The sequence below is a fragment of the Mesorhizobium huakuii genome, assembly GCF_014189455.1.
Classification (GTDB): Bacteria; Pseudomonadota; Alphaproteobacteria; order Rhizobiales; family Rhizobiaceae; genus Mesorhizobium; species Mesorhizobium huakuii_A.
Window position 1 is genome coordinate 1,240,497 of the sequence record NZ_CP050296.1, and the last position, 461,373, is coordinate 1,701,869.

General features: G+C 62.9%; 398 protein-coding genes, 2 tRNA genes and 32 pseudogenes (2 of these 432 running past the window's edge). 242 read left to right on the forward strand and 190 right to left on the reverse strand.

Annotated elements, in window-relative coordinates:
* From HB778_RS06180 to HB778_RS06190, 3 genes are all read right to left on the reverse strand, one after another.
* On the reverse strand, nt 1-66 hold the 5' end (the start) of the coding sequence (locus HB778_RS06180; protein ID WP_183462346.1) for an HlyD family secretion protein. Its footprint begins 1,038 nt before the window's first position; only the first 66 of its 1,104 coding nucleotides appear in the window; it begins with the start codon at nt 64-66; its stop codon lies beyond the left edge, outside the window.
* On the reverse strand, nt 63-611 hold the full coding sequence (locus HB778_RS06185) for a winged helix-turn-helix transcriptional regulator (protein WP_183462348.1): 549 nt from the start codon (nt 609-611) through the stop codon (nt 63-65). The genes HB778_RS06180 and HB778_RS06185 overlap by 4 nt, the downstream gene beginning before the upstream one ends.
* Nucleotides 612-718: 107 nt before the next feature.
* Nucleotides 719-1,714 carry a quinone oxidoreductase family protein gene (locus HB778_RS06190; RefSeq protein WP_183462350.1) on the reverse strand — a complete coding sequence of 332 codons (996 nt, stop codon included), beginning with the start codon at nt 1,712-1,714 and terminating at the stop codon, nt 719-721.
* Nucleotides 1,715-1,811: 97 nt separating this feature from the next.
* Here HB778_RS06190 and HB778_RS06195 point away from each other — a divergent pair, with 97 nt between their 5' ends.
* Nucleotides 1,812-2,219, forward strand: a complete 408-nt coding sequence (locus HB778_RS06195; protein WP_244661828.1) for a winged helix-turn-helix transcriptional regulator — start codon at nt 1,812-1,814, stop codon at nt 2,217-2,219.
* Between the two features lie 67 nt (nt 2,220-2,286).
* Nucleotides 2,287-3,096 (forward strand): MBL fold metallo-hydrolase, encoded by an 810-nt coding sequence (locus HB778_RS06200; protein WP_183462355.1) that lies wholly within the window; start codon nt 2,287-2,289, stop codon nt 3,094-3,096.
* A gap of 60 nt (nt 3,097-3,156) precedes the next feature.
* Here HB778_RS06200 and HB778_RS06205 read toward each other — a convergent pair.
* Nucleotides 3,157-3,763: pseudogene (locus HB778_RS06205) on the reverse strand (NADPH-dependent FMN reductase).
* A gap of 92 nt (nt 3,764-3,855) precedes the next feature.
* Between HB778_RS06205 and HB778_RS06210 the strand changes: the two are divergent.
* The gene (locus tag HB778_RS06210; RefSeq protein WP_183462358.1) at nt 3,856-4,224 is read left to right on the forward strand and encodes a winged helix-turn-helix transcriptional regulator; all 369 of its coding nucleotides are present in this window, start codon (nt 3,856-3,858) and stop codon (nt 4,222-4,224) included.
* A gap of 168 nt (nt 4,225-4,392) precedes the next feature.
* On the opposite strand, the gene HB778_RS06215 is transcribed toward HB778_RS06210, so the two are convergent.
* The 4 genes from HB778_RS06215 to HB778_RS06230 all read right to left on the reverse strand — a co-directional run bounded on the left by HB778_RS06215 (nt 4,393) and on the right by HB778_RS06230 (nt 7,182).
* Complete coding sequence (locus tag HB778_RS06215) at nt 4,393-4,596, reverse strand: hypothetical protein (RefSeq protein WP_183462360.1); 204 nt, start codon at nt 4,594-4,596, stop codon at nt 4,393-4,395.
* Nucleotides 4,597-4,730: 134 nt separating this feature from the next.
* Complete coding sequence (locus HB778_RS06220; protein WP_095201826.1) at nt 4,731-5,126, reverse strand: acyl-CoA thioesterase; 396 nt, start codon at nt 5,124-5,126, stop codon at nt 4,731-4,733.
* 114 nt (nt 5,127-5,240) lie between these two features.
* Complete coding sequence (locus tag HB778_RS06225; protein ID WP_244661829.1) at nt 5,241-6,014, reverse strand: ISAs1 family transposase; 774 nt, start codon at nt 6,012-6,014, stop codon at nt 5,241-5,243.
* A gap of 226 nt (nt 6,015-6,240) precedes the next feature.
* Nucleotides 6,241-7,182, reverse strand: coding sequence for a phosphoribosylaminoimidazolesuccinocarboxamide synthase (locus tag HB778_RS06230; RefSeq protein WP_183462362.1), 942 nt, complete (start codon nt 7,180-7,182; stop codon nt 6,241-6,243).
* Nucleotides 7,183-7,388: 206 nt separating this feature from the next.
* Between HB778_RS06230 and HB778_RS06235 the strand changes: the two genes are divergently transcribed.
* Genes HB778_RS06235 through HB778_RS06245 form a run of 3 tightly spaced genes read left to right on the forward strand, consistent with a single transcriptional unit; the run spans nt 7,389 to nt 11,130 of the window.
* Nucleotides 7,389-9,005, forward strand: a complete 1,617-nt coding sequence (locus HB778_RS06235; protein WP_183462364.1) for a GMC family oxidoreductase — start codon at nt 7,389-7,391, stop codon at nt 9,003-9,005.
* Entirely contained in the window at nt 9,002-10,216 is a 1,215-nt protein-coding gene (locus HB778_RS06240; RefSeq protein WP_183462365.1) for a mandelate racemase/muconate lactonizing enzyme family protein, read from the forward strand. Before HB778_RS06235 ends, HB778_RS06240 begins: the two co-directional genes overlap by 4 nt.
* A complete protein-coding gene (locus HB778_RS06245; RefSeq protein WP_183462367.1) occupies nt 10,213-11,130 on the forward strand; it encodes an NAD(P)-dependent oxidoreductase in 918 nt (305 codons plus the stop codon). The genes HB778_RS06240 and HB778_RS06245 overlap by 4 nt, the downstream gene beginning before the upstream one ends.
* Nucleotides 11,131-11,223: 93 nt before the next feature.
* Here HB778_RS06245 and HB778_RS06250 read toward each other — a convergent pair whose 3' ends face one another.
* Nucleotides 11,224-12,162 carry a diacylglycerol/lipid kinase family protein gene (locus HB778_RS06250; protein WP_183465017.1) on the reverse strand — a complete coding sequence of 313 codons (939 nt, stop codon included), beginning with the start codon at nt 12,160-12,162 and terminating at the stop codon, nt 11,224-11,226.
* 741 nt (nt 12,163-12,903) lie between these two features.
* Between HB778_RS06250 and HB778_RS06255 the strand changes: the two genes are divergently transcribed.
* Genes HB778_RS06255 through HB778_RS06265 form a run of 3 tightly spaced genes read left to right on the forward strand, consistent with a single transcriptional unit; the run spans nt 12,904 to nt 15,160 of the window.
* A complete protein-coding gene (locus HB778_RS06255) occupies nt 12,904-13,338 on the forward strand; it encodes a hypothetical protein (RefSeq protein ID WP_183462369.1) in 435 nt (144 codons plus the stop codon).
* Nucleotides 13,339-13,344: 6 nt separating this feature from the next.
* Nucleotides 13,345-14,688 (forward strand): hypothetical protein, encoded by a 1,344-nt coding sequence (locus tag HB778_RS06260; RefSeq protein WP_244661831.1) that lies wholly within the window; start codon nt 13,345-13,347, stop codon nt 14,686-14,688.
* A complete protein-coding gene (locus tag HB778_RS06265; protein WP_183462371.1) occupies nt 14,639-15,160 on the forward strand; it encodes a hypothetical protein in 522 nt (173 codons plus the stop codon). The genes HB778_RS06260 and HB778_RS06265 overlap by 50 nt, the downstream gene beginning before the upstream one ends.
* A 91-nt stretch (nt 15,161-15,251) precedes the next feature.
* Here the strand turns inward: HB778_RS06265 and HB778_RS06270 are convergent, their stop codons facing one another.
* The 6 genes from HB778_RS06270 to HB778_RS06290 all read right to left on the reverse strand — a co-directional run bounded on the left by HB778_RS06270 (nt 15,252) and on the right by HB778_RS06290 (nt 20,501).
* A complete protein-coding gene (locus HB778_RS06270) occupies nt 15,252-15,875 on the reverse strand; it encodes a hypothetical protein (protein ID WP_183462373.1) in 624 nt (207 codons plus the stop codon).
* A 79-nt stretch (nt 15,876-15,954) separates the two neighbouring features.
* Complete coding sequence (locus HB778_RS06275; protein WP_244661832.1) at nt 15,955-17,295, reverse strand: FAD-binding oxidoreductase; 1,341 nt, start codon at nt 17,293-17,295, stop codon at nt 15,955-15,957.
* Between the two features lie 44 nt (nt 17,296-17,339).
* The gene (locus HB778_RS41325) at nt 17,340-17,513 is read right to left on the reverse strand and encodes a hypothetical protein (protein WP_244661833.1); all 174 of its coding nucleotides are present in this window, start codon (nt 17,511-17,513) and stop codon (nt 17,340-17,342) included.
* 203 nt (nt 17,514-17,716) lie between these two features.
* Complete coding sequence (locus HB778_RS06280; RefSeq protein ID WP_183462375.1) at nt 17,717-17,959, reverse strand: DUF1344 domain-containing protein; 243 nt, start codon at nt 17,957-17,959, stop codon at nt 17,717-17,719.
* Between the two features lie 332 nt (nt 17,960-18,291).
* Nucleotides 18,292-19,242: a DUF3137 domain-containing protein gene (locus tag HB778_RS06285; protein ID WP_183462377.1), complete on the reverse strand. Its 951-nt coding sequence runs from the start codon at nt 19,240-19,242 to the stop codon at nt 18,292-18,294.
* Between the two features lie 191 nt (nt 19,243-19,433).
* Nucleotides 19,434-20,501, reverse strand: coding sequence for a CapA family protein (locus HB778_RS06290; RefSeq protein WP_183462379.1), 1,068 nt, complete (start codon nt 20,499-20,501; stop codon nt 19,434-19,436).
* Between the two features lie 160 nt (nt 20,502-20,661).
* Between HB778_RS06290 and HB778_RS06295 the strand changes: the two are divergent.
* Nucleotides 20,662-21,918 (forward strand): annotated as a pseudogene (locus HB778_RS06295) (hypothetical protein).
* 346 nt (nt 21,919-22,264) lie between these two features.
* Here the strand turns inward: HB778_RS06295 and HB778_RS06300 are convergent.
* Nucleotides 22,265-23,527, reverse strand: coding sequence for a clavaminate synthase family protein (locus HB778_RS06300; protein WP_183462387.1), 1,263 nt, complete (start codon nt 23,525-23,527; stop codon nt 22,265-22,267).
* A 43-nt stretch (nt 23,528-23,570) separates the two neighbouring features.
* On the opposite strand from HB778_RS06300, the gene HB778_RS06305 reads away from it, so the two are divergent.
* Nucleotides 23,571-24,497, forward strand: coding sequence for a LysR substrate-binding domain-containing protein (locus HB778_RS06305; RefSeq protein WP_183462389.1), 927 nt, complete (start codon nt 23,571-23,573; stop codon nt 24,495-24,497).
* Between the two features lie 4 nt (nt 24,498-24,501).
* Here HB778_RS06305 and HB778_RS06310 read toward each other — a convergent pair whose 3' ends face one another.
* From HB778_RS06310 to HB778_RS06325, 4 genes are read right to left on the reverse strand one after another with little or no spacing between them, the layout of a single operon-like run.
* Nucleotides 24,502-24,780 (reverse strand): hypothetical protein, encoded by a 279-nt coding sequence (locus HB778_RS06310; RefSeq protein WP_183462391.1) that lies wholly within the window; start codon nt 24,778-24,780, stop codon nt 24,502-24,504.
* A gap of 11 nt (nt 24,781-24,791) precedes the next feature.
* Complete coding sequence (locus tag HB778_RS06315; RefSeq protein WP_183462393.1) at nt 24,792-25,727, reverse strand: hypothetical protein; 936 nt, start codon at nt 25,725-25,727, stop codon at nt 24,792-24,794.
* Entirely contained in the window at nt 25,727-28,432 is a 2,706-nt protein-coding gene (locus HB778_RS06320; RefSeq protein ID WP_183462395.1) for a hypothetical protein, read from the reverse strand. Before HB778_RS06320 ends, HB778_RS06315 begins: the two co-directional genes overlap by 1 nt.
* A 22-nt stretch (nt 28,433-28,454) precedes the next feature.
* On the reverse strand, nt 28,455-29,324 hold the full coding sequence (locus HB778_RS06325; protein ID WP_183462396.1) for a protein-L-isoaspartate O-methyltransferase family protein: 870 nt from the start codon (nt 29,322-29,324) through the stop codon (nt 28,455-28,457).
* Between the two features lie 517 nt (nt 29,325-29,841).
* On the opposite strand from HB778_RS06325, the gene HB778_RS06330 reads away from it, so the two are divergent.
* The 5 genes and pseudogenes from HB778_RS06330 (at nt 29,842) to HB778_RS06350 (ending at nt 37,445) form a co-directional block, all read left to right on the forward strand.
* Complete coding sequence (locus tag HB778_RS06330) at nt 29,842-31,476, forward strand: DUF2778 domain-containing protein (RefSeq protein WP_183462398.1); 1,635 nt, start codon at nt 29,842-29,844, stop codon at nt 31,474-31,476.
* A 128-nt stretch (nt 31,477-31,604) separates the two neighbouring features.
* Nucleotides 31,605-34,706: an excinuclease ABC subunit UvrB gene (uvrB, locus tag HB778_RS06335; RefSeq protein WP_183462400.1), complete on the forward strand. Its 3,102-nt coding sequence runs from the start codon at nt 31,605-31,607 to the stop codon at nt 34,704-34,706.
* A gap of 450 nt (nt 34,707-35,156) precedes the next feature.
* Nucleotides 35,157-36,682 (forward strand): annotated as a pseudogene (locus HB778_RS06340) (ABC-F family ATP-binding cassette domain-containing protein).
* Nucleotides 36,683-36,792: 110 nt separating this feature from the next.
* Entirely contained in the window at nt 36,793-37,179 is a 387-nt protein-coding gene (locus tag HB778_RS06345) for a nuclear transport factor 2 family protein (RefSeq protein WP_183462402.1), read from the forward strand.
* A 92-nt stretch (nt 37,180-37,271) separates the two neighbouring features.
* Nucleotides 37,272-37,445: a hypothetical protein gene (locus HB778_RS06350; RefSeq protein ID WP_183462404.1), complete on the forward strand. Its 174-nt coding sequence runs from the start codon at nt 37,272-37,274 to the stop codon at nt 37,443-37,445.
* Between the two features lie 41 nt (nt 37,446-37,486).
* Here the strand turns inward: HB778_RS06350 and HB778_RS06355 are convergent, their stop codons facing one another.
* Nucleotides 37,487-38,101, reverse strand: a complete 615-nt coding sequence (locus HB778_RS06355) for a glutathione S-transferase family protein (protein WP_183462406.1) — start codon at nt 38,099-38,101, stop codon at nt 37,487-37,489.
* A gap of 257 nt (nt 38,102-38,358) precedes the next feature.
* Here HB778_RS06355 and HB778_RS06360 point away from each other — a divergent pair, with 257 nt between their 5' ends.
* From HB778_RS06360 to HB778_RS06370, 3 genes are all read left to right on the forward strand, one after another.
* Entirely contained in the window at nt 38,359-38,781 is a 423-nt protein-coding gene (locus HB778_RS06360; RefSeq protein ID WP_183462408.1) for a VOC family protein, read from the forward strand.
* A gap of 100 nt (nt 38,782-38,881) precedes the next feature.
* On the forward strand, nt 38,882-39,235 hold the full coding sequence (locus HB778_RS06365) for a DUF1428 domain-containing protein (protein WP_183462410.1): 354 nt from the start codon (nt 38,882-38,884) through the stop codon (nt 39,233-39,235).
* 88 nt (nt 39,236-39,323) lie between these two features.
* Nucleotides 39,324-39,893 carry a dihydrofolate reductase family protein gene (locus tag HB778_RS06370; RefSeq protein ID WP_183462412.1) on the forward strand — a complete coding sequence of 190 codons (570 nt, stop codon included), beginning with the start codon at nt 39,324-39,326 and terminating at the stop codon, nt 39,891-39,893.
* Nucleotides 39,894-39,973: 80 nt separating this feature from the next.
* Here HB778_RS06370 and HB778_RS06375 read toward each other — a convergent pair whose 3' ends face one another.
* Together HB778_RS06375 and HB778_RS06380 are read right to left on the reverse strand one after the other, a co-directional pair.
* A complete protein-coding gene (locus tag HB778_RS06375; protein ID WP_183462414.1) occupies nt 39,974-41,608 on the reverse strand; it encodes a tetratricopeptide repeat-containing sulfotransferase family protein in 1,635 nt (544 codons plus the stop codon).
* Nucleotides 41,609-41,795: 187 nt separating this feature from the next.
* The gene (locus HB778_RS06380; protein WP_183462416.1) at nt 41,796-42,020 is read right to left on the reverse strand and encodes a hypothetical protein; all 225 of its coding nucleotides are present in this window, start codon (nt 42,018-42,020) and stop codon (nt 41,796-41,798) included.
* Between the two features lie 325 nt (nt 42,021-42,345).
* Here HB778_RS06380 and HB778_RS06385 point away from each other — a divergent pair, with 325 nt between their 5' ends.
* The 5 genes from HB778_RS06385 to HB778_RS06405 all read left to right on the forward strand — a co-directional run bounded on the left by HB778_RS06385 (nt 42,346) and on the right by HB778_RS06405 (nt 43,748).
* Nucleotides 42,346-42,552 carry a cold-shock protein gene (locus HB778_RS06385; RefSeq protein WP_096449281.1) on the forward strand — a complete coding sequence of 69 codons (207 nt, stop codon included), beginning with the start codon at nt 42,346-42,348 and terminating at the stop codon, nt 42,550-42,552.
* 169 nt (nt 42,553-42,721) lie between these two features.
* A complete protein-coding gene (locus HB778_RS06390) occupies nt 42,722-42,991 on the forward strand; it encodes a hypothetical protein (RefSeq protein WP_183462419.1) in 270 nt (89 codons plus the stop codon).
* On the forward strand, nt 42,988-43,254 hold the full coding sequence (locus tag HB778_RS06395) for a hypothetical protein (RefSeq protein WP_095201862.1): 267 nt from the start codon (nt 42,988-42,990) through the stop codon (nt 43,252-43,254). Before HB778_RS06390 ends, HB778_RS06395 begins: the two co-directional genes overlap by 4 nt.
* Before the next feature lie 39 nt (nt 43,255-43,293).
* Nucleotides 43,294-43,431 carry a hypothetical protein gene (locus HB778_RS06400; RefSeq protein ID WP_179298059.1) on the forward strand — a complete coding sequence of 46 codons (138 nt, stop codon included), beginning with the start codon at nt 43,294-43,296 and terminating at the stop codon, nt 43,429-43,431.
* Between the two features lie 98 nt (nt 43,432-43,529).
* A complete protein-coding gene (locus tag HB778_RS06405) occupies nt 43,530-43,748 on the forward strand; it encodes a hypothetical protein (protein WP_183462421.1) in 219 nt (72 codons plus the stop codon).
* A 43-nt stretch (nt 43,749-43,791) separates the two neighbouring features.
* Here HB778_RS06405 and HB778_RS06410 read toward each other — a convergent pair whose 3' ends face one another.
* A complete protein-coding gene (locus HB778_RS06410) occupies nt 43,792-44,166 on the reverse strand; it encodes a Kazal-type serine protease inhibitor domain-containing protein (RefSeq protein WP_244661836.1) in 375 nt (124 codons plus the stop codon).
* Nucleotides 44,167-44,725: 559 nt separating this feature from the next.
* Here HB778_RS06410 and HB778_RS06415 point away from each other — a divergent pair.
* The 3 genes and pseudogenes from HB778_RS06415 to HB778_RS06425 all read left to right on the forward strand — a co-directional run bounded on the left by HB778_RS06415 (nt 44,726) and on the right by HB778_RS06425 (nt 46,099).
* Nucleotides 44,726-44,938 (forward strand): cold-shock protein, encoded by a 213-nt coding sequence (locus tag HB778_RS06415; protein ID WP_006202520.1) that lies wholly within the window; start codon nt 44,726-44,728, stop codon nt 44,936-44,938.
* A gap of 317 nt (nt 44,939-45,255) precedes the next feature.
* Nucleotides 45,256-45,468, forward strand: coding sequence for a cold-shock protein (locus tag HB778_RS06420; protein ID WP_008877668.1), 213 nt, complete (start codon nt 45,256-45,258; stop codon nt 45,466-45,468).
* Nucleotides 45,469-45,656: 188 nt separating this feature from the next.
* Nucleotides 45,657-46,099, forward strand: a pseudogene (locus tag HB778_RS06425) (BA14K family protein).
* 158 nt (nt 46,100-46,257) lie between these two features.
* On the opposite strand, the gene HB778_RS06430 reads toward HB778_RS06425, so the two are convergent.
* From HB778_RS06430 to HB778_RS06440, 3 genes are all read right to left on the reverse strand, one after another.
* Nucleotides 46,258-46,896, reverse strand: a complete 639-nt coding sequence (locus HB778_RS06430; protein WP_183462423.1) for an MBL fold metallo-hydrolase — start codon at nt 46,894-46,896, stop codon at nt 46,258-46,260.
* Nucleotides 46,897-47,037: 141 nt separating this feature from the next.
* Entirely contained in the window at nt 47,038-47,355 is a 318-nt protein-coding gene (locus tag HB778_RS06435) for a hypothetical protein (protein WP_095201869.1), read from the reverse strand.
* A 145-nt stretch (nt 47,356-47,500) separates the two neighbouring features.
* Nucleotides 47,501-48,394: a branched-chain amino acid aminotransferase gene (locus HB778_RS06440; RefSeq protein WP_183462425.1), complete on the reverse strand. Its 894-nt coding sequence runs from the start codon at nt 48,392-48,394 to the stop codon at nt 47,501-47,503.
* 260 nt (nt 48,395-48,654) lie between these two features.
* Here HB778_RS06440 and HB778_RS06445 point away from each other — a divergent pair, with 260 nt between their 5' ends.
* From HB778_RS06445 to HB778_RS06465, 5 genes are all read left to right on the forward strand, one after another.
* On the forward strand, nt 48,655-49,188 hold the full coding sequence (locus HB778_RS06445) for a MarR family winged helix-turn-helix transcriptional regulator (protein WP_183465018.1): 534 nt from the start codon (nt 48,655-48,657) through the stop codon (nt 49,186-49,188).
* Nucleotides 49,175-49,894, forward strand: coding sequence for a response regulator (locus HB778_RS06450; protein WP_183462427.1), 720 nt, complete (start codon nt 49,175-49,177; stop codon nt 49,892-49,894). Before HB778_RS06445 ends, HB778_RS06450 begins: the two co-directional genes overlap by 14 nt.
* A gap of 45 nt (nt 49,895-49,939) precedes the next feature.
* Nucleotides 49,940-51,355, forward strand: a complete 1,416-nt coding sequence (locus tag HB778_RS06455) for an ATP-binding protein (protein ID WP_183462429.1) — start codon at nt 49,940-49,942, stop codon at nt 51,353-51,355.
* Nucleotides 51,356-51,611: 256 nt separating this feature from the next.
* Nucleotides 51,612-52,634, forward strand: a complete 1,023-nt coding sequence (locus HB778_RS06460; RefSeq protein WP_183462431.1) for a glycosyltransferase family 4 protein — start codon at nt 51,612-51,614, stop codon at nt 52,632-52,634.
* A 177-nt stretch (nt 52,635-52,811) separates the two neighbouring features.
* On the forward strand, nt 52,812-53,789 hold the full coding sequence (locus HB778_RS06465) for a hypothetical protein (protein ID WP_244661837.1): 978 nt from the start codon (nt 52,812-52,814) through the stop codon (nt 53,787-53,789).
* 2 nt (nt 53,790-53,791) lie between these two features.
* On the opposite strand, the gene HB778_RS06470 is transcribed toward HB778_RS06465, so the two are convergent.
* The 3 genes from HB778_RS06470 to HB778_RS06480 form a co-directional block, all read right to left on the reverse strand.
* Nucleotides 53,792-54,151: a tRNA-binding protein gene (locus tag HB778_RS06470; protein ID WP_183462433.1), complete on the reverse strand. Its 360-nt coding sequence runs from the start codon at nt 54,149-54,151 to the stop codon at nt 53,792-53,794.
* Between the two features lie 11 nt (nt 54,152-54,162).
* The gene (locus HB778_RS06475; RefSeq protein ID WP_027030631.1) at nt 54,163-54,663 is read right to left on the reverse strand and encodes a YbjN domain-containing protein; all 501 of its coding nucleotides are present in this window, start codon (nt 54,661-54,663) and stop codon (nt 54,163-54,165) included.
* Nucleotides 54,664-54,978: 315 nt separating this feature from the next.
* Nucleotides 54,979-55,281, reverse strand: coding sequence for an accessory factor UbiK family protein (locus tag HB778_RS06480; RefSeq protein WP_027055368.1), 303 nt, complete (start codon nt 55,279-55,281; stop codon nt 54,979-54,981).
* Between the two features lie 156 nt (nt 55,282-55,437).
* Here HB778_RS06480 and HB778_RS06485 point away from each other — a divergent pair, with 156 nt between their 5' ends.
* From HB778_RS06485 to HB778_RS06525, 9 genes and pseudogenes are all read left to right on the forward strand, one after another.
* On the forward strand, nt 55,438-55,698 hold the full coding sequence (locus HB778_RS06485) for a type II toxin-antitoxin system ParD family antitoxin (protein WP_183465020.1): 261 nt from the start codon (nt 55,438-55,440) through the stop codon (nt 55,696-55,698).
* A complete protein-coding gene (locus HB778_RS06490; protein WP_183462435.1) occupies nt 55,695-55,997 on the forward strand; it encodes a type II toxin-antitoxin system RelE/ParE family toxin in 303 nt (100 codons plus the stop codon). The genes HB778_RS06485 and HB778_RS06490 overlap by 4 nt, the downstream gene beginning before the upstream one ends.
* Nucleotides 55,998-56,151: 154 nt before the next feature.
* A complete protein-coding gene (locus tag HB778_RS06495; protein ID WP_183462437.1) occupies nt 56,152-56,385 on the forward strand; it encodes a BrnA antitoxin family protein in 234 nt (77 codons plus the stop codon).
* A gap of 132 nt (nt 56,386-56,517) precedes the next feature.
* Complete coding sequence (gene lgt, locus HB778_RS06500; protein WP_183462439.1) at nt 56,518-57,378, forward strand: prolipoprotein diacylglyceryl transferase; 861 nt, start codon at nt 56,518-56,520, stop codon at nt 57,376-57,378.
* A pseudogene (locus HB778_RS06505) lies at nt 57,375-58,459 on the forward strand (class I SAM-dependent methyltransferase). The gene lgt and the pseudogene HB778_RS06505 overlap by 4 nt, the downstream one beginning before the upstream one ends.
* A 116-nt stretch (nt 58,460-58,575) precedes the next feature.
* Nucleotides 58,576-59,370: a peptidoglycan editing factor PgeF gene (pgeF, locus tag HB778_RS06510; RefSeq protein WP_183462441.1), complete on the forward strand. Its 795-nt coding sequence runs from the start codon at nt 58,576-58,578 to the stop codon at nt 59,368-59,370.
* Entirely contained in the window at nt 59,370-60,521 is a 1,152-nt protein-coding gene (locus tag HB778_RS06515; protein WP_183462443.1) for a M24 family metallopeptidase, read from the forward strand. Before pgeF ends, HB778_RS06515 begins: the two co-directional genes overlap by 1 nt.
* A gap of 43 nt (nt 60,522-60,564) precedes the next feature.
* The gene (locus HB778_RS06520; RefSeq protein ID WP_183462445.1) at nt 60,565-61,194 is read left to right on the forward strand and encodes a hypothetical protein; all 630 of its coding nucleotides are present in this window, start codon (nt 60,565-60,567) and stop codon (nt 61,192-61,194) included.
* Between the two features lie 238 nt (nt 61,195-61,432).
* Entirely contained in the window at nt 61,433-62,368 is a 936-nt protein-coding gene (locus tag HB778_RS06525) for a ribose-phosphate pyrophosphokinase (protein ID WP_019860650.1), read from the forward strand.
* 67 nt (nt 62,369-62,435) lie between these two features.
* On the opposite strand, the gene HB778_RS06530 is transcribed toward HB778_RS06525, so the two are convergent.
* Nucleotides 62,436-63,314 carry an AraC family transcriptional regulator gene (locus HB778_RS06530; protein ID WP_183462447.1) on the reverse strand — a complete coding sequence of 293 codons (879 nt, stop codon included), beginning with the start codon at nt 63,312-63,314 and terminating at the stop codon, nt 62,436-62,438.
* Nucleotides 63,315-63,466: 152 nt separating this feature from the next.
* On the opposite strand from HB778_RS06530, the gene HB778_RS06535 reads away from it, so the two are divergent.
* Entirely contained in the window at nt 63,467-64,708 is a 1,242-nt protein-coding gene (locus HB778_RS06535) for an MFS transporter (protein ID WP_183462449.1), read from the forward strand.
* Nucleotides 64,709-64,782: 74 nt separating this feature from the next.
* On the opposite strand, the gene HB778_RS06540 is transcribed toward HB778_RS06535, so the two are convergent.
* Nucleotides 64,783-65,640, reverse strand: coding sequence for an alpha/beta fold hydrolase (locus tag HB778_RS06540; protein ID WP_095201889.1), 858 nt, complete (start codon nt 65,638-65,640; stop codon nt 64,783-64,785).
* A 148-nt stretch (nt 65,641-65,788) separates the two neighbouring features.
* On the opposite strand from HB778_RS06540, the gene HB778_RS06545 reads away from it, so the two are divergent.
* From HB778_RS06545 to pth, 4 genes are all read left to right on the forward strand, one after another.
* Entirely contained in the window at nt 65,789-66,217 is a 429-nt protein-coding gene (locus HB778_RS06545) for a MarR family winged helix-turn-helix transcriptional regulator (protein WP_183462451.1), read from the forward strand.
* A gap of 257 nt (nt 66,218-66,474) precedes the next feature.
* Nucleotides 66,475-67,278, forward strand: a complete 804-nt coding sequence (locus HB778_RS06550) for an alpha/beta fold hydrolase (protein WP_183465021.1) — start codon at nt 66,475-66,477, stop codon at nt 67,276-67,278.
* 353 nt (nt 67,279-67,631) lie between these two features.
* Complete coding sequence (locus HB778_RS06555) at nt 67,632-68,273, forward strand: 50S ribosomal protein L25/general stress protein Ctc (RefSeq protein ID WP_096449327.1); 642 nt, start codon at nt 67,632-67,634, stop codon at nt 68,271-68,273.
* A gap of 23 nt (nt 68,274-68,296) precedes the next feature.
* The gene (gene pth, locus HB778_RS06560; protein ID WP_183462452.1) at nt 68,297-69,016 is read left to right on the forward strand and encodes an aminoacyl-tRNA hydrolase; all 720 of its coding nucleotides are present in this window, start codon (nt 68,297-68,299) and stop codon (nt 69,014-69,016) included.
* A gap of 45 nt (nt 69,017-69,061) precedes the next feature.
* Here the strand turns inward: pth and HB778_RS06565 are convergent, their stop codons facing one another.
* Nucleotides 69,062-69,340, reverse strand: a complete 279-nt coding sequence (locus HB778_RS06565) for a hypothetical protein (protein ID WP_210308068.1) — start codon at nt 69,338-69,340, stop codon at nt 69,062-69,064.
* 179 nt (nt 69,341-69,519) lie between these two features.
* On the opposite strand from HB778_RS06565, the gene HB778_RS06570 reads away from it, so the two are divergent.
* From HB778_RS06570 to HB778_RS06595, 6 genes and pseudogenes are all read left to right on the forward strand, one after another.
* Nucleotides 69,520-70,272 (forward strand): tetratricopeptide repeat protein, encoded by a 753-nt coding sequence (locus HB778_RS06570; RefSeq protein WP_183462454.1) that lies wholly within the window; start codon nt 69,520-69,522, stop codon nt 70,270-70,272.
* 119 nt (nt 70,273-70,391) lie between these two features.
* Nucleotides 70,392-71,495 carry a redox-regulated ATPase YchF gene (gene ychF, locus HB778_RS06575; RefSeq protein ID WP_183462456.1) on the forward strand — a complete coding sequence of 368 codons (1,104 nt, stop codon included), beginning with the start codon at nt 70,392-70,394 and terminating at the stop codon, nt 71,493-71,495.
* A gap of 18 nt (nt 71,496-71,513) precedes the next feature.
* Nucleotides 71,514-72,306 (forward strand): annotated as a pseudogene (locus HB778_RS06580) (APH(3')-II family aminoglycoside O-phosphotransferase).
* A gap of 158 nt (nt 72,307-72,464) precedes the next feature.
* Nucleotides 72,465-73,439 (forward strand): magnesium/cobalt transporter CorA, encoded by a 975-nt coding sequence (gene corA / locus HB778_RS06585; RefSeq protein WP_183462458.1) that lies wholly within the window; start codon nt 72,465-72,467, stop codon nt 73,437-73,439.
* 113 nt (nt 73,440-73,552) lie between these two features.
* A complete protein-coding gene (locus HB778_RS06590) occupies nt 73,553-74,023 on the forward strand; it encodes a MaoC family dehydratase (RefSeq protein WP_183462460.1) in 471 nt (156 codons plus the stop codon).
* Nucleotides 74,020-74,491 (forward strand): annotated as a pseudogene (locus tag HB778_RS06595) (MaoC family dehydratase). Before HB778_RS06590 ends, HB778_RS06595 begins: the two are co-directional and overlap by 4 nt.
* 251 nt (nt 74,492-74,742) lie before the next feature.
* Here HB778_RS06595 and HB778_RS06600 read toward each other — a convergent pair.
* The gene (locus HB778_RS06600; protein WP_183462462.1) at nt 74,743-75,288 is read right to left on the reverse strand and encodes an adenine phosphoribosyltransferase; all 546 of its coding nucleotides are present in this window, start codon (nt 75,286-75,288) and stop codon (nt 74,743-74,745) included.
* A 72-nt stretch (nt 75,289-75,360) separates the two neighbouring features.
* Nucleotides 75,361-75,813 (reverse strand): nuclear transport factor 2 family protein, encoded by a 453-nt coding sequence (locus HB778_RS06605; protein WP_183462464.1) that lies wholly within the window; start codon nt 75,811-75,813, stop codon nt 75,361-75,363.
* 210 nt (nt 75,814-76,023) lie between these two features.
* On the opposite strand from HB778_RS06605, the gene HB778_RS06610 reads away from it, so the two are divergent.
* Nucleotides 76,024-76,521, forward strand: a complete 498-nt coding sequence (locus HB778_RS06610; protein ID WP_183462466.1) for a hypothetical protein — start codon at nt 76,024-76,026, stop codon at nt 76,519-76,521.
* A 125-nt stretch (nt 76,522-76,646) separates the two neighbouring features.
* Here the strand turns inward: HB778_RS06610 and HB778_RS06615 are convergent, their stop codons facing one another.
* From HB778_RS06615 to petA, 4 genes are all read right to left on the reverse strand, one after another.
* Nucleotides 76,647-77,342, reverse strand: coding sequence for an acid phosphatase (locus HB778_RS06615; protein ID WP_183462468.1), 696 nt, complete (start codon nt 77,340-77,342; stop codon nt 76,647-76,649).
* Nucleotides 77,343-77,617: 275 nt separating this feature from the next.
* Nucleotides 77,618-78,484 carry a cytochrome c1 gene (locus HB778_RS06620; RefSeq protein ID WP_183462471.1) on the reverse strand — a complete coding sequence of 289 codons (867 nt, stop codon included), beginning with the start codon at nt 78,482-78,484 and terminating at the stop codon, nt 77,618-77,620.
* A 27-nt stretch (nt 78,485-78,511) separates the two neighbouring features.
* Nucleotides 78,512-79,852, reverse strand: a complete 1,341-nt coding sequence (locus HB778_RS06625) for a cytochrome b (RefSeq protein WP_183462473.1) — start codon at nt 79,850-79,852, stop codon at nt 78,512-78,514.
* 17 nt (nt 79,853-79,869) lie between these two features.
* Nucleotides 79,870-80,370 carry a ubiquinol-cytochrome c reductase iron-sulfur subunit gene (petA, locus tag HB778_RS06630; protein ID WP_236952375.1) on the reverse strand — a complete coding sequence of 167 codons (501 nt, stop codon included), beginning with the start codon at nt 80,368-80,370 and terminating at the stop codon, nt 79,870-79,872.
* A gap of 375 nt (nt 80,371-80,745) precedes the next feature.
* Between petA and HB778_RS06635 the strand changes: the two genes are divergently transcribed.
* Nucleotides 80,746-81,090 carry a cupin domain-containing protein gene (locus HB778_RS06635; RefSeq protein ID WP_095201909.1) on the forward strand — a complete coding sequence of 115 codons (345 nt, stop codon included), beginning with the start codon at nt 80,746-80,748 and terminating at the stop codon, nt 81,088-81,090.
* A gap of 3 nt (nt 81,091-81,093) precedes the next feature.
* Here HB778_RS06635 and HB778_RS06640 read toward each other — a convergent pair whose 3' ends face one another.
* From HB778_RS06640 to HB778_RS06660, 5 genes and pseudogenes are all read right to left on the reverse strand, one after another.
* Nucleotides 81,094-81,405: a DUF6665 family protein gene (locus tag HB778_RS06640; protein WP_183462474.1), complete on the reverse strand. Its 312-nt coding sequence runs from the start codon at nt 81,403-81,405 to the stop codon at nt 81,094-81,096.
* Between the two features lies 1 nt (nt 81,406).
* Nucleotides 81,407-81,886 (reverse strand): GNAT family N-acetyltransferase, encoded by a 480-nt coding sequence (locus HB778_RS06645; RefSeq protein WP_183462476.1) that lies wholly within the window; start codon nt 81,884-81,886, stop codon nt 81,407-81,409.
* Nucleotides 81,887-81,890: 4 nt separating this feature from the next.
* Nucleotides 81,891-83,774, reverse strand: a complete 1,884-nt coding sequence (locus HB778_RS06650) for an ABC transporter ATP-binding protein (protein ID WP_183462478.1) — start codon at nt 83,772-83,774, stop codon at nt 81,891-81,893.
* 10 nt (nt 83,775-83,784) lie between these two features.
* A pseudogene (locus HB778_RS06655) lies at nt 83,785-85,685 on the reverse strand (ABC transporter ATP-binding protein).
* Nucleotides 85,686-85,714: 29 nt separating this feature from the next.
* Complete coding sequence (locus tag HB778_RS06660; protein WP_244661838.1) at nt 85,715-86,107, reverse strand: hypothetical protein; 393 nt, start codon at nt 86,105-86,107, stop codon at nt 85,715-85,717.
* 443 nt (nt 86,108-86,550) lie between these two features.
* Here HB778_RS06660 and HB778_RS06665 point away from each other — a divergent pair, with 443 nt between their 5' ends.
* From HB778_RS06665 to HB778_RS06675, 3 genes are all read left to right on the forward strand, one after another.
* Nucleotides 86,551-87,009: a tRNA (cytidine(34)-2'-O)-methyltransferase gene (locus HB778_RS06665; RefSeq protein ID WP_183462481.1), complete on the forward strand. Its 459-nt coding sequence runs from the start codon at nt 86,551-86,553 to the stop codon at nt 87,007-87,009.
* Between the two features lie 161 nt (nt 87,010-87,170).
* Nucleotides 87,171-87,614 (forward strand): redox-sensitive transcriptional activator SoxR, encoded by a 444-nt coding sequence (soxR, locus tag HB778_RS06670; protein ID WP_183462483.1) that lies wholly within the window; start codon nt 87,171-87,173, stop codon nt 87,612-87,614.
* A 32-nt stretch (nt 87,615-87,646) separates the two neighbouring features.
* Nucleotides 87,647-87,847, forward strand: coding sequence for a hypothetical protein (locus HB778_RS06675; RefSeq protein WP_183462485.1), 201 nt, complete (start codon nt 87,647-87,649; stop codon nt 87,845-87,847).
* Nucleotides 87,848-87,853: 6 nt separating this feature from the next.
* On the opposite strand, the gene HB778_RS06680 is transcribed toward HB778_RS06675, so the two are convergent.
* Nucleotides 87,854-88,111: a hypothetical protein gene (locus HB778_RS06680; protein WP_023770299.1), complete on the reverse strand. Its 258-nt coding sequence runs from the start codon at nt 88,109-88,111 to the stop codon at nt 87,854-87,856.
* 171 nt (nt 88,112-88,282) lie between these two features.
* Between HB778_RS06680 and hemF the strand changes: the two genes are divergently transcribed.
* The 4 genes from hemF to HB778_RS41335 all read left to right on the forward strand — a co-directional run bounded on the left by hemF (nt 88,283) and on the right by HB778_RS41335 (nt 91,513).
* Complete coding sequence (gene hemF / locus HB778_RS06685) at nt 88,283-89,197, forward strand: oxygen-dependent coproporphyrinogen oxidase (RefSeq protein ID WP_183462487.1); 915 nt, start codon at nt 88,283-88,285, stop codon at nt 89,195-89,197.
* A gap of 205 nt (nt 89,198-89,402) precedes the next feature.
* The gene (locus HB778_RS06690; protein WP_095201919.1) at nt 89,403-89,588 is read left to right on the forward strand and encodes a DUF1059 domain-containing protein; all 186 of its coding nucleotides are present in this window, start codon (nt 89,403-89,405) and stop codon (nt 89,586-89,588) included.
* A 284-nt stretch (nt 89,589-89,872) separates the two neighbouring features.
* Nucleotides 89,873-90,451 carry a hypothetical protein gene (locus tag HB778_RS06695; protein WP_183462489.1) on the forward strand — a complete coding sequence of 193 codons (579 nt, stop codon included), beginning with the start codon at nt 89,873-89,875 and terminating at the stop codon, nt 90,449-90,451.
* Between the two features lie 615 nt (nt 90,452-91,066).
* Entirely contained in the window at nt 91,067-91,513 is a 447-nt protein-coding gene (locus tag HB778_RS41335) for a S8/S53 family peptidase (protein WP_244661839.1), read from the forward strand.
* Between the two features lie 58 nt (nt 91,514-91,571).
* Here the strand turns inward: HB778_RS41335 and HB778_RS06705 are convergent.
* The 3 genes and pseudogenes from HB778_RS06705 to HB778_RS06715 all read right to left on the reverse strand — a co-directional run bounded on the left by HB778_RS06705 (nt 91,572) and on the right by HB778_RS06715 (nt 94,093).
* Nucleotides 91,572-92,835 (reverse strand): annotated as a pseudogene (locus tag HB778_RS06705) (CCA tRNA nucleotidyltransferase).
* A complete protein-coding gene (locus tag HB778_RS06710; protein ID WP_183465023.1) occupies nt 92,832-93,464 on the reverse strand; it encodes a CoA pyrophosphatase in 633 nt (210 codons plus the stop codon). Before HB778_RS06710 ends, HB778_RS06705 begins: the two are co-directional and overlap by 4 nt.
* Nucleotides 93,464-94,093: a DUF1285 domain-containing protein gene (locus tag HB778_RS06715; RefSeq protein ID WP_183465024.1), complete on the reverse strand. Its 630-nt coding sequence runs from the start codon at nt 94,091-94,093 to the stop codon at nt 93,464-93,466. The genes HB778_RS06710 and HB778_RS06715 overlap by 1 nt, the downstream gene beginning before the upstream one ends.
* 141 nt (nt 94,094-94,234) lie before the next feature.
* On the opposite strand from HB778_RS06715, the pseudogene HB778_RS06720 reads away from it, so the two are divergent.
* The 5 genes and pseudogenes from HB778_RS06720 to HB778_RS06740 all read left to right on the forward strand — a co-directional run bounded on the left by HB778_RS06720 (nt 94,235) and on the right by HB778_RS06740 (nt 101,389).
* Nucleotides 94,235-95,240 (forward strand): annotated as a pseudogene (locus HB778_RS06720) (AAA family ATPase).
* Nucleotides 95,240-96,181, forward strand: coding sequence for a DUF58 domain-containing protein (locus HB778_RS06725; protein WP_183462491.1), 942 nt, complete (start codon nt 95,240-95,242; stop codon nt 96,179-96,181). The pseudogene HB778_RS06720 and the gene HB778_RS06725 overlap by 1 nt, the downstream one beginning before the upstream one ends.
* The gene (locus HB778_RS06730) at nt 96,178-98,997 is read left to right on the forward strand and encodes a DUF4159 domain-containing protein (protein WP_183462494.1); all 2,820 of its coding nucleotides are present in this window, start codon (nt 96,178-96,180) and stop codon (nt 98,995-98,997) included. The genes HB778_RS06725 and HB778_RS06730 overlap by 4 nt, the downstream gene beginning before the upstream one ends.
* Before the next feature lie 3 nt (nt 98,998-99,000).
* Nucleotides 99,001-101,080: pseudogene (locus HB778_RS06735) on the forward strand (hypothetical protein).
* Between the two features lie 60 nt (nt 101,081-101,140).
* Nucleotides 101,141-101,389: an ABC transporter gene (locus HB778_RS06740; protein ID WP_183462496.1), complete on the forward strand. Its 249-nt coding sequence runs from the start codon at nt 101,141-101,143 to the stop codon at nt 101,387-101,389.
* A 27-nt stretch (nt 101,390-101,416) separates the two neighbouring features.
* Here the strand turns inward: HB778_RS06740 and clpS are convergent, their stop codons facing one another.
* From clpS to HB778_RS06760, 4 genes are all read right to left on the reverse strand, one after another.
* Nucleotides 101,417-101,722: an ATP-dependent Clp protease adapter ClpS gene (gene clpS / locus HB778_RS06745; RefSeq protein WP_095202027.1), complete on the reverse strand. Its 306-nt coding sequence runs from the start codon at nt 101,720-101,722 to the stop codon at nt 101,417-101,419.
* A gap of 137 nt (nt 101,723-101,859) precedes the next feature.
* A complete protein-coding gene (locus tag HB778_RS06750) occupies nt 101,860-102,171 on the reverse strand; it encodes a hypothetical protein (protein WP_183462498.1) in 312 nt (103 codons plus the stop codon).
* Nucleotides 102,172-102,246: 75 nt separating this feature from the next.
* A complete protein-coding gene (locus HB778_RS06755; protein ID WP_244661840.1) occupies nt 102,247-102,636 on the reverse strand; it encodes a hypothetical protein in 390 nt (129 codons plus the stop codon).
* A 37-nt stretch (nt 102,637-102,673) separates the two neighbouring features.
* A complete protein-coding gene (locus HB778_RS06760; protein ID WP_095201931.1) occupies nt 102,674-102,973 on the reverse strand; it encodes a hypothetical protein in 300 nt (99 codons plus the stop codon).
* 345 nt (nt 102,974-103,318) lie between these two features.
* On the opposite strand from HB778_RS06760, the gene HB778_RS06765 reads away from it, so the two are divergent.
* Nucleotides 103,319-104,035, forward strand: coding sequence for a response regulator (locus HB778_RS06765; protein ID WP_095201932.1), 717 nt, complete (start codon nt 103,319-103,321; stop codon nt 104,033-104,035).
* Complete coding sequence (locus tag HB778_RS06770; protein WP_183462500.1) at nt 104,032-105,438, forward strand: ATP-binding protein; 1,407 nt, start codon at nt 104,032-104,034, stop codon at nt 105,436-105,438. The genes HB778_RS06765 and HB778_RS06770 overlap by 4 nt, the downstream gene beginning before the upstream one ends.
* A 36-nt stretch (nt 105,439-105,474) precedes the next feature.
* Here the strand turns inward: HB778_RS06770 and choV are convergent, their stop codons facing one another.
* The 3 genes and pseudogenes from choV to HB778_RS06785 form a co-directional block, all read right to left on the reverse strand.
* Nucleotides 105,475-106,656 (reverse strand): choline ABC transporter ATP-binding protein, encoded by a 1,182-nt coding sequence (gene choV, locus HB778_RS06775; protein WP_096449396.1) that lies wholly within the window; start codon nt 106,654-106,656, stop codon nt 105,475-105,477.
* Entirely contained in the window at nt 106,653-107,507 is an 855-nt protein-coding gene (gene choW, locus HB778_RS06780; protein WP_183462502.1) for a choline ABC transporter permease subunit, read from the reverse strand. Before choW ends, choV begins: the two co-directional genes overlap by 4 nt.
* 133 nt (nt 107,508-107,640) lie before the next feature.
* Nucleotides 107,641-108,575, reverse strand: a pseudogene (locus HB778_RS06785) (choline ABC transporter substrate-binding protein).
* Nucleotides 108,576-108,811: 236 nt separating this feature from the next.
* Between HB778_RS06785 and HB778_RS06790 the strand changes: the two are divergent.
* Nucleotides 108,812-109,423 (forward strand): thymidine kinase, encoded by a 612-nt coding sequence (locus HB778_RS06790; RefSeq protein ID WP_183462506.1) that lies wholly within the window; start codon nt 108,812-108,814, stop codon nt 109,421-109,423.
* 22 nt (nt 109,424-109,445) lie between these two features.
* Here HB778_RS06790 and HB778_RS06795 read toward each other — a convergent pair whose 3' ends face one another.
* Nucleotides 109,446-110,342 (reverse strand): DMT family transporter, encoded by an 897-nt coding sequence (locus HB778_RS06795; RefSeq protein WP_183462508.1) that lies wholly within the window; start codon nt 110,340-110,342, stop codon nt 109,446-109,448.
* A 99-nt stretch (nt 110,343-110,441) separates the two neighbouring features.
* Between HB778_RS06795 and HB778_RS06800 the strand changes: the two genes are divergently transcribed.
* From HB778_RS06800 to HB778_RS06835, 8 genes are all read left to right on the forward strand, one after another.
* On the forward strand, nt 110,442-111,299 hold the full coding sequence (locus tag HB778_RS06800; protein ID WP_183462510.1) for a LysR substrate-binding domain-containing protein: 858 nt from the start codon (nt 110,442-110,444) through the stop codon (nt 111,297-111,299).
* 122 nt (nt 111,300-111,421) lie between these two features.
* Nucleotides 111,422-111,811, forward strand: coding sequence for a c-type cytochrome (locus HB778_RS06805; RefSeq protein WP_183462512.1), 390 nt, complete (start codon nt 111,422-111,424; stop codon nt 111,809-111,811).
* A 309-nt stretch (nt 111,812-112,120) separates the two neighbouring features.
* A complete protein-coding gene (locus HB778_RS06810) occupies nt 112,121-113,209 on the forward strand; it encodes a hypothetical protein (RefSeq protein ID WP_027143401.1) in 1,089 nt (362 codons plus the stop codon).
* A 40-nt stretch (nt 113,210-113,249) separates the two neighbouring features.
* Nucleotides 113,250-114,395, forward strand: coding sequence for a hypothetical protein (locus HB778_RS06815; RefSeq protein ID WP_183462514.1), 1,146 nt, complete (start codon nt 113,250-113,252; stop codon nt 114,393-114,395).
* Between the two features lie 24 nt (nt 114,396-114,419).
* Nucleotides 114,420-116,330 (forward strand): AAA family ATPase, encoded by a 1,911-nt coding sequence (locus HB778_RS06820; protein WP_183462516.1) that lies wholly within the window; start codon nt 114,420-114,422, stop codon nt 116,328-116,330.
* A 222-nt stretch (nt 116,331-116,552) separates the two neighbouring features.
* Nucleotides 116,553-117,857 (forward strand): DUF6638 family protein, encoded by a 1,305-nt coding sequence (locus tag HB778_RS06825; RefSeq protein WP_183462518.1) that lies wholly within the window; start codon nt 116,553-116,555, stop codon nt 117,855-117,857.
* Between the two features lie 104 nt (nt 117,858-117,961).
* Nucleotides 117,962-119,086 (forward strand): DUF2333 family protein, encoded by a 1,125-nt coding sequence (locus HB778_RS06830; protein ID WP_183462519.1) that lies wholly within the window; start codon nt 117,962-117,964, stop codon nt 119,084-119,086.
* Nucleotides 119,087-119,401: 315 nt separating this feature from the next.
* Nucleotides 119,402-121,081, forward strand: coding sequence for a formate--tetrahydrofolate ligase (locus HB778_RS06835; RefSeq protein ID WP_095201946.1), 1,680 nt, complete (start codon nt 119,402-119,404; stop codon nt 121,079-121,081).
* A gap of 43 nt (nt 121,082-121,124) precedes the next feature.
* On the opposite strand, the gene HB778_RS06840 is transcribed toward HB778_RS06835, so the two are convergent.
* Both HB778_RS06840 and HB778_RS06845 read right to left on the reverse strand, forming a co-directional pair.
* Nucleotides 121,125-122,249, reverse strand: coding sequence for a hypothetical protein (locus tag HB778_RS06840; RefSeq protein ID WP_183462521.1), 1,125 nt, complete (start codon nt 122,247-122,249; stop codon nt 121,125-121,127).
* A 771-nt stretch (nt 122,250-123,020) separates the two neighbouring features.
* Nucleotides 123,021-123,665 (reverse strand): cysteine hydrolase family protein, encoded by a 645-nt coding sequence (locus tag HB778_RS06845; protein ID WP_183462523.1) that lies wholly within the window; start codon nt 123,663-123,665, stop codon nt 123,021-123,023.
* Between the two features lie 126 nt (nt 123,666-123,791).
* Between HB778_RS06845 and HB778_RS06850 the strand changes: the two genes are divergently transcribed.
* Nucleotides 123,792-124,778, forward strand: a complete 987-nt coding sequence (locus HB778_RS06850) for a helix-turn-helix domain-containing protein (RefSeq protein ID WP_183462525.1) — start codon at nt 123,792-123,794, stop codon at nt 124,776-124,778.
* 5 nt (nt 124,779-124,783) lie between these two features.
* Here the strand turns inward: HB778_RS06850 and HB778_RS06855 are convergent, their stop codons facing one another.
* On the reverse strand, nt 124,784-125,341 hold the full coding sequence (locus tag HB778_RS06855) for a sugar O-acetyltransferase (protein ID WP_183462527.1): 558 nt from the start codon (nt 125,339-125,341) through the stop codon (nt 124,784-124,786).
* 139 nt (nt 125,342-125,480) lie between these two features.
* Here HB778_RS06855 and HB778_RS06860 point away from each other — a divergent pair, with 139 nt between their 5' ends.
* From HB778_RS06860 to HB778_RS06875, 4 genes are all read left to right on the forward strand, one after another.
* Complete coding sequence (locus HB778_RS06860; protein ID WP_183462529.1) at nt 125,481-125,942, forward strand: DUF4126 domain-containing protein; 462 nt, start codon at nt 125,481-125,483, stop codon at nt 125,940-125,942.
* Nucleotides 125,939-127,315: an FAD-containing oxidoreductase gene (locus tag HB778_RS06865; protein WP_183462531.1), complete on the forward strand. Its 1,377-nt coding sequence runs from the start codon at nt 125,939-125,941 to the stop codon at nt 127,313-127,315. The genes HB778_RS06860 and HB778_RS06865 overlap by 4 nt, the downstream gene beginning before the upstream one ends.
* Before the next feature lie 111 nt (nt 127,316-127,426).
* Nucleotides 127,427-128,602, forward strand: a complete 1,176-nt coding sequence (locus HB778_RS06870) for an MFS transporter (protein ID WP_183462533.1) — start codon at nt 127,427-127,429, stop codon at nt 128,600-128,602.
* Between the two features lie 250 nt (nt 128,603-128,852).
* Complete coding sequence (locus tag HB778_RS06875) at nt 128,853-129,908, forward strand: succinylglutamate desuccinylase/aspartoacylase domain-containing protein (protein WP_183462534.1); 1,056 nt, start codon at nt 128,853-128,855, stop codon at nt 129,906-129,908.
* Between the two features lies 1 nt (nt 129,909).
* Here the strand turns inward: HB778_RS06875 and HB778_RS06880 are convergent, their stop codons facing one another.
* Nucleotides 129,910-130,680, reverse strand: coding sequence for an isocitrate lyase/PEP mutase family protein (locus tag HB778_RS06880; RefSeq protein WP_183462537.1), 771 nt, complete (start codon nt 130,678-130,680; stop codon nt 129,910-129,912).
* A gap of 318 nt (nt 130,681-130,998) precedes the next feature.
* On the opposite strand from HB778_RS06880, the gene HB778_RS06885 reads away from it, so the two are divergent.
* Nucleotides 130,999-133,188 (forward strand): anthranilate synthase, encoded by a 2,190-nt coding sequence (locus HB778_RS06885; RefSeq protein WP_183462539.1) that lies wholly within the window; start codon nt 130,999-131,001, stop codon nt 133,186-133,188.
* A gap of 5 nt (nt 133,189-133,193) precedes the next feature.
* The gene (locus tag HB778_RS06890; RefSeq protein ID WP_280515955.1) at nt 133,194-134,141 is read left to right on the forward strand and encodes a cation diffusion facilitator family transporter; all 948 of its coding nucleotides are present in this window, start codon (nt 133,194-133,196) and stop codon (nt 134,139-134,141) included.
* A 181-nt stretch (nt 134,142-134,322) separates the two neighbouring features.
* Here HB778_RS06890 and HB778_RS06895 read toward each other — a convergent pair whose 3' ends face one another.
* Entirely contained in the window at nt 134,323-135,426 is a 1,104-nt protein-coding gene (locus HB778_RS06895; protein WP_183462541.1) for a hypothetical protein, read from the reverse strand.
* 95 nt (nt 135,427-135,521) lie between these two features.
* On the opposite strand from HB778_RS06895, the gene HB778_RS06900 reads away from it, so the two are divergent.
* The 6 genes from HB778_RS06900 to HB778_RS06925 all read left to right on the forward strand — a co-directional run bounded on the left by HB778_RS06900 (nt 135,522) and on the right by HB778_RS06925 (nt 139,144).
* Entirely contained in the window at nt 135,522-135,959 is a 438-nt protein-coding gene (locus HB778_RS06900; protein WP_183462543.1) for a DsrE family protein, read from the forward strand.
* A 63-nt stretch (nt 135,960-136,022) separates the two neighbouring features.
* Nucleotides 136,023-136,805 carry an SDR family NAD(P)-dependent oxidoreductase gene (locus HB778_RS06905; RefSeq protein ID WP_183462545.1) on the forward strand — a complete coding sequence of 261 codons (783 nt, stop codon included), beginning with the start codon at nt 136,023-136,025 and terminating at the stop codon, nt 136,803-136,805.
* Nucleotides 136,806-136,869: 64 nt separating this feature from the next.
* On the forward strand, nt 136,870-137,178 hold the full coding sequence (locus HB778_RS06910; protein WP_183462547.1) for a putative quinol monooxygenase: 309 nt from the start codon (nt 136,870-136,872) through the stop codon (nt 137,176-137,178).
* 156 nt (nt 137,179-137,334) lie between these two features.
* Complete coding sequence (locus HB778_RS06915) at nt 137,335-137,577, forward strand: type II toxin-antitoxin system Phd/YefM family antitoxin (RefSeq protein ID WP_183462549.1); 243 nt, start codon at nt 137,335-137,337, stop codon at nt 137,575-137,577.
* Nucleotides 137,574-137,960, forward strand: a complete 387-nt coding sequence (locus HB778_RS06920) for a type II toxin-antitoxin system VapC family toxin (protein ID WP_183462551.1) — start codon at nt 137,574-137,576, stop codon at nt 137,958-137,960. The genes HB778_RS06915 and HB778_RS06920 overlap by 4 nt, the downstream gene beginning before the upstream one ends.
* 80 nt (nt 137,961-138,040) lie before the next feature.
* A complete protein-coding gene (locus tag HB778_RS06925; protein WP_183462553.1) occupies nt 138,041-139,144 on the forward strand; it encodes an AbrB family transcriptional regulator in 1,104 nt (367 codons plus the stop codon).
* A gap of 23 nt (nt 139,145-139,167) precedes the next feature.
* On the opposite strand, the gene HB778_RS06930 is transcribed toward HB778_RS06925, so the two are convergent.
* The 3 genes from HB778_RS06930 to HB778_RS06940 all read right to left on the reverse strand — a co-directional run bounded on the left by HB778_RS06930 (nt 139,168) and on the right by HB778_RS06940 (nt 141,736).
* A complete protein-coding gene (locus HB778_RS06930) occupies nt 139,168-140,247 on the reverse strand; it encodes a siderophore-interacting protein (protein ID WP_183462555.1) in 1,080 nt (359 codons plus the stop codon).
* Nucleotides 140,248-140,423: 176 nt separating this feature from the next.
* Nucleotides 140,424-140,753: a hypothetical protein gene (locus HB778_RS06935; protein WP_183462557.1), complete on the reverse strand. Its 330-nt coding sequence runs from the start codon at nt 140,751-140,753 to the stop codon at nt 140,424-140,426.
* Between the two features lie 95 nt (nt 140,754-140,848).
* A complete protein-coding gene (locus tag HB778_RS06940) occupies nt 140,849-141,736 on the reverse strand; it encodes a LysR family transcriptional regulator (RefSeq protein WP_183462558.1) in 888 nt (295 codons plus the stop codon).
* A 146-nt stretch (nt 141,737-141,882) separates the two neighbouring features.
* Here HB778_RS06940 and HB778_RS06945 point away from each other — a divergent pair.
* A pseudogene (locus HB778_RS06945) lies at nt 141,883-143,404 on the forward strand (MFS transporter).
* Between the two features lie 16 nt (nt 143,405-143,420).
* On the opposite strand, the gene HB778_RS06950 reads toward HB778_RS06945, so the two are convergent.
* From HB778_RS06950 to HB778_RS06960, 3 genes are read right to left on the reverse strand one after another with little or no spacing between them, the layout of a single operon-like run.
* Nucleotides 143,421-143,852, reverse strand: a complete 432-nt coding sequence (locus HB778_RS06950) for a nuclear transport factor 2 family protein (protein WP_244661841.1) — start codon at nt 143,850-143,852, stop codon at nt 143,421-143,423.
* 34 nt (nt 143,853-143,886) lie between these two features.
* Nucleotides 143,887-144,663, reverse strand: coding sequence for an esterase family protein (locus HB778_RS06955; RefSeq protein ID WP_183462560.1), 777 nt, complete (start codon nt 144,661-144,663; stop codon nt 143,887-143,889).
* Between the two features lie 4 nt (nt 144,664-144,667).
* The gene (locus HB778_RS06960) at nt 144,668-145,834 is read right to left on the reverse strand and encodes an ATP-grasp domain-containing protein (protein WP_183462562.1); all 1,167 of its coding nucleotides are present in this window, start codon (nt 145,832-145,834) and stop codon (nt 144,668-144,670) included.
* Between the two features lie 428 nt (nt 145,835-146,262).
* Between HB778_RS06960 and leuA the strand changes: the two genes are divergently transcribed.
* The 4 genes and pseudogenes from leuA to HB778_RS06980 all read left to right on the forward strand — a co-directional run bounded on the left by leuA (nt 146,263) and on the right by HB778_RS06980 (nt 151,803).
* Nucleotides 146,263-148,002 (forward strand): 2-isopropylmalate synthase, encoded by a 1,740-nt coding sequence (gene leuA / locus HB778_RS06965; RefSeq protein ID WP_183462564.1) that lies wholly within the window; start codon nt 146,263-146,265, stop codon nt 148,000-148,002.
* A 265-nt stretch (nt 148,003-148,267) separates the two neighbouring features.
* Nucleotides 148,268-150,035, forward strand: a pseudogene (locus HB778_RS06970) (tetratricopeptide repeat protein).
* Between the two features lie 239 nt (nt 150,036-150,274).
* Nucleotides 150,275-151,079: pseudogene (locus HB778_RS06975) on the forward strand (alpha/beta fold hydrolase).
* 109 nt (nt 151,080-151,188) lie between these two features.
* A complete protein-coding gene (locus tag HB778_RS06980; RefSeq protein WP_183462566.1) occupies nt 151,189-151,803 on the forward strand; it encodes a hypothetical protein in 615 nt (204 codons plus the stop codon).
* Here the strand turns inward: HB778_RS06980 and HB778_RS06985 are convergent.
* Nucleotides 151,787-152,716: a metallophosphoesterase family protein gene (locus HB778_RS06985; RefSeq protein ID WP_183465027.1), complete on the reverse strand. Its 930-nt coding sequence runs from the start codon at nt 152,714-152,716 to the stop codon at nt 151,787-151,789. The two genes, HB778_RS06980 and HB778_RS06985, sit on opposite strands and share 17 nt — an antisense overlap.
* Before the next feature lie 53 nt (nt 152,717-152,769).
* Between HB778_RS06985 and HB778_RS06990 the strand changes: the two genes are divergently transcribed.
* The 3 genes and pseudogenes from HB778_RS06990 (at nt 152,770) to HB778_RS41345 (ending at nt 153,812) form a co-directional block, all read left to right on the forward strand.
* Nucleotides 152,770-153,267, forward strand: coding sequence for an NUDIX domain-containing protein (locus HB778_RS06990; RefSeq protein WP_183462568.1), 498 nt, complete (start codon nt 152,770-152,772; stop codon nt 153,265-153,267).
* Nucleotides 153,268-153,396: 129 nt separating this feature from the next.
* Nucleotides 153,397-153,516, forward strand: a pseudogene (locus HB778_RS43415) (hypothetical protein); the annotation flags it as partial.
* Between the two features lie 125 nt (nt 153,517-153,641).
* Nucleotides 153,642-153,812 (forward strand): hypothetical protein, encoded by a 171-nt coding sequence (locus HB778_RS41345; RefSeq protein WP_183462572.1) that lies wholly within the window; start codon nt 153,642-153,644, stop codon nt 153,810-153,812.
* 30 nt (nt 153,813-153,842) lie between these two features.
* Here the strand turns inward: HB778_RS41345 and HB778_RS07005 are convergent, their stop codons facing one another.
* A complete protein-coding gene (locus tag HB778_RS07005; protein WP_183462574.1) occupies nt 153,843-154,826 on the reverse strand; it encodes a glutathione S-transferase family protein in 984 nt (327 codons plus the stop codon).
* 274 nt (nt 154,827-155,100) lie between these two features.
* Between HB778_RS07005 and HB778_RS07010 the strand changes: the two genes are divergently transcribed.
* From HB778_RS07010 to HB778_RS07030, 5 genes and pseudogenes are all read left to right on the forward strand, one after another.
* Nucleotides 155,101-155,625 carry a GNAT family N-acetyltransferase gene (locus HB778_RS07010; RefSeq protein ID WP_183462576.1) on the forward strand — a complete coding sequence of 175 codons (525 nt, stop codon included), beginning with the start codon at nt 155,101-155,103 and terminating at the stop codon, nt 155,623-155,625.
* A gap of 116 nt (nt 155,626-155,741) precedes the next feature.
* A pseudogene (locus HB778_RS07015) lies at nt 155,742-156,504 on the forward strand (3-hydroxyacyl-CoA dehydrogenase).
* Nucleotides 156,505-156,634: 130 nt separating this feature from the next.
* A complete protein-coding gene (locus HB778_RS07020) occupies nt 156,635-157,417 on the forward strand; it encodes a HugZ family protein (protein WP_183462578.1) in 783 nt (260 codons plus the stop codon).
* A gap of 155 nt (nt 157,418-157,572) precedes the next feature.
* Nucleotides 157,573-157,917: an ArsR/SmtB family transcription factor gene (locus HB778_RS07025; protein WP_027047319.1), complete on the forward strand. Its 345-nt coding sequence runs from the start codon at nt 157,573-157,575 to the stop codon at nt 157,915-157,917.
* Nucleotides 157,918-158,011: 94 nt separating this feature from the next.
* Nucleotides 158,012-158,806, forward strand: coding sequence for a TrmH family RNA methyltransferase (locus tag HB778_RS07030; RefSeq protein WP_183462580.1), 795 nt, complete (start codon nt 158,012-158,014; stop codon nt 158,804-158,806).
* Here the strand turns inward: HB778_RS07030 and HB778_RS07035 are convergent.
* The 3 genes from HB778_RS07035 to HB778_RS07045 all read right to left on the reverse strand — a co-directional run bounded on the left by HB778_RS07035 (nt 158,774) and on the right by HB778_RS07045 (nt 160,971).
* A complete protein-coding gene (locus HB778_RS07035; protein WP_183462581.1) occupies nt 158,774-159,052 on the reverse strand; it encodes a hypothetical protein in 279 nt (92 codons plus the stop codon). The genes HB778_RS07030 and HB778_RS07035 overlap by 33 nt on opposite strands.
* Before the next feature lie 73 nt (nt 159,053-159,125).
* The gene (locus HB778_RS07040) at nt 159,126-160,274 is read right to left on the reverse strand and encodes a hypothetical protein (RefSeq protein ID WP_183462583.1); all 1,149 of its coding nucleotides are present in this window, start codon (nt 160,272-160,274) and stop codon (nt 159,126-159,128) included.
* A gap of 160 nt (nt 160,275-160,434) precedes the next feature.
* Complete coding sequence (locus tag HB778_RS07045; protein WP_244277619.1) at nt 160,435-160,971, reverse strand: DUF1134 domain-containing protein; 537 nt, start codon at nt 160,969-160,971, stop codon at nt 160,435-160,437.
* 389 nt (nt 160,972-161,360) lie between these two features.
* Between HB778_RS07045 and chpT the strand changes: the two are divergent.
* Nucleotides 161,361-161,988: pseudogene (chpT, locus tag HB778_RS07050) on the forward strand (histidine phosphotransferase ChpT).
* 239 nt (nt 161,989-162,227) lie between these two features.
* Nucleotides 162,228-162,596: a response regulator gene (locus HB778_RS07055; RefSeq protein ID WP_095201989.1), complete on the forward strand. Its 369-nt coding sequence runs from the start codon at nt 162,228-162,230 to the stop codon at nt 162,594-162,596.
* Between the two features lie 131 nt (nt 162,597-162,727).
* Here HB778_RS07055 and ctrA read toward each other — a convergent pair whose 3' ends face one another.
* Nucleotides 162,728-163,423, reverse strand: coding sequence for a response regulator transcription factor CtrA (gene ctrA / locus HB778_RS07060; RefSeq protein WP_006203583.1), 696 nt, complete (start codon nt 163,421-163,423; stop codon nt 162,728-162,730).
* Nucleotides 163,424-163,874: 451 nt separating this feature from the next.
* On the opposite strand from ctrA, the gene HB778_RS07065 reads away from it, so the two are divergent.
* Nucleotides 163,875-164,252, forward strand: coding sequence for a hypothetical protein (locus HB778_RS07065; protein ID WP_056578132.1), 378 nt, complete (start codon nt 163,875-163,877; stop codon nt 164,250-164,252).
* Nucleotides 164,253-164,346: 94 nt separating this feature from the next.
* Here HB778_RS07065 and HB778_RS07070 read toward each other — a convergent pair whose 3' ends face one another.
* Nucleotides 164,347-164,745, reverse strand: a complete 399-nt coding sequence (locus HB778_RS07070) for a winged helix-turn-helix transcriptional regulator (protein WP_183462585.1) — start codon at nt 164,743-164,745, stop codon at nt 164,347-164,349.
* A 90-nt stretch (nt 164,746-164,835) separates the two neighbouring features.
* Here HB778_RS07070 and HB778_RS07075 point away from each other — a divergent pair, with 90 nt between their 5' ends.
* Both HB778_RS07075 and HB778_RS41350 read left to right on the forward strand, forming a co-directional pair.
* Complete coding sequence (locus HB778_RS07075) at nt 164,836-165,501, forward strand: NADP-dependent oxidoreductase (RefSeq protein WP_244661842.1); 666 nt, start codon at nt 164,836-164,838, stop codon at nt 165,499-165,501.
* Between the two features lie 20 nt (nt 165,502-165,521).
* Nucleotides 165,522-165,761, forward strand: a complete 240-nt coding sequence (locus tag HB778_RS41350) for a zinc-binding dehydrogenase (protein WP_244661843.1) — start codon at nt 165,522-165,524, stop codon at nt 165,759-165,761.
* 71 nt (nt 165,762-165,832) lie between these two features.
* On the opposite strand, the gene HB778_RS07080 is transcribed toward HB778_RS41350, so the two are convergent.
* Together HB778_RS07080 and HB778_RS07085 are read right to left on the reverse strand one after the other, a co-directional pair.
* Nucleotides 165,833-166,108 carry a DUF1153 domain-containing protein gene (locus HB778_RS07080; protein ID WP_006203587.1) on the reverse strand — a complete coding sequence of 92 codons (276 nt, stop codon included), beginning with the start codon at nt 166,106-166,108 and terminating at the stop codon, nt 165,833-165,835.
* A gap of 85 nt (nt 166,109-166,193) precedes the next feature.
* A complete protein-coding gene (locus tag HB778_RS07085) occupies nt 166,194-166,397 on the reverse strand; it encodes a hypothetical protein (RefSeq protein ID WP_183462587.1) in 204 nt (67 codons plus the stop codon).
* Here HB778_RS07085 and mnmA point away from each other — a divergent pair.
* Nucleotides 166,396-167,586, forward strand: coding sequence for a tRNA 2-thiouridine(34) synthase MnmA (gene mnmA / locus HB778_RS07090; RefSeq protein WP_183462589.1), 1,191 nt, complete (start codon nt 166,396-166,398; stop codon nt 167,584-167,586). The two genes, HB778_RS07085 and mnmA, sit on opposite strands and share 2 nt — an antisense overlap.
* Nucleotides 167,587-167,637: 51 nt before the next feature.
* Here the strand turns inward: mnmA and HB778_RS07095 are convergent, their stop codons facing one another.
* Complete coding sequence (locus tag HB778_RS07095) at nt 167,638-168,597, reverse strand: Gfo/Idh/MocA family protein (RefSeq protein WP_183462591.1); 960 nt, start codon at nt 168,595-168,597, stop codon at nt 167,638-167,640.
* A gap of 241 nt (nt 168,598-168,838) precedes the next feature.
* Here HB778_RS07095 and HB778_RS07100 point away from each other — a divergent pair.
* Nucleotides 168,839-168,915 (forward strand) — tRNA-Met (locus HB778_RS07100).
* A gap of 331 nt (nt 168,916-169,246) precedes the next feature.
* On the opposite strand, the gene HB778_RS07105 is transcribed toward HB778_RS07100, so the two are convergent.
* On the reverse strand, nt 169,247-174,058 hold the full coding sequence (locus HB778_RS07105) for a winged helix-turn-helix domain-containing protein (RefSeq protein WP_183462593.1): 4,812 nt from the start codon (nt 174,056-174,058) through the stop codon (nt 169,247-169,249).
* 181 nt (nt 174,059-174,239) lie between these two features.
* On the opposite strand from HB778_RS07105, the gene HB778_RS07110 reads away from it, so the two are divergent.
* The 3 genes from HB778_RS07110 (at nt 174,240) to HB778_RS07120 (ending at nt 176,639) form a co-directional block, all read left to right on the forward strand.
* Nucleotides 174,240-175,091: a DUF1194 domain-containing protein gene (locus HB778_RS07110; protein ID WP_183462595.1), complete on the forward strand. Its 852-nt coding sequence runs from the start codon at nt 174,240-174,242 to the stop codon at nt 175,089-175,091.
* Between the two features lie 280 nt (nt 175,092-175,371).
* Nucleotides 175,372-175,605, forward strand: a complete 234-nt coding sequence (locus HB778_RS43420; RefSeq protein ID WP_183462597.1) for a GcrA family cell cycle regulator — start codon at nt 175,372-175,374, stop codon at nt 175,603-175,605.
* A gap of 359 nt (nt 175,606-175,964) precedes the next feature.
* Nucleotides 175,965-176,639, forward strand: a complete 675-nt coding sequence (locus HB778_RS07120) for a peroxiredoxin-like family protein (RefSeq protein ID WP_183465028.1) — start codon at nt 175,965-175,967, stop codon at nt 176,637-176,639.
* A 137-nt stretch (nt 176,640-176,776) separates the two neighbouring features.
* On the opposite strand, the gene HB778_RS41355 is transcribed toward HB778_RS07120, so the two are convergent.
* The 3 genes from HB778_RS41355 to HB778_RS07135 all read right to left on the reverse strand — a co-directional run bounded on the left by HB778_RS41355 (nt 176,777) and on the right by HB778_RS07135 (nt 181,463).
* A complete protein-coding gene (locus HB778_RS41355) occupies nt 176,777-177,007 on the reverse strand; it encodes an FCD domain-containing protein (protein ID WP_244661844.1) in 231 nt (76 codons plus the stop codon).
* Between the two features lie 281 nt (nt 177,008-177,288).
* Nucleotides 177,289-180,399 carry an efflux RND transporter permease subunit gene (locus HB778_RS07130; RefSeq protein ID WP_183462599.1) on the reverse strand — a complete coding sequence of 1,037 codons (3,111 nt, stop codon included), beginning with the start codon at nt 180,397-180,399 and terminating at the stop codon, nt 177,289-177,291.
* Nucleotides 180,399-181,463 carry an efflux RND transporter periplasmic adaptor subunit gene (locus HB778_RS07135; protein WP_183465030.1) on the reverse strand — a complete coding sequence of 355 codons (1,065 nt, stop codon included), beginning with the start codon at nt 181,461-181,463 and terminating at the stop codon, nt 180,399-180,401. Before HB778_RS07135 ends, HB778_RS07130 begins: the two co-directional genes overlap by 1 nt.
* 130 nt (nt 181,464-181,593) lie before the next feature.
* Here HB778_RS07135 and HB778_RS07140 point away from each other — a divergent pair, with 130 nt between their 5' ends.
* From HB778_RS07140 to HB778_RS07150, 3 genes are all read left to right on the forward strand, one after another.
* Nucleotides 181,594-182,172 (forward strand): TetR/AcrR family transcriptional regulator, encoded by a 579-nt coding sequence (locus HB778_RS07140; RefSeq protein ID WP_183465031.1) that lies wholly within the window; start codon nt 181,594-181,596, stop codon nt 182,170-182,172.
* 47 nt (nt 182,173-182,219) lie between these two features.
* On the forward strand, nt 182,220-183,521 hold the full coding sequence (gene fabF, locus HB778_RS07145; protein ID WP_183462601.1) for a beta-ketoacyl-ACP synthase II: 1,302 nt from the start codon (nt 182,220-182,222) through the stop codon (nt 183,519-183,521).
* Nucleotides 183,522-183,588: 67 nt separating this feature from the next.
* Entirely contained in the window at nt 183,589-184,404 is an 816-nt protein-coding gene (locus HB778_RS07150) for an oxidoreductase (protein ID WP_183462603.1), read from the forward strand.
* Nucleotides 184,405-184,826: 422 nt separating this feature from the next.
* Here the strand turns inward: HB778_RS07150 and HB778_RS07155 are convergent, their stop codons facing one another.
* Complete coding sequence (locus HB778_RS07155; RefSeq protein ID WP_244661845.1) at nt 184,827-186,290, reverse strand: MFS transporter; 1,464 nt, start codon at nt 186,288-186,290, stop codon at nt 184,827-184,829.
* Between the two features lie 91 nt (nt 186,291-186,381).
* On the opposite strand from HB778_RS07155, the gene HB778_RS07160 reads away from it, so the two are divergent.
* Nucleotides 186,382-186,897, forward strand: a complete 516-nt coding sequence (locus tag HB778_RS07160; protein ID WP_183462606.1) for a MarR family winged helix-turn-helix transcriptional regulator — start codon at nt 186,382-186,384, stop codon at nt 186,895-186,897.
* A gap of 21 nt (nt 186,898-186,918) precedes the next feature.
* Here HB778_RS07160 and HB778_RS07165 read toward each other — a convergent pair whose 3' ends face one another.
* The 5 genes from HB778_RS07165 to HB778_RS07185 all read right to left on the reverse strand — a co-directional run bounded on the left by HB778_RS07165 (nt 186,919) and on the right by HB778_RS07185 (nt 191,289).
* Nucleotides 186,919-187,305 (reverse strand): RidA family protein, encoded by a 387-nt coding sequence (locus tag HB778_RS07165; protein ID WP_183462608.1) that lies wholly within the window; start codon nt 187,303-187,305, stop codon nt 186,919-186,921.
* Nucleotides 187,306-187,401: 96 nt separating this feature from the next.
* The gene (locus tag HB778_RS07170; RefSeq protein WP_183462610.1) at nt 187,402-188,712 is read right to left on the reverse strand and encodes an MFS transporter; all 1,311 of its coding nucleotides are present in this window, start codon (nt 188,710-188,712) and stop codon (nt 187,402-187,404) included.
* Nucleotides 188,713-188,749: 37 nt separating this feature from the next.
* Entirely contained in the window at nt 188,750-189,538 is a 789-nt protein-coding gene (locus HB778_RS07175) for an SDR family NAD(P)-dependent oxidoreductase (RefSeq protein ID WP_183462612.1), read from the reverse strand.
* A 1-nt stretch (nt 189,539) separates the two neighbouring features.
* On the reverse strand, nt 189,540-190,526 hold the full coding sequence (locus HB778_RS07180; RefSeq protein ID WP_348524688.1) for a D-2-hydroxyacid dehydrogenase family protein: 987 nt from the start codon (nt 190,524-190,526) through the stop codon (nt 189,540-189,542).
* Between the two features lie 16 nt (nt 190,527-190,542).
* Complete coding sequence (locus tag HB778_RS07185) at nt 190,543-191,289, reverse strand: RraA family protein (protein WP_183462616.1); 747 nt, start codon at nt 191,287-191,289, stop codon at nt 190,543-190,545.
* Nucleotides 191,290-191,381: 92 nt separating this feature from the next.
* Here HB778_RS07185 and HB778_RS07190 point away from each other — a divergent pair, with 92 nt between their 5' ends.
* Nucleotides 191,382-192,395, forward strand: a complete 1,014-nt coding sequence (locus HB778_RS07190) for a LysR family transcriptional regulator (protein WP_244661846.1) — start codon at nt 191,382-191,384, stop codon at nt 192,393-192,395.
* A 16-nt stretch (nt 192,396-192,411) separates the two neighbouring features.
* Here the strand turns inward: HB778_RS07190 and HB778_RS07195 are convergent, their stop codons facing one another.
* Nucleotides 192,412-193,449 (reverse strand): MBL fold metallo-hydrolase, encoded by a 1,038-nt coding sequence (locus tag HB778_RS07195; protein WP_183462618.1) that lies wholly within the window; start codon nt 193,447-193,449, stop codon nt 192,412-192,414.
* Nucleotides 193,450-193,517: 68 nt separating this feature from the next.
* On the opposite strand from HB778_RS07195, the gene HB778_RS07200 reads away from it, so the two are divergent.
* Nucleotides 193,518-194,210 carry a N5-glutamine methyltransferase family protein gene (locus HB778_RS07200; RefSeq protein ID WP_183462620.1) on the forward strand — a complete coding sequence of 231 codons (693 nt, stop codon included), beginning with the start codon at nt 193,518-193,520 and terminating at the stop codon, nt 194,208-194,210.
* A gap of 54 nt (nt 194,211-194,264) precedes the next feature.
* Here HB778_RS07200 and HB778_RS07205 read toward each other — a convergent pair whose 3' ends face one another.
* Genes HB778_RS07205 through HB778_RS41365 form a run of 6 tightly spaced genes read right to left on the reverse strand, consistent with a single transcriptional unit; the run spans nt 194,265 to nt 201,878 of the window.
* A complete protein-coding gene (locus HB778_RS07205; RefSeq protein ID WP_183462622.1) occupies nt 194,265-194,525 on the reverse strand; it encodes an acyl carrier protein in 261 nt (86 codons plus the stop codon).
* A gap of 44 nt (nt 194,526-194,569) precedes the next feature.
* Nucleotides 194,570-196,126, reverse strand: a complete 1,557-nt coding sequence (locus HB778_RS07210) for a class I adenylate-forming enzyme family protein (RefSeq protein WP_183462624.1) — start codon at nt 196,124-196,126, stop codon at nt 194,570-194,572.
* Nucleotides 196,116-198,143 (reverse strand): asparagine synthase (glutamine-hydrolyzing), encoded by a 2,028-nt coding sequence (gene asnB / locus HB778_RS07215; RefSeq protein WP_183462626.1) that lies wholly within the window; start codon nt 198,141-198,143, stop codon nt 196,116-196,118. Before asnB (HB778_RS07215) ends, HB778_RS07210 begins: the two co-directional genes overlap by 11 nt.
* A gap of 6 nt (nt 198,144-198,149) precedes the next feature.
* Nucleotides 198,150-199,109, reverse strand: a complete 960-nt coding sequence (gene nadE, locus HB778_RS07220) for an NAD(+) synthase (RefSeq protein ID WP_244661847.1) — start codon at nt 199,107-199,109, stop codon at nt 198,150-198,152.
* Nucleotides 199,110-199,129: 20 nt separating this feature from the next.
* A complete protein-coding gene (locus tag HB778_RS41360; protein ID WP_244661848.1) occupies nt 199,130-200,143 on the reverse strand; it encodes a thioesterase domain-containing protein in 1,014 nt (337 codons plus the stop codon).
* The gene (locus HB778_RS41365; RefSeq protein WP_244661849.1) at nt 200,100-201,878 is read right to left on the reverse strand and encodes an AMP-binding protein; all 1,779 of its coding nucleotides are present in this window, start codon (nt 201,876-201,878) and stop codon (nt 200,100-200,102) included. The genes HB778_RS41360 and HB778_RS41365 overlap by 44 nt, the downstream gene beginning before the upstream one ends.
* 316 nt (nt 201,879-202,194) lie before the next feature.
* Here HB778_RS41365 and HB778_RS07230 point away from each other — a divergent pair, with 316 nt between their 5' ends.
* Entirely contained in the window at nt 202,195-202,920 is a 726-nt protein-coding gene (locus HB778_RS07230; RefSeq protein ID WP_183462630.1) for an AAA family ATPase, read from the forward strand.
* Between the two features lie 79 nt (nt 202,921-202,999).
* On the opposite strand, the gene glmS is transcribed toward HB778_RS07230, so the two are convergent.
* A complete protein-coding gene (glmS, locus tag HB778_RS07235) occupies nt 203,000-204,823 on the reverse strand; it encodes a glutamine--fructose-6-phosphate transaminase (isomerizing) (RefSeq protein WP_183462632.1) in 1,824 nt (607 codons plus the stop codon).
* A 648-nt stretch (nt 204,824-205,471) separates the two neighbouring features.
* Here glmS and HB778_RS07240 point away from each other — a divergent pair.
* Nucleotides 205,472-206,926 (forward strand): hypothetical protein, encoded by a 1,455-nt coding sequence (locus HB778_RS07240; protein WP_183462634.1) that lies wholly within the window; start codon nt 205,472-205,474, stop codon nt 206,924-206,926.
* Between the two features lie 48 nt (nt 206,927-206,974).
* Here HB778_RS07240 and HB778_RS07245 read toward each other — a convergent pair whose 3' ends face one another.
* The 9 genes from HB778_RS07245 to HB778_RS07285 all read right to left on the reverse strand — a co-directional run bounded on the left by HB778_RS07245 (nt 206,975) and on the right by HB778_RS07285 (nt 217,587).
* Nucleotides 206,975-208,318, reverse strand: a complete 1,344-nt coding sequence (locus tag HB778_RS07245) for an HlyD family type I secretion periplasmic adaptor subunit (protein ID WP_183465034.1) — start codon at nt 208,316-208,318, stop codon at nt 206,975-206,977.
* Between the two features lie 26 nt (nt 208,319-208,344).
* The gene (locus HB778_RS07250) at nt 208,345-210,057 is read right to left on the reverse strand and encodes a type I secretion system permease/ATPase (protein ID WP_244661851.1); all 1,713 of its coding nucleotides are present in this window, start codon (nt 210,055-210,057) and stop codon (nt 208,345-208,347) included.
* A 395-nt stretch (nt 210,058-210,452) separates the two neighbouring features.
* The gene (locus tag HB778_RS07255; protein WP_348524689.1) at nt 210,453-211,226 is read right to left on the reverse strand and encodes a class I SAM-dependent methyltransferase; all 774 of its coding nucleotides are present in this window, start codon (nt 211,224-211,226) and stop codon (nt 210,453-210,455) included.
* 229 nt (nt 211,227-211,455) lie between these two features.
* Nucleotides 211,456-212,715, reverse strand: coding sequence for a polysaccharide biosynthesis/export family protein (locus HB778_RS07260; RefSeq protein WP_183462638.1), 1,260 nt, complete (start codon nt 212,713-212,715; stop codon nt 211,456-211,458).
* Nucleotides 212,702-213,979, reverse strand: coding sequence for a hypothetical protein (locus tag HB778_RS07265; RefSeq protein WP_183462640.1), 1,278 nt, complete (start codon nt 213,977-213,979; stop codon nt 212,702-212,704). Before HB778_RS07265 ends, HB778_RS07260 begins: the two co-directional genes overlap by 14 nt.
* Complete coding sequence (locus tag HB778_RS07270) at nt 213,976-214,980, reverse strand: NAD-dependent epimerase/dehydratase family protein (RefSeq protein ID WP_183462642.1); 1,005 nt, start codon at nt 214,978-214,980, stop codon at nt 213,976-213,978. The genes HB778_RS07265 and HB778_RS07270 overlap by 4 nt, the downstream gene beginning before the upstream one ends.
* A 44-nt stretch (nt 214,981-215,024) precedes the next feature.
* On the reverse strand, nt 215,025-215,579 hold the full coding sequence (locus tag HB778_RS07275) for a sugar transferase (protein ID WP_244661852.1): 555 nt from the start codon (nt 215,577-215,579) through the stop codon (nt 215,025-215,027).
* A 116-nt stretch (nt 215,580-215,695) separates the two neighbouring features.
* Nucleotides 215,696-216,832 (reverse strand): DegT/DnrJ/EryC1/StrS family aminotransferase, encoded by a 1,137-nt coding sequence (locus HB778_RS07280; protein WP_183462646.1) that lies wholly within the window; start codon nt 216,830-216,832, stop codon nt 215,696-215,698.
* A gap of 32 nt (nt 216,833-216,864) precedes the next feature.
* Nucleotides 216,865-217,587, reverse strand: coding sequence for a nucleotidyltransferase family protein (locus HB778_RS07285; protein ID WP_096449679.1), 723 nt, complete (start codon nt 217,585-217,587; stop codon nt 216,865-216,867).
* A 604-nt stretch (nt 217,588-218,191) separates the two neighbouring features.
* Between HB778_RS07285 and HB778_RS07290 the strand changes: the two genes are divergently transcribed.
* Entirely contained in the window at nt 218,192-218,869 is a 678-nt protein-coding gene (locus HB778_RS07290; protein ID WP_183462648.1) for a LuxR C-terminal-related transcriptional regulator, read from the forward strand.
* Between the two features lie 129 nt (nt 218,870-218,998).
* On the opposite strand, the gene HB778_RS07295 is transcribed toward HB778_RS07290, so the two are convergent.
* Nucleotides 218,999-220,168 carry a sensor histidine kinase gene (locus HB778_RS07295; RefSeq protein ID WP_244661853.1) on the reverse strand — a complete coding sequence of 390 codons (1,170 nt, stop codon included), beginning with the start codon at nt 220,166-220,168 and terminating at the stop codon, nt 218,999-219,001.
* Nucleotides 220,140-220,742 carry a hypothetical protein gene (locus HB778_RS41370; protein WP_244661854.1) on the reverse strand — a complete coding sequence of 201 codons (603 nt, stop codon included), beginning with the start codon at nt 220,740-220,742 and terminating at the stop codon, nt 220,140-220,142. The genes HB778_RS07295 and HB778_RS41370 overlap by 29 nt, the downstream gene beginning before the upstream one ends.
* A 290-nt stretch (nt 220,743-221,032) precedes the next feature.
* Between HB778_RS41370 and HB778_RS07300 the strand changes: the two genes are divergently transcribed.
* Nucleotides 221,033-221,710, forward strand: a complete 678-nt coding sequence (locus HB778_RS07300; RefSeq protein WP_183462650.1) for a helix-turn-helix transcriptional regulator — start codon at nt 221,033-221,035, stop codon at nt 221,708-221,710.
* Nucleotides 221,711-221,949: 239 nt separating this feature from the next.
* Nucleotides 221,950-223,010, forward strand: a pseudogene (locus HB778_RS07305) (NAD-dependent epimerase/dehydratase family protein).
* Between the two features lie 56 nt (nt 223,011-223,066).
* Here the strand turns inward: HB778_RS07305 and HB778_RS07310 are convergent.
* From HB778_RS07310 to HB778_RS07335, 8 genes are all read right to left on the reverse strand, one after another.
* Nucleotides 223,067-224,269 (reverse strand): acyltransferase family protein, encoded by a 1,203-nt coding sequence (locus HB778_RS07310; RefSeq protein ID WP_183462652.1) that lies wholly within the window; start codon nt 224,267-224,269, stop codon nt 223,067-223,069.
* A gap of 269 nt (nt 224,270-224,538) precedes the next feature.
* Entirely contained in the window at nt 224,539-225,612 is a 1,074-nt protein-coding gene (locus tag HB778_RS41375) for a lipopolysaccharide biosynthesis protein (RefSeq protein WP_244661855.1), read from the reverse strand.
* Between the two features lie 26 nt (nt 225,613-225,638).
* A complete protein-coding gene (locus HB778_RS41380; protein ID WP_244661856.1) occupies nt 225,639-225,848 on the reverse strand; it encodes an oligosaccharide flippase family protein in 210 nt (69 codons plus the stop codon).
* Entirely contained in the window at nt 225,845-226,702 is an 858-nt protein-coding gene (locus tag HB778_RS41385) for an AAA family ATPase (protein WP_244661857.1), read from the reverse strand. The genes HB778_RS41380 and HB778_RS41385 overlap by 4 nt, the downstream gene beginning before the upstream one ends.
* 67 nt (nt 226,703-226,769) lie before the next feature.
* On the reverse strand, nt 226,770-228,806 hold the full coding sequence (locus HB778_RS07320) for a GumC family protein (protein WP_244661858.1): 2,037 nt from the start codon (nt 228,804-228,806) through the stop codon (nt 226,770-226,772).
* A 166-nt stretch (nt 228,807-228,972) separates the two neighbouring features.
* The gene (gene asnB / locus HB778_RS07325; protein WP_183462656.1) at nt 228,973-230,970 is read right to left on the reverse strand and encodes an asparagine synthase (glutamine-hydrolyzing); all 1,998 of its coding nucleotides are present in this window, start codon (nt 230,968-230,970) and stop codon (nt 228,973-228,975) included.
* A gap of 1 nt (nt 230,971) precedes the next feature.
* Nucleotides 230,972-232,231: a polymerase gene (locus tag HB778_RS07330; protein WP_183462658.1), complete on the reverse strand. Its 1,260-nt coding sequence runs from the start codon at nt 232,229-232,231 to the stop codon at nt 230,972-230,974.
* Complete coding sequence (locus HB778_RS07335; RefSeq protein ID WP_183462659.1) at nt 232,228-233,451, reverse strand: glycosyltransferase; 1,224 nt, start codon at nt 233,449-233,451, stop codon at nt 232,228-232,230. The genes HB778_RS07330 and HB778_RS07335 overlap by 4 nt, the downstream gene beginning before the upstream one ends.
* A 291-nt stretch (nt 233,452-233,742) precedes the next feature.
* Between HB778_RS07335 and HB778_RS07340 the strand changes: the two genes are divergently transcribed.
* The 4 genes and pseudogenes from HB778_RS07340 to HB778_RS43060 form a co-directional block, all read left to right on the forward strand.
* Nucleotides 233,743-236,514, forward strand: a complete 2,772-nt coding sequence (locus HB778_RS07340) for an AMP-binding protein (RefSeq protein ID WP_183462661.1) — start codon at nt 233,743-233,745, stop codon at nt 236,512-236,514.
* Between the two features lie 224 nt (nt 236,515-236,738).
* Nucleotides 236,739-238,238 carry a calcium-binding protein gene (locus tag HB778_RS07345; RefSeq protein WP_183462663.1) on the forward strand — a complete coding sequence of 500 codons (1,500 nt, stop codon included), beginning with the start codon at nt 236,739-236,741 and terminating at the stop codon, nt 238,236-238,238.
* A 95-nt stretch (nt 238,239-238,333) separates the two neighbouring features.
* On the forward strand, nt 238,334-238,546 hold the full coding sequence (locus tag HB778_RS07350) for a DUF768 domain-containing protein (RefSeq protein ID WP_183462665.1): 213 nt from the start codon (nt 238,334-238,336) through the stop codon (nt 238,544-238,546).
* Between the two features lie 71 nt (nt 238,547-238,617).
* Nucleotides 238,618-238,748: pseudogene (locus tag HB778_RS43060) on the forward strand (HlyD family type I secretion periplasmic adaptor subunit); the annotation flags it as partial.
* A 219-nt stretch (nt 238,749-238,967) separates the two neighbouring features.
* Here HB778_RS43060 and HB778_RS07355 read toward each other — a convergent pair.
* The 8 genes and pseudogenes from HB778_RS07355 to HB778_RS07390 form a co-directional block, all read right to left on the reverse strand.
* Nucleotides 238,968-239,516 (reverse strand): invasion associated locus B family protein, encoded by a 549-nt coding sequence (locus HB778_RS07355; protein WP_183462667.1) that lies wholly within the window; start codon nt 239,514-239,516, stop codon nt 238,968-238,970.
* Nucleotides 239,501-239,963, reverse strand: a pseudogene (locus HB778_RS07360) (DUF4189 domain-containing protein). The gene HB778_RS07355 and the pseudogene HB778_RS07360 overlap by 16 nt, the downstream one beginning before the upstream one ends.
* A gap of 32 nt (nt 239,964-239,995) precedes the next feature.
* Entirely contained in the window at nt 239,996-240,664 is a 669-nt protein-coding gene (locus tag HB778_RS07365) for a hypothetical protein (RefSeq protein ID WP_183462669.1), read from the reverse strand.
* A 13-nt stretch (nt 240,665-240,677) separates the two neighbouring features.
* Entirely contained in the window at nt 240,678-241,235 is a 558-nt protein-coding gene (locus HB778_RS07370; RefSeq protein WP_183462671.1) for an invasion associated locus B family protein, read from the reverse strand.
* Nucleotides 241,236-241,242: 7 nt separating this feature from the next.
* Nucleotides 241,243-247,392 carry a YadA-like family protein gene (locus HB778_RS07375; protein WP_183462673.1) on the reverse strand — a complete coding sequence of 2,050 codons (6,150 nt, stop codon included), beginning with the start codon at nt 247,390-247,392 and terminating at the stop codon, nt 241,243-241,245.
* A 197-nt stretch (nt 247,393-247,589) separates the two neighbouring features.
* The gene (locus HB778_RS07380; RefSeq protein WP_244661859.1) at nt 247,590-248,063 is read right to left on the reverse strand and encodes a helix-turn-helix transcriptional regulator; all 474 of its coding nucleotides are present in this window, start codon (nt 248,061-248,063) and stop codon (nt 247,590-247,592) included.
* A gap of 294 nt (nt 248,064-248,357) precedes the next feature.
* Nucleotides 248,358-249,107 carry a helix-turn-helix domain-containing protein gene (locus HB778_RS07385; protein ID WP_244661860.1) on the reverse strand — a complete coding sequence of 250 codons (750 nt, stop codon included), beginning with the start codon at nt 249,105-249,107 and terminating at the stop codon, nt 248,358-248,360.
* A 419-nt stretch (nt 249,108-249,526) separates the two neighbouring features.
* Nucleotides 249,527-249,721, reverse strand: coding sequence for a hypothetical protein (locus tag HB778_RS07390; RefSeq protein ID WP_183462679.1), 195 nt, complete (start codon nt 249,719-249,721; stop codon nt 249,527-249,529).
* A gap of 315 nt (nt 249,722-250,036) precedes the next feature.
* Between HB778_RS07390 and HB778_RS07395 the strand changes: the two genes are divergently transcribed.
* The 17 genes and pseudogenes from HB778_RS07395 (at nt 250,037) to HB778_RS07475 (ending at nt 273,646) form a co-directional block, all read left to right on the forward strand.
* Nucleotides 250,037-251,500: a phospholipase D-like domain-containing protein gene (locus HB778_RS07395; RefSeq protein WP_183462681.1), complete on the forward strand. Its 1,464-nt coding sequence runs from the start codon at nt 250,037-250,039 to the stop codon at nt 251,498-251,500.
* Between the two features lie 120 nt (nt 251,501-251,620).
* Nucleotides 251,621-252,421 carry an endonuclease/exonuclease/phosphatase family protein gene (locus HB778_RS07400; RefSeq protein WP_183462683.1) on the forward strand — a complete coding sequence of 267 codons (801 nt, stop codon included), beginning with the start codon at nt 251,621-251,623 and terminating at the stop codon, nt 252,419-252,421.
* A gap of 100 nt (nt 252,422-252,521) precedes the next feature.
* The gene (locus HB778_RS07405; RefSeq protein ID WP_183462685.1) at nt 252,522-252,851 is read left to right on the forward strand and encodes a hypothetical protein; all 330 of its coding nucleotides are present in this window, start codon (nt 252,522-252,524) and stop codon (nt 252,849-252,851) included.
* Nucleotides 252,852-253,004: 153 nt separating this feature from the next.
* Entirely contained in the window at nt 253,005-253,607 is a 603-nt protein-coding gene (locus tag HB778_RS07410) for an ANTAR domain-containing response regulator (protein ID WP_027045429.1), read from the forward strand.
* The gene (locus tag HB778_RS07415) at nt 253,604-254,842 is read left to right on the forward strand and encodes a CmpA/NrtA family ABC transporter substrate-binding protein (RefSeq protein WP_183462687.1); all 1,239 of its coding nucleotides are present in this window, start codon (nt 253,604-253,606) and stop codon (nt 254,840-254,842) included. The genes HB778_RS07410 and HB778_RS07415 overlap by 4 nt, the downstream gene beginning before the upstream one ends.
* A gap of 71 nt (nt 254,843-254,913) precedes the next feature.
* Nucleotides 254,914-255,222, forward strand: a complete 309-nt coding sequence (locus tag HB778_RS07420; protein ID WP_143748257.1) for a hypothetical protein — start codon at nt 254,914-254,916, stop codon at nt 255,220-255,222.
* Nucleotides 255,200-256,516, forward strand: coding sequence for a CmpA/NrtA family ABC transporter substrate-binding protein (locus tag HB778_RS07425; RefSeq protein WP_095199290.1), 1,317 nt, complete (start codon nt 255,200-255,202; stop codon nt 256,514-256,516). Before HB778_RS07420 ends, HB778_RS07425 begins: the two co-directional genes overlap by 23 nt.
* Before the next feature lie 51 nt (nt 256,517-256,567).
* Nucleotides 256,568-257,458 carry a nitrate ABC transporter permease gene (ntrB, locus tag HB778_RS07430; protein WP_183462689.1) on the forward strand — a complete coding sequence of 297 codons (891 nt, stop codon included), beginning with the start codon at nt 256,568-256,570 and terminating at the stop codon, nt 257,456-257,458.
* A 10-nt stretch (nt 257,459-257,468) separates the two neighbouring features.
* Nucleotides 257,469-258,266 (forward strand): ABC transporter ATP-binding protein, encoded by a 798-nt coding sequence (locus HB778_RS07435; RefSeq protein WP_183462691.1) that lies wholly within the window; start codon nt 257,469-257,471, stop codon nt 258,264-258,266.
* A gap of 398 nt (nt 258,267-258,664) precedes the next feature.
* On the forward strand, nt 258,665-258,856 hold the full coding sequence (locus HB778_RS07440; RefSeq protein WP_183462693.1) for a twin-arginine translocation signal domain-containing protein: 192 nt from the start codon (nt 258,665-258,667) through the stop codon (nt 258,854-258,856).
* Nucleotides 258,857-258,972: 116 nt separating this feature from the next.
* Nucleotides 258,973-260,214 carry an MFS transporter gene (locus tag HB778_RS07445; RefSeq protein ID WP_244661861.1) on the forward strand — a complete coding sequence of 414 codons (1,242 nt, stop codon included), beginning with the start codon at nt 258,973-258,975 and terminating at the stop codon, nt 260,212-260,214.
* Between the two features lie 8 nt (nt 260,215-260,222).
* Nucleotides 260,223-262,672, forward strand: a pseudogene (gene nirB, locus HB778_RS07450) (nitrite reductase large subunit NirB).
* A gap of 64 nt (nt 262,673-262,736) precedes the next feature.
* Entirely contained in the window at nt 262,737-263,066 is a 330-nt protein-coding gene (gene nirD, locus HB778_RS07455; protein ID WP_095199294.1) for a nitrite reductase small subunit NirD, read from the forward strand.
* A gap of 2 nt (nt 263,067-263,068) precedes the next feature.
* On the forward strand, nt 263,069-265,747 hold the full coding sequence (locus HB778_RS07460) for a nitrate reductase (RefSeq protein ID WP_183462697.1): 2,679 nt from the start codon (nt 263,069-263,071) through the stop codon (nt 265,745-265,747).
* A 103-nt stretch (nt 265,748-265,850) separates the two neighbouring features.
* Nucleotides 265,851-267,233: an efflux RND transporter periplasmic adaptor subunit gene (locus HB778_RS07465; RefSeq protein WP_183462699.1), complete on the forward strand. Its 1,383-nt coding sequence runs from the start codon at nt 265,851-265,853 to the stop codon at nt 267,231-267,233.
* A pseudogene (locus tag HB778_RS07470) lies at nt 267,230-270,365 on the forward strand (MdtB/MuxB family multidrug efflux RND transporter permease subunit). Before HB778_RS07465 ends, HB778_RS07470 begins: the two are co-directional and overlap by 4 nt.
* Nucleotides 270,362-273,646 carry an efflux RND transporter permease subunit gene (locus tag HB778_RS07475; RefSeq protein WP_183462701.1) on the forward strand — a complete coding sequence of 1,095 codons (3,285 nt, stop codon included), beginning with the start codon at nt 270,362-270,364 and terminating at the stop codon, nt 273,644-273,646. Before HB778_RS07470 ends, HB778_RS07475 begins: the two are co-directional and overlap by 4 nt.
* Nucleotides 273,647-273,664: 18 nt before the next feature.
* On the opposite strand, the gene HB778_RS07480 is transcribed toward HB778_RS07475, so the two are convergent.
* From HB778_RS07480 to HB778_RS07490, 3 genes are read right to left on the reverse strand one after another with little or no spacing between them, the layout of a single operon-like run.
* Nucleotides 273,665-280,288 carry an MBG domain-containing protein gene (locus HB778_RS07480; RefSeq protein WP_183462703.1) on the reverse strand — a complete coding sequence of 2,208 codons (6,624 nt, stop codon included), beginning with the start codon at nt 280,286-280,288 and terminating at the stop codon, nt 273,665-273,667.
* Nucleotides 280,289-280,304: 16 nt separating this feature from the next.
* Nucleotides 280,305-287,936, reverse strand: coding sequence for an MBG domain-containing protein (locus HB778_RS07485; RefSeq protein WP_183462705.1), 7,632 nt, complete (start codon nt 287,934-287,936; stop codon nt 280,305-280,307).
* 9 nt (nt 287,937-287,945) lie between these two features.
* Nucleotides 287,946-289,736, reverse strand: a complete 1,791-nt coding sequence (locus HB778_RS07490; RefSeq protein ID WP_244661862.1) for a ShlB/FhaC/HecB family hemolysin secretion/activation protein — start codon at nt 289,734-289,736, stop codon at nt 287,946-287,948.
* Nucleotides 289,737-290,058: 322 nt separating this feature from the next.
* On the opposite strand from HB778_RS07490, the gene HB778_RS07495 reads away from it, so the two are divergent.
* Nucleotides 290,059-290,973, forward strand: a complete 915-nt coding sequence (locus HB778_RS07495) for a hypothetical protein (protein WP_183462707.1) — start codon at nt 290,059-290,061, stop codon at nt 290,971-290,973.
* 148 nt (nt 290,974-291,121) lie between these two features.
* A complete protein-coding gene (locus tag HB778_RS07500) occupies nt 291,122-291,988 on the forward strand; it encodes a hypothetical protein (protein ID WP_183462709.1) in 867 nt (288 codons plus the stop codon).
* A gap of 239 nt (nt 291,989-292,227) precedes the next feature.
* Here HB778_RS07500 and amaB read toward each other — a convergent pair whose 3' ends face one another.
* The 9 genes from amaB to HB778_RS07545 all read right to left on the reverse strand — a co-directional run bounded on the left by amaB (nt 292,228) and on the right by HB778_RS07545 (nt 306,018).
* The gene (amaB, locus tag HB778_RS07505; protein WP_183462711.1) at nt 292,228-293,742 is read right to left on the reverse strand and encodes an L-piperidine-6-carboxylate dehydrogenase; all 1,515 of its coding nucleotides are present in this window, start codon (nt 293,740-293,742) and stop codon (nt 292,228-292,230) included.
* Nucleotides 293,743-293,938: 196 nt separating this feature from the next.
* Nucleotides 293,939-295,213 (reverse strand): RNA polymerase sigma factor, encoded by a 1,275-nt coding sequence (locus tag HB778_RS07510; protein ID WP_183462713.1) that lies wholly within the window; start codon nt 295,211-295,213, stop codon nt 293,939-293,941.
* Entirely contained in the window at nt 295,210-295,584 is a 375-nt protein-coding gene (locus HB778_RS07515; protein ID WP_027030781.1) for a YciI family protein, read from the reverse strand. The genes HB778_RS07510 and HB778_RS07515 overlap by 4 nt, the downstream gene beginning before the upstream one ends.
* A gap of 98 nt (nt 295,585-295,682) precedes the next feature.
* Nucleotides 295,683-296,774, reverse strand: a complete 1,092-nt coding sequence (locus HB778_RS07520) for a DNA topoisomerase IB (RefSeq protein ID WP_183462715.1) — start codon at nt 296,772-296,774, stop codon at nt 295,683-295,685.
* Nucleotides 296,775-296,877: 103 nt separating this feature from the next.
* Nucleotides 296,878-297,816, reverse strand: a complete 939-nt coding sequence (locus HB778_RS07525) for a glycosyltransferase family 2 protein (RefSeq protein ID WP_183462717.1) — start codon at nt 297,814-297,816, stop codon at nt 296,878-296,880.
* Between the two features lie 150 nt (nt 297,817-297,966).
* Nucleotides 297,967-298,851: a transglutaminase family protein gene (locus HB778_RS07530; protein WP_095199305.1), complete on the reverse strand. Its 885-nt coding sequence runs from the start codon at nt 298,849-298,851 to the stop codon at nt 297,967-297,969.
* A 67-nt stretch (nt 298,852-298,918) separates the two neighbouring features.
* On the reverse strand, nt 298,919-301,330 hold the full coding sequence (locus HB778_RS07535) for a circularly permuted type 2 ATP-grasp protein (protein ID WP_183462719.1): 2,412 nt from the start codon (nt 301,328-301,330) through the stop codon (nt 298,919-298,921).
* Nucleotides 301,331-301,336: 6 nt separating this feature from the next.
* Entirely contained in the window at nt 301,337-304,696 is a 3,360-nt protein-coding gene (locus HB778_RS07540) for a DUF2126 domain-containing protein (protein ID WP_183462721.1), read from the reverse strand.
* Between the two features lie 125 nt (nt 304,697-304,821).
* Nucleotides 304,822-306,018, reverse strand: a complete 1,197-nt coding sequence (locus HB778_RS07545; protein ID WP_183462723.1) for an acyl-CoA dehydrogenase — start codon at nt 306,016-306,018, stop codon at nt 304,822-304,824.
* Nucleotides 306,019-306,120: 102 nt separating this feature from the next.
* Between HB778_RS07545 and HB778_RS07550 the strand changes: the two genes are divergently transcribed.
* Nucleotides 306,121-307,032: a LysR family transcriptional regulator gene (locus HB778_RS07550; protein ID WP_183462724.1), complete on the forward strand. Its 912-nt coding sequence runs from the start codon at nt 306,121-306,123 to the stop codon at nt 307,030-307,032.
* Between the two features lies 1 nt (nt 307,033).
* Here HB778_RS07550 and HB778_RS07555 read toward each other — a convergent pair whose 3' ends face one another.
* From HB778_RS07555 to HB778_RS07590, 8 genes are all read right to left on the reverse strand, one after another.
* Complete coding sequence (locus tag HB778_RS07555; protein ID WP_183462726.1) at nt 307,034-309,358, reverse strand: Tex family protein; 2,325 nt, start codon at nt 309,356-309,358, stop codon at nt 307,034-307,036.
* Between the two features lie 128 nt (nt 309,359-309,486).
* Nucleotides 309,487-310,668 (reverse strand): serine hydrolase domain-containing protein, encoded by a 1,182-nt coding sequence (locus HB778_RS07560; protein WP_183462728.1) that lies wholly within the window; start codon nt 310,666-310,668, stop codon nt 309,487-309,489.
* 33 nt (nt 310,669-310,701) lie between these two features.
* Entirely contained in the window at nt 310,702-311,898 is a 1,197-nt protein-coding gene (locus tag HB778_RS07565; protein WP_183462730.1) for a serine hydrolase domain-containing protein, read from the reverse strand.
* A gap of 202 nt (nt 311,899-312,100) precedes the next feature.
* Entirely contained in the window at nt 312,101-313,135 is a 1,035-nt protein-coding gene (locus HB778_RS07570; RefSeq protein WP_183462732.1) for an extracellular solute-binding protein, read from the reverse strand.
* 23 nt (nt 313,136-313,158) lie between these two features.
* Complete coding sequence (locus tag HB778_RS07575; RefSeq protein ID WP_095199313.1) at nt 313,159-313,959, reverse strand: ABC transporter permease; 801 nt, start codon at nt 313,957-313,959, stop codon at nt 313,159-313,161.
* Entirely contained in the window at nt 313,952-314,872 is a 921-nt protein-coding gene (locus tag HB778_RS07580) for an ABC transporter permease (protein ID WP_183462734.1), read from the reverse strand. The genes HB778_RS07575 and HB778_RS07580 overlap by 8 nt, the downstream gene beginning before the upstream one ends.
* Complete coding sequence (locus tag HB778_RS07585) at nt 314,872-315,966, reverse strand: ABC transporter ATP-binding protein (RefSeq protein ID WP_183462736.1); 1,095 nt, start codon at nt 315,964-315,966, stop codon at nt 314,872-314,874. The genes HB778_RS07580 and HB778_RS07585 overlap by 1 nt, the downstream gene beginning before the upstream one ends.
* A gap of 140 nt (nt 315,967-316,106) precedes the next feature.
* Nucleotides 316,107-317,786, reverse strand: coding sequence for an amidohydrolase (locus HB778_RS07590; protein ID WP_183462738.1), 1,680 nt, complete (start codon nt 317,784-317,786; stop codon nt 316,107-316,109).
* Between the two features lie 260 nt (nt 317,787-318,046).
* On the opposite strand from HB778_RS07590, the gene HB778_RS07595 reads away from it, so the two are divergent.
* Both HB778_RS07595 and HB778_RS07600 read left to right on the forward strand, forming a co-directional pair.
* A complete protein-coding gene (locus tag HB778_RS07595; protein WP_183462740.1) occupies nt 318,047-318,700 on the forward strand; it encodes a TetR/AcrR family transcriptional regulator in 654 nt (217 codons plus the stop codon).
* A gap of 23 nt (nt 318,701-318,723) precedes the next feature.
* Nucleotides 318,724-319,755, forward strand: coding sequence for a histone deacetylase family protein (locus HB778_RS07600; protein WP_183462742.1), 1,032 nt, complete (start codon nt 318,724-318,726; stop codon nt 319,753-319,755).
* A gap of 65 nt (nt 319,756-319,820) precedes the next feature.
* Here HB778_RS07600 and HB778_RS07605 read toward each other — a convergent pair whose 3' ends face one another.
* Nucleotides 319,821-321,014, reverse strand: coding sequence for a TMEM43 family protein (locus HB778_RS07605; protein WP_183462744.1), 1,194 nt, complete (start codon nt 321,012-321,014; stop codon nt 319,821-319,823).
* A gap of 63 nt (nt 321,015-321,077) precedes the next feature.
* Nucleotides 321,078-323,981: a M16 family metallopeptidase gene (locus tag HB778_RS07610; protein WP_183462746.1), complete on the reverse strand. Its 2,904-nt coding sequence runs from the start codon at nt 323,979-323,981 to the stop codon at nt 321,078-321,080.
* Nucleotides 323,982-324,498: 517 nt separating this feature from the next.
* Between HB778_RS07610 and HB778_RS07615 the strand changes: the two genes are divergently transcribed.
* Both HB778_RS07615 and HB778_RS07620 read left to right on the forward strand, forming a co-directional pair.
* Nucleotides 324,499-325,209: a helix-turn-helix transcriptional regulator gene (locus tag HB778_RS07615; protein WP_183462748.1), complete on the forward strand. Its 711-nt coding sequence runs from the start codon at nt 324,499-324,501 to the stop codon at nt 325,207-325,209.
* Entirely contained in the window at nt 325,206-325,976 is a 771-nt protein-coding gene (locus tag HB778_RS07620) for a helix-turn-helix transcriptional regulator (protein ID WP_183462751.1), read from the forward strand. The genes HB778_RS07615 and HB778_RS07620 overlap by 4 nt, the downstream gene beginning before the upstream one ends.
* A gap of 23 nt (nt 325,977-325,999) precedes the next feature.
* On the opposite strand, the gene HB778_RS07625 is transcribed toward HB778_RS07620, so the two are convergent.
* From HB778_RS07625 to motA, 7 genes are read right to left on the reverse strand one after another with little or no spacing between them, the layout of a single operon-like run.
* The gene (locus HB778_RS07625) at nt 326,000-326,434 is read right to left on the reverse strand and encodes a hypothetical protein (protein ID WP_183462753.1); all 435 of its coding nucleotides are present in this window, start codon (nt 326,432-326,434) and stop codon (nt 326,000-326,002) included.
* Nucleotides 326,431-327,513: a flagellar biosynthesis protein FlhB gene (gene flhB, locus HB778_RS07630; RefSeq protein WP_183462755.1), complete on the reverse strand. Its 1,083-nt coding sequence runs from the start codon at nt 327,511-327,513 to the stop codon at nt 326,431-326,433. The genes HB778_RS07625 and flhB overlap by 4 nt, the downstream gene beginning before the upstream one ends.
* A gap of 3 nt (nt 327,514-327,516) precedes the next feature.
* A complete protein-coding gene (locus HB778_RS07635) occupies nt 327,517-328,527 on the reverse strand; it encodes a flagellar motor switch protein FliG (protein WP_183462757.1) in 1,011 nt (336 codons plus the stop codon).
* Nucleotides 328,528-328,573: 46 nt separating this feature from the next.
* Nucleotides 328,574-328,810, reverse strand: a complete 237-nt coding sequence (fliN, locus tag HB778_RS41390; protein ID WP_244661863.1) for a flagellar motor switch protein FliN — start codon at nt 328,808-328,810, stop codon at nt 328,574-328,576.
* Nucleotides 328,807-328,959 carry a hypothetical protein gene (locus tag HB778_RS41395; protein ID WP_244661864.1) on the reverse strand — a complete coding sequence of 51 codons (153 nt, stop codon included), beginning with the start codon at nt 328,957-328,959 and terminating at the stop codon, nt 328,807-328,809. The genes fliN and HB778_RS41395 overlap by 4 nt, the downstream gene beginning before the upstream one ends.
* Before the next feature lie 17 nt (nt 328,960-328,976).
* Nucleotides 328,977-329,924, reverse strand: a complete 948-nt coding sequence (locus HB778_RS07645) for a FliM/FliN family flagellar motor switch protein (protein ID WP_183465036.1) — start codon at nt 329,922-329,924, stop codon at nt 328,977-328,979.
* Nucleotides 329,925-329,956: 32 nt separating this feature from the next.
* Nucleotides 329,957-330,832, reverse strand: coding sequence for a flagellar motor stator protein MotA (gene motA, locus HB778_RS07650; protein ID WP_183462759.1), 876 nt, complete (start codon nt 330,830-330,832; stop codon nt 329,957-329,959).
* 156 nt (nt 330,833-330,988) lie between these two features.
* Between motA and HB778_RS07655 the strand changes: the two genes are divergently transcribed.
* The 33 genes and pseudogenes from HB778_RS07655 (at nt 330,989) to HB778_RS07810 (ending at nt 361,110) form a co-directional block, all read left to right on the forward strand.
* On the forward strand, nt 330,989-332,116 hold the full coding sequence (locus HB778_RS07655) for a DUF1217 domain-containing protein (RefSeq protein ID WP_432421240.1): 1,128 nt from the start codon (nt 330,989-330,991) through the stop codon (nt 332,114-332,116).
* Nucleotides 332,117-332,118: 2 nt separating this feature from the next.
* Complete coding sequence (gene flgF / locus HB778_RS07660; RefSeq protein ID WP_183462761.1) at nt 332,119-332,844, forward strand: flagellar basal-body rod protein FlgF; 726 nt, start codon at nt 332,119-332,121, stop codon at nt 332,842-332,844.
* Nucleotide 332,845: 1 nt separating this feature from the next.
* Nucleotides 332,846-334,261 carry a flagellar protein export ATPase FliI gene (gene fliI, locus HB778_RS07665; protein ID WP_244661866.1) on the forward strand — a complete coding sequence of 472 codons (1,416 nt, stop codon included), beginning with the start codon at nt 332,846-332,848 and terminating at the stop codon, nt 334,259-334,261.
* A complete protein-coding gene (locus HB778_RS07670; protein WP_183462762.1) occupies nt 334,242-335,075 on the forward strand; it encodes a hypothetical protein in 834 nt (277 codons plus the stop codon). The genes fliI and HB778_RS07670 overlap by 20 nt, the downstream gene beginning before the upstream one ends.
* Nucleotides 335,076-335,161: 86 nt before the next feature.
* Nucleotides 335,162-335,542 (forward strand): flagellar basal body rod protein FlgB, encoded by a 381-nt coding sequence (gene flgB / locus HB778_RS07675; RefSeq protein ID WP_019860948.1) that lies wholly within the window; start codon nt 335,162-335,164, stop codon nt 335,540-335,542.
* Nucleotides 335,543-335,544: 2 nt separating this feature from the next.
* The gene (gene flgC, locus HB778_RS07680) at nt 335,545-335,961 is read left to right on the forward strand and encodes a flagellar basal body rod protein FlgC (protein ID WP_095199329.1); all 417 of its coding nucleotides are present in this window, start codon (nt 335,545-335,547) and stop codon (nt 335,959-335,961) included.
* The gene (locus tag HB778_RS07685) at nt 335,958-336,281 is read left to right on the forward strand and encodes a flagellar hook-basal body complex protein FliE (RefSeq protein ID WP_179297869.1); all 324 of its coding nucleotides are present in this window, start codon (nt 335,958-335,960) and stop codon (nt 336,279-336,281) included. The genes flgC and HB778_RS07685 overlap by 4 nt, the downstream gene beginning before the upstream one ends.
* An 11-nt stretch (nt 336,282-336,292) precedes the next feature.
* On the forward strand, nt 336,293-337,081 hold the full coding sequence (gene flgG, locus HB778_RS07690) for a flagellar basal-body rod protein FlgG (protein ID WP_183462764.1): 789 nt from the start codon (nt 336,293-336,295) through the stop codon (nt 337,079-337,081).
* Between the two features lie 6 nt (nt 337,082-337,087).
* Nucleotides 337,088-337,624 (forward strand): flagellar basal body P-ring formation chaperone FlgA, encoded by a 537-nt coding sequence (flgA, locus tag HB778_RS07695; protein WP_183462766.1) that lies wholly within the window; start codon nt 337,088-337,090, stop codon nt 337,622-337,624.
* Complete coding sequence (locus HB778_RS07700; protein WP_095199332.1) at nt 337,621-338,862, forward strand: flagellar basal body P-ring protein FlgI; 1,242 nt, start codon at nt 337,621-337,623, stop codon at nt 338,860-338,862. Before flgA ends, HB778_RS07700 begins: the two co-directional genes overlap by 4 nt.
* Before the next feature lie 3 nt (nt 338,863-338,865).
* A pseudogene (locus tag HB778_RS07705) lies at nt 338,866-339,449 on the forward strand (MotE family protein).
* Nucleotides 339,446-340,153 carry a flagellar basal body L-ring protein FlgH gene (gene flgH, locus HB778_RS07710; protein ID WP_183462768.1) on the forward strand — a complete coding sequence of 236 codons (708 nt, stop codon included), beginning with the start codon at nt 339,446-339,448 and terminating at the stop codon, nt 340,151-340,153. Before HB778_RS07705 ends, flgH begins: the two are co-directional and overlap by 4 nt.
* A gap of 20 nt (nt 340,154-340,173) precedes the next feature.
* On the forward strand, nt 340,174-340,668 hold the full coding sequence (locus HB778_RS07715) for a flagellar basal body-associated FliL family protein (protein WP_095199334.1): 495 nt from the start codon (nt 340,174-340,176) through the stop codon (nt 340,666-340,668).
* Entirely contained in the window at nt 340,665-341,396 is a 732-nt protein-coding gene (gene fliP, locus HB778_RS07720) for a flagellar type III secretion system pore protein FliP (RefSeq protein WP_095199335.1), read from the forward strand. Before HB778_RS07715 ends, fliP begins: the two co-directional genes overlap by 4 nt.
* A 246-nt stretch (nt 341,397-341,642) precedes the next feature.
* Nucleotides 341,643-342,629, forward strand: coding sequence for a flagellin (locus HB778_RS07725; RefSeq protein ID WP_095199336.1), 987 nt, complete (start codon nt 341,643-341,645; stop codon nt 342,627-342,629).
* Nucleotides 342,630-342,905: 276 nt separating this feature from the next.
* On the forward strand, nt 342,906-343,976 hold the full coding sequence (locus HB778_RS07730) for a flagellin (protein ID WP_095199337.1): 1,071 nt from the start codon (nt 342,906-342,908) through the stop codon (nt 343,974-343,976).
* Between the two features lie 131 nt (nt 343,977-344,107).
* The gene (fliF, locus tag HB778_RS07735) at nt 344,108-345,757 is read left to right on the forward strand and encodes a flagellar basal-body MS-ring/collar protein FliF (RefSeq protein WP_183462770.1); all 1,650 of its coding nucleotides are present in this window, start codon (nt 344,108-344,110) and stop codon (nt 345,755-345,757) included.
* 3 nt (nt 345,758-345,760) lie between these two features.
* A complete protein-coding gene (locus tag HB778_RS07740) occupies nt 345,761-346,381 on the forward strand; it encodes a hypothetical protein (protein ID WP_183462772.1) in 621 nt (206 codons plus the stop codon).
* Nucleotides 346,378-347,756: pseudogene (locus tag HB778_RS07745) on the forward strand (MotB family protein). Before HB778_RS07740 ends, HB778_RS07745 begins: the two are co-directional and overlap by 4 nt.
* Nucleotides 347,753-349,123, forward strand: coding sequence for a chemotaxis protein MotC (locus HB778_RS07750; RefSeq protein WP_183462774.1), 1,371 nt, complete (start codon nt 347,753-347,755; stop codon nt 349,121-349,123). Before HB778_RS07745 ends, HB778_RS07750 begins: the two are co-directional and overlap by 4 nt.
* Nucleotides 349,120-349,935 (forward strand): hypothetical protein, encoded by an 816-nt coding sequence (locus HB778_RS41400; RefSeq protein WP_244661867.1) that lies wholly within the window; start codon nt 349,120-349,122, stop codon nt 349,933-349,935. Before HB778_RS07750 ends, HB778_RS41400 begins: the two co-directional genes overlap by 4 nt.
* The gene (locus HB778_RS41405) at nt 349,932-350,480 is read left to right on the forward strand and encodes a flagellar hook-length control protein FliK (RefSeq protein WP_244661868.1); all 549 of its coding nucleotides are present in this window, start codon (nt 349,932-349,934) and stop codon (nt 350,478-350,480) included. Before HB778_RS41400 ends, HB778_RS41405 begins: the two co-directional genes overlap by 4 nt.
* Nucleotides 350,410-350,997: a transglycosylase SLT domain-containing protein gene (locus HB778_RS07760; RefSeq protein WP_183465039.1), complete on the forward strand. Its 588-nt coding sequence runs from the start codon at nt 350,410-350,412 to the stop codon at nt 350,995-350,997. Before HB778_RS41405 ends, HB778_RS07760 begins: the two co-directional genes overlap by 71 nt.
* A 224-nt stretch (nt 350,998-351,221) precedes the next feature.
* Nucleotides 351,222-351,890, forward strand: a complete 669-nt coding sequence (locus HB778_RS07765) for a response regulator transcription factor (protein WP_010911291.1) — start codon at nt 351,222-351,224, stop codon at nt 351,888-351,890.
* A 79-nt stretch (nt 351,891-351,969) separates the two neighbouring features.
* The gene (locus tag HB778_RS07770) at nt 351,970-353,226 is read left to right on the forward strand and encodes a flagellar hook protein FlgE (protein ID WP_183462776.1); all 1,257 of its coding nucleotides are present in this window, start codon (nt 351,970-351,972) and stop codon (nt 353,224-353,226) included.
* A 27-nt stretch (nt 353,227-353,253) separates the two neighbouring features.
* The gene (gene flgK, locus HB778_RS07775) at nt 353,254-354,708 is read left to right on the forward strand and encodes a flagellar hook-associated protein FlgK (RefSeq protein ID WP_183462778.1); all 1,455 of its coding nucleotides are present in this window, start codon (nt 353,254-353,256) and stop codon (nt 354,706-354,708) included.
* 3 nt (nt 354,709-354,711) lie between these two features.
* A complete protein-coding gene (locus HB778_RS07780; RefSeq protein WP_095199345.1) occupies nt 354,712-355,755 on the forward strand; it encodes a flagellar hook-associated family protein in 1,044 nt (347 codons plus the stop codon).
* Nucleotides 355,756-355,784: 29 nt separating this feature from the next.
* Nucleotides 355,785-356,132 (forward strand): flagellar biosynthesis regulator FlaF, encoded by a 348-nt coding sequence (flaF, locus tag HB778_RS07785; RefSeq protein WP_183462780.1) that lies wholly within the window; start codon nt 355,785-355,787, stop codon nt 356,130-356,132.
* Complete coding sequence (gene flbT / locus HB778_RS07790) at nt 356,129-356,572, forward strand: flagellar biosynthesis repressor FlbT (RefSeq protein WP_095199347.1); 444 nt, start codon at nt 356,129-356,131, stop codon at nt 356,570-356,572. The genes flaF and flbT overlap by 4 nt, the downstream gene beginning before the upstream one ends.
* Complete coding sequence (gene flgD / locus HB778_RS07795) at nt 356,572-356,979, forward strand: flagellar hook assembly protein FlgD (protein WP_183462782.1); 408 nt, start codon at nt 356,572-356,574, stop codon at nt 356,977-356,979. The genes flbT and flgD overlap by 1 nt, the downstream gene beginning before the upstream one ends.
* Before the next feature lie 13 nt (nt 356,980-356,992).
* Complete coding sequence (gene fliQ, locus HB778_RS07800) at nt 356,993-357,259, forward strand: flagellar biosynthesis protein FliQ (protein ID WP_010911298.1); 267 nt, start codon at nt 356,993-356,995, stop codon at nt 357,257-357,259.
* A gap of 176 nt (nt 357,260-357,435) precedes the next feature.
* Nucleotides 357,436-359,304, forward strand: coding sequence for an asparagine synthase (glutamine-hydrolyzing) (gene asnB / locus HB778_RS07805; RefSeq protein WP_183462784.1), 1,869 nt, complete (start codon nt 357,436-357,438; stop codon nt 359,302-359,304).
* Nucleotides 359,305-359,467: 163 nt separating this feature from the next.
* Nucleotides 359,468-361,110 (forward strand): annotated as a pseudogene (locus tag HB778_RS07810) (MFS transporter).
* A gap of 25 nt (nt 361,111-361,135) precedes the next feature.
* On the opposite strand, the gene HB778_RS07815 reads toward HB778_RS07810, so the two are convergent.
* The 8 genes from HB778_RS07815 to HB778_RS07850 form a co-directional block, all read right to left on the reverse strand.
* The gene (locus tag HB778_RS07815) at nt 361,136-361,504 is read right to left on the reverse strand and encodes a cupin domain-containing protein (protein WP_183462786.1); all 369 of its coding nucleotides are present in this window, start codon (nt 361,502-361,504) and stop codon (nt 361,136-361,138) included.
* 3 nt (nt 361,505-361,507) lie between these two features.
* The gene (locus HB778_RS07820) at nt 361,508-362,893 is read right to left on the reverse strand and encodes an NAD(P)/FAD-dependent oxidoreductase (RefSeq protein WP_183462788.1); all 1,386 of its coding nucleotides are present in this window, start codon (nt 362,891-362,893) and stop codon (nt 361,508-361,510) included.
* A gap of 27 nt (nt 362,894-362,920) precedes the next feature.
* Nucleotides 362,921-364,036, reverse strand: a complete 1,116-nt coding sequence (locus HB778_RS07825; RefSeq protein ID WP_183462790.1) for an ABC transporter ATP-binding protein — start codon at nt 364,034-364,036, stop codon at nt 362,921-362,923.
* On the reverse strand, nt 364,033-364,830 hold the full coding sequence (locus HB778_RS07830) for an ABC transporter permease (protein WP_183462792.1): 798 nt from the start codon (nt 364,828-364,830) through the stop codon (nt 364,033-364,035). Before HB778_RS07830 ends, HB778_RS07825 begins: the two co-directional genes overlap by 4 nt.
* Nucleotides 364,830-365,702 carry an ABC transporter permease gene (locus HB778_RS07835; RefSeq protein WP_183462794.1) on the reverse strand — a complete coding sequence of 291 codons (873 nt, stop codon included), beginning with the start codon at nt 365,700-365,702 and terminating at the stop codon, nt 364,830-364,832. Before HB778_RS07835 ends, HB778_RS07830 begins: the two co-directional genes overlap by 1 nt.
* A 22-nt stretch (nt 365,703-365,724) precedes the next feature.
* Nucleotides 365,725-366,801, reverse strand: a complete 1,077-nt coding sequence (locus HB778_RS07840; RefSeq protein WP_183462796.1) for an extracellular solute-binding protein — start codon at nt 366,799-366,801, stop codon at nt 365,725-365,727.
* A 40-nt stretch (nt 366,802-366,841) separates the two neighbouring features.
* Complete coding sequence (locus HB778_RS07845) at nt 366,842-367,501, reverse strand: helix-turn-helix domain-containing protein (protein ID WP_183462797.1); 660 nt, start codon at nt 367,499-367,501, stop codon at nt 366,842-366,844.
* A gap of 172 nt (nt 367,502-367,673) precedes the next feature.
* Nucleotides 367,674-369,455 carry a chloride channel protein gene (locus HB778_RS07850; protein ID WP_183462799.1) on the reverse strand — a complete coding sequence of 594 codons (1,782 nt, stop codon included), beginning with the start codon at nt 369,453-369,455 and terminating at the stop codon, nt 367,674-367,676.
* 279 nt (nt 369,456-369,734) lie between these two features.
* Between HB778_RS07850 and HB778_RS07855 the strand changes: the two genes are divergently transcribed.
* The gene (locus HB778_RS07855) at nt 369,735-370,046 is read left to right on the forward strand and encodes a hypothetical protein (protein ID WP_183462801.1); all 312 of its coding nucleotides are present in this window, start codon (nt 369,735-369,737) and stop codon (nt 370,044-370,046) included.
* Between the two features lie 132 nt (nt 370,047-370,178).
* Here HB778_RS07855 and HB778_RS07860 read toward each other — a convergent pair whose 3' ends face one another.
* Complete coding sequence (locus HB778_RS07860) at nt 370,179-370,478, reverse strand: putative quinol monooxygenase (RefSeq protein WP_183462803.1); 300 nt, start codon at nt 370,476-370,478, stop codon at nt 370,179-370,181.
* Nucleotides 370,479-370,594: 116 nt separating this feature from the next.
* Here HB778_RS07860 and flhA point away from each other — a divergent pair.
* The 3 genes and pseudogenes from flhA to HB778_RS07875 all read left to right on the forward strand — a co-directional run bounded on the left by flhA (nt 370,595) and on the right by HB778_RS07875 (nt 373,815).
* Nucleotides 370,595-372,680, forward strand: a pseudogene (gene flhA / locus HB778_RS07865) (flagellar biosynthesis protein FlhA).
* Nucleotides 372,677-373,429: a flagellar biosynthetic protein FliR gene (gene fliR / locus HB778_RS07870; protein WP_095199361.1), complete on the forward strand. Its 753-nt coding sequence runs from the start codon at nt 372,677-372,679 to the stop codon at nt 373,427-373,429. The pseudogene flhA and the gene fliR overlap by 4 nt, the downstream one beginning before the upstream one ends.
* Nucleotides 373,430-373,431: 2 nt before the next feature.
* Nucleotides 373,432-373,815, forward strand: a complete 384-nt coding sequence (locus HB778_RS07875) for a hypothetical protein (protein ID WP_183462805.1) — start codon at nt 373,432-373,434, stop codon at nt 373,813-373,815.
* 116 nt (nt 373,816-373,931) lie between these two features.
* Here HB778_RS07875 and greA read toward each other — a convergent pair whose 3' ends face one another.
* The gene (greA, locus tag HB778_RS07880) at nt 373,932-374,414 is read right to left on the reverse strand and encodes a transcription elongation factor GreA (RefSeq protein WP_183462806.1); all 483 of its coding nucleotides are present in this window, start codon (nt 374,412-374,414) and stop codon (nt 373,932-373,934) included.
* A gap of 236 nt (nt 374,415-374,650) precedes the next feature.
* On the opposite strand from greA, the gene HB778_RS07885 reads away from it, so the two are divergent.
* The 5 genes from HB778_RS07885 to HB778_RS07905 all read left to right on the forward strand — a co-directional run bounded on the left by HB778_RS07885 (nt 374,651) and on the right by HB778_RS07905 (nt 377,756).
* Nucleotides 374,651-375,262 (forward strand): rod-binding protein, encoded by a 612-nt coding sequence (locus HB778_RS07885; protein ID WP_183462808.1) that lies wholly within the window; start codon nt 374,651-374,653, stop codon nt 375,260-375,262.
* A 13-nt stretch (nt 375,263-375,275) separates the two neighbouring features.
* Nucleotides 375,276-375,701 (forward strand): hypothetical protein, encoded by a 426-nt coding sequence (locus HB778_RS07890; RefSeq protein WP_183462810.1) that lies wholly within the window; start codon nt 375,276-375,278, stop codon nt 375,699-375,701.
* A 29-nt stretch (nt 375,702-375,730) separates the two neighbouring features.
* Complete coding sequence (locus tag HB778_RS07895; protein ID WP_183462812.1) at nt 375,731-376,264, forward strand: hypothetical protein; 534 nt, start codon at nt 375,731-375,733, stop codon at nt 376,262-376,264.
* Nucleotides 376,265-376,444: 180 nt separating this feature from the next.
* Nucleotides 376,445-376,729, forward strand: a complete 285-nt coding sequence (locus HB778_RS07900; RefSeq protein WP_013529756.1) for an SCP2 sterol-binding domain-containing protein — start codon at nt 376,445-376,447, stop codon at nt 376,727-376,729.
* 262 nt (nt 376,730-376,991) lie between these two features.
* On the forward strand, nt 376,992-377,756 hold the full coding sequence (locus HB778_RS07905) for a hypothetical protein (protein WP_244661869.1): 765 nt from the start codon (nt 376,992-376,994) through the stop codon (nt 377,754-377,756).
* Between the two features lie 41 nt (nt 377,757-377,797).
* On the opposite strand, the gene HB778_RS07910 is transcribed toward HB778_RS07905, so the two are convergent.
* Together HB778_RS07910 and odc2 are read right to left on the reverse strand one after the other, a co-directional pair.
* Nucleotides 377,798-378,370, reverse strand: a complete 573-nt coding sequence (locus tag HB778_RS07910; RefSeq protein WP_183462814.1) for a GNAT family N-acetyltransferase — start codon at nt 378,368-378,370, stop codon at nt 377,798-377,800.
* Between the two features lie 98 nt (nt 378,371-378,468).
* A complete protein-coding gene (odc2, locus tag HB778_RS07915; RefSeq protein ID WP_183462816.1) occupies nt 378,469-379,602 on the reverse strand; it encodes an ornithine/lysine decarboxylase in 1,134 nt (377 codons plus the stop codon).
* A 543-nt stretch (nt 379,603-380,145) separates the two neighbouring features.
* Between odc2 and HB778_RS07920 the strand changes: the two genes are divergently transcribed.
* The 4 genes and pseudogenes from HB778_RS07920 (at nt 380,146) to HB778_RS07935 (ending at nt 384,256) form a co-directional block, all read left to right on the forward strand.
* Nucleotides 380,146-381,342 (forward strand): amidase, encoded by a 1,197-nt coding sequence (locus HB778_RS07920; protein ID WP_183462818.1) that lies wholly within the window; start codon nt 380,146-380,148, stop codon nt 381,340-381,342.
* 22 nt (nt 381,343-381,364) lie between these two features.
* Nucleotides 381,365-382,245 (forward strand): annotated as a pseudogene (locus HB778_RS07925) (LysR family transcriptional regulator).
* A 143-nt stretch (nt 382,246-382,388) separates the two neighbouring features.
* Nucleotides 382,389-383,057, forward strand: a complete 669-nt coding sequence (locus HB778_RS07930) for a DUF1007 family protein (protein WP_183462820.1) — start codon at nt 382,389-382,391, stop codon at nt 383,055-383,057.
* Nucleotides 383,054-384,256 carry a nickel/cobalt transporter gene (locus tag HB778_RS07935; protein WP_183462822.1) on the forward strand — a complete coding sequence of 401 codons (1,203 nt, stop codon included), beginning with the start codon at nt 383,054-383,056 and terminating at the stop codon, nt 384,254-384,256. Before HB778_RS07930 ends, HB778_RS07935 begins: the two co-directional genes overlap by 4 nt.
* Before the next feature lie 10 nt (nt 384,257-384,266).
* Here HB778_RS07935 and denD read toward each other — a convergent pair whose 3' ends face one another.
* The 4 genes from denD to HB778_RS07955 form a co-directional block, all read right to left on the reverse strand.
* Entirely contained in the window at nt 384,267-385,250 is a 984-nt protein-coding gene (gene denD / locus HB778_RS07940) for a D-erythronate dehydrogenase (RefSeq protein ID WP_183462824.1), read from the reverse strand.
* 12 nt (nt 385,251-385,262) lie between these two features.
* Entirely contained in the window at nt 385,263-385,475 is a 213-nt protein-coding gene (locus HB778_RS07945) for a hypothetical protein (RefSeq protein WP_183462826.1), read from the reverse strand.
* An 89-nt stretch (nt 385,476-385,564) separates the two neighbouring features.
* Complete coding sequence (locus tag HB778_RS07950; protein WP_183462827.1) at nt 385,565-386,542, reverse strand: cation diffusion facilitator family transporter; 978 nt, start codon at nt 386,540-386,542, stop codon at nt 385,565-385,567.
* Between the two features lie 27 nt (nt 386,543-386,569).
* A complete protein-coding gene (locus HB778_RS07955) occupies nt 386,570-387,256 on the reverse strand; it encodes a GNAT family N-acetyltransferase (protein ID WP_183462829.1) in 687 nt (228 codons plus the stop codon).
* Between the two features lie 83 nt (nt 387,257-387,339).
* Between HB778_RS07955 and HB778_RS07960 the strand changes: the two genes are divergently transcribed.
* Nucleotides 387,340-388,524: a pyridoxal phosphate-dependent aminotransferase gene (locus tag HB778_RS07960; protein WP_183462832.1), complete on the forward strand. Its 1,185-nt coding sequence runs from the start codon at nt 387,340-387,342 to the stop codon at nt 388,522-388,524.
* A 151-nt stretch (nt 388,525-388,675) separates the two neighbouring features.
* Nucleotides 388,676-389,050: a YciI family protein gene (locus tag HB778_RS07965; RefSeq protein WP_183462833.1), complete on the forward strand. Its 375-nt coding sequence runs from the start codon at nt 388,676-388,678 to the stop codon at nt 389,048-389,050.
* Between the two features lie 33 nt (nt 389,051-389,083).
* On the opposite strand, the gene HB778_RS07970 is transcribed toward HB778_RS07965, so the two are convergent.
* The 3 genes from HB778_RS07970 to HB778_RS07980 form a co-directional block, all read right to left on the reverse strand.
* A complete protein-coding gene (locus tag HB778_RS07970) occupies nt 389,084-389,839 on the reverse strand; it encodes an SDR family oxidoreductase (protein WP_183462835.1) in 756 nt (251 codons plus the stop codon).
* Between the two features lie 300 nt (nt 389,840-390,139).
* Complete coding sequence (locus tag HB778_RS07975; protein ID WP_183462837.1) at nt 390,140-390,877, reverse strand: tellurite resistance TerB family protein; 738 nt, start codon at nt 390,875-390,877, stop codon at nt 390,140-390,142.
* Between the two features lie 118 nt (nt 390,878-390,995).
* Complete coding sequence (locus HB778_RS07980; RefSeq protein WP_183462839.1) at nt 390,996-391,925, reverse strand: rhodanese-related sulfurtransferase; 930 nt, start codon at nt 391,923-391,925, stop codon at nt 390,996-390,998.
* 192 nt (nt 391,926-392,117) lie between these two features.
* Between HB778_RS07980 and HB778_RS07985 the strand changes: the two genes are divergently transcribed.
* Nucleotides 392,118-392,756, forward strand: coding sequence for a 2-dehydro-3-deoxy-phosphogluconate aldolase (locus HB778_RS07985; RefSeq protein ID WP_183462841.1), 639 nt, complete (start codon nt 392,118-392,120; stop codon nt 392,754-392,756).
* Nucleotides 392,757-392,768: 12 nt separating this feature from the next.
* On the opposite strand, the gene HB778_RS07990 is transcribed toward HB778_RS07985, so the two are convergent.
* A complete protein-coding gene (locus tag HB778_RS07990) occupies nt 392,769-393,518 on the reverse strand; it encodes an SDR family oxidoreductase (RefSeq protein ID WP_183462842.1) in 750 nt (249 codons plus the stop codon).
* Between the two features lie 130 nt (nt 393,519-393,648).
* On the opposite strand from HB778_RS07990, the gene HB778_RS07995 reads away from it, so the two are divergent.
* Nucleotides 393,649-394,542: an AraC family transcriptional regulator gene (locus tag HB778_RS07995; RefSeq protein WP_183462844.1), complete on the forward strand. Its 894-nt coding sequence runs from the start codon at nt 393,649-393,651 to the stop codon at nt 394,540-394,542.
* A gap of 94 nt (nt 394,543-394,636) precedes the next feature.
* Here the strand turns inward: HB778_RS07995 and HB778_RS08000 are convergent, their stop codons facing one another.
* The 3 genes from HB778_RS08000 to HB778_RS08010 form a co-directional block, all read right to left on the reverse strand.
* Nucleotides 394,637-394,813, reverse strand: a complete 177-nt coding sequence (locus tag HB778_RS08000; protein ID WP_183462847.1) for a hypothetical protein — start codon at nt 394,811-394,813, stop codon at nt 394,637-394,639.
* Nucleotides 394,814-394,992: 179 nt separating this feature from the next.
* Nucleotides 394,993-396,828: a DUF882 domain-containing protein gene (locus HB778_RS08005; protein ID WP_183462849.1), complete on the reverse strand. Its 1,836-nt coding sequence runs from the start codon at nt 396,826-396,828 to the stop codon at nt 394,993-394,995.
* Nucleotides 396,829-397,410: 582 nt separating this feature from the next.
* Nucleotides 397,411-398,946 (reverse strand): sigma-54-dependent transcriptional regulator, encoded by a 1,536-nt coding sequence (locus HB778_RS08010; RefSeq protein WP_183462851.1) that lies wholly within the window; start codon nt 398,944-398,946, stop codon nt 397,411-397,413.
* A 172-nt stretch (nt 398,947-399,118) separates the two neighbouring features.
* Between HB778_RS08010 and HB778_RS08015 the strand changes: the two genes are divergently transcribed.
* From HB778_RS08015 to HB778_RS08040, 6 genes and pseudogenes are all read left to right on the forward strand, one after another.
* Nucleotides 399,119-400,987 (forward strand): M3 family oligoendopeptidase, encoded by a 1,869-nt coding sequence (locus HB778_RS08015; protein WP_183462853.1) that lies wholly within the window; start codon nt 399,119-399,121, stop codon nt 400,985-400,987.
* 330 nt (nt 400,988-401,317) lie between these two features.
* Nucleotides 401,318-402,111, forward strand: a pseudogene (locus tag HB778_RS08020) (proton-conducting membrane transporter).
* Between the two features lie 196 nt (nt 402,112-402,307).
* A complete protein-coding gene (locus tag HB778_RS08025; protein WP_183462856.1) occupies nt 402,308-403,453 on the forward strand; it encodes an aminodeoxychorismate synthase component I in 1,146 nt (381 codons plus the stop codon).
* The gene (locus tag HB778_RS08030) at nt 403,402-404,064 is read left to right on the forward strand and encodes an aminotransferase class IV family protein (protein ID WP_183462858.1); all 663 of its coding nucleotides are present in this window, start codon (nt 403,402-403,404) and stop codon (nt 404,062-404,064) included. The genes HB778_RS08025 and HB778_RS08030 overlap by 52 nt, the downstream gene beginning before the upstream one ends.
* A gap of 13 nt (nt 404,065-404,077) precedes the next feature.
* Nucleotides 404,078-404,365 (forward strand): YciI family protein, encoded by a 288-nt coding sequence (locus HB778_RS08035; protein ID WP_183462860.1) that lies wholly within the window; start codon nt 404,078-404,080, stop codon nt 404,363-404,365.
* A complete protein-coding gene (locus HB778_RS08040; RefSeq protein WP_183462862.1) occupies nt 404,362-405,294 on the forward strand; it encodes a heme-dependent oxidative N-demethylase family protein in 933 nt (310 codons plus the stop codon). Before HB778_RS08035 ends, HB778_RS08040 begins: the two co-directional genes overlap by 4 nt.
* Nucleotides 405,295-405,299: 5 nt before the next feature.
* Here HB778_RS08040 and HB778_RS08045 read toward each other — a convergent pair whose 3' ends face one another.
* Nucleotides 405,300-406,178: a LysR family transcriptional regulator gene (locus HB778_RS08045; RefSeq protein WP_183462864.1), complete on the reverse strand. Its 879-nt coding sequence runs from the start codon at nt 406,176-406,178 to the stop codon at nt 405,300-405,302.
* A gap of 121 nt (nt 406,179-406,299) precedes the next feature.
* Between HB778_RS08045 and HB778_RS08050 the strand changes: the two genes are divergently transcribed.
* The 8 genes from HB778_RS08050 to HB778_RS08085 all read left to right on the forward strand — a co-directional run bounded on the left by HB778_RS08050 (nt 406,300) and on the right by HB778_RS08085 (nt 415,591).
* Nucleotides 406,300-407,046: an SDR family NAD(P)-dependent oxidoreductase gene (locus HB778_RS08050; RefSeq protein ID WP_183462866.1), complete on the forward strand. Its 747-nt coding sequence runs from the start codon at nt 406,300-406,302 to the stop codon at nt 407,044-407,046.
* 188 nt (nt 407,047-407,234) lie between these two features.
* The gene (locus HB778_RS08055; RefSeq protein ID WP_183462868.1) at nt 407,235-408,680 is read left to right on the forward strand and encodes a homospermidine synthase; all 1,446 of its coding nucleotides are present in this window, start codon (nt 407,235-407,237) and stop codon (nt 408,678-408,680) included.
* A gap of 182 nt (nt 408,681-408,862) precedes the next feature.
* Nucleotides 408,863-409,240, forward strand: coding sequence for a hypothetical protein (locus tag HB778_RS08060; protein WP_095199393.1), 378 nt, complete (start codon nt 408,863-408,865; stop codon nt 409,238-409,240).
* A gap of 235 nt (nt 409,241-409,475) precedes the next feature.
* A complete protein-coding gene (locus HB778_RS08065) occupies nt 409,476-411,563 on the forward strand; it encodes a bifunctional metallophosphatase/5'-nucleotidase (protein ID WP_183462870.1) in 2,088 nt (695 codons plus the stop codon).
* Nucleotides 411,564-411,701: 138 nt separating this feature from the next.
* Nucleotides 411,702-412,766: a ferrochelatase gene (hemH, locus tag HB778_RS08070; RefSeq protein ID WP_183462871.1), complete on the forward strand. Its 1,065-nt coding sequence runs from the start codon at nt 411,702-411,704 to the stop codon at nt 412,764-412,766.
* 53 nt (nt 412,767-412,819) lie between these two features.
* A complete protein-coding gene (locus HB778_RS08075) occupies nt 412,820-414,031 on the forward strand; it encodes an NAD(P)/FAD-dependent oxidoreductase (RefSeq protein WP_183462873.1) in 1,212 nt (403 codons plus the stop codon).
* Between the two features lie 121 nt (nt 414,032-414,152).
* Nucleotides 414,153-415,103, forward strand: a complete 951-nt coding sequence (locus tag HB778_RS08080; protein WP_172224522.1) for an SPFH domain-containing protein — start codon at nt 414,153-414,155, stop codon at nt 415,101-415,103.
* A gap of 23 nt (nt 415,104-415,126) precedes the next feature.
* Nucleotides 415,127-415,591, forward strand: a complete 465-nt coding sequence (locus HB778_RS08085) for an NfeD family protein (RefSeq protein ID WP_095199398.1) — start codon at nt 415,127-415,129, stop codon at nt 415,589-415,591.
* Between the two features lie 196 nt (nt 415,592-415,787).
* On the opposite strand, the gene HB778_RS08090 is transcribed toward HB778_RS08085, so the two are convergent.
* Nucleotides 415,788-416,789: a KpsF/GutQ family sugar-phosphate isomerase gene (locus tag HB778_RS08090; RefSeq protein ID WP_183462875.1), complete on the reverse strand. Its 1,002-nt coding sequence runs from the start codon at nt 416,787-416,789 to the stop codon at nt 415,788-415,790.
* Nucleotides 416,790-416,997: 208 nt separating this feature from the next.
* Here HB778_RS08090 and HB778_RS08095 point away from each other — a divergent pair, with 208 nt between their 5' ends.
* The gene (locus HB778_RS08095) at nt 416,998-418,797 is read left to right on the forward strand and encodes an outer membrane beta-barrel protein (protein ID WP_183462877.1); all 1,800 of its coding nucleotides are present in this window, start codon (nt 416,998-417,000) and stop codon (nt 418,795-418,797) included.
* A 41-nt stretch (nt 418,798-418,838) separates the two neighbouring features.
* Here the strand turns inward: HB778_RS08095 and galU are convergent, their stop codons facing one another.
* Nucleotides 418,839-419,867, reverse strand: coding sequence for a UTP--glucose-1-phosphate uridylyltransferase GalU (galU, locus tag HB778_RS08100; RefSeq protein WP_244661871.1), 1,029 nt, complete (start codon nt 419,865-419,867; stop codon nt 418,839-418,841).
* Nucleotides 419,868-420,079: 212 nt separating this feature from the next.
* Between galU and HB778_RS08105 the strand changes: the two genes are divergently transcribed.
* Together HB778_RS08105 and HB778_RS08110 are read left to right on the forward strand one after the other, a co-directional pair.
* Nucleotides 420,080-421,303 (forward strand): lytic murein transglycosylase, encoded by a 1,224-nt coding sequence (locus tag HB778_RS08105; protein ID WP_183462879.1) that lies wholly within the window; start codon nt 420,080-420,082, stop codon nt 421,301-421,303.
* Nucleotides 421,304-421,330: 27 nt separating this feature from the next.
* A pseudogene (locus HB778_RS08110) lies at nt 421,331-422,559 on the forward strand (SGNH/GDSL hydrolase family protein).
* Between the two features lie 31 nt (nt 422,560-422,590).
* Here HB778_RS08110 and HB778_RS08115 read toward each other — a convergent pair.
* Both HB778_RS08115 and gltB read right to left on the reverse strand, forming a co-directional pair.
* Complete coding sequence (locus HB778_RS08115) at nt 422,591-424,045, reverse strand: glutamate synthase subunit beta (RefSeq protein WP_183462881.1); 1,455 nt, start codon at nt 424,043-424,045, stop codon at nt 422,591-422,593.
* Nucleotides 424,046-424,187: 142 nt separating this feature from the next.
* On the reverse strand, nt 424,188-428,948 hold the full coding sequence (gene gltB, locus HB778_RS08120) for a glutamate synthase large subunit (protein WP_183462883.1): 4,761 nt from the start codon (nt 428,946-428,948) through the stop codon (nt 424,188-424,190).
* 495 nt (nt 428,949-429,443) lie between these two features.
* On the opposite strand from gltB, the gene HB778_RS08125 reads away from it, so the two are divergent.
* Entirely contained in the window at nt 429,444-430,496 is a 1,053-nt protein-coding gene (locus HB778_RS08125) for a threonine aldolase family protein (protein ID WP_183462885.1), read from the forward strand.
* 82 nt (nt 430,497-430,578) lie between these two features.
* Here HB778_RS08125 and HB778_RS08130 read toward each other — a convergent pair whose 3' ends face one another.
* The gene (locus tag HB778_RS08130; protein WP_013893124.1) at nt 430,579-431,046 is read right to left on the reverse strand and encodes an Hsp20 family protein; all 468 of its coding nucleotides are present in this window, start codon (nt 431,044-431,046) and stop codon (nt 430,579-430,581) included.
* A 481-nt stretch (nt 431,047-431,527) separates the two neighbouring features.
* Here HB778_RS08130 and HB778_RS08135 point away from each other — a divergent pair, with 481 nt between their 5' ends.
* The 4 genes from HB778_RS08135 (at nt 431,528) to HB778_RS08150 (ending at nt 434,116) form a co-directional block, all read left to right on the forward strand.
* On the forward strand, nt 431,528-432,505 hold the full coding sequence (locus HB778_RS08135) for an alpha/beta fold hydrolase (protein ID WP_183462887.1): 978 nt from the start codon (nt 431,528-431,530) through the stop codon (nt 432,503-432,505).
* A 165-nt stretch (nt 432,506-432,670) separates the two neighbouring features.
* Nucleotides 432,671-432,826: a hypothetical protein gene (locus HB778_RS08140; protein ID WP_183462889.1), complete on the forward strand. Its 156-nt coding sequence runs from the start codon at nt 432,671-432,673 to the stop codon at nt 432,824-432,826.
* Nucleotides 432,827-432,829: 3 nt separating this feature from the next.
* A complete protein-coding gene (locus HB778_RS08145; RefSeq protein ID WP_183462891.1) occupies nt 432,830-433,066 on the forward strand; it encodes a DUF1127 domain-containing protein in 237 nt (78 codons plus the stop codon).
* A gap of 219 nt (nt 433,067-433,285) precedes the next feature.
* Nucleotides 433,286-434,116 carry a helix-turn-helix transcriptional regulator gene (locus HB778_RS08150; RefSeq protein WP_183462893.1) on the forward strand — a complete coding sequence of 277 codons (831 nt, stop codon included), beginning with the start codon at nt 433,286-433,288 and terminating at the stop codon, nt 434,114-434,116.
* A 25-nt stretch (nt 434,117-434,141) separates the two neighbouring features.
* On the opposite strand, the gene hisN is transcribed toward HB778_RS08150, so the two are convergent.
* Nucleotides 434,142-434,915: a histidinol-phosphatase gene (gene hisN, locus HB778_RS08155; protein WP_183462896.1), complete on the reverse strand. Its 774-nt coding sequence runs from the start codon at nt 434,913-434,915 to the stop codon at nt 434,142-434,144.
* 370 nt (nt 434,916-435,285) lie between these two features.
* On the reverse strand, nt 435,286-436,227 hold the full coding sequence (locus tag HB778_RS08160) for an N-formylglutamate amidohydrolase (protein ID WP_183462898.1): 942 nt from the start codon (nt 436,225-436,227) through the stop codon (nt 435,286-435,288).
* Nucleotides 436,228-436,390: 163 nt separating this feature from the next.
* On the opposite strand from HB778_RS08160, the gene cpdR reads away from it, so the two are divergent.
* The 6 genes from cpdR (at nt 436,391) to HB778_RS08190 (ending at nt 441,194) form a co-directional block, all read left to right on the forward strand.
* Nucleotides 436,391-436,753, forward strand: coding sequence for a cell cycle two-component system response regulator CpdR (gene cpdR, locus HB778_RS08165; protein WP_010911372.1), 363 nt, complete (start codon nt 436,391-436,393; stop codon nt 436,751-436,753).
* 118 nt (nt 436,754-436,871) lie between these two features.
* Nucleotides 436,872-436,946, forward strand: a tRNA-Val gene (locus HB778_RS08170).
* Nucleotides 436,947-437,120: 174 nt separating this feature from the next.
* Nucleotides 437,121-437,519, forward strand: coding sequence for a hypothetical protein (locus HB778_RS08175; RefSeq protein WP_183462900.1), 399 nt, complete (start codon nt 437,121-437,123; stop codon nt 437,517-437,519).
* A complete protein-coding gene (locus HB778_RS08180; protein WP_183462902.1) occupies nt 437,474-438,058 on the forward strand; it encodes a site-specific integrase in 585 nt (194 codons plus the stop codon). Before HB778_RS08175 ends, HB778_RS08180 begins: the two co-directional genes overlap by 46 nt.
* 110 nt (nt 438,059-438,168) lie before the next feature.
* Nucleotides 438,169-439,095: a HamA C-terminal domain-containing protein gene (locus HB778_RS08185; protein ID WP_183462904.1), complete on the forward strand. Its 927-nt coding sequence runs from the start codon at nt 438,169-438,171 to the stop codon at nt 439,093-439,095.
* A complete protein-coding gene (locus HB778_RS08190) occupies nt 439,095-441,194 on the forward strand; it encodes a DEAD/DEAH box helicase (RefSeq protein ID WP_183462906.1) in 2,100 nt (699 codons plus the stop codon). The genes HB778_RS08185 and HB778_RS08190 overlap by 1 nt, the downstream gene beginning before the upstream one ends.
* Nucleotides 441,195-441,237: 43 nt before the next feature.
* Here HB778_RS08190 and HB778_RS43425 read toward each other — a convergent pair.
* Nucleotides 441,238-441,456, reverse strand: a pseudogene (locus HB778_RS43425) (helix-turn-helix domain-containing protein).
* A 162-nt stretch (nt 441,457-441,618) separates the two neighbouring features.
* Nucleotides 441,619-442,959 (reverse strand): IS1380 family transposase, encoded by a 1,341-nt coding sequence (locus HB778_RS08200; RefSeq protein ID WP_183456652.1) that lies wholly within the window; start codon nt 442,957-442,959, stop codon nt 441,619-441,621.
* Between the two features lie 149 nt (nt 442,960-443,108).
* On the opposite strand from HB778_RS08200, the gene HB778_RS08205 reads away from it, so the two are divergent.
* The 3 genes from HB778_RS08205 (at nt 443,109) to HB778_RS08215 (ending at nt 444,661) form a co-directional block, all read left to right on the forward strand.
* Complete coding sequence (locus HB778_RS08205; RefSeq protein WP_183462908.1) at nt 443,109-443,474, forward strand: hypothetical protein; 366 nt, start codon at nt 443,109-443,111, stop codon at nt 443,472-443,474.
* Between the two features lie 60 nt (nt 443,475-443,534).
* Entirely contained in the window at nt 443,535-444,149 is a 615-nt protein-coding gene (locus HB778_RS08210) for a hypothetical protein (protein ID WP_183462910.1), read from the forward strand.
* Between the two features lie 80 nt (nt 444,150-444,229).
* Complete coding sequence (locus tag HB778_RS08215) at nt 444,230-444,661, forward strand: hypothetical protein (protein WP_183462912.1); 432 nt, start codon at nt 444,230-444,232, stop codon at nt 444,659-444,661.
* A gap of 335 nt (nt 444,662-444,996) precedes the next feature.
* Here HB778_RS08215 and HB778_RS08220 read toward each other — a convergent pair whose 3' ends face one another.
* From HB778_RS08220 to HB778_RS08230, 3 genes are read right to left on the reverse strand one after another with little or no spacing between them, the layout of a single operon-like run.
* Nucleotides 444,997-445,347, reverse strand: coding sequence for a RusA family crossover junction endodeoxyribonuclease (locus HB778_RS08220; protein ID WP_183462914.1), 351 nt, complete (start codon nt 445,345-445,347; stop codon nt 444,997-444,999).
* A 27-nt stretch (nt 445,348-445,374) separates the two neighbouring features.
* Nucleotides 445,375-445,860: a hypothetical protein gene (locus HB778_RS08225; RefSeq protein ID WP_183462916.1), complete on the reverse strand. Its 486-nt coding sequence runs from the start codon at nt 445,858-445,860 to the stop codon at nt 445,375-445,377.
* Nucleotides 445,857-446,237: a hypothetical protein gene (locus tag HB778_RS08230; protein WP_183462918.1), complete on the reverse strand. Its 381-nt coding sequence runs from the start codon at nt 446,235-446,237 to the stop codon at nt 445,857-445,859. Before HB778_RS08230 ends, HB778_RS08225 begins: the two co-directional genes overlap by 4 nt.
* A 439-nt stretch (nt 446,238-446,676) precedes the next feature.
* Between HB778_RS08230 and HB778_RS08235 the strand changes: the two are divergent.
* Nucleotides 446,677-446,820 (forward strand): annotated as a pseudogene (locus HB778_RS08235) (IS5/IS1182 family transposase); the annotation flags it as partial.
* On the opposite strand, the gene HB778_RS08240 reads toward HB778_RS08235, so the two are convergent.
* Together HB778_RS08240 and HB778_RS08245 are read right to left on the reverse strand one after the other, a co-directional pair.
* Nucleotides 446,817-447,044: a helix-turn-helix domain-containing protein gene (locus HB778_RS08240; RefSeq protein WP_183462920.1), complete on the reverse strand. Its 228-nt coding sequence runs from the start codon at nt 447,042-447,044 to the stop codon at nt 446,817-446,819. The pseudogene HB778_RS08235 and the gene HB778_RS08240 sit on opposite strands and share 4 nt — an antisense overlap.
* A 1,017-nt stretch (nt 447,045-448,061) precedes the next feature.
* Complete coding sequence (locus HB778_RS08245) at nt 448,062-448,382, reverse strand: hypothetical protein (protein ID WP_183462922.1); 321 nt, start codon at nt 448,380-448,382, stop codon at nt 448,062-448,064.
* A 697-nt stretch (nt 448,383-449,079) separates the two neighbouring features.
* On the opposite strand from HB778_RS08245, the gene HB778_RS08250 reads away from it, so the two are divergent.
* From HB778_RS08250 to HB778_RS08260, 3 genes are all read left to right on the forward strand, one after another.
* Nucleotides 449,080-449,664: a hypothetical protein gene (locus HB778_RS08250; protein WP_183462924.1), complete on the forward strand. Its 585-nt coding sequence runs from the start codon at nt 449,080-449,082 to the stop codon at nt 449,662-449,664.
* Nucleotides 449,661-451,358 (forward strand): hypothetical protein, encoded by a 1,698-nt coding sequence (locus tag HB778_RS08255; RefSeq protein WP_183462926.1) that lies wholly within the window; start codon nt 449,661-449,663, stop codon nt 451,356-451,358. Before HB778_RS08250 ends, HB778_RS08255 begins: the two co-directional genes overlap by 4 nt.
* 300 nt (nt 451,359-451,658) lie before the next feature.
* On the forward strand, nt 451,659-453,287 hold the full coding sequence (locus tag HB778_RS08260) for an IS1634 family transposase (protein WP_183462928.1): 1,629 nt from the start codon (nt 451,659-451,661) through the stop codon (nt 453,285-453,287).
* Nucleotides 453,288-454,673: 1,386 nt separating this feature from the next.
* Here HB778_RS08260 and HB778_RS08265 read toward each other — a convergent pair.
* A complete protein-coding gene (locus tag HB778_RS08265) occupies nt 454,674-455,828 on the reverse strand; it encodes a dihydrodipicolinate synthase family protein (RefSeq protein WP_183462930.1) in 1,155 nt (384 codons plus the stop codon).
* 239 nt (nt 455,829-456,067) lie between these two features.
* On the opposite strand from HB778_RS08265, the gene HB778_RS08270 reads away from it, so the two are divergent.
* The 5 genes in view from HB778_RS08270 to HB778_RS08290 are tightly spaced (at most 47 nt apart) and all read left to right on the forward strand, a layout consistent with a single transcriptional unit that may run on beyond the window.
* Nucleotides 456,068-457,126, forward strand: a complete 1,059-nt coding sequence (locus HB778_RS08270) for a LacI family DNA-binding transcriptional regulator (RefSeq protein WP_183462933.1) — start codon at nt 456,068-456,070, stop codon at nt 457,124-457,126.
* The gene (locus HB778_RS08275) at nt 457,123-458,139 is read left to right on the forward strand and encodes a Gfo/Idh/MocA family protein (protein ID WP_183462935.1); all 1,017 of its coding nucleotides are present in this window, start codon (nt 457,123-457,125) and stop codon (nt 458,137-458,139) included. The genes HB778_RS08270 and HB778_RS08275 overlap by 4 nt, the downstream gene beginning before the upstream one ends.
* Before the next feature lie 47 nt (nt 458,140-458,186).
* On the forward strand, nt 458,187-459,737 hold the full coding sequence (locus tag HB778_RS08280) for an acyl CoA:acetate/3-ketoacid CoA transferase (protein WP_432421261.1): 1,551 nt from the start codon (nt 458,187-458,189) through the stop codon (nt 459,735-459,737).
* Nucleotides 459,730-460,506: an enoyl-CoA hydratase/isomerase family protein gene (locus HB778_RS08285; protein ID WP_183462938.1), complete on the forward strand. Its 777-nt coding sequence runs from the start codon at nt 459,730-459,732 to the stop codon at nt 460,504-460,506. The genes HB778_RS08280 and HB778_RS08285 overlap by 8 nt, the downstream gene beginning before the upstream one ends.
* Nucleotides 460,394-461,373 carry the 5' portion of an aldehyde dehydrogenase family protein gene (locus HB778_RS08290; protein ID WP_183462940.1) on the forward strand. The gene runs 658 nt beyond the window's last position, so 980 of the gene's 1,638 nt are visible here — the first part of the coding sequence; it begins with the start codon at nt 460,394-460,396; its stop codon lies beyond the right edge, outside the window. The genes HB778_RS08285 and HB778_RS08290 overlap by 113 nt, the downstream gene beginning before the upstream one ends.

Below are 461,373 nucleotides of genomic sequence, written 5' to 3' on the forward strand. Positions count from 1 at the left end.
CGCGGGGATCTGGACGACCGATGGCTGCGCGGGCTGGAGCTCGGCGGCGGAGAGAACCTTGTTCATTTGCCCCGCGCCTCTTCACGGCTTTGATTAACGTTGTCGATGAGCGGCAAGCCTGACCCCTCGCTGCTGAAGCGGTAGCGCTGCCGCATGCGATCGGTGGCCCTGGGTGCCGTCGCCATGGTGAAGCCCTCGCCGTCGAGTTCCTTGCCGCTCTCGCGGTCGACCAGCACGGGCTCGGCCCAGCGCCCGTCGGCCTTGTCCACCACGACCAGGCTCGGGCCTTCGGGCGCAAGATGCTTGTTGCCCCAGGCGAGCAGGGAGAGCAGCACTGGACGGAAATCGCGCGCCTTGGCGGTCAGCACATATTCATGGCGAAGCGGCCGTTCGCAGTAGGCGCGCTTTTCGAACAGGCCGCGCTCGACCAGGCTGTTCAGCCGGCGCGTCAGAATGTTGGGCGCGATCTCAAGGCTCTTTTGAAACTGGTCGAAGCGCGTCAGGCCCTGAAATGCGTCCCTGAGCAATAGGATGCTCCACCATTCGCCGACATCGTCAAGGCTGCGCGCGATGGGGCACGGGCGGGTTTCGAAGCTTGTTTTGGCAACCATGGCCGGAGTCTCTTTCAAAATGAAAGTGACTTATAACCGAGTTAGTTGCATTATGCAAGTCACTCAAATGCGACCGCGGAAGCTTTCGGCCGCGAGCAGTGATTGCATCATTGGCCGAGTCCGTCAGCCACCAGCACCACCTTGCCGGTCGAGCGTCGCTCGTCCAGCAGCCGGTGCGCTTCGCCGGCCTGGTCGAGCGGGAAACGGCCGCCGATTGCCACCCGCAACTGGCCGCTCGCGGCCAGTTGGAACAGCTCGGACAGGCTGGCCCGCAGCACATCCGGTGGCAGCAGCGGCAGCAACGCGAAACCCCTCAGCGACTGGTTGCGGCCGATCATGGCTTCCAGATCGGAAGCAGCGAGCCCATAGCGGCCGAGCGCCGCAAAGACCAGTTCGCCACCAGGCGCCAAAGCCTGCAGCGACAACGCCGTCAGCGCGCCGCCAACGGTGTCGTAGATGATGTCGGCGCCCGCTCCGCCTGTCAGCGTGCGGACGCGCGCGGGCCAGTCCGGCCCGGTATAGTCGATGGCCACATCAGCGCCGAGCGACAAAGCAAGCTCCATCTTGCCCGCGCCGCCGGCAGCCGCGATCACCTTGCTCGCGCCCCTCACCCTTGCAAGCTGGACAAGCAGCGATCCAACGCCACCGGCGGCGGCCGGCACCAGCACCGACTTGCCCTGAGGCGAGCTCTGGCGCAGCAGATGCAGCGCTGTCAGCCCCTGCACCATCAGCGCTGTCGCGTCTTCGAACGAGACGTCATCCGGCAGCGGCACGGCGAGATCGGCCGATATCACCACCTGCTCGGCATACCCGCCATAAGGACGCTGCGAGGCAAACAGCGGTGCCGCGACACGCCTCCCCAGCAGCGCCGCATCCACCCCTTGCCCGACCGCTTCCACGACGCCCGCCACTTCCACGCCGGGAAACATCGGCAGTTGCGGCGTCACCGCGTAACGGTCCGCGCGCATCAGCACCTCGAAGAAGTTTATTCCCGCCGCGTGAACGCGGATCAGTACCTCGCCGGCCTGTGGCACCAGCGCCGGCAGCTCGACGACCTCGAGCACCTCGGGACCGCCGAAGCGGCTGAATTGAACGGCTTTCATGGCAAGCTCCGATCGCACTGGCATCGGCGGTGGTTTGCCACTATCTGCGAAGCCGCGACTACACACTCATTTCTCCCCTGCTGACCAGGAGGTGACCATGGCCGGCTCGCCCACGAAAATGCCGATCAAGAGATTGCCGATGCTGCCGGCTGAGCGGGCGCTGAAAGTGATCGCCGGGCGCTGGAAGGCGGTCATTCTCTACCACCTCTTCGATGGTCCAAGGCGGCTGTCGGCGCTGAAGACGATGATGCCAGGCATCACCCAGAAAGTGCTGATCCAGCAGCTGCGCGAAATGGAGGAGCACGGCCTCGTCAGCCGCGAGATCTTCGCCGAAGTCCCCGCCCGCGTCGAATATTCGGCGACCAGCCTGGGCCTCAGCCTCGAGCCGATCCTGCTGGCACTTTGCCAGTGGGGCCAGCACCACGCCGACGAGCTGAACGAGAAGCATCGCCTCGCCGACTGCATTATCCGGCCGAGGCAGGCGCAGCACGCACAGATGGCCTAAATCGAATGGCATGATGGGTTGCCGACGCCGGCTGCCCGTCTCAGATGTTGACAGAACGGAACGGCAAATGCACCGCACAGCTTCGGGCGAACTTCATTGGACCTACACTCTTGGTGAGCTGCGCATCACCGCCTTGCGCGATGGCTATGTCGACATGCCGGTCAGGCGGCTTCGGCAAGACGGCGACAAGCCGTTTGGCGATGACTTGCCGCCACAAGTCCCGTTGTTTGGCGGTCAACTCAGGCTCTCCGTCAACGCCTTCGCGATTGACGATGGAGACGAGATCATCTTGATCGATACCGGCGCCGCGAATGCCTGGCACCCGACCATGGGCCGGCTTCCCCAGGCGCTGGACGAAGCCGGCATCGATGTCGAAAAAGTCCGCACCGTCTGCTTCACCCATACGCATCTCGACCACATCCAGGGTCTTGTGCTCGCCGACGGCCGGGATGCTTTCCCGCGCCTGGCGCGCTTGCTCGTTCCCAGGCAGGAACTCGGCCTCTTCCGCACCGAAGCACGGCTGAAGCGATTTCACGACATGGCGGAACCATTCGAAGCTGGAGACCGTCTCGGGACATATGTCGACATGATCGGCGCTCACGGCCATGAAGTGGGTCACAGCTGCTTTCGCGCTTCGAGCGGCGGCGAGAGCATCTTGATCTGGGGCGATACCGTTCACGTCCCGTCGCTTCAGTTCGATCGGCCCGAGGTGACGTGGGAATTCGACACGGATCAGGACAAGGCGCGCGAGAGCCGGTTGCGGCTGCTGACGCTTGCGGCGGAGGATCACTGTTTCGTTGCCGGCGCGCATCTGGATTCGCCCGGCATTGGCCGTGTCGTCCGCTCCGGCGGCGGCTTTCGATTTGAGCCGCTATAACTAGAAAGGGCGGCGCAAGCGCCGCCCCACATCCCTTGGGAGGATAATCTCAAAAGGCGATCAGGCTGCCTTGACTTCCTCGGCAAGCACGTCGGCATCGCGGGCCTTCTTCAGCGCCTTTGCCCACCAGGCGACGTCGTTGACCAGCGCGGTGGCCGCCTGGTTCAGGTGCTCGAGGTCTTCCAGCTTCTTCTCGCCCTGGCGGACGGCAAGGAAGTCGCCCCAGGCGATATGAACAGCCGACTTGACCGGCGCCATCTGCAGCTCGACGGCATGGAGGCGGAGCTGCTCGACGGCGCGGGCGCCACCGACGCTGCCATAGCCGACGAAGCCGGCCGGCTTCTTGTTCCATTCATTGGCGGCGTAGTCGATGGCGTTCTTCAGCACGGCCGTCGGGCCGTGATTGTATTCGGCGGCGGTGAAGATGAAGCCGTCATATTCGGCGACCTTCTTCTGCCAGCGCTGCGCCACTTCGTTGGTCGACGGCACCCAGGCGGGAAGAGGCGACTTCGTCGAAGAAGGGCAGCGGGAAGTCCCTGAGGTCGACGACCTCGACATCGATATCGGCATGCGACTTGGCGATCTTGGCGATCCATTGGGTCGGGGTATCGGCGAAGCGCGCGGCGCGCGTCGAACCGACGATGATGGCGATTTTCGGCTTTGACATGGGGGGCTCTCCATTCCAGTAAAAAGCTGGTATCGTTTAGATACCGGCGCTATATGAGATACTGTCAACTGCCGACGCAAGGGGGCACCGTTTTGTTACTGAGGCACCCGCACAACACCGAAGACTGCCGCGCGATTTCGGAAATCCTGCAGCGCGTCGGCGACAAATGGACCGTGCTCGTGGTCGGCAAGCTGGGCGGCGGACCGCTGCGTTTCAACGAGTTGCGCGCGGCTGTCGGCGGCATCTCGCAGAAGATGCTGACCACCACCTTGCGCGGGCTTGAACGCGATGGTTTCGTCACCCGCACCGTGTTCCCGACCATTCCGCCGCGTGTCGATTATGAGCTGACTGAACTGGGTCACGAACTGTTGATCCCGGTCAGCGCGCTTGGCGAATGGGCGCGCAGAAACACGCAGCGTGTGCGCGAGGCACGCGAAAAATTCGACGGCATGCACGGCTGAAACCCTTGCACGGCAAGGGATCCGAAGTTTTGCGTTGCGTGAAATTGCCTGGCGGCAGGGAATTCGTGACCCTCTAGACGCAGCTTGGCAGCTTTGTCCTATGGCGCAGGGAGCAGACCAGCACGCAGGCTACTTTGACGACGACGATCGCGAACCAAAGGCAGCCATTCAGCTTCTCGGCGCCAGGCCATCGCAGGGCGTCGTGCCGCAGGGCGTGCATGTCACGGCCGGCTTGCGGTCACCCTTGCCGCCTTGCAAGCAAATCGTGTGCGGAAGGTCGTTCTTGACTTCGGCATAGGCGGTGACGCCGAGCAGGCAGACCAAGGCGACAAGGGCTGCCACGAGCCAGCTGTTCAGCAAGTGTTGACGCATTGTCTCTCCCCCGACGCCGGCACAATCGGGCGTGAAGGCAACCATTGGATGTCGCGCAACGCATCGCCCGCGCGGGCGATGTTACAATTGCTCTTGGACTGCAAGAACGGGGGATTGCGAGAACCGGGCTTTCGTCAACCTTCGGCCGGAACTGCCTTCGGCTTGCCTTCGCCGTCCAGCGCCACCATGACGAAATCGGCGTGGGTCACCTTTTCCATCAGGTCGGAGAGATAGCGCTGCGCCCAGGCTTCGACCTTCAGCGTCATCGAGGTGCGGCCGACGCGTTCGACATGGGTGTAGATGCACAGCGTGTCACCGATCTTCATCGGTTTGGCGAAGGACATCTCCTTGACCGCCGCCGTCACCACGCGGCCCCGGGCCCGCTCGGCGGCGCGGATGCCGCAGGCAAGGTCCATCTGCGCCATGACCCAGCCGCCAAAAATGTCGCCTGCGGCATTGGCGTCCGAAGGCATGGCCAGCGTGCGCAGCGTCAGGTCTCCGATCGGCCGTCCGTCCGCGTATTGCACCATGCGAGAAATCCTTGTGAGATGATGGTCATCGACCCCCTATCGCCGCTGCAGGAACAGGTCAACGCGCCACAGCTGCTTTTTCCTCGCCTCCATGGGCCATAGGCTAGCCCGGCATTAGCCCGCTTGTGCCTGATTTTCAGCGGCTTCGGGTTTTGGAGCGGGCTTCCCCCAACTCCGTCGCTGCTTCGCAGCGCCACCTCTCCCCTCCGGAGCGCGGCCATGGCTGGTCTCGGTCCGCTCAGTGACGGCGGGAGTGGTCTGGGCCAGTTGTTGATTGGCCCGAGCCAACCAATGCCGGCGGTTTCCCTTGAGTGCGAGCAGATAGTCGCCGCCGCGCTGAATGATGGCCTTGGCCATGCGCGTGTGGCAGTGGAGGGCATCGGCCGTGACCAATCGGCCAGTAAGATCAATGAGTTCGACGACCTTGAGGGCAGCCTCGACCTCATTGTCTTCGTCGCCGGGCGAGACCGCCGCCAAACACAGCCGCGTCTGGCTGGCAAAGGCCGACACCGTCAGGGGCGGGCTGGCCGCAAGGCCTTTCTCATAGGCCCGCCGCAGCGCCTTGCCATCAAGTGCGACCACACCCTGACGTGCCTGGGCAAAGCCTGCGGCAAAGGCGGCGAACGCCCGTCCCAAGGCCTCCGGATCGAGCAGGCGCAACAGCCGCGAGAAGGTGTCGTGGCTAGGCGCCTCCTCATAGTCGATCAAGCGCGACAGCGCCTGTTTGCGCTCTTGCGCGAACAACGAAAACTCCGTTGCGCTGGTCGCGCCACACAGGCTCGCAGCGATCATCATCACGATCAGGTCGCCAAGCCGATGTGTGGCGTTGGCCGCGCGCGGATCAGGCACCGTACCGAAATAGCTCTCAAGGCTGGTAATGGCAGTCACTCCTCGCTGGACTGCCTTCCCAAAGAATCCCTTCTCAAACCAACTTCAAGCCCAAAATCGCCATATGCGATTCCCCTGCCCTCCGGAGGGAGAGGAAGGCACCAGTCCGGCCAAGCTCGCGCCCTTCCTCTACCCCGTCGATCGGGGAGAGGTGGCGAGCGAAGCTCGACGGAGTGGGGGTCGACTGCGCGGCGCAAGACCAGGCGCCAGCTGAGAGGCGCACCTCTCAAAAATAACCTGCAAGGTTAGCTCGGATGCGGTCCAGCACAGTGCCACCGGACAGGTCCGGCATAAACGCCTTGCCCGTAATCGCCTCGTAAGCCTGCGCATAGATGCCCGAGGCCTGCTCGACGATCTCGTCCGGTATCCTGGGGATCGGGTCCTTGTAGGGATCGCAACGTGCCGCCACCCATGAGCGGATGAAATCCTTGTCGAAACTCTCCGGCCGCGTGCCGCTTGTGAGCGCCTGTTCGTAGCTCGCCGCGATCCAGTACCGGCTGGAGTCCGGCGTATGGATTTCGTCGGCCAGGATGATCGTCCCGTTCCTGTCGGTGCCGAATTCGTACTTCGTGTCGGCGAGGATCAGGCCGCGCTGGGCGGCGCGCGCCTGGCCGCGGGCGAACAGCCTCAAGGCATAGTCCGAGACGGTGTCCCACTGCGCCTGCGTGAGCAGTCCCTGCTCGATGATTTCTGCCCTCGACAGCGGTTCGTCATGGGCGCCATCCGCCGCCTTGCTCGTCGGCGTGATGACCGGCGCGGCCAGCTTCTCATTGTCGCGCAGCCCGTCCGGCAGGCGCATGCCGTACATGTCACGCTCTCCGCGCTTGTAGCGAGTCAAGATCGAGGTGCTGGTGGTGCCGGCGAGATAACCGCGCACGACGATCTCGACCGGCAGGATGTCGAGCCTTGTCCCGACGACGACATTTGGGTCGGGATATTCGAGCACATGGTTCGGGCAGATATCGGCGGTTTCCTCGAACCAGTAGCGTGCCGTCTGGGTGAGGATCTCGCCCTTGAACGGGATCGAGGTCAGGATGATGTCGAAGGCGCTGAGACGGTCGGTGGCGATGATGATGCGCCGGCCGTCGGCCAGGTCGTAATTTTCGCGGACCTTGCCCTTGTAGTGGCCCGGCAGCTCGGGAATGAAGGCATCCGACAGGGTCCGCATATGATTTCCCGACTTCCTCGGATTGGCTGATGCCATCGCATAAGCCGTCGACCCCATGCATATCAAGCGCGATTGTCGGGTTTTCCCGCAACTCTGGCCAAATACGACAGTCGCTTTTTTCACAACCGATGCCGGAAGGCCCGGCGACGCGGCGAACCCGTCGCGTCTAGGCTGCGGCCAGTTTTCCGGAGCCGCCAATACCCATCATGCAGACTTATGACTTCATCATCGTCGGCTCCGGCTCGGCCGGCTCGGTGCTCGCCGACAGACTGTCGGCCTCGGGCCGCTTCTCGGTGCTGGTGCTGGAGGCCGGCGGCACGGACCGGCGCTTCTACGTGCAGATGCCGCTTGGCTACGGCAAGACCTTCTTCGATCCCGCGGTCAACTGGAACTACAAGACGGAAGCCGATCCCGGTCTTGACGGCAATGTCGACCACTGGCCGCGCGGCAAGCTGCTCGGCGGCTCGAGCTCGATCAACGCCATGGTCTGGATCCGGGGCGCGCGCGAGGATTTCGACGACTGGCGCGCCGCCGGCAATCCCGGCTGGGGCTATGACGATCTGCTGCCGGCCTTCAAGGCGCTCGAGGACAATGAGGCCGGCGCCGACAAATGGCGCGGCACCGGCGGTCCCCTGCACATCAGTGAAACGGCGAACGCCGTCCACCCGCTGACCAAACACTATCTCGCCGCCGGCCAGCAGGCCGGCCTGCCGCTCAACCCCGATTTCAACGGCGCGGCCCAGGAAGGCGTCGGCACCTACCAGATCTCGACCAAGAACGGCCGCCGCATGTCCGCCGCCCGCGCCTTCCTGCGCCCGGCGATGAAGCGCGGCAATGTCCGCGTCGAGACCAATGCGCTGGCCAGCCGCATCCTGTTCGAGGGCAAACGCGCCGTCGGCATCGAGTATCTGCAGAACGGCCAGACGAAGACGGCGCGTGCCGGCCGCGAAATCATCCTCTCAGCCGGCTCGATCAACTCGCCACAGCTGCTGCAATTGTCCGGCGTCGGCCCCTCGGCACTCTTGAAAGGACTGGGCATCCCCCTCGTCCACGCCAGCGAGAATGTCGGCGCCAATCTGCAGGACCATGTCGGCATCAACTACACCTTCAAGGGCAAGGTGCCGACGCTGAACCAGATCCTGCGTCCTTGGTGGGGCAAGCTGCTGGTCGGCATGCAGTACATCCTGACGCGCTCGGGTCCGCTGTCGCTGTCGATGAACCATGGCGGCGGTTTCTTTCGCACCGACCCGGCGTTCTCGCGCCCCAACATGCAGCTCTATTTCCAGGCCTTCTCGACCGTCATCCCGAAAAGCGGCGAGCGGCCGATCCTGACGCCGGATCCGTGGCCCGGCTTCTCCATCGGCCTGTCCAACTGCCGTCCGTCGAGCCGTGGCGAGATCATGATCCGCTCCAGCAATCCGCTGGACTATCCGAAAATCGTCGCCAACGCCTATTCCACCAATGCCGATGTCGAGGAGATGCTGGCGGCGGTGAAGTTCGTGCGCAAGATCGCCTCGATGCCGGCGATGGCGGAAATCATCAGGGAAGAAGTCCTGCCCGGCCCGTCGATCCAATCGAACGCTGACCTGATCACCGATTTCAGGAAACGTTCCGGCACCGTCTATCACCCGGTTTCGACCTGCCGCATGGGGCCTGATCCCACGCGCGCCGTCGTCGATCCGCGCCTGAAAGTGCACGGGCTTGAAGGCTTGCGCGTCATCGACGCCTCGATCTTTCCCGATAACATCACCGGCAACACCAACGCCGCCTCGATCATGACCGGGTGGAAGGGCGCCGAACTGGTTCTGGAGGACCAAAAATGAAGATCACCGACGTCAAGACCTGGGTTGTCGGCAACCCGCCGCCAGGCATCGGCGGCAAATATTTCATCTTCGTCAAGCTGACCACCGATGGCGGCGTGGTCGGCTACGGCGAAGCCTACAACGCCACCTTCTCCGCCCATGTCACGGCCAAGCTGGTCGAAGATATGGCCGAGCGTTATCTGATCGGCCACGATCCGCACGACATCGAAAACTTCTTCCGCCGCGCCTATTCCTCGGGCTTCACCCAGCGCCCCGACGTGACCGGCATGGGCTGCTTCTCGGCGCTCGAAATGGCCTGCTGGGACATTATCGGCAAGGAAGCCAACAAGCCGGTCTACAAATTGCTCGGCGGCCAGGTGCATGAGACGCTGCGCTCCTACACCTATCTTTATCCGCACACAGGCAGTGTCCATTCCGAGGACGCGCCGGATGGCAGGAACGTCTACAACGACCCTGAAATGGCGGCGGCCTGTGCGCTCGAATATGTCGAGCAGGGCTTCAATGCGGTCAAGCTCGACCCGGCCGGTCCCTATACCGCCTTCGACGGCCACCAGCCGCGCCTCATCGACATCGACGTCTCCACCCGCATGATCAAGGCGATCCGCGAGGCGGTCGGCACCCGCGCCGACATTTTGTTCGGTACGCATGGCCAGTTCACCGCCTCGGGCGCGCTGCGTATGGCCCGCGCCATCGAGCCCTATGATCCCTTGTGGTTCGAGGAGCCGGTGCCGCCCGACATGCCGGAGGTTATGGCCCAAGTCGCTCGCGCGACCTCGATCCCGATCGCCACCGGCGAGCGGCTGACGACCAAGTTCGAATTCGCCCGCGTTATCGAAAACCGCGCCGCGACCATCCTGCAGCCGGACCTTGGCCGTTCCGGCGGTATCCTCGAAACCAAGAAGATCGCGGCGATGGCCGAGGCCTACCACATCCAGATCGCGCCGCATTGCTACTGCGGGCCGATCGTCGGTGCCGCCAACATTCAGCTGGCGGTGACACTGCCCAATTTCCTGATCCTGGAATCGCTGAAGCAGTGGGACGGTTTCCACGCCACGCTCCTGAAGAAGAAGATCGAGTGGCAGGACGGCAATGTCATCCCGTCGAAGGAGCCGGGGCTGGGCGTCGAACTCAACGAAGCGGTCTGCGATGCGCATCCCTATACCGGCAAGGATTTGCACCTGCAGATGATGCAGACACCGTTGATGCCGTGAGCGAACGCTACGCCTTCATCGGCCTCGGCCATCTCGGCGGCAACCTTGCCGCCAGCCTGATCCGCAACGGCTTTGCGGTCACGGTCTTCGACCGCGACCCGGCTGCCGTCGAGCGTCTCGTTGCGCTCGGCGCCACCGCCGCCGACAGCCCGGCCGAGGCAGCGGCGCGGGCGGGCAATGCCATCTCTTGCCTGCCCTCGCCCAAGGTCAGCGAGGCGGTGCTTGCCGGGCCCGGCGGGTTGCTCGAAGGCCTGCCCAAGGGCGGCACCTGGATCGAGATGTCGACCAATGGCCGCGACGAGATTGTTCGCCTTGCCGCCCTCGCCTCGGCCAAGGGCGTCGAGACATTGGAATGCCCGGTCACCGGCGGCGTGCATCTGGCGGCAGCGGGAAAAATCACCGCTCTGGTCGGCGGCGATGCCGTGCTTTACGAACGCCATCGACCTGCCATCGAAGCGATGTGCGCACGCTCCTTCCTGATGGGGCCGATCGGCTCGGCGGCGGTGATCAAGGTCATCACCAACATGCTGGCCTTCATCCATCTCGTCGCCGCTGGTGAGGCGCTGATGCTGGCCAAACAGGGTGGGCTCGACCTTGCCCAATCCTACCATGCCATCGTTGCCTCCTCCGGCAACAGCTTCGTTCACGAGACCGAAAGCCAGCTCGTCCTCAACGGCTCCTACGACATCGGCTTCACCATGGACCTGGCGCTGAAGGACCTCGGCTTCGCGCTGGGCATGGGCAAGGATTTCGGCGTGCCACTCGACCTCGCCACGCGCGTCAACACGATTTTCGAGCAGGGCAAGGCGGCCTATGGCGGCGGCGCCTGGTCGACCCAGATCGTCAAATTGCTCGAGGATGCGGTCGGCACCGATCTGCGTGCGCCCGGCTTCCCGCCCAAATTGGAAATCTGACCCACAGCCGGAAAAGCAAGCAATTTCATCTGCTTGAATAGATAGCCGGATTCAGTTCCGCAAACAGTTGAATCAATCTGGCAACGCCTTGATTCAATATCTGAGCGTCAGTGCGCCGGGCAGGATCTCGAACGTCGCCGGTATGCGCCCTGGCGACTCACCGTCTATGTCGACCAGCGCGCCGTTCTTTTCCACATCGCCGAGCGGTTCGACAACCACTTTCTTGCCGCGCAGGATAGTGATCGCCGGATGGTTGCGGTGCCGGCCGCCATAGAGCAGGCGGATGTCCCAGATCAGCTTCAGCTTGCCTGCTGCCCGCAGGATGACGATGTCGAACTCCCCGTCGGTCAGTTCGGCATCGGGCGCAATCATCATGCCGCCGCCGAAGAACTTGCCGTTGGCCACCGCCACCAGCGCCATGCGCGCCTCGACCGGTGCGCCGTCGTCGACGGTGATCCGCACGTCCTGGAAGCGGTAGCGGGTGAATTCGACCACGGTGCGCCACAGGAACAGCGCCTTGGCCGACATCTTGCCCTTACGCTTGTCGGCATTGACGGCGCGGTCGGTGGCGCCCGACAGGCCGAGGCTGGCGATGTTGATGAAGTGACGGCTGGCCAGCGCGCCATGGTCGTCGATGTAGCAGATGCGGCCGGCATCGACCTTGCGCCCCTTCGCCGCGGCGATCCGCTTCAAGGTCGCGTCCACCGCCTTCGGCAGGCCGAGACCGCGTGCGAAATCGATGCCGGTGCCGCATGGCAGCAGGCCAAGCTCGGTCGTCTTGCCGCTCTCTTCGGACGCCTGCAGCAGCCCGTCGGCCACTTCGCTCGCCGTGCCGTCACCGCCCGCCGCGATCACCAGATCGTAGCCGCTGGCCGCGAGGTCGATTGCCAGCCGTTCGGCATCGCCCTCGGCTTGCGTCTCGCGCAACTCGAAATCGCCGAAGTGCTTCTTCAGCGAAGCGGCGACATCAGGCCAATGCCGCTTAAGCCCGCCGCCCCCGGCTATCGGATTGAGAACCACCCCGACTTTCAAATACTCGCCCTCCCCGGCGCCGGACATCCATGTCCGATCGTTTGCCGGCATTGAAGCCCGCGCCAGTCGGCGGAGCAAGGGGCGTGTCGGTCGGAGCACCAAAAAGCGAGGGCAGGCTGTCTAAGGCAGCCAACGTCGAAATTCCGGGGTCTTGGCAAACGGTCCCCGATAATCCCGCTATCCACAGGCCTGGGGCCATTCCCCAGGACCCTTACCCGGCGTACGTTGAACCCATCTCAGGCGGCCACTGATCGCCAAGCCGAAAGGCGAAAGTGAAAGGCGGATTTCCTGAGGCCCGTACGGCCCGAAGCGAGAACAGGCTTGCCTGTTTCGAGGGACGGTAGCCGAGACCTACGGGGCCGCGGAAAGCGTGCCAACGCCGACGGCGGACCGATGCTGCCATGAAGGACGGCAAAAACCTTCGATGGCACGCAGGGCAAAGCCCGCAAGGGCCAAGACCAGCGTGGTCTGGAACGGACACTGTCTTCGGGTGGTGGCTGGCAGGACCGTCAAAATCAAGGCCGGCATGGCGCGACGACTTAACGGAAGTTGCTGCCGCGACCGTGTCCTGATCTGACAGGGAGGCGCTGGGAGAAATCCCGGCGCCGACTGTCTTTTGGACCCCTTGATGTGCTTTGCCGGCGATCTTGTGCGTGCCGCTTCACCGCGCGCTAAAATCGGTTAGTATCCCAGCGTCGTCAGAGTCCGTTTGCGAATGGGCTCGTAGAAGGGGGATACTTCATGACGCTGATCCAGAAGCTTGCGGTTGCCTATGCTTTCCTGTTCTTCGGCGTCGTCGCCATCGGCTACATACCGGCGTTCAACGATGCCAACGGCAATCTGTTCGGCCTCTTCTCATTGCAATGGTATGACGACCTGCTGCACGCCTTCTCCGGCCTCTGGGCGCTGGCCGCCGCCTTCATCTCGCACCGCCTGGCGGTTTTCTATTTCAAGCTGTTCGGCTCGGTCTATCTGTTCGACGGCGTGCTCGGGCTGATCACCGGCTCCGGCTGTCTCGATGCCGGCATCTTCATCAACGGCTTCCGCTCCCTCAGCGACATCGAGTTCCCCGCCCGCTTCTTCGCCAACCTGCCGCACATCGTCATTGGCGGCTTCGCCGTCTATGTCGGCTTCTGGCTGTCAAAGCGCGTAGACGACCACTTCGCCACGGCCTGACCGGCCATGTTCCTGTTCCGCTGGCTGAAGCGCCTCATCAAGACGATCGTCTGGCTGATCGTCATCGTCATCCTCATCCCGGTCGTCGGGCTGAGCTATGGCTTCCTGACGACGCCGTCGCTCGACAAGACGCCGCTGCCCGGCATTGCCGATGGCGCACCGCCCAAGGCGCTGGCTGACAAGGTCCGCGCCGAAATCCCCGGCTACCAAAGGCCGGAGGAATCGACCTTCCTCACCTACCCCGAATGGGCGATCGTCTATGCCGCGCGCGAATATGCCGGCTTCGTCGCCAAGGACCAGCCGAGCAGCTTTCCCTACTGGTCCTATGTCGGCCGCTTCTGGCAGGACTACGCGACGGTGATCCGCGCCAGTTCCCCCTACAAGTTCAACTATGCCAACCACCAGATGCTGGTCATCATCGGCACCAGCCACTCGATCGAGCACATCCTGCAATGGGCCTATGAGAACACGGTCGGCCGCATCACCGAGGCGACATCGGCCAAGCGCACCGCCGCCGACATTTACCAGGCCAAGGTGGCGGCCGATTACGCCGCCTTCCTCGACCAGGTGCCGTGGTACCAGTTCCCCTATGGCGAGAAACGCGCCGGCCTGTTTGCCGTGCAGCCGGCGCCGGGCGACAGTTCCGTCCGCACCAGCGAGCGCAAGCTCGCTTTCGGTCTGGCCGACACCATCAAGCAGGGCTATGCCGATCTGATCAAGAAGGCGCTCGCCGCCACCTCCGATCCGGCCTTGCTCGACATCCATGTCTGGGCCAAGGGCCCGGTCGGCGAAGCCACCCGCAACGAGCCCGACACCTTGCTGGAACGCGATTACGGCGCAGACGGCACCATCTTCGTCACCAAGCGCTATCAGGTGTTCACCGACATGATCCCGCGCCTGATCGACAAGGGCGTCTCCTTCGTCGAGATCGGCGGCAATGACGAGATCATGATGACCGTGCTCTCGACCGACCTCGATCGCCGTTCCCGAAGGCATGCGCATCCTGTTCAGCTATCCGCTGCCGGCGGAAACCTCGACGCGCCGCACCGGCATGGTCGTGGCCGTGCGCAAGCTGCATCTGGTGCTGCCGTCGCTGGTGAAAGCTGGCGCAAAACTCGAACACGTCTACGACTATTGATGCCTTTCGGCCACGCCTGCCCAGGATCAGGCGTGCCGCCATGCTCATTCCACAATCGCGGCCAAATCCCGCCTTGTTCGCGCGCGATGGAATGGTGCATGTTGCCTGAAGGGCGACATGCACCTGAATGGGCTGCCGGGGGCATCTCGGAGGGACAGGACCGTGATCAAGACCGCCCTTGTCGCCATGACCATTGTCGGCTGCGACTGTGACGCCAAGCTGTGCGAATATATCGGCGAGACGCCGGCCAAGTGGTCGACCATCGCCGAGTGCGAAGCCGCGATGAAGAGCCAGATCCTGCATCAGCGCAATTTCAACTATCCGCTGGTCTCCGGCATCTGCCGCACCAAGGGTTCGTCGTCCTCTTCGCAACTGGCCGCCACCGCATCCCGCCCGGAACTGAAGCCCGCCAGCAGGATCGTGCGGACGGAAAGCCCGTTGCCGCCGGAACTGAGCCACCGGCCAAGCGTGCCCGTCGGCTCGCCGACGACGACCGTCGACGCGGACGCTGCCCGGCCGGTGGCCTATGAACAGGTGGTCGATGGCGGCACCGGCGTGCTCTACCGCACCAAGAACGGCTATGCCGTGGTCAAGACCGATCTCGGCCGCGCCGCTTCCGCGACCGCCGACGCGGCAAAGCGTTCGGTGAACTGGCTGGCTGGCCTGGTGCCGACGGGGCTTTAGAGCAATTCCAGGAAAAAAGTGTGAAACGGTTTTCCCGGGAAAAAGCGCGCAGCGCTTTCCCTTGGGAATTGCGTCAAAACAACCAGCCCGCCTACATCTTGACCTTCAGCTTCTCCCAGAACTTGTCGATCAGCGGCTGTTCGGTGGCCAGGTCCCCGCTGCCGACGCGCGTGATGAACAACAGCCCCTGATCGGCAAGGCCGTAGCCGACGATCTCGAAATACGCGGTCTCAGTGCGCGTCTTCACCTCGGCACGGATGCCGGTCAACTCCTTGCCGTCGGCGAGCTTGCGCGTCGTCGGTTGCTGCGTCAGTTCGGCACCGGCCTGCACCGATTCCCTAGTCATCTCCTGCAGCATCAGCTGGTTGAGCGACACCGGGTTCATCTTGCCATATTCCTGCACGACAACGATCGTGCCGAGCGCCGAAGCCATCAGATATTGCGTGATGTTCTCGCCGAGATCGGTCTTGGTCACCGAAAAGTTGCTTGGATGGACGAAGGAGAAACTGTCGCCGGAAAAGGTGGCGAAGTCGTTGCGTTGCAGCGTCACCTTGCTCTGTTTTCCGCCAGGCAGCGTCACCGTTGTGCTCTCGCCGGGATCGATGTCGACGGCCACACCGTCGATCGTCAATTTGAACGCCTTGAGGTCCTCGGCTCCGGCCGGTCCAGCGCACAGCGCGATGAGTGTGAGGGCTGCCGCCGATACCATCCGCATCGATTTGTTCTCCTGCTACGCAACCCCGCTCAGCGCCTTGATGGCACGGTAGAAGGTCGAGGAAAACAGTTCCGTCGGGTCATAGTGTCGTTTCGTCGCCAGGAAGGCCGGCAGTTCGGGATAGGACGCCAGCAACTCCTTGGCCGTATAGTGCAGCTGGTAGGGCAGGAAGAACCGCCCGCCATGCTTGATCGTCACATCGATCAGCGCCCGCGTCAGCGCCCGCATCCTGGCATTGCCGTCGGCATCGGCCGGCTGGTTGATGTAGAGCACCAGCGAATAGGCCGGCTCCGGCGCGTAGGTCAGCGCCACATCCTCCTTGTGGACGATGCGCACAGAGGCATTGAGCACTGGCAGGGACTGGTTGCGCAGGATCCTCGCGCGCTGCGGTGATGAATGGATTATACGCAGCGCGCGGAATAAAATATTCGTGCAGGATGTCGGTCTCATCAGTCAGATCGTTGAACAGATACGGCACTGAATCGTGCATCGGGTTGTTGCGGGTGACGAGGCAGGCTTCACCCTGGGCCATGGCCGTCGTTCGGGCCACCGTGCAGGTCTCGAATTTCGGCTCCAGCGTCTTTTCGGTGAACCACTTCAGCTCCTGGAACAGGCTGCCCCATTTCGCCAGGTTGATGATCACCCGCTTCAGCCCGACCGAGCCCGGTTCGCCGATCGCCGGCTGGTCGGCCGGCGGCTCTTCGGCCACCTTGTCGTAGCGGTAGACGATCATGTCCTTGAGGAAATTGCCCGGGGCCGTCGACAGATGGCCGTAGAACAGGCCGATATCCTTGTTCGGCTCCAGCACCTCGGCAAAGAATTTCGGGAAATCGTCGGATTTGATGATTTCGCGCGAGGTGCGGTAGACGGCGTTGTCGACGACATCGAGCGTCGCCTCCAGCACCACGCCGAACAGGCCATAGCCGCCAACGACATGGCGGAACAGCTCGGTGTTCTCGGTTGGCGAGCAGGTCGTCACCGACCCGTCGGCCAGCATCACCCGCATCGAGCGGATCGAGCCGGCAACCGAACCCGCCTGGTGGTCCATGCCATGCGCGTTGACCGACAGCGAGCCGCCGACCGAAAAAATGTCGGTCGACTGCATCGCCTTCACCGCGAAGCGCGGGTGCAGCATGTTCTGGATGTCGTGCCAGCGCGCGCCGGGCTGCAGCGTCATGGTCTTTGCCGCCGCATCCACAGCGACCTTGTTGAATTTCTTGAGGTCGAGCACCAGCGCATTGTCGTCGAAGGCATGGCCGCCCATCGAATGGCGGATGGCGGCCAGCGACACTTTCAACCCGTTGGCCCGCGCGAAGGCCAACGCCTTGGCGATATGGTCCTCCTCGCTGACCTCGACGACGCCATAGATCGGCGTCCGCGACAGGCCGCTGGCGTCGTTGATGTCACCACCCTTCGCCAACCAGGGCAGCGAAGGATCGAAGGCCGGCGGACTGGCGATCGGCTTCAGCGCAGGGCAATGCCATCGATATCGGTGATGCGTCCGGCATTCTTCGGCCCCGAAGGCCCGCGCGCCAGCCGCGCCAAGGTGGTTCCGCCCCACAGCACCGCGCCGCCGACGACAGCCGCACCGAGTACCAGCCGGCGCGACAGGCGGAACCCGTTCTGTTCGTCAGCCATGCAGATCCCCCGTTGGCCAAGGGATAGCGCGGCTCTTTGGCAAAAACCATAGGGGCGCTGCCGGGGCAGCGTTCCGCCACTTCAGTGGCCCGGCGATCAGTCAACAGGAGCATGAAAATGGCCGATCCCCGAAGGAACCGGCCAAGACTGGAACAGGGTCTGAAAGTACGGTCAGCAGGTCTGCTGACGCATGACGCTCGTGTCTACGAAGCCTTCTTGATCGACGTCACCATGCCGGTCTTGTCGTCGACGGTCACCGCCACCTTGGCGCCGACCTTCAGTTTGCCGACCGCCGCGTCCGGTGACAGCTGGTAGATCTTGCCGTCGTCGAGCGTGATCGACTTGGTCGTCGGGTCGACCGCCTGTATGGTGCCCTGAACGGTCGCAGCATAGGCCGTGCCGAGGAAGGCGAGCAGAGCGGCGGTGGTTACGAGGGTTCTTTTCATCGGATGTACTCCGTGCTGTTTCGGTTTTCCGGGCCGTCGCCTTGGGTAACGACAGCACCGAACGAGCCGACACTGGGCCGGAAAGCCTGCTGGCCGCAAATCACGTTGAGTGAATTTTCGCAAAGGAAATCATAGGCTTAATTCTGACACATTGCTCGCGGGTCAACAGGGCTGGTGTCATCTCGCGCCAATCGCGTCAGCGAATTTTGCCATGAAAAGAGTCTGTTAGACGCCACATGGCTGCAATCATGCCACTGCCGTATTTGCCACCCGGCGAGATCACAAAAGATGTTCCGAGAAATCGACAAGGACACGTTTTGTTTCGACGCTGGCTAGCCCCCGTCCCTCGCCCCGATCTTGCGCACCAGGGCGGCCGTCGCCAGCATGGCGCCCATGTCGGAGATCATCGGCGCGACATGCCTGGTGTAATCGAGCGGCACCGAAATCTCCGGCAGCTCGAAGAAATTCTTTGCCTGCGGCAACAGCAGGAAACCATCGCCGCCATTGAGCGCGACACGCGCCGGATCGTCCGGCCAGGTTTCGCCGAGCCATTTCAGCGCCTGCGCCAGCCGGCCCATCACCAGCGGCCGCGCCGCCTCGACATTGTCGGTGCGGAATTCGTAGGCTGCATCAAGTTCGGGCACGCCGGATGACAGTTCCTGCATCTTGCTGGCGAACATGCCGCGGAAGAAGCCCATGACCGCATTGGTGCGCCGCGTCGCCACCAGTATCCCCGGAAACGGCTCGACGGCCTCGAACGCGACGATGACGCCCTTGAAGGTTGTCGCCTTGGTCTTGGTCGACGCCCCATCCCAAAGGTCAGCCTCGTAGAGTTCGAACGCAAACCCGTCATAGCGTCCCGATATGATATCGTCGAAGCGGCTCATGCTGGCGCCACCGACCGTCTCGCGCGGCAACCGGTCGAAGGAATTCGGCGTCACGTCGTGCTGGTAGCGCATATCCCCGATGAAGCCGAAGATGATCGGCATCAGCGTTTCGCGGAACGATTGCTGCAGTCGCGTCGCCGGCTTTCTGGCTCGGAAGTAGACCAGGATCGAAACGATGAAGCCGATGATATAGAGAAACACATGCGGCGTCGAAAACCATTGCTCGTTGGGATCGGCGACCTTGTTGAACAGCCAGGCGATCAGCGCCACGGCCACCAGCACCAGCCCGACGAACAGCGGCACCCGCCAACGCACCTGCCGCACCGCCGAAGCCCGCGCCGCCTCATAGGCCTCGATGTTCTTCCGGATGCCGGCGATGACCGTCTCATCCGGCATGAAATCCGCTGCTTCCACCGTCACCCCCCGCAAGCCTGACTATGCTCATGATAGCTGGTTGCAGGAGCGACGCCAGCCGGATGGCACTTCTTCCTTCTCCCCTTGCGGGAGAAGGTGGATCGCCGCGCAGCGGCGAGACGGATGAGGGGTGTTCCAGCGGAGTGAGACGCTTGCATTCCCTGGAACACCCCTCATCCGGCCGCTTCGCGGCCACCTTCTCCCACAAGGGGAGAAGGAAAGATCGCGCCCAACCGCTCCTCGACCTTTCCCCTCATCGCACCCTCCAGCCCCTCCACCGGCACGAGCCGTTCATGATCCCCGTCCCGCAGCCGCACGAACGGATGCATCTGGTAAGCCGCAATCGCACCACGCGACCCCGCATCCGCGCTGACATCCGCGACAAAAATCCCGCCAATGCGCCCCGGCCATGGCTGGCGGGCCAGGGCGGTGCCAAGGAAATCGCCGAGCCCATAGGCGACGACAGTCTCGCCGATCCGCTCCACCGGCTGCACCACATGCGCATGATGGCCGGCGATCAGCCCGACGCCCTGCCCGGCCAGGCGTCTGGCCAATGCCCGCGTCCCGGCACGCGGAAAGTGCCGGAACTCCCAGTCCCAATGCGGCACGGCGCAGAGGAGGTCGAAGCCGTTGCGCGGCCAGCCGGCCAGATCGCTGCCCATCGACACACGCCCGGCAAACAGGCTCTCATCTGCATTGCGCCATAGCGTGAAGGCTGCAAACCCGACATTCACCGGCCCGACCTTGACAGGCTGCACCGGGCCATCGGCGGCCAGTCCGATGATACGGATGCCAAGCCGCTCCAGCGCCGCCACCGTCTCGTCGAAACCGGCGACGCCCTGGTCGAGCGCATGATTGTTGGCCAGCGACAGCACCAGTTTTGCACACGCAATCCCGGTCGCCGCCAGCGCCTCGGTCAGAAACCGCTCGGTCATAGCATGATGCGTGCCGAGCTTTGTGCCGAGCATCGCGCTCGGCCTGTCCACGACAGGGCTTTCGCAATTGCCAATCACCAGATCGGCAGTGCCAAGCAGTGCCTTGATCGCCGGATCGCAATCCGGCGCCTGGCGGTTGGCCACCGCCGAGATGTCGCCGATGAAGGCAAGCCGCACCGTCTTTCCCGGCGGGGGCTCCATCAACGTCCCCGCCATCGGCGCAAACCCGTTGCCGTCGCCGCCAAGCGACGGTTTCAGGAAACGCGGCAGCCAGGACAGTTTGTAGGAAAGCGGATAGTTCGACACGCAATGCCCAATCGTTTGCCTTGTTTAGACTGTCCCGTGGGCGGGTTGAAGCCGTCGGCGATTAACGATGTGGACAGCGCATCGGCGCTGACAGGCGCGACGCCGCAAATAGCCGCAAATCTGTGTATGGTCGTCGGTGGCAAATGCTTGGGAGCGAAAGATGACACGAATAGCAAGCCTGCTGGCATCCGCATTCATTCTGCTTGTGCCGCTGTCTTCGGCGCATGCCGCCATGCCCGAAGCGGCAACCTCTTTGTTCGAGGCAAAGACCGTGGCCGCGCGCGACACCGCTCTCTCGACGCTGTAAGCCGCCGCGCCGAAAGATCCGGCATCGGCCTATGCCGCCGGCGCCGGCGAATTCTTCACAGCACTTGAACTGCTCGCCAGCGGCCTGCACCGCCACGGTTTTGAAAGCCCGCAATCCTTCATGCTGCCGCTGATGCAGCTGCCGGTGCCCTCCAACCCCAATCCCGAGCCGCTGGCCTACGAAGAGTTCCGCGCCATACTGGTCGGCTTCCGCGACCGGCTGGAAAAATCCGCAGCGACGCTGGGCTCGGTGCCGGCCGATGCCGATATCGGCATGGTCATCGACCTCACCCATGTCGGCATCGACCTCAACGAGGACGGCACCATCGCCCCGGATGAAAGCATGGCGGCGATCATGGCCGCGCTGTCGCACGGCAGCATTTCGCAAGGCGATACCGCGCCCGCGCTGACCTTCCGCTTCGACCGCGCCGACGGCTACTGGCTGCAGGGCTATGCCGAGTTCCTGATGGCGCAGGCCGATTTCTGGCTGGCGCATGATTTCAAAAACACGTTCGACGGCTCGTTCCACATGCTGTTCCCGCGCGCCAAGCTGCCGCTACAGGACATTCTTGTGCCGCCGCCGAGCGAAATGGGCTCGAGCATCTTCTCCTCGGAATGGCGCATCGCCGATTTCATCTCGATGGTGCACATGATCAACTGGCCGGTGGTCGAGCCGGAGCGCCGCAAGGCGGCACGCCAGGAATTGCTCGAAATGATCCGGCTGTCGCGCGAGGACTGGAAGGCGATCCGCGCCGAAACCGACAATGACCGCGAATGGCTGCCCGGCCCGCAGCAGAAGGGCGAGAACCCGCTGACCGGCCTCGAAGTCGGCGAGGAACAGGTGCAGGCCTGGCTCGCCGCTCTGACCATGGCCGAGGACCTGCTCGAAGGCCGCGCGCTGCTGCCGCATTTCCGCATCACCGGCAAAGGCATCAACATGAAGCGCTTCTTCGACGAGCCGAAGAACTTCGACCTGGTGCTGTCGATCACCGGACCGGGGATAGCGCCCTATCTCGAGAGCGGCAGGATACTGACCAGCGAGGATTTCGACCAGATCCAGCGCGAGTTCGGCGGCGGCGGGTTTTTGACGTTCGCGTTGTGGTTCAACTGACGAAAGCTTGGGTCCCTCGCCCCCGCAAAGCGGCTACGCTATGCGCACATTTTCTGTGACCGGCGTGACCGATCGGCCCGAGACTTGATTGCCACGTGGTTCCCCCAATCCGTCGCTGCTTCGCAGCGCCACCTTTCCCCTCCGGAGGGAAAGGAAGGGAGCGTTGCTGGACGAGCGTTGACGGCAGAAAGCTTGGTGCCTTTCCTCTACCCCGTCGATCGGGGGAGAGGTGGCTCGGCGAAGCCGAGACGGAGTGGGGGTCGACCAGCGCAGCATAAGGCAATGCATGCGTCAAGCTGCATGCCGCAGCGCAAAGCGGAGGCGAGGAAACCCTGCCCCGTGGCTCTCAGAAAATAGCCCCCTGATACAAAACCGCCTCCGCCTCATCAGGCGCAAACCGTCTGGCCAACGTCCGAAACGCGCTGTGCACGCCGTCGCGGTCGATGTTGCAGCTTCTCAGATGCCGCACGGCGAGCCTCGGGTCGAAGGCGCTGCGGCCGTGCAGGACGCGCTGATTGTCGAAGACCAGCACTTCGCCCGGCTGAAGCTGGTGCTGGAACTGGTTTTGCGGATCGCAGATCAGCCGCGTCAGTTCGGCCAGCGCCTCGATCAGCCCGTCGATCCGCTCCAGGGGCGCCCATTGCGGTGCGAGGCACCGGTCATTGTAGCGGATGCCGGTGACGGCGCCCGCCGCGTCGAGGCTGATGACATGCGCCTCGGCGCTGAAGAAGACCTCGCCTTCGTGCTCGCGGTGGAAGGTGACGCCGTGCCGCGTCAACAGATCGAACAGTTCGGGCGTACGCGTCCGCATCAGCTCGGCGACATGAAAGCCGTCGACCATCAGCGACGTGCCGCCGCTGCCCGCGCCCGTGCGGATGGCGTGGAAGAAGATGAAGCCCGGCGGCGCATAGCGGAACGGCTCGTCCGTATGCGGGATCTGCGCCCGCGCCGTCTCGCCCGCCACGCGTGCGTCCGGCCGCGAGATCAGGTCGAACACCTTGCCGTAGCTGGTCTCGCGGATCGGCCCGTAACGGCCGGCGACCCGCGCCGTCGCTTCCGTCTCGGCCGGCACGCCGGTCAACATGGCGATGCCGTGGTCGCGCAGCGCCCGCAGTGATTGGAACAGCGTCTCATCGTCCGCGACCACAGCGTCGAAGGCGAAGCGGCTAAGCCGTGCTGACAGATCGCTGTGCCACAATTGCGGCTGGAACCGGACCGGACCCGAGCCGCCGGCATGGCCAGCCAGGAAAGCCGCGTCGTACTGCGAGACATGCCCATCCTGCCAGATGGCGGTGATCTGCCCGGGCGTGGAGAGGTCAAAACTCTCGACATGAATGGCCTTGCCGACATCGGCCGGCGTCAGCCACCTCTTGCCCGAGGCGGTGTCGCCGCATTGCGCGCATTCGCAGGCGAGCCGCAGCCAGCGCGTCGAGAGTTTTGCCGAGCGGCCGTCGGCCAACTCGACGGCAACGCGTGCGCCTTCCAGGCGCATGGCGCGGATCGGCGCGCCGGCATGTCTTTGCTGGCTTGCTTGCTTTGGCGTGTCGAGCATCTGGTTTCCCCTGCGGTTGAATTTCTTCGACCAGCCTAGGCACGGAAAATTCTCCATTCAAACGAGTTCCCTTCTTCAAGTTTTGAGATAAATTCAAAACATGACGCTGAGAGATTTGCCGCTTTCCGGTTTACGTGCGCTGGTGGCGGCCGCCAGGGCCGGCAGCCTGACGCGCGCCGCCGAGGAGCTGGGCGTGACGCCCGGCGCCATCGGCCACCAGATCCGGCAGTTGGAAGAACGGCTCGGCGCCAAGCTGGTGCGGCGCGAAGGCAACGGCATCGTGCTCACCCGTGCCGCCGAGGCTGCCTTGCCCGACATCGATCGCGGCTTCGATGCACTCGCCACCGGCATGCGCCGGCTGCGCTTCGAGCGGCAGGCCGAGACCTTCACCATCTCGGCCGATCCATCCTTCGCCTCGCTCTGGCTGGCGCCTCGCCTTGCGATGGTACGGCCGGCTCTGGGGCGGCTCGAGGTCCGCATCGTCGCTTCCGTCGCGCTCGACGCCATGGCGGAGGAAGGCGTCGATCTCGCGATCAGCTACCGCAAGGGATCGGCATCGGACATCGCGGCGCTCGACCTCTTCACCGAACGGGTCATCCCGGCCTGCGCGCCGGCGCTGGTCGAGGCTCATGCCGGGCCGGACAGGGCCGAGGTACTGGACAGGACGCCGCTGCTGCATATCGACCCGATGATGGGCGACGATGTCTACCCCACCTGGCGGGACTGGTTCGCCGCGGCAGCGCGGCAAAGAAAGGACATCGACCAGGGCCCGCGCTTTGGACTGACCATCGTAGCGGCGCAAGCGGCGATCGCCGGCATGGGTGCGTTGCTGGCCAGCGAACTGGTGTTGCGCCGCCATCTCGACGCGGGCCATCTGGTCGAGATCGCGCGCGAAATACCGGCGCTGACCATCAAGCGCCGCATCGTCTGGCCCGAACACGGCCCGAAGGCGCGCCGCGCCGCGGCGGTGGCGGCGGCACTCCTGGCGTCCGCCGCCACCGGCATCGACGGCGCCCTGCCGCGATGAACCTCTAGAAAAACAACCGCTGGAGCCGCAGCAGCCCGGCCATGGCACCGGCTATCAGCGCGTTCGATATCACGCCGATCGCGGCGGTCGTCCAGGCGATGTCGCCGGATTGGCGGAATACCACGAACGGAAATCCGGCGGCGATGACGACAATCGCCACGAGCAATCCAAGCCAGCCCATGCCCGGCCGTTTGGCCACCCGACTGAGGAAATAGGCGATCCCGACCAGCAGGATCCTTAGTGGGTCCAATATCTGAGCGATGACAATGGCGGTCAGAAGCATGGCAAGAGGTCTTAGCGCGGAAACCCGTGCAGCCGGGCGAGCAGCGACTGCAGCGGATTGCCGACGAAGGCGCGGGTGACGAACGTGTCGTGCGCGGCATCCGAGGCGAGGAAGGCGATGGTGCCCGCTTCGAGGCGGCGCGGCGGATCGGAACTGGCATTGATGCCCTGGCCCGACAGCAACTGCCTGATCTCGGCATTGCCGGAGGCCGAGGATTTGCCATAGGCACTGACGAAGAAACGCTTCCGGTGCTGCGCGATCCAGCTGGCGAAGATGTCGGGTTCGTCGAAGACGGCGTCGAGCAGAATGACGCCGAGCAGGCGGCCATCGATGTCACCATTCCTGAGAATGAAAGCTGCCGGGTTGTAGCCGCCGCTATAGGCGACCAGCACCACCGGCATGGCGTCGAGCTTTGCCGCCTTGGTGCCGGTGAGTTTGGCCAATCCTTGTGCCGCCTCGGCCATGAAGCTGGCAAAATAGCCCGGCGTCCAGAAATTACCGGCGCTGGAATCCTGCGCATTGCTGGCGAATTGCGGCGCCACCAGAACGGCATTGAGGCCGGAGGCCTCGACCTGCGCGACCACCCGCTGGCGGCCGACCACGTCGCGCTGCAAGGTGGCGCCATTGCCGTGGAAGAACACCACAATGACCGCCGGCTTGGCCGGATCGAACCCTTTCGGCACGGCCAGCAACGCCGATCGGTCGGAATAGGTCTCGTCCTCCCAATAAATGCCGCCGCGCGGTGAGGTGTGGCCGCGCCTTCCATCCGCCGCCGTGACGTCAAGAAACGGCGCCGAGCCGTCGGGCAGCTTGCCACGGTAGGGGAAGGGCGATGCCTTGAACGGCACGATGGTCGAGATGGCCTTGTGCAAACGCGCCCCCTGGCTTGCCATCGGAAACACCGCCGTGGCCAGCAATCCGGCAACGATGGCGCGCCGGTCAGGCATCAGGCCGCCACCAGCCGCAAATCAGGTGCCTTCGACGGCAGCAGCACGGCGAAGAAGGCGGGGATGGCGATGAGGTAGGCGATGGCCGCCCATTGCAGCACGGCGCTCAGGCCGAAGCTGGTGGCGACGATCGGCACCGCGGCCGAGCCGATGACCGAGAAACAGCCATTGATGCCCCAGGCCCAGACGAACAGATGCTCCTTGCCGAGCCGCGCCAGCCAGGTCATGGCGGTGGCCATCGGCATGCCCATCAGGAAGGCCGGCGGCGACACCAGCAGGAAACAGAGCAGCAGCCGCACCGCATAGGGATAGGCGCCGATCCAGTCGAGCACCGGCGACAGATAGAAGCCGTACGCAAGCAACAGCAGGCAGACCGCCAGCAGCACGAGAGGCAGCAGCGTCCTGGCGCGGTCGAAGATGCGCTCGGCAAACAGGCTGCCGAGGCCGGAAAACACCAGCATCGACGAGATCAGCACCGAGGCCGACACGGTCGGGTTGGCGAGTGCCACGGTGAAGCGGCTGATCAGCCCGACCTCGACCATGATGTAGCCGAGGCCGAGACAGGCGAAGTAAAGAATGGTGCCGAGCTTGCCGCGCGAGCGCGAGAACACGATGCGCCAGCCGAAGATGACCGGCAGCAGCACCAGCGATGCCGCGGTGATGCAGGCAATGCCGAGCGTCGCCCAGATCAAGAGATAGCCCCAATCGTCCTGGAACAAATCGAGCCGGTCCAGCGTGCGCGGCAGGTCGGCAACCTTCACATAGGCGGCGAAATAGGGCTGGTCGTTGCTCAGCGCCCGCGCGTCGAAGACATAGTCGCCGGCAAGCTTTTCCCAGCCGCCGGTCAGAAGCGCGTGCCAGGCCATGCGCTGCAGTTCCGTCGCCGGCAACACTTGCGGGCCGGTATCGCCACCGGCACCCGCACAGGCGTCGAGCGTCGGGTCGGCTGGCGCCGTCGGGTCGCAATCGGGATTTCCAGGCGCGGTCGGATCGGCGGGCGCGGTCGCATCGGCGGCGGGCTGCGTCAGCGTCGCATCCTGTCCGCTGCCGAAGATCGAGGCGCGGTAATCATCGAGCACCTTTTGCGCGCCCGAACCGTCATAAACCATTCCTGGATAGTAGACCTCCTCCCAGGACATCGATTTGGTGTAGTCGCGCAGCGTCTTGATCTCGGCCTCGGTGAAGCCGCCGCGCTTGAACAGAACGGTCGTGGTCGACAAGTAACTCGACACGGCGAAGACGTCGTTGGCGGCGCCTTGTGGATCAAAGGTTTTCGCCGCCTCGGCGATGGTCGAATAGAGCTTCAGCACCGATTTCGGCGGCTCTTCCTTGTTCCACAAGGTGATCGACAGCACGCCGCCATCGGCCAGCGCATGCATGTAGCTCAGCATTGCTTCGCGTGTGTAGGCGTATTTCTCCGAGATGGCGAAGCCGCCGGGATTGGACAGGCCGACGCTGTCGGCGAGGCTGAGATCGATGACGTCGTAGCGCTCCGCCGTGTTGGCGAGGAACAGCCGCCCGTCATAGTCGATCACCTTGAGCCGCGGCTCGGCAAGGATATCGCCGGTGACGTCTTTCAGGATCGGATCGCGGAACGCCCGCAGCGTCATCGGATTGCTCTCGGCGACAGTCACCGAGGTCGAACCGGCATTGAGCGCCGCCTGCGTGGAGATCCCGCCGCCGAACTGCACGACGAATGTCTTGGGCTTGTCCTTGATGACATAGGGGTAGTGCATCGGCAGATAGCGGAAATAGACCTGCTCGGCCGGCGCCAGATTGCGCATGATGCCTTCCGGCCCGTCGCCGTCGCGATACATGCCGACATAGGTGTTGGCCGGCACTTCGGGCATGCCGAAGGCGGCATTGTCGCTCAGGCCGGGCGCGAAATGCATGTAGGAGCTAGCATAGACCTGCAAGTCGCCGAACGGCGAGACGCTGCGGTAGATGCGCTTGCCGTCCGGAAAATTGCGGGCATAGGCGACGCCCTTGTACTGCGACACGGCAATGTCGGGGATGCCGAGCAGGCCCGGCAGCATGAGGTAGCCGGCGATCGACAGCGCCGCCACGACGACGCCGGCGACGACACTCTTCCAGGCACCGAAGGCGATAAACCACAGGATCGAGCCGACAGCCCACAGCAGCAGCGGCACGACGATGATGGTTTCCGGCGCGAACAGATAGAGCGACACCAGCACGACGAGACCGGCGAGACCAGAGCCGGTGAGGTCGGCGAAATAGACGCGGCCGAAGGCGGTGCGGCTTTTCAGGAAGACGATGCCGAGGAAGAACGCGCCGGCCAGGAACGGCAGGAGATAGAGCAGGAAGTTGGCGAGCAGCCGCCATTTCTGCGCCGGGTCGGACACCAGGAAGATGGCGTTGAACGGCACCGTCTGGGCAACCAGGTTGGCGCCGACGGCGAGCGGGCCGATCAGCAGCAGGGCCGCCGTCGCCGCGCCTTGCCAGTGGCGGTCGAACCAGTTTTTGCCGGCGAAGATGACGACACTCGATAGTGAGAAGCCAAGCATGGCGAGGCTGACCACCAGCGAACCGAAATGCGACCAGCTGCCGACGGCGAACACCCGCATCACCGCGATCTGCAGCGCGATGATGGCGCCGGCGATCAGCCCGACCGCCAGGTAATGCGCGAGCCGAGGCGCCTCCAGCGAGGCGATGCTTGGTCGAGAGGTCGATACGACAGCCGTCATTCAGGCCCCTTGATGCGGCAACTCAACCGTTGTGCGTGCCGACGATCTGGTCGCCTTCGAGCTTGGTGAACGGCACGAACGGCACCACCTTGCCATTATAGATGTCCGAGCGGACGATGTTGAATGTGCCGTCGGCGAGCTGCTGCTTGATCACCTTGAGCACGTGCTGGGCGCCCGGCGGGCCGACCGGGATGACCATCACGCCATTGGGCTTGAGCTGCTGCAGCAGCGACGGCGGAATGTGGTCGATGCCGCAGGTGACGATGATCTTGTCGAACGGGCCGACGCTCTCCCAGCCATAATAGCCGTCGGCATTGCGGCTGGTGACCGAGCCGAACACGCTGTAGCCGCGATCGATCAGCCCGTCATAGGTGCGCCGCGTACGCTGCGCCAGCGGATTGATGATCTCGATCGTGTGCACCTTGTCGGTGAGGTTGGCGAGATACGCCGACTGGTAGCCCGAACCGGTGCCGACTTCGAGCACGGCTTCGCCGAACTGCACGTCGATGGCCGTCGTCATGCGTCCGACCAGATGCGGGCCGGAAATGGTCACGCCATAGCCGATGTCGAGGAAGGCATGGTCATAGGCGCGCCCCAGATTCTGCGGCAGCACGAATTCTTCCCGTGGCGTCGAAAGGAAGGCGCGCTTGTTGCGGTCGTCCAGCACGTCCTTGTTGTAGACCATGATCTGGAAGCGATCGAATCGCTCGGCCAAAAACTTCGGATCCTCGCCGCGATTGGCCACCATCCAGTCGATGAACGCTTTTTTGTCGCTCAACGGCACTTCGGCATTGCGGTCGTAGGGCACCGGCAAGGCAGCCCTGACGGTCGCCGGAAGAATGGAGAACGCCGCCGCACCCGCCGACAGCGTCAAGAAATCCCGACGCTTCATGGAAAAAGCCTCCAAAAGTGGCCTTTGCCACCCCAAAACCAAGCACTTCAACCCGATTGCACCGCCTCCCAAAACGAGTCAATGGCCGTCAGGAGACGGGCGTCCAACCGGGGATTTTGTTGCAAGCGGGCAACAGTTTTGCCAGTCGATCGGGTCTTTTTCAGTCACGGCAAGCGACAAGCGACCCACGCTTTGTTCCGGGAAATATGCATTTTTGCTAATTTAACACGGTCCGTTCTGCTTGACTCGGCCGCCAAAAACAGGCAGCAAACCTGCTTCGGAAGGGCTGTAATACCGCGTGCATGATCGTGGACGAGCCTTTTTGGCACAAAGTCCACGTCTCTCTGTTGGTTTTGAGAGGGATTGGTTAACCAACTTTGTCCATATTTTGAAGCAATCGGCAACCAACGACAGGCGCGGCAAACGCGTCGGGGACCACCTGGGATCACTCACAGAATGGTCGTCGCGGCTGACAAGGCCACGTACGGGGAAAACCGATTGGAGCAAGATTGGTTGCATGGCGTTGTCGAGTAAACACAAAATAATCTGGGGCCAGCGCGAGGGCGGCGAGTTCGTCGATGCGCAGCGTGCCCCTTCCTTCAACCCGAAACGGATCGTCCGCTGGGTCGCGGTGCCCGGTGCCAGCGCCGCCGTCGGCCTGTGGCTGATCGGCACCATGGCCGGCCTCAGTTCCGTCGGCGCCTCGCTTTCGGCGACGTCGGGCGGCGGCCTGCCGCAGACGCTGGCCATGCCGGGCTCGCTGGCGATGGCCGATCCGCTGAAGCAGCATTTCCTCAGATCTTCGGCGCCGTTCGTGCTGGCCAATGCCCATGGCGGCGCGCAGGCCCTGCACGACCACGCCGTGCAATGCGGCGCCAGCTGCTTCAAGCTGGCCCGTGTGAGCCCGCTGGCGGAGAAATCCGCGCGCCTCGTGGCGCAGGCAAAGCCGGAGCAGCCAATCCTGAAGTCGAAGGCGCAGGAGCGCTTCGAACGCATGGAAGCGTCGCTGTCGCCGACCAAGCTCGCCGCCGCCTTTGCCGGCGCCGGCAAGCCTGTTGCCACGGCCGACGCCCGCCCGGTGATTTCCAAGGCCGCGCCGCAGATTATCGAGGCGTCGCTGGTGCCGTCGGCCCAGGTTATGGCCAGCCTGTCGGATGACATGCCGGCTCCTGCGGCGGAACGCTTCGCCCGTGCCGACACCGGTTCCGTTGTCGTGCAGACCGCGCCGGCGCCGACGGGCTTTGCCCAGTCGCAAACACCCGACAACGCACAGCTGGCGCTGGCGCTCGTCGAGTCGATGCCGGTCGATGACGAGGCATTCGCCTCGCCGCTGCCGATGACTGAATCCTCGGCCGATGTTGCGGTTGCGCCAGTCGAGACCCAGCAGCAGCAGCCTGGCGACGCCGCCTCGCTGCCGGATGCGCTGACCGACGACGTGCCGCTGCCGAGCCGACGCCCGCAGTACGACACGCCGCAGCCCAAGGCCGTGGAGCAGGACAGACCCGCGCCGCAGCCCAAGGTTGCTCCGCCCAAGATCGCGCAGCAGAAGCCGGCGCCGCAGGCGAAGCCGGTCCAGCAGGCACAGCAGCCGACAAGGCCGGCCCGGACCGGCCGGTCTGGCGAGGGCGGCGATGTGCTCGCCTATGCCAAGCCGGACACGCCTTCGGGCGGCCTCGGTCAGGCGTTCAGGAACCTTTTCAACGGGCCGGGCGGCGGCAGCGGAGCCGGTCACGGCGTCGCCGTCTATGACATCAGCGCCAAGACCGTCTACATGCCGGATGGCCAGCGGCTCGAGGCGCATTCCGGTCTCGGCGCCATGGTCGACCAGCCGCGCTATGTCCACGTCAAGGATCGTGGCCCGACGCCGCCCAACACCTACAATCTGTCGCTGCGTGAATCCCGCTTCCATGGCGTCGAGGCGCTGCGCCTGACCCCGGTCGGTGGCGGCAACAAATACAACCGCAACGGCCTGCTCGCCCACACCTACATGCTGCGCGGCGGCCGCGCCGAGTCCAATGGCTGCGTCGTCTTCCGGGACTATGCCCGCTTCCTCGCCGCCTTCAAGAAGGGCAAGGTCACACGTCTCGTCGTGGTGCCGCGCCTGAACGGATCGCCGACACAGGTGGCGACGGACAACGCCCGCGGCGCCTGACCGCGACAGGCAGGCGCCCTTCGGCACCTGCCTCCTCCTGACAGCCTTCTGTCAGGAGCCGCATCCGGGCATGCGCCTCGCCGCATCCCGCCCTTTCCATTTTCGCCAAGACCCACCATATTCGGGACATGGCCAAATCCCCCGATAAAAGAACGCCGCCGACGGCGGATGACGACCGCGCCGCGCCGAAGCGGCGCAGCCCGCTGACCGATTTCCTCGACGCCTCGGAGCCGCTGCACAGAGGCGGCTTCGCCGAGATGCCGCAGCCCGAACTGTCGGGCACGCCGCTGACCGGCTCGATCGCCGACTGGGCCGAGCAGATCGAACAGGAGGCGGAGCGCGAAGGGCGCCAGACCGGCAAGGGCGACGGCGGCAAAGCGCCAAAGCCGTCGAAGAAGATTCCTGAGCGTTCGTCCGCGCCTGGACGCACGGCGCGCGGCACCTCGATGGGCGGCGCGGCCACGGCGCGCGAACGCACGGCAGCCGGCCTTAACCCGGTCGCCGGCCTCGACATCTCGCTGGAAGAGGCCGAGACGATGACGTCGAGCGGCGTCACCGCGACGGTCGCCGCTCTGTCGGCGCTGATCGAATCCGGCAATCCGCTGCACAAGGACGGCGTGCTGTGGACGCCGCACCGCCCTGCCCGGCCGGAAAAATCCGAAGGCGGCATCGCCATCAAGATGGTGTCGGACTTCGAGCCGGCCGGGGACCAGCCGACCGCCATCAAGGACCTTGTCGAAGGTGTCGACAACAGCGACCGCACCCAGGTGCTGCTCGGCGTCACCGGCTCGGGCAAAACCTTCACCATGGCCAAGGTGATCGAGGAGACCCAGCGCCCTGCCCTGATCCTGGCGCCCAACAAGACGCTGGCAGCGCAGCTCTATTCCGAGTTCAAGAAATTCTTCCCCGACAATGCGGTGGAGTATTTCGTCTCCTATTACGATTATTACCAGCCGGAAGCCTACGTCCCGCGCACCGACACTTTCATCGAGAAGGAATCCTCGATCAACGAGCAGATCGACCGCATGCGCCACTCGGCGACGCGCTCGCTGCTCGAGCGCGACGACGTCATCATCGTCGCCTCGGTGTCCTGCATCTACGGTATCGGCTCGGTCGAGACCTATACGGCGATGACCTTCCAGATGCAGATTGGCGACCGGCTCGACCAGCGGGCTCTGCTAGCTGACCTCGTCGCCCAGCAGTACAAGCGGCAGGACATCAATTTCGTCCGCGGCTCGTTCCGCGTGCGCGGCGACACGATCGAGATCTTCCCGGCCCACCTTGAGGATCGTGCCTGGCGCATCTCGATGTTCGGCGACGAGATCGAGCAGATCACCGAGTTCGATCCGCTGACCGGCCAGAAGACCGGGGAGCTGAAAAGCGTCAAGATCTACGCCAACTCGCACTATGTGACGCCGCGCCCGACGCTCAACCAGGCGATCAAGTCGATCAAGGAAGAGCTCAAGCAGCGGCTGGTCGAGCTGGAGCGCGCCGGCCGCCTGCTGGAGGCGCAGCGGCTGGAACAGCGCACCCGCTTCGACCTCGAAATGCTGGAGGCCACCGGCTCTTGCGCCGGCATCGAAAACTATTCGCGCTATCTCACCGGCCGTCAGCCGGGCGATCCGCCGCCGACCTTGTTCGAATACATTCCCGACAATGCGCTGGTCTTCATCGACGAAAGCCATGTCACCGTACCGCAGATCGGCGGCATGTATCGCGGCGACTTCAGGCGCAAGGCGACGCTGGCCGAATACGGATTCCGCCTGCCCTCCTGCATGGACAACCGGCCGCTGCGCTTCGAGGAATGGGACGCCATGCGTCCGCTTTCCGTCGCCGTTTCGGCGACCCCTGGCGGCTGGGAGATGGAACAGGCCGGCGGCGTCTTCGCCGAGCAGGTCATCCGCCCGACCGGGCTGATCGACCCGCCGGTCGAGGTGCGCCCGGCGAAGAGCCAGGTCGACGATGTCGTCGGCGAGATCCGCGAGACCACCAAGGCAGGCTACCGCACGCTGGTCACCGTGCTGACCAAGCGCATGGCCGAGGATTTGACCGAATATCTGCACGAACAGGGCGTGCGCGTGCGCTACATGCATTCCGACATCGACACGCTGGAGCGCATCGAGATCCTGCGCGATCTGCGCCTCGGCGCTTTCGACGTGCTGGTCGGCATCAACCTTCTGCGCGAAGGCCTCGACATTCCCGAATGCGGCTTCGTCGCCATTCTCGACGCCGACAAGGAAGGTTTTTTGCGTTCCGAGACGTCGCTGATCCAGACCATCGGCCGCGCCGCCCGCAACGTCGACGGCAAGGTCATCCTCTACGCCGACCAGGTCACCGGCTCGATGGAACGGGCGATGGCCGAGACCAACCGCCGCCGCGAAAAGCAGATGGAATGGAACGCGGCCAACGGCATCACGCCGGAATCGGTCAAGTCGCGCATCTCCGACATTCTCGACTCGGTCTACGAGAAGGACCACGTCCGCGCCGACATCTCGCAGTTCACCGACAGCGCCGGCGCCATGATGGGCAACAACCTCAAGGCGCATCTCGACGCCATGGAGAAACAGATGCGCGACGCCGCCGCCAATCTCGATTTCGAGAAGGCGGCCCGCATCCGCGACGAGATCAAGCGTTTGCGCGAGATGGAACTGTCCATATCCGAAGACCCTCTGGCCAAATATGCCGATATGGAAAGCCCGGTCTCGGGCCGCGAAAAGGGGAAGCACAACAAGGGCGTGGCCAAGCACCGCACGGTCGAGGAACAGGAACGTTTCCGCAAGCTCGACGAAGTACGCGCCGCCGAAGAGGCCGCCAGGGCTGCCCGGCCCAACCTCTTCCGCAAGCCGTCGATCGACGACATGGGCCCCGGCACCGACATGCCGACGCCGGCGGGTGCCGTATCGCGCTCGCTGTTCAAGAAGCAGTCGGCAGAGGAAGCGCACGGCTCCGACTTCGGCATTCCGGGCGACGCCACCAAACCGCTGTTCAAGAAGAACTCGCTCGACGAGATGACGGTGCGGCGGACGGAAAAGCCGGTCGAGGGAAAACTGCCGGCGAAGCCTCAGCCGATCTCCCCCAAGTGGGGGGAGATGCCCGGCGGGGCAGGCGCGAAGGATCGCGACGACAAACCAATCGTCCGCCAGCGCGCCGGCATCGGCTCTTACGAGGACCCAGGCGATACGCGCAGAGAGAAGCGCCGGCCGGGCAAGACCGGGCGGCCGGGGAAGTAGCGCTTTTTCCCTTCTCCCCTTGTGGGAGAAGGTGGATCGGCGCGCAGCGCCGAGACGGATGAGGGGTGTTCCAGCGGAGTGAGACGTTGGTGTTTCCTGGAACACCCCTCATCCGACCTCGCTTCGCGAGGCCACCTTCTCCCACAAGGGGAGAAGGAAACTGCGCTCCACTTGCCTTCACCCCCGCCTTTGGTGTAATCGCTTCGCACACTCAACGTCTTGTCTCGAAAGGAGGGCTCACGTGTTTACGTTTCATCGTCACCATCGTCAGCGTGGCCCGATTTCTGCCCTGCGAGTTCGCTTGCAGGGCTGACCAGGGACGGTCCGGGTTTTTTCCCGCTTCGATTTTTTGGTCTGCCCTTCGTGGTGCCGCAACGCAGAGCCTGATGGCCAGCACGCGCACCGTCAAAGTGCATCCGGAGTTGTCTCCGGCAAGACCAGAGAAATCCAATGGCCCTGATCAGCCTCAAGAACCTCGGCGTCACCATGAGTGCGCCGCTTTTCGCAAACCTCGACCTCACCATCGGCAGCGGCGACCGGCTCGGCATCGTCGCCGCCAATGGCCGCGCAAGTCGACCTTGCTCAAATGCCTGACCGGCGAGATGGAGCCGACCTTCGGCGACATCACCCGCACGCGCGGCCTGCGCGTCGGCCATGTCGAACAGTCCGTTGCGCCTCCCCTGCTCGGCCGCACCTTCCACCAGGTTGTGGCCGATGCCTTGCCGCCCGAGCAGGCCGAAAGCGAGATGTGGCGCGTCGACGTCGTTCTCGACTCGCTCGACGTGCCCGAGGCAATGCGCGAACGGCCAATGCAGGCGCTGAGTGGCGGCTGGCAAAGGCTGGCGCTGATCGCCCGCGTCTGGGTCACCGATCCCGACGTGCTGCTGCTCGACGAGCCGACCAACCATCTCGATCTCGCCCGCATCAGCCAGCTGGAAGGCTGGCTGAACGCGCTGCCGCGCGAAGTGCCCGTCGTCATCGCCAGCCATGACCGCGCCTTCCTCGATGCCGCCACCAACCGCACCCTGTTCCTGCGCCCGGAACAATCGCCGGTATTTGCGCTGCCCTACTCCCGCGCCAGGCAGGCGCTTGATGAGGTCGATGCCTCGATGGCACGAAAATTCGAGCGCGACATGAAGGTCGCCCAGCAACTGCGAAAGCAGGCCGCCAAGCTCAACAACATCGGCATCAATTCCGGCAGCGATCTGCTGACGGTGAAAACCAAGCAGCTTAGGGACCGTGCGGAGAAGCTGGAAGACGCGGCGGTATCGGCGCACCGCGAGAAATCGGCCGGTGCGATAAGGCTGGCCAATCGCGGCACGCATGCCAAGGTGCTGATCACGCTCGACGACGCGGCTGTGGAAACGCCTGACGGCACGCTGCTGTTCAAGACGGGCAAGCGCCACATCTGCCAGGGCGACCGCATCGTGCTGCTTGGCCGCAATGGCGTCGGCAAGTCGCGCTTCGTCACCTTGATCCGCAACGCCATCATCGAGCCCGACACGGTCGCGAATGTGAAGGTGACGCCGTCGACGGTGCTTGGCTACAGCGACCAGGCGCTGTCGGGCATTAGCGGCGACGACACGCCGCTGGCGATGGTGTCGCGCCGCTACGATGTCGGCGAGCAGCGCGCCCGCTCGCTGCTTGCCGGCGCCGGCGTGGTCATTGAGATGCAGGAGAAAAAGATCGGCGTGCTGTCCGGCGGCCAGAAGGCGCGCCTGATGATGCTGGCGCTGCGGCTCGCCAACCCCAACTTCTACCTGCTCGACGAGCCGACCAACCATCTCGACATCGACGGCCAGGAAGCGCTGGAGGAGGAATTGCTCAAGCACCAGACAAGCTGCGTGCTCGCCTCGCACGACCGCTCCTTCATCCGCGCCATCGGCAACCGCTTCTGGCTGATCGAGAGGCGGAAGCTGATCGAGGTCGAAGACCCCGAGGACTTTTTCCGCGAGGTGGCTGAAGCGGGTGGGTGAAGGAAACCATGCCTCTGCCTGGCCGGCAACCCTCGAATGCCGGCCCGTACTTTCCGGCAGATTGAAAAAGGCGCATCCTGAGATTTCGCACACCGAGGGAGGAACCGGTCATGCGTGGGGTGGACGTCGTCAAGAACGTTTATGATGCCTATGCAAAACGCGACATCGTGGGCGCGCTGGCCCACTGTTCCGACGATGTCGTCTTCCGCTGGGTCGCCGAACCGGAGGCACCCTATATCGCGGCAGGCAACGGCAAACAGCAATTCCTTGCCCGCCTCATGGCGCTGGACAGTGATTTCGAGTACCGCAGCTTCGTTCCGGTGGACATCATCGACGGTGGCGACAAGGTTGCGGCGCAGGTCGAAATCCATCTGACGCGCAGAACCACCGGCCAGGAGCTGGTCATGCGTACCGCCGATTTCTGGACGCTGCGCGACGGCAAGGTCATCGAGATGGTGGAGTATTACGACACCGCGCTGGCCGCCTCGGTCCTCTGAAATATTTTCAGCGCTCTGTCGGATCGCCTGGACCTGCGGCGTCCTTGGGATGCCGACACAATGATGCCGGCTTCATCTGAGGAGAAAGCATCATGTCCATTCTGTCATCCCTGGGTCGCGTCGCCAGCCGCTACGCACAGACGCGCGCCCGCCATCGCGGCGAGCGCGAGCTGCTGTCCCTGCCGATCGAACTGCGCAAGGATATCGGCTGGCCGGAAATCGTCATCGATGCGCAAAACAGCCCGCGGATCCGCAGGGCTCCCTGACTGATGCAGCCGGGAGCCGCACCATTGATGGCGGCCGCCAGTCAATCATGTGTATCGCCCGAAAGCGGCGTCGCCCGCATCGACGCACGCTTTTCGAAAGCCTCGAACCAGCGCGTCAGCCGCGCCCGCGCGCGAAACGAGGGAAGCTGGCGGAACGCCATCCAGGACAGCGTGGTGGCGATCGCAATATGGCCGACATGGAGCGGCGCGTCGTCGTCCAGGGTGCTTTCGATCCAGTCGTAGCTCGCCTCGATCTTGTCCCGGTATCCCTGCGCCAGAGCGCCATAGCGCAGCGGCTCGGGTCTCCTTTCCGTCTCCCAGCGCAAGGCGATGCCCGCCTGCGCCAGCCCTTGAGCGACCGCCTGCAGCCGCAATGCCTGCCAGCGCGCCTCGCCGTCTTGCGGCAAAAGCTTGCGGCCGTCATGCAGCGTGTCGAGATAGGCGCAGATGACGTCGGAATCGAAGAGCGCCGATGCGCCCGGCCGCAGCAGCACCGGCACCTTGCCAAGCGGGTTTTCGGCGTAGACGCGAGCGTTGCGCAAGGTCGGGCTGGTCTCGTGGTGAATGACCTCGAGCCGATCGGCAATGCCGGCCTCATGCGCGAAGACGAGCGCCTTGCGCGCGAAAGGTGAGTGGGTCTGATAGTAGAGGATCATTGTCGTCCCAGGAGTTGAGCAAGCGGCGCGTGATCCATCTGTTCTAGCCCGCGGGTCGCGAGAATTGCGCTCTGATTGGGGGCCGCCGACGCAAGTTCGTTTCACGCCTTCCGTTCAAACCACCGCTTGCACGGCCTGTCCCTAGCCGGCCGCCAAAAAAAAATTTCGCGGGCCATGTAGGATTGCCGGCACCTCGTTCGTCCTGTGGCTCGCAAGGCCAAGCAAACGCCCAAACCAGACGCAAAGAGGAGCAAGACATGACTGACCAGACCCCCGTTCAGCCCAGGGCAGAAGTGCTCGGCGGATTGACCCCTTATCTGCAGGTTGACGGCGCCTTCAAGGCTGCCGAATTCTACAAGAAGGCCTTCGGCGCCGAGCAGGTCTTTGCCTATCCGGCAGACGAAAAAGGCCGCACCATGCACATCCATCTCCACGTCAACGGCTCGACGCTGATGCTGGGCGATGCCTTTCCCGAACACGGCCATCCGCATAAGGCGGCGCAAGGTTACACGCTGCAGCTCCATCTCGACGACGGCGACATCGACAGCTGGTGGCAGCGCGCCGTCGATGCCGGCTGCGAAGTGGTCACGCCGCTGCAGGTGATGTTCTGGGGCGACCGCTGGGGCCAGCTGAACGATCCGTTCGGCGTCGCCTGGGCGATGAACGCGCCGGTCAAGTAGATTCCCTGGCGAGCAGGCGTCGCCCGCCACGGCTGACGCGCTCACCGCGCCGGGTCGTCTCCCCGCCGACCCGGCGCCCGCACCAACCAAGGAGAACCCCATGTCCTATGTCGATGGTTTCGTGCTTGCCGTGCCAAAGGCCAAACTCGACGACTACAAGAAGCTGGCCAACCTCGCAGGCCCCGTATGGATGGAACACGGCGCGCTCGCCTATGTCGAATGTATCGGCGACGACGTGCCCTATGGCGAGCTGACCTCGTTTCCGCGTGCCGTTCAGGCAAAAGACGACGAGATCGTCGTCTTCGCCTGGGCGGTCTATGAATCCAGGCAAAGCCGCGACACGGTGATGGCCAAGGTGATGGCCGACCCGCGTTTGACACCCGATTTGGGGCCCATGCCCTTCGATATGAAGCGCATGATCTTCGGCGGCTTCCAGCCGTTCATAGAACTGTAGGCCGTAACATCCCGACCGATCGCCAGCTGCCGCATGCCGACAGCAGGGCGCGAAACCTCGTTTCCATCTCTCAAAATAGGACCGACTTATGCGCAAGCTGATCGTATTCAACAGCATCTCGCTCGACGGCTATTTTACCGACGGGCGCGGCGCCATGGACTGGGCGCACAGCCAGGATCCGGAATGGAACGCGTTCGTCGCCGACAATGCCAAGGGCGGTGGCATGCTGGTGCTGGGCCGCGTTACTTATGACCTGATGATCCAGTTCTGGCCGACGCCGATGGCGGCCCAAATCGCACCGGTGGTGGCCGAACGCATGAACGCCATGCCGAAGGTCGTGTTCTCCCGCACGCTCGACACGGCGAGTTGGAACAACACCGAGTTGGTCAAAAGCGGGCCGGCCGCGAAGCTTCGGCACCTGAAGCAGCAACCGGGCAACCATATGACGATCCTGGGTAGTGGCAATCTCGTCGCTCAATTGGCCGAGGAGAATTTGATCGACGAATATCAGTTCGTCATCGTCCCGGTCATGCTTGGCGCCGGCAGGACTATGTTCGAAGGCATCGGCAATCGGCTCAACGTGGCGCTGGCGCGGTCGCAAGCCTTCGGCAACGGCAATGTCTTCCTGCGCTATGAGCAGAAGCCGCAGGCCAGCTAATGCATGTTGCCCAAGGAGATCAGGACAACGACTTCAACCAAACATCGTCCTGATTAATCGCGGCACATCTGCCTGGCTCTTCAGTCCAGTTTGTCAAGCAGCGGCTTCAGCCGGTCTCCATAGCGCTTCCACAAATCGACAGAGCCTTGATACATCGGCTGGCGCACTTGGGCGGCGGACGCCGTGCGCACCGGACGATCGGTCTCGTGGAACGACAGCACGGCATCGTCCCATGGCAGGCCGAGATAGTCGATGAGCGCCCGGCTTTGCCCTTCCTGATCGGCGACGAAATCCTCATAGCGCACATCGTGCACGACGCCGGGCAGCACCTTGTGCCAATGCGCCATGATGTCGGTGTAGAGATTGTGGAAGTCGGCGAGCTCGCCGAGGTCGTAGCCATAGCGGTGGCTGTCGCCGCGGAAATGCACCTTGTAGATCGACAGGCAGGTTGCCACCGCATCGCGGGCACAGTGGATGATCCTGGCCTTCGGCATCATCATGTGGATGAAGCCGATAAGCAGGAAGTTGCCCGGCATCTTGTCGGTGACATGGCTGATATGCGGATAGCGGGCATGCAGCATGTCGAGATAGGCCTGGCCTGCCTCGGCGAAATCCGCATCGTCCGTATCCGATACGCCCCAGGGAAAGCCGCCCGGCATGTTGGCCGGGAACTGCTTGCCGACCGACTTCTTCAGGATGCTGAGCTCGCCGGCGCCATAGACCTTGGGATGGCTGGCGATGATCTGCTCGACCAGCGTCGTGCCCGAACGCGGCATGCCGACGATAAAGATCGGCGCGTCATCGGTGATCGGGCTCGGCCTGTGCTTCTCGAAGAAGCCGGCATCGAACACCGTCTTCATCGCCTCGAATTCCGCGCGCGTCCTGACGGGATCATAGTTGATGCCCTTGCGGCGAATGGCATTGCCTTCGGCGAAATAGTCGAAGGCCCTGTTGTAGTCCTTCAAATCGTCATTGGCCTTGCCGAGGCCGAAGGACAGTTGCATGCGTGCGAGGCTGTCCTGCGGTGCCTTGGCGTGCTGGGCTTCCATGCCGGCCAATTCGGCATCGCGCTCCTTCTGGCGCTTGACCTGCGTCAGCATCAGCCAGGCGGTGGCCATGCCGGGGTTGATTGCCAGCGCTTGCCTGAACAGGTCGGCGGCCTCGTCGAGCTTGCCCTTTTCCATCAGCCCGACGCCGAGCCCGTGCAGCAGGTCGGCATCCTTGGGGCGGATGGTCAGCGCTTCGCGAAAAACCGCCAGCGCCTCGTCCAAGCGTCCGGCTTCCTGCAGGGTTTCGGCAAGTCCGATGCGGGCGCGCACATGGAAGGGATTGCGTGCGACCGTGCCGCGATAAATCTCTTCGGCCTCCTCAAACCGGCCGAGCTGCTTCAGCGACGAGCCGAGATTGTCGCGCGCCGCGAGTTGCTCCGGCCGCAGATCCACCGCGCCACGGAAGAAGTCGATTGCCGCGTCGATACGGCCGAGGTCGCGCATCACCGTGCCAAAATTGTTGAGGAAATCGGCACTTGTCGGCTGCAGGCTCACCGATTGTTCAAGGAGATCGAGCCCCTCTTCGCTGCGCCCGGTCTGGTGCAGCAGCAGTCCCAGGAAATGCGCAGCCGCCGCGTGTTTGGGCTGACGCGCCAGGACTTGCCGGTAGATTGTCTCGGCCTCTTGCCGGCGCCCGGCCTGATGCAGTTGCAGCGCCTGTTGCACGTATTGGTCGAGGCCCAGCGGCGGCTGTCCGCCCGCGCCAGACCTGGCTCCCGCACCCGCCGCTCGTCTCTGATCTCTGTTAATGGGAAACCTGCCGTGTTTGTCCGCCTGCCGCGATCTAGGCCATTGGCGCGGCAGGTTCAAGTCTCGGCGTGGTTTCGCACCCTTTCCGTCGCCGTCAAAGCGATCAGATCAGGCGGTTGGTCTCGGCAACCTGCCTGGCCCGCCTCACCGTGCCATCGGTGTCGGAGATCGTGCGCCTTGCCGCCTCATCGCTTCTGATGGTCAGCCGTGCCGACTTGACGATCATCGGCTGGCCGTTGGGGCCAACGGCAATGGCGTGTATGGCGATTGGCTTGATGACCGGATTGACCGCGACGGTCTTCGCCCTTGAGCTTCTTGTGGAAACCATGGTTCTGTCCTTATTCCGGGGGAAATAAAATATGAGCACTGGGAAAACACCCCAGCGCGCTCTCAAGAATTTTTAGAAATATGCCGAACCATAGCAGAATTATTTGAACATCCCCAGCGATCTATTTTTCAGCCGCGGCGGATTTATTTTCTAAATCATCTTGAACAAATGGCCTGATCGATCTACATGAAGAAGATCGTTTTGGCCAGAATTGGCATCTCGCGGCGTCAGAGGTTCTCGACCCGCCAATCTCATTCCAAATCGTCGATACCGGACGCACGGCACATTCGCCGCGCGTCGATTTTTCAATCCGCGAAAGACAGATATGACCACCGGAACCGTGAAGTTCTACAATGGCCAGAAGGGTTTTGGCTTCATTCAGCCGGCCGATGGCGGCAAGGACGTTTTCGTCCATGTCAGCGCGCTGGAGCGCGCCGGCTTTCCCGGCCTCGCCGAAGGCCAGAAGCTGCAGTTCGAACTGGAACGTGACGGCAAGGGCCGCGAGTCGGCCGCCAATCTGCAACTGATCTGATCCGGCCGAATTCGATGAACGCTGACCACGGATGTACTGGCAGCTCTCGAAAGCGGCTCATTTCCAGCGATTGCCGGAAATAGGAAAGCGGGGCTCGTCCCCGCTTTTTTGCTTTCAGGCCGCTGTTTTACCTGACGCCCAAGGCGTAAACCAATCGAAGGCCAGGACGATGCCGGACCGCACCACCCATTCCATTGCCCACTTCACCGCGGCTTTCGCGCTCGGTGGCCTGGAAGGACCGTTGCCGGCCGGCGACTACGACATCGATCATGACGAAGAGCTGATCGAAGGCATGTCGCATGTTGCCTGGCGCCGCGTCGCCACCTTCATTCACCTGCCGGCGAGGGCGGTGAAGAATCCGACCACCAGCCAGCTTATCGCCATCGACCACCTCGAACTCGAAACCGCGCTGAAGCGCGACCGGGAGAATGCAGCATGATCCGTTTCCAGCAGAATACGCGTCCGCGCACCGACACGCCCTCGCACCTTTTCGCCATTGGCCAGACGGTACGCATGAAGAGCCGCACCGGCCTCGTCCAGAAAACGGCCGAACTGTTCCAGATCAAGAGCAGGCTGCCGGTCAAGGACGGCTCTCCGCAATACCGTATCCGCAGCGAGCAGGAGACCTACGAACGGGTCACCACGGAAGACAATCTCGAACCGGTCGACACTCCGGTTGTCGCCAACAATCCGGCGGTCTGAGATCCCCGAACGCCAGCCAACACACACAAGGAGCAGTCCATGTCCAAAGGTCAACAGCGAAGCAATCGCGAAGCGCGCAAGCCGAAGAAGGACAAGGTCGTGGCCAAGCCCGCCTCCCCGTTCGGCTCATCGGTCAAGCAGGCGGAGAGCGGCCTGAAGCCGAAATCCAAGGGCTGACAGCCCGGGGGCGCTTCGCATGCGCCCCGTCGCCCCGCTGTGAGCAGGCGCTGACCTGACGCAACAGGCTCACGCAATGCTCTGCAACGGAGGCTTGCTTGAACTTCGTCATCGAGTTCTACCGGTCGCGCGACGCCGAGGAAGCAACACTCGACAAGGTGTCGCTGGAAGCGCCGACCCTGCGCGCCGCCCTGCAGGGCGCTACCGCCCTATTCCACAGCCTGGCCATGCCGCAAATCCCCGACCGCCTGCGCATCTGCGATGAGCATGGCAGCGAACTCTATGCCGGGCCTGCCGATGGGGCTTATCTGGGCTAGGCAACGCTCGCGGAAGTGCCTCACGAGGGGAGAAGGAAAAACCTCAGCACGGCCCATCGCCGACGATGCGGTAGTCCGCGGCGCGGGCTTCGCAGGCGTTGGGGAAGCTGCGCATCTCGCCGTGACGGCGGGCGCAGACGGGCGCGTATTCGCGGGTGCAGAACGTCTGCTCTTCGCCGCCACCGCCACCGCCATCACCGTCGCCGCGGCACGGACCGTCGCGCACGATGCGGTAGCCGGCACGGTCGGCGAGGCAGGCATTGGCGAAGGTCTGGCGATCGCCGCCACGCCGGGCACAGACCGGCTCATATTGCCTGGTGCAGAATTCCGGTTCGGGACGCGGTGGATGCGGGCGTGGTCCAGGCCCGTCATCGACGACGACGGTGCAGGCGGCCAGAAGCACCGGCAGCAACAGCACGGCAAACCCTTGCCGCTAGAAAATTGACGCCAGGAATTTCATAACCTCTCCCTCGATCCCGTCCCGGATCGCGACCCTCGCCCTCCCCCGATCCTCGCCATTCCCTTGTCAAATGCAACCCCTGTTTGCAGCCTCACACAGGGAGCGACGTCCGGAACCGGGGCGATCGGCAACGGCTGTCGTTAGCCGCCTCTGGCCTATGCGTGACCGTGGCTGTGGGCCGATGACCCGATCCGCAACCAAGCCTATCTGCGCCCGGTCGACGCTCAGATCGGTCGATTCTTGCGTCGGGATGCGCCCACAGTGGCGGCCCGCGGCGCTATCTTGCAACCTTCACGTTTCCGTGCGATAAATTCCGTGTTCGGGCATTTGCGACCCGGAGAGCGGAACGTTTTGGACGACCTTTCCCCGATACTGTGAATCTCTGACGGCCCCGTTTTCGGCGGGGGGTTTGACCATGCGCCAATGCATGACTGCCGAAGCAACCACCGGGAACTGCCCTCGACGCCAGGTGGCGGGCAGGACCACCAAAGACTGAACGGGTGAAGGAGTTTCCCCAATGGCCCAGACCGGCACCGTTAAATTCTTCAACGCGACCAAAGGCTTCGGTTTCATCACGCCCGACGGCGGCGCCAAGGACGTGTTCGTCCACATTTCCGCGATCGAGGCATCGGGCCTGCGCACGCTCGTCGACGGCCAGAAGGTCACCTTCGACGTCGAGCCGGACCGCATGGGCAAAGGCCCGAAGGCGGTCAACCTCCGCGCCGCCTGAGCCATCGGCGCCGCGCGTCCCTGACGGCGGGCGAACGAGGGTTCCAAGCTCGCCCAGCCTGTGGGCACGCAGACAGATTTTTAAGAAGGCGCGGCGATTTTCGTCGCGCCTTTTTCATGTCCTCGGCAAAGCAGAAATGCATGTCGCAAAAAAGCGGATCCGGTTTTGGGTCGACGACGTGCATCATAACAAGGGCTTGACGCGCTTTAAGCGCCCGCAAAACTTTCTCTTGCCGATGACGCTAAAATAAAGGACAAATTTCCTCTCGGGCATTTGCCGGCCCGAGACTGGAGTTTATGGGATCAAAGGAGCTTCCCATGCCGCAGACCGGCACCGTCAAATTCTTCAACCATGCCAAAGGCTTCGGCTTCATCACGCCGGACGATGGCGCGAAGGATGTCTTCGTCCATATTTCGGCCGTGCAGGCGTCGGGTCTTCCCGGTCTCGAAGATGGGCAGAAAGTAACGTTCGACACCGAGCCGGACAAGCGCGGCAAGGGACCCAAGGCCGTCAACCTGTCTGTCGGCTGAGCCGGCTTCATGCTGTCGGCCCGAGCAGGGCAGCCCAGCTCATTTCGAGCTTGGTTTTTGTCGCCTCTCTTGGATCGGCAGGTCGAAATCCGTTCAGCCTCCGTTCAGCCACGGTCGCATATTAGCCTTGGGTAAAGCCGGACCGCATCCCCTGCAAAACTGCACGGCCCGGTACGAAGGAGACCAAGATGAACAGAATTTTCAAGACAGCCGTGCTGTCCGCCGCCGTGGCGGCCACCATGCTGGTGGCCCTGCCCGCGCCAACGCCGATGAATGGCGCCATCACCGCCACCACGGCAACGGCGATGCCATTGCCGCCGGCGTGCTCGGCCTCGCCGCCGGCGCCCTGATCGGTGGCGCGCTGGCCAATGACCGGCCACCGCCTGACGCTAACCGCTACTACGATGACGGCTACTACAATGACGGTTACTACGATCGTGACGTGCGGATCCGCCCGGCACCGGTCCGTCGCTACTATGCGGAGCCGCGGGTGGTCTATGCCGATCGCTATGCCGAGCCGTGGACGCGCGACTGGTACGAGTACTGCTCGGACCGCTACCGCACCTTCAACTCCCGCACCGGCACCTTCACCGGCAATGACGGCGAGCAGCATTTCTGCACCGCAAACTGAGTGCATGTCGCCCAAAAGTGCGCAGCGGTTTTGGGATAACGACTTGCACCAAACAGAATTCTGAAGCGCTAAAGCGCTTCAGAGCTTCCCTGCCCCAGAACAAAAAGCGCTGACCGCAAGGCCAGCGCTTTTTTGTTGTTGCCCGGGTGTGTCGAGATTCAGGTCAGAAACGGATTGGTCCTGCGCTCCTCGCCAAAGCGGCCGCCAGGCCCGTGGCCGCAGATGAAGCCGATATCGTCGCCGAGCGGCAGCAGCTTGTCCTTGATCGAGGCGATCAGCGTCGCATGGTCACCGCCCGGCAGGTCGGTACGGCCGACAGAGCCACGGAACAGCACATCGCCGACATGAGCGAACTTGGCCGCGCGGTTGTAGTAGACGACGTGGCCGGGCGCGTGGCCAGGGCAATGCAGCACCTCGAACACGTGGCCGCCGAACGACACGGTCTCGCCCTCGGTGAGGAACCGGTCGGGCACGCAGTTGCGCGCGCCGGCAATGTCGTAACGCCTGCCCTGGTTCTCCAGATTGTCGAGCAAGGACTTGTCGGCGGCATGCGGGCCGATGATGTCGATGCCAAGCGCCTCTTTCAGCTCCATGGCGCCGCCGGCATGGTCGATATGGCCATGCGTGATCCAGATCGCTTCGGCCGTGATCGCATTGTCCTTCAGCACCGCCAGCACCTTATCGATGTCGCCGCCCGGATCGACGACGACACCGTGCTTGTCGTCCATGTCGAACAGGATGGTGCAGTTCTGCTGGAACGGTGTGACCGGCACGATGCCGGCATTGAGCTGACCCATGATCGTCCTTTCAATGTCTCGGCGTGATGTAGAGGTGTCGGCGAAAGGCGTCCACCCCTCGAAAGACGAACAGTCAGTCGCCCCAGAAACGGAAATGGGCGGCCGAAGCCGCCCATTTGAACAAGCCTGAAATCGTCAGGCTTACTTCTTCATGGCGCCCATGACCGCGCCGATGATGCCGGTCAGGATCGCGCCGCCGCCGGCGCCGCCAACGATGTTGTTGAGGTTGAGCGCACTGCCGAGACCGCTCGTCGCCGCCGCTGCCGCTGCCGGGTCGATCGTGCCGTGGCCGAGCAGGCTGCCGAGGATCGCCGCGCCGCCGACGCCGCCAATGGCACCACCCAGGATCTTGGGAAGCTGACCCATCGCCGCGTTCTTGAGCGCAACACCGATCGCCTGACCACCGATGACGCCTGTAATCACCTGAATAATGATCGGAAGAAGCGTGTTCATGTCCATATGATTAGTCCCTCCATAGCTGCCAGCCTCCCGGGCCGACACCATCATGAGACGCCGAATTGGATGAAAGTCAAATGCAGAAACGCTGAAATAAAAGGGGCGGCTCGAAAACCGCCCCTGCTTGCGCGAAAAGCTGTGACTATCGTTATTCTGCGGCGATCGCGTGCTTGGGCTGAACCGCGGCAGAATAGTCATTCATAAGGTTCTTGGCGATTTCACCGACCTCGAATCGGTAAGGGCCGATTTCCGACACCGGCGTTACTTCCGCAGCCGTCCCGGTCAGGAAGCATTGCTCGAAGCCTTCGAGTTCTTCCGGCAGGATGGCGCGTTCGATGACTTCCAGGCCGCGATCCCTGGCCAGCCCAATGACCGTGCGGCGGGTGATGCCGTCGAGGAAGCAGTCGGGCTTCGGCGTATGGATCTTGCCGTCCTTGACGAAGAAGATGTTGGCGCCGGTTGCTTCCGCGACCTGGCCGCGCCAGTCGAGCATCATGGCGTCGGCATAGCCTTTGGCTTCGGCGGCATGCTTGGACATGGTGCAGATCATGTAGAGGCCGGCGGCCTTCGACTTCGACGGCGCCGTGCGCGGGTCGGGCCGGCGCCACTCCGCGACATCGAGGCGGATGCCCTTCAGTTTCTGCGCCGGATCGAAATAGCTTGGCCACTGCCAGATGGCGATGGCGCAGTTGATGCGGTTGTTCTGCGCCGAGACGCCCATCTGCTCGCTGCCGCGCCAGGCGATCGGCCTGACATAAGCGTCCTGGAAACCCTGCTTCTTCAACAGCGTGGTCGAGGCATCGTTGAGCTCGGCCACCGAATAGGGAATCTTGAAACCGAGCAGGCGCGCCGATTCATGCAGGCGCTCGGTGTGCTCGTTGAGTTTGAAGATCTCGCCGCCATAGGCGCGCTCGCCCTCGAAGACCGCGCTGGCGTAGTGCAGACCGTGCGTCAGCACATGGATCTTGGCGTCGCCCCACGGGATGAACTCGCCATTCATCCAGATGAAGCCGTCCAGCTGATCGAAGGGAACGGATGCCATGATAACCTCCCGCGGGCCGCGACCCGCATATCCTAGTGTCGTTGCGTGTTCTTTTTGGCCGCGCCAGGTGATTGGAGACGCCGGCCGGTGTTGCGAAGCGTAAGCGGATAATGGCGCTCTGGCAAACTCAGGAAGTTCCGGAAAAACCGGCCTGCCTTGCCTTTTCGTTCGCAATCCGCCCAAAAGCTTGTCAAAAATTACCATTGCAGGGAAATTACGTCAATAGTACTGACATAATCTCCTGTTCCCATGGAGAAATGATGACGGATCGAAGCCCAGCTGCCGGAAAACCGATCAGGACCGCGATGTCAGTCGAGGACGGCATCGACTTCGCCATCATCGAGCTGTTTTTCTTCGCCTACCGCGACTTCACCTCCGATCCCGATCAGATCCTGGCCGATTACGGCTTCGGCCGCGCGCACCACCGGGTGCTGCATTTCGTCAACCGCCGGCCGGGCCTGACGGTTGCCGAATTGCTCGACGTGCTGAAGATCACCAAGCAGAGCCTGGCGCGCGTGCTCAAGCAACTGATCGACACCGACCATGTCGTGCAGTTGCAAGGCCCGCGCGACCGCCGGCAGCGGGAGCTCTATCCGACGGCGAAGGGCCGCGCGCTGGCGCTGGCCTTGGCACGGCCACAGTCGCGCCGCATCCGTGCTGCATTGGAAGATTGCGGCGCCACCGAACGGACCTTGGTGGAACGCTTCCTCGAAGCGATGGTTAATCCGGAACTGAGAGCTCAGATCGACGTTGGGTCCGCAAAAATGTCAGGGAAAAGCCATGGAGAGCACTGAGAGGGTCGATCAGGCGGTCGCACCGGACGACGACGCGCCGCATCTGCTTGTGGTCGACGACGACACCCGCATCCGCAATCTTCTCAAGCAGTATCTGACCGAGAACGGCTTTCGCGTCACCGTCGCCGGCAATGCCGGCGAGGCCAGGCGCAAGCTTGCCGGCCTCGACTTCGACCTGCTTGTGCTCGATGTCATGATGCCGGGCGAGACCGGCGTAGACCTCACCAAATCACTGCGGGCCGAAAAGAACGTGCCGATCCTGATGCTGACGGCGCTGTCGGAAACCGACAGCCGCATCTCGGGGCTCGAGGCCGGCGCGGATGATTACCTGCCCAAACCCTTCGACCCGCGCGAGCTGATCCTGCGCATCAACAACATCCTGCGCCGCGGCGGCCCGGCGACGACGCCCAAGGTCGAACAGTTGGTCTTCGGCCCCTACACGTTCCAGATCGCCAGGCGCGAGTTGAAGCGCGGCGGCGAGGCACTGAAGCTGACCGACCGCGAGCAGGAGATCCTGGCGATCTTTGCCGCACGGGCCGGCGAAACCATCCCGCGCCACGAACTGGTCGGTGACGATTCGGAAGTCGGCGAGCGCACCATCGACGTGCAGATCAACCGGCTGCGCCGCAAGATCGAGCGCGATCCGTCCAACCCGGTCTGGCTGCAGACCGTGCGCGGTATTGGGTATCGGCTCAGCGTGGAATAGAATACCGGCCGCGCCCGAATGGCCGCCGACGGATGAAAAGAGCCAATGGCGACCACGGAACTGGAACAGCCGGGAAATGACGGCTTGAGCGCGCGCGCCACGCGAACGCTCAAGGCGGTGCCGCGCATCTGGAACCGGTTCTGGCGCCTCGTTTCGCTTTACATGCCCAAGCGGCTCTATGCGCGCTCGCTGATCATCGTCATCGCGCCGATGATCCTTTTGCAATCGGTGGTCGCCTTCGTCTTCATGGAGCGCCACTGGGCAACGGTGACGCAGCGCCTGTCGCAGGCCACCGTGCGCGACATCGCCGCCATCATCGACCTGATCGAGACCTATCCGCACGACGCCGACTACGCCAACATCATCCGCATCGCCCAGGACCGCATGCAGCTGAAGGTCGATCTGCTGCCGCCCGATCCCTTGCCGCCGCCCGGTCCAAAACCGTTCTTCTCGATCCTCGACGACGTTCTCTCGTCAGAGATCACCCGCCAGATCAACCGGCCGTTCTGGATCGACACCGTCGGCAATTCCAACATCGTCGAGGTGCGTGTCCAGCTCGAGAACAAGGTGTTGCGCGTCTTCGTGCGCCGCAGCCAGGCCTATGCCTCCAACACCCACATCTTCCTGATCTGGATGGTCGGCACCTCGCTGGTGCTGCTGATGATCGCCATCCCCTTCCTGCGCAACCAGATCCGGCCGATCCTGACGCTCGCCGAGGCCGCAGAAAGCTTCGGCAAGGGCCGGCCGATGCCGCGCGATTTTCGCCCGCGCGGCGCCGAGGAGGTTCGCCGCGCCGGCTTTGCCTTCATCCAGATGCGCGAGCGCATCGAGCGCCAGATCGACCAGCGCACCGCCATGCTGACCGGTGTCAGCCATGATCTGAGAACTATCCTCACCCGCTTCAAGCTGCAGCTGGCACTGGCCGGCGGCAAGGCCGAGACCAAGGCGGCGCTCAACCAGGACATCGACGACATGCAGTCGATGTTGGAGGGTTATCTCGCCTTTGCCCGTGGCGAGGCCTCGGAGGATCCGGGACGTTTCGATCTCGAAGCCTATTTCCAAAAGCTCAACGACGAAGCTGCCTTGCGCAAATGCAAGCTGTCGACGACGCTTTCCGGCGATCCGACCGTGCATGTCAGGCCGAATGCTTTCGCCCGGCTGTTGTCCAACGTCATCGGCAACGCTTTCCGCTATGCCAAGACGGTGGAGGTCAGCGCCAATCACGGCCGTGGCTCGCTTGTAGTCACCATCGACGACAACGGTCCCGGCATCCCGGTGGACAGGCGCGAGGACGTGTTCAAGCCGTTCGTGCGGCTCGACGAGGCCCGCAACCTCGATGCCAGCGGCACCGGACTCGGCCTGTCGATTGCCCGCGACATCGCCCGCAGCCATGGCGGCGACATCACCCTCGACGACAGTCCGCTCGGCGGCCTGCGCGCCGTCATCAAGGTTCCGGCCTAGGCGGAGCATGATCCCGAAAAGTGGAAACCGGTTTTCGGACAAGATCATGCTCCCAAAAAGGGCTGCTTCATCCGCTCGTCATGAAATCATGGTGAAGAGCGCGCATGAAACGCGCGACTACAGTTGATTCGGCCCAGCCGCCTCACTTCGACACCGTACCCGCCCGGGTGCGCTGGAGCGAAGCGCGGGCGGCCGGCTGGTCGCCGTTCCGGCATCGCCTCAAGGCAACCGTCGACCTTTCCAGCAAAGGGCCGCCATGCGCATATTGATGGTCACCGACGCCTGGCGCCCGCAGGTCAACGGCGTCGTCCACACGCTGGAGCGGCTCACCGAAACGCTGAAATCCTTCGACGTCGCGGTGGATTTCCTGACCCCCAACATCTTCCGCACACTGCCTCTGCCGACCTACCCCGACATCAGGCTGGCGCTGACCACGCCCGGCCATGTCGCGCGCCTGATCGATGCCTACAAGACCGACCACGTCCACATCGTCACCGAAGGGCCGCTCGGCATCATGGCGCGGCGCTATTGCCGCAATGCCGGCAGGCCGTTCACCACCAGCTATCACACGCGCTTCCCCGAATATCTCAGCGCCCGCCTGCCGGTGCCGGAAAGCTGGGCCTATCGCTGGTTGCGCGATTTCCACAATTCCGGCCAGGGCACGCTGGTCGCCACCCAGTCGCTCGCCGACGACCTTTCGGCGCGCGGCTTCAACAAGCTGCGGCCGTGGACGCGCGGCGTCGACACCGATCATTTCCGCCCGGACAAGCGCAAGGACCTCGGCTTCCCCGGCCCAGTCTTCCTCTGCGTCGGCCGTGTCGCCATTGAAAAGAACCTCTCCGCCTTCCTCGACCTCGACCTGCCCGGCAGCAAGGTGATCGTCGGCGAAGGACCTGAACTCGCCAAATTGAAGGCAAGATATCCCAAGGCGCATTTCCTCGGTCACCGCCCCAATGACGAACTGGCCGAGATCTACGCCTCGGCCGATGTCTTCGTCTTTCCCAGCCGCACCGACACGTTCGGCAACGTCATCATCGAAGCGTTGGCCAGCGGCACGCCGGTCGCCGCCTATCCGGTGACCGGGCCGATCGACATTGTCGGCGACGGCTTTGGCGGGGCGGTCTCGAACGATCTGCGCGAGGCGTCACTCGCCGCCCTCAAGGTCGACCGCGGGCAGGCCAGAGAACGCGCCATGCGCTACAGCTGGAAGGCCTGTGCGGAAATGTTTCTCGACACGGTCGAGGAAGCGCTGGGGATGCCGCGGAGACTTGCCGCCTGACGGCAGCAGTTGTGTGACCTCTTCAATGCCGCCACTCCTGCTTTTCCCTCAGAAAATCCGGAACTTCGGCAACTTGCCAATGCCTTTGGACAAGTCTTCCGCGTGAAGTTGTTGAGATGCACCGGGAGATCTTGCGCCGGTTAGCTTTGACCCCGCGAGCGCGCTCCTTGCGAGAGCTTGCGCGACAGTTCCTTGCGGTGCATTATTCCGCGTGTAGTTCCTGCGGGATTGACGTCGATTTCAACGCTGGACGAAGCGCCTGCCGTATCGCCGAAGCGTCGCGTCTTGCGCATCAGCAAGACCGTTGCGAGGGTGCTGGGCTATTGCCGTGCGAATGCCTGGCCACTCTTTGTGGCCGCCTGGTTTCCCTGCTTTCTGACGACGCTCTGCCTGACGGCGCTTGCCCTCGTTCTTTTTGCCGAGGGGCAGGCGCCCGCCTGGCTTCTCTGGCTTCTATCGCGAGGCTTTGAGCCCTGGACGTGGCTTTCTCCGATTGTTGCCGCGCCGTTCTCGGCGATGGTCTTTGCATTCGTTCTCGACCGCATGGCAAACGCGCCCGAGCCTGGCCGCGTCGTTTTCCGGCGCGGCATAGAAAGCGTCAAACACTTCGCTATCCCTGGCCTGCGCTTCGAGCTCGGCCAGCGGATCCTCCTGGCTGCGTTGCTTCTCGCGGCCATCCAGCTTCTTTGCGGCTTTGCGGTCGCCGGCGAACACAGACTGCTTGTTGCCGGCCTGTTGGCCACGCATGACCTGCCGCTCGGCCCTGAGGACATCGCGCCTTGGGCGTCGGCGATGGGCGTCTTCAACCTGTTCGCGGGTGGTTTGGTACTTGCCTGGACGTATCTGTTCGTCGGCGATTTTCTCTGGACGGGATCGTTCGATCCAATCGGCTGCTGGCGTGCGCTCGACGGCAATCATCTGCGTTTTGTCGCCATAATGTTCATCGTTCTCGCGATCGTTGCCATACTCAAATACGGGCTGATCCTGGCTGCAGGCTTGATCCTAATTCCCGCGGATGCCGCGTCGCCCTCCTTCTTGAGCCTTATGCTGATGCATTTCGCACTCGCCTGGCCGTTCGATGTTCTGCACCTCGTGCTCTCAGCCGCTACGGTCGGAACGATTCTCGGCGCGTTTCGGCCCCAGCCTGCTCGCTGATCCTAGAAGAGCCGCCCGCCATCCGGCACCTTGCGCTCGATGGCGCCCAGCACGACGGCGCCCTCCTCATCGGGAAAACCGAGCGTCAGCACTTCCGACATGAACGGCCCGATCTGGCGTGGCGGGAAATTGACCACGGCGAACACCTGCCGGCCAATCAAGCTTTCGGGCGTATAGTATTTGGTGATCTGCGCCGATGATTTCTTCACCCCAATGTCGGGTCCGAAATCGATCTTCAGCTTGAAGGCAGGCTTGCGCGCTTCCGGAAACGGTTCGGCCTCGACGATCGTGCCAGCGCGGATGTCGACACGATCGAAATCGGCAAAACTGATCTCGGGCTTACGCTCTTTGCTTGCACTCATTCACGTACCGCTCAGGCGTTGCCGTAGGTCTCGAACAGCACACCGGCCAGCGCGTCCTTGGCCGAGGTTCCCGACCAGACGACGAACTGAAAAGCCTGGAAATAGCATTCGCAGGCTTCAAGCGCCGAGGACAAAAGCACCTCGACCTGCTGACTCGAGGGTTCGACCCCGCCGGCCAGAAGCAGCGACTGGCGGAACATGATCGCGCCTTCCTGCTCCCAGAGGTCGAAATGGCCGAACAGCATCTGCTCGTTGATCAGCGACAACAGCCGCATCACTTCTAGCGCGCGGGTCTCCGGCACCTTGATGTCGAAGGCGCAGGCCAGATGCAGCGCCTCGAAATCCTCCATCCAGGAGAAGGAGACGTGATAGTCGGTCCAGCTGCCGGCGACCGAGATCGAGATTTCGTCATCGCCGGCCCGTTCGAAGGACCAGTCATTGTTGTGGGCCACCTGCTCGATAACATCCACCGGATGGATTTCGCGGGAGTATTCGAGTTCGAGAAGTTCCATGGAATGCTTCCTGTGTTCAGGGGAGCGCCTCACGCTCCGCGGGCACACACGACGAACAATCTGATCTAGAACTCGGACGGCCAGGACTTCTCGACGCAAAGACCCCAGACCGGACCCCACCGCCCGGCCGCATGACCCTGCTTCGAATCATGCAACAAATTCAGTCTATTGATCGGGAGTCGCGTGAACAGCCCAATTTTTCGCACTGCGGCATTCGCATGTGGAAAGGCGCTGTCACAAAGATTCATGCAATGCCGTTAAGCGATTCACGGCAAAGCGATTTTCAGGATCGGACTATGTGGAAAAGTTTAACGATTATTTTTTCGCGCGAGGCTTCGCCGCCGCCGCTGGTGCGGCATCACCGGCCAATTCGGCGAGCTTGGCTTCGAGCGCCTCGATGCGGGCAGCAAGCCTGGCGTTCTCGTCCCGGGCCTTGGCGGCCATCTCGCGCGCGGCCTCGAATTCCTCGCGCTGCACCACATCCATCGAATTGAGGATGCGCTCCGCCTGCCCCTTGAAGGCCGTCTCGACCTCACGGCGCACGCCCTGGGCGGCACCGGCGGCGTCGGTCATCAGCTTGGCGAATTCATCGAGAATGCGGTTCGGTCCGGTCGACATGGCAAATCCTCGCTTGCTCGAAATGACGTAGTGGCGCTGAGCGCCGAATGCAAGAACGTTGAGGCTTGGTGCGGCATCAAGTCGGACCAGCCAAAATCACTGGCAAGCCTGACCAATAACTATTATTGTTCCTGGACGTTTTGCAGGAGCGCCATCATGGCCATTAGCGCAGACTTAGGCAGTCGTCTCGAGGATATCGTCAACCAGCTCGTGAGCACCGGCCGCTACAATTCGAAGAGCGAAGTGCTGCGCGAGGGCGTTCGCCTCGTTGAAGAGCGGGAGAAGCGGCTCGCCGCCCTCGATGCAACCCTAGCAAAAAGCATTTCCGATGCCGATGGTGGCCGGGTTAAGCCCGGCGACGAAGTGCTGGACAGGCTTGAGGCCAAATACAAGGCAATGGCAGCGAAAACCAAGTGAAGCGGCTGGTCTTTACGGATCAGGCCGAGGCAGACCTCGAAGCCATTGGCGACTACATCGCGCTCGACAGCCCATTTCGGGCCGTCACGTTTATCCAGGAATTGCGCCGCGATTGTGTGGAGTTGCGCACCATGCCGGAGCGATATCCGTTCTTTGAGCGGCATCGATCCTCAAGCATCCGCCGGCGCGTCCATGGCAACTACCTGATTTTCTACCGCGCCAGTGCCGACACCGTGGAAATACTGCATATCCTGCATGGTGGAATGGACCTAGGGGCGATCTTGTTCCCTGACAATTGACGGCGCGACCTTGCGTGACCAGCCAAAGTTCTTCGGTATGGTCTGCGTCGAATTCGACCGCAACCTTCTGTACGGGATGACGCCAAGTCGCCTATTGTGGCGTTTCCATCGCGACTTGCGTCAAGCATGAGTCGTCTCCAATCAGGGTCACCAAATGGCAACGCCCCCGCGCCGACCGACAAATCCGTTCGCAGCCGCCGAGGCGGCCTTCAAGCCGGTCAAGAAACCGGCAGCGCCCATTCGCGAACCCTCATCCGCCCCGAATGTCCGCGAGCTTGTTTCGATCCGGATCGACCGGGCCGTGCTCGATCATTTTCAGGAGGACGGTCCCGGCTGGCAGGACAGGATCAACGACGCGTTGCGGCAGTGGGTGGCCGCCAAGGGCTGAGCTCACCATTCACGGCGCGATGGCTCGCGGTGGATTCGTCGCGACATTTGACGGCGACGACGTTGCCTTGACCCTGCCAAAACCCTGCCGCATGGTCCGCGCCCGAATGCGACCGCAACCGAGAGCTCCCCGTTGAACGAATATTTCCTGCTGCCGCTGGCCTCGCTACCCTTCCCCAACATCAACCCGATCCTCATCCAGATCGGGCCGCTGGCGGTGCACTGGTACGGCGTCGGCTACATCGTCGGCATCCTGTTTGCCTGGTGGTATGCCAAGCGGCTCGCCGCCAACCCGAAACTGTGGCCCGACGGCATCCTGCCGATGAAACCGGAAGACCTCGACGATTTCATCGTCTGGGCCGCCATCGGCGTGGTCCTCGGCGGCCGCACCGGTTATGTGCTGTTCTACGATTTGGCGCGCTACATCGCGCACCCTCTCGACATCTTCGCCGTCTGGCAAGGCGGTATGTCGTTCCATGGTGGCCTGCTCGGCGTCATCCTCGCCATGACGCTGTTTTCCATCAAGCGCGGCATCCGCACCTGGTCGCTGTTCGATGTCGTGGCCGCCGGCGTGCCGGTTGGGCTCGGTCTGGTGCGCGTCGCTAACTTCATCAATTCCGAGCTTTGGGGCCGGCCGACCGACGTGCCTTGGGCAATCGAATTCCCCAATGGCGGACCGTTTACCCGCCATCCGAGCCAGCTCTACGAGGCCCTGCTCGAGGGGCTGGTGCTGTTCCTGGTCCTGCGCATCCTCACCCATTCGCGCCTCAAGCTGAAAATGCCGCGTTTCGTCGGCGGCGCCTTCATCTGCGGCTACGGCCTGTCGCGCATCTTCGTCGAATTCTTCCGCGAGCCTGACCAGCAGCTCGGCTACCTCCTCGGGACCACCTGGCTGACCATGGGCATGATCCTGTCGACGCCGATGGTGCTGGCCGGCATCTGGGCGATGGCGACCGCCAAGCCGGTGACGCAATCGCAGCCGCAGGCGACATGACGCGGCTGAAGACCCGCATCGTCGACCTGATCGAGGCGCTGGGGCCCCTTCCCGTCAACGAATATATGGCGATGTGCCTGTTCGATCCCGCGGACGGCTACTACACGACGCGCGAGCCATTCGGCGCCGCCGGCGACTTCATTACCGCGCCGGAGATCAGCCAGATGTTCGGTGAACTTGTCGCCGTCTGGCTCTACCAGGCTTGGGCGGCGATCGGTCGGCCGATGCCGGTGACCATCGCCGAGATCGGTCCTGGCCGCGCACGCTGATGAACGACGCGCTGCGAACGCTGTCGCGGCTCGATCCTGACCTGGCCAACGGCGCCGCCTTCGCCATGATCGAGACCAGCCCGCGCCTGACCGAGATCCAGAAGCAGACGCTCGGCGCGACACCTTTCGCGGTTCGCTGGCACGAGACCATCGAGACCTTGCCCCAGCAGCCGCTGCTCATCGTCGGCAACGAATTGTTCGACGCCGTGCCGATCCGCCAGTTCGTCCGCGCCGGCATCGGCTGGCGCGAGCGCATGGTCGGCCTCGACGAGGACACCCTTTGTTTCTTCGCCGGCGCCGGCTCGGTCGACCCGACGCTGCTGCCCGTCGATGCGGCTGAAGCGCCGCAAGGCGCGATCGTCGAGGTGGCGCCGGCGCGCACCGGGCTGATGGCGGCCATCGCCGAGCGCATCGCCCGAAACAATGGCGCCGGGCTGTTCCTCGACTATGGCCATCTGCAGCCGGGTGTCGGCGACACGCTGCAGGCCTTGCGCCGGCACAGTCACGAAGATGTGCTGGCCAATCCCGGCGAGGCCGACCTCACCTCGCATGTCGATTTCGCCGCCCTTGCCGCGACCGTGCGCGCGCATGGTCTCGACGCCCATCTGTCGACGCAAGGCGATTTCCTGCTCGGCATGGGCATTCTCGAGCGCGCCGGTCGGCTTGGCGCCGATGCCGGCCAGTCGGCCCGTGACAAGATCACCGGCGATGTCGAGCGTCTCGCCGGCCCGCAAGCCATGGGCGAGCTGTTCAAGGTGCTCGCAGTCCTGCCGCGCGGTGTGACCGTCCGGCCGTTTGCCACGGCGGATTGACTTTTCACCGCTGCCCCTCCCAATCTCCCGTCCGGTAAAAGAGCGGCCGAACCGCCGGCCGCTTCGCTTCCGGACTTTTTCTTGACGAAACCGCCCACACGGACAACAACGCCCGCATGCTGAATCAGACCAAACCGGATCCCATTCGGTCGCCGCTGCTGGACAAGGCGCAGGCACAAGGCATCCGCCACGGCTATTTCACCCGCGCCGGCGGCGTCTCGACCGGCATCTACCAGGGCCTCAACATCGGCACCGGGTCGGATGACGACAAGGCGCTGGTGGCCGAAAACCGCGCTCGTGTCGCCGCCTGGATGGGCGTACCGACGAGCCATCTGCTGACCGCCTGGCAGATCCATTCCCCCGACGTCGTTGTCGTGAGGGAACCCTTTGCCGGCGAACGGCCCAAGGCCGATGCCATCGTCACCGACCGCCCGGGCATCGCCATCGGTGCCTCGACCGCCGACTGCGGCCCGGTGCTGTTTGCCGATGCCGGGGCGCGCGTCATCGGCGCGGCACATGCCGGCTGGAAAGGCGCCTTTACCGGCGTGCTGGAAAACACCATCGCCGCCATGGAAAGCCTGGGGGCCCGGCGCGAAAACATCGTCGCCGTGCTCGGCCCCTCGATCGGCCCCGACAATTACGAGGTCGGGCCGGAATTCATCGCCCGCTTCGTCGAGGCCGACGCGGGAAACATCGGCTATTTCGCGCCCTCCGCCACATCAGGCCATGCGATGTTCGACCTCAACCGCTACACGGTCGACCGGCTGGCCAGGGCCGGCGTGATCGCCGAGGGACTAGGCCGCTGCACCTATGCCGAGGAAGACCTTTTCTACTCCTACCGGCGCACCACGCACCGCAAGGAGCCCGATTACGGCCGGCAGGTTTCGGCCATCGTTTTGGAGAATGAATAATGGCGCTGCATTTTGAACGATCGGAATTTGACGCGCGGCGCGACCGGCTGATGATCGAGATGGCCGAGAAGAAACTCGACGCCATCCTGCTGTTCGCGCAGGAAAGCATGTACTGGCTGACGGGCTACGATACGTTCGGCTTCTGCTTCTTCCAGTGCCTGGTGGTGAAGGCCGACGGCTCGATGGTGCTTTTGACCCGCTCGGCCGACCTGCGCCAGGCGCGTCACACCTCGATCATCGACAACATCGTGCTGTGGACCGACCGCAACGGCGCCAACCCGGCGGTCGACCTGCGCAATTTGCTCAACGATCTCAATCTGCTCGGCGCCCGCATCGGCGTCGAATACGACACCCACGGCCTGACCGCCTATAATGGCCGCCGGCTGGACGAGCAGTTGCAGACCTTCGGCCAGATCGCCGACGCGTCCGGCATTGTCGGCCGGCTGCGCCTGTTCAAGAGCCCGGCCGAGATCGCCAAGGCCGAGAAGGCCGCCAACCTCTCCGACGATGCGCTGGACGCGGCGCTGCCGCTGATCAAGCAGGGCGGCGACGAGGCGCTGATCCTCGCCGCCATGCAGGGCGCGATCTTTGCCGGCGGCGGCGACTATCCCGCCAATGAGTTCATCATCGGCTCCGGCGTCGATGCGCTGCTCTGCCGCTACAAGGCCGGCCGCCGCAAGCTCACCAAGAACGACCAGCTGACACTCGAATGGGCCGGTGTCTTCCACCACTACCATGCACCGATGATGCGCACCGTGCTGACCGGCAAAGTGTCGAAGCGCCATCAGGAACTGTTCGACGCCGCGCGTGCCGCCCTTCTCGCGGTGGAAAAAGTGATGACGCCGGGCAATACGTTCGGCGATGTCTTCGACGCCCACGCCCGCACCATGGAAGCGCACGGCTTGACCAAGCACCGGCTGAACGCCTGCGGCTACTCCGTCGGCGCCCGCTTCACGCCGTCCTGGATGGACATGCCGATGTTCTACCAGGGCAACCCCGAGCCGATCGCACCGCACATGACGCTGTTCGCCCACATGATCATCATGGATTCCGAGACCGAGACGGCAATGACGCTTGGCCGCACCTACCTGACCACCGAATCCCAGCCGAAGCCGCTTTCCCGCCATGATCTCGACTTGATCGTACAGTGAATCCATAATGGGAGGCGTTCTTCGCCAAGGAGTTAGAAGGCAAATGAGACGATCGCATGTGACGACCGTGTCATTGCTTGTGGCATTGGCTGTTGCCTCCTGCACCAACGCAAAGGACGTTCTCGAACCCTCCGCCATCACCCCGCCGGCGACTTCGGGGCCGACAGCGCCGGGCAGTACCGCGACCACCGTTCCCGCGACGTCACCCGCCGCGCCTGCCACCACCACGGCCGGAGCCGCAACCGCCACCACGCCGCTCAACTCGGCCCAAAGCGCTGCCATCCTGTCGAAGACGCGGCTGCAGATCGCACCGATTGTCGGCGCTTCGGTGGAAGCCGCCACTCCGCTGACTGCGGAACTGCAGACGCGCGCCAAGCAGCGTGGAATTACGCTTGCCGGCAGCGCCGACCAGACCGCGACCCATGTGCTGAAGGGCTATTTCTCGGCGATTTCGGAGGGCAAGGACACCACCGTCATCTATGTCTGGGACGTCTACGATCCCTCGGGCAACCGCCTGCACCGCATCAACGGCCAGATGAAGGCGCCTTCCGTGAATTCCGGCGCCGGCGCGGGCGCCGACAGCTGGAAGGCGGTCTCGCCCGCCACCATGCAGGCGATCGCCGACCAGACCATCGACCAGTTCGCTGCATTCCTTGGCGGCAAGGCTGGCTAGGGCATCGGACCCAAAAGTGGAAACGGTTTTGGGGAAAATCCGATGCTCGAACGAGGTAAGAGAGCAGCGAACGTCCGCTGCTCACTGTTGCCAGTTGGTGATGCCGAACAGCTTTCTTGAGTTTAGCCGGCGGATTCCCGATCTCGGCGCTTGCAATACCAGCGCGGGCCGCTAAAAGCCCGGTTAAAAGGTACGGGAGAGTCTGTCAGGCCTTCCCATCCCCCACCAGGAACGGTGCATGAAACTCTTCGCGGGCAATTCCAACAGGGTGCTGGCCGAAGCGGTCGCCCGCTATCTCAACATCCCGCTGGGCAAGGCCAGTGTCAGGCGCTTCGCCGACCAGGAAATCTTCGTCGAAATCCAGGAAAACGTGCGCGGCGAGGATGTTTTCATCCTGCAGTCGACCTCGTTCCCGACCAACGATCATTTGATGGAACTGCTCATCATGATCGACGCCTTCATGCGCTCCTCGGCCAAACGCATCACGGCGGTGATTCCCTATTTCGGCTACGCCAGACAGGACCGCCGGGCGTCGGGCCGCACGCCGATCTCGGCCAAGCTGGTCGCCAACATGATCACCCGCGCCGGCGTCGACCGTGTTCTGACGCTCGACCTGCATGCCGGCCAGATCCAGGGCTTCTTCGACATCCCGACCGACAATCTGTTTTCCGTGCCGGTGATGGCTCGCGACGTGAAGGCGAAATACAAGCAGCTCGGCAATGTCGTGGTGGTGTCGCCCGATATCGGCGGCGTGGTGCGAGCGCGGGCGCTGGCCAAGCGCTTCGACGCGCAGCTCGCCATCGTCGACAAGCGCCGCGAGCGTCCAGGCGAATCGGAAGTGATGAACATCATCGGCGCGGTCGCCGGCAAGGATTGCCTGCTGATCGACGATATCGTCGATTCCGGCGGCACGCTGTGCAACGCCGCCGATGCGCTCTTGGCCAATGGCGCCACCAGCGTCACCGCCTATATCACCCATGGCGTGCTGTCGGGCGGCGCGGTCGCCCGCATCAGCGGCTCGAAGCTGCAGGAACTGGTGATCACCGATTCCATCCAGCCGACGCAAGGCGTGCTCGACGCCCCCAACATCCGCGTCATCTCGATCGCCGACCTGATGGGCGAAGCGATTTCGCGCACGGCAACCGAGGAATCGGTGTCGAGCCTGTTCGATTAGAGCGATTCCAGGAAAAGTGTGACGCCGTTTTCCCAGGAACCGCTTGCGCGCTTTTCCTGGGATTGCCTCACGGCGCCGGGCCCTCAAGGCGAGGCGGGCCTCGCCGCACGCCTTCGCCATTGTCTCGCGCGCCGCGCATATAGCCGCGCGGCGAGGAGCCCAGCATGCGCTTGAACATGGTGATGAAGGCCGGCACGCTGTCATAGCCCAAGTCGAGTGCCACCCTGGTGATCGGCTCGCCATCGGCGAGCCGCGGCAGCGCCGCGAACAGGCAGGCCTGCTGGCGCCATGTCGACAGCGACAGGCCGGTCTGGCGCTGGAAGGCGCGCGTGAAGGAGCGCCGGCTCATGCCCGCGGCGTCAGCCCATTCGTCGATCGTCGCGTGCGGCGAAGGTGCCGCGACGAAACGACGGCACAGCATCGCCAGCCTTGGATCGGACGGGAATGGCAGGCCGAGCGGCCGTTCCGGCAAGGTCGGGATTTCATGCAGCAACAGCTTCATGATCAACCCGCCGCGCCCTTCCAGCTCGCCGCCCTGCGGCAGTTTCTCCGATTCCACGATCAGGCTGTGCATCAACTCGGTGACGCCGACGACGCGTAAGCCTTCCGGCAGCCCCGGGATCGCGCCCGGCATGACGTATACCGAGCGCATCGAGACATCGCCCAGCATCTCGACGGAATGCTCCGTGCCGGCCGGGATCCACATTGCGTGGTCCGGCGGCACCATCCAGCGCCCGTGCCGCGTCGTCACCAGCACGACGCCGACCAGCGCATGCAGCAACTGGCTGCGGCTGTGGCGGTGTTGCGGCACGTGGTAACCGTCGGGATATTCGGTCGGCAACGCCACCGCCGGCCCGGCGACCTCCTCCAGCCATTGCCAGCGGCTCTGGTGCAATTGGCCGAGATCGGCATTGCCGGCGCGGAAGATTTCCCTGCCATGTGGCATCGGCTATGGCCCACTTGCGAAACTATTGGACCAAACCACGAAAGAAGTCGCGCGACAAGCGGCTTATAAGGCAACCGTCCCTAAGGCGGCCGCAGGAGCGTCCGCCAGCTTGCCCTGCGGGCGTGCCCGCCAAAAAGACCACGGAGCCTGCCTTGACCGATACGACAGCCGCCAGCGTCGCGCCACCAGCGAGCGCCAGCCACGCCTCAGCCCAGGCGACGGCCTTCACCGTCATCCTGGCGGTGAGCTTCTGCCATTGCATCAACGACATCATGCAGTCGCTGCTATCGGCCATCTATCCCCTGCTGAAACAGAATTACGGCCTTGATTTCTGGCAGATCGGCCTGCTGACCTTCACCTTCCAGGTGACGGCGTCCTTGCTACAGCCGGTGATCGGCATGATCACCGACAAGCGGCCGATGCCCTATTCGCTGCCTTATGGCATGGCCTCTTCGCTGATCGGCCTGGTCGTGCTGGCCTATGCCGGGCACTACTATCTGCTGCTGATCGGCGCCTCGCTGATCGGCATCGGCTCGGCGATCTTCCATCCCGAATCCTCGCGCATAGCGCGCTTTGCTTCTGGCGGCCGGTTTGGCCTGGCGCAATCGCTGTTCCAGGTCGGCGGCAATTTCGGCCAGTCGATGGGGCCGCTGCTGGCCGCCTTCATCGTCGTGCCGTTCGGCCAGACCAGCATCGCCTGGTTCGCCGTCGGCTCGCTGATCGGCATTGTCGTTTTGTGGCAGGTCGGCGGCTGGTACAGCCGCTTGCGCGCCGCGCAAGGCGCCAGAAAAGCGGCAAGCTTCGTCTCGCCCTTTCCGCGCCGCAAGGTGATGAGCGCACTGGTCGTGCTGACGCTGCTGGTGCTGAGCAAGAACGCTTACATCGCCAGCCTCGCCAGCTACTACACCTTCTACTCCATCCATAAGTTCGGCGTGTCGGTGCAGATGAGCCAGGTGATGCTGTTCCTGTTCCTCGGCGCCTCGGCGCTGGGCATCCTGCTCGGCGGTCCGTTCGGCGACCGCTATGGACAGAAGGCGATGATCTGGTTCTCGATCGTCGGCGTGCTGCCCTTCACGCTGGCGCTGCCCTACGCCAACCTGGAATGGACGATGGTGCTGACGGTGCTGATCGGCCTCATCCTGTCGTCGGCCTTCTCCAACATCGTCGTCTTCGCGCAGGAACTGGTACCCGGCCGCGTCGGCATGATCGCCGGCATCTTCTTCGGCTTCGCCTTCGGCATGGGCGGCATTGCCGCCGCCGTGCTCGGCGTTGTCGCCGACATGAAGGGCATCGATTTCGTCTTCCAGATCTGCTCGTATCTGCCGCTGCTTGGGCTGCTGACGGTGTTCCTGCCCAACATGAAGGAAGCGAGGAAGGCGCAGGCCGCGGCCTAAACCCGGCGGATCGGAATTCACATGAAAAGGCACCCGCCCGGATGGGCGGGTGCCTTGCCTATCCTGCGGAAGGCCTATGCCTTGAAGAAGGCCAAAAGGTCGGCGTTAATGACATCCGCATGGGTTGTCGCCATACCGTGCGGGAAACCCTTGTAGACCTTGAGCTCGCCCTTCTTGAGCAGCTTGATCGACAACAACGCCGAGTCGGCGATCGGAACGATCTGGTCGTCGTCGCCATGCATGACCAGCACCGGCACGTCGATCGCCTTCAAATCCTCGGTGAAGTCGGTTTCCGAGAAAGCCTTGATGCAATCATAGTGCGCCTTGGTGCCGCCCATCATGCCCTGGCGCCACCAATTGTCGATGACCCCTTGCGAGACTTCGGCGCCCGGACGGTTGAATCCGTAGAAAGGCCCGGCCGGAACGTCACGGAAGAACTGGGCGCGATTGGCTGCCTGGGCAGCGCGGAAGCCATCGAACACCTCGATCGGCAGGCCGCCGGGATTGGCAGCCGTCTTGAGCATGATCGGCGGCACAGCGCCAATCAGCACCGCCTTGGCGACGCGGCCGCCCGAGCCGTACTTGGCGACATAGCGCGCCACCTCACCGCCGCCGGTCGAATGGCCGACATGGATGGCATTCTTGAGGTCGAGATGCGCCGCGAGTTCAGCCACATCGGCCGCATAGGTGTCCATCTCGTTACCGATATCCGTCTGGGTCGAGCGGCCATGGCCGCGCCGGTCATGGGCAATGACGCGGTAGCCCTGTGCCAGGAAGAACAGCATCTGGGCATCCCAGTCGTCGCTGCTCAGCGGCCAGCCATGATGGAAGACGATGGGCTGACCGGTTCCCCAGTCCTTGTAGAAAATCTGCGTGCCGTCCTTGGTGGTGATCGTGCCGCTGCCGGAACCGGATTTCGTCTGCGAAGCCATCTCAATCTCCTTTGATTGTTGTCGCGGTAAACAATATCGCGATATCGATATTGCTAGCGCAGCCCTGAACCCTTGTCTACAAAAAATATGTATCGCGATATCATTTTTCGTGGTACCGAATTTCCTACGTCGGCAAAAGGAACGCGTCGTGCCTCTCCCGTTGGACAACCAGCTCTGTTTCACGCTCTACGCCACCTCAATGGCGATCAATCGCACCTATAAGCCGATGCTGGACGAGATGGGGATCACCTATCCGCAATATCTCGTGCTCAACGCGCTTGCCGAGGCCGACGGCATGTCGGTCGGCTCGATCGCCCACCGGCTCGCTTTGGAATCGAGCACCATCACACCACTGGTCAAGCGCATGGAACAGGCCGGCCTTGTGACCCGCCAGCGCAGCCATACCGACGAGCGCCAAGTGCAGGTCGACCTGACAGTCGCCGGGCGCGCGCTGCTTGTCCAGTGCAATTGCCTGAACGAGACCTTGATCGAACGCTCCGGCATGACGCTGGCGCAACTTGATGCGCTGAACCGGCAAATCCAGGCGCTGCGGGATGCGCTGGGTGGCGACCGCTAACCATTTCGATCCAGCCGTAACTAGCTTTTCTCCCGAAACCCCCAGACGCCTGGAAAGCGCTCTGAGAAGGCGCCTGGAGCCATCGACCGGCCGCGACAGACGCCAGCCCGGCCGAAGGCCTGCGATCACGAAGCGGTGACGGCTGTAACGGACGCTCGGTAGCTTGCGAAGACTGGACATAGGCGCCGGGTAAAGCACTTGCGGCGCGTCCCGGCCGAAATCCGGGCGCGATCTGCCAACCTCTCAAGGAATCCACGATCATGTTGAATAGGCGTACTTTTTCCACCGCGCTCGTCGCCGGGGTGGCGACGAGCATACTGGCCGGCTCCGCCAAGGCGCGAGCCCAGACGAGCTCCAAGATTCGCCCCGAGGTGCGCCCCAGGGTTCGCAACGTCGTCCTCGTCCATGGCGCTTATGCCGATGGCTCGTGCTGGTCGGAGGTGGTTGGCCTGCTGCAGCAGGCCGGCTTCAATGCAACCGTCGTCCAGCACCCGCTGACCACGCTGGAGGCAGGCGTCGAGGCAACGCGCCGTGCGATCGCTCTCCAGGATGGACCGACGATACTTGTCGGACACTCCTTTGCCGGCATGATCGTCAGCGAGGCAGGGGCGGATCCAAAAGTGTCCTCGCTCGTCTATGTCGCGGCGCGCGCGCCCGATGCCGGCGAAGACTACACGGCGCTCGCCAAGACTTTCGCGCCGCCGCCCGCCTCGGCGGGCCTTGTCTGGTCCGCAGGCTATGGCAAGCTCAGCGAGGAGGCTTTCCTGCGGGATTTCGCCGGTGGTATTCCTCGCGAGAAGGCGCGCATCCTTTATGCCGTCCAGGGGCCGATCTCGGATCAGCTTTTCTCCGGAAAGACAACCCAGGCGGCCTGGCGCTCAAAGCCGAGCTGGTATGCCGTCTCGACCGAGGACCGCACCATCAACCCGGATCTCGAGCGCTTCATGGCCAAACGCATGAACGCCAAGACCATCGAGGTGAAGGCAAGTCATTTGTCGCTGATCTCTCACCCGCGTGAGATCACCCAGCTCATCTCGAAAGCCGCTGGGCAGCTCAGCTAGCGAGGTGGGTCCCGGGGCGGTATGAAGTTCAATCGCTTCGGCGACCGGCCCGTTTGAAATGTTGCAATCCCAAGCCGACCGGCTAGCCGGGAATGCTGAACCGCACGAGGTGCCCGCAGGCGCCTCCAGCCTCCGGCTTGCACCTCCGGCCGCCTTCCGCTATAGAGCCGCCACCCGCGTAGACACCCTTGGAGGCAACGCGGCGGAAGGCTGCCTTCCCTTGTGATCCCGAACAAAGCTCCGTCTCAAAGCGGGTGCCCTCATTCGGACATCCAGGTCTGGCGGCTTTCGACGTTTACGGCTTGGGCACATTGCCTGCCGCAAACGCTCCATAACACGCGAAAGGAAAAGCCATGAGCCACGATACTTACGAGCTCAAGGCCGAAGCGCGCGAACAGGTCGGTAAGGGGTCCGCCCGTGCAGTTCGCCGCAACGGTAAAGTGCCTGCAGTAATCTATGGTGACAAGCAGCCTCCCCTGGCAATCGCTCTCACCTACAAGGACATCTACTACAAGATCCATGGCGGCGGGTTCCTGACCACGATCGCCACGATCGATGTCGACGGCAAGAAGATCCAGGTCCTGCCGAAGGACTTCCAGCTCGACCCGGTCAAGGATTTCCCTGTCCATGTCGACTTCCTGCGCATCGGCAAGGACACCGAAGTCAATGTCGACGTGCCTGTCCACTTCATCAATGAGGACAAGTCGCCCGGCATCAAGCGCGGCGGCGTGCTCAACATCGTGCGTCACGAAGTCGAGTTCCACTGCCCGGCCAATGCGATCCCGGAATTCATCACCATTGATCTCACCGGCACCAACATCGGCGATTCGATCCACATCTCGGCGGTCAAGCTGCCGGCCGGCGTCAAGCCGGTCATCTCCGATCGCGACTTCACCATCGCGACCATTGCCGGTTCGTCGGCGATGAAACCGGAGGCTGAAGAGACGGTCGAAGCGGCTGCACCTGAAGCGGCTCCTGCCGCCGAAGAGAAGTAACTCTTTCCCGCCCGGAGCAGACGATGCTTGTCTTTGCAGGCCTCGGCAATCCGGGCGCGAAATACGCTGGCAACCGGCACAATGTCGGTTTCATGGCGGCGGACGCTATCGCCCGCCGCCATTCCTTTTCGCCCTGGTCGAAGAAATTCCACGGCCTGATTTCAGAAGGCACGCTCGGCGGCGAGAAGATCGTCCTGATCAAGCCGCAGACCTTCATGAACCTGTCCGGCCAGTCGGTCGGCGAAGCGCTGCGCTTCTACAAGCTCGACCTTTCCGCCCTCACCGTCTTCTATGACGAGATCGATCTTGCCGAAGGCAAGCTGCGCATCAAGACCGGCGGCGGCGCCGGCGGCCATAACGGCATCCGCTCGATCGACGGCCATGTCGGCAACGCCTATCGCCGTGTGCGCATCGGCGTCGGCCATCCCGGCGTCAAGGAAATGGTCCAGCATCATGTGCTCGGCGACTTCGCCAAGGCCGACCGCGAATGGCTCGATCCCTTGCTCGACGCGATCGCCGACAACGCCGCCATGATCGTCAAGGGCGACGAATCCGGCTTCATGAACAAGGCCGCGCTCGCCGTCCAGGGCAAGGCCGCACCCGAGCCGGACAAGCCGGCGCAGAAACAGGCGCCCAAGCAGCAGAGCCACATCCGCCAGGCACGCCCGCCGCAGGCGCCCGCCAAACTGCCTGAGACCGGCCCGATGGCGGCCATGCTGAAAAAACTGTTCGGTAAAGACTGAAGCGACCGGCGCCGCCTGGCCATAGGCAGCGCCAACCGTGCAGAACTACATTGCGCCGACGGCCATGCCCTTGGTCGTCTCATCGATCGCGTCCTTCACCAGCGCGATCGCCTTGACGCGATGACCGCCCTTGTCCGGCAGGGCCGCCTGCAACTGATTGAGCGCTGCCTGGAGATCATTCAGCGCCTTGTTCATATGCGGTTGCGCGGCTTCGGCCGTGCTGGTTGCAAGAACCGTTGCGCTGCCGGCAACGGCTGCTCCAGCCATGCCGAGCACGGCGATGCTGCGCAGACTGTCACGACGGGAAAGCTTGAATTCGGTCATTTCAGAACTCCCTCTCTGTGGAACTGTCGTCACGCGACATCGCTAAATTAGCCCGCGCCAGCATCACGCCGTATTGACGAACGCGTGATCGGTGCCTGGCGCCGGCCCGCCTTGCCGGCAGGCGACGTCCCACGCTAGCACTGGCGCGTACTGGCAAGATCGGTAGCAGCGAGACCGGCATGGCGGATGATGTTTCGAATCTGACCGGGGAGGCCAGGCAACTGGGGCTGGCCGGCGATTTCGGGACGGCTCATCAGCTGATCGACCGGGCCACGCTTCTTGCCGGCAACGATCCCGCTCGGCGTGCGACATGCGCGATCGAGCGTGGCCGGCTGTACAATTCGGCAGGACAGCGGGATCTGGCGCGGCCGCTGTTTGAGGAGGCATGGCGGCTGGCACGAGAGGCACGCGCGCATATTCTGGCGGCCGATGCCGCCCACATGCTCGCCATCGTCGGAACACCCGACGACGCCGTCGAATGGACCGCGATTGGCCTTGCCTATGTCGGCGAACATCCGCAGGCAGAGCCATGGCGCGGCCCCCTGCTCAACAATCTCGGCTGGTCCTATTTCGACGCCGGCCGGTTCGACGATGCATTGCCTGTCTTCGAGCAGGCGGTGGCGGTGCGGCAGTCGCGCGGCCAGGCCCGGGAGATGCGCATCGCCCGCTACGCGGTCGTCAGGACGCTGCGCGCGCTCGGCCGCCTCGAAGAGGCCCGACGGCTTGCCGAAGAGGTGGCCAGGGCGGCGGAAGTCGACGGCGATCAGGCGCCATACATTCACGAGGAGCTGGCCGAGTGCCATGCCGGACTCGGCGACATGAACCGCGCGCGCTCGAGCGCTCGGCGCGCCCTCGCCGTTCTCGGGGACGATCCCGCCTTTGTCAGCCAGGAGGCCCGCCGGCTCGCCAGACTGCGAGACCTGGCAGGCTGAACGCCGGCCATAGGTTCGCCTCGGCCAGGCCGCCCATTCCCGCTGGGGGCTTGACGTTGATCACCCCTATCGCCCATAGCCCTCATCAAATTTCGCTTTTCCCGATAGGACTGGACACAATGGGTTTCAAATGCGGCATCGTTGGCTTGCCCAACGTCGGCAAGTCGACGCTCTTCAACGCGTTGACCAGGACGGCGGCGGCGCAGGCCGCCAACTATCCGTTCTGCACCATCGAACCGAACACCGGCGAGGTGGCGGTGCCCGATCCGCGCCTGCAGAAGATCGCTTCGATCGCCAAGTCGAAGGAGATCATCCCGACCCGCATCTCCTTCGTCGACATTGCCGGCCTGGTGCGCGGCGCCTCGAAAGGCGAAGGGCTGGGCAACCAGTTCCTCGCCAACATCCGCGAGGTCGACGCCATCGTGCATGTGCTGCGCTGCTTCGAGGATGACGACATCACCCATGTCGAGGGCCGCATCGACCCGGTCGCTGATGCCGAGACGGTCGAGACCGAGCTGATGCTCGCCGACCTCGACAGCCTGGAACGCCGCATCGTGCAGATCCGCAAGCGCGCCGGCAGCAAGGACAAGGAAGCGACGACCGTGCTGCCGATGATGGAGGCCGCGCTCGAGCTGTTGCAAGCCGGCAAGCCGACCCGCATCCTGCTCAAGGGCATCTCGGCCGAGGATTTGCGCATCCTGCAGGGGCTGAACCTTCTGACCTCGCACCCGGTGCTCTATGTCTGCAACGTCGCCGAGGCCGATGCCGCCACCGGCAACGAGCACACCAGGGCCGTGGAAAAGATGGCCAGCGCGCAAGGCGCCGGCACCGTGGTGATCTCGGCCGCGATCGAGGCTGAGGTCGCCCAGCTCTCGGACGAAGAAGAGATGGAATTCCTGTCCTCGCTCGGGCTCGACGAGCCCGGCCTGAACAAGGTCATCCGCGCCGGCTACGATCTCTTGCACCTCATCACCTATTTCACCGCCGGCCCGAAGGAAACGCGCGCCTGGACCATCCACAAGGGTGACAAGGCCCCGCAGGCCGCGGGCGTCATCCACACCGATTTCGAACGCGGCTTCATCCGCGCCCAGACCATCGCCTATAACGACTACATCACGCTGGGCGGCGAAGTGGCGGCCAAGGAAGCCGGCAAGGCGCGCGACGAAGGCAAGGAATATGTCGTCCAGGACGGCGACGTCCTGCTGTTCAAGTTCAATACGTGACGCCTCAAGCGGCAGGCGATGTCCAGCCCTCCTTTGGAAACCGACCTGCCGAACAGGCTCCGTCCGTTGGTTTCCGGCTATCGCTGGCACCGGCAGACCATCGGCCGGTCCCAGGCCGGCGTGTTCCGGCTGGTGGCGGATGGCAAGCCGGCCCTGTTCCTGAAGTGCGAGCGCAGCGGCCCCTTTGCCGAACTCGCCGACGAGGCGGCACGGCTGCGCTGGCTTGCCGACCAAGGCATCGCCTGCCCTGATGTGATCGCCCTGGAAAGCCATGCCGGTCACGACTGGCTGCTGATGTCAGCCGTCGCCGGCGAGGATCTGGCGTCGGCAGCGCTCGATCCGGCTGATGTCATCGACGTCATGGCCAGCGCGCTTCGCGAACTGCATACGCTCGACATCCGCTCCTGTGCCCTTCGACCATCGCCTCGACCGGCGGATCGCGGCGGCGCAAGCCCGCATGGAAGCCGGCGAAGTCGACGAAAGCGATTTCGACGATGAACGGCAGGGGCGGAGCGCCGCCGAGGTCTTCGCCGAGCTTGGGGCGCTTCGGCCGGCAACCGAGGACCTTGTCGTCACCCATGGCGACGCCTGCCTGCCGAATGTCGTGGCGACCGAAGGCCGTTTCAGCGGTTTCATCGATTGTGGCCGGCTGGGCGTCTCCGATCGCCACCAGGATCTGGCGCTTGCCTGCTGGAGCATCCGCTATAACATCGGCGAGACTTGGATTGAGCCTTTTCTCGAACGCTACGGGCCGCCGAAAACCGAGCCGGCGAAGCTTTCCTGGTACCGGCTCCTCGATGAATTTTTCTGAGCGGCCGATGCCGGGCCAGCCCCGCGCGGGCTTGTCTTGATTTTGTCATGCCACAGGTCTAAGCGGCAGGCACGCGCTCGGCGCATGCGACGAAGCGCTGCGCAATCCGACACCAGCGTCAATCTTAACAAACCTTATCTGGCAGGGGAGATCTGGCGATGATCAAGGCATTTGTCGTGGACAATGATCGCCTGCGCGTCGTCGACGATCTGCTGGCGGATGGCGACAGGGTCGTCTGGGCCGACCTGATCAGTCCGACCAAGGAGGAAGAGGCCACCATCGAAGGCTGGCTCGGCGTCGCCATCCCGACCCGCGAGGAGATGGAGGAGATCGAGATTTCGAGCCGCCTCTATATCGAGGATGGCGCCTACTTCATGACCGCCACTCTGCCGGCCCAGACCGAGGTCGACGACCCCCTGATGTCGCCGGTCACCTTCGCGCTTGCCGGCAACAGGCTGATCACCATTCGCTATCATGAACCGAAAGCGTTCAAGACCTTCCCGCTGCGCGCCGAGAAGGTGGCGACCGGCTGCACCAGCGGCGACACCATCCTGATCGGCCTCCTGGAAGCGATCGTCGACCGTCTCGCCGACATCCTTGAGCGCGCCGGCCGCGACATCGAGGGGATTTCGCGCGACATTTTCGAAGCGCGCTCGACCAAAGTGTCGAAGCGCAACCGCGACTTCCAGGAACTGCTGAAAGCCATCGGCCGCAAGGAAGACATCGCCTCCTCGATCCGCGACAGCCTGATCTCGCTGCAGCGCCTCGCCGGCTTCCTCGCCCATGTCGCCACCCAGACCAAGATGAGCAAGGATGTCCGCGCCCGCATCAAGACCTTGTCGCGCGACGTGCTGTCGCTCGCCGACCACGCCACCTTCCTGTCGCAGAAGATCTCCTTCCTGCTCGACGCTACGCTCGGCATGATCTCGATCGAGCAGAACGCCATCATCAAGATCTTCTCGGTCGCCGCCGTCATCTTCCTGCCGCCGACGCTGGTCGCCTCGATTTACGGCATGAATTTCGACATCATCCCGGAGCTGAAATGGCAGCTCGGCTATCCCTTCGCCATCGGCCTGATGATCCTGTCGGCGATCCTGCCCTTCTGGTATTTCCGCCGCCGCGGCTGGCTCTGACCTCTGCCGCCCCGCTTGCTGCCTCAGGCTGGCTCACCAGAAAGGACTTGACCAAAACGCTGCCGGCCTGCATCCGGGTTGCCCGATCTCTGGGGATTAACCGGATTACCGACATGACCGCAAAGACATGGGCCTATGAGGATTTCGTCGAGGGGGCCTCGTTCGACCTCGGCGCCAAACAGGTAAGCGCGGCCGAGATCGTCGAATTCGCCGGCGAATTCGACGCCCAGCCGATGCATCTCGACGAGGAAGCCGGCAAGGCCAGCATTCTCGGCGGCCTCTCGGCCTCAGGCTGGCACACCTGCGCCATGTTCATGCGCATGCTGTGCGACGCCTTCCTTTTGGACTCCACCTGCCAAGGCGCGCCCGGCGTCGATCAGGTTAAGTGGAAGAAACCGGTCCTGGCCGGCGATACGCTCAGGGGCAACCTGGTTGTCCTCGCCAAGCGCCCGTCGAAATCGAAGCCGCAACTCGGCTTCGTCACCATGCGCAGCGAGCTGGTCAACCAGCGTGGCGAAAGCGTCTTCGAGCTTGAGAATTCCGTCATGTTCCTGACGCGTGATGCGGCGGGGAATGCGGCATGACCCTGGATGAATTCTTCCGCATCGGCACCACGATGACGCTGGGCTCGCACACATTCGAGCCCGAGGCGATCAAGGCCTTTGCCAGAAAATACGATCCGCAGATCTTCCATATCGACGAAGAGGCCGCCAGGAAGAGCGTGCTCGGCGGGCTCTGCGCCTCCGGCTGGCACACCGCCGCCACCTGGATGAAGCTCAACCTCGAAAACCGCATGGATGCCGAGGGCGCCAGCTGGAACGGCCCCGGTCCGGTCCCGGAATTCGGCCCCTCGCCCGGTTTCAAGAACCTGAAGTGGCTGAAGCCGGTCTTCGCCGGCGAGACCGTCACCTTCAGCCGCACCGCGCTGTCCCATCGCCCCATCGTCTCGCGCCCCAGCTGGCGAATGCTGTCGCTGCGCGCCGAAGCTTTCGATCTCGACCGGCGACAAGGTGCTGGAGTTCGAAAGCGCCGTGCTGGTGAAGGTGGAGTGATTTCTTCCTTCGCCCCGTTTACGGGGGTGAGAAGTGGTCCGCAACGCGGACGGAAAGCCAATTGCTTGGCTTTCCGAACGACGAACGCCCGGAGCGATAGCGAAGGGCCGGTATGCCCGAAGGGCGGATGAGGGGCGGCGCCAGCGGTGGTGTCTTAAACTCGACGGTCGTACTTACCCCTCACCCTGCTGCGCTCGCGTTGCTCGCTCCGCTGTCCCTCTCCCCGTAAACGGGGCGAGGGAAAAGCTGCCTCAATGCCCCTCAAACCCGATCAGCGTCCTGACCGGCACGCCAAGCGCCTCAAGCTTGGCCCGCCCGCCGAGATCCGGCAGGTCGATGACGAAGCAGGCGGCCAAAATATCGGCGCCGATCTGGCGCAGCAGCTTGACCGCCGCTTCCGCCGTGCCGCCGGTGGCGATCAGGTCGTCGACGAGGATCACCTTCTCACCAGGGGCAACGCCGTCCTTGTGCATCTCCATTTCGTCCAGCCCGTATTCCAGGCTGTAGGCGACGCGCACCGTCTCATAGGGCAGCTTGCCCTTCTTGCGGATCGGCACGAAGCCGGCCGACAGCTGGTGGGCGACGGCGCCGCCGAGGATGAAGCCCCGCGCCTCGATGCCGGCGATCTTGTCGACCTTCTGCCCGGCATAGGGATGCACCAGCTCGTCGATGGCACGGCGGAAAGCGCGCGCATTGCCGAGCAGCGTGGTGATGTCGCGAAACAGGATGCCGGGCTTGGGATAGTCCGGAATGGTGCGGATCGCGGCCAGCAGCGTGTCTTCGAGCGAGGATTTCATAAGGCGGCTCCGGATGATCCAGCTGGCAAGTGCGAACGGCGCAGGGACCAAACCCGACGCGACCGACAACGGCTAGCGCGATGTGACGCCCGAGACAAGCGCATCCGGCAAAGGATTGGCCTCGCTCGCTCTGTCCCATGCCTGCGCGACGATCTTCCACTGCCCTTCGCTCTTCACCAGCAACAGCATTTCCATGGACCGGCTGGTCTCGGCACTGTTCTCGATCATCTCGGCCGCGACAGCCGCGATCGCAATGTTGCCGAAGACGCGAATATCGGCCCCAAGCACGGTCTCCTGGAGCGATCGCAGCGACGTGCGTGACAGGCCGCGCATCCGCTCGACGAAATCGACAACACCGATGCGTCTTGCCGGGCGGGCCGCCGGATAGAGGCTGGCGCCATCCAGGAAATCGGCGGCGAAATCATCCCACCCTGGGGCGATACTCTCATCCCAGCTAAGGCTGGCAAACTGCCGGTCGATGACGGCCCGTATCACATCCTCGTCCGTACCCATTCCGTTCGCCATGATCCGCTCCTTCCGTTCGGCTCCCTGCACCGGAGATTGGCATGCGGCACTTGTCCGATCGAATTGCAGCCCATCAGCTTCATAACCCGCACGATCTCGATCCGCATCTGTTGAGCGCCGCGCTATGCCAAAGGACGGGTTGCCGAACGCTCGCATAGGGGTAAAAAGGGGCGCCTGAAGCGCCCCTTCCGGTCGAGCCATGGTCGCTACATGACCCATCTTATGCGAAAAATACTGACCGTCATCATGGCAACCTCGCTCCTGAGCTGGGCGCCGGCAGCCGTCTCAGCTGCCGAGCGGGCCAGTTGGACAATCGTGCTACGTCCGGCAGATTTCGTGGTCGGCGACGCGCTTGGACAATTGCATACGCGTCGACAATGGATGACTGGATTCGACGAACGGTCCGGCGCGTTCGAGATTGCTCTGCGCAGGAAGGCAATCGCGATTTCGGCGCCGCGCTGTCGGATGGACTATCTGATTTTGACGATCCCCGTTTATTACCCTGAAAATCCGAAGCAGGCATCCGTCCGCGAGCGTCGCGCAGTCTATGATGCTCTCGTCGCACTGCAGACGAAGGGCAAAGGCAGCGCAACTGTTGGCGTTGAAGCGCCTGAGCCTCTCGCTCGCCTGGGAAAACGAGGTATCGAGCTTCTTGCCTGCAATCTGTACTTTGCCTTTCCAATATCGGTGCAAGTGTCGACGCAGTGAGCTGGTGCCGGCTTCAGTCTCCTGGAGGCCTCTGCGCGAGAACGAAGACCAACCGACGTCCCGGCTGGCGCGCGCAGAGAGCAGCGCGTCGCGTGAATCCGCTTCGACGCGACGCGCTTTAGGACTTACATGCCGAGGCCGGAACGAAGCTCGGCCTTGGCCACTTCATATTCGGCCTTGAAGTCGTCCCGGTTGAGCAGGATAGCAGCAATGACGCTGCCGGAAATCTTGCCCATCTCGACGTCGGACGCATAGTGGATACCGCCAACCTCACGGTTGTGAGCGTATTCGGCCGCGCGGGCCATGATCTCGGCACGCTTCTCCGGAACCATATCGGCCAGAATGATGCCCATCATGGTGCCGACGGTGGCGTGACCGGACGGCCATGAGCCGGAGCTCGACAGCTTGACCGCCGGCTTGACGAGATCGCTGAGCTGGTGCGGACGCGGGCGCTTCCAGACATCCTTTGCCGGATCGACGACGGCGCCTTCGGTCTCGACCACGCGATCGAAAAAGGCGCTGAACTTCGGCAGCTTCTCCTTGGTGAAATTCGGCCCCATCACATTGGCGAAGCGCCAGACATTCTCCTCCGCATCGGCAACCGCACTGGCCACCATCTCGGGCGTGCGGGTCACCTGCAGTGTCAGCACCTCGCCGAGTTCGGCCTTGGTCTGCGCCGAATCGTTGGCCGGCGGCGGCGGCAGGATCATCGTCAGGTCGATGTCCTTGTTGGTGACGAAGGGTTTTGCGTCTTCCGCCTGTGCGGCCGAGCCGATGACCAGAAGCAGCAGACCAGCCGCCAGCGATGCGTATTTCTTCATGGGTGCGATCCTTTGTTCTGAATGACGCAGGATCGCTATGGGCGATGACGGCCATGTGACATCACCGCCTCCGGAAATACAAAAGGGCGCCTCAAGGCGCCCTTTTGTGATCGTATTGGCTTCAGAACGGCTCAAGGCCTCTAGAGATTCAGGTCAGGCCGAGTCGAAAACGATGGTTTCCGAGAACCGGAGCGGAGCGTACTTAAAGTACGTGAGCACCGGAAGCGCAGGAAGCCATTGTTTGCAGACCGGCCTCACCTGAATATCGGCAGGCCCTAGTGCGCCACGCCTTCCCACACCTTGCGCTTGACCAGATAGACCAGCGCACCGAACACCAGGAGGAAAAACAGCACGTTGATGCCGGTATGCTTGCGGGCTTCCATGTGCGGCTCGGCCGCCCACATCAGGAAGGCAGCCACGTCGCGGGAATACTGGTCGACCGTCTGCGGTGCACCGTCATCATAGGTCACCTGGCCGTCGGAGAGCGGCTTGGGCATTTTCAGCGACACGCCGGACATGAAGTACGGGTTGTAGTGCGTACCCTCGGGGATGACCATGCCGGCCGGCGGCGTCTGGTCGTAGCCGGTCAGCAGCGAATGGATGTAGTCGGGACCGCCGGCATCATACTGGGTGAAGATGTCGAAGACGAATTGCGGAAAGCCGCGCTCGACACCGCGCGCCTTGGCCAGCAGCGACATGTCGGGCGGTGCCGCACCGCCATTGGCGGCCGCGGCGGCCTCTACATTGGCGAACGGCGCCGGGAAATAGTCCGACGGCTTGCCGGGACGGTCGAACATCTCGCCGGCATCATTGGGGCCGTCATGGATGGTGTAGGTGGCTGCCAAAGACTTGATCTGCGCATCCGAATAGCCAAGGCCCGTTGGGCCTTCCAGCGTGCGGAACGCCACCAAATTCATCGAATGGCAGGCCGAGCAGACTTCCTTGTAGACCTTCAGGCCGCGCTGCAGCTGGCCCTTGTCATAGGTACCGATCGGACCGGTGAAGCTCCAGCTCATTTCCTTCGGCTCGTTGATCGGGAAATGCGTGGGTGCTGCCGCGTTGTGCGCCTCTTCGGCCGCGAAGGCGGCGGTGCCGGCGGCCACAAGGCCGATCAGCGCCAGCGAGGTGAGAATCTTTTTCATGCCAAATCCCCTTAGATTCTCTACCGCTCAGCCCTTGGTCTCTGGCGCGGCCGTGGCGCCCGCCGGATGCCCGCTGCCACCCTTGTTCTTTTCGAGCACCGCCTCGGTGATCGAGTTCGGCAGCCTGCGCGGCGTCTCGATCAGGCCAAGCACCGGCAGTACGATCAGGAAGAAGGCAAAGTAGAACAGCGTCGCCGCTTGAGCGTAGCCAACGTAGTTGCCCGTGAACTCACCTATCAGGAGGGTCAACAGACCGCCGCCTTCCGCCGGCTGCGAGCCCAGCCAGCCGAGCAGGATGGCATCGGCCACGAACAGCCAGAAGAACAGCTTGTACCAGGGCCGGTAGACCGCCGAGCGCACCTTGGAGGTGTCGAGCCACGGCACCAGGAACAGCATGACGATGGCGCCGAACATGCACAGCACGCCGCCGAGCTTGGAATTGATCGGCCCGATGTTGAAGGTGATGGCCCGCAGGATCGCGTAGAACGGCAGGAAGTACCACTCCGGCACGATGTGGGCCGGCGTCTTCAGCGGGTTGGCGACGATGTAATTGTCGGGATGGCCGAGATAGTTCGGCAGGAAGAAGATGAAATAGGCGAAGATGAACAGGAACACGATCATGCCGAACGCGTCCTTGATGGTCGCGTAAGGGGTAAAGGCGACGGTGTCGGTCTTCGACTTGACCTCGATGCCGGTCGGGTTCGACTGGCCGACGACATGCAGCGCCCACACGTGCAGCACGACGACGCCGGCAATCATGAACGGCAAGAGATAGTGCAGCGCGAAGAAGCGGTTCAGCGTCGGGTCGTCGACGGAGAAGCCGCCGAGCAGCAGCTGCTGGATCCAGTTGCCGACCAGCGGAATGGCACTGAAGAAGCCGGTGATGACGGTGGCGCCCCAGAAGCTCATCTGCCCCCATGGCAGCACGTAGCCCATGAAGCCGGTCGCCATCATCAGGAGGTAGATGATGCAGCCGAGGATCCAGAGCAGCTCGCGCGGCGCCTTGTAGGAACCGTAATAGAGGCCACGGAAGATGTGGAGATAGACGGCGATGAAGAAGAACGAGGCGCCGTTGGCATGCATGTAGCGCAACAGCCAGCCGGAATTGACGTCGCGCATGATCTTCTCGACCGAACCGAAGGCGAGATTGGTGTCGGACGTGTAGTGCATGGCCAGCACGATGCCGGTCAGGATCTGCGAAACCAGCATGATCGCCAGGATGCCGCCGAAGGTCCACATGTAGTTGAGGTTGCGCGGCACCGGATAGGCGATGAAGCTGTCATAGACCATCCTGGGCAGCGGCATGCGGGCGTCGAACCAGCGTTCGATACCGGTTTTGGGCGTGTAGGTCGAGTGTCCCTCGCTCATCGAAATATCCCCCTGCCTCAACCGATAAGGATCTTGGTATCGGAAATGAATTTGAATACCGGCACAGCCATGTTCTCGGGCGCCGGGCCTTTGCGGATGCGGCCGGCGGTGTCGTATTGCGAACCATGGCACGGGCAGAACCAGCCGCCGAAATCGCCTTCCTGGCCGAGCGGAATGCAGCCGAGGTGCGTGCAGACCTGAACCATCACCATCCAGGCTTCCTTGCCGGGCGTGGTGCGGTTGGCGTCGGTCGCCGGCGCGTCGGCCGGCAGATTGGCGTTGCGGGCGATCGGATCCTTCAGGTCGGAAAGGTTGACGGCCTCGCCGTCCTTCATTTCCTTTTCGGTGCGGTTGCGCACCACAACCGGCTTGCCGCGCCACTTGACGATCAGCGACATGCCCGGCGTCAGCGAGGCGACATCGACTTCAACCGAGGCGAGCGCCAGCGTCGAGGCATCGGGACGCATCTGGTCGATGAACGGCCAGGCGACGGCACCGGCGCCGACCACGGCGGCCATGCCCGTGGCGACATAAAGAAAATCTCGACGATTGGGATCGTGGATGTCGGTTGCGCTCACGGGTGCCTGATCCTTTCGCCTCTTCCGCGCCGGTGGCCGAGCCTTGTTCCCCGCTCAATCACGCCAACCCGACAGCGCATGGCGAACAGGCTAGCGAATTCCTCCGGCATTTGGACTTCGGTTTATGCGTGAAGCCCGTTTTTGTCCAGACGGGTCAAGGCACAAGGGCAGATTGTCGCGGGGACAAAATCCCCTATTGCCCGGCGGGACGGCGAACGGCCGCAAAAGGCGGCTAAACAGCCGGGAAATATCAGCAAAATCCAAGGCCCTGGCTTGCCTCGACAGAGGGCGCCGGTGTGATCTATCTTCCCAGGCATGGCACACGTCATAGACCGTGAGGAATGGGCTGTTCGCTCCGACCATTGGAAGGGCGAACTGCAATGCGGCGCCTACGGTTCCAACTCCTGCCTGATCTTCAACTACCTGCCTGATGAAGGCGGCGGCCCGCGGCTGCACGCCCACCCTTACGCCGAGATCTTCATCATCCGCCAGGGCACCGGCCTGTTCACCGTCGGCGACAAGGAAATCGAGGCTTCCGCCGGCCAGATTGTCATCGTGCCGCCCCATACGCCGCACAAATTCACCAATCTCGGTCCGGGTCCGCTGGAAACGACCGACATCCACGAGAACGGCACGTTCATCACAAAGTGGCTGGAGTGACCCCTATTTGGCGCCAAGCCTGACCAGCACAGCCCTGGGTATGTCATACTCGCGGATGACGCCATCGTGTTTGCGCAAGCCACACAACTCGCGCTGGATGAAATAGCCGTGCACCGCCTCGGCGGCCGCCTTGAGAAGCTTGGGGCGCAACTGCTCGTCGCCATTGGCGCGCAACCTGGCCAGCGTTTCCTCGACGCGCTGGCCGGCGCGGCCGAGGGCCGCCGCCTTCTCGGCCAGGATTTCATGGCCAAGCGCGTCGAAGGCTGCTTCAGCGGCCGGAGAGCCGGCGAGATGAGCTGGCGGACGCAAGGACATTTCAGCCCCCTTTTTCGAACGACATGCGATGGGTGACGAATTCTTCACCCAACACCGGCTGAAAGCCAAGCCTTTCATAGAAACCGAAAGCTTCTGGTGGCGCGCGAGTGTTCAACACGGTGAAATAGCAGCGTGCCCGATCGATGACGGTCTCGACCAGCATGCGGCCAAGGCCGGCGCGGCGGTAAGGTGCGCTGACGAACAGGTGCCGGACCCGCCCCTGGTCCCTGCCCTCGACATAAGGATCGATGTTCAACCCGCACACGCCGGCGAGTTCCCGGCCATGCCATGCCCCGAATAAGGCCTCGCCCCGTTTCCGGAACTTGTTGCCGCCGCTTGCCCAGCCATCCGCCAGGCGCACCAGCATCCAGTAGCCCTCCAACCGGCTCTCGTCCTTCAACCGGTCGAAGGCCGGCGTGGTTGGCCGGAGCCGCTTGAGCACATAGCCGACCTCCGGGCCGACCTCTGGCGATCCACCCATGCGCCTACTCCGCCGGCCGCGTCTCTTCGAGCACGCTTTCCTCGTGATAGAGGAAGCCGCCCGACTGCCGCTTCCACAGCCGCGCATAGAGCCCATCGAGCGCCACCAACTCGTCATGCGTGCCTTGCTCGACGATTCGCCCGCCGTCCAGCACCACCAGGCGGTCGAGCGCGGCGATCGTCGACAGCCGGTGGGCGATGGCGATCACCGTCTTGTTCTCCATCAGCCTGGTGAGGTTCTCCTGGATCGCCGCCTCGATGTCGGAATCGAGCGCCGAGGTCGCCTCGTCGAGGATCAGGATCGGCGCGTCCTTGAGGAAGACGCGAGCGATCGCCACGCGCTGGCGCTGGCCGCCCGACAGTTTCACGCCGCGCTCGCCGACAAAGGCTTCGTAGCCGGCACGATCCCTGTTGTCGCGCAGGCCCAGGATGAAGTCGTGCGCCTCGGCCTTCTTGGCCGCCACGATCACCTCGGCGTCGGTCGCGTCGGGCATGCCGAGCTTGATGTTGTCGCGCAGCGAACGGTGGAACAGGGCGGTGTCCTGGCTGACGACGCCGATATTGGCGCGCAGTGAATTCTGCGTCACCTCAGCAACGTTCTGGCCATCGATGGTGATCGACCCGCCCTCCAGGTCGTAGAGCCGCAGGATCAGATTGGCGAGCGTCGTCTTGCCCGCGCCCGATGGCCCGACCAGCCCGACCTTCTCGCCCGGCTTGACGACAAGGTCGATGCCGTTCAGCACACCGAACCTCTTGCCGTAGTGGAACTCGACGCCCTTCACGTCAATGCGCCCGCCGGCGACGACCAACTCCCTGGCATCGGGCGCGTCGATGAGGCCGAGCGGCTGCGAGATCAGCGCCTTGGAGTTTTCCAGCACGCCGAGATTTCGCAAGATGCCGTTGAGCTGCATCATCACCCGGCCAAGCAGCATGTTGAGCCGCAGCACCAGCGACAGCGTGAAGGCGACCGCGCCGACAGTGATCGAGCCCTCGACCCAGAGATAAACGGCAAAACAGCCGATCGTCGTGATCATGATACCCGACAGCGTCGTCAGCGCCATGCGCACGCCGGTGAGCCTGCGTGTGAACGGGCGCAGCGCGTCGAGATAGATGTCGAAGCCGTTCCTGATGTAATGGTCGTCGCCGTCGGCCGAGAACAGTTTCAGCGTCTGCACGTTGGAATAGGAATCGACGATGCGGCCATTGATCATCGAGCCTGCTTCTGCCGTGGCCTCGGCATGCTTGCGGATCGCCGGCAGATAGAGTTTTGCCAACCAGCCGAAGGCCGCGATCCAGATCACCACCAGCACCGCCAGCCGCAAGTCAAGGCTGGCGACCAGCGCCAGTGTCGTCACCGTGTAGATGAGCATGAACCAGATGACTTCGATGAAGCTTTCCATCAAATCGCCGGTCGCTTGCCCCGCCTGCCAGACTTTTGTCGCGATGCGGCCGGCGAAATCGTTCTGGAAGAAGGCGTAGGACTGGCGCGACACATGCCGGTGCGCCTGCCAGCGCACCAGGTTGTAGAAGCCTGGCGTGATCGTCTGCTCGTCGACCAGCGCCGAGAGGCCGACGACGATGGTGCGGATGACCAGCACCACCGCGATCATGAACACCAGCTCGGGCCCGGCGGCGGTCCATAGCGCATGCCAGCTGCGTTCGCCGGGAAGCTGGTCGAGGATGTCGACCAGCCGCCCGACGAAGTAGAACAGGCCTGCCTCGACCAGTGGCGCGATGCCGCCGATGACCAGCATGGCGAAGAAGGCGAACTTCGCCTGGCCGACATAGTGCCAGAGAAACCCGCCGACACTGGACGGTGGCCGAAGATTCGCCGGCTCCCTGAACGGAAAGACCCAGTTCTCGAACCAGCGGTAGACGGCTGTCATCATGCGGCGGCCATCATTCTGCGGCTTGCCCCTTTGCGCCAATGTCGTTGGCAACAATATCGTTGGCTATATCAGCCGGGATGTCCTCGAGCAGGAACCCACCCGACTGGCGCTGCCAGAGCTGCGCGTAGAGCCCGCCCTTGGCGACCAGTTCGTCGTGCGAACCTTCCTCGATGACCCGTCCCTGGTCCATCACCACAAGCCTGTCCATCGCCGCGATGGTCGACAGCCGGTGGGCAATGGCGATGACGGTCTTGCCCTGCATGAGCTTGTAGAGATTCTCCTGGATGGCGGCTTCCGCTTCGGAATCCAGCGCCGACGTCGCTTCGTCAAGGATAAGTATCGGTGCATCCTTCAACATAACGCGAGCAATGGCGATGCGTTGCCGCTGGCCGCCGGACAATTTGACGCCGCGGTCACCGACATAAGCGTCGAACCCCTTGCGGCCTTTGTGGTCCGCAAGCCCGCCGATGAAGTCAAGCGCCTCGGCTCGCCGCGCCGCCTCCACAAGCATCTCCTCAGAAGCATCGGGGCGGCCATAGAGGATGTTCTCGCGCACCGAGCGATGCAGCAGCGAGGTGTCCTGCGTGACCATGCCGATCTGGGCCCGCAGAGAATCCTGCATCACGCCGGCGATCTCCTGACCATCGATCAGGATCCGGCCGCCTTCCAAATCGTAGAAGCGCAGCAGCAGATTGACCAGTGTCGACTTGCCGGCGCCCGAGCGGCCGACGATGCCGACCTTCTCGCCCGGCTTCACCGTCAGCGACAGGTTTTCGATCACGCCTTTCTGCTTGCCGTAGTGGAAGCGGATATCCTCGAAGCGGATCCCACCCTTGGAAACGCTGATCTCCTTCGCATCCCGTCTGTCCTCGACCAGCCGCGCAACGAGATCGAGGCGATGCCGTCCTGCACCGTGCCGATGTTCTCGAACAGGCCCGACATTTCCCACATGATCCACTGCGACATGCCCCACATCCGGAGCACCAGGCCAATGACCACGGCGACCGCGCCGATCGTCACCACTTGTCCCATCCACAGCCACAGCGAGATGGCGGTGACCGAGAACAGCAGCAGTGCGTTCAGAATGTAGAGCGTGCCGAAAAGCACCGTCACCAGCCGCATCGACCGGTAGACAGTGTCGAGAAAGCCCATCATGCCTTCCCTGGCGAAAGTGGCCTCGCGCTTGGCATGACTGAACAGCTTGACCGTCTGGATGTTGGAATAGCTGTCGACGACGCGGCCGGTCATGACCGAGCGTGCATTGGCCTGTTCCTCGCCGACCTTGCCCAGGCGCGGGATGAAGTAGCGCAGCAACAGGATGTAGCCGACCAGCCAGACGGCCAGCGGCGCGGCCAGCCGCCAGTCGGCCGAGCCGACGATCCACAGCATGCCGAGGAAATAGACGATGACGTAGTTGAGCACGTCGATCACCTTGATGACGCATTCGCGCACGGCGAGTGCGGTCTGCATCAGCTTGGTAGCGATGCGGCCGGCGAACTCGTCCTGGTAGAAGCTCATCGACTGCTTGAGCAGGTAGCGGTGCACCTGCCAGCGGATGCGCATGGGATAGTTGCCCATCAGCGTCTGCTGGTTGAGCAGCGAATGCAGCCACACCGTGCCCGGCAGCGCGAACAGCACGATGAAGGCCATCGCGGCGAGCTTCCAGCCCTCGGTCTGCAGGAAGGTTTCGCGGTTCTGTGCCGACAGCCAGTCGACGATGCGGCCGAGGAAGCCGAACATCCACACTTCCGCGATGGCGATCGCCGTCACCAGCACCGCATCGACAAGGATATAGGGCCAGGCGCCGCGCGTATAATGCAGGCAGAAGGCGACCAGCGTCTTGGGTGGCTCGACGGGTTCCGCTGCCGGGAACGGATCGAGCCTTCTTTCAAACCAGCTAAACAACAACATGGGTCACGCCTGTGAAATCTGTTTTCCGCTTACGCGGCTTGGCGACGTACGAAGGTCCCGGGTCGTGTGGCGCCGAGGGCCGACGGTCCGGAATCATCCGGACCGTCGGCCCTGCTTCGCGCAATATAGGGGCTCGCGGGCTTTTCGCCGACAGGCTCGTTTGTCGATCCTGACGGTGCGGTGTCGACAAGCCGGATTTTCGCACCTGGCCGGATCAGTCGGATGATCCGGCGCACCAGCGAGGGCCGGCTCGGATCCGGGACCGCGCGCGAGAAATCGACATCCGGCAGCATGCCGCGATGCGGCCGACGGCGAACTTCGGCATGGACCGCTGACGAATAGGTGTCGCCGATCAGCAGCGCCCAGGTCGGCAGTCGGTGGATATGCAGGCTCCTCGAGCCAGGTATTCTGGGATCGAACATCGGTCCGTCCTCCGTATGAAAATAGAGATGAAAAGGCGAAGCAACATCGTCCGCCGGCATTCGACCGGAGGGATGGATTGCGTCTGTCTGGACACGGCGAGCGTCAGTCCAGACACGTTCAGGTGGGGCGTTCAGCCCTTTTGACTTTTTGAAAAACATCGCAGGATTCCTTCGAGAGCCGAAAAGGTGTTTCGGCGGGAATCGGTGCGATCAAGTCTTAGAGAGTCAGGAGAATTGTCGTACCGAAACCGCCAGCAGGCAGGTAAGCCCAAGAGAGGGGCGCTGGATGTGCATGGTCATCATGAGTTTCCCCTCCATCGGTTCGGGTTGACAATGCTGGCCGTATACCCGACTTCGCAGAAAATGGCCACCTGCAGGTCCAGCAATTTCCAAAACCGGGAAGCCCCTGTGGCCGATCTGCCACTTATTAGAAGGATGCGGAAATGAACCGTCGTCTCCGCATCGCGCTCTACCAGCCGGACATCGCCGGCAATACCGGGACAATCCTGCGCTTCGCCGCTTGCCTCGGCCTTGGCGTCGACATCATCGAACCGGCCGGCTTTCCGCTCTCCGACAAAGCGCTCAAGCGCGCCGGCATGGACTACCTCGAAATGGCCGCCCTGACCCGGCATGTCGACTGGCAGGCCTTCGAGCAGTGGCGCAAGGCTCGCGCGGATCGGCTGGTGCTTCTGTCGACCAAAGCGACGACCCCTTACACCAACTTCAGCTTCGCGGACGGCGACATCCTCCTGTTCGGCCGCGAATCCGCAGGCGTGCCGGATGCGGTCCATCAGGCGGCGGATGCGCGGCTGACCATCCCTATGCAGGGTACCGCTCGCAGCATCAACGTCGCGCTCTCCGTCGCCATGGTGGCGGGCGAAGCTGTCCGGCAGCTCGGATAGAATCCGCGGCCCGTCGGCAACTCCACCCTTGCCATTGCTTACGGCAGTGGTTTCTCCAGCCATTCTCACCCAGGCGCACATCGCCTTCTCCTGTCATTTGCCCTACCAACATTTCTTCGCTACAAGCTCAAGTTAACTTGAGGTCAAGCGGAAAATGGGAAATGGCTCCAGTAACGGAATTGACGGTCGGCCAGGTGGCCATGCGCAGCGGTGTCGCGGTATCGGCCCTGCATTTCTATGAAGCGCGCGGGCTGATCCGCAGCCACCGCACGTCAGGCAACCAGCGCCGCTACGGCCGTGACGTGCTGCGGCGGGTGGCGATCATCAAGGTCGCGCAGGAGGTCGGCATCTCGCTCGCCGAAATCGGCCAGGCATTGGCATCCCTGCCCGAAGGCCGCACGCCGACGCGCGACGACTGGAACCTTTTGTCGACCGCCTGGCGCGACGGGCTCGACCACAAGATCGCCCAACTGAAGAAACTGCGCGACGGACTGACCGACTGCATCGGCTGCGGCTGCATGTCGATCGACAAATGCCCGCTCAGGAACAAGGGCGACAGACTGGCAAGGGAAGGAACGGGGGCGCGGAGACTAATTGCGCCTTGAGTGGAATGCGGCGCGACAAAGGAGGTACGTCAGTGCTGGGACACCTGATTCAGGCAGAGGAAGAGACACAACTCATAACGATCTACCGGATCGACTCCGGCGGCATGCCAACCCTGTACACCTCGGTGAGCTTCGAGGAGGCGCGGAAGATGGGGTTCGAGAAATTCGGCAGGTTGCTTGGAGAGAACCTGGTCTTGGATTCTCAAAGAATGCGCGATCTGTTTTCGTTGTGACAGCAACTAGTCCGCCGCCGGCAAGCGCCGGATGGTGAACTCGATCAAATCACCCGGGCGCTCGAACCAGCTTTCGATCTCGGTCCAGTAGGCTTGCTTGGGGAAGCGCTCGAACCATTCCTTGGCCTTGAGGCGCGCATCGGAGCGCGGCAGCACGAAGGTCTCGCGCAAAAAGCCGTCGCGCGGCATACGCGCGCGTTCGGCCCGGCTCTGGTCGAGCCTTTTCTTCAGGCCATCCAGCGGCGGTCTTGCCGGGGTGCGCACGAAACAACTCCTTGCACCTGGCACATGACCCCGAAACCGGAACCCTGGCTTCGGAAAGGATCATGCGCGAAAGCAAAGTGACTTGACCCTGTTCCCTAAGAGATTAGGGATCGCGCCGGCAAAAGACGAGTCATTTGTAGGGGCGGGCCGCCCCGCAACCGGAGACGGCACTTGGAACGACCTGAAATACCGGCTGGCCTGCCCGCCGACATCGAAGAGAAGAAGATGAAGGCGCGCCTGTGGTTCGAGGCGCTGCGCGAACGCATCTGCGGCGCCTTCGAGCAGATCGAGCAGGATCTCCAGGGCCCTCTCGCCTCATGGTCGCCGGGCCGGTTCGAAAAGGCGCCATGGGAGCGTGACCAGGGCAAGGGCGGCGGCGGCACCATGTCGATGATGCATGGCCGCGTCTTCGAGAAGGTCGGCGTCCACACTTCGACCGTCTATGGCGAGTTCTCGCCCGAATTCAGGAAGCAGATGCCCGGCGCCGAGGAAGACCCGCGCTTCTGGGCCTCCGGCATCTCGCTGATCGCCCATCCCTGGAACCCCAACGTTCCGGCCGTGCACATGAACACGCGCATGGTGGTTACCTCCAGGCAATGGTTCGGCGGCGGCGCCGATCTGACGCCGGTGCTCGACCGCCGCCGCACCCAGGGCGATCCTGACACCGTCGCCTTCCACCGCGCCATGCAGTTCGCTTGCGAGAAGAACGCCGGGGTCGCCGACCATCCGAAATTCAAGACCTGGTGCGACGAGTACTTCTTCCTGCCCCACCGCAACGAGCCGCGCGGCGTTGGCGGCATCTTCTTCGACTGGCTGCATTCGGCCGAGGACAGAGGCGGCTGGAATGCCGACTTCAACTTCGTCCAGGATGTCGGGCGCTCCTTCCTCGTCGTCTACGGCCATCTCGTGCGCGCCAATTTCAACGAGAACTGGACGGACGGCGACCGCGACGAACAGCTGATCCGCCGTGGCCGCTACGTCGAATTCAACCTGCTTCATGATCGCGGCACCATCTTCGGCCTGAAGACCGGCGGCAATGTCGCGTCGATCCTGTCCAGTCTGCCGCCAGAGGTGCGCTGGCCGTAAGATCAGCCCGGGCAATTCCGTCCGGAATTGCTCCAAATCTACGGACACTGGGCAAGCGGTGCACGATGCTTTGATGCAACCAGACCGGCCCTTGCGTGTTATAGTCTTCGCCCCGCTCACGTCCGGGAATTCAATCTGGAATGGACCGTGAGCCAAAAAAGTGGCGGAGCCTCGATTGGTTCCCCGGAGGAAAAGGAGAAATCCGATGAAGGCATTCCACTGCGGGTCGCTCGTTCCCGGCTGTGACTGGCACACCCGTGCCGACGAGGAAGCCGAAGTGATGCGCCGTGCCGTCGAGCATATGCGCGAGACGCATGGCGAGACTGTTATCCGCGAGACGATGGTCGAGGCGATCCGTTCGCGCATCGAGAAGGTTCGCGACGCCGCTTAGGCTTTCGCTCGGCTTTGCTTCGTGAGCGGCGGCAAGCGAACCGCGCCGGCGCTCACCATCGGGTTCAAAAAGCTTTGGCCCGCGGCTCGCGTTTGACGCCATCGCGGTCGCGGCGCGAGACAGATTTTCCAGGTCAAAAAATTATATTTACCTCCGCTAAAGTAAACCCTGCGGTAACCGAACCCGTGTCAATGTCGCGCGGATAATCCGGCTACAGTGGGCTGCCAGAGAAGCCCGTCGCCACCAGGCACTGATCCGGAACGGTGGGGCGAGGTGTTTCGCGCATGCGCGAAAAATCCGGCAATCGAGTGGGTTTCCGTACGGCGGCGCTCCTGCTGTGGGTGCTGGTTGGGGCGTACCCGGCTATTGCGCAGGAAATGACGACATCGTTGGTCGACATCCACCAGGGTTCGCCGCTCAGCGATCGCGCGAGAGGCCTGGGCAATGGCGGTTACGAACTCCAGAACGGAACCTTTGTCTCGTTCAACCAATGGTACCGCGCGAGCTGGGTCGACATGCATGTCGACCTTTTGACCCAGATCACCGAGGATACCGGCATCCTTTGGGGTTTCGGGACCGGAGAAGAGGGCGAGAAGTATCGGATCGCGCCCAGCCTCAAGCTTGGGTTCCTTACTCAGATGCATCCCAGCCCCAACAGTACGCTTTCCCTGTCGTTCACCACGACCTTCGGCGGCAAGCTCACCGAAAAGTCCTGCGAAGCCGACTATGGCGACTTCGGTACCTACAGCGTCAATTGCCGGCTCGCGGCCAGCCAGATGGCGCCTGAGGAGACCTTGAAATATCTGGTTAATGCTAAACCGGAAAGCCAGCACCTCTGGCTGAACTACCGTGTTACTTTCTGATCGCCGCGAGGCTGCGAATGCGGAATTCATCGCCCCGAAAGCGATCGCTCATCCTGGTTGTTGTCTGACTGGAGTAGGAACATGTCGGGTACTTGCATGAAGTTCGGCCTCGCCGCCGCTATTGTCATCCTTTCGGCGCCATTCGCATTGGCGCAAGACGCTCTCGACGCCGATGAGACGGCCGCGCTCTGCCACGGTGGCGGGTCAATATGCGTGAGCGCGACGATCCCGGCCGCGCCGCGACGCAGACGGTACAGAACTGGATGAGCCCCGAAGTCGGCGCCGCATGGGCCGCCGGCTACAAGGGCAAGGGCGTCACCATTACCATGGTCGACGACTTCAGCAGCTCGACACGCTTTTCCGGCAATTTCGGCCTCGGGGTTCAAACCCAGCGGCACGGTGAATGGACCCGCGAGGAAGCCAGCATGGTTGCGCCACTGGCAACCATAAGGTCGAAAGACTTCACCACCGGTTCATACGTCCCGCTGACGAGCGGCCTGAACGTGCTCAATCTGAGCTACGGCATGTACGCCAAGGCGGGCTACAGCTCAAACCAGATCGGGTGGGCACCGGAGGAAGCTTCCATCATCTACTACGCCACCAAAGGGCTGGCCGTTGTCTCGAAGGCGGCTGGCAACGATCTCGGTTGCCGTGGGCGGCGTCACCGGCGGCCAGCAGGATTATCTCGACCTTGCCCTGGTTGGCAAAGCCTCGGCGATCTTCGTCGGCGCGCTGTCCACCAACGGCACGACGTCCAACAAGGCCCAGCTTGCCTGGTATTCCAACTACGCCGGCTCCAACACGGCTGTGCAGAGCCATTTCCTCGTCGTGGGTGTCACTGGCGACAAGACCGGCCTTTATGGCACGTCCTTCGCCGCGCCGATCATCTCGGGATACGCGGCGATCATCGGCAGCAAATTCACCAGCGCGACGCCGACCCAGATCACCAACGATCTGCTCAATACGGCTCGTACGGATACACTGGTCAACTATAACCCCTCCGTCTACGGCAAGGGCGAGGCGAGCCTTTCTCGCGCCCTGGCTCCGGTAGCAATCAGGTAGGCGCCTAGCGTTTCGCTCGACGAGCACGTCGCCTGTATCCGTTCGAGCGCTACGCGTTCTAGGCTTCCAGCGCCTTTGCCGCGCGGTCAAGCAGCGCGCCGCGATCCGGCGCGAATCCCGCCTCGATCCATTCCGTTTCGAGGTTCTTGAGGATTTCGCCGAGCTTCGGCCCCGGCGTTGCGCCGAGCGCCGTCAGATCGGCGCCTTTCAGCGGAAACACCGGTTTTTCCCATTTGAGCGCGAAGGCCAGCAGTCGCGAAAAAGCCGCCGGCTTCGAGCAGCGCGTCATTGTTCTCGACGGCGCGCATGCGTGCGGCGGCAAGCGACAGCCGCAGCCGATCGACAAACCCTTGCCGCTCGCCGCGATAGAGCCTTTTTGCCAGTTCGCCCTCGGTCGTCTTCGGCTCGACGGTGGTGGCCAGTGCCCAGTGGCGCAAGCGGTCTGATTCCGCGGTCGAAAACCGGAGCCGCTCGGCCAGCGTCTTCATGCGCGCGGCATCCGGTGGCACGATCGCCTCCAGCCTGAGCAGCGGATCAGCCGCCCAGCCCAGATCCTTCTCGGCCTTGGCCAGCCCATGGATGGCGTCGATGCCCCATTTCTCGCTTTCCGGCAGCGCGGCGGTCAAGACACCGGCCTGCCGCATCCACAGCAGCGCCCGCGATGGGTCCGGCGCCGACAGAAGCTTCTTCAGCTCGGACCAGACGCGCTCCGCCGAGAGTTGGGCCAAGCCCTCCTTCAGCCTGGCGCAGGCCTTCAGCCCTTCGGCGTCCGGCCGGCCTTCGCCATACCAGGCGAAGAAGCGGAAAAAGCGCAGGATGCGCAGATAATCCTCGCGGATGCGCGCCTCCGCATCACCGATAAAGCGCAGCCGCCGCGCCTCGATGTCGGCGATACCGCCGACCAGGTCTACGACGGCGCCATCCGCCTCGGAGTAGAGTGCATTGATGGTGAAGTCGCGCCGCTCGGCATCCAGCTTCCAGTCGCGCCCGAACGACACTTTGGCGCGGCGGCCATCGGTCTCGACATCGGCGCGCAAGGTGGTGATTTCATAGGGCTTGCCGCCGGCGACCACCGTGATGGTGCCGTGCTCGATGCCGGTCGGCACCGGCTTGAAACCTTGCGCCTCTGCGCGGCGGATGGTTTCCTCAGGCAAACAGGTGGTGGCGATGTCAATATCGGCGACCGGCTGGCCCATCAGCGTGTTGCGTACGGCGCCGCCGGCTATGCGCACCTCTTCACCGCCTTCGGCCAGGGCGGCAAGCAGGCGCTGCAGATGCTTGTCGGCGAGCCAGTCGGCCCTGCCCGCGATCGAAACACTCACGCATAGAGCCTTTCATAGAGCGTGCGAATGATGCCTGCGGTGACGCCCCAGATGCGCCGGTCGCCATAGGGCATGTCGTAGAAGAACCATTCGAGATCGTTCCACATGCGGCTGTCGCGCTTATGGTTCACCGGGTCCATCAGGAAGCGCAGCGGCACTTCGAAGGCGGCATCGACCTCCTCAGCGTTCAAGGCCAGCTGGAAGCCGGGCTGCACGATGCCCAGCACCGGCGCGATGCGGTAGCCGCTGCCGGCGACGTAGTCGGGCATGCGGCCGATGATCTCGATACGGTCCTGGCCGAGGCCGATCTCCTCGAAGGTCTCGCGCAGCGCCGCCGCCTCCGGGCTGGAGTCGGTGGAATCGATGGTGCCGCCGGGAAAGGCCACCTGCCCCGAATGGCTGCGCAGCTTTTCGGCCCGCTTGGTTAGCAGAACCGTCGCTTCGCCTTCATGGTCGACCACCGGGATCAGCACCGCCGCATTGCGCAGTGGCTTGCCCTGGTTGAGGCGCGGATGGCCTGGATTGAAACGATGGTCGCCATAGTCGTCGTCGGCATGCGCGTCCGGCTGCGCGGCGAAGCGCGCGCGAAAATCCGCCGATGAAAACGGCATTAGCGACACGCGGTCCATCATACGCTCAGCCGTTGCAACTGGTCCGCCGGCATAATCGGGAACACAGCACCCTTCGAGCGCACCGCGAACATCGTCTCGCCGCCGATCTCGACCTCCTCGCCATGCCCGACCAGTTCGTACATGACCGGCCGCCCCACCAGCGCCTCCAGCCGGCCGCGCACCAGCACATAGGGCTTCAGGCCGCCGGTGTCGTGCTCGTCGACGAAGCGCAGCGGCCGTTCCGGCCCGGCCTCGACCACATCGCCGACATTGGTGCGGAAGGTGATGATCTGTTCGTCGCCACTGCCCGAAACGTCCATTTCGACGGCGATGAACGGCGCATCGGCGACGCGGATGCCGACCTTTTCCACAGGCGTCACCAGATAGGTCCTGCCGTCGGCGTCCTTGCGCAGCACGGAGGAGAAAAGCTGCACCAAGGGCATGCGGCCGATCGGCGTACCGAGATAGAACCAGGTGCCGTCGGCCTTGATCTCCATGTCGAGATCGCCGCAAAAGTCGGGATTCCAGCGATCCACGGGCGCCGCGCCCTTGCCGGCACGCGCCGCGCGCGAGATCAGCGCTTCCAGGCCGCGCGCCTCGGTTGCCTGCGTAAGGCTTTGTTGGCGATGTTCGTCGTGTTCCGTCATCGTCACGAAATAGTCACTGTTGTTCCGCTTGTCAGCCTAAGTCTGTGATTTAAGTTCGACCATAGGCGCTACGCGAGGCCGAATCGCGGCAACCTATGATATGGTGCAGGCTGGTATTTCCAACCAAAGGGATCGAGCCGAATGAGCGTGATGGTCAAGGAAAGTCCGATCAGCGAAACGGACATGATCGCCGAGGCCGAAAAAGGCGCTGGCTGACATTTCCAGGATCCGCGACGGGGTCGGCCGAGTGATCTTCGGCCAGGAGGCCGTCGTCGAGCGGACGCTGGTGGCGCTGCTGGCCGGCGGCCACGCGCTGCTGGTCGGTGTTCCGGGCCTCGCCAAGACCAAGCTGGTCGAGACGCTGGGCGTCGTGCTCGGCCTCGATTCGCGCCGCATCCAGTTCACGCCCGACCTGATGCCATCGGACATCCTAGGCTCCGAGGTGATGGAGCAGGACGAGATCGGCAAGCGCTCCTTCCGCTTCATCTCCGGGCCGATCTTCGCCCAGCTTCTAATGGCCGACGAGATCAACCGCGCCTCGCCGCGCACCCAGTCGGCGCTGCTGCAGGCCATGCAGGAGTATCACGTCACCATCGCCGGCGTCCGCCATGACCTGCCCGCACCCTTCCATGTGCTGGCGACGCAGAATCCGCTGGAGCAGGAAGGCACCTATCCGCTGCCCGAAGCCCAGCTCGACCGCTTCCTGATGCAGGTCGACATCCTCTATCCCGAAATCGAGGCCGAGCGCCGCATTCTCCTGGAAACCACCGGCATCGAGGATGCCAAGGCGCAGAACGTGCTGCAACCGGTGCGGCTGAAGGAAATCCAGACGCTGATCCGCCGCATGCCGGTGCCTGAAAGCGTGGTCGAGGCGATCCTCACTTTGGTGCGCTCGGCGCGTCCGGGCCAGGGCAATGCCGAGACCGACAAGCATGTCGCCTGGGGGCCAGGCCCGCGCGCCAGCCAGGCGCTGATGCTGTGCACGAGGGCGCGCGCGCTCTACGATGGACGGCTGGCACCATCGGTCGACGACGTGCGTGCCCTGGCCGAACCGGTGCTGCAGCACCGCATGGCGCTGACCTTCGCCGCCCGCGCCGAGGGCACCAGCGTGCGCGACGTGGTGGCGAAGCTCGTGAAAGGGATTTGATGGCGCGCATCGGCGAGGTCCAGGCTCCGGCAGCGACGCGCGACGCGCTCGCCCGTGGCCGGTTGCGGGCTTCGCTTGTACCCGACCTGCTGGTCGAGGCGCGCCGCATCGTCAACACGGTGATCGCCGGCTGGCATGGCCGCCGCAAACGCGGCATCGGCGAGAATTTCTGGCAGTTCCGGCCCTATGTCGAAGGCGATTCCTCGCGCATCGACTGGCGCCGCTCGGCCCGCGACGACCACACCTATGTGCGCGACCGCGAATGGGAAGCCGCCCATACGGTGTGGCTGTGGGCCGACCCCTCGCCGTCCATGCTCTACAAATCGACCGGTGCCAGCGTTTCCAAGCAATCGCGCGCGCTGGTGCTGGCGCTGGCCATGGCCGAATTGCTGTCGCGCAGCGGCGAGCGCATCGCCTGGCCGGGCCTGACCGATCCGTTCACCGCCCGCAACGGCGCCGAGCGCATCGCAGCTCAGCTGATGCATGCCGGCGAACTGCCGGCAAAGCCTGACCTCACGGACATCAGGCGCTTCTGCGACATCGTCATCGCCAGCGATTTCCTCGATCCGGTCGAAGAGACGATGGAATGGCTCGACGTGCTCGCCCGCCACGGCGTGCGCGCACATCTGATCGAGGTCGCCGACCCGGCCGAGGAAACCTTCCCCTATGCCGGCCGCACCGAGTTCACCGATCCCGAGACCGGCGACAAGCTGACTGCCGGACGCGCCGAAATGCTCGGCGACGAATACCGCCTGCTCTACACCGCCCGTCGTCAGGAACTGGCCGCCTGGTGCAAGCGGCTCGGCTGGAGTTTTACCGTCAACCACACCGATCGGCTCGCGTCCGACGCGCTGGTGCGCCTGCACATGGCAATGACCGCCGATGGCGGCTATGCCGGTAGCGGTCGTACCCGTCAGTTCGGAAAGGTGGTCGGCGCATGAGCTGGCTGACGCTCTCCTTTGGCGCTCCCATGGTGCTGTGGGGCCTGCTGGCGCTGCCGGTGATCTGGTGGCTGCTGAGGCTGACGCCACCCAAGCCGCAGGCCGAGATCTTTCCGCCGCTGAAGATCCTGGCGCGCGTGCTGAAGCGCGAGGAGACGCCGCATCAAAGCCCCTGGTGGCTGACGCTGCTCAGGCTGCTGATGGCGGGCCTCGTCGTCGCGGCGCTGGCCGAACCGGTCTTCAACCCGCGCGAAAAATTGCCGGCCGAAGGTGCGGCCCTTGCGCTGGTCATCGACAATGACTGGGCAAGCGCGGCCGACTGGAACAAGCGCGTCGCCACCGCCGAGCGGCTGATCAAGGACGCCGGCTCGAACGGCGTGCCGGTCATCATCGCCTTCACCGCCGAAAGGGCCAATGCCGAGATCGGCCCCTTCGATGCCGCCGCTGCCCTCGACCGGCTGCGCGCCGCCAAGCCGCGGCCGATCCCCACCGACCGGCCCGCCGTCTATGCCCGTGTCGCCGGCGTGCTGGAAACCTTGCCCGGCGCCAGCGTCGCCGTGCTGGCCGACGGCCTCGCGGCCAAGGGCGACGAAGCCGCCTTCAACACACTGTTGTCGAAAAATGCCGCTCGCGTCGTGTGGGTTACCACTGAGCGGCTTTCGCTGACCGGGCTAACCGCCGCCGAGAACCAGGTCGACGGTTTTGCGCTCACCGCCATCCGTGCGCCGGGCGATCCGGCGCCGGCACAGGTCACCGCCGGCGCCTTCGACGACAAGGGCCGCCGCATCGCCGATGCGACGCTGACCTTCGCACCTGGTGAAGCCACCGCCACCGGCACGATGGCGGTGCCGTTCGAACTGCGCAACGATTTCGCCTCGATAGCGCTCGACGGCGAGCGCCAGGCGGGTGCGGTGCGCGTGCTCGACGAAAGCTCCAAGCGCCGCCGCGTCGGACTTTTGTCGCAGGCCGAGGCCGACCGGGCGCAGCCGCTTCTGTCGCCGCTCTACTACATCAGGCGGGCGCTGCAGCCCTTCGCCGACCTGGTTGAACCCTCCAGCGCCGATCTCGCCGACGCCATCCCGCAGATCCTCGACCAGAAGCCGGCGATGATCATCATGGCCGACATCGGCACCATTCCGGCACAGGTCCGGCAAAGGCTGGTCGACTGGGTCGACAATGGCGGCACGCTGGTGCGTTTCGCCGGCTCGCGGCTGGCCGCCGCCGGCAATGACGACGATCTGCTGCCGGTTCGCCTGCGCACTGGCGAGCGTTCGCTCGGCGGCGCGCTGTCATGGACATCGCCGCAGCCGGTCACCGAATTTCCCAAGGCCGGTCCCTTCGCCGACTTGGCACCGCCCACCGAGGTGACAGTAAGCAGGCAGGTGCTGGCCGAGCCGACACCCGACATCGTCGAGCGCACCTGGGCCGCACTTGCCGATGGCACGCCGCTGGTCACCGGGCTGAAGAAAGGCAAGGGCACGCTGGTGCTGTTCCACGTCACGCCCGAGGCGACCTGGTCGAACCTGCCGATTTCGGGCAGCTTCGTCGAGATGCTGCGCCGCATCGTCCAGCTGTCGCGCAACCAGGGCGCGGCGATCGCCAATGCCGAAGCAGCCGCCACGTCGCTGGCGCCCTACCGCATGATCGCGGCAGACGGCTCGTTGGTTCCGCCGACGCCGGATGCAAGGCCGCTGGTGCCGGGCGCCGGCGCGCCGGTGACCTTCGAGAACCCGCCCGGCCTCTACGGCTCCGAGACCGGCGTCTTCGCCCACAATCTGCTCGATGCCGCGAGCACGTTCGCGCCTCTGGCGCGCCCGCAGATCGCGGTGCCGGTCACCACGATCCAATACGCCTTCGACGAATCCCGCAACCTGAAAGGTTCGCTGGTCGCGGCCGCCCTGGTGCTGATGCTGCTCGACACGCTGGCGGTGTTCTGGATGGGCGGCTTGTTTTCGCGCCGGCCGCGCCGCGCCGGTGCGGTGACCACCACCGCAGCGGTGCTGATTGCGCTTGGCGCACTGTTCGGCCATGCCGATTTCGCCCGCGCCGACGATGCCAAGCCGGGCGACGAGGCGGCCATCACGGCGATCTCGAAGACCCGTATCGCCTACGTGCTGACCGGGGTACCGGGCGACGATTCGATCAGCCGCGCCGGGCTCGAAGGCCTGACCCGCTTCCTGATCGAGAAGACCGCGCTGGAACCCGGCGCACCGGCCGGCGTCGACATTGCGAAGGACGAACTGTCGTTCTATCCGCTGATCTACTGGCCGATCGATCCGGCCGCCCCGATGCCGAGCCAGGCGGCGATCGCCCGCATCGACGCCTATATGCAGCAAGGCGGCACGGTGCTGTTCGACACGCGCGACCAGTTCGCCAACGGCATCGGCGCCGATTCCACCAGCCCGGCCACCGAGCGGCTGCGCGACATCCTCGGCAACCTCAACGTACCGCCGCTGGAGCCGGTGCCGTCGGACCACGTGCTGACCAAGTCCTTCTTCATCTTGCCCGAATTTCCCGGCCGCTTCGCTGGCAGCCCGCTCTGGGTCGAGGCCTCGCTCGACGCCAGCAACACCGACAACCGGCCGGTGCGCACCGGCGACGGCGTGTCGCCGATCATGATCACCGCCAATGATTTCGCCGGCGCATGGGCGGTCGACGAGAATGGCGACCCGCTGCTGCCGACCGTGCCGGCCGACCCGATGCAGCGCATCTACGCGCTGCGCGCCGGCGTCAACATCATGATGTACATGCTGACCGGCAACTACAAATCCGACCAGGTGCACGTCCCCATTCTGCTCGAACGGCTGGGGCAGTAAGGCATGAACTGGTCAATTTCTTTCGAACCGCTGATCTCCTGGCCGCAGCTCGCTTTGGTGCTGGTGCCGCTAGCGCTGCTGGCGCTTGTCGGCCTGTGGTTTCGCCAGCGCGGCGGCGTCCTGCGCTTCGTCGCCCTGCTGGCGCTTGCCGCCGCTCTGTTCAACCCGGTGTTCCTCAATGAGGAGCGCGAGCCGCTGAAGAGTGTCGTTGCGCTGATCGTCGACCGCAGCCAGAGCCAGGATATCGGCGACCGCACCAAACAGACCGATGAGGCGGTGGCCGGGCTGCAGCAGCGTCTTGGCCGCTTCAAGCAATTCGATGTCCGCGTCGTCGAGGCCGGCAAGTCCGACGCCGCCGAGGAACGTACAGAGACGCGGCTGTTCGGCGCGCTGGAAGGCGCCTTCCGCGACGTGCCGCCGTCGCGCATCGGCGGCGCCATCATGATCACCGATGGCGAGGTGCATGACGCGCCTCCCGGCGCGCCCGACTTCAACGCGCCGCTGCACGCTTTGATCACCGGCAATGACCACGAAAAGGACCGTCGCATCCGCTTCGAGAACGCGCCGCGCTTCGGCATCGTCGGCAAGCCGCTCGACATGACCTATCGTGTCATCTCGACCGAAAACGAGACCGGTCCGGTCGATGTGCGCGTCTCCGTCAATGGCGAGCAGGTCTCGGTCGAGCATGCCACCGTCGGCCAGGCGATGCCACTGCAGGTGACCATTCCGGGCGCCGGCCGCAACATCATCGAACTCGCCATCGACCGCGAACCCGGCGAACTCACCGACACCAACAACCGCGCCATCGCGCTGGTCGACGGCATCCGCGAGAATCTGCGTGTGCTGCTCGTTTCGGGCGAACCGCATGCGGGCGAGCGCACCTGGCGCAATCTTTTTGAAGTCCGACGCCTCGGTCGATCTCGTCCACTTCACCATTCTGCGGCCGCCGGAGAAGCAGGACGGCACGCCGATCAATGAATTGTCGCTGATCGCCTTCCCGACGCGCGAGCTTTTTGTCGAGAAGATCAAGGATTTCGACCTCATCATTTTCGACCGCTACCAGCACCGCGACGTGCTGCCGATCCTCTATTACGACTACATCTCCGAATATGTCGAAAAGGGCGGCGCGCTGCTGATCGCCGCCGGCCCCGAATATGCCGGCGAGGCTTCGATCGCGCGCACGCCGCTGATGTCGGCCCTGCCGGCCATGCCGACAGGCGAGGTGGTCGAAAAGGCCTTCTATCCGCGCCTCACCGACCTCGGCCAGCGTCATCCGGTGACGCGCGGCCTCGATGGTTCGGCCACCGAGCCGCCGCACTGGAGCCGCTGGTTCCGCACCATCGGCGTGCAGAACCCGCAGGGCGAAGTGGTGATGAAGGGTGCCGACAACCGGCCCCTGCTGCTGCTCGACCGCAAGGGCGAAGGCCGTGTCGGCATGCTCCTGTCCGACCAGGGCTGGCTGTGGGCGCGCGGCTTCGAGGGCGGTGGTCCGCATGTCCAGCTCTACCGGCGCATCGCCCACTGGCTGATGAAGGAGCCCGAGCTCGAGGAAGAGCGGCTGACCGCCGAGGGGCGCGGCATGGTGCTGGAGATCCGCCGCCAGACGATGGCCGACGATCCAGGCACGGCGCAGATCATCACCCCTTCCGGCAAGACGGTGACCGTCAAGCTCGACAAATCCGAGCCCGGCGTCTTCCTCGGCAGTGTCCAGACCAACGAGATCGGCCTCTTCCAGGTCGCCAATGGCGATCTCACCGCGCTCGCCCATGTCGGGCCGGTCAATGCGCCGGAATTCGCCGACGTCATCTCCACCGAAAACCTGCTGAGGGCACCGATGGAAGCCACCGGCGGCAGCGTGCGCCGGCTGGCCTCGTCCACGGCTCTTGGCAGCGACGTGACGCTGCCCTCCATCGTGCCGGTGCGCTCGGCCGGCGAGGCCGCCGGCAGCGACTGGATCGGCCTGCGCACCACCGACGACAGCGTGCTGAAGGCCGTCTCGCGCGTGCCCCTGTTCGGCGGCTTCCTCGGCCTCGGCCTGCTGCTCCTGGCGATGGGCTCGATGTGGTACCGCGAGGGAAGATAGCAAAGGCCGATGAGGTATCGTCTCGTTTTACAGTGGTCATCAGTCGAGGACTATGACGCCATGATCTCGCTTGAAAATTCATTGATCGAAGGTTTGCCGGAAGGCGAGATTGACGGGCACGACTTCGGATCGGGTGAGTTCAATATTTTCATCCGAACAAACAACCCATTGAAATCATTCGAGAGGTTAAAGAAGATTCTCGAATCTGATGAGATGTTGGACAACGTCAGAGCCGCATATCGCGATGTCGAAAGCGAAGAGTATACGGTCGTCTGGCCAACCTCTTTGAGAGATTTCAAGGTTCTATGATTCATCGCCCTAAGGGCGACCACTCCTCTACTCCTCCGGCTCTGTCGTGAACAGCAGCGGGTAGCCTTTGGCCTTGCCGGCGTCGGTCGCCCGCGTCGCCTTGGTTTCGGCGACATCCCTGGTGAACACCGCAACCACGCAGACGCCGCGGCGGTGCGCGGTGATCATGATGCGGTGCGCCTGGTCCTCGCTGAGCTTGAACTCGCCCTTCAGCACCGTGACGACGAATTCGCGCGGCGTGAAATCGTCATTGATGAGGATGACTTTGTAGAGCTTCGGCCGCTCGGTCTGCGGCTTGACCTTGGTACGCGGTTTTGTGGTGATTTCTGGCATCGGAACCGACAGTTTCGCGATCGACGGCGGGCGCCATGCATTTTGCCAGACGTCAAACCGATCGTCCATTTTGATTGACGCGCAAGCTGGGTCGAGCGCGGCGCTTCACAATCATGTGGGCAATCGCTGGCCGCGGTTCAACGGTCGAGATTGGGACGTAGGCGATTGCCGCTGGGATTGGCCCGGCGTTCCAGCCATGCCGCGATCGGCCATCCGGCAATGCAGATCAGCGTCACGGCGAGAAGCACGATCAGCAGCCACGCCTGGACAGGCGTGATGTAGTCCCAGTTGCTGGAAATTATCGGCGCGAACAGCGAGGGCTCGGTGCGGCCACTGGCGGGGTCGGGCACGGGGCTAGCGGTGAGCAGAATCAGCACCCTGGCGACACCGGTGGCAACCAGGCCGCCAATCACCATCGAACGCAAAATGGACGAAAGCCGCTTCTTCATGCGGATTGTCCTACATGGCCGGCGTTGCAAACGGGTTAAGCATGATCGAGATGCGCGGCTGGAAAGCGCCGGTATTCAGTTCGACCATGCATTCGGCAGAAGGCCGCCCCAGCCGGTTGCGGCTGGAACGGCCTTGCTAGAACTGACCTCGAAGCTGATCAGGGCTTCTTCGGAGCAGCCTTCGGGGCCGCCGCGGCGGGGGCCGCCGCTGCGGGGGGCTGCCTTGGCGGGAGCCTTCTTGACCGGGCACTTGTGCTTCTTGGTCACCTTGCAGACGGCCTTCTTGGCGACCTTCTTCGGAGCAGCCTTGGCCGGAGCGGTGGTCGTCGCGGCAGCGGCCGGAGCGGTGGTCGTGGTGGCAGCAGCCGGGGCAGCGGTCGTGGTGGCGGCAGCGTTGCCGAGAGCCGGCATCGAGAAGGCAAGAGCAACGGAGAGACCGAGGGCCGACAGGAGGGACTTTTTCATGGCTTCATTTCCTTTTTATGCGGGTCGATTTTGAGCGTCACTGGACCGGGTCATTCGGTGTCACTCCAAGCAGCTTCAAAGCGTTGGCGAGCATCCGGATGCCCTGTGCCTGTTTCTTGGCGGCACAATACCGGTTGCCCTTTCTCTGAAGTGCCTTTGCCGCGGTGACCTGCGTTGCCGTGGCATGGGTTTCGAGGGCTTCATCAAATTGGTGGCTGAGATTGGCGCACCGTTCGCTCCGGGTCAGTGGCGCCTTTGCGTTTGATTGTCCTGCAGCGGCAGTGACCAGGCCAAGGCCCAGCAACGCACCCAACAAACTGATCGACAACCTTGGCATTGGTTTTTCCGTGAAACCCGGAGATTTGCGTCGCAGCCGGTAATCTGACCGCCACGGCACCGTTATGCCGCCCTACCTTTTCAGGAGTTTTTCCCGATTGTAGAATTTTGTTTCTGGATTGTGTCTGGCCCGCCCGCCTGATGCGTATCGTCCAAAAGCGGTCCCGGTTTTTGGAGCCGACACGCATGGAAACAAGGAGCTTCGGCACGGCCATTGCTTTCCATGTGGAGAAGGCGGAATTCGTTCTCCCTTGAAATCCAAGGCACTGGCCAACATATGGCCCGAATTCTATCGTGTGGCTCACCTGCCAGAATTCCTTGGCCGGCAATCGAGACAGGGCACCTCGTGAAATCCGACGCACACATACTGATCGTCGACGACGACAAGGGCATCCGCGACCTGCTTCAGGAGTTCTTCCAGAAGCGGGGGCTGCACACTTCGGTAGCCGCCGATGGTACCGAGATGGAGGCCATCCTGCGCCGTGCGCAGGTGGACCTCATCGTGCTCGACGTGATGTTGCCCGGCAAGAGCGGGCTGGAACTGTGCCGCGACCTGCGCGCCCAGTATACGACGCCGATCATCATGCTGACCGCCGTCACCGAGACCACCGACCGCGTGGTCGGCCTGGAGATGGGCGCCGACGACTATGTGCCCAAACCCTTCGACCCGCGCGAGCTCCTGGCCCGCATCCGCGCCGTGCTGCGGCGCAACGGCACCACCGAGCCGAAGCGTCCCACCACCAAGCAGATCTACCGTTTTGCCGGCTGGACGATGGACTGTTCGCGGCGCCGGCTGACGGCGCCCGACGATGTCAGGGTCGAGCTGACCATGGCCGAATTCAACCTGCTGCAGACCTTCGTCAAGAGCGCCCAGCGCGTGCTGACCCGCGACCAGCTCATCGAACTCTCCGGCGGCGACAGCGACTATTCCTTCGACCGCAGCATCGACATCCTGGTCAGCCGGCTGCGGCGCAAGATGGAAGATGACCCGAAGACGCCGAAGCTGATCCTGACGGTGCGCAGCGGCGGCTACCAGTTCCTGCCCGAGACGACCTCCGAATGAGACGTTTCCTGCCGCAGACCTTGCCTGTCTGGGTGCTGCTGATCGTCATTGCCGGCCTTTTGATCAGCCAGGTCGCGACCCTCTATATCGTGTCGCGCGACCGTGCCGTCGCCAACGATGTGGTCGACCTCTACCGCCTCAACGACCGCGCCTTCTCTTTGGTGCAGCTGATGAGCAACGCCACGCCCGAGGAGCGCAAGGCAACCGCGGCGGGCCTGTTCAACGCGACTTACGCCCTCACCGTCTCGGACACGCCGGCGGTCACCTCCTCGATCGCCGGCGACGACGAACTGGCTGAACTCGAAGACATCCTGGTCGGTCGGCTGTCGAAGTTCGGCGTCACCGACGCGCGCGTGCGGCGCGACCCAGCGACGCGCGAGGCCGACGACGCCAGCACCGTATCCGGCCCCGACATCGGCCAGGTCGAGCGCGACCTTCTGGTGCTGGCCGCCGACTTCGCCCAGAGCGACAAGCTGACAGCCTCATTGCGTTTCGCCGACGGCCAGTGGCTGAACTTCACCGAGCCGATCACGCCCGTCGGCCCGATCCTGAGCTTCGACAGCCTGCCGCTCTATTCGCTGATCGCCGGCCTGGTGGTGATCATGTCGATCTGGTCGCTGCGCCGACTGACCGCGCCTTACCGGATGATGGAAACCGCCGTGAACCGGATCGGCAAGGATTTGAAGAGCCCGCCGATCGCCGAGTCCGGCAGCCGCGAGGTGCAGGCTGCAGCCAGGGCAATCAACGCCATGCAGAAGAGGCTGCGCGAATATGTCGAGGACCGCGAACATCTTGCCGCCGCACTCGCGCATGATCTGCGCACGCCGATGACGCGCATGCGGCTGCGCCTCGAGCTGTTGCGCAAATCGGCGGTTCGCGAGGCGCTGGCGCATGATCTCGCCGATGTCGAGAGCATCGCCAGTTCCGTGATCGATTTCGCCACTTTCGAGGTGAACGAGGAAAAGACCGAGCGCATCGACTTCTGGTCGTTCGTGGAATCGATCGCCGACCCCTACCCGGAGGTCTCGTTCGACAATGACGACACCCGTTCGCGCGGCCTGATCTGCATCGCGCGGCCGGTCGCACTTAGGCGCTGTGTCACCAATCTGGTGCAGAACGCTGTCACCTACGGCAAGAAGGCGCATCTTAGCCTGCACCGCTCGGACGGCACGATCACGCTCACCATCCGCGACGAAGGACCGGGCATACCTCAGGCCCAGATCGATGCCGTGTTCGGCTCCTTCGTGCGCCTCGAACAGTCCCGCAACCGCCAGACCGGCGGCCTTGGCCTCGGCCTCACCATCGCCCGCAACATCGCTCGCGCCGCCGGCGGCGAGATCCGCCTGTCCAACCACCCGGATGGCGGGCTGTTGACGGAGCTGCGCCTGCCGCTGGCGGCCTGACGCAGCAATGACGTCAAAACAAGGATAGCGAGGCGCTTACCGCCGCAACACCGCGCTCAGCACATCCCTGATGCCGATGGCGCCGACGAAGCGGGACTGGTCGTCGAACAGCGCCACGGGTGCGGTCTGCGAGCGGTGCATGGCCAGCATCACGGTTTTCAGTGACGTGCCGGGATTGGCCCAGAACACTTGTGCCGCTTCCTCGGACTGAGCCTCGACATCGGCGCAGGACACCCACACTGCCGGCTTGCCATCGCGTTCGGCCGCCGCCACCAGCCCGTGCTCGTCGATCTTGAAGCGTGTCGTCTTGCGCCGGTCGAGCCACACCCAGCCATTGTCGCCGTGATCGAGGTCGCGGCTGTCGCGCATGACGTTCCAGGCGGTGAGCACCGACAGCGGGTTCACGTTGGCGATGAAGTCGCGCACATAGTCGTTGGCGGGACGCAGCACTATGTCTTCCGGCGCACCGGTCTGCACGATGCGCCCGCCCTCCATGATGGTGATGTGGCTACCGATCTTCAGCGCCTCTTCCAGGTCGTGGCTGACGAAGATGATGGTCTTCTTCAGCTCGGCCTGGAGCTGCAGCAATTCGTCCTGCAGTTTGGTGCGGATCAACGGGTCGAGCGCCGAGAACGGCTCGTCCATCAACAGGATCGGCGCTTCGGTGGCGAAGGCGCGGGCCAGGCCGACGCGCTGCTGCATGCCGCCCGACAGCTCATGCGCGTATTTCTTCGACCACTGGTCGAGATTGACCAGCTTGAGCTGCTTATGCACGCGCTCCTTGCGCTCGGCATCCGGCACGCCGGCAAGTTCGAGGCCGAGCCCGACATTTTCCTCCACCGTGCGCCACGGCAACAGGCCGAACTGCTGAAACACCATCGCCACCTGCTTCTGGCGCAGGCGCCGCAAGGTCGGCTCGTCGCAGGTGACCACGTCGACGATCTTGTCGCCGTCCTTGACCAGCACCTGGCCGCGCGACACCACGTTGAGGCGGTTCACGGCCCGAAGCAGCGTCGACTTGCCGGAGCCCGACAGGCCCATCAGCACCGAGATCTCGCCCTCATGCACGGTCAGGCTGGCGCCGGCGCAGCCCAGCACATTGCCGGTTTTCTCCAGGATTTCGGCGCGCGTGGCGCCCTTGTCGATCATGGCCAGCGAGCCGGCCTGATCGGCGCCGAAGACGATATCGACGTTCTTGAAATCGACGGCGACGGTCATTTCTTGCCTCCAACGCCAATGCGGGTCATTCGGTCGAGCACGATGGCGAGCACGACGATGGCGAGGCCGGCTTCAAGCCCGAGATCGATGCGGCGCGAGCCGAGCGCGCGGTTGATTTCGGTACCGAGTCCGCCGGCGCCGATCAGGGCCGCGAACACCACCATCGAGAGCGACAGCATGATCGACTGCGTCAGGCCCGCCATGATGGTGGGCAGCGCCGAAGGCAGTTCCACCTTCCACAGAAGCTGGCTCTTGGTGGCGCCGAACGCCTCGCCGGCCTCGATGATCGACTTCGGCACCGAGACGACGCCGAGATGGGTGAGCCTGACCGCGGTCGGGATGACGAAGATGATGGTGACGATGAGGCCGGGCGCGTTGCCGAGGCCGAACAGCGTCAGCACTGGGATCAGGTAGACGAAGGTCGGCAGCGTCTGCATCAGATCGAGCACCGGCAGCATGATGCGGTAGACCTTCGGCTTGTGCGCCGCCCAGATGCCGAGCGGCACGCCGATGGCCATGGCCATCGCCGCGGCGGCGACGACCAGCACCAGCGTCTGCACCGTCTGCTTCCACAGGTTCTGGTTGATGATGAAGATCAGGCCGAGGAAGACGCCGATGGCCAGCGGCCGCGAGCGCTGCAGCAGCCATGCAATGATCGCGATGACCAGTGCCAGCAGCACCGGCGGCACCAGCAGCAGGACGTTGACCAGCCCGTCGAGGATGAAGTTGAGGCCATTGGAGAAGGCCCTGAAGATGGTATCGAAATTGTCGGTCAGGAAGCCGAAGAACGCCTTGCCCCAGGCGCCTATCGGGATCTTGTGATCGACCATGAATTGCGAAATCGGATCCATCTTACCCCTCTTCGTCCAGGAGCCGCCCCTGCTCTCGGCTCGCGCAACGTCATCTTGTCACAGGATATGAAAAAGGGCAGCCTTTTCTAAGATGGCTGCCCTTCCTGGTTCGGCCTTGCCGAATTCAGTCGGCTCAGCTTCCGAGCGCGGTCTTGACCGCTGCCGCGCATCGCCACCGTCGAAGGTGGTCACGCCGGCGAGCCATGGCTTGACCGCGTCCGGGTTCTTCTTAAGCCAGTCTGTCGCCACCGTGGCGGCGTCGCCACCCTTGAGGATCGCGTCCATCATCTGGCCTTCCATGTCCAGATTGAACTTCAAATTGGCGATGAACTTGCCGGCATTCGGGCACTCGGTGGTGTAGCCCTTGCGCACATTGGTGAACACGGTCGCGGCGCCGAAGCCGCTGTCACCCATGCCGTCGAGATAGGTGATCTTCATGGCGCCCATCACCGGATGCGGCGTCCAGCCGAGGAAGGCGATCCACTCATTGTTCTTCATCGACTGCTCGGCCTGCGTCAGCATGCCGGCCTCCGAGGATCCGACCAGCTCGAAGCCTTCGAGATTGTCCTTCGGGTTCTTGATCATGTCGAGGATGATGCGGTTGCCGTCATTGCCGGCTTCGATGCCGTAGATCTTGCCGTTGAACTTGTCCTTGAACTTGCCAAGGTCGGTCAGCGACTTGACGCCGGCGTCCGCCACATAGGTCGGCACGACGATGCCATAGCCGGCGCCGGTCAGGTTCGTGCTGATGGTCTCGACCGAGCCATCGGCGGTGTAGTCCTTGATGTCATTGGTCATCGACGGCATCCAGTTGCCGAGGAAGACATCAAGGTCCTTGTTCTTCAGCGAAGCCATGGTCACCGGCACCGACAGCTGGATCACCTTCGGCTCGTAGCCGAGCGCGGTGAGCAGCACCGAGGCAACCCCGGTGGTCGCCTGGATGTCGGTCCAGCCGACATCGGAAAGACGCACGGTCTTGCAGCTTGCGGCGTCGCCGGCGAAGGCAGCGCTCGTGGACAGCAAAGCCGCCAGGCCGAGGCCGGCGGCGAAGGAATTCATACGCGACATAGACAGTCTCCCATTGTGATTCTTTGGCGAAGCGTAGTTACGGTTTCTCTGCCCGCCTTGTTTCGTCAGCCAAACACCATTCTGGTGTGGATTCAAGCGCTAAGGCAATCACGATCAACGGCGCGGACTGGCCAATCAGCGACACGGTTGACGCTTTTGTCGTGCAAGGCTGCTTTTTCAGGGGAATGCGTTGGCGGCCTCTCCCCGCGCGGAGGCAAGTCAGCTTAAAAGATCGCATGGCCAAGCTCTATTTCAACTACGCGACGATGAATGCCGGCAAGACGACGATGCTCTTGCAGGCGTCGTACAATTATCGCGAACGCGGCATGACGACGATGCTGTTCGTGGCCGGCCATTACCGCAAGGGCGACAGCGGCCTGATCTCGTCGCGCATCGGGCTGGAGACCGAGGCCGAGATGTTCCGCGACGGCGACGACCTTTACGCCCGCGTCGCCGAGCATCACGACCATACGACGGTGCATTGCGTCTTCGTCGACGAGGCGCAGTTCCTCGAGGAGGAGCAGGTCTGGCAATTGGCCCGCATCGCCGACCGGCTGAACATTCCGGTCATGTGCTACGGCCTGCGCACCGATTTCCAGGGCAAGCTGTTTTCCGGCTCGCGCGCGCTGCTGGCGATCGCCGACGATCTGCGCGAGGTGCGCACCATCTGCCGCTGCGGCCGCAAGGCGACGATGGTCGTGCGCCTCGGCGCCGACGGCAAGGTGGCCCGCCAGGGCGAACAGGTGGCGATCGGCAAGGATGTCTACGTGTCGCTCTGTCGTCGCCACTGGGAAGAGGAAATGGGCCGCGCCGCGCCCGACGATTTCATCGGCTTCATGAAATCCTGACCTTGCCTGCCTGCGATCCGCCTCAGACCGCCGACACACGCCGTCGCGGAAACCGCCAGCCCAGCCGGACACCGAGCGTCGCCACGGCGATCAGCACCATGCCGGCCGCCTGCGCCGGCCCGAGCGGATGCCCATAGATCGCCCAGTCGATGATGATGGCAACGACCGGATAGATGAAGGTGATGATGCCGATCACCGGCGTCGTCAGGCGCGGAAAGGCGGAGTTCATCAGCACATAGGCAATGCCGGTGTGCAGCACGCCGATGCTGACCAGCCAGCCCCATGAATGCGCGGGAACATGCTGGCCGATCCCTGCGAAAGGGGCGAGCATGACGATTCCGACGATCGTCTGGCAGAGCACGGTGACCTCGGCGCGCTGCTGGCCGAGCCCCTTGGCGAGGATCGTCGCCACCGCGTAGAGCAGCGCGGCGACCAGCGTCAGCGCAATGCCCAGCGCCCATGCTGCGCTGGCTTGCGCATGCGAAACCACCAGCCCGCTGGCCAGCACGACACCAAGGAACGCGCCAAGCATCCACAGGATCTGGTCGAGCGAGATACGCTCCTTAAGGAAGACCACCCCGATGACAACCACGAAGAACGGCTGCACGTGATAGACGATCGTCGTCGTGGCGATCGACGTCATGGCGAAGCCGGCGAAGAAGGCCGTCCAACTCAGCACCATGCAGACGCCGCCAAGTGCGGCCAGCGCAAGGCGGGACGGCGACAGCGTCCTGTCCGGCAAATAGCCCCGCAGCAGGCACCACGCGCCCAGGAACATGGCGCCGAACACGCAGCGCCAGAACACGATCGTCACGGGATGTAGCCCCGCTTCCGTCACGAAGGCGCCGACCGTGCCGGCGATCGTCATTGCAACGGCCAGGCTCGCGGCCGGAAAACGGGAAGTTGGCAGGTCCTTCATCGAACGCTCCTCAAAAGGACGAGACCCATCAGGCCAGCAGGATAGCTTTCAAACAAGCGAATAGATTTGGACATAGCTATTCGATATGCTGATAGCACCATGGCTGCTCCGCTTGACCTCAACCTCCTGAAAACCTTCGTCGCCGTCGTCGAGAGCGGCAGCCTGTCCAATGCGGCACCGCGGGTCGGCCGCAGCCAGTCGGCGGTCAGCATGCAGATGCAGCGGCTGGAGGAGATGGTGGGCAACCAGCTTCTGGTGCGCGGTCCCCGAACCGTCACCCCCAACGCCATCGGCGAGGATTTTCTCATCTACGCCCGCCGGCTGCTGAAGCTGTCGGATGAGGCCTGGGCGAGCGTCACCCGGCCGAAGGAGACGGGCAGCGTCCGCCTTGGCGTGCCGGACGACTATGCGGCCTTCCTGCTGCCACCCGTACTCTCACGCTTTGCCGAGGACCACCCGCTGGTGACGGTGGAACTGATCTGCGAACAGTCGACCGCGCTGGTGAAAACCCTGGCCGAGGGGAAACTCGACCTGGCGATTGTCACCCGCTTGCCGGACCAGCCGCTCGACGTCATCCGGCTGGAACGCTTCGTCTGGGTCGCCTCGCCCAACCATGTTGCCTGGCAGGCCGATCCCTTGCCGGTCGCGCTGTTCGAGCCCGGCTGCGCCGCCAGGATGAGCGTCTTGCAGGCGCTTGGCGAAGCCGACCGGTCCTACCGTTGCACCTATTCCAGCGCCTCCCTGCTTGGCCTGATCGCGGTCGTACAGGCCGGGCTCGCCGTTGCTGGCCTCGCCCAGCGCAGCGTGCCCCAGTCGCTGCGCATCATTGGCGCCAATGAAGGGCTTCCCGCACTGCCGGATCTCGAAGTCGGCATCTTGCGCAACCCGCTGTCGACGACGCCGGCGGTCGATCGGCTGCATGATTTCCTGCGCCGCGACCTTGCACAGCAAGCCTGAGATCCTCGTCCGGTCGCACGGGATTGAGCGCCCGCCCGCCTATCCCCAATCCCGCCACGATGCAGCGTTTGTTAAGGCCTCGGCCCTATAAGGCCGTCAGCCAGAGCTCTCCGGGGTCAGCCATGCTTCGAGCCGTTTCCTCAGCCAGCCTTCTTCTCATTGCCACCTCGATTGCCGCCCATGCCGGCGGCGACCCCGTACAGGGCAAGCACGTTTTCAACCGCTGCATGGCCTGCCATGACGCAGCCACCGACCGCGACAAGGTCGGCCCGCATCTCAAGGGTGTCGTCGGCCGCACCGCGGGTTCCGCGGAAAGCTTCCTGGGCCACTATTCAGAGGCAATGAAGAGCGCCGGGGCGAACGGTCTCGTCTGGGACGAGGCAAATCTTGCTGAATATCTCCGGGCTCCCAAGCTCAAAGTTCCTGGCAACAAAATGGCTTTTGGCGGCCTGACCAATGATGACGACATCGCCAATGTCATCGCCTATCTGAAGGCCGATCCGAAGCCTTGAGCGAGCGCCGGTGCGGCACGGCCGCATCGATATGTTTGCCTGCAACCGGTTCAATTCCCTGCCGAATTCAGCATATCCGCGCTGGCGGCGACCGATTGCTTTGCCGGCACGGAAGTTCAATGACAGTTGAACTAGACCAAGCCGGCTGGCTAATCACGCCATGACCCCACCTTCATTGTCTTTCAAGGCCTTGGCGGATTCTTTTGTTTTCACGCCGCCTCTATCTTCACGTCTTTCAATCCCCGGATGCCCCACATATATTCGCCGCTGTTCGCAACCAGCGATCGGAAGCCGAAGCGGGAGGCCCCTATGGCGACATTGCAGAATTTCGATGCCGAAATTGCCAAGACCAAGCAGGTCGTCCAGGACATGCGCACCAAGATCGAGCAGTCCGGCACCGTGCTCGACACGCTTGCCACCGCTGACAAGAAGATCGGCGACGCCAATTTCGACATCGAGAACGCCCGCATCGAGGATGTGCTGAAGCAGCAGAAGGTGATGGAAGGCAACATTGCCGACCTGATCATCGGCCTTGAGGACGCCACCAACGTCTTCGGCGCCGAGTTCGAGAGCATGAAGAACTACACCGGCTGGGAAAATTTCGTTGGCGTCTTTTCGGCGCAGCGCAAGCAGCGCATGCGCACCGACCGCGTCCGCAACATGTCGCTGGCCGGCAATCTGCAGGAACTGCTGGCCAAGTCCGACACCATCGTCGGCATCCTCAAGGCGCAGAAAGAGGTCCTCGACCAGCGCTACAAGACCTCCGAGGCCAGCCTGTCGCAGGTGATCGAGCGCCGCAAGACCACCATGACCAACCTCGAAGCCGTGCAGAAGCGCATCGAGGAACTCAACCCGATGCTGCTCGACATCGAAAACAAGATCGCCGCCTCGACCAGCCAGAAGGACCGCACACAGCTCGAAGGCGAACGCTCCAAGCTCGCCACCGAGTACAATGAGAAGCAGGCCAAGGAGCAGGAACTGCTGGCCGAAAGCCAGACGCTCGAGCGCTACACCTCGATGTTCCAGACCTTCGTCGATTCGCTCAACAACCAGATCGCCGCGCAGTCGACGCTGATCAACAAGCTGACCATCGATACCGAACAGCGCATCGTGCTCTACAAGGCGCTGGAAGATTCGCTGAAGACCGCCGCCCAGCAGGACGTCGCCCACAAGATCAACACGCTGGGCAGCCAGGTCGACAACACCGCGGAAGAAACCATGGCCGGCATCGGCGCCGCCTCGCAGAAGCACATTGGCGACCTGCTCGAGATGCATGAGAAGAACATGGTCGCCAGCGCCGACATCCAGCGCCGCAAGAAGCTGGCCGACGATGCCTTCGCCCGCCGCTTCGATGAGGTGCTGAAGAAGCACAATTCGGCCAACTACGTGCAGTCTTAATTGCCGCGCGCACCGGTGCGACAATCCCAGGGCTGATAGAATGACCCCCGAAAACGACGCGGCGGCGCGGTATTTCTCGGCAATCACGGCCGCGCTCAGCGGCCTTGAAGTGTTCATGCGCGACGACCGCTCGCCGCTTTACCGGCACGGTATCGTCGCCAAGATCGTTGCCGAATACATCGCCCGGCTCGACAAGTCCTTCTCCTGCTGGCGCAACCGGCTGGGCTTCATGGACACGTTCCGAATTTCCCGCGCCGAAAGCGGTTTTCCTGTCTTCCAGAACCTGCTCGAACTGGAAAACGACCGTCGCCAGGCCGACAGCCGGCTCGCCAACATCCCGCTGGCCGGCGAGCTCCGCGAGGAGATGGCCGACTTCATCCTGCGCCATAAGGAATTCCCCGAAGCGCTGCAGAAGTCGATGGCCGAACGGCTCTATCTCGAGGACGTCAAGAGCGAGCAGACCTTTGGGCCGTTCACGCTGGCGCAGACGGCCAAGGTGTCGGTCAACCCGAAGACGGCCCTGCCCTACTATCTCGTCCATTGGGCGACCTTCGACGGCAGCGCCAACCTGCCTTTGGTCTACATGGTGACGGTGGAGGATTCCTCCGAGAACATGGTCCGCCAGCTCGTCGACGGCAACGGCAAGCTCAACGACAAGGTCGACATCCCGCTGCCGGTCGACGGCCTGCTCAATCCCGAGCTTGCCCATCGTTTCGACGATTTCACCGAGAAGAACTCCGCCTACACGCTGTCGCCGGCGACCATTGCGGTCAACCTCGACAAGGATTTCGAGCCGCTGCACCCCAAGCAATTGCGCCGTGTCGTGCTCGGCCCTTTCTATTCGGCGGGGATTACCGACAACAATTCGACGGTGACCGAAGTGCTGGCCAAGGTGCGCAAGCCGGAAAACGCCTGGCTGCTGACCTGGACCATCCAGGAGGTCTATTCCAAGGGCGAGAAGCCCGGCCGCAAGGGGCTGTTTTCCAGCGAGAAGACGACGCAGGAATTCTTCATCAACACCGATGATCTGGAAGCCGCGCGCCAGGGCGTGTCGAGCTACGAGAACCACGCACTGATCCCGCACGAGGCCTACCAGGCGCTCTACGCCGCCGGCGAAGCACAGAAGATCTTTGGCGGCTACAAGGTCCACATCCTGTCCAACGGACAGGTCATCTCAGACGTCTGACCGTAACACCACGGAGCACACTTCATGGACACCGGCCTGACCACCATCCCGGAAGCGTCGATCGAAAAGCACCGCGCCACCGCGCAGAGCTTCATCACCCGCATCGTCGTGCTGGAAGACCCGGCACGCGAATCAGGCACCGCGCTTGCAGGCACCAACCGCCGCTTCATCTCCACCGTCTCGGTAGGCTCGGTGCGCCGCACGCGCGAGGTCGAGCTCACGAAGACCGTCGGCGCTGTCCATCCCGACGATCAGTTGCTGACCATCCCGCAGCACACGCTTCTGTTTCGCGCCCGGCGCGGCACGGCGATTGCGCTCGCCGTATCGGATGTTTTCGCCGAAGGTTCCGACCTTGAAAGCCTGCAAGCGAAAAACACCCGCGCCCCGCTCGAGGGCGACGAGGCATCGGCCTTCAAGAAGCTCCTGTCCGCCTCGGCCTACATCTCGGCCTTCAGCCTGGCGTCCTATCTGTCCCAGCTGATCGACAGCGACGGCGAGGCGCCCAACGACATCCCGGAGCCGGACTTTCTCTTCGACACGCCGCAGGATGCGGTGAAGTCTATCCTCGCCGGTCTCGACAAGGCGATAGCGGGCTCGAAGGACGATGCCGACCTGATGATCAGGGCGCGCGCCTTCGCCCGTGTCGCCATCGACGGGCTGCTGGCCAGAAAAGGCCGCTTCGACGGCATCGGCCCGTTCGAGAACGCCCATATCCGCATCGATGCCGACGATTTCACCCTCGACGGCTTCGACGTTGCCCCCGGCAAGCGCTCCAAGCCGCTGGTGATGACCTTCAAGAAGCCGGAAGAGGTCGTCGGCAACCACATCGCCAAATACCAGTCGGTCAAGCTCGCCAAGATGCTGATGGCCTATGATTTCGAGCGCGAGCTGAACCCGTTCGTCGAGCTCGGTGGCTTCCTGTTCACCTTCATCGGTGACGGCGCGCCCGGCACCGGCAAGACGACTTTGATCCAGATGATCGCCGGCCTCGTCAACGGCTACTGCCAGGTCGCCGGCTATCCCTTCGCCTATGAGAATTTCGGCGTCGACCAGATTTCGTCCTATCAGGGCAAGTCGGGCCAGAACTGCCGCCAGTTCATCAACAATGTGCTCAACCCGCGCGTCATCGGCTTCGGCACCATCGACGACATCGACCAGGTGGCGGCGCGCCGCTCCGACGACCGCGCCTCGGCCGGCCAGCAGGAAATCACCGGCGTGTTGATGGATGCCTTTGCCGGCGCGTCAACCGTGGTGCGCGGCAACTGCTCGTTCGGCATGTTCTCCAACTATCCGGAAAATGTCGACGATGCGCTGCGCCAGCGCGCCGGCGCCCGCTGGCTGGTCGACGGTCCGCAGACTCGCGACGACTATATCGACATCTTTGTGCTGCTGGCCGGCAAGAACCACGAAATCCCTCTGGGCAAGCACGAGCTCTACGCCGCGCAAGAAATCCAGCGCGCTGTCGAGGAGGCCTATGAGGAGCATGAAAAGCCGCAGGAAGACGGTCTGATGAAGGTCTACGAGCGCTACATGAAGGAGAATGGCGCGCCCAAGACCATGGCCGACATCGGCACCTATCTGCACCTGATCAAGGACGCCGAGCCGCGCTTCACCGGCCGCGCCATAAAGAACGTCACCGACGCCATCAAGATGCGCGCCATGGACATCGAGCTTCCCGACGACTGGTTCGAGAAGCCGGAAGCCTTCATGCACAAGACCTATGACGAGAAGAAAGCGATGATCGAGGAATTGCGCGGCCCGTTCTCGATGGACATGGTCATGCAGGAGATCAACCGCTACGCCGACTCGGAGTTCCGCTATTCCGACAAGTCCGACGACGCCGCTGTGGAAAAACTGCTGCGCGACGCGAGGTTGCGTGAGAGGGCGGCGCGCGAGATGGAGGAGATGAAGAAGAAGGGGCTTTGGAATGCGTGAAGCACGCCGACGCCCCCTTCTCCCCTTGTGGGAGAAGGTGTCGCCGAAGGCGACGGATGAGGGGTGTTCCAGAGAACACCAGCGTCTCACTCCGCTGGAACACCCCTCATCCGTCTCGGCGCTGTCGCGCCGATCCACCTTCTCCCACAAGGGGAGAAGGAAGGCTCGCGCCCCTCATCCGCCCTTCGGGTACCTTCTCCCCGTGAACGGGGAGAAGGCATAATGGCCGCCGCCAAAAAACCCGACCTTCTGCGCGACAACGAACTCATCTACGGCCGCTTGCTCACCGTCGACGAGCCGCATCTCATCCAGCGCTACAACAAGGCGCTGGCCGCCTTCGGTCTGCCTCCCACCAAGTTGAAAAGCTTCCAGATCGACCGTACCGGTTTCTCGCCCGAGATCGCCGACGAATGCGGCGACCCCGACTATCTCGATCCCAACGAGGTCAACCGCCGCTTCATCATCCTGACGCCGTCGCAGATCGACCTGCCGGTGGTGCACACGGCCTTCTCCAACACCTCGCAGCTGATGTTCGAGTTCATGTCCAAGAACCAGCGCGCCATCGACGCGCTGACCATCAAGGACGTCATCTACGGCGAGATCGAGGACTCCGTTCCCAAGGTCAACGACATCGAGGACTTGCTGTCGATCAACCAGGTCGAGTTCAAGGTGCTGTCGGCCGAGGACGTGCTGGGCAAGGCCGCCGAACTCGGCAAGCTGGTCGACCGGCTGAAGCAGGAGCCCGACGCCTGGCGCGACAATGCCATGCTGACCCGCATGGTGGAGCTGGCGAAGGTCTGCGGCGATATCCGCGAGAACGCGCTGGTGCCGGACCAGGTGATCTTCCGCCACAACGCCTACTGGACCAGCCATTTCGGCGGGCTCTACGTCTTCGTCGACCCCGGCATGACGACGGTGATCAGCGATCCCGCCGCTCCGGGCTTTCGCCGGTCGCGGCCATGGCAGGTGAGCTATCTGTCGATCAACGACGCCGACAAGGTGTTCAAGTTCCTGGCCAGCACCGGCCGCATCGAACTGCCCCGAGCCTCCTGGATCGAAGCCTCGGGCTATCTCGAGCACCGCGCCGAGATGGTGGTGCGCGCGCTGATCCGCGACGCCGAGCCGAACCGCAATCTAACCGATGTCGACAAGGTCTGGCTGCAGACCTGGATCCAGAGCCATGCCGACCTGATCACAAAGGACGGCAATTTTCCTTTCCTCAACGCCGCCAAGCGCGAGATCGCCCAGCTTGGCCATCTCAAGATCGACGATGTCTTCCCGCAGCAGCGCTTCCTGGTAATCCGCGCCAAGCCCGACCACCCCGACGCCTGGCTGACCAACCGGCTGATCTCGGATTTCGTGCCGAGCGACTTCGTCTCGCGCTACATCTTCAACAAGCAGGGCTTCTACAAGGATTATGACGGCTTCAGCGACGCCTGGAGATCGCATGTTGTGGACGTTCTGAAAACCACATATTTGAAGGACAAGGTGGCGTTTCGCACACGCCTCTACGGGCTGACTGACTAGAACGAAATGAACCGTCATTTCGTTCTAACTTATTGTTTGGCGCATGATTTTATCCAAAAAGTCTGCAGCTTTTTGGCATCATGCTTTGAGGGGATGACACAGCCATGCTCGATCCGATCGTGAACTTCTTCACCCGGATTTTCCAATGGATCGGCCGCGGCATCGGCCTGTTGATCGGCGCTATCCTGTGGCCGTTCCTATGGGCGGGCAGCTGGTACACGCGGCGCGGCTGGATCCTCAAGGCCGTGGTCGGCTTGGCCGTGCTGGTGCTGATCGGCCTCTATGCCAATTTCTTCTATGCCACGCAGTGGTGGAACAAATTCAACCCGAACTACCCTGACACCTACACGTTCGAGAAACGCAATGTTTCCGCCGGTGAGCAGGTGGCCGCCGGGACCGGCACCGACACGGCAAAGACTTGCGGCAACTCTGGCATCGCCCAGGTGGCGGCCGACCTGACCGATTTCAACGTCAACCAGAATGCCTGGATCTCGTCGATGATCCTCTACAAGCTCGGCCTGTTCGGCATCGACTGGGACGATACGCCGTGGATGGACAACAAGGCCTCGTTCCAGCGTGGCATCAACCAGGCTGTGCGACGCACCGCGACCGAGCTTGCCGACAATCTCGGCCGCGTGCGCACGACCTCGCAGATCGATGCCGATTTGCAAGACGCGCGCGGCAATCTGCAATTCGACGAATACACCTGGTATTTCGGCGTCAGCCCGTTCGGCCCGAAGACGCCGACGCCGAGCTATTACCGCGACGCGGTGCGCAAGCTGCGCTCCTTCAACGCACGGCTGGCCACCTGCCAGGCCACTTTCGATGCCCGCGCCGACAATCTGAAGCAGTATATCGACCGTATCGCGTCGGACATCGGCTCGACTTCCGCCATCCTCAAGGAGCGCGCCGAAAATCACAACAATGGCTGGTTCGACACCCGCGCCGACGACCGCTACTGGTTCGCCTACGGCCAGCTCTATGCCTATTACGGCCTGATGAAGGGTGCCCAGGCCGACTTCGAGGACGTCATCAAGGAAAAGCACCTGCAGAGCCTGTGGGACACGATGGACGCGCAGTTCGTCTCGGCGCTGCGCATCCAGCCCTTCATCATCGCCAATGGCCGCGAGGATGGCTGGCTGTTGCCGACGCACCTGACGACGATGGGCTTCTACATCCTGCGGGTCCGCTCCAACATGGTCGAAATCAGCAACGTGCTGACGCAGTAAGGCTGCTTACCCCGCAATTCGGCGATGGCGAATTTGCGCCGTCGCCTCTGTCGCATTCCGTGCATTGTGCGGCTGTTTTGAGACGGCGGAAGCGCCCCTGCTCTGGCTTCTATACGGCGCGGCAAGCGGAGCCAGAAAGAACCGAGGACAGGTCGGCCGGCCGCAAAAGAATTTTCTCTATAGGAAACATAGTTGCATGGAAGTTGACGCCACGGCAGCGACAGGGTTAGAACATGCCCGCGCGCCCGGTTCCAACCTGCTTGCGATAGAGATCAACCCCGTCCCCTCCACCGTTCAATCCAGAGGAAAGCCGTCATGGCCGAAGTGAAGTCCGACATCGAGATCGCGCGCGCCGCCAAGAAAAAGCAGATCCAGGAGATCGGCCAGAAGATCGGCATCCCGACCGAGCATCTGCTGCCCTATGGCCACGACAAGGCCAAGATCTCAGCCGAATTCATCAAATCGGTGAAAGGCAACAAGGACGGCAGGCTGATCCTGGTCACCGCCATCAACCCGACCCCGGCCGGCGAAGGCAAGACCACCACCACCGTCGGCCTCGGCGACGGCCTCAACCGCATCGGCAAGAAGGCGATCGTCTGCATCCGCGAGGCTTCGCTTGGCCCGAACTTCGGCGTCAAGGGCGGTGCCGCCGGCGGCGGCTATGCGCAGGTCGTGCCGATGGAGGACATGAACCTCCACTTCACTGGCGACTTCCACGCCATCACCACGGCGCACAATCTGCTTTCGGCGCTGATCGACAACCACATCTACTGGGGCAATGAGCTCGGTATCGACACCCGCCGCGTGGTGTGGCGCCGCGTCATGGACATGAACGACCGGGCGTTGCGCGAGATGATCTGTTCGCTCGGCGGCGTCGCCAACGGCTTTCCGCGCGAGGGCGGCTTCGACATCACCGTCGCCTCGGAAGTCATGGCCATCCTGTGCCTGTCCACCGACCTGAAGGACCTGGAAAAGCGCCTCGGCGACATCATCGTCGCCTATCGCCGCGACAAGTCGCCGGTCTACGCCCGCGACCTGAAGGCCGACGGCGCCATGGCTGTCCTGCTCAAGGACGCCATGCAGCCGAATCTGGTGCAGACGCTGGAGAACAACCCGGCCTTCGTCCATGGCGGCCCGTTCGCCAACATCGCCCATGGCTGCAACTCGGTCGTCGCCACCACCACGGCGCTGAAGCTCGCCGACTATGTCGTCACCGAAGCCGGCTTCGGCGCCGACCTCGGTGCTGAAAAATTCTTCGACATCAAGTGCCGCAAGGCGGGTCTGAAGCCGGCGGCGGCGGTCATCGTCGCCACCGTGCGCGCCATGAAGATGAATGGCGGTGTCAAGAAGGAAGACCTCGGCAAGGAAAACATCGAGGCGGTGAAGAAGGGCTGCGCCAATCTCGGCCGCCACATCGAAAACATCCGCCAGTTCGGCGTGCCGGCGGTGGTTGCCATCAACCACTTCTATTCCGACACCGACGCCGAAATCCAGGCGATGAAGGACTATGTCGCCTCGATGGGCGAAGAGGCGATCCTGTGCAAGCACTGGGCCAAGGGCTCGGCCGGCATCGAGGAACTCGCCAACAAGGTGGTGGCACTGGCCGAATCCGGCGCCTCGCAATTCGCGCCGCTCTATCCCGACGCCATGCCGCTGTTCGAGAAGATCAACACCATCGTCCAGCGCATCTATCGCGGCTCGGAAGCGATCGCCGACAAGTCGGTGCGCGACCAATTGCACGCCTGGGAGCAGGCCGGCTACGGCCATCTGCCAGTGTGCATGGCCAAGACCCAGTACTCCTTCTCGACCGACCCGAACCTGCGCGGCGCGCCGACCGGCCACACCGTGCCGGTGCGCGAGGTCAGGCTTTCGGCGGGCGCCGGCTTCGTCGTCATCATCTGCGGCGAGGTCATGACCATGCCCGGCCTGCCCAAGGCGCCGTCCTCGGAAAAGATCTTCCTCAACGAGATGGGCCAGATCGAAGGGTTGTTCTGAGAGTCAGGCGTCCGTCGCCAAGTTAGAGACGGTCTTTGGCAGATCAGGTCTTCGCCTGATCTGCTCCCATTTGGCCAATAGCTCCGACTGACACCTTCACGAATCTGTCCAGCATGGCAAAGAACACGTCAAGGCTAAAGCCGAATATAAAGCAAAGTGCAAACAAGCTAAATCCAATATTCGCGAGATCTGTTCCAAACCGCGTGTCCGGAACCCAAAACCAAGCTAGAACCATGCCTGACAGGGCTCCGAGAACAATACGGTGGAAAATGCGCGATTTGCTTGGATCAGGAACGAGGGGATCCAGGATCATACGCAGATAGAAAATGGTTGCACCAATCGCCCCATACAAGCCAGGAAGAATCCACATCGCGTAGGGTGCAATCAAGCCACTTACACTCGAAGCCAATTCGTCCATGCTTGGGATATAGGACGGCCCATATTTTATCGACTCAAAGCAATTATTATATATATTTGCGTAGAAATATTCTTTAGCAACATTGGCGAAATAGTTATAGTGCATGACATCGTCTATAAATCTTACCTGGTCTCTTATAAGATTTTCGGCATCGATTTTCTGAGCACAAAAAGGGCTCTTGTTATAGAGACCCAGCTCGGAAAGCACTGCAACAATGGGCTGAGGGAGAGGTGAAACGGGAACCGCACCATTTTGTGCTGGATTTGGGCCAGGCAAAGAGGCCGGATTTTGTTTTTGCAGCCAAATTAGAGTATCAGAATCTGCGACATTCAGATATCTTTGAAAAGCATAGTAGTAATATAAGAAAAGTTTCGCGCCTATAATTGGGAAACTAGCCTGATCACTATATTTCTCAACCCGACCTGATACCTGAGAGAGCTGCAGGTCAAGTTCTCTAAGATCGTCGAATACTTGGAAATACGCTTGCAAACCAAGCGACTGGCTCTCCAAAGATCCGCTTTTCGAAGCCGAATTTGCAATCTCTTTACGGGCCGCGAGCAGTTGCCGCGAAAGCTGGCCGAATCGCCTGTCAGGATGGGAGACGGACAGCACGCGTATTTCAGATAAAAGGCTTACGCCATTGTTGTATATCTGAGAGAGATGACCTGCAAGAACCATGATTGTGACTGAGAAAACGAGAAGAAAGATAAGTTTCTTCTGACTCCGCTTGGTGTCGCCTGGCCCAGCCATTTCGCAATTCTAGTAGGGTAGAAAATGGCACGGACTCCATTGCTTTGTTCAATTGACGCCTAAGGACTTCGACCTCTGACGCGCCTAATTTTTTCTCAGGCAGTATATCAACTGCTCCAATAGAAGCATTAAGCTCGTTATCCTTGATGATTCCGGCTTGCGCGGCGTATATCGAAATGAGTCGAGCATCGTTTAACCATCCTTGGATGATTGTGTCGTCTGTTTCAACACGCTTCGACAAGACCCACCTCCGAGTTTATCCAAGCGTGCCTTGCACATAACCATATTGCGAAGGACATCCACATGGGTATCCGGGCGGTCCCGGCGGCTGCGCCCAACACCAGAAATATGGCGTGTAGCAGACTGTACCTGGAGCATGCGGAGGGACTTGAGCAAAAGCAGGCCAAGGAAGAACGGCCGCAACAGCAGCCAGCGTCCCGGCAATCACTATCCACAATACACGCGCTTTCAATTGCTAGCCCCACTGTCTACCAATCGAAGCTCCATTAGAACCCAAACATATGCTCGTGGCAAGTTGATAGCGCGCATGCATGAAATACCGTTCTTTTGCCTCAAATTTTCTTCTTCTTTTCTGTTGATCCTCTTCATTGAAACGATGGAGAAAATTTGCCCCGTTCAGCGCAATTGCTTGAATCGAAATGATTTCTCCAATTGAGGACCAGATCGAAGATCGGTCTGGAGACTCTTGGGCGCCACCGGCAACAAAGGGCGCCGCAGCGATGCGGCGCCCTTTTTGTTTGGGGGATGACCTTACGCCGCGTTGCGCGCCAGCGCCCGCTGGTTGGACGCGTAGATCGTGTCGCGCTCCGGTAAGGCGCCGGTCTTCAGGCACTCGACCCATTCTGCGGTCTTGAGCACCGCGGCGAAGCGCGACTGCAGGATAACAGTCACCACGCGGTGGATCTCCTTGGCCGAGGCATAGCCGGCGCTGTTGGCATAAGGCACCGAGCCGGTCGCATCCGACAGGAACTCGACGGCAAAGCCCATATGGACGGCATGGATGATGGTCGACAGGTCGCAATTATGCGTCATGTAGCCGACCACCGTGAGCGTATCGATGGCGTTGGCGCGCAGCCACGCTTCGAGGTCGGTGCCGGTGAAGGCCGAGGGCAGCATCTTCTCGACATAATGGTCTCGGCCACGCCTGGCGATTTCCGGATGCAGCTCGCCGCCATGGCTCCCCTTGGCGAAGATCGGCGAGGTCTCCGGCGCCATCTGTTTGATAACAACCACCTTGATGCCGGCGGCGGCAGCCGCATCCATAGCGCGCGCCACATTGACGACGCTGTCGCGGAACGGCGGATGCTGGATTGCCAGGTTGCCGCCATCATAGTCGTTCTGGACATCGACGACGATCAGCGCGCGGCGCGGCGTAGTGTTGGCTGGGGCAGACATGGTGTTTTCCTTTCAGGCTTGAATGCGATGGGCGGAAAATAGGCTGGCCGGCGACCGACCAAAAGTGGCCCGATTGACATCATTCGAAAGAATTGGGACAATCCACTTCCCTCACTGGAAACGCCCATGACCGCCCCGATCATCGCCGTGCTCGCCTTCGACGGCATCAGCCCGTTCCATCTGTCCGTGCCTTGCCTGGTGTTCGGCGCCGACCGCACCAGGCTCGGCCTGCCGCGCTTCGACTTCCGTGTCTGCGGGGTCGAGCAAGGCATGATCCAGACCGATGCCGGGCTGAGCATCCTTGTCCCGCACGGCCTGTCCGCGCTCGACGATGCCGACATCATCATCATCCCGAGCTGGAAGGATCTCGGAGCGCCTCTGGCCAGGCCGCTCAACGAAGCGCTCGACCGCGCGCACCGGCGCGGGGCGCTGATCGTCGGCCTGTGTCTCGGCACCTTTGCCATCGCCGCCGCTGGCCTGCTTTCGGGGCGGAAGGCGACCACGCACTGGGCCTATACCGACCAGCTGCACGCCCTGCACCCCGACATTTCGATCGATGCCGACGTGCTCTATGTCGATGATGGCGACATCGTCACCTCGGCCGGCGTCGCTGCCGGACTGGATTGCTGCCTGCATATCGTGCGCGCCCGCTTTGGCGCGGAAGTGGCACTGCGGCTCGCCCGCCACATCGTGCTCTCACCCCACCGCCAAGGCGGACAGGCGCAGTTCATCGAACGCCCCGTGGCAAAGAGCGCTGACGCCGACCGCTTCACCCAGGCCCTCGACGCGGTGCGCGCTACACTCGGCGAGACCCACAGCCTCGACAGCGTTGCCGACGCCGCCGGCCTGACACGGCGCACCTTCACCCGCCGCTTCCAGAAATCGATCGGCACCAGTTTTGGCGATTGGCTGACCAGCCAGCGCATCGCACTGGCGCAACGCCTGCTGGAAGCCACGGAGAAATCGATGGACATCGTCGCCTTCGAAGCAGGCTTCGGCAGCGCCACCTCGCTGCGCCAGCATTTCGCCGCGAGGCTGAGAACATCGCCGGCGCAATATCGACGCCAGTTTTCCAGGCGTACGGACCAGGGCAAGCGCATGGCGCACGCCTGATCGCTTCAGCCGCGCTTGACCGCCCGCGCCGGATTGCCGACCACCGTCATGTTCGCGGGCACATCACGCGTCACCACCGCACCGGCGCCGACGATGGCGCCCTCGCCGATGCTGACGCCGCCAAGGATGATGGCGCTGCCGCCGATCCAGGCATGGGGACCGATCTCGACCGGCCTGGCGATCTCCAGTCCCGCTTGCCGGCCGGCAGCCTCCTTGTGGTGCTCGGCGCAGTAGATCTGCACATTGGGGCCAAGCAGCGTTCCCTTGCCGATGCGCACGCTTGCCGTGTCGAGGATGGTGCAGCTGGCGTTGAGGAACGCGCCATCGCCGAGAACGATGTTGAAGCCGTAGGCGCAGTGGAACGGCGCCTCGATGCGAGCACCCTCGCCCACGCCGCCGAGCAATGCCTTCAGGCCAGGCCCGAGATTTTCGCGCTGCCTCGGCGGCAATGAATTGTGCTCGAAGACCGCGTCGCGCGCCGTGACGCGCAGCGCCTCCAACTCATCATCGAGGCAAGTGTACCATTCGCCGGCCGCCATCTTCGCGCGCTCGTTTCCAGCCATGGCGGGTCTCCAATTGACGTCGTTGCAAAGCATAGTTGCGTCCAGTAGAAAAGCGCCAATCCGAGTACTGGTCAAATATCGGACCTATGGTAGCCTGCCCTCTCAAGGCGTCCTTGCCGGGTGATCGAGGGGGATCAACATGCTCTATCTTCTTGCACTTCTGATCGGCGTCATTGCCGGTCTGCGCGCCATGACCGCGCCGGCCGCGGTCGCCTGGGGCGCGTATCTCGGCTGGCTGCCGGTTGCCGACAGCTGGGCGAGCTTCATGAGCCATTGGGCCGCCGTCGGCATCTTCACCATCCTCGCCATCGTCGAGCTGGTCACCGATCAGTTGCCGTCAACGCCAAGCCGTAAGGTGCCGCAGCAGTTCGGCGCCCGCATCATCATGGGCGCCTTCACCGGCGCGGTGATTGGCGCAACGGGTGGTTCCACCATCGTCTGCCTGATCTCCGGCGCTATCGGCGCGGTCATCGGTACGCTTGGCGGCGCCGAAGCGCGCGGCCGGCTGGCGGCGGCCTTCGGCAAGGATCCGCCCGCCGCCTTCATCGAGGACGCGGTGGCGATCATCGGCGGCCTGCTGATCGTGGCGGCGGTGGCATGACGGCAAAAACTTTCGACGCCATCATCATTGGCGCTGGCCAGGCCGGCACACCGCTCGCCGGCAGGCTGAACGCAGCCGGCATGAGCGTGGCGCTGATCGAGCGCAAGCTGGTCGGCGGCACCTGCGTCAACACCGGTTGCATCCCGACCAAGACGATGGTGGCGAGCGCCTATGCCGCGCATCTGGCGCGGCGCGCCGCCGACTATGGCGTGACGCTCAGTGGCCCTGTCGGCGTCGACTATAAGGCGATCAAGGCGCGCAAGGACAAGGTTTCGGGCGCCTCCCGCACCGGGCTGGAAAGCTGGATCGCCGGCATGGACAAATGCACGCTCTATCGTGGCCATGCGCGCTTCGAATCCGCCAACACGGTGCGCGTCGGCGACGAGCTTCTGACCGCCGAAAAAATCTTCCTCAACACTGGCGGCCGCGCCTCTGTGCCCGACCTTCCCGGCATCCACGACATCGACTACCTGACCAACTCCTCGATGATGGATCTCGACGTCTTGCCGCGCCATCTGATCGTCGTCGGCGGCAGCTACATCTCGCTCGAATTCGCGCAGATGTTCCGCCGTTTCGGCAGCGAAGTCACCGTCATCGAGAAGAGCCCGCGCCTGACCGGACGCGAGGACGAGGACGTCTCGGCCACCATCCTGTCCATCCTCGAAAATGAAGGCATCGCGGTCCATGTCGGCGCTGATGACATCGGCTTCGCCAAACAGGGCGGCGATATCGCCGTGACCTTCTCAGCCGGCAAGCCGCCGGCCGTCGGTTCGCATGTGCTGCTGGCGCTGGGGCGCACCCTCAACACCGACGATCTCGGCCTCGACAGAGCCGGCGTCGCCGTCGACAAACGTGGCGCCATTATTGTCGACGACCAGTTGCGCACCAACGTACCGGGCATCTGGGCGATGGGCGACTGCAACGGCAAGGGCGCCTTCACCCACACCTCCTACAATGACTATGAGATCGTCGCCGCCAATCTGCTCGACAATGATCCGCGCAAAGTCAGCGACCGCATCGAGGCTTACGCGCTCTACATCGATCCACCACTCGGCCGCTGCGGCATGACCGAGGCGGTGGTGAAGAAATCCGGACGCAAGGCTCTGGTCGGCCAGCGGCCGATGACCCGCGTCGGCCGCGCCGTCGAAAAGGGCGAGACGCAAGGCTTCATGAAGATCCTCGTCGATGCCGACACGCGGCAAATCCTTGGCTGTTCCGTGCTCGGTCCCGGCGGCGACGAGGCCGTGCATTGCGTGCTCGACCTGATGTACGCCAAGGCGCCGGTCGACACGCTGGCGCGCGCTACGCACATCCACCCCACAGTGTCGGAGCTGCTGCCCACCATTGCCCAGGAGCTGAAGCCGCTCGTCTGAGGCACCTCAAGCTCCAGACTTTCTGCATTGGTGCATTGCAGCAATGTGCATTGCGCATGGCTTGGCTCGTCGTTCAATCCCCAAATTGAACCGATTCAGTCTGGACGCCCCATGCCTTTGCCGATCCTTGCGCTTGCCATTGCGTCCTTCTGCATCGGCACCACCGAATTCGTCATTATGGGCCTGCTGCCGGAGGTCGCCGCGGACCTTGGCGTGTCGATCCCTTCGGCCGGCCTGCTGGTCACCGGCTATGCGCTGGGCGTCGTCTTCGGCGCGCCGATCGTCGCCATGGCCACTGCGCATCTGCCGCGCAAGCCGGTGCTGGTCGGGCTGACTGCGTCGTTCGTCGTCGGCAACCTGCTCTGCGCCATCGCGCCTGACTATTGGACGCTGATGGCCGCGCGCGTCTTCACCGCCTTCGGCCATGGCGCCTTCTTCGGCATCGGCTCAGTCGTCGCCGCAAGCCTGGTGCCGCGCAACAAGCGGGCCAGCGCCATGGCGCTGATGTTTGCCGGACTGACGCTGTCCAACATTCTGGGCGTTCCCGCCGGAACCGCGCTGGGCGAAGCCTTCGGCTGGCGCGCCACCTTCATCGCCGTTGTCGGCATCGGTCTGATCTCGGTCGCGGCGATCGCCTGGCTGGTGCCGTCTGACGTCGCCGAGCCGAGCGGCGGCGGCCTGCGCGGCGAGTTGCGCGTGCTGGGTAAATTGCAGGTCTGGCTGGCGATGCTGATCGCCTCGCTGGCCTCGGCCAGCCTGTTTGCCGTGTTCACCTACATAAAACCCTATCTGACCGACGTGTCCGGCCTGTCGACCTCTGCAGTCACTTGGGTGCTCCTGCTGTTCGGCGCCGGCATGACGATCGGCAACATCATCGGCGGCCGGCTGGCCGACTGGAAGCTGATGCCGACCGTCATCGGCACGCTGCTGTTGATGGCGGTGCTGTTCGTCGGTTTCATGCAGTTCGGCGCGATTGCCAGCGTCGCCATCGGCATCGTTTTCCTCTGGGGACTGCTGATCTTCGTCGTCGTGCCGCCGCTGCAGATCCGTGTCGTCGAGGCAGCGTCGGAAGGGCCAAACCTTGCCGCCACGCTGAACCAGGGCGCCTTCAATGTCGGCAATGCCAGCGGTGCCTGGATCGGCGGCGTGGCGCTTTCCGCCGGCGTTTCCTACGCCCACCTGCCGCTGGTCGGCGCGGTGCTCGCCTTGCTCGCGGTGACCGTCGCGGTGCTGTCGCAAGCCTTGGACCGGCGCTCGCCTCTCCCGCTTCAGGCGGCAGCCGAGTAGCTGCCTGTCGCCCAAAAGTGCGCAGCGGTTTTGGGACAACGACATGCAGCAAGGCAAGAGACTACCCTTGCGCCCATAACGCGGCGGACTGGACCAATCGACATCGGCACCTTCAAATGGGCATGTCTCGTGGCTCCAGAGCAATCCAGAAAAAGTGTGAAACGGTTTTCCGTCCGGAATTGCGTTAAAACGAAAAGCAGAGCGGTTCGTCGTTCCATGAAACGGTGAACTGCTCTGGTGGGAGGACGTCATGCAGAAATCGATCGAACGCATCGCCGGTGACAGCGAGGGCGTTTCGTACGAATTCCCGGTGTTCCGCCTCACAGGCAGCGAAAAGGCGGCGCCCTCGGCCTATCTGCAGGCCGCCCTCCATGCCGGCGAACTGCCGGGCGTCGTCGCCATCGACGCGCTGATGCCGGCGCTGAACAAGGCCGAGGCCGAAGGCCGCATCAAGGGCAACATCACCATCGTGCCCTGGGCCAATCCGATCGGCCGCGCGCAATATCATTTCGGCGAGCACCAGGGCCGCTTTCACCTGGGCACCCGCACCAATTTCAACCGCGGTTTTCCGCTGCTCGCCGCGCCAGACGCCAAGCTCTTGCCCGATACCGCCTTTGGCGGCGCCGACCAACGGCTGAAGTCACGCCTGGTGCAACTGTCGCTCGGCCACGACATCGTGCTCGACCTGCACTGCGACGATGAGGGCCTCGCCTATCTCTACATCCACACCAGCCTGTGGCCGGCCATGGCCGATTGCGCTGCCGCCATGGGCATTGATGCGGTCGTGCTGTGGAGCGAGGACAGCGACGGCACCTTCGAAGGCGCCTCGATCATGCCCTACCAGAACGTTCCCGCTGAGGTGGCCAAGTTCGACCGGCGTGTCGCCACCACGGTTGAATATCGCGGCATCCTCGATGTCGATGGCGCGCTGGCCGCCGCCGACGCCGAAGGCCTCTACCGGCTGCTGGTGGCGCGCGGCGTGATCGCCGACAGCACGCTCCCTGCACCCGGCCCGTTCAAGGGCGTGGTCGCCCCGCTGGAAAACATCGACATGATGCCGGCTCCCCGCGCCGGCGCTGTCCTCTACGACGTGAAGCCCGGCGACCGGGTCGCCCGCGGCGCGCGCCTCGCTACGGTCGTCCACGCGCCGGGCGAAGCCGATGGCCGTACTGAGGTATTCGCACCGCAGGACGGCATCATCCTGACCCGCCGCTCGCGCCGCATCATCCGCGCCGGCGAGGACCTGCTGAAGCTGGTCGGCGACAGGAAGAGCGCCGACGCAAGGTCGGGTACGCTGGAGGATTGACCTAGCCTGAGATCGCCTGCCGCGCCTTGGCCTCCAGCCATTCGGCCATCTGCCGGTATGGCACCGGGCCGTGGCTGATGCGGGCGACGCCGAGTTCGGCCAGCCGCTGGCGCGGCGGCACATGCGCCAGCGCGATGATGTTGACTGGCAGGTTCGTCGACTTGCAGAGCGTCTCGATCAGGCCCTCGTCACCAAGACCCGGCGCAAAGAAGCCGCTCGCTCCGGCTTCCTCGAAGGCCTGCGCGCGCTCGATGGCTTGATCGAGCAGCACGTCATCATGCGCATCCGGTTTCGCCTTGAGAAAAATGTCGGTGCGGGCGTTGAGGTAGGCCGGTATGCCGGACGCCTTGACGGCGGCGGCAGCGGCTTCGATGCGTTTCACCTGAACAGTGATGTCGTGCAGGCCTGCGCCGCCGACGATCTGGTCTTCGAAATTGAAACCGATGGCACCGGCGCGCAATGCCAACGTCACTGTGCGAGCAACGAATTCCGGATCGACGCCGTAGCCACCCTCGAGGTCCATGGTCACCGGCAGGTCGACCGCCGCGACGATACGCTTGATGTTGTCGAGCGCTAGTTCCAGCGGAATTTTCTCGCCATCGGCATAGCCGAACGCGGCCGCGACCGGCCAGCTTCCGGTGGCGATGGCCTTGGCGCCGGCCTTCTCGACGATCTTGGCCGAACCCGGATCCCAGGCATTGTAGAGAACGATCGGGTTGCCCTTGACGTGAAGGGAGTGGAACGTCCGCGCGCGCTCGGCCTGGTCGGTCATGGGTGTTTCCCGTCTTGGTATCGTTGGAAGTCAGCTTAGCCGGGACCACCGGCTGTGGCGATGTGCCATGAGCCGGGGAAGCGGCGGCCACCGGACAGACTTTTCAAACCTGTTGCGCATCTGGTTTTTCGCCGCTATGGATTTCGCCATGAATATGCGTTCGACCAAGACCATTTGGTGGTGGGCCTGCTGACAGCGGCCTGTTCGAACGCGCGTGCGTGAAAAGAGAGGGTGGCCGCAACGGAAAGTCCGGGCGGCCATTTGTTTTTTCCAAGCCAGTCCGGGTCCGTTGCCCCAACAAGCCAAATGGAGACGGCAATGACGATGAAGGTTCTGGAAAACGGCGCTGAAAGCTTCGTGACCGCGGGTGGCATCACCATCACCCGTGAGCGCCACGACCGGCCCTATGCGGGTGCGATCGACACCTATGTCGATGGCTTGAACGCGCGCCGGGGTGCGGTGTTTTCCTCCAATTACGAATATCCCGGCCGCTACACGCGCTGGGACACCGCCATCATCGACCCGCCGCTGGTCATCTCCGCGCGGGGCCGCGCCATGCGCATCGAGGCGCTGAACGGCCGTGGCGAGGCCCTGTTGCCGGTCATCGGCAAGACGCTGGGCGGCCTCGCAGATGTCACAATCGCCGAGGCATCGAAGAAGCTGATCCGGCTCGACGTCGCCAAACCCGGCCGTGTCTTCACCGAGGAGGAACGCAGCCGCGTGCCTTCGGTCTTCACCGTGCTGCGCGCCATCACGGCCCTGTTCAAGACCGAGGAAGATGCCAATCTCGGCCTCTATGGCGCTTTCGGCTACGACCTCGCCTTTCAGTTCGATCCGGTCGACTACAAGCTAGAGCGCAAGCCGAGCCAGCGCGACCTCGTCCTGTTCCTGCCCGACGAGATCCTGGTCGTCGACCATTATTCAGCCAAGGCCTGGACCGACCGCTACGACTATTCAGGCGAGGGTTTCTCGACCGAAGGCCTGTCGCGCGACGCAATCGCCGAACCGTTCAGAACCGCCGACCGCATCCCGCCGCGCGGTGACCATGAGCCGGGCGAATATGCCAACCTTGTGCGCAAGGCGATGGATAGTTTCAAGCGCGGTGACCTGTTCGAGGTCGTACCCGGCCAGATGTTCTACGAGCGCTGCGAAACGCAGCCATCCGAGATTTCCCGCAAGCTGAAATCGATCAACCCCTCGCCCTACTCGTTCTTCATCAATCTGGGCGAAAACGAATATCTGATCGGTGCCTCGCCGGAGATGTTCGTGCGCGTCAATGGCCGCCGCGTCGAGACCTGCCCGATCTCCGGCACCATCAAGCGCGGCGACGACGCTATTTCGGATAGCGAGCAGATCCTGAAGCTGCTCAACTCCAAGAAGGACGAATCCGAGCTCACAATGTGCTCGGACGTCGACCGCAACGACAAGTCGCGCGTCTGCGAGCCGGGCTCGGTGCGCGTTATCGGCCGTCGCCAGATCGAGATGTATTCGCGCCTGATCCACACCGTCGACCACATCGAAGGCCGGCTGCGCGAAGGCATGGACGCCTTCGACGCCTTCCTGTCGCATGCCTGGGCGGTCACCGTCACCGGCGCGCCAAAACTGTGGGCCATGCGCTTCATCGAGCAGAACGAGAAGAGCCCGCGCGCCTGGTATGGCGGGGCGATCGGCATGGTCAATTTCAACGGCGACATGAACACCGGCCTCACCTTGCGCACCATCCGCATCAAGGACGGCATTGCCGAGGTGCGCGCCGGCGCCACGCTGCTGTTCGACAGCATCCCCGAGGAAGAAGAAGCCGAAACCGAATTGAAGGCATCCGCCATGCTCTCCGCCATCCGCGACGCCAAGATGGGCAATTCCGCCAGCACCGAGCGCACCACCGCGCGTGTCGGCGACGGCGTCAACATCCTGCTCGTCGACCACGAGGACTCCTTCGTCCACACGCTGGCCAACTATTTCCGCCAGACCGGCGCCAATGTCTCGACCGTGCGCACGCCGGTGCCGGAGGAGGTCTTCGAGCGGCTGAAGCCCGACCTCGTCGTGCTGTCGCCCGGTCCCGGCACACCAAAGGATTTCGATTGCGCCGCGACCATCAAAAAGGCCCGCGCCCGCGACCTGCCGATCTTCGGCGTCTGCCTTGGCCTGCAGGCGCTGGCCGAGGCCTATGGCGGGGAACTCAGGCAGTTGCATATTCCCATGCACGGCAAGCCCTCGCGCATCCGCGTCTCGAAGCCCGGCATCATCTTCTCCGGCCTGCCGAAGGAAGTCACTGTCGGCCGCTACCACTCAATCTTTGCCGATCCGGTGCGCCTGCCCGACGATTTCATCGTCACGGCCGAGACGGAGGACGGCGTCATCATGGCCTTCGAGCACCGCAAGGAGCCGATCGCCGCGGTGCAGTTCCATCCGGAATCGATCATGACGCTCGGCCACAATGCCGGCATGCGCATCATCGAAAACATCGTCGCCCACTTGCCGCGCAAGGCCAAGGAAAAGGCAGCCTGACCTCGATGGCCGAAGCCGAGAACACGATGGCGATCGCGGCCAAGGCGGCCGCGAAGCGCAAGGTTGCCAACCTTGCCTTCTGGTCGATCGTGGTCGCCTTTGTCGTGCTCGCGCTGAAAGCCGCCGCCTGGTACATCACCGGCTCGGTCGCGCTCTATTCCGACGCGCTGGAATCGATCGTCAACGTCATTGCCTCGGGCGCCGCCTTCTGGGCGATCCAGGTCAGCTACAAGCCGGCCGACCAGGATCATCCGTTCGGCCATCACAAGGCAGAGTATTTTTCGGCGGTGCTCGAAGGCGTGCTGATCGTGCTCGCCGCGCTTTTGATCCTCAACGAGGTCTGGCGCTCCTGGCAAGCGCCGGCACCCCTTGAAAAGCCGTGGAACGGACTTGCTGTCAACGGCATCGCCACGGTCATCAATGCCTTCTGGGCCTGGACGCTGATCCGCGCCGGCCGGGCCGAAAAATCGCCGGCACTGGTCGCCGATGGCAATCACATCATGACCGACGTGGTGACCTCGGTGGGTGTCTTCGGCGGCCTGGTCGGGGCGATCCTGACCGGCTGGCAGATCTTGGATCCGGCACTCGCCGTCATCGTCGCGCTCAACATCCTGTGGCAGGGCTGGCATGTCATCGGCTCGTCGATGAACGGCCTGATGGACCGCGCGGTCGACACCCAGGAGCATATGCACATCCGCGACGTCATCTCGGCCAATTGCAAGGGCGCGCTGGAAGTGCATGACCTCAAAACCCGCATCGCCGGCCGTGCCACCTTCATCGAGTTCCATCTGGTCGTCGATGCCGAGATGTCGGTTGGCGCCAGCCATGTCATCTGCGACCGCATCGAAGACGCGTTGAGGGCCGAAATCCCCTCGGTGCGCGTCACTATCCACGTCGAGCCCGACGACGAGGCGAAGCTGCCGAAAGGCACGACGGCCGTGCCGTTTGCATAGCTTTGCGCCAGCCTGAGGCCTGTCGAGATTCAGGTCAGGCCGAGCCGAGAATGGTGGCTTCCGAGAACCGGAGCGGAGTGTACTTAAAGTACGTGAACTCAGTTCTACTGCGACGCAGTAGAACTGGGAAGCACAGGAAGCCACCGTTCGCAGGCCGGCATCACTTGAATATCGGCAGGCCTCAAGGTGCGCAGGCGGATTGCGGCATTGGCTCCAGCCGATAGACCTTATCATCGGACTTCGTCTTGCCGTCGGCCGCCTTCGAGCAGAGATCGACGATCGCCAGGCTGCTGTTGGGATTGGCCAGCATCATCATGCCGTTGGCGCCGCGCTTGAGGAAGATCTCCTTCTGCGCGATGTCGCAGGAGAAATCGCTCATCTTCGAGCTCGCAGCACAGCGCCACTGGTCCGCCTCGCCCTGGCAGGAATAGGTCTGCGTGACCTTGCCGGACTTCAGCCTGGTGGTGACCGAAACGGCGATGTCGGCGCCATCAGGCCAATTGGCAACGTCACCGCCCGAAGCGTAGGAAGCGAGTTCCACAGGCCCGCGAAAAACCCGGATCGACTGGGCCAGTTGGTTGGGGTGTGAACTCATATGCGCCGCATCGTAGTCGCGGCCGTAGCAGAACGGCTGGTCAGGCTTCAGCCGCACGCGCAACGGGTCCCCGAGCGCCGGATCGATCGGATCGATGCGCGCGAATTCGGCCTTGCAGGTCGCAGCCGGCATCGGGTCCAGGCGGAAATTGTCATCCTCCGAGCCGAGCGCCTGCCTGTCATATTCCGCCTTGCCGAGTTGCTCCTCTGAGTCGGGATCGAGATAGATATCGGGCGACAGGTCGGACAGCAGCACCCGGCCCTTGTCGTCGACCTTCAGCGAGGCCAGCGTGCGGTCGCAATCCATGCCGCAGCGGATCGGGCCGGATGTGCCGTCCTCGGATTCGTGATTGCACCAGCCGCTTGCCCATTGCGGCGCCTTGGCACCGCGCACTGTGGTGGTGACGAAGCCATTGTAGGAGGTGTCGGAATTCGCGGCCGGTTCCTCATTCGGCCGGCTGACTGGATCATGGCCATAGTAGAAGAAGATCCGCGCCACTTTCTGCTTCGGATGTGCTTTGAGATGCGCCGCGTCATAGACCCGGCCGAAACAGGCGTCCGTCCCGTTCGGGCTGAGTTCCTTGAGTTTAAGCGTATCGTCGGCGACGGCCGTGCCTGCCAGCAAACCAAGCAGCGCGACGGCGAATCCGGCGCCCGCAATTGTCTTCCATTCCCCTGCCCTGAACGTCATGTGACCTCTCCTCGCATCGACAGGACGTTGCGTCAACTTATGCTAGTATTGCGGCCGGAGCCACGCAAATTGCGGTGAAATCCAGGGAGGATGCCATGCGCCGACGCGACATGTTCCGCGCGGTTCTTGCCGGGACCGGAACGTTTCTTGGCCTGCGGGCGGTGCAGGCCGCTGCCACGGAGTCTGCCAGGCTGAAAGTCGCCTATCACCTAAGTGATGTGGACAAGGTCAACTTCGTGCTGGGCAACATCAAGAACCACTATGAGGGCACCGGCGGCAATGTCGACATCGTGCTGGTCGTGCATGGCCCGGCCCTGGCCGCCTTCAAGTCGAATGGCATATCGGCCGCGGTCTCCAGCCGCTTCGCCGGCCTGGTGCAGCAAGGCCTCGAGCCGCAGGCCTGCGGCAACACCATGCGGGGCATGGACATTTCGCTCACCGACCTGCTCGACGGCTTCCATGCCGCCGACAAGGGTGGCGTCGTCAAGCTCGCGGAACTGCAAAGCCAGGGCTATGCCTATCTGCGGCCATAGTGCACAGTCTTGACTCCGGGGCCGGGAACGGCTGGTCTCGCTGAACCCTCCGGAGGACCAGCAGTGCCCGCCACGACCGCGCTTACCATCCCCGATCTCGCCGGCAAGGCGGTGCTGGTCACCGGCGCTTCGACCGGCATAGGCGCGGCGCTCGCGCTGGCCTATGCCGCGCAGAAATCCAAAGTGGCGCTGCATTACAATTCAAGCCAGGAGGCCGCCGAGAAACTGGGCAAGACCATTCGTGACCGCGGCGGCGAGGTGTTCCTCGTCCGGGGCGATTTTTCCGTTGCCGCCGATGTCGAACGCGTCGTCGAGGACAGCGCCCAGCATTTCGGCCACCTCGATGGACTGGTCAACAATGCCGGCGGCATGCTCGGCCGCGTGCCCTATGCCGAGCAGACCGAAGCGCATTATGACGCGGTGATGGACCTCAACGCCCGCTCGGTGCTGACCGCCTCGCGCAAGGCCATCCCCTGGCTGAAGAAGCAGGGCGGCTTCATCGTCAACACCTCGTCGATCGCCGCGCGCAATGGGGCGGGCGGCGGTGCCGGTCTCTACGGCTCTGCCAAGGCCTTCGTCTCCAATGTGACACGCGGCATGGCCAAGGAACTGATCGGCTTCGGCATCCGCGTCAACGCCGTGGCGCCAGGCACGATCCTGACACCCTTCCATGAGCGCTATTCGACCGACGAGCAGATCAAGGGCATGGTCGCCACCATTCCGCAGGGGCGGGCCGGCACGGCGGAAGACTGTGTCGGCGCCTATCTGTTCCTCTCGTCGGACCTGTTGAGCGGCTACATCACCGGCCAGGTTATCGAGGTCAATGGCGGCCAGTTGATGCCGTGACCGGCTATCTGCATACTGAAGGCCCGCATACTCTTGTCGGAGACTTCGAAGGGGAGACAACAGAATGTACGGACTGATCGGCAAGATGCGGGCATCGCGCGGCCAGCGCGACGCGGTGATGGACGTCCTGCGCGCCAGCACCGGCGCCCTGCCCGGCTGCCTGAGCTACATCATCGCCCGCGACCCCGCGGATGCCGATGCGATCTGGGTCACCGAAGTGTGGACCGACGCCGAAAGCCACAAGGCCTCACTGCAGCTTCCGGAAGTCCAGGCGGCCATCGCCAAGGCGCGCCCCTTCATCGCCGGCTTCGAATTCCAGGTGGAGACCCACCCCGTCGGCGGCTTCGGCTTGGCTGACGGCAAGACGGGCTGAGCCGGACGGACGACCCGACGCCTACTCGAAGCGCAGCCCTCGCGTCCCGTCGATAAGGGTGAACAATCGTAGCCGCAGGTTTCGCGAGTTCAGCCCTTGCAATGCCCTCAGAATGGACTAAGTTCTGCGGACTAAGTCCATATGGAGCGACCTGCGATGCAGACCGTGAACATTCACAATGCGAAGACCAATCTTTCACGTCTCGTTGATCGAGCCGCCAAAGGTGAGCCCTTCATCATTGCCAAAGCGGGCAAACCGTTGGTCAAAGTCGTGCCTATCGATCAGCCGGCTTCGCAGGCGCGACGGGTCGGCTTCATGGCTGGCCAGTTTTCCGTCCCTGACGATTTCGATCGCATGGGCAGCGAAGACATCGAGCAACTGTTCGGTGGCAAGGCGTGAAACTGTTGCTCGACACCCATTTGCTCCTGTGGGCGGCTAGCGAACCGGAGCGGCTGCCACTTGCGGCTCTCGGCGAGATTGAGAACCCAGACAACGAATTGCTGTTCAGTCCCGCCAGTCTTTGGGAGATCGCAATCAAGCGGGGACTTGGGCGCGATGATTTCCAGGTCGACCCGCGTTTGCTGCGGCGAGGCCTATTCGACAGCGGTTATCTTGAATTGCCGATCACCAGTGAACACGCCGTCACCATCGACGGACTTCCCGCGGTGCATAAGGATCCCTTCGATCGAATCCTGGTCGCCCAGGCAATCGTGGAAGGCATCACCCTGCTGACAACGGACGATCTTGTGGCTCGCTACCCAGGTCCTATCCGGAAGTTCTGATCAAGGCACTTTGGGACCGCACTTCATTTTTCGGCACGGCGGGGTTCGCATCGCCGTGCTTCGCGTCTAAGACCGAAAAAATGGATTCCTCAGCCCAGCAGCCACCACCCGACCAGCCCGCCACCGAGCGCATGGCGCGGATGGGCAAGCCTTGGCAATGGATGGTCCTGCTTACCATCTCGGCCCTGTTTGCCGGCGCGCTCGAACTCGCCGCTCTGCCGGCGGCGCTGCTGATCGGGCCGATGCTGGCGGCGATCGTCGCCGGCACCAATGGCGCCACGGTGCGGGTGCCGCGCCTGCTGTTCGGCTCCGCCCAGGCCATTGTCGGCTGTCTCGTCGCCGCTTCGATCTCGGCCGATATCTTCCCCGTCTTCTATCAGGAGTGGCCGCTGTTCCTCAGCGTGGTGATCGCCACGGTCGCGGCCTCGAGCCTGCTCGGCTGGCTGATCAGCCGCTGGCGTATCCTGCCCGGCACCACCGCCGTCTGGGGCTCGTCGCCAGGCGCGGCCACCGCCATGGTGCTGATGGCCGGCGCCTTCGGCGCCGACCAGCGCCTCGTCGCCTTCATGCAGTATCTGCGCGTCATCTTTGTCTCGATGACGGCGGCGATCGTCGCCAAGATGTGGGTCGACACATCGGGCATCGAAGTCCCGCCGATCATCTGGTTTCCGCTGATCGATGTCCAAGCCTTCGCCGCCACCATCGGCATCGCAGTCATAGGCGGCCTGGCGGGCAAGCTTTGCCGGCTGCCCTCGCCCTTCTTCCTCGGCACCTTCATCTTCGGCACCGTCGTCCATCTCGGCCTTGGCGTCGAGATGCAGCTGCCGCCTTGGCTGCTGGCGATCAGCTACGCCATGGTCGGCTGGTCGATCGGGCTGAACTTCACCAGGCCGATCCTGCGCCATGCGACGCGCGCGCTGCCGCAGATCATCGCCTCGATCGTGGCGCTGATCGCCTTTTGCGGCGGGCTCGCCTTCCTGATCAGCCATCTCCTGGGCATCGATCCGCTGACCGCCTATCTGGCAACCAGCCCCGGCGGCATGGACAGCGTCGCCATTATCGCCGCCGCGGCGCAGAACGTCGACATCTCCTTCGTCATGGCCCTGCAATCGGCGCGCTTCCTGATTGTGCTGCTCGTCGGCCCGAGCGTCGCGCGGCTGGTGGCCAGAAGCATCCGGGACTGACCTGCTTCAGCGCCATCAGTGCCTTATTCCTCGCCGCCCCCATTTTCGCCTTGCGCGCCGCGGCGCCAATAGGCAGTGACCAGATGCCTGTCGCGTGGCAAGCCCCATTCCTTGCGCAAGATCTTGCGGATCTCGCGGAAGTCGGCGAATTCGCATCCGGCCCAGACGAAAAGGCCGTCGGCAAGCGCGGCGTGGTTACGCTCCCGAAGCGCAGCCGGCAGCAGTCCGGCGCCGCCCGCCTCGCGACCATGCCGGGAGAGCCAGGTGATGTCGATGGACCCGCCTTGCGGCAGCGCGATCCGATCGTCCGGACCATCGACTTCGATGAGCGCCTCGGCGCGGGCTGACGGCGGCAAGTGCTCAAGGATCCTGCCGATGGCAGGCAGCGCGGTGTCGTCGCCGACGAGAAGCAGGGTCTGCGCCTCCGGCGCATCGCCGCCGCCGGGTCCGATCATCCCGATCACATCTCCCGCCTGGGCGCTCTGTGCAAAGGCGGCGGCCGGCGTATCCTGGCCGGGGTGCAGCACGAAATCGACATCGAGCCAGCCGCTTGCCGCATCGATCGCCCGGATCGTGTAGACCCGCACGGTGAGCGCATCGTCGCCCGAGGGCCAGACCAGCAGGCCGTCAGGGCCTATCGAGGGCCAGACCGGCCGCCGGCCACGCGGCGGCAACAGCAGCCGCATGTGCAGGCCGCCATGGGTGAAGCGGCCGAGGTCCGTGCCTGCGAAGCGCAGGCGCTGCATATGCGGCGAAATCCGCGTCGACGACAGCACCGTGATCTCGCGGAAGAAGACCGGCGTGCCGGCATCGCTGCCGTCGCCTTGCCAGCGCAATCCACTGGTCGTACCGAGATGCTGCGCAACATGGCCGGCCACCGTCATCTTCATGTAGGAGAGGCAGGTTTCGTCTGTTGCCGCAACGCGGACCAGCATGCCGTGATCCTCGATCGTGGCGCTCAACGACCCATAATACAGGCGAAGCTCCCAACGGTCGGCAGCCCCGGTTTCGATCTCGAATTCGCCGTGCTCGGTGCGCAGACGCTCGATCGCCGACCTGATTGCCTCGTCGCTGATGCGGGTCTGCGCGCTCAACTGGTCCATCGCTGAAATCCTTCGATAGCGGTTCAAACGAAGCCGCCGAAAGGTTTCGGCCTCGTCCCCATCGCCGGGCATGCCACAGCGTCGCCGGAGTTTCCACAAGAAACTTGACTTAAGTAATCATATTTTTCCGCGACCCGCAAAGGGCCTTATCTGGAGCGGGCCTTTTGCCGGACCGCTCACCCATCGGCCGGAGAATTGCCGCCGTTGAAGCGGCCGAACATGCGCGCCATCACCACACCCATAAGGAGCGTGCCCAGCCCCAGCGCGACGACATCGGCCATGGATCGCAGGTCGAAATCTCCGACACGGATCACCAGGAGGTAACCGATCGCGAGGTTCAGGAATCCCCAGAGAACGTTCACGGTCGAGGAAGAGTGGCCCTGACCGCGCGGCTTGGCGAAGGGGCTTTGAAAAGGCCGTCCCATCACGCCGCTGACGAAATGCGGCACGGCATTCGTCAACACCGCGCCACCGAAGAAATAGGACACACAGTCGATCCATTGCATTTCCAGGCACTCCTTTTCGCCAAGAGATCGAGACCCTGCGTCGTGCCGCTTTCGCTTCACATCTGGAAATCACAAGGCCGTGCCCCGCCGGCGACTCATCGCGCCACCGCAAGATGCTCAGGAAGGAAATCGACGAAGACGCGCACCTTCGGCGACAGATGGCGATTGGAGGGCCACAGCATCCGGAACTGGCCACGGCCGTCTATATGGTCGTCCAGTACAATACGCAGCTTTTCGTCGCGCAGCGCCTCGCGGACCAAGAAATCGGGCATGCAGGCGATACCGAGTCCGGCGAGCGTGGCGCCCTTCAAGGCTTCCATGTTGTTGCAGGTCAGCATCGAGCGGATCTGTGGTTCGGCGCTTCCGGTGATGAACGGCCACTCCAGCAGCCTGCCGCTGTTGAGAAAGCGGAAGTTGATGCCGAAATGCCTGACGAGATCCGCCGGCTCGCCGGGTGTGCCATGGCGGTCCAGGTAGGAGGGCGCCGCGCACAGAAGCATGCGAAAGGGCGCAACAGGTCTCGACACCAATCGTGAATCGGGCAGCGCGCCGCTTCGAATGGCGACGTCGATGCCTTCGTCAATTATGTCGACGATGCGGTCGTTGAAATCGATGTCGAGTTCGATCTCGGGGTAGCGCGCCATGAACTCCGACAGCACCGGCAAAAGCAGATGATAGGTGACGATCGGGGTCGAGACGCGCAGCCGCCCGTGCGGCGTCTCCCGCGTGCGCGACAGCATCGCCTCGGCATCGTCAATGTCGTCGAGGATGCGGCGCACCCGCTCGTTGAACAGCCTGCCCTCTTCGGTCAGGCCGATGCGCCGTGTGCTGCGCTGCAGGAGCCGCACGCCGAGCTCCTGTTCGAGCCGCGCGACGCTCTTGCCGACGGCGGAGGCCGAAATGCCGAGCGCCCGGCCGGCGGCGATGAAACTGCCGAGCTCGGCGGTGCGGGCGAAGGCCAAGAGGCCACTGAGACGATCCATCGTTGTCTTCCATTCGAGCGTTTCAGTCCGGTATATCAGGAGATATAATACCATTTTTCCGGAAAGGCCGTCGACCTATCTTGTCGCTACGACCGGCGCACGACCCACGCACATGCCGGCGGATGCTGCTTTAGATAGGAAAATCCATGACCTCGAAGACCCCAACCGGCCCGGCCGAGCGATGGCTTGTGCTCTTGTCGGTATGCCTTGCCGCGATGACCATGCCCTTGACCTTCACCGGCCCGGCCGTCGCGCTTTCCCGCATCGCGGCCGACCTCGGCGGCAGCCCGATCGCGCTCAATTGGGTGACGAATGCCTTCATGCTGACCTTCGGCGCCAGCCTGATGGCGGCTGGAGCGCTCGCCGACAACCACGGCCGCAAGCGCATCTTCCTTGCCGGCCTCTGCCTCTATGTCCTGGCGTCGCTGGGCGCCATGCTGGCGCCCGACATCGTCTGGTTCGACATGTTCAGGGCCGCACAAGGGATCGGCAGTGCCCTGGCTTTTGCCGGCGGCGCCTCCGCACTTGCGCAGGAATTCGAGGGACCGCTGCGGCTTCGCGCCTTCTCCTTCCTCGGCACCAGTTTCGGCATCGGTCTGGCCTTCGGCCCCATCGCCTCGGGCCTGCTCATCTCCGCATTCGGCTGGCGGTCGATCTTTGTTCTGGTCGCGGCACTGGCGATCGCCTCGGCAGCGCTGGGTCTGCGCACCATCAAGGAATCGCGCGACCCGGATGCCACCGGCCTCGACTGGGCGGGCGCCGGCACTTTCACCACAGCGCTGGCCTCGCTGACCTATGGTGTCCTGCAGGCGCCGCGGAGTGGTTGGGCCGATCCCCTCGTCATCGTTTTGCTCGCCGCGGCGGTCCTCTTCTTCACCGCCTTCGTAATCGTCGAGCGGCGCGTACGGCGGCCGATGCTCGATCTCACGCTGTTTCGCTTTCCCCGCTTCGTCGGCGTCCAGTTCCTGGCGGCGGCGCCCGCCTATGGCTTCGTCGTCCTGCTGGTGCTGTTGCCGATCCGCTTCATCGGCATCGAAGGGATGAGCGAGATCAAGGCCGGGCAATTGATGATCTGCCTCTCGGGGCCATTGCTGATCCTGCCCCTGCTTGCCGGCCAGCTGGCGCGCTGGATCGCGCCGGCCACGATCTGCGGCGTGGGCCTGCTCATCGCTGCCGCCGGCCTCGTCTGGCTGAGCCTGACACCGCCAATCGCCATCGCGCTGGTGGCGCCGCTGGTGCTGATCGGCGTCGGCATCGCTTTGCCCTGGGGGTTGATGGACGGGCTTGCCGTCAGTGTCGTGCCGCGGGATGGCGGTCGGCATCTTCAACACCACGCGTGTCGCCTGCGAGGGCGTGGCGGTGGCGATCGTCATGGCAACCCTGTCAGGCTTCACCGCGGCACAACTCGCCGCTCAAGGAGCGTCTTCCAGGGATGCGGCCGCCGCCGCGCAGCTGCTGGTGACCGGCAATGTCGGAGAAACGGCGCGGCATCTGCCGACGGCCAGTGCCATGGCTCTGGTCCAGGCCTACGAGACGGCATTCGACAGGCTGCTGATCGTGCTGGCGGCAATCACCATCGTCACCGCTCTTGTCGTCTTCCTTGGCCTGCGTCGCGGATCGGCAGCGGAGCACGAGCCTGTTTCTCTGCCGGTCTGCCAGGAAGGATAGTTTGCTCAGGCTTCAGTCAGGTGATGACGAGGCTCGCTATGTGGTCGCCATCCAGCGTGAAGGTCATGTCGCCCTCGCCGTTGAAGCCCTTGCCCTTGACGGCGATGCGGACGCGATAGGTGCCTTCCGCCGGCGTGATACTGACGATGCTGAGATGCGACTTCACGCCGATATTGTCCGACTGGTTCCAGCGCGCGATCTGCTCACGGCCATGAAAGTCCCGTCCCCAGTCGCTCAGGAACGCGTCATCCGCAAAGGTGCCAAGAAAGGCTTCCGTATCGCCTTCATTGGTGGCCTCGACAAAGCGGCGGATGGGGTCTGGTGTCGATATCATCTGTGCCCAAGGTGCGTTGAGATTCAGGTCAGGCTGAGTCGAAAATGGCTGATACCGAGAACCGGAGCGGAGCGTACTTTCGTACGTGAGCACCGAAGCGCAGGTATCAGCCATTTGCAGGCCAGCCTCACCTGAATATCAATGCACCTTAGTCCAGTCTGTGCATCAGATCATCATCCAGCCAGCGGCCGAAGAAATAGGCCAGCTGCTTGTGCCACCACGGCCAGTCATGGCTGACGTCGCCGCCCCAGTAATCGACCCAGGCCGGAATCGACTTGTCACGCAGGATCTGTTCCAGCTTGCGCGTCTCGACCAGCATGCGTTCTTCCCAGGCGCCCTGCCCACAGCAGAAGATCAGCCGCAGCGCCTTCAGCCGTGCAAGCAATTTTGGATCGACGATGCCGGGCAGATAATCGAGCGGCGAGTTGTAGAAGATGTCGCCGTCGAGCGCCTTGCCGAAGAAATCGCGGGCTGAATACACTCCCGACAGCGAGATGACGCCGCTGGCGAGTTCGGGAAATCGGAAGACGAAATTCGAGGAATGGTAGCCGCCCATCGAGCAGCCCGAGAACAGCGGCTTCAGCTTGCGCCCGCCATTGGCGGCCGATGCGGTGGACAAGATTTCCGGCAGTGCCTCCTCGCGCACATAGCGGAAATAGGCCTCGTGGCGGGCGATACGATGCGCGGCATCGGCGTGCTTGTTGAAGAAGGATTCCGAATCGATGCCGTCGACCGTGAACAGCTGGATGCGGCCGGTGTCGATGAATTCGGCAAGCGCGCCGACGCCGCCGGAATCCTCGAACTGGTAGAACCGCCCTTGCGAGGTCGGGAACACCACCACCGGCCGCCCGGCATGACCATAGCGCTTGTATTCCATGTCGCGGCCGAGCTTGCCCGAGAAATGCTTGTGATAGGAGATGTCCATGGCCTCAGGCCTTTTCCGCGTGGATATAGGCGACTGCCTCGCGCAGATCAGCCTGATCCTTCGAGCGCATCTGGTAGGCGTAATTTCCCATGGCGCGGCTGAAAACCTCTTCTATCGGTTGATGGTGGACGATCTTGTCGCGGTGCGCCGCTAGCACGTCCTCATGGCTGTGCAAATAGTGGAGGTGCCGCTTGCGGCTGGCATAGGCGGTGAAATACTTGCCCTCATAGGGTCCGCCGGCGGCGTCCTTGACCACCATGTCGGCCCAGGCCGCATAGACGTCGATATCGAACGTGTAATTGATGGCGTCGGTCATCCAGGCACCGGGCGGCCGCATGTTGACCTCCAGCGCGATGATCCGGTCGTCCCTGGTCTCGAACAGTTCGATGTGGAAGAAGCGCTCGCGCACGTCGAACGCCCTGAGGATCTTGCGGCCGGCCTCCTCGACCGCTGGCCTGATATGGGGAAAGCAGGTGTAGCTCATGTGGCGGTCCTTGTTGACCACCTCCATGACGCTCTGGTCGTAGCGGTGGCTGGCCGCCAGCACCACCTCGCCGTCGCGGTTGACCAGCCCGTCATAGGTCACCACCAGCCCCTCGATGAACTGCTCCATGACGAAGGTCACGTCCTCGGGCTTGTCCCGGAAGAACTGGTCGAGCTCCCCTGTGTTGGAGATCTTGAAGGTGTTGGAAGCGCCTGAGCCGCTGTCGGGCTTCACCACCACGGGGTAACCGACGCGGCGGATGAAGGTCATGGCGCCGGCGCGGTCGGAGCATTTGCGCTGCGCGATGGTCTCGACGCCGCTCTTGCGGAAGAAGGCGCGCATGCGGCTCTTGCGCTTCAGGTTCTTCACGAAATCGAGCTTGGTGCCGTAGATGTTGAAATCGGTGCGGATGTTTGCTTCCAGTTCCAGCCAGTGCTCGTTGAGCGATTCGAAGCGATCGATGCGGCCCCATTTGTGGATGAAATGCCCCATCGCCCGGAACACTGGATCGTAGTCCTCCATGTCGGCGACGCGGTAATATTCCGAAAGTGCCGCCTTCAGTCTGCCGTCCAGCGCATCATAGGGCGCATCGCCAATGCCGAGCACGGTGGCGCCGGCCTTCTTCAGCCGGTCGCAGAAATCGGCGCCGTTGGTCGGAAAATGCGGCGAGAAGAACACGAAATTCATGGACAACCCCCTCCCGGCGGCGGCGCACCGCAGCCCCACCGAAACGCAAGTCTGGCGCATTTGCGACGCGCGGGGAAGAGCTTCCGCGTCAGGGATAATGTTCAACAGATTCAGCCCCCGCTTGCCTCGCACAAGCTGCTCCTGTATGAGAACCGGCATGAACACGCGCGCCGCCACCGCTACCCGTCAGACCGGTTTTTCCGGCGAGACCGTGCGCGCGCTTGCCTCGATCCTGCTTCTTCTCGGCCTTATCGGCGATCGCCGGGTTCGCTGAAGGAGCGCCCGGCGGTCGAACCGCCGCGCAAGCGCATGCTCCTTGGCCAGTCTCAAAATTGGCAGTCACATCAAGCGAACGAAAATCTGGTAAAGGCGCCACTCGCCAGCAATCCGTCCGAGACGGATCCGGGGGCCGCCGGGAGAACAAGACGATGAACGCACGAGAACAAATCCGCCCTGCGGTAGCCGGCAAGGATGTGGAACCGACGCGGGGCATGCCCGATGCGGCCCGCAAATACCAACCCTACCCGACCGTCGGCCTCACTGACCGCACCTGGCCCAACAAGGTCATCGACAAGGCGCCGATCTGGTGTTCGGTCGACCTGCGCGACGGCAACCAGGCGCTGATCGACCCGATGGGCCATGAGCGCAAGGCGCGCATGTTCGGCCTGCTGCTCGACATGGGCTTCAAGGAGATCGAGATCGGCTTCCCCTCGGCCTCGCAGACCGATTTCGACTTCGCCCGCTGGTGCATCGAGGAAGGCAACGTCCCCGCCGATGTCTCGCTGCAGGTGCTGGTGCAGTGCCGGCCCGAGCTGATCACCCGCACCTTCGAGGCGCTGAAGGGCGCCACCAACCCGATCGTGCATTTCTACAATTCGACCAGCGAATTGCAGCGCCGCGTCGTCTTCGAAAAGGATGTCGGCGGCATCAAGCGCATCGCCACCGACGCGGCCAAGATGATCACCGACATGGCGGCCAAGGCTGGCGGCGGCTATCGCTTCGAATATTCGCCGGAGAGCTTCACCGGCACCGAACTCGAAGTCGCGCTGGAGATCTGCAACGCGGTCACTGAGATCGTCAAGCCGACATCAGACAACAAGCTGATCATCAACCTGCCGTCGACGGTCGAGATGTCGACCCCTAACATCTATGCCGACCGCATCGAGTGGATGTGCCGCAATCTCGACAACCGCGAGAACCTGATCATTTCGCTGCACCCGCACAATGACCGCGGCACCGGCATTGCCACCACCGAACTCGGCCTGATGGCGGGCGCCGACCGCGTCGAAGGCACGCTGTTCGGCAATGGCGAGCGCACCGGCAATGTCGACATCGTCACGCTGGCGCTCAACATGTACACGCAAGGTGTCGATCCGGGCATCGACTGCTCTGACATCAACCGGATGAAGGACGTCTACGAATACTCGAACCAGCTGAAGATCCCCGAGCGCCACCCCTATGTCGGCGAACTCGTCTACACCGCCTTTTCCGGCTCGCACCAGGACGCCATCAACAAGGGCATGAAGGCTCTGAAGAAGGCCAACACCAGCCTGTGGGAAGTGCCCTATCTGCCGATCGACCCGGCCGATGTCGGCCGCAGCTACGAGGCGATCATCCGCATCAACTCGCAGTCGGGCAAAGGTGGCATCGCCTATGTGCTGCAGGCCGATTACGGCCTCAATCTGCCGCGCAACCTGCAGATCGAGTTCAGCCAGGCAATCCAGGCGATCACCGACGCCGAAGGCAAGGAAGTGCCGGCCAAGCGCATCTATGAGCGCTTCCTCGAAACCTATGTCGACCAGCCGGGCGCGCGCCTGAAATTCCTCGACCACCACACCTATCCGGACACCGAGGTCAAGGGCCGGCGCGTGGTCGAGGCGGTCATCCTCGACAACGGCAAGGAAGTGACCATATCAGGCACCGGCACCGGCCCGATCGACGGTTTCGTCGACGCGCTGTCGCGCCATGTCGGCGTCGAGATGTCGGTGCTCGATTATTCCGAACACTCGATGCAGCGCGGCTCGAACGCCTCGGCCATTTCCTATGTCGAAATGGAATATCCCGGTGGCAAGCTGTTCGGCGCCGGCATCAACACCAACATCGTCGCCGCTTCGCTGGAAGCGGTGACTTCGGCCGCCAACCGTATCGTCGGCCGCAAGGCGCGGTAGCGTTTACCTGTGATTGGCTGATTGGCGCGAGAGACCTGAACGGCTCTCGCGCCGGTCATTTCTTCAAGCCAAAACAGGCTCTTGGCCTCGAATGGCTGATGCCGGCGGCTGCACGCTCCTCCAGCAGCCGACATTAGCCGCGCCATTAACCACCGGAAAATTATCCGGTGAGGTACGCGATCGCATAATGGGTGCATACTTGTGTGGTGGTGCGAGCCCTATATGATCGCATCTCAACCTGTGCCGACTTCGAGAGGCTCGACACTTGCAGCATGCCACGCCTGCCGCCCCCGCAGTGCGCGAGACACTGGAGCGACTGCTTGCCAGCGAGACGTTCGGACGGTCCGAGCGCGCGCGCAAACTGATCCGTTATCTCGTCGAACGCGAACAGGCCGGCGAAGCCGACAGGCTCAAGGGCTTTTCCATCGCCATGGATGTCTTCGGCAAGGACGGCGATTTCGATCCGTCGACCGATGCCGTGGTGCGGGTGCAGGCAGGCAGGCTGCGCGAGCTGCTGCAGCAGTATTTCGCCAATGAAGGCATCGCCGAGCCCGTCCGCATCGCCATTCCGCGCGGCGGCTACGTGCCGGCCTATGAGCTCAACGCGATCCGTTTGCCGGAAGCAGCCAAACCCGCGGAACAGACGGAAGCGGCAGCGGCTCCATCCGAGCCCGCCGACAATGCCATTCCAGCCGCTGCGTTGCTGGCGCCGGCGGCAGCCCCCCGTGCCCTCGGTGGCGCGCCATCTCGGGTTCTTCTGGATGGCGATCGCCGTGGTCATCGCCATGCTCGGCGTCCTGATCCTGCGTCAAGGCAGCGGTGCGCTGCTGGCCGGCGGCGACGTGCCGGCCACGCTCGAGACCGCCGGCCTGACCAGCAACATCGCACTATCGGCGATGGCAGAAGCCCTGCCGCTCGTCTACATTGACATCAAGGCCGACGGTGCTGACGCGAGCCGCGTCGCCGCGTCGCTGCGCGCCGGCCTGAGCGGCTTCGATACGATCGACTTCATCGGTCGCGACACCATCAACAGGCACGATGCCGCCAACGACGCCTCCAGCTTCATATTCGACATTCTACCTGGTCCGAACGCGGGCGATATCACGATCGAACTGCAAAGCGTGGCGTCCGGACGAGTGCTTCTTTCACGCAATCTCACCCCGGCCGACAGCGCCCCTGCTGCTGTCGAGGACCGTGTTGCCGACATGCTGAGCTCGGCACTTCCCGCCTCGGGCACGATCTACAATTATATCGAGCAGACCGGCACGCCAAACGGCCTGACCCAATGCCTGCTGCTCAACGACAAATATTATCTCGACCAGAATGCCAAAACCCATGAGGCCGCCTATCGCTGCCTCGAGACGTTGGCCAATTCCGGGGCAAAATCCTCGCTCGTCTATTCGGAACTTGCTTCTCTACAAGTTGAGGCGGTCTCCGATCACTATGCCTACCCGCCCAATGCGACGATCGAAAAGGCCGTCGAGTTTGCTCACCGCGGCGTGCAGATGGGACCGACCAGTCCTTATGCGCATCGCGCCTACGGCTATGTCAGCTCGCGCCTCGGCAATACGGACGAAGCGATCCGCTGGATGCGCAAGGCCTATGAACTCAATTCCTATGATCTCGGCATGGCCGCCGCTTACGGCTATGGGCTGATCTTCGCTGGCCGATACGCGGAGGGAACGCCGATCCTTGCCCATGCGGCCGAGACCTTCAGCGGTCACTCGACATGGTGGGACTACGGACTGTTCGTTGGTGATTTCATGCTGGGCGACATGAACAAGGCCATAGCGGCCAGCATGGCATTGAGAACGACGGCAACGAAATCGCATTATCTGGCAGCGCGTCTGATCGGCGCCAAGGCTGCCGGACAGGACCAGCTGGTGACCACACTGCTCGACGAGTTGAACACCAAGTTCCCTAAATTTGCCGCCGATCCGCGCGCGACCTTCGTCGAGCGAAAATATCCGGCCGATCTGACCGAGCGGCTGGTCGGCGCCTTACGCGCCGCCGGACTTGGCAACGCCAGCTGAAGTTCAACAGTCTCCGACCATTTGGACCAATGGAATTGTTGGGCGTTCGCGCGCGTAGAACAAAGCACCAATCGGGCTGATTTGCCGGCTTTGCCAGACGAACCCGTTGAATTACATGCTCGCGCCCGCGAATAATCGCGAAAATTTTACTGGCTATGGCGCTGGACGAAGAGCAATCCAGCCGCATTTGGTGCCCGGTCCCGCGCTTTTCTCAGTCCCGCAACAAGCCCCCAGCTTTCATGATTTCATCGCTCTATGCCGCCGAGCAAGGTGCTGGTTCGAAGACCATCGTTCTGCTGCATGGTTTCGGCGGCTGCCACGATGTCTGGCGCGAGGTGATCGTCTCGCTCGCCGCTTCCGCGCGTACCCTTGCATACGACTTGCCGGGACATGGCATGTCGCTCGACTTTCCCGGTGCCGGGCCTGCTAAGGTCGCGGCAAGGGCCGTTCTTGCCGACCTTGAGGCCCGCAGGGTCAAACGCATCCATCTCGTTGGCCATTCGATGGGCGGAGCGGTAGCGACCTTGATGGCTCTGGCCGAGCCTGAGAAAGTGGCTTCGCTGACCTTGCTGGCGCCTGGCGGTTTTGGCCCGGAGATCAACGGCCCCCCTGCTGCGCCGCTATGCCAGGGCACTGGATCTTGCCGAGGTGCGTGTCTGCCTTGACGCGATGTCAGGCCCCGCCAGCACGCCTTCGCCACGCGTCGCCGATGTGCTGTTCCAAATGCGCAAGCGGCCCGGGCAACTGGAAAAACTTGTCGAGATCGCCGCCGCCATGACCAGGGACGACCGGCAAGGCGTCATCCCGCGCGACCTGCTGGACAGGCTGACCATGCCGGTGATGGTGGTGTGGGGCAGTGATGACGCGGTGCTGCCCTTCACCCAGGCGGATGACCTGCCGGCACGCTTTCATGTGCATCACGTGCTGGAGGCCGGTCATATGCTGATCGAGGAAGCGCCCGACCTGATCGCCAGCATCATCCAGCGCAACATGAACCGCCGCGCCAGGCCCGTTCGCGCGAAACTCGCCGCGGCGACCGGCTGAGTTCCCTCCAACGCACCATACCCAGCGCCACGGCCCGTCTATCTCGCCAGTGCATTTTGCCGGCGGCTGTGTTAACCCCGTGTTAACCAAACCCGCGAGGCAGACGCCGATGAAGGACGCAGGCGAAAAGATCGATCCGTCAAGGAAACTGTCCGATGCCATCCGTGATGTGAAGAATGCCTTCGCCGACCGCGACGATGTCGTCATCGACATGCGCGAGGCGCATCGCATGCGCCTCGATCTCCTGGCCGCCGAGCTTGCACCCGTCTTTGCTGACGTGCCCGCCGACATGGATAATTTCGACTTCGTCGTGTCCGCTGGGCTGCAGCCGCGCCTGTGGATCGATGCCGTCAGTCATGTCGCGATGGGGCGCGACCGCCGCACCTACCGCTTCCTCAAGGACACCCGCATCGGCCGTGTGGTGCTTGCTGAATCGACCGAGATGAAACCGGTTGTCGATTCCGTGACGCGCTATGTCGCCGAACGCGTCGTCGAGCGCCAGAGGATGATGGAAGGCGGGGTCGAACCGGCCGTCGCCGGCATGAAGCGCGCCGAAGTGGCGGAAGCCGAACCGCCGCTGCGGTCGATGGCGCGCAGCAAGGGCTGGTCAACTTTCCTGTCCGGTCTTGGCGTGATCGCCGCCGGCGCCCTGGTCGGCCTGGCGGTGTCGGTCGCCCTGTTCTGGGACCGTATCGTGGCGATGGGGCTCAGCCTGCGGCCATAGCGGCTGGCTGCTCCGCGCCAATCTCCAGCGTCTGCAGGTCGGCAGGCGGAATAGCCGGCCCGGTCAGGCCGCGTCGCGTCAGGCGGATGCGCCAGTGGCCCTTTTCGCCATCGATGTCGAACAGATTGTACTGTGCAGCCGGATGCTTGCCGCCCGGCGCCTGGCCGGCAGCGGCGACGCCAACCGCCGGAATCCGGACCGCCCGGGTACCGATGAAAAACAGCGACGGCAGATGCGAATGGCCGTGCAGGACAAGCTCCGCGCCATGGCGGCGGATGATCTTGTGGAAGCGTGAGATGCCGAACAGCCGCTTGTGTTGCGAGACGGCGCCGCGCACCGGCGGATGGTGGATCATGATCGCGCGAAACAGGCCTTGCCCGCCGGTGTCGCGCAGGATCTTGCCGAGCCGCTCGGCCTGCCCTTCCATGAAGAAACCATTGGCCATGAAGGGTGCCGTGGCGCGCGCCGTCGAGACGCCGATCAGCGCGATATTGCCGCGCACGCGCAGATAGGGAAATGCGTTGCGGTCGACCGGTGTGTTGACGCCGTCGCCGCTCATCCAGGCCGCCCATGACCGGCAGACCTTGTCGAAAGCGCCTGGCACATAGGCGTCGTGGTTTCCCGGAACGACGGAAACGTCGTGCGGCGATCCCAGCGTCTCCAGCCAGTGCTTGGCCATCTCGATTTCGCCGTCGAGCGCCAGATTGACCAGGTCGCCGGTGACGGCGAGATGGTCGGGGTTCTGCGCCTTGATGTCGGCCGTGATGGCGTCAATGACGGCATCATGCATGTGGCGGCGGCGGTTGCGCTGCCAGTTGACGTAGCCGAGCACGCGCTTGGAGGCGAGATCGCGATAGGATACATCGGGGAGCGGCCCCAGATGGACATCGGAAATATGCGCGAGCCTGAACATGTTTCTTTCATAGGCGACGCGCACGCGGCTTTCCACCCACGGTTTCGCTAACGATGACGAACGATCCCGAAACCGCTTTCCGCCAGACCGGCTGGCCGGGGTTGCGGGCCAGATTGTTTCACCTCTATTTCGTGCTGCGGCGGCCAATGACGCTCGGCGTGCGCGGCCTCGTCCACGACACGGCGACCAATTCCGTCTTCCTGATCCGCCACACCTATGTGCCGGGCTGGCAGCTTCCCGGCGGCGGCGTCGAAGTCGGCGAAACGCTGGCCGAAGCGCTGGCACGCGAACTCGCCGAGGAAGGCAACATCGCGCTGACCGCCGCTGCGGTGTTGAAGTCGATGCATTTCAACCGTCGCTCCAGCCGGCGCGACCATGTCGGCTTTTACGTCATTGAGCATTTCAGCCAGACAGCGCCGAAGCAGCCGGACCATGAGATCGCCGAGGCCGGTTTCTTCCCGCTCGATCGCTTGCCCAGGGACACGACGCCAGCAACACTGCGGCGGATCGCCGAGGTTTTTGGGGACGAACCCGCGTCGCCCTATTGGTAAGCTTGCCTTAGCTGTTTAAAAGGTTCCGGGCTGTATTGATCAAGAAAATACACGGGGGGCGATTCCATGGATGTCGAGCAAGTAAAATCGGTAAGCGTTTGGCCCTATGTCGGCTTTTACAGTCTTATGATGGTAGGCTTGACCGCCGTGTTTATCGGCATCGCAATGATGTTTTCCTCGCTGCCGGACAGTTTCGGCCATGCGAGCGGCTTCGCCATCACGTTCGGGTCGACCTCTTTCACCTCTTACAAATTCGTCAAGAGGAACCTTCGGCTTTTCAATCGAGACGAATATTGGAAGATAACGCTTTTTCGTCTTTGGCCTCGTGCCTGCTTTCACTGGTGTTCCTTGGCCTTGCTGTCGCGGGCGGAGCCATGCCGGGAAGCGATACCATCCCTGCTCTCGGCTGGGTTTTCATCCTGCTGGTTGCCGGGCTTGTCGTCTTTGGCATCAACGCCTGGGGCTATTCCAGCCGCATGGGCAAGAATTTCCTGAAAGCGGAGCTTGCCAGACAGGCGCGCATCAACGCCGAGACCTTCCGGTAAGGTCTCGGCGATTTGCAGCCATCGGCGATTTCAGATCGCGAACCTTGCCCGGTCATGCGGCGCGCCATAGTCGAGTTCCGGCCCGACAGGCACGATCCGCGTTGGGTTGATCGTCTCGTGGCTGGCGTAGTAATGCGCCTTGATGTGATGCAGGTTCACGGTCGCGGCGACACCAGGCACCTGGTAGAGGTCGCGCAAATAGTTCGACAGGTTCGGATAGTCGGCGATGCGGCGCAGATTGCATTTGAAATGGCCGACATATACCGGATCGAAGCGCACCAGCGTGGTGAACAGCCGCCAGTCGGCCTCGGTGATGCGGTCGCCGACGAGATAGCGCTGTTTTGACAGCCGCTCCTCCAGCGTATCCAGCGCCGCGAACAATTCACCGAACGCTTCCTCATAGGCGCGCTGCGTGGTGGCAAAGCCGGCACGGTAGACGCCGTTGTTGACCGCGGGATAGACCAGCGCGTTGATGCGGTCGATCTCAGTGCGCAGGTCCTGCGGATAAAAGTCGAGGCTTGCATCGCCCCATGCGTCGAACGCCGAGTTGAGCATCCGGATGATCTCGGAAGACTCGTTGGAAACGATCGTCTGCTCCTTCTTGTCCCACAGCACCGGCACCGTCACCCGGCCGGAATAGGCGGGATCGGCCTTGGCATAGATCTGGTGGAGGAAATCGAGGCCGTAAAGCGCGTCGCCCGTGGCGCCGTCCTCGACCAGGAATGTCCAGCCATTGGCGCCCATGAAATGATGCACGACCGAGACGGAGATGATGTCTTTCAGTCTCTTCAGCGCGCGAAAAATCAGCGTCCGGTGTGCCCACGGACAGGCAAGCGAGACATAGAGGTGATAGCGCCCGGGTTCGGCCTTGAAGCCGCGTGTGCGGCCTTCGGCCGGCGCCCCGTCAACGGTGACCCAGTCCCGCCATTGCGACTGCGTCCTCACGAACCTGCCGCCGCTGTCCGCCGTATCATACCAGCGGTCCTGCCACCTGCCCTCGACCAGCAATCCCATGCAAATCTCCTTGCGTCCTCACCTCCAATGTAGGCGCAAGCTTGCCCTGTCGAAGACGTCAGGCGCTGAACAGACCGTCACTTGACGGAGACGGCGGACATATCAGGCCAATTGCAGCGGCCGAAAATTGATGCTAGCGGACACTCCGCATGTTCGACTTTGCTTTGATCCGGTTTGACCGACGACGAAAGAGCGCCCGCGCTTGATGAAGCGCTGACTGGCGAATGCTGCCGTTTGCAGCAAACCTTTCCTCCTTTACCGGAACGCAAAGACCATGAGCCTTGCCGACGTGAAATACCTGCCGGAAACTCCGGCGCACGACCCTGAAATCGAAGCCATCAACGACGAGGCCTTCGGGCCCGGCCGTTTCGTGCTGGCCGCCTACAAGATCCGCGAAGCCGGCGGCCACGAGCGGGCGCTGTCCTTTGTCGCGGTTGACGGCGATATCGTCGTCGCCTCGGTGCGCATGACCCGCATCGCCGCCGGCGCCGGCCGCGCGCTGATGCTCGGGCCGCTTGCCGTGCGGCCGGCGTTCAAGAATCTGGGCATCGGCCGCCGGCTGGTGGCGATCGCATTGGAAGCGGCCGTCAAGGCCGGTGCGCCCGCCGTCATATTGGTCGGCGACGAGCCCTATTACGGGCCGCTCGGCTTCAAGCGCATCCCGCGTGGCCAGATCTCGATGCCGCGCCCTGTCGATCTCGACCGCCTTTTGTCGCATGAGATCACGCCGGGCGCGGTTGCCAGGCTCACCGGCGAGGTCGGTCATGCCAGCCAGGCCAGGATCGCCGAGCACGCCTAGAGCAATTTCAGGAAAAGCGTGAAACGGTTTTCCGTCCGGAATTGCTTTAGGCGACGACTTGACCTTGGCCGTCGATCCGGGCCTGATCCGTCCCTGTTTTCATAGGAAAGGACGCCATGAACCCGAACGGCCAGATCGCGATCGTCACCGGCGGCGGCTCAGGCCTTGGCGAGGCAACGGCGCGTGCCCTTGCCGCCAAAGGGGGCCCGCGTCGCCATCTTCGATGTCGGCATCGACCGCGCCGCCAAGGTCGCGGCCGAAATCGGCGGCATTGCCGTGCAATGCGACGTCAGCAGCGCCGACAGTGGCGCCGCCGCCGTCGCCGAAGCGGCGAGCAAGCTGGGCGAGCCGCGCATCCTGGTCAATTGCGCCGGCATCGCCATTGGCGTGAAGACGGTCGGCAAGGATGGTCCCCATCCGCTCGATCAATACCGCAAGGTGATCGAGGTCAATCTGATCGGCACCTTCAACATGATCCGCCTCGTCGCCGACCGCGCCGCCAAGCTCGAGCCGCTGCAGGGCGGCGAGCGTGGCGTCATTGTCAACACAGCTTCGGTCGCCGCCTATGACGGCCAGATCGGCCAGGCTGCCTACTCCGCCTCTAAGGGCGGCGTCGTCGGCATGACACTGCCGGTGGCGCGTGATCTTGCCCGTTCCGGCATCCGTGTCTGCACCATCGCACCCGGCATCTTCAAAACGCCGATGATGGCCGGCATGCCGCAGGACGTGCAGGATTCACTGGGCGCCGCGGTGCCCTTCCCGTCCCGCCTCGGCGAACCATCCGAATATGCAGCACTTGCCCTGCACATCGTCGAAAACCAGATGCTGAACGGCGAGACCATCCGCCTCGATGGCGCCATCCGCATGGCGCCGAAATAGCGCTGGCCGACCTCTGTCGGAAGGACCGATCTGCCTGCAGGGCCAAGGTAAGGAAGGAAGCGGATCAGGCGATCTTGCCAAATCCGACCTGCAGCGCCGATAAGCGAATGAAATTGTGGCGAGCGTTTTGATGAAGCAAAATCAAAATAAGGACGTGATCCGCGAGACCGACGCGGAGGCGATCCGGTTGGCGAAAACGCTTCTGCGCAGCGCTCGCTTCGGCGCGCTGGCGGTGCTGGAGCCGCAGACCGGGTCGCCGCTGGCAAGCCGGGTGGGCGTCGCCACCGACATCGACGGCGCGCTGCTGATCCTGGTTTCGATGCTCTCGGCGCACACGCCCGCCATGCTTGCCGATCCGCGCTGTTCCCTGCTGCTCGGCGAGCCGGGCAAGGGCGACCCGCTGGCGCATCCACGCCTGACGCTGATCTGCCAGGCATTGCTGCTCGAGCGTGGCTCCGACGCGCATGCTCGCGCCGAGCGCCGCTATCTCAATCGCAATCCCAAGGCGAGCCTCTATGCCGGGCTCGGCGACTTCTCGATCTTTCGCCTCGAGCCGCAGCGCGCCAGCCTCAATGGCGGCTTCGGCAAGGCCTATCTGCTCGATCGCGCCGATCTCGTCACCAGCGGGCCCATCGTCGAAGAGCTTGCGGCGAGTGAACAATCCGCTGTCGAGCACATGAACGCGGATCATCTTGACGCGATCGCCGTCTATGCGCATCATTTTGCCGGGGCATCTGGTGACGGCTGGAGCATCGCCGGTTTGGACGCCGACGGCATGGATCTGGTGTCGAGAGACAATGTTTGCCGGGTATTCTTCCCGCAACCCCTGGTAGCAGCAGGAGAGTTGAGACCCGCTCTGGTCGATATGGCTAGGCGCGGTCGGGCTGCCAAGCAGGCAAATAATGAAACTTAATTGCATTTGATCAAAAGCAACACTTGAGATTTGAAAGAAATGTTCTACCCTTCAGAGACGGCGCTGACTCGTCAGGGGCCTATCACAAGTGAATTTATGGATTCAGGCACCATTGCCCCCATGGCGCCTCGATGAGCAAACAGCATGGGGCATTCATGGTCTCGACAAAGCTAATAGCCAACGCAGAATCGGCTGCCGAATTTCTGATGCTGATGGGCAACGAAAAACGGTTGTTGATCATGAGCTATCTGATCGACGGTGAAATGTCGGTCGGCGCTATCGCCGACAAGGTGATGCTCAGCCAATCCGCGCTCTCCCAGCATCTGGCCAAGCTGCGGGCGCTCGACCTCGTGGAAACCCGCCGCGATCGCCAGATGATCTATTACTCCTGCAAATCCGATGCGGTGCGCGAACTGCTTGTCGTGCTGGATGGTATTTTCGGCACCGGCAAGGAGGACCTGTCCCAGATGGCACAGAGATTGCGCCGCGCCGGGACTTGACCGGACGCTCCTGCGGCCGCTTACCTCTTCCGGAGCGTGGCTCGTGCGTTTCTCCCGACGCACGAACCGCGCTTTCGATTTTTGAGCGCAGGATATGGACCCAATTCGCATCGACGACCCCCGGGATTCACGCGTCGCCGCCTATCTTGATATCCGCGAACGCGATCTCGCCGGCCGGCAAGGCCGTTTCGTCGCCGAAGGCAAGGTGGTGCTTGACCTGCTTCTGTCGTCCGGCCGCTTCGGCGCCGAATCCATTCTTGTTCTGGAAAACCGGCTCAGCGGTCTGAACGACATCCTGCACAAGGCGCCCGCGGACCTGCCGGTCTACGTCGTCACCACAACGGTGATGGACGCGATCGCCGGCTTCCACATGCATCGCGGCATCCTGGCCATCGGCCGTAAGGAGACGCCGCAAGCGGCCGGGCCATTGCTGGATGCCTTGCCAGTTCGAGCCTTGGTCGTGGTGCTCGTCGGCATCGCCAACCACGACAATATGGGCGCGATCTTCCGCAATGCCGCCGCCTTCGACGCCGGTGCGGTGCTGATGGACGCGACATGCTGCGACCCGCTTTACCGCAAGGCGATCCGCGTTTCGGTCGGCGCCGCGCTCAAGATCCCATTTGCGACCTTTACCGACACCGCTGGCTTTACCGCGATGCTCGCCGAACGGGGTTTTGCGCAATTCGCCCTGTCGCCGCGCGGACGAACCGATATTCGCGATGCAAGGCCGGCCGAACGCCTGGCGCTCTATCTCGGCACCGAGGGCGAAGGCCTGCCCGAAAGCCTGCTTGCGCGCCTGCAAACCGTGCGGATCACCATGTCGAAAGGTTTTGACAGCCTGAACGTCGCCGCGGCATCAGCTATCGCGCTGCACCATTTTTCGCGCTGACGGATATCGCGCCAAAACCAGTGCCGGTTTGGGAACAGGGATGACACGGCTTGTGCCGATCTCGCTCGGTACGACATCCATCCTGAACGGATCCATCTCATCGGCCAGCGGTATTGGGGCGCCGGTGGACTTTGATCGCGCTTCCCGGGCTCTTTCCACAGTGCTGAACAACTCCATTACAGCATCAAGCAGTGCAAACAGCACCGGGTGGAAGTACCAGAGGCCCAAAAGGGCGATTGCCAGCATGGTGAAGAGGATCGTGCATTTGGATGTGGTGATGCCATGCTACCCGCGCAAGCGGGTGACCCGCGCCGCCGCCTCAGTTCGCGCCCGCCTTCTGCAAGGCCCGCACGCGGTCGGCGAGGCTGCGGTCGCCTCCGCCGGATCGGCTGTCCTGCGGTGCCGCCAGCGCCTTGGCGATCGGTGAATCAGGTCCCTCAAGCTTGGCTGTTAGGTGGACGACTTCAGCCGCCAGCTCGTTCATCTGCTCACGCAGCGCGGCACTGCCATTCGCCGAACCCGGCGATGCAACCGCGCCCAAATCCGCCTTGAGCCGTTTGTTCTCGCGCGCCAGTGCCGTCAGCCTGGCCTCCAGCCGCTCGCGATCGCTGTCGAGCTTGGCAATCGCCTGATCCAGATCATCGCGCCGCTTGGCCTCGTCTTGCCCGGCGTCATCCGGTTTGCCGACCAGCCGCAAGGCCGGTCCGCCGTCCTCGGCTTTCGCCTTTTCGCGCAGCCGCGCCAGTTCCTTTTCGCGGCGATCGAGCTTGTCCTCGCGATCGGCGAGCGTTGCCAGCAGCCGTTCGACCTTCTTGTCGAGTTCGGCCGCCCTTTTCTTCTCCGCCTTCAGGGCATCGCGCGCGGCCTTGCTTTCGGCCGCGATCTCCTGCTGGCGCCGATCCGCTTCCTTGCGCTGGCCGCGCAGCAGCGAGATGTCGCTGGCGAGCTTCTGCAATTCGGATTCCCGCGCCACAAGCTCGATCTGCCGGCTGGAGGAGGAAAAACTGGCATCGTCGTACATTTGCTCCAGCTTTTCGAGCTCGAGCGCCCGCTTCTCCAGCTTGCGTTCGGTTTCCTTGAGCCGCTCCGAAAGCTGATGCAGTTCCTCTTCGCGCTGCCGCAGCGCCTCGTTCTTGGCGCCGAGTTCGGCGAGCGCCTGGTTCTTGTCCGTGCGTTCGATCGCCAGCCCCTTCAACGCCTCGCGGCCGCGATTGATCTCGACGAGCTGTTCGGCGGCTTTCTCGCGCAGCGCCTTGACGTTCATTTCGAGGCGGCGCGTCGCCATGGCGTACTCGGCCCGGACGCGGTCCTTGTCGGCCTGGATCTCGGCCTGCGTCAACGGGATAGAGGCCTCGATGCGCCTGCGGGTCAACGCGACGGCACGCCGCCAGACCGCCGGTGCCACGATCAGCGCCAGAAAGCCGGCACAGAGAAAGCCGAGGGCAAAGAACAGGACCGACTGAACCAAAGGACTACCCGCTATCGGCGGCAACCGCCGGAACTGGACCGCATAGTATTGGCATGGCGGAAATCCGGCGCTGCGGCAAGAGCTTGCCGCGGCGCATTGGGGGTCACAGGCTTACAAATCCCATTGAAAAGTCGGCATTGCGGTCATGATGCGTTGGACTTTAGAACGGATTCCACGTCGCCCGCTCGGTCAGCTTCAGATAGCCGAGATTGACACCGAGCCGTGCGCCGACACCGGTACGGATCGGCACCAGAAGCACATTGTTGTTCTTCAGCACATTAAAGCCGACGCCCGCCACCACATAGGCCGACCCGGCGACGCCGCCATAGCGGTTATAGAGATTGCTGACATCGTCGAGATTGTAGACCAGCATCATCACCCGGGACCCCTCGCCGCCGAAATCCCAGCCCAGCGACGGGCCTTGCCAGAACACTTTGTGGTCGCCGGCATTCTTGGTGTAGAGCGTGCCTTCGCCATAGGTCAGGCCGCCGATCAGCGCGCCCGACCCCTCCTCACCCAGCAGATAGCCATTGGGCAGACCGTAGGAGGCGAAGATCTTCTCGACGACGGTGGCGAGACCACCCGACGTCGCGCCGAAGAACTTGTGACCGGAATCGATAATCTCCTGAGCGGTGTATTCCTGGGCCCGCAAGGCTGAGGTCGAGAAAACGAGAACGCCCATGAGCGTGATCGCCATTGAAAGGACGCGGAGAAAGCTCCGGTCATAAAATCGGGAAAACATGCTTCCAATCTCCGTCATGGAGCACTTTCGCCGACGCCTCGCATCCGGTCCGGCTCTTTAGGCGGCCGTTAAGGATGACTGTTAGGGGCAAACTATGCCGTAATCCTTTTTCAACCATTAACTCCCACAGGAAGATGGCGGTTCGAAGGCTGGCTTTTGGGGTCGCGCGGCGCCGGCGGCCTGCGTGAACACGCCATTTGCCCCGACGACAATTTTGGGTTTGTTGCTGTACGTACGAGTGCTGTGTATTCAGAAAGCCTCGGGTTGGAGCTTGATTCGTGTGGGCAGGCGCGACAATCAATCGCTCGGCCACGAATTGTGGAATTTTGCAGGGATTTTCACCGATGGCCGATCTGTTCACCCTTTCCGCGCCCGACCTGGCGGCGCTTCTGTGCAGCCGCGTCTGCCATGACATCATCTCGCCGGTCGGCGCGATCAACAACGGGCTCGAACTGCTTGACGAGGGCGGCGCCGACGAAGACGCCATGCGGCTCATCCGCCAGAGCGCCAAGAACGCCTCGGCCCGGTTGCAGTTCGCCCGCATCGCCTTCGGCGCGGCAGGCTCCGCCGGCATGCTGATCGACACCGGCGACGCCGAAGCGGTGGCAATCGCCTTCCTCAAGAATGAAAAACCGGAACTGACCTGGAACGGGGCGCGCGCTGCTGCCCAAGAACAAGGTCAAGCTGCTGCTAAACCTGATCCTGGTCGGCAATGCCGCCATTCCGCGCGGTGGCAAGCTGGTCGTCACCCTCGAGAATCTCGAAACCGAGCCGCGCATTTCAATTTCGGCAAGCGGCCCGATGCTGCGCGTGCCGCCGAAATTCCTCGAACTGCATTCCGGCCACAAGCCGGAAGAGCCGATCGATGCGCATTCGGTGCAGCCCTACTACACGCTGCTTCTGGCCCGTGAGGCCAGCATGACGATATCGATCCATGCGACGGCGGAAGAAATCGTGCTTTCGGCAGCCTGAGCTGATTTGCCGGACAAGCAAAGTATTTCAACAGCGTAATATTGCCGTGATGGCTCGACCGGAAGCGTTGAGCTTTTCTCCATCGGCCGCGTCGAAGCATCTGCAAAGAAAAGCCTCGCAAACGGTATCTTTCCAAAAATTTTACCTAATGGCTTTTCGGGTTCTTTACCAGATCGGTCTAGGGTGCTCAGCAGATGCCCCGCACGACCGGATTGCCCAAGGGCAAAGAGGACCCGGAAATGAAACGCTGCATGTTCGTCGACGACTCAAGCGTCATCAGGAAGGTTGCAAAACGCATCCTGGGCGGTTCCGACATGGTGGTCATCGAAGCCGCCAGCGGGCTTGATGCACTGGAGATGTGCTCCGCCGACATGCCCGACATCATCGTCGTCGACGGCGCCCTGCCGGACGTGCAGGCGGTTGACCTCATCCGCCGCGTGCGCGCCATGGAAAGCCCGATCAAACCGCAGATCCTGATCTCGCTGGTCGAACTCGATATCGCCTCGATCATGCGGGCCAAGCGCGCCGGCGCCCAGGGCTATCTCTTGAAGCCGTTCAATCGCCCGCAGTTGCTCGAGCGCTTTCGCAACTTGAAGATCGCCGCCTGAGTCGGCACTTCCGGGAAAAGTGCGAAGCGGCCTTCCCTGCACAAATGCATGAAACCAAAAACTGTCGACCATCACACAAAAAACCCGGCCTGAGCCGGGTTTTTCGATGAAGTCCTGACGGTGTCCGCCGCTCAGGCGCTGACGCGAATGTCTTCCGGTTCGCGCAGCACATAGCCGCGACCCCAGACCGTCTCGATGTAGTTCTGGCCACCGGACGCGGCGTCGAGCTTCTTGCGCAGCTTGCAGATGAAGACGTCGATGATCTTCAGTTCCGGCTCGTCCATGCCGCCATAGAGGTGGTTGAGGAACATTTCCTTGGTGAGCGTGGTGCCCTTGCGCAGCGAGAGCAGCTCCAGCATCTGGTATTCCTTGCCGGTGAGGTGCACGCGCTGGCCGCCGACTTCAACCGTCTTGGCGTCGAGGTTGACCACCAGGTCACCGGTGGTGATGACCGACTGGGCGTGGCCCTTGGAGCGTCGCACGATGGCATGGATGCGCGCCACCAGCTCGTCCTTGTGGAACGGCTTGGTCATGTAATCATCGGCGCCGAAGCCGAGGCCGCGTACCTTGTCCTCGATGCCGGCCATGCCGGAGAGGATGAGGATGGGCGTCTTGACCTTGGAGAGGCGAAGCGTTCTCAAAACCTCGTAGCCGGACATGTCGGGCAGGTTGAGATCGAGAAGGATGATGTCGTAGTCGTAGAGTTTGCCCAGATCGACACCCTCTTCGCCGAGGTCCGTCGTATAGACATTGAAACTTTCCGATTTCAGCATCAGTTCGATGCTTTGTGCGGTTGCACTGTCATCTTCTATCAGCAGAACACGCATTTAATTCCCCTTTTCTGCTGCCGGACCATTTCACGACCCGTCCGGAACCGGAGCAGTGGTTGCCTTGTGCAGAGGCTGCCATCAAATGGTTAACAAAACCTAATTTCCCGTCCATGACGGTACCAGATTTTTTAACCTCTTTCTACACCCTCTTGAATCTAATAATGAATCACAAACCCAAATTCCTAATGCCACACATTAACAACCCGGACTAAGTGACTCCAGGGACTCATCGACGCGGCTTCGCTTCGGCGACCGGAATTTTTACCCGGCCTTAAGCCCTGACCCGTATGATTAACAATGCCCGTAAACGAATGGTTACCGCCGGCAAAAAACTTTAGGGTTTTGTTTCCCATAGTTCGGGGAAAGCCGGTGGACACGGGCAGAGCCTGGGCCTTTCCAGGTGATTTGGACGATATGTGCGGGTGTGCGTTTCCGGGAGTACCGAATCATGAAGTCACGTGAAAACCTCGTTCGGCTGAAACAGTTTCAGGTGAATGAGAAGCGGCGGCAGCTGCTGCAGCTCGACATGATGATCGCCGAGTTCGAACGCATGGCCGTCGAACTGGAGCTGCAGATCACCGCCGAGGAAAAGAAAGCCGGCATCACCGACATCAATCATTTCGCCTATCCGACCTTCGCCAAGGCGGCACGCTTGCGCCGTGACAACCTCAGAAATTCGCAAAGCGACCTCGCCCAACAGCGAAGCGCTGCCGAATCACTACTCGGCGAAGCTGAAGCGGAGCTTTCCAAGGCCGAAATGCTGGAGTCGCGCGACACCAAGATTCGCGAGGCCGAAACCGGCGGCCGCAGCGCCATGATCGGCTGAACCGGCCGGCATCCGCGTCCTCGATGTGTCCGCTGGCACGCAACTCATCGGGCGATCGCATCGAACTGCCTGAATCGCCGCGGAGATCACCGGTCTAAGCGGCCCAATCCCCTTCATTTGCGGCAATCGCCCTGGCGCGGGCATCCTTGATGTCTGGCGCATGCTGCTCCGCCCATGACCTGATCTGGGTGAGCAGGTTCGCCAGATTCTGGCCGAGTTCGGTCAATTCATATTCGACGCGCGGCGGAATGACCGGGAAGACCTCACGCCGCACCAGGCCGTCCCGCTCCAGCACACGCAATGTCTGCGTCAGCATCTTGGGGGTGATGCCCTCGAGCTTGCGGGCAAGCTCGCCATTGCGCAGCCGGCCTTTGCGCAGCGCGCAGACCACCAGGTAGACCCATTTGCTGGCCAGCATCTCGAGCACGGTGTGCGAAGGGCAGGTCCGCCGGTACGCGTCATAGCCAAAGGGAGACGTATCTTCACTATCCATGAGGTACCTATATATCAAGAAGGTACATACTGGACAAGGGAATATTACTATCCAAATGATAGCGGCACCAACCAAGCAGGAGAGATCCCCATGCGTGCCGTTACCCAAAATACCGTCGGCGGTCCCGACGTCTTAATTATTGCCAACCAGCCCGCCCCCTCGCCCAAGGCCGGCGAAGTGCTGGTCCGCGTCAAGGCAGCCGGCATCAATCCGGTCGATGGCGCCGTGCGCGGCGGTTACTATCCGCTGCTTGGCGAGCCGCCCTTCATCCTCGGCTGGGATATTTCAGGAACCGTCGAAGCGCTCGGCACCGGCGTCACCGGTTTCAAGGTCGGTGACGAGGTGTTCGGCATGCCGCGTTTCCCCAAGCAGGCGGCGGCCTACGCCGAGCTGGCCGCGGTGCCGGCCGACGAGATCGCGCTGAAGCCCAAGGCGGCGGACCACATCCAGGCAGGTGCATTGCCGCTGGCCGGTCTGACCGCCTGGCAGGGCCTTGTCCGCCATGGCGCCTTGAAATCGGGCCAGCGCGTGCTGGTGCATGCGGCGGCCGGCGGCGTCGGCCATCTGGCGGTGCAGATCGCCAAGGCGCGCGGCGCTTACGTCATCGCCACCGCCAGCCGGAGCAAACTCGATTTCGTCCGCAGGCTCGGCGCCGACGAGGTCATCGACTACACCCAAGGCGATTTCACCAGCCGGATCAGCGACATCGATCTGGTGCTGGACCCAATGGGGGGGAGCACGCCGAACGCTCGCTGAAGGTCATCAGGAATGGCGGCGTGCTGGTGTCTTTGCTGAACCTGAACGACACCACCAGGGCGCTGGCCAGCGCGCGCGACATCCGGGTCGAGCGCATGTCGGTCGTGCCTGACCGCGAGGGCCTGGTGGAACTTGGCCGGTTGATCGACGCGAACAAGCTCACCGTTCATGTCGCCAAGAGCTTCCCGCTCGAAGAGGCCGGCGCTGCCCACGCCTTTCTCGCCACCAAGCCGATCGGCAAGGTGGCGCTGACGGTCTGAGCATCGGAAGGATCAGGTCCAAAACAAAAGGGCGCGGAGTACCGCGCCCTTTGATCGTCTTCAGGCCGGCTCTAGTGCCGGTATTGCTGGATGCGCGTGGTGCGCAGCCCGGCAAGGCCATATTCGTCGATCGACGCCTGCCAGGACAGGAATTCCTCGGTGGTCAGCTTGTAGCGCTGGCATGCCTCTTCGAGGCTCAAAAGCCCGCCGCGCACCGCCGCGACCACTTCCGCCTTGCGCCGGATGACCCAGCGACGCGTGTTGGTCGGCGGCAGATCGGCAATCGTAAGAGGGCTGCCGTCAGGCCCAATAACATACTTGACTCTAGGTCTAACCAGATCGGTCATCGTACTCTCTACAAAAAACTCAAAGACCCAATCCCCGCCACGTTACCGCCACAGCTTTAAAAATTGCCTAAGCAGACCCTAATGACTAGGTAAGGATCGTGAACGGCGCGTTAGTCTTTTCGCAGGCATTTGAAACATCGGGCTGGAAGCCTTGAATTGGCTGGGAAAAATCCAGCCGATCGCGGATCGCCGGCAATCCGGGAATCGCCTTGCAAGCTGGCGTCGCCTGAAAGCTTGACCTATATTCTCGACATTGGCATTCAGATGCCGCGCAGAATGAAAGCATCATGAACAGTCTCGACCTTCCCGGACATCCCGAAAACACCCGCATTGTCGTCGCCATGTCGGGCGGCGTGGATTCGTCCGTGGTCGCCGGCCTGTTGAAGCGCGAGGGCTATGATGTCGTCGGCGTCACCTTACAGCTCTACGATCACGGCGCGGCGACGCACCGGGCCGGCTCATGCTGCGCCGGACAGGACATCGACGATGCCCGCCGCGTTTCCGAGACGCTGGGCATTCCCCATTATGTGCTCGATTACGAGGAGCGCTTCCGCAAGGCGGTCATCGACCCCTTCGCCGAGAGCTATGTCGCCGGCGAGACGCCGATCCCTTGCGTGTCCTGTAACCAGACGGTGAAGTTCGCAGACCTCCTGGCCACCGCCAAGGAGCTCGGCGCTGACGCGCTCGCCACCGGCCATTACATCCGCTCCGGCGCCAACGGCGCGCACCGCGCGCTCTACCGGCCGGTCGATGCCGATCGCGACCAGAGCTATTTCCTGTTCGCCACCACGCAGGCGCAGATCGACTATCTACGCTTTCCCCTGGGCGGCCTGTCGAAGCCGCAGGTTCGCGCCATTGCCGAGGAGATGGGGCTGACGGTGGCGGCTAAGCAGGACAGCCAGGACATCTGCTTCGTGCCGCAGGGCAAATATTCCGACATCATCGCCAAGCTGAAGCCGACCGCCGCCAATCCGGGCGACATCGTCCACATCGACGGCCGCGTGCTCGGCCGCCATGAAGGGATATTGCGCTACACGATCGGCCAGCGCCGCGGCATCGGCATCGCGTCGGGCGAGCCGCTCTATGTCGTCCATCTCGATGCCGAACGGGCCCGCGTCGTGGTCGGCCCGCGCGAAGCGCTGGAGACGCACAAGATCTATCTGCGCAACATGAACTGGCTTGGCGACGGGCCGCTCGCCGATGTACCCGCCGGCGGCCTCGAGCTGTTCGCCAAGGTGCGCTCGACCAGGCCGCCGCGTCCGGCGGTGCTGCGCCACGTCGCAGGTGTGACGTCGGTCGAACTGGCCGACGGCGAATCCGGCATCGCGCCCGGACAGGCCTGCGTGCTCTATTCCGACGACGGCAACGAGGCCCGCATCTTCGGCGGCGGCTTCATCGAACGCTCCGAGCGCGGTGCCGAGGCTGAGGCCATGCTGAGCCGGCTCGCAGCCAAGCCAACACAGGTTCCCGCCGAATAGGCGACCGCCGGCCCGGTCGCGCCATGATTACGGCGCGGCCTTTGCCTTCCTTCAGGACTTGGTGTGGGTGACGGTTCCGGCCGTCAGGATGCGCAGCACCCTGATCGCTTCCTCACCGCTGGTGCGGGGTTCGGCGCGCGTCTCGATGCAGTGGATGAAATGCTCCAGTTCGCGCGTCAGCGGCATGCCCTGGGCGACCGCGACATAGGACGGCTCGTTGGTGGTGAACGCCCATTGGCCGCTGTCCTGCCAGACCGCGTGGCGGTAGACGGCAAGCTTGCGCTCCCATGGCTCGACATCGTCGAACACTGCCATCGCCTTGGTGCCGACCACGGTCAGTCGCCGCTCGCGATAGGGGTTGAGCCGCGAGGTGAAAAGATGGCTGCGCAGGCCGTTGGGAAAGCGCATGTGCAGATGCGCGAAATCGCTGAGGTTGTCGAGAAGTGCCGCCCCCTCGCCGCGCACCTCGATCGGCTCGGTGCCGGTGATCGCCAGGATCATCGACAGATCGTGCGGCGCCAGGTCCCACAGCGCATCGTTCTCGGTATGGAACTTGCCAAGGCCAAGTCGGTGCGAGTGGATGTAGCGGACCTCGCCGAGTTCGCCATTGTCGATCAGCCCCTTCAGCGTCTCGAAGGCGGGATGGAAACGCAGGACATGGCCGACCATGAAGACGCGGCCATTGTCCTTGGCCGCCTGCACCGCGCGCTCGGCGTCCGGCACCGTCAGCGCGATCGGCTTTTCCACCAGCAAATCCTTGCCGCTCTCAGCGGCGCGCACGGAAAGATCCGCATGGAACTGCGGCGGCAAGGCCATGACGATGGCGTCGATATCGTCACGCACGAACAGCTGGTCGGGCTCGATCGCCAGGCAATCCTGTTCGCTGGCAAAGCCTTCGGCACGGGCCCGGTTGGCGTCGGAAACCGCGTGCAGCGCGCCGAGCGCCTTGAGGGTGCGGATATGGTTGCTGCCCCAGTATCCGCAACCGAGGACTGCAATGCGCGGCTTCATCTGTTTCAAACTCTAAAAACTCGTGGCCGAGACATAGCGACGTGCCCCTTCGAACTCAACCCCGGCCGTTGCAACCAAATGTCCACGCGGCAAAGCTTTTTTGGGTAATGAGAATATGCGGCGATATGGAATGCTTCGAAGCTTGACAGGCTCGCCCTCCCAACCTTATATCCGCGCGACCTTGGCGAACGCCTCGAAATGCCTTTCGATTTAAGGCGGATTTCGGGCCTTTCGCCGCCTTGGCGGGGTAGCTCAGTTGGTTAGAGCACGGGAATCATAATCCTGGGGTCGGGGGTTCAAGTCCCTCTCCCGCTACCAAAATCAAATAAGTCATTGAAATGACTAATAAATCTTGCAGATATGGTAGCGCTCTCGGACAAAATTCCTCAATAATTTCAATGCTGCCCGAGTGACGCTACCAACAGGATGCAGACGTCGCTGTTAGTTCAAACTACGACGAAGTTCAGCCCGGAAAATTCCGCGCGCCCGGGAAAAATTACGGAACCCGACATGCGCGCGAAGCCGACCCGAGAACATGCTAGCCGGAACATCCGCTTCCGGGGCAAAGTTTGCCTCTATGGCCGTCATGCGGCGCCAAGTTGCCCGCTCTGCCGGCCAGCTCAAGCGGCAGTCTGACCCGTTGCCGACGTCAGCCCGGACAAATACCAGTCGCAGGGTCTCCAGGAAGGAAGAAGCTTCGCCGCTCACAAGGAGTGAGTTCGCGTGGCACGGTGCGCCGGGCGAAGTCTATGAGGTCGCTGGGTGTCTGGAAGACTCGAACGATACGGACTCTTTCTTCGCCGGAAATAATTGCGACCTGGGTGCCGTCGGAACTGAAAGCGGCGCGTATAAGGCTCGGTCGAACGGTCGCTTCGTCCTGGCTGGCAAGGACGGCAATCTGGCGCCCCGATTGCGTCGCCCATAGCCTGACCGTGCGATCTTCGGACGACGCGGTCACGACATACAAACCACTGGCACTGAACTGGGCACTGTCCACCGGGCCGCTGTGGCCCCTAAGAACGGCCTTTTCCAGTCCGCCAGGGACGCTCCAGATCCGCACGGCTCCGTCGCGTGAGGCAGTCAGCAGCGACTGACCGTCCGGGCTGAAGGCGACCACCGTCACCTCGTCGGTATGTCCATGTAGCGTTGCGACGTTTGCTCCGTCCGTGGTCGACCAAATTCGGGCCGTGTGGTCGCGTGAGCCCGTGGCGACCAGTTGACCGTTCGGGTTGAAGGCCGCTGCCGTGATGCGATCCCGATGCCCTACAAGAGCCTTGAGCTCAGCCCCGCCCGGCTTCAGGAGGTGGCCCGCATTGTCTTCCCTGGCAGCGAAGATCAGACGTCCGTCAGGGCTAAGAATGGGCTGCGGCAGCTTGCTGCTTGTATTGATGACGGCCAACTCGGTGCCGGTCGCCGCGTCCCACAGCTGGGCGGTACCGTCGATCGATGCGGAAACAAGCGATTTGCCATCGCGACCAAACTGGATCCGGATCAGGCCGCCATGTGATCGGAACCGGGCGGTCTCGAATCCCCTGGCCACCTCCCAAATTCGGACCTGGCCCTCAAGAGATGCCGTCGCGACGTGTCTTCCATCGGGACTGAACGTCGCGCTTTGAACGATCTCATGGGTATCGAGCCGGATTATCTCGCGCCCGCTCACAACATCCCACAGATGCGCCGCGCTGTCCCCGCCACCGGTCAGCAGGTGGACATTGTCGGGACTGAAGACCGCGAAGGTCGGCCGATATTCATGAGAGAGCGTGGTCGTCAGGGCGCCGTCGACATCCCACAGCCGAGCGGTGCCATCGTGTGAAGCCGTGAGAAGAATGTTGCTGTCAACCGGGCTGAATTCCAGATGCTCTACCAAAGAGTCATGACCGGCGATCGTCATGACCTGCGAGGCTCGTTCAACGTCCCAGATGCGGATCGGCCCATTGACCGAAGCGGTCGCCAGGAAGCGGTCGTCCGGGGTGAAAGCACCGTTCATCTCCTCATCGCGTTCATCCGCACCGATATCGGCCAGCTTCAAACCCGAAACCTCCTGGCCGAGCAGGCCATGCAACGTTCCTGACGCTCCATCCCAAATCCGGGCCGCGCCATCGAGTGATACCGTGGCGATCCGCTGACCCCCGTGACTGAAAATCACGCCGTTCAATTGCGTGTCGCTCTTGTGGCCGGCCAACTTTGCGATCTCCGTCCCTTTCGACACATCGTAAAGGCAGGAAGTACCGCCGAATGAAAGCGGTGACCACGGGCCAGCCAGCAGCCGGCTTCCGTCCGGGCTGAATGCCAGGCCGTAGGGCAGGAAGTTCATTCGGATGGACCGAGTCAGTGCGCCATCTGCGGTGTTCCAGATCGAAACAACGTTCTTACGTGCCGTCGCGAAGCTGCGACCGTCCGGACTGAAGTCAGCCCGTGCATATCCGTCGCTGCTCACACTCAGGACTTTCTTCCCCGTCCGGGCGTCCCAGAGCACAGCATCGCTGTTTTCCCCCGCCGTCAGCACCTGGTTGCCATTCGGGCTGAAGATTGCCGTTGGATAATTACCGACCGGCTGCAGGATGGAGAGCTGTTCTCCCGAGATGGCGTTCCAGAGGCGCGCAGTGCCGTCCCTCGCGGCCGTCAGGATACGGCTGCCGTCCGGGCTGAATTCAGCCCTCTCCACGGCCCCTTCATGACCTCTTAGAACTGCAGTTTCGGCACCGCTGGAGATGTCCCAGACGCCTGCAGTTTTATCATAGGATGCAGTGACGATGTGATCGCCGGTCGGATTGAACGCCGCATCCGTAACGCCGGCGCCATGCCGGAAGATTTTGATCTGGTGGTGCGCCAGCAGGGCCTTGTAGAGGGCTGCCTCCGCTTCAAAGAGATATGGCCGCTCGGACTGGTCTTTCGAGGACAGTGCTTCGAGCGCCAAGAGGATCGCAGCCTCGGTGTTGCCCGTCGCCGTGGACTGCTGCGACAGAAACGAAAGCGAAAGAGACTGGTTACGCAGCGCCTGGTCGCGTTGCCACCTTGCTTCCCCCTGCGCCTTGAAGGCGACCAGTGCGCCTACGCCCGCCAGGAGAGCGAGCATTATCGCCACAATCGCGGCATTGCGCGTACGTCGGGCAAGCCGGTTTGCCGCGGCAGCCGCGAGGCTCCGGCGCTCGGCCTCGCGTTCCAGGCGCTCGCGTTTTGCCTCTTCGGCGGCCTCGATCAGTGCCAGCTCTGCCTGCCGGTCCTTCTCCTCTCTCTGCTGATGGGCGCGCAAAGACGCCTCGATGTATTCAACGACGTCATCGTCGACCTCCTCGCGTCTTGACAGCAGCAGCTCTTCGCCCTCCGCGAGACGTTTGCCGGACGGAAGGAGGAGCTCTCGATTCCTGCTCTCCAGGTGCCAACGGTGGGCGTCGGCCCTGAGGCGGTCGCGCGTCGCGAGGAAGTTCCGGTTTGCATTCACAATGTCACCGGCGCGCGGCCAACGGCTCAACAATGCTTCATGGGCAACGCGGACGAAGACATGCCCCCCGCCGTCCTCATCGCTGACGAGGAGCCGTGCGTCGATAAGGGCCCTGACGAGGGCCGATCGCGCGGGAGTGCCTGCAACTTCGGTGAGCAGGGCCGGACGTGCCGTCACCGTTTCATCGCCGGGACTCGCTGTGGTGAGTGCGCGCAGCACCGCGGGTAAGGCCTCCTGGATCTCGGGCGCGAGCAAGTCTACGACTTCATCGGCGCGGCGCGCGATTGCGCCTTCGAGCCCGCCGAGCGCACGATAATGCGCAAAGGTGAGAACCCGGCGCTCGCGGCCGGCCTCGTACAACGCGTCGAGCACAAACTCGAGAAGCGGCAAAGATCCGGGATCGGCAGCTGCTGCCTTCTGCAGCACATCATCGAGCCGCCCCAACTCGGCACTCTCCTCGAAGCGGAGTCCGGCAACGCCCGCCGGTTCGCGGATGATCTGCGCGATCTCAGGGCCAGTCGGCGGCAGGAGTTCGTAACTGGCGAGGCCGTCCTTGAGCGCCGAGAAACCGGGGATCTCACCACAGCGGTGAAAGAAGTCCGAACGGATCGCCGCTATCACCCAGACCAGTCCGCTCGCGGCTAGCGCCGCCATGAGCCGCACAAGGGCCTCGCGCGTCGCCAGCTCCCTCTCCGTCGTAAACAGCTCCTCCAGCTGATCGATGGCGACAAGCAATCTGATCTGCGAGTGGGCCGACCCGGCGGCCTTCGCAAGTGCCAGTCGCACCATCGCCAGCGCCCGATCCGGCACGCTCCTGCAGAGCAGGGCAAACTGCGCGGCTGTTACTTCGCAGGACAGCTCCGGCACAGCAGTTTCGCTAAGCAATGCTGCAGCCAGCACAGCGAATGCATCCGGCCCTTCGGAGAGGCGGATCAGGCAGCGGCGCCACAAGGATATGCCCGCCACGGCTCCAGGCCGGGTCAATGACGGCAGCAGGCCAGCGCGCAGGAGGGAAGACTTGCCGCAACCGCTCATTCCGTAGATGAGCAGGAATGCCGTTCCGCTGGCTGCCTGCTGCTCCAGTCTTGCAGTGCAGGCAGCAATCGCCCGCGCTCGGCCGAAGAAGAGGTCGGCATCTTCGAATTCGAAGGCATCAAGACCGCGAAATGGCGATCTGACCGGCTGCTCCGAAGCAAGGGGTACGCGGTAGATGCGCAAGGCGTGTGCGACGTTCTTCAGCTTGTGCTCGCCGAGATCGAGGAATTCCAGCGAGAGCCGGTCTTGAGCCTGGGCATGGACCGCCTCCGTGACGCAAATCCCGCCCGGTCGCGACAAGGTTTGCAGATGAGCGACGACCTCGACGGCCTCGCCCGCGATGTGGTCACCCTCGGCGACGACATAACCCAGGTGAACGCCGATGCGGAAGCGCAGTCGCTTTGTCTCGGGAACGTCGAAGTTCCGCCGATCGACCTCATGCTGGATCTCGCTCGCACACCGCATCGCCTCGACAGGGCCAGTGAACTCGGCGACCACGCTCTCTTCGGAGTTCCAGAACCCGCGACCCGCATGTTGAACCAGCAGCCGATCGATAATCTGCCTGTACGCCCGGAAAGTTGCAGCAGAGATCCACCCATCCTTGCTTGTCGGCCGGCCCTCAGCGGCCATTTCGGCGGCCAGGATGGTGGCCATTTTCGGTCCGGCATTTGAGGGAAGGACCAACCTGTAACCGCGCCTCGGCACTGTCTGCACGACGGTCTGCCGATCGTCGTTGAGCGCCGAACGTATCTCGTGAATGCATTGCACCAGGCTGTCATCGGTCACGGCTATTCCGTTCCAGACTGCATTCATCAGGTCGTCTTTGGTGATGACGCGATCTGCGTTTTCCAAAAGGTGACGAAGCACTGCGAAGGCCTGGTGGCGTAGTGCGATTGTCCTGTTGGACTTGTCGCGCAACGTCTCCCTGCTCAGATCGGCGGTAACGCCGTTGAGTACGAACGTCGTGGGGCGCGAGCTATTCAAGCCGGTTCCCTCAAGCACGAAGCCGCAGTCCAATGCTTCGATCTTAGCACGGTTTCGCACTGCGAAGAGTCATCACCAACCAGACCGGCGGGGAGCGCAGATTTCGGCGAATGATCGGAAGTCGTTCGTGACCCGGGAGGCGCCTCGGACCGACAGTTGCTTTGTCAGCGAGAGGCTCGCCATGGACGACTTGGTGCAAATTGCTCGATGTGCGGGTGGAAAATCGGTGCTGCGGCTCGCGGGGGTCTGCCTGCTCACTCTGTTGTTCGCGATCGCGTCACCGGCTCAGTCGACCCACCGTCCCGTGGACGATCTGGCCGAAGTCGATCTGCAGTTGATCCTTGCCGTGGACGTCTCGCCCTCGATGAGCAAAGTTGAGCAAAAAGTGCAACGCGACGGCTACGTCGGGGCCTTCCGCCACGCGGACATCGCGAGGGCACTCAAGTCGGGAGAGCGGGGCAGAATCGCAGTGCTCTATCTGGAGTGGGCAGGGCCACGTCAGCAAACAGTCGTTATGCCGTGGACAATTGTCGAAAGCCTCGACGACGCTCTGACTTTGGCAGACAGGCTCGCGGCGCTGCCGTTGACTGAAGGCCGTGGAACGTCGATTTCCGGCGCATTGTCGGCCGCGCATGTTCTGTTCGCGAAGAGTGGCTTGCGCAGCCCGCGCAGGGTTATTGACGTATCCGGCGACGGACCCAACAATGCCGGTCTACCGCTTCAACTGGTGCACGACGCACTCACAGCCGGCGGCGTGACCATCAACGGACTGGCGATCTCACTGCGCGCAGCCGACACACTCGACAGCTTTGGGCCGCACTTTATCGAGCTGTATTACGAGAGTTGCGTCATTGGCGGTTCTGACGCCTTCGTTGTCGCCGTCGAGAACACGGCCGGCTTTGCGAACGCCATTCGCAAGAAGCTGGTTTATGAAATAGCCGGTTTGCCCGCTAGCGTGCAGCCCGCAACTTATCGGAGCCACTCACGACCGGTCGTCGATTGCGACACGATCGGAGAGACGCCCGGGCGATAGAGGGTCACCAAAAAAAATCGAGTGACTTCACGACTGCCCCGGCCGGGCTGGTGCCCGAGGCAACCTACGATGGGTGCATTGCTTGCGAGTTCCTATCCGCCTAAGTGTGGCCTAAGTCGCAAATTATTGGCTTCAGAAGCAGGGCCTTGGGCTTCATTGACGCTGCGACCAACACCATATGCTGGTTCATAGCCCTCCAAAACGAGAGAAGCTTGCCCGGCGGGGTCGCACCGCGGCCGTCGGCCGGCAAAGGCTATGAACTAGGAACCTGAAAATCATCATGCCTAAAAATATCAGATCAACTTCGAGAGACGTCCCCCTCATTCAGTTGGGTGTCTATCAGTGCCGCTTCCCGGTGAGCGAAGACCCCTCAGTACCCGGCGGTTACCGTTTTTGTGCTGGGCCAACTTCGCCGGATCGCGTCTACTGCGATCACCACCACAACATTGTGACCGCCGTGGACCCGCGTCGGGCCCGTTCGGGTCTCCATTTCCCTCAACGACGCGCCGCTTAGGCTACGTTTTGGTGGGATGAGCCCTCCGCGCCCTGGCGGCCGGCGTTTCAGTTCAACGAAGCGCGACCTGTCAGACTTGAGGACAGCCTCAGCGAAGTCCGGCATTTCCAGACCTTGGCGCACCTTAGTATCAAGAGCCTGCTCGGGTCGTGGGGCGCCATCTAGCAAAAGCGTTGCCCTCCGTAAGAACTAGCGTCCGCCCTCTCCGTGCTATAAAAATGGACTACCGACGCCGACCTCGACGCCGTCCTAAGGCCGACCGCCACTTCAGCATGCCCAAGGACGTATGTGCCGCACATGGACTCAAGCCACCCGCCCGCACATCCGTTGTTTGGATTGACCCGCGAGGAGGGATCAGCATGTCAGAACGTCTCAACATAGGCCCGCTGCAACCTGGCGAAACGGCGCCCAATGTCGTGCTCGACGCGATTACCCGCGAGGGCAAGATCGCCATCGACGATTTCCGAGGCGAGAAACCAGTGCTGGTTGGGCTGTATCGAGGTCTCCATTGTCCTTTTTGCAGGCGCCATATCGCCATGCTTGCGCAACTCGCCCCAGCCCTCAACGAGAAGGGCATCGAAAGCCTGACAGTGGTCAACACGCCCATCGAGCGGGCGCGCCTCTATCTGCGGTACCATCCGATGCTCGGCCTACTCGCGGCATCCGATCCGGAGCGGGCTTCACACCGCGCCTTTGGATTGCCGAATATGCAGATCACCGAAGACGAGAGCGCATGGCCGCAAAAGGTTTCGATGAGCGATGTGAAGTCGATGCGGGTCGACTTGCCGGGCGAGATGCCGGAACCGATGGACCCGTTTGCGGCGCTCGAATACCTGAACAAAAAGGACAGCTACGATATCACGGAAGCGGATCAACAGATGATGGCCACCGGCATTGGGCAGCTCGTCGGCCAGTTCTTGCTGGACCGCGATGGCGTCGTTCGCTGGACTTCCAACGAGGTACTCGATGGCGGCCTATTCGGTGCCCCGAACACTCAGGAGCTGATGTCGGCAGCGTCGCAAATCGGAAGGTAAGGCGCGGCTTCGGTAGGCGGGGTTGGGCGCAGGATTACGCGAAGTTGGCGGCCGTCGCCTGATAGGGCCCCACAATCGGCACCGCTCCCGCCTGCCGATGAACCCGGAGGGGCGAGGGGGTCGTCCGGCTTCCCCTGCTACCTTCTTTCGACGGTTCTCAGATGCGCCAGCATCGCATCTGTCGCACCTTCCGGATCGCGGCGAACCAGACAATCCAGGATTGCCTGGTGCTCGTCGCAATACCCCAGGCGGCGTTCCTCCGAGAACGAGCGCTTCTTCATTTCGAACCAAGGGGACTGGTTCGAGGCGCTTGAAACAGCAATGAACCATTTGGCTCGCGTCGAACGACAGAAGATTTGGGCAAGCACTGGCGAGCGCTTTTATGGCCTGTAGTGACTTGGAGGATCTTACCAAGTTCCTGCACGGCGATTGCGTCGTGTTCCGCTCAGCCATAGCAACGCAGGCGGAATCGGCAGTTTAATTGGCGTGGGGAAAGGCGGTAGCGCTCTCCCGCTACCATTTGATCAACAATATCAATCAGTTACGTGACTATCCGCTACCGTCAGCCACACTGATTACTCTCACGCACATCCACGCCACGAACCCGCCAGTCGCCCCGTGCAGACAAACGAGGCTCGACAACAGTGCCCTACTCGGCAGCCATTGCTAGTCGCTGTTCCGGTTCCTCTGTCAAAGCCTCCTGGATCTCATCCGCGGTCGGCTTGATTCGGAACCACGCGGTGTAGAGCGCAGGAAGGAAGAGCAGGATCAACACCGTGCCGGCCGCCGTTCCCCCGATCAGCGTATAGGCCATCGATCCCCAGAAGACAGAGTGCGTGAGGGGGATGAAGGCCAGCACGGCTGCAAGTGCGGTCAGGATGACGGGCCGTGTGCGTTGCACCGTGGCCTCGATGACAGCGTGATAGTCGTCAATGCCGGCAGCACGGTTCTCCTTGATCTGTTCGGTCAGGATCAGCGTGTTGCGCATCAGGATGCCGGCCAGTCCTATCATGCCCAGAATGGCGTTGAACCCGAAGGGCTGGTTGAAGATGAGCAGCATCGGCACGACGCCGACAAGGCCAAGCGGCGCCGTCAGCATGACCATGAACATCGTCGAGAAGGATCGCACCTGCAGCATGATGACGATCAACATGGCGGCTATCATAGCCGGGAAGACCTTGCCTAGCGCGGTGTTGGCCTTTTCAGACTCTTCGATTGATCCGCCCATTTCGATGCGATAGCCGACCGGAAGGGACGCAATCAGCGGCTGAAGCGCCTTCATGATCTGCCTGGAGACCTCCGGGGGCTGGGTCGCCTCATTGATGTCCGCGCGGATCGTGACAACGGGCGTGCGGTCCCGGCGCTTCAGGATTGGCTCCTCCTGACGGATTTCCGAATGCCCGATCTGGTCGAGCGGAATCGAGCGGCCATCTCGGCTCACGAGTGAGAAATCCGCCAGACGTGCCGGATCCAGCCGCTCGCCGCCGGCGCTGCGCGCCACGATGGGGACATTGCGAATGTCCTCGCGGACCTGGGTAACGGGGATGCCGGTGAGAAGGAATTGCAGTTGCTGAGCCACCTCCGCAGGCGAGAGGCCGATGAGATTCAGCCGATCCTGATCCGGGACGAAGCGAAGCACGGGCGTGCGATTGCCCCAGTCGCGGTTGGCCTGCCGCACATCCGGAACGCTCCGCATGATGTCGAGGGCCTTTTCGGAAATGCTGTAGAGTTGCGTGGAATCGGGTCCCATGACCCGGAACTCGACCGGGAACGGTGTGTAGGGGCCGAACACGAGCTGCGTAACGCGGACATACGCCTCGGGTGCAAGACCCTGCGCCACCGCCTCTCGGAGCCGGTTCTTGAACGCCTCACGCGCCTCGGCGTCCGGGGTCAGCACGACGATCTTGGCGAAGGCGGGATCAGGAAGCTCCGGGGCCATCGCGAAGAAGAAGCGCGGAGCGCCCTGACCGACATAGCTCGTGACGATCTTGGCCTCGGGCTGGCTGTCCAGCCAATTTTCGAGCTTCTCGACCGCCGCGGTCGTCGTCTCGATGCTACCACCTTCCGGCAGGCGAACCTCCACCAACACTTCGGGACGGTCGGATGTCGGGAAGAACTGCTGTTTGACGCCGGCCATACCGACGACGGAAAGCGCGAAGGCGATGCCAACGATACCGCAGGTTACGAACTTATGGCGCACGGCAAACGTGATGGCCCGCCGCAAACGTCGATAGTTACGCGTGTCGTAAATAGCGTGGTGACCGCCTTCGACCGGTTTGATCGCGGGCAGCATCCTGACGCCGAGATAGGGCGTAAAGACCACCGCTACGATCCATGAGACGATGAGGGCGAACCCCACGACCCAGAAGATGTTGCCGGCGTATTCGCCAGCCGTCGAGCGCGCAAAACCCACCGGCACGAAGCCGGCGATCGTCACGAGGGTTCCCGATAGCATCGGCGCCGCAGTGTGGCTCCATGCATAGGCCGCCGCCTTGATGCGGTCCATGCCCTCTTCCATCTTCACCACCATCACCTCGATGGCGATGATGGCGTCGTCCACGAGAAGACCAAGCGCCAGGATGAGGGCGCCGAGCGTGATGCGATCGAAGAACCGGCCGGTTTCCAGCATGATGAGGAACACGACGGCGAGCGTCAGAGGGACGGCAGCCGCTACGACGATGCCGACGCGCCAGCCCATGCTGAGCAGGCTGATCAGCAGCACGACGCCGAGCGCCATTGCGAACTTCAACATGAATTCGTCGACCGCCGAGGTGATGTTCACGGCCTGGTCGCTTACCTTGTCTAGCGTCATGCCGAGCGGCAGTGTCTGTGTGATCGCGGCAGTCCTCTCCTCTAGGGCCTTGCCGAGCGCACGACCATCCCAGCCCTCCTGCATAACCGCCGCAAGCATGATGGTGGGCTCGCCCTGGCGCCGGATGAGGTATGTGGGAGGGTCCTCATAGCCGCGGCTGACCTCTGCGATGTCGGAGAGCTTCAGCGTCCGCCCCCCAGCGACAATCGGCGTGTCGGCGATCGCCTGAACGCTGTCATAGGCGCCGTCGACCCGAATGAAGAGGCGCGGCCCCAGGGTGTCGATCGAGCCTGCGGGCGTGACGGTATTCTGCCGCTGCAAGGCAGCGACGATGTCCTGTGCCGACACGCCGAGGGTTGCCAGCTTGGCGTAGGAAAACTCCACGAATATCTGTTCAGGACGTTCACCAAGGATGTTGATCTTCTTGACGCCGGGCACGTGCAAGAGGTCCTGGCGGATCACCTCCGCCTGCCTCGCCAGTTCCCGCATCGGCATGCCTTTGGCCTTCAGCGCATAAAGGGCGAAGCTCACATCCGAATATTCATCGTTCAGGAAGGGGCCGAAGACGCCGGGCGGCAGGTTGCGGGCTTCATCCCCGAGCTTCTTGCGAGCCTGGTAGAACTCCTCCTGCACGGCTGATGACGGTGTGCTGTCCTTGAGCGTGATCGTCATATACGCATAACCTGGCCGTGTGGTCGTCTCCACCCGGTCGTACCAAGTCAGCTCCTGAAGGCGCTTCTCCAACGGTTCGGCGACCAGGTCCTGCATCTCGCGCGCCGTCGCGCCCGGCCACGCCGTCGTGACCGTCATGGTCTTGATGGTGAAGCTAGGGTCCTCTGCCCGGCCGAGCATCAGGAAGGCGTAGGCGCCGGCAGCCACCAGCAGAAGGATGAAGAACAAGGTGACGGCGCGTTCGCGAACGGCGATCGCGGAAAGATTGAAGCTCATTAGTTGCTCCCGCTTTCGGACTCAGTCCGAACGAGAGCCCCTTCCTGAAGAAGGTGGGCGCCGAGCGACACAATGGGAACGTTGGAGTTCAAACCGGAGATCACAGCGGTTTCGCTGGTAACACGAACAAGCTGGACGGGCTGAAAGTGTACGGTTGAGGTGGCGCTGTCCAACACCCAAACGCCGGTCTTCCGGCCGTCATCAAGAACAGCTCCCAGTGGCACCTGGACCTCAGGCTGTTTCACCTGGCTTGCGAGCCGAATGGTTACCGTCGCGCCAAGCGGTGCCGCGGCAGCCTCGCCGTCGAGCACATAGCGCGCCTCATACGTGCGGGTCTGGGCATCGGCGGAGTCCGACAGCTGCCGTAGATGTGCCGAATAACGACGCTCATCGCCACCATACACGCTGGCCTCGGCTGCCGAGCCTATCGCCGGCCGGATCGTTTCGGGAAGCGCGACGACCGCTTCGCGTGGGCCTGCCTTGGCGGTCCGGATCACTGGCTGGCCGGCTGCGACGACCTGCCCCGGCTCGCCTAGCGTTTCAACCACCGTTCCATCCGCGTCCGCCAACAGAACCGCATAGGCCGCCTCGTTTTCGGCGACCCGTGCGTCGGCCTCGGCTGCGGCAAGTTGCGCTTGGGCGGTATCCAACGCAGCCTTCGCCTGCTCGTAGCGCTGCCGCGGAACCCAACCGGCGCGGAGCAAGCTGGCGTACCGCCTTTCGTCCGGCTCAGTCTGAACGACTGCCGCACGCGCTGCCGCGATGGCATTGCGTTTCGCCGAAAGCGCGAGGCGCAGATCGGTATCGTCAATCCGCATCAGCGGCTGACCGGCTTTGACCTCCTGACCGACGTCTACCAACCGTTCCACGATCTTGCCGGGAACCCGAAAGCCGAGATTGCTCTGCACCCTCGCCGCGATGACGCCGGTGAAGCCGCGCTCTGATCCGGTCACTGGCGCTGCCGACACAAGTCGGACGAAAGGCGCTTCCTGCCTTGGGTCGGTCACCAAAGGAGCCTCCTGCGCAGGAGTGGCAAACGTGGCGACTGCCGCCGCCCATGACATCGCCGTCAGGGTCGATCCCAATACGATAACGGTTCTCTTTTTTCACGCTCGTCGCCTCATCTCAAATTAGATTGCGTTCGACTTCTATATCGATTATAGATTGCGAACGCAATCAAAAAGGAGACCGATGATGCGCGTGAGCCGAATTCAAGCCGCGGAAAACCGCGAGACCGTCATCAATGTGGCAAGCCGCCTGTTTCGGGAGCGCGGCTTTGATGGCATCGGCCTCAAGGATCTGATGAAGGGTGCCGGGCTGACCCAGGGCGCTTTTTACAAGCAATTCGAGTCAAAGGACGACCTGGCGGCGCAGGCGTCCAGGCGGGCGATGGAGAGCGCCACCCACCGCTGGTCGGTCGCGACTACGGCAAACCCTGAGGACCCGCTCGACGCTGTGACCGCATTCTATCTCAGCATGGGCCATCGCGGAGAAAGGATGGACGGCTGCCCGGTCGTTGCGCTCGGCTCGGATGCTGCCAGACAGGGCGCCGAGGTGAAGGCGTCATTCGAGGCCGGGATCAGGGAATACCTTGAAATGCTCGGCAGTTGGGTTGGCGGGGCCGACAATGATGAGGCCGGCGGCAAGGCCAAGGCCATTCTCTCGACAATGGTCGGCGCAGTGCTCCTCTCGCGGGTCGTCAATGACCCCGACCTCGCACAGGCTTTTCTGGATGCGGCGACCGATCAGGTTCGCGAAGCAGCCCGCGCTTGAACGGCGGGCGCAGTGCTGGCGCCGCACTCAACTTGATAGGAAAATAAATGCGACGGATTGTTGTTACAGGCATGGGGGCGGTCACGCCCCTTGCCGCCAATGTCGAAGCGTCATGGTCGCGCCTGCTGGCCGGTCGTTCGGGCGTCCGTAGGCTTCCGGACGATGTGGTGGGAGACCTGCCGGCGAAGATTGGCGGCGTGGTTCCCTCCTTGAAGGAAGACCCCGACGCTGGCTTCGATCCCGATGACGTCCTGTCCGCGAAGGATCAGCGCAAGGTAGATCGGTTCATTCTCTTTGCGCTGGCCGCGGCGGAAGAGGCGCTTGCGCAGGCGAAATGGAAGCCTGTCTTGGAAACGGATCGCCTGCGCACAGCAACGATCATCGCCTCAGGGGTTGGCGGCTTCCCCGCCATCACCGAGGCGGTGCGCACGGTCGACCTGCGTGGCGCCCGCCGCCTGTCGCCCTTTACGGTGCCGTCCTTCCTGGTGAACCTCGCAGCCGGCCACATCTCAATCCGCCATGGCTTCAAGGGCCCGCTCGGCGCGCCAGTGACGGCGTGCGCGGCCGGCATCCAGGCGATCGGCGACGCGGCCCGTCTCATCCGCGCGGATGAGGCTGATATTGCGGTGTGCGGCGGCACGGAAGCGTGCATGAACATCGTCAGCCTCGGTGGGTTTGCCGCCGCACGCTCTCTTTCAACCGGCTTCAATTGGGCGCCGGCTCAAGCCTCTCGTCCTTTCGACACGTCGCGGGACGGCTTCGTCATGGGCGAAGGAGCCGGCGTGCTGGTCATCGAGGCGTTGAGCCATGCGCTGGCGCGCGGCGCAAAACCGCTCGCCGAGCTCGTCGGCTACGGCACGACGGCGGATGCCCACCACGTCACCTCTGGCCCCGAGGACGGAGGCGGTGCGCGCCGGGCCATGGAGATCGCGATTGCCCAGGCAGGGATTTCGGCCCGCGAGGTTCGTCATCTCAATGCGCATGCGACCTCCACGCCGGTCGGTGACCTGGGTGAAATCGAAGCGATCAAGAGCGTATTCGGGCGCGATTTCGCGATAGCTGTCAGCGCAACGAAATCCGCGACCGGACACCTGCTGGGCGCGGCCGGCGGGCTTGGTGCCATTTTCGCGATCCTGGCGCTCCGGGACCAGGTGGCGCCACCGACACTCAATCTGAGCGCTCCAGATCCGGCCGCCGATGGCATCGACTTCGTCGCAAACGAGCCCCGGCCAATGGAGATGGAGTACGCGATCTCCAATGGCTTCGGCTTTGGCGGCGTGAATGCCAGTGCCTTGTTCAAGCGCTGGAACCACCAGCCCGACGCGAGTGCCAGAGGCAGTCAGGACTGAAGCCCTTTGCTCCGGCTTTTCATGCTTTCTCCCACTCCGATCCAACGCAAAGAAGGAAATGATTTCCATGAACAAGACCAATCCTGGCGTCGCCCTCGTCACAGGGGCGTCCTCCGGCATCGGGCGCGCAACCGCCAATACCCTACGGAACGCGGGCTTTCACGTATTCGGAACCAGCCGTCGCACGGCCTCCAAACAATCCGACGGCGTTACCATGCTGACCTGCGACGTGACCGACGACGCGTCCGTTGCGAAAATGGTCGACGACGTTCTGGCCAAGGCCGGACGCATCGACCTGCTTGTCAACAATGCTGGCATGGGTCTGTTTGGCGGTGCGGAGGAGTCCTCGACCGCCCAGGCCCAGGCGCTGTTCGACGTCAACGTCTTCGGCGTTTTCCGCGTGACCAACGCGGTGTTGCCGGCAATGCGACGCCAAGGGAAGGGCAGAATCGTCAATTTGAGTTCGGTGCAGGGGTTTATCCCCGCCCCTTATTTCGCGCTTTACGCGTCGACCAAACATGCCATCGAGGGCTATTCCGAATCGCTCGATCACGAATTGCGCCCGTTCGGCATTCGCGTGTCGTTGGTGGAGCCCGCCTATACCCGCACGTCATTCGAGGACAATCTGGCCGCCCCCGATCAGTCGCTCGAAATCTATGACTCCGCGCGCGCCGGCATGACTGCATCAGTGCGGAAGTCGATGGAAAAGGGCGATGCGCCTGAAGTGGTAGCGAAGACTGTTTTGGCCGCTGCGACCGATCCCGCTCCGAAGAAACGCTATGCGGCCGGGAAAATGGCGCGCCAGGTCAGTTTCCTGCGCCGTTTCGTCCCAGCGTCCGCATTCGACAAGAGCTTGCGGAAGCAGCTTGGGCTGCCGGCCTGATGATTTCGGTCGCAGTCAAAACGAGGTCTCCGAATCCAGATGCTGGTACTAGATAGCCAACGTGTACATTGAATAGAGTTGGCCATTCAAAAATGATCCTCATCCAAGACAACGGAGCAGGAACCGCCGATCTGATGAGTGTGGGGAAAGGCGGTAGCGCTCTCCCGTTACCACTTAATCAATAAGATCAATCGGTTACGTTAGCATCCGCTACAGTCAGCCACACTGAGCGCTCTCGCCGACGTCGAAACGTGCCTGAACGGACCTGTTCGTCGGCGAGAGCAATGACTGAACACAGCCACATGCAAGTGCTGAGCATGCGCGCAGCGAATAGCCAAACTCAGCCCAAGCAGGCATGTGGCGGCACCAGAGATTGCACCTGTCTTGGCGATGAGCCCCGCTGAGTTCGGCGCGTTGGGAGGTCATATTTCCACAGGATGGGCGATGGGCTGGTGCTTGGTGAAGCGCGGCAACAGGCCGGTCAACAGCACCAAGACCAGGATGATCGCGAGCTGGATGGCGATGACGGTGCCGAAGGCCTGCGTGATGCTGGTGGGCTCCAGCGCCAGATAGAGCGTGCCCAGCGTTGCGACGCCCAGCGCCAGGCCGGATTGCTGCAGCGTGATGAGGACGCCGCTGCCGACGCCTGCCAGGTGCGCGGGAACATCGGCGAGCACGGCGCGGAACAGGCCTGAAAACAGCATCGATTGTCCGGCGCCGATCAGCACCAACGGCAGTGCCAGCTCGGCCAGGCTAACCTTCGGCCAGCCGGAAACGATGATGCCGATCAACAGCGCCAGTCCAAGCGCCTGCACGATTCCGCCCGCCGCGAGCGCGCCGCGGCCGAAGCGGCTGATCATGCGCGGGCTGACCATGGAGCCGATGAAGAACATGATCGCCATCGGCAAGATGGCGAGGCCGCTTTGAAGGGGACTGGCGCCGAGTCCGTTTTGCACGGTGAGCGCGAAGACGAACATGAAGGCGCCGAAGCCAAGGCTGAACAGCGTGATCATGGCGAGCCCCCGCGACATCGAGGGCAGCTTCAGCAGCGACGGCGGCAGCAACGGCACCTCGCCGCGCGCCTCGGCAGCCCTTTCGACCATCACGGTCAGCACCGCCAGCACCACGGCGCCAGCCAGCATCACCCAGGTCCATGCCGGCCAGCCGAGCGAATGGCCTTCGGTCAGCGGCACCAGAAGGGCCGTCAGCGTGGCGGCGAAAAGCACGGTGCCGGGCAGGTCTATGCCGGCCGGGTGCGGCGAGCGGCTGGCCGGCACGACGAGTCGCGAGGCGAAGAACACAGCGATGCCGAGCGGGATGTTGATGAGGAAGATCGGCCGCCACGAGGTGCCGAACAGATTGGCGCTGACCAGCAGTCCGCCTGCGAGTTGGCCGACGACCGCGGCAATACCCGAGGTCGCGCCGTAGAGCGCGATGGCCCGGGTCTTGCGCCCGGCGGGCAATGTCGCCTGGAAGGTCGCCAGCACCTGCGGCACCAGCATCGCCGCCGTCGCGCCCTGGACCAGCCGGGCCGTGATCAGCACGTCGATGGTCGGCGCCAGGCCGCAGGCCAGCGACGCCAGGATGAAGCCGGAAAGCCCGACCACGAACAGCGTGTGGCGGCCGAAGCGATCGCCAAGCCGGCCGCCCAGCACGAGCATCGCAGCATAGGCCACGCCATAGACGGAAACCACCAGCTCGAGTGCGGCCGGTGTCGGCTTGAGCGAGGCGGAGATGGTCGGCAGCGCGACGTTGACGATGAAGAAATCGGCGATCGGCAGGAAGGCACCGGCGAGCAATACATACACGCCGACCGCATGCAGCTCTCCGGCGAGGGCCATGGAGCGGGGAGAATGCCGGCTGGCGGCGTCTGTTGAACGGGTCATGCGAACCTCCATTTGCTTATGGATAGATAGTTATGTAAATATAATCATTATGCACATATACATACCTACCTTGGCCCTGTAAACTCCGCTCATGAAGACCGACAGCGAATCCTCCGCTGGCAAGGCTCCACCGGTTCGGTGGGCGGACCTGGCCGATCTGATCCTCATCATCGCCCGCGAGATCCAGTTTCGCGGCTACAGCGACGATCGGGCGCTATCCCTCACGCAGTCTGAGGGCATGGTGATGCGTCACCTTGTGGCGCAGGCCTCGGCCACGCCCAGCCAGATCGCGGCGGCGACCGGGCTGCAGCGCACCAACGTCTCCACGGTGCTGCGCGACCTGGAAGGCAAGGGGCTGATCGAGCGGCACGTCGATCCCGCGGATCGCCGCGGCGTCAGCGTCCATCGCACGCTGCGCGGGGCCGAAAACTACGCCCTGGTGCGCAAGGAATGGGGCGATGCCGTGTCTGCCGCCGCCGGCGGCGACACCAGCGGGCTCGACGCCGCGCTCGGCCTCCTCAGGTCCATCGAAGCCGGCCTTACCTCGACGCGGCCGAAAGGCGGCGACGGTCCAGTGCGAGGCTCCGCCCGCCGGCGGGACATCTAGCTCCGGTGCCTTGTTCCGGGATCAAGGACTGTCCTCGATAATCGCAATGAATTCACACTGCACCAGGGAGGGGCTATCCGGCGGCAATGGCCGAACGTGCCGGGCCGGGCGCGACCCCGGATCGGGAAACATGCGAACCCATTCCGTGTTGACGGCATCCCTGTCGTGGCTGTCGCGGAGATAGATCTCCACCTTGATGACATCCTGCGCGCTGCCGCCCGCTGCCTCGACAATGGCGAGCATGTTGGCAAAGACGTTTGCCGACTGATCGGCGATCTCGGCCGGCAACTCGTGCGTGATCGCATTCACGCCATGGATGGCTCCGGAGAACACCATGTTGCCGATCCGGCAGGCGTTGGGAACCGGATGCCGGTGGCTCAGTCCTTTAACCGAAATGCTCGTGCGCATGGTCTGCTGATCCTCCGCGAGATCTGATCTGTGGGATGTTTCCGAGATTGTTGGATCCGGCACGGCAGGACTCTCGGCCGGGCGAACCTGGGCTGGCTACCGTCTCGCCCGCAAGGCCGTGGCTTCCGCCGGCGGAGAGGAAACGCTCGGATCAGTACGCGGCGCCAGAGGGCCAGACGTCAGTTGAATTCCGCGCGTCTCGGGCAGCATAAGAGTCGCGGCAAAAGCGATGCCATAGCCCAACAACGCAACCAGACCGATGGCCTCGGCCAGGCTGACATATTGCGCGAGGATTCCGATGCTGGATACGGCGGCCGCGCCCGCCGCCTTGCCGGAGTTGTAAGCGAAACTCTGGCCGCTGGCGCGAATGGCGGACGGGAAGAGTTCCGTGAAGAACGGGCCCAGCGCGGCATAGTTGCCGATGGTGAAGAAGCCGAACGGCGCCCCCAGGACAACCAGCAGCCAGCCCGAAAGCGGCAAGAACATGTAGGCGACGGTAACCAGCCAGGAACACACCAGAAAGAGCTGGAATGTCCGCCGCCGCCCGAGATAGTCGGCCAGGTATGCGCTTGCCAGAAATCCGAAAAACGAGCCGCCAGTCACCACGAACACGTAGTAGCCCGAAGTGCTCGGCGACAGTTCGCGCACGGTCTTCAGAAATGTCGGCAGCCAGTTGACGATGGCGCCGCCAACGCCAATCACACCGAATGCCAGCAACGAGGACAACACGGTAATGCGCAGCGTTTCCGGCTGGAATATCGCCCCCAATCCCGGGCGAGTTCCGGACCTCTCGACAAGCTCGCGCGTTTTGACGAAAATCTCCGGCTCCTCGATCCTGCGGCGCAGATAGAGCACCAGCAGGCCGGGAAGAACGCCGATCATCAACAGCACCCGCCAGCCAAACTCCTGGGGCACATGCGCCAGGACCACGCCTGCCAGAATGGCGGCCGCGCTCCATCCGACACCGAATCCGCTCTGGACGGTACCGACGGCCTTGCCGCGATGTTCGGCGCGAATGATCTCGCCCATGAGAACCGCGCCGGCCGCCCATTCGCCGCCAAAGCCCAACCCTTGCAGGATGCGCAGGACCATCAGTTGCTGGAAGTCCTGCGCAAAACCGGCAAGGAAGGTGAAGGCGCAGAACCACAGGATCGTGAACTGCATGATGCGGGCGCGGCCGAAACGGTCGGCGAGATATCCGCAGATCCATCCTCCGATTGCCGCGGAGAGCAGCGTCGCCGTCGCCAGGTAGCCGGCCTGGGCCGTCGTCATCCCCCATGCCGCAATGAGGACTGGCAGCACGAAGCTGAAGAGCTGGGCGTCCATTGCGTCGACTGCCCAGCCGGCGAAGCAGCCCCAGAAGGTGTTCCGCTCCCGCTCCGTCAACTGCTTGTACCAGGTGAACATTTCTTCCTCCCATCGCTTCTTCTGGTTGTTGGGCCGGCTAGACGACCAGTGGTGTGAGACCTCCGTCCATGGTCAGCGAAGCGCCTGTCACGTAGGAGGATCTTGCGCTGGCGAGGAAAAGCGCGGCGTCGGCCACTTCTTCCGGCTTGGCGTAGCGCTGCAGGGGAATGCGTTGTTCGTTCAGCCGCAGCAGCTCTTCCGTCGACTTGCCGGTCATCCTGGATTCGACTTCAAGCGACAGCTGCAGGCGTTCGGTCATGGTGGCGGCGGGGTTGATGACGTTGACCCTGACGCCGGCGGAACCCCAGGCCGCCGCCAGACCCGCCGAGGCGAACATCAGCGCCGCGTTGGCGGCGCCTCCCGGCAGATGCATGGGTGATGCGATCTTGCCGCCGGTGCCGACGATGTTGACGACCGTGCCGGTGCGACGTGCCACCATCAGGGGCAGGACGTGGTCCATGACGTTCATGTTGGTGAAGAATTTCGCGTCCATCGCAATACGCCATTTGTCCGGCGTCAGCTCACCCGGAGGCACTCTCCTGGCGCCGCCGGCTGAATTGACCAGGGACGCGATCGGACCCACCTGATCCTCGAGCGCGGCGACCATTTCCTTTGCGGCAAGCCCATCCGACAGGTCGGCGGCGAAACTGGCTACCGACAGGCCCTCGGCAGCCAATGCTGCCTTCGCGGCATCCAGGTTCTGCTGGCTGCGCGAGACAATCACCACGCGAGCCCCTTCCCTGCCAAAGGCCCGCGCGCAAGCCAGTCCTATTCCCTTGCTGCCGCCAGTTATCAGGACGACTTTGCCGTCGAGTTCGAGATTCATCTCAGTGATCCTGTTTTTGGCGATGGGCGTTGTGGACGTTGATCGGGGTTCCCGCCGCGAAGGCGACGATCTGGTCGAATGCATTGCCGTAGGCGAATTCGTAATTGTCGCGTTCGACGTAGCCGAGATGCGGCGTGCACAGTGCGTTGGGCAGCCTGAGCAAGGCGTCGTCCGGATTGGTCAGCGGCTCGCGTTCGAACACGTCGATGGCAGCCTTTCCGGGGCGACCATTGATCAGTGCCGCCACCAAGGCCCCCGGCTCGATCAATTCGGCGCGGCTGGTGTTCACAAGCAGGGCGGTTGGTTTCATCAGGGCGAGATCTCCAGATGTAACCAGCCCGGTGGTCTCGGCATTCAGCCGCAGGTGCAGGCTGAGGACATCCGACAGGCGGAACAGCGCGTCCTTGTCCGACGCGATCTCGAATCCCTCGGCTCTGGCACGAGCCAGCGAGCCCTCGCGGCCCCACACCAGCACATCCATGCCGAAGGCCATGCCGATGCGTGCGACCATCGAGCCCAGCCGGCCGAAACCATAAATGCCCAGGACACGGCCCCTCAAGCCCAACCCGATCGTCGTCTGCCAATGGCCTTGCCGCAGCGAAGCGCTTTCGAACGGAATGTTGCGCATCGCCGCAAGGATCAGGCCCCAGGTGAATTCCACCGTCGAATAGGACGGACGCGATGTGAGAGCGGACGAAACGACGACGCCATGCCTGTCGCAGGCCGCCAGATCGATATGGGGGATGTGACCGTTCTGGCTGATGAGCTTCAAATTGGGCAAGCGGCTGAGCAGGTTTTCATCGATCCGGGTGCGCTCGCGCATCAGCACAAGCACATCCGCATCGAGCAGACGATTGGCCAGGACGTCGATGTCCTCGACGATATCGGTCCAGATCGTAACGTCGTGGCCTTCCAGTTTGGCAAAGCAGTCGAGCGTGCGCACGACATCCTGGTAGTCGTTGATGATGGCGACACGGAGCTTCTTCACGGGAGGATCAATCGCTCTATGCATTGCCCGGCAGATCCGCAACGGAGGTGCCGGCATCGATGGCTTCGCATTTCGCCTCTTCGAAAGCCGCCTTCTTCAGCGCCTTTGCGAGAATCTCGGCCGCCCGGGCAATCGGGATGAAGCAGACGCCGGTTTCGTCGGCGACAACAATGTCGCCGGGGGCAACCCGGACGCCGGCGATCTGGATATCGCCGTTGATCTCCACGGTCTCGATCCGCCACTTGCCGGTGACAGGCGTGATTTCCGTGGCCCAGAGCGGATATCCGACCCGCCGCGAATGTCCGAGATCGCGAATGCCTCCGGAGACGATCGCACCGGCCTCGCCCTGTCTTTTTCCTGCCTGCGCCGAAATTCCGCCCATGTTCGAAACGCCGGCGACGCCGTCGATGACCACCACATCACCTGGCAATGCCAAATTGTGAGCTTCGAACTCCGCCATCCGATTGACGTGGTTTCGCGCTGTTTCGTAGACATGCTCGCGCTGCAGGATGTTGCGTACCGTGAGCGCCGGACCGACAAGCGACGTTGAAGGCAGGGTCGGCTTCAGGGTTGATGCGCCAATCGCACCGGTGATGCCCAGCTCATCCATAATATCCGAAATAACGCTGGTGGCGTCGCCGATCCGTTTGAACCCGTCGATCAGCTCGTTCGGCGGACGCGGGGTTCGCATCAACCGGATGCGGTCAGGGCTGATCTTGCCGGTCAGTTTCGGCAACACGTCCGCAAAAGCGACGTCATTCATGGCGTATCCTCTGGTTTGTACGGAGCTTTTATCACCGGTTGCGAGGCGGGCGTATTCACTCGCATGTGTTCGGCTGCTCGTTCGAAACAGGATTGCTTGCCGCGTTGCGCGCGTCCAATTTAGAATTAGACACAAGCGTCATTTCCTGGGTGAATAACGTGCGCCTCGATCTGAACCTGATCGCAGTCCTTGAGGCCATCATGCTGGAAAGGAATGTAACGCGTGCGGCCGCAAGCCTGGCGATGAGTCAGCCAGCCGTCAGCAATGCGTTGCGCCGCGCCCGCAAGCTGACGAAAGACCAGCTTTTCCTCAAGACGGCGACCGGCGTTCAACCGACGTCTCGCATGGTGGCGATGTGGCCCGAACTTCATCGCTCGCTGGCGGCAATCCGCGCTTCGTTCGCTCCCGACGACTTCGACCCGGGATCGGATACGACCAGTTTTCGCGTTGCGGTCACGGACAGTCTCGCGATGGAAGGTGTCAGCGCGATCACGCTTAAGTTACAGGCCGCATCCCCACGTGCCCGTGTTTCCTTTGCCGTTCACACGCATGAGGGCTCGCTGGACGGGATCGGCCGCGGCACACTCGACTGCGCGGTAGGCATGTTTGCCTCGCTGCCGAGAGAAGTACATGTACGAAGTCTGCGGACGGATCGCTATGTCTGCGTCATGCGCAGCGGGCACGAACTGGCGCAATCCCTGAGCCTCGATCAGTTCACCGCCGCCGCACACGTGCTGGCAACCCCATCCGGGCTGGAACTGGGGCTTGTGGATGGCTGGCTCAGCCTGACCGGACGGACAAGGACGATCGTCGCCGTGGTCAATCATTTCGCCGATGCGCTGAGGATTGTCGCGCGGAGCGACCTTCTTACCTGCGTTCCGCTTGGCTTCTTCAACGGACCCTGGCGCGCCATCGCCGATGAGCATGAGTTGGTGGTGCGCGACCTGCCGTTCGAGACAGAGAAATTGCTCTACAAGCTGATCTGGCACGAACGATTGCAGACGCACCCTGCCCACCAATGGTTTCGTTCGCTGGTGGGGGATGTCTGCGGATTGCCGTTCGACGGCCCGCCGATTGAAGAGGCAGTCCCAGCAACGCAGACATAGTCTGGCTTATGGAGGCCTATCCCTGGCTGTAGTCCAGGGGCACATAGGTGTAGGCGTTCTCGGCGTCGCGGCGCACGCGGCCCAGCCCGGGAAATGATATGTGCGCACCGCCCACTATGTAGCCATTTTCAGCCGCATCAGCGAATGCAAGCTCGTGCACGTATTCGGCCTCCGATGCGTCCGTATCGTATTGGATCGTCACCGAAGGGTCTTTGAATTGCAAGGCGGCGACATGCACGACATCGCCCCACAGGACGATCTTCTCGCCCCTGCTTTCGACCACGTACATGGTGTGTCCGGGCGTGTGGCCATAGGCTGTTTGCGCGCGCACGCCAGGCACGAGGTCGGTATTGCCGTCAAAAATGGCGAGCTTGCCAGCGCGCATGTATGGCGTGATCGATGCTATCGCGGCCTCAAAGAACCGCTTCGCTTCAGCCGGAGCAGCGCGCATGTTTGCCTCGCTTAGCCAGTAGTCGGTGTCCCGCTTGTCGACACGCACGATCGCATTGGGAAAAGCCCTCTGTCCCTCGGCCATAAGACCGCCAACGTGATCGGCGTGCAGATGCGTGAGGTAAAGTTCATCGATCTGCTCCGGCTGGTACCCCGACGCGCGCAGATTGCTCAACAGATGGCCCGTGCTCGGCCCCAGCAGCGAGCCCGCGCCGGCGTCGATCAAGACCAGCTTGCCTCCGGTATTGACGAGAAAGCAATTGTGGGAGGTCTCGATGAGGTCGCCGAGATAGTTGCGCTTCAGGGCTTCTTCGATCCGAGCCGGGTCGCCCTGCAGCAGCTTCGTGGCAGGCAGCATATTGCTGCCATCGGATAGCGCCGTTATCTCAAAATCGCCGACCGCCACGCGATAAAACCCGGGTGCCTGGCTTTTCAGCATGGGCGCATTTGCTAACACAGGCGTCACAAAACTGCAGGCCAGACAAAAACAGCCGGCAGCCAAAAAGAAGCGGCGGGCGGGATCGATGGCGTCACGTTTGCTCAGCCCGGACTGGACCGGGCCTTTCGTCGCCGACGGCGCATTGGACAGGCTCGAGAAATTCATGACTTCGGAGCAGGTTTGATTGGCGCACGAACGCCGAACACCTATACTGGGAAGATCAGGGGTTCGCCATGAGCAAAGAGTTCAGTGTCGCCGACGCCTATGGCACGGGCCGCGCCATTTTCATGGGACTTGAGCTGCTCGTCGCGCCCGGTGCGCTCGTGCCCCGGCCGGAGACGGAGTTGCTGGGCACGACGGCTCTTGGTGTCTTGCATCAAATGAACCTGCCCGCGCCGCGCGTCGTCGACATGTGCTGCGGCACTGGCAATCTGGCGTGCGCCATCGCCCATCACGTCCCCACCGCGAGTGTCTGGGCGAGCGACCTCACCGACGGATGCGTCGACGTGGCGCGCCGCAACGCCGCCCATCATGGCATGGCGGATCGCGTTTCGGTGCTTCAGGGCGACTTGTTCGGCGCGCTCTCGGGCCTCGGGCTTGACGGGACGATCGACGTTATCGTCTGCAATCCGCCCTATATTTCGGAAAAGCGGCTCGAGGGCGACCGCGCGCATCTGGTCGAGCTCGAGCCGCGGGAAGCGTTCGCGGCCGGCCCATACGGCCTCAGCATCCATATGCGGGTGGTGAAGGACGCGCCGCGATATTTGCGGCCTGGCGGCATCCTGCTCTTTGAGGTCGGCCTTGGCCAGGACCGGCAGGTGATGAGCCTGCTGGAGCGCAGCAAGGCATATGAGAACATCCGTGCCGTCTCAAATGAAGCGGGCGAAGGCCGGGTGGCTCTGGGACAAGCCAAGGCGCAGGCATGAGCGTGCGGAAAACCAGCGCAATTCCAGGAACCGATCTGGGCTTTACACCGGCAATCAATTCATCTTGCGGATAATGTATTGCTCGATCCCCTGAATGGAATCGAGGTTTTCAGGCAAGAGTTCGCTGTCTTCGACGGTGATGCCAAAGGTCTCCTCGATAAAGCCGATAATCTCGAGCACCCCCGTCGAGTCGACGATGCCTTGATCGAGCAAGGACGTGTCGTTCACCAATGCCTTCACGTCGCTCACGTAGAAATTCGAAACCAGGAAATTGCGGATCTGCTCGCTGTAGGTTCGGTCCTTGACAGTCAACATGAATTCACCCTCCGTAGCGACACCACCAATTTAGCGACCCGGCCTCATGACAGAGCCGTTTTCTTGAGTTTGCCCGTGTCCGTCATCGGCAGACTGGCCACGATGACGATGGACTTCGGAACCATGAAGTTTTCCAGTCGTTTCTGGCACTCCAGCTGCAGCTGTTTTTCGCCGATGGTTCTGCCATTTTCCATCACGACAAATGCCTTCACCGCCTGTCCAAGGAGTTCGTCGGGAACACCGATGACCGCCGCTTCCCGGACCCCGGGAATGTCCATAAGGACGTTCTCCACTTCCTTCGGCGCCACCTTCTCGCCGCGCGATTTTATGATCTCGTCACCACGGCCGACGAAGTAGAGGTAGCCCTCCGTGTCCATCCGGCAGTAGTCGCCGGTGTACAGGACCTGCTCGCCGGGCAGCGGGCCGGGTTTGAGTTTCCTGGCCGTCGCCTCGGGCTTGCCCCAATATCCCTTCATCACCGTTGCGCCGCGAATGACGAGTTGGCCAACGACGCCGGGGCCGACCCGCCTGTCATGTTGGTCAACGATCCACATTTCCGTATTTGGGATCGCGATCCCGACGCTCAGCGGCTTTCGTTTGAGATCCTCCGGCGGCAAATAGGTGCAACGCTTGCATTCGGTAAGGCCGTACATCGAATAGATGCGTGCACTCGAAAACAGCTCCTGAAGCATGAGAATATGCTTGAGCGGCAGGGCCGCCGCGGTGTTTGTGACGTAGCGAATGCTCGAGAAATCCTGATCCCTGAGGGACTTGAGTTCAGAAAGTGCCGCAAAGATGGTCGGCACGCCGGGAAAACCCGTAACCCCCTCTTGCCTGATCAGCCCAAGGACCTGCGCCGGGAAAGCGAACGAGCGTTCGAGCACCAGCCGCGCGCCGGTGCGAAACGCCATGATCATCTGGTACAGGCCGTAGTCGAAAGCGAGAGGCAGGACATTGAGGATCACCTCGTCCTCGGCAAGCTCGAGGTAGGACGCGATCGACGTACACGCGGTCATCATGTTTCTGTGCGTCAGCATCACGCCCTTGGGTTCGCCTGTCGAACCGGACGTGTAGATGATGGCGGCAAGATCGACATCGATGCAGCGCCGCGCCGGCGGTGCATCGCCGCTGCTGGCGACCGCAATGTCCCAGCGCACGGCATGCGGCAGTCGGGAGAGCTCGACGTCATCGATCGATCCGGAAACGATCGTCCGCAGAAGTGACGGGCAGCCGCGCGCCGGCTCGCGGAAGATCGAGTGCAGATGCGCGTCCGTGATCAGCGCTGCCGGGAGGCAGTCGTTGAGCAGGTAATTGAGCTTGTCGCTCTTGGTCAGCGGGTTGACGATGCACACCACCGCATTCGCCTTGAGCACCGCCCAGAAGCTCACCACTGTCTCGACGGTGTTGTCGGCGAAGATCATCACGCGATCGCCGCGCACGACCCCTGACGCGGTCAAATCCCGGGCGATCGCATTAGCGCGGGCTTCAAGCTCGCCATAGGTGACACGTTGCTTGCCGCATACCAGCGCCACCTTGTCGCCGAGCCGGCCGGCGGAGTGGGCGAGATAGTCGTGCAGCAGGGGGACGGCATCATGCAACATGCAAGCACTCTTCCCGATGTTCGCGGTCGACGTCGACGCTGAGCCCACGCACGTGGGTCGCACTGGGACAGCTCGCGACAAACTGCTGATGAAGGAGTTGGGTCGACAGCACGCCGACCAGCGCCATGTTGTCGGCGTTGGAAAGATCACCGTCACCTGTCCTGGCCTGGCACTTGCCGAGCAGGCGCGTGACCGCAGCCGGATCGAAAACATTCGCCTTGCGTATCGCTGTCTCCGAAAGCGCTTCGCGAATGTATTCCGGTGCGGCTTCGTCGGTGAAGCAGAGCGCGTTGGGCGCCCGGAATGGCTGCTTCTTGCGCGTCACGATCTCGGCGGGCACGATCGGCTCCGCCACGCGTTTCAGCACGTGCTTCTCATCGAGGACACGCAGCTTGTAGGAAGGCGGAAGTGAATTCGCGAGCCTCACAAGCTCATCGTCCAGGAACGGGAAGCGCCCCTCGACGGAGTGGGCCATCAGCATTCTGTCGCCTTGCGAGGAAAGCAGATAACCCGACATCAATGTCTGGACCTCGAGATACTGGTCCTGCGCAAGAGGGCTCCAACGCGAAAACGCCGCCGGCAGGCGGGCGAGCAACTCCGACACGGCGTCGTGGCGCTGGGATTCGGCGCGCAGCTCCGCGGAGAAAAGCCGCTTGATGGCGCTGGTGCTGCGCCAGCGCGTGTCATGGGCGAAGCCGGGCGCGTCATGGGCCTCGATACCGCGCCCGAAGAACTGGCGCGCCATCGCTTGCTGTTGCACCGGCGAGCGGGTGAGATAGGGGTAAAGGCGCTCCAGGAGCCGCGAGCGTCGTGTCGATGCCGGCTGGCGTCCCCAGAACCGCCGGACCTTGCCTTCGCGGAACAGGTCGTAGCCGGCGAACATTTCGTCGGCCCCTTCGCCGGTCAGCACGACCTTGATGCCGCGGTCGCGCACCAGCCTGGAGAGCAGGAACAGCGGCGCCGGGGCGGTCCTCAGTATCGGGCGCTCGGTGTGGTAGATCACCTCCGGAAAGATGGCGGCGATATCGCCGCGCGAAACCACCACTTCATGATGCTCACTGCCGGTTGCTTCGGCGACCAGGCGCTGGAATCGGGTCTCGTCATATTCGGCGTCGGCAAAACGCAAGGAGAAGGTCTGGAAGCGTCGGCCGGCGAAGCGCCTTCCCAGTGTCGCCACAAGCGAACTGTCCAGCCCTCCCGAGAGGTAACACCCGACAGGCACGTCGGCGCGCACCATTCTGAGCGCCGTCGCGGCCTCAAGGGCGCCACGCACGCGATCCACCGCGTCATCGCACGACCCGGTGAACTCGCCCTGCGGCGATCCGAAATTTTCGGGGTAGGAAGGCTGCCAGAAGACCTGCTCGCGAACGGTGCCATCCTGGTAGGTGCGGACATGCCCTGGCACGAGCTCATGGATTCCCTGAAATACCCCTTGTGGCGGAACGACTGTCCAGAGCGTGAAGGTCTGATCGAGGCCGGCGGGATCAAAGGCGCGCGGTATGGTCGGATCGGCCGCGAAAATGGCCTTCACTTCACTGGCGAAATAAAGCCGGCCCGCATGCTCACAGACATGCAGGGGGCAAATGCCGAAGCGGTCGCGCGACAAGACGAGACGTCCCGCCATCGAGTCCCAGATGGCGATTGCCCACTGGCCATTCATACGCTCGAAGGCCGCTTCGCCCCATGCACGATAGGCATGGAGCGCGACCTCCGTGTCGCTGCGGGTTCGGAAGCGGTGGCCGAGCGCAATCAGCTGTTCCCGCAGTTCGACATAGTTGAATATCTCGCCGTTGAACACGATCCAGGTCGTATCGCCTGTGTCCGCAAGTGGCTGCTGGCCGCTGGAAAGATCGACGACGGACAAGCGCGCATGCGCCAGCCCCGCGCGTTTGTCCCGGTACAGGCCGCGCTCGTCCGGACCTCTGTGTGAGAGCACGCCCACCATCCGCATCAGCGCCTCACGCGAAGGAGAAGCCGCCGCGGCGTTCAGTGCCACAATTCCAGCGATGCCGCACATCCCCGGTCAATCCTCGCCAAATTCCACGGACAGCAAAGGCCGCGCGTGAAGATAGTGGGCGGCCCGCCGTTTCGCGTCGATGTCCTTGAAGACTTTCTGAAGCTGGAGCTCGGTGAGGCCGGCAACCGCCGCGACCTCATCGCTCGCGATCCCGTGGTTCAGGCCGTAAAGGCATAGATCCATCAGGTGATAGGGCAGCGCGAAGTAGAACTCCTCCTGGCTTTGCGCCATGGAGAATGTGTCGGTGGTCGGTGCCCGCTGGCGGATTTCCTCGTCCACGCCGAGATATTCCGCGAGTTGATAAACCTGGGTTTTGTAGAGGTGAACGATCGGCATCACGTCGGCGGTTCCGTCGCCCTGCTTGACGAAAAACCCCTGGTCGTACTCAAGAAGGTTCGGTGTCCCCGCCACCGCGTATTTGAGGCGGTCGGCGTGGTAGTATTCCGTCATCTTGCGCAGGCGCTGCTTATAGTTGGTTGCAGCGACGATCTGCAGATAGGCTGCTGGCGAAAGACGCACCGTGTCGACCTTGCCCTCCGGATCCTGGACGGTGAGCCGGGTGATGTTGAGGCCGTTGCTCTCGAGAACCGGCTCGATCACCAGCTTGCATTTCCAGCCTTCCCCATAGTCGGGAACGACGGTCCGGATCGCTTCGAGCTGCCTTCTATAGGCGCCAGTGGCCTCCAGTGCCGGGCCTATGTTTTCCAGGACGTTCTCAATGCCAAGCTGTGCCGCAACACGGCGGCCAAGTCTGAGCGAGTCGCCGGAGGAATCCCGCTCCGGCATGAACAGTCCCAGGACCTTGTCCCTGCCGAACGCGCGCGCGCACAAGGTCGCGACGACGGAGCTGTCGATGCCGCCGGAAAGCCCGACGACCACGCCGCGACGATGGAGCGTGCCAAGAACCTGCTTGCGCAAGGTGTCAACGATGCGATCGACCTCCGCACGAGCATCGAGCACCAGCACGTCCTTGCTGAACTGTGAGATCACGTCGATGACAGATCCTCCCTTTTGCGAGACTCGGCCGGGGAGTAGGTCTGCACGACGGCCGTCTCGATGAGCGGACGGTTGGTGGCAAGATTAGGCTCTATGACGAGGTCGATGTGGTTGCCCTTGATCGGAACCACGTCCAGATGGGCCAAAACGCTATCCCAGCCCAAAGTTCGAGGCATTCCCTCCCGACGACAGCGAAACAAGGTGCCGGCGATCGGCAGAGCCGGTTTCGGTCCGTCCAGCCACCGGAAGAAAGACCGCGCCCGCAAGACCTCCTGCAGTTCCAGTTTGGTTCTGAAGCTTGTCGGGTTGAACTCTCCCTTGGCAAAGCGGTCGAGAATCCTGGTGAGATACGCCTCGCGGCCGATGGCAACGGTGATTTTCGCAAGGGCTCGGCAAGCCATTCGGCGGGCCGATATGCGATTCGTGCGAATGCGATGGAATGTGCGGGTAAGTGTCTCCCAATGATTGCTCGGCTCGTCCAGCAGGCTCGTATCGAGGATACCCAAAAACCTTACCGGTCGACCGGCGGCCAGAAGCCGTGCCGCAACCTCGAACGCAACCGCGCCGCCAAGCGAATGGCCAAGAAGTCGCACAGGGCCGGCAGGTTGGGCGCGGTTTATCTGCTCGAGTGCGGCCGCAGCCATGGCGGCGAGACTGTCATGTCCATCCAATATCGCTGCGAGGCCAGGATACCGGATGGGGCTCACCCGGGCGACCTTGCCCATGGCGGCTGCGAAGGCGGCCAGGCTCGGACCATAGCCGACCGACCCTGGAAACAGGAAAAGAACCGGGGGATGACGCTTCTTCTCGCGCCGTTCGCCTGCCTGTGCCGATAAGACCGCCTCAACCATCTCGTTGAAGCTCATTCCGACGGTGAAGGCCTCGAGGCCCAGCTCTTGCCCGATAGCGCTCTCGATCGCCATGACGCAATGCAGCAGCTGCAGCGAATCTCCTCCCGCGTCATCCCAGTTTCCCGCGGCCACGCCGGTGTTGAGAACCTGCATCCACGCGTGCTGCACTATTTGCCTTGTATTCAGTTCGCCTCCCGCGGGGAGCGGTCGGGCACTGGGCGGCTGGTCGGCTGGCGCCGTCTTTCTCTCCGAGCGATCCATTTCGGTGAGTGTTGCCAGGTCGACCTTCCCCCAGCAGGCGCGGGATTGCGGCGATGGTGTGCAACCGCAAGGGACGCAGTGGCGCCGGCAACGTCGTTCTGACGAGCTGGCGAAGCTCCTCCGCGAAAGCAGCCCCGGCGAAGCGCTGGGGAACCGCGAATGCGATGAGTTCCTCCGCTGGCGTCACGATTGCCACGGCATCCGCCACCGAAGGTGCGCAACGCAGGACCCGTTCGAGCTCGGCGGGTTCGACGCGCCGACCATTGATCTTGATCTGGCGCCCTTTGCGGCCGACGATCCGCAACAGGCCATCATCATCCAGCCGAACGAGGTCGCCCGTCGCAAAAGCTCGAACACCGGGATCGTCCGGGTCCGGCCGCGCGGGAACGACGACACCGTTCTCCCAATGACCAAGCAGAACATAGGGGCTTCGGATCAGAAGCTCTCCGCTCTCGCCTGTCCCAACGTTGCGCCCCGTTTCGTCGACAATGGCGAATGCCATCCCCGGAAGCAGTCTGCCAACGGGGACCGTGGCGTCTTGTTCGGGCCAGTCCGGTGGCAAGAACCATTGCGAACCGGTGGTCTCGGTTGACGAGTAACCAATCTGGATCAGGCACTGGTCGGAAACGGCTTTGCGCAGCAATGCGATGTCCGTCCACGACACTTTCTCACCACCGAGCCGGGCCACTCTAAGTGACTGGAAGGCGTCAGCGGGGCCCTCGCTCAAGAGCGCCCGAAGCAGCGCCGGCACAAGATAGGCAACCGTCACGCCTTCGGCTTGCAACCGCGCGCGCACAGCGCGCAGGCCTACCGCCTCCACCTCGAGAAGATGCAATGTGGCGCCCGTCAGCAGCGCGGCGAAAATCTCCCGGCAACCGGCAATCGTGGCAGGTCCGGTCAGCGGCAGGAAAACGTCGTCCGCGTTGATATGGCACGCGTCGACATATTGCCGGACCCGCCACAGCAGGGCGCGTTGGCTGTTGACGATCCCCTTGGGACGTCCGGTGCTGCCTGAGGTGTAAAGCACCATTGCGGGTGCATCGACGGAAGCGGAATTGGGTGGTGGCAATGCGGGTCGACTGTTCGGCGCGACGCTGGCGGCTATATCGATCCATATGATGTCCTGTGCCAGATCGACGGAGCGAACCTCGCCAGCGCCTATGATAGCGCCGAGCCGCGCGGCATTCACAATCTCGATGATCCGGGAGCCCGGATCTCTCATGTTGAGCGGAACGCAAGGCCGCCCGGCCATTATGCTCCCCAGCATCGCCACAGGATACCAGGCCGAGTTGGCCTGAAGGATTCCGACCGCCTGTCCTTCGGGGACGACAGCAGCGATACGGTGAGACAGCGTCTCGACAGTCCGGAAAAGCTCAGAATAGGTCAGGCGATTGGCGCCGTCGCTGACCGCGAGCTTGTCGGGATATTGCCTTGCGACATTTCCAAGGTGATCGATGAGGGAAATGTCCGCAAAATCGGCGCCTATCTGTTGATAATGGCGCAAGACAGGCCCGCCCTCGTCGAGAGCATATTCGGGGATATCCGACCATTTGCGGATCGTCGCTGGTCGACAATCCACCTGCAGATCTTGATTCACCGCTTCAGAGTGCAGATACGCTGAAGACATTCAGGGCCCCACCAAGGTGAATGTTGACCATCGCTCGCGATTAAAATCTTTTCATCAATCATACGGATGATGCCTCGATCTTGATCAGGCAGCGCTTTCCCTCCCCGGCCTCCCTGAAGTTCTCCAATTTCTCTCCAGCAACAGCCGGTTCGCCCAGAGGTGCCCGACCGTGAAACGCTAGTCCAGGCCAATCCCGCGCCCCTCCGGCGGCAGGTTGAAAAGTCATTCAAATGAACGTTGGTGTGGTCTGTAATCTGGCTAAGCTTTGATCTGCAGGTGAATGACTGCTTGCTTGGAGACGCTTGGGCATACCGCCATGATCATCGAGTTGTTTGGGCCGCCTGGTGCAGGCAAGACCACACTTCTTCGCGGCCTCTGCCAGGGGATGGCGAAACATGGCATCAACGTTAAGACGGTCAACGGCTATCGCCTGATTGAATACGGGTCGGAACAGGATGATGGCCCGGAGGTACGCCATGGCATTGGGCGCATTGGCAGAAAGATCGCCACATCGGGCCCTGTCTTGCTGTCGACCTTGCCGAAGGACGGTGTCGCCGCGCGGCTTCTGGCTTCAATTCCCTTGAGAAGCCGCACATGGTCATGGCGTATGAAGGTCGACATCGCCCTGCTGTGCGAGTCCTGGCGTCAAGCGCAGGAATCGGAAGGTTACTTCATTTTCGAAGAAGGCCTGATCCAGGCTTTGTGCGCGCTGGTTTTGCTGGCACGAACTCCAAGCATCGACGTGGTTCGTGACTGCCTGGCGTTCCTGCCGCGACCGGACCTCCTCATCCAGCTCGATGCGCCGCAGCAAACGTTGCGCCGCCGTCTTATGGATCGGCATGCGCAGCAACCGCTCCTCGAGGTCCTCCTGTTCGAACTCGGCGTGGACAGGGGCTTGAGACAGGCCGATATTTCGAGGGAGATCGGCGAGTGCTTGCGCCAAGATGGATGGCCCTTGATACAAGTCAACGGTGCTGAACCTCACGATTTTGACAAGGTCATCGCGCGAGTCTTGGAAGAGCATGAGACCGCCCCGGTCTAGCGATGTGGTGGTCTCACGCCACCAAAATCCAAAGAACAGAAGCCAGTGCGAAAGGCATCGTCATCGTCCATCTCGCCCCCTACTCCACTGTCACCGATTTCGCCAGATTGCGCGGCTGGTCGACGTCGGTGCCCATGAACACGGCGGCGAAATAGGCGAGCATCTGGATCGGCAGCGCATAGATGATCGGCGAGATGATTTCCGGCACGTCCGGCAGGATGATCGTCTCCATCGTCTTGACGCTTGAGTGCGCTGCGCCCTTGCTGTCGGTGATCAGGATGATCTTGCCGCCGCGCGCCGCCACTTCCTGCATGTTCGACACGGTCTTCTCGAAAATGCGGTCATGCGGCGCAATCACGATGACCGGCATGTTCTCGTCGATCAGCGCGATCGGCCCGTGCTTCAGCTCACCCGCCGCATAGCCTTCGGCGTGGATATAGGAGATTTCCTTGAGTTTCAGCGCGCCTTCCATGGCCAGCGGGAAATTGGTGTCACGGCCGAGATAGAGCACGTCCTTGTAGCGCGACAGTTCGCGCGCGATGCGCTCGATCTGCTCTTCGAGCTTGAGCACCTGGTTGGCATAGCGCGGCGCTTCCGAGAGCGCGCGCACCAGGGTCTTCTCCTCATCTTTCGAGATCGTGCCGCGCGCCACGCCGGCGCGCACGGCAAGCGACGCCAGCACCGAGAGCTGGCAGGTGAAAGCCTTGGTCGAGGCGACGCCGATCTCGGGGCCGGCCAGCGTCGGCAGCACGACGTCGGATTCGCGCGCCATGGTCGATTCCCGCACATTGACGACGGCGCCGATCTTCATGCCGGCCTTACGGCAGTAGCGCAGCGAAGCCAGCGTGTCGGCGGTCTCGCCCGATTGCGAGATGAAGAAGGCGGCATCGTTGGCTGACAGCGGCATCTCGCGGTAGCGGAATTCCGAGGCGACATCGATGTCGACCGGCAGCCGCGCATAGCGCTCGAACCAGTATTTGCCGATCAGGCCGGCGAGATAGGCGGTGCCGCAGGCCGAGATCGCCAGTCGGCCAATTTTGGCGAAATCGAATGGCAGGTCGAGCGGCTTCGAGACACCGGAGACGAAATCGACGTAATGCGCCAGCGTATGCGAGATCACTTCCGGCTGCTCATGGATTTCCTTTTCCATGAAATGCCGGCGGTTGCCCTTGTCGACCATAAAACTGGTCGACAGCGACTGCTGGCGCTTGCGCTCGACCTTTTTGCCGTCGATGTCGAAGATGGCGACGCTGTCGCGGCGCACCACCGCCCAGTCGCCGTCTTCGAGATAGGTGATGGAATTGGTGAATGGCGCCAGCGCAATGGCGTCGGAGCCCAAGAACATCTCGCCATCACCATGGCCGACGGCCAGTGGCGGGCCATTGCGGGCGCCGACGATCAGGTCCTCGTCGCCCTTGAACATGATGGCCAGCGCAAAGGCGCCTTCGAGCCGCTTCAGCGCCTGATGCGCCGCCTCCACCGGCTTCAGCCCCTTGGCGAGTTCGCGCGCCACCAGATGCGCGACGACCTCGGTGTCGGTCTGCGACGAGAAGGAGTAGCCGTCACGGACCAGTTCGTCGCGCAGTTCGGCAAAGTTCTCGATGATGCCGTTGTGGACGATGGCGACGCCGTCGGAAAAATGCGGATGCGCATTGGTCTCGTTGGGCACGCCATGGGTGGCCCAGCGCGTATGGCCGATGCCGATCGTTCCCTCGAGCGGCTCTTCCTTGAGCCGGCGTTCGAGGTTGATCAGCTTGCCCTCGGCGCGGCGGCGGCCAAGTTGTCCCTTTTCGATGGTGGCGACGCCGGCCGAATCATAGCCGCGATATTCCAGCCGCTTCAGTGTGGCAAGGAGGAGCGGCGTAACCTGCGAATGGCCGACGATTCCCACGATACCGCACATGGCTTTGCCCCCATAGCCTGCAGAATTCCGGCCCTATCGCCGCAAAAAACCACACTATCCCTCCTTGATTGCGAGCTGATCGTTCATTTGAAGGAGTCTACGGACTTAATCGGCACCTGCACTGTCGTGCTTCCGAAGTGGTGGAGCTTGTGTCGTTGGCTGAGTGAAGCCCGCCCGGCGAACAGTTCGTTCGAATGATGCGCTTCCACCCGCCGAGGCGCATGTTGGGTCAGCCGGCAAACCAAAACACACCCAACAGCCGGTTAGGCCCGGCCGCCTGATGCCCCCCTACAAGAGGCTGTCGGGCCGCTTGATCTATCAGGGAGGCTTACCCGCGAGAGCGCTCCGGACGGCCTCCCATGCCGGCAAGCGAGCGGCGCCAGGTCCACGCAACAGAAGACGTCAAGATAAACACAACAGGGTCACCCGACGAAAAAGCGATCCTGGCATAGATCAGTAAGGCTGGTGGAGGTGATCGGCGACCAACAAAACCTCACAAGTCTCGATGACTTGTCGCTGTTGAGGCGCTGAATCGCTGGCGCTTGGCATCGTTTGATTGCACGAAGACGCTGAACTGATCTCTCGATACAAATGGAGGCTCAGTCCGCGCCTTGCTGGGTCCAGGAATGCGGAAGGGGGATGTAGGGCATGAAGTTCAGGGATCTGATCAAACGTGCCGACAACAATGTGGAGAAGTCATTCGACGACCTCGAAGCTGACTTGGCCGACGCCGTCGACGAGTGCCTTGGTTTGGACGACCTGTCAGCGCTGGTAATGGACGATGCCGCGGGCGAGCCGCCCATGCCAGACGACAACAGCGAACAGGACGACAGCCCGCAGACCGAGGATGATGCTGGCACCGACAATGCCGGCACACAGGAACCCGTGCGACGGCTGACCTCTCATACGCAGAGCCGTATGGCTGCCTTGAGTTCCTTTGATGGGCTGTTTCGCGATGCGAAGCTGCATTTCGAGGAGATCAACGCGAAACTGTCCGAGATCGCGAGCACACATCAACTCACCTTTGAATTCTTCCACATCCTTCACGCCGACATTCTCCGCGCCAACGAACTGGAACTCGCCAATCTAAACCTGACCGCGGAGCAAAGGAGCCTGTCGGACAAGCTCAATGACCTCAACCGAAGGCAGTATGAGCGTGAAAGCATGGTGGAGGCTTTGCAGCAGCGCGAGGCAAGCCTGATTCAGGACGGCGAGGCGCTTCGCGGCGCATTGGCCGCGGCAAGGCTGGAACTCGTGGAGGCCGCGAACACCAACGCAAAGAATGAAGCGGAATTCGGAGACCTCACAAACACGCTTGCCGCCGCAACCGTTGAGGCCGACAGACGCGCGCGCGAGAACAAACTGCTGCGTGAAAAGAATGTCAGCCTGTCGATCGACCTGGAAAAGGCGCTGAAGCGGGAGGACGAGGCGCGGCACAGGCTGGACGCCTTCTCCTCGATCCATGCCACCGAAGCTGCGAAAAATTCCGAAATACTGGGTGCGCTCGGTAAGAGCGAAAAGGAAGCGACACGGCTCCATCACTCGCTCGAGATCACCCAGGCGAAACTGTCGGAGGTGACGGAAACCGCCAGGATCATGGAGGCGGACAAGGATGCCGAGCTCGAACGCTGCCGGGCCGAGATTCGGGGATTGCGTTCCGAAGTTCAGAGCCTCAACTCGCGACTTGAGCTCACATCAAGCGCAAATAACGAAGCCTCGGCCGAGATCGACAGGCTCAGGCTTCAATGGAGCGACGCCGTGGCGGAAAAGCAGGTGGCGGATGAAAGGTTGGCTGCCCTCACCAAGGAAGTCGAAACCGACAAGCTGAACCTTTCGAAGATAACCGCCAATTTTTCACAGCTGTCGCTGCAACAGGCATCCGATCAGATACAACTCGATATCAGACGGCAGGAATGCGAGGACCTGCGGGCCGAAATTGCATCGGTCAACGCCCGGATCAGGGATTTGCTGCCCTATGAGAGGCTCCATAGCACCACGAACGCCGTGCCGCATAAGAACGATGTGGCCAAGATTCCGGTGACGGCGGAGCGAACGGTGCGTACCGCCCGCCGCGCCCGCCGGAGGGCGCTCACCGCGTCGTAGGAAGAAGAGCTAATCGCTTTTGCGGCTGGCTTCCAACAGTTCGCCATGTCATTGGCGGAAGGCCCTGGACATCTGATCCGTGAGAGGCTTCAGCAGATAAGACCAGACGCTGCGTTCGTCGGTGCTTATGTGGACCTCTGCCGGCATACCTGGTTTGAGCACCTTGGCATCCGTCAGGCAGGCTGCCTTGTTCTCGACATTGATACGCGCCGAGAAATACGAAAGCTGTTTTTGCTGATCCTTGATCAGATCCGCCGAGATGCGCTTGACCGATCCCTGGCAAGCCGGCGTGGTGCCGGCATCGAAAGCCGGAAACCGGATCGAGACGTGCTGACCTGGACGAACGTCGTCTATGCGCGATGGAGGAATCAGCGCGTCGACGACGAGGTTGTCGGCGTCGGGGACAATCATCATGATCACTTCGCCAGGGGCGATCACGCCGCCGATCGTGTGGATGGAGGATTCCTGCACCGTTCCCGATTGCGGAGCGCGGATGTTGGTTTTGGTCAGTTCGTCTTGCGCGACGACCTTGCGCTCGCTGAGTTCGGTCTGCTTGGCTTCCGTTTCACGAAGTTCGCTCGTTACTTCGCTGCGCCTTTGTTCGTCGAGCTGAAGAATCTGCAACTCGGTCTCGCTGATCCGGGCCTGTGCCTCAGCGACCGCCGCCGCGAGGCGTCCTGATTCTCCATGCGCCCGGGTGGCATCCAATCTGATGTTGCTCAGTCTCTCCTTGGACACCAACTTCTTTGTATAAAGCGCCTGGACATCGCCAAGATCTCCGTCCAGCAGGACCACGGACTGGTCTTCCGCGGCCTGCTGCGCCTTGAGGCCATCGATCTGGCGTTCGAGTTGCTTTGAACGGCTTTGCAACTGTGCCTTCTGCCCCGTCAACGCCGTTGCGCGGCTTTCGAACAGGGTGCGCTCCCCGTTCACCAGTGCAGCCAGTTCCGGATCGCCCATCCGTGTTTGAAGGCTGGACGGAAGCTGCATTTCCGTCAGACCTTGCCGCTCGGCCTCCAGCCGCGCAAGCCGGACGGTGGCGCGATCAAGATCCTCACTGATTATCTGCAGGTTGGCCCGCGTCAGCGTGTCGTCCAGCCTGGCCACCACATCGCCGGCCCGCACATGGTCCCCATCTTGCGCGAAGATGCCGCCGATCGTGCCGCCGGTCAGGTGCTGGACTTTCTTGATGTTGCTTTCGACCACCACGGTGGCAGGCGCAATCACCGCGCCGGCGATCTTCGTCAAACCGAGCCAAAGACCGCCGCCGGCAATCAACATGACGGTGACCGCCGCGCCCAGGATCAGGTTGGCCCTGATACCATCCTGTGCCCCGGCCGAATTCGCCTCGACCCTTCGGCTCCCATCGTCGATCGGAGCAAATAAACCCATCGTCACGTCAGACACGAAACAGCACCTCACGCATGACCGCTCACCCCTTTCTGCATCGGGACAACCGCCGCCGGCCGTTCAGCGGGCGAAGGGAAGGGCCGGATGACGTTGGCCAGGACCTCTTCGCGGGAGCCAAAGGAGTGAAGCGTCCCATTCGCCATGACGAGCACCTTGTCGATATTGGTGAGCGCAGAAGGACGGTGCGCAACAACGATGACGATGCCCCCACGTCGGCGCACGCCCAGGATCGCGCCGGCCAGGGCGGTATCGCCATCGACGTCCAGGTTTGAATTCGGCTCGTCGAGGACGACAAGAAACGGGTCGCCGTAAAGTGCCCTGGCAAGCCCAACGAGTTGCCGCTGTCCGGCCGACAGGGCTGCCCCTCCCTCGCCGACGCGTGTTTGAAACCCATTCGGCAATCGCATGATCATCTTGTCGACACCCGCGGCCCTGGCGGCTGCCAGCACGCCCTTGGCGTCACCCTTGCCGCCAAATCGCGAAATGTTATCGGCAACCGTTCCATCAAACAGTTCGACGTCCTGCGGCAGGTAACCGATATGCTCGCCAAGCTGTTCCTGGCCCCATTGGTCGAGCGAGGCTTCGTCCAGCCTTACCGTTCCGCGAAGCGGCTGCCACACTCCCACCAGCGCGCGCACAAGCGTCGTTTTCCCGGAACCGCTCGGGCCGACAATGGCCATGCCCGCGCCTCCAGACAGGTCGAAGCTGACATTGGCCACGGTCGGTTTTTGCTGGCCTGGCGGGGCTATCGTCACTTCCTCGACCGCAAGCATCGCCTGCGGGCGTGGCAGTTCCATGAGCTCGCCTTGGCTACCGAAGGCGGACAGCGCCGCTGTCAGTTGGGAATAGCTCTGACGGAACGCCACAAACCCTCGCCAGTTTGCCATCGCCGCGTCAACCGGGGCCAACGAGCGGCCGAGCAATATGGAGGATGCTATGATCACACCGGGCGACGCTTCACCCCCGATCACGAGGTAGGCGCCAAGTCCCAGGACGCAGGACTGCAAGGCCATCCGCAGCGCCCTCGACAGTGAACCGGTGGCGCCGACAATGTCGGAAAGGCGCTCCTGGTGCGTGAGATATGCGTGATTGATCTCACCCCAGCGGCGGGCGAGGCGGTCCGAAAGGCCCATGGCGCGCACAACCTCCGCATTGCGGCGGCCGGCATCGGCAAGGTTGCGTTGCGACACGAGCGTCTCGGACGCACGCGCCGCCGGTCCGCGGCCAAGGACTTCCGCGATCGCCGTAAGCAGCACGACAACAATCGCACCACTCGTTGCCAGTAGGCCGAGCGCAGGATGCAGAAGATAGATGACCAACAGATAAAACGGTATCCACGGCGCATCGAAGATGACGGTCGGCCCCAATCCTGAAAGGAAAGCGCGCAACTGGTCCAGATCACGAAGCGGATGTATCCGGTTTGCATCCTGGCCGCCGATGAGCGGTAAGGACAGTGAGAGGCCGAAGACCCTTTGCTGCAGCTTCTTATGGAGACGATTGCCGATTCGAACCAGGAGGCGAAGCCGCACGAAATCCAGCAACCCGTAGACCGCGTAGAGGCCCAGCATTCCGATCGTAAATCCGACAAGCGTCGGAACGCTCTGCGAAGGCAGAACGCGGTCGTAGATTTGCAGCATATAGACGGAGCCGGTCAAAGCGAGAATGTTTATGACCGCCGAGAACATACCAACGCCTACCAGCGCGGGCACGGCGTCAAGCATGGCGCCACGTAGATTGGGCGAGCGTATCCCACCGGAACTCATGGCTTGCTACCTCCGACAAGAAGTCGTCGGGTCGGCCGGTCGGTTCCGCCGGGCATGGACAAATTTTGGGTTTTCAGGAGCGTATCCCTCTTTACCTTCTAATATTACGCCCCACTAACGTACGTGGCCTTTCTTTCAAATGTAGCAAAATCGTGGCGCCAGCCCGAGAAAGCCCGAACTGGAGCATTAAATCAGGGGAAAACTGCCGTTTTAGGGTGCATTGGTGGCTGTCGAGGGTCGCGTTCCAGGCTACGGCAGCGACACCGTACCTTCCTTTCGGGAGGTGATTCGCCCCTCAGGCAAATGGCTCCCCAGCCGTTTTCACGGAGCCATTTGAGTGTGCGATGTCGTTTTTAGCGCTTCTTCGCAACAACCAGGAAATGCTGCGCCAGTTGTCCAGGAACGCGAAGAGTTCTGGACACCTTCTCGAAGGGCTCGATCAACGCTCCACAGACCCCTGGCAAGAGGTTTCCCGGCCGGGGCAGATAGCCGTAAGGTGTCATCTCCTCGACACGGAACCCCGACGCGGTCAGGAGTTCCTTGAACGCCGTTGTGCTCAGCGTGTGGCGAATTGTGCGTCCAGACAACCGGTTGAGCAGCCTGCAAACCAGGCCGATGGGTGAAGTCGCGTTCATATGAACATTGCACACAAGTCGCCCGCCGTCCTTCAGATGCTCATTTATCGCCTTCAGCGCATCCGACTTCAGTTGATCCTCTGCGTTCAGGAAGAAGCGAAATGCCGTTACGACGTCGAAGGTCTCGCCGAGAGGCTCCCTCGTCATATCGATGTGACGCAGTCTCACATTGGGTGGAACTTGCGCGCAGTCGAGCATGGGTCTGGAAATGTCGGCGCCCACCACCTCGCCGAAGAGCCCGGCCGCCACGTTGGCGATGCGACCTGTTCCGCATGCGAAATCGAGGCACTTTCGGCCGGCTCCCCCATTGGGCGAAGAACGTCCAGGATCAGCGGCTTTTCGATTTTCTCCCAAAGCGCGCCATAATAGCCGGACTCGTGTGTTTTGTTGTAATGCGCGCCGTAGCCTGGCGCGCAATGGCTGGCCCTGTAGTCGTTCGACGCTCGGTCGCCTTGTGGGTGGGCCTGCTGGCTGGACGTCAGCTCCTGCCAAACTCGGGACTTACCGGTCTGAGGCCTGGCCCGCGGAATCCGCGCTGCTGAAGGCGTATCGAAAGCATAATTTGCCGACTGAGCCATTTGAGCCGCGTTCGTCGACGGCGCCGGCTTCACCCCTTGCTTGGAATTGAGCCTCACCTGTATCTCCCGTTACATTGTGTTCGACTGCCCGATCGAACAGTGAGCTCCCCAAGCCCATTTTATCGGACTGCTACCGAGGCGGCCTATTGGATCGCCGCGCTTTGCAGATCACTGTTGAACCGGGCTTCGACGGTATCCCCCGGCATCACAACGGTATCTTCGTCAGCCGACAGCTTGCGCCACTCATCACCTATCTTGCGGACGATCGTGACCTGAGCCTGGATCGTTTCGCCGGCAATCGGCAATGGCTGAGTGGATGCGCCGGTCGGTTGCAGCTTCTCGCTGGCGGCGTGGAGTTTGGCGGTGACATCCCCCAGCCGCGCGTTGGTGTCCTTCAGATCCGTCAGCAAGACAATCTTCCTCTGATTGTCATTGCGTTCGTGCTGCCTGACATAATCCTCCTGCTGGCGCCGCGCTCTCATGAGCTCGACCGTGGTTTGCAGCGCACCGCTCGACGACAGAAGCAAGGCGCGCCTGACATCGGCGAGCCGATTGTTGGTCAGATTGCCTGCGTCAAACGCCTTGGTTACTTTCGCTAGGTCTTCCTGATCCGCCTTCACGCTCTCGGCCTCGACCTGTTCTCGCTTCTGCAGAACCTCGATCTGATCGGCCGCATCCTTCTCGCCCTTCTCAAGAAAAGCCTGCTCCTGCTGGAAATCGCTCAGCGCAATCTTCAGCGCGTCCGCTTCAGCCTGGGCGATCGCGGCGCCGACGCTGGGCGACAGAGGTGACCCTTGTGGTGTCTGCTTGTCGAAATCCGCCTGGCCCTGAAGTTCGGCGCGGATACGGGCGGCGTGAAAATAGTCTTTGGTGTAATCCCCCCAAAGTGTTTCGTAATCGCGCCTGAGATCAACCGGATCGGGCCCGGTCTGGCCTGCTCGTGACCGCAAAAGGCTGAAGCCGCCGGAGACGGCAAGCGCCTGCCGCACGGTCATGAGCGGACGATAGGCCTGTTGTCCCGGGGTAAGCACGTCGCCCATCACATAGATCGGACGATACTCCGCGATGATGGCAGTCACGTCGTCCGGCTTGACGACAACCATCTGCTCGCGTCCATCGGGCAGACGCACATGAAAGATCTTGGTCGGTAAAAGCGTTTGCATGCGCGTCTGCAATTGAGACGCCGTCAAGCCTGCGACCATGATCATCCCGACTGCGGGAAGGGCGATATTGCCGTCCATCTGGACCACCGCGCGCTGCGTTCGCTCCGGGATCGGCGCTATCCCAATCTCGACGGTATCGCCAGGTGACAGTTGATAGGGCTCGGCGTCGCCTGCGATGGCCATCGATGTCAGGGACATCACGGCAGCCGCGGCAAGAATGGTTCGTTTAGTGAAGGCCATTTGCGACAATCTCCTTCTGGTTCGACACCGGCTCCCAAGGCCAATCAACACGAGCAACGAAATCGTACACCGGGCCGCCGGGCACGCCCCAATTGCTCGACCAGACCACCTGTGAGCCATCGGGAGACGGCGAGGCATGCGTCTCGCTCCAGTAGTCGAAGTGCGCGTTTTGCGTGTCCACGATACGGCGGACCTCTCCGCTGCCGTCCAAACGCAGCGCAATGACCTGCTGCGCGTAGGGCGCCCAATCCGGATGCTGCGATATCTCGGCTGGTGTCCCGCCATAGCTCAGAAACACCCAGCCCGGCCTGTCCAGGGACCTGAGCGACGCATGCATGGCCTCGCCATATTTCATCAGCGAGGTGACCTTGCCGTCGGCTAACCGGCGTTTGATCACCTGATATTTGTCGGGATCCGATTTGCTGATCCCGACATAGATTTCGCTGCCGTCGGCATCGACCGTCATGTCGCCGTGACCGGGCCGGTGGTGCTCCATCCACTTCTGGCGCAAGACGCCATCGATGGAAAAGACGAAGCTCGGCTCATTGCCGTCCGGCAATGCCTGTGAGCACACAATGTTGATGCCGAGCGGGGAGATCGAGCAGGAGCCGGTGGTTCCTGGAAGCTGGGCAAGATCGATATCCGGGAATTTCTGCCTCAGCTTGAGGTCGTAGCCAAAGACCACCGATTTGCCATCATTGCGCTTTGCACGCACCGCAATGCGGTTGCCGTCGCGGCTCGGATTGCCTTTGTAGGGCCCGAACTTGAGATCGCTATAGGCTGCCGAGGTGAACACGATGTCTTCGTGATCGGTGCGTGGCGCCCAGGTCGAAATCTGCCGGCCAGCAACGCAGATCATCAGCTCGGGATCCCTGGGATGCCATTCGCATTCGGTCGAGCGGTTGCGGTGGAACAATGGAACGTAGCTGTGCCCGTCGAGAAAGCACATGCCACCGCAACCATTGACGATCAGGAGAAGGCTCTGGTCAGCATTCCAGGCCTGTGCGCTCGAGTAACGGTGGGTGCAGTATTTCTTCCCGCAGACACCCGCGAGACCAAGAATTCCGGGTTCGGTGATCCGCACGAGAATCATGCCGGACCATGGATCCGTCGTTTCGCGCAGATAGCCCGGCAGGTTTCTTGCCGCCTGTGCGGGCGACGGTTGCGATGCGCTGCTTTCGCGACCACCGGCCATGTAGATATTCAGGAACATGGCGCCGGCAATCAGCAGCAGCGCCGATATATGCCGGCGGAGCCGGGTCATGTCATGTAACCCATTTCGCGCCTCACCCGGCCTTCACTAAGGCGCGCGCGCCACCATGCGATCGTTTGCGCCAGCCCGTCGCGCAGGCTGGTCTGCGCCCGCCATCCAGTCTCGCCTTCAAACCGCGAGGAATCGGCGAGCAAGGCGCGAACTTCCGAATTTTGCGGCCGCAAACGGCTTTCGTCTCGATGGATCGGTTTTTTGGAACCGCTCAATTCGAGGACAAGGTCCAAGACGTCGGAGACGGTCACGGCGCGTTGGCTGCCGGCATTGTACGCATGGCCGAATTCAAGCCGGGCCAGGCCCGCAGTCAGGAACGCTGCCGCAGTGTCTTCCACAAAGGTCAGGTCACGGATCGGGCTTGTATCGCCGACCATGATCGACGGGCAATTCGGGTCGAGGGCCTGCCGGATGATGGTCGGCACGATGGCGCGCTCACTCTGGCGCGGACCATAAGTGTTGAAGGGCCGCATGATGACCACAGGGACATCGAACGACCTGGCGTAGGACTCCGCCATCATGTCGGCGCCGATCTTGGACGCCGAATAGGGTGACTGTCCCTGCAGCGGATGCGTTTCGCGGATGGGCATGGTCTGGGCGGTTCCATAAACCTCGCTTGTGGAGGTATGCACCACCCGCTCCGTCTCCCATTGACGTGCCGCTTCAAGCACGTTCACCGTGCCCAGGACGTTGGTTTCCACATAGGACTGGGCAGCCGCGTAGGAATATGGAATCGCGATCAGCGCAGCCAGATGAAACACAACGGCCTGGCCGCGCATGACCCGGTTCAGGAACGCGCTGTCGCGGACGTCGCCGCGGACAAGCTTCAGCCGGCTCCGGATGTTGTCGGGCAAATCATCCAGCCATCCATGGCTGTCGAAGGAATTGTAGAGCGCCAGAGCCGTGACATCCGCTCCATTGCGGACGAGCGCTTCGGTGAGATGCGAACCGATAAATCCATCCGCGCCCGTCACCAGAACTTTCTTGCCGTTGTAGCTCATGACTGCGCATTCCCTTGGCTGACTGGAGCGCTTCCTTTTGGGGTTCATACATTGATCGGCTGTGATGGAACCCAGCCGACAACCGCCAGGAAGCCGCGCACCATCCACACGATGTCGGAGGCGATGGTGCGCTGTGGATAGTAGGAGAGGTCGAGTCTGGCTTTGGCGGGGAACATAACCTCCCGGTAAAACAGGATCGGATCCGCGGATCGGGGAAAGAAATGCGCCTCGTGCCGGAAGAGAACCTGGGTTGGCCCCAGCAGGCCGGGCTTGTATTGCAGGACGGCCTCGAGGCCACCCCGGAAACAATCGGCGAAAGCCAGGCTCTCGGGTCGCGGCCCGACGATCGCCATCTCGCCTTTGAGGACGTTCCACAGCTGCGGCAGTTCGTCGAACTTCGTTGCGGCGAGGAATCGGCCCACCGTCGTCATGCGGCTGTCGCCCACGACGGTCAGCGCGAGGCCTTGAGAGCCGCAGTTCACACCGAACTTGCGAAATTTGTACATGCGGAAGGGTCGGCCACCAGCGCCCATACGGGTCTGTGCGAACAAGATCGAGCCTCCGCCTTCGAACAGCAGCGCTCCGGCGATCAGCAGCATCAATGGTGCGAATAGGACGGCCGCGACGCCCGCGACCACGAGATCGATCGAACGTCTCGCCAGCCCGTGTACGGGCCTTGAGACGACGCGCCGATGCACGGAAAGATCTAATGCATTCATGCGGCAGTTCCTGTTTGGGCGCCGCCGTTGAGCGCGGCTGCGAGTGCAGACACAACCGCTTCGGCGACAGGTGAAGTGATCTGGGGATGCAGTGGAATTGTCAGCTCTCGCTGCGCAAAGTCCTCTGTCCGCGGCAAAGTGATGCCGGGGTAACGCTCGCGATAGAACGTCATCTGGTGCACCGGCGGATAATGAATCGTGGTCTGTATCCCCTGCGTCCGCAGTTCGTCGATAACGTCCTGCCGCCTCGCGTAGCGCGGCAGGAGGACCGGCATGATGTGGTAAGCCGACGTCCGGGGTTCGCTGAATGGAATGGTCACGGCCGGGCAATGTTCTGCGATGAGGCGCCGGTAGAGGACGGCCAGGATGCGCCTGATTTCGTTCCACTCTTGCAGGTTCTGCAGCTGAACCAGCCCAATCGCCGCCCGCATCTCGTCCATGCGGTAGTTGAACCCGAGCATCGTGACATCATATTGCGGGGTACGACTGTTCAGCCGCTGATGTGTCCCGCTGGTCATCCCGTGCCCACGGGCCTGGCGAACCCTGTCGAGGAGATCGGGGTCGCGGGCGATCACCGCGCCCCCTTCCGCCGTTGTCATGTTCTTGTTGCCATAGAAGCTGAAAGCAGCCGCGGTGCCGAACGTCCCCACTTCCCTGAGGCCGGGCGCATGCGCGGCATCCTCGATGATATGCAGTCCTCTAACCCGGGCGAACCGCTGCCATTGTTCCCGATTGGCGAGATAGCCCGCGAAGTGAACGAGAATGACCGCCTTGGTGCGTGGCGTGCACCGCGCTTCTGCTTCCGCAAGCGACATCAACGGCACGTCGACCGATTCGATGTCGACAAAGATCGGAGTCGCCCCGACATAGAGCACCGCATTCGCGGTCGCCACGAACGTCAGTGACGGAACCAGCACTTCGTCGCCAGGGCCTATTCCCAGTGCATGCAGGATAAGATGAAGCGCCGCGGTGCAGGAACCAACCGCAACGCAATCCTGCGCGCCATGCATGGTGGCAAAGGTCTGCTCGAACTCTCGTACCCTATCCCCCATGGTAAGCCAGCCGCTGTCAATCACCTTGGACAGGGCCACCTTCTCCGGCACGCCTAGTATCGGGGCGCTCACCAAGAGCATCTTGACCTCCTGAACTCGTTATTTGCGGGTTTTCATGCGGCCGCGGCTGCGACCTCGATCGAGGTCGACTGCTCTTCCCAGGCAATCGCTTGCGCATTCTGGAAGTCATCAACGCGACCGATGTCGAGCCAGAGACCATCATGCTTGTACACGTGCACGGTCGTGCCGCCCTGCATCATCTGCAGCATCAGGTCGTCGAACCCAAATGGGATGCCGGAAGGAATGAACCGCAGGACATCCGGGTTCATGCAGTAAATCCCCATGCTGACGAGATGGGAAAGCGTCGGCTTTTCCCGAAAGAGCTGAACGGCATTGTCGATCTCGTCGATGACGCCGAAGTCCATCTTGATATGGCGGCAGGCCGTGGCGATCGTAACCGGATCCTTGTGCATGCGGTGCGCGGCCACGAACCGGCTGAGGCTCAGATCGGTAAGAACATCGCCGTTGAGCACCACAAATGTTTCGTTCAGTTCATCCCTGATCAGAGAGAGAGGCCCGATGGTGCCCAGTGGCTCCATTTCCTGGGTGTATCTGATCTTCAAATTCCATTGCGATCCGTCGCCGCAGACGCTGCGGATCAAGTGCCCGAGATACCCGGTCGTGATATAGACCTCTTCGATACCGTTGCGCCGCAGCCACTTCAGAAGCAGCTCAAGAACGGGCCGGGCCCCTATCGGCATCAAGGGTTTCGGCAGGACCGACGTGAAAGGCCGAAGGCGCGTACCCATCCCACCACATTGAATCACCGCTTTCATCCGATCCTCCCGAGTTTATTCAGCCCGAACATCATCGTTGCGAATGGAGTGCTCGCAGGGTCGCCCACGAGCCAATCCGAACACCTCATCATGAATGGTATGATCACTCTGAATGGGTGTCGTCGTGCATTCGAATGGTAACGATCCCAAGCGTTTCCGGTATTAAATAGCCGCAGGATCAAGGACAGACCCAAGCGCTTTGGACCTGATCATGAGACCAATGAAACCGAATCAGTCTTGCGATCAAAAAACAATGATTTGCCCAGTGCCGAAGCCGGGCCGCGCGCCTCTGGCGAAGGCAGGTGCCGCATCAAAACACTGTGCGGCACACTGGTTTTGGACACTGGAAACGGAAACTCGGCATCGTTCGGCGGGCAGGTACCGCACGCCAGCGTTAAAAAAACTAATAGAAGATCGTCGCAAATTAGTATTACATTAGCCATGTGTGATGTGCGTGGATGGGGACGCTGCGGACTTCACTGTGATGGGATGACCAGTGGTTGGACACGATTCTAGGATCGCCGCGGTTCCGTCCATCACACAGGAATGGGAGGTTCCAACGGGTTTTCTCGTCGGGAACCGGGTAACGCGTTGGGGTGGTTCAATGTATCGGATCGTCATTGCCGATGATCACGGCTTGTATCGGCGTGGCCTCCGGCTGGCACTTATGGCTGGAATTCCAGGTGCCGAGATATTCGAGGCTGCGTGTTTCGATGCTGTGGTCAATCTTCTGGAGGAGCAGGCATCCATCGATCTTGCGATCCTCGACCTGAACATGCCTGGGCTGTTTGATCAGCAAGTGCTCAGCGAGGTTCTCTCCGCCTATCCTGGCACACGCTTTGCGATCGTTTCCGGGGACGATTCCCGCTCGGAGATTCTGACGGCTCTTTCGATCGGGCTCCATGGTTACATCGTCAAATCGCAGAAAGACGAGGAAGTCGTGCTGGCGGTAAATGAGATCCTCGCGGGTCGGATCTATGTACCAGCACTCCTGTCTCGGACGTCTGGGGACCAGAGATCGTATGCCGCCCTGCCCTCGGCGAAAAATCCAATCCGTCGACGCGTGGGCTCGAGCGATCTCGGCAGGCTGACGTCGAGGCAGAAGGACGTCCTCAAGCTGATGGCGGAGGGGTACTCGAACAAGGAGATCGCCCGCAATCTGGATATTGCCGAAGCGACAACCAAAATCCATGCCGCTGCCATTCTGCGCGAGCTCGGGGTACGGAACCGGACTGAAGCAGCTGTTTTGCTGCAAACCTGGCAGTCGAGAAATGTGAGCTGATTTATGCCACCCGAAGCTGGTAGCGGTTTGGACCGGCATGTAGAGGGTAGACCTGCGAGACCGACGCGCTTTGGTCTTTGTTACGGATGCAAGTTTCCCGGATCCGAGGTCGTTTTGCAGCGACATCCACTATAATTCAATTTCCTTCCGCGATAACCGCAAGGAATATCGCAGTCCGTGCTCCGATATTTCCAGTTTCGGGGAGTGACCGACTAGCGGCGTGCCGTCCACGCCGATTATCATGGACCCGAAACCGTGGCGCACGACCTTTGAGTTCTTCCGCCGTCCCGATTCCACCCAATCGAACACGAGGTCGTCGCCTGCGCCGTCGGATGCGAATTGCCACTTAACTTCGACCTTGCCTTGTGAGTCACCCAGCGCACCGTGTTTCACGGAGTTTGTCGTCAGCTCGTGAAGGATCATCGCAAAGCTCTCGGCGGCGCCACTTGGCACTGTGAGGGCGGGGCCACTGATCGTTATGTCCCGTGTCTCCTTGAAAGGCTGCAACTCCTGGGCCACGAGGTCGTGGAGCATCCCGGACAGGCTGGTATGACGAGACAGCAGCAGATGCGTCGCTTCCAGCGTTCGAATCCGATCGACCAGCATCTCCTTGTATTTGGCAACGTCGTTCTCGGGAACATTGATCATGTTCACCAAGGCCGTGATCACCGGGAACAAGTTGCTGAACCGATGGCGCTCTTCGAGCATGATGCGCTCGCGCTTCTTCACGGCGGCGCGAAGAAGCGTGGTTTGTCGACGCTCGGTCAGATCGGCCGCGATCCCGATGCGGATCGCACGATCGCCGTGTTCTTCCTGCCGTCCGCGCAGAGCAACCCAGCGTATGTGACCATCCATCCGCCTGACACGAATCTCGATGTCGTAGTTCACCGCCGACGAGGGTTTTGCCGAGGCAGCCAACTTCGGCCAGTCGGCTGGATGGATGACGGTCGAGAGTTCTTCCAAGCGGCGGACGGGCGTCGGCGGCAGACCGAGAATGTCCCAGAACTTGCCGGAGCCCTCGACCGTCCCTTCCTTGAGATCTATTCGCCACGTACCCAGGCGTCCGGCAGACAGAGCGAGATCAAGCCATTCCTTCTGAGCCCGGAGGGCCTCGCGTGCGGCTCGTCGCTCGGAAATATCGTCGATCACCACGAACACGCTCTCGGTGGATGCCTCGTCAGGCCGCGATGAAGACAGGGACAGACGAGCCCAGAATGCCTTGCCGTCCTTCCGCAGCAGGCGAATATCCGCAGCGGACGACGAGGCGCCGTTATCCAAATCTTTCAACAACCCCCGCACGGCATCTCGATCGTCGCGAAGAACGAGCCCCTCCAGCTTGAGCTGGGCAAGTTCCCCCTCCTTCGTAGCCGGTCATCTCGGAAAAGCGTCTGTTCGATTGCAGCAGTTCGCCACGTCGATTGGCATTTGCAAAACCCAAGGCGGCGCGCTCGAAGGCCCAACGATAACGACTCTCGGCGGCATCGATGGCAGCGAGCCTCGCCTCCGCAACCTCGAGCGCCGCGCGCAGATCCTGTCGCAGGCGGTGGAACACAAATGCGATCAGGCCACCGGAGACCAGAAGGAAGATGGCGCTCGTCCAATCTTCAGCAGAGAGTTGGGCGTTCAGAACGCGTCGCATCCACAAGCCGGCGGCCGCCATGAGAAGCGTTGCGGCGATGGCAACCAGACGCCCTTCGAGATAAACGATAACAATAATTATGGGGATAAACGCAATAAACGTCACCCCTTCGCCGACATATATCGTATTTATCGCTTCGAGTACTATCGCTGCTGCAAGCACCAATAGCGAAGCTACATGAGCCAACGGGGTGCTTGACACGTTCGATTTGAGCCAGCGCAGGTACGAACCCATGCTCCCAGACTACAACCTTCTGTCTAGTTCGTCGAGACTAGGCCGCGACGGGGCAGCCTAGTACCACTGCCGGATTGCCATGCCCTTGCCGGCGAATAGAATCAGGCTCGGTTGGGCTCATCAAAAAGGCATGTTCAACGAACGCTGCGGAACAGACTTGCCGCGGATTTCTTCAGACGTGTCGAAAATCAAGCCAAAGGAGTGCATTCCCGTCAGTTGGCGGAATTAAAAGCAAGTAAATCGCACAAGATTTACTTGGATCAGTAGCAACTAGGGTTGGGGTAGAGGCGATGACACTGATTGAGAGGCGCAACGAGGCGGTTGCGATCAGCCAATACATTTCACTGAAGGATACTCGTCACGCACGTCCGATACACCTGTCGGATCGACCGGACGCCAGAATCGGCGGACCGCAGCGACGCAGTTTGGAATCCATAACCGGCATGCTTGACCGCATCGGCTGCGGCTATTTCGTGCTGGACCGCGACAGGAAAGTAATCGAGTGGAACGCAGCCGCTCAAGAGACGCTAGAGCGCCAGGGTGAAGCGGCCGACACGGCAGGCGAGCTTTCCGCCGGACTAAGGCGGCTGGTCGCGAATGTTCCGGTTCACTTTCAGCCGGGCACACTTTCATGGGTGGTGATCCGCAGCAGGGGCGACAGGCCGGTGGTCCTGAATGAGACGGGCGTTGTCACACCGGACGGTACCAGCATCGTCGCATTGCTGGACCGGGAGAACACATCGTCGGCAAACCCTCAGACCTTGCAAAGGATGTTCGGTTTGACCAGTGCGGAAACGCAGCTGGCGTTGCGCCTGGCGCATGGCGATGCGCCCCTGGAGATCGCCCGCAGCTGGCATCTCAGCCGCACGACGATCCGTTCCCAGCTTGCCTCGCTGTTCGCCAAGACCGAGACAAGGCGTCAGGCGGAGTTGGTGGCTCTTCTGGGGCGCATTTCGGTCCTGCCATGAAATTGCAACGGCCGGGCGTCGGCAGCCGCCCGGATTCAGGCGATCGACATCAGGCCAATGCCAACGCGGCGGCATTCTGCGGCCGCGATGGGGCAGATCGTTGGCAGCGCCACCCCACCCTTTCGACGCGCTATCGGCAAAGCAGGATCTCGCAACAGGAGTGACTTGCCATGGTCGAAGCAAATTCGACGGTTCACAAGCTGGCGGATACCGCTCGAGCGCGGTCGGATGGTGCTGTATTGAAACTTGCACGCGCGGGGCCCGTCGTCGTCACAGGCGCCGCCGGGTTCATCGGCTTTCATGTTGCGTTACGGCTCTTGCGGCAGGGCGTTGACGTCATCGGCGTCGACAATTTCACGCCCTACTACGACCTGAGGCTGAAGGAGGCGCGATTTGCACAGCTCTGCGCCGAGCCGAGGTTCACGCCCATGCGGATGGACCTGGCGGACCAGGTACTGGTAAAAGCGCTGTTTTCCGACTTCCAGCCATCGCACTTCGTGCACCTCGCCGCTCAAGCCGGCGTGCGTTATTCGCTCGTCGACCCGCATGCCTATGTGCAGTCGAACATTGTCGCGTTTCTCAATGTCCTGGAGGGCTGCCGGCACGCCGGCGTCAGCCATCTCGTCTATGCCTCGTCGAGTTCCGTTTACGGCGCCAATCGAAGCATCCCGTTTTCCGAGCACCATGGCGCCAGCCACCCGGTCAGCTTCTATGCCGCGACCAAAAGCGCGAACGAATGCATGGCGCATTCGTACAGCCATCTGTTCGGCTTGCCCGTGACTGGATTGCGTTTCTTCACCGTCTACGGGCCTTGGGGCCGGCCCGACATGGCGGTCTATACGTTCACCCATGCCATCGCCGAGGGACGGACGATCGAAATCGCCAATGCCGGCCGCGTATGGCGAGATTTCACTTACATCGACGACATCGTGGAAGGGGTGGTTCGCGTGCTCGCTGCGCCGCCGCGCCGGATCCGGACTGGGACAGCCTCGCGGCCGATCCCGCCTCCAGTTCGGCGCCATATCGGGTCTACAATATCGGCAACGACCGGCCCGAAGAGATCAACCGTCTGATCGCAATCATCGAGACGGCCCTTGGCCGCCGCGCCCTTCGCGTCAACGTGCCTTTGCCCCCGGGTGACGTCCTGGAAACCCGCGCCGACGTCAGCGACCTCCGCCGTGCTGTCGGCTTCGCACCGGCGACAGCACTCGAGGACGGGGTGCAACGTTTCGTGGAATGGTACCGGGATTTCCATGCAAGGCCCGTCGGCCGAAAACGACAAGCGTTCATTCAGGCATAGGGCGGGAACAGGGCCGGACGGCGAGCACAACGCCGGCTCATTTGACCAACGCTCGATCAGTCCGTCTTGGGATACGCCGGCACCGGAAATGGGCGAAGCTGCTGTCGGGCGCTGGGCCCGGCTCCCAGAAGGCGTCGGGCACGGCGAGTCAGCGGCTTCTCGAACAAGCGATAGGTGATGAGTGCCACACCAAAAGTGATCACCAGCGCCGACGCGATAAAGGCCCACGGGCCGAGCACCAGAATCAAGCCTGTTCGCCAGAAGAAGATGCGCGTGGCGCGGATCACGAATGGATGCAGGAGGTAGAGAGCATAGGACGCGTCGCCGACGCCGGCGCCCCATCGCGCGGCCAGGCTTTCATGCCTCAGCTCGCCCGGCGCCAATGCAGCACTCCAAACGATGAGAGATGCCGGGATGCCGTAAACAATGGGGCGGGAAAGGCCGATCGAGATATCGGGAAAAGCCGCCGCCAGCATCAGGGCGGCCAGTCCCGCTGCAGCGACGCAGGCCCTGATCAAACCGGAGGGCCGCAGACCCGAGGTGCACATGATCCCGATTGTCACGCCGAAAGCGAACTCAAGGATGATCGGATCGGTCCAGAACGCGAATGGCTCTCGCAAAGGCGCCGCGAGACGGCCTGCGAACACCATCCCCACCAGGGTCGTGAGCAGGACGGTAACGGCCCAACGCATGGGCAGCACGATCGCCGCCGTAAACAACACGTAGAAAAGCATCTCATAGTTGAGCGTCCAACCCAGCTCGTAGACAGGCTGAACGACGCCGTCGGGGCGAGTGGCCGGGATGAAGAAGTAGGATTCGATTACAAACCGGAAATTGATGTAGTCCTGGTTGAGAAATGAGGGAGCGAGCAACGCCACGGCAAGGTAGAGCGTGGTGACCGCCCAATATAGCGGGACAATCCGGGCGAGCCGCCGAGAAAGGAAGAGACGCGCGCCACCCGTCTTGGCGAACAACTGTCGCGACGTGTGCACCATGATCAGGCCGGAAATTACGAAGAAGACATCGACTCCAGCGCTCCATGGTATCGGATCCCACGCCTGAAAGGTGCGGCCGGCTTCTAGTTCCAAGCTCGCCGCATCGTGCTGCGCGTGGCGCAGCGCGACCGAGGTGGCCGCGAGGGCGCGCAGGACCTGGACCTGAGTGAGTGTTTCGCGCTGGCTGGGCTCGACTGGCGTCGATCTTTCGGACCGATGGCGCATCGAAGGCGTCGAGGCCGCCGCCATTGGTTCTTGTTCCATGGATGCTCCGCAGCTTGCACAACACCGTGACGCGCCTCGGGAACTCATGCATCCTTCAAATGACGGACACAGACCGTAGAATGTAACGGCCGTGCCGGCGGGCGTAGTTGTGTCGAGGGAGGGTGAACGTCGACGCCTCTCCGAGTCTTATGCCTTCAGCCATGCTGGAGGCATCCAAGCCCACCGGCCACATTAACGACCAATATGCGCCCGGGCCTTCGTTAAACTGCCGGCTCAATGATGGGGCCATCACCGTCGGTGGACAGCTCTCATTTGCCAGCCCTCAAGAACCAGTTCCATTGTTGGCCGCCGATCGCGCTCGGCCTGATCGAGAGCAAAACAAAAACCAAGCCCGGCACGATTTTCAGTCGCTTGCCGATATAGATGGCCATGGCAACGCTCCAGATGCTCAGGGCAAGCGCGACACCGACCGCAGCGCCAATCGGGCCGTAAATTGCGACGCCCAGCGCACAGGCTATGATGTTGGCTATCGCACCGGCGATCATGGTCGTTGCGGCGGCCCATTCGTTCCCGGTCATGGTCAGGAGATTCTGCTGAGGCCCACACAGCGCGACAAACACATATCCCAAGATGAGAACCCGCGCGATTGGCGCTCCTGCGGCGTAACCCTCACCGAAGAAGCTCAAAAACGGCTCAGCGATCACCATCATTGGGATGGCTACAACGATGGCGCCACTGGCAGAAAGCAAGGTAGCCCGCGCGAATAGCTGCTGTAGTCCTTTGCGATCGCCTCTTGCATACAGATCGGCAGCTGTTGGCGAAAACATGGTAGCGACGGCGATGCGGGAGAGCCCCACAAGCATCGCGATGTTCAACGCCAAGGCGAAAACACCCGCTTCACGGATATGGTTTGTCCAGCCCAAAACCAGCACGCCGGCCCGGCTGACGAAAACATCGAGCCCGGTGATGAGCATGAGCGGGGGGACGGCAAACCACCATTCTCTCGATGCATAGGTGGGTTTAGCCTGCCGCAGGCCAGGCGGTTCAAGTTTCCTGGCGGTGATGAACACCAGCCCAACCGTGATGACGGAACTTGTTACCACCGCCAGCATCACCTCCGGCGCATCCACGGTTCGCAATCCGCACTTGGCCAGGATCGCCACCAACACCAGCAGGAGCCCGTCTCGCACGATGCGTTCCGGCAACAGCGCAGAGACGACGCCGCCGAAAGCACGCACAAGCGTGGCTCCGAGAGCATAAGTCGTAATCAAGGGCACAGCCACCATGCCGAGCATAATGCTTATCTCAAGCCCTCTTTGCGTATGATCTGAAAAGAACAGGACAGAGGCAATGCCGATCATCCCGAACAGCGCTGCCGCCACCAGCGATCTTTGCAGGGCAAATCTTATCACCCCCGTGCCAGATCAAGCCTGCCATTGGCTCTATAGGCCGGGACAAAACGCAACAAGGATACATTGAAACCAAGCGTTGCCAGATAGGCCAGCACGGAGGTCCATGCCAGAACGTAGGAATAGATGCCGTAGTTGCGTGGCCCGATGAGGCGTGCAATTGCCAACTGCGCAAGACTGGTTAGCCCAGCGCCGCCGATGTAGATCAACAGGGCGAAAATGCTCGCCCAAGCGAGCCGGGAGCCCATTTCCTTATTCCGCGGCGCCGTTGCTGAAGCAGGAACGAGCGCGGGAGGATTCGGGAACTTCCTTTGATTCTCAGCGGCGGACTTATCTGTCCGTAACAATGCGGAAATGATTTTTTCTCGACTCGACAAATACTTTTGAAGGTCGATTGGCCGTCAGCATTGTCGACGGAAATGACTTCTCGGCCAGAAATCGCGAGGAGATCATTTATCGATTCAAAAACACCAAGAGAGCGCATATTCACGTTCAAGTCGGCCTCGAAGATTCGTTCCGCCGGCGGCTCGCGCTCCATCCGCTGCCGCAAGCGGCTCTCCACGACCGCATATGGCACCACCAGCCTGACGGTCAGGTCGGCCGGCGGCGCGAGGCTGAGCGCCTTTTTTAACGCTCCATGATCAGCGCCCCCGTTGAACATCGCCAGCGATCCAATTGCTTGAACATACCCTTGATCGAAAATTATTATTTCGGGTGATCGCTCAGCACCATTCCAGCAACGCGATAGGTGCAAGATGTATTGCCATATTCGAGCGCGCCATATTCTGTTTCTTGGCGGTATAAGCCGCACCATCGACAATGAAATTGAAATATCATTCATTCGACCTCTAGAGGAAATCAATATTAATGCTGTCGAAAATATTGCAGATACAATTCTTGATACGAACAGAAAGATCCCGAGATCGAATCTTCCGGTCCGTGCGCTGGGCTTATAGTTGAGAGCGACCTTGGCGCGATAACCTTTCCCCCGCAGCTGCTGCACGAGCTCATGCGCAAACGTTGTTTTACCGGATCCTGGCGGTCCGAAGAATTCGATGATCATTCTGGGTCAGGCTCATTTGCGGGAACGGGTTCGATTCCTTTTGGGGAAGCGCAGACGACGGTCCTCATCAAACCCTCTCCAACAGGAGGTCGGCGCTATCCCCGAGCCCGTAGCCGGCATGCCTGTTTAAATTCACTTGGGTGAGCACGCTGCCTACTGGAACAGTGACGGGTCCGCCGGCCCGCAGCGACTCCAGAACACCACGGGCAATGCCGCGCCGCGTCCTGGCCCAGCGAACGGCAAAAAGCACCGCATCGGCCCAGCGCTTTAGAAGCCTGGTTTCGGGGCCTCCGAGCCCCAAGGGCCCGTTTATGATGACGACGTCGTAGACCGACAGCAATTCATCGGTAAACTGGGATTTATCGACGGTGGACAGAAGCGTCAGCAGGTCATCCGAAGGTGCTGGAGCGGCCATGAGATCGATGCCGATTTCCGGCATTCTCGTGATTGCATCCTTCAGAACGCAGCGTTCACTCACATAGTCCCCAAAGGAATTGTGAGCCTTGATGGTGCTGAATTCGCCACGAAACTCATTCGTGAGCCGCACGTCCTTGCGGTCGAGGTCGAGGAAAAGCACCCTTCCTCCCAGTCGCGTTGCCGCCAGCGCCAGGCTCCATGCCAACTCCGTCTTGCCATCGTCCTGGATGCTGGACGTTACGAGGATGATATGCGGCGGCTGCCCCCTGCCCTGAGTTGGCGCCGCTGTGACGAGAAGGGATGTCGCGGCGCGACTAAACGGCGAGTTCTGCTGACCCAGAACCAGATGCCGCAGCTGTCTGGCATGAACTCCCGAAACCTTGGGAAGCAGTCCGATGCACGGGATCCCAAGCTCGGCTTCGGCTTCGGCTTCGCTGCGCAAGGTCTGATTGAAGCTGTTGCGGACCAACATGAGGATCGCCCCCATCAGGCCGAACACGATCATGCCGGGCGGGACCAGGAAAACGGGCGACATGGTCTTCGAATTTGACGGCGGCCATGCCGTCGACAGGATCGCTACACCTGGCGAGGGAGCGGCGATGCGCCGTATCAAGTCCTGCTGCCGGCCAAGGAGCTCGTTGTAGTGTTGTGTCACGATGGCCACCTGCGGCTCAAGGGCCCGCAACCCGGAAAGCTGGCTCGCCGTGTCGGCCACGGCCGCGTCGAGCATCCCCTTGCGCTCCTCGAGAGCCGCCACCTGGGCGCGGTAGACGTTTGCCTCGGCAGCGATGCGCGCGATGCCCTGCTCCATTTCACGGCTGATCGCGTTGCCCAGATCGTCGTCCGCCGCGGCACCCTGCTGGCGTGCCACCAGGTCCGTCAACACAGGCGATCCGATCGCTTCGGCGATGGCCGACACAGGGGCGCCTGCCTTTCGCAGGTCCTCAATATGGTGAAGGCGTGCTTCCGAGGCGGAAAGATTGGCCTTTGACAAGAAAATCTGTCGGCCGAGCTCCGCTGTCTCACCGGCTGCATTGTTGGCCGCGCTTTGATCAACGGCACCGTGTGTCAGCCGGTATGTCTCCAGCCGATCGGTCGCTTCGACCAGATCCTTTTGCACTTGCGGCAGGCCGGCGACCAGCGATTCCAGCTCGAACTGATCCGACGCACGGCGTTTCTGTACGAGATCTTCGATATAGACTTGGGCGAATGTGTTCGCGACCAGCGCGGCACGCGCCGGACTGGCATCGGTGAAGCCGATGGTAATGACGCGCGAGCGCAGCTCTTGTCCGACCCTCATTCCGTTCCGCAGCGTCTTCAGCGCGGCAGCGTCCGCTTCCGGACTTCCTGCCGCCGGCTTGCCCTGCGTCCAGACCCGGCTCAGCAGATCGCTCAAGAACGAGCCTGCGGCGGGCGGGACGGCACTGATGCCGCTTTTTGCGGCAAGGTCGGCTGCCTGCGGTTGGCGAAGCGCCGCCAGAACTCGACGCAGGTGGCCTTGCGACGAGAGCATCGTCAGATGGTCATCGATGCTCGATTCCAGCGAGTCTTGGGCGGATGCCGTGCCGCCCGAAGTACCGCCGCTCGGGGCGTCGATGATGATCTGCGTCGTCGCCTCGAACAGCACCGGGCGAGTAAAGCCCGCGAGGCCGGCCAGAATGCCGCCCAGAAGGGCGACGGCAAGCAAGAGCCATTTTCTCGTTGCCAAGGTGACGACGAGTTGGTGGAAGGGAGACGGCGGTTGCATGGGCTCGCGTGGCGGTCGCCTCATCCGCGGATTGGCGTCGAGCGTAGCGACAGCCATGTGCGTAGCGCGCGGAAGCCTGGCGCGGCTGGCTATAGAACCTTCCATTTCAATCCCCTGTCAGTTCAATATCGTAAGAAGGGCGGGTTGCCGGCGCTGATGGCCGCATGGCTTCGTTGCGCCACGCCTGGAACATCAGCAGCGGCCACAGGTCACGGAAATGATCCTGGTTTCCACGCAGATGATCGCGCCAACATGCGTCGACCTTCGCACAGTCGATGACCCCGTCTCCGGACAGGCGTATCGTGGCGATGATATCCGTTGCCCAGTTGCGCAGGGGTCCCTTCAGCCAGGCCCCGACCGGAACGTCGAAACCTTGCTTGGGCCGATCGACCAGTGGGCGCGGTACATAGCGATCGAGGAGCTGGCGAAGTATCCATTTGCCCTTGCCATTTCGGACCTTGGCACTGGTCGGCAGGCGCCAGGCGAATTCAACGACGCGATGGTCCAGGATCGGGCATCGTCCCTCGAGGCTGTTGGCCATGGTGGCGCGATCGAGCTTCACCAGGATGTCGCCCGGCAGATAGCCTGTCATGTCGTCGAACAGGAGACGCGAAAGCAAGTCGTTGAGCTCTGCCGCGCTGGCATTCGATGCCGGTGGCTTGTGATGAAGAAGGCTGTTGGTCGAAGATTCCGTCAGCCGCTGAAGCAGTTGGTCCTCATTTGCCGCCGCGAACAGGTGGGCGAGCCGGTTCAACCGGTCACCGCGCAATCCGTGCCGCATATTCGCCGAAAGCGGCAGGCTGCCGAAAATGTCTTTCTGGGAGGCCTGGGCCAGCAATCCAGCCCCCGCCGCCAACATCCGGCGAAATGACGATGGCAACTCATGCTGCCTTCTGAGGCGGGTTGCCAGGAAGTGCCGAGAATAGCCGGCGAAGCACTCGTCGCCGCCATCGCCCGATAGAGCCACCGTTACGTGTTGCCGGGCGAGGCGCGACACCAGCAGCGTCGGTATCTGCGACTCATCGGCGAACGGCTCGTCCCAGATCCGCGGCAGTTCGGGAATGACTTCAAGCGCCGCGGCCGGTGAAAGGTGAAGTTCGGTATGATCGGTGCCCAGATGCCGCGCAACCGCGGCCGCATGAGGAGCCTCATCGAACCCGCTCTCACCGAACGCTATGGTGAAGGTGCGAACGGGCTTTTGGGACTGTGCCTGCATCAGGGCGACGACCGTCGAGCTGTCGATCCCGCCCGACAGGAAGGCGCCAAGCGGTACATCGGCGATCATGCGTTCGTTGACGGCAAGGCGAAGCAGCCTGTCGAGCTCGGTCGTGAGGTCCTCGTCGCTGCCGAAGATCGGATCTCGCTGCGCCTTGCTGGCGACATCGGCCAGCGACCACCAGCGGCGAACGCGATGCGCAAGCGAGCCTGCGCCGCGGGCACTGGCGAAATCCGCCGCTGTCACCGACAGGACTGAACCGGGCGGCAGCTTGAACACGCCCTGCCAGATGCAAAGGTCATCCGGCACCCACCCTTTCGAAATCATCGTTGCCGCCGCATCGACGTCGAGTTCCGGGTTGAAGCCCGGGAAGCACGTGATCGCCTTCAACTCCGAAGCGAAGACGAGCGCTTCACGTGTCGAGGCGACATAGAGCGGCTTCTTGCCCATTCGGTCGCGGGCGAGATGGAGGATCCGGCTCTTCAGATCCCACAGGCCGAAAGCGAACATGCCGGCGAAGCGCTGGAGTGCCGCGTCGAGGCCCCAACTCTCGATCGCGCACAGCATGACTTCCGTGTCGCTGGTGCCGCGGAAATGGTGGCCCGCCCCTTCGAGTTCGCGACGCAGATCGCGAAAATTGTATATCTCGCCATTGAAGGTAATCACATACCGGCCGCTTGCGGAGTGCATCGGCTGGCGACCCGCCTCCGACAGGTCGACGATGGCCAGACGCCGGTGGCCGAAGGCGATTCCGGCTTCACGGCTCATCCAGAGGGCCTCGGCATCGGGTCCGCGATGACGAAGGGCCATCGCCATCGGCCCGATCGCCCTGAGCGCATTCGTATCGGCCGCATCTGGCGCCAAGAGAATTCCGGCGATCCCGCACATTCTAATATCTCCTCTGGCGAACGGTCGCGGGGATCGCCTGCGGCGTTCCAGCGACGAGGCACAGGGTCAGACAGAACCACACGATCGGATGGCGGATGATCAGGTGCGGAGCACTGAAGACAGCGATCGAGGCTACGAGTGCCACGAGGACGTCCAGTCTCGCACGCCACGCTGACAAGGCGGACGAGCCAAGGATCCACACCAGGGCCAGGACTGAAATCAGGCCGCCCTGAGTGTAGAGATCGAGGATTGTACTATGGGCTTCGAAAGGCCGCGGCAGAAACTGCTGATTGACAACGGGGGGAGTATCAAGGTGCGGGCCTGGACCGAGACCCAGGGATCCGGATCCAGCTCCCTTGTTCAATGCCTCCTCCCAGAGGTAGAGGCGAAGTGCCGCGGTTTCCGCGGTCGCTTCCCCGCCCTTGTCCTTGGTGAGGCTCTTGGCGAAGTCTTCGGCACTGGCGGCCTCGCTGAGAGCGTAAGGCGCCATTGATATGGCCAACGGAAGGAATCCAACGGCGAACAGCAGGGCAAGTTGCCGTGGAAGGCTGACCTTGCCGCCGTCGCTTGTCAGCCAGGCCCGGACCCGCAGTCCGAGAAGGATCAGGCAAGCCAGGACAGTCGTATAGAGATAGGTATCGCTCTTTGTCAGCCTTCCGACATAGAAGGTGAGGATCAGGCTGCACAACCCGAGACATCTTCCCCAATGATTGCTTGTGGTCGTGGCAAGATGCAGGGCCAAGGGACCAAGCAGCGCGCAGTAGAGCGCAAGCTGGTTCGGATTGTCGGACCAACCGCAGAAACGGTCCCAGTACCAGGGATCGACGCCAGACTGATGGATCCAGCCGAAACCAAGCCCTAGCTGAACGACAAAGCCTGCGCTCGCGACAGCGATCATCCACCAGGCGATACGGCGTAAACGGAGGGCCGCGTTGGGTTCCGCTGCAGCCAGACAGGTAACGCAGGCCAACAGCACGTACGCCATCGTGTCATGCAACAACGGATCGAGGAACAGTGTGGTCGTTAGAAAGCCGATGATAGACCCCACGCCCAGGGTAAGCGTCAGGATCAGCCAGAAACGGGCAAGCTTGGCCAAAGCCGGCGTAGCCTCAAGTCGGCCGCCTGCTAGGATCCGCGTGATCGACAGCAATATCCAGAGCGAGAGGAACAGTTCGCTGTAGCCGAACGGCAACCCCGGGATGCTGAGTTGCACCGCGTAGGACATCGCGACGCCGAAGGCCAGGAGCGCATCACGGATCATTGCCGCGCCTCACCCAGCCGGGGGTTCCGCGCACCCTCTTCCCTCGAGATCGCGGGCACTGATCGAGCAAGGCTGCCGCGGTATTTGCCGTCGAGTACGGTCTTGTACAGGTCGCAATACTGGTCGACGACCCACGACAGCGAAAAGCGCTCTCGCACCAGGCCGACGGAACGGCTGCCCATGATCTTGCCACGGGCGCGGTCGGACAGAACATCGATTATCCTGGATGCGAGGCCATCGGCATCGCGCGGCGCGACGAGGTAGCCATTCCAGCCATCTTCGACCACGTCATTGCAGCCGGGCATTCTCGAAGCGACGATTGGCAATCCGGACAATCCCGCCTCCAGCAGGACGCGCGGAATCCCCTCGCGATACTGCGTTGGAAACGCGAACAGATCCGCCATGCCAAGCAGGGCCGGAACGTCCCCTCTTGGCCCCAGTGCTATGACATGAGGAGCATATTGCTCGATATCGGACCTGCTGACCGCAAACGGACCTTCGGAGTCTTGCGGACCGACGAGCACGAAACGCGCGTTGGGCCTCTCGGACAGGACGCGGGGGACCGCCTTGATGAGGGTGGGGATCCCCTTCTGGCGAGTCAGCCGACCGACAAAGATTATGATCTCGGCCGACTGCAGCCCAAGTTCTTCGCGCATCGTGGTGGCCGAAGGGCCACGATACCTTGCTGTCGAAAACGCATTCGGGTCGATGCCGGAACTGCGGATCAGCCGCCCTTTGCCGCGCCCCACCAGCCGATAGCGCTCGAAGAAGGCCTGATCGTCGCGATTCTGGAAGACGGTCATGGCTGTCCAAAGTGACGCCAGCCCCTGAAGGCCGCAAAAGACCGGACGCAGCGCCAGCGCCCGCGGTTCCCGTGACGAGAATGTCCAGCCAAGCCCATTGATGGTGCGAATGACAGGAACCTGCCCGCGCACGGCCAAAGGGGTCAGGAGGTTGGGCTTGGTGTCGAAACTTTGAACGATGTCCGGACGCAGTTCGGACATCAATTTGCGGACTGCGCTGATAGCGCTCCATTCTCCACCGCCACTGGCAAAGCGGTCGAAAGCAAGCCGGCGATGCGGAATGCCATGGGGTGAAAAGGCGCCTCCGGCATCGCTCGAGACGGCAGTGACCCGAAAGCCCCTTTCACGCAACGCCAGAAGGAACGGGATTCTAAGCCGGTGATCCTCGCCTCCAACGCAAACCAGATGCGGACTCATCCCGTCCCTCCTGGATGCCGGCAGTATCCCAATCGCGCAAAACCGCTGGCCCTATCTGTTTCCATGGCCCGGTTTCATCGCCCCTGCACACACAACACCCAAGTCCACGCTAGGAGCAGGCCTTCGCGCTGTCCTCGTCTGTTTGAATGAAGCAGGTGTTGGACGATACGGCGATGCACCGGTCGCTGCCATTGGATCGATGACTTCGGCTGGAAATCATTCGTTCTAACGATGTCAGGACCAGCATGGTCGCTTACGACATTGCAAAGCCGGTCAGCAAAACAGGGGGTCGTGTTGGAAACGTCGGGACGCCCGCGTTCAGAAGGCTGGTTTCCACGCGCCTTGCCGTCCATTGGCGGACTGACAACAGACCGGGTTATTGCGATAGCTCGCAACAACGGCCTTCCGGACGACTTCACATGGAAACCGGCATCCACCCGTCCTCTTGACATGGACGGACCGACCAGCCGCCTCTTCCCACGGATGGGCGACGACTTCTCCGAAAAATCGGCGTTCTTTCACCTGGAGCGGATCGTCGAAAAATACCCGGACAAGATCGCGATCAGTGACGGCTCTACGTCCCTCAGCTTTTCGGAACTGCTTAGCGCAGTCCAAAACCTGGCGGTTGCGATTGCTGGCTCGGCCCCACCGGGCAAGGCGGTCGGGCTTCTAATCGGAAATACCCTCTGGTATCCGGTGGCTATGCTCGCCGCCATGCGGGCTGGCAGGCCCGCCGTGCCGTTGAACCCCCGGGATCCGTTTCAGCGCCTCGCTGCAATTGCCACCAGCGCACGGCTGGCCGCGATCGTCAGGCCAGGGCCGGGCAAGCCGGCCGGCTGGCCGGATGCCTCCTCACTTGAATGGATCGATGCGGCAAGTTGCATGGCCGCGACGCAGGATGGCAGCTTGCCGGCGTTGCCGTCCGAAGTGTCGGTCGATGCCCCGGCAATCGTTCTCTACACGTCAGGCAGCACCGGGGCGCCGAAGGGCGTCGTGAACAGCCAGCGGGCGATCCTCCAACGCGTTCAGCAATATGTGGATGCCTGCCACTTCGGTCTCGACGACGTGTTCATGCCGCTGACCGGGCCGGCGACGATCGCTGGGTGCCGCGAGATGATGACCCCGATGCTGTGCGGCGCCACACTGTACCTCTCCGACATCGAAAGCGCCGGCATTCGCGCCGTCCGTGAAAATTTCGAGAAATGGCGGGTAACGGTCGTCTATCTCGTGCCGGCGCTGCTGCGTGTGTTGATGAATGGTGCCGCGCCCAATGCATTCTCTTCCCTGCGGATCGTGCGGGTCGGCGGAGAAAAGATCCTGTGGTCCGACATCGATCGGCTCCGCGACAACGTTCCCGAGTCCTGCCTTGTCCAGATCAGCTATTCGTCCACGGAAACGATTGGCACGCAATGGTTCCTGCCGAGGGACTACCCGGAACGAGGCGCAACGGTCCCGGTTGGCTTCGTCCTACCCGGCATCGAATACACCGTCGTGGATGAGAACGCATGCGAGGTCGCCCCGGGTGATGAAGGAGAGTTGCTGATCAGAGGCAACTACACCACGCTCGGCTATTGGACGGATGGGGAAAACGTCCCTCTTCAGGCGAACTCCGGCAATCCCCGGCTTCGAACCTTCGCAACGGGCGATCTGGTCAAGGTCGACGATACCGGAATGATGTGGATCGTCGGGCGAAAGGGACGCCAGATCAAAATAAACGGAAGACGGGTCGAACCGGCCGAGCTGGAACTCGTCCTGCGCCGGGCGCCTCAGGTGAATGATGCCGTTGCGGTGGTGACGGATGCGAACGAACTGGTGGCTTTTGTCGTCCCCGCAAAACCAGGCGGAAGCGAGTTCATTGCTGAAGTGCGCGAGATGATCAGGACGGCTCTGCCGCCGGCGGTCCATCCAACGCGACTGCATAGCATTGCCGAGATACCGCAGCTCAAGGGCGGCAAGGTCGACAGTGTCAAGCTGCGGGAACTGGATCGCGCACTGAACGCGCAAGACGCCCAGAACACGCCCATCGCCCGGCAGGCGGCGGACCCGCTTGATATCGAAGGCACCGCTGCGGCCGTATGGGAGAGGATACTCCCGGGTAAAAGGGCAACTGGCAGCCGCTGGGACGATGCCGGTGGCGATTCATTGAAGCTGCTGCAATTCGTCATGGAGCTTGAGACGGCTCTGGGGCGGGAACTTAACCTGGACGCATTCACTGTCGGGATGAGCTTTACCGATGTCGTCAGGGCAGCCTCTCCGGGGCAAGACACGACCAGCGCGCTTGTCGAGGCCTCCGACCCGAGGCCCGTTTTGTTCATCGTGCCCGGATCGATCGGCTATGGCCCAAGCCTGGCGGCCTTCGGTGCCGAGATGGGCAATGTCGCCAAGGTTGTTGCCGTGCGCTACGGTGATCTGAACGATCTGCTGAGGGGACATGGCACGATACCGCAAATGGTGGATGCGGTTGTCGACCAGATCAACCAGGTCCAGCCTGATGGCAATGTGAAGCTGATCGGCTACTCGCTTGGCGGCGGCGTCGCGTTCGAGGTTGCCGCAAAACTTGTTGCCGCCGGTCGGGCGGTGACGTTCCTAGGAATTCTCGACACCAATATCGGGCCCGGGCAGCACAATTACCGTGAAACTCTTGCACGGACCATTCAGCGCATCCACGCGCATAGAGTGACGGTGGATCGCATGACTTTGCGGGCTCTGGCAAAATTGTTTGCCCAATTTGGTGCCGAGGCTGTGCTCGCGAGGAGCATCGACTGGCTGAAATGGCGGGCCCTCGCCAGAACGCGATTCATTTTGCGCCTCGAGCTCGAAGAAATCCTGCGGATGCGGGCATTTGGCCAATGGCTCGCGCAACCGAAGCCCGCATTGCCGATTACCGCCACCTTGTTTCGGTGCAGGCGCACAGGCGTTCCGACAGACCTTGGCTGGAGCCCTTTCGTTACCGGCTTGAACATAGTCCCGATCGTCGGCGGGCACCTGGACATGCTCGTTGAACCCCATCTCAGCCACAACCGTCCGTTGATAGAAAGGGCCCTTCTGATGAGTGGCGCATAGCAAATAGACGGTCGCCATTCGCGCTCCACAGTCCTGCGTGGAATGCCAGAAATCATTGGATAGTCTATAAGCCTCGGAGGCAAGCTGGCCGGCCGAGCCGGTAGCGTTTTCTTCACGATGATCAAAGATTCTATCAACAGGCGCCGGTATGTGATTTGTCTCTAATGTATCCTTTCCCGTAGGCAGGTGTGGGGCACCTACCGAATCGGACGAAGGATATTTGCATGACAACCCTCCACTACGCCTCGGGTGGGTCGGCCTCCGAGGTCGCAACCGCCGGATTCAATCTCGTCGACGTTTCATCCGTGGACGAACTCAACGCCTTGCCAGCCGGCACGAAAGGTCTGGTCTGGCTCAATGAAGCCAATGGCGCAACGTCGTCTTTCATCCAGAAAGTCACGCCCTTCATCGACAATCCGAAGGTGTTTGGCTTCTTCCTCGTCGATGAGCCGGACCCGACCGGCCAATGGGGAACCTATGCCACCGCCGCGGATCTGAAGGCGGAATCCGACTGGATCCACACCAACCTGCCCGGCGCCAAGACCTTCATCACCATGATGAACATGGGGTCTTCCGCAAATCCCGATTTTTCAAACACTTTTAATCCTGCCAACACGCATATCGACTATTACGGCGTGGATCCCTACCCGGTGCGTACCGGCACAAGCACGGTCGACTACAACATGATCGACAGGAGCGTGGCCGCGGCTGTCGCCTCGGGCATCCCGGTCAGCCAGATCGTTCCGGTTTACCAGACGTTTGGGGGCGGCAGTTTCACAACCGATACGGGCGGCCAATATGTCCTTCCCACCGTCGCCCAGGAACAGACCATGTTGGACCACTGGGCCAAGGTGGCGCCATCGCCCGCCTTCGACTATGCCTATGCTTGGGGTTCTCAACAGGGCGACACCGCGCTTGGCAACTCGTCGGCGCTGCAGGCCCTCTTCCTTCAGCACAACCAGAGCACGACCAGCACGCCTTCGACCGGCGATACGACTGGCAGCATTGTGCCGCCGACCAGCACCGTGCCCCCGGTCAGCACCGTGCCCCCGGTCAGCACTGCGCCTTCGACCAGCGATCACACTTTCTATGGCACGGGCGGCGCGGATGTGCTTCACGGCACCACCGGCGTCGACACGTTGATCGGTGGTGGCTACAACGACACCTATTATGTCAACAACGCCGCCGACAAGGTGGTGGAACTGCCGGGCGGCGGCAACGATACCGTGCTGGCGTCGGTGAGTTATGTATTGTCGGCCGGGTCGGAGATCGAACATCTCGCCACCACGAACAAGTCCGACACCTCCCCCATCAATCTCAAAGGAAACGAGTTCTCCCAAACCGTAGATGGCAATGCCGGCAACAACTACATCAACGGCGGTGGCGGGAAAGACGTTCTCACGGGAAATGGGGGCGCGGATGTCTTTGTCTTCAAATCCGCCCTCAATACCAGCAATGTCGACAAGATCACCGACTTCAATGTGGCCCAGGACAAGATCCTGCTCGACCACACTGTGTTTGCCGGCCTTCAAGGCAGCACCCTTTCCACCTCGGAATTCCACGTCGGCAGGGGTGCGCATGACAGCAGCGACCACATCATCTACAACAGTTCGACCGGCGCTCTCTCTTACGACGCCGATGGCGCAGGCGGCGCACACCAGATCCAGTTTGCCACTCTTGCTCCGCACCTGGCGTTGACGGCGTCTTCGTTCCTCGTAATGTGAGCCTTGGGGAACGTCAGGCCCTGATCACAAGGGTCTGACGTTTTCTTGAACATACCCCGGCGGAACGAAATCGCTCCAGCGCGCATTAGTCCGTCATGAGCGCTCGGGGCATCGAATTTCTGCAGAAATGGGTGGAGGATAATGTTCCACCCTTTTCGAACCACGATCCGGCCCTTGCGGCGAAACTCGCCGACCAGGTGACGGCGGACGCCATCAAGGCGGGAATTCGCCCCGAGGAAATCTCGGAAGAAGTCGGAAGCATGCTGTCCACCATGCTTGAATTGCTCGATCATCGCGACACTGAATGATTGCGCATCCGGCCGCGTCGACAACGGGAGAGCCTGAAGTCTGCTTGGATTTATTTCTACCTGTTGTGGCCCTGACGGGCCGCAAGCTCTTGCCCAGCATGCCAAGCGAGGCGATGATCCGGACAGGTGCCCGCACCGTACTGTCCCCTACCTCGCTGAGCCGATCTTGCAGAACTTCCGCCGGGCGATGCGGGAAAAATAGCCGGCCGGCGGAGTGCGGTTACTCGCCCAATATGACCCCGGATGCCACTATCTGTGCCGTGCGCTCGGTCAGTTTTCCGCGTTTCACAAGCGTAGGTTTGACGTAGGTCTTCTTCATCATCACGATCCGCTGGCAATGGCACCGGGACTAAACGACTTCGGCACGCCAACGTTCCATGGGACCAGCGGCGGCTGGCTTCGAAGGCAGCCGCCCTTCCCTTCACCGTGCGCTCAACGCCACCATGCGGTCGAGCGCCGCTGTCAGGCCGTGCAGCGACACCGGGAATGTCAGCGGCGTCTCCGCGTCTGTCGTGACATTGAGCTTCAGCACCTCGCCTCCCCTCAGCTTTCCAAGCACCGAACGGTCAATGGAGAACACCGCGATGCAACCCGTTGGCAGGCAGGTCCTGAAGCGCTGCGGAGACAAGGGCGGCTGATCGTCGATCTGGAGCGTCACGCCGGAATCAAGCAAGATGCCGAAGGGCAGAAGCAAGGTAGCCATCGTCGACCCGTCCGGGCGTCTCTGTATCTCCACGGCGAGGAGCCTTTGGCCGTTCTTCTGGACCTGGTCCTGCGAAAGCGAGCAAACCCTCGCATTCTCCTGGACAGAGCAAGCCACGCTCCAGTCCTGGTAGACTTCGCGCAGCGATGACGGGCCATCTGGAACAGCCGCCACCTGTTGCTGTGCCGATGCGGGCGACATCCATGAAAATGCGATTGCCCCCCATGCGCAGGCGGCCTTGAGGCCACGCTTCATGTGCAGACCCATTCACGGATCTTGCATTTGCTACCCGACGCCTGGCAGGCCTGCAAAGCGAGGTCTTCGGCTTCCCGGCGAGTCTCGGCCGAGTTCACACCCCAGGGCGTGAAACGGTTCTCGACCTTGTCGGCCACGGCGAGCGCGCCGCAGTGCTTGTAGGGGGAAGCCGGTCTCGTCGTCATCGTTCCAATGGCGATGGTTGCGGAAGACGGTGACGACGTTGCAGGCCTTTCCGCCGGCGTTCTCGCAATATTTCTGCGCGATGTCCTTCGCCTCCTGCCGCTTGTCCGCGCCCCAGAAGAAGCCGTATTTGCTATCGGCCTGCGAATAGGCGATGGCCGCCCAGATGCCTTTTTCCTGCTGCTGCGGCTCCGACGGTGCCACCAGGTCGGCCGAGACGACTTGTCCGCTCCACAACAAGGTCAAGCCCAAAACTGCCAAAGCCCGCAATCCCATGGTCGGCACCCCTTTCCTTGATCCCACTCGCCTTACTTCGCCGCCGAAGCGACGGAGATCACCACGCAGCTTTTGCCGGTCGGCAGGAGAAGGGCTTCACCGGCGTTGCCGCCGAGCTCGTACACTTCGACCTGCCCAAGATGGTCGGTGATCTTGCTACCCTGCGGAAGGATGGACGGGATGTCGGCACATGGGCTGGCGAATGGCGCCACCCGCACCATCGTCCCCTCGCAACCCGAAGCGGTGGGCGATGCGAAAACGACGCCGGCTGCCGGCCCGCTATAGCGTTCCGTCGCGTAGTCCATGCCGACGAAGGCCTGGACGGCATGCTTGTCGGCGGCCTGGTCGTTCCACAAGGATTTGACGCTGTATTTCGTGCCGGTCGTCAAAATCTGTCCGAGCACCGGATAGATGGTCGAACAGGCCTGCACCCCGGCCTGCTTGACATGCTCGAGGAAAGGCGTGTCCGGAAGCGCCGGGTTGGCTGCCTCAGGCTGCGCGGCCGTCGCGCTGCCGACCAGATTGGCGATCGCGGCATAGTTGCCGGCGGCGAAGCCGAGGCCCGCCACCACGAGCCCCAACAATGAAAATCCGACAACGCGCGGCCATCGCCGCCGCCTGGGTTCGACGAGCCTCTGCCGATCCGCCTCGACGGTCGGGCCGCTACGTTTTGCGGACATGAACTGGTCCTGCTGGCTCATGGTACTGCCCCGGTTATTTGAGTGGCGAAAGGGCTGCTGACAGCCCTTTGAGTGTTGCGGTCACGGTGACTGTCTGGCCGTCGACGGTCGAATAGGAGATTGCCGGCGTCGCATTCTGTGAGATCTTCTGGCGCATGAGGGGGCCGACCGACAGCATGCCGACGCAGACCATCTCGTTGCAGCCGTTCAGGTGGACGTCGATCGCCTGGTTTCGTCCATCGAACTTCAGCGACACCAGGCCGTCGCTCCTGGCATTCGGCGCGGTGCGCAGGATCATGTAGGGCTTGCCGTCCTGTGTGGCGGCCAGCGACCAGCTGAAGGCCATCTTGCCGGACGCATCCTCGATCACTTGCGAGACATTGCAGACCTTCTTGCGGGCCTTGAGGTTCTCGTCGCAGATCAGCGTCCAATTCTCGAACGGACGGATGGTGCGCTGGTAGTCGCCGAGCTTCACGTCAGGCGGCAGCACCACATCCGAAGGCTTGATCCTGTAGGGCGACGCAACCTGCCCGGCGGCCGGTGCGAGGCCGCCGCAGAGCGCCAGGCAAGTCAGTACGGCAAGTCCTTTCATTCCTGCCTCAGTTCAAGGTGAAGCTGATGCCGGCGCCGACACCGACATGTCCACCAGCGGCCGTGCCCGAGACATTGCCGCGGATGCGGCCGTCTTCGCTGGTGTAGCCGGCGCCAAAGGCCAACGCGCCCGCGTCCCGCCAGAAGCCGCCACCCGCCGCAACGCTCAGCTTTCCGGGCCGGTCGTCATAGCGTAGCGAGGCTGCGGCGAGCCCGATCGCCGCCGCCTGGCGGGCTTCGTCGCGGATGCCGCCGATGTCCGAATTGAGCTGGCTGAGCTTCTGGTCGGTATAGTTGTTGGCCTGCTGCAACGTCGTGGCGGCCACCTTGTCGGTGTAGCTGTTGGACGTGCTGATAGTGTTGGTCAGGCCCTGGTTCAGCTGGTTGACGTTGACCGCATCGGTACCAGCAACACCGGGGCCGACATTGGAGATGACCACCGGCGCGTTGACGTCGCCACCCTGCAGCGTGATGCTGTTCTTCTTGCTGCCGTCCGGATTGGTGTCATAGACGACGGCATTCTGGGTGAGCGATCCGAGACCGGATTTCAAATCCTCGACAGCCGTGTTGGTGGCATAGAGTTGCGAGCCATTTATCGCATCGGTGCTGTTGGCGTTGATCTGTCCGGCGGCGACATTGGTGATCGTCCGCTCGGCGCCGGCACTGCCGACGCTGACGGTGCCGATCGGAGCGGTGCCGGCGAAGGTATAGGTCTTGCCGTTGATGACGGTGCTGGACGTGCCGACGGCCGTCTGCGTCACCGAGCCTGAACCCAGCGCCACATCATTGGCGTTGTTGGCCTTGGCGCCCTGGCCAAGCGCCACCGCACCTTGCCCCGTGGCTGTCGAACCATTGCCGGCGGCAAGGCTGTTGGTGCCGCTCGCCACGCTCGCCGGTCCGATCGCGACGCTGTCGGTGCCGCTGGCGGTGGAGTCGGCCAGCGTCGAATTGGCGTGGAAATACTTGATGCCGCCGCCATTGGTTATGTTGGTGAGTGCATTGTTGACGGCCGTGAAGCCGTCAGAGACGGTCGAATAATTGTTGCCCTGGATGGTGTAGGTCGGTCCGGTGATCGACCCGTCGGGATTGACCGTGGTGCCGCCGCCGAACAGGTTGGCGACGTTTTGCGACACGCCCTTGAGCTGCGAGACGTTGACGGCGTCGGTATTGGCCGAGCCCGCCGCGACATTGGTGAGCTTGCGTTCGGCCCCGGCAGAGCCGATCGACACCTCGCCGGCCGACGTTTGTGGGCTTGCCAGCGCATAGGCCGTGTAGTTCGCCTGCGCGCCGACCGTGGTGATGGATTGCGCACCAAGCGCCACGCTGTTGGCGAAGGTGCTGTTGGCGCCCGCGCCGAGCGCCACCGACTGGACGCCGGCCGCGGTCGAATTGGTGCCGAGCGCCAGCCCGTCGGCCAGCATCACATGCGCATTCTGGCCGATGGCCGTGCCGCCAGGCGCGATCTGGTCGACAATGGCGCCATTGCCGATGCCGATGCCATTGTCGCCGTTGACGACCGTTGTCGGGCCGACCGCGACCGATTCCGCCCCGACCGCCAGCGAGTCGCCGGCCGTCGAATTGGCATGGAAATATTTGGTCGACGTCGACGAGACCGAGGCGATGGCGCCTGCGAGCTGGCGCACCGTCACCGCATCCTGATCCTGCGTGCCGTCGGCGACATTGGTGATCTGCCGGTAGGATGTGCTGGTGCCGACCGACACGGCGCCGAGTAGTGTCTTGTCGGTGGTGTTGTACTGGATGAAGTTGGATGGACCGGCAGCGACCTGGCCGGTGGCCGGCGCCAAGGCGCGATCGGAAACCGAGTCGGAACCAAGGGCGACGCTGCCATCGATGCTGGCCTGTGTGCCACGACCGAGTGCGAGCCCGCTGACCCCGGTCGCGGTCGCCTGGTAGCCGACGGCGGTAGAGCCGAGCCCTTGCGCGAAGGAATCGGTTTGCGCCAGTCCCGTCTCGTTGGTGCGGGCGTAGCGGATACCGATGCCATTGGCGTCGGTATAGGCGGTCGACGTGTCGCCGGCGATGTTGCTGATGGTGTTGCCGAGATTGGTGACGCCACTGCCGATGTTGGCAATATCGGTCGTGTTCTGCGTGACCTGCTGGTTGGTGGCGAAGAGCTGCGAGCCGTTGACCGCGTCGGTCGAGCTTCCGCTCAACTGTCCGGCCGCGACGTTCTGGATCTGACGCTCAGCGCCCAGCGAGCCGACCGAGAAAGCGCCGGCCGGCGTGGTGCCGGCGAAGGTGTAGTTCACGCCGCCGATTGTCGCGCCGCCCACCGCCGTGGTGGTGCCGGATGCGGAATTCAGGCCGATCGCCACGTCGCCGGCATTGTTGGCCACGGCGTTGGGTCCGACCGCGACGGAATTCGTTCCAAGGGCCTGGGAATCCGGCAGCGCCGAATTGGCGTGGAAATACTTGATGCCGCCGCCAACATTGATGTTGTTGAGCGTGGTGCCGATGGCATCGACCGCCTGGTTGGTGGCGAAGAGCTGCGAGCCGTTGATCGCATCCGTCGAGGACCCGCTGATCCGCCCCGCGGCGACGTTGGTGATGGTGCGTTCCGCACCGACCGCGCCGACGCTGACCGTCGAGGTCGGATTGGTGCCCTGGAAGGCATAGGTTGTGCCGTTGATCACCGCATTGGGCGTGCCGACCGCCACGGCGGTCACCGAGCCCGAGCCAAGCGCCACGTCGCCGGCATTGCCGGCATTGGCGAGGGCGCCCAGCGCGATTGCATTCTGGGCGCCGGCATTCGCTCCTAGGCCAAGAGCGGTCGCTTGGAAGCCGGTTGCGAGTGCGTTCTGGCCGATCGCGGTGCTGGACGTGGCTGTAGCATTGGCGTTGGCGCCCACGGCGGTGCTGTATTGGCCCGAGGCCTTGGATATAAAGCCCATCGCCGTTGCGTCGAGGGCCGATGCGACGGCGCCAGTGCCGATGGCCGAGGCGTTGACGCCGGAGGCAGTCGCATTGTTACCGGCCGCGATGGCGCTCGTCCCCGACGCGGTCGAGGTGGGTCCGATCGCGACCGAGTCCGTACCCGTCGCAGACGAGTCCGCCAGCGTCGAATTGGCATGGAAATACTTGATGCCGCCGCCGGTGTTGATGGTGTTGAGCGTGGTGCCGATGGCGTTGACCGCCTGGTTGGTGGCGAAGAGCTGCGAACCGTTGATCGCATCCGTCGAGGACCCGCTGATCCGCCCCGCGGCGACGTTGGTGATGGTGCGTTCCGCACCGACCGCGCCGACGCTGACCGTCGAGGTCGGCGTGGTGCCCTGGAAGGCATAGGTTGTGCCGTTGATCACCGCATTGGGCGTGCCGACCGCCACGGCGGTCACCGAGCCCGAGCCCAGCGCCACGTCGCCGGCGTTGCCGGCATTGGCGAGGGCGCCCAGCGCGATTGCATTCTGGGCGCCGGCATTCGCTCCTAGGCCAAGAGCGGTCGCTTGAAAGGCGCTTGCGAGTGCGTTCTGGCCGATCGCGGTGCTGGACGTGGCTGTAGCATTGGCGTTGGCGCCCACGGCGGTGCTGTATTGGCCCGAGGCCTTGGATATAAAGCCCATCGCCGTTGCGTCGAGGGCCGATGCGACGGCGCCAGTGCCGATGGCCGAGGCGTTGACATCGGAGGCAGTCGCATTGTTGCCGGCCGCGATGGCGCTCGTCCCCGACGCGATCGAGGTGGGTCCGATCGCGACCGAGTCCGTACCCGTCGCAGACGAGTCCGCCAGCGTCGAATTGGCATGGAAATACTTGATGCCGCCGCCGGTGTTGATGGTGTTGAGCGTCGTGCCGATGGCGTTGACCGCCTGGTTGGTGGCGAAGAGCTGCGAGCCGTTGACCGCGTCGGTCGACGTCAGGCTGATCCGCCCCGCCGCCAGATTGGTAAGCGTGCGTTCCGCGCCGGGCGCGCCGATGCTGACTGTCGAGGTCGGCGTGGTGCCCTGGAAGGCATAGGTTGTGCCGTTGATCACCGCATTGGGCGTGCCGACCGCCACGGCGGTCACCGAGCCCGAGCCAAGTGCCACGTCGCCGGCGTTGCCGGCAGTGGAGTTGGCGCCCAGAGCGAGCGCATTCGCGGCGCTGGCAGTCGCTTGTTTGCCGAGAGCGGTCGCTTGAAGGGCGGATGCGAGTGAGTTCTGGCCGATCGCCGTGCTGGACGTGGCTGTAGCATTGGCGTTGGCGCCGACGGCGGTGCTGAATTGGCCCGAGGCCTTGGATATAAAACCCATCGCCGTTGCGTCGAGGGCCGATGCGACAGAGCTAGTGCCGATGGCCGAGGCGTTGGCGTCGGAGGCGCTCGCATTGTTGCCGGCGGCGATGGCGCTCGTCCCCGTCGCGGTCGCGACGGGTCCGATCGCGACGGAGTCCGTACCCGTCGCCGACGAGTCCGCCAGCGTCGAGTTGGCATGGAAATACTTAATGCCGCCGCCGACATTGATGTTGTTGAGCGTGGTGCCGATGGCGTTGACCGCCTGGTTGGTGGCGAAGAGCTGCGAGCCGTTGATCGCATCCGTCGAGGAGCCACTGATCCGCCCCGCCGCCAGGTTGGTGAGCGTGCGTTCCGCGCCGGGCGCGCCGATGCTGACCGTCGAGGTCGGATTGGTGCCCTGGAAAGCATAGGTCGTGCCGTTGATCACCGCATTGGGAGTGCCTACCGCTGCGACGGTCGCCGAGCCCGAACCCAGCGCCACGTCGCCGGAGCTTGCCGCCGCGGTGGCGCCATTGCCGAACGCGACATTGCCGGCGAGACCCGAAGCACCCGCGGTGGAGCCGTTGCCCAGCGCCACGGAGCCTTGGCCGATGGCCTTGTTGTTGTTGCCGATGGCGACCGCGCCGTTGGCCTGGTTGGCGGCGGTCGCGGTTGCCGTGCCGTCGCTGTTGGCGATGTTGTTGGCGCCGCCGGTGAAAGCACCGGTGCCGCTGGCATAGCTCGGATCACCGATGGAGACGGCACCGTTGCCATAGGCCGTGTTGCCGGAACCTATGGAGACGGCTTTGCCGCCGGTCGCCACCGCATTGGTGCCCATGGCGACCGCTTCGGCGGAATCGGCCTTGGCATTGTTGCCGACGGCGATGGCGCTCGTGGCGCTGGCGGTGGAGTTGGCGCCTAGCGCGGTCGCATTCAGGAAGCTGGCATTGGCGTTGAAGCCGAGAGCGGTCGCTTGAACGCCCGACGCAGCCGTGTTCTGGCCGATCGAGGTGCTGGACGTCGCTGAGGCATTGGCGTTGGCGCCGACGGCGGTGCTGTATTGGCCCGAGGCCTTGGATATGTACCCCATCGCCGTTGAGTCAAGCGCCGACGCGACGGCCTCACGTCCTACGGCAGCGGAATCGGCGCCGCTGGCGACGGCTCCCCAGCCTGCGGCCGTGGCATAATTGCCGCTGGCCGTGGAGCTGGTGCCAAGGGCGGTGGAGTTCCCTCCCGAAGCAACGGAGAAAGTGCCCAAGGCGTTGGCGCCGGCTCCTGTGGCACTGGCTTGGACGCCGAGCGCTACTGAATTGACGCCGCTTGAGATCGTGCCTTGTCCCAGCGCCATCGCGCCGCCGGCGCCTGTGGCCTTCGCTTGCAGGCCGAGAGCCACCGAGTATTGTGCCGACGCAACGGATGCACGTCCTATCCCGATGGCGTCGGCTTGCGATGCCGTGACATCCGTGCCGATGCCGATGGCGCTCGCGGCAGTGGCACCCGTTCCCGCAACAGTCCGCGAGCCAAGATAGATACTGTTGATCTGCGAGGCGATCGACTGGAAGCCGATGGCGACGGCATTCTGGGCGCCCGCGCTGGCATTGGTGCCCTCGGCTATTGAATCGGCTCCGTTTTGCACGGCTCCGGATCCAAACGCGATACCGCGCACTCCGTTTGCCGTGCCGCCGCCGCCGAAAACCTGTGCTGATGCCGGCGTGGCGATGCCGCCCAATGCGATCGCACCCAGCGCGGCGGCCAGAACCCTGCCGGTGCCGAGCATGCCGAGCCCCTGTCCCTTGCGGCGCATACCGAGCACGCGGTGAGCCATGCGCAGGATCGCCATCAGGCGACGGCGAACCGAGCGGGAGTCAAGATCGCCCCCGGCGATCCAGTGTCCGGCGAAATGCGCCGCGCGACGCTGAACAAACAAGCCGCCCGAAATGCGATTGTCGGTCATGGTGCCCTCTCCGCTGGCCGGCATGGAATCGTCAGACAATTCCAGTCAGCAGCAGGAAGACATGATTCCTGGTGGTAGTATTCCACGAAATTGCTGCCGTGTGAGAAAAACCCGGAGCAAACCAACGGAGGTTAACGGCTCGTTACCTTAGCCAACGCTTTAACGCCAAGTAATCAGATAAGGCCGGAACCGGCGCCTCATCTAACCTTCGAGTTAAGCTTTCCCGCCCGCGCCTGCAATGGAGTTACCTGCCGGTATTTCTTCATCACCGTGGTAAAATGGCTCTGGCTTGAAAAGCCGGCCAGGTGGGCGATATCGGCGATCGTCATGTGGCTGTCGGCAAGCAGGCTTTCGGCTAGGTCCAGCCGCAGATCGAGGACATACTGGTGCGGTGGCATCCCGAACGTCCTGGAGAAAGCCCGCATGAAATGATAGGGTGAAAGCCCGCAAACCTCCGCCATCTCGGCAAGTGCCAGCTTGCGTGTAAAATTCTCACTCAGGAATTCCTGTACGCGACGTGTATTGCGGAGGGAAAGCCCGCCTTTCACGTTGAGCGCCGGCTGGCGCGCGGACACGTTGAGCGCCGGCTGGCGCGCGGACACGTTGAGCGCCGGCTGGCGCGCGGAATTGGTTCCGGAAACCCAGCCCGGGGAACCATCATCACGCCGCATTTCTCGGCCTCCTGATATTTCCCAGATGGAATTCAACCCCAGGCTGCCCTCCCCGTTCCCCCGAAAAACAATTCGTGATTGATCGAACTGCACCCGCATTGCCAGTCCACTTCATTTGATCAACCCGGCCAGATGGCGAACAATGGGCGGGCTCCGTGGCATTCCGAATGACTCCCGCAAAGCCTTGAGGCACGTTGCGGCGGACGTATTTTGGAAAACTCCGCAAGCTTTGTAGAAAATTCCGGTATTGGATCACCGGTCGGTAGGTGTTGCCAGTTTGCCATAGTCGCGCTTTCAATTCCTGGGGGAAGCATAGCCGGCCTTGGTCGGCGTCCTTCCCCTGTACTTCTTCATCGTCGCCGCCAAATGGCTCTGATCCGAAAACCCCGCGAGGTAAGCGACTTCGGCGACTGCGAGCTCGCCGCCGGCCAGCAGCTTTTCCGCGAGGTCGAGACGCAGGTTGATCAGGTAGCGATGCGGCGGCATGCCGAACGTCCTGGCGAACCTTGCTATGAAATGATTGGGCGAAACCCCCGCGACCGAGGCAAGCTCGGCGACCATGACTTTTCGCGCGAAATTCTCGTCGAGATATTCGCGCACGCGCCGAGCGCCCACGGCGGAGAGCCCGCCTTTGGGAGACACGGCCTGCCTGCTGCGGCTCGTGTATGTGCGCAGCAGATGCACGCCGAATACGGTGAGCAGCGAATCCAGATAGAGCTCATTCGGTGGCAACGCTCCGGTCAGCTCGGCGGTGATCATCTGGGCTATATTGAGAGCCCTCAGGTCGACCGTGCCGAACGCAGGCGGCTCGAGCTCCACGTCGGCGCGATCGGACTCGTGCGCGGCCAGTTCCGACAGCGCTTCCGGCGATATGGAGACGACGGCGTTTTCCCTGGTCTCCGACCAGGCGAAGGTGCTGTCGACGCCCGCGGGATTGATGATCAGGCATCCCACCGGCGCGTCGTATTCGGTGATCCGGTCGCTGCCGAGCGAGGCTCTGAATTTGCGTCCTGGCCTCAGCACAATGCCCGCGGAATGTTCCATGGCCAGGAATTTCTGCGATCCGGGACTGCGGATGGAATGGATGACGCTGCCGCGCGCAGTGGCTCTTCTGGGACCAGCACTTTCCGGAATGATGTCCAGGACGTATCGGGCTGTCCGATCGACGCCTCGGGAAACGCCGCTCTCCCGAGCCCCGTCCGCATTTTTCATTGCATTGCCTCAGCCGTCTTCCTGCCGCTCAGATCCCCCTTTGCCCGACCCGAAAACAGCGTAACGCACGCACCTCGGCTAGGGAAGAACTCCCCCGCGCAAAGAAAAACTTTTTTCGCGAAAAGACAGAAAAATGACCGATCGCTCATCAGCCTTGGTGCGGCTTCCGCGAATCCACTGCTTGGTTCTTTGCCACCGAAATCGGCGGCAAGGCAAGACGGGGCGCCGAGCCGACAGGTTACGGCCGGCTGCTAAAGCTCACCGCGACGTTTCTCGTACAGGTCCCAGGTGAGTTCCACAAAAGCCAGAAGGACATCGTCCTGATTCCAGCCGGCCGCGACCGCCGCCTGGACGATCTCATCGACAAGAGGCAGCAATTGGCCCTGGCACTGGGCCGACATGTCGCCGTCACCCACGGGAGGTCCCTCGAAGTTGAATCTCGTCATTCGGCGCTCCCCCTCGCCTCTGATCAAAGTGTTATAGTGTTAATTTCGTTCCCTCTGATATACAATAGATGTGCTACAAAAGTACAGGATGCCTTGGATCACCAAAGCAGCACAGGACGATGCCGTCTCTATGCTTTCCCTCGGGTCAAGTTGGCTTTCCCAGGGGGATTTCCGCGGAACTTCATCGATCAAAACCCTGCCTGGGAATAGATTTCCTCAGCCGAAGCGTTGGCCAGGTCGCGACTGCCATCCGCCGAATGCCAAGCATGACCGCCTGCATTGCCTTCTGCAATCGCTCGCTCGATAGTCCCGGCAATGTTCGAGACTATTGCGACTCACTGGACCCAAATCCTGGCGATCATTTCGGTGGTGATGGCGACCGTCGGCATCGCCCACGCCGTCATGACCAAGGAAGATGTGCGCGCCGCCACCGGCTGGGTCGGCGTGATGGTGCTGTCACCGATCCTCGGCGTGCTGATCTATGCCGTGGCCGGCATCAACCGCATTCGCCGCGCCACGATTACCGCGCAGCGCCCGCTTGCCGGCGACGCAGTATCCGCCAAGGATGAGCGTGACACCGCCGCCGAGGAGGCCCTCATCGTCGAGCGCTACGGTCAACGCTTCACCGGTCTGCGCACGCTGGGCGACAGGGTGGCGCGGCGCGCGCTCAACTCGGGAAATGCCATCGATGTGCTGGAAACCGGCGACGAGGCCTATGCCGCCATGGGCGCGGCGATCGATGGTGCCGAACGCAGCGTCCTGCTCGAGACCTATATTTTCGACAATGACGCCGTCGGCCTGCTTTTCGTCGAATCGCTGGCCGGCGCCGTCGCGCGCGGCGTCACCGTTCGCGTGCTGATCGACGCCGTCGGCGCCCGTTACTCCGTCCCCAGCATCCTCGGCCATCTGCGCCGCGCCAACATCCCCGCCGATGTCTTCAACGGCAACATCGTCATGGGCCTGCGCCTGCCCTACGCCAACCTCAGGACCCATCGGAAGATCCTGGTGGTCGACGGCACGGTCGCCTTCACCGGCGGCATGAACATCCGCAAGGGTTTTTCCGCCGAGTTCGCAGGCTCCAGCAGCGCCAGGGACACGCATTTCAAGGTCACCGGACCTGTCGTCGCCGACCTGTTCTCGGTTGCTGCCGAAGACTGGCGTTTCGCCGCCAACGAAGCGCTGAAGGGCGATGCCTGGCATATTGCCCCGCTATCGCCGGCACCCGGCCAGCCGATGCTGGTGCGGGCGGTCGCGTCCGGGCCGGATGCCAGCAATGAGACCAACCACAAGCTGCTGATCGGCGCCTTCTCGGTCGCGCGCAAGTCGATCCGCCTGATGTCGCCCTATTTCCTGCCGGACCGGGAACTGATCAGCGCCTTGATCACCGCCGCCCGACGCGGCGTCGAGATCGATGTCGTGGTGCCCGCGGTCAACAATCTCTTCCTTGTCGACCGCGCCATGACCGCGCAGTTCGACCAGATCCTGAAGAATTATTGCCGCATTTGGCGAACGGAGGGCCCATTCGACCATTCCAAGCTGCTTTCGATCGACGGCGTATGGGCCTATGTCGGCTCGTCCAACCTCGACGCCCGGTCGCTGCGGTTGAACTTCGAGATCGATCTGGAGGTCCTCGACGCAGGCTTTGCCCGCGAGATCGAAGCCCGGATTGGATCGGCGATCGAAACGGCCATTCCCGTCACGCTGGACTCCTTGCGGGCCCGCCCCTTCATCATCCGGCTGTTCGACCGCATCCTGTGGCTGGGATCGCCGTATCTCTAAAAACCCCTGGCTTTAACAAAACGACGTGTTTGACGGATAGTTTGGTGTCGGCCATGGAACATACGCGCAGAGACTCTATTTGAGGTGCATGGTGGAAGCAGCACGCATGGCAGGCACACGGTGCGAATGAACGGACGCAGCCTCCCGGCAACCATGCTTTTGTCCATCCGCGACAGGCGGATGCGCAAGGCAAACGCGGCTGCGCACAAGGCGACCGCCACCACAGGCACGCTGGTCGCTTCCTACAACGTCCACAAATGCATCGGCGTCGATCGCAAGTTCGATCCCGACCGCACCAGCCGCGTCATCCGCGAAATCGACCCCGATGTCATCGCCCTGCAGGAAGCGGATAACCGTTTCGGCGACCGTGATGGGCTTCTCGATCTGCCGCGCCTCGAGCGGGAAACCGGCCTTGTGCCGGTGCCGATTTCAGCCACCGGCAAGGGCCATGGCTGGCACGGCAATGTCCTGCTGTTCAAGAAGGGCGTCGTCCGCGACGTGCATCAGATCAGGCTTCCGGGCCTGGAGCCGCGCGGTGCGGTGGTGGCGGAGATCGACCTCGACGGAGACCGGACCTTGCGCATCATCGCAGCCCATCTCGGCCTGCTGCGCCACTCGCGCTCGCAGCAGGCCCGCGTCGTGCTGGACATCATGAGCAGCGCCGATGAAAAGCCGACCTTGCTGCTCGGCGACCTTAACGAATGGCGGCTCGGCAACCGCTCCGCGCTCAACACGCTGCATGCGACTTTCGGGCCGCAGCCACCGGCGGTCCCCACCTTCCCCTCGAACCTGCCGCTTTTGGCGCTCGACCGGATCATGACCAATCGGCACGGAATGATCGCAGCGGTGGAAGCGCATGATACGCCACTTTCGCGCGTTGCCTCCGACCATCTGCCGCTCACGGCGTTTGTTCGCCTATAGGCCCGGCTTGTCATGCAGGGCTTCGAAAAGCTCGGGATTCATTTTGGAACGCTAATTCTTTCTGCGAGTTGATACGCATTGAACCGCAGGAGAACGAAACATGAAGAAGTTATTTCTGGCTTCCATGGTGGCATTGGCCGCCACAGCCGCAGTCATTGCGCCGACGCAAGCCGCAAGCGTGATTATCCAGTCGGACGACGGCAACCGGTATTCACCGGACGACGAATCCGACAACGGCCAGATTATCGTTCGCCGCCATCACCGGCAGAATTACGACAACCAGTATGGCGACGACCAGAACGTGCAATATGATGACAACAACGATGGCCAGTATCGCCGCCACCACCGGCATCACCGCTGTCATATCGAACTGATCAAGCACTGGCGCCACCATCACAGGGTCATCGAGCAGGTTCGCGTCTGCGGCTGACCCGCACCCTGCCTTTGCAGCAAGACGACGTGATCTGCTTCCGAGCAGGAAGCAATCCACAGCGGTAAGCGATGATGCGGCATAGCCACGCCCTTCAAAAGGACGTGGCTATGCCGCATTGCACAATTTCGTGACCTTGCCCACAATGCAGGCATGGTCCGATCCTCCCTAGCCGTCCTGGTGATCGATGAAAATCGCATCCGTGCCTCGATCATCGAGGCCGGCTTGCGCGAGGCCGGCCATCAGCGGGTCACCGTCATCCATGACGTGACCGGCATTGCCCGGCGGATCGCCGAGATCGAACCCGACGTCATCGTCATCGATCTCGAAAACCCCAACCGCGACATGCTCGAAAACATGTTCCAGTTGTCGCGTGCCGTGAAGCGCCCGATCGCCATGTTCGTCGACCGTTCGGACCAGGCCTCGATCGAGGCGGCGGTCGATGCCGGCGTCTCGGCCTATGTCGTCGATGGTCTTCGGCAAGAGCGCGTCAAGCCGATCCTCGACATGGCCGTTAGCCGCTTCAATGCCTTCTCGCGCATGGCGCGCGAACTGGAAGAGGCGCGCAGCGAACTCGAGAGCCGCAAGGTGATCGACCGCGCAAAGGGCATATTGATGAAGTCGCGCGGCCTCTCCGAAGAGGCCGCCTATACGCTGCTGCGCAAGACGGCGATGAACCAGAACCGCAAGATCAGCGATATCGCCCAGAGCCTGGTGACCGCGGCCGGCTTGCTGGGGCCGGCGGAGGACGAATGAGCATGAGGCACCAGATCACCGCCGGCTTCATGCCGCTTTTCGACAGCGCCGTACTGGTCGCCGCAAGCGAGCTTGGCTTCGCCGCGCGCGAGGGCATTGACCTGACGCTGCACCGCGAGACGTCCTGGGCCAACATCCGCGACCGCATCGCCATCGGCCACTTCGATCTCGCCCATATGCTGGGACCCATGCCGCTCGCCTGCAATCTCGGGCTGACGCCGCTCGCTTCGGAAACCATCGTGCCGTTCTCGCTCGGGCTCGGCGGCAATTGCGTCACCATCTCCAACGCTGTCTGGGCCGGCATGGCGGCGCATGGCGCTGAAGCCGATCTCGATCCGGCGCGCGCCGGGGCGGCACTTGGCGCATTCATCCGGGAACGGGCGGTGGCAGGCCGCGAGCCGCTGCGCTTTGCCGTCGTGCATCCGCATTCCGGGCACAATTACGAACTGCGCTACTGGCTCGCCGCCTGCGGCGTCGACCCAGACCGTGAAATCGAGATCGTCATCGTGCCGCCGCCCTTCATGGCCGACGCGCTGGCCACCGGGCGCATCGACGGCTACTGCGTCGGCGAACCCTGGAACAGCGCTGCGGTGGCCGCCGGCACCGGGCATATCGTCACCGTCAAGGCACAGATATGGCGAAACAGCCCGGAGAAGGTCATCGGCGTGCGCAAAGTCTGGGCGAACGAGAATCCCGAGGCTCTGGCGGCACTGCTGCGCGCGCTGCATCACTCGGCGCGCTGGTGCCAGGATCCGGTCAACCACGGCGAACTGGCCAATGTGATGGCGCAGCCCGGCTTCCTCGGCCTGCCGCCGGCCGTGCAGATGCCGATCCTGACCGGCCATCTCCAATTGGGCGGCGGGGCAGAGCGAGATATCGACGATTTCTTCCTGCCCTTCGACAAGGCGGCGAATTTTCCGTGGAAGAGCCATGCGCTGTGGTTCTACACCCAGATGGTGCGTTGGGGGCACGTGGCGCACACGCCGGAAAACCTTGCGATCGCCCGGGATTGCTACCGGCCCGACCTCTATCGCTCGGCGCTGAAGCCGCTTGGTGTCGCCCTCCCCGGCGCCAATGCGAAGGTCGAAGGCGCGCTCAAGGTCGCCACAGCGGTCGGCGCGACCGGCGCCGGCCTGGTGCTCGGCCCGGACGGTTTCTTCGACGGCCAGATTTTCGATCCCGACGAGATCGACGCCTACATAGCGCACCAGAAATCGGCCCGCGCGGAAGCCTGATCATTTCCGCGCCACTCTTGTGCATTGCACAAAAATTGTGCGTGCACGTGCGTTGATGAACAATCTTTGGCTTGCTCGCCCTGCGGGCCCGTGCGCCGATACCGTACCATATCATTGATTTTATTGATATTTATCATCCATTCCAAAACTGGCACGGTTCCTGCGTTGCAATGGGCAGACTCTTCTCGGGTCACGTAACAGGCGTCCAATGGCGGGCGCTACAGGCAAAGCTGCCGCTCAGGTCAACACGCGATCCCGGATGGACGGACGCGCGCGGCCTGGCCGGCGGCTTTTTTGTTTTGACCGAACACGCAATCGACGGCGCTGATCCCGAGCAGTGCCCAACGGGAGACGACGATGACGAAACGCATCAAGACTGAAGCCCCCCTTGAAGGCATGACCCGTCGCAATTTTCTGATGGCAAGTGCTGCCACCGCGGCAACCCTGGCAGCCGCGCGTGCGCTGCTCCCCTCTGGCGCCTATGCCGCGACCGCCGCCCCGGAAGTCACCGGCGCCAAGCTCGGCTTCATCGCGCTGACCGATGCGGCGCCCCTGATGATCGCCAAGGAGAAGGGCCTGTTCGCCAAATACGGCATGCCCGATGTCGAGGTGCTGAAGCAGGCCTCCTGGGGCGCCACGCGCGACAATCTGATGCTCGGCGGAGAGGCCAACGGCATTGACGGCGCCCACATCCTGACGCCGCTGCCCTACCTCATGCACACAGGCAAGGTGACGCAGAACAACCAGCCGATGCCGATGGCGATCGTGGCGCGGCTGAACTACGACTGCCAGGGAATTTCCGTCGCTCAGGAATACGCCGCCACCGGCGTCGGCCTCGACGCCTCCAAGCTGAAGGAAGCCTTCGCCGCCAAGAAGGCCGCCGGCAAGGAAGTGAAGGCCGCCATGACCTTCCCGGGCGGCACACATGACCTGTGGATACGCTACTGGCTGGCCGCCGGCGGCATCGATCCCGACAAGGACGTCTCGACCATCGTCGTGCCACCGCCGCAGATGGTGGCCAACATGAAGGTCGGCAACATGGACGTGTTCTGCGTCGGCGAGCCGTGGAACGAGCAACTCGTCCATCAGGGCGTCGGCTTCACCGCCGCCACCACGGGCGAATTGTGGAAGGGCCATCCGGAAAAGGCGCTCGGCCTGCGTGCCGCCTTCATCGAGAAGAACCCAAACGCCACCAAGGCGATCCTGATGGCCGTCATGGAAGCCCAGCAGTGGTGCGAGGCCATGGAGAACAAGGACGAGATGGCCGCTATCATCGGCAAGCGGCAGTGGATGAACGTGCCCGTCGCTGACATCATCGGTCGCCTCAAGGGCGATATCAACTACGGCAATGGCCGCGTCGCCAAGGGCACCGACCTCTACATGAAGTTCTGGAAGGGCGGCGTCTCCTATCCGTTCAAGAGCCATGATTCGTGGTTCCTCGCCGAGAACATCCGCTGGGGCAAATTCGCACCAACCACCGACGTCAAGGCGCTGGTCGATCAGGTCAACCGCGAGGATCTGTGGCGCGAGGCAGCCAAGGATCTCGGCGTGGCGGCCACCGACATTCCGGCATCCTCGTCGCGGGGCGTCGAGACCTTCTTCGACGGCAAGGTCTTCGATCCGGCCAACCCGTCCGCCTACCTCGACAGCCTCAAGATCAAGGCATCGGCTTAGGCGCAACGGCGCTCGCGCGTTGTCGCCCAACGCCTAGGAGTTTTCCAAGACATGTCCATCCAAACCATCGAGGACACCAAGGTGAAGGCGTTTCCGGCAAAGCCCGCCGAACTGGTCACCTTCACAGCCAAGGCCCGGCGCCGCGTCGACCCGCTCGCCATTGCCGGCAAGCTGGCGACGGCGCTGGTGCCGCCGGCCGTCGTCATCCTCGTCCTGCTCGTCGTCTGGCAGGTCGCCTGCTCGTCACCCACATCAAGCCTGCCGCCGCCGAGCCAGGTGTGGAACGAGGCCTATGACCTGATCGCGCATCCGTTCTTCGACAACGGCCCGCAGGATATCGGGCTGGCGTGGCGGGTGCTTATCTCGCTGCAGCGCGTCGCCATCGGCTTCGGCATGGCGGCGGTGGTCGGGGTAGCGCTCGGCGCGCTGGTCGGCCAGTCGGTCTGGGCGATGCGCGGCCTCGATCCGGTGTTCCAGATCCTGCGCACCGTACCGCCGCTGGCCTGGCTGCCACTGTCGCTGGCGGCGTTCCGCGATTCCAGCCCGTCGGCGCTGTTCGTCATCTTCATCACGTCGATCTGGCCGATCATCATCAACACCGCCGTCGGCGTGCGCAACATCCCGCAGGATTACCGCAACGTCGCCCGCATCCTGCGGCTCAACCCGTTCGAATTCTTCGTCAAGATCATGGTGCCGGCCGCGCGCCCCTACATCTTCACCGGTCTGCGCATCGGCATCGGCCTGTCCTGGCTCGCCATCGTCGCCGCCGAAATGCTGACCGGCGGCGTCGGCATCGGCTTCTTCATCTGGGACGCCTGGAACTCGTCGCGGCTGCCCGACATCATCGTCGCGCTCGCCTATATCGGCGTCACCGGCTTCTGCCTCGACCGGCTGGTCGCGGCGGTCGGCGCCTTTGTCACCCGCGGCACAACGGCAAAATGAGGAGGGCAAGATGACGGCCTATCTGAAGCTCGACCATATCGACAAATCCTTTTCGCGCGGCGGTCAGGTCAGCGAGGTGCTGAAGGACATCAAGCTGACCATCAACAAGGGAGAATTCGTCTCCATCATCGGCCATTCCGGGTGCGGCAAGTCGACCTTGCTCAACCTGATCGCCGGCCTGACGAATGTATCCGCCGGCGCCGTGCTGCTCGAAAACAAGGAGGTCGACAGCCCCGGCCCGGAACGCGCCGTGGTGTTCCAGAACCACTCGCTGCTGCCTTGGCTCACCGTCTACGAGAACATCAACCTCGCAGTATCCAAGGTCTTCCGCCGCAGCAAGAGCCGAGCGGAGCGGCACGACTGGATCATGCGCAATCTCGACCTCGTGCAGATGGCGCATGCCAGGGACAAGCGCCCGGCCGAAATTTCCGGCGGCATGAAGCAGCGTGTCGGCATTGCACGCGCGCTGGCCATGGAGCCGAAGATCCTGCTGCTCGACGAGCCGTTCGGCGCGCTCGACGCGCTGACGCGCGCCCATCTGCAGGACGCGGTGATGGACATCCATTCGAGGCTGGACTCGACGACCATCATGATCACCCACGATGTAGATGAAGCCGTGCTCTTGTCCGACCGTATCGTGATGATGACCAACGGCCCGGCCGCGACCATCGGCGAGGTGCTTGCCGTGCCGCTGGCCCGACCACGCCGGCGTGTCGAGCTTTCCTCCGACCGCACCTTCCTGCGCTGCCGCGAGGCGGTGCTGAAGTTCCTCTACGAGCGCCACCGCTTCGTCGCAGCCGCGGAGTAAGATCATGACCGAAAAACGCGCAATCATCGCCAATTGGCAATCTGCATCGACAATAGGCAGCCTACCGCACTGCACAAATATTATGCTGCCGTGCAAGGCAGTCTGACTAATCTTTGATCCGCTGCCGGGCTCGGTCAAAAGTCGCCCAGCTGCGGTCCACATTGATTTCATTCGATAATCTAGGGCGCTGTCGAATTGGCACGCTTCCTGCTTTGCAGAATGTAGGTCCGCAAGGGCCAAGTGACACGGCGTCCAATGGCGGGCGCCACAGGCAAAGCTGCCGCTCAGGTCAATGCGCGATCCCGGATGGACGGACGCGCGAAGACCTGGCCGGCGGCTTTTTTGTTTTTTGCGCGATCGACGGCGCTGGTCCAAGCGGCGCCCAACCGGAGACGACGATGACGAAACGGATCGGAACTGGCGCATCCCTCGCGGACTTCACGCGCCGCGATTTTCTGGCCAGCAGCGCGCTGACGGCGGCACTGTTCACCGCCGCGCTCCTGCTGTTTCCGATCGGCGCCAAGACCCAAAGCAAGGACTTGACCGTCGCGAACCCGGTCTCGTTGCCCCCATCGATGCCGCGCCGCTGACCATTCACCCACAAAATATCCGCGGCGCCTCCCACGCCGCAAACCGGAGCCAGACATTGACCGCAAATCTCCCAGCCGCGCCCAGCCAGGACAGTGCTCCCCGGCAGGCGCTTGTGATGTCCACAATCGCCTTCACCGTATGCTTCGCGGTGTGGACGATCTTTTCAATCATCGGCGTGCGCATAAAGCAGGAGCTCGGACTGAACGAGACGCAGTTCGGCCTGCTCGTCGGCACGCCGATCCTCACCGGTTCGCTCGTGCGCATGGTGCTCGGCGTCTGGACCGACCGCTTTGGCGGGCGGCTGGTCTACACCGCGACCATGCTTGCGGCGGCGGTTGCGACCCTCCTGCTGGCTTTCGCGCACACCTACGGGCAGATGCTGGTTGCCGCGCTCGGCGTCGGGCTCGCCGGCGGCTCCTTCGCTGTCGGCGTGTCCTATGTCTCGCGCTTCTTCCCGGCCGACAAGCAGGGCACGGCCCTCGGTATCTTCGGCGCAGGCAATGTCGGGGCCGCGGTCACCAAATTCCTGGCGCCCTTCGTGCTTCTCTCCTGGGGCTGGCAGTCGGTGGCTCTGATCTGGGCGGCAGCGCTCGTCGTCATGGCCGCCATCTTCTGGTTCACCACCGGCGATGATCCCGTCATCCGCGAGCGCCGCGCCGGCAAGGCAGCACCCACGAGAAGCTTCTGGCAGGAATTCGCGCCGCTCAAGAATGTGCAGGTCTGGCGCTTCGCCTTCTACTACTTCTTCGCCTTTGGCGCGTTCGTGGCGCTGTCGCTGTGGCTGCCGCGCTACCTGATCGGCGTCTACGGCTTCGGGCTTGCGACCGCCGGCATGATCGGCGCCGCCTATTCAATTCCCGCAAGTGTGTTCCGCGCCTATGGCGGCGTGCTTGCCGACCGGATCGGCGCCCGGACCGTACTCTATTCGACGTTCGCCGTCAGTGCCGTCGCGACTCTCGTTCTGTCTCTCCCCTCGGCAGACTACGTCGTGCGCGGCATTAGCGGGCCGATCGCCTTCCATTTCGAGATCGGCCCGCTCGCCTTCATCGCCGTCGCCTGCGTGCTCGGCTTTTTCATGAGCCTCGGCAAGGCCGCCGTCTACAAGCACATCCCGGCCTACTATCCGCAGAGTGTCGGCGCGGTCGGTGGTGTGGTGGGCATGATCGGCGGGCTCGGCGGCTTCATCCTGCCGATCGCCTTCGGCGCCCTCAACGACCTCACCGGCGTGTGGTCGAGTTGCTTCATGCTGCTCTTCGTCATCGTCGTCACCTGCCTTGCCTGGATGCATGTCTCCATCCGGCGCATGGAGCGCGTGGCATCCGCCGAACCTTCACCCCTTTCCTACGCGGCTGAGTGAGACCGGACATGACAGAGAAACTCGTCATCATCGGCAACGGCATGGCGCCAGGGCGCATGCTGGAGCATCTGCTGGAAAAGGCGCCCGGCCTCTACCAGGTCACCATCTTCAACGCCGAGCCGCGTGTGAACTACGACCGCATCATGCTGTCGCCGGTGCTGTCGGGCGAAAAGGATTATGAGGAGATCATCATCCATGGTGACGGCTGGTACATCAAGCACGGCATCACCCTCTACAAGGGCCACAAGATCATTGCCATCGACCGGCAGGCGAAGACCGTCACCTCCGATCACGGCGTAACCGAGCCCTACGACAAGCTCGTCATCGCCACCGGCTCAGTGCCGTTCATCATCCCGGTGCCGGGCCACAATCTGCCCGGCGTGCTGACCTACCGAGATCTCGACGACGTACGCGCCATGATGCTTGCCGCCCAGTCGCGGGCCAAGGCGGTCGTCATAGGCGGCGGCCTGCTCGGCCTGGAGGCCGCGGCCGGCCTCAACGCGCAAGGCATGGACGTCACCGTGCTGCATGTTATGCCGACGCTGATGGAGCGCCAGCTTGATCCGGCCGCCGGCTACCTCTTGCAGCGCGCGGTGGAGCAACGCGGCATCAAGGTCATCACCAAGGCCAACACGCAGGCGATCACGGGCAACGGCAAGGTCGAGCAGGTGGAACTCGCCGATGGCACCATCATACCGGCGACCCTGGTGGTCATGGCCGTCGGTATCCGGCCGAATTCGGCGCTGGCGAAAGATGCCGGCATCGCCGTTAACAGAGGTATCGTTGTCGATGCCGGCATGCGCAGCAACGACCCCGACATCTACGCGCTCGGCGAATGCGCCGAGGTCAACGGCATGGTCTACGGGCTGGTGGCACCACTCTATGAGATGGCACGCGTTGCCGCCAGCCAGCTTGCCGGCGACGAGACCGCTGCTTTCGTCCATTCGGACACGCCGACCAAGCTCAAGGTCACCGGCATCGAGCTGTTCTCGCTCGGCGACTTCGCCGATGGCGACGACCGCCAGGAGATTGTGCTGCGCGATGCTTCAGCCGGTGTCTACAAGCGGCTGGTGCTTAAGGACGACCGCATCATCGGCACGGTGCTCTACGGCGAGACGTCAGATGGCGCCTGGTTCAACGACCTCAAGAAGAAGCAAACCGATATTTCGGAGATGCGCGACACGCTCATCTTCGGCCAGTCCTACCAGGGGGTGCCCCGCTGGACCCTATGGCGGCCGTTGCAGCCTTGCCGGATGATGCGGAAATCTGCGGCTGCAACGGCGTTTGCAAGGGAAAGATCACCGGCGCGATCACGGCCAAAGGCCTGACCTCGCTCGACGACGTGCGCGCCCACACCAAGGCGTCGGCCTCGTGCGGCTCCTGCACCGGGCTGGTCGAGAAGCTGATGGTGCTGACCCTCGGCGACACATACAACCCGGCGGCCGTCCAACCCATGTGCTCCTGCACCACGCTCGGCCATGACGAGGTGCGCCGGCTGATCAAGGCCAAGCACCTGAAGACTATTCCCGCCGTCATGCAGGAGCTGGAATGGAAGACCTCCTGCGGCTGCGCCAAATGCCGTCCGGCGCTCAACTACTACCTCGTTTGCGACTGGCCAAACGACTATGCCGACGACTATCAGTCGCGCTTCATCAATGAGCGGGTGCACGCCAACATCCAGAAGGACGGCACATATTCGGTGGTTCCGCGCATGTGGGGCGGCGTCACCAACGCCGCCGAACTGCGCGCCATCGCCGACGTCGTCGACAAGTTCGAGATCCCGATGGTCAAGGTCACCGGCGGCCAGCGCATCGACATGCTGGGCATCCGCAAGGAAGATTTGCCGGCGGTGTGGGCCGATCTCGGCCAGGCCGGTTTCGTCTCCGGTCATGCCTATGCAAAGGGCCTGCGCACGGTGAAGACCTGCGTCGGCTCCGACTGGTGCCGCTTCGGCACGCAGGATTCGACAGGTCTCGGCATCCGTATCGAAAAATTCATGTGGGGTTCGTGGACGCCGGCCAAGGTCAAGATGGCGGTGTCGGGCTGCCCGAGGAACTGCGCCGAGGCGACCTGCAAGGATGTCGGCGTCATCTGCGTCGACAGCGGCTACGAGATCCACTTCGCCGGCGCCGCCGGCCTCGACATCAAGGGCACCGAAGTGCTCGGTCTTGTGAAGACAGAAGACGAAGCGCTGGAGCACATCGTCGCGCTGACCCAGATGTACCGCGAGCAGGGCCGCTATCTCGAACGCATCTACAAATGGGCCAAGCGTATCGGCATCCCCGAGATCAAGCGCCAGATCATGGACGATGGCGAGAAGCGCAAGGCCTATTACGACCGCTTCGTCTTCAGCCAGAAATTCGCCCAGGTCGACCCATGGTCGGAGCGCGTCTCCGGCAAGGACAAGCACGAGTTCCGGCCGATGGCTTCGGTCGGGTTTGCCGAGGCGGCGGAGTGAGCGCGTGTTCCCGAAAAGTGGGAACCGGTTTTCGGTTAAGAACACGCGCAAAAAGGGAATTCACATGAACTGGATCGCCATCGGCACCATCTCCGACATCCCGCGGCGTGGCGCGCGCTGCGTGGCCACCCCGCAAGGCAAGGTCGCGGTCTTCCGCACCCAGGACGATCAGGTCTATGCCATCGACGACCATTGCCCGCACAAGGGCGGGCCGCTCAGCCAGGGCATTGTCCATGGCGCGGCGGTGACCTGTCCCCTGCACAATTGGGTGATCTCGCTGGAGACCGGCAAGGCGCTCGGCGCCGACGAGGGCGTGGTGCGCACCATTCCGGTCAAGGTCGAGGGCGAACGCCTGTTCCTGGCGCTGGAAGCGCTGGCCAGCCGCGCCGCCTGAACATGGAGATCGACACAGCACGCGAGGTGAGGACCACCTGCCCCTATTGCGGGGTGGGCTGCGGCGTGCTGGCGAAGGTCGCCGCGGACGGGCAAGTGTCCGTCCGCGGCGACCCCGATCATCCCGCGAATTTCGGCCGCGTCTGCTCCAAGGGCTCTGCACTGGCCGAGACCATCGACCTCGACGGCCGGCTGCTTCATCCCGAAATACACGACCGCCGCGTCGGCTGGGACGAGGCACTCGACCGCGTCGCCTCGACCTTTTCGCAAACCATCGCCGAGCACGGGCCGGATGCGGTCGCCTTCTATGTCTCGGGCCAACTACTGACCGAGGATTATTACCTCGCCAACAAGCTGATGAAGGGTTTTGTCGGCTCGGCCAACATCGACACCAATTCGCGCCTCTGCATGGCCTCGTCGGTCGCCGGCCACCGCCGTGCCTTCGGCTCCGACACGGTGCCGGGAACCTATGAGGATCTGGAAATCGCCGACCTCATCGTGCTGGTCGGTTCCAACCTCGCCTGGTGCCATCCCGTGCTCTACCAGCGCATTGCCGCCGCCCGGGAAAAGCGGCCGGAGATGAAGATCGTGCTGATCGACCCGCGCCGCACCATGACATCTGATATCGCCGACATGCATCTGGCGATCGCGGCGGATGGCGACGTCGCTCTGTTCACCGGCCTGCTCGCCTGGCTCGGCCAGCACAACGCACTCGACCGCTCCTACATCACCGCGCACACGACCGGCTTCGGACAAGCGCTTTTCGCGGCGTCGGCGCTCGATCTTGGCGGAATCGCTGCCGCCACCGGTCTGAGCGAGGACGAACTCACCCGCTTCTACAGCCTGTTTGCCGCGACCGCGAAGACGGTGACCGTTTACAGCCAGGGCGTGAACCAGTCGTCGTCCGGCACCGACAAGGTCAACGCCATCATCAATTGCCATCTCGCCACCGGTCGCATCGGCAGGCCGGGAGCCGGGCCGTTCTCGGTGACCGGCCAGCCCAACGCCATGGGCGGCCGCGAGGTCGGCGGCATGGCCAACATGCTCGCCGCCCATATGGAGATCGACAACCCCGAACACCGCGACCGTGTGCGCCGCTTCTGGAACGCGCCCGATGTCGCGCAAAAGCCCGGCCTGAAGGCGGTCGAGATGTTTCAAGCCGTTGCCGACGGGCGCATCAAGGCGCTGTGGATCATGGCGACCAATCCGGTCGATTCGATGCCGGACGCCGATGCTGTCGAAGCGGCGATCAAGGCTTGCCCGTTCGTCGTGGTGTCGGATGTGCTGGCCAGCACGGACACAGTGCGTCACGCCCATGTTCGACTGCCCGCCACCGCCTGGGGCGAGAAGGACGGCACCGTCACCAATTCGGAGCGCCGCATCTCGCGCCAGCGGTCGTTTCTGGCGGCGCCCGGCGAAGCGAGGCCCGACTGGTGGATCATCGCGGAGGTGGCGCGGCGGATGGGATTTGGCGAGGCGTTTGGGCACGAGACGCCGGCGGAGATTTTTGGTGAGCACGCCGCGCTGTCCGGGTTCGAGAATGATGGTGCGCGGGATTTCGATATCGGTGCGTATGCCGGGGCCGATGCTGAAAGTTATGCATCACTTGAGCCATTCCAATGGCCAGCCCCCAGCCCACGAGGCGGCACTACGGAGCACCAACCCATTCGCTTCTTCGCCAACGGCAATTTCTACACACCCGACCGCAAGGCACGCTTCATCGCCATCCGCGCCACCACCGAAACCCGCGCCACATCCGATTTCCCCCTCATCCTGAACACCGGCCGGATCCGCGACCACTGGCACACCATGACGCGCACCGGCAAAAGCCCGCGTCTGTCCCAGCACATCGCCGAGCCCTTTGTCGAAATCCACCCCGTGGACGCGCAGCACCACGGCATCGGCGACGCCGACATCGTGCGTATTGCCAGCCCGCGCGGCGACGTGCTGGTTCGCGCCTTGATCACGCCCCGCCAGCGCCCGGGCAGCGTCTTCGCGCCGATGCACTGGACCGATCAGTTCGCGGCAAAAGGCCGGCTCGACGCACTGACCGCACCGCTCATCGATCCGGTCTCAGGCCAACCCGCGTTGAAGCATGTCGCGGCCCGCATCGAGAGATTTGTCGCCAAGGCCTTTGGTTTCGCCGTGATGCGCCAGAAGCCGGAACGGATTGACGCGAGCTATTGGGCGGTTGCCAAGTGCCGGGGCGGATGGCGGGTCGAGCTTGCCTTTGCCGACGACGCTATCGACTGGACAGCCTTTGCCGGCTCGCTCTTCGGTGCCCCCGCAGCCGAAATGCTCGCCTATCACGACCGCGACGCCGGCCAGCACCGCATCGCCGCCTTCGATGGCGAGCGCCTCATGGGCGCCTTGTTCGTCGCACCCGGCCCGGTCGCGGTGTCGCGCGGCTGGGCGGCGGAACAGCTTGAAGAAGTCCACGCCAGCCAGCGCGAGCGCTTCCGGATCGTCGCCGGCCGCGCCGGTGCCGAACGGCCCGATGCAGGCGCCACCGTCTGCTCCTGTTTCAACGTCGGAGCCAACCAGATCGTGGCCGCGGTGGCGGCCGGCTGCACCACGGTCGAGGCCATCGGCGGCGCGCTGAAGGCCGGCACCAATTGCGGCTCCTGCCGGTCGGAGATCCGCGCCATCATCCAGGCGAACCGCGTTCAAGCGGCCGAGTGAGGGCGATTGAGTGGTCCGCAAGACCGGGCCAAACCTGTCCAACTGTTAATTCGACTTCGTAAGGGTTCGGCCATATTGGTCGATGGGGGTGAAAGATGCCGCCATGGACCAGCAATTGGAAATGCCGCTGCAGACGACCGTCGCGCCACGCCGTTCGCGTGGCTGGATTCCGTGGCTGATCTTCATTGCCATTGTCGCCGCAACCGGCGCCTATCTCTATCAGCGTCCGCATGTCGAGGCCAGACAGCCCGGCGGCAGACGCGGCGCGCAGCCGACGACAATCGGCGCCGCCGCCATCGAAAAAGGCACGATAGACGTCACCCTCAACGCGCTCGGCACGGTGACCTCGCTCTCCACCGTCACCGTCAAGCCGCAGGTCACCGGCCCGCTCATCCAGGTGAATTTCAAGGAAGGCCAGGACGTCAAGAAGGGCGACCTGCTGGCCGAGATCGATCCCCGCCCCTTCCAGGCGGCGCTCGCCCAGGCCCAAGGCCAGCTGGTGCGCGACCAGGCCATGCTCAGGGATGCCGGGCTCGATCTCGTTCGCGACCAGAAGCTGGTGGCCCAGGGGACGGCGACGCCGCAGACCCTCGACGCGCAGGTCGCCCTTGTCGCGCAGGACCAGGGCTCCGTCCAGGTCGATCAGGCGATGATACAGACCGCCACCCTCAATCTCGATTATTGCCGCATCCTGTCTCCAGTCGATGGACGCGCCGGCCTGCGCCAGGTCGATCAGGGCAACTACGTAACCCCTAGCGATGCCAACGGCATCGTCATCATCACCCAGGTGCAGCCGATCAGCGTGCTGTTCACCGTGCCCGAGGATGAGTTGCCCGCGATCGCGCAACGCATGCAGGAGGGCGCCACGCTGCCCACCACTGCCTTCGACCGCGCCGGGGCCAAGAAGCTCGCCGACGGCCAGCTCGAGACCTTCGACAGCCAGATCGATCCAAGCACCGGCACCATCAAGCTGCGGGCGGGTTTCGCCAACGAAGCGCGCCTCCTCTATCCGAACCAGTTCGTCAACGTCTCGCTTCTCGTCGACGAGCACAAGGACGTGGCGATCGCCCCGATCGCCGCGATCCAGCGCGGCCTGCCCGGCACCTTCGTCTATCTGGTCAATCCCGACAGCACGGTCGCCGTGCGCAAGGTCACGCTTGGCGTCACCAATGGCGAACACGTCGAGATCCTCGCCGGCCTTAACCCCGGCGACCGCGTCGTCGTCGACGGCGCCGACAAGCTCCGCGACGGCGCCCATATCAACCTTCAGCAGGACGGCCAGGCGCCGGCCCCGGCACAGGCACAGGCGCCCTCGCAGACATCAACGCCTGCGCCGGCAGAGACAGCGCCGCCAACTCAGGCGCAGGCGCCCAACCAGCCGGTGGCGGACGCTCCGAATCCAGACAACTCAGGCAAGCACAAGGGCAAGGGCCACAAGCATCGACATTCGGACTCGGGGCAGTCGGGGTCCGGGCAACAGCAATGAGCCCGTCACGAGCCTTCATCCTGCGGCCGGTGGCGACTTCGCTGTTCATGGTCGCCATCATGCTGTCCGGCCTGCTGGCCTATCGCTATTTGCCCGTCTCGGCCCTGCCCGAGGTCGATTATCCCACCATCCAGGTGCAGACCTTCTATCCCGGTGCCAGCCCTGACGTGATGACGTCCTCGGTCACCGCGCCGCTGGAAGTCCAGCTCGGCCAGATCGCCAACCTCAACCAGATGAACTCGGTGAGCTCGGCCGGCTCCTCCGTCATCACGCTGCAGTTCAGCCTGGCGATCTCGCTCGATGTCGCCGAGCAGGAGGTGCAGGCCGCCATCAACGCTGCCGGCAATCTGCTGCCGGCCGACCTGCCGGCGCCGCCGATCTATGCCAAGGTCAACCCGGCCGACGCACCGGTGCTCACCCTCGGCCTGACCTCGGCGACCATGCCGCAGCGCGACGTTGCAGCAGCTTGCCGATACCAGGCTGGCGCAGAAGATATCGCAGCTGCCGGGCGTCGGCCTCGTCAGCCTCAGCGGCGGTCAGCGCCCCGCCGTGCGCGTCCAGGCCGATCCACGCAAGCTCGCCGCCTACGGTCTCAACCTCGACGATCTGCGCACCACTTTGGGCAGCGCCAACGTCAACACGCCGAAAGGCAATTTCGACGGACCGTCGCGCGCCTACACCGTCAACGCCAACGACCAGCTGAAGAGCGCCGACGAATACCGCTCGCTGATCGTCGCCTACAAGGACGGCGCGCCGGTGCGGCTGAGCGATGTGGCCGATGTGGTCGACGCCACCGAGAACAACCGACTCGCGGCCTGGATGAACAGCACGCCGGCGATCATCCTCAACATCCAGCGCCAGCCCGGCGCCAACGTCATCGACGTGGTCGACCGCATCAAGGCGCTGCTGCCGCAGCTGCAGGCCTCGCTGCCAAATGCCGTCGACGTCAAGGTGCTGACCGATCGTACCACGACCATCCGCGCCTCGGTGCGCGACGTCGAATACGAGCTGACGCTGTCGATCATCCTGGTCGTGCTGGTGATTTTCGTCTTCCTGCGCAGCGCGCGCGCCACGCTGATCCCAAGCCTGTCGGTGCCCCTGTCGCTGGTCGGCACGCTTGGCGTCATGTATCTGTTCGGCTTCAGCCTCGACAATCTGTCGCTGATGGCGCTGACCATCGCCACCGGCTTCGTCGTCGATGACGCCATCGTCGTCATCGAGAATGTCGCGCGCTATGTCGAGGAGGGCGCGACACCGCTAGAGGCGGCGCTGAAAGGCTCGCAGCAGATCGGCTTCACCATCATCTCGCTGACGGTTTCGCTGATCGCGGTGCTGATCCCGCTTCTGTTCATGGGCGATGTCGTCGGCCGGCTGTTCCGCGAATTCTCCATCACGCTGGCCACCACCATCCTGATCTCCGCCGTGGTGTCGCTGACGCTGGTGCCGATGGCCTGCGCCAAGCTGCTCAAACCGGTGGCGGCGGTGCGCGAGAACGCCCTGCAGCGCGCCAGCCGCGACTTCTTCGACTGGGTGATCCGCGGCTATGGCCGGGCGCTGACCTGGGTGCTCGACCGGCAGACACTGATGCTCGTGGTGGCGGCGGCGACCCTGGTGCTGACGGCGGCCCTCTACGTGGTCATCCCCAAGGGGTTCTTCCCGGTGCAGGACACCGGTGTCATCCAGGCCATCACCGAAGCGCCGCAGTCGATCTCCTATGCCGCGATGGCGCCACGCCAGCAGCAGCTGGCCGCCATCATCCTTAGGGATCCCGATGTCGACAGCCTGTCATCCTTCATCGGCGTCGACGGCACCAACACCACGATGAATGTCGGCCGCATCCTGATCAACCTAAAACCGCATGAGCAGCGCAGCGCCGATATCACGCAGGTCATCGCACGGCTGAAAGAGGAAGCCGCTTCAGTGGCCGGCGTCACCCTTTACATGCAGCCGGTGCAGGACTTGACCATCGACGGCCAGGTCAGCCGCACCCAGTATCAATTCGTGCTCCAGGACGCCAACGCCGAGGAACTGGGAGAATGGACGCCGAAGCTGCTTGCCAGGCTGAACACGCTGCCGCAGCTCGCCGATGTCGCCAGCGACCTGTCGAACAGCGGCCTTGCCGTCTTTGTCGACATCGACCGCGACCAGGCCGCCCGCTTCGGCATCACGCCGGCGACCGTCGACAACGCGCTCTACGACGCTTTCGGCCAGCGCATGGTCTCGACCATCTACACCACGTCAAGCCAGTCCCGCGTCATTCTCGAGGCCGCCCCGTCCGAACAGGATTCGCTCAAGGCGCTCTCCTCCGTCTACCTGCCCTCGTCGACGGGCGGCGCGCCGGTGCCGTTGTCGGTGGTGGCAACCACCCATGTCGCCACCACGCCGCTGCAGATCACCCATATGGGGCAATTCCCCGCCACCACCGTGTCGTTCAACCTGGCGCCCGGCGCGTCGCTCGGCGAGGCGGTCACCGCGATCGAGAGGGCGCAGGCGGACATCGGCATGCCGCTCAGCATCATCACCAGCTTCCAGGGCGCGGCGCGTGCCTTCCAGGCTTCGCTCGACAACACGCTGTTCCTGATCCTGGCGGCGGTGGTGACGGTCTATATCGTGCTCGGCGTGCTCTATGAAAGCTTCATCCACCCGATCACCATCCTGTCGACACTGCCTTCGGCCGGCATCGGCGCGCTGCTGGCGCTGATGATCGCCGGCCAGGACCTGACCACCATCTCGATCATCGGCATCATCCTGTTGATCGGCGTGGTCAAGAAGAACGCCATCATGATGATCGACTTCGCCCTCGACGCGCAGCGCAATGAAGGCAAGGCGCCGCGCGAGGCCATCTACCAGGCCTGCCTGCTGCGTTTCCGCCCGATCCTGATGACGACACTGGCGGCGATGCTGGGTGCCCTACCGCTGATGCTTGGCACCGGCGTCGGCTCGGAACTGCGCCATCCCTTGGGCGTCTCCATCGTCGGCGGCCTGCTGCTCAGCCAGTTGCTGACGCTGTTCACCACGCCTGTGATGTATCTCTGGTTTGATCGTCTCTCGGCCCGCCTGCGAGGCATCGAGCCCAATCTTGCCGGTGCCCCCAATCTTCCCCGCATTCCGGAGGCGGACGCCAGGCCATGAACCTGTCGGTTCCCTTCATCCGGCGGCCGGTGGCGACGACGCTGCTGACCTTCGGCCTGCTGGCGGCCGGGCTGGTGGCGTTTCCGCAATTGCCGGTGGCGCCGCTGCCGGCGGTCGACTACCCCGTGATATCGGTATCGGCCTCGCTGCCCGGCGCCAGCCCCCGGGTGGTGGCCAACACCGTCGCCAGCCCGCTCGAACGGCATCTCGGCGAAATCGCCGACGTCAACGAAATGACCTCATCCAGCAGCGTCGGCAGCGCCCGCATCACCTTGCAGTTCGGGCTGGACCGCGACATTGACGGCGCCGCGCGCGATGTCCAGGCGGCTATCAATGCCGCGCGCGCCGACCTGCCGTCCAGCCTGCGCTCCAATCCGACCTATCGCAAGGTCAATCCCGCCGACGCCCCGATCCTCATCCTGTCGATGACATCGGACACTTTGTCCAAGGGCCAGCTCTTCGATGCCGCCAGCACCGTGCTGGCGCAGAAACTCTCGCAGGTCGACGGCATCGGCGAGGTGTCGGTGGGCGGCAGTTCGCTACCGGCGGTGCGCGTCGAACTCAACCCCCAGGTGCTCTACGATTACGGCATCGGGCTGGAGGACGTGCGCGCCGCACTCGCCTCGGCCAACGCCCACAGCCCCAAGGGCGCCATCGACGTCGGCGACCAGCGCTACCAGATCTACGCCAACGACCAGGCCAACCAGGCGGATGCCTACCGTTCCCTGATCGTCGCCTACCGCAACGGCGCGCCGGTCAGGCTGTCCGATGTCGGCCAGGTCAATGATTCCGTCGAAAACATCCGCAATGCCGGTCTGGCCAACGGCAAGCCGGGCGTCCTGATCATCCTCAACCGCTCGCCCAACGCCAACATCATCGCGACGGTCGACCGGGTGAAGGCGCTGCTGCCGACGCTGCGCGCCTCGATCTCACCGGCCATCGACCTGTCGCTGGCGGTCGACCGTTCGACCACCATCCGCGCCTCGCTGAGCGAGGTCGCACAGACGCTGATGATTGCCATCGGCCTGGTGATCCTCGTCGTCTTCGCTTTCCTGCGCGACGTGCGCTCGGCGCTGGTGCCGATCATGGCGGTGCCCGTATCCCTGGTCGGCACGCTGGGCGCCATGTACCTGATGGGCTTCAGCATCGACAATCTGTCGCTGATGGCGATGACGGTGGCCACTGGCTTCGTCGTCGACGACGCCATCGTCGTGCTGGAAAACATCGCTCGCCACACCGCTTCGGGCATGGGCCGCATGGAGGCGGCGATCAAGGGCTCCCAGGAGGTCGGCTTCACCGTGCTGTCGATGAGCCTGTCGCTGATCGCCGTCTTCATCCCGATCCTGCTGATGGGCGGCATTGTCGGCCGGCTGTTCCGCGAATTTGCCATCACGCTGTCGGCGGCGATCCTGGTTTCGCTCGCCATCTCGCTGACCACCACGCCGATGATGTGCTCGATCCTGCTTCGCCCCGAGGGACAACGCGAACACGGCCGGCTCTACCGCTTCAGCGAAGGTATCTTCGAGGCCATGCTGGGCTTCTATCGGAGGTCGCTGTCCTGGGCGCTCGACAATCCGCTGCTGATCATGGCGGTGCTGGCGGCAACGCTCTGCCTCAATGGCTACCTCTATGTCACCATCCCAAAAGGCTTCTTCCCGCAGCAGGACACCGGACGGCTGACCGGCTCGATCCAGGCCGACCAGGCGACCTCCTTCCAGTCGATGTCGCAGAAGCTCACCCAGTTCGCCGGCATCGTCAGCAAGGATCCCGCCGTCGATGCTGCTGTCGCTTTCACCGGCGGCGGCCAAACCAATTCCGGTTCCATGTTCGTGTCGCTGAAGCCGCTGGCCGAGCGCAAGATCTCCGCCGATCAGGTTATCGCCAGGCTGCGGCCCGAACTGGCTGTGGTGCCAGGCGCCACGCTTTTCCTGCAGGCGGTGCAGGATATCCGCGTCGGCGGGCGCCAGTCGAACGCGCAGTACCAGTACACCTTGCAAGGTGACAGTTTCGACGAGCTGGCGGAGTGGGCGCCGAAGCTGGCGGCGGCGCTGCAAACAGAGCCCAAGCTCACCGACGTCAACTCCGACCAGCAGAACAAAGGTCTTGAAGCCGACGTCACCATTGACCGCGACACCGCAACACGCCTCGGCATATCAGCCAGCGAGATCGACAACACGCTTTACGACGCCTTCGGCCAGCGCCAGGTCTCCACCATCTATGTCCAGCGCAACCAGTACCACGTGATCATGGAGGTGGCGCCGCAATATTGGCAGAACCCCGATGCGCTCAAAAAAGTCTATGTCAGCACATCGGGCGGATCGGTTGGCGGCTCGCAGTCGAGCAATGCGGTTGCCGGCACATTCGTCGCACCAGGCCGGTCCACCAGCGCCCAGTCGGTCGCCGCCGACGCCGCGCGCAACCAGGCCAACAATTCCATCACCAGCACCGGCAGGACGGCGGCCTCGACCGGTTCGGCGGTCAGCACCGGAGCAGAGACGATGGTGCCGCTGTCGACCGTCGCGCATTACGGCCCTGGCAGCACGCCGCTGTCGGTCAACCATCAGGGCCTGTTCGTCGCCACCACCCTGTCGTTCAACCTGGCGCCGGGCGTCGCGCTCAGCGAAGGCGTCGCGGCCATCAACGCGGCCGCCGACCGCATCGGCATGCCGGCAACCATCCATGGCAGTTTCCAGGGCACGGCGCGCGTCTTCCAGGACTCGCTCTCCGACCAGCCGCTGCTGATCCTTGCCGCGCTGATCGCCGTCTATGTCGTGCTCGGCATTCTCTATGAAAGCTACGCGCACCCGCTGACCATTCTGTCGACCTTGCCGTCGGCCGGCGTCGGCGCCTTGCTGGCGCTGACCCTGGTCAACATCGAGTTCTCGATCATGGCGCTGATCGGCATCATCCTCTTGATCGGCATCGTCAAGAAGAACGCGATCATGATGATCGACTTCGCGCTGGCCGCGGAGCGCAACGAGGGCAGATCGGCGCATGACGCCATCTTCCAGGCATGCCTGCTGCGCTTCCGCCCGATCATGATGACGACCATGGCGGCATTGTTCGGCGCCGTGCCGCTGGCCATCGGCCTTGGCGAAGGCGCGGAACTGCGCCAGCCGCTCGGCATCGCCATCGTCGGCGGGCTGATCCTGAGCCAGATCCTCACCCTCTATACGACGCCGGTGATCTACATCTATGTCGACCGTTTCGGTCGCTGGTGCCGGCAGTTGCGCCTGGCGATGCCGCGCCCGCGGACGCTACGCCCACAGGCGGGCGAATGAACGCCGCCGAGCAGCCTCCTATTGCACCGACCCGGCGCTACAGACAGCCGCGATCTCGCCGATGTTCTGGCAGAAGGCAGGGCTTTCGAGACGCGGGTCTTCGACCAGCGCCTGTGTTTCGCCGGCGGCCGGTTTGCCGGTGAAGAAAACCGGGACAGGCTGTCCGCCGCCATGGATGGTGGCGTTGTAGGCAACAACGCTGGCGGTATCGGCCGACGGAACCACGTCAGTGGCCCGCACCTCCAGATCGGCGCCGACATAGGTCAGGTCGTAATTCGTCGAGGCGGCAAGACTGCCTTGTTCGATGGCATAACGGCCCGGCGCGCTTGCCGTGGTCGCATCGGTCGAGAGCGAGCCGCTGAACGTGTCGCTGCCGACCAGTCCGAGCCCGCCGACCGCGTAAGTGAGCGGCGGATTGGCCGCTCCCTGCGCCCGGCTTTGCGCGTCGGCGACGATGGTGATCGCCCGCTTGCCGATGGTGAAATCGGCACCGGAATAGATGATGTCGTAGTTGGAGTTGTTGGCATTGGTGATCGTGCCCTGGCCGATGGCATAGGTACCGACATCCTCACCCGAAGCGCGATCGAGTGCGCCGACAAGGGCCGTGCCGCTGCCAAGGTTGGAGACGGTATAGCCAAGCGTCGGATCGGCATTGCCGTAGATCTTGCCCTGACCGGCATTGGCGGTCACCGTGACCGCCCGCTTGCCGATGGCAAAGTTGGTCCCGACATAGGTGATGTCATAGTTGCCATTGGCGGCATTGGTGATCGTGCCTTGCCCGATCGCATAGGTGCCGACAGTCTCGCCCGCGCCGCGGTCGAGCGCGCCGACCAAAGCCGCGCCGCTGCCAAGGTCGGAGAAGGTGTAGCCGAGCGATGGGTCGGCATCGCCATAGGTCTTGCCTTGGCCGGCATTGGCCGTGACGGTGACCGCCCGTTTGCTGATCGCGAAATCCGCGCTGGCGAAGCTGATGTCATAGTTCGAATTGGCAGCATTGGTTAGCGTCCCCTGCCCGATCGCATAGTTTCCGACATTCTCGCCAGCGGCACGGTCAAGCACTCCGACGAGCGCCACGCCCGCGCCGAGATCTGAGTAGGTGTAGCCATAGGACGACGGGTCGGCGTTGCCGTAGGTCTTGCCCTGGCCGGAATTGGCCGTGACCGTGACCGCCCGCCTGGCAATGGTGAAATCCTTGCTGACGAAGCTGATGTCGTAATTCGCATTATTGGCATTGGAGAGCGTGCCCTGGCCGATCGCATAGGTGCTGGCATTCTCGCCGGCGGTGCGGTCAAGCACACCGACGAGAGCAGCGCCCGTGCCAAGGTCCGAGTAGGTGTAGCCGTAGGATGACGGATCGGCATTGCCATAGGTCTTGCCCTGTCCGGCAGTGGCCGTGACGGTGACCGCGCGCTTGCCGATGCTGAAGTTCGAGCCGACATAGGTGATGTCGTAATTCGAATTGTTGGCGTTGGTCAGCGAACCCTGTCCAAGGGCATAGCTGCCGACATCCTCGCCCGACACACGGTCGAGCACACCTACAAGGGCCGCACCGCTGCCGAGGTCGGAGTGAGTGTAGCCGTAGGACGACGGGTCGGCATTGCCGTAGGTCTTGCCTTGTCCGGAAGTCGCGGTGACGGTTACCGCGCGCTTGCCGATGCTGAAGTTCGAACCGACAAAGGTGATGTCGTAGTTCGAATTGCCTGCGGTGGTCAGCGAGCCCTGGCTGATCGCGTAGGTGCCGACATTCTCGCCCGAAGCGCGATCGAGGGCGCCGACCAGCGCCGCGCCACTGCCAAGGTCGGTATAGCTGTAGCCAAGGGTCGGATCGGCATTGCCATAGGTCTTGCCCTGGCCGGAATTGGCCGTGACGGTGACCGCGCGCTTGCCGATGCTGAAATCCGCGCCGGCGAAGGTGATGTCATAGTTCGAATTGTCGGCGTTCGTCAGCGTACCCTGGCCGATCGCGTATGCGCCTACAATCTCACCAGAGGCACGGTCGAGTGCGCCGACCAGCGCCACGCCCGTGCCTAGGTCTGAGTAGCTGTAGCCATAGGACGATGGATCGGCATCGCCGTAAATCTTGCCCAGGCCCGAATTGGCCGTGACGGTGACCGCCCGCTTGCCGATGCTGAAATCCTTGCTGACGAAGGTGATGTCGTAGTTCGAATTGTCGGCATTCGTCAGCGTGCCCTGGCCGATGGCATAGGCGCCGACATCCTCGCCGGCAACGCGGTCGAGTGAGCCGACCAGCGCTTCGCCGCTGCCGAGATTGCCATAGCTATAGGTGTAGGACGACGGATCGGCATCGCCATAGGTCTTGCCCTGGTTCGGATTGACGGTGACGGTTACCGGGCGCCTGGCAATGGTGAAATCGGCGCCGACGAAAGTGATGTCATAGTTGGAATTGGAGACATCCAGCGTGCCCTGTCCGATGGCGTAGGTGCCTGCATTCTCGCCCGCCAATCGGTCGAGGCTGCCCGTCAGGGTCAAACCGCCGAGATTGGAAGCGGTATAGGTGTAGGCTGCCGGATCGGCATCGCCATAGACCTTGCCCTGACCCTGATCGACGGTGACGGTGATGGCCCGTTTGTCGATGGTGAAATTGGCGTCGACATAGCTGATGTCATAGTTCGAATTGTTGGCGTTGGTCAGCGTGCCCTGGCCAATGGCATAGGCGCCGGCGTTCTCGCCGGCAACACGATCGAGCGCGCCGACCAGGGCGACGCCAGTGCCGAGGTCCGAAACCGCATAGGTGTAGGAAGCGGGATCGTCATCGCCATAGGTCTTGTGCTGATCGGGATCGGCTGTGACCGCGATTGCCCGCTTGGCGACGGTGAACAATCCGGCGCTGTTGAAAGCGAGCCCGTAGCCGGTCAGGGCGACGAGATCGCCGGCATCGATTGTAATCGTATAAGTCCCGGCTCCGAGTTGCTGAGTGGCAAGCGTGAGTGGGGGTGAGAGCGACGGCGCGCCGCTGAAGGCGGTGGCGGCGCTGTCGCCGAGATAGGCGTTGGCTACCCCTGCCTGATAACCCGACACCGTGTAGGTCAATGTCGGCATGGCGGTGTCGCCGTAGACCTTCGAAGCATTTTGGGAGGTGAAGGTCAGCGTCGGCTGGTAGGCGAAGACATAGCGGTTGCCGCTCGCGCCCACCGTTGCGCCGGTCGCCGTATTCCAGACCGCCGTGTTGCCGCTGTCGAGATTGCCGAACGTGTTGCCGGTGGGTGCTGCCGCGTAGACCAGCCAGCGTCCGCTGGTCGCGGTGACGGCATCGCTGCCACGGCCGTTGATGAACTTGCCGCCCGCCGCCAGCACCGGATTGGTTCCACTGACCTTGGCGCTTGCTGCGATCGTCAGGTCGCCTGATGTCTGCAGCTGGACCTGCCCTGTTGTGTTGGCGCCGGTCGTGGTCACGCCCCGCGCGCTGGCGACGCTGCCGATGGTCAGCCCGCCCAGATCGACGAGGTTGACCGATCCGGCATTGGCGGCAACCGTACCGATCTGGTTGCCGGCATTGGTCAGGTTGAAATCGCCCGTACCGCCGAGCCACAGCGATGCTGCCGCCAGGTTGTTTGTCTGAGTGACCGCGCCGTTCGACGACAGCGCCAGCGTGCCGCCGCCGATCGATATCGCCTGGTCGAGCGCGAAGGTTGTCGCCGCCGTTTCGATCTGCCAGTTGGCGAAGGTGAGGCTGCCGACATAGGTCGAGCCGACCGTCGCAGAAGCCGCGTTTTGCAGCGCCGAAAGGGACGTGATCAAGCTGTCCGCCTCGTCGAGACGCCAGTTGCCGTAGACGTTGAGATTGGTGACATTGCCGCCCGACAGGCCCGTCCGGAACGTCACGCCGTTTTGAGCGCCCGAGCTGTTGCTCGGATCCGCGTCGCGGACTGTGTAAGCCAGCACGCTGTCGTTGATCCAGCCGGTCGGCACGGCGATGTAGTAATAGCCGTTGACGCCAGTGGTGACGGTGCCGATGTCGACGCCGTTCGAGACGCCGGTGACAAAACCGGGGTTCTTCACATAGTAGGGTTGGCGCGTGCCCGACGACAGCGGCGTGACGCCGCTATCCTTGTAGGCGATGCCGGAGATGGCCTGGACGCCGTTTGGACAAAAACTGTTCAGATAGGGATAGAGGCCGCCGGTCCCGCCGCCGAAAGCCGCGCTGAGGGCCGTGGCGCCGCCCGATTGCAACTGCGCCGTGGTCAGGCCGGTGCTGATGACACCGGGCGTGCCGCCGCTGCCCACGCCCGTGGTCGTTCCCGAGGTGGTGGTGTCGAAGTAGACATTGGTGACCGTGCCCCAGGAAAAGCCGACGCTGCCGCCGATGCCGGTGGCGCCCATCGTTCCGTTGACGGCCCCGGTCGAATAACCGTCGCTGAGCGAGCCCAGATTCAATCCGACCAGGCCACCGGTCTTGTCGCCGCCGAGAACCGAGCCGCTGGCATAGACCTGGCTGATCGTGCCGCTGTTGTAGCCTGCAATGCCACCGACGTTGTTGGAATCGCGCGATTGCACCGCCACCGTCGAGAACGACCGGGTGATCGTGCCCTGATTTGTGCCGACCAGACCACCCGACCCGCTGACGCCTTCGAGATACCCGCTTGCCCAAACGCCTGAGATCGTACCCTTGTTCAAGCCGGCTATGGCGCCGGTGTCATACGAGCCGCTTGTATAGCTGTCGACCAGGCCGACATTGCACACCACGCCCGAGCCGCCGACATAGCCGAACAGGCCGACATAATTGGCCGGGATCTGCCTGACCCAGATCTGGTTGATGATGTGGCCAAGACCGTCGAACGTGCCGTTGAAGCCGTTGCCGCCGTTCTGGATATTTGTGTTGCCGTCTGTGCCAAGGGCTATGAAACCCATCAAATTGTTCCAGGAATAGGTGGAACTGGCCTCGATGTCGTTGGCGAGCGCATAGCGGCCGTTCAGCCCGCTGTTGATCGCCTGCAGCTGGTTGATGTCGTAGATCAGTGTGTAGCTCTGCCCGTTGATCGACAGCGCTTGCGCCCCTTGGGTGCCCGTGAAAGTGATCTCCGCGCCGAGCGCGTAGGACATGATGCCGCCGCTGCCGCCATTGTTGGTGACCAGCGACAGACCACCGACGCCGCCGATCGTGGCGCCGGCGTTGAAGACGATCGAGTGATAGGCGCTGAGCGTCAGCGTGTTGGCGCTCCAGGCGATCGGCGCGGCAATGGTGATGTCGCCGGCCTGCGAGCCGCCGCTTCCCGTCGAGATGGTGACATTGGCCAGCGCCAGCTGGTTCTGCAGCGTGGTGACATTAATGACGCTGTCATTGGAACCGGCGGTGAAACCGCCGGTGTCGGCACCATTCGAGATGGTGACGTTGTAGGGGTCGAGCAGAAGATCGCCGGTGTCGCCGAAGCGGGCGCGCAGGTCGACGGAGCCGGTGAAGTCAAGGCGCTGCTTGCCCGACACTTCCGTGAAGCCGCCATTGCCGCCATCAGCCCCACCTTGTGCCGAGATCTTGCCGGCGAACTTGGTCTGCTCGTCGGACCAGACGACGACCGTGCCGCCATCGCCGGTGCCGGTGGCGTCGGCGTTGATCGTCGTGGCCGCATCGATCTCTGTCGTGGCAGCGGTTTGCAGTGTCCCCTTGCCCTGCTTGTCGCCGCCGATCTTGATGGTGCCGCCGCCATCCCTACCCGAGGCATCGACGACGGCATGCTTGAGTTTCACCTTCCGGCCGGTGACCGTGACCTTGCCGCCCTTGCCGCCGCTCTTGGCCGAAGCGTCGAGCTTGCCGGAGATTTCGACCGAGCCGTCGCCGCCGCCCAGCACAATGGCGCCGGACTGGCCTGACACGGTGCGTGCCTCAATGACACCGGACATGTTGACGGCCTGGCGCGCGGCATCGCGCACCGCCGCAGCCTTGAGCTCGACCGTCCCGCCATCGGCGCTGATCGAGCCGGAATTGCTGACCAGCGCGTTGCTGCCATCCGCCTTGGTCGGCACGGAGACCTGCAAAAAGCCGTCGCCGGAAAGGTCGAGCGTCGCCTTCTCGCCAGAACCCAGGCCAACCTTGCCCAGCGGCACGCTGATCGAACCCGCATTGTCGACGCTGCCGCCAATCAGTGCCGCATAGCCGCCACGGCCGATCGAGACGGAACCTTCGTTTGAGACGGCCGCCGAGGCGCCCTTGCCCTGGAACGTCAGCTTGCCGGCCTTGAAGTCGTCATCGCTGATGTCGAGCGAGGAGCCGACGAAGCCGGCGGCACTCACCTTGCCGGTCTTGGAGATGGCGATGCCGTTGGGATTGACGAGGAAGACCTGGCCATTGGCGTTGAGCTGGCCTGATATGGTCGATCTGGTGCCGCCGGTGACGCGGTTGAGCATCGTCGAGGACGATGTCGGCTGGTCGATGTTGACGGTAGCGCCCGCGCCGATCGAAAAACTCTGCCAGTTGACGATGGCCGAATTGGTCGACTGCTTGATGCTCAGTTGCGAGGATGACGGGTTCGAGATGATGACGCCGCCCGACGCAACGCTGCCGCCCGTTGGCAGTTCCACCGCCCGCGCCGAGGTGAAGCCGACCAACGCCGTCGACGTCAGCAGCAGCGCCATCAGCGGCGCGCTGGTGCGATTGAGGCGACCTGGGAAGAGGGTCTGGCGCTGCATGTTCCGCCCCGTGCCGCTACTGGACCGCCGCGACCGAACAGACGGACGCGGTCTCGGCCATGCCCTGGCAGAAGGCGATGCTGCCAAGCCGGGGATCCTCGACCAGCGTCTGTGTGTCGCCACCCACCGGCTGGCCGGTGAAGAAGACCGGGGCCGGCGCGCCGGCGCCATAAGCATCGGCATTGTAGGCCACCGTGGTGGCCGCCTGCGATGTCGGGATCGTGTTGGGCGCCGAGACAACCAGATCGGCGCCGACATAGGTCAGCTCGTAATTGGCCGAGGCAGTGAGGCTCCCCTGCTCGATCGCGTAGCTGCCCGGTATGCTGGCCGGCGTCGCGGCGGTCGAGAGTGCGCCGGCAAGCGCATCGCTGCCGACCAGGCCCAGCCCGCCGATCGTATAGGTGAGCGGCGGGTTGGCCATGCCTTGCGGCCGGCTTTGCGCATCCGCCACGACCGTGATTGCGCGTTTGCCGATGGTGAAATCCGAGCCGACATAGGTGATGTCGTAGTTCGCGTTGGCCGCGTTGGTCAGCGTGCCCTGGCCGATTTCATAGCTGCCGGCATTTTCGCCGGCGGCCCTGTTCAGCGCGCCGACAAGGGCGATGCCATTGCCGAGATAGGAATAACTGTAGCCATAGGACGATGGATCGGTATCGCCGTAGGTCTTGCCCTGGCCGGCATTCGCCGTGACCGTCACCGATCGCTTGCCGATGCTGAAGTCGGCTCCGACATAGCTGATGTCATAGTTCGAATTGGCGGCACCGGTGAGCGTGCCTCGCCCGATCGAATAATTGCCGACATTCTCGCCGGAGGCGCGGTCGAGAGCACCAACCAAAGCCGCGCCATTGCCGAGATCGGAATAGCTGTAGCCATAGGACGACGGATCGATATCGCCATAGGTCTTGCCCTGCCCGGCGTCGGCCGTCACCGTCACCGACCGCTTGCCGATGCTGAAGCCGGCATCGACATAGGTGATGTCGTAGTTCGAATTGGCGGCATCGGTGAGCGTGCCTCGCCCGATCGCATAGTTGCCGACATTCTCGCCGGAAGCGCGGTCGAGAGCACCAACCAAAGCCGCGCCATTGCCGAGATCGGAATGATTGTAGCCATAGGACGACGGATCGGCATCGCCATAAATCTTGCCCTGCCCGGCATTGGCTGTGACCGTCACGGCCCGCTTGGCGATGCTGAAATCGGTGCCGACATAGGTGATGTCGTAATTCGAATTGTCCGCGTTGATCAGCGTGCCCTGCCCAATCGAATAACGGCCGACATTCTCGCCGGCGACGCGATCAAGCGCGCCGACCAGGTCGACGCCGTTGCCGAGATCCGAGTGGGTGTAGCCATAGGCCAACGGATCGGCGTCGCCGTAAATCTTGCCTTGGCCGGCATTGGCGGTGACCGTCACGGCGCGCTTGGCGATGGTGAAGTCGGCGCCGACATAGGTGATGTCGTAGTCGGCATTCGAACTCGCCAGAGTGCCTTGGCCTATGGCGTAGGTACCGGCGTTTTCGCCGGCGACACGCTCGAGAGAACCAACCAGGTCGACGCCATTGCCGAGATCCGAAACGGTGTAACCATAATAGAGCGGATCGCTGTCGCCATAGGTCTTGCCCTGCCCCGCATTGGCCGTCACCGTGATCGCGCGTTTGCCGATGGTGAAATCCGAACCGACATAGCTGATGTCGTAGTTGGAATTGTTGGCGTTGGTCAGCGTGCCTTGGCCGATCGCATAGGCGCCGACGCTTTCGCCCGCCACGCGATCAAGCGTGCCGACGAGGGCCGTGCCGCTGCCAAGGTCGGAGGTGGTGTAGAGATAGGACGACGGATCGGCATTGCCGTAGGCCTTGTGCTGTCCGGCAGTGGCCGTGACCGTTATCGCCCGCTTGCCGATGCTGAAATTGCTACCAACATAGCTGATGTCGTAATTCGCATTGTTCGCACCGGTCAGCGTCCCTTGCCCAATGGCGTAGGTGCCGACATCCTCACCCGTCGCCCGGTCCAGTGCGCCGACCAGTGCCGCGCCAGTGCCGAGATCGGAAACCGTGTAGCCGAGGGTCGGGTCCGCGTCGCCGTAGGTCTTGTCCTGGCCAGCATTGGCCGTGACGGTGACTGACCGCTTGCCGATGCTGAAGCCGGCGCCGACATAGGTGATGTCGTAGTTCGAGTTCAAGGCATTGGTCAGCGTTCCCTGCCCTATCGCGTAGGTGCCGACATTCTCGCCGGCTGCCCGGTCGAGAACACCGACCAGCGCTGTACCACCGCCGAGATCGGATACTGTATAGCCGTAGGACAGCGGATCGCTGTCCCCATAGATCTTGCTCTGCCCCGCATTGGCCGTGACCGTGACCGCGCGCGGCGTCACGGAAAGGTTCGCGCTAACGTAGTTGATTGCGTAATTGCTGTTGGCGAGCGTGCCCTGGGTGATGCCGTAACTGCCGACACCAGATGCCGTCGTCGCCGTTGTCGCCAGCGCGCCGGTAAGGCTGTCGCCATTGACGAAATTTCCCGAGGCCAGTTGATAGGTCAGTGCCGGATTGCCGTCGCCATAGCTGCGGCTCTTGGCATCGGCCGTCACCGTGATAGCGCGCTGCGTCACCGCCAGATTGCCGCCGACATAAGTGATCGCATAGTTGCTGTTGGCGAGCGTGCCCTGCGTGATGGCGTAACTGCCGACACCGGATGCCGTCGTCGCGGTTGTTGCGAGCGAACCGCTAAGGCTGTCGCCATTGACGAAATTGCCCGAGGTCAACTGGTAGGTCAGAACCGGATTGCCATCGCCATATGCACGGCTCTTGGCATCGGCCGTCACCGTGATGGCGCGCTGCATCACCGCCAGATTGCCGCCGACATAAGTGATCGCATAGTTGCTGTTGGCGAGCGTGCCCTGCGTGATGGCGTAACTGCCGACGCCAGATGCCGTCGTCGCTGTTGTTGCGAGCGATCCACCGAGGCTGTCGCCATTGACGAAATTACCTGATGTCAGCTGATAGGTCAGCGCCGGATTGGCGTCGCCATAGGCACGGGTCCGGGCATCGGCCGTCACCGTGATGGCGCGTTTCGTCACCGACAGGTTGGCACCGACATAGGTGATCGCATAGTTGCTGTTGGCGAGTGTGCCTTGCGTGATGGCGTAGCTGCCGACAGATGATGCCGTCGTCGCCGTTGTCGCCAGAGCACCGCTCAGGCTGTCGCCATTGACGTAACTGCCTGATGTGAGGTGATAGGTCAGCGCGGGATTGGCATCGCCGTAGATGCGGGTCTTGGCATCGGCTGTCACCGTGATGGCGCGTGGCGTCACCGACAGATTGGCACCGACATAGGTGATCGCGTAATTATTGTTGTTGAGTGTGCCTTGCGTGATGGCGTAGCTGCCGACGTTGGACGTTGTTGTCGCCGATGTCGTCAGCGCGCCTGTCAGGCTGTCGCTGCCGACAAGACTGCCTGATGTGAGCTGATAGGTGAGCGCCGGATTGCTGCTTCCGTATGTGCGGCTCTTGCCGGCGGCAGTCACGGTGATCGCCCGCTGGGCTATGGTGAAATTGCCCCCGACGTAGGTGATGTCGTAGTTCGAATTGTTGGCGTTGGTGACGCTGCCCTGGTTGATGGCATACGTCCCGGCATTGTTCCCGGCCGCACGAGTGAGGCTGCCGGCCAAAGCCACACCGGCGCCGAGGTCGGAGACGGTGTAGCCATAGGACGAGGGATTGGCATCGCCATAGATCTTTCCCTGGCCCGGCGTCACCGTCACCGTCACCGCGCGCTTGCCGATGGTGAGAAGGCCCGCGCTGTTGTAGGCGAAACCATAACCGCTCAACGCCGCGAGGTTGCCGGCGCTGACGGTGATTGCATAGGATCCAGCGCCCACCTGCGTGTTGCTCGGCGGGTTCACGGACGTCACGCTTGGGCCGCCGCTGAACGTCGTGCTTGCGGTATCGCCGAGATACGCGCCGATCACGCCCGTCTGGTAGCCGGCCACTGAAGAGGTCAGCGGCGGCAGGGCAGTGTCGCCATAGGTCTTCGTCGCATTGTTGGACGTGAAGGTCAGTGTCGGCTGATAGGCAAAGACGTAGCGGTTGCCGGCCGCGCTCACCGCTCCGCCCGCCGCCGTGTTCCAGATCGCCGTGTTGCCGCTGTCCAGATTGCCGAATGTGTTGCCAGTCGGGTTCGCCGCATAGACCAGCCAGCGTCCGCTGGTGGCGGTGACGGCGTCGCTGCCCCGGTTGTTGATGAACTTGCCAGAAGCGGCAAGCACGGGGTTCGCTCCGCTGACCGGCGCGCTGGCCGAGATGGTCAGGTCGCCCGTTGTCCGCAGCTTGACGGAACCGGTGGCGTTGACCCCGCTTGTACTGGCGCCGCGAGCATTGGAGGCACTTGCGACCGTCAGGCTTGCGTCGTCGCGCAGATCGACGGAACCGATATTGCCGGCGACGGTGCCGATCTGGTTGCCGGCGCCATTGACCGCGAACGAGCCGCTGCCGCCGAACCATAGGGAGCCTGCGGTGATGGCATTGCCGGTCGCCCCTTGTGTCACCGTGCCGTTCGACGACAGCGCCAGGGTGCCGGTGCCAGCCGAGAGCGCTTGATCGAGGGCGAAGGTCGTCGCCGCGGTTTCGATCTGGCGGTTGGCGAAGGACAGGCTGCCGACCGAGGTCGATCCTGCCGTGGAAGCGTAGGCGCTGTTCAGCGCCGACAGCGAAGCGATCCAGCCATCCGCCTCGTCGAGGCGCCAGTCGCCATAGACGTTGAGGTTCGAGATGTTACCGCCGGACAGACCGGTCCGGAACGTCACGCCGTTCCTGGCGCCCGAGTCTGCGTCGGCAACCGTGTAGGCAAGCACCGCGTTCGAGACCGTACCGGCCGGCAGAGCGAGATAGTAATAGCCGTTCGTCCCGGTCGAGACGGTGCCAAGTTTGACGCCGCCGGAAACGACGGACACAAGACCGGGATTCTTTGTGTAATAGGGCTGGCCGGTGCCGGAAATCAGCGGCGTGTTGCCGCTATCCTTGTAGGCAATTCCGGAAATCGCCTGGGCGCCATTTGGGTAGAAGCTCTTCAGATAGGGATAAAGGCCACCGGTGCCGCCGCCATAGGCGGCGCTGAGACCGCTCGCGCCGCCATTCTGGAGGCTGGAGGTCGACAGGCCGACGACATTGACCGACCCGCCGGTGGTGCCGCCGCCGATCGCGGGCTTGGCGGTGGATGAGGTGTTGTAAGGGCCGGATGTCGATGTGTCATACGCGCCTGTGACTGTGCCATCATAAAGATTGTTGCCGATAAACGCGCCGCCAAGCCATCCGCCGCTGACCGCACCGGTCGAATAGCTGTCGGTTATCCTGCCGCCACTGCCGACAAACGAATAGCCATAATTCGATCCGACGAGGCCGCCGACGGCGGCGCCGCCACTGCCGACATCGACGGCACCCATGGCGTAGACGCGATCGATGGTTCCGAAATAGTTGTAGCCCACCGCGCCGCCCGCGGTATTGGTGTCGCGCGCGTTGACGACGACCGTCGAGAAGCTGTCGGACAGTGCGCCATCATTTTCGCCGATCAGGCCGCCCGAACTGGAACCGTACTGCGTCGTGAACAGCTGGCCGGTCGAATAGCTTTGGGTCACCGTGCCGGCATTGAAGCCCACGATCCCACCAAGTGTCTTAAATCCTCGGACCGTCACATTGGTGACGCCGACATTCTGGACAAAGCCGCCCGCGCCGACATAGCCGAACAGGCCGACATATTGGGCGGCGGACTGCGTCACCGACAGCCCATCGACGGCGTGGCCAAGGCCGTCGAAGGTCCCGGTGAAACCGTTGCCGCTGTTCTGAATATTGCTGTTGCCGTCGGTGCCCAGCGATATGAAGCCGAGGCCGCTGTTCCAACTGGACGTGGCGCTGGCATCGATGTTCTTCGCCAGCGCATAGAGGCCGGTCAGGCCACTGTTGATCGCCTGCAACCCGTTGACATCGTAGATCAGTGTGTAGCTCTGGCCATTGACCGACAGCGCCTGCGCGCCTTGCGTGCCGGTGAATGTCGCCGAGGCGCCGAGCGCATAGGAGATCGTGCCGCCAGTGCCGCCATTGTTGGTGACCAGCGACAGGCCACCGACGCCCCCGATCGTGGCGTTCGCGTTGAAGACGATCGAATGATAGGCGCTGAGCGTCAGCGTGTTGGCGCTCCAGGCGATCGGCGCGGCGATGGTGATGTCGCCGGCCTGCGAACCGCCGCTGCCCGTCGATATGGTGACGTTGGCCAGCGCCAGTTGGTTCTGCAGCGTGGTGACATTGATGACGCTGTCATTGGTGTTGGCGGTCATGCTGCCGCCGGTATTGCCGGCGGCATTGGAGATGGTCACGTTGTAGGGGTCGAGCAGAAGATCGCCGGTGTCGCCGAAGCGGGCGCGCAAGTCGACGGAGCCGGTGAAGTCGAGGTGCTGCTTGCCAGAGACTTCCGTGAAGCCGCCATTGCCGCCATCCTCGCCGCCGCGAGCGGAAATCTTGCCGGCGAATTTCGTCTGCCCGTCCGACCAGACAATCACCGTGCCACCATCGCCCGTGCCGGTCGCGCTGGCGTTGATCGTTGTATTGGCATCAACCTCGGTCGTCGGGGCTCGCTGGAGCGTGCCAGAACCCTGCTTGTCGCCGCCGATCCTGACGGTGCCGCCGCCGTCCTTGCCCGAGGCGTCGACCTTGGCTGCCTTGAGCTTCAGCTTGCGGCCGGTGACCGTGACCTTGCCGCCTTTGCCGCCGGCCTTGGCCGAGGCGTCGAGTGTGCCTGTAATCTCGACGGATCCCTCATCACCACCAAGCACGATGGCGCCGGACTGGCCTGACACGGTGCGTGCCTCGACAACGCCCGACATGTTGACCGCCTGGCGCGCCGCATCGCGCACCGCCGCCGCTTTGAGCTCGACTGTCCCGCCATCGGCGCTGATAGTACCGGAATTGCTGACCAGCGCGTTGCTGCCATCCGCCTTGGTGGGCACCGAAACCTGCAAGAAGCCGTCGCCGGAAAGATCGAGCGTCGCCCTCTCGCCCGAGCCGAGCCCAACCTTGCCCAGCGGCACGCTGATCGAGCCGGCATTGTCGACGCTGCCGCCGATCAGGGCCGCATAGCCGCCACGGCCGATGCTGATCGAACCCTGGTTCGAAACCGTGCTTGAGGCTCCATTGCCCTCGAATTTGAGATTTCCGGCCTTAAAATCCTCGTCGCTGATGTCGAGCGAAGACGCGACGAAGCCGGCTGCACTCACCTTGCCTGTCTTGGAGATGGCGATGCCGTTGGGGTTGACGAGGAAGACCTGGCCATTGGCGTTGAGCCGACCGGATATCGTCGATTTGGTGCCGCCGGTGACGCGGTTGAGCATCGTCGAGGACGATGTCGGCTGGTCGATGTTGACGGTAGCGCCCGCACCGATCGAAAAACTCTGCCAGTTGACGATGGCCGAGTTGGTCGACTGCCTGATGCTCAGTTGCGAGGATGACGGGTTCGAGATGGTGACGCCGCCCGACGCAACGCTGCCGCCCGTTGGCAGTTCCTGTGCCCGCGCCGAGGTGAAGCCGACCAGCGCCGTCGACGTCAGCAGCAGCGCCATCAACGGCGCGCTGGTGCGATTGAGGCGATGTGGTGAAACGTCCTGGATTCGCATACTCACGCCTCAGAACTGGATGGCGCCGGCGAGCGAAAAGCGATCGCTGGTCGGCACATGGTCGTCGCGATGCTGGCGCCCCCATTCCAGCGTCAGGCTGGCATTGGTGGCATCGCCCGCAAGCGCCGTGCCGACCTTCAGGCCAAGCCCGTATGACACGCCGACAATATCGGCCGTCTCGAGCACGGTCGGCATTTCGAGATGGACCTGCCCGACGGCGCCGAAGACATAGGGCGACAGCGAGACGATGCCGCCGGTGAACGGCATGTACCAGGGCGAGGACAGCTCGCCGCGCAGCACATAGCCGGAATCGCCCTGCAGGGCGCCGGCGTCGAAGCTCGACAGGCCATTGGGGCCGGTGAGCCCGATCTGCTCGGACTGCAGTAGCGGCTTGCCGAACGAGGTCTGCGCACGGGCGTAGAGATCGAGGCCGAGATGGGTGGCCAGCGGCTGGCTGTAGCTGGCCGAGACCTCGAGCTTCGGGAAGTCGGCATCGGCCCCCTGGCGCGACAGCGGCAGCAGCGGCGTGGCGTCGGCGGCCGAGCGCGCGCCGAGCCCGTCAATACCGAACGAGGCCACGACATTGCCGGTGAACACGCCGCCGAGCGGCGTGAACCAGGTTGCGTCCGTGCCGAATCTGATGATGCGCAGCCGATCCTCGGCGATCGGCAGCGAGATCGGCGTCACTGCATTGAGAAAATCGTTCTGCGCGTCGAAGGAGAGTTCGCTGCTGACGGTCAGCTCGCGGCTGCGGATCCAGGGATAGCGAAGCCTCGCCGAATAACGCTCGAATTCACTGCCAAAACCGAGCGTGCCGGGCTCGGCGATCGGGTTGGCGCGTGTGTGGGTGGCCTCCAGATTGAGCGTCAGCCCGTCATAGCCGATCGGCACGACGATGCCGGCGGCATAGTTGCGGTTGCGCGGGGCATCGGTGAACAGGCCGCTCTCACCGCCATCGGGATAGCCGCCGATGCGCACATAGACGAGTTCGCCGAGACCAAGCAGCGAGTTGAAATCGACGCCGACGCCTGTCGACCAGCGCTGCAGCGACGGCGACAGCGAATTGTCGACGGTGGCCTGGCCGCCAAGCGGACGATATTTGCCGTCGATGACCAGTACGCTGGCGCCCTTCGCGGCGCCGGCCTGCAAGGTCGAGCGCAGCCTGGCGCCCGGCGTGTCGCCGGCCAGAAGCAGCTTGCGCTCGATCGCCGACAGCTTGATGCTTTTCTGCCCGACCAGCGGCGCCAACGTTGCCTCGACCCGCCCGCGTATGCGCTCAGGCAGGTTGCTCGTGTCGATCCGTTCGAGATAGCCGTCGATAACGACGAGCCTGAGCCTGGCACCGTCGTTGAGTTTCTGCGCCGGCAGCACAACCCGAACAAGCGCGTAGCCGGCGCGGCCATATTCGGTCTCCAGCGCGCGCGCCGCGGCAAAGATCTCCGCCGCCGTCACCGTACGATGGGCGAGGCCCGAAACGATCTTGCGCGTCGCCTCGGCCATGTCAGGCAGGCCGCCTTCGACGCTGACATCCCTGAGCTTGACCTTCAGCTTCTCGGCGCCCGCCGGCGCCTGGAGGCCCGAACCTTCCGGGATGGAGACGCCCACCGTGTTGGCCTGCGGTGGCGGCCGGAAGCTTGGCGGCGTGATCTGGCTGGCGGTCTCGGCGAACGCACTGGCCTGAACCGACAGACATGCCGAGGCGGCCAGCAGGATCAGCCATGTTCCACGCACCGACGGCCCGCCCAAGACAGGCAGGCCGTCGGCATTTTTGCCAATCGCGATCTTTTTCCGATAATCCACTCAGTCACTCGCATTTCGAAGTAGAACGCGGCAAAGCTTCGCCGCCGCGCGATGTCTTATCGCTCGTCAAAACCACGGCTGGTATGCACTCTTGTCCGAAAGGCGTGCCCCCGCCGGTCGGATGAGGCGGAAACTATGCCTGGCCCTGATGAAGGTCAATTCAACGAGCGGCCGTTCGGCTGACTATTATTGGGAGGGGTTTTCCAAGTCATAGCAATCGGTTAGCAGATTGAACCATAAGCCCGTCGTCGTGGATGCGTGTCTCGGCAGGCCCTGTTCTCCGTAATTGGTACGTCTGGACACAAGTGTTGAAGGCTGGAAAATGGGGAACGCAAATTCGCGATACGAGTTGATTCAAGAGATCAGGAGATCCGCGCTGAAACTGGAAGACATAGCGGCCCATCCGGCCTTGCACCGCTACGTTCAGGAACAGTCGCAGTCCCTGATCCGCATCTATGAGGAAACCCCGCGACTGGCTTCCATCTTTGCCACGCAGCAGCGCTGGCTGATGGCCCATGTCGGCCTTGCCATGCACTTCCGGCGCGACCCGAACGACCGCCGCAAGGAGCTGACCGTATCGCGTTTCATCGAGGTCGTGCACAAGAACGCGGTGGCCAGCCGCAACACGGCGGACGCTTTCATCAAGGAAATGCTGCACTACAACATCGCCGAGTATGTGGCGGGCGGCGACGGCCGCACGCATCCCCTGCAACCGACGGCGGCGACAATCGAGAGATTCACCGGCTGGGTGATCGCCCATCTGCGCACGCTTGACCATGTCGATGGCGGCGACCGGCTGGCAAGGTACCTGGACCGGCCCGACATGCTTGCCACGCTGCAGCCGTTGATCGCTGACGGCCTGCTTGCCTCAGAGCCGGTGCGCGAACCCAACCAGACCTTTTCCCTGTTCATCTGGCTCAACAATGGCGGTATCGTCATGGATTGGCTGATGTCCGGCATCGATCCGGACCATGCCGGCCTGGAGCGGATTCCGACCAGCGTGGTTTCGATCGGCGACTTCGCCAAATGGCTCAAACTGTCGCGCACCCATCTCGGCCGCAAACTGCGCACCGCCGAGGAACTCGGCAGCATTGGCTGGCTTGGCCAGCGTGGCCATTCGGTGATGTGGGTGTCGCACAGGTTCTATGAGGAATACATGACCGTGCAGGCCGCCAAGCTGGCTGTCGTCGACAACGCCTTCAAGGCTTGTTTTCCGCCATCGCAAGGCGGTGGCTGAGCGGCGCCGCGCACGGAGCGCTCACGCAATTCGCTCCCACTGTACACATTCACCCACTATTGACGGCCGGCGTCTGGACACGAGCCGCGAAGGCTGAAATTGTATTTTTGCGTCTTCGCGACAAGGGGGCTTATCGCAGCGGGGGAGAATGGCGCTCACGTTGGAAGAAATTGCCGGCCATCCGGCATTGCATCGCTGTGTTCGCGTCCAGGCGACGGCGATGAACCAGACCTATGAGACGAATCCGCGGCTTTCCTCGGTGTTCGCCACGCAGCAACGCTGGCTGATGGCCCATATCGGCCTCGCCCTGCATTTCAGGCGGGAGCCTGACGACTATCGCAAGCAACTGACGGCTGCGCGCTTCATCGACGTGATCCGGCAGAATGCCGTGGCCAGCCGCAACACCGCCGACGCCTTCGTCAAGGAAATGCTGCACTACGGTTTCATCGAATATGTGCCCGCAACCCAGGACTGCCGCATCCGCCCTCTGCAGCCGTCGGTGGCCTCGCTGGAGCCGGTTACCCTGTGGCTGCTGGCGCATCTGCAGACGCTGGACAGTCTCGACGGAGGGAACCGGCTCGCTGTGTTCCTGGCCCGGCCGGACGCACTCGCCATGGTGCAGCCACGGATTGCCGATGGCTTGCTGTCGTCCAATCCGGTGCGCGAGCCCAAGCGGACCTTTTCCTTGTTCACCTGGCTCAACAATGGCGGCGTCGTCATGGACTGGCTGATATCGAGCGTCGATCCCGACCATGCCGGCCTCGATCGGATCCCAACCGGCATCGTCTCGATCGGCGATTTCGCCAGATGGCTGAAACTGTCGCGAACCCATTTGGCCCGCAAGCTGCGTGATGCCGAAAATCTCGGCAGCGTCGGCTGGCTCGGCCAACGCGGTAACTCGGTGATGTGGGTGTCGCGCGACTTCCATCAGGAATACATAACCGCCCAGGCGGTGAAGCTGGCCATTATGGATACCGCCTTCGCCGACGCCTTTGGTCCGACGGCAGGCCGCTGACCGGTGCGGCATCCCCCGCGCGGGGGATGCACGAATCCATCATGCCGTTAGCACTCCAATGCCTGCTATGCGCGGCGCTATGATTGGAGAGGGACCCAAATGAAAAGACGGTACGAAAAACCGACGCTGGACAAGCGCGGAAAGCTGTCCAGCGTCACGGCGGGATGTGGGTCCTCCGTCTGTCTCACTTGACGCTCGACAAGCTTGATCGACACTGACCCGAGGCACGCCTCGGCGCCTCAGTCGATGTCGAACGAAACGCCTTGGGCAAGCGGCAGCGCCTTCGAATAGTTCACCGTATTGGTGGCGCGGCGCATATAGGCTTTCCACGCATCGGAGCCGCTCTCGCGGCCGCCGCCGGTTTCCTTTTCGCCACCGAAAGCACCGCCGATCTCAGCGCCCGACGTGCCGATATTGACGTTGGCGATGCCGCAGTCCGAACCATCGACACCGAGGAAACGCTCGGATTCCTGCAGGTCGCGGGTGAAGATCGACGACGACAGCCCGGCGCCGACCGCATTGTGCTCGTCGAGCACAGCGTCGAAATCCGAATATTTCATCACATAGAGGATCGGCGCGAAGGTCTCTTCCGTCACCGGCGAGACCTGTTTCGGCATTTCGACCAGCGCCGGATGCACATAATAGGCATCGGGGTGGCCGTTCTCGACCCGCGTGCCGCCGGTCACCTTGCCCCCATGGGCGGCTGCTTCCTTCAACGCCTTCTGCATGGCGTCGAACGCCGCCTTGTCTATCAGCGGTCCGACCAGCGACGACGTCTCCAGCGGATTGCCGACCGAAACACTCTGATAGGCCTTCTTCAGGCGCGGCAGCAGCGCGTCGTAGACGCTATCATGCACGAACAGGCGCCGCAGCGTCGTGCAGCGCTGCCCAGCCGTGCCCATGGCACCGAAGGCGATGGCACGCAGCGCCATGTCGAGATCGGCGGTCGGGCACACGATACCGGCATTGTTGCCGCCGAGCTCCAGCACGGCGCGGGCAAAGCGCTTGGCCAGGCGCGGGCCGACATCCCGGCCCATGCGGGTCGAGCCGGTGGCCGAGACAAGCGGCACCTTGGGGTGGTCGACCAGGATTTCGCCGACGGCACGGTCGCCGATCAGCACCGGCGCCAATCCTGCCGGTGCGTCCGCGCCGAAACGCTTCACAGCGCGCTTGAAGATCGCCTCGCAGGCAAGTGCGGTCAGCGGCGTCTTTTCCGACGGCTTCCACACCACCGCGTCGCCGCAGACCAGCGCCAGTGCGGCATTCCACGACCACACCGCGACCGGGAAGTTGAAGGCCGAAATGACGCCGACCACGCCGAGCGGATGCCAGGTTTCCATCATACGGTGGCCCGGACGCTCGGTGGCGATGGTCAGGCCATACAATTGCCGGGACAGGCCGACGGCGAAATCGCAGATGTCGATCATCTCCTGCACTTCGCCGAGCCCTTCGGAAGGGATCTTGCCGACCTCGATCGACACCAGCCGGCCAAGCTCCGCCTTGTGCGCACGCAATTCCTCGCCGAGCAGTCGCACCAGTTCGCCGCGCTTCGGGCCTGGCACCAGCCGCCAGGACTGGAATGCCTTGTGCGCGGCATCGATGGTCTTGGCCGCATCGGCCGGCGATATCGTCTTCAGCGCCGCGATCTGTTCGCCCGTCACCGGGCTGCGCACGATGAGGTCGCCGCCAACCAGCGTGTCCTTGGCCACACCCAGTTTCGCCAGAAGATCGGCCGTTTCCCTTGCTATGGTCATTTTTATCCCTTTCAGATCCCATCATATGGCGGTCAAAGCCTCGCGCCATGTCGCCCCGCATGCCGAAAGGCACTTCAGGCGCAGTCATGGCGTGGCATTACTCGTTTCGAGGGAAAATCGCCACCCCGGCATGGTCCAAGGCCAAATTACACGATTGATCCAGGCGACACGATTGAGCCAGAGGGGCAAACGCGGCTCAGTTGGCCTTTTTCGCCGGCGCGCGCACGGCACCGTCTTTCATCAAACGGTCGATATGCATGCGGATATGGGCCGCTTCCGCTGCCGTGTTGGCAAGCGCGATGGCGCGGTCGAAGGCGACCCGCGCCTCCTCACCTCGGTCGAGCTGCATTAAGAGCCCGCCCTTGAGGCCGAAGAAGTGGAAATAGCCGGAAAGCCTGTCTTCCAGCGGCTCGATCATGGCAAGCGCGGCTTCCGGGCCGCGCACCTTGGAGACCGCCACCGCGCGGTTGAGCGTGATGACTGGCGACGGCTGCATCTGTTCGAGCAGGCCGTAGAGCAGGTCGATCTCCACCCAGTCGGTGTCCTCGGCCTTCTCTGCCCGCGCATGCAGCGCGGCGATCGCCGCCTGCACCTGGTAGGGGCCGGGTTTGCGATGACGCAATGCCTTGTCGACCAGCGCCAACCCCTCGTCGATCATCTTGCGGCTCCACAGGCCGCGATCCTGGTCCTCGAGCAGAACGATCTCGCCATCTTCGTCGAAACGGGCGGGTGCGCGTGCATGCTGCAGCAGAAGCAGCGCCGTGAGCCCCATGATCTCCGGCTCGGCCTGGAACAGCCGCAGCAGCAGCCGGGCGAGCCGGATCGCCTCTTCGCACAGCGGCGCGCGGGCCGGCGCCTCGCCGCTGTTGGTCGAATAGCCTTCGTTGAAGATCAGGTAGACCATAGCAGCGACAGCAGCGAGCCGCTCCGACCGCTCGACCGCGCCCGGCGTCTCGAACGGCACGCCGGCGTCCGCTATGCGTGCCTTGGCGCGGGTGATGCGCTGCTCCATGGCGCTCTCGCCGACCAGGAAGGCGCGCGCGATCTGCTTGACGGTGAGGCCGGAGACGATGCGTAGCGCGACCGCAATCTGCTGCGTTGCCGGCAAATCGGGATGACAGCAGATGAACAGCAGCCGCAAAATGTCATCGCGATAATGTGCCCCGTCCAGCCGCTCGGCGATGTCGCTCTCGGCATCTTCCAGATCGGAAATCTGGTCCTCTTCCGGCATCGGCGCCTGCTTGGCGCGCTTGCGCACCGCATCGATGCCGCTGTTGCGGCCGACAAAGATCAGCCAGGCCGCCGGATCGCGCGGCGGCCCGTTCTGCGGCCAGTTCTTCAACGCCCTGAGGCAGGCATCCTGGAAAGCTTCCTCCGCCGTGTCGAGATCGCGGAAATAGCGCAGCAGCGCGCCCATCGCCTGCGGGCGGGCAGAGCTGATCGCCGAGCTGATCCAGGCAAGTTCGGTCATACGGCCACCTTGGTGGGGTTGAATATCGAGACCGGCCGGATCTCATAGGACCCACCGCTCGGGTTGACCTCGGAGAGCTCACGGGCGAATTCGACGGCCTCGTCGAGATCGGCACATTCCAGCGTATAGAAACCGAGGAACTGCTCCTTGGTCTCGGCGAATGGCCCGTCGATGACCACCGATTCGCCCTTGACCTTCCGCAGCGTGGTCGCTGCCGTCGTCGGCAGCAGCCGGGCCACCGGACCAAGCCGGCCGGCCTTGGCGTACTTGTCCTGAACGTTGAGGAGATTGGCCATGACCTCGTCATCCTGTGCCTTGCTCCAGGAGCTGACGACGTCTTCGGAGGCATAACAGAGGATGGCGTAGAGCATGGTTGGTCCTTTTCTGTATCAAAGGACGAAACAGTAGGACCGATCCCGACACGGCGTCGATAAAAAAATCTGACGTGGCGACCGCCAATTGGTGCGCGTCACCCTTCGTGCGTTTTCAACCATCTCAACACGAGCGCTTCCTCGTCATCGAGACCGTCTATGGACCGCTTGCGCTTGTTGGCCTCCGCCATTTCGGCCAGCAACCGTCCCTGCGACCAGGCCTCGAAAACCTGCGGATGGATATAGCATTTGCGACATACGGCGCGTGTGTTGCCCAGCCGCTCCGCCACTCTGTCGATGACGCTGTTCATCACCCGCCTTTGCTGTGTCTGGCTTTCGGGCAGCTCCGTCTGCGCAAACAGGGACGCGGCATGGATGGTGCCGCCCCAGGTGCGGAAATGCTTGGAGCTGAACGTATCGCCGGCGGCGTCCCTGATGTAGCGGTTGACATCGTCGGAGCGGACCGGGCGCCTGTTGCCATCCTCGTCGAGATACTGGAACAGCTTCTGGCCGGGTAGATCCTGGGCGCCCCGCACGATCCCTGCGATGCGCCGATCGACCAGCTTCAATTTCCATTCCTTGCCAGATTTGCCCTTGAAGGCAAAGCGCAGGCTCGATCCCTTGATATCGACATGGCGGTCGCGCAATGTCGTCAGGCCGAAGCTCTTATTGTCGCGCGCATAGGCGGCGTTGCCGACGCGGATCATCGTGTTGTCGAGCAGCCAGACGACCGCGGCAACAACCCGCTCGAACGGCAGGCCGTGACGGCGCAGATCGCTGTCTATCGTGCGCCGCAGATCGGCCAAGCTTTCAGCAAAAGCAACGAGGCTCGAATATTTGGCGCCGTCGCGCTCCTCGGCCCATTGCGGATGATAGCGATATTGCTTGCGTCCCCGCTGATCCCTTCCGGTCGCCTGGATATGCCCGCTGGCATCGGGCGAGATCCAGACATCCGTCCACGCCGGCGGAATGACGATCGCCTCGATACGCGCCCTGGCGGCATCAGAGACCGCCTTCCCGTCCGGTCCCGTGTAGGAGAATCCTTTGCCGGTCCTCAGCCGGCGGATACCGGGCTCGGCATCGCTGACATAGGTCAGTGCGGCATCCCTGGCCGAGCTTTGCGCCCCGCTCATCGGCGCAGCGATCCCATCGGTTGACCGGTTGTGCGGCAATCCGGATCTCTGCAGCATGTAAGCTCCACGCAAATATGCGTAGATAAGCTGTTGGCCGACTGCTGGTTCCACACACCGTCTGAAAAAGCAGGCGATTCCGAAGGTGCTGGCGGCTGGCAGGTTACAGCGCGCCCTGCATTTGGTTCAGTGGAGCCGACAGCCGGCGTCGCACCGCGAGCTTGAGCCTGTAACGCAGGCAGCGCCACGCCTCCGACCGCCGCTTTGGCGCGGCGGCGGCCACCGCCAGGAAGCGCGCGGCCATGGCCAGGCCACCGCGCGCATAGTGGACGCGGGCAATCTTGAGGGCTACAAGCCCCTCCCTGGTCTTGAGCGCCGAGACCGGGATGTTGCAATCGGTGAGCGTGCGCAGTTCTCGGCGCCAATCAAGGAAGCGCCGCACCGGATTGATCGTAAAACGATCGTCGGAGCGCATCGGCGAGACCTCGTAGACCATCACAGGCTGCTCGATCATGGCCAGCGACGCCGTGCTCATCAGCCGCGCCCAAAACAATGTGTCCTCATCATAGGCCAGCCCGACCGGAAACCGCGTTTGGCCGATGAGGTGCCGCGAAGCAAGCACGCTGCCCACCGCGACGGAGCGAATGTCGCCTTTCACATAGGCCGCAGCGTTTGCCAGACAGCCGGCCTGATATCCGTTCGGCACCTTGATCTGGCGGTCCTGGCCATTCACCCGACGCCGGTAAGCGCCAACGATCATGTCGGCTTTTGGCTGGCGATCTGCGTGCTGGAGCAACGCGCGCAAACCGCCCTCAAGATGCAGGCCGTCAGCGTCGATCAGATACACCCAGGGGCAGAGCACCTGCGCCAGTGCAATGTTGCGCGCGCCACCGGCATCGCGGCAATTGGCTGGCAGCACACGCAGCGGCAGAGACAATTTCGCCGCGGCCTGCAGCGCGGCGGCAGCCGTACCGTCCATCGATGCATCGTCGACGAGCAGAATCTCGCCGATAACCCCGGCCTCACTGGCGAGAGACGCCAGCGTTGTAGCGATGGTTTTCGCCGCATTGTGGGCAGGGATGACGACGCTGACCGCTTTCAATACCAAACCCCGCGCCCACGCCCATCAATACTGCAATTATTGGTCCCCTGGAAACCGACTAAAGGGTAGCTGCCACGTCACCATTTGAGAAGTCATCTTTGTTCATGCCGAATTGTACCAGTGGACCACCTTGCGTGGGCCGGTTCGCTTTCATGCCTTTTCGAGCGCAACCGGAATGACGTCGACAGCTTGCTCGCCGACTTGTCCGCCCGTGGTTTTCAGCACGCCGACGATCGGCGCGACATCGGAATAGTCACGGCCGTAGCCCACTGTGATGTGGTCGTTGCTGGCCCGCATGCCATTGGTCGGATCAAACTCTTGCCAGCCGGCGTCACGCCCGCACCAGACCTTGACCCAGGCATGCATGGCGTCGGCGCCCTCCAGCCGGGGCTTGCCCTTGGGCGGGATGGTGCGCAGGAAGCCGCTGACATAGCCGGCCGGAATGCCGAGCCCGCGCAGCCCGGCAATCATGATGTGCGAAAAGTCCTGGCAGACGCCGCGCTTTAGCTTGAACGCATCGCTGGCCCGGGTCCGCACTGTGGTTGCGTCACCGTCATAGGTGAAATCGCGATGAATGCGGTTGCATAGGTTCATTGCCGTGCCGGCGGCCGAGCCGGCGATGCTGTCTCGTGCGTAGGTGGTGATCGCCGCATCGATGCCGGAGTGAGCGCTTCCCGCAAGGAAGTGGTGGGGCGAGGCAGACGCCAACGACCGCACCGCGGCCAGTTCCTGCCTCAGCCGCCCGATATCGGGCGACACGTCGAGCCCGGGTTCTGGCCGCGACACCGATACGCGGGCGCTCATCCTGATGTCGAGCGCGTCATGCGCATCGCGAAAGGCGATCGAGGTGACGTTGTTGCCGAAAAAATCCGAGAAATCCGACCGTTCGTTGGGCGCCGGGGCAAAGGACAGCGACGCGGCAATGACGCGCTGCACGCCGGAAATCGTCGACGGCAGCACGCGGATCTGATGACGGCCGCCGCCAGCCGCCGCTGCATAATCGTAATGGAGATGAAGCCTGATGTCGTAGAGCATGCAAAACTTTTTCTGTCCTGACGCAGGTTCTTGTCGCAAAACCGTGCGACACTTTTGCGGAACCTGCTTAGCCGAAATAGGCCTTGGCGAGGCTGTTGTAGAGGCCGCCGATTTCATAGGCGAGTTCGTCCAGCGCCTTTGCCGTCATGTCCGAAGGCTCCTTGATGGCGATCTGGGTGTTAAGCTGCAGGATCTCTTTCGCCGCCGGCGACATGTGCCCCTCGCCACCGACCGACGGCAACAGGCCGATCTCGGCCTTCAGCCTTTCCAACTGGAACAGGATCGAACGCGGATTGAGCGGATCGAGCGCCAGAAGGTCGATCACCGTGCGCCGGCCGGCCTGCACCGGATATTGCCGGCGATGGGTCATGACGCTGTCGCCGATCTCCAGCATCATGTCGAGCGCCCCATCCGGCGCCTTGGCGCGGGTCAGCCGGGACAGCGTACGGGCGATCTGGATGCCGCGCTCCAGCCGCCGGCCGATTTCGAGGAAACGCCAGCCGGCGAAGCGGTACATGTTCTCGTGCAGCAGGCCGGAAAAACCGGCGAGCTTGCGCAGGATAACGGTCATGGCCCGTGTCGCGTCGTCGCCCGGCGCCACCGTCGTGGCGAACTGATGGATGGTCTTCGACAGGTCCTTGAGCGCCAGCCAGCCATCGGGCGAGAAGCGGTCGCGGATCTGTCCGGCGCTGTAGACGGCGCTGTCGAGCGTGCCGATCAGCCCCAACGGGATCGCCGTCTCGACATCGATGCCGAACGGTTCGAGATAGTCCCTGATGTCGGCCAGCAGTGGCATGTCCGGATCGGATGTCTCGGCCAGCCGCACATGATAGGCGCGCAGGATGCGCACCGTGTCTTCCGAGCGCTCGATATAGCGGCCGAGCCAGGTCAGGTTTTCCGCCGCGCGGCTGGGCAGGCTGCCCGGCCTGGTGCGGGTGAAACTGTCGCCCTCTTGCGGCAGCAGCGTCTCGCGCTCGACCGGCTTGTCGCTTACCACCCAGACATCGGCCGCCTGGCCGCCGCGCTGCATGGCGATCGCCGTCGGGTCGAGCGACAGGCCGACACGGGCGAACCCGCCCGGCATCACCGTCCAGCCTTCGGGCGTGCGCGCCAGATAGACGCGCAGGCTCGCCGGCCGCGGCTCCAGCCAGCCACCGACAAAGACCGGCGTCGTCGACAGCGTCACCGCTTCCTGGCCGACGAAGGCGCCGCCATCGCGTTCGATGCGCGCCACCAGTTCCGCCCGTTCCCCGGCCGATAGCGCCGAGCCGAGCGTGGTCTGGCCGTCATCCTCGAAGGCAAGCCTTGTCGAGAGCGCCGGACCGACCACCATGCGGTCGATATTGGCAAGCACGTGCGCGCGTTCGGTCGGTTGCCCGCACCACCATGTCGCGACGCTCGGCAAGAGCAACTCCTCGCCGCGCAATTCGCGCGCGATCTTGGGCAGGAAAGCGAGCAGCGCCCGCGTTTCCATCAGGCCCGAGCCCAGCGCATTGACGGTGGATACCGCCCCCTGCCGGATCGCCTCGACCAGCCCCGGCGTGCCGATCTGCGAATCCGAGCGCAATTCGAGCGGGTCGGCGAAGGCAGCGTCGAGGCGGCGCCACAACACGCTGATCGGCATCAGGCCGGAAACCGTGCGTACCATCAGCCTGCCGCCGGAAACGGTCAGGTCCTCCCCTTCGAGCAGCATGATGCCGAGATAGCGGGCGATATAGGCGTGTTCGTAATAGGTTTCGTTGAGCGGCCCCGGAGTCAATATGGCGACGCGGCCTTCGCTTTCCCTGGCCATGCCGATCAGCGCATCGCGGAAGCGACGGAAGAAGCCGGCAAGCCGGTGCACATGCATCTCGCCATAGATATCGGAGAGAGCGCGCGTCGTGGCGACGCGGTTCTCCAGCGCAAAGCCGGCGCCGGACGGCGCCTGCGTACGGTCGCCCAGCACCCACCACTGGCCGTCGGGGCCACGGCCGAGTTCGAAGGCACAGAAATGCAGGTAATGGCCGCCGGCCGGCGTGGTACCCACGACAGGCCGCAGATATTCGGGGCTGGCCGCGATCAATCCCGCCGGCAGGATGCCTTTTTCGATCAGCCGGTTGCGCCCATAGATATCGGCGATGGTTTCCTCGAACAGTTCGGCCCGCTGCACGAGACCGGCGCTGATCGCCACCCATTCGCTGTCTTCGATAAGCAGCGGCACATGCGCCAGCGGCCATTCGCGCTCATTGGCGCCAGCCTTGTCGTAGACCCGGTAGTAGACGCCGGCATCGCGCAGATACTGGTCGGCGCGGGCAAAGCGCTGGCCGAGCTTTTCGGCACCGAGATCGTCGAGTGCCTCGATGAAATGCTTCCACACAGGGCGGGGATTGCCTGCAGCGTCGACCATCTCGTCGACGACGCCGTCGATCGGCTGGTAGTGCTCCAGCAGGCTGTGGATCTGCGGCTTGCCGCGTATCCTTTTGTGATTCCCCTTTGCCATCGCTGATCAGAGTCTTGCCGGCCGCCGAAGGTCAAGGGTCATCGGGAAATCTTCCGCTGGTTGTTCCTCGCGCAGCACATAGCCTGATGGCGTGTGGCCGCGCGGCTCGAAGCGGGCAAGCCGCCGCGCCTCCGCCTCATTGCCATTGACCGGGAAAGTGTCGTAGTTGCGGCCGCCGGGATGCGCGACATGGTAGACGCAGCCGCCGACTGCCCGGCCCGACCAGCGGTCATAGATGTCGAACACCAGTGGCGTGTTGACCGGCAGCGCCGGATGCAGGCCCGAAGCTGGCTGCCAGGCCTTGAAGCGTACGCCCGCCACCGCGACTTCGCGGTTGTCCGTGACCTTCATCGGCACGATGCGGCCGTTACAGACGATGGCATGACGCTCCGGGTTGAGGCCTTCGGTCTTGACCTGCAGCCGCTCGACCGAGGAATCGACGAAGCGCACGGTGCCGCCGATGGCGCCCTGTTCGCCCATGACATGCCACGGCTCCAGGGCCTGCCGCAGCTCCAGCTTGATGCCGGCGTGCTGAACCTCGCCACAGAACGGAAAACGGAATTCGAGCTGCGCATCGAACCATTCGGGACGGAACTCGAAACCGTTGAGCTTGAGGTCGTCGAGCACGTCGAGAAAATCCGCCCAGACATGATGCGGCAACATGAACCGGTCATGCAGCGAGGTGCCCCAGCGCACGAAGCGACCGTCGAGCGGGTTCTTCCACGCGCGCGCAATGATCGCCCTGACCAGCAATTGCTGCGCCAAGCTCATGCGCGCATTGGGCGGCATCTCGAAGCCGCGGAACTCGACCAGGCCGAGCCGGCCGGTCGGCCCATCCGGCGAGAACAGCTTGTCGATGCAGATTTCCGAGCGGTGCGTATTCCCAGTGACGTCGGTCAACAAATTGCGGAACAGCCGGTCGACCAGCCACGGCAAGGGGGCTGCGCCCTGGTCCGGATGCGGCACCTGCGCCATGGCGATTTCGAGCTCGTAGAGCGAATCGTGACGCGCCTCGTCGAAGCGCGGCGCCTGGCTGGTCGGGCCGATGAACAGGCCAGAGAACAGATAGGACAGCGACGGATGCCGCTGCCACTGCAGCACCAGGCTCTTCAACAGATCGGGCCGGCGCAGGAACGGGCTGTCATTGGGCGTCGCACCACCGACCACGACATGGTTGCCGCCGCCTGTGCCGGTGTGGCGGCCATCGATCATGAACTTGTCGGCGCCAAGCCGGGTCAGCCGCGCCTCCTCATAGATCGCCGTCGTCGTCGCCACGCAATCCTGCCAATTGGCAGCCGGATGGATGTTGACCTCGATGACGCCGGGATCAGGCGCCACGCGAATGACATTGAGGCGCGGATCATGCGGCGGGCCATAACCCTCAATATGGACCGGCAGGCCGATCGCCTTGGCCGCATTCTCGGCGGCGGCGACCAGTTCGAGATAATCCTCAAGCGCCTCGACCGGCGGCATGAACACGCACAGCCGCCCATCGCGCGGCTCGACGGAGAGCGCGGTGCGCACCGCGCCGCCGATCTCGGTGATCTCCTGTTCGACCCGGTCCTGCTGGCCGGTCGCGGCGGTAAACGACGCCGCCTGCTGCCGGCGCGCCATCTCATCGGCGCCTTCAAGTTCCGCCGGCGCCGCAGTAGGCAAGATCGCTTCGCGCGCCGGCAGCGGGCCGCGCGGCAGCGACGGATCGACCGGCACGATATAGGGGAACTGCGCCGGCGGCACATAGGGCAGCGTGCCGAGCGGCAAGCGATAACCGACCGGTGAATCGCCGGGTACCAGGAACAGCCGGCCGCGCCGCGTCTTCCATTTTTCCGAGCGCCAGCGCGGCCCCGACGCCTGGCTGTTCCAGCGCTGCACCGGCAGCACATAGCCGGACGGTTTGGTCAGCCCGCGCTCGAACACGCGCGCCATGCGGCTGCGTTCTTCCGGGTCCTCCAGCTTGGAATTGGACGGATCGACATTTTCCGGCAGCTTGCCTTCCTTGAGCAGCCATTCGGCCGGATCCTCATAGGCTTCGCTGACCATGGTCTTGTCGATGCCGAGCTCGCCGGCGATCGCCGTCAGCAGGCTTTCGGCCTGCTGCGGGCCGATACCGGCCGAACTCTTTTCGCGCGCGATCAGCGACGGGTCGCTCCACACCGGCTGGCCATCGGCGCGCCAGTAGAGCGAGAAGGTCCAGCGCGGCAGGCTTTCGCCCGGATACCATTTGCCCTGGCCATAGTGGAGAAAGCCGCCCGGCGCGAAGCGCTCGCGCAGTTTGCGGATCAGCGCATCGGCCTTTTCGCGCTTGGTCGGGCCGACGGCGGCAGTGTTCCATTCGGCGGACTCGAAATCGTCGATCGACACGAAGGTCGGCTCGCCGCCCATCGTCAGCCGCACGTCCCCTGCGCCAAGTGCCGCATCGACCTTGTTGCCGAGCGCATCGAGCGCCTGCCAGCTTTCATCCGAAAACGGCTTGGTGATGCGCGGATGCTCGGCGATGCGGTCGACCCGCATCTCGAAGCCGAATTCGACATTGGCAAAGCTCGCCATGCCGGAAATCGGTGCCGCATTGCGGAAATGCGGTGTCGCGGCAAGCGGCACATGGCTTTCACCGGTGAGCAGGCCCGAGGTCGGGTCGAAGCCGATCCAGCCGGCGCCCGGCAGGTAGACCTCGCACCAGGCGTGCAGATCGGTGAAATCGACCGATGTGCCGGCCGGCCCATCCAGCGCAATGAGGTCGGGTTTGAGCTGGATCAGATAGCCCGACACGAAGCGGGCGGCGATGCCGAGATTGCGCAGGATCTGCACCAGCAGCCAGCTCGAATCCCGGCACGAGCCCTTGCCGGCGGCCAGCGTTTCCTCCGGCGAGAACACGCCGGTCTCCATGCGCACGATATAGGCGATCTCGCGCTGCAGCCGCGCATTGAGGTCGACGAGGAAATTGACGGTGTTTTTCGCGCTGCGTTCGACGGTTCTCAGGAAGGCCGAGAGCAACGGCCCCGCCGGCTCCGGTGTCCGGTAGATGGCGAGATCGTCGCGGATTTCTTCAGGATACTCGAACGGAAACGTCTCGGCTGACGGCTCGACGAAGAAATCGAACGGATTGTAGACCGTCATGTCGGCGACGAGGTCGACCTCGATCTTCAGCTCGCTCACCGGCTCCGGGAAGACGAAACGGGCAAGGAAGTTGCCGTAAGGGTCCTGCTGCAGATTGACGAAGTGGTTCGCCGGCTCGACCTTCAAAGAGTGGCTGAGCACCTTGGTACGGGAATGCGGTGCCGGCTGCAGCCTGATGATCTGGGGCCCGAGAACCACCGGCCGGTCGTATTTGTAATGGGTCAGATGGTAGACGGCTGCCAAAATTGCCATGGGGCCCCGGAGATCGGCGTTTCAAAATGAATTCGCCGAACCCTGACACATCTGCCGGCCATTCTCCAAGCACAGATGTTGCGGTGCACCTAATTTAAGCAGCCAAAGCTGGCCTAAGGCGCAGCTTAGAAGAACGCCTGGATACCCGTCTGCGCCCGTCCCAGGATCAGCGCGTGCACGTCATGCGTGCCCTCATAGGTGTTGACCGTTTCCAGATTCTGCGCGTGGCGCATGACGTGGTAGCCGATCTGGATGCCGTTGCCGCCATGCATGTCGCGGGCCTGGCGGGCGATGTCGAGCGCCTTGCCGCAATTGTTGCGCTTGACGATCGAGATCATTTCCGGCGCCATCTTGCCTTCGTCGAGCAGGCGCCCGACGCGCAACGATGCCTGCAGCCCGAGCGCGATCTCGGTCTGCATGTCGGCGAGCTTCTTCTGGTAAAGCTGCGTGCCGGCCAGCGGCTTGCCGAATTGCTTGCGGTCGAGACCATACTGGCGGGCGCGGTGCCAGCAATCTTCGGCCGCACCCATCGAGCCCCAGGAGATGCCGTAGCGCGCCCGGTTGAGGCAGCCGAACGGGCCGCCAAGGCCCTTGGCGTTGGGCAGCAGCGCATCCTCGCCGACCTCGACACCTTCCATCACCACTTCGCCGGTGATCGAGGCCCGCAGCGACAGCTTGCCGCCGATCTTCGGCGCCGACAGTCCCCTCATGCCTTTTTCCAGCACGAAGCCGCGGATCTCATCCTTGCCGTTCTCGCCCTTCAACTTCGCCCAGACGACGAACACGTCGGCAACCGGCGAGTTGGAAATCCACATCTTGGAGCCGGAGAGCTTGTAGCCGCTGGCGGTCTTCTCGGCGCGCGTCTTCATGCCGCCCGGGTCGGAGCCGGCATCTGGCTCGGTCAGGCCGAAACAGCCGATCCACTCGCCGCTGGCGAGCTTGGGCAGGTACTTCATGCGCTGCTCGTCCGAGCCGTAGGCGTAGATCGGATACATCACCAGCGACGACTGCACTGACATCATCGAGCGATAGCCGGAATCGACCCGTTCCACTTCTCGCGCGACCAGCCCGTAGGTCACATAGTTGGCGCCGAGCCCGCCGAATTCTTCAGGGATGTTGATGCCGAGCAGGCCGGCATCGCCCATCTCGCGAAAGATCGCGGTGTCGAAGGTTTCGTTGAGGTAGGCGTCCTCGATGCGCGGCGCGAGCTTGTCGGCGGCAAAGGCGGCCGCACCGTCGCGCACCATGCGCTCTTCTTCCGAAAGCTGGTCCTCGATCAGGAACGGGTCTTCCCAGACGAATGCATTCTTGTCGGCGGCCATGGCTTCTCGGTCCTCAAAACGGTGAAGCCCGGCTTATCGGCCCGCGGGCTCAAAAAATCAAACGAAATTGCTTCACGGATCAATGAGCGTTAGGAATGGATCATGAGTGTCCAGCGCCGCCTTTTACCCAACATCAGCGCGCTTGCCGCCTTCGAGGCGGTGGCCCGGCTTGGGTCTTTCACCGCCGCCGCCCAGGAACTGGATCTGACCCAGGGCGCGGTCAGCCGGCAGATCAGGCTGCTCGAAGATCAGTTCGGCCGCCAGTTGTTCGAACGCGACAGCCGCAATGTGCGGCTGTCGACGGCGGGCGAAATCTACGCCGAGGCGGTGCGCTCTGCGCTTGGCCAGTTGCGCGACGCCGCTCTTGGATTGATGAGCAATCGGCATAGTGGCATCCTGAACCTGGCCATCTTGCCGACATTCGGCACTCGCTGGCTGATGCCGATGATCCCCGATTTCGTCGAGAACAATCCCGACATCACCATCAACTTCGTCACCCGCGTCGGCCGCTTCGACTTCGCCAGGGAGAGGCTGGATGCCGCCATCCATTACGGCCTGCCGGACTGGCCGGAAGCGGACTCCACACTTCTGGTGCGCGAAACCGTGGCGCCGGTGGTGTCGCCCGCTTTCCTCGCCGGCCGCGCCATCGCCACGGCGGCCGATATCGGCCGCCTGCCGCTGCTGCACATGGCGACACGTCCTGGCGCCTGGACCGAATGGTTCGAACACCAGGGCCTCAGCGCACCGACCGGCCCCGGCATGCAGTTCGAGCAGTTCGGCACCGCCGCCCAGGCCTGCATGGCGGGGCTTGGCGTCGCGCTGCTGCCGCTGCTCCTCATCGCTGGCGAATTGCAGCGCGGCCAGTTGGTGCCCGCCCCCGGCCAACCCATGCAAAGCCGCAGCGCCTACTACCTCGTCGTCCCGCACGACAAGCGCGGCCATCCGCCAGTCGCCAGTTTTCGCGACTGGCTGCTGGGCCAGCTTGAGAAGGAGCCGGCTGTTCTGGCTTGGTAGGCTACTTCCGCTTCAGCGCATCCGCCAGCGCCGCACCTAACGCACCCTGCTGCATCGGCCGTTCCGGCTGGCGTTGTGGCGCCGGCGAACGCGGTGCCGGCCTGCCGCCACCATTGTCGCGCGGCCCGCCCTTGGATGCACCGCCCTCGCCGCCATCCTTGCGCATGGAAAGCGCGATGCGCTTGCGCTTTATGTCGACATCGACGACGCGCACCTTGACCACGTCGCCGGCCTTGACCACCTCATGCGCGTCCTTGATGAAACGGTCGGCCAGTTGCGAGACATGCACCAGCCCGTCCTGGTGGACGCCGATATCGACGAAGGCGCCGAAGGCGGCGACATTGGTCACTGTACCTTCCAGCAGCATGCCGGGCTTCAGATCCTTGATGTCGTCGACACCGTCGGCGAAGGTCGCCGTCTTGAAGCCGGGGCGCGGATCGCGGCCGGGCTTTTCCAGCTCGGCCAGGATGTCGCGCACCGTCGGCAGGCCGAAACGCTCGTCGACGAAGACGCGCGGATCAAGCGCTTTGAGCGCGGCACTGTCGCCCATCAGCGAACGCACATCGCGCCCGCAGGCGGCGACGATCTTCTTGGCCACGCCATAGGCTTCGGGATGCACCGACGAGGCATCGAGCGGCTCGCTGCCATTGGCAATGCGCAGGAAGCCGGCAGACTGTTCGAAGGCGCGGGGCCCGAGCCGCGGCACCTTGAGCAGATCCTTGCGGCTGGCGAACGGCCCGGTCGCATCGCGATGCGCAACGATGGCGTCGGCGAGCGATGCGCCGAGGCCTGAGACGCGGGCCAGCAGCGGCGCCGAGGCAGTGTTGAGATCGACGCCCACCGCGTTGACCGCGTCCTCGACCACCGCTTCCAGCGAGCGGCCGAGCCTGTACTGGTCGACATCGTGCTGGTACTGGCCGACGCCGATCGATTTCGGCTCGATCTTGACCAGTTCGGCCAGCGGATCCTGCAGGCGCCGCGCGATCGACACCGCGCCGCGCAAAGACACGTCGAGGCCAGGAAATTCCGCCGCCGCCGTCGCCGAGGCCGAATAGACCGAGGCGCCGGCTTCACTGACGATCACCTTCAGCGGCTTCGGCCCGCCATCGGAAGGCATGTCGGATAGCATGTCCGCAACCAGCTTTTCCGTCTCGCGGCTGCCGGTGCCATTGCCGATCGAGATCAGCTCGACCTTGTGCAGGCGGATGAGCTTGGCGAGTTCGGCCTGCGTGCCGCGCACATCGTTCTTCGGCGGGAACGGATAGACCGTCGTCGTTGTCAGCACCTTGCCGGTGCCATCGACCACCGCCACCTTGACGCCGGTGCGGATGCCGGGATCGAGCCCCATCGTCGGCCGCGAACCGGCGGGCGCGGCGAGCAGCAGATCCTTCAAATTGCGGGCGAAGACGTGGATCGCCTCTTCCTCGGCCCGTTCGCGCAGGTCGCGCATCAGATCGAGCGTCAGGTGCAGCGACAGCTTGATGCGCCAAGTCCAGCCGGCGACCTCCATCAGCCAGCGGTCGCCGGGCAGGCTGGCGCCGATCGCATAGGCGTTGGCGATCATCCGCTCGACCGGTTTCACTGGCGAGGCATCATCCGCATCGACCTCGATGTCGAGCGCCAGCACCTCTTCGTTGCGGCCGCGCAGCATGGCCAGCGCGCGATGGCTCGGCACATTGGCCCAGCGCTCGACATGGTCGAAATAGTCGGAAAATTTGGCGCCGGCCTCCTGCTTGCCGTCGACAACCCGGGCGCGCATGAAGGCACGATCCTTCATGTAGGTGCGTAGTTTGCCGACCAGATCGGCATTTTCGACGAACTGTTCCGACAGGATGTCGCGCGCGCCTTCCAATGCGGCCTTGGCGTCGGCCACCTCCTCGGTGACATAGGCGAGTGCCGCCTCGGCGGGCACGAGCGCGCGGTTCGCAAGGATGGCCTCCGCCAGCGGCCCCAGCCCGCGCTCCCTGGCGATCTCGGCCTTGGTGCGGCGCTTCGGCTTGTAGGGGAGGTAGATGTCTTCGAGTTCCGCCTTTGTGGCCGCCGCCGCGATCTTGGCCTCCAGTTCCTCGGTCAGCTTGCCCTGCTCGCGGATCGAACCGAGGATGGTGTCCCGCCGCGCATCGAGCTCGCGCAGATAGGCGAGCCGCTCGGCAAGGTCGCGCAGTTGTGTGTCGTCCAGCCCGCCTGTCACCTCCTTGCGGTAGCGCGCCACGAACGGCACCGTCGCGCCCTCGTCGAGCAATTCGATCGCCGCCGCCGCCTGTTCGGGCCGCGCCTTGATCTCGGCCGCGATGATGGCTGCGATGCGCTTGATGTCAGATGCCATGTCGTTCTTGCTCTCATCAAAAGAGCGGCGACCATAGGCGCAGATGCCGGTCCCGCCAACCGCGACGTTTTCAACCGTCGCGGGCGGTCCACAGGAAAGCATGCGGCAACGAAGCCACGTCCGACGGGTCAGACCAGTTGGGTCAGCGCCTCGAAGAAGGCGACGATTTCGAGATCAAGCGGGTCATCGACCGGCTCTGGCTGCGACGACATCTTGGCGATGACCACTTCCGCCTTCGGATCGACATAGAGCCACTGGCCATGAATGCCGATGCCGCAATAGGCGCCACTCGGCTTGCCTGACTGGTACCATTTGTTGCGATAGCGGCCTTGCGGGAACAGCGGCAGCATGGCGCCGCGCTGCCAGGCTTCCGCACTGCCGCCGGTGCTGATCGTGTCGCGCACCCAGGCCTCCGGCACGATGCGGTGGCCATTGGCCATGCCGCCTTGCCGCATCATCTCGCCGATGCGCGCCAGGTCGCGCGGCGTCACCGAAATGCCGCCGGCGGTGCGTGCCGTGCCTTCCATGTCGACGCCGATCGAGGCTTCGCTGACGGCGCCAAGCGGCAGCCACAGCTTTTCGCGCATCAGCTCGGTGAAGCGCTGGCCAGAAGCGCGCTCCAGCAGAAGGCCGAGCAGGTCGGAATTGGGCGAGCGGTAGCGGAAGGTCTGGCCGTGCGGCTCAGCCAGTCGCTGCAAGGTCAGGATGAATGCGCGCAGGCTTTCCGTGCCGCCGCCCGGGTTCCACAGCGTGGCGCGGCGATAGCGGGCAAAGGCGCTTTCCGGATCGAGATAGGCCTCTTCGAAATCGAGGCTGACACTCATGTCGAGCACGTGCCGGCAACTCGCATCGCCATAGGCCGAGCCTGCGGCTTCCGGGATATACTGCGTCACCGGCGCTTCCGGATCGAACACCCCCTCGCCTTCCAATATCCCGGCGATGATGGCGGTGACCGACTTGCTGATCGAGAAAATGATGTGGCGAGCGCCGAAATCCATATGCGGCGCGAACCAGTCGCCGATGATCTTGCCGCCCTTCATCACGGTCAGTGCATCGGTGCTGGAGCGCGCGAGGAAGTCAGCCACCGTCTCCGGCGCCTTGGCAACCGAGACCTTTTCGCTGAGCAAACCACCGAAATCCCGTGCGGGCGCCTCGGCACCACCCGGTGCCGCAGCCACGCGTGCCGTCGGCACCAGTTCGCCAAGGTTTTGGAACGACCATCGGTTGAACGGGTTTTCGCGCCAGTTGGAAAGCAGCACCTGGTCACGGGCGAAGCCGTAGCGGGTCTCGAACGCGGTCTTGCCGGTCATGGCGTTTCCTTCCATGTCGTTTCTTATGGGGGCTCAGCTCAGAGCAGCGGCGATGGCGTGCACGGCCTTCAGCGTCGCCGTGGAGTAGGCGAGATTGCTGAAATCCGGCCAGGTCGAAAGCTTCACCACGACCATTCCTGTGTTCCAGTCGATATGGATCATCTGCCCGAACACGCCCCGGCACATCAGCGCGCGCGAGCTGGGATCCTCGATCCAGAACTGGTTGCGGTAGCTGCCCTGCGGCAGGCTGGGGGAGAAACCGGGGCCATGCCTGCCATTGCGTGTCGCCTCGATCCAGTCGGCCGGCACGATGCCGCCGCCATTGTCGAGGATCATCTGGCCGAAGCGGCCATAGTCGCGCAGCGTGGCGTTGAAGCCGCCATCGGCCAGCGCATAGCCGGCGCTGTCGACGGTGAAGCAGGCGCTTTCGTCGGCGCCGAGCTTTTGCCAGAGTTCTTCCGACACCAGCTGCGCCAGCCGCTTGCCGGTCACCCGTTCCATGAGGAAGGCGAGCACGTCGGTCTCTATCGAGCGGTATTCGAACTGGGCGCCATGCGGGCGGACAGTGTCCTTCAGGCCGAGGATCAGCTCGAACATATGCGAGGGCCAGCGGAAGTCCGGATCGCTGCCCGGCGGCACCGGCTTCCAGCCGGTGGCGACATCGACCTGGCCGATGTCGGAATAGCGGTCGGTATATTCTTCGGAGAAACGCACGCCCGTCGTCATGTCGAGCACATGCTGAACGCTGGCGCCGGCCCAGCCGGTGGCGCCGAGTTCCGGCAGATAGTCGGTCACCGGCCTGGCCGGATCGATCAGGCCGCGCCCGGCCAATATGCCGAACACCGAACCGGTAACTGATTTCGCCATCGACTGCGACAGATGCAGCGCGCGCTCGTCCATGCCGTTGAAGTAGCGCTCATAGGCGACCTTGCCGTGCTTGAGCACGAGGAAGCCGTCCGTATAGGTCTCGTCGAGCAACCCGGCGAGCGTCGAAGGCCTGCCCTCGCTGTCCTCGACCGGCAAAGCGTCAAGATCGACCTCGGCGCGTTCGAGACGGTGGCGATGGCCATTGCCGCGCCAGACTTCGGCGGTCGGCAGAATCTCCCTGATGTGCTGGAACGCCCAGCGGTTCCATGGCGGCCGGTCCCAGTCGAGCTTCGGCGGCACCATGGCGGGCGGCGAGCCGTGCATGATCGGCGGCCGCGGATCGCTGTTGCGATAGGAGTCCATGAAGGGCATTCCCGGAAACAGAAAGGACCCGGCGGCCTAGAGACGGATGATTTCAGGTCGGTTCGACCTGAAATCTGAATCCGTCTCCAAGTCAGAGAGAGATAGGGCATGATGCCTGGACAAACGGGTACCCGTTTGTCCGAGAAAACCGTTTCACACTTTTCGGCATCATGCCCTGGCCGCCGGGTCCGGCATGCAGCGATTACTTCTGCAGTTCGGTCCAGATCTTGGTGTAGAGTTCCTGCGTCTCCGGCGGGCACATCAGCTGCAGCTCGGCATGCGGCTTGGCGTCGGCCGGGATGACCACTTCCGGCGCGTCCTTCATGTCGGCCGGCATGTACTTGTCCGAGCCGGTGATGGCGTTAGCATAGCGGTGGAAGGCCGACAGGCCTGCCGCGTTTTCCGGATCCATGATGAAGTTCTGGAAGAGCTTGGCGTTGTCGACGTTCTTGGCTTCCTTCAGAACGACGACATTGTCGCTCCACAGGCCAAAGCCTTCCTTCGGATAATTGTAGTGAATGGCCGGATTGGCCAGCCGCTGGCGCAGCGCCGAGCCGTTCCAGTCGCTGGTGGCCTTGAAGTCGCCGGCGCCCATCTTCTCGATGGTGTTGTACTCCATCGCGATCCAGTTCGGCTTGGCCGCGACCAGCGTATCACGCACCTTCTTCAACACCGCCTTGTCGGTGGTGCACTGCTGGCCACCGACATATTTGATCGCCGCGAAGATGACGTCATTCATCTCGGGAACGACATTGACCTTGCCCTTCAACTCGTCCGGCGTGTTGAAGATGATGCCCCAGCTGTCGGCCGGTCCCTTGTAGGTGTCAGTGTTGACAACGACGCCGACGGTGCCCAGCGCCCACGGCACCGAATATTTGCGGCCGGGATCGAAGTCGGGATTGGCCCATTCCGGCGCGACGTTCTTGAAGTTCTCCATCTTGCCGGGATCGGTTTCGAGCACGAGACCTTCCTTGATCCAGATCGGCACGTAGGTCTGCGACGGCACCGCGATGTCGAAGCCGGTACCGCCCTGGCGGACCTTGGCGAGCGCGGTATCGTTGGAATCGTAGTCGGTGATGGTCACCTTGATTTTGTATTTGTCCTCGAACTTCTTGATCACATCGGGGCTGGTGTAGTTGCCCCAATTGTAGATGTTGAGCACGCCGTCGGCGCGGGCAAGGCCCGTCGAAGCGAGCAGCGCCAACCCCATGGCGGTCGCTGTTGTCTTCCAGTTCATCGTTCTAACTCCCATTATCGGTTTCAGTCTCGTTTCCTGCTGACGAAGAAAAACAACGTGACGATCGCGACCGAAAGCAGCAGGAAAGCGGTCGATATCGCGTTGATCTCGGGTGTGATGCCGCGGCGGATCTGGCCGAGCATGTAAGTGGGCAGCGTGTCCTGGCCGCCCGATTTGACGAACTCGGTGATGACCACGTCATCGAGCGAGATGACGAAGGCCAGCATCAGGCCGGCGAGGATGCCGGGCCACAAAAGCGGCAGCGTGATGCGGCGGAAGGTCTTCCACGGCGTGGCGTAGAGATCGGCGGCGGCGCGTTCCAGCGTCAGGTCCATATTCTCCAGCCGCGCCCTGATCGGCAGATAGGCGAACGGAATGCAGAACGCCGTATGCGCGGCGACCAGGTAGCCGATGCCGGAATAGCCGGTGAAGATCTTGATGCGCGAGAAGAAGATCAGCAGCGCCACGCCGGTGACGATCTCGGGCACCATCAGCGGCTGGTTGATCGCCGCGTATTTGAAGGTGAGGCCGGGATAGGAGGCGGTGCGCGTGGTGGCGAGCGCCGCCATGGTGGCAAAAATCGTCGACAGCACCGCCGCGATGGAACCGATCTGGAACGAGCGCAGCGTCGCATCGATGACCTGCGTGTTCTGGTATGCCGACTGGAACCATTTCAGTGAAAAGCCGCCCCATTCGGAGGTCGAGGTCGCCGCATTGAAGGCATAGATCACCAGCACCACGATCGGCAGGTAAAGCACGACAAAGCAGGTCGCCGCGATCGTCGTGAAGCCGGGCTGGTGCTTGATGGAGAAGTTGCTAGCCATGACGCACCCCCGACTTGCCGGCATTGCGCACATAGGCAAGCAGCGCCACCATGACGATGATCATCACCGTGATCGACAGCGCCGAGCCGAGCGGCCAGTTGCGGCCCTGCCCGAACTGCAATTCGATCAGGTTGGACAGCATCATGTTCTTGCCGCCGCCGAGCACGCTCGGCGTCACATAGGCGCCGAGTGCCGGAATGAAGACCAGGATCGAGCCGGCGATGACACCCGGTTTGACCAGCGGGAAAATGATCTTGCGCAGCACCTTGAAGCGTGTCGCGTAGAGATCATAGCCCGCCTCGACCAGGCGAAAATCGAGCTTCTCCATGCTGGCGTAGATCGGCAGCACCATCAGTGGCAGGTAGACATAGGCCATGCCGATCAGGATCGCCGTGTCGGTGTAGAGGATCTGGATCGGCGCCGAGATGATGCCGAGCTTCAAAAGGATCGTGTTGATGATGCCTTCGTTGCGGATGATCTGCAGCACGGCGAAGGTGCGGATCAGGAGGTTTGTCCAGAACGGGATGGTGATCAGGAACAGCCAGAGATCCCTGGTCTTCTCGCTGCGCGTCGCCATGAAATAGGCGGTCGGGAAACCGAGCGCCAAGGTCGCCAGCGTCGTCACTACAGCAAGCTTGATCGAGCGCCAGAAAATGGTGACATGCGCCGCCGCGAGCGAAAGCGTGTCGTCGAAAATGTCGCGTTCCAGGAACACCGATGTCCAGGCGTCGGGCGAGAACTGCCATTTCACGTCGCCATAGGCGCCGGGCGTCAGGAACGAATAGACGAGCACGATCAGCAACGGGCCGGTCGCGGCGAGCAGGATGACCAGCAGCGCTGGGGCTGACAACAGCCAGCGGTCACGGACATCACGCCGCTCCGCGGCCTTGGCGACTTCTTCCGCGGTGGCCATCAGTCCCTCAGCACTTGCGCGGCGTCGTTGCCGATCAGGATGCCGACCTTGTCGCCGCGCTCGAAACCGCAGCCGGCGCTGCGCGTGTTCTGCTGGCGCACGGTGAAGGCCTCGCCGCTGTCGAGCTGGACATGGATATGCGTGTCGGTGCCGAAATAGACGATGTTCTCGACCGTGCCCGACAGGTCGCCCTTGTCCTTGGTCAGCTTGGCATGCTCGGGCCGCACCACCACGGTGGCGTTGTCCTTCGGCTGGAACCCTTCGGCAACGGTCGCCTCGATGGTCGTGCCGGATTTGAGCGTCGCGCGCGTCTTGCCGTTGCCGGTGCCCGATATGGCGGCGGTGAGGAAATTGGTTTCGCCGATGAAGTCAGCGACGAAGCGTTCCGCCGGCTTGTCGTAGATATCCCAGGGCGAGCCGACCTGCAGGATCTTGCCCGACGACATCACCGCAATGCGGTCCGACATGGTCAGCGCTTCTTCCTGGTCATGGGTGACGAAGATGAAGGTGATGCCGGTCTCATGCTGCAGCCGCTTCAACTCGATCTGCATCTCCTTGCGCAGCTTGTAGTCGAGTGCCGAGAGCGGCTCGTCGAGCAACAGCACTTTCGGCTGCGGCGCGAGCGCCCTGGCCAGGGCGACGCGCTGCTGCTGGCCACCGGAAATCTGCGCTGTGCGGCGGCCCGCCAGCGCTTCCATCTTGACCAGTTTGAGCATCTCGGCGACGCGCGCCTTGATCTCGGCCTTGGGCTTGCCGAGCATCTCCAGGCCGAAGCCGATATTGTCGGCCACGGTCATGTGCGGGAACAGCGCGTAGGACTGGAAGACGGTGTTGACCGGCCGCTTGAAGGGCGGCAATGGCGCGATGTCCTGGCCGTAGAGCAGGATCTCACCGGCGGTTGGAAAGTCGAAGCCGGCGATCAGCCGCAAAAGGGTGGTCTTGCCGCAGCCGGACGGTCCCAGCAGCGTGAAGAACTCGTTCTCGCGAATGGATACCGAGACCTTGTCGAGGGCAGCGACCTGCCCCTCACCCGATCCGAAAATTTTGCTGACGTTTACTACTTCAATCGCATTTCGATCCGGTTTGTCCGGCACGATTACGCCTCACTGTTGACCCCGCTCTTGCTGGCGGAGCTGTTCCCCTGTTCGATGTGACCACACGCCCGGTAGGTTGGCAAGCCCGGCATTGAATCACAGTTCAGTCAGTCATTTGGCTGGCAAGTCTCGTGCCATCGTCAGGCCTGGTAGGTGACCTTGCCGCCGCAGATCGTCGTCACCGGGCGCAGCTTGTGCAAATTGTCCGGCGCCGTCTTCTCGATATCATCAGACAGGACCACCAGATCGGCCATATAGCCCGATTTCAGCGTGCCCTTGCGGTGCTCGGCGAATTCGGCATAGGCGCCCTCGACCGTGTAGGCGGCGAGCGATTCATGCAGCGAGAAACTCTGGTCGGGGTCGCTTTCTGCCCATGGTTTGCGCATCACTGCCGCCTGGATGCTCAGGATCGGGTCGATCGGCGCCACCGGCCAGTCCGAGGCAAACACGACATGGGCGCCGGCGTCTTTCAATGTTCGCCAGGCATAGCTAAGCGGCCAGCGGGCCGGCCCGATACGCGACACGGTCGGCTCCAGCGGGAAATCCATGGCCCCGGGCGGATGCGACGGCTGCATCGAGGCGATGACGCCGAGTTCGGCGAAACGCGGCACGTCCGATGTGGTGGTGACTTCGATGTGCTCGACGCGATGCCGGCTGTCGCGCTTGCCATTGGCCTTTTGCGCTGCCTCGTAACCGTCGAGCACGGCCCGCACGGCACCATCGCCGATCGAGTGCACCGCGATCTGCAGGCCACGCCTGTCGATGGCGACCGCCAGATCGATGAACTGCTGGGGTGTGAACAGCGGCTCGCCGACCCAGTCCGGACGGTCGGCGTAGGGCTCGACCATGACAGCCGTCCAGGAATCGAGCACGCCGTCATAGAACACCTTGACCATGCCCGACGACAGCCACTCGCTGTTGTAGCGCTCGGCCATGACGGACGCCTTGTCGAGTATGTCGAGCGTCATGAAATTCTTGTAGTGGAAGGGGATCTGCACGCGGCAGGGCAAGCCTTCCTCGGCCTCGATCTCGGCCAGCAGTTCGAGCTGGTAGAGGTTGCCGTCCATGTTCTGGATGGAGGTGATGCCATGGCGCGCGCACCAGGCGAGCCCGCGCCGCATGATGTCGCGATCGGCGGCGCGTTCGGCGGCGGACGGCATCGGATCCGGCTCGCCGCCGGTCGCCAGCCCCAGCCGCACCCGGCCCTCGCCGGCAAGGTCGAGCACCGGGCCGAAGGCCTCGCCTTCGCGCAGTTCGCCCGCTGCCAGGTCATCCTCGCCCATGACGATTTCATTGCCCGGACCAAGCGCGCGGCCCTGCAGGATGCCGGCCATTTCAAGCGCCTTGGTATTGGCCCACATCGTGTGGTGATCGGGCGCCGCCATGCAGAACGGGCGATCGGGCAAAATGGCGTCGAGATGGTGGCGCGTCACCCGCTCGCTGCCGAGCACGGTGTAGTCGACGCCCTGTCCGACCAGCATTTTTGCGTCGGGCTTAGCCGACGCATAGTCACGGATCGCCTTCTGCAGCGCCTCGAAGCCATGGACACCGCCAAGCTGAAGATGCGCGAGCTCGGCCCCTCCTGAGAACAGGTGCATATGGGCTTCGATGAAACCGGGCAGGACCGAACCGCCCTTGGCGTCGATCACCTTTGTGGCCGATCCCTTGAGCTCTTCGATGGCGGCGCGGCTGCCGATGGCGACGATGGCGCCGTCCTTGACGGCAACGGCCTCGGCGGCGGGATTGTCGTCGTCCATGGTCAGCACACGACCATTGATGACGATCAGATCCGCACTACGACCCGCACCCGTGACAGACATCGCGACTCCGCGCTTTTGACGACTGACTGAAACCGGCAATCCTGCGCCCAACAGCCTGCCACCCCACCGGAGTGGCGCCATCGGACAAAAATCAAATGCCAGCGCGCTGCCCTCGAAATTCCCCTTGTTATCCCTGGGGACAGCGTGGATAAAGAATGCGACTGATTATTCGCGTTTGTCAACATGCCGAATTTAGAATGTATTGTGGACAGCACCCTGCGCCTGTGTTCAGACCGAGCGGGGAACGAGGGCATCAAGCAGTGAAGCGCAGTCTCGACCGCAAAACCAAAATAGCGCTCGAACCGCGCAAGCAGCCGCGGCAGCAACGGTCGAGCAAGGTGGTCGACCGCATTCTCGACGCGGCGCTTATCCTGACGCGGGAGCAAGGAACCAGGACGCCGACGACGCTCGCCATTGCCCAGCGCGCCGGCCTGTCGGTCGGTTCGGTCTACCAATACTTTCCCAACAAGGAAGCCATTCTTCTGGACCTCGCCAGGCGCTGGCTGTCCTCCTTTCCCGAGGTGATCGAGAAGCGCATCAAGGTCCCGCGGCCCACCAACCGCGAAGAATTCCGGCGCGAGGTGCGCAAGCTTTTCATCGACACGTCCAGCATCTATCTCGAAAACGCGACCCTGATGCCGGTGATCGAGGCGATATCCGGCAACGCCGATCTCAGGCCTATCCAGGACGAATATGACGAGCAGATCATCGCGCTTTACGCCGCCTGGCTGCGGCATGTGAATCCTGCTCTCGAAGACAAGATCGCCAAACGGCTCGGCCTGGTGATGATGGAGGTCGGGCACGCCTGCCGGCTTGTCGGACTGAAGAGAGATCGCAGGACATTCGACCTCATCGAGGACGATGTCGAAGCCATGTGGCTGGCTCTGGTGAACCCCTATCTCAACCTTGACTGATTTCGCATTTCGAGAGGAATTTTATGAAGACTGTCTATTCGCCGCTTCATGCTGGCCATGCCGGCCAGATGGAACTGGTCACATCGGCCATCGTGCCGGGTTTCGAGAAGCCCTCTCGGGCCGAATTCATCAAGGCACGGGTCGAAAGCGAGAAGCTCGGACCGATCGTCCTGCCGCTCGAGCATGACCTTGCCGCCGCCAAGCGTATCCACAAATCAGACTATATCGACTTCCTGCCGACGGTCTGGCCGCAATGGGTGGCCTCAGGTCACGAGGGCACGGCCATGCCCTTCACCTGGCCGACGCGCGGCCTGCGCGGCGACGTGCCGCCAAAGCGCGTCGATGCGCTGCTCGGCTACTATTCCTTCGATGCCGGCGCCACTTTCGTCGAAGGCACATGGGCCGCGATCAAGTCGTCCTATGACGTGGCGCTGACCGCGGCCGGCCTGGTCAAGGGCGGCGAGAGGTCGGCGTTCGCGCTCTGCCGCCCGCCTGGCCACCATGCCGGCGCCGGGTTCATGGGCGGCTATTGCTACATCAACAACGCCGCCGTCGCCGCGCAGTGGTTCCTCGACCAGGGCGCCAAACGCATCTCCATCCTCGACGTCGACTACCACCACGGCAACGGCACGCAGGAAATCTTCTATGACCGCGCCGACGTGCAGGTCCTCAACCTGCATGGCGATCCGATGGTCGAATACCCGTTCTTCCTCGGCCATGCCGACGAACGCGGTGCCGGCGCGGGCGAAGGCTTCAACATCAATTATCCCATGCCGTTCGGTACCGACTGGGACGCCTGGAACGCCTCGCTGGAGGACGCTTGCGCCAGGCTCGCCGCCTACGCGCCCGACATCGTCATCGTCTCGCTCGGCGTCGACACTTTCGAGAAGGATCCGATCAGCCAGTTCAAGCTGAAAAGCCCGGACTATCCCAAGATCGGCCGCCGCATCGCCAAGCTCGGCTTGCCGACGCTGTTCGTCATGGAAGGCGGCTATGCCGTCGAGGAGATCGGCATCAACGCCGTCGGCGTGCTGACCGGTTTCGAGGACCGGTAAGCCGGCTCGCAAACCAAGGGCTGATAGCGAAGAAAGGGGGCGGCATGACCGCCCTTTTTTGCAAGCTACGTTGCGGCGCCGGTGCTCGGCGCGGCCGTTGGTGCGGCAGCCCTGCGTGAGCGGCCGAGATAGTAGACTGCCGCCGCTGCGATGACGCCCGCCGCCAATATGCCCGCCGCCAGCACCGGCCGATACCAGAACCAGGCAATCGCGATTGTCGTCGTGCCGACCAGGATCGCCAGGAAGAAGGCGATGATGCCGGTTCCCATCCGCGCCATGCTGCCGAGGAACGGGATCACGTCGAGGATCACGCCGATCGGGCTGAGGAACAGGGCGAAGCCGATCGTCAGCAACAACAAGCCGCCGGCGCGCAACAGCCAGGTGATCAGCGTGTTGGCGCTGACAGCCTCGGCGAACATCTTGTCGGCCGGCACCTGGCCGGTATCGACCATCAGCAGCGCATCGCCCGCTTGCGTCTGGTAGGACTCGAACCGGCTGCCGGCCTGGCGCGCCACGATGCTGACCACGCCGAGCGGCGCCAGTTCGTAGCTGATACGGTAGTCGCCCAGCGCAGGTGTTGTGTTGTCGCTGCCGAGATAGATTTTGCCGTCAACGATGCTGAGCGGCTTCGTCCCGGTATAGGCGGCCTTGATCGCCGCCGACTGACTGGCCGACAGCGAGTACTCCTTGTCGCCGTCGATGCGGTCGAGCACCGGTGTATCGAGATCGAAGGCGACGAGCTTGCCCTGTGGAATCTGGAAGGCGCGGCTGTGGATCGCCATCGGCGGATTCTGATGGCCGTCCGGCTTCTTGAAGTCCGATGAATCGATCTGCTTGTCGTCCCACACTTTCGAATAGCTGTAGGTGGTCTCCGTCTCCTCCCCGCCGCCAAGCTTCTTGGTGGTCTCGGATTTGGATTCTTCCTTCCACTGATACATCTCGACGCTGCGCGACAGGCGCAGCCCTTGCGCGGCAATGCCGAAATCCGGATCCGACAGGCCGCTATCCGCCGTCACCGGCCCGCTGACATGCACCAGCTTTCCGTCATTGCCTGCATCGACGCTGTCGGCATTGATCGAGACCACGGCGCCGGCGCCCTCGGCCAGCGAGCGCGCCGTCTGCACGGCGCGACCCTCGTTCCAGAACAGCCCGATCACCATCAGCACGATCAGCAGCAGGCCGAAAATGACCCCGCCGACCGCGCGCTTGATCCGCCCGAACCACGAGACTGACGTAACTTCCCGAAATGAATCGCTCATCGTTTCCCCCGAAACCAAAGATAACAAGATTTAAGCGCGGCCGGCGGCCGCGCATCGAGCCGATCAATCGGCATGGATTTGCGCGCCGCAGTCCTTGGCGTCAGCGCAAGTGTGCACCGCTCGCGTGGTGCCGCCATCGCCGACCCGCCACGGTGAAGCGGATAGCGGCGCCTGGCTGTTGCCGCCGAGAAGGTCGAGCGCCCGCATGGCCGTCTGCTCGCCCGCCTCGTCACGCTTGACGATCTCGACCTCCTTGAGGCCGATCGCGGCAAGCTGTGGCATGACCACGTCGGGATCACCGGCAACGACGATCAGCGACGGGTCGAGCGACGACAATGACAGCGCCTGTTTCTGCACGGCATCGAGCGTCAGCCGGGTACGCGCCGTCATGCGGTTCTGTTGATCTTCGAGCGTCGAACCGCTGCCGACTGCTGAGATCAGCGAACCGAACAGACCTGCCGAGGTCTCCGCCGACCCGGCCAGTGCCCGGCGATAGACCGTTACCGTGCGGTCGACCTCGTCCTGCGCCACCGGCAAGGTGGTCAGGCCGGCAAACCCTTTCAGGATCTCGGTGATCGCCGGACCGGTGTTGGCCCGCTCGACGGTGGTTGCCACGACCAGTCCCGAGCCGGCCTTCATCGGGCTCATGAGATAGCTCGACACGCCATAGGAATAGCCCTTCTCCTCGCGGATCACCGAATTCAGCCGGCTGGAGAAATCATCGCCAAGCAGATTGGCGACCGCGGTCGATTCAGCGCGCTCGCCTTCGTCGGTGCCGGGCGCCGGCCGCGCCACGAACAGCGCCGACTGGCTGGCGCCGGGTTCAGGCACCAGCAGCACCTTCTGACCGCTGTTGAAATGCGCCGCCGGCGACGGTTCGACAGCATAGCCGATGGCATCGCTTGTCCATGTGCCGAATGCTTTTTCAAGGCCGGCCGCGACGGTGGCGACCGGCATCGGGCCGACGCTGTAGAAGGTCACCGCCTTGGGCGTGAACTCCGCCTTGAACGCGGCTTTGGCCTCGTCGAGCGAGATCGACGCCAGCGCCTTCGCCGACCAGTCGACCGCGGCCTTGCCCGGTACCTGCGGAATAAGCGCCGTCTTTGCCGCGCGGCCGGCAACACCAGGCAGATCCGCCTCGCGCCCGTTCAGCCAGTCGACCGTCTGCGCCATCAGCACGGTCCATTCAGTCTTGTCGAAACGCGGCTTCAGCACCGCGTCGGCAAGCAGGCCGAGACCTTGATCCAATTTTTCCGGCGGCACGCCAAGCGTCATCGTGGTGGCCAGCGCGCCGGCCTGATAGCCGATCCCCGCACCGATATCGCTGGTCGCCTTGGCGAAGTCGGCCGCGCCGCGATCGGCCGCACCCCGCGTCGCCATGCTTGCGGCCAGTTCCAGCAACCCTTCCTTGCCCTCCGGCACACTGTTCCAGCCGCCTTCGGCACTCGCCGCCACATAGACCATCGGCGCTTCCGGCATGGTGTAGTGGACGAGCTTGATGCCGTTGGAGAGCGTCGCCGTTTCCATGGCGGGCAACACCGCCGAAGGCGCTTGCCCGGCCGGATGCTTCGGGATGTCGATCGCCACCCGCTCCGGTGCCGTAAAAGGCTGTGGCGTTCCGGACGAACCGATCAGCGCGTCGGGATAACCGCCGCGCGGACCGGGCTTCAGCACCAGCACGCTGGCGTCTTCCGGTTTCAACAGCCGCTTGATCGTCGCTTCGACTTCCGCCACGCTGGCATTCCTGACGCGCGGATCGTCGACCAGCGCGCTCTGTGCGTCGCCGAGAATGTCGGCATTGTAGGAGACGGTGCCGGCGCGATCCTTCAGCGCCTCGTTGCCCAGCCGCGCCGCCTGCAATATGCCGTTGCGCGCGCGCTCGACATCAGCCGGATCGAGCGGCGTCTTCTGGAAATCCGTGAACGCCGCTTTCATCGCGCTCTCGAGCGCTTCCGGCGTCACGCCTGCCGCCGCGCCCGCCTCGAAGGTGAAGCGGCCGCCAAGCAGGCCGCCCGTCCAGCTCGCGCTGGCATAGGTGGCGATGCCCTGTTGCGAGACCAGCCGGTTGCGCAGAAATCCATAGTCGCCATTGCCGAGCAGTTCGGCGGCGATGCTGAGCGGGCCATTGTCTGGCGACTGCGCCGCCGGGCCGCTGAAGCCGACCACCACGACGGGGCTCGGCAGGCGATCCTCGAGCACCAGCTTGAGCCGCGCCTGGGTCGGTTCCGGAATGGCGGGCCGCGCCACGTCGGCGCCGCGCGGTATCCGGCCGAACGTGTCCGCAATCAGCGCCTTGGTGTCATCGACCTTGAGATCGCCGACCAGCACCAGCACCGCATTGTTGGGCAGATAGTAGGTGTTGAAGAAGCCTCTGACATCGTCGAGCGTCGCCGCATCGAGGTCGGCGACCGAACCGATGACCATGCGGCTATAGGGATGCGGCTTCGGAAACAGCCCGGACCAGAAGGCTTCCCAGCCGGATGCGCCGGCCTTGTCGAGCACGTTCTGGCGCATCTCGTTCTTGACCACCGAACGCTGCAGGTCGAGCTTGGCCTGCGTCACCGAGCGGCCGAGATTGGCCATGCGGTCGGCCTCCAGCGACAGGATCATCGGCAGCGACGACGACAGACCGTCGACATAGAACACGGTGCCGTCCTCGGTGGTCCAGGCATTGATCTCGTTGCCCAATGCGGCGTGGGCGCCGAACACGTTCGGCCAGGCCGGCGTCCCGGAAAACATCAGATGCTCGAACAGATGCGCGAAGCCAGAGCGACCGGCAGGTTCGTTCATCGACCCGACGCGATAGCGCAGGTTCATCACCACCTTCGGCGCGCGATGGTCGGGCACCAGCACCACTTGCAGCCCGTTGTCGAGCGCATAGGTGACGATTGGCTCGGCCTTGGCGGGCGCTGCCGCACCGGCAAGAACCACAAGCATCACCGTGAACGCCAGGAAAACCTGCTTCATGATCACCCCCATGCCGATGGCTGCGAAACAAGCGCCGCCACCCCTGCCCAGTCCGATCGAAGGGAAGCCCACCCCTGTTGATCAGCGAAAACCTACCGGAATCGATCGGCCCTCGATACGGCAGTCCCACAACACCCTCTGGCTTTTTGATGTCGGGTTCATGTCGGCGAATGAGGTGTCCTGAAACAATGAAACCGGCCCTCTCGCCTGCTTCTGAGTCGCACGCGAGTCCACCGGATTCGATTTTGTCAAATCGCGTTTGATGTCGGATTCATCTGCGGGTAGATTAGACCCGAATCAGCCGGTCCTCGGGGGGCGCGGCGACCACCCAAAGTCTCACGTTCCGGAATGTTCCGGCGCCAGACGCGGATGTCTTCGCGTTCCCTGAACGGATTCCGTCTGATTGGCGCGGCCCCGCGCCTCGTGTGCGTCTCGTGAAAGTAACGCGTTTTTAGGGTTCGGCGGCTGGCCTCCAGCATCCGGACAGCAGAAACGATTCCGGCCAAAAGCAACAAGAATGAGCAGTCCCGCCGCGCTTCTTCAATCCGATACATTGGGCTCGCGCCTGACGTCGCGCGGTGATTTGACCAGCTTCTTCATGGAGCTGACCGCCGAGATCGGCGCCGACAGCTACATGCTGGTTGCCATCGTCCACGACCAGGATCGCAATGACGCGCGCATCGTCTCGTCGAACTGGATCTTCGACGCCATCGAACTGACCGGCAAGCGGCTGATCGCCAGCCTTGCCCAGGGCGCGCTCACGGTGGCGCCCGGCATCCGCCCACGACCGCTGGTGGCGGCAGAGGCACCGGATGCCGACGGACTGGTCTCCGGCGAAGAGGCCCGCCTTCTCGACGTGCTCGGCCATGCCGAGATCTATTCGCTCAGGCTGAATGTCGGCCGCCAGCGCCTGTTCGCCCTGTTCTCGGCGGCGACGGCTGGCCAGATCGACCAGCCGGCGCTGATGAGGGCACAGCTGAAATGCTGCTACGCGCTCTCGCATATCCCGCAGTTGATCGCCGCGGCTGCGATGCAGGATCCACTGTCGGATCGTGAGCGCGAATGCCTGTTCTGGGTTTCGGAAGGCAAGACCACCGACGAGGTGGCCGTCATCCTTGGCGTGTCGTCCAACACCGTCAACAGCTACATCACCCACGCCATCCAGAAATTCGCGGCCTCGAACCGCGCGATGGCCATCGCAACGGCGATAAGGAGTGGCATCATTTGAAACACGCCGACATCAAGGACGCCGCGGAGGCCCTTTTCAACGAGCAGCGCAGCCCCTTCGGCGCCTTCTCGCTCGGCTCCGAAACGCATCACGCCGTCACCGTTCCCGATGCCGTGCGCCGCTGCCGCTGGATATCCGTCGACATCAATGCCTCGGCCTTCGGCCTGTACTTCGTCAGCCCGTCGCCGGAGCGGGCGCGGCTGGTGCCGTGTTTCGATTCCGACTATCCCGGCATTGCCGTGGCGAGCAAGTTCATCTCGGGCGCCAATGGCGAGGAGATCGTGCGCCACACCCACAACTCGACGGAGCCGCGCTGGTGGACGGATGACGGCATGGCGGCGATGGCTGAAATGTTCGGCAATCTCGCCTGGACCGCACAGATGGCGCCGCTGGCGCCCGGCACCAGCGGCATCGCCTTTCCCGTCCACGCCGATCGCGGCCAATGCGGCCTCGTCGTCTTCCTGGGATCGGAGATCGCGCTGCCGCAGGATACGCTCTACGAGATCCACGCCCGCTGCTTTTCCCTGTTCGCCGCCGTCGCGCGTATCCGTCCCGGGGACACCGGCAGGATGCGCGCCATTTCCAAGCGCGAACTCGAATGCCTGAAGCTGACCGCCAACGGCAACACCAGCGAAGAAATCGCGCGGCTGCTGAAACTGTCAGTGCACACGGCCAACCAGTATCTGACGCAGTCGACGCAGAAGCTCAACGCCGTCAACCGCAACCAGGCGGTCGCCAAAGCGCTGCGGCTCGGTCTGATCGAGTAATTGCGTCGCCTGACAAAGGCGCTTCAGAAAGCCAGAGGCTCGACTCTACGGATCCGAGCCTGCTCGATCACCGCCTCGAGCAGTGCCGTGTTGTGCTCAGGGTTCTCCCCGGGCTTTTCGAACGACACGTAATTGACCGCGACCGAGTTGCCGGCCTCGCTCAGCGTCAGCTGGAAATAGACAGTCACACCGGGTGGCCGCAGTTCCAGGTCGAGCACGATGCGCGGGCTGCCGGTCCAGTCGACATGCGCCTCGCCGCCATGGCCGAGCCTGAGCGTGCCCGGCATGAAGAACAGCTCCACCGCTGAATCGACCAGGTCCGACAGGCAGGCGAAATGCTCCAGCCGGATGAAGGCGATGTAGTCGGCGACATCGATCAGCCTCAGTTCGCCGACCACTTGCTCGATGGCGCTGGCGACGATGATCTCGCGGGATTTTGCGTGCGGTTGGCGGTTCATGAAATCTGTCTGCGCTCAGCCTTTTTCGAGTAGACGATCCGCACCAGTTCGGCGACGGCCTGGTAGAATTGCGACGGGATCACATTATCGACCGAAACTTGCTTGTACATGGAGCGGGCGAGCGCCACGTCCTCGAAGATCGGGATGTTGTGCTCCTTGGCAATCTCGCGGATTTTCAGCGCCACCAGATCCTGCCCCTTGGCCACCACCAGCGGTGCCGAATCCTCGTCGCGCACGTATTTCAGCGCGATCGAGAAGTGGGTCGGGTTGGCGATGATCAGCGTCGCGCGCGGCACCGCCGTCATCATCCGCTTGCGCGCCCGGTCGCGCGCCAGCGAGCGCAGCCGCGACTTGATGATCGGGTCGCCCTCGGACTGCTTGAACTCGTCCTTGACCTCCTGCTTGCTCATGCGCAGGTCCTGCTTCCAGTGGAAGCGCGACCAGACGATGTCGATCGCCGCGATCAGTCCCATGACGAAGACGATCGCCACCAGTATGTCGACCGCGATGCCGCGGATGACGAGGCCGAAAGCGACGGGATTGGTGATCATTCCGGCAAGCAGCTTGCGGTGATCCTCCGACAGCGTGAAGGTGAGCACGGCGATGGCGAAGCCGACCTTTGCCAGGGATTTCAGGAACTCGACCCAGCCCTGGGCACCGAACATCCGGGTCCAACCCTTGGTGATCGAAATGCGCGAAAGCTGCGGCCTGATCCGCTCGCCGACGAATTGCGGCATGTTCTGGAGCACCGAGGCGCCGATGCCGGCAACGGTCAAAAGCACCAGCAGGCTAATAAGGGCGCGGCCCACTTCCAGCAGGACGAGCTTGTAGAGCGCGATGACATCGGTCTCGGTGTCCATCGGCCAGGCCTCGGGCTTTTCGAGGAACATCGACAGGAACATGCCGAGGTTGATGACCGCGTCCTTGGCATAGAAGACGGTGAACACCAGTATGGCGACGAAGGAGGCGAGGATCGCGGTTTCCCTCGAATGGGGCAGCTTGCCCTGTTCGATGGTGTCGCGGACCTTCTTTTCCGTCGCCTCTTCGGTTTTGGAGTCCTTGTCGGTGGCGTCTGACATGCCTTAGGCGGCGTTCTGCGTCGCGGGAAGTTCGAATGCGCCTTCACGCGACAGCCGGATCGTCGTCGTCACGATGGTCTTGCGCGCGGTCATGATGTCGGCGAGAGGAATCCCTTCCGACCCCTGTCCGAGTTCGGCTTCGATCATGCGCCGCGACCGTGCGCCGATCGCCGACAGCACCGATTCGGCGAGCGCGGCCGACGTGCCGCGCAGCGCCAGAGTGACAAGCTCGGTCGACAACCCGTCGAACAAAAGCACGCGCGCCTTCTGGGTGAGCAGCGGCAGGTCGTCGAAAGCAAACAGACGGGCTCGCACACCGTCGAGGTCGGGCGTGCCGGCGGCTTCCAGATCCTGCATGACCTCCTCGAGCAGCGGCTTGTCCAGCTCGTTGAGCACGCTGGCGACGCGCGCCTGCCCGGCCGAAGTGTCCTTGGTCGAGGTTTCCGCCAGCACGCTGGCGCGCAGTCGGTTCTCGACGATCCGGGCAGCGGCGTCCGGAACATTGGCCATCGTCACCATGCGCTTGATGATTTCGCCGCGCATCGGTTTCGTCAGCGTCAAAAGCACACTCGCCGCCGCCTGCGGCGCCAGCTTCGACAGGACCATGGCCGCCGTTTGCGGATGTTCGCCGGTCAGGAAGGTGCCGAGCCGCGAGGGTTCGAGCTTTTCGAGATCGGGCCAGATCGGCGGCGGCCCTTCAGGTGCCGCCTCCGGTTTCTTGTTGCCCATGATGGCGCTCATCTCTTCGGGCGACAGCGATTCGTTGAGGATGGTGTCCATCCTGTCGGCGGAATCGAGCAGGCCAGCCCCTTCGGTGAACTCGGCCTCGAATTCGGCGACGATGCGCTCGAGATCGCTCTGCGGAATGGTCCTGAGCAGCCGGGCGCCCTCGATCAGCGCCTTCAGCTCTTCCTGCTTGAAGAATTTCAAGAGGCGGCTGGCGGACGGCTTGCCCATCGCCACCAATATGGCGGCCGCCTTCTGTGCACGCGTCAGGGTCGTCAGCGGCGTCATGCTGCCTCTCGCCTCCACTGCAACCGGCAAGCCCCACCAGCCATATTTAGGCGCCCTTCGTGCCGGCGATGATTTCGGTCAGCCTGATGCCGAAGCGCGAGGGGTCGCTTTCAAGCACCGTGATCTCGCCGCGCGCGATCTTGCGGCCATTGACCACGACGTCGACCGGTTCGCCGATGCGGCGGTTGAGCGCCACGGTCGAGCCCTTCTGCAGCGCCATCAGGTCGGCAACCGCCATCTCGGTGCTGCCGAGGATGATCTGGACATCGACGGGGATGTTCATGATGACGTTCGAATTGGCGCCCGCGCCGCCCTGAACGCCGCATCCGGGCGCTGCTCCTCCTCATGCAGAACCCCGCGCAATTCCTCGATGGCGCGATCGAGCTGCTCGTCCGGCTGGTCGAGCTCTGCTTCCACTTTGGTCTTGGCCATGCGTCGTCTCCAAAAGCTCAGGCGCGCCCGGCACCGGCCGGCATGAGCCCATCGATGAAATCCTGCCCGGCATCGAAAGGATGCCTGATTCGGACGGTGTAATTCTGCCCCAGTTTGCCGAACTCGCATACGAACAGCGTCTGGCCGCGCGCGCTGAGGCGCGCCCGTGATTGCGCCGTTTCGTCGAAGTCGATGACCTGGCCCACTTCGAGACTGGCGAGGTCGCCAAGCGTCAGCCGCGCCAGCGGCATGGTGGCTTCGAGCGCCACCGTCGAGCGCATCACCTCTTCCGAAAAGCGCTCTCGCCAGCTCGGGCCGTGGTCATCCCCGCCGGCGTTCGCAGCGCTGTCGCGGCTGGCCAGCACGATGCGCTGCGGCATTGTCACCGTGACGGTGCCGCTGTCAGCTGGCGTCGATATGCCAAGAACGATGCGCAGTGCCGCGCCATCTCGTAAAACGTGCCGTTTGGCTTCGGCGCCCGACATCGCCCGCGGTACGGGCAGACGCAGGTCGAGCGAGCGCCGCCCCGATCCGTTCAGGGCCTGCGCGACCTGCTGAAACAGCATGGTCGAGACATCAACCTCGATCTGCGACAGCTCACGCTCGATCGGCGATGCCGGCGTCTCCGGGTCGCCGCCGAACAGCGTGCAGACCATGATCGCTATCGCCGGCGCATCGATCACCAGGGTCATGGCATCAGAAGACGTGGATGATGCCACGATGGTCATGGCAAACGTATCGCCGGCACGCGAGCGCGCCTCCGCGACGCGGCTGACCTCGACACCCCTGAGATCGACGGTGACCGGAACGCCGAGCTCACTGGTCAGGCTCTTTTGCAACAGCGGCGCGGCGCGCTCGGCCATGGCCCGGCCAGTACCGATGACCTGGGCGGCCTCGCCGCTGTCGCCGACCAGACGCTCGATGATCAACGAACGCGCTTGCGCGGGGCTGCCTGGACTGGTCATGACCGTGTCGGCACCGATCTGTCGTGCATCGCTCAAGCGGCCTTCTTCTCGGCGCCGCCGGTGTTCATCGTGCTCTGCTCGACGGCGTCGATGGTTGGCCGCTCATAGGATGAGATGGTCTTGCGGCCGAATTCGATTGCCACCTGCGGCAGCGCACCGTTCATGTAGGCGAGCAGCGTCTGCTTGACGATGATGTAGAGGCGGTTCTTCTTCTCGCGCACCGTCTTGATCTTGGTGGCGACGGGCCCGACCACGGCATAGGACAGGAAGATGCCGAGGAAGGTGCCGACAAGGGCGGCGCCGATCAGGCCGCCAAGGATTTCCGGCGACTGGTCGAGTGCGCCCATCGCCTTGACGACGCCGAGCACCGCGGCGACGATGCCCAGCGCCGGCAGGCCGTCGCCGACCGCGACCAGCGCGTGATAGGCCTTCATCTTGTCGGAGCGGATCGTCTGGATCTCCTCGTCCATCAGCGCCTCGATCTCGTGCGAGCGGGCATTGCCGATGATGATGATGCGGCAGTAGTCGCAGATGAAATTCATCAGATCGTGATTCTTGAGCACCGTCGGAAAGGCCTGGAAGATGGCTGATTCTTCCGGATTGTCGATATGCGCCTCGACCTCGCTGCGCGACTTCGAGCGCAATTCGCGCATCAGGCTGTGCAGCACGCCGAGCGTTTCCAGATAATCCTGTTCCTTCGGCACCGCCTGCTTGAAGGCTTCAAGAATGCCCTTGCCGGTATCCTTGACCGTCTTCATCGGGTTGGCGACCAGGAAGGTGCCCAGCGCGGCGCCACAGATGACCACGGCTTCCCAAGGCTGGACCAGCACGTGCAGATGCCCGCCCATGGCCATGAAGCCGCCAAGGACGCAGCCGAGCGTCACCACAAGTCCAATGAGAATGCCCACGGCAGGTCCTTCCGCATTTCACGTCAGCTGCAAGGGATAGTCCCCGTGCCTTGTGTGAGGCTTGAATCCGGGCGGCCATGGAGCCGAATGTTGGGCGGTTCAGTTTCGCGCAAGGAAGTGAGGTTATTGTCGCGACATTAAGCTTCGGCCGGAGGCATGACGTTGCTCAGTACCTTTACCAGCTATCAGTTGATCACCAAGGACATCGCCAAGTCTATCGACCGCATCGAGCAGCAGCCGACGGTCGATCGCGACACCCAATATTATCTCGCCAACATTACCAAGGTGAAATCGATCGACGATTTCGTCAACAATGACCGGCTGTTCAAATATGCCATGAAGGCCTACGGACTGGAGGACATGGATTACGCCAAGGCCTTCATGGTCAAGGCGCTCAAGGAAGGCGTTTCGGATTCCAACAGCTTTGCCAACAAGCTGACCGACAAGCGCTATGCCGCGTTCGTCAGCGCCTTCAATTTCGCCGCCAACGGCGCCGACGCCACCATCTACAACAAGGCGCAGCAGCTGGTGACGAAGAACTACGCCACGCAGGCGCAGATCGCTGGCCTCGACCCGAATTCGGACTATGTGAAGGGCGAGACGACCTACTACCTCGCCAACATCACCAAGGTGAAGTCCGTCGACGATCTGATGTCGAACAGCCGGCTCTACACCTATGCCCTGGCCGCATACGGTCTGGACTCGGCGACCGAGGACAAGGACCTGATCAAGCAGGTCCTACAAAGTAAGGTGAGCGACCCTGACAGCGTCGCCAACAAGCAGACGAACCCAGCTTACGCAGGACTGGCTGTGGCCTTCAATTTCGAAGCCAATGGCGAGAACGCCACCACCATCAATCCTGCGCAGCAGCCGACCGTCGATAAGTACCTGCGCCAGACCCTTGAGGAGGATGCCGGTCAGACCAATGAGGGCGTGCGGCTGGCGCTTTATTTCCAGCGCAAGGCGCCTGACATCACCAGCTGGTACGACGTGCTGGCCGACACGGCCCTTGCAAGCGTCGTGCGCACCGCGCTGGGGCTGCCTGATTCCTTCGCCACCGCCGACATCGACAAGCAGGCGCAGTTGTTCGAGCAGAAGCTCGACCTCACGGATTTCACCGATCCCGCGAAGCTCACCAAGTTCCTCACCCGCTTCACCAGCATGTACGAGATCAACAACCCAACCTCGACGGCCGTGACGTCGGTCAGCGTGCTCTTCGCTCAGCCGGTCACGGTGGGCATTTCCACCGACCTGATGATGGCCATGCAGAAGTTGAAGTTCTGATCATGCAAGACAGTCTCTACGTCGCCCTTTCCGCGCAGATGGCGCTCGAGCGCCGGCTCGACACGATCGCCGACAATGTCGCCAACGCCAACACCGTCGGCTTTCGTGCCACCGGCGTGAAATTCGAGGACCTGGTGTCGGGCACCGGGCAGAAATCGGTGTCCTTCGCCTCGTCGGGCAAGACCTATCTTTCGGGCGCCCATGGCCCCCTGACCGAGACCGGCAATCCGTTCGACTTCGCCATCCAGGGCGACGCCTGGTTCGCCATCGACACGCCGGCCGGCACCGTCATGACCCGCGACGGCCGCTTCTCGATGAACGAGAATGGCGAGCTGATGTCGATCGAAGGCCATCCGGTGCTCGACGCCGGCGGCGCGCCGATCCAGCTCGACCCCCGCAACGGCCCGCCCAAGGCCGGCGCCGATGGCTCGCTGCGCCAGAACGACCAGCTCGTCGGCTCGATCGGCCTCTACAATTTCGATCCGGGTGAGAATTTCGTGCGCTACGGCAATTCCGGCATCGTGCCTGCGCGCACCCCCGAGCCGGTCACCGATCGTTCCGATGTCGGCATCGCTCAGGGCTTCGTCGAGGAATCCAACGTCAATCCGGTGCTGGAGATGACCCGGCTGATCATGGTCCAGCGGGCCTTCGAGAACACCGCCGCCCTGATGCGGCAGACGGATTCCTCCACCGACGAGGCGATCAAGACGCTCGGCTCGAAGTCGTAGAATGTCGCTCGACCGGTCCTCCATCCGTGCACCCGAAAGACAGGTCCAGCCGGCGCCGGAGGATCGGCTGGCCGCGTTGGAACGGGTTATCAGGCGCTTCAGCAACACCGACGGGCTGGTCAAGCGTGGCGGCCTCGTCACCGAAGTCACGCCCACGCACTACAAGGTGCGCGGCCTTTCCGATTTCGCCAGGCTGGGCGACATGGTCGAACAGCGCGGCCAGGCCGGCGCGCGCCGCGGCGAGATCGTCAAGATCAGCCGTGACGAGATCGTCGTCGCGCCCTTCGAACGCAGCGCCGATGCCGGTATCGGTGACGCCGTGTTCCGCCGGGGACCGCTCGCGGTCGCGCCGCACGGCTCATGGCGCGGCCGCACCGTCGACGCGCTCACCCGGGCAATCGATGGCGGTCCGCCGCTGATCAGGGGCGACGACCTGTCGGGCAGTGCCACGACGCCCGGTGCCATGGCACGGCAGCGCGTCGGCACAGCCTTCATGACCGGCGTCAAGGTCATCGACATCTTCACGCCGCTGTGCTTCGGCCAGCGCATGGGCGTCTTTGCCGGTTCCGGCGTCGGCAAGTCGACGCTGCTCGCCATGCTGGCCGGTGCCGACGCGTTCGACACCGTCGTCGTGGCGCTGATCGGCGAACGCGGTCGCGAGGTCCGCGAATTCCTCGAGGACACGATCGGCGACAGCATGGCCAAGACCGTGGCCGTCGTCGCCACCAGCGACGAGAGCGCCATGATGCGCCGGCGCGCGCCTGACACCGCCATGCGCGTCGCCGAGCACTTTCGCGACCAGGGCCACCGTGTGCTCCTGGTGCTGGATTCCATCACCCGCTTCGCCCATGCGTTGCGCGAGGTGGCGACGGGAACCGGCGAGCCGCCGGTCGCCCGCGGCTATCCCGCCTCGGTTTTCACCGAACTGCCCAAGCTGCTCGAACGCGCCGGGCCGGGCGTGGAGGGCCCCGGGGTTGAAGGTAAGGGCTCGATCACCGCCATCATTTCCGTGCTGGTCGACGGCGACGACCACAACGATCCGGTCGCCGATTCCGTGCGCGGCATCCTCGACGGCCATGTCGTGCTCGACCGCGCGATCGCCGAACAGGGTCGCTATCCGCCGGTCAATCCGCTGTCGTCCATATCGCGCCTGGCCGGCAAGGCCTGGAGCGTCGAACAGCGCGCTTTGGTGACGCGGCTGAAGTCGATGATCTCGCGCTTCGAGGACACGCGCGACATCCGACTGCTCGGCGCCTACCAGGGCGGCGCCGACGCCGAGCTCGACATTGCGGTGCGCCAGGTGCCGCTGATCTACGAGGCGCTGACGCAATCGCCCAGGGACCGCCCGTCGGCCGATCCGTTCTCCGATCTCGCCCGCCATCTCAAGGGAAAGCTGAATGCCGAATCAGGAGACTGAACGCCAATATACCGAGCGCATCCTGAACGAGATGATCGCCGAGGCGAACGCCGCCGAGGAAGCCCGGGCCGCGGAGGAAAGGGCCGCCAAGGCAAAGGCCGCCAGCGCCATAGCCGCCAAGACCGCGGCTGTTCTGGCCAGGGCCGCCAAGCCGATTCTACCCAGATCCGAGCCTGTGGCTCGGGCTGCCGTGCCCACCATGTCTGTGGCTCCCGGTGTCGAGGCAGCCGGGACAACGCAGGCAAGCCGCGAATCGCTGATCGACGGCCTGTTTCCGGTCACCGAATGGCCGCAACCGCCTAAGGCGCAGTTTCCAAAGTTGAGCAAGAAGCCAGACCGGCGCAGCGACTTCGTCATCGCCGCGCTCGGCGTAACGCTCGGCCTGATCTGCGCGCTGTTTCCCTGGTATATCTTCTTCAACCAGGAGCAGTTCGGCGTTCAGGCGATCAAGTTTGGCGGCACCGGTACCAATTCGGGACGCGAGGGCGGCGGCGTGGTCGCCTCGCGCAGCGCGCCGCTGACAGCCAAGGACCTTCCCAACACCAGCATCGACCTATTCGCCACCGGAACGGTGCAGGATGACGCCACCCCGGCACAGCCGCCTGGCGACCAGCCCTTCCCCGCCGATGTCGCGAAATTCCGCATGGTCCATGTCGCCAACGGCCGCGCCATGATCGAGGACGACACCGGCCTGTGGATCGTCCAGCGCGGCTCGACGCTGCCGGACTCAAGCACGGTGTCGTCGATCGAGCAGCGCAACGGCAAATGGGTCATGCTGACCAGCGCCAACCAGGTGATCCAGCTTTCCAGGTGAGGCCGTCGCGGTACGGCCTTGCGGTCGCCCGCAAGGTCCGCGCAAGACTGGCGGCCTAGTCTTTGGGCACATGCCCGGAGATTCCCATGGAGCCTGTTTCCCTTTTCGATCTCGCCGCCAAGCAAGCGCAGTGGCTTTCCGTGCGCCAGTCGGCGATCGCCGGCAACATCGCCAACGCCAACACGCCGGGCTACACGGCAAACGATGTCGAGCCCTTCGAAAAGGTGCTCGACCGCACCGCGGTGTCGCTGCAGACCACCGAGGCCGGCCATCTCGGCAGCGCCGCGACCAATGCCGGCTTCACCATCAAGCCGCAGGAAGATGACGGCGTAGTCATGCCGTCCAAGAACACCGTCGTGCTTGAGGACCAGCTTCTCAAGGCCGGCGAGGTGCGCCGCTCCTTCGAGCTCAACACGGCGATCGTCAAAGCCTTCCACTCGATGATGATGATGGCGGTGAAGAGCTGACCATGGACGCACTGACCGCAGCACTGAAAGTCGCAGCATCCGGCCTCGGCGCCCAGTCCGAGCGCCTGCGTGTGGTTTCGGAAAACCTCGCCAATGCCCAGTCGACCGGCACCACGCCCGGCGCCGACCCCTATCGCCGCAAGACCATCAGCTTCGTCTCCGAGCTCGACCGGGCCTCCGGCAGCTCGACGGTTGAAGTGAACTCGATCGACCGCGATCCGAGTATCTTTCCCGTCGAATTTCAGCCCGGCAACGAAGCCGCCGACGAGAAGGGCTACGTCAAGATGCCCAACGTCAACGTGCTGATCGAAATGGCCGACATGACCGAGGCCAACCGCTCCTACGAGGCCAACCTGCAAGTCGTGAAGCAGGCGCGCGACCTCATTTCAATGACCATCGACCTGATGAGGAACCAATGATCGTGAGTGGCATCGGCGCGCTTAACCTGAAGCCCGGGCTGGGCGATACGGCGACCGACATGCTTCAGGGCGGTGTCGCGCCGGCGACAGCCGGCAACCTTGGCACCTCCTTCGCCGAAGCGGTGAGCCAGGCAGCCTCCAAGACCGTCAACACGCTGCAGAATGCCGAGCAGGTGTCGCTCCAGGCGCTCAAGGGCGATGCCGACACGCGCCAGGTCGTCGATGCCGTGATGAGCGCTCAGCAGGCGCTTCAGACCGCCGTCGCCATCCGCGACAAGGTCGTTTCGGCCTATCTCGAAGTCAGTCGAATGGGTATTTGAGGAGTTAGGGCATGAAAGCACTTGCCATCGCCGCCACCGGCATGAATGCCCAGCAGACAAATCTGGAAGTCATCGCCAACAACATCGCCAACATCAACACCACCGGCTACAAGCGGGCGCGCGCCGAATTCTCCGACCTGCTCTACCAGGTCGACCGCACGCAAGGCGTGCCCAACCGCTCCAATGCCTCGCTGGTGCCGGAGGGCGTTTCGATCGGCCTCGGCGTCAAGACGACGGCCGTGCGCAATGTGCACACCCAGGGCGAACTCACCAGCACCGGCAACAGTTTCGACATGGCATTGACCGGTCGAGGCTGGTTCCAGATCGAGGGCGCCGATGGCGGCACGCTCTACACCCGCGCCGGCGCCTTCAACACCAACGCCACCGGCCAGCTGGTGACAGTGGATGGCGCCAGTGTCATTCCGGCCATCACGGTACCTGTCAATGCCGTTGAGGTCATCGTCAACAAGACCGGCGAGGTTTTTGCCCGCATCGACGGCCAGACAGCCATGCAGAGCCTCGGCCAGCTTCAGATCGCCAACTTCGCCAATGAGGCAGGTCTGGCGCCGCTCGGCGACAATCTCTTCCAGGAAACCACGGCATCCGGCCCGGCCAATGTCGGCGTACCCGGCGATCCCGGCTTCGCCGCCATCCAGCAAGGCTATCTCGAGGCTTCCAACGTCGACCCGGTCAAGGAAATCACCGAACTGATCTCGGCGCAGCGCGCCTATGAGATGAATTCCAAAGTAATTCAAGCCGCCGACGACATGGCCTCCGTCGTCTCCAAGAACATCAGGTAAGGGATGATGGCCATGCCGATCTCCTGCTCCGCATTCCGCCGCACCGCGCTGATCCTCGCGCTGGTGTTCGGCGGCATGCCGGCTTTCGCCCAGGAATCGGCAAATCAGTCGGCCAATCAATCGGCAACCCAGATCGCCAGCAATCAGCCCGCCGGCGAGGTCGTGCTGATCCCCAACCGCGTCATCTATCCCGGCGAGACCATCGAACTCACCGCCCTGAAGCAGGTGACCCTCATCCCGGGCAAGCACAAGCCCGACGCCATGGCGACCCGTGCCGAAGAACTCCAGGGCAAGGTCGCCAAGCGCACGCTGCTGCCCGGCCGTTACATTCCCTCCACCGCCATCCGCGAAGCCTGGCTGGTCGAGCAGGGTGCTGCCGTGCAGGTGTTCTTCATCGCCGGTGGACTGACGATATCGGCGACTGCGGTGACCTTGCAGCCAGGTTCGGCCGGCGACCTCATCAAGGTTCGCAACAGCGACAGCGGCAAGATCCTCTCCGGCACCGTGATGGCCGACGGAACCATCCAGGTTAGCGCTTCATGATGCGCCTGCTTGCCCTTCTGCTCGCGGCCACGCTCGGCCTGCAGCCGGCCCTGGCCGACGGCCTGACGCCCAAGGCCAAGCGCGAGCTCGCCGCCAGGAACGGCGGCGTCGACAATGATCCGGAATATGATCCGGCCACCACCACCCGCATGTTCCGCGTTTCGCCCGGGCCAAGCTCGCTGCCGCCCGGCCAGGTCGCCTCGCGCATCAAGGACATCGCCCAGCTGCAGAGTTCGCGCGACAACCAGTTGGTCGGCTACGGCCTGGTCATCGGCCTCGCCGGCTCGGGCGACAGCCTGCGCAATTCGCCGTTCACCGAGCAGTCGATCCGCGCCATGCTCGAAAACCTCGGCATCGCCACCGAAGGCGGCAGTGCGCGCGCCAAGAACGTCGCCGCCGTTATCGTCACCGCCAACATGCCGCCCTATGTGCAATCGGGCGCCCGCATCGACATCGACGTCTCCTCGATGGGCGACGCCACCTCGCTTGCCGGCGGCACGCTGATCATGACGCCGCTGAAGGCGGCGGACGGTGAAATCTATGCCGTCGGCCAGGGCGCGGTCATCGTTTCCGGCTTCATCGCCCAGGGTCAGGCCCAGCAATTGACGCAAGGCGTGCCGACCGCCGGCCGGGTGCCGAACGGCGCCATTGTCGAGCGTTCGGTGAAGGCCGAATTCGACGACCAGTCGACGCTGACGCTACAATTGCGCAATCCCGATTTTTCGACCGCCATCCGCATCGCCGACGCGATCAACGATTACACCAGCCAGCGCTTCGGCATGCGCGTGGCGGGCGAGCGCGATTCCCGCACGGTGCAGATCAGAAGGCCGAAGGGCGTTTCGGCCGCGCGCTTCTATGCCGAGATCGAAAACCTGGTAGTAGAATCCGATACGCCGGCCCGCGTCGTCATCGACGAGCGCACCGGCACCATCGTCATCGGCAACGATGTCAAGATCTCGCGCGTCGCCATCAGCCACGGCACGTTGACGGTGCGCATAACGGAAGCGCCGCGCGTCGTGCAGCCCGAACCCTTCTCCAAGGGCGAAACCGCCGTCGAGCCGTTCACCGCCATCGACGCCAGCCGGCCCAATGGCCGCGTCGCGGTGCTCGACGGGCCAGACCTGCAAACCCTCGTTTCCGGCCTCAACCGCCTCGGCGTCAAGCCGGACGGCATCATTGCCATCCTGCAAGGCATCAAGTCGGCCGGCGCCCTGCAAGCCGATCTGGTTCTCCAATAGGCGATGCCGATGATCTCTTCCCCCTCATCCCATGAAAGACGCCCTCCCCGCGCAATCCTGTTCGCGGCCGCGGCGCTTGCGGCCATGGCCGTTTCCGGCAACGCACATGGCGAAGATGTCGTTCGCCAGGTTCTGCCCGGAGCGCAGCCCGCGGTGGCAACCCAGCAATTGACCCGGGAAAAGGCGCCGGACCAGAGCGAAATCGAGCGCTTCTGCTCCAACATCGCCGATGCCGCCCGCGACCGCCGCTATGCCTTGCAGGCCGAGGAGTTGAAGCAGCTGCAGGCCGGCATCGACGAGCGCATGAAAGCGCTGGACGCGAAAAAGGCCGAATACGAGACCTGGCTGAAGCGGCGCGAGGTGTTTCTGGCCCGGGCCGAGGACGGCGTCGTCAAGATCTATGCCGGCATGAAGCCGGACGCCGCGGCCGAACGCCTGGCAATCGTCAATGCCGACCTGGCCGCGCCATCCTGATGAAGCTCGATTCACGCAAGGCCAGTGTCATTCTCAACGAAATGGACCAGAAGGCGGCGGCGACGCTCACCGGCATCATGGCCAGCGCAGCCCGAAGGGTAGATCCGTCATGATCCGCAGAATGCTCATCCTGTGCGCGGTCGCGGCACTGTCCGGCTGCGGCACCAATCTCAAGGAGGTCGGCAAGGATCCGGCGATGTCTCCGGTCGGTTCCGGCATCGACGGCGGCAACACGTCGGCCCTCTACAAATACCCCGAGCCGCCTCGGGCGCCGGTGAAGAAGTTCTCGCTGTGGGACGATCGCCAGAGCCGCCTCTTCACCGATCCCCGGGCGCTCTCGCAGGGCGACATCCTGACCGTCAAGATCAAGATCAACGACCGCGCCAATTTCAAGAACCAGAACGACAGGAGCCGCACCGCCAACCGCAAGCTCGGCTTCGACCTCAGCGCGCAGTGGGACAAGTGGAGCACCGCCGGCAAGGGTGCTGGCGCGCTCAACTCCGCCACGGATACAACGGCCGATGGCGAGATCAAGCGATCGGAAACGCTTGAGCTCAATGTCGCGGCGATCGTCACCGATGTCTTGCCGAACGGCAATCTGATGATCACAGGGTCGCAGGAAGTGCGCGTCAACGCCGAGCTCAGGGTGCTGACCATCGCCGGCATCGTGCGGCCGGCCGATATCGGCGCCGAGAACACGATCCCCTACGAACGCATCGCCGAGGCGCGCATCTCCTACGGTGGACGCGGCCGCATCACCGAGATCCAGCAGCCGGCCTACGGCCAGCAGGTTCTCGACCAGGTTCTTCCGTTCTAGGGATTGGGGAACAGAGCGCCGTGGCCAATGTCGAACAGCTTCAGCCTCGCAAGGGTCCTTCCCTTGTCGTGCAAGGCGCCGCGCTGCTGGTGGTGACGGCCGCCGCCATCGGCATGGGCTGGATGTCCGGCGGCTATCTCAAGGGCGTCGGCGCACCGTCATCGGTGCCGGCTGCGCCGGAAAATGAGGGCAAGGTCACCGAACCCGCTGCCGCGCAACAGCCTGGCATGGGGCCGACGCTTGTCGCGCTGGCGCCGATCACCACCAACATCGCATCCCCCGCCGACACCTGGATCAGGATGGAAGTATCCGTGGTCTATGACGCGCCGCAGCCACCGGCGATGACGGAGGACATCCATCAGGACCTTCTGGCCTTCGTGCGCACGCTGAAGATGCATCAGGTCGAGGGCGCCAGCGGTTATCAGCACCTGAAAGCCGATATCGAGGAACGCGCCTCGATCCGCAGCCAGGGGCACGCCAAACAAGTTCTCATCAGGACATTGCTGCTCGAATGAAGAAGTTCCTTCTCGCCGCGGCGCTGATCGGCGCCGCCACCTCCGTCGCGGCGGCGCAGCAGCTGGACCTGGGCGGCATCGGCAAGGCCGACGGCACCACCGTCGGCTACATCATCCAGATGTTCGGCCTGCTGACCGTGCTGTCGGTGGCGCCGGGCCTGCTGATCATGGTGACGAGCTTCACCCGTTTCGTCATCGCCTTCTCGATCCTGCGCGCCGGCATCGGCCTGCAGTCGACGCCGGCAAACCTCATCCTGATTTCGCTGTCGCTGTTCATGACCTTCTATGTCATGGCGCCGACCTTCGATCAGGCCTGGAACACCGGCGTCAAGCCGCTGATGGACAACCAGATCAGCCAGACCGAGGCCTTCGAGAAGATCTCGGACCCGTTCCGCACCTTCATGCTGCACAATGTGCGCGACAAGGACTTCGACCTCTTTGCCGATCTTGCCCGCGAGCGCGGCCAGGTCGTTGCCAAAGAGACGGTCGACCTGCGCATCCTGGTTCCCGCCTTCATGATCTCCGAGATCCGCCGCGGCTTCGAGATCGGCTTCCTGATCGTGCTGCCATTCCTGGTCATCGACCTGATCGTCGCCACCATCACCATGGCGATGGGCATGATGATGCTGCCGCCCACCGTCGTGTCGCTGCCGTTCAAGATCCTGTTCTTCGTCCTGATCGACGGCTGGAACCTGCTCGTCGGCAGCCTGGTGCGATCCTTCAACTGACCTCGCCGTCTCGGCCCGAAGCGACGATTGCCCGCAAGGATCGCGCAGTGCGCGAGGCGTCGATTTTTTTCTCCAATTATTTTTGCTTAACCGTCCAGTTTAGGTCTTTGGTAGGAACTCGCCGCCATAGTCGCTCGCAGATGGCGGGTGACCCAAACGCAACGGTCATTGGCATGATGCCGCTCCGTCATACCGGACAAACCGGTATGTCAAAAAAACACCTGTAAAAGCAAGGTACGAGTAGCCATGGCCAGTATCATGACCAACAGCGCCGCATTGACGGCCCTGCAGAGCCTTAACGCCACCCAGAACAACCTCTCGACCACCCAGGCCCGCATCTCGACGGGCTATCGCGTCTCCCAGGCTTCGGACAACGCCGCCTATTGGTCGATCGCCACCACCATGCGCTCCGACAATCAGGCCATGTCCACCGTTTCGGACTCGCTCGGCCTCGGCGCTTCGAAGGTCGACACCGCCTACACCGGCATGAACAGCGCGATCACCACCATCAACGCGATCCAGCAGAAGCTGACCGGCTCTTATGGTCAGACCGACGCCGCCAAGGAAAAGACCCAGGTCGAAATCGCCGCCCTTCAGGCACAGCTGAAGGGTTACGCCGACTCCGCCACCTTCTCCGGCACCAACATGCTGTCGGTGTCCACCGCTTCTGGCACGGCCGCCGACGTCAAGGTCGTTTCGGCCTTCAACCGCAGCTCCACCGGCGCCGTTTCGCTCTCGACGATCGACGTCAACGTGGAGAGCATCAAGCTCTATGACTCCGGCGCCGCGCCGACCGCCAAGGGCATCCTTGATGCGGCTCGCCTCGGCACCACCGGCGCTACGACCGCCACGGCACAGGTCCCGACCCTGGGTGCTGCTCCCGCGGCCGGCGACACGTATTCGGTCGCCAGCCTGTCGATCTTCTCGGGCACCACGGCCGCCAGCGACGCTCAGATCTCGCAGATGATGAACGTCGTCGACGCCGCGCTCAAGGATATGACGACCGCCGCCACCAAGCTCGGCGCCGCCAAGAGCTCCATCGACCTGCAGAAGACCTTCACGCAGAGCCTGATGGACTCCATCGACCGCGGCGTTGGCCAGCTCGTCGACGCCGACATGAACAAGGAATCGACCCGCCTCCAGGCGCTGCAGGTCCAGCAGCAGCTCGGCGTCCAGGCGCTGTCGATCGCCAACGGCTCGTCGCAGTCGATCCTGTCGCTCTTCCGCGGCTGATCGCTCTCAAACGGCTACATCAGACAAACGGGCCGCGCCAAAAGCGCGGCCCGTTTTGCGTTTGCTCCAGCCCCGCGCAACCCTCGTTTCTTAACCCTCGAAAGCGAGCCTTTAACAGGCCGTTAACCATAACGAGCTAGTCATGGTTAACCATAGCTTACAACGGATTGGCGAATCGGCCCGGTCGGGACGACGGCAATCGATGGGCGGGCGACTGGCTCGCGAGGGCAATGCCGGTTTTTGAGAAAGACCGGCCCGGAAAAAGGAGCGAGTTTCTTGGCGAGCATCATGACAAACGCTGCGGCGTTGACGGCACTTCAAAGCCTCAACGCCACCAACAAATCGCTTGAGCAGACACAGGCCCGCATCTCGACGGGCTACAGGGTCTCCCAAGCCTCCGACAACGCCGCCTACTGGTCGATCGCCACGACGATGCGCTCCGACAACGCAGCCTTGTCGACGGTGCAGGACGCGCTCGGCCTCGGCGCCTCGAAGGTCGACACCGCCTATACCGGCATGAACAATGTTCTGACGTCGATCGGCCAGCTCAAGACCAAGCTGCTCTCCACCATTGGCCAGACGGCCGCGGCCAAGGCAAAGACGCAGACGGAAATCACCACGCTTCAGGCGCAGATGAAGTCCTTTGCCGATGCCGCCACCTTCTCGGGCTCGAACTATCTTTCGGTGACGTCGACGCAAGTCGCGGCCCCCAATGACGGCGTTCAAGCCGACGCCAAGATCGTCTCGTCCTTCAACCGCTCCTCCTCGGGCGCCATCTCGCTCGGAACGATCGACATCGACGTCGAGAGCACGAAACTGTTCGACAACGGTCTCGCGACCGCCGTCAAAAACCAGGGCACACTCGACCGCCAGACGTCCGTATACGCGACAGCGGCCGCCCAGACCCTTTACGACAATGCCTATGCGACCTCGATCGCCGGTGGTGGCACGGACATCGCCGCCAACACCGCTGGCCAGACGGCCGCGGGCGCGGTGGTCCCCAGGATCGACAACGTTTCCGCCTTCAATCTCGACATCACGGCAGCGGGCGTGACCGACGACATCATCACCCAGATGATCGGCAAGATCGACAAGGTCATGAGCCAGCTGACCGACCAGGCCACCATCCTCGGCGCCGCCAAGAGCTCCATCGACCTGCAGAAGACCTTCACGCAGAGCCTGATGGACTCCATCGACCGCGGCGTCGGCCAGCTCGTCGATGCCGACATGAACAAGGAATCGACCCGCCTGCAGGCCCTGCAGGTGCAGCAGCAGCTCGGCATCCAGTCGCTGTCGATCGCCAACAGCTCCTCGCAGTCGATCCTGTCGCTGTTCAAGAACGGCTAATCCAGCCGTAGCGGACAGATACCCCTCCTTTCAATTCACGGGCCGCGCCGCAAGCGCGGCCCGATTTCATTTTCGCACAAGCTTCGAGGGCTAGTGTTCCGGCGGACAATCATGCTGGGAGTCGCTCTATCGTGCCGGAACAGATCCAGAGCATCATCTCGAATCTCCGCGGTTTTGGTGTGAAGCGCCTCGCCATGCTGGCGGGCATCGCCGTTCTGGTGATGGGCGTCATCGGCATCGCCTCGGTCTACCTCAACCGCCCGGCCTACGACACGCTCTATGTCGGCCTCGACCGTTCCGACGTGAACCAGATCGGCCTGGTGCTGGGCGAGGCCGGCATCGGCTTCGACGTCGGCGCCGACGGAACCTCCGTGCTGGTGCCGGCCGGCACCACGGCGCAAGCGCGCATGCTGCTTGCCGAAAAGGGTCTGCCGACCAGCGCCAATGCCGGCTACGAGCTGTTCGACAATGTCGGCGCGATGGGCCTGACCTCGTTCATGCAGCAGATCACCCGCGTGCGTGCGCTGGAAGGCGAGATCGCCCGCACCATCCAGTCCATATCTGGCATCAAGGCGGCGCGCGTCCACATCGTCATGTCCGAGCGCGCCAATTTCCGCCGCGACGAACAGCAGCCCTCGGCATCGGTGGTCATCCGCTATGCCGGCATCGACGCCGAGAAGAGCGCCCAGTCGATCCGCCATCTCGTTGCCGCCGCCGTGCCCGGCCTGTCGGCCGACAAGGTGACGGTGCTCGATTCCAACGGCAACCTCTTGGCCGCGGGCGATGATCCCTCCAACACCAGCGCGGCCCGCACGCTCGGCGTCGAGCAGACCGTGGAGGCGCAGATCGGCGACAACATCCGCCGCGCGCTCACCCCCTATCTCGGGCCCGACAATTTCCGCGCCAGCGTGAAGGCCGAGGTCAACACCGACACCCGCCAGACTGAAGAAACCATTTTCGATCCGAATTCACGTGTCGAGCGCTCGGTGCAGTCGGTGCGCGCCAATGAAAACAGCAACCAGAAGCAGGCTTCGACCCCGGCCAGCGTCGAGCAGAACCTGCCGGAGACCCAGGCGACCAGCACCGAGGGTCCGCAGACCACTTCTGCGAACGACCGCAAGGAGGAGATCACCAATTACGAGATCAACTCCAAGAAGATCGCCACCGTCTCCAACGGCTACACCGTCACCAAAATGTCGATCGCCGTCGTCGTCAACCAGGACCGGCTGAAGGCGATCCTTGGCAAGGACGCGACCCCGGAGCAGATCGCCAAGCGCGTCGCCGAGATCCAGAAGATGGTGACGTCCGCCACCGGCCTCGACGACAAGCGCGGCGACGTCATCGACGTCTCTGCGGTCGAGTTCATCGACGGGCTGGACGGCGAGGCGATCCCGCAGGCTGGGATGCTGGATTCCATCGGCCAGCACGCGGGCACGCTGATCAACGCCGGCGCTTTCATCGTCGTGGTGTTCCTGGTGGCCTTCTTCGGCCTGCGGCCGATGGCGGCGGCGCTGACGGCAAGAGCGACGCCTGCTCTTTCAGGTCCCAATTTCGATGAAGTCCAGCGTTCCCTGCCGACACCGGAGGCAGCCGCTTCCGCCGATGCGGGTGCCGCCATCGGCGCTCTGCCCGGCTCGCGGCCCGGTATCACGCCGCTCGATGATCTTCGCCAGAAGATCAGGCCAGCGCCACAGGAGCGGCTCGCCCGCATGGTCGACCTCAATGAGGAGCGCACCGCGCAGATCCTGCGCAAATGGGCGGCCCAGGAAGTCGCGGCTTAAACCATGGCCTCCGCAGCCCTTTTCGATCTTCTCCCTGATTTCGGTACGCGCGCGCCACGCGTCAGCCAGCCGCAGGCCGCGTCCGAGCACAGAACGGAAGCATCCGCACCGCCGGCCGATATCGGCACGCTGATCGCCGAGGCGGTTGCCCAGGCGGAGGCAGCACTGGCGGAACGGCTTGTCGCTGCTCATGACGCGGCGCTGGAAGCGGAGCGCCAGGCGAATGCCGAGGAAGCAAGGATCTTTCTCGAAAGCTTCGGCGGCGATATCGGCAAGGCTGTCTCGCTGCGCATCGACGCCATGGAGACGCACGTGACGGACCTCGTCGCCGCCACGGTCGCCCGCATCATCGGCGGCGTCGTCAGCGACGACCTGCAGAAGCGCTCGCTCGAGGCGCTCGCCGGCGCAATTCGCGAAGCCGTCGGCGATGGCGAAGCGATGCGCATCGCCGTCCGCGGACCGCTGTCGCTGTTCGAAACGCTGAAGACATCGCTTGGACCACGCATTGCAAATCTCGACTTCATCGAGGCGCCCGGCTTCGACCTGACGGTGACCATTGACGAGGCCGTGTTCGAGACCCGCATCGCCGAATGGTCGGCAACCCTTTCCGAGGTCCTGTCATGAGCGTCGCCGAGGCCGATCACGGCAGGCACGAGATCATCATCGTGCGGCGGGCTCATGACGATCACGACGAAGCCCATCACGGCGGCGTCTGGAAGATCGCCTTCGCCGACTTCATGACCGCCATGATGTGCTTCTTCCTGGTCATGTGGCTGATCAACGCCGCCAACGAACAAACCAAGGCGGCCGTCGCCAGCTACTTCAACCCCGTCAAGCTCGTCGACCGTGAGTCGAGCCGCAAGGGCCTGGAGGATCTCGGCAATGGGCCGCGCGCGACCGGGATGACGGCCGACGACCCGCAGGAGGCGACAAAAAGTCCGGACAGGACGGCATCGGCGCGGCGGGCTCATCCAGCCGCAAGCAGGACAAGCAGGAGCCGAACAAGGCTGAGCAGTCGGATGAGCTTCTGTTCGCCGACCCTTACGCCGTGCTCTCCGAAATCGCCACCGACACCGGCGTCATGCAGAATGTCAGCCAGAAGGGCGATGGCGGCGCGCAGAACGCCGGTCCGGCAACAGGCGCTTCCGGCGGAGCGTCCTACCGCGATCCCTTCGAGCCCGATTTCTGGTCGCAGCAGGTCGCGGCACCCGCCGCCGAGGCGAGTGCCCAGCGCCCCAAGATCGAGGGCGAGCCGCTCAAATCAGGTGACAAGGCCGCGGAGACGCAGGTCGCCAAGGTTAAGGCCGTGCCACCGGCGCCACCCGTCAAGGATGCACCGCTCGAGCCTCTGGCCGCGAATGGCAAGGACGCCGCAGCAGCGATGGCCAAGGCCGGCGAAATCAAAGCCAGCGATATCAAGGCCATTGAGCCTAAGGCGGGAGACAGCAAGGCCGCGGCTGCCGCCAAGGCGGCTACCGCCGCAGCCGCGCAAGAGACGACTCCGCCTGAAGCCGCGGAGAAGCCGCCGACCGCCGCTGCCGTGAAGGCGGCGGCCGACGTCAAGCGGCAGCTGGCCGATGCCTTCAAGCCCGGCGACAAGCTGCACGATGGCGTCTCGGTCGAAGCCACCGACAAGGGCGTCGTCATCTCGATCACCGATCAGCTCGACTTCGGCATGTTCGAAGTCGGGTCGGCGGTGCCGAGCCGCGAACTGGTGCTGGCGATGGAAAAGATCGGCCGCATCGTCAACAGTCAGAAGGGCACCATCAGCATCAACGGCCACACCGATGCGCGCCCGTTCCGCAGCTCCAGCTACGACAATTGGCGGCTGTCGACGGCGCGCGCGCATTCCGCCTACTACATGCTCGTGCGCGGCGGCGTCGACGAACGCCGCATCACCGAGGTCGCCGGCTTCGCCGACCGCCAGCCGAAGGATCCGGCCGACCCCATGTCGGCGGCCAACCGCCGCATCGAGATCCTGATGACGAGCGGCGGATGATGCGGGCGGCCGTCACCAGCCGGCTGATGGGCCTGTTGCTGCTGGCCGCGGGATATCCGTCGGCCGGCTTCGCCCAGGACACGCTGCAGCCTTACCAGCTGGTGCGCTCGCTGCAGCTCGTCCAAGACCGCATCGCTGCCGGCGATCACGCCGCGATGCCGATGCAGGCCAAGCTGCTCGAGATGACCGATACGCGCCTGCGCGAAGCGGATGCGGAGGACTTCAAGGACCCCAAGAATTTTCGCGCGCTCCTGGTCTACGGCATGAGCGGCGGCAATCCGGTGACCGTCGAAGCGGCGGTGTCGCGCGCCACCACGGATCCGGGCAGCCTTGCCATCGCCAAGGGTGTGATCGACTATCTGAACGGCCGGCCCGGCGAAGCGATCGAAGCCCTGAGGCCGATCGATCCGATGACACTGCCCGCCGATCTCGGCGCGTTCCTTGCCCTGGTCAAAGGGTCGCTGCTTGCCGGTGATCAGCCGGCGGCGGCGCTGACGCTGCTCGACGAGGCCAAGCTGCTCAGTCCTGGCACATTGGTCGAGGAAGCCGCCTTGCGGCGCTCGGTCGGCATCGCCGTGACGCAAGGCGACGCGGCACGGTTCGCGCTTGCCTCCACCCAGTATGTCGAGCGCTACCTCTATTCGCCCTATGCCAGCCAGTTCGCCGATTCCTTCGTCTCCGGCGTCATCACGCTGCACATGTCGATCAGCCAGGACAAGCTGGCCGATATCACCGCGATGATGGATCCCGAGCGCGAGAAGGTGATCTATCTGCGCATCGCCCGCCGCGCCGCGATCGACGGCCTCAGCGACTTGTCGGCCTTCGCCTCGGCTCGGGCCGAGCACGGCCGCGATGGCAACACCAACCAGGGCGATCCGCGCGCCGAGCTTTACTCCAGCCTGTCCACGGTGACTTCCGGTACGATCGAGGACGTGCGCACCAAGCTCGGCAAGATCGACCGCAGCAAGCTGTCGGACGGTGACCGTGCCCTGCTCGATGCCGCCCAGGCAATCGCCGGCGAGGTGGTGGCGCCGCCGGCTTCCCTTCCAGCCGTAAGTCCGGCGTCTGCGGACACTGCGCCACAGCCCAAACCCGAGGTCGCCGCCGCACAGGCTGCCGACGAGGCGGGACTGCCACCCGTAGAGGGTGCCGTCGCCGAACAGCCTGCCGTCGCGCCACCCGGCGGGACAGCAGCCGCTGCGCCGAACGCGCCGGCACCTTCAACCGATTCGGCGACGGTCCTGCCGGCATCAGCGCCGGCGACCTCTGCCGGTCCCGACACCACCGATCCGACCGACGCCGCCATGATGAAAACCCGTCGACAGCTCGACCTGATCGACCAGATGCTTGGAGCCGCCCCGAAATGACCCCCAGCCTCGGCCCGGCCCTGCCAGGATTTACCGCCGCGCGTACGGCGGAGCAGCCGGCTACGCCCGGCAAGAAGGATGATTCCGGTTTCGGCAAGATGGTGCATGGCGGCGCGAGCCAGGCGGAAAAGCAGCCGACCACCGAGGCCGGCGGGCGCGATCCGCGCTGGAGCAAGCTTGCCGCCGGCCTTGCGGCACAGGCAGGCGAGGACAAACCCCTGCCGCCCGGCAAGGCAAGGACCACGCCGACCGGATTGACGGCTGCGAAATGCATGAAAGACGGCAAGGACGTTGGGGCGGACGAAGACACCGATACCGAAACGCCGGCAACCGACGCCGGCGCAACGCCGCTTGACGACCATCTGCCTTTGCTGATGGCGTTTCATGATTTGCGCCATTTCTCGACATCGGCCAAGTCAGCCGATGCAAGCGAAGCCGGACAGGAACCGGCGCTCGGCGGGCAGGTCCTGCCGAAGGCCTATCGGATGGCATCCGCCACCGGGCAGGACGACCTCGAACCGACGTCGGAGCCAGAGCGGGTCTCGCTCGTCGACGGGCCGCTGACGAAGCTGGAGTCCGCCCGCGACGCCGGCGTGCCACGGCGCGACAACGCAATCGCCGCTGGCCCGCTGCCCGAGCCGGCCGCCGCCGAGGTGCCGGGTGTTGAACCGAAGCAGGTGGCGCCGCAGCTGAACTCCATCGCCGACGTCCAGTCCTCGTTGCGGTCGGAGCCAGGAAAACAACTCTCGGCGCAGCCGCGCGTCGACGTGGTTTCCGAGCGCAGCTTCCTGCCCCGCCGCAGGCGCCGATGAGCCAGGCAGCACTCAACGTAATCAATGCGGTAGCGGCCGATGTTAGCCCTCAGCAGGCGTTTTCGACAGCCTCCGCGACCACGCAGCTGGCCGGCTCTGTTGCCGTTCCGACACATGTGTTGAAGATCGAACTTCACCCCGCCGAACTGGGCATGGTCACCGCCCATCTTCGCCTCTCTGGAGAACAACTCTCGATTGAACTTAAGCCCGAAACACACGACGCCTACCGCCGGCTTTCCAGCGACAGCGAGGCAATCGTCAAGTCGCTGCGCGGGCTGGGCTTCGAGGTTGACAAGGTCACCATCCTGCAACCGTCAGTGGCCGTTCCGGCTACAACCCGGACGGATGCAACCGCCACTCTCACCACCGTACCTGGCCGCGACCAGTCCGCCTTTCAGCCCGGGAACTCGAGCGGCGGCAACAGCGGAGCCGGCGGTCAGCAACCAGGCCAGCAGTCCGCAAGGGGCAACCATGATGACGCGCAAGCACTCGGCCGCGCCGCTTCGCCTTCTCGCGAGCGCGCTGGCGGCGATATGTTTATCTAGCCTCGCCAACGCCGCGGCTGCCGCTACCAATCCCTGCGAGCCCGAGATCCTGCGCGCCGCCGACCGCTATGGCGTGCCCGCCGGCATCCTCTATGCCGTCGGCCTGACCGAGACTGGCAACAAAGGCAGTCTTCAGCCTAACGCATTGAATATAGAAGGAAAAGCTGTCTTCCCAAAGAACCGCGCCGAGGCGCTTGCCACCTTCGCCAATGCGCAGCGCGAGGGCAAAACGCTGATCGATCTCGGCTGCATGCAGATCAACCATCACTATCATTCTTCGCACTTCCGCAGCGTCGAGGACATGCTCGACCCGCGCCAGAACGTCGACTACGCGGCGCGTTTCCTGGCCAGTCTCCATGCCCGCCACGAAACCTGGTCGATGGCTGTCGCCCGCTATCATGCCGGTCCCGACAACGACCCGGCGCAGAAGGTCTATGTCTGCAGGGTGATCGCCAACATGGTTGCCACCGGTTTCGGCAAGTGGACAACCAACGCCCGCGCCTTCTGCAACCCATAAGCGTATTTTCTGCTTCTAATACGCCCATCGCGCTGCTTTGGAGTTGCCGTTTCGACTTGCCCAGAACTTCCCACGCCAAGCATATCTGGCTGCACGCTAATGCAACCGGTACGATTCCAGACTCCCAAGAAACTAGTTACAAGAAATGACGGTTGTTCAGGATTCTCACCAGCGGTTACGCCTTTCCCCACGGGGCAGATGTGCTGATTCGGAAGGCGGGGCCGATGATCGTGATCGTTGACGAGCGAGAGCTCGTAACTGAGGGATACAATTCACTTTTTGATCGCGAGGGCGTCGCCTGCGCGGGCTTCGCCCCCGGCGAATTCGGCGAGTGGGTGAACTCCGCCGCCGACACCGATTTGCGTTCAGTGCGCGCCTTCCTGATCGGCGACTGCCGCGACGGCGCCATCTCTCCGCGCCAGATCCGCGACCGCACCGGCGCTCCGGTCATTGCGCTCAGCGAGCAGCATTCCCTGGAGAACACATTGCGGTTGTTCGAGAGCGGCGTCGACGACGTCATCCGCAAACCCGTCCATATCAGAGAGATCCTGGCCCGCATCACCGCCATCCGCCGTCGCGCCCATGAGGATGTCGCCTACACCGAGATCGGCGCCATGCGCATCTTCATGGATGGCCGCGACCCCGAGATCGACGGCCAGCCACTGCCCTTGCCGCGCCGCGAGCGCCGCATCCTCGAATACCTGGCGAGCAACCGCGGCCGCCGCGTCACCAAGACCCAGGTTTTCAACGCCATCTACGGCATTTTCGACGAAGAGGTCGAAGAGAACGTGGTGGAAAGCCACATCAGCAAATTGCGCAAGAAACTGCGCGAAAAGCTGGGCACGGACCCGATCGATTCCAAGCGCTTCCTCGGCTACCGGCTCGTCTTCTGATGCCGCGCCGCGCCAGCCTCGCGCAAGACAGGACGCGTAGCCTCGCTGCCAGTGGCATGGATATTGCGGAGACATCTCGATGAGCCTCTACGGAATGATGCGGACCGGCGTTTCCGGCATGAACGCCCAGGCCAATCGCCTGTCGACAACCGCCGATAACATCGCCAATTCCGACACCACCGGTTACAAGCGGTCCTCCGCCGAATTCTCGACGCTGATCATGCCGTCGACGGGTGGCGCCTATAATTCCGGCGGCGTCACCACGACGATCCGGCAGGCGGTCAGCGATCCGGGCGTGCTGCAGTACACGACCTCTGTATCCGACCTCGCCGTCAGCGGTGACGGCTTCTTCGTCGTCCAGGATCCGAGCGGCACGCCTTTCCTGACCCGCGCCGGCGCCTTCGTTCCCGACGCACAGGGCAGGCTGGTCAACGCGGCTGGCTTCCAGCTGATGGCCTACAGCTACGCCAATGGCACGCCGGCGGCGACGGTCAACGGCTTCGAAGGCCTGGAGCCGGTCGTCATCTCCGACCAGGGCATGACCGCAACGCCGAGCACCCAGGGCAGCTACACCGGCAACCTGTCGGCGGGTGCCACCCCGGTCGCCGCCGCCAACCTGCCCTCCACCAATGCGGCAGGCGCGCAGTACACCTCGAAATCCTCGATGGTCGCTTACGACAATCTCGGCAACAAGAAGCTGCTCGACGTCTATTTCACCAACACCGGCACCGGCACCTGGCAGGTGGCGGTCTTCGATCAGTCCAAGGCCACGGCCGGTACATCGTTCCCCTACACAGGCGGTGCGCTGGGCACGGCCAACCTGACTTTCGACACCACCACCGGCAAGCTGACCGGCGCCACCACAGGCATTACCTTTACCGTACCGGGCGGCGCCAGCCTCAATCTCGACCTGTCGGCGATGACCCAGCTCGGCACCGGCTTCACGGTTTCCGATGCCCAGGTCAACGGCAACGCGCCGAGCACCATCGACAAGGTCCAGATCAGCAAGGACGGCACCATCTACGCCCAGTACAAGGACGGCTCCACCAAGCCGCTCTACAAGATTCCGCTGGCCGACGTGCAGAGCCCGGACGAACTCAAGGCCCTGCCAGGCAATGTCTACGCGCAAGGCACCGAATCCGGCGCGGTCCGCGTCGGCTTTGCCAATGAAGGCAAGCTCGGCTCGATCATCTCCGGTGCGCTCGAGAATTCCAACGTCGATATCGCCGAGGAACTGACCAACATGATCGCGGCGCAGCGCAGCTACACCGCCAATTCGAAAGTCTTCCAGACCGGTTCCGACCTGATGGACGTCCTTGTCAACCTGAAGAGATAAACCGGGCGTGGCCCGTGAAAGACCAGCATGTCGTTATCTTCCGCATTGAGCATCGCCCAATCGGCGCTTATGAATACCGCGCGGCAGACCAGCGTTGTCACGCGAAACGTCTCAGACGCTTCCAATCCGGACTATACGCGCCGCATCGCCGCCGTCACCAGCACGGCGCCCGGCGCGCGTTCGGTTGATATCCAGCGCGTCACCAACGACCTGCTGTTCCGGCAGAATCTCGGCGCCTTGTCGGCCTATAGCGGCCAGAGCGCGCTCTACAGCGGCATGGATCAGCTGGACGTGTCGGTCAACGGCGTCGACAACGCCTCCTCGCCCTCGACGGCAATCGCCAATCTGCAGCAGGCGCTGCAGCTCTACGCCACCTCGCCGTCCAACCAGAATCTCGGCTCCAGCGTCATCGACGCCGCCAGGCAGGTCGTGCGCTCCCTGAATGAAGGCTCCCAGGCCATTCAGGATTTCCGCACCCAGACCGACGGCCAGATCGACACCGCGGTCAAGGACCTCAACTCGCTGCTCAGCCAGTTCCAGGACGCCAACCAGGCGGTCATTTCCGGCACCCGTTCCGGCACCGATGTTTCCGATGCGCTCGACCAGCGCGACGCGCTGCTGAAGAAGATCGCGGACTATGTCCCGATATCGACCTTCACGCGCGGCGACAATGACATGGTCATCACCACCGGTGACGGTACCACGCTGTTCGAGACGATACCGCGCACGGTGAGCTTCACGCCATCGGCTGGCTATGCCGCCGGAGCCCCCGGCAACACTGTCTATATCGACAACGTGCCGGTCTCGGCGGGAAGCGGCGGCAACACCACCGCCAGCGGCAAGCTTGCCGGGCTGCTGCAGTTGCGTGACGGCGTCGCCTCGACCATGCAGAGCCAGCTCGACGAGACCGCGCGCGGCCTCGTCACGGCCTTTGCCGAGACCGCGCCCTCAATGCCCAACGCAGCCGGTCTGTTCACCTGGTCCGGCGCGCCGGCGGTGCCGGCCGCAGGCACGCTGGTCAATGGCCTGGCCGGCACGATCAGCATCAATACGGCGATGGATCCAAGCGCCGGCGGCAATCCGACATTGCTGCGCGACGGCGGCGCCAATGGCGCTGCCTACGTCGCCAACACCACCGGCGGCGCTTCCTATTCCAACCTTCTCGTTGCCTATGGCGACCGGCTCGACCAGCCGATGACGTTCGACCCCGCAGCCGGGATTTCGGCAACGTCCAGCGTTTCCGACTACGCCGCCAATTCGATCGGCTGGCTCCAGAGCATGCGCCAGCAGGCTTCGACCGCCGCGGATGCCAAGGAAGCGCTGGCACAGCGCAGCTCCGAGGCGCTGTCCAATGCGACCGGCGTCAATGTCGACCAGGAAATGTCGCTGATGCTCGACCTCGAACATACCTATCAGGCATCGGCCCGGATGATGAAGACCGTCGACGACATGATGACGGCCCTGTTGAACGCGGTGGGATAATCCATGACCTCAGTCTCCTCGGCCGCCCTCACCAACGCCATGCGCTATCAACAGATGCGCATGCAGGCCGACCTCGTCAAAGCCACGAAGGAATCCTCGACCGGCAAGGTCGCCGATGTCGGCCTGGCACTGGGCGGACGCACCGCCCAGTCCGTCACCTTCCAGCGCGACCTCGACCGGCTGAACGTCATCGTCGATTCCAACGGGCTGGTCACGGCAAGGCTTGCGTCGACCCAGACCTCGCTCGGCCAGCTCTCCGGCGTGGCGCAGACCTTCCTGTCCGCCCTGACCACCGCGTCGTCGGGCGACAACTCCGACAGCCTGACCCAATCGACCGGCCAGACGACGATCCAGCAGCTTACCTCGATCCTCAACACCAGCGTCAACGGCGAATATCTGTTTGCCGGCACCAACACCGACGTCAAGCCGATCAACGATTTCACCGCCGCCGGCTCACCGGCCAAGGCCGCCTTCGACGCCTCCTTCGTCGCCAAATTCGGATTCACGCCCAGCGATCCTGCCGCGGCCAACATTACCACCGCCCAGATGGACGATTTCATCACCAACTATGTCACGCCGCAGTTCCTCGGCACGGGTTGGCAGACCAACATGTCGAACGCCACCGACCAGCAGATCGTCAGCCGCATCGCGCTCAACGAAACCACCGAGACGTCGACCAGCGCCAACAGCGACGGCATCAAGAAGCTCGCCATGGCCGCCGCAATGGTCTCAAGCCTGATGTCCACCAACATCAGTCAGGCGGCCAAGGACAGCATCGTCAGCCACTCGCAGACGCTGGTCGGCGAGGCGCTGAGCGGCATCGCCCAGGTCCAGTCGGAGACCGGCATCGTCCAGAAGCGCGTCTCCGATGCCAGCGACCGCATGAAGACGCAGATCGACCTGTTCGAACGCCATATCCTCGATCTCGAAGCCGTCGACCCGGCCACGGCCGCCACCAAGGTCGCGGACCTGACGCAGCATATCGAGACGTCCTTCGCTCTGACAGCGCGCCTGCAGCAGCTCAGCCTGTTGAATTACCTGACCTGACAACTTCCAGCGGAACGGTAGAGCCGACGATGTACCAATTCTCTTACGCCGACGTCCAAAGCACCTCCGTCTCGGACGCCAAGGACCGTGAGCGCGAACTTCTGACCCGCTCGATCGACATGCTGTCGGCGGCCGCCGCGGCCGGCCTGGATTCGATGGAGGCCGTGGAGGCGCTCAATTTCACCAACCGTGTCTGGACCGTCTTCGTCGAGGATCTCGGCTCCAGCGACAATGCGCTTCCCAAGGAATTGCGCGCCAACCTGATTTCCATCGGCCTGTGGCTGCTGCGCGAGGCGGAGGACATCCGCCAGGGCCGCACCAACAATTTCGAAGGGCTGATCGAAGTATCCCAGATCATCCGCGACGGCATTCAATGACCAACACGCTGAAGATATCGCTGAAGCCCAACGAGAAGATCTACATCAACGGCGCCGTCATCCGCGTCGACCGCAAGGTCACCATTGAACTGATGAACGACGTGCAGTTCCTGCTCGAAAGCCATGTGATCCAGGCCGACCAGGCATCGACGCCGCTCAGGCAGCTCTACTTCATCGTGCAGGTCATGCTGATCAATCCCGCTGGCGCCGATGAGGCCCGCGAAATGTTCCGCCGCTCGCTGCCGCTGCTCATCGCCAGTTTCGAGGACGCCGAGATCTGCAGCGCACTGAAGCAGATCGACCGCATGGTCGGCGAGGATCATATCTACGAGGCATTGAAGGCGATCCGTTCGCTCTATCCTCTCGAACGCCGCGCGCTTGGCGGCAATGACGATGTTCCGGGCGCGCCGCGCCCACTGGCCGTGGGAGCACGCTACTGATGACCGTGGACATGACGACGACGATACCGGTTGGCGCCAATTCGACCACCACCTCGACCTCCAAGACAGCGGTCGACTACCAGTCCTTCCTGAAGCTTCTGATCGCCGAGATGAAGAACCAGGATCCGACCAAGCCGATGGATTCAACGCAATATGTCGCCCAGCTCGCCACCTTCTCGCAGGTCGAACAATCGGTGCAGAGCAACACCAAGCTCGACCAGATCATGCAGTCCTCGGCGCTGTCGCAGGCCGATGCGATTATTGGCCGCTCGATCACGTCGGCCGACGGCAAGACCACCGGAACAGTGGCTTCGGTGACGCTCGCGAGCAGCGGACTGATCGCGGTGCTGCAGGATGGTACCCAGGTCCCCGTCGGCGCAGGCGTGTCGATCAAGCCGGCAAGCTAGGCCAACCTCTGACATGAACGAGGCCGACGCACTCGACATCGTCCAGTACGCGGTGTGGACGGTGCTGACCGCGTCCGCTCCGGTGGTGCTGGTCGCCATGGCTGTCGGCATCGGCATCGCCCTCATCCAGGCGCTGACGCAGATCCAGGAAATCACCTTGACCTTCGTGCCGAAGATCGTCGCCATCATGTTGGTGGTGGCGCTCACCGGCCCGTTCATCGGCGGCCAGATATCGGCCTTCACCAACGTCATCTTCCAGCGCATCCAGAACGGGTTCTGAAACCTTGCGAGGGACCGCGCGGCGGCTTCCATCCGGAATTGCCCGAAACCAGCGGCCCGCTTGCGGTTGACCCGGTTCCGGCTAGATTGCCATGCAGGCCACTCCCGGCCAGGCGATCGTTCTGTCCCAATGGCCTCTCGAAATCCCCCGAACCAACCCAGACCGACCGGCGGACCATGTGCGGCATAGCCGGCGTCTGGCGCAAGCGAAACCCGATCGCGGACGGCGATCTCGCCGATGTCGGCCGCATGATGCAGGCACTGGCGCATCGCGGCCCCGACGATCATGCCAGCTGGAATGACAGCCGGCTGGCGCTCGGTCACCGGCGGCTGTCGATCATCGACCTGTCAACGCAGGCGCGCGAGCCGATGCTCACCGCCTGTGGCCAGGGCGTGCTGGTCTACAATGGCGAGGTCTACAATTATCGATCCTTGCGCGAGACGCTTGAAGCCGAAGGCAGGCGGTTCCGCACGGTCTCGGATGCCGAAGTGGTCCTCGAAGCCCTGCATCACTGGGGGCCGGACAAGGCCATTCCGCTGTTCGACGGCATGTTCTCGCTCGCCTATTTCGATGCACGAGCCGGTGCGCTCTGGCTGGCGCGCGATCGCCTCGGCATCAAGCCGATGTCGGTGGCCGAGACGAGTGAGCGAATCCTCTTCGCCTCCGAGGACAAGGCGATCCTTGGCTGTGACGGCGCCGCACGGGCCATCGATGCGCGCGAGATCACCTTGCGTTTTGCCTGGCAAAGCCGTGACTCCAGCTCCAGCCTGTTCGCGGGCATAGAGCGGCTGCCGCCCGCGGGCCTGTGGAAGGTCACCGACGCCGGCATCGAGAAGCGCTGTTTCTGGCATGTCCTCGATGTACTCGACGCCGCCCGCATCGCCGGCGACACCGCCACCGACGCCAAGCACATGGCGTCGCTGGAAGCGCTGATCGAAGACAGTGTCAGGCTGCACTGCATTGCCGACACCAGGCTGGCAGCGGCTTGCAGTGGCGGCGTCGATTCCGGTCTCGTCACGACACTGGCGAAACGGTTCCGGCCGGAGATGACAGCCTATGTCGTCGATCCGCGCCTCGGTCACAGCGAGGCGGAAGACGCCGCACGCACCGCCCGCCATGCCGGTGTGCCGCTGAACAGGGTGCCCGTCGACAAGAACCGGTTCCTCGAACTCTGGCCAAGAGCCATCTGGCACCTGGAAAGCGATGGCTGGCACGCAAGCCACGCCTGCCTGCTGGCGCTTGCCGAGCAATGCCGGGCTGACGGCATCAAGGTGCTGTTGACCGGTGAAGGCGCCGACGAGTTGTTTGGCGGCTACGACTGGCAGGAAGCCAGCATGCGGCCGTGGCGGCCCTGGGCATGGCCGGGACGGCTGTTTCGCTCCAAGGCCCGGCTTGCCCGCAGGTTCGAGCGCCAGCGCCATGCCCCCTTTCGGACATCGATCGCCGGTGGCCATGGCTGGGACCGCAACATCGTGCTCAGGGCATTGTCGCCGGAACTAAATTTCCTTCAGACCAAGATCTTCGACCGGCTCGAGCCGGTCGCGTCGCTCAGCGACCGCGCCTTCCTGGGATGCTGCCTTCACGACCTGTATGCCCATCTGCAGGATCTGTTGAACAGGCATGACCGGCTCAGCATGGCGGCTTCGGTGGAGCTCAGGGTGCCGTTCCTCGAAAACCGGCTGATCGACTTCGCCATCCACCTGCCGAGGCGGCACAAATACCGCCACAGCCAAGGAAAATGGCTTTTGAAGAAAGTCGCGGAAAAACACATTCCGCTTCAGAACGTGAACGCCCGCAAGAACGGCTTCCAGGTATCGGCCAACTTCACCGCGGGCACAGAGGGTCTGCTGCGCGCAGGCTTGCTGCGCGACGTGATGGAATGGCCGGCCGCTTCCGTCGAAGACCTGATCGATCTCGCAAGGCGGGACCAGCCGTCGCGGTTGCGGCTGGTCGGCATGGAGCTTTTCCTTCGCCTGCACGCCGACGGTCAGACCACCGGCGACCTCACTGAAGCCCTGCATGCGGCGGTCAGCGACGCACACTGAAACCATGTCCCGCAGGGCCAATACAGGCGTGGCCCTCCTCTATCCCTTTGTTGGACCATGATCTTGCGCGCATGACATTCGCCCTTTGCAGCGCGATGCCATAGTTTCGGCTAACGATGCGGAGAAACCGCAAGGATCAGCACGCCGTGGCAGGAACCCATCCATGATTGACGAGAAACCGGACAGCGAAGGCGTTTCGGCGCTGGCGCCGTTCCGGCATGGCATTTTCCGCGCCGTCTGGGCCGCAAGTCTCGTTTCCAATTTCGGTGGCCTGATCCAGGGCGTCGGCGCCGCCTGGATGATGACGACGATCGCCACGTCGCCCTATCAGGTCGCCCTGGTCCAGGCCTCCACCACCTTGCCGATCATGCTGTTCGCGCTTGTCGCCGGCGCCATCGCCGACAGCTTCGACCGGCGCAAGGTGATGCTGGTCGCGCAGACCTTCATGCTGGTCGTTTCGCTGCTTCTGACGGTGTTCACCTACTACAATTTGCTCACGCCCTGGACGCTGCTGGCCTTCACTTTCCTGATCGACAGCGGCACGGCACTCAACAGCCCGTCCTGGCAGGCGTCCGTCGGCGACATGGTTCCCCGCAACAAGGTGCCGGCGGCCGTTGCGCTGAACTCCATGGGCTTCAACCTGACACGCAGTGTCGGTCCGGCGATCGGCGGCATCATCGTCGCGGCTGCCGGTGCCGCGGCCGCCTTCGCGGCGAACGCGGTCAGCTATATCGGCCTCATCATCGTGATGGCGCGCTGGAAGCGCGACGTGCCGGTATCGACCTTGCCGCGCGAATCGCTGGGCGCGGCCATGGGGGCCGGCCTGCGGTATGTCGCCATGTCGCCCAACATCGGCAAGGTGCTGGTCAGGGGGCGGCCTTCGGCTTCAGCGCCGGCGCGGTGCTGGCACTCTTGCCGCTGGTGGCGCGCGACGTCGTCAAGGGCGATGCGTTGACCTACGGCATCATGCTGGGCGCCTTCGGCATCGGTGCCGTCGGCGGCGCGCTGATCAGCGTGCGGCTGCGGCAATTGCTCTCCAGCGAGACGATGGTGCGCTGTGCCTTCGCCGGCTTCGCCGTCTGCGCCTTCAATGCCGCGCTCAGCCATCAGGCCTGGCAGACGTCGCTCGGCCTGCTGGTCGGCGGCGCCTGCTGGGTGATCGCGCTCTCGCACTTCAACGTCACGGTGCAGATGGCAACGCCGCGCTGGGTGGTCGGCCGGGTTCTGTCGGTCTACCAGACCGCGACCTTCGGCGGCATCGCGCTGGGCAGCTGGATCTGGGGCGTCGTCGCCGACGCGCATGGCGCCGAGACGGCGCTGATCGCCGCCGCCATCGCCATGCTGGCCGGCGGCGCCATCGGCCTCCTGCTGCCGCTGCCGCAGCAGCAGGTGCTCAACCTCGACCCGCTCAACCGTTTCAAGGAACCACACCTCGCGCTCGACCTGAAGCCGCGCAGCGGTCCCATTGCCATCATGATCGAATACATCATCCGCCACGAGGACGAGACGGAATTCCTCGCCACCATGGCTGAGCGCGGCCGCATCCGCCGCCGCGACGGAGCCCGCAACTGGACACTGGCGCGCGATCTCGAAAATCCGACGATCTGGATCGAGCATTATCACACGCCGACCTGGCTCGAATATGTCAGGCACAATGGCCGCATCACCCATGCTGATGCCATGGTCGGCGACCGCTTGCGGGCGCTGCACAGCGGCGACGAGCCGCCGCGCGTGCGTCGCGTCATTGAGCGCCCGACCACCGCCGGCACCGCGCTGGTGATGGCCAAGGGGCCGATCGAGCACTGATTTCGTCAGAGCCGATCGTCGCCTGTCAGCCGGCCGACTGGATCATGTAGAGCTTGCGCGTGGTCTCGCGGATGCGCCATTCGCCCTTCCATCCCTGCGGCAGCACGAGAAGGTCTCCCGGCCCCAGTTCGCGCGCCTCGCCATCGGCGCGGCTCACCTCCACCCGCCCCGAAATGATGTGGCATATCTCCGACGACCCTGACCGGTCGGCGGTGAAGCGGCCGGGCGTGCATTCCCAGATGCCGATATCGACGGTTCCGTCCGGCGACTGGAAGAACGAGCGCACCGCCTCGACCTGATCCCCCTCGATGCTGGTCGGCTTGGGTGAGAACGTGCCGATATCGGCCTTGGCGAGATCGTGGAAGGTCGAAAGGTCGATCAAATTGGACTCCATCAATCAGTGGCCCGTGATGCTGTCGGCGAGCGCGGCCAGTTTCGACGTATGCGCAAGGCCTCCGGCTTCGCGCCCGTCAGCGATGCGATAAAGCTGGTACATCGAATGCACGCCGAGCCAGCGGAACGGCTCCGGCTCCCATGGCCTGACCTTGCGGTTGACCCAGGGTAGCTTCGTCAGCTCGGTGTCCTGGCCAAGGACCAGATCGGCCAGCGTGCGCCCGGAAAGATTGGAGCTCGACACGCCGAGCCCGACATAGCCGCCCGCCCAGCCGATACGGGTCGCGGGATCGAGCCCGACGGTCGTGCACCAGTCGCGCGGGACGCCGAGCACACCGCACCAGGCGTGCTCGATGCGGCAGTTCGCTGTCTGCGGCAAGAGCGTCGTCAGGATCTGATGCAACTGGTCGATCGTCGCCTGCTGCGTCTGCCCGTTGATGTCGGTGCGCGAGCCGTAGCGATAGGGAACACCGCGGCCACCCATGGTGATGCGCCCCTCGCGCGTGCGCTGGGCGTAGCAATAGGCGTGGGCGGCGTTGCCGAGAAGCTCATGCCCCTCCCAGCCGATCTGGCGCCAAAGCGCCTCCGACAGCGGCTCGGTCACGATCTGCGCGCTGTTGAGCGCCAGCCAGGTCCGCTCCTCGCCGGGGATGCCTGCTGTAAAACCTTCTGTCGCGCGGATGATGGTTTCCGCCCGCACCGTGCCGCGGTTCGTCGTCACGCTGCCCTTGGTGATAGACGTCACCGTCGTCTGTTCGTAGATCGGCACGCCCAGGCGCTCGACGGTGGCCGCAAGCCCGCGCACCAGCTTGGCCGGCTGCACCCGCGCCTGGCCGTGGACGACGAAGCCGCCCATGACATTGCGGATATTGATGCGTGCCCGCGTCGCCGCTTGATCCAGCATTTCGACGCGGTCCGGATCGAGATCCCAGGCGCGGATCGTTTCGCACTCTTCGCGCGCGCGTTCGAGCTGCGCGGGGTTGGTGGCCACCGTCAGATTGTCGACGCGGCGGATATCGGCGTCGATGCCTTCTTCCGTCGCCACCCGGATTACCTCGTCGACGCAGCCCGCCATCGCCGCCTGCATGGCGCTCACACCTTGCCGGCTCGACGTCTTGAGATATTTTTCGCGCGACCAGGAGAAACCACCCGACAGCCAGCCACCATTGCGGCCCGAAGCGCCGAAGCCGGCAAATTCGCGCTCGATCAGCGCGATGCGCAGCGAAGGCCTGGCCTTCTTCAGATAATAGGCGGTCCACAGCCCGGTATAGCCAGCGCCGACGATCGCGACATCGGCCTCGATATCGCCGGGCAAAGGCGGCCGGGGCGCGGGGACCCCGCCCAGATCCGCATACCAGAACGATATGTCGCCGTTTCGCTTGGCTTGCATGGGATGACTTTCAGATGGGGAGCGGGATCAGGTGAGCGTGGTGTCGGCGGTGCTGTCGTCGGCCAGCAGCTTGGCGTCAGCGCCGTGAAAGCAAAGCTCCACTGGTTCGCCCAGGCCAAAACTTTCGCCGATCAGCGGTGAGCGCACGATTGCGGCGGAGCCATCGGCCAACTTCACTTCATATTTCGATTCCGAGCCGAGATAGATGGCCTCGGCGATCGTCCCCGACAGGCGGTTGGCGCCATCGGCAGCACTTTGGCCGGGCCGGCGGATGGCGAGCTTTTCAGGACGCAGCAGCATCACCGGCCTGGCATCCCCATTGATGCGCGTCGATGCCGTTACCGTCTCGCCGGCTATGGTAAGTGCGGTGCTTGTGCCATCGCTTCGCGCCTCGCCACGCAACACAGTGGAGTCGCCGATGAAGCGGCCGACGAACAGCGTCGCCGGTTCGTCATAGAGCTGGCGGCCGGTGCCGACCTGCTCGATGCGCCCGCGATTGAACACGGCGATGCGGTCCGACAGCACCAGCGCCTCCTCCTGGTCGTGCGTCACATAGACGAAGGTGGTGCCGAGCTCGCGGTGGATGCGCTTGATCTCAAGCTGCAGCCATTCGCGCAGCTTCTTGTCGAGCGCGCCGAGCGGCTCATCCATCAGCAACAGCGGAGGGTCGAAGACGATGGCACGGGCGAGCGCCACGCGCTGTTGCTGGCCACCGGACAGTTCGCTGGGGTAGCGATGCGCGAAGTCGCCCATCTTGACCATGTCGAGCGCCCTGGCAACGCGCGCTTGCCGCGTGGCCTGGTCGACGCCGCGCAGCGTCAGCGGATAGGCGACGTTGCGGCCGACGCTCATATGCGGGAACAGCGCGTAGTGTTGGAACACCACGCCGATGTTGCGCTTGTGCGCCGGCACGCCGACCACGTTCTTCCCGCCGACCAGCAGCTTGCCGCTGGTCAGGTCGGTGAAGCCGGCCACGACATTCAGCGTCGTGGTCTTGCCGGAGCCGCTCGGGCCGAGCAGCGTCATGAACTCGCCGGGCTCGATCCGCAACGACACGCCGTCCAGCGCCTTGAAGCCGCCATAGGCCTTGCTGACCGATTCCAGATCGATCGCCGCGCCCTTGCTCTGCTGTCCCGGCTTCATTGGCGTCCTTTCCGTTCGCGACCAAGAAGAAGCATGCCGCCGCCGATCAGGAGTGTCGTGGCGAACAACAGGATCGTGCCGACGGCGGCAACGGTCGGGTCGGCGTCGCGGGTGATGGAGGAGAAGATCTGCACGGGCAAGGTCTTGAGGTAGGGGTTGGTGATGAACAGCGACACGACGATCTCGTCGAAAGAGGTGGCGAAAGCGAAGAGCAGGCCGGACAGGATGCCGGGCAGGATCAGCGGCAGCGTCACCGTGCGGAACGCGGTCAGCGCTCCAGCGCCGAGGCTCGCCGCTGCCGTCTCAAGACGCCTGTCGAACACTTCGAGACTGGCGGAGACCGCGATCAGCACGAAGGGAAGTGCCAGGATGGTGTGGGCAAGCACAAAGCCAGTCAGTGTTCCGACCAAGTGGGTGTCGAGATAGACGGCGTAGATGCCGATGGCGAGCACCACGCCCGGCACCACCATCGGCGTCAGCATCAGCATGCGCAGCAAATTGGCCGGCCCGGCCTTCATGCGGTCGAGGCCGAAGGCCGCGAGCGTGCCGAGCACCGTCGCCAGCACAGCCACCACCGAGGCGACCTTCAGCGAGTTGAGGAAGCTCGACGACCAGTCCGGATTGGTGAAGAAGTTCTGGTACCACTGCCAGGAGAAGCCTTGCGGCGGAAAGGCGAGCGACTTGTTCTCGTTGAACGACATCGGCACGACGACCAGCGTCGGCGCCACCAGCCATATCGCCACCAGCAGGCAAACGAGGCCGAGGATCACGCGGGTGAGCGGCTTGATCTCCATCAGCGCCGCCCCGCTTCCCGGTACCGCGAGCGCATCACGGGTGCTGCGAGCGCCAGAAGCACAAAAGTGGTGACGAGCAGCACCACGCCCATGGCGCCACCGCGACCCCATTGCAGCAGGCTGAGCACCTGCGTCTGCACCAGCGTCGACAACATGGTCGAGCGCGGTCCGCCGAGCAGCGCCGGCGTGATGTAGAAGCCCAGCGCCAGGATGAAGACGATGATCGCGCCGGCATAGACGCCGGGCAGCGACAGCGGCAGGTAGACGGTGAAGAACGCGCGCGAAGGTCGTGCACCCAGGCTTTGCGCAGCCCTCATCAGCCTGAGGTCGATGCCCTTCATCACCGAATAGAGCGGCAGGATCATGAACGGCAGGAGCACCTGCGCCATGCCGATCACCACGCCGGTCTGGGTACGGATCAGCCTTATGCCGTCAAAACCGGCCGCCCTCAGCAGCGAATTGATGACGCCTGAATCCTGCAGCAGGATCACCCAGGAGAGCGTGCGCACCACCCCGCTCACCCAGAACGGGATGAGCACGCAGAGCACCAGCACCAGCCGCACGCGCGGCCCAACGGCGGTCATCAGATAGGCGTAAGGATAAGCGCAGATCACGCAGACGATCGTTACCCAGGCCGAGATGGTGAACGTGCGCTGGAGCACCGTGAGATTGATGGGCGCGCCGAAGAACCAGACGTAGTTCTGCACGCCCCATTCCGGCTCCGACAGGCTGCGCAGCACGATGGTGAACAGCGGATAGCCGATCACCGCGACGAGCAGGATCAGCGCCGGCGCCGTGAGCGCGAACGGCCGCCATGCCCGTCCCGGCCGCACATCGGCGGCGGGTTGGGTCGGAAGCTCGGACGCGCTCACGATCTGCCTCTCGTTCGCCAGTTCAGTTGCCGGCCATCAGCGCCGACCATTTCTCCTGCGCCACCGCGAAGTTCGGGACCCAGAACTTGAAGTTCTGCTTGTAGCCCTGCTTCTGGCGATCCGGCGTGTTGGTCAGGAAGGCGGCGACGGAAGCGTCGACCTTGGGCTGCGCGTCGCTGTTGATCGGCGTGTAGGACGTCTTCTCCGCCAGGATTTCCTGCGACTGCTTACCAAGATAGGCATTGAGCAGCGCGTAGGATGCGTCCGTATCCTTGACGCCGACCGGGATCGTCATCTGATCCATCACCACTAGCCAGTCCTGCCAGGCCGGCGCGTATTTGGCGCCGTTCTTGACCGCGGTCATGGCGCGGCCGGTCCACATCATCAGCATGTCGGCCTCGCCGGATTCGGCGAGCTGCTGCGATTCAGCGCCTGTCTTCCAGAAGATGGTATCGGGGCCGAGCTTGCGGACCACATCGATGGCCTTGTCGATATCGGCCACCGTCATCGCCTTCGGGTCGCCGCCGGCAACCTTGAACGCCTGTTCCAGCAAGCCGCCCGTCGGGCTGCCGGAGCCATCGATTCCGCGCACTCCCGGGAACTTTGCCGTGTCGAAGAAGTCGGCCCAGCTCTTGGGCGGGTTATCCTTGTATTTTTCTTTGTTGTACATCAGCACAACGCCATAGTTCATCGCCGGCACCGAGCATTCGCCGACCTGACCTTCCGGGATTTTCGAGACGTCGAGCTTCGTCAGATCCAGCTTCTGGAACAGCTTGCCGCAATAGACGTAAGGCGGCAGGTCGTCGGTATCGACGACGTCCCAGGTGACATTGCCGGACTCGACCTGCGCCTGCAGCTTGGCGATCTCGGTCGGGCCGTCATTGAGCAGCTTGACGCCGGACTTGTCGACGAATTCCTTCAGCGCCGCCGCCTGGCCGTCCTGGTAGATACCGCCATAGGAGACGAACGTCAGCGTCTTGCCCTTGAGCGAACCTTCTTTCACCTCGCCGGCGACCGGCTTTTCCTGCGCAAAGGCCGCGCCGGCCACAACGCCAAGCGCCAGAATGGCGCCAAGGCCTGCAAATCTCGATTTAAACATCACACTAACTCTCCCATTCATGCCCGCGTTTGGATCGAACCTACCTGGCCGCGAGCGGTTTCCAGGCCGTGTATTGATCGAGCTCGGCGCGCACCGAGGTCGGCGGCGCGATGATCCACATCACTTCGGCTCGGCCACTGCCGATGTTCTCTGAGCGATGCGGTGTCGAGGTCGTGTATTCGATGCTGTCGCCCTCTTCGAGCACGTGGCGCGCCTCGCCGAGCGAGACCTCGACGACCCCGCGCAGCACGACGAGCATCTCGTGCGCGTCGCCATGGGTGTAGCGATCGGGCCCGGTCGAGCCGCCAATGTCGAATTCCCCGACATAGACTTCCATGTCGCTCAACGGCGGGCGCGACAACAGCATCTTGCGGCAGCCGTCGCTGGGCGGCAGGCTCGGCCGTTCACTCCGTCTCAGGACGCCATGGTTTTGCGCTGTGCTTTCCTCGAACAGCATGGCGACGCTGACGCCGAGCGCCGAAGCCATCTGGTTGAGCGAGGCGGTGCTGGCGCCGGTCAGGCCGCGTTCGAGCTGGCTGATGAAACTGGCGCTCGTCCCGGTCGCCTCCGCAAGCTCCCGCAAGGACAGTCTGCGGGCGAGGCGAAGGCTCTTGAGGCGCATGCCCAGCACCTGATGGGCATGCGTCGCCATCGATACGTCGCCCGTCTTTACCGAAGCCTTGTCGGACCCCTTGCTCATGCGGTCTTCCACCTCACTTAACATCTTGTACAGTACCACTGTACAGTTGGCAAGCCGCGCATGACGCCAGCAGCGCACCAATATTCGGGCTAGGCTTGCTCAAATCGGAGGGTATGTCCGCGGGAGAAGGACGTGCATGCCTTGTCGACAAGGAGATGCGCAGGTGCGCGCCCTACCCCTCGCCCGACAGATCCCGGCGCGCTTTTTCGAGTTCCTCGGCATAGCGCCGCATCAGATGGCCCTCGGTCAGCAGCCCGAGCACGATGTGATCGGTGAAATCCTCGACCACCGCCAGCTCCTCGGCGCCGGCGCGCTGGAACGTCTCGGCGGCGGCCTGCACGTTCATGCTGGGCACCAGGACGGCATCCTTGTACTGGGCGAGATCGCGCACCGGCACCTCGCCGCCGGAGGGATCGCTGTGCAGTTCGGCGACGATCAGCACGCCGACATATTCATCGCCCGGGTCGACGGCGATGACGCGCTGGGCGGATCCGAGCGGGATCTGCTTGCGGAAGTCGGCCAGCGTCGTCGAGGCATCGATGGTCTTGATGTCCTTGCGCATCATCGAGCCGACGGTGAGGCTGCGCATCCAGCCGACATCGTGGGCGCTGCGGATCGTCTCGCCGCGCAAATGGAAGCGCCATGTCGAGAACGAATAGCCGAAGGTTTCGCGCACCAGGATCGCCGCCATGATCGAGGCGGCCAGGACGACGCCGGTGAGCGTCAGGTCGCGCGTCGATTCCAGCGCCAGGAAGGTCATGGTCAGCGGGCCGCCGACGACTCCGACGGCAAGCGAGGTCATGCCGACGACGGCGGCGACCGACGGGTCGATGCCGGTCGCCGGCGAGACCAGCGCCATCACGCCGGCGAACGCCTTGCCGAGCAGCGCGCCGAGGAACAGCGAAGCAAAAAACAGGCCGCCGCGAAAGCCGGAACCAAGCGAGATGGCTGACGCTGCGAGCTTCAGCACGAAGACGCTGGCCACCACGGTCAGCCCATAATTCATGGCGAATTCGCGGTGCAATGCGCCATGGCCGCTGGACAGGACCTGCGGCGTGATCAGCCCGAGCAGGCCGACGAGGACGCCGCCGATGACGGGACGCAGCGAGGCATCGACCGACAGCCTGTTGAAGCCGCGTTCGATCAGCGTCACCAGTTGCATGATGGCGATCGAGGCCGCACCGCCGAGCAGCCCGAGCAGCAGGAACGGCACGTACTGGCTGGGCGTCAGCGCCGGCAGCCCTGAAAGCTCCAGCGGAAACGGCACGCCGCCGAACATTTCCGCCGTCAGCGAGGCTGAGATGGCGGCGGTCATGACCGGCGCGACATTGGCGACCGAGTAGATGCCGATGACCAGTTCGAAACCGTAGAAGGCGCCGGTCAGCGGCGCGTCGAAGGCGGCGGCGATGGCGCCGGCAGCACCGCAGCCGACCAGGACGCGGACATCGTTGCGGCGCAGCCTGAAGATGCGCGCCAGCCGCGACGCCAAGCCGGATCCGACCTGCGTGTAGCCGGCTTCCAGGCCGACCGAAGCGCCGAAACCGCTGGAGATCATGGTCTGGCCGGCGATGATGAAGGTGTCGGTCAGCGACATGCGCCCGCCATAGAGCGCGTTGGCTTCGATCGGATCGACCGGGGTGCGGAACTTACGCAACCGCAGCCAGATCACCGTCAGCCCGAGCAGGGCACCGCCGACCGCCGGTATCAGCGCCTGCATGGGATTGGCGAGCGAGAACATGCCGGACAGCCGACCGCCGGGCTGAACGCCGAACAACAGCCCGTGCAGATCCTGCACGATCTGGCTCATCGCCGTGACCAGTATGCCCGCCATGACGCCGACGACGCCGGCCAGGATAACCACGGCGATGCCGCGTGCTTCGAGCAGAGGAATGGATCTCAGCAGCACCGCGCGCAGCCGGCGGGCGTAGACTTGTGGTTGGTTTCTGGAAAGCACCAGGCGGCTCGCCGATATCAAAAGGGACGTGGAAGGCTGATACGCCTGGCGACGCGGCATGGCAACCGCGATACCGGCTGCCCCTGTGAGGATCGTTCTCGAACAGTTTAGAGGCGTCTTTTGATCGATCCAGAGCCCAAAAGGCATAAGCGAGCCGGTCATCTGAAATCCGACAACGGATTTCGCAGCGATGCCCCTCCGCCATCTCGCCTGCGCAATCGACGCACCGCATGAGAGGTGGTATTTTAGCCCGTCACTATTTCCCTCAAGGAGGAGAACATGAGTGCGCGGGGGTTCCTTTCATTGGCTGCTTGCACGATTTTTTTGAGTTCGTCCGCAATGAGCAGCTCAAACGTGGATATGCCAGTTAAGCAGAGTATTTCATACCCGATGTCTTTCTCGTCGGGAGGCAATACGGAAAAACAGAGCCGGCCGACAGAAGAATTTCTTCGGACCGCGCAGCAGGACGTCTGCTGTCCCGGCGGCTATCCCTGGTACCGCAATTCAACGAACATGTGTTACGGCAGCTATGAAGATTGCCACGATACCGATGGCGGCGGTTGGTCCTGCAGACAGGTCAATGCCTGCTAGGCCTTCTTAGCTATCCTCCCACAGAGTAGCGGAATTGATCTGACGAGCGCCGCACGAAGCAGGCGGATGTAGACTTCGTTGTGGTTTCTGCGAAACACCGATGCGGCTCGGCAGACCCGAAGCAGCGGCCGATCAGGTCGGCGTGGGTCCGCCGGCCTCATAGAGCACAAGATTGCGCTCGCCGATGCCCAGCGCCGGCCAGCTCGCGCGCCACTCGGCAATGTGCGGCGAGCGGAAATGCGCGTCGAGCGCCGCTTTGTCGCGCCACACTTCGGTGACCCGGATCAGCCCGGTGTCGAGCACGTCGCTTGCATAGGAATATTCCAGGCAGCCATCCTCGGCGCGGCTGCCTGAAACCATACGCTCCATCACCGGCCTCGCCTCCTCGAACCTGTCGGGCGGCAAGCGGATCGTGCCGATGATCAGGAGCATGGGTTTCCCTTCCTTCGCGACATCAAATCCAGCCACTTTCCCACCCTCGCGCAAGCTTGGCCAGCTACCCTCGCCGGGCTGTCCTATGCGCGGCAGTCTATGGTTCGAGGACTTAAATGGCGATCAGCGAAAGCATCCAGCCCGGCGCGGTGGCCAAGAATGGCCGCGATGTCTTCTTCGCGCTCGGCATCGTCATCATCCTGGCCGTGCTGTTCCTGCCGATCCCGGCCTTTCTCATCGATATCGGCCTCGCCTTCTCGATCGCGCTCTCGGTGCTGATCCTGATGGTGGCGCTGTGGATCCAGCGGCCGCTCGATTTCTCGTCGTTCCCGACTGTGCTGCTGATCGCCACGATGCTGCGGTTGTCGCTCAACATCGCCACCACGCGCATGATCCTGTCGCATGGCAATGAGGGCACGCACGCCGCGGGCTATGTCATCGCCGGCTTCTCCAAGCTGGTGATGGCCAGCGACTTCGTCATCGGCCTGATCGTCTTCATGATCCTGATCGTGGTGAACTTCATCGTCATCACCAAGGGCGCCACACGTATCGCCGAAGTCGGGGCCCGCTTCACCCTCGACGCCATCCCCGGCAAGCAGATGTCGATCGACGCCGATCTCTCCGCCGGCATGATCGACGACAAGACGGCGCAGCTGCGCCGCCGCGAACTGGAAGAAGAAAGCTCGTTCTTCGGTTCGATGGACGGTGCCTCGAAATTCGTGCGCGGCGACGCCATTGCCGGCCTCATCATCACCGCCATCAACATCGTCGGCGGCATCGCCATCGGCTATATCAGGCACGGCATGGGCATGGGCGAGGCCGCCGACGTGTTCATCAAGCTGTCGGTCGGCGACGGCCTGGTCACCCAGATCCCGGCGCTGATCGTCTCGCTCGCCGCCGGCCTGCTGGTTTCAAGGGCGGCACCCGCGCTCGACCAACCAGGCCGTGTTCGGCCAGCTCGGCGCGCACCCGCGCGCGCTTTACGTGGCGGCGGCACTGCTGGTGTTGCTCGGCCTGATGCCCGGCCTACCGCTGTTCCCCTTCTTTGCGCTGGCAGGTGGCATGGCCGGCCTCGGCTATGTCATTCCGATGCGCGCCAACCGCGTCCTCGCCGCGGCCGAGGCGCTGAAGACCCAGGAAAAGGCGACCAAGGCCGAGGAAGAGAAGAACTCGGTCAAGGCCTCGCTCGCCACCGCCGAGATCGAACTCCTGATCGGCAAGCAACTGTCGACCCGGCTCTTGGTGTCGCATCAGGAGCTGGTCTTCCGCATGGGCAAGATGCGCAAGAAATTCGCCCAGCAATACGGCTTCGTCGTGCCGGAAGTGCGCGTCGCCGATGATTTCGCCATCCCGCCGAAGAGCTACCAGATCAAGGTGCATGGCACGGTGGTTGCCGAATATTCGATGCGCGTCGGCGAGATCATGGTGCTGCTCGGCAACCGCGAGGTGCCCGAAATACCCGGCGAAGAGATCCGCGAGCCGGCCTTCGGCATGCGCGCGTATTCCGTCATGGAAACCTTCGCCGAGGATTTGAAACGCGAGAACTACACCTTCGCCGACAACATGTCGGTGCTGCTCACCCATCTTTCCGAGGTGATCCGCAACAACCTGCCGCAACTCCTGTCCTACAAGGACATGAAGGCGCTGCTCGAGCGCCAGGACCAGGAATACCGCAAGCTCGCCGACGAGATCTGCACCACGCACATCTCCTATCCCGGCCTGCAGGCGGTGCTGAAGCTCTTGCTCGCCGAGCGCGTCTCGATCCGCAATCTGCATCTGATCATCGAGGCCATCGCCGAGATCGCACCGCATGTGCGCCGCACCGAGCAGATCGTCGAACATGTCCGCATCCGCATGGCCCAGCAGATCTGTGGCGACCTTTCGGAAGGCGGCGTACTCAAGGTGCTACGCCTCGGCAACCGCTGGGACCTCGCCTTCCACCAGAGCCTCAAGCGCGACGCCAAGGGCGAGGTGCGCGAGTTCGACATCGATCCGCGCCAGCTCGAGGAATTCGGCCAGGACGCCACCAAGGCGATCAAGAAATTCCTCGAAGCCGGTGAGCGCTTCGTCCTCGTCACCGCGCCCGACGCCCGCCCCTATGTGCGCATGATCATCGAGCGCCTTTTCACCACGCTGCCGGTGCTCTCCCATGTCGAAATCGCCAAGGGCGTCGAGATCAGGGTGCTCGGGACCATATCGTGAGCGTTCTCTCGCAGAGCGTCGTCATCGCGGCGTTCCTCGCCTTCTGCCGCATCGGCGCCTGCTTCATGCTGATGCCGGGCCTGTCCAGCGCCCGCGTGCCGGTGCAGGTCAGGCTGTTCGTGGCGGTTGCCGCCACCGGCGGCCTGCTCGCCTTCCTGTGGGATCGCATCATTCCCTTCGTCGATCCGCGCCCGCAGATCCTGGTGCCGATGATCATCTCGGAACTTCTGGTCGGCGGGCTGATCGGCGCCATGACCAGGCTCTACATGGAAGCGCTGCGCTTCATGGGCTCGGCGATCGCCATGCTGATCGGCTATGGCGGCTCCGGCGGCCCGGCGATCGAGGAGCCGGAACCGCAGGCGGCGCTCGCCGCCATCATCTCGTTCTCGGCGCTGTTGATGCTGTTCGTCTTCGATTTCGACCACGAGATCGTCCGCGCCCTGGTGGCGTCCTACACGGTGGCGCCGGTCAACGTCTTCTTCAACCCGCAGGCCGCACTCGTCGACATCACCGACACCGTGTCGGATACCTTCTTCCTGGTCATCCGCCTCGGCAGCCCGTTCGTCGCCTATGCCATTCTGGTCAATCTGACGATCGGCTTCGTCAACAAACTGACCCCGCAGATCCCGATCTATTTCATCTCCCAGCCCTTCGTCATCGCCGGCGGCATGATCATCTTCTATTTCGCCATCGGCACCATGTTGACGCTCTTCGTCGACGGCTTCGTCGACCTGACTCTGGCGAGGTAGCGATGACCACACGCAAGGACCGCCTGAAGAAACTGGTCAAGGTGCAGGAACAGCTGACGGCGCTGCATGAGACCCGCCACGCCACCTTCCTCGCGGCGGCAAACGCGGCGGAAGCCGAAGCCAGGGAACTGATCGGCCATTTCGACCAGGACAATTCGCTGTCCGGCCTGTTCCCCGACCTCTATCACCGCCGCATCGCCCAGGCGGTGGTGCGCCAGGAGAAGAGCCTGGAAAGCGCCAGGCAGGAGGCCGGTCTCATCGCCACGGCAAACGCCCGCACCAACATGGTCGAACGCGCCTACAAGGACGTGCGCAACCGCGACGAACGCGAACGCTCCGACCGCGAGCGGCTGGATCTGATCGCGCAGAAGCGGAACGAGGAGTAGCGGCGGGAATTCAGGCTATGAACCTCGGTGGGGCATTCTAGGTGAAGTGCCGACCCCGCTGTTGTCTGGCTGCCGATAACTCGAATCCCGTGCATCGTCTCACCACCCTGTCCAGCTTAAGAAATGGACAGGATCTCAAGTTCACGCTGTCCTACATGGACAACATCGCCAACGGTTTTGCCGATCAGCGCGATCGCAACTGGTGACCCGTGCGATATGGAAGCTTGAGACGGGTTGGCCTCATCCTCGCCGACGATGCGGAAGGTCTGGGTGCGGCCATCATCACGCTCGAAGGTGACGGTGTGGCCGAAGGCGATCACTTCATTGGACGTCGGCATCGACATAAGCTGGGCCGTACGGACGCGTTCGGCATAATAGCGCATATCCCGAACCGGAACCGCCGATTGCCGTCGCCTTTCGTTGACATCTCCCAGCATTTTGGCGGCCTCGAGCGCCTGCTGGGCGCGAGCCAACTCATCCATCAGCATCTTGAAGCCCACCTCCGTAACGAGGTTGATCCGATCGGAGATAGGGCGAGCCGGCAAGATGGTTTCCGATGCGGCCTCGGCACTCTCCTCCTTGGCAAATGCTACGCTCAATGATCGGCCTCCGTGTGGAACATTGTCGGCAATCGGATAACCCACGGCCGACAATAAAGCTGCAAGAATTTAACAGCAGGCTTTGGCAGAAGCGGAATGTGTAAGGGTCGGCAGTGGCCTGAACACCAGACCGGACCCCTCGGCACATACCCTTGCGGCGCAAAGCGATATCCGATCCCGTCCCGAGCATTCCGCCCTCCTCTCCCCCCGCAAGCCTGCCACAAGCTTGTTGAGGCATGGTCTGGCTAAGGAAAACCGGCAAAAGGCGGACTTTCTTGGCAATTTCTCCACCCAGCGACATCGTTATGGATGTCGCCCGAGCTGCCGATCCGATGGATATCGAGGCTGCCCGCGCCGCGCTGACGAAGCGTGCGGGCGGTGCCGCGGGCACGTTCTCGGTCGATACCGCTGCGTCCGTCGATGCCGGCTCGATCCTGTCACGCGCCACGGCTGACAAGGCGGCGGCGACAGCCGATCCGGCCAAGAAATTCAAGAAGTTCGAAGCGATGGTCCTGCAGACCTTCATCCAGAACATGCTGCCCAAGGACACCGAGGGCGTCTACGGCACGGGTCTTGCCGGCGACATGTGGAAATCGCAGCTCGCCGAGCGCGTCGCCGACGTCATGGCCGAGCGCGGCGGCATCGGCATCGCCAAGTCGCTGCTCGCCGACCACTATATGGACGGCAAGCGCAAGGTGCCGATCGGACCGGTCTCGAACGGACCGGAAAAGACCGAGATCGATCAGCAAACCCGTCTGTCCACCTCGCTCGTCCAGGAATTGCAGCGCAAGGCCGCCAGGTCGATGACCGGCGACGAGACAACCATAAAAACAGACATCAAGATCTAGACTGGGAAACGCCATGGCCGACTCTTCCGAATTCACCGCCAACCTGCCGGCGCGCGCCACCGCGTCGGAGGCTCCTATACCGTTCGCGCGGCCGGGAAACCTTGCCGCCATCATCGGCCGCATCGAGGAGGTGGTCGAGGAAGAGACCGCCGGCATCCGCCGCGATACCGGCTACGACCTCAAGGCGTCGAACGCCCGCAAGAGCCGCTATCTCTACGAACTGACCCGCGCCATGAAGGGCGGCAGCGAAGCCGAGTTCCTCGAACAGCACCGCGAAGGCCTGACCCGGCTACGCCAGAAACTGGCGAAGAACGAGGCGGCGATCCTGGCGCATCTGAGCGCCGTCAACGAGGTCGCCAGCCTGTTGCGCAGCGCCATCCAGCGCGCCGAAACCGACGGCACCTACTCCGCCGGCGAATTCGGCCGGATGAAGGGTTAGCGGGCAATGACGCTGGGCTCGGGCTCTGAATGATCAAGGTCATCGCCATCGCGGTCTGGGTCTGCGCCGCCACGCTCGGCGCGGTGTTCTATTCGTTCCAGGCCGCCGGCCAAAGCGGCGTCGGCGAGAAACCCAAGCCGATGCTGGGCGGGCTGGATTACGTCAAGACCGACGTCATCTCGGTGCCGCTGATCCGCGACTCCAAGATCGGTGGCTATTTCCTGGCCAAGCTCGTCTACACCGTCGAGCCGGAACAGATAAAGAAACTGTCGATTCCGGCCGAAGCACTCATCACCGATCAGGTCTACGGCTACCTCTATTCCAATCCCCAGATCGACTTCACCAAGAAGGCGACGATCGACCTCGATGCCTTCCGCGCCGCGATCCGCGACACCGTCAACGCCCGCGTCGGCGCAACCCTGGTGCATGAGGTTCTGATCGATCAGGTCAATTTCCTGAGCAAGGACGAGATCCGCGACAACTGGCTGCGCCACCGGCAGGATTCCGCCACGGCGCCCGAGACGGCCAAGCCGGCCGAAGCGGATGCGCCGCCTGCCCACTGACCACCGGTGCCCCAGACAGATGCCTGGTGCGGCGATAGGAACCAGCCTCCAGGATTCGCGTTGACGTAAACGTCAACCCGAAGCTATATGCGGCAGCGACCGTGATCGCCAGAGATGCCGCAGGGCTTCGGCCGGACCGAAATGCCCTGCGCGACAGACGCAACCAGACAGGAGAACAGCGTGAGCGTTCAGGAGATTGCCGAGAAGATCAAGTCGCGCGTGGCCAGCAGCGGGTTTGATCGTTCCGTAAAGTTCGACACCGGTAGCGACGGCGTCATCGTCATCGACGGCGCAACCGTCTCGAACACCGATGCCCCCACCGACTGCACCATCAAGCTCTCGCTCGACGATCTCGATTCGCTGATCGCTGGCGACCTGAACCCGACCATGGCGTTCATGACCGGCAAGATCAAAGTCGAAGGCGACATGACGGTGGCCATGGCGCTCAGCCAGTTGATCGGCTGACGGCTGTCGCGAGCCGTATGGCGGCTTGTACAGACGAGAAATTAGACAGGACTAAAGCGCGCCAGATGATCCATTTGGGCGCGCTTTGGGCCTTGTCGGGACACCGTCTTCAAGACGGCACTTTCGTTCCACGGGCTTCGGCAATCTTGGCACGAAATCTTCATGCGGCAGAGAACCGCAAGCCGCTCATACCTTTGATTGTGAAATCAACCATTTAGTCTGACCTCGGCTCCAGAAGAGCGGCAAAGCAGCGAGGTCGGTAATGAATTTCCATAGTTTTCGAGCAGCGGCGAGGGCGGTTCTGATCGCTGCCCTGGTTTCGGTGACGGCGGCGGCAGCCGCTGACGAACGTGTCCTGATTTCCTACGAGGCCACACCTTCCCTCGGCTTCGACCTGCCAAAACTGAAGACGGCCGGCTACGCTGAACGGGCCGCCTTTTCGGCTGAGGTGCTTGAGAAAATCGTGCCCAAAATTGTCGCCAGCATAGGCGTCGATCCGGCCGTGATCGAGACGGAAGTCACGCCGGGTGGCTACCTCCTCAAGACCAACGCCTCGCTGCAGACCGAGGCCACGCTCGACGACGCGACCGCCGATCGTCTGGCCGCCGCCTTCGGCTACATTTTCCACCAGCACAGCGTGCTCGTCTCCCGACTGGACGACAGCAGCGGCAGCACCGGCTTCGTCACAGTCCGTTTCCCCAAGGACACGCTCGATTCCACTGTCGCACAGCGGTTCTTTGAAAAGGCCGATGCCACGGAAAAGGCCTGGGCGGCGGTTACACCGCCTTTGGCGACGAGCAGATATTCCTCAATGTCGTGGACGGCAACGGCAAGCCCTATAGCGGCCTCGACAATGCCGCGTTTCTGGATGGGCTCAAGCGGACAGCGGCCGCGTTCGGGCCGCCGGCTCCGGAAGTATCGGACTCCGGAACGGCGGCGGCCCGCTTCATCGGCAACGACTGGGACAAGGCCCCCAGGGGCGAGGACTATTTGGCTCGCCTCGGAGGCGCCGGTTCACCGGCGGTGACCAGCCTGGATGCCGTGGCGACGGAGTACGCCGCGCTGGTTTCAGCCAGCGCGTTGCACTTCGGCTGGAACTGACAGCTTGCGGCCGGAAGCCTTCAGCGTCCCGTGCACGCCATCGAGCGCCCCGTCCACCAGCTCCAGCGCCAGCAGCCGGTGCCGCTCATAGGGGCCTGGCATCGCCAGCCTGCCTGTTTTGTCGGCCGAGAAGCCGAAGCGTCCATAATAGGGCGCATCGCCGACCAGCAGGATTGCCGCGTGACCGAGACGTGCCGCCTCGGCGATGGCGTGGCGCATCAGCGCCGAGCCGATGCCGGCATTCTTGAGCGACGGATCGACGGCGAGCGGGCCAAGCAGCAGCGCTGCCGGACCGCCCTCGCCCAGCCTGACATCCCACAGCCGCACCGTGCCGGCGACACCGCCCGATGCATCGCGCGCGACGAAGGCCAGCCCTTCCGAGGGCCGACGGCCGCGCCGCAGCTTCTCCGACGATTTTTTCCGCCGCATCGGCCCCATGGCACGATCGAGCAAGGCTTCGCGCGCAGCTATGTCGGCAACGCTTTCGGCGACCATTGCGAAGGCCGGCGCATGAGCTACGATTTCAACTGACATTTCCATTTCCACGATCCCTTCACGAGCGGAGATCTGTTCCACAAGCGAGCCCGGGCGGGCGACAGGCGCCCACCTGGGATGATCTGACCGGTTCTTTCGAACCGTCAGATCACGTAGGATCGGAGAGGCTCGAAGCCGTTGAACGCGACCGCCGAGTAGGTGGTCGTGTAGGCGCCGGTGCCTTCGATCAGCACCTCGTCGCCGATCGTCAGCGACAGAGGCAGCGGATACGGCGTCTTCTCGTACATCACGTCGGCCGAATCGCAGGTCGGGCCGGCGAGCACGCAAGGCGCGGTCTCCGAGCCGTCATGGTGGGTAACGATCGGGTAGCGGATCGCCTCATCCATGGTCTCGGCCAGACCGCCGAACTTGCCGATGTCGAGGAACACCCAGCGCACATTGTCGTTCTCGGCCTTCTTCGAGATCAGCACGACTTCCGACTTGATGACGCCGGCATTGCCGACCATGCCACGGCCCGGCTCGATGATGGTTTCCGGAATGGCATTGCCGAAATGCTTGCGCAATGCCGAGAAGATTGCCTGGCCATAGGCCTGGGCCGCCGGCACATCACGCAAATAGCGCGTCGGGAAACCGCCACCCATATTGACCATCTTCAAGACGATGCCTTCCTCGGCGAGCGTCGCGAACACCTTCTTGGCGTCGGCCAGCGCACGGTCCCAGGCGGTCAGGTCGGTCTGCTGCGAGCCGACATGGAACGACACGCCATAGGCGTCGAGGCCAAGGCCCTTGGCATGGCGCAGCACGTCGACAGCCATCGCAGGCACGCAGCCGAACTTGCGCGACAGCGGCCATTCGGCGCCTTCGCCATCGGTCAGCACACGGCAGAACACACGCGCGCCGGGAGCGACGCGGGCGATCTTCTCGACCTCTTCGACGCAATCGACCGCGAACAGGCGAATGCCGAGCTGATAGGCGCGTGCAATGTCACGCTCCTTCTTGATGGTGTTGCCGAAGGAGATGCGGTCCGCGGGCGCACCCGCGTCCATCGCCATCTCGACTTCGGCAACGGAAGCGGTGTCGAAGGACGAGCCCATCGCAGCAAGGAGGCGCAGGATTTCCGGCGCCGGGTTTGCTTTCACCGCATAGTAGATCTTGGAATCGGGCAACGCCTTCTCGAAGGCGCGGAAATTGTCGCGCACGACATCGAGGTCGACGACGAGGCAGGGGCCGGACGGACGTCGGGTGGCGAGGAAGTCGAGGATGCGCTGGGTAGCCATCTTGTATCTCCAAACACGCCTTTCGGCGCGCACAAGGGTGCGGACGCGGGCTGTCGGCCTCGCGAACACGCGATCAAACAAAGGCGGGACGAAAATTCCATGGAACCAGCCGGTGGAGACCCCGGAACCATGAAACGCCGTCTCGCGGCGATGAACCTTGGCCTTGCCCGGCTTCGGTCCGCTTTGTCTGCCTTGGCTTGGATTGGGAGAACCCCGTTCCGCACTACCGGCAATGAAGGTGTGCCTCTTCAGTAACCCCGGTCTTTGGACAACCGGCAGAGAACCAGAAAGGCCCGCACCGTCGTTGCTTCAAGGTGTCCTCGGGCTGGCGGTTGGCCGCTAGACCGACTGGAGGGGTTGGCTCCAGTTACCTTACCGATTTCCCTCACCATTCGAGGATCGGCGGACACCCACAGGCACGTGCGACTTTGGGCAAGCGCGATATATGGCTGGTTGCCGTCACAATCAATAAAAATCGTATCCAAGGTTGTAAAATTTCTGGCATCGAACAATGTTGGGAGGACCGTATCCGGATATCGAACGATGACAGGCACGCACGGCCCCTACAACGCCTTCCTCGATCTTCGCCAGATGCCGGTGGCTCATGCCGAGCTCGGTCCGCTCGCCGGCCTGCGGCTGGCCGTCAAGGACATTTACGACGTTGCCGGCTACCGCACCGGCTGCGGCAATTCTCGGAAATTCGCCGAAAGCAATGCCGCCTCGCGCACCGCGCCCGCCGTGCAGACGATTCTCGATGCCGGCGCGCGCTTCGCCGGCAAGACGCAGACCGACGAGCTGGCCTTCGCGCTGTTCGGCCAGAACGCGCATTTTCCGTTTCCCGTGAACCCGGCCGCACCCGACCGTGTCACCGGCGGCTCCTCGTCCGGATCGGCGGCGGCGGTGGCGGGCAGGCTGGCCGACATCGCCACCGGCTCCGACACCGGCGGCTCGATCCGCGCGCCGGCGAGCTTTTGCGGGCTGATCGGGCTGCGCACCACGCATGGCCGCATCTCGCTCGATGGCACGATGAAGCTGGCGCCGAGCTTCGACACGTTCGGCTGGTTCGCCGACGACATCGAGACCTACGAGACGGTCGGCAAACTGCTGCTTGGCCGCGACCCGCACCAGCATTCCCTGGACCGCCCGCTATCGCTCCCCTGGCTGGACGAGATGGTCGCCCGCCCGGCGCTTGCCGAATATGCCGGGATGAAGGGGCTGGCGAGCGCGGTTTTCGGTACGCCGGCGACGTCAACCATGCGCTTCAGCTCTTCCCCTGACGACCTTTACTGGTGCTTTCGCCGGCTGCAGGCCAGGGAAGCCTGGGGCGTGCATGGCGACTGGATCATCAGCGGCGAGCGCGACCTCGGCCCCGGCGTCCAGGAGCGTTTCGGCTTTGGCCGTGCCGTCGATGACCGGACAGTGCAGGCCGAGAAAGTGCGGCGGCTGACCTTCCGCGGCGAACTCAACGCCCTGCTCGGCAAGGATGGTTTCCTCGTCCTGCCGACGGTGCCTGGCCCGGCACCCTATGTCGACTCGACGCCGGAGCAGTTCCAGGCTTATCGCGAGCGGGCGCTGCATCTTCTGTGCCTCGCCGGCCTCTCCGGCTTTCCACAGATCACCTTGCCCATCGGCTCGGTCGCCGGCGCACCGTTCGGCCTGTCACTGCTTGGCCCTTCCGGCAGCGACATAGCCCTGATACGGCTCGGCCGAAAACTTCTCGACGCAGCACAAAGGGCCTGAACCCATGGACACACTGACCCGCATGCGCGCCTTCATCGACGTCGTCGAGGCCGAAGGCTTTTCGGCAGCGGCGCGCAAGATCGGCCGTTCCAAGGCGCTGCTGTCGAAATATGTGCGCGAACTGGAGGACGAACTCGGCGCGCTGCTGCTCAACCGCACGACGCGCCAGTTCTCGATGACCGAGGCCGGCCACACCTATTACCGGCGCGCCTCGGAGATCGTGCGCGAGGTCGACAGCCTGGCCGACGCCGTGCGCGAATCCTCCGGCGACGTGCGCGGCAGGATCAAACTGTCGGCGCCGCGCACTTTCGCTGACGCGCCGATCGGCCAGTCGCTGATCGACTTCGCCAAGCAGCACCCCGACATCGTGCTCGACATCCAGCTCGACGATCGCTTCGTCGACCTGGTCGAGGAAGGCTTCGACCTCGCGGTGCGCATATCGCGCCTGGAGAATTCGTCGCTGATCGCGAGACGCCTGGCGCCGTTTTCGATAAGGCTCTGCGCCTCGCCCGAACTGATCGCCAAGCATGGCATGCCGACGCGGCCGCAGGATCTCGGCCACATGCCCTGCATCGTCGACACCAATGGCCGCGCCTGAACAACTGGGCGTTCAAGGGCGACAACAACGATCAGCTGAGCGTCGCCGTGTCCGGCCCGATCGAGGTCAACAGCCCGATGGCGGCGCGCGCCGCCGCCTTGTCAGGACTCGGATTTTGCATCCTGCCGGATTTCATTGCCGCGCCCGACCTCAAGAGTGGCCAGTTGGTGACGGTGCTCGACGACCGCATCCTGTCCGGCGGCGGCATCTTCGCCGTCTACCCGCACCGCCGCTATCTGCCGGCCAAGGTCCGCGTTTTCGTCGACTTCCTGGTGCAATGGTTCAGGACGCGTGAGGCCGCTTGACCTGCCTCGGGTTCTTGCCGCGTGCGTGTCGTAGTCCCAAAACCGCTGCGCACTTTTGGGTGACACGCACGGGCGGTCCCAATTTCGCCCCCTTTCTGGTAACCTTCGGTTCCTCTCCAAAGCCAAGGGAATCGCGACCGGGAATGCAACTCAAACGGAACGCAATCATACTGGCTTCGGCCTTGGCGGCGACCTTTGCCGGCACCGGACCGGCTTACGTGCATCCGCACGTCTTCGCCGAGGCACGCCTCGACGTGATCCTCTCCCCGGATCACCAAAGTGTGAAAGCGCTGCGTCATCTCTGGCGCTTCGACGACCTGTTTTCGAGTACGGTGATGATGGAGTTCGACAAGAACTCCGACCTGAAGCTTGACGACAAGGAGCTGAAGGAGGTCGCCGACACCGTTCATGCCTCGCTGGCCGAATTCAACTATTTCCAGCTCGTCACGCAGAACGGCAAGGATGTAACGATGGTGCCGCCGCCACATCTGATGGCCAATTTCGACAACGACCAGCTGATCATCCTGTTCGAGTCCGAGCCCAAGGCGCCGCTCAAGCTGACCGGCACGATCGACATCGGTGTCTACGATCCGACTTTCTACACGGCGATAGACTTCACCGAGGATTCCAACATCACGGTTACAGGCCTGCCGTCGAATTGCACCAGCAAGGTGATCCGTCCGGACCCGGATGAGGCCATCAAGGAAAACCAGAAGACCTTGACGGATGCCTTCTTCAACGACCCGACGGGCACCGACATGAGCAAGATCTTTGCCACCAAGCTCGAACTGACCTGTCAGCCAGAAGGATGAAGCCGGTGACGAAACCGTCCCTGCGTTTGGCATTCGGCCTGTTGGCCCTCGCCTTTGCCGCGATGCACTTCGCTGATGTCGCGCACGCCCAGAGTTCGCTCGGCATCGGCGTCAATGACGGCATGGCGCCGACCACCGGTCCGTTCGCCCACATCCTGATGTGGATCAACCTGCGGCAGCAGGAATTCTACCGCGCGCTTGCCACGGCGATGAAGGCAATGCGCCAGGATAACAGCAAGCTCTGGGTGCTCATCGGCCTGTCCTTCGCCTATGGCATTTTCCATGCCGCCGGCCCCGGCCACGGCAAGGCGGTGATCTCGTCCTACATGGTCGCCAATGAAGTGGCGCTGCGGCGCGGCGTCCTGTTGTCCTTCGTCTCGGCGCTGTTGCAGGGCCTGACGGCGATCGCGGTCATGCTGCTCGCCTATTTCGTCCTGCGCGGCACCACCATCTCGATGACCGACGCGGCCTGGTTCATGGAGATCACGAGCTTTGCCCTCGTCACCCTGTTCGGTGCCTGGCTGCTGTGGCGCAAGCTCGGCCCGTCCATCCTGCGCCTGTTCGGCATGGCTCCGGCCTACAGCCTGTCGGCAGCGCACGCCGGCCATTCGCACGGTGGCCACTCTCATGCCGGGCATTCCCACGCCGGCCATTCGCATGCCGCGCACAGCCATTCGGCACATGCCCATTCGCATGCGCTGCAAGTGCACGACGACCACGTGCATGAGCATTCGCACGATCACCACGACCACGATCACGGCGCGCACGATCATGCGCATCATGATCACGCGCATCACGATCATGCAGATGGCGAGGTCTGCGAAACCTGCGGCCACTCGCATGCGCCCGATCCGGCGCTGCTGTCGGGCGACCGCTTCGACTGGCGCACCGCCTGGTCGGCAGTTGCCGCCGTCGGCATCCGCCCCTGCTCGGGCGCGCTCATCGTGCTGAGCTTCGCGCTGCTCAACGGGCTCTGGCTCGGTGGCCTGCTGTCGGTGCTGGCGATGTCGCTGGGAACCGCGATCACCGTCTCGGCGCTGGCAACGCTTGCCGTGACCGCCAAGAACTGGGCGGTGTATTTCGCCGGCGACGGCCGCATGGGCAATCGCATCCATTCGATCGTCGAGATCGGCGGCGCCGCCTTCGTCTTCCTGTTCGGACTGCTGCTGCTGTCGGCGAGTTTGACGGGCAGCGTTTGATAGAAGCGGGTCAGGCTTGACCCGCGATCTTGCCGCCCAGCTCATCCGCGATATGCGCGCGGATGATCTCGTCAAAGCTCTTCTCGGCGCTGAAGCCGAGTTCTCGTGACCGCCGCGCCTCGAAGCGGGTCGGCCAGCCCTTGACGATCGCCCAGATCGTTTCGTCCGGCACCTCGCGGATCAGGCCTGCCGTCTTCGATCCGGCGATGCGCTCCAGCGCCTCGATCTGCTCGCCGACAGTGACGGCGACACCGGGCATCGTCAGATTGCGGCGCGGCCCGACGGCAGCACCGTCGATGCCGGCCGCATGGATCAGGAAATTCACCGCTGAGCGCGGGCTGGCATGGGTGTGCACGACCGAGCGCGGCACCGGCAGGATCGCCTCTTGCCCGCTCAGCGGCTCGCGGATGATGCCGGAGAAGAAGCCGGAGGCCGCCTTGTTCGGCTTGCCGGGCCGCACGCAGATCGTCGGCAGGCGGATGCCGATGCCGTCGAAGAAGCCGCGCCTGGAATAATCGGCGAGCAACGCCTCGCTCATCTGCTTCTGCGTGCCGTAGGAGGTCAGCGGCGTCGGATGGAATTCATCGGGGATAACATCCGGGAACGGCGCGCCGAACACCGCGATCGACGAGGTGAAGACGACGCGCGGCGCAAAGCCCGCCAGGCGGATCGCGTCGAACAGGGCGCGCGTGCCGTCGAGATTGACGCGGTAGCCGAGATCAAAGTTGGCTTCCGCCTCGCCCGACACGATGCCGGCGAGATGGAAGACGACGTCGGGGCGCGACGCGACCAGGCTTTCGGCGGCACCTGCCTCGGCAAGGTCGCCGGTATGGGTGCTGATGCTGACGCCATCCATCGCCGGCGCCTGCGGCGGCACGATGTCGTGCAGATCGAGCGCGGTGATCTTTTCGGCCCGCAACGTGCCGTCCTTTGCCAGCCGGGCGATGAGTTTGCGGCCGACCATGCCTGCGGCGCCAGTGATCAGAATGCGCATGTCCGAAATCCCTTACTTGCCCTGATTTTTGCGCTGGGTGCGCGCGCGCAGCCAGAACACCAAGAAGAACGCCAGCACGAAGACAACGCCGAAGATGCCGGCCAGCACGGTCGAAAAACTGCCGAGTGCCAGCATCACCGTCGGCAGATAGAAGGCGGCAATGCCGAACAGCAGCAAGATCCAGACCGCCGCGATGGCCGCATTGCGCGTGTCACGGTCCATCATGCCGCACCGAGGCGGCGGTCGTTCGTCGGGCTGAGTTTCAAAGCTGGAGAACTCCTGAGGCAGGTCCGATCAATGGTCATCAATCGGGCCTAGTGATGGTGGCTGTGATGCGCGGCCGCATCGTGCTCATGCTGGTGATCGTGGTCGTCACCCTCATCGGCGCATTGGCCGAATTCCGGTTCCACGGTGGCATGGCTGATGCCGTGCTCGCTGGCAAGCCGCTTCTTGATGGTGCTGACCGCCTGATGCGCATCGACGCCCTCGTCAAGGCAGGCATGCAGCGTCGCCATGTTGCTTGACCCATCGATCGACCAGACATGCATATGGTGCACTTCGCGCACGCCCGGGATCGTCGTTTCCAAATCTTTGGCAACCAGGTCCCGATCGAGGCTTGGCGGTACGCCTTCCAGCAGCACATGGGCGGCGGCACGCATCAGCGACCAGGCCGTCGACAGGATCAGCAGCGAGACCAGCACCGACAGGATCGGGTCGATCGGCGTCCAGCCGGTTGCCAGGATGACCAGTGCCGCCACGATCGCCGCCGCCGAGCCGAGCAGGTCGCCCAGCACATGCAGGATGGCGCCGCGCATGTTGAGGCTTTCGCGGTCGCCGCCATGCAGCACCAGGAAGGAGCCGATATTGACCAGCAGGCCGAGGATCGCCACCACCAGCATCGGCCCACCCAGCACCGGCGCCGGTGTGAGCAGGCGCTCCCACGCCTCGTAGACGATCCACAGCGCGATGACGAAGATGGCGATGCCGTTGGTGTAGGCGACCAGGGTCTTGACCCGGCCGAAGCCATAGGTGAGTTGGCCGGTCGCCGGCCGCCCGGCAAGATGGAAGGCATACCAGGCAAGGCCGAGTGCGATGGCGTCGGCAAGCATGTGGCCGGCATCGGCCAGCAGCGCCAGCGACCCGGTGAAGAGCCCGCCAAGCGCTTCCGCCACCATGAATCCCGCCGTCAGACAGGCCGCGATCAGCACGCGCTTCTTGTCGGTCGAGCCATGTACGTGACCGGCGCTGCCGTGATCATGGCCACTGTGGTCGTGGGAATGGGTATGCGCCAAATGGCAAACTCCGTTACGCGCCGAGGCTTATGCGCCGAATTCCGCGCGACAATCCTCGAGCCGTCGCTTCTGCTGGCCGGCGCCGTCGAAATTGGCCGGATCGAGCCACGCTTCATAGGCCTTGCGCAAAGCCGGCCATTCCTTGTCGATGATCGAATACCACGCAGTGTCGCGGTTTTCACCCTTGACGATGAGGTGCTGGCGGAAAATGCCCTCGAACTTGAAGCCGAACCGCTCCGCGGCCCGCTTCGACGGCTCGTTGCGGTTGTTGCACTTCCATTCGTAGCGGCGGTAACCCAATTCGTCGAAGATGTATTTCATGAACAGGAACTGCGCTTCCGTCGCCGCCGGCTTGCGCGAGATCAGCGGTCCCCAATAGATGTTGCCGATCTCGATGACGCCGTAAGCAGGATCGATGCGCATCAGCGTCTGTCGTCCGGCGACCTTGCCGCTCGCCTTGTCGATGATGGCAAAAAACAGCGGATCTTCGCTGGCCTCGACCTTGTCCAGCCAGGGCTGGAAGGCGGCGCGGGTTTCCGGCGGATAATCGGGCAGCCAGGCGAAGCGGCCGTCGACATCGGACACGGAAGACGCTGCATAGAGCCCATCACCGTGCTTTGCGGCGCTCAGCGGTTCAAGTCTGACATAGCGGCCGTCGATCGCCTTGCGCTCCGGACGCGGGCGTGGCTGCCAATTCGCGAGATTTTCCGACACCAAACACTCCAATCCGTTTGACTTTTGCAGGCCGACGCTCACAAAAACGCAACCCCACAGTAAGAACCACACGGACGGGAAAAATGCTCCACACGATTTCGGCCTTCGACCGTCTCGGCGAGGAAAATGCCTTCGCGGTGCTGGCGCGGGCGACAGCACTTGCCCAACAGGGCCGCGACATCGTCAATCTCGGCATCGGCCAACCCGACTTCAAGACGCCGCAGCACATTGTCGAGGCGGCGATCAAGGCGCTGCGTGACGGCCACCACGGCTACACGCCGGCCAACGGGCTGCTGGCAACGCGCGAAGCGGTGGTTCGGCGCACGTTGACCACCACCGGCGTCGAGGTCTCGCCCGAGACGGTGATGATCCTGCCCGGCGGCAAGCCGACCATGTTCGCGGCGATCCTGATGTTCGGCGAGCCCGGCGCCGAGATCCTTTATCCGGACCCCGGCTTTCCCATCTACCGCTCGATGATCGAGTTCACCGGGGCGGCCCCCATTCCGGTGCCGATGCGCGAGGAAAATGGCTTCGCCTTCTCCGCCGAAGAGACGCTGGCGCTGATCACCCCGAAGACCAGGCTCTTGATCCTCAACTCGCCGGCCAACCCGACCGGCGGCGTCACGCCACGCGCCGAGATCGAGAAGCTGGTCAAGGGCCTGGAGAAGCACCCTGATGTCGCCATCCTCTCCGACGAAATCTACGACGTCATGACCTATGACGGCGAAACGCATTGCTCGCTGCTCGCCTACCCCGAAATCCGCGACCGGCTGATCGTCCTCAATGGCTGGTCCAAGACCTGGGCGATGACCGGCTGGCGCATGGGCTGGTCGATCTGGCCGAACGGCGACAAGGGCGCGCATCTCTATGACAAGGTGCGCAAGCTGGCGGTCAATTGCTGGTCCTGCGTCAACGCGCCGAGCCAGTTCGCCGGCATCGCGGCCATCGATGGCCCGCAGGACGACGTCGACACCATGATGCGCGCCTTCGACCGCCGCCGGAAGGTCGTGGTCGAGGGCTTGAACGCTCTGCCCAACATTTCCTGCATCACGCCCAAGGGCGCGTTCTACGCCTTCCCCAATGTCTCGAAGACCGGCTGGAAGGCAAAGAAGCTTGCCTCAGCACTGCTCGACGAGGCCGGCGTGGCGCTGATCGGCGGCCCCGATTTCGGCATTCTCGGCGAAGGCTATGTCAGGCTCTCCTACGCCAACTCCGAGGAAAACATTTTGCGCGCGCTGGAACGGATCGGGGCGTTCCTGGCCAAATAGACATCAAGGCAGGCCGGAACCTTTCCGGATAATTAGCGGCCAGCCACCATGTCGGTGTCATGATCCGTCGGGAGGCTCGCGGGCAAGACTGTGCCTCCATGTCGGGGCCGGTTACGATCCGGAGATTGGGATCGTAACCGGGGTGCCCCAGATGTTCTATGCAATCCTTGCCTATCATGTGGAAGAAGCGATCAAGGCGCTGACGCCGCAGGAAGATGCGGCACTGATGGCCGAGTTGCTCGGGATCACCACCCAGCTTCGTGAGGAAGGCACGCTTGGACCGTCCGCGCGTCTGGGGGCGACGCAGAATGCCTTCACCTTGCGCGGCCCTGGCGACGGCGTGATCATCGACGGTCCTTTCGCCGAGACCAAGGAACAGTTGCTCGGCTTCTATGTCGTCGACTGCGCCACGCGGGACGAGGCCATCGCCATCGCCCGCGACCTTCGCCGCGTCAACCCGACCGCCGTTTACGAGATCAGGCCTATTCTGCTGTTCAAGCCCGGCGTGCCGCTGGCTGGCAAATGAGCTGGCGGCAATAGCCCTGCCCGCTCCCAGCGCTCAGCCGCGCCCCACAAACGGCATCTTGGTCGCCATCACGGTCATGAACAGCACATTGGCGTCGAGCGGCAGGCTGGCCATGTGGACGACCGCGTCGGCGACGCGCTGGACATCCATCACCGCTTCGGCGGCGATCGAGCCATTGGCCTGCGGCACGCCGACGGTCATCGGCTGGGCCATGTCGGTCAGCGCGTTGCCGATGTCGATCTGGCCGCAGGCGATGTCATAGGGCCGGCCGTCGAGCGCCAGCGTCTTGGTCAGCCCGGTAATGGCATGCTTGGTCGCAGTATAGGGCACCGAGCCCGGGCGCGGCGCATATGCCGACACCGAGCCGTTGTTGATGATGCGCCCGCCCATCGGCCGCTGCTTGCGCATGGCGCCGAAGGCGGCGCGGGCACACAGGAACGAACCGGTGAGATTGACGCCGACGATATCGTTCCAGACCTCGACCGGGATCTCGTCGATCGGCGTCGACTTGTAACCCATGCCGGCATTGTTGAAGAGCAGGTCGACGCGGCCAAAGGCTTCCGCCACAGTCTCGAACAGATCATCGACCTCGCCGGCCTTGCTGATGTCGCAGGCCACCGCCAATGCCTTGGCCTCGGCCGGACCGGCCTCGGCGACCGCGGCGTCCAGCACCGATTTGCGGCGGCCGCAGAACACCGTGTTCCAGCCGGCCTTGAGCAGCGCCGTGGCAACGCTCTTGCCGATGCCCGTGCCGGCGCCGGTGACGATGGCGGTTCTTTCCTCGGTCATGGCAGATATCCTCCGGCAGCGCCGCGCGTGCCCGACTGATTTTCAGGGATTGGCTCGGCAGAAGGCATCGCAAATGACGGCAGCGATGGCAAGCTTAGCCGCCAGGGCATGCCCCAAAAAGTGGAATCCGGTTTTCGGATAGAGCTCCAGCATGGGCCGACAAAAAGGGCGGTCATTGGCGACCGCCCTGATCTGAACCGGGCTTGGGAGGAGGAAAAGCCGATCCGACTGTGTAGAATCATGCGCTTGCTGAGTTAACGAAAGGTTAACGCGGGAAAGACGGCCTGTCCCGATCTGACCCTACCAGCGCGGATTGGGCGAGGTCCCTGCTTTGGCCGGCACCTTGGCCGCCGAAACCGTCGCCTCGACATGGTCGACCAGCGCGTCCGGCAGGCCAAGCCGGCCGGCAAGCAGGTCGAGATAGCCGCGTTCGGCGCGCGTGTCGGGATCGATGGTGAGGCGCGACGCCGTGTAGAGTTCGAGCTTCTGCGCATCGGTCTTGGCCTCCGCCACCAGCGTGTCGAGATCGAGCGGGCTTTCCAGCTCCGCCATCAGGAATTTCTCGGCATCGGTCCCGATCCCCGCAAGGCTGAGCTTGCCGGCGATCTTCTTGCGCTCCTCGTCGTCGACATGGCCGTCAGCCTTGGCCGCCGAGATCATCGCGCGAACGAGCGTCAGCGTGAATTCGTCTTCGCCCTGCGGCGCCTGCGACGGATGGAAGGCGGTGTCCTTGGGCGGCGGCAGCAATTCCGGTTCACCAGCGGCGGGCGCCTGCTCCGGCGGATTGCCGGCCTTATAGTTCTGGTAGGCCTTGTAGGCGAGGCCACCGATCGCGGCCAATCCACCGAGCTTCACCGCGGCACCGGTCACTTCGCGACCGGCACCTGTTCCAAGCAGCACCGCCGCAAGCGCGCCGGCGGCCAGCGGATTGTCCTTGGCCATCTGCACCGCCTGACCCGCCTTGTCGCGGACGGTGCCGCTGGTGCCGGGAATTTGCGAGCCGAGCAGATCGTCGAGAAGCTTCTTGGGATCGAACATTCAGTGCCTCCAGCATGTGCCCGGCCGAACGGGCAGGTTTCGAACGCCGAAGACGTAGGTCCCGAAACTTGACATTGCAATGACAGGACGCCGCTTTGCCGGGGTTCCGTAGCCTGGATCAGGATCCGATATGCGGCCCCTTGCCCCGCGCTTGCGCAAGCTCGACCTGCCGCTGGCGCTCGGCATAGCGCTGGCGGTCCTCGTCGGTACGGGCGTCAAAACAATGCGGGCAAGAGACGCCGGCGGCATATTTCGGCGACGCCAGCTCGCCGGGCGTCAGTGGATGGCGACAGGCACGGCACAGTTCCGCATCGCCTTCGGCGAGACCGTGCGACACCGAAACCCGCTCGTCGAAGACGAAGCACTCGCCTTGCCACAGGCTTTGCTCGGCCGGGACCTCTTCGAGATATTTGAGGATGCCGCCCTTGAGGTGGAACACATCCTCGAAGCCGAGCGACCTGACATAGGCGGTCGCCTTTTCGCAGCGAATGCCGCCGGTGCAGAACATCGCCACCTTGCGGCCTTCGAGCTCAGCCCGGTGCGCTTCCACCCAGGCCGGGAATTCGCGAAAGCTCGCCGTCGCCGGATCGACCGCGCCCTTGAACGTGCCGATCGAGACCTCGTAAGCGTTGCGCGTGTCGATGACGATCGTATCGGGCTGCGAGATCAGCGCGTTCCAATCCGCAGGCACGACATAGGTGCCGGCGCTCGCCACCGGGTCGATGTCCCCGACGCCCATGGTGACGATCTCGCGTTTCAGCCGCACCTTCATGCGGTGGAACGGCATGTCCGCGGCTGTGCTGTACTTGACTTCGAGGCCCGCCAGCCCGTCGATGGCCTCGATATAACAGATCAGCTCGGCGATCGCTGCTTCGCTGCCGGCGACGGTGCCGTTGATGCCTTCATGTGCCAGAAGCAGCGTGCCCTTGATGCCGCGTCCACAGCAGAAGGCTGCGAGCGGCGCGCGCAATTCGTCAAAGGCATCGAGCCGGGCAAACCGGTAAAGCGCGGCGACGCGGACAGGCTGGGATGGAGCGGACGGTGTCATCGCCAGAGCAACTAGACGCTCATGGCCGCCGATTCAAGGCGGAGCGGGTTTCATCAGCCCGTCACCCTGTTTGATAGTAATGGCTGGTATGGTAACCCCGCAACGCGTGACATCGCGACACGCTTGGTTTCGTGGACAGGCAAACACCCGTCTGCTAATCGGTTGAAATCACCCTTAGCTATGGAGAGACAGATGCCCAGCAAGACCGAAAAACTCCTGTCCCTCCTCAACGGCCAGCCGGTCATTCCGGTGCTGAAGATCACTGATGTCGCCAACGCCGTGCCGTTGGCCCGCGCCCTGGCGCGCGGCGGCCTGCCGGCGATCGAGATCACGCTGCGGACCGCCGACGCGCTGGAAGCGATCCGGCGCGTTGCGGCCGAGGTCGAGGAAGCCATTGTCGGCGCCGGCACCATTCTCGACAGCAAGCAGTTCGATGAAGCAGCCAGCGCCGGTTCGCGCTTCATCGTCAGCCCCGGCATCACGCGTGAGCTTCTGGCCGCCGCCGCCGACAGCGAGGTTCCGCTGCTGCCCGGCGCCATCACGCCCGGCGAGATCATGGCCGCGCGCGAGGCCGGCCTGCGCTTCCTGAAATTCTTCCCGGCCGAGCAGTCCGGCGGCATCGCCTCGCTGAAGGCTTTCGCCTCACCGCTGGCCGACGTCAAATTCTGCCCGACCGGCGGCATCACCGGCAAGAACGCCGCCGAGTATCTCAGCCTGCCCAACGTCATCTGTGTCGGCGGCTCCTGGGTTGCGCCCGACGACATGGTCAAGGCCGGCAAATGGGACGAGATCGAAGCGCTCGCACGCGCTGCCAGCCAGCTCCGGAAATAATCGGGTCTTCGCTCACCAGGGCAACGGACCGTTCTCGTCGAAATAACCGCCGGTGGGGCCGCCGGCCTTCAGCGTTGCCAGCTGCACGATGACCCCGGCGGCCTGCTGCACGGTGCGGCCGCCTCTGTGCGCATTGAGGTCCGTCGCGGTGTAGCCGGGTGCGGCGGCGTTGACCATGATGCCGCGCGGCGCAAGCTCCCGGGCGAAGGCAACCGTGATGGCATTGAGCGCTGTTTTCGAACTGCCATAGCCCATGACATTGGGCGACTGGCTGTTATCAGCGGCGCGCGCGATCGAGCCGAGAGAGCTGCTGACCATGACGATGCGGGCGGCGGGCGACGCCAGGAGCAGCGGCAGGAAGGCCTGGGTGACGCGAACCGGGCCGAAGACGTTGACGTCATAAGTGGCCTTCATGTCAGCGATGTTCTCGCGGCTCGGCGGCCGTTCATAACGACCGTCGGGTCCGAGCGCGTCGACATAGCCAGGCGCAATGCCGGCATTGTTGACCAGCACGTCGAGGCTGGATAGCCGCGTCGTCAAGCTTCTGGCCGCGGCCGCCATGCTGTCATCGCTGCTGACGTCGAGCTCGAGCCATTCGACGTCGAGCCCGTCGTTGCGCAACGCCTTTGCCGCGGCCTCCCCGCGCTCGGCATCGCGGGCACCGAGCCAGACCTTGAACCCTTTTGTTGCCAGCCGGCGAGCGGTTTCAAGGCCGATGCCTTTGTTGGCGCCGGTGACCAGCGCATTCATTTTCGTCGTCATGTCCGTGTCTCCTTCTTGGTGACCTGGATATGACGCGCGCCGGCCAGTTTCGCGCGCCGGATACTCGCGTCCTCTTGCCTAATCCTCTCAACTGGTTGCGCGGCGCGCATGGATCGGCAATGCTGAAGACATGGAAGAAGCCTTGCAGGAATTGATCGCCATCGCCGGCCGCCATGCGCATGGGCGGCGCACCAAAACGGCCATCCCGCGTGTCACCATCGGCCGCAGTGAGGTTGCGACCCCGCCATTGCCCGAGCTTTGCCAACCGACGGCGCTGTTCGTGCTTCAAGGGACGAAGACAGTGCTGATCGGCGACCGCACGCTGCGCTATGGCGCCGGCAGCTATTTCGTCTATGCGGTGGAGACGCCCGCCACCAGCCAGCTGATCGAGGCGAGCAGCGCCTGCCCTTACATGGCCATCGCCTTCGCCCTCGATATCGAACTGATCGCCGGCCTGCTTATCGACCACAAGCCGGTAGTCGACGGCGACAGCTTCGTGACCAACCGGGCTGATGACGAACTGCTCGATGCCTGGCGCCGCATGCTGCGGCTGCTCGACCGGCCAACCGAGATTCCCGTGCTCGCGCCCATGCTCGAACGCGAGATCGCATTCCGCCTGCTGCAAGGTCCGCAAGGCGCGAAGCTGCGCCAGCTCGCGCGCGCCGATGGCCGCCTGTCACAGATCCGCCGCGCCACCGCCTGGATACGATCGCACTACAACGAGCTTATCGATGTGACGGAGCTGGCCGCGCTCGCGCATATGAGCAACGCTTCGTTTCACCGCCACTTCAAGGCGGCGACCGCGATGAGCCCGATCCAGTACCAGAAGCAGGTCCGTCTGCTGGAGGCGCGTCATCTGCTGATCGCGGAGCCGGGCAGCGCCGCGCGTGTCGCCTTTGCCGTCGGCTATGAAAGCGCATCCCAGTTCAGCCGGGAATATGCCCGCCATTTCGGACTGCCGCCGGCGCGTGACGCCGCGCGGCTTCTGGCCAGGGGCGAAGCCGCCACCCTGGAAATCGACTGATGCATATCGCCCAAAAGTGGCTACACGCTACCAATGAAAAGCCCGGCCGACTCTCGCCGACCGGGCCAATTCTCCGGATCCTTTCGGTTCCGGATCAGTGGCAGACCTTGACCTGCTCGGTCACCCGATGATGGTGAACCCAATGCGTGACCAGCCTGGTCCTGCAATGATGCCGGCCATTCTTGATGATCACGGTTTCGGCTTGCGATGGAGCGATCGCGGCCGATGCTGCAACCAATGCCAGAACGGATGCCAGTAGAATCTTCTTCATGAATATCCCCAGGTTGGAACGTACGCACACTAACCCGGAAATGAGGGAGCCGTTCCGGCTTCACGAGAAGTTCAGCCGCGTGTGATCCGCAGGATCGCGGCATCGCATCTGCCGTACCCTGAAAAGCAAAAAGCCGCGCCGGTTGCCCTGCGCGGCTTCTGCTTTATCTGGACAGCCGGCTACTTCGTCTGGAAGCGGGCAACCGACAGGAACTTGACGGCGTTGCCGGTGAAGCGGCTGGGGTCTGGCGCCTGGGCGTCGGTCTGGAAACCGGCCGTATAGACCTCGCTCGGCGGCGTATGCACGATATTGTAGGCGTAGCCCGGCGCCGTCGTCGCGCTCGAAACGGTGGCGACGTTATCGCCGCTGGTCAGCGCCCAGCGGGCGGCCTGGGGTGCCGCGGCAACCACCATGGCCCTGGGGCCGGGTTTCTGATCGCGGGCGGTGGCCCTGGCTTCCTTGCGGGTCGTCTTCACACCGGCGCCAATCGCGGCGGCCGGATCGGAACCCGCCGGACGGGCGGCAACCGCCTGGCGCGGCGACGCGGCATTGACATCAGACGGGTCGTTGAAGGCCGAGCGCGGCTCTTCGGCCAGCGACGCAACCTTGTATTCGTCGGCATTGCCGACCTGCTTGTACTCGACGGCATTGCCGACCTGGGCGTTGGCCTCGTCGAGCACGGCCTTGACGGCGTCCGGCTTGGCCGGCTCGGGCCGCGCCGAAGGCAGGACCGAGAACGCATCGGTCGCGGTCTTGCCCTGTTCGGCCGTATCCGCCAGCGCCATCAGCACATCCTTGCTGGGCGGCGGCGCGAGTTCCGCCGGCAGCGTGCGTTCGGGACGCCATGTCGGCACGGGGATGTTGTTGACGGCAACCTGTGCCGGATCGGCCGCGGCAGCCGCCGTTACCGCCACGGGGTCAGCCTTGCCGAAAGGCATGTTCGCCGGCGCCTGCGCGGTCGCCACGGCCTGTTCGGTGGTCGACGTCGCGTCCGCCGTGGCGAACGGAACATTCTCAGGCTGCGCGCCGACATCGACCTTCGGCCGCGGTGCGAAATCGGGCAGCGGAATCTCCTTGGCCGGCAGCGCCGCAATGATCGTTTCCGGCGTATCCTGTTCCGGCTCCGGAGTCTGCTCGTCGGCAATCTGCGGAATGTTGGCGCGCTGCGCCTTCTCCGGCGCGACGATGGCGATGCCCGGCAGGTTGCTGCTCTTAGCGGTCGCGGCCGGCTTCAGGCTTCTCGGCTTGGGCGCGGGCTCGGCGGAAGCGGTCTCGACATCGGCGCTGTCGTCGGCTTCGTCGGAGCCGCCGCCACCGAAGAGAGCAGACAGGAACCCACCCGACTTCTTACCGCCGCCGACACTGGCCATCTCGACATTGGGCGTGCCCGAACCCTTGCGTGCCTTGTAGGCGGCCATTGCCTGTTCATAGCCGGGCAGCGGCCGGCCGTCGCTCGGCACATGCAGCGTCTTGCCATTGGGGAACAGGCTGACCAGTTCCTGGCGGCTGATGCCGGGCCAATGGCGCACATTGCCGACATCCATATGGACGAAAGGCGAACCGGAGGTCGGATAGTAGCCGACGCCACCGCCCTGCATCTTGAGGCCGATGTTGCGCAGCTTCTTCAGCGGCACGCCGGGAATATAGAAATCCATCGCCTTGCCGAGCATATGCTGGCTCTTCTCGGCGACGCCCCGGCTGCGGCTGCGCAGCATCGAGTTGGTCGCCGGCGAACGGTAACCGCAGACGACCTGGATATAGTCGGTGGCGCCGCTTTCACGATAGGCCTCCCAGACCAGGTCTAGCAGGCGCGGATCCATCTTGGTCGGCTCGTTGCGGCGCCAGTCACGTAGGATGATGTTGATCTTGCGCAGGCCCTCGGGATCGTAGCGGCCATTGCGCTTGTACACGATCTCCGCCTTCTCATGCGTGTGGAGGTGGTAGAGCTTCAGCGAACGAACTTCGGCCTGGGCGCCGGTGGCGGCCGCGGCAACAAAACCAAAAGCGACAATCATCGCTGCCAGCCATCTCGGCCAGACGCTCAAATGATCATGACGCCCGTTTCTGAGTCGTTCGATTCTGTTCAAATCAAAAGGCCTTGCAGGCTGCCGTTTGTCCCCGGATTTGCCCAAACGGATGTGTCGTTTTCACATCCGAATATCGATCCTAATGGTTAATCATCGCTTATTGAAGCCGAAATGCGGTAACACCATGGCGATATCCCGTCAAAAATTGTTCACAAGACTTCTTGGTAAACCGCTGGTTTAGATCAGGATTCCGGCTTTGGCCGAACACGATCTGTTACCGTTAGCCTTAATGCGTGAACAGAGCTGTCCACAGGCTTGCCATATTCCAACCGAAACCCCCGATACAGGGCCAAATCTGGCATTGCAAGCTGGTCCGGGCCTTGCGGCGGGAGCGTGATCCCGATTTTCGGAAGAGATCAAACGCTCCCAAGGTGTGTTGAGATTCAGGTCAGGCCGAGTCGAAAATGGTGGGTTCCGAGAACCGGAGCGGAGCGTACTTGAAGTACGTGAGCACCGGAAGCGCAGGGAACCGCCGTTTGCAGGCCGGCCTCACCTGAATATCAACACACCTTAGGAGGCGAGACGATCGACGCGGCCGGTTTCCGGATCGATACCGTATTCCTTGAGCTTGCGGTAAAGCGTCGAGCGGCCGATGCCGAGGCGGCGCGCGACTTCGCTCATCTGGCCATTGTAGTGATCGATGGCGAGCTTGATCATCTCGAGTTCGACGTCGGCCAGCGCCCGCACATTGCCGCGTTCGTCGAGCGCCCGCAGCGTGCCGAATCTGGGCTGGAGCACGGCCGGCCGATCCGGCTCGGCCAGCGGAGCGGTATCGCCGGCTGGGACCTCCTCATCGCGGAGCCCTGGAGGCGACACAAAATGAGGTGCTGTGTCGTCCGTTTCGAGATTGACGGTGCCTTCCACCTGCGCCCGGATCTGCGGAAAGTCATCGACGTCGAGCACATCGCCGTCACACAGCACCGAGGCGCGGAAGACGGCGTTTTCGAGCTGCCTTATGTTGCCGGGCCAGTCATAGGCCTGCAGCACGCCAAGCGCTGCCGCCGAAATGCCTTGCAGGCGATGGCGCGGATCGGCAGGCGCCACCTTCTCCATGAAATGCGTGACCAGATGCGGAATGTCGTCGCGGCGGTCGCGCAACGGCGGCACGAAGATCGGGTAGACGTTGAGCCGGTAGAACAGATCCTCGCGGAACTTGCCGTCCTTGACCTGCTGCAGCAGGTTGCGGTGCGTCGCCGAAATCAACCTGATGTCGACCCTGACGGTGGCGCGGCCGCCGACCGGATCGACCTCGCCGTCCTGCACGGCGCGCAGCAGCTTGACCTGGACGTCGAGCGGCAGATCACCGATCTCGTCCAGAAACAGCGTGCCCGAATGCGCCTCGACGAACTTGCCGGTGTGCTTGTCGGTGGCGCCGGTGAACGAGCCTTTCTCATGGCCGAACAGGATCGATTCGACCAGATTGTCGGGAATCGCGCCGCAATTGACGGTGACGAAGGGTTTCGAGCGGCGGTCGCCGCTGCCCTGGATGGCGCGCGCCACCAGCTCCTTGCCGACGCCGGATTCGCCTTCGATCAGGATCGGGATGTTGGATCCGGCCGCTTTCTGGCCGAGGCGGATCACCCTGTCCATGGCCGGACTGTGGGTGATCATATCCTTGAAGGTCAAAAGGCCGCCGCGCTTGCGCGACGTGCGTTTGACCTCGCCCTCGACCGCCTCGACCTTGAGCGCATTGGCGATCGACGCCTGCAGCCTGTCGGGTGAAGCCGGCTTGACGACGAAATCGAAGGCACCGTGGCGCATCGCCGACACCACGGTTTCGATGCCACCCTGGGCGGTCTGGACGATGACCGGAACGGTGATGTCGCGTTCACGCATCGCCTTCAGCACGCCGATGCCGTCGAGACCGGGCATGACCAGGTCGAGGATGACCACGCAGACGTCGCGGGCACCAGTCCCGTCAAGCACTTCGAGGCCGGCGGCACCGCCGTCGACGACGATTGCCGTGTGGCCGAACCGCGTCACCGCCGCCTCGAGCAGCCGGCGCTGCACGGGATCGTCATCGACTATGAGTATGGAACCTGTCATGACTGTCTTGAACTGCCCGCGCTCGAAATCCCCATGGATCATCTTGGCACAGGGTTCTAAATAAGGTTTCAAAAAACCCGGTGAACGAATTCCTTAGGATTTGACCGGCTTCCCTGTTCCCCCTGATTCTGCTGCTTGATTCTGACCCCATAATTCACAGAAGGTATTGTCGATGCGCATGATGTTTGGTCGGCGGCTTGCGGCACCGGCGTCCGGTCAGGGCGCGGCCGAGCTTGGCGATCTGCCGGAATGGAACCTTGCCGACCTCTATGCCGGCATGGAAGCTCCGGAACTGAAGCGTGACATCGCCAAGGCCGCCGCTGACGCGATCGCTTTCGAGACCCGTTGGAAGGGCACGCTCGCCGCCGAGGCCGGGCGCGGCGGCGCCGGCCGGCTGGGCGAGGCGCTGGTCGCTTACGAGAGGCTGGAGGAACTGATCGGCCGCATCGTCTCCTATGCCGGCCTGGTCTATGCCGGCAACACTGCCGATCCGCAGCGCGCCAAGCTCTATGGCGACATCCAGGAGAAGATGACCGACGCCAGTGCACATCTTCTGTTCTTCGCGCTCGAACTGAACCTGATCGAGGACGCCGCGATCGAAAGTGCGCTGGCCGCCGATTCCGCTTTCGGCCACTACCGGCCCTGGGTGCTCGACCTCAGAATGGACAAGCCATACCAGCTCGAGGACCGCGTCGAGCAACTTTTCCACGAGAAGTCGATCACCGGACGCGGCGCCTGGAACCGCCTGTTCGACGAGACGATGACCGACCTTCGCTTCCACATCGATGGCGAGGAATTGACGCTGGAGCCGGCCCTCAACCGCCTGCAAGATGCCGATGGCGAAGTGCGCCGCCGCGCCTCCGAAGCCTTAGCCGCGACCTTCCGCAAGAGCCTGCGCACCTTCACGCTAATCACCAACACGCTGGCCAAGGACAAGGAAATTTCCGACCGCTGGCGCGGCTTCGAGGACATTGCCGATTCCCGCCATCTCGCCAACCGTGTCGAACGCGGCGTGGTCGATGCCCTCGCCACCGCGGTGCGCGAGGCCTATCCGCGGCTGTCGCATCGCTATTACGCGATGAAGGCGCGCTGGCTCGGCATGGAGGTGATGAACCACTGGGACCGCAACGCACCGCTGCCGGAGACGCCGCAGGCGGTGATCGGCTGGGATGAGGCCCGGAACACGGTGCTGTCCGCCTATCAGCGCTTCTCGCCCGAGATGGCCGAGATCGCGCGCACCTTCTTCGACCGCAACTGGATCGACGCGCCGGTGCGCCCGGGCAAATCGCCCGGCGCCTTTGCCCATCCGACCGTGCCGTCGGCCCACCCCTATGTGCTACTCAACTACATGGGCAAGCCGCGCGACGTGATGACGCTGGCGCATGAGCTTGGCCACGGCGTGCATCAGGTGCTGGCCGCCGGCCAGGGCGCGCTGATGGCCTCGACGCCGCTGACGCTGGCCGAGACGGCGTCCGTCTTCGGCGAGATGCTGACCTTCCGCTCGCTGCTGGAGCAAACCACAGACCGACGCGAGCGCAAGGCCATGCTCGCCCAGAAGGTCGAGGACATGATCAACACGGTGGTCCGCCAGATCGCCTTCTACGAATTCGAGCGCAAGGTGCATGCCGAGCGCCGCAACGGCGAACTGACATCCGACAGGCTCGGCCAGTTCTGGCTGGAAGTGCAGGCCGAAAGCCTTGGACCTGCGATCAAATTGCGCGAGGGCTACGAAGTGTTCTGGACCTACATCCCGCACTTCATCCACTCGCCCTTCTACGTCTATGCCTATGCTTTCGGCGACTGCCTGGTGAACTCGCTCTACGCTGTCTACCAGAACGCCGAGCGCGGTTTTCAGGACAAGTATTTCGAGATGCTGCGCGCCGGCGGCACCAAGCATCATTCGCAGCTTCTGGCGCCCTTCGGGCTCGACGCTACCGATCCCGCCTTCTGGCAGATCGGGCTCGGCGTGATCAGTGGCCTGATCGACGAACTGGAATCCCTCGACAGCTTAGATGCCTCTCGCATGGGCAGAACAGTTTAGCCGGAATGCATGTTGGGATCGCACTATTCTTGCGCTAAATATTTGTTCTTGAAGAACTCTAGGCAGAAGTTTTTCCCATAGCTTTCCACAAGCTCTATGATAGCCTTCGCTCAAGCTCAGCCGGAGCGCATGCGGATCGGCGAGGGAAAATCTCAGCCGGCCGTGACGCTCAGGCGAACGCGACAACGGCCGTTGGCCTTGGGCAAGCAAAGCCGATCGCCGACAGCTCGAACCGAAGCCGGCTGTTCTGCGAACCCGCGGAACCATCATCGAGTAGTCCATCGCCGAAGGTCATGACCCACGGCAGACGGATCTGACTGGAGAGAGACAATGGGCACTTTTTTCTACGTGGTCCTGGCGTTCCTGGTAGGCGTGTTGGTTGGCTGGTTCATCTGGGGTCGCCTGCGCGGTGAACTCGACAGTCTGCGCGGCGACCTCGACCGCACCCGCAGCGAGCGCGACAGGCTGCGTGCCGACAGTGACCGGTTGACCGGCGAACTCAGTGCATGCGGCAAGACCCGCACCGACCTCGAGCGCCAGTTGCGCGAGGCGCAGGCCTCCACGGGTGGCGGAGCAAAGGCCGCCAGTCAGCCGCCGGCAGCCCTGTTGTCGACGCCGGCCGCGCCAAGTCCGCTCCGGCGGCAACCAAGGCTACGCCTGCCAAACCCGCCGCGAAGGCAGCGCCGGCGAAAACCACCGCCGCCAAACCCGCCGCGGCCAAAACCGCCGCGACAAAGGCAGCGGCTCCAGCCAAAACCGCCGCGAGCAAACCAGCGGCCTCCACAGCCTCGGCAGCCAAGAGTTCCGCCGCGCCCAAGCCGGCAGCCGCCAAGACGGCCGCACCGGCTGCAGCCAAGCCAGCGGCGGGCAAGCCCGACAATCTGCGCCGGCTGATCGGCATCGGCCCGGTCAACGAGAAACTGCTCAAGGGGCAAGGCGTGACCACCTTCGCCCAGATCGCCGCCTGGACCCCTGCCGACATCGAGCGGATCGAGCACGCCCTGCAATTCGGCGGACGCGTCGAGCGTGAGCGCTGGGTCGAACAGGCGAAGCTGCTGGCTGCAGGCAATGAAGCGGAGTTCGCCAAGCAATTTCCGAGCGCGGGAACCTCCAGCAACACCTGAACGGTGAACCAGGACCACAGCCGGCGGCGCCATGGCGCCGCCGGTTTGTTTTGCCGGCAAGGTTGACCCAGAGGTCGGCCCAAAGGTCGGCCCAAAGGTCGGCTTTGAGGGGCAAGGTGCCGTTCCCTCGATTGCGCGCGGGCGGCCCCCCATATAGAGCGATCAACGGCTTCATTGACCGCAGCACCCGAGTCCCATGTCCCTGCCCGCCGCAATTTTCCGCAACGACGAAAGCGCGCGCCAGCTGGTTTTCGAGCGGCCGGCCGACATCATCGTGGCGCATGGGGCCCGGGATTTCCGGCCGGCGCTGGAGGCAGCGCAGGCCGCGCACGACGCCGGCAAGTGGCTGGCCGGCTATTTCTCCTACGAGGCCGGTTATCTGCTCGAACCGAAACTCGTTCCCTTGCTGCCGAAGGGACGTCGCGCGCCGCTCATCTGCCTCGGCGTCTTCGATGCTCCGGCCGAAGAAGCGGTGCCGCCGCGCAATGCAGCGGCGACCAACGGCCCGATCTTCGATGCAAGGGCAGCCTGGTCGTTCGAGGACTACGAAAAACGCTTCTCGCGACTGCACCAACACATCAGGCAAGGCGATTGCTACCAGGGCAACCTGACCTTTCCGGTGCAGGCGCAATGGTCCGGCGATCCGCTTGCCGCTTTCGACGCGCTGACCGAGCGCCAACCGGTGAAGTACGGCGCGCTGGTCGCGCTCGGTGACCCGATCGTGCTGTCGCGCTCGCCCGAACTGTTCTTCGAGATCAATGCCGCGGGGATGATCGAGACGCATCCGATGAAAGGCACTGCACCGCGCGGCGCGACCAAGGCAGAGGACGAGCGGCAGAAGAATTTCCTGCGCAATGACGAGAAGAACCAAGCCGAGAACCGGATGATCGTCGACCTCCTGCGCAACGACATCTCGCTGATCAGCGAGGTCGGCACGCTGGAAGTGCCGGAACTGTTTCGCATCGAGAGCTACCCGACCGTCCACCAGATGGTGAGCGACGTCAGGGCGAAGCTGCTGCCGGGCCTCACCATCCGCCAGGTCTTTGCCGCGCTGTTTCCCTGCGGCTCGATCACCGGCGCGCCAAAGATCCGCGCCATGGAGATCCTGCACGATCTGGAGGGCACGCCGCGCGACGTCTATTGCGGCGCCATCGGCTGGATCGCACCCGGCGGCACGATGCGCTTTTCCGTGGCGATCCGCACCATCTCGCTCTTTGCCAGCGGCGAGGCCGTCTACAATGTCGGCGGCGGCATCGTCTTCGATTCGACGCCTGAGGAGGAGTATCAGGAGTGTCTGCTCAAAGCCCGCTTCGCGACGGGGACACCGCCGATTTCGAGTTGATCGAGACCATGCGCTGGCAGCCCGAGACGGGCTTCCTGCGCTTCGATCGTCACCTTGCACGCCTCTATGGCTCGGCGGCGGAGCTTGGCTTTGCCTGCGATCCGCAGAGAGTGGGCGCCTTGCTGGGCAAGGCGGTCGATGGCTGTCGAACCGCCATGCGCACGCGGCTCGCTTTGGCGCGCAACGGCGAAGCGACGGCCTCGGCACAACCCTACGAACCGCTCGCCGCCGACAAGGTCTGGATATTGCGGCTGGCGCGGACGCGGCTCGATTCGGGCAATATGCTGCTGCGCCACAAGACCAGCCGGCGCCAGCTCTACACCCATGCCCGTTCCGAATATCTCGTCACCCAGGCCGACGAGGTGATCCTGGCCAATGAGCGCGGCGAAATCTGCGAAGGCACCATCACCAATATCTTCGCCGATTTCGGCAACGGCGTGCTGGCAACGCCCCGGCTCGATTGCGGCCTGCTGCCTGGCGTATTGCGCGCCGCGCTTCTGGATGAAGGCCGCGCCCAGGAAGCGATCTACAGGTATGACGATCTGAAGTCGGCCAAGGCACTCTTTGTCGGCAATTCGCTGCGCGGCCTGATTCCCGCAAGGCTGGTGTGACCAGGAGAACGCCATGTTCGTCGTTTCGCTGAATTACAAGGTGCCTCTGACCGAGATCGACCGCTTGCAGGCGGCGCATATCGAATGGCTGAAGGCCTGCTATGCGGAGGGCGTCTTCATCGCCTCCGGGCCGAAGAAACCGCGGACCGGCGGCCTCATAATCGCGCAATGCCCGCGCGAGATCCTCGACGCCAGGCTGGCTGCCGACCCCTTCGCCAAGGCAGGCGCCGCGGACTACGAAGTCACCGAATTCCTGGCCAGAATGACCGCCACCGGTCTCGACGCTTTCAAGGAAGCATGAGCTTGGCCAAGGCCCTGCCCACCCACACCCCTTATGATGGCTCGTCGAAGCTGTTCAACATCGGGCTGAAGCCGCTCGACCCGGCAAACTGGATCGAGGTCGACGGCCATCTGCTGCCCTATCTGGCCGAGAAGCGTCGACTCTACGGCGAAATCCCGGAGCGGGTTTTCGTCGAGGAAGATGGCACGCGCGACGCCCAGCGGGAAGTGCTCGACTTGCTCGGCGCGTATCTTCCGGAGCGATTTCCGGACACCCATCACCGCACCGATGTGGGCATCGAGGTGGTGGGCGCCGCGAACCACCCTGCTTTGCCTCCGGGTCTTGCCGACGCGCCGCTGGTCGCGGCCTCGCTGCTGGTCCAGGAAGACCTGATCCTGATGCGTCGCGACGACAGCGGCTGGCGGCTGGCCGCCGGTTCGCTGTGCTTTCCCTCGTCCTGGTCGCTCACCGAAAAGTTCGGCAAGCCGCTGCAGCAGATCCACGAGCCCGTGCCGGGCTTCGGCCCGGGCACGCGTCCCGCCGAATTGATCAACCGCATGTTCGATGGCCTGCAGGGCCAGGCCGTCGAGCGCTTCAACTGGTCGATCCAGGCCGACAATGCGCTCTACCATCCGCTGTCCAATGTCGAGCGCATCGACCGAGCCACCAGCCGCCCGACACGCTTCCCCGACGGCGACGTCAGCGCGCACGCCTTCATCCGCGTCGAGCGTCAGACTTTGCGCAAGCTGCCGTCCTCACGCGACATCCTGTTCACCATCCGCATCCATCTCGACCCGCTCGCCGTGCTGGAGCGGCACCCTGACCGGGCGAAGCTCGCACTGTCCTTTGCTGCCCAACTCGAAGCGCTCGATCTCGACCAGCTCGACTACAAGGGCCTGACATCGGACCGCGACCGGCTGATCAAACGATTGAAGACAATGGCCGGCTGAAGCGCCTACAGGCTGCCCGCCAGGAAATCGACGAATGTCCTTGCCCTGACGCTGGCCTTGCGTCCGGCCGGAAACAGCGCCCACAGTTCAACAGGCGGCAGCGCCCAGTCGACCAGGATCGGCCGCACGGCGCCGCTGCGCAGTTCCGCGTCGAACATCCATTCGGAGCCGACCGTGAAACCGATGCCGGCAAGGACTGCCTCACGTATCCCTTCGGCGGAAGTCACGCGCAGCCGCCCTTGGCCGGCAAGCGAAACCTCTTCGGCGCCTCGCCGGAACGTCCAGCGATTGGAAGTGCCTGCTCGAACGAAAAGGATCGCCTCGTGCCGCGACAGCTCATCCGGCGCGACGGGTTCGCCCTCGCGTGCCAGGTAGGAGGGTGCAGCCACCACGAGACGACGGCAAGTGGCGATCTTGCGCCCGATATGAGCGGGGGCGAAGCTTTCACCCAGACGCAGCATGACATCCACCCCTTCCTCGACGAGGTCGACATTCCTGTCGTCCATCGCCACCTCGACGTCGAGCCTTGGGTGAGCGTCCAGGAAGGCTTTCAGCCTCGGCACGACATGCAGGCGGCCGAAGGTTACCGACGTACCGATGCGCAGCAACCCGGTAAGCGCCGCCGCGGTGCCACGCGCCGCGTTCTCGGCTTCGTCGGCCTCGTCGACCGCGCGCTTGGCGCCTTCATAGAAGCTGAGGCCGGCATCGGTCGGCGATAGACCTCGGGTGGTGCGCGACAGCAGGCGAACGCCGAGCCGTTCCTCAAGCTGCGCGATGGCCTTCGAAACGGCTGGCTGCCCGACGCGCAAATGCCGCGCGGCCGCCGAGAACGAGCCGGTTTCGATGACCCTTATAAAGGTGTTCATCGCCACGAGCCTGTCCATCTATTCCACCTCGGAATTAGTTATATGGCGATATTCACTCTACCTGACCCGTTTGGGAATAGCCAATTGGCGGATTGTCATATCCATCCAGCCATTCCATCCAGCCATTCGGAGAACCAAAATGGGCAAGCTCAACAACAAGGTCGCCATCGTCACCGGCGCCGCGCGCGGCATCGGTGCGGGCATCGCCAAGCGGCTGGCGGCGGAAGGCGCCGCCGTCGTCGTCAACTACGCCACCAGCCACGAGGCCGCCGAACGCACGGTGAAGGAGATCGTCGCCAGCGGCGGCAAGGCGACCGCGGTTCAGGGCGACGTGGCCGAGGCCGCCGATGTCGAAAAGATGTTCGAGGCGGCAAGGATCGCATTCGGCAAGCCAAGCATTCTGGTCAACAACGCTGCCACGGCAGTCTTCGGCACCTTCGAGGAAGCGAGCGAGGCGGACTATCGCCGGTTGTTCGACACCAACGTGCTGGGCACCATCCTGACCACCAAGGCGGCGATGCGGCACTTTCCCGAGAGCGGCGGCAGCATCGTCAACATCGGCACGATCTCGAGCTGGAACCCGGTGCCAAACACCAGCCTCTATTCCGCCAGCAAGGCAGCGATCGACACTCTGACGCTTAGCTTGTCGAGAGAACTCGGAGCCCGCAACATCCGTGTCAACATCGTGGCGCCTGGCTATACCCATACCGAAATGACCGAGGGCATGGTTGGCACCGATTTCGGCAATATGCTGATCGCCGGCGTCCCGCTTGGCCAGCGCTTCGGCAAGCCGGATGACATCGCCCCGACAGTGGCCTTCCTCGCCTCGGACGAGGCGGCGTGGCTGACCGGCGAACGCATCAACGCGTCCGGCGGCGCCCGCTGATACGACGCCGGCTCAACATCAGCCATCGGGCAGGCCGCGGCCTCCCGGTGGCATCAACTAGCGCCTCCGACGGAGGGCAGCCCAAGCGTTTTCGCTGCTTTTCCCTTTATTGTGACAATGATCTATGGTTTGTCGCGCGGCGGCCAGGCTGCCGTAGTGAAGCGTTGTCTGAAGGAGTGCTCGATAAAATGGCGAATGAAAACTGGCCTGTTTACGGTGAGATCACCGGCCCCGTGGTGATGATCGGCTTCGGCTCGATCGGACGGGGAACGCTGCCGCTCATCGAACGCCATTTCAAGTTCGACAAGTCGCGCATGACGGTCCTCGACCCACGCGACACCGACCGCAAGCTGCTCGACGAGCGCGGCATCGCCTTCGTCCAGGAAGCGGTGACCGAGAAGAACTACAAGAAGCTTCTGACGCCGCTTTTGACCAATGGCGGCGGCCAGGGCTTTTGCGTCAACCTGTCGGTCGATACCGGCTCGGTGGACCTGATGCGGCTCTGCCGCAAGCTCGGCGTGCTCTATATCGACACCGTCGTCGAGCCGTGGCTCGGCTTCTATTTCGACGCCAAGGCCGACAATGCCAGCCGCACCAACTATGCGCTGCGCGAGGCGATGATCAAGGAGAAGCACGACAAACCGGGCGGCGCCACCGCCGTCTCCACCTGCGGCGCCAATCCCGGCATGGTCTCATGGTTCGTCAAGCAGGCGCTGGTCAACCTCGCCACCGATCTCGGCCTCGAGTTCTCGGAGCCCGCGCAGGAGGACCGCGAGGGCTGGGCGAAGCTGATGAAGAAGGCCGGCGTCAAGGGCATCCATATCGCCGAGCGCGACACCCAGCGCACCAAGAAGCCGAAGCCGATGGATGTGTTCTGGAACACCTGGTCAGTCGAGGGCTTCATCTCCGAGGGCCTGCAGCCGGCCGAACTCGGCTGGGGCACGCATGAGAAGTGGATGCCGAAGAACGCCAAGAAGCACAAGCACGGCTCCAAGGCCGCGATCTATCTGGAACAGCCCGGCGCCAACACGCGCGTGCGCTCGTGGTGCCCGACGCCGGGCCCGCAATACGGCCTGCTGGTGACGCATAATGAGGCGATCTCGATCGCCGATTTCTTCACCGTGCGCTCCAAGAAGGGCAAGGTGCAATACCGCCCCACCTGCCACTATGCCTACCATCCCTGCAACGACGCGATGCTGTCGCTGGACGAGATGTTCGGCGCTGCCGGCAAGCCTCAGCCGGTGCACCACGTGCTCGACGAAAATGAACTCGTCGACGGCGTCGACGAGCTTGGCGTCCTGCTCTACGGCCACGACAAGAATGCCTATTGGTACGGCTCGCACCTCTCGCTCGCCGAGGCGCGCAAGCTGGCGCCCTATCAGAACGCCACCGGTATGCAGGTCACCTCGGCGGTTCTGGCCGGCATGGTCTGGGCTCTGGAAAACCCGGATGCCGGCATCGTCGAGGCCGACGAGATGGACTACAAGCGCTGCCTGGAAGTGCAGTCGCCCTATCTCGGACCGGTCGAAGGCCATTACACCGACTGGACGCCGCTCGACAGGCGCCCGGGGCTCTTCCCGGAGGACCTCGACCGCAGCGACCCGTGGCAATTCCGCAACATCCTCGTCCGATAGCACCCTGCGCACCATGCGCCATTGCCTTGCAATCGCCCGGAAATCGGGCGATTGAAGAGATGCGGCCTGGGGCAGCGCGCGTCTTGCGGGACGTCCGCCCGTTCCAGCACTTTGGACGTTCGCCTCGTGCCTGCCAAAATCGAAACCGATTTTTGGGCCGATGCGTTTGGAGAGGATTTCAGATGACTATTGCGCGCAAAGTTCTTTCGATGGGCGTGGCGGGTTCCTTTGCCATGATGCTCGCTGCCTGCACGACCAGCGGTCCTGACCAGCCGCCGATGGCAGCCGCGCCGAAAGGCGTCGAGGGCTCGTGGATCGATGCCAAGGGCACCGGCCTGTCGACCTTCACCGGTGGAAAGTTCACGACCGTCGCCACCGACACCGGCCAGAAGCTTGCCGACGGCAGCTACACGATGACCGGCGCCACATCGGTCGAGATCAACGGGACGTCGCTGATCCGCCAGACACCGGTCAGCTTCAACTGCCTGCTGATCTCCACCAGCCAGCTGAACTGCACCAGTTCGTCCGGCCAGAACTTCGTCCTCACGCGACGCGCCTGAACCGGCGAACATCGGACTCATTTGGGGACGGCGGCCACAGGCCGCCGTTCTTTTTGCGCCGGCAAATCCCCGGTTGTTCACCTGAAAATACCCCCGGTTTTGCCCTTGCAAACACAGCTGGCATTTCCGCTTGCGTCAGCCGGAACGCGATGGGAACATGGTCAAAACGCTGGCTGTTATATCCCAGTCAAGCACGGGCATTAAACGCCTCTGATCAGCCTACCGGGAGACGAAGATGAAGAAGCTTGCCGCTATTGCCGCCCTGTCCGTATCGACGCTTGGCCTGTCGGCCGGCGCATCCTTTGCCGACTACACATTGAACATTTTGCATTTCAACGATTGGCACAGCCGCATCGAGGGCAACAACAAATACGAGTCGACCTGTTCGGCCGACGAGGAGACCAAGGGCGAATGCATCGGTGGCGCCGGCCGATTGATCGCGGCGATCGCCCAGGAACGCAAGAAGCTCGAAGGGCAGAACGTGCTGCTGCTCAATGCGGGCGACAGCTTCCAGGGCTCGCTGTTCTACACCACCTACAAGGGCACCGTGGAAGAGGAATTCCTCAATCAGATGAAACCCGACGCGGTGACGCTCGGCAACCACGAGTTCGACGACGGCGAGAGCGCGCTGGTGCCTTACCTCGACAAGGCGAAGTTCCCGATCGTCAGTGCCAATGTCGTGCCCAACGACAAGTCCGGCGCAGCCGGCAAGATCAAGCCGTCGATCGTCGTGGAAGTCGGCGGACAGAAGATCGGCATTGTCGGCGCCGTCACCAACGACACGCCCGAACTCGCTTCACCCGGCCCCAACATCGCCATCGCCGACGACGTCAAGTCGATCACCGCGGAAGTCGAGAAGCTCAAGGCGCAAGGCGTCAACAAGATCATCGCGGTGACCCATATCGGCTATAACAGGGAGCGCGACATCATCGCCAAGATCTCGGGCATCGACGTCGTCGTCGGCGGCCACAGCCATACGCTCCTGTCGAACACCGATCCGAAGGCGGCAGGCCCCTACCCGACGATGGTCGACAATCCCGGCGGCTACAAGGTGCCGGTGGTGCAGGCGGCCTCCTATTCGAAATATCTCGGCGAGTTCAAGGTGGTGTTCGACGACAATGGCGTCGTCAAATCGGCGAGCGGCGACCCGATCTTTCTCGACAAGTCGATCACGCCGGATCCTGCCGTGCTCGCCCGCATCAAGGAACTCGGCGCGCCGATCGAGGCTCTGAAGAACAAGGAAGTGGCCGAGACCACCGATGTCATCGACGGCAGCCGCGAGAATTGCCGCGCCAGGGAATGCGCGATGGGCAACCTCGTCTCCGACGCCATACTCGACCGCGTCAAGGGACAGGGCGTCGAGATCGTCATCTCCAATGGCGGCGGCCTGCGCGCCTCGATCGACAAGGGCACCGTCACCATGGGTGAGGTGCTGACCGTGCTGCCGTTCCAGAACACGCTGGCGACCTTCCAGATTTCCGGCAAGGACCTGGTCGCCGGTCTCGAGGGCGGTCTCAGCCAGATCGAGGACGGCGCCGGCCGCTTCCCGCAAGTCGCCGGCCTGAAATACGCCTTCGACAAGTCGGTCGCGCCCAATGCCGGCCGCGTCAAGTCGGTCGAGGTGATGGAGAACGGCGCCTGGGCGCCGATCAAGCCCGACAAGGACTATCTCGTCGCCACCAACAATTATGTCCGCCAGGGCGGCGACGGCTACAAGGTCTTCGCCGAAAAGGCCAAGAACGCTTACGACTACGGCCCCGGTCTCGAACAGGTCGTCGCCGACTATCTCGGCGCCCACCGGCCCTACACGCCGAAGCTCGACGGCCGCATCACCGAGATCGCCGCGACTGTCGCGGCGGCCCCCGCCGCCGAGCCCGCCAAACCGGCCGAACCGGCAAAGCCGGCCGAGACAGCGCCGGCAACCCCGACGCCCGCACCGGCCGAGGCAGCCAAACCGGCTGAACCGGCGAAGCCCGCTGAAGCAGCACCTGCACCAGCCGAACCCGCGAAGCCTGCTGAACCGGCAAAGCCCGCCGTGGCAGCACCTGCGCCGGCAGAACCCGCGAAGCCCGCAGAACCGGCAAAGCCCGCCGAAGCAGCACCTGCACCAGCCGAACCCGCGAAGCCCGCAGAACCGGCAAAGCCCGCTGAAACCGCACCCGCCACGGGCAGTCATGTCATCGTCACCGGCGATACCTATTGGGATCTGGCCAAGAAGGCCTATGGCGACGCGACCAAGTGGAAGCTGATCTATGAAGCCAACAAGGGTCAACGGCCGCATCGGCTTATGCCTGGCGCGACGCTGACCATCCCGGCGAAGTAAAGTCACTTCGTCTGTTTCGACATCAAGCCCGTCCGGGAAACCGGGCGGGCTTTGCATTTTCAAGCTAAGGTGCGGCCAGACGTTGCATTGAAAACCGGCGCGCCATCGCTAGTTTCACGCCGTGTCCGGAGAACCCTTATGACGCTTTCCACCCCTGTCGATCCCAAAGCCGCGAAGGCCCTCGGCCCACAGCCGGCCGGGCATCCGCCGGTCAAGACCGGCAAGGTCGGCGTCATGCTGGTCAATCTCGGTACGCCTGACGGCACCGACTTCAAGCCGATGTGGCGGTATCTCAGGGAATTCCTGTCCGATCCGCGCGTCATCGAGCTCAACAGGGCGATCTGGTATCCGATCCTCTACGGTCTCGTGCTCACCACGCGGCCGAAGAAGTCGGGCGCCAACTATGCCCGGATCTGGAACCGGGAGAAGAACGAGTCGCCGCTGCGTACCTACACCCGAGCCCAGAGCGAAAAGCTGGCCGAGGCGTTGCGCGACCTGCCCGATGTCGTCGTCGACTGGGCGATGCGCTACGGCAATCCTTCGACCGCGAGCGTCGCCGAAAGACTGGTCGCGCAAGGCTGCGACCGCGTTCTTTCGTTCCCTCTCTATCCCCAATATTCGGCGACCACCACGGCAACCGCCAACGACCAGCTGTTTCGCGCCTTGATGAAGATGCGGGCAGCCCCCGCCATCCGCAGCGTGCCGCCTTACTATGACGAGCCCGTCTATATCGAGGCGCTGGCGCGTTCGATCGAGCAGAACCTCGCGACGCTGGATTTCGAGCCAGAAGTTGTCATCGCCTCCTACCACGGTATCCCAAAACCCTACTTCGAAAAGGGTGACCCCTACCATTGCCACTGCCTCAAGACGACGCGGCTGTTGCGCGACAGGCTCGGCTGGGACGAGAAAAAGCTGATCACCACCTTCCAGTCGCGCTTCGGCGCGCAGGAATGGCTGCAGCCTTACACCGACCAGACCGTCGAAAAACTGGGCAAGGACGGGGTGAAATCGATCGCCATCGTCAATCCCGGCTTTTCCGTCGACTGCATCGAGACGCTGGACGAGATTGGCCGCGAAGCGGCCGAGACTTTTCATCACGCCGGCGGCAAGAATTTCGCCCACATCCCATGCCTCAACGACAGCGCCGAGGGCATGGCGGTGATCGAGGCGATGGTGCGGCGCGAACTGTTAGGTTGGGTCTGACACCGGAACAACGGCCACTCCGGGGCGTTGAGGCGCACCTTCCGGAGAACTTGATGCCCCGCAAACTCGACCTCAGAACTGGCCGGCCCGTCTGGTCCGCCTATCGCGCCCCTGCCGTGCCGACGGATAGCCTGACCCGGGACGTCAAGACCGACGTGCTGATCATCGGCATGGGCATCAGCGGCGCCATGATGGCAGAGGCGCTGACAGCGGACGGTCATGCCGTGATCTGCATCGACCGGCGCGGGCCGCTGAAAGGCTCGACCGCCGCGACCACGGCGCTGGTGCAATTCGAAATCGACCAGCCGCTTTCAACGCTCTCAAAGATGATCGGCAAGACCAAGGCACAGCAGGCCTGGCGACGCTCACGGCTCGCCGTTTCCAACCTGGCTGGCCGGATCGAGGATCTCGCAATCGACTGTCGCCTGCGCCGCACCCAGTCGCTATATCTGGCCGGCACGGTGCTTGGCCCGTCGGAACTGCGCGATGAAGCCGAAGCGCGGCGGCAGGCAGGCATTGCCGCCACCTATCTGACGCCGCAGCCGCTAGCGGAGACATTCGGCATCGACCGCGGCGGCGCCATCCTCAGCCACGGCAACATCGCGCTCGACCCGCGCAAGCTGACTGCCGGGTTGCTGTTGAAGGCGCTGGAGCGCAAGGCACGTTTCTACACGCCCGTCGAAGCGACGGCGATCACGGACAGCACCGACGAGGTGACCGTGGCCACGAAAGACGGCCCCACCATCACAGCACGGCATGTTGTCCTGGCCACCGGCTACGAACTGGTCGACATCGTGCCGGCCACCGCCCACCGGATCATCTCGACCTGGGCGATCGCGACACGCCCGCAACCGCGAAAACTCTGGCCGGGTGCTGCGTTTATCTGGGAGGCGTCGGATCCCTATCTCTATATCAGGGCGACGGCCGACGGCAGGGTGATCTGCGGCGGTGAGGACGAGGATTTTGTCGACGAGACGCGGCGCGACGAACTGATCCCCGACAAGAGTGCCCGTATTGCCGAAAAACTCGGCCGATTATTCCCGCATCTCGACGTCAAGCCTGAGTTCGCCTGGACCGGTTCCTTCGGCACCACGTCCACCGGACTGCCCTATATCGGCGCCATTCCCAGGCACCCGCGCATTCATGCAGTCATGGGTTACGGTGGCAATGGCATCACCTTCTCGCGTGTCGCTTCCGAAATTATTTCGGCCTCGATAAAAGGACTCGCCGACGCGGATGCAGAGATCTTCACTTTCAACCGCTGAGTGCAGACCCAGAAACAATCCATCATCACCTGATTGTAACGCATCTGAAACACACTTAAGTCTTTGGTGAAGTCGGCTGCGCGGGAATGGCTCTCGCGGCCTGCTTCTGAGGGAGAGCCAAATGGATTTCAGTGGTTTCGATATTGCGGTCATTGTTCTTGTCGCGCTTGTCGTACTGGTGCTTTTCAAAGGCATCAAGACAGTTCCGCAAGGCTACAACTATACGGTCGAACGCTTTGGTCGTTACACCAGGACACTGAGCCCCGGTCTCAACATCATTACGCCCTTCGTCGACCGCATCGGCGCCAAGATGAACATGATGGAACAGGTGCTCGACGTTCCGAGCCAGGAGATCATCACCCGCGACAACGCCATCGTCGGTGTCGACGGCATCGCCTTCTACCAGATCCTCAATGCGGCACAGGCCGCCTATCAGGTTGCCGGCCTGCAGAACGCCATCCTCAACCTGACGATGACCAACATCCGTACCGTGATGGGTTCGATGGACCTCGATGAGCTGTTGTCCAACCGCGACGCCATCAATGAGCGTCTGCTGCGCGTCGTCGACGAGGCGGCGCATCCGTGGGGCATCAAGATCACCCGCGTCGAGATCAAGGACATCAACCCGCCGGCCAACCTCATCGAATCGATGGGCCGCCAGATGACCGCCGAGCGCAACAAGCGTGCGCAGATCCTGGCCGCCGAAGGCCTCAAGCAGTCGCAGATCCTCGAAGCCGAGGGCCGCAAGGAAGCCGCCTTCCGCGACGCCGAGGCACGCGAACGCTCCGCTGAAGCCGAAGCCCGCGCGACCCAGGTGGTGTCGGAAGCGATTTCCAAGGGCGACGTGCAGGCGCTGAACTACTTCGTCGCGCTGAAATACACCGAAGCGCTTGGCAGGATCGGCACCGCCACCAACAGCAAGATCGTGCTGATGCCCTTCGAGGCGTCGTCGCTGATTGGCTCGCTCGGCGGAATTGGCGAGATCGCCAAGGAAGTCTTCCGCAGCGAAGGCACGACCGGTTCGCAGAGGCAGGCCGCCCGCCCGCCAGTCGTGCGTCCGACCGATAATTGAAGTCTCCAACAGATGAGAACACCATGATCGATCGTGTCATTTCCGAACTCGGCCCGTGGAGCTGGATGGTTCTGGGCTTCGTCCTGCTGGTGATGGAAATCATCGCGCCCGGCATCTTCATGCTGTGGATCGGCATCGCCGCGCTCATCATCGGCGCGGTGTCACTGCTGATCTGGGATGCGGCTATCTGGACCTGGCAGATCCAGGTCCTCGCCTTCCTGGCGCTGTCGCTGGTCTCGGCCTATGTCGGCAAGAGATTGGTCGGCGGACGCCATGATCCGACGGACCAGCCACTGCTCAACCGGCGCGGCGCCCAGATGGTCGGCCGCATGGCGACACTTGCCGAACCAATCAAGGACGGTCGCGGCCGCATCAAGCTCGGCGACACGCTGTGGCGCGTCTCCGGCCCGGACCTGCCGGCCGGCACGCAGGTGCGTGTGACGAGCGCCGCGGATACGGACCTGGAACTGACGGTGGAACGGGTCTGAATTTTCACAGCACACACTGCACGGCGGCGAGGTGTATTGAGATTCAGGTCAGGCCGAGCCGAAAGCGATGGGGTCGCCCTTGCGACGAGCGGAGCGTACTTAAGTACGTGAGCACAGTTCTATTGCGACGCAATAGAACGGGGAGGCGCAGAAAGCCGCCGTTCGCAGGCCGGCCTCACCTGAATATCAATGCACCTCAGGCTGCGCCGATGCGCAGCAGGTCATGGAAATGCACCACGCCGAGCGGCACATTGTTCCTGGTCACCACCAGCGCGCCGATATTGTGCTCGTTGAGCAGCGCGATCGCCGTGCCGGCAAGCGTCTGCGGGTCAACCGTCTTGGGCGTGCGGGTCATCACCTCGTCGACGATGACGTCGGCCAGGTGGCGGTGCAGGTTGCGCGCGACATCGCCGTCAGTGATGATCCCGGCCAATTCGCCATTGGTGTCGACGATCAGCACGCAGCCGACCTTCTTCTGTGACAGCGTCATCACCGCCTCCGGCATCTTGGTGCCAAGAAGTGCCAGCGGAATCTGGTCGCCGACCCGCATGATCTCGGAGACCAGCGTCAAATTGGCGCCGAGCTGGCCGCCGGGATGGAAGGTGCGGAAATGGTCCGGCGTGAAGCCGCGCGCCTCGAGCAGCGCGATCGCCAGCGCATCGCCGATGACCAGTTGCAGTAATGTCGATGTCGTCGGCGCCAGGCCGTGCGGGCAGGCCTCCGGGGTGCGCGGCAAAAGCAGCACGACGTCGGCCGCACGCGCCAGCGCCGATGTCTCCCCAGCGGTTATGGCGATAAGCGGAATGGAGAAGCGCCTGGAATAGGCGATGATGCCCTTGAGCTCGAGGCTTTCGCCCGACCACGACATGGCGATGATGGCATCGTCCTTGGCGATCATGCCGAGATCGCCATGGTTGGCCTCAACGGGATGAACGAAGAAAGCCGGTGTGCCGGTCGAAGCCAGCGTCGCCGCGATCTTCGAGCCGATATGGCCGCTTTTGCCGACGCCGGTGACGATCAGCCGGCCTTCGATCTTCGAGATCATATCGACGGCCTGCGCGAAAGGCGCGGCCAGTCCGTTCTCGAGCGCTTCGGCCAGGGCGGCGATTCCGGCCTGCTCGGTTGCCACCGTTCTCAGTGCCGAATCAATCGACGCTTGCCTGTCCAGGGGCTTCTTATCGAGGGATTTCGCGTGCATGGGTGATGCGATTAGCGCTTTGCCGCCCGCCTGTCCAACAGAAATGGCACTGATGCCCGGACGGTGAAGGCCCCGGGCAGGCCACACGATCCCGCAAACAGCAGCTCTTTAACCGGGCGAACGATCGCCGCCTCAACCCTCCGTTAACCATCCCCATTTACGGTTCGGTAAGTATGGCGCGCACAGCGCCGCGCAAGCAGTGGTGGCGATGTCCGGGGCCCAGCCAGAAAAATCAAGAGGACGACAGGGCAAGGCAGTATGCGCCTTGCTGCTGGCGACCAGCATCTTTGCGCTGGCGCGCCCGATGCCGCTCCATGCCCAGGAAACGGAGCTGCGCGGCGAGGTTTCCGAATCGGCGATCCTGTCCGACCAGCAGCGCAAGGCAAGGCAGCTCGCCCTTGCCGCCCAGGGCCAGCAACTGCCGACAAACAGCGCGCAGGACGATACGCCGGCGCGCACCTATTTGCCGGCCAGCGCCGGCGCCGTCCCCGACGACACGGGCACCGATGCCGCCACCGGCAGCGTTTTCGATCCACCGCAGGCGACCGACGACACCTCCACCGACACTCCGACGCCGCCCAAGCCTCGCCGCCGCCCATCGATCGCCGGGCAGAACGCGACGGATCAGGACAAGACCAAAGCGGGCACCAAGACGGCCGACAAATCGAAAAAGAAGAAAAAAACGACGGCTGCAACCACCGACACCACCGCTTCAACGACGGCCTCCACGACGGACGCTGCCAGTACGACCGGCACCGATGAGGAGACGGCCAACCGCCGTGCCCTCACCGTCGACAGCGCCGACAGGCAGAAGCTCGATCCCGGCACCGAGCGCACCGCTGCCATTGAAGGCCAGAACAAGAAAGCCGAAGAGGATCCGTTCGCGCCCACCGGCGTCAAATGGGGCTCCTTCATCATCCGGCCGTCGATCGAACAAGGCCTGACCGCCACCACGAACGGCGATTCGAGCAGTGCCGGGACATCGGCGCTGCTGTCGGAGACAGCGCTTCGCTTTACCGCCGTTTCCGACTGGCGCGAAAACTCGGCCACCATCGACGGCTATGGCCTGTTCCGCGAAACCCTGTCGGGCTACCGGGTTCACAATGCGCAGGGCCGCATCGAAGGCCAGCTCAATGTCGACCTCGACAACGAGCTGCGCGCCATCGCCATGCTCGGCTATGAAGCCGTACCGGAGACGGCGTCATCACCCAATGCCATTGCCGGCGTCAGCACGCAGCCGCTGCGGCAGACGATCGACGGCAGCCTCGGCGTCGAAAAGCACATCGGCAAGATGCAGTACACGCTGACCGGCGCGGTCTCGCACGACTTCTATGGCGACGCCGAGCTTTCGGACGGCACCACGCTGTCGCAGAAGGATCAGGACAACACACTTTACACAGCGACATTGCGCACCGGCTACGAAATCTCCCCGGCCCTCACCCCGTTCACCGAAATCGAGGTCGGCCGCCGGGCCTATGATCAGCGCATCGACAATGAAGGCTTCGAGCGCTCCTCGACGCGGCTCGGCGCTCGCGCCGGCGTGCAACTCGACATGGGCGAGAAACTGTCGGGTGAATTCTCGGCCGGCTGGCTGCGGGAAGCGATCGATGACAAGAGCCTGGAGGCGATTTCAGGCGCCACCGTCAACGCCGACCTCAAATGGTCGCCGGAGCGCGGCACCACGATCGGCCTGACCGGCAAGACCACCGTCGAGACCACGACCACATCAGGGGAAAGCGGCGACATCCTCTATTCCGGCCGCCTGACCGGTGAACGCCAGATCCGCGCCAATCTTACCGCAAATGCGGCGCTCGGCCTCGACTGGCGCCACTATGTCGGCATCGATGGCCATGACAGGATCTTGAGCGCCGAGACCGGGCTGACCTGGTGGCTGAACCGCTATGCCGGCCTCACCACAAGGGTGAGAACCGAGAAGCTGACCAGCAATCTGCCCGGCCGCGACTACACCGCCAACAGCATCTATCTCGGCCTGAAAGTGCAGCGCTGAGGTGCTTGCGCACCAACACCAAGGATATGTTGAGATTCAGGTCAGGCCGCGCCGAGAATGGTGGGTTCCGAGAACCGGAGCGGAGCGTACTTAAAGTACGTGAGCACCGGAAGCGCAGGAAGCCGGCATTCGCAGGCCGGCCTCACCTGAATATCGGCATATCCTAAAAAAGCCGCGCCGCGGCGCTGTGACGGCTTCATCTCGTCGAGAAGCGTTCGGATGACACCGGCCATGTTCTCGTTCATGTCGCTGCGCCACAGCGCGAAAGCGACATTGGCCTCGACGAAGCCTTCGGGCGAACCGCAGTCGAAGGTGCGGCCCTGATAGTGGTAGCCGTAAAAAGCCTGCTGCTTTTCCAGCTTCAGCATCGCGTCGGTGAGCTGGATCTCATTGCCGGCGCCCTTTTCCTGGCCTTCGAGTATCTTGAAGATCTCGGGCTGCAGGATGTAGCGGCCGTTGATGTAGAGGTTGGAGGGCGCCGTGCCGGTCTTCGGCTTCTCCACCATCTCGGTGATGCGGAAGCCGTGATGCGTGTCCTCGCCGCGGCCGACAATGCCGTATTTGTGAGCCTCCGCCGGGTCGCATTCCTGCACGGCAATGATGTTGTTGCCGGTTTCCTCGTAGAGCTCGACCATCGACTTCATGCAGCTCTTTTCCGACTGCATGATCATGTCGGGCAGCAGAAGCGCGAACGGCTCGTCGCCGACCAGTTCGCGCGCGCACCAGACGGCATGGCCGAGCCCCATCGGCACCTGCTGGCGGGTGAAGCTGGTCTGGCCCGGCGCCGGCTGCAGCCGCTGCAGCCGGGCAAGCTGCTCGTCCTTGCCGCGCTGGGCCAGCGTGTCGTAGAGCTCGAACTGGATATCGAAATGATCCTCGATGACCGCCTTGTTGCGGCCGGTCACGAAGATGAAATGCTCGATACCGGCCTCGCGCGCCTCATCCACCACATACTGGATGACCGGCCGGTCGACGACGGTCAGCATCTCCTTGGGAACAGCCTTGGTGGCCGGGAGGAACCGCGTGCCGAGACCGGCGACCGGGAAAACTGCTTTGCGAACTCTCTTCATACTTTCAATTATCCGTTTGCTGGCCGGCTCCGCAATCCCCGTCTCGCGACATTTTCACGCCGGAATTGAAGATTACTGGGGCGGGCGAGGGAAACTTCCACCGGTTAAAGCATCGAGGGTGTCTTTTCGTTCCAGGCGACACCTATGGTAAACTAATTCCTAACCCGGTTCGGCGATGAATGGTCTTTCCTGAGACAGAGAAGGAGGAAAACATGTCCGTTCGCAATGCCGCAAAACGTTTCACCAGCGTCATGACGGCCGCCAGCCTCTCGCTCGCTCTGCTGATGCCCGCCGGACCCGCCTTCGCCGACGCCGGTTTCCGGCAATGGGTCGCCGGCTTCCGCGCCACTGCCATCGCGGGCGGCGTTTCCGGCGCTGTCTACGACCAGGCTTTCAGGGACATCAAGGAGCCCGATCCGGTGGTGCTGGAAAAGGCGCGCACGCAGCCCGAATTCACCGCCCCCGCCTGGGATTATTTCGACAACCGCGTCCATGACCAGTCGGTCGCCGTCGGGCAGCAGATGGCGAAGAAGTGGAAGCCCTGGCTGGACAGGATCGAGGCGCGGTTCGGCGTCGACCGCTATATCCTGCTCGCCATCTGGTCGATGGAATCGAACTATGGCGAGATCCTCAAGCGCGACGACATCATGCGCAACGTCATCCGTTCGCTGGCCACTTTGGGCTATGGCGACCCGAAGCGGTCCAAATATGCCCGCACCCAGCTGGTCGCGGCCCTGAAGATCCTGCAGACCGGCGACATCGATGAAAGCCACCTGATGGGCTCCTGGGCCGGCGCCATGGGCCAGACCCAGTTCATCCCCACCAGCTACCAGCACTATGCCGTCGACATGGATGGGAATGGCAAGCGCGACATCTGGAATTCCATTCCCGACGCGCTGGCGACATCAGCCAATCTGTTGAAGAAGAACGGCTGGCAGGCCGGCAAGACCTGGGGTTACGAGGTCACGCTGCCGGCCGGCAAACTGCCCGCCGGATCGAAGACGCTGGCGCAGTGGCAGGCGCTCGGCGTCGTCAGGGCCAGCGGCAAGCCGTTCAAGACCCTCACCGACAAGGCGACGCTGAAAGTGCCGGACGGCCGTGGCGGGCCAGCTTTCCTGATGGTCAGGAATTTCTCGGTCATCAAGGCCTACAACAATGCCGACAAATATGCCCTGGCCGTTGGCCTTCTCGCCGACGAGATCGCCGGTGGCAACGGTCTGGTTCAGGACTGGCAGCGGCCTTTCACCAAGCTCTCCTTCGAGGAAAGGCAGGAGCTGCAGAAGCGGCTTTCACAGCATGGGCTTTATGACGGCAAGTTCGACGGCAAGATCGGTGACGGCACGAAGACGGCCATCATGACCTATCAGGCGAAGGTCGGCTTGACCCAGGACGGCTATCCGAGCATGGAAGTGCTCAAATGGCTCAGACAAAAATAGAGCCTGTTATGGACTAGGGAGGAATGTTTGGTCTGGGCTAGGCGCATTGGGACGTTCGTTCGTCGCATGCCGGTGCTTGTCCTGGCCATCGCCGTGCTCGCTATTGCCGTAGCGGGCACATTCCATGTGCCGGCCATGGCGCAGGAGCAGCCGCAGCAAAATCGTGGCTGGTCGTTACGCGATCTTCTATTCCCGCGCCGCAGCGAACGCGTCGAGCCGCCGCTCGACATTCAGAAGGCAAAGCCGAAGCCTCGCAAACCCCGGGTGCCACGTGCGCCGGTCGAACCACAAGTGCCGATAGTTGAGAAGGCGCCGGACGCCCGTACTGTCCTGGTGGTCGGCGACTTCATGGCATCCGGTCTCGCCGAAGGCCTGGACACCGCCTTTGCCGACAACCCGGCCGTCAGGATCGTCGTCCGCTCCAATGGTTCATCCGGCTTTGTGCGCGATGATTTCTACAACTGGCCAGAACAGATCAAAACGCTGATCGAGACCGAGAAACCGGCCGCGGTGGTCGTCATGCTGGGCTCCAACGATCGCCAGCAGATGAAAGTGGGGGATGTGCGCGAGCAGCCCCGGTCGGAGAATTGGACCAAGGAATATGAGCGCCGCACCGACGGACTCGGCAAGGCCATCGCCACCGCCAAGGTGCCTTTCCTGTGGGTCGGCATGCCGGCATTCCGGGTGCCGAAGATGACGTCCGACATGCTGGCCTTCAACGACATCTACCACAAGGCCGCCGAAAGCCATGGCGGCGAATTCGTCGATGTCTGGGATGGCTTCGTCGACGAGAACGGCGCCTTCATCACCACCGGCCCCGACATGAACGGCCAGCCGGTGCGGCTGCGCGCCGATGACGGCATCAACGTCTCCAAGGCCGGCAAGCGCAAACTCGCCTTCTATACCGAAAAGCCGCTGATGAAGATCCTGGGTCTCGCCGCGCCCGGCAGCGTGGCCCCGGCCACAGCACCGGCGGGCGCGCCGGTCGAGGCACCGGCGCCGGCGGCCGCGCCCATTGTCATCGACCGTACCGTACCGATGCTGCTCAGCGATCCGGCACTCGACGGCGGCACCGAACTGCTCGGCGCCGCCCCGCCGGTAAAAGCCAATCCGGCTCTCCCTGGGGAAAAACTGGTGATCGAAGGCAAGGCGCCGGAGGCTTCACCCGGACGCGCCGACGATTTCTCCTGGCCACCGAAGACCGAGCCGCCGGCGACAGCCGCGCCGCCGACACGACGACGGCGATCACCCCTTAATCACGCAGAACTCTTGAGACCCTCTCGCAACTCAGCGCGGCAGGACGCTCGTCCCCATCAACGCCTCGTCGATCGACCGCGCCGCCTGGCGGCCTTCGCGGATCGCCCAGACAACCAGCGACTGCCCACGGCGCACATCGCCCGCCGCGTAGAGCCGGTCGACACTGGTCTTGTAGTCGCGGTCATTGGCCTCGACATTCCGGGAGCGGCGGCTGTCGGTGGTGATTTTCATCTCACCCTCAAGTTCCTTCGCCACGCCGGCTGCGGCCGGCCCGGCAAAGCCGATGGCGATGAAGGCGAGATCGGCGCGGATGACGAATTCGGTGCCGGCGATCGGCTTGCGCTTCTCGTCGACCTCGCAGCATTTGACGCCGGTCAGCTGGCCGTCTTCGCCGATGAATTCGAGCGTTGCCACCTGGAACTCGCGCTCGGCGCCCTCGGCCTGCGAGGACGAGGTGCGCATCTTGGTCGCCCAGTAGGGCCAGACGGCGAGCTTGTCTTCCTTTTCCGGCGGCTGCGGGCGGATGTCGAGCTGGGTGACGCGTACCGCGCCCTGGCGGAAAGCGGTGCCGACGCAGTCGGAGGCGGTATCGCCGCCGCCGACGACGACGACATGCTGCCCGCCGGCGATGATCGGGTGCGACGGCCACGCCACCGACTGGATCGGCTCGCCGCCGACGCGGCGGTTCTGCTGCACCAGATAGGGCATGGCGTCATGCACGCCGCCGAGATCGTCTCCCGGAATGTTGGCCGCGCGCGGCGTTTCCGAGCCGCCGCAATAGAGCACGGCATCATGTTCGGCGAGCAGTTCGGCGACGGGCTTGTCGACGCCGACATTGACGCCGCAATGGAAGGTCACGCCCTCGCCCTGCATCTGTTCGATGCGCCGGTCGATATAGTGCTTCTCGATCTTGAAGTCGGGAATGCCGTAGCGCATCAGCCCGCCCGGGCGGCTCTCGCGCTCGTAGATATGGACGTCATGGCCGGCGCGGCCGAGCTGCTGGGCAGCGGCCATGCCGGCCGGGCCGGAGCCGATGATGGCGACCCGCTTGCCGGTCTTCTTCTCCGGCGGATAGGGCCTGATATGGCCGGTCTCATAGGCCTTGTCGGCGATCGCCTGTTCGACCGTCTTGATGGCGACCGGAATGTCCTCGAGGTTCAGCGTGCAGGCTTCCTCGCAAGGTGCGGGGCAGATGCGGCCGGTGAACTCCGGGAAATTGTTGGTCGAATGCAGGTTGCGGATCGCGTTGTCCCAGTCCCTGTTATAGACGAGGTCGTTCCAGTCGGGGATCTGGTTGTGGATCGGGCAGCCTGTCGGCCCGTGACAGAACGGAATGCCGCAATCCATGCAGCGCGCGGCCTGTTTCTCGACCTCCTTGTCCGACATCGGCAGCGTGAACTCGCGGAAATGCCGGATGCGGTCGGAGGCCGGCTGGTACTTGTGCACCTGCCGGTCGATTTCGAGAAAGCCTGTTACCTTGCCCATAGTCCAGTTCCTGCTGTCCAGATGGTGCGGTTTTCGCCGCACCCGTTAACCTCTTGAGGCAGCCATGGCAAGCTTGCGCCCGAGGTCAAACTGTCGATGAAGGGGGCCGGGAAGCCCGGGCTCCCCGGCAATTCTCACAAGTCTATTCGGCCGCGACGCCCATGCGCATGCGTTCCATCTCGATCAGCGCACGGCGGTATTCGACCGGCATGATCTTGCGGAATTTCGGCCGGAAAATCGTCCAGTCGTCGAGGATCTCGCGGCCGCGCACCGAACCCGTATAGTGCACGTGGTTCGAGATCAGCTGGTAGAGCCGCTCCTCGTCATGGCTGGTCATGTCGCCCGACACGTCGACACGGCCCTTGTGGTCGAGGTCGCCGCCATGGTGCAGCAACCTTTCCATCAGATCGTCTTCTTCCGGAACCGGCTCCAGCTCGACCATGGCCATGTTGCAGCGCTCGGCGAAATCGCCCGCCTCGTCCAGCACATAGGCGACGCCGCCCGACATGCCGGCGGCGAAGTTGCGGCCGGTCTTGCCGATGACGACGACGACACCGCCGGTCATGTATTCGCAGCCATGGTCGCCGACACCTTCGACGACGGCCGCGACGCCCGAATTGCGCACCGCGAAGCGCTCGCCGGCGACACCGGCGAAATAGGCTTCGCCCTCGGTCGCGCCGTAAAGCACCGTATTGCCGACGATGATGGAGTCGGCCGCGACGATCCTGGCCTCTTCCGGCGGCCGAATGACGATGCGGCCACCCGAAAGACCCTTGCCGACATAGTCGTTGCCGGCGCCGACGAGCTCGAACGAGACGCCGCGCGCCAGGAAGGCGCCGAAGGACTGACCGGCGGTGCCGGTGAGCTTCACCTGGATGGTGTCCTCGCGCAGGCCCTTGTGCTTGAAGCGCTTGGCCACTTCACCCGACAGCATGGCGCCCGTCGAACGGTCGACGTTGCGGATGTCGACTTCGATCTTGACCGGCTGCTTGGCCTCCAGTGCGGGCTTGGCCAGTTCGATCAGCTTGCGGTCGAGCACATCATCGATCGGGTGCTTCTGCCGCTCGGTCCAGTGCACAGCTTCATGCGGCGCATCGGGCTTGTAGAACATCTTCGAGAAGTCGAGCCCGCGCGCCTTCCAGTGCTGGATCATCTCGCGCTTTTCCAGAAGGTCGGTATCGCCGATGATCTGGTCGATATGGGTGTAGCCCATCTCCGCCAGCAGTGCCCTCACCTCTTCCGCCACATAGAAGAAGAAGTTGATGACATGCTCAGGCGTGCCCTTAAAGCGCTTGCGCAGCACCGGGTCCTGGGTGGCGACACCAACCGGACAGGTGTTGAGGTGGCACTTGCGCATCATGATGCAGCCCGCCGCGATCAGCGGCGCGGTGGAGAAGCCGAACTCATCGGCGCCAAGCAGCGCGCCGATGATGACGTCACGCCCGGTGCGCAAGCCGCCATCGACCTGCAGTGCCACGCGTGAACGCAAGCCGTTCAGCACCAACGTCTGATGCGTCTCGGCCAGGCCCATTTCCCACGGACTGCCGGCATGCTTGAGCGATGTCAGCGGCGAGGCACCCGTGCCGCCATCGTAGCCCGAGATGGTGATGTGGTCGGCGCGCGCCTTGGCGACGCCGGCCGCGACCGTGCCGACACCGACTTCCGACACCAGCTTGACCGAGACGTCGGCCGCCGGATTGACGTTCTTCAGATCGTAGATCAGCTGCGCCAGATCCTCGATCGAGTAGATGTCGTGATGCGGCGGCGGCGAGATCAGGCCGACGCCGGGTGTCGAATGCCTGACCTTGGCGATGGTGGCGTCGACCTTGTGGCCAGGCAGCTGACCGCCTTCGCCGGGCTTGGCGCCCTGCGCGACCTTGATCTGCATGACATCGGAATTGACGAGATACTCCGCCGTCACACCGAAGCGGCCCGAGGCGACCTGCTTGATCGCCGAGCGCTCTGGGTTCTTGCTGCCGCCAGGCAGCGGCAGATAGCGGTCGGCTTCTTCGCCGCCCTCGCCGGTGTTCGACTTGCCGCCGATCTGGTTCATGGCGCGCGCCAGCGTGGTGTGCGCTTCCCTGGAGATCGAGCCGAACGACATCGCGCCGGTCGAGAAGCGCTTGACGATGTCGGCTGCCGACATGACGTCATCGAGCGCGACCTTCTTGCGCCCGGTCTCCTCCGCCAGCCTGATCTTGAACAGACCACGGATGGCCTGAGCGCGGGCCGTCTCGCTGTCGATCTGCGCGGAATATTCCTTGAATGTCTCCCACGAGCCCTGGCGCACGGCGTGCTGCAAGGTGGCGACCGCGTCGGGCGACCACATATGCGCCTCGCCGCGCATGCGGAACAGATATTCCCCGCCGACCTCCAGATTGTTGCGCAGCACCGGATCATTGCCGAAACCGTCCGTGTGGCGGCTGACGGTCTCGCCCGCGACTTCATCCAGCCCGACGCCTTCGATCAGCGTCGCGGTGCCGGTGAAATACTGCTGCACGAAATCGCTCTTCAGCCCGATCGCGTCGAAAATCTGCGCGCCGCAATAGGACTGGTAGGTCGAGATGCCCATCTTGGACATCACCTTGAGGATGCCCTTGCCGATCGACTTGATGTAGCGCGACACCACCTCATAGGCATCGACCTCTTCCGGCAACTCGCCGCGCTTGTGCATGTCGGTGAGCGTATCGAAGGCGAGATAGGGGTTGATCGCCTCGGCGCCATAGCCGGCGAGGCAGCAGAAATGATGCACTTCGCGCGGTTCGCCGGATTCGACGACGAGGCCGACCGAGGTGCGCAGCCCCTTGCGGATCAGATGGTGATGGACCGCCGCCGTCGCGAGCAGCGCCGGAATGGCGATGCGGTCCGGGCCGAGCTGGCGGTCGGACAGGATGATGATGTTGTAGCCGCCGGCGACCGCCGCCTCCGCCCGCTCGCAGAGCCGGTCGATGGCGCCCTGCATGCCGGCAGCGCCCTCATTCGAGCCATAGGTGATGTCGATGGTCTTGGTGTCGAAACGGTCCTCGGTGTGGCCGATGGAGCGGATCTTCTCCAGATCGCCATTGGTCAGGATCGGCTGGCGCACTTCGAGCCGCTTGCGGCGCGAATTGCCGACCAGGTCGAAGATGTTCGGCCGCGGCCCGATGAACGACACCAGGCTCATCACCAGTTCCTCGCGGATCGGGTCGATCGGCGGATTGGTGACCTGGGCGAAGTTCTGCTTGAAGTAGGTGTAAAGCAGCTTCGACTTGTCCGACATCGCCGAAATCGGCGTGTCGGTGCCCATCGATCCCACGGCTTCCTGGCCGGTGGTCGCCATCGGCGACATCAACAGCTTGGTGTCTTCCTGGGTATAGCCAAACGCCTGCTGGCGATCGAGCAGGCTGACATCCTTGCGCAGCGCGCGCGGTTCGACCGGCTTCAGATCTTCCAGAATGAGCTGCGTGTTGGCGAGCCAGGTCTTGTAGGGATGCTTGGTGGCGATCTCCGACTTGATCTCCTCGTCCGGCACGATGCGGCCCTTGGCAAGGTCGATCAGCAGCATGCGGCCAGGCTGCAGCCGCCACTTCTTGACGATCCTCTCTTCCGGCACCGGCAGCACGCCGGCTTCCGAAGCCATGATGACGCGGTCGTCGTCGGTGACGATGTAGCGTGCCGGGCGCAATCCGTTGCGGTCGAGCGTGGCGCCGATCTGGCGGCCATCGGTGAAGGCGACCGCAGCCGGTCCGTCCCATGGCTCCATCAGCGCGGCATGGTATTCGTAGAAGGCCTTGCGATCGGCATCCATGAGCTTGTTGCCGGCCCAGGCTTCCGGGATCAGCATCATCATGGCATGGCTGAGGCTGTAGCCGCCCTGGAACAGGAACTCGAGCGCATTGTCGAAGCAGGCCGTGTCCGACTGGCCGTCATAGGAGATCGGCCACAGCTTCGAGATGTTGTTGCCGAACAGTTCGGAATCGACCGAGGCCTGGCGCGCCGCCATCCAGTTGTTGTTGCCGCGCACCGTGTTGATCTCGCCATTGTGCGCGACCATGCGGTAGGGATGCGCCAGCTTCCACGACGGGAAGGTGTTGGTCGAAAAGCGCTGATGCACCAGGATCAGCGCGGTCTCGAAGCGCGGGTCCTTGAGGTCCTTGTAGTAGGCACCGACCTGATAGGCCAGGAACATGCCCTTGTAGACGATGGTGCGCGCCGACAGCGACACGCAATAGGCGCCGATATCCTTGTTGTCGTTCTCGGCATAGATACGGCCCGAGATGACCTTGCGCAGCAGATAGAGCCGGGCCTCGTATTCCTCGTCATCGGGAATGTCCGCCGTGCGGCCGATGAACACCTGGCGATGGAACGGCTCGGACGCGACGATGTCGGGCGCCTTCGACAGCGGCGAATTGTCGACGGGCACGTCGCGGAATCCGAGCAGCGGCAGCCCTTCGGACTGCGCCGATTCGGCGATGATGTCCTCGATATGGGCGCGCAGCGCCGCGTCCTGCGGCATGAACCAGTGTCCGACGCCGTATTGGCCCGCCGCCGGCAGTTCGATGCCTTGCGCTGCCATCTCCTCACGGAAGAACTGGTCGGGAAGCTGCACCAGCACGCCGGCGCCGTCGCCGACCAGCGGGTCGGCGCCGACGGCGCCGCGATGCGTCAGGTTTTCAAGCACGGCAAGGCCGTCCTTGACGATCTGATGCGACTTCACGCCCTTCATGTTGACGATGAAGCCGACGCCGCAGGCGTCATGTTCGTTACGCGGATCGTAGAGACCCCGAGGGGCAAAACCGGTTCGGCCAATATCGGTTCGGCCGATGTCGGTTCGGCCAATGGCGGTTCGGGACGTATTTTTGACGGCAGCCGCTTTCGTCTGCGCGGCCTGGCCGTTCGTCGCAGAGAGCGTCATGTCCGTCATTGTCCTGTCCTCCATTCCAGCCCTTCAGGCGCTGGCCATTCTTAGGTCGCTAATTTGCCTCGGCAAGCGCTTGGCTCACCCTGATCCTTGCGGCACGTCTTTTCGAAATCCTTGCCGAACCAGGCGGCTTTCCGCATGGTTCGCGTCTGGTATCGTACAGGCCAGAGTCTGGCCGTCCACCTGTCGCTCGCAGCAACAGCCGGAGAGGCCAATATGTTACGCCAATCCAGCCTGTTTTGTGCGACAAAATAAGACAGCACTACTGTCCTAAATTTTTATGGCAGAATTCCCCGACGCACACAAGACCGATTCACAAAAAACTTGGGCTTTCCGCGACAGAAAATTACGTGAAGTTGAGGGAAAACGTAAGCTTCAGTCGCCAACCCGTTAGCGCTGAGTTGATTGGCTTCAACGGTTTTCCGGCATCTGGCCCCTTGCGGTTGGGACGTGAAACCGGTCAACTCCCCACCGATTTCCCCCAACACAGGCAGATGCATGTTCTTCGCTTCCGACAATTGGGCAGGCGCCCATCCCAATATCGTTGCCGGCCTGTCGGCCGCGGCCGGCGGCTTTGCCACCGCCTATGGCGACAGCGCGCTCGACCAGGCGGTCTACCAGCGCTTCAGCGAGATTTTCGAGCGCGAGGTCGCGGTGTTCTTCGTGGCGACCGGCACCGCCGCCAACTCGCTGTCACTGACCACCTTCAACAAGCCCGGCGGCATCTCCTTTGCCCACCGAGAATCGCATGTCATCGAAGACGAGTGCGGCGCGCCGGAATATTTTTCCGGCGGCTCGCGCCTGCATGCCGTCGACGGCGCGCTCGGCAAGATCGACCCGCACAATCTGGAGCGGGCCATTGGCCGCTTCGCGCCCGAAATCGTCCACTGGGGACGGCCGATGGCGGTCTCGATCACCCAGTCGACCGAGGTTGGCACCATCTACGGCCTGAACGAGATCGAGACGATTTCGGCCATCGCCAAACAGCATTCCGTGCCGCTGCACATGGATGGCGCCCGCTTTGCCAATGCGCTGGCGGCGCTCGAAACGACACCGGCCGAAATGACCTGGAAACGTGGCGTCGACATCCTCTCCTTCGGCGGCACCAAGAATGGCTGCTGGTGCGCCGAGGCGATCGTGCTGTTCGACCTCGACCGCGCCAAGGAATTGGCCTTCCTGCGCAAGCGTGCCGCTCAGCTGTTTTCCAAGTCGCGCTTCGTCGCGGCGCAGTTCGAAGCCTATTTCAAGGACGGCCAATGGCTCGACACCGCGCGCCACGCCAACGCCATGGCCGCGCGCCTGGCGGCAGCAATCGAGGATTCGGCCCACGCGACACTGGCCTGGCTGCCGCAAGCCAACGAAGTGTTCGCGGTGATCAAGAAGACCGAGGCCGACAGGCTGCAGGCGGCGGGCGCTGCCTTCTACGACTGGCACAAGCCGCACGGCTTTGACGGCCATATCGGCGAGAACGAACTGCTCTACCGCTTCGTCACCAGCTTCGCGACGTCAGCCGAGGAAGTTGATCGCTTTGGCCAATTGATCGCCGGATAGTCAGCTTTCCGGACAACAAAAAAGCGGCGCCTTTCGGCGCCGCTTTCGTCTCGGGAGGAGACGCTTCTATTCCTGGGCTACATTACGCAGCGGTCTTGGCCTCAATCTGCTTGGCCTTGGCCGGAGCCGAGGTGATCGCGATCTTGCGCGGCTTCAACTCCTCGGGAATGTTGCGCTTGAGGTCGACGAAGAGCAGGCCATTCTTCAGCGCGGCACCGACGACTTCAACGTGATCGGCAAGCTGGAAGCGGCGCTCGAAGGCCCTGGAGGCAATGCCGCGATAGAGCAGCTCGGAGCCTTCGCCGGTGCCCTCGTCCTTGCGCTCACCCTTCACGGTCAGCACATTGCGGTGGGCTTCGATCGAGATTTCCTCGTCCGAGAAGCCGGCGACCGCCATCGAAATCCGGTAGGAATCCTCACCGGTGCGCTCGATATTGTAGGGCGGATAGGTCTGCGCGCCATCGGGCTGCGCCAGCGAATCCAGCATTGTGAAGAGACGGTCGAAGCCGACGGTCGAGCGATAGAGCGGGGAAAAATCAACGTGACGCATGAGGTGTTCTCCTGTTGAGCAACATGGTTTGCGTATGGCCGGTGCGAAACCCGTAAGCGGCGTTTCGGCAGGACCAGCGGCCCCAACATTGGCGACCGCAACCCACATCTGGGGAGCGCCGGAAGGCATTTCAAGATTTCGCCGTATGGCAAAAAGCGAAGCGCCCTGCCCTTGATGAACGGCAGATGAACCGTCGCTTCGGCGCCCGTTCAGGCAGCCGCCGCTAAAGTGACGTCAAGATCAAGGATTGGCGGCGCCGGAATTTACAGAGGCGCCGCAACGAGGCCGAACCGGGTGTTAACGTCCCTTCCTCCCGGATCGACAGAGGCCGGAAGCACGCCTTCGAGCGGCTTCCGGCCTTCCCCGTCGCAGTCCTGGCACAACCCGGATTTGCTTTGCTTTTGATGCGTTGGCGTCTATCACCTTGACGAGGCCAGCCGCGACAGGCTGGCACCTGAAGACGCCGAGCACAAAGCGCCGCATGACGGACCTTTTCGACGACACGCCGCTTTTCCACGATACCGAGGGCAATCCGCGACCGGAAAACGCCACCGGCGGCTTCTTCGTCACGCGCGATCGCAAGAAGATCCGCTACGGCCTGTTCGCGGCGGTGACGCGTCCGATGCGGGGCACGGTGGTGCTGCTGTCCGGCCGCAACGAGTGCATCGAGAAATATTTCGAAACCATCCGCGACCTTGCCGCCCGGGGTTTTGGCGTCGCCACGCTCGACTGGCGTGGCCAGGGCGATTCCGACCGGCTGATCCGCGATCGCCAGCGCGGCTATGTCCGCTCCTTCCGCGACTATACGGCCGATCTGGAGCAGTTTTTCGAGGAGATCGTGCTGCCCGATTGCCGCGGGCCGTATTACATCCTCGCCCATTCCGCAGGCGCAGTGATCGCGCTGCTTGCTGCGCCGTCGATGGTGAACCGCGTGCGCCGCATGGTGCTGATCGCGCCGTTCCTGACACTCCCCGACCTGCCGGTCTCGATCACGACGGTCCGCCGCATCTGTTCGATTTTCTGCGCTCTGGGCCTTGGCCGGCTCTATGCCGCCTGGGGTCCACGTCCCAGACACACGCTGCCTTTCGAGGCTAACAAGGTGACGTCGGATCCGCAGCGCTATCGCCGCAATACGCGCATCTATGAGGAGCACCCGCGAATGGCGCTTGGCGGCCCGACGATCCGCTGGCTGCAGGCAGCGGCGAAGGCGTCGGAAGCGGTCAGCGATCCAGACTTCATGGCAAGGATCCAGGTGCCGCTGCTGGTCGTCGCGGCCGGCGCCGACCAGGTCGTCTCGACCAGGGCGGTGGAAGCCTACGCCAGAAGTCTGAGGCTCGGTTCCCTGCTGATGATCGACGGCTCCAAGCATGAAATCCTGCAGGAAGTCGACCTCTACCGCGAACAATTCCTCGCCGCCTTCGACGCCTTCATCCCCGGCTCCGACGATCCGACGGCCTGACCGGCGCCGCGGTTCCTTCACAGGCCGGCATAGCTGACACACCGTTGTCAGGATGATCGATCGGCCGCGCCCCGCGGCACGCAAAGCGCTAAAGATTCTGACAGCCCGCGCTGCCCCGGAATGCTCATCTTAATGCGTCGAATTGAACGCCATGGAGATGAAATCATGACCGAGAAAACCTGCGCCGCCTGCGATTGCCAGCTCGACGCCAACCCGATCCGCGTCAAGGTCGGCGGCAAGACCGTCGAGGTCTGCTGCGAGGAATGCGCGAAGGCGCTGAACGAGGCCGGCGCCTCGGCGGCCGGCGCGAGCGAGGATTGAGCCATGCGCACCGATCACGCAGCGGCACAACGCCCGGCTGGCCAGGTCCCGGCGCCGCCGGTCCGCACCGAAACCATCCCGCAGGCCTTGCACACCCAATGCATCGCGGCAGCGAAATGGATCGCCCGCCAGATGGAGAAACGCCGAAGCCGGCTTGCCTTGCTGGAAATGACCGACGAACAGCTCAAGGACATCGGTCTGTCGCGCGGCCAGGCCTATTCGGAGTTCAGGCGGCGCTAAAGCAATTCCGGGAAAAGTGGGAAGCGGTTTTCCCACGGGAATTGCGTCAAAACAAAAAGCAGGAGCAGTTCGCCGATTCCATGAAACGGCGAACTGCTTCTGTGGGATTGAGAGGCGCTTGCCGAGAAGTCTCCTGACAGGATTGGGCAGGCCGCTTGCGTAAACTGACCGTCGTCATTCCGGAATCGTTTTCCGGTACGAGGGAAGAGCACAACGGCTATGTCGCAATTCACGGTTCATCCGCTTCTGGACACCGGCACGGTCAGAGTGCGGGATGTCCTCTGCAGCGGCGAATGCCGGCATAGGAGCGATGAAGAGTGCACGGCGGCGACGCATCTGGTGTTTCCCTATCGCGGCGTCTTCGTGCGCCATGTCGGCCGCAATGACGCGGTCGCTGAAGCCAATCAGCTGCTGTTCTTCAATGAGGCCGAGCCTTACCAGGTCAGCCATCCCGTCGAGGGCGGCGATGCCTGCCTCGACCTCGTCATCGAGGAAGGCCAATTGCGGGAACTGGCGCCGAAGGAGCAGCTGCGCTTTGGCGGCGTCCTGGCGTTTCGTCGCCAGCGCCGGCGCATCGATCCGCGCGCGCAGGCACTGGTGGCGCTGCTGCGCCACAGCCTGCGCCGCAACGTTGCGGAAACGCTGGAGGCCGAGACCCTGGCGCTGACACTGGTGCGGCGCTCGCTCGGCGAGCGTACCTCGCATGTCGCCGGGGCCAGCCCCGGACGGCAGAAGCTGGTCGACCGCGCCAAGCTCGTCCTGGCGTCGGACCTGTCGCGGCGCTGGACGCTGGCCGAGATTGCCGCCGAGGTCGGCGTTTCACCGGTTTATCTGACGCAGATGTTCCAGCAGGTCGAGGCCATGCCGCTCTATCGCTACCATCTGCGCCTGCGGCTGGCGCGCGCGCTCGACCTGCTCGGCCGCTACGACAATTTGACCACGCTCGGCATGGATCTCGGCTTCTCCAGCCACAGCCATTTCAGTGCGTCGTTCAGGCAGGTCTACGGACGCACGCCGGCGGAGTTCCAGCGCTCGATCAAGCTGCGTTAGTGCGGTTCAAGCAAGCGCAGCGATATCAGCCGCGCAAAGCCGCCATGGCGGCCGCATGCAACTCCGGTGTTGCCGCCGCCAGCACATCGCCGCCCTTTTCCGCCGGTCCGCCATCGAAGGTGGTGACGACGCCGCCGGCCTTCTCGATGATCGGGATCAGCGCCACGATATCGTAGGGCTTCAGGCCCGGATCGGCGACGATGTCGACGCTTCCCGATGCGATCATGGCGAAGGCATAGCAATCGGCACCGTAGCGGGCGAGTTGAACCTGCTTCTCGAACGCGTCATAGCGGGTGCGTGCTTCGCCCTTGTACAGCGCCGGCGTCGTGGTGAACAGCGTGGCATCCGCCAGGCTGGTCGTCTTGCGGGTCGAAAGCCTGCGCGGGCCGCCCGGCCCCTCATAGTGCGAGCCCGAGGCGTTGGCGTAGAACAGTTCGCCGGTGAAGGGCTGCGCCATCATGCCGGCGACCGCGTCGCCGTCGACCGTCAGCCCGACCAGCGTCCCCCACACCGGCAGGCCGGAGATGAAGGCGCGCGTGCCGTCGATCGGATCGATCACCCAGACATGCCGGCTGGAGATGTTCTCGCTGCCGTGCTCCTCGCCGAGAATGCCATGGTCGGGATACTGCGCCGATATCAGCGCCCGGATGGCGCGTTCCGCCTCGCGGTCGGCTTCGGTGACCGGGTCGAAACTGCCCTTTTCCTTGTTGGCCACGGCACCCTGGGCGCGAAAGCGCGGCAAGGTCTCGGCCGCTGCCGCGTGCGCGATACGGCGCATGAAATCGATGCTGATATCCAACTGATTCTCCCGCATTGCCGAGTGCCCAACTGGGCTCTGCCGACACTTTCCCGCCAAAACAAGCCTGTTTATCGATTTATTCGTCGCGACAGCTGTTGCCCAAATGTCACATGAATGTCATCGAAACGCAATTTCCACATCACTCTGAATTAAAAAAGCCTGAAGGTCGCTTGACATTTGTGCACCGCACAATACCCTCAATCTCGGACAGGTTTTCCTGTCCATGCCCTCCTTGGGCGTTTCCTCCCTAGACTTCGACCGTATCGTGCAAACGATGCGGTCTTTTTTTACGCCGCGATTTCCAATGCATGTCGCCCAAAAGTGCTTAGCGGTTCTGGGGCGACGACATCCATGAAAACAAGACCCGATTTCACTCCGCCGCCAACGGCAGGTCGATGAAATGATGGTCGGGCATTGCCATCAGATCCGCTGAAAATCGCGTCAGATCGTCGGCCAGCGCGTCGAAGCCGGCGACCTTCTCGAATGTCCGTTCGTTCATGTAGAGCCCGCGATTGACCTCGATCTGCAGCGCATGCAGATGGCGCGCCGGGCGGCCGTAATGTTCGGTGATGAAGCCGCCGGCATAAGGCTTGTTGTGGGCGACAGTATAGCCCATCGCGGTCAGCAGGCCGATCGCCGTCTCGGTCAGGGCCGCCGTGGCGGAAATGCCGAAACGGTCGCCGATGATGAAGTCCGGCCGCAGGCCGCTGTCGCCGACACGAATGCTTGCCGGCATCGAATGGCAGTCGATCAGCACGGCAAAGCCGAAACGGGCATGGGTTCTGGTCAAAAGCCGCTTCAGCGTTTCGTGATAGGGCTTGTAGACGGCCTCGATGCGGGCAACGGCTTCGGAGAGCGGCAGGCGGCCGGAATAGATGTCGAGCCCCTCGCCCACCAGCTTGGGCACGGTGCCAAGTCCGCCCGCCACCCGCGCCGAGCGGATGTTGCAGAAGGACGGCACCGGCTCGGCGAACATGCGCGGATCGAGTTCCCAGGGCTCGCGGTTGACGTCGAGATAGGCGCGCGGAAAATTCGCCGCCAGCATCGGCGCGCCGAGCGCCACGGCGCCGCCGAACAGCTCATCGACATAGCAATCCTCCGAGCGGCGGATGGCGTTGCGGTCGAGCCTCGCCATGGCGAGGAAGCGTTCCGGATAGTAGCGGCCGCTATGCGGCGAGTTGAACAGGAAGGGGACGCGCTGCTCGGCGCCCGATCGGATTTCGAAGGGTTGAACGACCGCAAAATCCTCGGCTGCCGTCTTCAATTTGCACGAACCCGAAAACACCGATGCATCATGGTATGAAAGTGCCACCTTGCTGGCCGCATGTCCAGCATTTCGCCATTCGCATCGCCTTGCCGAATGCGGATAATGCTTCGCCGCGTTCACTTGATGTTTACCGTCACCTCCTCATATACAGGATGGTTAACGGGCCTGCCCGACGGCAGTCTCGAGCGGGTGATTCGGACGGGATATCATGGCACGCATTCTTCTGGCGGAAGACGACGACGATATGCGTCGTTTCCTCGTCAAGGCGCTGGAACGCGCCGGCTATCAAGTCAGCGATTTCGACAACGGCGCCAGCGCCTATGAGCGGCTGCGCGAGGAGCCGTTCTCGCTGCTGTTGACCGACATCGTCATGCCGGAGATGGACGGCATCGAACTGGCGCGCCGCGCCACCGAGATCGATCCCGACCTCAAGGTCATGTTCATCACCGGTTTTGCCGCCGTTGCGCTGAACCCGGATTCCAAGGCGCCGAAAGACGCCAAGGTGCTGTCGAAGCCCTTCCACCTGCGCGATCTCGTCAACGAGGTCGAGAAGATGCTGCACGCGGCCTGAGCCGCCCCTTCCGCTGAGGCATCGGCACCTGTTTGCCGGTGCGGCGAGACGACGCCTTCTTTCCTTTTTCTCGCTATTGACGCGCCGGACCAAAAATGGTGTATGCGCGGCTTCGGATGGGCGTGTAGCTCAGCGGGAGAGCACTGCATTGACATTGCAGGGGTCACAGGTTCAATCCCTGTCACGCCCACCATCCGGTTTCTGGTAGCTTTTTCAATAACTTAGCTATCAAGAACAAAGTCCTTCGAAAGACCCTTGAATTGGCTGCTGGTCACAAATTGGTCACAGCAAAGGGGTCGTCATGGCCACAATTCGGAAGCACCGAGACAAATACCAAGTCCAGATTCGCAGGAAGGGCGTTGCCCCTTTGACCAAGACGTTCGGACTCCTGGCCGACGCTAAGGAATGGGCGAGGCATCAAGAGAGACTGGCAGACAGGGCAGAGCTTGGACCCAACAGGAAGGAACTGGAGAGGATCACCCTTGCCCAACTTGTCCAACGCTATCTAGATGAGATCGTACCTGCCAAGAAGGGGGCTGCAATCGAGAGGATCGTGCTTGAAGCATTCCTGCGGCACAAGATTTGCAATAAGCGCCTCTCGGAACTGACAACAGCCGATTTTGCGACCTATCGAGACGAACGGCTGAAAACGATCACTGGCAAAACCCTGAAGCGCCAGATCGCTCCACTCAGCAACATGTTTGAAGTTGCAAGGATGGATTGGAATCTCCCCTCCGCCGCAACCCGCTTACCGACCTCGCCTTGAAGGTGAAGGACAACAAGAGGGATAGGCGGCTGAGGGAAGGCGAATTCGAAAAGCTTTTGATCGCAGGACGAAAGACCCGAAACCGAATGTTGATCCCGATCGTCCGGTTGGCACTCGAAACGGCCATGAGACGGGGAGAGATTCTTGCTCTGCGGTTCCGTGACGTGGACATTGAACGATGTATGGCAACCATACAGGACTCAAAGAACGGCCATTCAAGAACCATCCCGCTTTCGTCGCTGGCCGTGGCCATCCTTGAGACAACCATTGCCGTGATGAACGAAAAGGGCAAAGCACAGAATGCACGTATCTTTCCGCTCACGCCTGTTGCGGTGCGTCTCGCATGGGACAAACTGACAAAACGGGCAATAATCGACGACCTGCACTTCCACGACCTGCGGCACGAGGCGATCTCGCGGTTCTTCGAGAAAGGTCTAACCGTGCCGGAAGTGGCGTCTATTAGCGGTCACCGGGATATTCGAATGCTTCTGAGGTATGCCCACGCGGACAAGGCACAACTTGCGAAAAAACTCCAATAGCCGACGCTGTAAATAGACCCCCGCGCATAAAAAGCCTGCGAAAAGCAGGACACACCGGTTGTACATTCTTTGCCGATAAAATATCGCAATGGATTAAACCCGGTATCGCCATGACCACCGCTATTACCTTCGACACATTGCTGGATACATCTCTTTCGGACGTGTCCAGTATCGAGGAGCTCAAGGCCGCCGTTAACAAACGGATGTTGAGCCTCGTCAACGACTACGAAGATGGACAATGGCGTTATAGCCGCTTTCAGAGCTATCTATGGGACAATATCGCTCAGACCGCATTATCACAGAGAGAGCGGGACGCATTGGTTGGAAAAAGCCATACGACGCTTGTCGCATCAGCCAAAAACCTAAGACTGACGGACAACGATAAGGTCGGCCAAGGCAGTGAAATCGCCGAGGTGTTCCTGTACGGTATAATGAAAGATCATTTTGGAGCCCTCCCCGTCGTTCCAAAGATATTCTATAAACAGAACGCACAAGATAATGCGAAGGGTGCGGACAGCGTACATATAGTTATAAAAGACAATGAGTTTTCCCTGTGGTTCGGTGAAGCAAAATTTTATAACTCTCTTGCTGACAGTAGACTAGATAAGATAGTCTTGTCTGTCATTGAGTCACTCAGAACTGATAAATTGAAGAAAGAAAACAGCATTGTCACAAACGTTTCTGATATATATCACCTAGATATCGACAACGACCTGCGGACTAAAATAATAGAGGCGATTCAGCCAAAAGAATCCATCGACACGTTAAAAAATAAAATAAACGTTCCGATCATGCTTCTATACGAATGTCAGTTGACGTCCACCGCCTCCATCTTTGACGACGCTTATCGGGAATCGCTTATTGCAGATCAAAAGAACAGAGCAGAGTCATATTTTAAGAAGCAGATTTCAGCTTCTTCAGCCGTGTTTATGTACGAAGAGATCAAATTTCACGTAATATTCTTCCCGGTTCCAAATAAAGAAAAAATCGTTAAATCATTCGTCAATGGCGTATCTTTCTTCAAGGCGCAGTCTTGATGGATACATTTGAAATATGCCAAGAAATAAATCAACTGACTCTGTCAGGAAATCTGCCCGACGCTCGGGATAAACTAATCCTCCTGCTTGACGAGTTAAGCCAAGAGGAGACCCCATACCCAGATTTTCTGAATCATCTCATCCGAGAAGCCGGCCTCTATCCATATCTCCAGCTAGAAACGGCCTCCTGGCAGGAGAAATTCGTAACAGAGGCCTTCAAGGTCGACATTGGTCGCGCTTCGGCCACCCTTCATAGAGAACAATCCTACGTCCTTTCCCGTCTTTTAGAAGGGGCAGATATCGCAGTTAGTGCTCCGACTAGCTTTGGCAAAAGCTTTATAATAGACGCATTCATCGCCGCAAAGCGCCCGAAAAATGTGTTTATAATAGTTCCAACAATTGCGTTGATGGACGAGACACGGCGGCGCATATTCAAAAAATTCTCCGATCAGTATAACATCGTTACCGCTACAGATATGGCTATCGAGGCATTTAACATTTTTATCTTCCCACAGGAACGAGCCTTCAGCTATATTGATAAGGTTGACTCCATAGACCTACTCGTAGTTGACGAATTTTATAAGGCTAGCGCTAAGCATGACAAGGAACGGTCACCATCATTGCTGAAGGCTATATTGAAGCTGTCCAAAAAAGCTAGACAAAGGTACTTCCTAGCTCCAAACGTAAAATCAATCGATAAAAACGTATTTACCCAAGGTATGGAATTCATCGAACTTCTCGATTTTAACACAGTTTATCTGCGGAAATATGAATGGTTCAAAGATATCGGCGATGACGAGGAACTTAAGGGAGAAAAGCTGCTCGAAATTATCGGCCCTAGAGACGCGAAATCGTTGGTTTATGCCGGGTCGTATCCTCAGATCGACAAGGTCGCAACATTGATCATGACCAGTATGAGCGTAGTTGATCGACCCGTTCTGAATCATTTTTCGAGATGGCTTGCCGAAAACTACGGCCCAAACTGGCAGTTAACCCATCTAGTTCGTAGAGGCGTTGGCATTCACAATGGACGAATGCATCGCTCTTTGAGTCAGCTCCAGATAAAGATCTTTGAGTCGGTGCATGGGTTCGACAGCATTATCTCGACTTCATCGATTATTGAGGGCGTCAACACCTCCGCCGAGAACGTAGTGATCTGGAGAAATCGGTTGGGGAATACGCGCCTCAACGACTTTACATATAGGAACATAATAGGCAGAGGCGGAAGGATGTTTAGGCATTTCGTCGGGAACATATATCTTCTCGAATCACCCCCTAAGGAGGAAACCACTCAGCTAGAAATCCAATTCCCTGACGCTATCCTAGGTGATTTGGACGAAGTTGAGCACCGTGACCACCTCGATGACCGGCAGGTAGAGCACATCATCGCCTATAAGGACGCAATGTCGGAGATTTTAGGCGACGAAGAATTCGATAGAATTAGCAAGGGCAATCTTATCCAGAACAGTGACTCGGATTTTATACTCGAATTGGCGAGGAGCATGAAAAGAAGTCCGTCGGATTGGAATGGATTCGGTTTTCTGAATTCTGACGATCCGAACCAGTGGGAGCGAATGCTCTATAAGATCATTAATTTGAGTCCATCGGGATGGGACATACAATTCTCGAAACTAGTGTCATTTATCAAGGTTTTATCCGACAACTGGAGGAGCGGGATACCGATACTCTTAGGTAGGCTCGACCAGGCAGGGATCGGTTTGGAACAATTTTTTCAACTTGAGCGAAACGTTACGTTCAAGATGTCAGCTTTACTCAGAGATGTGAACGAACTCCATAAGATAATAATCAACCCCTCTGTCGACGTCTCTCCTTTTATATTCAAGCTGAGCCACGCTTTCTTACCAGGTGCGGTTTACCAATTAGAGGAGTATGGGCTGCCCCGCATGATTTCTAGGAAGATAGACCGGGAAGGCCTTATAAAATTGTCAGATCCCTCTCTTGATATAAGAAATGCGATAGCTCAGTTTCAAGATATAGGGGTGGAAGGGGTGAATTCCCTGGCATCGCTCACGGCGTTCGATCGGTATATCGTGAAGTACTTCTTTGAGGGTATTACTCAGGATAGTGTCGCAGCCTAGACCTTTCAATGCTATCCTATGTCCGTTCCTGCGGTGCGGGTTGCTAGTGGCTCGGCCCTGCTTCGTCTTCGCTGTGAGGACGAACAAGATCGACATGGCTTGCGCCAAGCGCCTGGGCCAGTCGTTATAGTGTTGTGATGACGGTTGGGTTGCGCTTACCCCGCTCAAGGTCGCTGAGATACTGCTGAGAGAAACCAGAACGCTCTTCAACGTCCTCTTGGGTTAGACCGCTTTCACGACGCAGCCGGCTAACCGCCTTAATGCACGGCGATAAGCTTTTGACGGCCTGAAGCGACGCTGTGGTCGCCGTTGCGGTGCTTTTCCACGCGCCTCGTCAGGCGCCGGAATTGCTCCGTCGTGATGGCAGGCGGGGGTTTGCAGGTTGCGGTCGACGGGTTCGTTTCGGGGCGTCTGCGCCCCATCGTTATGTCGCGAGTTGGGGGATGCGATCGAGGACGATGCGCAGGATGCGCTGGTCGGGGCACGATGTCGGCAGGTGCAGGCGGATTTGCGATTTCATCTCGACCACCCGCGCAGCGATTTTGATGAGGCGCAATCGCAGCGTGTCGAATTGGGCGACGGCAAAGCTCGAGCGCCTCGGCATCGCGGCCCGCAAGCCCCACATCAACCAGTAAGCACCGGCATGCAGGAATAGCCGGAACTGGTTGGCCGTCGCTCTGGTGCAGGATGTGCGGTCGGCGGCAAGATGCGTCTTCCACGACTTGATGTGGTTCTCGGCCGCGCCGCGCCGGCAGTAGACATCCTCGTAGAGCGCCTTGGCCTTCCCACCGGCAAGGTTGGTGACGACGAAGCGGGTATCGGCACCTTGGGCGCCGACCTCGACCCGCGCGATGATGCGCTCGACGCGGCTCCAACTAGCGGCGCCGTCAACGAACTCCTTGAACCTGCGGACCTTGCCTGTCTTGGCCGACGCTTCGAAGCGCGCCGTCGTGCTGGCCTCCAGATCCGCGACATGCTTGCGCAGGGTCGTGGTGGGCGCGAGGCCAAAGATGAAGTCGACGTCGTTGGCGCGGCACCAGTCGATGACCTGCGGGCTGCAATAATGGCTATCGCCGCGGAGCAGGATTCGAATGTTCGGCCAGTTGATCCGGATCGCCCGCACCAGACGGCGCAGGTGGGGGCGGATCTCAGCCCCACTCGGCCGCTTGGCCGGTCGCAGGATCGCGCTGACGAACCGTCCCGCCCCATCGAACACTACGATCGGCTGGAAGCCGTATTCGTCATGGTGGGCATTGAACAGGCGAAGCTGTTGGCCTCCGTGCACAGCGTCGAAGGTGTCGTCAATGTCGAGTACGATCCGCTTCGGCACCTGCCGGAACGAGGCGCAATAGAGATCGACCATCGCCCGCCCCATCGCAACCAGCTCCCGCACGCCGGGCAGGTTCTCCAGCCGGCACAGCGTCGATTGCGACGCCAGATCCCGACCCGACGGCAGCGCATCCTGGGCCATCTTGAAGACCGGATCGCGGCGCAGCCGGTTGGCGTCGTTGCCGTCCTCGTAGCCGGCGGCAATCATCTTCATGCGAAAGCCGATCATGTCCGCCAGGCTGTGGACGACCTGGTCCGGGCAGCGCGGATCGTCGATGCAACGCGCCAGACGCTCGGCCACCCGCAACCGCTTTTCCACCTCGGCCAAAGCCAGAACGCCGCTGTTGGACGACAGCATGCCGCCGTCGAAACGGGCGACGACGGACTTGCCGCCGACTGATGACAAACCGCTCAGCGGCAGCGTAAGATCGTTCATGGTGGGTGTGGTCTCCGGGAAATGGTTCGGATCGGCTTAAGCAACCAAATCCTAAGTCATTTCAACGGCTTGCGCCACATCCACCAACCCTCATGAATTTTTCAGGCTAACTCGCTTCACAGGACGATATTGAAGGCGGCGCGGGACTCTTGGCTCCGCCAATCGAAGCCATCTTTAGAAGTATCCAAGTCAGCAACAGCAGTCTCAGAGGAGAGTGGGACAATCTGAATTCGTACCTTAAGCCCTTACTGTCACTCGGCGACATCCCGAGCTTCGTAACCGCTGCAAACGCCGCCGACCAAAACGACCCAAACACCCGTTTTCAATCCAACCTTCGCAGCATTGCCTACGCCGGCATGATCGTTGTGCTAGCCGTCGTCATGGTTATCTGCCTTATCGCTGTTTTTCTGACCAAAGACGAAAAGCGGTTCTCGTTTGCGGTGGACACGATCAAGACGCTGATGGGCTTCTTTATCGGGGTCATTTCCACCCTGTTTGGCTTACCGGCAAGCTAGCGCACCTACCGACCTCCACACTAAGCGTGTAAGTAGGCAACGAGGAAATGGGGGGCGGGCATGTCGACAAATTCGGTTTTTTTAGTTGCTGTCACTTTGGGAACGGCAGCCGCAGGCGCTCTTTTCGGATATATGGGCTACCGCTCAGGGGCAAAGCAAGTCGAGAGACTGTACGAGCGGAAAAGGCGCCTGGACGCAATCCTTAAGAAGTACGACATTTCGAAAGAAGATCGCGTGGCGATCGACGACATCGTCCTAATAAACGATAAGCCCGATGTACAGGTATATGAGTTTAACGTAAAGCCGTACTGGTCAACGGCCTTGATGGCTATTGTGGGAACGATTGGCCTCATTGCGGCTGCTACCAAATTTGCTCCGAAAATCTGGGAACAGCTAATGCTGTTGCTGTCCAGCGCCGTATTCCAAGCCGCTTACGCAGCCACGGCAGGTGATCCTCCGGTCAAGGCCGACCTTTCCTGGCTGGTCCCCTGGGTGGTGCTTATGATCCTGGTCGTTATGGCAATCGCATTCCTAGCTTCCATGGTGGTGCTTCTGACCACGAAGGACGTTCCCGAAAACCAAGCTAAGCTGAAAGCAGCTACGGATATCGTGAAGACGTTCGGCGGTTTCTTCTCGGGAATAGCCACGACGGCGCTGAGCGGCGCTCTCACTTAGCCGTTGCTAATGCGTTCCCCCTTGGATAGCTTCGTAAGTATAGCTGTGGGATTGGCCTGGTTATGCTTGGGGAATGAAACATGCGCAAAGTGCTTATGGGATTGGTGGTCGCCGCTAGTGTTTTGGTTGTGAGCGGGGCCGCAGCAATTCAACCTGCGAATGCCGCCAGCTGCGCTTCCGAAAAACCTAAAAATCGGATACCGTGTCTGGAGAAGAGCATCGCAAAGTTGTCCGCCGCTCTAGACACTGCGAATTCCCAAATTGCGCAGGCAAACGCGGCTATCAGCAAGCTCCGCGAGGATGAAAATGCCGCTCATGCTGCTTTGGAAGCGAAGATTAAGGCCGGCGTGTCGGGTGCGATCGACGACAAGTTAAATCGAGTGAACATTGTTTCGGCTAGCAACGCGAATACCTGCCTTTCTGAGACCGCAGTAGCATCTGGAGGGACTGCCGTTTTCTTAAGTGACTGCACCCATCAAGAGCAGGTGTTCAATATTCGGCCTAGCCATTGATAAATCTGGCCTGCATAGGCCACGTATCTGGGTCACAAACGCCTGGAAGCCCTACTACTCCTCGGCTGGGCTTCCCCCTCCTACCCCTGTCACTCTTGACTAAAACCAACTTCCAGCGTCGGGTGGGGAATAAGTGGATAACTGCTTGACAGGTTTTTTCTAGAGCGGTTTGTAGGGCGTTTTCATGAGTTCTGGCCGATAGTTTTTATCAGTCTTAAACTGCCCCGGATAGCGGCATGCGCACGTCTTCGCCCACTCGTTCTTGTAGTAAAATCCTCTGCCGCCACACCGAGCGCAGAACAGCGATGCCGGCCTGGTTGGCGGGAGTTCGTGCCTCATAGGACAGTGATTTCGATACGCGGGGCCTTCGGATCATAGGCACGCTTGAGCAAGAGCTCCGCTATCTGGCTGTCGTCCTCGTACACAACGCCCGTGAGCGCATCCGCCCATAATTTATTGAAGTTATCTAGGTCAGCCTTGCGCCTTGTGCCGAAATAAAACGTCACCGAAAGTGCAACGTCACCGCCCAGTACCTCGCCTCGCCACTGGCTCTTCGCTTCCCAATGGTAGCTCTGTTTGATCGCCTTTCCCTGGCCTGTCATATAGACAGTTGGGAAGCGCCCGCGACAAGCCGATTGGTAGATATGTTGGGTAGACTTAGGCTCTCCCGAGAGGGTGATTATCACCCATCTAGTATACCGTCTCGGCACGTTTCATCTGAGCATCAGATCCAACGTTTTCAATATCCTGCGGCTCATGAGAACAATCAACACTGCGCCAATAAAAATAGCTATAACGCCAGCGCTCTTGGAGGTTATCTTCTGGCCGAAAAGATCCACTGTCGTATCGCCCTGCATCGCATAAAGACCCATGAAGGCGAGGCTTAAACCCGCAACAAGCGCGCCTAACGACTGAACAAGTAGCAATGTATGAGGCGCACGATGCTTGTCTGTAATAGCGGGAGCCGCCCTGCTCGGCGTGCGAGGCCGCTCCAGTTCCTGTTGTCTTCTTTGTTCCCTACGTTGCGTCTCAAGGCCCCTTTTAATCAATTTGATATAGTCAATATAGGTAATTTCAGGAGATGCACTAGATGGAGCTTCGGCGCCGTAAAGAAGTTTGTTGGCCAGGTTGCTGAAATAGAATGATGTATTGATTACCGTCTCGATGAGCCTAGGCAGCTCTTCGGAATCTACCTTCACACGATCTTTTTTAGGGCCTCAGAGAGCCTATCGGAAGACAATTTCTCCACGGGAATAAATGCGTGAAACAACCTTCCAGTTGCCTCTGGATCTGCATTGTTCCTGCTGATTAGAATTAGCTTCGTAGGAGAATTCAATTGATGGGCAAGTTCAGCTAGCCGGACCGAGGAAAAGGCGGGTAATTTCGAAGCCAGCAGGATGCAATCGTAACGTTTGTTGAGTGTCTCAATTACCTGCTTGTCGCTGACAAAAATGGAGGGGTCTGCCCTGCTGATCTTCACCCCGGGAGCGGCGGAAACGAGCATGGCGGACCAAACATCATACAAATCGCCATCTATGATGATTAGGGCGGTATTGACTTCAGGTTGTCCGGTCATGACGCTCTCCTGTGAGACGCGGCATTCTACATTCTGTTTAGCATCTGCGCCAGAATATGCTTGTTGAGCATGAAAAAGGCTCCCCTTAAGGAGCCTAGGTCGTGAACTCATAAATGCGAAGTGACCGAGAGGGGTGGAATTCGGACGACGCTTGTCAACCCGTAACGAATTCAAGGAATTCAGGTTCTACGTAGATCGTGTGCATATACGACAGCTCACCTAATATCTCTCCGACATCCAAAGCAGCCATGCCGTCTAACATTTCCCTGATTGGGAACGTCTTTCCGAGGCATAAGCGGAAGAGAGTTGCGGTTTGAAGATCGTCTGCATCGACAAGATTTGGCGGCGTTCCAACCAAACGAACAAGTGTTCCGACGCTGAAGGATCTTTGCATACATGGAGTTATATCGCCGTCGCCATTGTCTGCAATGGGGCGTGCAACCTTGTCGAACGCTTCTTCAACAAGGCCAAGCAGTTCCGCCGCATCGCAACTCGATACGACAAACTGGCAGAAGACTATCTCGCTGCGCTCAAACTCGTCTCCGTCCGCATCTGGCTACGCGGTAATGAGTCTACGTCCTAGTCCCTCACGCGGGTCTCCGGTGGTTTAAGAAGCTCCCACGCCTCAACCTGGAGCACGACCGCAAGCTTGCCGATGAACTTTAGGCTTGCGTAATATTTGCCCTTTTCGATCTGGCTGAGGTAGCTCCGGCTGACTCCTGCATCGTACGCGAGATCGTCTTGAGACAGCCCTCTTAGGTGCCTCAACCGGCGCAAATTCGCAGCAAGCACTTCCCGCAAGTCCATGCCGGAAGCGAACCCAGTTGCTCAAAATTCGCACCTCGATATATTGAACAAAGCGAACGGCCAACCAACGCGTCTCGGGAGGGTAACCGATGAGCAACGAAAGACCCTCTTTGCCCACCCTACGCGCGTCTGAGGGGCATCTTGAGCGGTATTTTGCGTGCGCTGCTGCCTCTCTGTTTGAGAGGGGAACGCGACGCTGCACAAGTTTGCTTACAGGGCGAATTAGCGGCGGACCAACGCCAGTTGGCAGATGATCCTAGAATCACACACGGAAATCCAATAGCTCGAATTCGGGGAAAAGTGATGCCTATCAACGATAGCATCAGATCTAGTTGGACAAAATCTATCCGGTCTGAAGTTTAAATTCAAATTCGTCGACAGTTTTACGATACGAAGACACTTCAATGATAAGCGATTAACCAACGATTGGAGCGTACATCTAGAAACAAATGCTGAATATTGCTCGTTTGGAGACCGAGATGCGCGGATAGAATACAGAAGCGGTCATGACTTTGATTTCCGCCTTGTCTACAAAGTGATAGACAAAAATCATAGCGACATCTCTAGCGACTTAGATACCCCATCCGCTTTCGTTTATATTAGTGGAGACAAATACATAGGAATTCACGGCAAGCAATTGCCATCGTTGCGAATGGAGATAGAGTCCAACGACTTCCAATTGCAAGACGCGTTGCGGCAATCTGGCAACTACGAGCGAACAATAGATGCAGAAGCAAGAGTAAACTTCGGCCAACTTACCAAGTCAGGCGGCTTCGAAGTCAGAACAATAGACTTTTCGATATCGGCTCCGACCAAGCCATACAAAGGCGTTAGACGCTTTTTGCCAATATTGCATAAGTAGATTGCGCTCTCCAATGCCAACCGAAAGATTTCATACCTACACGACACGGGGCCCGCAGTGGTCATACTGGCCGCGCTCGTCGTGCTGTACCTCTGCCGAAGTGAGATTGCGCCCAGGGCCTTTCCCAAGCGTCGGCTTTGCTAGCGGTGGACGGTCTATCGGAACATCGCACAATTGCCGCGCATGGCGGACGTCAAGATATTCGATTCTCCGACCGCAACTTGCGACTTGTCGGCTTCGAATTCCGTTGAACGAAGCGCAACAATATCCTCGCCGGGCTTGATGTAAATGAGCGTTGAAGTGGTTCCAATCGGTAGGGCTTCAAGCGCCACAAGGAAATTGCCTTGCATGAAGCTTGTCGCTTTGCGGGTGCCAAACGCTCCGAAAACGGTCATCTGGCCATATTCGGCGGTGTTGGTGACGAATGTGATTTCGATGGCATTGGCTTCCTGAACGCCAGGAAATGTGCATTTCATCGAAAGTGTCGAAGCGGATGCTCCGCTATCCCAAGCAGCTAGGACGGCTATTACTGATCGAAGAATAAGCCGTCTGCCAGAGGCCTGTAGCCCGATAAGCATCATGGGACCGCCCCGTGCGGGTTAACTCGATAGTCGTGCCCACTATTCGTAGGTGTGATCTTGCCTGCAAGCAAGGGAGACTCAGAGCGGTCCCACAGAGCGACGGCGCGCCCTCGTCCATTGCTCGGAACAGATGCCTTAGGGCGATTGTGGGACCTATCTACGAGTCAGGTAGGGGCATTCAGACGCTCATGCGGAAGCTTCCGGCAGGCCAGAGCGAGTCGACACTCAAGTAAGTCTTTGACAATGTTAGGCTTTTTTGATATAATTATAGGTGTAGAAGGAAGAATAAATACGTTCCTTTCGATAGTACGCCTCCGGTTTGGTGGCGTTCATTTTTGACCATCGATGCCAGCCTACCTCCGAGGTCGAGGCGGGACCACTATGGCATAAGTCATTGACAAAGTTCAGTTTTTTTGATATGATTATTGTGTAGGGATATGGGCCTTGGTTCGCTCCCTAATTGCGTCACCAGTTTGGTGGCTACTATTTATCTGAAAATTAATTTGACTCCGACCTGTCGCCTTAAGGCGCTGGGCAAATATATCAATATAACTACATTTTTTTGATTTTTTACTTTTACACAGGAGATAAATTGTTCCATTTTAGATTTCGTAATTTAGATATAATTAAATCCTTGCTAAAACCATATTCTTCGAAAACTGCTGTCCGTTCGGATAGCAAGAGCGAACATGCTGAATATACAAATGTCCCAGAGTTCGACGAAACCGTCGAGCCACAGTTAGCCATCCCATTATCAGATCAGGCTACAGGACCCCTATCTGCCCCAGACAACAAGAACGAAGCGTCAGAAGCAGCTTCCTTCAGAAATCTTGAGGTCCCAGAGGCTCACAGGATTTTCGATGATCAGTTCACGGTTCCACCGTTAGATTTGATCTCAGGACCGTTACCTGCCCCGGACAGAAGAGAAAAAAGCGATACCTATTCCGGTGTTGTTGTCCAGCTGAACGAGAAATGGCGGGTAATCGTCTGTGAGGACAGGATCCAATGGATTCTTCAGTTTCGAAAGGGTTCTTTCCACGGAAGACCAGCCTGGAGGGGAACGAGCTATTGTAGGGCAAAGGCAGGACTGTATCGTGCGATCAGGGAGAAGGTCGGAGATATTTCCCCTGGAGTCGAGGCTCAATTGGCTCAGCTACCGGATTGGGTTGAGTCATGATGTACAACAGCAATTCCCCATGGCTCGATCGGTCATTGAGGCTGTCTTCATTGTTTGAGCCTCTCCTGTCCTCCATTGCCGAGGACATAGCCACAGAAGCAGGGAAGAGACCAAGGCAGGATGCCGTAGAGAACATCAAAACGGCTCTCAGCGTGATCTTGGTCAACCTTATCCGATCATGCGCCTTACATCCTTCCCGTGGCGTCCGGATTGATCTCAGCAACGATGGCTATCGGCAGGGGCCATTTAATCCGAATCAATTGGGTATCCGGGCTGTTAGCAAGGTCGTGCGCTTCCTGAGTCAGTCCAATCCACCACTGGTGCAAAAACGAGGCGGGAACTTCGATAAGAAGCGGGGAAGAGGGTACGCAACAGAGATATGGGCTTCAGAGCCGCTGAAAGAGATCCTCATAAATTCCATAAGAGAAATAACTAATGTAAAAACCAATGATATATATCACCAACCCATTACTAGGAACACTTTCCAATTTGACCATTACATAGAACTTTACGATCTAATTTCCTCTGAGAAGCCAGTCACGATAATACGCCTGAGAAAAGGGTCATCAAAATGTGATCGATCGTTCATAGATTTTGTTAAGAATGAAGAAACTCAGTCTATGTCAGATCGCCTTGACAGTTACAACTCATTCATATCGTCCGATACATCACTAAACCTGTTTCTAACCGATAAGGAAATAATCGCACTGCAGAACCGAAACTGTCTGGATTACGATGAATTTGGTGAACCTAAACCGGAATCCTCATCAATCGATCTGGTTTCTGCCAAGAGGCTCTATCGCGTCTTCAACAATGGGACATTCGATCATGGTGGACGCTTCTATGGTGGTTGGTGGCAGAATGTTCCGAGGGAATACCGTCGTTTCATAACCATCAATGGAAAGCCCACGGTGGAGGTGGACTATTCCAACATGCAGCTGGCAATGCTTTACGCTCGGATGGGATATCAGCTCGAAGGCGATGCCTACGCTATTGGTGGGATTGATCCGCAGCACCGAGATCTGATCAAGCAAGAGACCCTCAAGCTGATTAATGCCAAGGGCCACATGGAAGCACCACGGAAATCATCACTCCCCTCCGGCTGGACCTGGAAAGAGCTTCAAGACGCAATCAGTGAAAAACATAAGCCCGTCGCTGAATATTTTGGGTCAGGAGAGGGCATTCGACTTCAACGGCTCGACTCTGACATCGCCGAGGACGTTATCATGAGGATGATGGACAAAGGAGTTCCTGTCCTCCCGATCCATGATAGCTTCATCGTGGCCGAAGGCTATGCAGACGACCTTTCTGAGATAATGCTTGACGCTTATCAGCAAAGGATGGGTGGCATGACGATATCCCTGAAACACTCGCCAAGCCTCTTTGACGAACTGTTAGCCAGTCAGGGAGAGGTTAGTGTCAGCGAACGGCACAGCTTGGCCATGAGGCTCTTTCTGGCAAAGAGAGAAGCCCCTGAATACGAAGGCTACCGACTACGGGAGGAATTGCTTGGTCGTCCCAAATCTGGCTCCTCAGAGAAGGGCACCGAGATCAGGCCTATTGGTCAGGCGGTCAGTATGTTGCGTGACACATTCTCAAAAGCCGGCCCCAAAGCAGCAATAGCAAATTCTGGCAGGAGAAGGCCCCTCAAGCCAGAGAAACATCTGTGGGACCGCTCTATGGGCCGAGGATAGGCGATCCAAGACGAACCACCGGATCGCTTTGTAAACTCGCGATTTGTCGCTCTCAAAGGCGTACCCCTGACTTAGCTTCAAGCGAAAGTTTACAGCGCCAAACTTCTGCAATTGCGCCGAGGCTGTCTACGCTAGGCCCGACTTGAACAGTTGGAGGTGAACGGATGGCGAACGCTGTCCGTTAAGCTATTGAATTCACTCGCCTTGAGTTTTCGGCGCGAAAATGTGTGGTAACAACATTTGATCTGCTAGCCGTATGTTGTATGGATTTGATGGCATTTATTCGATAACAACGCTGGCATGTTTGTCGTTGAGAGAGTCGCGCGCGGCCACCGCTATCTTTACCTCGTGGAAAGTGTCCGCGACGGCAAAACCGTTCGCCAGCGCACGATAAAGGCGCTGGGCCGCAAGGATGCGCTGGTTGCCAGCGGCGAACTTGACAGATTGGCGGCCTCGATTGCGCGCCATGGCGAACGCAGCCTCATCCTGTCCGACATTGACGCGGGGCGAATTGCCTCTCGCCGCATCGGCGGTCCGCTGTTGTTCGGGCGGCTGTGGGAGCGGCTCGGGATCGGCGAGGTGCTGGAAGAGGTGCTGGAAGGGCGCCAGTTCGGCTTTGCGGTGGAACGGGCGGTGTTCGTTGGCACGCTGCATCGGCTGTTCGTCTCGGGCTCGGACCGCGACTGCGCGAACTGGATGGCCGATTATGGTATCGAGGGCGCCGAGGGTCTGGCGCTCCATCACTTTTACCGGGCCATGGCGTGGCTGGGCGAGGAACTCGGCGAAAAGGCGCAAGGCGCGCTGGTGGCGCGCTGCGTGAAAGACGCGATCGAGGAAAAGCTCTTCGCGCGCCGGCAGGACCTGTTCACCGACCTCAGCCTTGTGTTCATGGACACCACCTCGTTGTCCTTCCATGGCGCGGGCGGCGAGACGCTGGGCAAGCGCGGGCATTCCAAGGACTTCCGCCCCGATCTGGCGCAAATGATCCTGGCGCTGGTCGTTGATGCCGAGGGCCGGCCGATCTGCACCGAGATGGTGCCCGGCAACACCGCTGACGTGACCGTCCTGTTGCCGGTGGTCGATCGGCTGCGAACGCGCTTCGGCGTCACACGCGCCTGCGTTGTCGCCGATCGCGGCATGATCAGCGCCGATACCATCGCCGCGCTCGAAAAGCTGGGCATGGAATACATTCTGGGGGCCCGCGAACGCTCGAGCAGCGTGATCCACAACGTCGTGCTCAATGACACGGCACCGATGGTTCCGCTCGTTCTCGAGCGCCAGCGTGGTGAAACTCAGTTGTGGGTCAAAGAGGTCAAGGTCGGTAAAGACCGCTACATCGTCAGCCGCAATGACGCCGAGGCCGAGAAGGACAAGGCCGACCGCCAGGCGATCATCGCCGGCCTCGAGGCGCAGCTCAAGAAGGGCGACAAGGCACTGGTCGGCAACTCGGCCTACCGGCGTTACCTCAAGGCCAGCGGCAAGAACTTCAAGATCGATGTCGGCAAGCTTGCCGAGGAAGCCCGCTACGACGGCATCACCGTGGTGCGGACCAACGCGAAGGTGACCCCGCTCCAGGCCGTGCTGCGGTATCGCGATTTGCTCGAGGTCGAGAGCCTGTTCCGCGCCGCCAAGGCAACCTTCAATACCCGGCCGATCTTCCACCAATCCGATGCCGCCATCCGCGGGCATGTGTTTTGCTCGTTCCTGGGGCTCGTACTCAGCAAGGAACTGTACCGCCTCTGCCGGGCCAAAGGCCTGACGCCCGAATGGCAGCCGCTTCTACGCGATCTCGACCGCCTCCAGGAAGCCACCATCGAAAAGGATGGTCGCATCGTCACCACCAGAACCCACGTTACGGGCCAAGTGGGCAACGTCTTCAAGGCATCTGGCATCGCTCTGCCACACAACCTCGACGAACAACTCGCCTGAGATCATCCCCAAAATGTAGTGGTAACACGCGCCGGCGCGCGCCTAACGTGCTGATATAATAACATATTCTTACAGGCGGTGTTTAAGTGGGGCTAGGGGTACCCCCCGGCCTACCACTATCCGCTTTCCTGGAGTTGGCCACCGAGAACTGGACGAAAGTTGACAGCCACAGGACGAAGGGGGGGTGCTTCGGTTCCGTACATACTTTTTCGGATAGCACTCCCTTGGAAACCTTTCGGCGCTTCTCGATAGTCGCGACGTTCTGGCATCCAAGCTGGTGCTGCTCTTTTCGTATAGCCCTGTTCGGTCGTTAACCGGTCCAGGATGGCCTTCAGGGCCAATGCAGCCAAGCGGGTACAAGCGGCATCTTTTCCTCTGTGGGACCGCTTGAGAATCGAAACGCACTATGTTTCGGTCACACTCTGGTCACAAAAGGGGGCGGATTCGAGATCACTCTTAGGGCATTGCGTGTAGCTGAGAAAGATCATAGACTGCGTAAGCAGCTGAATTTATTCAGTCTTTCGATAGGAGCGGATGCGACGTCAGCGGGAGAGCACTGCATTGACATTGCAGGGGTCACAGGTTCAATCCCTGTCACGCCCACCATCCTTTCAAAAACTTAGGCGATAGCTTTGCCAGTCGCGTCGGCACTCCACGACAATGGCCGGATCGAGACACCGTTATCGGTCGCCGTTTCCCACGCCGTCCTGAACAAGCGTGAGCGCCTGGAACCCTTGCCAGCGCAGATAGTCGTTGTTCTTGGCGGACGTCCAATCGGTCGACCGTCATCTATTCGGCCGATGCGCTGGATCCAGCAGGGCTCCACATTGAAACCGATCCTCTCGGATCGTCGGACATCCTAAAAGCCTGTCCAGAAGGCCCCGCTTGACTCCCGGTCGGCGGGGCTTTTCATGCGTTCAACGCGCTAAAACGAGTTGCCGTCGCTAACCACGCGGTCTGGCTCTCGGCCCTGGCGAGCTTTCCGCCGGGTTTGTCGCCAATTTGGCGAATCGCCGATCTCTTAGCCACAGGAGCTTCCCTTTTGCCAGGAGTTCATCGCGGTCGGCATCATCCGCGGTCGTTCGGCCATACGTCGCAGCAATCAGATAGTCGGCTTTGTTCGTTCGATAATCTTCTTTTTGCACAGACATCGTTTCCTCCCGGTCTGCGGCCTTTCCCTCCTTTTGGCCTGACGGGAGGGATTAACTGCCTGTGTCTCGCGCGAGTCTACCAATTGGGGATTGTATTAAAATGATACACGCCAGGCCACGGCGAACCGCGGACGTGGCTCTGGGCGCCGAGATTGTAGATCTCGCAGGGCTGCGTCTCTGCACCTCCGCAAATGCCCAAGGCAGGGGGAATACTTCCCACCCAATTTCGTCAGGCTCAAACGCCCGCGACGGCGCACAGGCTCTTCATTCGCGATACCGCAAGGTCGGGATCGGCCAGCAGGCCTGCCTGGTCGGCAAGCTGAAAGATTTCGGCATAATGGCGGATGCCGCGCGCCGACTGCATGCCGCCGACCATGGCGAAATGGTCCTGATGGCCGTTCAGCCAGGCCATGAAGACGATGCCGGCCTTGTAATATTCGGTCGGCGCCTCGAAGATTTTTCGCGACAGCGGCACCGTCGGCGCCATCAGCGCGTCATAGCCGGCGTGGTCGCCGGCGGCCAGCCTCGCCAGCGCGGCGTTGGCGACCGGCGCGATGGCGTCGAAAATGCCAAGCAGCGCGTGTGAATGTTTCTTGCCATCACCGGCGATCAGTTCGGGATAGTTGAAATCGTCGCCGGTGAACATCACGACACCATCCGGCAGCCGGTTGCGCAGCGCGACCTCCTTGCCGGCATCGAGCAGCGATATCTTGATGCCTTCGACCTTGCTGGCATGGCGCTCGATGATGGCGACCACCGTATCGAGCGCGGTCTCAAAATCGCCGCTGCCCCAATAGCCCTTCAGGGCCGGGTCGAACATGTCGCCCAGCCAGTGCAGGATGACCTTGCCGGAGGCTTGGCTTAAGATGCGGTCATATACGGCGGCGTAATCGTCCGGACCCTTCGCCACAGCCGCCAGCGCGCGGCTGGCCATCATGATCGCCTTGCCGCCCTGTCCCTCGATGAAAGCGAACTGCTCCTCATAGGCAGCGATTACATCGTCGAGTGTCCTGGCCGACGCCGGCGCCAGATGGTCGGTTCCGGCACCCGAGGCGAGATCGGCGCCATCGACGGTGCGGGACTCGGCGATCGACCGGCGGATCAAGTCTTTTGCATTTGCCCAGTCGAAGCCCATGCCGCGCTGCGAGGTATCCATCGCCTCGGCGATGCGGAAGCCGAGCCGCCACAAATGGTGACGGAACGCCATAGTTCTGTCCCAGTCGACCACGGGCCGCGACCATGGATCGGTCATTTCGAGGGGATCGGCAACGACATGCGCTGCGGCATAGGCGATGCGAGAAAATCGCGCGCCGGTCACCGGCTGCACCGGTTGTCCGACAAGCGCGTAACGGGTGCTGCGGCCACCCTCACCAGGCAAGGCAATGTCCATGGATCTCTCCCTTCGCAGCGCCTATAAATGGAACGTTCCAATAAATCAAGAACCTTTAGACTGGGAGCGCATTCGCGAACAAATGCTGCGTTGCAGCACGGAAAGCCTTGCAAAGTAAGCCATTCGAGTACGCACAATCGGTTTTTCAGGCCGAGAAAAAATCGCAGTTGACTCACGATTGAACCAATGATTAGAACGTTCCAATAGATTTGATGAGAAAACCGGGAGGAGATATCTGGATGGCCAGCCGGGCCAAGGCAACGATCTTCGACATCGCCCGCGAGGCGGGCGTGTCCAAATCGACGGTGTCGCTCGTGCTCCAGGGCAGCGGGCTGATTCGGCCTGAGACCGCGGTCAAGGTGCGCAAGGCGATCGAGGATGTCGGCTATGTCTACAACCGCGGCGCCGCCAATCTGCGCAAGGCCCATTCCAACGTCATCGGCATGGTCATCAACGATCTCACCAATCCCTTCTTCGCCGAGCTGGCGGTCGGCATGGAGCGTGTCTTCCAGTCGGCCGGCATCGTGCCTTTCATCGGCAACACGGCGGAGAATCCGGTGCGCCAGGAAGAGGTGCTGAAGTCGCTGATGGAGCAGGGCGTCGCCGGCCTCATCGTGTCGCCGGCGCGCGGCACCACGCCAGGCGCTTTCCGGCGGCTGGAGATGGCGGGTGTGCCGGTGGTCTTTGCCATGCGCCGCTTGCCGGAAAGCCGCATCCCGGTGATTGCGCCCGACAATCATCGCGGCGCCTATCTCGCCACCGCCCATCTGATCGGCAAGGGACATCGCCGGCTCGTCTTCTTCGGCGGCTCGTCCGATCTGGTTGTCTATCACGAGCGCCTTGGCGGATTTCGCGAGGCCTGCGAGACGCAAGGCATCGCCGCGCGCGACGCGCTTGTCGTTGAGGGGGAGACCAGCCGCAGAGGTGGTATCGCGTGTCTCGAAACGGCTCTGGCGATGGCTGAACCGCCGACCGCTGCCCTCTGCTTCAACGACGCAGTCGCCTTTGGCGCCATGCTGGCGTTGCGCAAGCGTGGGCTTGAGCCCGGTGCGGATTTCGCCATCGTCGGTTTCGACGACGTCGCCGAGGCCGAGCACTATATGCCGGCTTTGACCAGCGTCGCTGTGGACTCCGCGGGGCTCGGCGAACGCGCCGCCCATGTCATGTTGAAAATGATCCAGTCGCGCACCACCCGCGCCGAAGATCATATCGGCGCGGTCAATCTCGTGGTCAGGGAAAGCTGCGGTCCGGATCGCCGTACGCGAAACAGGCCTGCGGGAACGGGAGGCGCCGCGTGAGTGTCAAATGGGGGCTGATCGGCGCCAGCACGATCGCCAGGCAATTCATGATCAACGCCATCCGCGCGCAGGCCGATGGCAAGATCGCGGCGGTGATGAGTTCCAGCCCGGAGCGGGCCCAGGCATATGCCGTGGAAAACAACATTCCGCTTGCGGTCTCGACGCTTGACGAGCTCCTTGGCGAGGATATCGACGCCGTCTACATCTCGACCACCAACGAACTGCATCTCGAACAGGCGCTTGCCGCCATCAAGGCGGGAAAGCATGTGCTGTGCGAGAAGCCCCTGGCGCTGAACAGCGCCGACGCGCGCAAAATGGTCAGTTCGGCCAAGGCCGCTGGCATCGTGCTCGGCACCAACCATCATCTGCGCAATGCCGGCGCACATCGCGCCATGCGCGAAGCGATCGCAGCGGGGCGCATCGGCAAGCCGATCGCCGCTCGCGTCTTCCATTCCGTCTATCTGCCCGAGGGCCTGCAGGGCTGGCGCATCACCAAGCCGGAAGCCGGCGGCGGTGTCGTGCTCGACATCACCGTGCACGATGCCGACACGTTGCGCTTCGTGCTCGGCGACGATCCGGTCGAGGTCTCGGCCTTCACGCAAGCCGCCGGCATGGCCGGCAGCGGGCTGGAAGACGGCGCCATGTGCATCTGGCGCTTCAAGTCCGGCCTCATCGCCCAGTCGCATGAAGGCTTCACCACCAAATTCGCCGGCACCGGCTTCGAGGTGCATGGTTCGGAAGGCTCGCTGATCGCCAGCAATGTGATGACCCAGAAGCCGGACGGCTCGGTGCTGTTGCGCACGGCCAGCGGTGAAGAGCAATTGAGCTTCGACCGCGAGGATCTCTACGTCAGATCCGTGCGTCAGTTCCATGCCGCGATCCACGGTGTCGGCCGGCCTGCCGCCACCGGAGAGGATGGCATCTGGTCGTTGGCCTCAGCCGAGGCGGCGCTTCAATCGGCCAGTTCCGGCAAGGCCGTCAAGATAGACCCGAAACTCGGGAGCATGAATTGAGCAAGGTCGTTTCCGCAGCACAGGCAGCCAGCCTGATCAAGGATGGCATGACGGTATCCGTGTCGTCGTCGAGCGGCCTCGGCTGTCCGGACGCGGTGCTGGCCGCCATCGGCGAGCGCTTCGACGGGGAAGGCCACCCGAAGAACATCACCACGCTGCACCCGATCGCCGCCGGCGACATGTACGGCATCAAGGGCATCGATCACCTGGCCAAGCCGGGCCTGTTGAAGCGCACGCTGTGCGGCTCCTATCCGTCCGGCCCCTCCTCATCCGAGCCACCGCAGATCTGGAAGATGATCGGCGACAATTCGGTCGCCGCCTACAACGTGCCGTCCGGCATCCTGTTCGACATGCACCGCGAGGCCGCCGCCAAGCGGCCGGGCGTGCTGACCAAGGTCGGTCTCGACACGTTTGCCGATCCGCGTCACCAGGGCTGCGCCATGAACGCGGCGGCAAGCGAACCGATTGTGTCGGTGCAGCAGTTCGACGGCGAGGAATGGCTCTATTTCCGCTCGATCGTCCCGCAGGTTTCGATCATCCGCGCCACCACGGCGGACGAGCGCGGCAACCTCACCTATGAGCACGAAGGCGCCTATCTCGGCGGCCTCGAACAGGCGCTCGCCGCCCGCAACAATGGCGGCATCGTCATCGCCCAGGTCAAGCGCGTCGTCGAGAACGGCACGCTGAAGCCGCATGATGTGCGCGTGCCGGGCGTGCTGGTCGACCATATCGTCGTCGCGCCGGACCAGTTGCAGACGACGCTGACGCCTTACGACCCGGCAATCTCGGGCGAGATCTTCCGGCCGCTGTCGACCTTCCGCAATGCCGAGATGAATGTGCAGAAGGTGATCGCGCGCCGCGTCGCCATGGAATTGCGTGACGGCATGGCCGTCAACATCGGCTTCGGCATCTCCGCCAATGTGCCGCGCATTCTTCTGGAAGAAGGCCAGCACGGCAAGGTCACCTGGGTGATCGAGCAGGGCGCGGTCGGCGGCGTGCCGCTGCTCGACTTCAAGTTCGGCTGTGCCTCCAATGCCGAGGCGATCATGCCCTCGCCGCACCAGTTCATCTATTTCCAGGCCGGCGGCTTCGACGCCTCGCTGCTCTCCTTCCTGCAGATCGATCGCCACGGCTCGGTCAACGTCTCGAAACTGTCGGCGCGGCCGCATGTCACCGCCGGCGCCGGTGGCTTTGTCGACATCACCGCGCGGGCGAAGAAGATCGTCTTCTCCGGCTTCTTCAATGCCGGCGCCAAGCTTTCGCTGGCCGATGGCGGCATCCGCATCGACCAGGAGGGCAAGGTCAAGAAGGTGGTCAACGAGGTCGAGCACATCTCCTTCTCCGGCAAGCGTGCCGTCGCGCAGGGGCAAGACATCACCTATGTCACCGAGCGTTGCGTGATGAAGCTGACGCCGGACGGCCTGATGGTCACCGAACTGGCGCCCGGCATTGACCTCGAGCGCGACGTCCTGGCCCAGGCCGAGATGCCGCTCGGTGTCGCCAACGACCTCAAGGTGACGCCGGCAGCGCTCTACCAGGACCGGCCGATCGGCCTGTCGCTCAATGGCGGCGCCTCGCTCGGAGGCGCGGATGGCTGAGCGCCTCGTTACATTTGAGCAGGATGGCGCCATCGGCATCGTCACATTGCGCCGGCCGGAAAAATTCAACGCGCTGGATATCCCGATGCTGCGCGCGCTGGAAGCCGCGCTCGACGAGGCGGAGATGGCCGAAGGCGTCCGCGTCGTGCTGCTTCGCGGCGAAGGCAAAGGCTTTTGCGCCGGCGGCGATGTCGAGGCGTGGGCGCAGATGAGCGCCGCCGATTTCCAGGTGCAATGGGTGCGGTACGGCCATCGTGTCTTCGACCGGCTAGCTAGGCTCCGCCAACCGACCATCGCCGTGCTCTCGGGCCATGCGCTGGGCGGCGGGCTGGAACTGGCGGTCGCCTGCGATTTCCGCGTCGCGGAAACCCATGTGAAGCTCGGCTTCCCCGAAACCTCGATCGGTGTCGTGCCCGGCTGGTCCGGCACGCAACGCGCCGTACGCCGCTTCGGCGCGCAGACGGTGCGGCGCATGGCGTTGGGCGGCGAGATCCTGCTCGCTCGCGAAGCACTGGCCCTGGGCGTGGTGGACCGGGTGGTTGAAACCGGCAACGGGCTGGCCGAAGCCAGAAGCTGGGCCGAAAAGATCGCCGAGCGCGGCCCGCTGGCAACGGAAGCCGCCAAGCTGATGATCGCGGTGGCCGAAGGCGAGGAAAATGCGGCCGCGACCGAAGCGCTGGCCAGCGGCTTCATCGCGCTTACCGGCGACCTCAAGGCTGGCGTCGGAGCCTTCAAGACCAAGCAGAAGCCGGCATTTTCAAGAAGCTAGAGCAAACAATCCTGATGAACGCCCCCCTCAACATCGCCATGCCCGCCGAGGCGTCAGCCGCACCAAAACCTATCGGCTGCTGATCGACGGCAAGCATGTCGACGCCCGCGATGGCCGTATCCTTGAGCGCAAGAGCCCCGGCCATGGCTTCACTGTTTCGCGCTATGCGCAGGCCGGCGAGGCCGAGGTCGAAGCCGCCGTGCAGGCTGGGCACAAAGCGTTCGAGACCGGCCCCTGGCCGCGCATGAAGGCCTCCGAACGCGCCGCGATCCTGTTCAGGACGGCCGACCTGATCGAGGCCCGGCTGGAGGACATCGCCCGGCTCGATGCGCTGGAATCCGGCAAGCCGATCGCCCAGGCGCGCGGCGAGATCGGCGGCGCCGTCGACATCTGGCGCTACGCCGCTTCGCTCGCCCGAACTCTGCATGGCGAGAGCTATGCCAATCTCGGCGACGCCATGCTGGGCGTGGTCGTGCGCGAGCCGATCGGCGTCGTGTCGATCATCACGCCGTGGAATTTCCCGTTCCTCATCGTCAGCCAGAAACTGCCTTTCGCGCTCGCTGCCGGCTGCACGGCCGTGGTCAAGCCGAGCGAAATGACCTCGGCCTCGACCTTCGTGCTCGGCGACATCCTGCTTGAGGCCGGCCTGCCCGCAGGCGTCGTCAACATCCTCGCTGGTCTTGGCGCCGATGTCGGCGCCCCGATGGTCAGCCACCCGCTGGTCGAGATGGTCTCGTTCACCGGCTCGACCCGCGTCGGCAAGATGACAATGGCCTCGGCCGCGCAGTCGCTGAAGAAGGTCTCGATGGAGCTCGGCGGCAAGAATGGCCAGATCGTCTTCCCCGACGCCGATCTCGAGGCCGCGGC

Excerpts from the sequence above, each read along its gene's own strand:
- HB778_RS06185 (WP_183462348.1), bottom strand. The coding sequence starts at position 611 with ATGGTTGCCAAAACAAGCTTCGAAACCCGCCCGTGCCCCATCGCGCGC.
- HB778_RS06190 (WP_183462350.1), bottom strand. The coding sequence starts at position 1,714 with ATGAAAGCCGTTCAATTCAGCCGCTTCGGCGGTCCCGAGGTGCTCGAG.
- HB778_RS06195 (WP_244661828.1), top strand. The coding sequence starts at position 1,812 with ATGGCCGGCTCGCCCACGAAAATGCCGATCAAGAGATTGCCGATGCTG.
- HB778_RS06200 (WP_183462355.1), top strand. The coding sequence starts at position 2,287 with ATGCACCGCACAGCTTCGGGCGAACTTCATTGGACCTACACTCTTGGT.
- HB778_RS06215 (WP_183462360.1), bottom strand. The coding sequence starts at position 4,596 with ATGCGTCAACACTTGCTGAACAGCTGGCTCGTGGCAGCCCTTGTCGCC.
- HB778_RS06220 (WP_095201826.1), bottom strand. The coding sequence starts at position 5,126 with ATGGTGCAATACGCGGACGGACGGCCGATCGGAGACCTGACGCTGCGC.
- HB778_RS06230 (WP_183462362.1), bottom strand. The coding sequence starts at position 7,182 with ATGCGGACCCTGTCGGATGCCTTCATTCCCGAGCTGCCGGGCCACTAC.
- HB778_RS06235 (WP_183462364.1), top strand. The coding sequence starts at position 7,389 with ATGCAGACTTATGACTTCATCATCGTCGGCTCCGGCTCGGCCGGCTCG.
- HB778_RS06240 (WP_183462365.1), top strand. The coding sequence starts at position 9,002 with ATGAAGATCACCGACGTCAAGACCTGGGTTGTCGGCAACCCGCCGCCA.
- HB778_RS06255 (WP_183462369.1), top strand. The coding sequence starts at position 12,904 with ATGACGCTGATCCAGAAGCTTGCGGTTGCCTATGCTTTCCTGTTCTTC.
- HB778_RS06260 (WP_244661831.1), top strand. The coding sequence starts at position 13,345 with ATGTTCCTGTTCCGCTGGCTGAAGCGCCTCATCAAGACGATCGTCTGG.
- HB778_RS06270 (WP_183462373.1), bottom strand. The coding sequence starts at position 15,875 with ATGCGGATGGTATCGGCGGCAGCCCTCACACTCATCGCGCTGTGCGCT.
- HB778_RS41325 (WP_244661833.1), bottom strand. The coding sequence starts at position 17,513 with ATGGCTGACGAACAGAACGGGTTCCGCCTGTCGCGCCGGCTGGTACTC.
- HB778_RS06280 (WP_183462375.1), bottom strand. The coding sequence starts at position 17,959 with ATGAAAAGAACCCTCGTAACCACCGCCGCTCTGCTCGCCTTCCTCGGC.
- HB778_RS06285 (WP_183462377.1), bottom strand. The coding sequence starts at position 19,242 with ATGCCGGATGAGACGGTCATCGCCGGCATCCGGAAGAACATCGAGGCC.
- HB778_RS06300 (WP_183462387.1), bottom strand. The coding sequence starts at position 23,527 with ATGGAGAATTTTCCGTGCCTAGGCTGGTCGAAGAAATTCAACCGCAGG.
- HB778_RS06305 (WP_183462389.1), top strand. The coding sequence starts at position 23,571 with ATGACGCTGAGAGATTTGCCGCTTTCCGGTTTACGTGCGCTGGTGGCG.
- HB778_RS06310 (WP_183462391.1), bottom strand. The coding sequence starts at position 24,780 with ATGCTTCTGACCGCCATTGTCATCGCTCAGATATTGGACCCACTAAGG.
- HB778_RS06315 (WP_183462393.1), bottom strand. The coding sequence starts at position 25,727 with ATGCCTGACCGGCGCGCCATCGTTGCCGGATTGCTGGCCACGGCGGTG.
- HB778_RS06320 (WP_183462395.1), bottom strand. The coding sequence starts at position 28,432 with ATGACGGCTGTCGTATCGACCTCTCGACCAAGCATCGCCTCGCTGGAG.
- HB778_RS06325 (WP_183462396.1), bottom strand. The coding sequence starts at position 29,324 with ATGAAGCGTCGGGATTTCTTGACGCTGTCGGCGGGTGCGGCGGCGTTC.
- HB778_RS06330 (WP_183462398.1), top strand. The coding sequence starts at position 29,842 with ATGGCGTTGTCGAGTAAACACAAAATAATCTGGGGCCAGCGCGAGGGC.
- uvrB (WP_183462400.1), top strand. The coding sequence starts at position 31,605 with ATGGCCAAATCCCCCGATAAAAGAACGCCGCCGACGGCGGATGACGAC.
- HB778_RS06345 (WP_183462402.1), top strand. The coding sequence starts at position 36,793 with ATGCGTGGGGTGGACGTCGTCAAGAACGTTTATGATGCCTATGCAAAA.
- HB778_RS06350 (WP_183462404.1), top strand. The coding sequence starts at position 37,272 with ATGTCCATTCTGTCATCCCTGGGTCGCGTCGCCAGCCGCTACGCACAG.
- HB778_RS06355 (WP_183462406.1), bottom strand. The coding sequence starts at position 38,101 with ATGATCCTCTACTATCAGACCCACTCACCTTTCGCGCGCAAGGCGCTC.
- HB778_RS06360 (WP_183462408.1), top strand. The coding sequence starts at position 38,359 with ATGACTGACCAGACCCCCGTTCAGCCCAGGGCAGAAGTGCTCGGCGGA.
- HB778_RS06365 (WP_183462410.1), top strand. The coding sequence starts at position 38,882 with ATGTCCTATGTCGATGGTTTCGTGCTTGCCGTGCCAAAGGCCAAACTC.
- HB778_RS06370 (WP_183462412.1), top strand. The coding sequence starts at position 39,324 with ATGCGCAAGCTGATCGTATTCAACAGCATCTCGCTCGACGGCTATTTT.
- HB778_RS06380 (WP_183462416.1), bottom strand. The coding sequence starts at position 42,020 with ATGGTTTCCACAAGAAGCTCAAGGGCGAAGACCGTCGCGGTCAATCCG.
- HB778_RS06385 (WP_096449281.1), top strand. The coding sequence starts at position 42,346 with ATGACCACCGGAACCGTGAAGTTCTACAATGGCCAGAAGGGTTTTGGC.
- HB778_RS06390 (WP_183462419.1), top strand. The coding sequence starts at position 42,722 with ATGCCGGACCGCACCACCCATTCCATTGCCCACTTCACCGCGGCTTTC.
- HB778_RS06395 (WP_095201862.1), top strand. The coding sequence starts at position 42,988 with ATGATCCGTTTCCAGCAGAATACGCGTCCGCGCACCGACACGCCCTCG.
- HB778_RS06400 (WP_179298059.1), top strand. The coding sequence starts at position 43,294 with ATGTCCAAAGGTCAACAGCGAAGCAATCGCGAAGCGCGCAAGCCGAAG.
- HB778_RS06415 (WP_006202520.1), top strand. The coding sequence starts at position 44,726 with ATGGCCCAGACCGGCACCGTTAAATTCTTCAACGCGACCAAAGGCTTC.
- HB778_RS06420 (WP_008877668.1), top strand. The coding sequence starts at position 45,256 with ATGCCGCAGACCGGCACCGTCAAATTCTTCAACCATGCCAAAGGCTTC.
- HB778_RS06430 (WP_183462423.1), bottom strand. The coding sequence starts at position 46,896 with ATGGGTCAGCTCAATGCCGGCATCGTGCCGGTCACACCGTTCCAGCAG.
- HB778_RS06435 (WP_095201869.1), bottom strand. The coding sequence starts at position 47,355 with ATGGACATGAACACGCTTCTTCCGATCATTATTCAGGTGATTACAGGC.
- HB778_RS06440 (WP_183462425.1), bottom strand. The coding sequence starts at position 48,394 with ATGGCATCCGTTCCCTTCGATCAGCTGGACGGCTTCATCTGGATGAAT.
- HB778_RS06445 (WP_183465018.1), top strand. The coding sequence starts at position 48,655 with ATGACGGATCGAAGCCCAGCTGCCGGAAAACCGATCAGGACCGCGATG.
- HB778_RS06450 (WP_183462427.1), top strand. The coding sequence starts at position 49,175 with ATGGAGAGCACTGAGAGGGTCGATCAGGCGGTCGCACCGGACGACGAC.
- HB778_RS06455 (WP_183462429.1), top strand. The coding sequence starts at position 49,940 with ATGGCGACCACGGAACTGGAACAGCCGGGAAATGACGGCTTGAGCGCG.
- HB778_RS06460 (WP_183462431.1), top strand. The coding sequence starts at position 51,612 with ATGCGCATATTGATGGTCACCGACGCCTGGCGCCCGCAGGTCAACGGC.
- HB778_RS06470 (WP_183462433.1), bottom strand. The coding sequence starts at position 54,151 with ATGAGTGCAAGCAAAGAGCGTAAGCCCGAGATCAGTTTTGCCGATTTC.
- HB778_RS06475 (WP_027030631.1), bottom strand. The coding sequence starts at position 54,663 with ATGGAACTTCTCGAACTCGAATACTCCCGCGAAATCCATCCGGTGGAT.
- HB778_RS06480 (WP_027055368.1), bottom strand. The coding sequence starts at position 55,281 with ATGTCGACCGGACCGAACCGCATTCTCGATGAATTCGCCAAGCTGATG.
- HB778_RS06485 (WP_183465020.1), top strand. The coding sequence starts at position 55,438 with ATGGCCATTAGCGCAGACTTAGGCAGTCGTCTCGAGGATATCGTCAAC.
- HB778_RS06495 (WP_183462437.1), top strand. The coding sequence starts at position 56,152 with ATGGCAACGCCCCCGCGCCGACCGACAAATCCGTTCGCAGCCGCCGAG.
- pgeF (WP_183462441.1), top strand. The coding sequence starts at position 58,576 with ATGCTGAATCAGACCAAACCGGATCCCATTCGGTCGCCGCTGCTGGAC.
- HB778_RS06515 (WP_183462443.1), top strand. The coding sequence starts at position 59,370 with ATGGCGCTGCATTTTGAACGATCGGAATTTGACGCGCGGCGCGACCGG.
- HB778_RS06520 (WP_183462445.1), top strand. The coding sequence starts at position 60,565 with ATGAGACGATCGCATGTGACGACCGTGTCATTGCTTGTGGCATTGGCT.
- HB778_RS06525 (WP_019860650.1), top strand. The coding sequence starts at position 61,433 with ATGAAACTCTTCGCGGGCAATTCCAACAGGGTGCTGGCCGAAGCGGTC.
- HB778_RS06530 (WP_183462447.1), bottom strand. The coding sequence starts at position 63,314 with ATGCCACATGGCAGGGAAATCTTCCGCGCCGGCAATGCCGATCTCGGC.
- HB778_RS06540 (WP_095201889.1), bottom strand. The coding sequence starts at position 65,640 with ATGGCTTCGCAGACGAAATCCGGTTCCGGCAGCGGCACGATCACCACC.
- HB778_RS06555 (WP_096449327.1), top strand. The coding sequence starts at position 67,632 with ATGAGCCACGATACTTACGAGCTCAAGGCCGAAGCGCGCGAACAGGTC.
- pth (WP_183462452.1), top strand. The coding sequence starts at position 68,297 with ATGCTTGTCTTTGCAGGCCTCGGCAATCCGGGCGCGAAATACGCTGGC.
- HB778_RS06565 (WP_210308068.1), bottom strand. The coding sequence starts at position 69,340 with ATGACCGAATTCAAGCTTTCCCGTCGTGACAGTCTGCGCAGCATCGCC.
- HB778_RS06570 (WP_183462454.1), top strand. The coding sequence starts at position 69,520 with ATGGCGGATGATGTTTCGAATCTGACCGGGGAGGCCAGGCAACTGGGG.
- ychF (WP_183462456.1), top strand. The coding sequence starts at position 70,392 with ATGGGTTTCAAATGCGGCATCGTTGGCTTGCCCAACGTCGGCAAGTCG.
- corA (WP_183462458.1), top strand. The coding sequence starts at position 72,465 with ATGATCAAGGCATTTGTCGTGGACAATGATCGCCTGCGCGTCGTCGAC.
- HB778_RS06590 (WP_183462460.1), top strand. The coding sequence starts at position 73,553 with ATGACCGCAAAGACATGGGCCTATGAGGATTTCGTCGAGGGGGCCTCG.
- HB778_RS06600 (WP_183462462.1), bottom strand. The coding sequence starts at position 75,288 with ATGAAATCCTCGCTCGAAGACACGCTGCTGGCCGCGATCCGCACCATT.
- HB778_RS06605 (WP_183462464.1), bottom strand. The coding sequence starts at position 75,813 with ATGGCGAACGGAATGGGTACGGACGAGGATGTGATACGGGCCGTCATC.
- HB778_RS06610 (WP_183462466.1), top strand. The coding sequence starts at position 76,024 with ATGACCCATCTTATGCGAAAAATACTGACCGTCATCATGGCAACCTCG.
- HB778_RS06615 (WP_183462468.1), bottom strand. The coding sequence starts at position 77,342 with ATGAAGAAATACGCATCGCTGGCGGCTGGTCTGCTGCTTCTGGTCATC.
- HB778_RS06620 (WP_183462471.1), bottom strand. The coding sequence starts at position 78,484 with ATGAAAAAGATTCTCACCTCGCTGGCGCTGATCGGCCTTGTGGCCGCC.
- HB778_RS06625 (WP_183462473.1), bottom strand. The coding sequence starts at position 79,852 with ATGAGCGAGGGACACTCGACCTACACGCCCAAAACCGGTATCGAACGC.
- petA (WP_236952375.1), bottom strand. The coding sequence starts at position 80,370 with ATGGCCGCCGTGGTCGGCGCCGGTGCCGTCGCCTGGCCGTTCATCGAC.
- HB778_RS06635 (WP_095201909.1), top strand. The coding sequence starts at position 80,746 with ATGGCACACGTCATAGACCGTGAGGAATGGGCTGTTCGCTCCGACCAT.
- HB778_RS06640 (WP_183462474.1), bottom strand. The coding sequence starts at position 81,405 with ATGTCCTTGCGTCCGCCAGCTCATCTCGCCGGCTCTCCGGCCGCTGAA.
- HB778_RS06645 (WP_183462476.1), bottom strand. The coding sequence starts at position 81,886 with ATGGGTGGATCGCCAGAGGTCGGCCCGGAGGTCGGCTATGTGCTCAAG.
- HB778_RS06650 (WP_183462478.1), bottom strand. The coding sequence starts at position 83,774 with ATGATGACAGCCGTCTACCGCTGGTTCGAGAACTGGGTCTTTCCGTTC.
- HB778_RS06660 (WP_244661838.1), bottom strand. The coding sequence starts at position 86,107 with ATGTTCGATCCCAGAATACCTGGCTCGAGGAGCCTGCATATCCACCGA.
- HB778_RS06665 (WP_183462481.1), top strand. The coding sequence starts at position 86,551 with ATGAACCGTCGTCTCCGCATCGCGCTCTACCAGCCGGACATCGCCGGC.
- soxR (WP_183462483.1), top strand. The coding sequence starts at position 87,171 with ATGGCTCCAGTAACGGAATTGACGGTCGGCCAGGTGGCCATGCGCAGC.
- HB778_RS06690 (WP_095201919.1), top strand. The coding sequence starts at position 89,403 with ATGAAGGCATTCCACTGCGGGTCGCTCGTTCCCGGCTGTGACTGGCAC.
- HB778_RS06695 (WP_183462489.1), top strand. The coding sequence starts at position 89,873 with ATGCGCGAAAAATCCGGCAATCGAGTGGGTTTCCGTACGGCGGCGCTC.
- HB778_RS06710 (WP_183465023.1), bottom strand. The coding sequence starts at position 93,464 with ATGGACCGCGTGTCGCTAATGCCGTTTTCATCGGCGGATTTTCGCGCG.
- HB778_RS06715 (WP_183465024.1), bottom strand. The coding sequence starts at position 94,093 with ATGACGGAACACGACGAACATCGCCAACAAAGCCTTACGCAGGCAACC.
- HB778_RS06725 (WP_183462491.1), top strand. The coding sequence starts at position 95,240 with ATGGCGCGCATCGGCGAGGTCCAGGCTCCGGCAGCGACGCGCGACGCG.
- HB778_RS06730 (WP_183462494.1), top strand. The coding sequence starts at position 96,178 with ATGAGCTGGCTGACGCTCTCCTTTGGCGCTCCCATGGTGCTGTGGGGC.
- HB778_RS06740 (WP_183462496.1), top strand. The coding sequence starts at position 101,141 with ATGATCTCGCTTGAAAATTCATTGATCGAAGGTTTGCCGGAAGGCGAG.
- clpS (WP_095202027.1), bottom strand. The coding sequence starts at position 101,722 with ATGCCAGAAATCACCACAAAACCGCGTACCAAGGTCAAGCCGCAGACC.
- HB778_RS06750 (WP_183462498.1), bottom strand. The coding sequence starts at position 102,171 with ATGAAGAAGCGGCTTTCGTCCATTTTGCGTTCGATGGTGATTGGCGGC.
- HB778_RS06755 (WP_244661840.1), bottom strand. The coding sequence starts at position 102,636 with ATGAAAAAGTCCCTCCTGTCGGCCCTCGGTCTCTCCGTTGCTCTTGCC.
- HB778_RS06760 (WP_095201931.1), bottom strand. The coding sequence starts at position 102,973 with ATGCCAAGGTTGTCGATCAGTTTGTTGGGTGCGTTGCTGGGCCTTGGC.
- HB778_RS06770 (WP_183462500.1), top strand. The coding sequence starts at position 104,032 with ATGAGACGTTTCCTGCCGCAGACCTTGCCTGTCTGGGTGCTGCTGATC.
- choV (WP_096449396.1), bottom strand. The coding sequence starts at position 106,656 with ATGACCGTCGCCGTCGATTTCAAGAACGTCGATATCGTCTTCGGCGCC.
- choW (WP_183462502.1), bottom strand. The coding sequence starts at position 107,507 with ATGGATCCGATTTCGCAATTCATGGTCGATCACAAGATCCCGATAGGC.
- HB778_RS06790 (WP_183462506.1), top strand. The coding sequence starts at position 108,812 with ATGGCCAAGCTCTATTTCAACTACGCGACGATGAATGCCGGCAAGACG.
- HB778_RS06795 (WP_183462508.1), bottom strand. The coding sequence starts at position 110,342 with ATGAAGGACCTGCCAACTTCCCGTTTTCCGGCCGCGAGCCTGGCCGTT.
- HB778_RS06800 (WP_183462510.1), top strand. The coding sequence starts at position 110,442 with ATGGCTGCTCCGCTTGACCTCAACCTCCTGAAAACCTTCGTCGCCGTC.
- HB778_RS06805 (WP_183462512.1), top strand. The coding sequence starts at position 111,422 with ATGCTTCGAGCCGTTTCCTCAGCCAGCCTTCTTCTCATTGCCACCTCG.
- HB778_RS06810 (WP_027143401.1), top strand. The coding sequence starts at position 112,121 with ATGGCGACATTGCAGAATTTCGATGCCGAAATTGCCAAGACCAAGCAG.
- HB778_RS06815 (WP_183462514.1), top strand. The coding sequence starts at position 113,250 with ATGACCCCCGAAAACGACGCGGCGGCGCGGTATTTCTCGGCAATCACG.
- HB778_RS06820 (WP_183462516.1), top strand. The coding sequence starts at position 114,420 with ATGGACACCGGCCTGACCACCATCCCGGAAGCGTCGATCGAAAAGCAC.
- HB778_RS06825 (WP_183462518.1), top strand. The coding sequence starts at position 116,553 with ATGGCCGCCGCCAAAAAACCCGACCTTCTGCGCGACAACGAACTCATC.
- HB778_RS06830 (WP_183462519.1), top strand. The coding sequence starts at position 117,962 with ATGCTCGATCCGATCGTGAACTTCTTCACCCGGATTTTCCAATGGATC.
- HB778_RS06835 (WP_095201946.1), top strand. The coding sequence starts at position 119,402 with ATGGCCGAAGTGAAGTCCGACATCGAGATCGCGCGCGCCGCCAAGAAA.
- HB778_RS06840 (WP_183462521.1), bottom strand. The coding sequence starts at position 122,249 with ATGGCTGGGCCAGGCGACACCAAGCGGAGTCAGAAGAAACTTATCTTT.
- HB778_RS06845 (WP_183462523.1), bottom strand. The coding sequence starts at position 123,665 with ATGTCTGCCCCAGCCAACACTACGCCGCGCCGCGCGCTGATCGTCGTC.
- HB778_RS06850 (WP_183462525.1), top strand. The coding sequence starts at position 123,792 with ATGACCGCCCCGATCATCGCCGTGCTCGCCTTCGACGGCATCAGCCCG.
- HB778_RS06855 (WP_183462527.1), bottom strand. The coding sequence starts at position 125,341 with ATGGCTGGAAACGAGCGCGCGAAGATGGCGGCCGGCGAATGGTACACT.
- HB778_RS06860 (WP_183462529.1), top strand. The coding sequence starts at position 125,481 with ATGCTCTATCTTCTTGCACTTCTGATCGGCGTCATTGCCGGTCTGCGC.
- HB778_RS06865 (WP_183462531.1), top strand. The coding sequence starts at position 125,939 with ATGACGGCAAAAACTTTCGACGCCATCATCATTGGCGCTGGCCAGGCC.
- HB778_RS06870 (WP_183462533.1), top strand. The coding sequence starts at position 127,427 with ATGCCTTTGCCGATCCTTGCGCTTGCCATTGCGTCCTTCTGCATCGGC.
- HB778_RS06875 (WP_183462534.1), top strand. The coding sequence starts at position 128,853 with ATGCAGAAATCGATCGAACGCATCGCCGGTGACAGCGAGGGCGTTTCG.
- HB778_RS06880 (WP_183462537.1), bottom strand. The coding sequence starts at position 130,680 with ATGACCGACCAGGCCGAGCGCGCGCGGACGTTCCACTCCCTTCACGTC.
- HB778_RS06885 (WP_183462539.1), top strand. The coding sequence starts at position 130,999 with ATGACGATGAAGGTTCTGGAAAACGGCGCTGAAAGCTTCGTGACCGCG.
- HB778_RS06890 (WP_280515955.1), top strand. The coding sequence starts at position 133,194 with ATGGCCGAAGCCGAGAACACGATGGCGATCGCGGCCAAGGCGGCCGCG.
- HB778_RS06895 (WP_183462541.1), bottom strand. The coding sequence starts at position 135,426 with ATGACGTTCAGGGCAGGGGAATGGAAGACAATTGCGGGCGCCGGATTC.
- HB778_RS06900 (WP_183462543.1), top strand. The coding sequence starts at position 135,522 with ATGCGCCGACGCGACATGTTCCGCGCGGTTCTTGCCGGGACCGGAACG.
- HB778_RS06910 (WP_183462547.1), top strand. The coding sequence starts at position 136,870 with ATGTACGGACTGATCGGCAAGATGCGGGCATCGCGCGGCCAGCGCGAC.
- HB778_RS06915 (WP_183462549.1), top strand. The coding sequence starts at position 137,335 with ATGCAGACCGTGAACATTCACAATGCGAAGACCAATCTTTCACGTCTC.
- HB778_RS06925 (WP_183462553.1), top strand. The coding sequence starts at position 138,041 with ATGGATTCCTCAGCCCAGCAGCCACCACCCGACCAGCCCGCCACCGAG.
- HB778_RS06930 (WP_183462555.1), bottom strand. The coding sequence starts at position 140,247 with ATGGACCAGTTGAGCGCGCAGACCCGCATCAGCGACGAGGCAATCAGG.
- HB778_RS06935 (WP_183462557.1), bottom strand. The coding sequence starts at position 140,753 with ATGCAATGGATCGACTGTGTGTCCTATTTCTTCGGTGGCGCGGTGTTG.
- HB778_RS06940 (WP_183462558.1), bottom strand. The coding sequence starts at position 141,736 with ATGGATCGTCTCAGTGGCCTCTTGGCCTTCGCCCGCACCGCCGAGCTC.
- HB778_RS06950 (WP_244661841.1), bottom strand. The coding sequence starts at position 143,852 with ATGGCTGATACCTGCGCTTCGGTGCTCACGTACGAAAGTACGCTCCGC.
- HB778_RS06955 (WP_183462560.1), bottom strand. The coding sequence starts at position 144,663 with ATGGACATCTCCTATCACAAGCATTTCTCGGGCAAGCTCGGCCGCGAC.
- HB778_RS06960 (WP_183462562.1), bottom strand. The coding sequence starts at position 145,834 with ATGAATTTCGTGTTCTTCTCGCCGCATTTTCCGACCAACGGCGCCGAT.
- leuA (WP_183462564.1), top strand. The coding sequence starts at position 146,263 with ATGAACGCACGAGAACAAATCCGCCCTGCGGTAGCCGGCAAGGATGTG.
- HB778_RS06980 (WP_183462566.1), top strand. The coding sequence starts at position 151,189 with ATGAAGGACGCAGGCGAAAAGATCGATCCGTCAAGGAAACTGTCCGAT.
- HB778_RS06985 (WP_183465027.1), bottom strand. The coding sequence starts at position 152,716 with ATGTTCAGGCTCGCGCATATTTCCGATGTCCATCTGGGGCCGCTCCCC.
- HB778_RS06990 (WP_183462568.1), top strand. The coding sequence starts at position 152,770 with ATGACGAACGATCCCGAAACCGCTTTCCGCCAGACCGGCTGGCCGGGG.
- HB778_RS41345 (WP_183462572.1), top strand. The coding sequence starts at position 153,642 with ATGCCGGGAAGCGATACCATCCCTGCTCTCGGCTGGGTTTTCATCCTG.
- HB778_RS07005 (WP_183462574.1), bottom strand. The coding sequence starts at position 154,826 with ATGGGATTGCTGGTCGAGGGCAGGTGGCAGGACCGCTGGTATGATACG.
- HB778_RS07010 (WP_183462576.1), top strand. The coding sequence starts at position 155,101 with ATGAGCCTTGCCGACGTGAAATACCTGCCGGAAACTCCGGCGCACGAC.
- HB778_RS07020 (WP_183462578.1), top strand. The coding sequence starts at position 156,635 with ATGAAGCAAAATCAAAATAAGGACGTGATCCGCGAGACCGACGCGGAG.
- HB778_RS07025 (WP_027047319.1), top strand. The coding sequence starts at position 157,573 with ATGGTCTCGACAAAGCTAATAGCCAACGCAGAATCGGCTGCCGAATTT.
- HB778_RS07030 (WP_183462580.1), top strand. The coding sequence starts at position 158,012 with ATGGACCCAATTCGCATCGACGACCCCCGGGATTCACGCGTCGCCGCC.
- HB778_RS07035 (WP_183462581.1), bottom strand. The coding sequence starts at position 159,052 with ATGCTGGCAATCGCCCTTTTGGGCCTCTGGTACTTCCACCCGGTGCTG.
- HB778_RS07045 (WP_244277619.1), bottom strand. The coding sequence starts at position 160,971 with ATGGCGATCACGCTCATGGGCGTTCTCGTTTTCTCGACCTCAGCCTTG.
- HB778_RS07055 (WP_095201989.1), top strand. The coding sequence starts at position 162,228 with ATGAAACGCTGCATGTTCGTCGACGACTCAAGCGTCATCAGGAAGGTT.
- ctrA (WP_006203583.1), bottom strand. The coding sequence starts at position 163,423 with ATGCGTGTTCTGCTGATAGAAGATGACAGTGCAACCGCACAAAGCATC.
- HB778_RS07065 (WP_056578132.1), top strand. The coding sequence starts at position 163,875 with ATGAAGTCACGTGAAAACCTCGTTCGGCTGAAACAGTTTCAGGTGAAT.
- HB778_RS07070 (WP_183462585.1), bottom strand. The coding sequence starts at position 164,745 with ATGGATAGTGAAGATACGTCTCCCTTTGGCTATGACGCGTACCGGCGG.
- HB778_RS07075 (WP_244661842.1), top strand. The coding sequence starts at position 164,836 with ATGCGTGCCGTTACCCAAAATACCGTCGGCGGTCCCGACGTCTTAATT.
- HB778_RS07080 (WP_006203587.1), bottom strand. The coding sequence starts at position 166,108 with ATGACCGATCTGGTTAGACCTAGAGTCAAGTATGTTATTGGGCCTGAC.
- mnmA (WP_183462589.1), top strand. The coding sequence starts at position 166,396 with ATGAACAGTCTCGACCTTCCCGGACATCCCGAAAACACCCGCATTGTC.
- HB778_RS07085 (WP_183462587.1), bottom strand. The coding sequence starts at position 166,397 with ATGATGCTTTCATTCTGCGCGGCATCTGAATGCCAATGTCGAGAATAT.
- HB778_RS07095 (WP_183462591.1), bottom strand. The coding sequence starts at position 168,597 with ATGAAGCCGCGCATTGCAGTCCTCGGTTGCGGATACTGGGGCAGCAAC.
- HB778_RS07110 (WP_183462595.1), top strand. The coding sequence starts at position 174,240 with ATGGACGACTTGGTGCAAATTGCTCGATGTGCGGGTGGAAAATCGGTG.
- HB778_RS43420 (WP_183462597.1), top strand. The coding sequence starts at position 175,372 with ATGCCTAAAAATATCAGATCAACTTCGAGAGACGTCCCCCTCATTCAG.
- HB778_RS07120 (WP_183465028.1), top strand. The coding sequence starts at position 175,965 with ATGTCAGAACGTCTCAACATAGGCCCGCTGCAACCTGGCGAAACGGCG.
- HB778_RS07130 (WP_183462599.1), bottom strand. The coding sequence starts at position 180,399 with ATGAGCTTCAATCTTTCCGCGATCGCCGTTCGCGAACGCGCCGTCACC.
- HB778_RS07135 (WP_183465030.1), bottom strand. The coding sequence starts at position 181,463 with ATGTCATGGGCGGCGGCAGTCGCCACGTTTGCCACTCCTGCGCAGGAG.
- HB778_RS07140 (WP_183465031.1), top strand. The coding sequence starts at position 181,594 with ATGCGCGTGAGCCGAATTCAAGCCGCGGAAAACCGCGAGACCGTCATC.
- fabF (WP_183462601.1), top strand. The coding sequence starts at position 182,220 with ATGCGACGGATTGTTGTTACAGGCATGGGGGCGGTCACGCCCCTTGCC.
- HB778_RS07150 (WP_183462603.1), top strand. The coding sequence starts at position 183,589 with ATGAACAAGACCAATCCTGGCGTCGCCCTCGTCACAGGGGCGTCCTCC.
- HB778_RS07155 (WP_244661845.1), bottom strand. The coding sequence starts at position 186,290 with ATGACCCGTTCAACAGACGCCGCCAGCCGGCATTCTCCCCGCTCCATG.
- HB778_RS07160 (WP_183462606.1), top strand. The coding sequence starts at position 186,382 with ATGAAGACCGACAGCGAATCCTCCGCTGGCAAGGCTCCACCGGTTCGG.
- HB778_RS07165 (WP_183462608.1), bottom strand. The coding sequence starts at position 187,305 with ATGCGCACGAGCATTTCGGTTAAAGGACTGAGCCACCGGCATCCGGTT.
- HB778_RS07170 (WP_183462610.1), bottom strand. The coding sequence starts at position 188,712 with ATGTTCACCTGGTACAAGCAGTTGACGGAGCGGGAGCGGAACACCTTC.
- HB778_RS07175 (WP_183462612.1), bottom strand. The coding sequence starts at position 189,538 with ATGAATCTCGAACTCGACGGCAAAGTCGTCCTGATAACTGGCGGCAGC.
- HB778_RS07185 (WP_183462616.1), bottom strand. The coding sequence starts at position 191,289 with ATGAATGACGTCGCTTTTGCGGACGTGTTGCCGAAACTGACCGGCAAG.
- HB778_RS07195 (WP_183462618.1), bottom strand. The coding sequence starts at position 193,449 with ATGAATTTCTCGAGCCTGTCCAATGCGCCGTCGGCGACGAAAGGCCCG.
- HB778_RS07200 (WP_183462620.1), top strand. The coding sequence starts at position 193,518 with ATGAGCAAAGAGTTCAGTGTCGCCGACGCCTATGGCACGGGCCGCGCC.
- HB778_RS07205 (WP_183462622.1), bottom strand. The coding sequence starts at position 194,525 with ATGTTGACTGTCAAGGACCGAACCTACAGCGAGCAGATCCGCAATTTC.
- HB778_RS07210 (WP_183462624.1), bottom strand. The coding sequence starts at position 196,126 with ATGTTGCATGATGCCGTCCCCCTGCTGCACGACTATCTCGCCCACTCC.
- asnB (WP_183462626.1), bottom strand. The coding sequence starts at position 198,143 with ATGTGCGGCATCGCTGGAATTGTGGCACTGAACGCCGCGGCGGCTTCT.
- HB778_RS41360 (WP_244661848.1), bottom strand. The coding sequence starts at position 200,143 with ATGCAGGTTCTCAACACCGGCGTGGCCGCGGGAAACTGGGATGACGCG.
- HB778_RS41365 (WP_244661849.1), bottom strand. The coding sequence starts at position 201,878 with ATGTCTTCAGCGTATCTGCACTCTGAAGCGGTGAATCAAGATCTGCAG.
- HB778_RS07230 (WP_183462630.1), top strand. The coding sequence starts at position 202,195 with ATGATCATCGAGTTGTTTGGGCCGCCTGGTGCAGGCAAGACCACACTT.
- glmS (WP_183462632.1), bottom strand. The coding sequence starts at position 204,823 with ATGTGCGGTATCGTGGGAATCGTCGGCCATTCGCAGGTTACGCCGCTC.
- HB778_RS07240 (WP_183462634.1), top strand. The coding sequence starts at position 205,472 with ATGAAGTTCAGGGATCTGATCAAACGTGCCGACAACAATGTGGAGAAG.
- HB778_RS07245 (WP_183465034.1), bottom strand. The coding sequence starts at position 208,318 with ATGGGTTTATTTGCTCCGATCGACGATGGGAGCCGAAGGGTCGAGGCG.
- HB778_RS07250 (WP_244661851.1), bottom strand. The coding sequence starts at position 210,057 with ATGCTTGACGCCGTGCCCGCGCTGGTAGGCGTTGGTATGTTCTCGGCG.
- HB778_RS07260 (WP_183462638.1), bottom strand. The coding sequence starts at position 212,715 with ATGGCCTTCACTAAACGAACCATTCTTGCCGCGGCTGCCGTGATGTCC.
- HB778_RS07265 (WP_183462640.1), bottom strand. The coding sequence starts at position 213,979 with ATGACCCGGCTCCGCCGGCATATATCGGCGCTGCTGCTGATTGCCGGC.
- HB778_RS07270 (WP_183462642.1), bottom strand. The coding sequence starts at position 214,980 with ATGAGCTACAACGGCAAGAAAGTTCTGGTGACGGGCGCGGATGGATTT.
- HB778_RS07275 (WP_244661852.1), bottom strand. The coding sequence starts at position 215,579 with ATGCTGCTGATCGCCGGAGCGCTGCTGTTCGAAGGCGGAGGCTCGATC.
- HB778_RS07280 (WP_183462646.1), bottom strand. The coding sequence starts at position 216,832 with ATGCTCTTGGTGAGCGCCCCGATACTAGGCGTGCCGGAGAAGGTGGCC.
- HB778_RS07285 (WP_096449679.1), bottom strand. The coding sequence starts at position 217,587 with ATGAAAGCGGTGATTCAATGTGGTGGGATGGGTACGCGCCTTCGGCCT.
- HB778_RS07290 (WP_183462648.1), top strand. The coding sequence starts at position 218,192 with ATGTATCGGATCGTCATTGCCGATGATCACGGCTTGTATCGGCGTGGC.
- HB778_RS41370 (WP_244661854.1), bottom strand. The coding sequence starts at position 220,742 with ATGGGTTCGTACCTGCGCTGGCTCAAATCGAACGTGTCAAGCACCCCG.
- HB778_RS07300 (WP_183462650.1), top strand. The coding sequence starts at position 221,033 with ATGACACTGATTGAGAGGCGCAACGAGGCGGTTGCGATCAGCCAATAC.
- HB778_RS07310 (WP_183462652.1), bottom strand. The coding sequence starts at position 224,269 with ATGGAACAAGAACCAATGGCGGCGGCCTCGACGCCTTCGATGCGCCAT.
- HB778_RS41385 (WP_244661857.1), bottom strand. The coding sequence starts at position 226,702 with ATGATCATCGAATTCTTCGGACCGCCAGGATCCGGTAAAACAACGTTT.
- asnB (WP_183462656.1), bottom strand. The coding sequence starts at position 230,970 with ATGTGCGGGATCGCCGGAATTCTCTTGGCGCCAGATGCGGCCGATACG.
- HB778_RS07330 (WP_183462658.1), bottom strand. The coding sequence starts at position 232,231 with ATGATCCGTGATGCGCTCCTGGCCTTCGGCGTCGCGATGTCCTACGCG.
- HB778_RS07335 (WP_183462659.1), bottom strand. The coding sequence starts at position 233,451 with ATGAGTCCGCATCTGGTTTGCGTTGGAGGCGAGGATCACCGGCTTAGA.
- HB778_RS07345 (WP_183462663.1), top strand. The coding sequence starts at position 236,739 with ATGACAACCCTCCACTACGCCTCGGGTGGGTCGGCCTCCGAGGTCGCA.
- HB778_RS07350 (WP_183462665.1), top strand. The coding sequence starts at position 238,334 with ATGAGCGCTCGGGGCATCGAATTTCTGCAGAAATGGGTGGAGGATAAT.
- HB778_RS07355 (WP_183462667.1), bottom strand. The coding sequence starts at position 239,516 with ATGGGTCTGCACATGAAGCGTGGCCTCAAGGCCGCCTGCGCATGGGGG.
- HB778_RS07365 (WP_183462669.1), bottom strand. The coding sequence starts at position 240,664 with ATGAGCCAGCAGGACCAGTTCATGTCCGCAAAACGTAGCGGCCCGACC.
- HB778_RS07370 (WP_183462671.1), bottom strand. The coding sequence starts at position 241,235 with ATGAAAGGACTTGCCGTACTGACTTGCCTGGCGCTCTGCGGCGGCCTC.
- HB778_RS07375 (WP_183462673.1), bottom strand. The coding sequence starts at position 247,392 with ATGACCGACAATCGCATTTCGGGCGGCTTGTTTGTTCAGCGTCGCGCG.
- HB778_RS07380 (WP_244661859.1), bottom strand. The coding sequence starts at position 248,063 with ATGCGGCGTGATGATGGTTCCCCGGGCTGGGTTTCCGGAACCAATTCC.
- HB778_RS07385 (WP_244661860.1), bottom strand. The coding sequence starts at position 249,107 with ATGGAACATTCCGCGGGCATTGTGCTGAGGCCAGGACGCAAATTCAGA.
- HB778_RS07390 (WP_183462679.1), bottom strand. The coding sequence starts at position 249,721 with ATGACGAGATTCAACTTCGAGGGACCTCCCGTGGGTGACGGCGACATG.
- HB778_RS07395 (WP_183462681.1), top strand. The coding sequence starts at position 250,037 with ATGTTCGAGACTATTGCGACTCACTGGACCCAAATCCTGGCGATCATT.
- HB778_RS07405 (WP_183462685.1), top strand. The coding sequence starts at position 252,522 with ATGAAGAAGTTATTTCTGGCTTCCATGGTGGCATTGGCCGCCACAGCC.
- HB778_RS07410 (WP_027045429.1), top strand. The coding sequence starts at position 253,005 with ATGGTCCGATCCTCCCTAGCCGTCCTGGTGATCGATGAAAATCGCATC.
- HB778_RS07415 (WP_183462687.1), top strand. The coding sequence starts at position 253,604 with ATGAGCATGAGGCACCAGATCACCGCCGGCTTCATGCCGCTTTTCGAC.
- HB778_RS07425 (WP_095199290.1), top strand. The coding sequence starts at position 255,200 with ATGACGAAACGCATCAAGACTGAAGCCCCCCTTGAAGGCATGACCCGT.
- ntrB (WP_183462689.1), top strand. The coding sequence starts at position 256,568 with ATGTCCATCCAAACCATCGAGGACACCAAGGTGAAGGCGTTTCCGGCA.
- HB778_RS07435 (WP_183462691.1), top strand. The coding sequence starts at position 257,469 with ATGACGGCCTATCTGAAGCTCGACCATATCGACAAATCCTTTTCGCGC.
- HB778_RS07440 (WP_183462693.1), top strand. The coding sequence starts at position 258,665 with ATGACGAAACGGATCGGAACTGGCGCATCCCTCGCGGACTTCACGCGC.
- HB778_RS07445 (WP_244661861.1), top strand. The coding sequence starts at position 258,973 with ATGTCCACAATCGCCTTCACCGTATGCTTCGCGGTGTGGACGATCTTT.
- nirD (WP_095199294.1), top strand. The coding sequence starts at position 262,737 with ATGAACTGGATCGCCATCGGCACCATCTCCGACATCCCGCGGCGTGGC.
- HB778_RS07460 (WP_183462697.1), top strand. The coding sequence starts at position 263,069 with ATGGAGATCGACACAGCACGCGAGGTGAGGACCACCTGCCCCTATTGC.
- HB778_RS07465 (WP_183462699.1), top strand. The coding sequence starts at position 265,851 with ATGGACCAGCAATTGGAAATGCCGCTGCAGACGACCGTCGCGCCACGC.
- HB778_RS07475 (WP_183462701.1), top strand. The coding sequence starts at position 270,362 with ATGAACCTGTCGGTTCCCTTCATCCGGCGGCCGGTGGCGACGACGCTG.
- HB778_RS07480 (WP_183462703.1), bottom strand. The coding sequence starts at position 280,288 with ATGCAGCGCCAGACCCTCTTCCCAGGTCGCCTCAATCGCACCAGCGCG.
- HB778_RS07485 (WP_183462705.1), bottom strand. The coding sequence starts at position 287,936 with ATGCGAATCCAGGACGTTTCACCACATCGCCTCAATCGCACCAGCGCG.
- HB778_RS07495 (WP_183462707.1), top strand. The coding sequence starts at position 290,059 with ATGGGGAACGCAAATTCGCGATACGAGTTGATTCAAGAGATCAGGAGA.
- HB778_RS07500 (WP_183462709.1), top strand. The coding sequence starts at position 291,122 with ATGGCGCTCACGTTGGAAGAAATTGCCGGCCATCCGGCATTGCATCGC.
- amaB (WP_183462711.1), bottom strand. The coding sequence starts at position 293,742 with ATGACCATAGCAAGGGAAACGGCCGATCTTCTGGCGAAACTGGGTGTG.
- HB778_RS07510 (WP_183462713.1), bottom strand. The coding sequence starts at position 295,213 with ATGACCGAACTTGCCTGGATCAGCTCGGCGATCAGCTCTGCCCGCCCG.
- HB778_RS07515 (WP_027030781.1), bottom strand. The coding sequence starts at position 295,584 with ATGCTCTACGCCATCCTCTGTTATGCCTCCGAAGACGTCGTCAGCTCC.
- HB778_RS07520 (WP_183462715.1), bottom strand. The coding sequence starts at position 296,774 with ATGCTGCAGAGATCCGGATTGCCGCACAACCGGTCAACCGATGGGATC.
- HB778_RS07530 (WP_095199305.1), bottom strand. The coding sequence starts at position 298,851 with ATGCTCTACGACATCAGGCTTCATCTCCATTACGATTATGCAGCGGCG.
- HB778_RS07535 (WP_183462719.1), bottom strand. The coding sequence starts at position 301,330 with ATGGCAAAGGGGAATCACAAAAGGATACGCGGCAAGCCGCAGATCCAC.
- HB778_RS07540 (WP_183462721.1), bottom strand. The coding sequence starts at position 304,696 with ATGGCAATTTTGGCAGCCGTCTACCATCTGACCCATTACAAATACGAC.
- HB778_RS07545 (WP_183462723.1), bottom strand. The coding sequence starts at position 306,018 with ATGGCCGCCGACAAGAATGCATTCGTCTGGGAAGACCCGTTCCTGATC.
- HB778_RS07550 (WP_183462724.1), top strand. The coding sequence starts at position 306,121 with ATGAGTGTCCAGCGCCGCCTTTTACCCAACATCAGCGCGCTTGCCGCC.
- HB778_RS07555 (WP_183462726.1), bottom strand. The coding sequence starts at position 309,358 with ATGGCATCTGACATCAAGCGCATCGCAGCCATCATCGCGGCCGAGATC.
- HB778_RS07560 (WP_183462728.1), bottom strand. The coding sequence starts at position 310,668 with ATGACCGGCAAGACCGCGTTCGAGACCCGCTACGGCTTCGCCCGTGAC.
- HB778_RS07565 (WP_183462730.1), bottom strand. The coding sequence starts at position 311,898 with ATGGACTCCTATCGCAACAGCGATCCGCGGCCGCCGATCATGCACGGC.
- HB778_RS07570 (WP_183462732.1), bottom strand. The coding sequence starts at position 313,135 with ATGAACTGGAAGACAACAGCGACCGCCATGGGGTTGGCGCTGCTCGCT.
- HB778_RS07575 (WP_095199313.1), bottom strand. The coding sequence starts at position 313,959 with ATGGCTAGCAACTTCTCCATCAAGCACCAGCCCGGCTTCACGACGATC.
- HB778_RS07580 (WP_183462734.1), bottom strand. The coding sequence starts at position 314,872 with ATGGCCACCGCGGAAGAAGTCGCCAAGGCCGCGGAGCGGCGTGATGTC.
- HB778_RS07590 (WP_183462738.1), bottom strand. The coding sequence starts at position 317,786 with ATGTCTGTCACGGGTGCGGGTCGTAGTGCGGATCTGATCGTCATCAAT.
- HB778_RS07600 (WP_183462742.1), top strand. The coding sequence starts at position 318,724 with ATGAAGACTGTCTATTCGCCGCTTCATGCTGGCCATGCCGGCCAGATG.
- HB778_RS07605 (WP_183462744.1), bottom strand. The coding sequence starts at position 321,014 with ATGAGCGATTCATTTCGGGAAGTTACGTCAGTCTCGTGGTTCGGGCGG.
- HB778_RS07610 (WP_183462746.1), bottom strand. The coding sequence starts at position 323,981 with ATGAAGCAGGTTTTCCTGGCGTTCACGGTGATGCTTGTGGTTCTTGCC.
- HB778_RS07615 (WP_183462748.1), top strand. The coding sequence starts at position 324,499 with ATGAGCAGTCCCGCCGCGCTTCTTCAATCCGATACATTGGGCTCGCGC.
- HB778_RS07625 (WP_183462753.1), bottom strand. The coding sequence starts at position 326,434 with ATGAACCGCCAACCGCACGCAAAATCCCGCGAGATCATCGTCGCCAGC.
- flhB (WP_183462755.1), bottom strand. The coding sequence starts at position 327,513 with ATGTCAGACGCCACCGACAAGGACTCCAAAACCGAAGAGGCGACGGAA.
- HB778_RS07635 (WP_183462757.1), bottom strand. The coding sequence starts at position 328,527 with ATGACGCCGCTGACGACCCTGACGCGTGCACAGAAGGCGGCCGCCATA.
- fliN (WP_244661863.1), bottom strand. The coding sequence starts at position 328,810 with ATGAACATCCCCGTCGATGTCCAGATCATCCTCGGCAGCACCGAGATG.
- HB778_RS41395 (WP_244661864.1), bottom strand. The coding sequence starts at position 328,959 with ATGGCCAAGACCAAAGTGGAAGCAGAGCTCGACCAGCCGGACGAGCAG.
- HB778_RS07645 (WP_183465036.1), bottom strand. The coding sequence starts at position 329,924 with ATGACCAGTCCAGGCAGCCCCGCGCAAGCGCGTTCGTTGATCATCGAG.
- HB778_RS07655 (WP_432421240.1), top strand. The coding sequence starts at position 330,989 with ATGACGTTGCTCAGTACCTTTACCAGCTATCAGTTGATCACCAAGGAC.
- flgF (WP_183462761.1), top strand. The coding sequence starts at position 332,119 with ATGCAAGACAGTCTCTACGTCGCCCTTTCCGCGCAGATGGCGCTCGAG.
- fliI (WP_244661866.1), top strand. The coding sequence starts at position 332,846 with ATGTCGCTCGACCGGTCCTCCATCCGTGCACCCGAAAGACAGGTCCAG.
- HB778_RS07670 (WP_183462762.1), top strand. The coding sequence starts at position 334,242 with ATGCCGAATCAGGAGACTGAACGCCAATATACCGAGCGCATCCTGAAC.
- flgB (WP_019860948.1), top strand. The coding sequence starts at position 335,162 with ATGGAGCCTGTTTCCCTTTTCGATCTCGCCGCCAAGCAAGCGCAGTGG.
- flgC (WP_095199329.1), top strand. The coding sequence starts at position 335,545 with ATGGACGCACTGACCGCAGCACTGAAAGTCGCAGCATCCGGCCTCGGC.
- HB778_RS07685 (WP_179297869.1), top strand. The coding sequence starts at position 335,958 with ATGATCGTGAGTGGCATCGGCGCGCTTAACCTGAAGCCCGGGCTGGGC.
- flgG (WP_183462764.1), top strand. The coding sequence starts at position 336,293 with ATGAAAGCACTTGCCATCGCCGCCACCGGCATGAATGCCCAGCAGACA.
- flgA (WP_183462766.1), top strand. The coding sequence starts at position 337,088 with ATGGCCATGCCGATCTCCTGCTCCGCATTCCGCCGCACCGCGCTGATC.
- HB778_RS07700 (WP_095199332.1), top strand. The coding sequence starts at position 337,621 with ATGATGCGCCTGCTTGCCCTTCTGCTCGCGGCCACGCTCGGCCTGCAG.
- flgH (WP_183462768.1), top strand. The coding sequence starts at position 339,446 with ATGATCCGCAGAATGCTCATCCTGTGCGCGGTCGCGGCACTGTCCGGC.
- fliP (WP_095199335.1), top strand. The coding sequence starts at position 340,665 with ATGAAGAAGTTCCTTCTCGCCGCGGCGCTGATCGGCGCCGCCACCTCC.
- HB778_RS07725 (WP_095199336.1), top strand. The coding sequence starts at position 341,643 with ATGGCCAGTATCATGACCAACAGCGCCGCATTGACGGCCCTGCAGAGC.
- HB778_RS07740 (WP_183462772.1), top strand. The coding sequence starts at position 345,761 with ATGGCCTCCGCAGCCCTTTTCGATCTTCTCCCTGATTTCGGTACGCGC.
- HB778_RS07750 (WP_183462774.1), top strand. The coding sequence starts at position 347,753 with ATGATGCGGGCGGCCGTCACCAGCCGGCTGATGGGCCTGTTGCTGCTG.
- HB778_RS41400 (WP_244661867.1), top strand. The coding sequence starts at position 349,120 with ATGACCCCCAGCCTCGGCCCGGCCCTGCCAGGATTTACCGCCGCGCGT.
- HB778_RS41405 (WP_244661868.1), top strand. The coding sequence starts at position 349,932 with ATGAGCCAGGCAGCACTCAACGTAATCAATGCGGTAGCGGCCGATGTT.
- HB778_RS07760 (WP_183465039.1), top strand. The coding sequence starts at position 350,410 with ATGACGCGCAAGCACTCGGCCGCGCCGCTTCGCCTTCTCGCGAGCGCG.
- HB778_RS07765 (WP_010911291.1), top strand. The coding sequence starts at position 351,222 with ATGATCGTGATCGTTGACGAGCGAGAGCTCGTAACTGAGGGATACAAT.
- HB778_RS07770 (WP_183462776.1), top strand. The coding sequence starts at position 351,970 with ATGAGCCTCTACGGAATGATGCGGACCGGCGTTTCCGGCATGAACGCC.
- flgK (WP_183462778.1), top strand. The coding sequence starts at position 353,254 with ATGTCGTTATCTTCCGCATTGAGCATCGCCCAATCGGCGCTTATGAAT.
- HB778_RS07780 (WP_095199345.1), top strand. The coding sequence starts at position 354,712 with ATGACCTCAGTCTCCTCGGCCGCCCTCACCAACGCCATGCGCTATCAA.
- flaF (WP_183462780.1), top strand. The coding sequence starts at position 355,785 with ATGTACCAATTCTCTTACGCCGACGTCCAAAGCACCTCCGTCTCGGAC.
- flbT (WP_095199347.1), top strand. The coding sequence starts at position 356,129 with ATGACCAACACGCTGAAGATATCGCTGAAGCCCAACGAGAAGATCTAC.
- flgD (WP_183462782.1), top strand. The coding sequence starts at position 356,572 with ATGACCGTGGACATGACGACGACGATACCGGTTGGCGCCAATTCGACC.
- fliQ (WP_010911298.1), top strand. The coding sequence starts at position 356,993 with ATGAACGAGGCCGACGCACTCGACATCGTCCAGTACGCGGTGTGGACG.
- asnB (WP_183462784.1), top strand. The coding sequence starts at position 357,436 with ATGTGCGGCATAGCCGGCGTCTGGCGCAAGCGAAACCCGATCGCGGAC.
- HB778_RS07815 (WP_183462786.1), bottom strand. The coding sequence starts at position 361,504 with ATGGAGTCCAATTTGATCGACCTTTCGACCTTCCACGATCTCGCCAAG.
- HB778_RS07820 (WP_183462788.1), bottom strand. The coding sequence starts at position 362,893 with ATGCAAGCCAAGCGAAACGGCGACATATCGTTCTGGTATGCGGATCTG.
- HB778_RS07825 (WP_183462790.1), bottom strand. The coding sequence starts at position 364,036 with ATGAAGCCGGGACAGCAGAGCAAGGGCGCGGCGATCGATCTGGAATCG.
- HB778_RS07830 (WP_183462792.1), bottom strand. The coding sequence starts at position 364,830 with ATGGAGATCAAGCCGCTCACCCGCGTGATCCTCGGCCTCGTTTGCCTG.
- HB778_RS07840 (WP_183462796.1), bottom strand. The coding sequence starts at position 366,801 with ATGTTTAAATCGAGATTTGCAGGCCTTGGCGCCATTCTGGCGCTTGGC.
- HB778_RS07845 (WP_183462797.1), bottom strand. The coding sequence starts at position 367,501 with ATGAGCAAGGGGTCCGACAAGGCTTCGGTAAAGACGGGCGACGTATCG.
- HB778_RS07855 (WP_183462801.1), top strand. The coding sequence starts at position 369,735 with ATGAGTGCGCGGGGGTTCCTTTCATTGGCTGCTTGCACGATTTTTTTG.
- HB778_RS07860 (WP_183462803.1), bottom strand. The coding sequence starts at position 370,478 with ATGCTCCTGATCATCGGCACGATCCGCTTGCCGCCCGACAGGTTCGAG.
- HB778_RS07875 (WP_183462805.1), top strand. The coding sequence starts at position 373,432 with ATGACCACACGCAAGGACCGCCTGAAGAAACTGGTCAAGGTGCAGGAA.
- HB778_RS07885 (WP_183462808.1), top strand. The coding sequence starts at position 374,651 with ATGGTCTGGCTAAGGAAAACCGGCAAAAGGCGGACTTTCTTGGCAATT.
- HB778_RS07890 (WP_183462810.1), top strand. The coding sequence starts at position 375,276 with ATGGCCGACTCTTCCGAATTCACCGCCAACCTGCCGGCGCGCGCCACC.
- HB778_RS07895 (WP_183462812.1), top strand. The coding sequence starts at position 375,731 with ATGATCAAGGTCATCGCCATCGCGGTCTGGGTCTGCGCCGCCACGCTC.
- HB778_RS07905 (WP_244661869.1), top strand. The coding sequence starts at position 376,992 with ATGAATTTCCATAGTTTTCGAGCAGCGGCGAGGGCGGTTCTGATCGCT.
- HB778_RS07910 (WP_183462814.1), bottom strand. The coding sequence starts at position 378,370 with ATGGAAATGTCAGTTGAAATCGTAGCTCATGCGCCGGCCTTCGCAATG.
- odc2 (WP_183462816.1), bottom strand. The coding sequence starts at position 379,602 with ATGGCTACCCAGCGCATCCTCGACTTCCTCGCCACCCGACGTCCGTCC.
- HB778_RS07920 (WP_183462818.1), top strand. The coding sequence starts at position 380,146 with ATGACAGGCACGCACGGCCCCTACAACGCCTTCCTCGATCTTCGCCAG.
- HB778_RS07930 (WP_183462820.1), top strand. The coding sequence starts at position 382,389 with ATGCAACTCAAACGGAACGCAATCATACTGGCTTCGGCCTTGGCGGCG.
- HB778_RS07935 (WP_183462822.1), top strand. The coding sequence starts at position 383,054 with ATGAAGCCGGTGACGAAACCGTCCCTGCGTTTGGCATTCGGCCTGTTG.
- denD (WP_183462824.1), bottom strand. The coding sequence starts at position 385,250 with ATGCGCATTCTGATCACTGGCGCCGCAGGCATGGTCGGCCGCAAACTC.
- HB778_RS07945 (WP_183462826.1), bottom strand. The coding sequence starts at position 385,475 with ATGATGGACCGTGACACGCGCAATGCGGCCATCGCGGCGGTCTGGATC.
- HB778_RS07960 (WP_183462832.1), top strand. The coding sequence starts at position 387,340 with ATGCTCCACACGATTTCGGCCTTCGACCGTCTCGGCGAGGAAAATGCC.
- HB778_RS07965 (WP_183462833.1), top strand. The coding sequence starts at position 388,676 with ATGTTCTATGCAATCCTTGCCTATCATGTGGAAGAAGCGATCAAGGCG.
- HB778_RS07970 (WP_183462835.1), bottom strand. The coding sequence starts at position 389,839 with ATGACCGAGGAAAGAACCGCCATCGTCACCGGCGCCGGCACGGGCATC.
- HB778_RS07975 (WP_183462837.1), bottom strand. The coding sequence starts at position 390,877 with ATGTTCGATCCCAAGAAGCTTCTCGACGATCTGCTCGGCTCGCAAATT.
- HB778_RS07980 (WP_183462839.1), bottom strand. The coding sequence starts at position 391,925 with ATGACACCGTCCGCTCCATCCCAGCCTGTCCGCGTCGCCGCGCTTTAC.
- HB778_RS07985 (WP_183462841.1), top strand. The coding sequence starts at position 392,118 with ATGCCCAGCAAGACCGAAAAACTCCTGTCCCTCCTCAACGGCCAGCCG.
- HB778_RS07990 (WP_183462842.1), bottom strand. The coding sequence starts at position 393,518 with ATGACGACGAAAATGAATGCGCTGGTCACCGGCGCCAACAAAGGCATC.
- HB778_RS07995 (WP_183462844.1), top strand. The coding sequence starts at position 393,649 with ATGGAAGAAGCCTTGCAGGAATTGATCGCCATCGCCGGCCGCCATGCG.
- HB778_RS08000 (WP_183462847.1), bottom strand. The coding sequence starts at position 394,813 with ATGAAGAAGATTCTACTGGCATCCGTTCTGGCATTGGTTGCAGCATCG.
- HB778_RS08005 (WP_183462849.1), bottom strand. The coding sequence starts at position 396,828 with ATGATTGTCGCTTTTGGTTTTGTTGCCGCGGCCGCCACCGGCGCCCAG.
- HB778_RS08010 (WP_183462851.1), bottom strand. The coding sequence starts at position 398,946 with ATGACAGGTTCCATACTCATAGTCGATGACGATCCCGTGCAGCGCCGG.
- HB778_RS08015 (WP_183462853.1), top strand. The coding sequence starts at position 399,119 with ATGCGCATGATGTTTGGTCGGCGGCTTGCGGCACCGGCGTCCGGTCAG.
- HB778_RS08025 (WP_183462856.1), top strand. The coding sequence starts at position 402,308 with ATGTCCCTGCCCGCCGCAATTTTCCGCAACGACGAAAGCGCGCGCCAG.
- HB778_RS08035 (WP_183462860.1), top strand. The coding sequence starts at position 404,078 with ATGTTCGTCGTTTCGCTGAATTACAAGGTGCCTCTGACCGAGATCGAC.
- HB778_RS08040 (WP_183462862.1), top strand. The coding sequence starts at position 404,362 with ATGAGCTTGGCCAAGGCCCTGCCCACCCACACCCCTTATGATGGCTCG.
- HB778_RS08045 (WP_183462864.1), bottom strand. The coding sequence starts at position 406,178 with ATGGACAGGCTCGTGGCGATGAACACCTTTATAAGGGTCATCGAAACC.
- HB778_RS08050 (WP_183462866.1), top strand. The coding sequence starts at position 406,300 with ATGGGCAAGCTCAACAACAAGGTCGCCATCGTCACCGGCGCCGCGCGC.
- HB778_RS08055 (WP_183462868.1), top strand. The coding sequence starts at position 407,235 with ATGGCGAATGAAAACTGGCCTGTTTACGGTGAGATCACCGGCCCCGTG.
- HB778_RS08060 (WP_095199393.1), top strand. The coding sequence starts at position 408,863 with ATGACTATTGCGCGCAAAGTTCTTTCGATGGGCGTGGCGGGTTCCTTT.
- HB778_RS08065 (WP_183462870.1), top strand. The coding sequence starts at position 409,476 with ATGAAGAAGCTTGCCGCTATTGCCGCCCTGTCCGTATCGACGCTTGGC.
- hemH (WP_183462871.1), top strand. The coding sequence starts at position 411,702 with ATGACGCTTTCCACCCCTGTCGATCCCAAAGCCGCGAAGGCCCTCGGC.
- HB778_RS08075 (WP_183462873.1), top strand. The coding sequence starts at position 412,820 with ATGCCCCGCAAACTCGACCTCAGAACTGGCCGGCCCGTCTGGTCCGCC.
- HB778_RS08080 (WP_172224522.1), top strand. The coding sequence starts at position 414,153 with ATGGATTTCAGTGGTTTCGATATTGCGGTCATTGTTCTTGTCGCGCTT.
- HB778_RS08085 (WP_095199398.1), top strand. The coding sequence starts at position 415,127 with ATGATCGATCGTGTCATTTCCGAACTCGGCCCGTGGAGCTGGATGGTT.
- HB778_RS08090 (WP_183462875.1), bottom strand. The coding sequence starts at position 416,789 with ATGCACGCGAAATCCCTCGATAAGAAGCCCCTGGACAGGCAAGCGTCG.
- HB778_RS08095 (WP_183462877.1), top strand. The coding sequence starts at position 416,998 with ATGTCCGGGGCCCAGCCAGAAAAATCAAGAGGACGACAGGGCAAGGCA.
- galU (WP_244661871.1), bottom strand. The coding sequence starts at position 419,867 with ATGAAGAGAGTTCGCAAAGCAGTTTTCCCGGTCGCCGGTCTCGGCACG.
- HB778_RS08105 (WP_183462879.1), top strand. The coding sequence starts at position 420,080 with ATGTCCGTTCGCAATGCCGCAAAACGTTTCACCAGCGTCATGACGGCC.
- HB778_RS08115 (WP_183462881.1), bottom strand. The coding sequence starts at position 424,045 with ATGGGCAAGGTAACAGGCTTTCTCGAAATCGACCGGCAGGTGCACAAG.
- gltB (WP_183462883.1), bottom strand. The coding sequence starts at position 428,948 with ATGACGGACATGACGCTCTCTGCGACGAACGGCCAGGCCGCGCAGACG.
- HB778_RS08125 (WP_183462885.1), top strand. The coding sequence starts at position 429,444 with ATGTTCTTCGCTTCCGACAATTGGGCAGGCGCCCATCCCAATATCGTT.
- HB778_RS08130 (WP_013893124.1), bottom strand. The coding sequence starts at position 431,046 with ATGCGTCACGTTGATTTTTCCCCGCTCTATCGCTCGACCGTCGGCTTC.
- HB778_RS08135 (WP_183462887.1), top strand. The coding sequence starts at position 431,528 with ATGACGGACCTTTTCGACGACACGCCGCTTTTCCACGATACCGAGGGC.
- HB778_RS08140 (WP_183462889.1), top strand. The coding sequence starts at position 432,671 with ATGACCGAGAAAACCTGCGCCGCCTGCGATTGCCAGCTCGACGCCAAC.
- HB778_RS08145 (WP_183462891.1), top strand. The coding sequence starts at position 432,830 with ATGCGCACCGATCACGCAGCGGCACAACGCCCGGCTGGCCAGGTCCCG.
- HB778_RS08150 (WP_183462893.1), top strand. The coding sequence starts at position 433,286 with ATGTCGCAATTCACGGTTCATCCGCTTCTGGACACCGGCACGGTCAGA.
- cpdR (WP_010911372.1), top strand. The coding sequence starts at position 436,391 with ATGGCACGCATTCTTCTGGCGGAAGACGACGACGATATGCGTCGTTTC.
- HB778_RS08185 (WP_183462904.1), top strand. The coding sequence starts at position 438,169 with ATGACCACCGCTATTACCTTCGACACATTGCTGGATACATCTCTTTCG.
- HB778_RS08190 (WP_183462906.1), top strand. The coding sequence starts at position 439,095 with ATGGATACATTTGAAATATGCCAAGAAATAAATCAACTGACTCTGTCA.
- HB778_RS08200 (WP_183456652.1), bottom strand. The coding sequence starts at position 442,959 with ATGAACGATCTTACGCTGCCGCTGAGCGGTTTGTCATCAGTCGGCGGC.
- HB778_RS08210 (WP_183462910.1), top strand. The coding sequence starts at position 443,535 with ATGTCGACAAATTCGGTTTTTTTAGTTGCTGTCACTTTGGGAACGGCA.
- HB778_RS08215 (WP_183462912.1), top strand. The coding sequence starts at position 444,230 with ATGCGCAAAGTGCTTATGGGATTGGTGGTCGCCGCTAGTGTTTTGGTT.
- HB778_RS08230 (WP_183462918.1), bottom strand. The coding sequence starts at position 446,237 with ATGACCGGACAACCTGAAGTCAATACCGCCCTAATCATCATAGATGGC.
- HB778_RS08240 (WP_183462920.1), bottom strand. The coding sequence starts at position 447,044 with ATGGACTTGCGGGAAGTGCTTGCTGCGAATTTGCGCCGGTTGAGGCAC.
- HB778_RS08245 (WP_183462922.1), bottom strand. The coding sequence starts at position 448,382 with ATGAAATGCACATTTCCTGGCGTTCAGGAAGCCAATGCCATCGAAATC.
- HB778_RS08255 (WP_183462926.1), top strand. The coding sequence starts at position 449,661 with ATGATGTACAACAGCAATTCCCCATGGCTCGATCGGTCATTGAGGCTG.
- HB778_RS08260 (WP_183462928.1), top strand. The coding sequence starts at position 451,659 with ATGTTTGTCGTTGAGAGAGTCGCGCGCGGCCACCGCTATCTTTACCTC.
- HB778_RS08265 (WP_183462930.1), bottom strand. The coding sequence starts at position 455,828 with ATGGACATTGCCTTGCCTGGTGAGGGTGGCCGCAGCACCCGTTACGCG.
- HB778_RS08270 (WP_183462933.1), top strand. The coding sequence starts at position 456,068 with ATGGCCAGCCGGGCCAAGGCAACGATCTTCGACATCGCCCGCGAGGCG.
- HB778_RS08280 (WP_432421261.1), top strand. The coding sequence starts at position 458,187 with ATGACGGTATCCGTGTCGTCGTCGAGCGGCCTCGGCTGTCCGGACGCG.
- HB778_RS08285 (WP_183462938.1), top strand. The coding sequence starts at position 459,730 with ATGGCTGAGCGCCTCGTTACATTTGAGCAGGATGGCGCCATCGGCATC.